General features: G+C 66.0%; 413 protein-coding genes and 10 tRNA genes (2 of these 423 cut by a window edge). 242 read left to right on the top strand and 181 right to left on the bottom strand.

The features are described 5' to 3' along the window. From ACZLHH_RS16950 to ACZLHH_RS16935, 4 genes are all read right to left on the bottom strand, one after another. A protein-coding gene (locus ACZLHH_RS16950; RefSeq protein ID WP_180844943.1) for a basic amino acid/polyamine antiporter crosses the window boundary here: on the bottom strand, positions 1-1,286 show its 5' portion. Its footprint begins 136 nt before the window's first position; the window shows 1,286 of its 1,422 coding nt (coding positions 1-1,286); the start codon lies at positions 1,284-1,286; its stop codon lies beyond the left edge, outside the window. Between the two features lie 138 nt (positions 1,287-1,424). Then, positions 1,425-4,247, bottom strand: a complete 2,823-nt coding sequence (locus tag ACZLHH_RS16945) for a TonB-dependent receptor (RefSeq protein ID WP_180844944.1) — start codon at positions 4,245-4,247, stop codon at positions 1,425-1,427. A gap of 198 nt (positions 4,248-4,445) precedes the next feature. After that, on the bottom strand, positions 4,446-5,093 hold the full coding sequence (locus tag ACZLHH_RS16940) for an energy transducer TonB (RefSeq protein WP_180844945.1): 648 nt from the start codon (positions 5,091-5,093) through the stop codon (positions 4,446-4,448). 216 nt (positions 5,094-5,309) lie between these two features. Further along, positions 5,310-6,047: an SIMPL domain-containing protein gene (locus ACZLHH_RS16935; protein WP_006382138.1), complete on the bottom strand. Its 738-nt coding sequence runs from the start codon at positions 6,045-6,047 to the stop codon at positions 5,310-5,312. A gap of 131 nt (positions 6,048-6,178) precedes the next feature. Here ACZLHH_RS16935 and ACZLHH_RS16930 point away from each other — a divergent pair, with 131 nt between their 5' ends. Genes ACZLHH_RS16930 through tldD form a run of 4 tightly spaced genes read left to right on the top strand, consistent with a single transcriptional unit; the run spans position 6,179 to position 13,658 of the window. Then, the gene (locus ACZLHH_RS16930; protein ID WP_032128990.1) at positions 6,179-6,787 is read left to right on the top strand and encodes a Maf family nucleotide pyrophosphatase; all 609 of its coding nucleotides are present in this window, start codon (positions 6,179-6,181) and stop codon (positions 6,785-6,787) included. Further along, positions 6,780-8,267 carry a ribonuclease G gene (gene rng, locus ACZLHH_RS16925; RefSeq protein ID WP_010482960.1) on the top strand — a complete coding sequence of 496 codons (1,488 nt, stop codon included), beginning with the start codon at positions 6,780-6,782 and terminating at the stop codon, positions 8,265-8,267. The genes ACZLHH_RS16930 and rng overlap by 8 nt, the downstream gene beginning before the upstream one ends. 30 nt (positions 8,268-8,297) lie before the next feature. Then, a complete protein-coding gene (locus tag ACZLHH_RS16920) occupies positions 8,298-12,152 on the top strand; it encodes a YhdP family protein (RefSeq protein WP_180844946.1) in 3,855 nt (1,284 codons plus the stop codon). A 60-nt stretch (positions 12,153-12,212) separates the two neighbouring features. Further along, positions 12,213-13,658, top strand: coding sequence for a metalloprotease TldD (tldD, locus tag ACZLHH_RS16915; protein ID WP_049398683.1), 1,446 nt, complete (start codon positions 12,213-12,215; stop codon positions 13,656-13,658). Between the two features lie 41 nt (positions 13,659-13,699). On the opposite strand, the gene yjgA is transcribed toward tldD, so the two are convergent. Further along, the gene (gene yjgA, locus ACZLHH_RS16910; RefSeq protein ID WP_032128993.1) at positions 13,700-14,287 is read right to left on the bottom strand and encodes a ribosome biogenesis factor YjgA; all 588 of its coding nucleotides are present in this window, start codon (positions 14,285-14,287) and stop codon (positions 13,700-13,702) included. A gap of 68 nt (positions 14,288-14,355) precedes the next feature. Here yjgA and pmbA point away from each other — a divergent pair, with 68 nt between their 5' ends. Both pmbA and ACZLHH_RS16900 read left to right on the top strand, forming a co-directional pair. Next, positions 14,356-15,723, top strand: a complete 1,368-nt coding sequence (gene pmbA / locus ACZLHH_RS16905; RefSeq protein WP_180844947.1) for a metalloprotease PmbA — start codon at positions 14,356-14,358, stop codon at positions 15,721-15,723. A gap of 87 nt (positions 15,724-15,810) precedes the next feature. Next, positions 15,811-16,182 (top strand): DUF4870 domain-containing protein, encoded by a 372-nt coding sequence (locus ACZLHH_RS16900; RefSeq protein WP_071228717.1) that lies wholly within the window; start codon positions 15,811-15,813, stop codon positions 16,180-16,182. A 112-nt stretch (positions 16,183-16,294) separates the two neighbouring features. Here the strand turns inward: ACZLHH_RS16900 and ACZLHH_RS16895 are convergent, their stop codons facing one another. From ACZLHH_RS16895 to ACZLHH_RS16875, 5 genes are all read right to left on the bottom strand, one after another. Then, positions 16,295-17,173, bottom strand: coding sequence for a polyprenyl synthetase family protein (locus ACZLHH_RS16895; protein WP_049462723.1), 879 nt, complete (start codon positions 17,171-17,173; stop codon positions 16,295-16,297). Continuing rightward, on the bottom strand, positions 17,163-17,423 hold the full coding sequence (locus tag ACZLHH_RS16890; RefSeq protein WP_049412480.1) for an exodeoxyribonuclease VII small subunit: 261 nt from the start codon (positions 17,421-17,423) through the stop codon (positions 17,163-17,165). Before ACZLHH_RS16890 ends, ACZLHH_RS16895 begins: the two co-directional genes overlap by 11 nt. A gap of 36 nt (positions 17,424-17,459) precedes the next feature. Further along, positions 17,460-18,746 carry a tRNA lysidine(34) synthetase TilS gene (gene tilS / locus ACZLHH_RS16885; protein WP_177179517.1) on the bottom strand — a complete coding sequence of 429 codons (1,287 nt, stop codon included), beginning with the start codon at positions 18,744-18,746 and terminating at the stop codon, positions 17,460-17,462. 711 nt (positions 18,747-19,457) lie between these two features. After that, positions 19,458-20,003: a WG repeat-containing protein gene (locus tag ACZLHH_RS16880; protein WP_032128996.1), complete on the bottom strand. Its 546-nt coding sequence runs from the start codon at positions 20,001-20,003 to the stop codon at positions 19,458-19,460. Then, positions 20,000-21,706, bottom strand: coding sequence for an alkaline phosphatase (locus ACZLHH_RS16875; protein ID WP_032128997.1), 1,707 nt, complete (start codon positions 21,704-21,706; stop codon positions 20,000-20,002). The genes ACZLHH_RS16880 and ACZLHH_RS16875 overlap by 4 nt, the downstream gene beginning before the upstream one ends. A gap of 154 nt (positions 21,707-21,860) precedes the next feature. On the opposite strand from ACZLHH_RS16875, the gene ACZLHH_RS16870 reads away from it, so the two are divergent. Further along, positions 21,861-23,195, top strand: a complete 1,335-nt coding sequence (locus ACZLHH_RS16870) for a dicarboxylate/amino acid:cation symporter (protein ID WP_046988032.1) — start codon at positions 21,861-21,863, stop codon at positions 23,193-23,195. 256 nt (positions 23,196-23,451) lie between these two features. Here ACZLHH_RS16870 and ACZLHH_RS16865 read toward each other — a convergent pair whose 3' ends face one another. After that, positions 23,452-24,225: a C40 family peptidase gene (locus tag ACZLHH_RS16865; RefSeq protein WP_005414115.1), complete on the bottom strand. Its 774-nt coding sequence runs from the start codon at positions 24,223-24,225 to the stop codon at positions 23,452-23,454. A gap of 131 nt (positions 24,226-24,356) precedes the next feature. Continuing rightward, the gene (locus ACZLHH_RS16860) at positions 24,357-24,935 is read right to left on the bottom strand and encodes a C40 family peptidase (protein ID WP_065428014.1); all 579 of its coding nucleotides are present in this window, start codon (positions 24,933-24,935) and stop codon (positions 24,357-24,359) included. Positions 24,936-25,008: 73 nt separating this feature from the next. Here ACZLHH_RS16860 and ACZLHH_RS16855 point away from each other — a divergent pair, with 73 nt between their 5' ends. The 7 genes from ACZLHH_RS16855 to ACZLHH_RS16825 all read left to right on the top strand — a co-directional run bounded on the left by ACZLHH_RS16855 (position 25,009) and on the right by ACZLHH_RS16825 (position 31,656). After that, a complete protein-coding gene (locus ACZLHH_RS16855) occupies positions 25,009-25,491 on the top strand; it encodes an FKBP-type peptidyl-prolyl cis-trans isomerase (protein ID WP_049398704.1) in 483 nt (160 codons plus the stop codon). A 99-nt stretch (positions 25,492-25,590) separates the two neighbouring features. Then, the gene (locus ACZLHH_RS16850) at positions 25,591-26,835 is read left to right on the top strand and encodes a DUF418 domain-containing protein (protein ID WP_180845106.1); all 1,245 of its coding nucleotides are present in this window, start codon (positions 25,591-25,593) and stop codon (positions 26,833-26,835) included. Positions 26,836-26,838: 3 nt separating this feature from the next. Continuing rightward, positions 26,839-28,089, top strand: a complete 1,251-nt coding sequence (locus ACZLHH_RS16845; RefSeq protein ID WP_180845107.1) for an NAD(P)/FAD-dependent oxidoreductase — start codon at positions 26,839-26,841, stop codon at positions 28,087-28,089. Continuing rightward, positions 28,086-29,444, top strand: coding sequence for a glutathione-disulfide reductase (gene gorA, locus ACZLHH_RS16840; protein ID WP_180845108.1), 1,359 nt, complete (start codon positions 28,086-28,088; stop codon positions 29,442-29,444). Before ACZLHH_RS16845 ends, gorA begins: the two co-directional genes overlap by 4 nt. 188 nt (positions 29,445-29,632) lie before the next feature. Beyond that, positions 29,633-30,553: a DMT family transporter gene (locus tag ACZLHH_RS16835; protein ID WP_164080550.1), complete on the top strand. Its 921-nt coding sequence runs from the start codon at positions 29,633-29,635 to the stop codon at positions 30,551-30,553. After that, positions 30,460-30,888 (top strand): MGMT family protein, encoded by a 429-nt coding sequence (locus ACZLHH_RS16830; RefSeq protein ID WP_429000445.1) that lies wholly within the window; start codon positions 30,460-30,462, stop codon positions 30,886-30,888. The genes ACZLHH_RS16835 and ACZLHH_RS16830 overlap by 94 nt, the downstream gene beginning before the upstream one ends. A 93-nt stretch (positions 30,889-30,981) precedes the next feature. Then, positions 30,982-31,656: a rhomboid family intramembrane serine protease gene (locus ACZLHH_RS16825; RefSeq protein ID WP_032128229.1), complete on the top strand. Its 675-nt coding sequence runs from the start codon at positions 30,982-30,984 to the stop codon at positions 31,654-31,656. 281 nt (positions 31,657-31,937) lie between these two features. On the opposite strand, the gene ACZLHH_RS16820 is transcribed toward ACZLHH_RS16825, so the two are convergent. The 8 genes from ACZLHH_RS16820 to ACZLHH_RS16785 all read right to left on the bottom strand — a co-directional run bounded on the left by ACZLHH_RS16820 (position 31,938) and on the right by ACZLHH_RS16785 (position 50,001). After that, positions 31,938-33,521, bottom strand: coding sequence for a phytoene desaturase family protein (locus ACZLHH_RS16820; protein WP_180845109.1), 1,584 nt, complete (start codon positions 33,519-33,521; stop codon positions 31,938-31,940). A gap of 77 nt (positions 33,522-33,598) precedes the next feature. Beyond that, positions 33,599-34,093 carry a VOC family protein gene (locus ACZLHH_RS16815; protein ID WP_032128230.1) on the bottom strand — a complete coding sequence of 165 codons (495 nt, stop codon included), beginning with the start codon at positions 34,091-34,093 and terminating at the stop codon, positions 33,599-33,601. Positions 34,094-34,219: 126 nt separating this feature from the next. Continuing rightward, positions 34,220-36,226: a M13 family metallopeptidase gene (locus ACZLHH_RS16810; protein ID WP_049460715.1), complete on the bottom strand. Its 2,007-nt coding sequence runs from the start codon at positions 36,224-36,226 to the stop codon at positions 34,220-34,222. 308 nt (positions 36,227-36,534) lie between these two features. Then, the gene (locus ACZLHH_RS16805; protein ID WP_180845110.1) at positions 36,535-38,637 is read right to left on the bottom strand and encodes a M13 family metallopeptidase; all 2,103 of its coding nucleotides are present in this window, start codon (positions 38,635-38,637) and stop codon (positions 36,535-36,537) included. 190 nt (positions 38,638-38,827) lie between these two features. Continuing rightward, on the bottom strand, positions 38,828-41,680 hold the full coding sequence (locus ACZLHH_RS16800; RefSeq protein WP_125893993.1) for a TonB-dependent receptor domain-containing protein: 2,853 nt from the start codon (positions 41,678-41,680) through the stop codon (positions 38,828-38,830). Positions 41,681-41,866: 186 nt separating this feature from the next. Further along, positions 41,867-43,894: an alpha/beta hydrolase family protein gene (locus tag ACZLHH_RS16795; protein WP_180845111.1), complete on the bottom strand. Its 2,028-nt coding sequence runs from the start codon at positions 43,892-43,894 to the stop codon at positions 41,867-41,869. Positions 43,895-44,062: 168 nt separating this feature from the next. After that, a complete protein-coding gene (locus tag ACZLHH_RS16790; RefSeq protein ID WP_071228766.1) occupies positions 44,063-46,870 on the bottom strand; it encodes a TonB-dependent receptor domain-containing protein in 2,808 nt (935 codons plus the stop codon). Positions 46,871-47,211: 341 nt separating this feature from the next. Next, complete coding sequence (locus ACZLHH_RS16785; RefSeq protein WP_107431281.1) at positions 47,212-50,001, bottom strand: TonB-dependent receptor plug domain-containing protein; 2,790 nt, start codon at positions 49,999-50,001, stop codon at positions 47,212-47,214. Between the two features lie 214 nt (positions 50,002-50,215). Here ACZLHH_RS16785 and apbC point away from each other — a divergent pair, with 214 nt between their 5' ends. Next, positions 50,216-51,070 (top strand): iron-sulfur cluster carrier protein ApbC, encoded by an 855-nt coding sequence (apbC, locus tag ACZLHH_RS16780; RefSeq protein WP_180845112.1) that lies wholly within the window; start codon positions 50,216-50,218, stop codon positions 51,068-51,070. A 77-nt stretch (positions 51,071-51,147) separates the two neighbouring features. Continuing rightward, complete coding sequence (gene dcd, locus ACZLHH_RS16775) at positions 51,148-51,720, top strand: dCTP deaminase (RefSeq protein ID WP_010483020.1); 573 nt, start codon at positions 51,148-51,150, stop codon at positions 51,718-51,720. 96 nt (positions 51,721-51,816) lie between these two features. Here the strand turns inward: dcd and ACZLHH_RS16770 are convergent, their stop codons facing one another. Genes ACZLHH_RS16770 through ACZLHH_RS16760 form a run of 3 tightly spaced genes read right to left on the bottom strand, consistent with a single transcriptional unit; the run spans position 51,817 to position 53,090 of the window. Then, on the bottom strand, positions 51,817-51,984 hold the full coding sequence (locus tag ACZLHH_RS16770; RefSeq protein WP_005418011.1) for a LiaI-LiaF-like domain-containing protein: 168 nt from the start codon (positions 51,982-51,984) through the stop codon (positions 51,817-51,819). Between the two features lie 15 nt (positions 51,985-51,999). Next, positions 52,000-52,422: an HIT domain-containing protein gene (locus ACZLHH_RS16765; protein WP_049423811.1), complete on the bottom strand. Its 423-nt coding sequence runs from the start codon at positions 52,420-52,422 to the stop codon at positions 52,000-52,002. Further along, complete coding sequence (locus tag ACZLHH_RS16760; protein ID WP_154264097.1) at positions 52,419-53,090, bottom strand: dienelactone hydrolase family protein; 672 nt, start codon at positions 53,088-53,090, stop codon at positions 52,419-52,421. Before ACZLHH_RS16760 ends, ACZLHH_RS16765 begins: the two co-directional genes overlap by 4 nt. A gap of 203 nt (positions 53,091-53,293) precedes the next feature. Between ACZLHH_RS16760 and rimO the strand changes: the two genes are divergently transcribed. Both rimO and ACZLHH_RS16750 read left to right on the top strand, forming a co-directional pair. After that, positions 53,294-54,655 (top strand): 30S ribosomal protein S12 methylthiotransferase RimO, encoded by a 1,362-nt coding sequence (rimO, locus tag ACZLHH_RS16755; RefSeq protein ID WP_049398716.1) that lies wholly within the window; start codon positions 53,294-53,296, stop codon positions 54,653-54,655. After that, positions 54,652-55,488 (top strand): DUF3025 domain-containing protein, encoded by an 837-nt coding sequence (locus tag ACZLHH_RS16750; protein WP_180845113.1) that lies wholly within the window; start codon positions 54,652-54,654, stop codon positions 55,486-55,488. Before rimO ends, ACZLHH_RS16750 begins: the two co-directional genes overlap by 4 nt. Positions 55,489-55,646: 158 nt before the next feature. On the opposite strand, the gene greB is transcribed toward ACZLHH_RS16750, so the two are convergent. Both greB and ACZLHH_RS16740 read right to left on the bottom strand, forming a co-directional pair. Further along, complete coding sequence (gene greB / locus ACZLHH_RS16745) at positions 55,647-56,153, bottom strand: transcription elongation factor GreB (protein ID WP_032128239.1); 507 nt, start codon at positions 56,151-56,153, stop codon at positions 55,647-55,649. A gap of 78 nt (positions 56,154-56,231) precedes the next feature. Next, positions 56,232-57,737: a helicase HerA-like domain-containing protein gene (locus ACZLHH_RS16740; protein WP_180845114.1), complete on the bottom strand. Its 1,506-nt coding sequence runs from the start codon at positions 57,735-57,737 to the stop codon at positions 56,232-56,234. A 122-nt stretch (positions 57,738-57,859) separates the two neighbouring features. On the opposite strand from ACZLHH_RS16740, the gene ACZLHH_RS16735 reads away from it, so the two are divergent. After that, a complete protein-coding gene (locus ACZLHH_RS16735) occupies positions 57,860-59,464 on the top strand; it encodes a transglycosylase SLT domain-containing protein (protein ID WP_180845115.1) in 1,605 nt (534 codons plus the stop codon). Positions 59,465-59,486: 22 nt separating this feature from the next. Beyond that, the gene (locus ACZLHH_RS16730; protein ID WP_180845116.1) at positions 59,487-59,834 is read left to right on the top strand and encodes a ribonuclease E inhibitor RraB; all 348 of its coding nucleotides are present in this window, start codon (positions 59,487-59,489) and stop codon (positions 59,832-59,834) included. Between the two features lie 90 nt (positions 59,835-59,924). On the opposite strand, the gene asd is transcribed toward ACZLHH_RS16730, so the two are convergent. Next, a complete protein-coding gene (gene asd, locus ACZLHH_RS16725; protein WP_005410489.1) occupies positions 59,925-60,767 on the bottom strand; it encodes an archaetidylserine decarboxylase in 843 nt (280 codons plus the stop codon). Further along, positions 60,764-61,414: an SCO family protein gene (locus ACZLHH_RS16720; RefSeq protein WP_006381470.1), complete on the bottom strand. Its 651-nt coding sequence runs from the start codon at positions 61,412-61,414 to the stop codon at positions 60,764-60,766. Before ACZLHH_RS16720 ends, asd begins: the two co-directional genes overlap by 4 nt. A 122-nt stretch (positions 61,415-61,536) precedes the next feature. Here ACZLHH_RS16720 and prmB point away from each other — a divergent pair, with 122 nt between their 5' ends. The 10 genes from prmB (at position 61,537) to ACZLHH_RS16670 (ending at position 72,614) form a co-directional block, all read left to right on the top strand. After that, the gene (gene prmB, locus ACZLHH_RS16715; RefSeq protein WP_180845117.1) at positions 61,537-62,466 is read left to right on the top strand and encodes a 50S ribosomal protein L3 N(5)-glutamine methyltransferase; all 930 of its coding nucleotides are present in this window, start codon (positions 61,537-61,539) and stop codon (positions 62,464-62,466) included. Continuing rightward, complete coding sequence (aroC, locus tag ACZLHH_RS16710) at positions 62,463-63,566, top strand: chorismate synthase (protein WP_071229128.1); 1,104 nt, start codon at positions 62,463-62,465, stop codon at positions 63,564-63,566. The genes prmB and aroC overlap by 4 nt, the downstream gene beginning before the upstream one ends. Then, entirely contained in the window at positions 63,559-64,596 is a 1,038-nt protein-coding gene (locus ACZLHH_RS16705) for a 2-hydroxyacid dehydrogenase (RefSeq protein ID WP_049423825.1), read from the top strand. The genes aroC and ACZLHH_RS16705 overlap by 8 nt, the downstream gene beginning before the upstream one ends. Before the next feature lie 93 nt (positions 64,597-64,689). Further along, positions 64,690-65,718, top strand: coding sequence for an aspartate-semialdehyde dehydrogenase (locus ACZLHH_RS16700; RefSeq protein ID WP_012511725.1), 1,029 nt, complete (start codon positions 64,690-64,692; stop codon positions 65,716-65,718). Between the two features lie 148 nt (positions 65,719-65,866). Then, on the top strand, positions 65,867-67,921 hold the full coding sequence (locus ACZLHH_RS16695) for a FimV/HubP family polar landmark protein (RefSeq protein ID WP_180845118.1): 2,055 nt from the start codon (positions 65,867-65,869) through the stop codon (positions 67,919-67,921). Positions 67,922-67,947: 26 nt separating this feature from the next. Next, positions 67,948-68,310, top strand: a complete 363-nt coding sequence (locus tag ACZLHH_RS16690; RefSeq protein ID WP_032128247.1) for a VOC family protein — start codon at positions 67,948-67,950, stop codon at positions 68,308-68,310. Positions 68,311-68,342: 32 nt separating this feature from the next. Next, positions 68,343-69,113 (top strand): tRNA pseudouridine(38-40) synthase TruA, encoded by a 771-nt coding sequence (truA, locus tag ACZLHH_RS16685; RefSeq protein ID WP_180845119.1) that lies wholly within the window; start codon positions 68,343-68,345, stop codon positions 69,111-69,113. Next, complete coding sequence (locus ACZLHH_RS16680; RefSeq protein ID WP_019660598.1) at positions 69,110-69,766, top strand: phosphoribosylanthranilate isomerase; 657 nt, start codon at positions 69,110-69,112, stop codon at positions 69,764-69,766. Before truA ends, ACZLHH_RS16680 begins: the two co-directional genes overlap by 4 nt. A 253-nt stretch (positions 69,767-70,019) precedes the next feature. Beyond that, positions 70,020-70,709 (top strand): hypothetical protein, encoded by a 690-nt coding sequence (locus tag ACZLHH_RS16675; RefSeq protein ID WP_180845120.1) that lies wholly within the window; start codon positions 70,020-70,022, stop codon positions 70,707-70,709. A gap of 48 nt (positions 70,710-70,757) precedes the next feature. Next, the gene (locus tag ACZLHH_RS16670) at positions 70,758-72,614 is read left to right on the top strand and encodes a C40 family peptidase (RefSeq protein WP_180845121.1); all 1,857 of its coding nucleotides are present in this window, start codon (positions 70,758-70,760) and stop codon (positions 72,612-72,614) included. A 48-nt stretch (positions 72,615-72,662) separates the two neighbouring features. Here ACZLHH_RS16670 and ACZLHH_RS16665 read toward each other — a convergent pair whose 3' ends face one another. Continuing rightward, positions 72,663-73,550 (bottom strand): LysR family transcriptional regulator, encoded by an 888-nt coding sequence (locus tag ACZLHH_RS16665; RefSeq protein WP_180845122.1) that lies wholly within the window; start codon positions 73,548-73,550, stop codon positions 72,663-72,665. 97 nt (positions 73,551-73,647) lie between these two features. Between ACZLHH_RS16665 and trpB the strand changes: the two genes are divergently transcribed. The 5 genes from trpB to glmM all read left to right on the top strand — a co-directional run bounded on the left by trpB (position 73,648) and on the right by glmM (position 78,808). Continuing rightward, positions 73,648-74,865 (top strand): tryptophan synthase subunit beta, encoded by a 1,218-nt coding sequence (gene trpB, locus ACZLHH_RS16660; protein WP_180845123.1) that lies wholly within the window; start codon positions 73,648-73,650, stop codon positions 74,863-74,865. Beyond that, positions 74,862-75,542 (top strand): hypothetical protein, encoded by a 681-nt coding sequence (locus tag ACZLHH_RS16655; protein WP_049423832.1) that lies wholly within the window; start codon positions 74,862-74,864, stop codon positions 75,540-75,542. Before trpB ends, ACZLHH_RS16655 begins: the two co-directional genes overlap by 4 nt. A 1-nt stretch (position 75,543) precedes the next feature. Continuing rightward, entirely contained in the window at positions 75,544-76,353 is an 810-nt protein-coding gene (gene trpA / locus ACZLHH_RS16650) for a tryptophan synthase subunit alpha (RefSeq protein WP_180845124.1), read from the top strand. A 218-nt stretch (positions 76,354-76,571) separates the two neighbouring features. Next, positions 76,572-77,447: an acetyl-CoA carboxylase, carboxyltransferase subunit beta gene (gene accD, locus ACZLHH_RS16645; protein WP_005410473.1), complete on the top strand. Its 876-nt coding sequence runs from the start codon at positions 76,572-76,574 to the stop codon at positions 77,445-77,447. Beyond that, complete coding sequence (glmM, locus tag ACZLHH_RS16640) at positions 77,447-78,808, top strand: phosphoglucosamine mutase (protein WP_032128253.1); 1,362 nt, start codon at positions 77,447-77,449, stop codon at positions 78,806-78,808. Before accD ends, glmM begins: the two co-directional genes overlap by 1 nt. 81 nt (positions 78,809-78,889) lie before the next feature. Here glmM and ACZLHH_RS16635 read toward each other — a convergent pair whose 3' ends face one another. Genes ACZLHH_RS16635 through ACZLHH_RS16625 form a run of 3 tightly spaced genes read right to left on the bottom strand, consistent with a single transcriptional unit; the run spans position 78,890 to position 82,792 of the window. Next, positions 78,890-79,747, bottom strand: a complete 858-nt coding sequence (locus ACZLHH_RS16635) for a polysaccharide deacetylase family protein (RefSeq protein ID WP_071229135.1) — start codon at positions 79,745-79,747, stop codon at positions 78,890-78,892. Then, a complete protein-coding gene (locus ACZLHH_RS16630) occupies positions 79,740-80,885 on the bottom strand; it encodes a glycosyltransferase family 4 protein (RefSeq protein ID WP_032128255.1) in 1,146 nt (381 codons plus the stop codon). The genes ACZLHH_RS16635 and ACZLHH_RS16630 overlap by 8 nt, the downstream gene beginning before the upstream one ends. A gap of 20 nt (positions 80,886-80,905) precedes the next feature. Beyond that, on the bottom strand, positions 80,906-82,792 hold the full coding sequence (locus tag ACZLHH_RS16625; protein WP_180845436.1) for a DUF3413 domain-containing protein: 1,887 nt from the start codon (positions 82,790-82,792) through the stop codon (positions 80,906-80,908). Between the two features lie 195 nt (positions 82,793-82,987). Here ACZLHH_RS16625 and ACZLHH_RS16620 point away from each other — a divergent pair, with 195 nt between their 5' ends. The 28 genes from ACZLHH_RS16620 to pnp all read left to right on the top strand — a co-directional run bounded on the left by ACZLHH_RS16620 (position 82,988) and on the right by pnp (position 112,231). Continuing rightward, positions 82,988-83,923, top strand: a complete 936-nt coding sequence (locus ACZLHH_RS16620; RefSeq protein ID WP_032128257.1) for an isopenicillin N synthase family dioxygenase — start codon at positions 82,988-82,990, stop codon at positions 83,921-83,923. A 94-nt stretch (positions 83,924-84,017) separates the two neighbouring features. Next, a protein-coding gene (locus ACZLHH_RS16615; protein ID WP_223224739.1) for an IS3 family transposase occupies positions 84,018-85,252 on the top strand; the annotation gives its coding sequence in 2 pieces (ribosomal slippage) (positions 84,018-84,369 and positions 84,369-85,252; 1,236 coding nt in all). 807 nt (positions 85,253-86,059) lie between these two features. Next, on the top strand, positions 86,060-86,815 hold the full coding sequence (gene tpiA / locus ACZLHH_RS16610; RefSeq protein WP_032128643.1) for a triose-phosphate isomerase: 756 nt from the start codon (positions 86,060-86,062) through the stop codon (positions 86,813-86,815). A gap of 31 nt (positions 86,816-86,846) precedes the next feature. Further along, positions 86,847-87,284, top strand: a complete 438-nt coding sequence (gene secG, locus ACZLHH_RS16605) for a preprotein translocase subunit SecG (protein ID WP_010486424.1) — start codon at positions 86,847-86,849, stop codon at positions 87,282-87,284. 51 nt (positions 87,285-87,335) lie between these two features. After that, positions 87,336-87,420: transfer RNA gene (locus tag ACZLHH_RS16600), tRNA-Leu, on the top strand. 111 nt (positions 87,421-87,531) lie between these two features. Next, on the top strand, positions 87,532-87,888 hold the full coding sequence (locus ACZLHH_RS16595) for an NADH-quinone oxidoreductase subunit A (RefSeq protein WP_008265012.1): 357 nt from the start codon (positions 87,532-87,534) through the stop codon (positions 87,886-87,888). Then, positions 87,879-88,433 carry a NuoB/complex I 20 kDa subunit family protein gene (locus ACZLHH_RS16590; protein ID WP_005410463.1) on the top strand — a complete coding sequence of 185 codons (555 nt, stop codon included), beginning with the start codon at positions 87,879-87,881 and terminating at the stop codon, positions 88,431-88,433. Before ACZLHH_RS16595 ends, ACZLHH_RS16590 begins: the two co-directional genes overlap by 10 nt. A 33-nt stretch (positions 88,434-88,466) precedes the next feature. After that, positions 88,467-89,216 carry an NADH-quinone oxidoreductase subunit C gene (locus ACZLHH_RS16585; protein ID WP_005410462.1) on the top strand — a complete coding sequence of 250 codons (750 nt, stop codon included), beginning with the start codon at positions 88,467-88,469 and terminating at the stop codon, positions 89,214-89,216. After that, on the top strand, positions 89,213-90,520 hold the full coding sequence (locus tag ACZLHH_RS16580) for an NADH-quinone oxidoreductase subunit D (RefSeq protein WP_005417935.1): 1,308 nt from the start codon (positions 89,213-89,215) through the stop codon (positions 90,518-90,520). The genes ACZLHH_RS16585 and ACZLHH_RS16580 overlap by 4 nt, the downstream gene beginning before the upstream one ends. 97 nt (positions 90,521-90,617) lie before the next feature. Next, on the top strand, positions 90,618-91,145 hold the full coding sequence (gene nuoE / locus ACZLHH_RS16575) for an NADH-quinone oxidoreductase subunit NuoE (protein WP_005410460.1): 528 nt from the start codon (positions 90,618-90,620) through the stop codon (positions 91,143-91,145). 4 nt (positions 91,146-91,149) lie between these two features. Beyond that, entirely contained in the window at positions 91,150-92,490 is a 1,341-nt protein-coding gene (gene nuoF, locus ACZLHH_RS16570; RefSeq protein WP_006381131.1) for an NADH-quinone oxidoreductase subunit NuoF, read from the top strand. Continuing rightward, positions 92,487-94,721 carry an NADH-quinone oxidoreductase subunit NuoG gene (gene nuoG / locus ACZLHH_RS16565; RefSeq protein ID WP_180844540.1) on the top strand — a complete coding sequence of 745 codons (2,235 nt, stop codon included), beginning with the start codon at positions 92,487-92,489 and terminating at the stop codon, positions 94,719-94,721. The genes nuoF and nuoG overlap by 4 nt, the downstream gene beginning before the upstream one ends. Then, entirely contained in the window at positions 94,718-95,812 is a 1,095-nt protein-coding gene (gene nuoH / locus ACZLHH_RS16560; protein ID WP_006381129.1) for an NADH-quinone oxidoreductase subunit NuoH, read from the top strand. The genes nuoG and nuoH overlap by 4 nt, the downstream gene beginning before the upstream one ends. Before the next feature lie 3 nt (positions 95,813-95,815). Next, entirely contained in the window at positions 95,816-96,304 is a 489-nt protein-coding gene (nuoI, locus tag ACZLHH_RS16555) for an NADH-quinone oxidoreductase subunit NuoI (RefSeq protein ID WP_006381128.1), read from the top strand. A 9-nt stretch (positions 96,305-96,313) separates the two neighbouring features. Continuing rightward, complete coding sequence (locus tag ACZLHH_RS16550; RefSeq protein ID WP_032128645.1) at positions 96,314-96,970, top strand: NADH-quinone oxidoreductase subunit J; 657 nt, start codon at positions 96,314-96,316, stop codon at positions 96,968-96,970. Continuing rightward, entirely contained in the window at positions 96,967-97,272 is a 306-nt protein-coding gene (gene nuoK / locus ACZLHH_RS16545; protein WP_005417921.1) for an NADH-quinone oxidoreductase subunit NuoK, read from the top strand. The genes ACZLHH_RS16550 and nuoK overlap by 4 nt, the downstream gene beginning before the upstream one ends. Before the next feature lie 7 nt (positions 97,273-97,279). Beyond that, positions 97,280-99,439: an NADH-quinone oxidoreductase subunit L gene (gene nuoL, locus ACZLHH_RS16540; protein WP_180844539.1), complete on the top strand. Its 2,160-nt coding sequence runs from the start codon at positions 97,280-97,282 to the stop codon at positions 99,437-99,439. Positions 99,440-99,462: 23 nt separating this feature from the next. Beyond that, positions 99,463-100,971, top strand: a complete 1,509-nt coding sequence (locus ACZLHH_RS16535; protein WP_005410452.1) for an NADH-quinone oxidoreductase subunit M — start codon at positions 99,463-99,465, stop codon at positions 100,969-100,971. A 15-nt stretch (positions 100,972-100,986) separates the two neighbouring features. After that, on the top strand, positions 100,987-102,447 hold the full coding sequence (gene nuoN, locus ACZLHH_RS16530) for an NADH-quinone oxidoreductase subunit NuoN (RefSeq protein WP_180844538.1): 1,461 nt from the start codon (positions 100,987-100,989) through the stop codon (positions 102,445-102,447). 127 nt (positions 102,448-102,574) lie between these two features. Next, a tRNA-Met gene (locus tag ACZLHH_RS16525) sits at positions 102,575-102,651 on the top strand. An 84-nt stretch (positions 102,652-102,735) separates the two neighbouring features. Continuing rightward, a tRNA-Met gene (locus ACZLHH_RS16520) sits at positions 102,736-102,812 on the top strand. A 356-nt stretch (positions 102,813-103,168) separates the two neighbouring features. After that, positions 103,169-103,759, top strand: a complete 591-nt coding sequence (gene rimP, locus ACZLHH_RS16515; protein WP_164080648.1) for a ribosome maturation factor RimP — start codon at positions 103,169-103,171, stop codon at positions 103,757-103,759. Positions 103,760-103,763: 4 nt separating this feature from the next. Further along, entirely contained in the window at positions 103,764-105,275 is a 1,512-nt protein-coding gene (gene nusA, locus ACZLHH_RS16510; protein WP_005410449.1) for a transcription termination factor NusA, read from the top strand. 92 nt (positions 105,276-105,367) lie between these two features. Beyond that, the gene (infB, locus tag ACZLHH_RS16505; RefSeq protein ID WP_032128650.1) at positions 105,368-108,013 is read left to right on the top strand and encodes a translation initiation factor IF-2; all 2,646 of its coding nucleotides are present in this window, start codon (positions 105,368-105,370) and stop codon (positions 108,011-108,013) included. A gap of 125 nt (positions 108,014-108,138) precedes the next feature. Next, the gene (gene rbfA / locus ACZLHH_RS16500; RefSeq protein WP_005410447.1) at positions 108,139-108,522 is read left to right on the top strand and encodes a 30S ribosome-binding factor RbfA; all 384 of its coding nucleotides are present in this window, start codon (positions 108,139-108,141) and stop codon (positions 108,520-108,522) included. A 107-nt stretch (positions 108,523-108,629) separates the two neighbouring features. Then, complete coding sequence (truB, locus tag ACZLHH_RS16495; RefSeq protein ID WP_180844537.1) at positions 108,630-109,538, top strand: tRNA pseudouridine(55) synthase TruB; 909 nt, start codon at positions 108,630-108,632, stop codon at positions 109,536-109,538. A gap of 172 nt (positions 109,539-109,710) precedes the next feature. Beyond that, positions 109,711-109,971, top strand: a complete 261-nt coding sequence (gene rpsO / locus ACZLHH_RS16490; RefSeq protein ID WP_005410445.1) for a 30S ribosomal protein S15 — start codon at positions 109,711-109,713, stop codon at positions 109,969-109,971. Positions 109,972-110,122: 151 nt separating this feature from the next. Further along, positions 110,123-112,231, top strand: a complete 2,109-nt coding sequence (gene pnp, locus ACZLHH_RS16485) for a polyribonucleotide nucleotidyltransferase (RefSeq protein ID WP_032128652.1) — start codon at positions 110,123-110,125, stop codon at positions 112,229-112,231. A gap of 134 nt (positions 112,232-112,365) precedes the next feature. Here pnp and ACZLHH_RS16480 read toward each other — a convergent pair whose 3' ends face one another. Next, positions 112,366-113,352, bottom strand: coding sequence for a tetratricopeptide repeat protein (locus ACZLHH_RS16480; protein ID WP_258014071.1), 987 nt, complete (start codon positions 113,350-113,352; stop codon positions 112,366-112,368). 222 nt (positions 113,353-113,574) lie between these two features. Here ACZLHH_RS16480 and ACZLHH_RS16475 point away from each other — a divergent pair, with 222 nt between their 5' ends. Both ACZLHH_RS16475 and ACZLHH_RS16470 read left to right on the top strand, forming a co-directional pair. Next, the gene (locus tag ACZLHH_RS16475) at positions 113,575-114,765 is read left to right on the top strand and encodes a glycoside hydrolase family 18 protein (RefSeq protein ID WP_180844535.1); all 1,191 of its coding nucleotides are present in this window, start codon (positions 113,575-113,577) and stop codon (positions 114,763-114,765) included. 90 nt (positions 114,766-114,855) lie between these two features. Then, positions 114,856-115,257 carry a VOC family protein gene (locus ACZLHH_RS16470; RefSeq protein WP_180844534.1) on the top strand — a complete coding sequence of 134 codons (402 nt, stop codon included), beginning with the start codon at positions 114,856-114,858 and terminating at the stop codon, positions 115,255-115,257. A 24-nt stretch (positions 115,258-115,281) separates the two neighbouring features. Here ACZLHH_RS16470 and ACZLHH_RS16465 read toward each other — a convergent pair whose 3' ends face one another. The 3 genes from ACZLHH_RS16465 to ACZLHH_RS16455 are packed head-to-tail and all read right to left on the bottom strand — an operon-like array spanning position 115,282 to position 117,411. Then, a complete protein-coding gene (locus tag ACZLHH_RS16465) occupies positions 115,282-116,841 on the bottom strand; it encodes a PepSY-associated TM helix domain-containing protein (protein WP_049401220.1) in 1,560 nt (519 codons plus the stop codon). A gap of 10 nt (positions 116,842-116,851) precedes the next feature. After that, positions 116,852-117,115: a membrane protein gene (locus ACZLHH_RS16460; RefSeq protein WP_032128657.1), complete on the bottom strand. Its 264-nt coding sequence runs from the start codon at positions 117,113-117,115 to the stop codon at positions 116,852-116,854. Continuing rightward, positions 117,115-117,411, bottom strand: coding sequence for a hypothetical protein (locus tag ACZLHH_RS16455; RefSeq protein ID WP_005410439.1), 297 nt, complete (start codon positions 117,409-117,411; stop codon positions 117,115-117,117). The genes ACZLHH_RS16460 and ACZLHH_RS16455 overlap by 1 nt, the downstream gene beginning before the upstream one ends. Positions 117,412-117,840: 429 nt before the next feature. Here ACZLHH_RS16455 and thrS point away from each other — a divergent pair, with 429 nt between their 5' ends. The 11 genes from thrS to ACZLHH_RS16400 all read left to right on the top strand — a co-directional run bounded on the left by thrS (position 117,841) and on the right by ACZLHH_RS16400 (position 126,304). After that, positions 117,841-119,742 (top strand): threonine--tRNA ligase, encoded by a 1,902-nt coding sequence (gene thrS, locus ACZLHH_RS16450; protein ID WP_049401217.1) that lies wholly within the window; start codon positions 117,841-117,843, stop codon positions 119,740-119,742. A 48-nt stretch (positions 119,743-119,790) separates the two neighbouring features. Then, positions 119,791-120,333 carry a translation initiation factor IF-3 gene (gene infC, locus ACZLHH_RS16445; protein ID WP_005410437.1) on the top strand — a complete coding sequence of 181 codons (543 nt, stop codon included), beginning with the start codon at positions 119,791-119,793 and terminating at the stop codon, positions 120,331-120,333. Positions 120,334-120,599: 266 nt separating this feature from the next. Beyond that, complete coding sequence (gene rpmI, locus ACZLHH_RS16440; RefSeq protein ID WP_005410436.1) at positions 120,600-120,797, top strand: 50S ribosomal protein L35; 198 nt, start codon at positions 120,600-120,602, stop codon at positions 120,795-120,797. Between the two features lie 11 nt (positions 120,798-120,808). Then, entirely contained in the window at positions 120,809-121,168 is a 360-nt protein-coding gene (gene rplT / locus ACZLHH_RS16435; RefSeq protein ID WP_006380762.1) for a 50S ribosomal protein L20, read from the top strand. 193 nt (positions 121,169-121,361) lie between these two features. After that, complete coding sequence (locus tag ACZLHH_RS16430) at positions 121,362-122,357, top strand: phenylalanine--tRNA ligase subunit alpha (RefSeq protein ID WP_053450371.1); 996 nt, start codon at positions 121,362-121,364, stop codon at positions 122,355-122,357. 85 nt (positions 122,358-122,442) lie between these two features. After that, on the top strand, positions 122,443-124,839 hold the full coding sequence (gene pheT, locus ACZLHH_RS16425; protein ID WP_197573085.1) for a phenylalanine--tRNA ligase subunit beta: 2,397 nt from the start codon (positions 122,443-122,445) through the stop codon (positions 124,837-124,839). Between the two features lie 27 nt (positions 124,840-124,866). Continuing rightward, positions 124,867-125,166, top strand: coding sequence for an integration host factor subunit alpha (locus ACZLHH_RS16420; RefSeq protein WP_005410432.1), 300 nt, complete (start codon positions 124,867-124,869; stop codon positions 125,164-125,166). Next, entirely contained in the window at positions 125,147-125,503 is a 357-nt protein-coding gene (locus tag ACZLHH_RS16415) for a MerR family transcriptional regulator (RefSeq protein ID WP_005410431.1), read from the top strand. Before ACZLHH_RS16420 ends, ACZLHH_RS16415 begins: the two co-directional genes overlap by 20 nt. A 68-nt stretch (positions 125,504-125,571) precedes the next feature. Further along, a tRNA-Pro gene (locus ACZLHH_RS16410) sits at positions 125,572-125,648 on the top strand. Positions 125,649-125,765: 117 nt separating this feature from the next. Next, positions 125,766-125,966, top strand: coding sequence for a hypothetical protein (locus ACZLHH_RS16405; protein ID WP_014037933.1), 201 nt, complete (start codon positions 125,766-125,768; stop codon positions 125,964-125,966). Beyond that, positions 125,963-126,304, top strand: a complete 342-nt coding sequence (locus ACZLHH_RS16400; protein WP_180844532.1) for a low molecular weight protein tyrosine phosphatase family protein — start codon at positions 125,963-125,965, stop codon at positions 126,302-126,304. Before ACZLHH_RS16405 ends, ACZLHH_RS16400 begins: the two co-directional genes overlap by 4 nt. On the opposite strand, the gene ACZLHH_RS16395 is transcribed toward ACZLHH_RS16400, so the two are convergent. Both ACZLHH_RS16395 and ACZLHH_RS16390 read right to left on the bottom strand, forming a co-directional pair. Next, complete coding sequence (locus tag ACZLHH_RS16395) at positions 126,283-126,720, bottom strand: GNAT family N-acetyltransferase (protein ID WP_180844531.1); 438 nt, start codon at positions 126,718-126,720, stop codon at positions 126,283-126,285. The genes ACZLHH_RS16400 and ACZLHH_RS16395 overlap by 22 nt on opposite strands. An 85-nt stretch (positions 126,721-126,805) precedes the next feature. Beyond that, on the bottom strand, positions 126,806-127,315 hold the full coding sequence (locus ACZLHH_RS16390; RefSeq protein WP_180844530.1) for a DUF3011 domain-containing protein: 510 nt from the start codon (positions 127,313-127,315) through the stop codon (positions 126,806-126,808). A gap of 240 nt (positions 127,316-127,555) precedes the next feature. Between ACZLHH_RS16390 and ACZLHH_RS16385 the strand changes: the two genes are divergently transcribed. Continuing rightward, the gene (locus ACZLHH_RS16385) at positions 127,556-127,951 is read left to right on the top strand and encodes a hypothetical protein (RefSeq protein WP_012511691.1); all 396 of its coding nucleotides are present in this window, start codon (positions 127,556-127,558) and stop codon (positions 127,949-127,951) included. Positions 127,952-127,975: 24 nt separating this feature from the next. On the opposite strand, the gene ACZLHH_RS16380 is transcribed toward ACZLHH_RS16385, so the two are convergent. Then, positions 127,976-128,668, bottom strand: coding sequence for an aspartate/glutamate racemase family protein (locus ACZLHH_RS16380; protein WP_180844529.1), 693 nt, complete (start codon positions 128,666-128,668; stop codon positions 127,976-127,978). A gap of 86 nt (positions 128,669-128,754) precedes the next feature. On the opposite strand from ACZLHH_RS16380, the gene ACZLHH_RS16375 reads away from it, so the two are divergent. From ACZLHH_RS16375 to ACZLHH_RS16355, 5 genes are all read left to right on the top strand, one after another. After that, positions 128,755-129,066, top strand: a complete 312-nt coding sequence (locus ACZLHH_RS16375; protein ID WP_042358872.1) for an ArsR/SmtB family transcription factor — start codon at positions 128,755-128,757, stop codon at positions 129,064-129,066. After that, positions 129,066-129,416 (top strand): SRPBCC family protein, encoded by a 351-nt coding sequence (locus ACZLHH_RS16370; RefSeq protein WP_049423870.1) that lies wholly within the window; start codon positions 129,066-129,068, stop codon positions 129,414-129,416. The genes ACZLHH_RS16375 and ACZLHH_RS16370 overlap by 1 nt, the downstream gene beginning before the upstream one ends. 37 nt (positions 129,417-129,453) lie before the next feature. Then, positions 129,454-130,062: an ATP-dependent Clp protease proteolytic subunit gene (locus tag ACZLHH_RS16365; RefSeq protein ID WP_032128666.1), complete on the top strand. Its 609-nt coding sequence runs from the start codon at positions 129,454-129,456 to the stop codon at positions 130,060-130,062. 98 nt (positions 130,063-130,160) lie between these two features. Then, entirely contained in the window at positions 130,161-130,802 is a 642-nt protein-coding gene (locus ACZLHH_RS16360) for a LysE family translocator (RefSeq protein ID WP_107432592.1), read from the top strand. A gap of 94 nt (positions 130,803-130,896) precedes the next feature. After that, a complete protein-coding gene (locus ACZLHH_RS16355) occupies positions 130,897-131,070 on the top strand; it encodes a DUF1328 domain-containing protein (protein ID WP_006380555.1) in 174 nt (57 codons plus the stop codon). A 22-nt stretch (positions 131,071-131,092) separates the two neighbouring features. Here ACZLHH_RS16355 and ACZLHH_RS16350 read toward each other — a convergent pair whose 3' ends face one another. From ACZLHH_RS16350 to ACZLHH_RS16335, 4 genes are all read right to left on the bottom strand, one after another. Beyond that, on the bottom strand, positions 131,093-131,425 hold the full coding sequence (locus tag ACZLHH_RS16350) for an SMR family transporter (RefSeq protein ID WP_005410423.1): 333 nt from the start codon (positions 131,423-131,425) through the stop codon (positions 131,093-131,095). Between the two features lie 13 nt (positions 131,426-131,438). Further along, positions 131,439-132,011 (bottom strand): TetR/AcrR family transcriptional regulator, encoded by a 573-nt coding sequence (locus ACZLHH_RS16345; protein ID WP_049401207.1) that lies wholly within the window; start codon positions 132,009-132,011, stop codon positions 131,439-131,441. An 86-nt stretch (positions 132,012-132,097) separates the two neighbouring features. Then, entirely contained in the window at positions 132,098-132,331 is a 234-nt protein-coding gene (locus ACZLHH_RS16340) for a DUF1653 domain-containing protein (protein ID WP_049423874.1), read from the bottom strand. A 12-nt stretch (positions 132,332-132,343) separates the two neighbouring features. Next, positions 132,344-132,628: a hypothetical protein gene (locus ACZLHH_RS16335; RefSeq protein ID WP_032128670.1), complete on the bottom strand. Its 285-nt coding sequence runs from the start codon at positions 132,626-132,628 to the stop codon at positions 132,344-132,346. 404 nt (positions 132,629-133,032) lie between these two features. On the opposite strand from ACZLHH_RS16335, the gene ACZLHH_RS16330 reads away from it, so the two are divergent. The 3 genes from ACZLHH_RS16330 to ACZLHH_RS16320 all read left to right on the top strand — a co-directional run bounded on the left by ACZLHH_RS16330 (position 133,033) and on the right by ACZLHH_RS16320 (position 134,306). Beyond that, the gene (locus ACZLHH_RS16330) at positions 133,033-133,239 is read left to right on the top strand and encodes a hypothetical protein (RefSeq protein WP_049423877.1); all 207 of its coding nucleotides are present in this window, start codon (positions 133,033-133,035) and stop codon (positions 133,237-133,239) included. Positions 133,240-133,371: 132 nt separating this feature from the next. After that, positions 133,372-133,935: a DUF3011 domain-containing protein gene (locus ACZLHH_RS16325; RefSeq protein ID WP_049401711.1), complete on the top strand. Its 564-nt coding sequence runs from the start codon at positions 133,372-133,374 to the stop codon at positions 133,933-133,935. A gap of 167 nt (positions 133,936-134,102) precedes the next feature. After that, the gene (locus ACZLHH_RS16320; protein ID WP_005417823.1) at positions 134,103-134,306 is read left to right on the top strand and encodes a hypothetical protein; all 204 of its coding nucleotides are present in this window, start codon (positions 134,103-134,105) and stop codon (positions 134,304-134,306) included. Between the two features lie 152 nt (positions 134,307-134,458). Here ACZLHH_RS16320 and dxs read toward each other — a convergent pair whose 3' ends face one another. The 8 genes from dxs to ACZLHH_RS16280 form a co-directional block, all read right to left on the bottom strand. Beyond that, positions 134,459-136,366, bottom strand: a complete 1,908-nt coding sequence (dxs, locus tag ACZLHH_RS16315) for a 1-deoxy-D-xylulose-5-phosphate synthase (RefSeq protein WP_049462121.1) — start codon at positions 136,364-136,366, stop codon at positions 134,459-134,461. Between the two features lie 105 nt (positions 136,367-136,471). Beyond that, positions 136,472-137,137, bottom strand: a complete 666-nt coding sequence (locus ACZLHH_RS16310; RefSeq protein ID WP_019336875.1) for an HNH endonuclease — start codon at positions 137,135-137,137, stop codon at positions 136,472-136,474. Positions 137,138-137,532: 395 nt separating this feature from the next. Further along, the gene (locus ACZLHH_RS16305) at positions 137,533-139,323 is read right to left on the bottom strand and encodes an acyl-CoA dehydrogenase C-terminal domain-containing protein (RefSeq protein WP_180844528.1); all 1,791 of its coding nucleotides are present in this window, start codon (positions 139,321-139,323) and stop codon (positions 137,533-137,535) included. Between the two features lie 65 nt (positions 139,324-139,388). Further along, entirely contained in the window at positions 139,389-139,865 is a 477-nt protein-coding gene (locus tag ACZLHH_RS16300; protein ID WP_121504553.1) for an LEA/WHy family protein, read from the bottom strand. A 162-nt stretch (positions 139,866-140,027) separates the two neighbouring features. After that, positions 140,028-140,579, bottom strand: a complete 552-nt coding sequence (locus ACZLHH_RS16295; RefSeq protein ID WP_032130303.1) for a lipocalin family protein — start codon at positions 140,577-140,579, stop codon at positions 140,028-140,030. A 96-nt stretch (positions 140,580-140,675) separates the two neighbouring features. Continuing rightward, complete coding sequence (locus ACZLHH_RS16290; RefSeq protein ID WP_107432594.1) at positions 140,676-141,251, bottom strand: hypothetical protein; 576 nt, start codon at positions 141,249-141,251, stop codon at positions 140,676-140,678. 101 nt (positions 141,252-141,352) lie between these two features. Further along, positions 141,353-141,428 (bottom strand) — tRNA-Phe (locus ACZLHH_RS16285). Positions 141,429-141,501: 73 nt separating this feature from the next. Next, a tRNA-Phe gene (locus ACZLHH_RS16280) sits at positions 141,502-141,577 on the bottom strand. A gap of 334 nt (positions 141,578-141,911) precedes the next feature. On the opposite strand from ACZLHH_RS16280, the gene ACZLHH_RS16275 reads away from it, so the two are divergent. After that, complete coding sequence (locus ACZLHH_RS16275) at positions 141,912-142,937, top strand: NADP-dependent oxidoreductase (protein ID WP_180844527.1); 1,026 nt, start codon at positions 141,912-141,914, stop codon at positions 142,935-142,937. 289 nt (positions 142,938-143,226) lie between these two features. Here the strand turns inward: ACZLHH_RS16275 and ACZLHH_RS16270 are convergent, their stop codons facing one another. Then, positions 143,227-144,069, bottom strand: a complete 843-nt coding sequence (locus ACZLHH_RS16270; protein WP_180844526.1) for a bifunctional transcriptional activator/DNA repair enzyme AdaA — start codon at positions 144,067-144,069, stop codon at positions 143,227-143,229. Positions 144,070-144,201: 132 nt separating this feature from the next. Here ACZLHH_RS16270 and ACZLHH_RS16265 point away from each other — a divergent pair, with 132 nt between their 5' ends. Further along, complete coding sequence (locus tag ACZLHH_RS16265; protein WP_032130300.1) at positions 144,202-144,963, top strand: SDR family oxidoreductase; 762 nt, start codon at positions 144,202-144,204, stop codon at positions 144,961-144,963. A 6-nt stretch (positions 144,964-144,969) separates the two neighbouring features. Here the strand turns inward: ACZLHH_RS16265 and ACZLHH_RS16260 are convergent, their stop codons facing one another. Next, positions 144,970-145,455, bottom strand: coding sequence for a hypothetical protein (locus ACZLHH_RS16260; RefSeq protein WP_049423886.1), 486 nt, complete (start codon positions 145,453-145,455; stop codon positions 144,970-144,972). A gap of 180 nt (positions 145,456-145,635) precedes the next feature. Here ACZLHH_RS16260 and ACZLHH_RS16255 point away from each other — a divergent pair, with 180 nt between their 5' ends. Continuing rightward, positions 145,636-145,791: a hypothetical protein gene (locus tag ACZLHH_RS16255; protein ID WP_177179536.1), complete on the top strand. Its 156-nt coding sequence runs from the start codon at positions 145,636-145,638 to the stop codon at positions 145,789-145,791. A gap of 479 nt (positions 145,792-146,270) precedes the next feature. Here the strand turns inward: ACZLHH_RS16255 and ACZLHH_RS16250 are convergent, their stop codons facing one another. Continuing rightward, positions 146,271-147,335 carry a DUF4238 domain-containing protein gene (locus ACZLHH_RS16250; protein WP_071229682.1) on the bottom strand — a complete coding sequence of 355 codons (1,065 nt, stop codon included), beginning with the start codon at positions 147,333-147,335 and terminating at the stop codon, positions 146,271-146,273. Positions 147,336-147,684: 349 nt separating this feature from the next. Between ACZLHH_RS16250 and ACZLHH_RS16245 the strand changes: the two genes are divergently transcribed. Together ACZLHH_RS16245 and ACZLHH_RS16240 are read left to right on the top strand one after the other, a co-directional pair. Next, a complete protein-coding gene (locus ACZLHH_RS16245; protein ID WP_177179537.1) occupies positions 147,685-149,523 on the top strand; it encodes a hypothetical protein in 1,839 nt (612 codons plus the stop codon). Between the two features lie 193 nt (positions 149,524-149,716). Then, on the top strand, positions 149,717-150,073 hold the full coding sequence (locus ACZLHH_RS16240) for a hypothetical protein (RefSeq protein ID WP_071229684.1): 357 nt from the start codon (positions 149,717-149,719) through the stop codon (positions 150,071-150,073). Between the two features lie 2,279 nt (positions 150,074-152,352). On the opposite strand, the gene ACZLHH_RS16235 is transcribed toward ACZLHH_RS16240, so the two are convergent. From ACZLHH_RS16235 to ACZLHH_RS16205, 7 genes are all read right to left on the bottom strand, one after another. Continuing rightward, entirely contained in the window at positions 152,353-152,967 is a 615-nt protein-coding gene (locus ACZLHH_RS16235) for a hypothetical protein (protein WP_180844525.1), read from the bottom strand. A gap of 65 nt (positions 152,968-153,032) precedes the next feature. Continuing rightward, a complete protein-coding gene (locus ACZLHH_RS16230) occupies positions 153,033-153,788 on the bottom strand; it encodes a M15 family metallopeptidase (RefSeq protein ID WP_081352370.1) in 756 nt (251 codons plus the stop codon). A gap of 193 nt (positions 153,789-153,981) precedes the next feature. Further along, complete coding sequence (locus ACZLHH_RS16225) at positions 153,982-154,950, bottom strand: hypothetical protein (RefSeq protein ID WP_071229688.1); 969 nt, start codon at positions 154,948-154,950, stop codon at positions 153,982-153,984. Next, entirely contained in the window at positions 154,941-155,645 is a 705-nt protein-coding gene (locus tag ACZLHH_RS16220) for a YaaW family protein (protein WP_143048267.1), read from the bottom strand. Before ACZLHH_RS16220 ends, ACZLHH_RS16225 begins: the two co-directional genes overlap by 10 nt. A gap of 258 nt (positions 155,646-155,903) precedes the next feature. Next, positions 155,904-156,155 (bottom strand): hypothetical protein, encoded by a 252-nt coding sequence (locus tag ACZLHH_RS16215; RefSeq protein ID WP_177179538.1) that lies wholly within the window; start codon positions 156,153-156,155, stop codon positions 155,904-155,906. A 56-nt stretch (positions 156,156-156,211) separates the two neighbouring features. Further along, a complete protein-coding gene (locus ACZLHH_RS16210; RefSeq protein ID WP_071229690.1) occupies positions 156,212-156,673 on the bottom strand; it encodes a hypothetical protein in 462 nt (153 codons plus the stop codon). Between the two features lie 129 nt (positions 156,674-156,802). Beyond that, a tRNA-Ala gene (locus ACZLHH_RS16205) sits at positions 156,803-156,878 on the bottom strand. 237 nt (positions 156,879-157,115) lie between these two features. Here ACZLHH_RS16205 and ACZLHH_RS16200 point away from each other — a divergent pair. Further along, positions 157,116-159,446: a TonB-dependent receptor gene (locus ACZLHH_RS16200; protein ID WP_180844524.1), complete on the top strand. Its 2,331-nt coding sequence runs from the start codon at positions 157,116-157,118 to the stop codon at positions 159,444-159,446. Positions 159,447-159,519: 73 nt separating this feature from the next. On the opposite strand, the gene ACZLHH_RS16195 is transcribed toward ACZLHH_RS16200, so the two are convergent. Then, positions 159,520-160,593 carry a hypothetical protein gene (locus tag ACZLHH_RS16195; protein ID WP_180844523.1) on the bottom strand — a complete coding sequence of 358 codons (1,074 nt, stop codon included), beginning with the start codon at positions 160,591-160,593 and terminating at the stop codon, positions 159,520-159,522. Positions 160,594-160,683: 90 nt separating this feature from the next. Next, positions 160,684-161,763: a ribonuclease D gene (rnd, locus tag ACZLHH_RS16190; RefSeq protein ID WP_032130292.1), complete on the bottom strand. Its 1,080-nt coding sequence runs from the start codon at positions 161,761-161,763 to the stop codon at positions 160,684-160,686. An 84-nt stretch (positions 161,764-161,847) separates the two neighbouring features. Between rnd and ACZLHH_RS16185 the strand changes: the two genes are divergently transcribed. Both ACZLHH_RS16185 and ACZLHH_RS16180 read left to right on the top strand, forming a co-directional pair. Further along, positions 161,848-163,734, top strand: a complete 1,887-nt coding sequence (locus tag ACZLHH_RS16185) for a formylglycine-generating enzyme family protein (RefSeq protein WP_180844522.1) — start codon at positions 161,848-161,850, stop codon at positions 163,732-163,734. Positions 163,735-163,823: 89 nt separating this feature from the next. Then, positions 163,824-164,720: a M48 family metallopeptidase gene (locus ACZLHH_RS16180; RefSeq protein ID WP_071229694.1), complete on the top strand. Its 897-nt coding sequence runs from the start codon at positions 163,824-163,826 to the stop codon at positions 164,718-164,720. A gap of 620 nt (positions 164,721-165,340) precedes the next feature. Here the strand turns inward: ACZLHH_RS16180 and xseA are convergent. Both xseA and queG read right to left on the bottom strand, forming a co-directional pair. Continuing rightward, positions 165,341-166,672 carry an exodeoxyribonuclease VII large subunit gene (gene xseA / locus ACZLHH_RS16175; RefSeq protein WP_049401233.1) on the bottom strand — a complete coding sequence of 444 codons (1,332 nt, stop codon included), beginning with the start codon at positions 166,670-166,672 and terminating at the stop codon, positions 165,341-165,343. Positions 166,673-166,716: 44 nt separating this feature from the next. After that, positions 166,717-167,787 carry a tRNA epoxyqueuosine(34) reductase QueG gene (queG, locus tag ACZLHH_RS16170; protein ID WP_180844521.1) on the bottom strand — a complete coding sequence of 357 codons (1,071 nt, stop codon included), beginning with the start codon at positions 167,785-167,787 and terminating at the stop codon, positions 166,717-166,719. A 23-nt stretch (positions 167,788-167,810) separates the two neighbouring features. Between queG and ACZLHH_RS16165 the strand changes: the two genes are divergently transcribed. From ACZLHH_RS16165 to ACZLHH_RS16140, 6 genes are all read left to right on the top strand, one after another. Further along, positions 167,811-169,295 (top strand): NAD(P)H-hydrate dehydratase, encoded by a 1,485-nt coding sequence (locus tag ACZLHH_RS16165; protein ID WP_180844520.1) that lies wholly within the window; start codon positions 167,811-167,813, stop codon positions 169,293-169,295. After that, positions 169,292-169,774, top strand: coding sequence for a tRNA (adenosine(37)-N6)-threonylcarbamoyltransferase complex ATPase subunit type 1 TsaE (tsaE, locus tag ACZLHH_RS16160; protein WP_107431257.1), 483 nt, complete (start codon positions 169,292-169,294; stop codon positions 169,772-169,774). The genes ACZLHH_RS16165 and tsaE overlap by 4 nt, the downstream gene beginning before the upstream one ends. An 82-nt stretch (positions 169,775-169,856) precedes the next feature. Continuing rightward, complete coding sequence (locus ACZLHH_RS16155; protein WP_032130507.1) at positions 169,857-171,419, top strand: N-acetylmuramoyl-L-alanine amidase; 1,563 nt, start codon at positions 169,857-169,859, stop codon at positions 171,417-171,419. Between the two features lie 121 nt (positions 171,420-171,540). After that, on the top strand, positions 171,541-173,448 hold the full coding sequence (gene mutL, locus ACZLHH_RS16150; protein ID WP_121505054.1) for a DNA mismatch repair endonuclease MutL: 1,908 nt from the start codon (positions 171,541-171,543) through the stop codon (positions 173,446-173,448). An 11-nt stretch (positions 173,449-173,459) separates the two neighbouring features. Then, complete coding sequence (locus ACZLHH_RS16145; protein WP_049401240.1) at positions 173,460-174,392, top strand: DUF1684 domain-containing protein; 933 nt, start codon at positions 173,460-173,462, stop codon at positions 174,390-174,392. 1 nt (position 174,393) lies between these two features. Further along, positions 174,394-175,347, top strand: a complete 954-nt coding sequence (locus tag ACZLHH_RS16140) for a TraB/GumN family protein (protein ID WP_132810515.1) — start codon at positions 174,394-174,396, stop codon at positions 175,345-175,347. A gap of 74 nt (positions 175,348-175,421) precedes the next feature. Here ACZLHH_RS16140 and phaR read toward each other — a convergent pair whose 3' ends face one another. The 3 genes from phaR to gluQRS all read right to left on the bottom strand — a co-directional run bounded on the left by phaR (position 175,422) and on the right by gluQRS (position 177,823). After that, positions 175,422-175,961: a polyhydroxyalkanoate synthesis repressor PhaR gene (gene phaR / locus ACZLHH_RS16135; protein ID WP_032130258.1), complete on the bottom strand. Its 540-nt coding sequence runs from the start codon at positions 175,959-175,961 to the stop codon at positions 175,422-175,424. A 183-nt stretch (positions 175,962-176,144) separates the two neighbouring features. Then, complete coding sequence (phbB, locus tag ACZLHH_RS16130) at positions 176,145-176,885, bottom strand: acetoacetyl-CoA reductase (protein ID WP_032130254.1); 741 nt, start codon at positions 176,883-176,885, stop codon at positions 176,145-176,147. A gap of 17 nt (positions 176,886-176,902) precedes the next feature. Further along, positions 176,903-177,823 (bottom strand): tRNA glutamyl-Q(34) synthetase GluQRS, encoded by a 921-nt coding sequence (gene gluQRS, locus ACZLHH_RS16125; protein WP_049463080.1) that lies wholly within the window; start codon positions 177,821-177,823, stop codon positions 176,903-176,905. Between the two features lie 93 nt (positions 177,824-177,916). Here gluQRS and htpX point away from each other — a divergent pair, with 93 nt between their 5' ends. Continuing rightward, entirely contained in the window at positions 177,917-178,783 is an 867-nt protein-coding gene (gene htpX / locus ACZLHH_RS16120) for a protease HtpX (protein ID WP_049401243.1), read from the top strand. 748 nt (positions 178,784-179,531) lie between these two features. Here the strand turns inward: htpX and ACZLHH_RS16115 are convergent. Next, the gene (locus tag ACZLHH_RS16115) at positions 179,532-180,359 is read right to left on the bottom strand and encodes an inositol monophosphatase family protein (RefSeq protein WP_049401244.1); all 828 of its coding nucleotides are present in this window, start codon (positions 180,357-180,359) and stop codon (positions 179,532-179,534) included. A 120-nt stretch (positions 180,360-180,479) separates the two neighbouring features. Here ACZLHH_RS16115 and ACZLHH_RS16110 point away from each other — a divergent pair, with 120 nt between their 5' ends. The 3 genes from ACZLHH_RS16110 to ACZLHH_RS16100 all read left to right on the top strand — a co-directional run bounded on the left by ACZLHH_RS16110 (position 180,480) and on the right by ACZLHH_RS16100 (position 184,352). Then, positions 180,480-181,250, top strand: coding sequence for an RNA methyltransferase (locus tag ACZLHH_RS16110; RefSeq protein ID WP_049401245.1), 771 nt, complete (start codon positions 180,480-180,482; stop codon positions 181,248-181,250). Positions 181,251-181,326: 76 nt separating this feature from the next. Then, on the top strand, positions 181,327-182,229 hold the full coding sequence (locus ACZLHH_RS16105) for a phosphate/phosphite/phosphonate ABC transporter substrate-binding protein (RefSeq protein ID WP_478478788.1): 903 nt from the start codon (positions 181,327-181,329) through the stop codon (positions 182,227-182,229). Then, a complete protein-coding gene (locus ACZLHH_RS16100; RefSeq protein WP_032130248.1) occupies positions 182,226-184,352 on the top strand; it encodes a putative bifunctional diguanylate cyclase/phosphodiesterase in 2,127 nt (708 codons plus the stop codon). Before ACZLHH_RS16105 ends, ACZLHH_RS16100 begins: the two co-directional genes overlap by 4 nt. Positions 184,353-184,425: 73 nt before the next feature. Here the strand turns inward: ACZLHH_RS16100 and epmB are convergent, their stop codons facing one another. After that, the gene (gene epmB, locus ACZLHH_RS16095; protein WP_180844519.1) at positions 184,426-185,442 is read right to left on the bottom strand and encodes an EF-P beta-lysylation protein EpmB; all 1,017 of its coding nucleotides are present in this window, start codon (positions 185,440-185,442) and stop codon (positions 184,426-184,428) included. A 120-nt stretch (positions 185,443-185,562) separates the two neighbouring features. On the opposite strand from epmB, the gene efp reads away from it, so the two are divergent. From efp to ACZLHH_RS16070, 5 genes are all read left to right on the top strand, one after another. Then, positions 185,563-186,129: an elongation factor P gene (gene efp / locus ACZLHH_RS16090; protein WP_014037874.1), complete on the top strand. Its 567-nt coding sequence runs from the start codon at positions 185,563-185,565 to the stop codon at positions 186,127-186,129. A gap of 197 nt (positions 186,130-186,326) precedes the next feature. Next, a complete protein-coding gene (locus ACZLHH_RS16085) occupies positions 186,327-187,670 on the top strand; it encodes a TRZ/ATZ family hydrolase (protein WP_014037873.1) in 1,344 nt (447 codons plus the stop codon). 24 nt (positions 187,671-187,694) lie between these two features. Then, the gene (gene ubiG, locus ACZLHH_RS16080; RefSeq protein WP_180844518.1) at positions 187,695-188,411 is read left to right on the top strand and encodes a bifunctional 2-polyprenyl-6-hydroxyphenol methylase/3-demethylubiquinol 3-O-methyltransferase UbiG; all 717 of its coding nucleotides are present in this window, start codon (positions 187,695-187,697) and stop codon (positions 188,409-188,411) included. Further along, the gene (locus ACZLHH_RS16075; RefSeq protein ID WP_180844517.1) at positions 188,408-189,103 is read left to right on the top strand and encodes a phosphoglycolate phosphatase; all 696 of its coding nucleotides are present in this window, start codon (positions 188,408-188,410) and stop codon (positions 189,101-189,103) included. Before ubiG ends, ACZLHH_RS16075 begins: the two co-directional genes overlap by 4 nt. Before the next feature lie 11 nt (positions 189,104-189,114). Beyond that, entirely contained in the window at positions 189,115-189,819 is a 705-nt protein-coding gene (locus tag ACZLHH_RS16070; protein ID WP_049423927.1) for a squalene/phytoene synthase family protein, read from the top strand. Positions 189,820-189,918: 99 nt separating this feature from the next. Here the strand turns inward: ACZLHH_RS16070 and ACZLHH_RS16065 are convergent, their stop codons facing one another. The 4 genes from ACZLHH_RS16065 to yidD form a co-directional block, all read right to left on the bottom strand. Next, a complete protein-coding gene (locus ACZLHH_RS16065; protein ID WP_180844516.1) occupies positions 189,919-191,439 on the bottom strand; it encodes a gliding motility protein in 1,521 nt (506 codons plus the stop codon). A 112-nt stretch (positions 191,440-191,551) separates the two neighbouring features. Then, the gene (locus tag ACZLHH_RS16060) at positions 191,552-192,400 is read right to left on the bottom strand and encodes a M23 family metallopeptidase (protein WP_180844515.1); all 849 of its coding nucleotides are present in this window, start codon (positions 192,398-192,400) and stop codon (positions 191,552-191,554) included. Next, positions 192,400-193,746 (bottom strand): dihydroorotase, encoded by a 1,347-nt coding sequence (locus ACZLHH_RS16055; RefSeq protein ID WP_010486624.1) that lies wholly within the window; start codon positions 193,744-193,746, stop codon positions 192,400-192,402. The genes ACZLHH_RS16060 and ACZLHH_RS16055 overlap by 1 nt, the downstream gene beginning before the upstream one ends. 1 nt (position 193,747) lies before the next feature. Further along, a complete protein-coding gene (gene yidD, locus ACZLHH_RS16050; RefSeq protein WP_014037867.1) occupies positions 193,748-194,002 on the bottom strand; it encodes a membrane protein insertion efficiency factor YidD in 255 nt (84 codons plus the stop codon). Between the two features lie 272 nt (positions 194,003-194,274). On the opposite strand from yidD, the gene dksA reads away from it, so the two are divergent. After that, the gene (gene dksA, locus ACZLHH_RS16045) at positions 194,275-195,504 is read left to right on the top strand and encodes an RNA polymerase-binding protein DksA (protein ID WP_049401259.1); all 1,230 of its coding nucleotides are present in this window, start codon (positions 194,275-194,277) and stop codon (positions 195,502-195,504) included. 535 nt (positions 195,505-196,039) lie between these two features. Here dksA and ACZLHH_RS16040 read toward each other — a convergent pair. The 3 genes from ACZLHH_RS16040 to cysS are packed head-to-tail and all read right to left on the bottom strand — an operon-like array spanning position 196,040 to position 199,166. Then, positions 196,040-197,287, bottom strand: a complete 1,248-nt coding sequence (locus ACZLHH_RS16040; protein ID WP_032129395.1) for an MFS transporter — start codon at positions 197,285-197,287, stop codon at positions 196,040-196,042. Further along, positions 197,284-197,736: a SufE family protein gene (locus ACZLHH_RS16035; protein ID WP_099472572.1), complete on the bottom strand. Its 453-nt coding sequence runs from the start codon at positions 197,734-197,736 to the stop codon at positions 197,284-197,286. Before ACZLHH_RS16035 ends, ACZLHH_RS16040 begins: the two co-directional genes overlap by 4 nt. A gap of 53 nt (positions 197,737-197,789) precedes the next feature. Continuing rightward, positions 197,790-199,166 carry a cysteine--tRNA ligase gene (cysS, locus tag ACZLHH_RS16030; protein ID WP_180844514.1) on the bottom strand — a complete coding sequence of 459 codons (1,377 nt, stop codon included), beginning with the start codon at positions 199,164-199,166 and terminating at the stop codon, positions 197,790-197,792. Between the two features lie 188 nt (positions 199,167-199,354). Between cysS and ACZLHH_RS16025 the strand changes: the two genes are divergently transcribed. The 11 genes from ACZLHH_RS16025 to ACZLHH_RS15975 all read left to right on the top strand — a co-directional run bounded on the left by ACZLHH_RS16025 (position 199,355) and on the right by ACZLHH_RS15975 (position 210,785). After that, positions 199,355-199,924 carry a glycine zipper 2TM domain-containing protein gene (locus ACZLHH_RS16025; protein WP_032129397.1) on the top strand — a complete coding sequence of 190 codons (570 nt, stop codon included), beginning with the start codon at positions 199,355-199,357 and terminating at the stop codon, positions 199,922-199,924. A gap of 318 nt (positions 199,925-200,242) precedes the next feature. Continuing rightward, positions 200,243-201,253: an N-acetylornithine carbamoyltransferase gene (locus ACZLHH_RS16020; protein WP_032129398.1), complete on the top strand. Its 1,011-nt coding sequence runs from the start codon at positions 200,243-200,245 to the stop codon at positions 201,251-201,253. Between the two features lie 119 nt (positions 201,254-201,372). Continuing rightward, a complete protein-coding gene (locus tag ACZLHH_RS16015; RefSeq protein WP_049401153.1) occupies positions 201,373-202,569 on the top strand; it encodes an argininosuccinate synthase in 1,197 nt (398 codons plus the stop codon). Between the two features lie 151 nt (positions 202,570-202,720). After that, on the top strand, positions 202,721-203,809 hold the full coding sequence (locus ACZLHH_RS16010) for an acetylornithine deacetylase (protein WP_032129400.1): 1,089 nt from the start codon (positions 202,721-202,723) through the stop codon (positions 203,807-203,809). 75 nt (positions 203,810-203,884) lie between these two features. Then, on the top strand, positions 203,885-205,213 hold the full coding sequence (locus tag ACZLHH_RS16005; protein ID WP_032129401.1) for an acetylglutamate kinase: 1,329 nt from the start codon (positions 203,885-203,887) through the stop codon (positions 205,211-205,213). A gap of 3 nt (positions 205,214-205,216) precedes the next feature. After that, positions 205,217-205,819, top strand: a complete 603-nt coding sequence (locus ACZLHH_RS16000) for a GNAT family N-acetyltransferase (RefSeq protein WP_180844513.1) — start codon at positions 205,217-205,219, stop codon at positions 205,817-205,819. Next, positions 205,816-206,769, top strand: coding sequence for an N-acetyl-gamma-glutamyl-phosphate reductase (argC, locus tag ACZLHH_RS15995; protein ID WP_032129402.1), 954 nt, complete (start codon positions 205,816-205,818; stop codon positions 206,767-206,769). The genes ACZLHH_RS16000 and argC overlap by 4 nt, the downstream gene beginning before the upstream one ends. A gap of 20 nt (positions 206,770-206,789) precedes the next feature. Further along, positions 206,790-208,085, top strand: coding sequence for an argininosuccinate lyase (gene argH / locus ACZLHH_RS15990; RefSeq protein ID WP_180844512.1), 1,296 nt, complete (start codon positions 206,790-206,792; stop codon positions 208,083-208,085). Further along, positions 208,085-208,348: a YciI family protein gene (locus ACZLHH_RS15985; protein WP_032129404.1), complete on the top strand. Its 264-nt coding sequence runs from the start codon at positions 208,085-208,087 to the stop codon at positions 208,346-208,348. The genes argH and ACZLHH_RS15985 overlap by 1 nt, the downstream gene beginning before the upstream one ends. Before the next feature lie 11 nt (positions 208,349-208,359). Continuing rightward, positions 208,360-209,517 (top strand): glutamate 5-kinase, encoded by a 1,158-nt coding sequence (gene proB / locus ACZLHH_RS15980; RefSeq protein WP_049401148.1) that lies wholly within the window; start codon positions 208,360-208,362, stop codon positions 209,515-209,517. After that, positions 209,514-210,785: a glutamate-5-semialdehyde dehydrogenase gene (locus ACZLHH_RS15975; protein ID WP_180844511.1), complete on the top strand. Its 1,272-nt coding sequence runs from the start codon at positions 209,514-209,516 to the stop codon at positions 210,783-210,785. Before proB ends, ACZLHH_RS15975 begins: the two co-directional genes overlap by 4 nt. 137 nt (positions 210,786-210,922) lie before the next feature. On the opposite strand, the gene pgaD is transcribed toward ACZLHH_RS15975, so the two are convergent. The 10 genes from pgaD to ACZLHH_RS15925 form a co-directional block, all read right to left on the bottom strand. Next, positions 210,923-211,393, bottom strand: coding sequence for a poly-beta-1,6-N-acetyl-D-glucosamine biosynthesis protein PgaD (pgaD, locus tag ACZLHH_RS15970; protein WP_180844510.1), 471 nt, complete (start codon positions 211,391-211,393; stop codon positions 210,923-210,925). After that, complete coding sequence (gene pgaC / locus ACZLHH_RS15965) at positions 211,390-212,646, bottom strand: poly-beta-1,6-N-acetyl-D-glucosamine synthase (RefSeq protein ID WP_101765810.1); 1,257 nt, start codon at positions 212,644-212,646, stop codon at positions 211,390-211,392. Before pgaC ends, pgaD begins: the two co-directional genes overlap by 4 nt. A 1-nt stretch (position 212,647) precedes the next feature. Further along, on the bottom strand, positions 212,648-214,534 hold the full coding sequence (gene pgaB, locus ACZLHH_RS15960; protein ID WP_180844509.1) for a poly-beta-1,6-N-acetyl-D-glucosamine N-deacetylase PgaB: 1,887 nt from the start codon (positions 214,532-214,534) through the stop codon (positions 212,648-212,650). A 1-nt stretch (position 214,535) separates the two neighbouring features. Further along, positions 214,536-216,563, bottom strand: coding sequence for a poly-beta-1,6 N-acetyl-D-glucosamine export porin PgaA (gene pgaA / locus ACZLHH_RS15955; protein WP_180844508.1), 2,028 nt, complete (start codon positions 216,561-216,563; stop codon positions 214,536-214,538). A 342-nt stretch (positions 216,564-216,905) separates the two neighbouring features. Further along, complete coding sequence (locus ACZLHH_RS15950) at positions 216,906-218,111, bottom strand: CynX/NimT family MFS transporter (RefSeq protein ID WP_180844507.1); 1,206 nt, start codon at positions 218,109-218,111, stop codon at positions 216,906-216,908. A gap of 221 nt (positions 218,112-218,332) precedes the next feature. Continuing rightward, positions 218,333-218,409 (bottom strand) — tRNA-Pro (locus tag ACZLHH_RS15945). 140 nt (positions 218,410-218,549) lie between these two features. Then, positions 218,550-218,626 (bottom strand) — tRNA-Pro (locus ACZLHH_RS15940). 55 nt (positions 218,627-218,681) lie between these two features. Then, complete coding sequence (gene cydX, locus ACZLHH_RS15935) at positions 218,682-218,798, bottom strand: cytochrome bd-I oxidase subunit CydX (protein WP_005410354.1); 117 nt, start codon at positions 218,796-218,798, stop codon at positions 218,682-218,684. Between the two features lie 58 nt (positions 218,799-218,856). Further along, positions 218,857-220,008 (bottom strand): cytochrome d ubiquinol oxidase subunit II, encoded by a 1,152-nt coding sequence (gene cydB, locus ACZLHH_RS15930; RefSeq protein ID WP_049435076.1) that lies wholly within the window; start codon positions 220,006-220,008, stop codon positions 218,857-218,859. A 15-nt stretch (positions 220,009-220,023) separates the two neighbouring features. Then, a complete protein-coding gene (locus ACZLHH_RS15925) occupies positions 220,024-221,613 on the bottom strand; it encodes a cytochrome ubiquinol oxidase subunit I (protein ID WP_071229725.1) in 1,590 nt (529 codons plus the stop codon). A 228-nt stretch (positions 221,614-221,841) separates the two neighbouring features. Here ACZLHH_RS15925 and cydD point away from each other — a divergent pair, with 228 nt between their 5' ends. Together cydD and cydC are read left to right on the top strand one after the other, a co-directional pair. Then, positions 221,842-223,587 (top strand): thiol reductant ABC exporter subunit CydD, encoded by a 1,746-nt coding sequence (gene cydD, locus ACZLHH_RS15920; RefSeq protein WP_180844506.1) that lies wholly within the window; start codon positions 221,842-221,844, stop codon positions 223,585-223,587. Beyond that, positions 223,584-225,257: a thiol reductant ABC exporter subunit CydC gene (gene cydC, locus ACZLHH_RS15915; RefSeq protein ID WP_180844505.1), complete on the top strand. Its 1,674-nt coding sequence runs from the start codon at positions 223,584-223,586 to the stop codon at positions 225,255-225,257. Before cydD ends, cydC begins: the two co-directional genes overlap by 4 nt. 91 nt (positions 225,258-225,348) lie before the next feature. Here cydC and ACZLHH_RS15910 read toward each other — a convergent pair whose 3' ends face one another. The 11 genes from ACZLHH_RS15910 to ccmA all read right to left on the bottom strand — a co-directional run bounded on the left by ACZLHH_RS15910 (position 225,349) and on the right by ccmA (position 233,904). Further along, positions 225,349-225,693: a DUF1294 domain-containing protein gene (locus tag ACZLHH_RS15910; RefSeq protein WP_180844504.1), complete on the bottom strand. Its 345-nt coding sequence runs from the start codon at positions 225,691-225,693 to the stop codon at positions 225,349-225,351. Next, positions 225,694-226,806 (bottom strand): homoserine O-acetyltransferase MetX, encoded by a 1,113-nt coding sequence (gene metX, locus ACZLHH_RS15905; RefSeq protein WP_164080182.1) that lies wholly within the window; start codon positions 226,804-226,806, stop codon positions 225,694-225,696. It lies immediately after the preceding gene. A gap of 138 nt (positions 226,807-226,944) precedes the next feature. Then, positions 226,945-227,934, bottom strand: a complete 990-nt coding sequence (locus tag ACZLHH_RS15900) for a tetratricopeptide repeat protein (protein WP_180844503.1) — start codon at positions 227,932-227,934, stop codon at positions 226,945-226,947. Continuing rightward, positions 227,928-228,377: a cytochrome c-type biogenesis protein gene (locus tag ACZLHH_RS15895; protein WP_049401127.1), complete on the bottom strand. Its 450-nt coding sequence runs from the start codon at positions 228,375-228,377 to the stop codon at positions 227,928-227,930. Before ACZLHH_RS15895 ends, ACZLHH_RS15900 begins: the two co-directional genes overlap by 7 nt. A gap of 4 nt (positions 228,378-228,381) precedes the next feature. Continuing rightward, positions 228,382-228,999, bottom strand: a complete 618-nt coding sequence (locus tag ACZLHH_RS15890) for a DsbE family thiol:disulfide interchange protein (RefSeq protein WP_134950781.1) — start codon at positions 228,997-228,999, stop codon at positions 228,382-228,384. 8 nt (positions 229,000-229,007) lie between these two features. Beyond that, entirely contained in the window at positions 229,008-230,927 is a 1,920-nt protein-coding gene (locus ACZLHH_RS15885; RefSeq protein ID WP_180844502.1) for a heme lyase CcmF/NrfE family subunit, read from the bottom strand. Next, positions 230,928-231,389 carry a cytochrome c maturation protein CcmE gene (gene ccmE / locus ACZLHH_RS15880; RefSeq protein WP_014647764.1) on the bottom strand — a complete coding sequence of 154 codons (462 nt, stop codon included), beginning with the start codon at positions 231,387-231,389 and terminating at the stop codon, positions 230,928-230,930. Beyond that, entirely contained in the window at positions 231,386-231,574 is a 189-nt protein-coding gene (locus ACZLHH_RS15875) for a heme exporter protein CcmD (RefSeq protein WP_088026569.1), read from the bottom strand. The genes ccmE and ACZLHH_RS15875 overlap by 4 nt, the downstream gene beginning before the upstream one ends. Beyond that, entirely contained in the window at positions 231,571-232,341 is a 771-nt protein-coding gene (ccmC, locus tag ACZLHH_RS15870; protein WP_099473661.1) for a heme ABC transporter permease CcmC, read from the bottom strand. Before ccmC ends, ACZLHH_RS15875 begins: the two co-directional genes overlap by 4 nt. Before the next feature lie 43 nt (positions 232,342-232,384). Further along, on the bottom strand, positions 232,385-233,080 hold the full coding sequence (gene ccmB / locus ACZLHH_RS15865; protein ID WP_032129785.1) for a heme exporter protein CcmB: 696 nt from the start codon (positions 233,078-233,080) through the stop codon (positions 232,385-232,387). Then, positions 233,077-233,904 (bottom strand): heme ABC exporter ATP-binding protein CcmA, encoded by an 828-nt coding sequence (ccmA, locus tag ACZLHH_RS15860; RefSeq protein ID WP_429000437.1) that lies wholly within the window; start codon positions 233,902-233,904, stop codon positions 233,077-233,079. Before ccmA ends, ccmB begins: the two co-directional genes overlap by 4 nt. On the opposite strand from ccmA, the gene ACZLHH_RS15855 reads away from it, so the two are divergent. The 3 genes from ACZLHH_RS15855 (at position 233,894) to ACZLHH_RS15845 (ending at position 236,400) form a co-directional block, all read left to right on the top strand. Next, complete coding sequence (locus ACZLHH_RS15855) at positions 233,894-235,042, top strand: pyridoxal phosphate-dependent aminotransferase (RefSeq protein ID WP_032129783.1); 1,149 nt, start codon at positions 233,894-233,896, stop codon at positions 235,040-235,042. The genes ccmA and ACZLHH_RS15855 overlap by 11 nt on opposite strands. Positions 235,043-235,055: 13 nt before the next feature. Next, the gene (locus ACZLHH_RS15850; RefSeq protein WP_071229732.1) at positions 235,056-235,862 is read left to right on the top strand and encodes an amidohydrolase; all 807 of its coding nucleotides are present in this window, start codon (positions 235,056-235,058) and stop codon (positions 235,860-235,862) included. A gap of 103 nt (positions 235,863-235,965) precedes the next feature. Then, positions 235,966-236,400 (top strand): hypothetical protein, encoded by a 435-nt coding sequence (locus ACZLHH_RS15845; protein ID WP_071229733.1) that lies wholly within the window; start codon positions 235,966-235,968, stop codon positions 236,398-236,400. On the opposite strand, the gene ACZLHH_RS15840 is transcribed toward ACZLHH_RS15845, so the two are convergent. Then, positions 236,387-236,680, bottom strand: coding sequence for a hypothetical protein (locus tag ACZLHH_RS15840; RefSeq protein WP_180844501.1), 294 nt, complete (start codon positions 236,678-236,680; stop codon positions 236,387-236,389). The genes ACZLHH_RS15845 and ACZLHH_RS15840 overlap by 14 nt on opposite strands. Before the next feature lie 353 nt (positions 236,681-237,033). On the opposite strand from ACZLHH_RS15840, the gene ACZLHH_RS15835 reads away from it, so the two are divergent. Beyond that, the gene (locus ACZLHH_RS15835) at positions 237,034-237,441 is read left to right on the top strand and encodes a hypothetical protein (protein ID WP_010486702.1); all 408 of its coding nucleotides are present in this window, start codon (positions 237,034-237,036) and stop codon (positions 237,439-237,441) included. An 84-nt stretch (positions 237,442-237,525) separates the two neighbouring features. Here ACZLHH_RS15835 and ACZLHH_RS15830 read toward each other — a convergent pair whose 3' ends face one another. Continuing rightward, positions 237,526-238,674, bottom strand: a complete 1,149-nt coding sequence (locus tag ACZLHH_RS15830; protein WP_180844500.1) for an MFS transporter — start codon at positions 238,672-238,674, stop codon at positions 237,526-237,528. Between the two features lie 90 nt (positions 238,675-238,764). Here ACZLHH_RS15830 and ACZLHH_RS15825 point away from each other — a divergent pair, with 90 nt between their 5' ends. Beyond that, positions 238,765-239,553, top strand: a complete 789-nt coding sequence (locus ACZLHH_RS15825; RefSeq protein WP_180844499.1) for an AraC family transcriptional regulator — start codon at positions 238,765-238,767, stop codon at positions 239,551-239,553. Positions 239,554-239,669: 116 nt separating this feature from the next. Here the strand turns inward: ACZLHH_RS15825 and ACZLHH_RS15820 are convergent, their stop codons facing one another. Genes ACZLHH_RS15820 through ACZLHH_RS15810 form a run of 3 tightly spaced genes read right to left on the bottom strand, consistent with a single transcriptional unit; the run spans position 239,670 to position 243,103 of the window. Continuing rightward, complete coding sequence (locus ACZLHH_RS15820; RefSeq protein WP_180844498.1) at positions 239,670-241,316, bottom strand: pseudouridine synthase; 1,647 nt, start codon at positions 241,314-241,316, stop codon at positions 239,670-239,672. Beyond that, entirely contained in the window at positions 241,309-242,184 is an 876-nt protein-coding gene (gene scpB, locus ACZLHH_RS15815) for an SMC-Scp complex subunit ScpB (protein WP_134951545.1), read from the bottom strand. The genes ACZLHH_RS15820 and scpB overlap by 8 nt, the downstream gene beginning before the upstream one ends. Positions 242,185-242,197: 13 nt before the next feature. Continuing rightward, positions 242,198-243,103 carry a segregation and condensation protein A gene (locus ACZLHH_RS15810; protein ID WP_010486714.1) on the bottom strand — a complete coding sequence of 302 codons (906 nt, stop codon included), beginning with the start codon at positions 243,101-243,103 and terminating at the stop codon, positions 242,198-242,200. Positions 243,104-243,478: 375 nt separating this feature from the next. Here ACZLHH_RS15810 and ACZLHH_RS15805 point away from each other — a divergent pair, with 375 nt between their 5' ends. The 10 genes from ACZLHH_RS15805 (at position 243,479) to ACZLHH_RS15760 (ending at position 257,366) form a co-directional block, all read left to right on the top strand. Continuing rightward, a complete protein-coding gene (locus tag ACZLHH_RS15805; protein WP_032129789.1) occupies positions 243,479-243,778 on the top strand; it encodes a YciI family protein in 300 nt (99 codons plus the stop codon). Continuing rightward, entirely contained in the window at positions 243,775-244,050 is a 276-nt protein-coding gene (locus ACZLHH_RS15800; protein ID WP_434060509.1) for a BolA family protein, read from the top strand. Before ACZLHH_RS15805 ends, ACZLHH_RS15800 begins: the two co-directional genes overlap by 4 nt. 149 nt (positions 244,051-244,199) lie before the next feature. Then, positions 244,200-245,237 (top strand): LacI family DNA-binding transcriptional regulator, encoded by a 1,038-nt coding sequence (locus ACZLHH_RS15795; RefSeq protein ID WP_032129774.1) that lies wholly within the window; start codon positions 244,200-244,202, stop codon positions 245,235-245,237. Between the two features lie 76 nt (positions 245,238-245,313). Further along, entirely contained in the window at positions 245,314-248,400 is a 3,087-nt protein-coding gene (locus tag ACZLHH_RS15790; protein ID WP_049401101.1) for a TonB-dependent receptor, read from the top strand. A gap of 251 nt (positions 248,401-248,651) precedes the next feature. After that, positions 248,652-250,256, top strand: coding sequence for a glucoamylase family protein (locus tag ACZLHH_RS15785; RefSeq protein ID WP_032129772.1), 1,605 nt, complete (start codon positions 248,652-248,654; stop codon positions 250,254-250,256). Positions 250,257-250,260: 4 nt separating this feature from the next. Further along, a complete protein-coding gene (locus ACZLHH_RS15780) occupies positions 250,261-251,601 on the top strand; it encodes a sugar ABC transporter substrate-binding protein (RefSeq protein ID WP_032129771.1) in 1,341 nt (446 codons plus the stop codon). Continuing rightward, entirely contained in the window at positions 251,598-252,479 is an 882-nt protein-coding gene (locus tag ACZLHH_RS15775) for a carbohydrate ABC transporter permease (RefSeq protein ID WP_032129770.1), read from the top strand. Before ACZLHH_RS15780 ends, ACZLHH_RS15775 begins: the two co-directional genes overlap by 4 nt. Continuing rightward, a complete protein-coding gene (locus ACZLHH_RS15770; protein ID WP_006378064.1) occupies positions 252,476-253,312 on the top strand; it encodes a carbohydrate ABC transporter permease in 837 nt (278 codons plus the stop codon). The genes ACZLHH_RS15775 and ACZLHH_RS15770 overlap by 4 nt, the downstream gene beginning before the upstream one ends. Beyond that, the gene (locus tag ACZLHH_RS15765; RefSeq protein WP_180844497.1) at positions 253,309-256,476 is read left to right on the top strand and encodes a discoidin domain-containing protein; all 3,168 of its coding nucleotides are present in this window, start codon (positions 253,309-253,311) and stop codon (positions 256,474-256,476) included. The genes ACZLHH_RS15770 and ACZLHH_RS15765 overlap by 4 nt, the downstream gene beginning before the upstream one ends. Before the next feature lie 2 nt (positions 256,477-256,478). After that, positions 256,479-257,366, top strand: a complete 888-nt coding sequence (locus ACZLHH_RS15760) for an endonuclease/exonuclease/phosphatase family protein (protein WP_071229743.1) — start codon at positions 256,479-256,481, stop codon at positions 257,364-257,366. Positions 257,367-257,651: 285 nt separating this feature from the next. On the opposite strand, the gene rne is transcribed toward ACZLHH_RS15760, so the two are convergent. Further along, positions 257,652-260,879, bottom strand: a complete 3,228-nt coding sequence (gene rne / locus ACZLHH_RS15755; protein ID WP_180844496.1) for a ribonuclease E — start codon at positions 260,877-260,879, stop codon at positions 257,652-257,654. 407 nt (positions 260,880-261,286) lie between these two features. Here rne and ACZLHH_RS15750 point away from each other — a divergent pair, with 407 nt between their 5' ends. Beyond that, positions 261,287-262,261, top strand: coding sequence for an RluA family pseudouridine synthase (locus ACZLHH_RS15750; protein ID WP_049401092.1), 975 nt, complete (start codon positions 261,287-261,289; stop codon positions 262,259-262,261). Positions 262,262-262,810: 549 nt separating this feature from the next. Here ACZLHH_RS15750 and zupT read toward each other — a convergent pair. From zupT to ACZLHH_RS15735, 3 genes are all read right to left on the bottom strand, one after another. Further along, positions 262,811-263,620 carry a zinc transporter ZupT gene (gene zupT, locus ACZLHH_RS15745; protein WP_049399991.1) on the bottom strand — a complete coding sequence of 270 codons (810 nt, stop codon included), beginning with the start codon at positions 263,618-263,620 and terminating at the stop codon, positions 262,811-262,813. Between the two features lie 98 nt (positions 263,621-263,718). Next, on the bottom strand, positions 263,719-264,135 hold the full coding sequence (locus ACZLHH_RS15740; RefSeq protein ID WP_032129663.1) for an energy transducer TonB: 417 nt from the start codon (positions 264,133-264,135) through the stop codon (positions 263,719-263,721). Further along, the gene (locus tag ACZLHH_RS15735) at positions 264,132-264,482 is read right to left on the bottom strand and encodes a 4a-hydroxytetrahydrobiopterin dehydratase (RefSeq protein ID WP_180844495.1); all 351 of its coding nucleotides are present in this window, start codon (positions 264,480-264,482) and stop codon (positions 264,132-264,134) included. The genes ACZLHH_RS15740 and ACZLHH_RS15735 overlap by 4 nt, the downstream gene beginning before the upstream one ends. Before the next feature lie 90 nt (positions 264,483-264,572). Between ACZLHH_RS15735 and ACZLHH_RS15730 the strand changes: the two genes are divergently transcribed. Further along, entirely contained in the window at positions 264,573-265,172 is a 600-nt protein-coding gene (locus tag ACZLHH_RS15730; protein ID WP_032129662.1) for an NfuA family Fe-S biogenesis protein, read from the top strand. A gap of 10 nt (positions 265,173-265,182) precedes the next feature. Further along, entirely contained in the window at positions 265,183-266,949 is a 1,767-nt protein-coding gene (locus tag ACZLHH_RS15725) for a hypothetical protein (protein WP_180844494.1), read from the top strand. Positions 266,950-267,711: 762 nt separating this feature from the next. Here ACZLHH_RS15725 and ACZLHH_RS15720 read toward each other — a convergent pair. Both ACZLHH_RS15720 and ACZLHH_RS15715 read right to left on the bottom strand, forming a co-directional pair. Next, positions 267,712-268,125, bottom strand: coding sequence for a barstar family protein (locus tag ACZLHH_RS15720; RefSeq protein ID WP_032129660.1), 414 nt, complete (start codon positions 268,123-268,125; stop codon positions 267,712-267,714). Then, on the bottom strand, positions 268,125-268,577 hold the full coding sequence (locus ACZLHH_RS15715; RefSeq protein ID WP_180844493.1) for a guanyl-specific ribonuclease: 453 nt from the start codon (positions 268,575-268,577) through the stop codon (positions 268,125-268,127). The genes ACZLHH_RS15720 and ACZLHH_RS15715 overlap by 1 nt, the downstream gene beginning before the upstream one ends. Before the next feature lie 219 nt (positions 268,578-268,796). Here ACZLHH_RS15715 and ACZLHH_RS15710 point away from each other — a divergent pair, with 219 nt between their 5' ends. Further along, on the top strand, positions 268,797-269,408 hold the full coding sequence (locus tag ACZLHH_RS15710; RefSeq protein ID WP_005410310.1) for a superoxide dismutase: 612 nt from the start codon (positions 268,797-268,799) through the stop codon (positions 269,406-269,408). A gap of 132 nt (positions 269,409-269,540) precedes the next feature. Here the strand turns inward: ACZLHH_RS15710 and ACZLHH_RS15705 are convergent, their stop codons facing one another. Then, entirely contained in the window at positions 269,541-270,389 is an 849-nt protein-coding gene (locus ACZLHH_RS15705; protein ID WP_071229750.1) for an endonuclease/exonuclease/phosphatase family protein, read from the bottom strand. 163 nt (positions 270,390-270,552) lie between these two features. Here ACZLHH_RS15705 and ACZLHH_RS15700 point away from each other — a divergent pair, with 163 nt between their 5' ends. Beyond that, positions 270,553-272,118, top strand: coding sequence for a POT-type proton-dependent oligopeptide transporter (locus tag ACZLHH_RS15700; RefSeq protein WP_132810487.1), 1,566 nt, complete (start codon positions 270,553-270,555; stop codon positions 272,116-272,118). 7 nt (positions 272,119-272,125) lie between these two features. Further along, positions 272,126-272,752 carry a rhomboid family intramembrane serine protease gene (locus ACZLHH_RS15695; protein WP_032129656.1) on the top strand — a complete coding sequence of 209 codons (627 nt, stop codon included), beginning with the start codon at positions 272,126-272,128 and terminating at the stop codon, positions 272,750-272,752. A gap of 43 nt (positions 272,753-272,795) precedes the next feature. Here the strand turns inward: ACZLHH_RS15695 and ACZLHH_RS15690 are convergent, their stop codons facing one another. Continuing rightward, positions 272,796-272,957 carry a hypothetical protein gene (locus ACZLHH_RS15690; RefSeq protein ID WP_165929939.1) on the bottom strand — a complete coding sequence of 54 codons (162 nt, stop codon included), beginning with the start codon at positions 272,955-272,957 and terminating at the stop codon, positions 272,796-272,798. A gap of 209 nt (positions 272,958-273,166) precedes the next feature. Between ACZLHH_RS15690 and ACZLHH_RS15685 the strand changes: the two genes are divergently transcribed. Genes ACZLHH_RS15685 through cfa form a run of 3 tightly spaced genes read left to right on the top strand, consistent with a single transcriptional unit; the run spans position 273,167 to position 275,523 of the window. Next, positions 273,167-273,469 (top strand): GNAT family N-acetyltransferase, encoded by a 303-nt coding sequence (locus tag ACZLHH_RS15685; protein ID WP_006455911.1) that lies wholly within the window; start codon positions 273,167-273,169, stop codon positions 273,467-273,469. A 37-nt stretch (positions 273,470-273,506) separates the two neighbouring features. Next, positions 273,507-274,388: a DUF3298 and DUF4163 domain-containing protein gene (locus ACZLHH_RS15680; protein ID WP_071229774.1), complete on the top strand. Its 882-nt coding sequence runs from the start codon at positions 273,507-273,509 to the stop codon at positions 274,386-274,388. A 19-nt stretch (positions 274,389-274,407) separates the two neighbouring features. Continuing rightward, a complete protein-coding gene (gene cfa / locus ACZLHH_RS15675; RefSeq protein WP_149909190.1) occupies positions 274,408-275,523 on the top strand; it encodes a cyclopropane fatty acyl phospholipid synthase in 1,116 nt (371 codons plus the stop codon). Between the two features lie 126 nt (positions 275,524-275,649). Here cfa and ACZLHH_RS15670 read toward each other — a convergent pair whose 3' ends face one another. After that, the gene (locus tag ACZLHH_RS15670; RefSeq protein WP_180845215.1) at positions 275,650-277,818 is read right to left on the bottom strand and encodes a M3 family metallopeptidase; all 2,169 of its coding nucleotides are present in this window, start codon (positions 277,816-277,818) and stop codon (positions 275,650-275,652) included. A 130-nt stretch (positions 277,819-277,948) separates the two neighbouring features. Between ACZLHH_RS15670 and ACZLHH_RS15665 the strand changes: the two genes are divergently transcribed. After that, on the top strand, positions 277,949-278,428 hold the full coding sequence (locus ACZLHH_RS15665) for a glutathione peroxidase (protein WP_180845214.1): 480 nt from the start codon (positions 277,949-277,951) through the stop codon (positions 278,426-278,428). A gap of 77 nt (positions 278,429-278,505) precedes the next feature. Here the strand turns inward: ACZLHH_RS15665 and ACZLHH_RS15660 are convergent, their stop codons facing one another. The 5 genes from ACZLHH_RS15660 to ACZLHH_RS15640 form a co-directional block, all read right to left on the bottom strand. Next, entirely contained in the window at positions 278,506-279,285 is a 780-nt protein-coding gene (locus ACZLHH_RS15660; RefSeq protein WP_046984352.1) for a ferredoxin--NADP reductase, read from the bottom strand. Between the two features lie 79 nt (positions 279,286-279,364). Beyond that, positions 279,365-281,236 (bottom strand): ABC transporter ATP-binding protein, encoded by a 1,872-nt coding sequence (locus ACZLHH_RS15655; RefSeq protein ID WP_164080938.1) that lies wholly within the window; start codon positions 281,234-281,236, stop codon positions 279,365-279,367. A 96-nt stretch (positions 281,237-281,332) separates the two neighbouring features. After that, positions 281,333-282,154, bottom strand: a complete 822-nt coding sequence (locus ACZLHH_RS15650; RefSeq protein ID WP_132810483.1) for a hypothetical protein — start codon at positions 282,152-282,154, stop codon at positions 281,333-281,335. 66 nt (positions 282,155-282,220) lie between these two features. After that, the gene (locus tag ACZLHH_RS15645) at positions 282,221-282,670 is read right to left on the bottom strand and encodes a carboxymuconolactone decarboxylase family protein (RefSeq protein WP_121505093.1); all 450 of its coding nucleotides are present in this window, start codon (positions 282,668-282,670) and stop codon (positions 282,221-282,223) included. A 36-nt stretch (positions 282,671-282,706) separates the two neighbouring features. Then, the gene (locus ACZLHH_RS15640) at positions 282,707-283,603 is read right to left on the bottom strand and encodes an RNA polymerase sigma-70 factor (RefSeq protein WP_180845213.1); all 897 of its coding nucleotides are present in this window, start codon (positions 283,601-283,603) and stop codon (positions 282,707-282,709) included. Positions 283,604-283,750: 147 nt separating this feature from the next. On the opposite strand from ACZLHH_RS15640, the gene ACZLHH_RS15635 reads away from it, so the two are divergent. The 4 genes from ACZLHH_RS15635 to ACZLHH_RS15620 all read left to right on the top strand — a co-directional run bounded on the left by ACZLHH_RS15635 (position 283,751) and on the right by ACZLHH_RS15620 (position 286,889). Beyond that, positions 283,751-285,268, top strand: coding sequence for a fumarate hydratase (locus ACZLHH_RS15635; RefSeq protein ID WP_049434851.1), 1,518 nt, complete (start codon positions 283,751-283,753; stop codon positions 285,266-285,268). Positions 285,269-285,387: 119 nt separating this feature from the next. Beyond that, positions 285,388-285,783, top strand: a complete 396-nt coding sequence (locus ACZLHH_RS15630; protein WP_049421524.1) for a hypothetical protein — start codon at positions 285,388-285,390, stop codon at positions 285,781-285,783. A gap of 76 nt (positions 285,784-285,859) precedes the next feature. Further along, positions 285,860-286,195, top strand: coding sequence for a hypothetical protein (locus ACZLHH_RS15625; protein ID WP_071229757.1), 336 nt, complete (start codon positions 285,860-285,862; stop codon positions 286,193-286,195). 58 nt (positions 286,196-286,253) lie between these two features. Beyond that, positions 286,254-286,889, top strand: coding sequence for a glutathione S-transferase family protein (locus tag ACZLHH_RS15620; RefSeq protein ID WP_049398760.1), 636 nt, complete (start codon positions 286,254-286,256; stop codon positions 286,887-286,889). Between the two features lie 71 nt (positions 286,890-286,960). Here ACZLHH_RS15620 and arsC read toward each other — a convergent pair whose 3' ends face one another. The 3 genes from arsC to ACZLHH_RS15605 all read right to left on the bottom strand — a co-directional run bounded on the left by arsC (position 286,961) and on the right by ACZLHH_RS15605 (position 289,061). Then, positions 286,961-287,302 (bottom strand): arsenate reductase (glutaredoxin), encoded by a 342-nt coding sequence (arsC, locus tag ACZLHH_RS15615; protein ID WP_071229758.1) that lies wholly within the window; start codon positions 287,300-287,302, stop codon positions 286,961-286,963. Beyond that, positions 287,302-288,456: a phospholipase A gene (locus ACZLHH_RS15610; RefSeq protein ID WP_019337376.1), complete on the bottom strand. Its 1,155-nt coding sequence runs from the start codon at positions 288,454-288,456 to the stop codon at positions 287,302-287,304. The genes arsC and ACZLHH_RS15610 overlap by 1 nt, the downstream gene beginning before the upstream one ends. Before the next feature lie 119 nt (positions 288,457-288,575). Continuing rightward, a complete protein-coding gene (locus ACZLHH_RS15605) occupies positions 288,576-289,061 on the bottom strand; it encodes a DUF456 domain-containing protein (RefSeq protein ID WP_049398758.1) in 486 nt (161 codons plus the stop codon). 236 nt (positions 289,062-289,297) lie between these two features. Between ACZLHH_RS15605 and ACZLHH_RS15600 the strand changes: the two genes are divergently transcribed. Then, positions 289,298-289,507 (top strand): cold-shock protein, encoded by a 210-nt coding sequence (locus ACZLHH_RS15600; RefSeq protein WP_005410290.1) that lies wholly within the window; start codon positions 289,298-289,300, stop codon positions 289,505-289,507. Positions 289,508-289,578: 71 nt separating this feature from the next. Here ACZLHH_RS15600 and ACZLHH_RS15595 read toward each other — a convergent pair whose 3' ends face one another. Then, positions 289,579-290,073, bottom strand: coding sequence for a glycine zipper 2TM domain-containing protein (locus ACZLHH_RS15595; protein WP_010486804.1), 495 nt, complete (start codon positions 290,071-290,073; stop codon positions 289,579-289,581). A gap of 136 nt (positions 290,074-290,209) precedes the next feature. Continuing rightward, the gene (locus ACZLHH_RS15590; RefSeq protein WP_180845211.1) at positions 290,210-290,644 is read right to left on the bottom strand and encodes a cytochrome c; all 435 of its coding nucleotides are present in this window, start codon (positions 290,642-290,644) and stop codon (positions 290,210-290,212) included. An 80-nt stretch (positions 290,645-290,724) separates the two neighbouring features. Here ACZLHH_RS15590 and ACZLHH_RS15585 point away from each other — a divergent pair, with 80 nt between their 5' ends. Then, positions 290,725-291,552 carry a tRNA threonylcarbamoyladenosine dehydratase gene (locus ACZLHH_RS15585; protein WP_180845210.1) on the top strand — a complete coding sequence of 276 codons (828 nt, stop codon included), beginning with the start codon at positions 290,725-290,727 and terminating at the stop codon, positions 291,550-291,552. Positions 291,553-291,624: 72 nt separating this feature from the next. Here ACZLHH_RS15585 and ACZLHH_RS15580 read toward each other — a convergent pair whose 3' ends face one another. Next, a complete protein-coding gene (locus ACZLHH_RS15580) occupies positions 291,625-292,404 on the bottom strand; it encodes a TatD family hydrolase (RefSeq protein ID WP_049420901.1) in 780 nt (259 codons plus the stop codon). Then, positions 292,401-292,616 carry a DUF6116 family protein gene (locus ACZLHH_RS15575; protein WP_049398753.1) on the bottom strand — a complete coding sequence of 72 codons (216 nt, stop codon included), beginning with the start codon at positions 292,614-292,616 and terminating at the stop codon, positions 292,401-292,403. The genes ACZLHH_RS15580 and ACZLHH_RS15575 overlap by 4 nt, the downstream gene beginning before the upstream one ends. A 163-nt stretch (positions 292,617-292,779) precedes the next feature. Between ACZLHH_RS15575 and ACZLHH_RS15570 the strand changes: the two genes are divergently transcribed. The 11 genes from ACZLHH_RS15570 (at position 292,780) to ACZLHH_RS15520 (ending at position 306,336) form a co-directional block, all read left to right on the top strand. Continuing rightward, positions 292,780-293,625: a glycine zipper 2TM domain-containing protein gene (locus ACZLHH_RS15570; protein WP_049398785.1), complete on the top strand. Its 846-nt coding sequence runs from the start codon at positions 292,780-292,782 to the stop codon at positions 293,623-293,625. Between the two features lie 126 nt (positions 293,626-293,751). Beyond that, positions 293,752-294,294, top strand: a complete 543-nt coding sequence (locus ACZLHH_RS15565) for a GNAT family N-acetyltransferase (protein WP_180845209.1) — start codon at positions 293,752-293,754, stop codon at positions 294,292-294,294. 175 nt (positions 294,295-294,469) lie between these two features. After that, positions 294,470-295,126, top strand: a complete 657-nt coding sequence (locus ACZLHH_RS15560; RefSeq protein ID WP_180845208.1) for a glutathione S-transferase family protein — start codon at positions 294,470-294,472, stop codon at positions 295,124-295,126. 78 nt (positions 295,127-295,204) lie between these two features. Continuing rightward, positions 295,205-297,484, top strand: a complete 2,280-nt coding sequence (locus ACZLHH_RS15555; protein WP_180845207.1) for a thiamine pyrophosphate-dependent enzyme — start codon at positions 295,205-295,207, stop codon at positions 297,482-297,484. A 3-nt stretch (positions 297,485-297,487) separates the two neighbouring features. Then, positions 297,488-299,431 carry an asparagine synthase (glutamine-hydrolyzing) gene (gene asnB / locus ACZLHH_RS15550; protein ID WP_154264005.1) on the top strand — a complete coding sequence of 648 codons (1,944 nt, stop codon included), beginning with the start codon at positions 297,488-297,490 and terminating at the stop codon, positions 299,429-299,431. Positions 299,432-299,497: 66 nt separating this feature from the next. Then, complete coding sequence (locus tag ACZLHH_RS15545; RefSeq protein ID WP_032129634.1) at positions 299,498-300,058, top strand: NADPH-dependent FMN reductase; 561 nt, start codon at positions 299,498-299,500, stop codon at positions 300,056-300,058. Positions 300,059-300,270: 212 nt separating this feature from the next. Beyond that, on the top strand, positions 300,271-301,707 hold the full coding sequence (locus ACZLHH_RS15540) for a replicative DNA helicase (RefSeq protein ID WP_032129633.1): 1,437 nt from the start codon (positions 300,271-300,273) through the stop codon (positions 301,705-301,707). A gap of 173 nt (positions 301,708-301,880) precedes the next feature. Beyond that, positions 301,881-304,124: a TonB-dependent receptor family protein gene (locus ACZLHH_RS15535; RefSeq protein ID WP_180845206.1), complete on the top strand. Its 2,244-nt coding sequence runs from the start codon at positions 301,881-301,883 to the stop codon at positions 304,122-304,124. Beyond that, positions 304,124-305,713 (top strand): alkaline phosphatase D family protein, encoded by a 1,590-nt coding sequence (locus ACZLHH_RS15530; RefSeq protein WP_180845205.1) that lies wholly within the window; start codon positions 304,124-304,126, stop codon positions 305,711-305,713. The genes ACZLHH_RS15535 and ACZLHH_RS15530 overlap by 1 nt, the downstream gene beginning before the upstream one ends. Positions 305,714-305,881: 168 nt before the next feature. Further along, on the top strand, positions 305,882-306,094 hold the full coding sequence (locus ACZLHH_RS15525; protein ID WP_005410275.1) for a hypothetical protein: 213 nt from the start codon (positions 305,882-305,884) through the stop codon (positions 306,092-306,094). Continuing rightward, positions 306,091-306,336 (top strand): hypothetical protein, encoded by a 246-nt coding sequence (locus tag ACZLHH_RS15520; protein WP_180845204.1) that lies wholly within the window; start codon positions 306,091-306,093, stop codon positions 306,334-306,336. The genes ACZLHH_RS15525 and ACZLHH_RS15520 overlap by 4 nt, the downstream gene beginning before the upstream one ends. A 146-nt stretch (positions 306,337-306,482) precedes the next feature. Here ACZLHH_RS15520 and lpdA read toward each other — a convergent pair whose 3' ends face one another. The 5 genes from lpdA to ACZLHH_RS15495 form a co-directional block, all read right to left on the bottom strand. After that, positions 306,483-307,919 (bottom strand): dihydrolipoyl dehydrogenase, encoded by a 1,437-nt coding sequence (gene lpdA / locus ACZLHH_RS15515; protein WP_008264626.1) that lies wholly within the window; start codon positions 307,917-307,919, stop codon positions 306,483-306,485. Positions 307,920-307,982: 63 nt separating this feature from the next. Then, positions 307,983-309,182: a dihydrolipoyllysine-residue succinyltransferase gene (gene sucB / locus ACZLHH_RS15510; RefSeq protein ID WP_032129627.1), complete on the bottom strand. Its 1,200-nt coding sequence runs from the start codon at positions 309,180-309,182 to the stop codon at positions 307,983-307,985. 40 nt (positions 309,183-309,222) lie between these two features. Continuing rightward, positions 309,223-312,054 carry a 2-oxoglutarate dehydrogenase E1 component gene (locus ACZLHH_RS15505; protein ID WP_032129626.1) on the bottom strand — a complete coding sequence of 944 codons (2,832 nt, stop codon included), beginning with the start codon at positions 312,052-312,054 and terminating at the stop codon, positions 309,223-309,225. Positions 312,055-312,240: 186 nt separating this feature from the next. Beyond that, a complete protein-coding gene (locus ACZLHH_RS15500) occupies positions 312,241-313,137 on the bottom strand; it encodes a GNAT family N-acetyltransferase (protein ID WP_180845203.1) in 897 nt (298 codons plus the stop codon). Positions 313,138-313,146: 9 nt separating this feature from the next. After that, complete coding sequence (locus tag ACZLHH_RS15495) at positions 313,147-314,559, bottom strand: ribosomal protein uL16 3-hydroxylase (RefSeq protein ID WP_032129624.1); 1,413 nt, start codon at positions 314,557-314,559, stop codon at positions 313,147-313,149. 573 nt (positions 314,560-315,132) lie between these two features. On the opposite strand from ACZLHH_RS15495, the gene ACZLHH_RS15490 reads away from it, so the two are divergent. Further along, positions 315,133-316,484 (top strand): IS3-like element ISStma2 family transposase gene (locus ACZLHH_RS15490; protein WP_189719851.1). Its coding sequence is split into 2 segments (ribosomal slippage): positions 315,133-315,580 and positions 315,580-316,484, totalling 1,353 coding nucleotides; the frame shifts between segments, so codons are not numbered across the junction. A gap of 190 nt (positions 316,485-316,674) precedes the next feature. Here the strand turns inward: ACZLHH_RS15490 and purB are convergent. Further along, positions 316,675-318,042, bottom strand: a complete 1,368-nt coding sequence (purB, locus tag ACZLHH_RS15485; protein ID WP_164081208.1) for an adenylosuccinate lyase — start codon at positions 318,040-318,042, stop codon at positions 316,675-316,677. A gap of 294 nt (positions 318,043-318,336) precedes the next feature. On the opposite strand from purB, the gene ACZLHH_RS15480 reads away from it, so the two are divergent. Then, positions 318,337-319,764: a class II fumarate hydratase gene (locus ACZLHH_RS15480; protein ID WP_180845363.1), complete on the top strand. Its 1,428-nt coding sequence runs from the start codon at positions 318,337-318,339 to the stop codon at positions 319,762-319,764. A 104-nt stretch (positions 319,765-319,868) separates the two neighbouring features. On the opposite strand, the gene ACZLHH_RS15475 is transcribed toward ACZLHH_RS15480, so the two are convergent. The 7 genes from ACZLHH_RS15475 to ACZLHH_RS15445 all read right to left on the bottom strand — a co-directional run bounded on the left by ACZLHH_RS15475 (position 319,869) and on the right by ACZLHH_RS15445 (position 324,457). Then, positions 319,869-320,294: a hypothetical protein gene (locus tag ACZLHH_RS15475; protein ID WP_107433067.1), complete on the bottom strand. Its 426-nt coding sequence runs from the start codon at positions 320,292-320,294 to the stop codon at positions 319,869-319,871. 105 nt (positions 320,295-320,399) lie between these two features. Next, the gene (locus ACZLHH_RS15470; RefSeq protein WP_180845362.1) at positions 320,400-321,005 is read right to left on the bottom strand and encodes a YggN family protein; all 606 of its coding nucleotides are present in this window, start codon (positions 321,003-321,005) and stop codon (positions 320,400-320,402) included. A 31-nt stretch (positions 321,006-321,036) separates the two neighbouring features. Then, positions 321,037-321,924: a DUF4097 family beta strand repeat-containing protein gene (locus tag ACZLHH_RS15465; protein ID WP_032130457.1), complete on the bottom strand. Its 888-nt coding sequence runs from the start codon at positions 321,922-321,924 to the stop codon at positions 321,037-321,039. Between the two features lie 25 nt (positions 321,925-321,949). Continuing rightward, positions 321,950-322,978: an ABC-2 transporter permease gene (locus ACZLHH_RS15460; RefSeq protein ID WP_049463148.1), complete on the bottom strand. Its 1,029-nt coding sequence runs from the start codon at positions 322,976-322,978 to the stop codon at positions 321,950-321,952. Next, positions 322,975-323,850 (bottom strand): ABC transporter ATP-binding protein, encoded by an 876-nt coding sequence (locus tag ACZLHH_RS15455; protein ID WP_032130455.1) that lies wholly within the window; start codon positions 323,848-323,850, stop codon positions 322,975-322,977. Before ACZLHH_RS15455 ends, ACZLHH_RS15460 begins: the two co-directional genes overlap by 4 nt. Beyond that, positions 323,850-324,209 (bottom strand): GntR family transcriptional regulator, encoded by a 360-nt coding sequence (locus ACZLHH_RS15450; protein ID WP_006453095.1) that lies wholly within the window; start codon positions 324,207-324,209, stop codon positions 323,850-323,852. The genes ACZLHH_RS15455 and ACZLHH_RS15450 overlap by 1 nt, the downstream gene beginning before the upstream one ends. A 2-nt stretch (positions 324,210-324,211) precedes the next feature. Then, positions 324,212-324,457, bottom strand: coding sequence for a hypothetical protein (locus tag ACZLHH_RS15445; RefSeq protein ID WP_080355172.1), 246 nt, complete (start codon positions 324,455-324,457; stop codon positions 324,212-324,214). Positions 324,458-324,824: 367 nt separating this feature from the next. Between ACZLHH_RS15445 and ACZLHH_RS15440 the strand changes: the two genes are divergently transcribed. The 6 genes from ACZLHH_RS15440 (at position 324,825) to ACZLHH_RS15415 (ending at position 330,912) form a co-directional block, all read left to right on the top strand. Next, a complete protein-coding gene (locus tag ACZLHH_RS15440) occupies positions 324,825-325,412 on the top strand; it encodes a glutathione peroxidase (RefSeq protein ID WP_049463149.1) in 588 nt (195 codons plus the stop codon). Between the two features lie 96 nt (positions 325,413-325,508). Next, complete coding sequence (locus ACZLHH_RS15435; protein ID WP_019337358.1) at positions 325,509-326,486, top strand: FKBP-type peptidyl-prolyl cis-trans isomerase N-terminal domain-containing protein; 978 nt, start codon at positions 325,509-325,511, stop codon at positions 326,484-326,486. Between the two features lie 23 nt (positions 326,487-326,509). Further along, positions 326,510-327,859 (top strand): UDP-glucose dehydrogenase family protein, encoded by a 1,350-nt coding sequence (locus ACZLHH_RS15430; RefSeq protein WP_032127659.1) that lies wholly within the window; start codon positions 326,510-326,512, stop codon positions 327,857-327,859. Next, positions 327,852-328,091: a SlyX family protein gene (locus tag ACZLHH_RS15425; RefSeq protein WP_019660397.1), complete on the top strand. Its 240-nt coding sequence runs from the start codon at positions 327,852-327,854 to the stop codon at positions 328,089-328,091. The genes ACZLHH_RS15430 and ACZLHH_RS15425 overlap by 8 nt, the downstream gene beginning before the upstream one ends. Before the next feature lie 10 nt (positions 328,092-328,101). Next, positions 328,102-328,791, top strand: a complete 690-nt coding sequence (locus ACZLHH_RS15420) for a DUF2058 domain-containing protein (protein WP_180845361.1) — start codon at positions 328,102-328,104, stop codon at positions 328,789-328,791. 48 nt (positions 328,792-328,839) lie between these two features. Further along, entirely contained in the window at positions 328,840-330,912 is a 2,073-nt protein-coding gene (locus tag ACZLHH_RS15415) for an acyltransferase family protein (protein ID WP_071227455.1), read from the top strand. A gap of 212 nt (positions 330,913-331,124) precedes the next feature. On the opposite strand, the gene metH is transcribed toward ACZLHH_RS15415, so the two are convergent. Genes metH through ACZLHH_RS15400 form a run of 3 tightly spaced genes read right to left on the bottom strand, consistent with a single transcriptional unit; the run spans position 331,125 to position 335,901 of the window. Further along, entirely contained in the window at positions 331,125-333,809 is a 2,685-nt protein-coding gene (metH, locus tag ACZLHH_RS15410; protein ID WP_180845360.1) for a methionine synthase, read from the bottom strand. Between the two features lie 57 nt (positions 333,810-333,866). Continuing rightward, positions 333,867-334,958, bottom strand: a complete 1,092-nt coding sequence (locus ACZLHH_RS15405) for a homocysteine S-methyltransferase family protein (RefSeq protein ID WP_049422067.1) — start codon at positions 334,956-334,958, stop codon at positions 333,867-333,869. 13 nt (positions 334,959-334,971) lie between these two features. Beyond that, entirely contained in the window at positions 334,972-335,901 is a 930-nt protein-coding gene (locus tag ACZLHH_RS15400; RefSeq protein WP_032127664.1) for an ArsR/SmtB family transcription factor, read from the bottom strand. 153 nt (positions 335,902-336,054) lie between these two features. Between ACZLHH_RS15400 and ACZLHH_RS15395 the strand changes: the two genes are divergently transcribed. Together ACZLHH_RS15395 and ACZLHH_RS15390 are read left to right on the top strand one after the other, a co-directional pair. Then, positions 336,055-337,203, top strand: coding sequence for an acyl-CoA dehydrogenase family protein (locus ACZLHH_RS15395; protein ID WP_180845359.1), 1,149 nt, complete (start codon positions 336,055-336,057; stop codon positions 337,201-337,203). A 155-nt stretch (positions 337,204-337,358) separates the two neighbouring features. Further along, the gene (locus ACZLHH_RS15390; protein ID WP_080355173.1) at positions 337,359-337,622 is read left to right on the top strand and encodes a hypothetical protein; all 264 of its coding nucleotides are present in this window, start codon (positions 337,359-337,361) and stop codon (positions 337,620-337,622) included. 140 nt (positions 337,623-337,762) lie between these two features. Here the strand turns inward: ACZLHH_RS15390 and ACZLHH_RS15385 are convergent, their stop codons facing one another. From ACZLHH_RS15385 to ACZLHH_RS15375, 3 genes are read right to left on the bottom strand one after another with little or no spacing between them, the layout of a single operon-like run. Continuing rightward, positions 337,763-340,936 (bottom strand): multidrug efflux RND transporter permease subunit, encoded by a 3,174-nt coding sequence (locus ACZLHH_RS15385; RefSeq protein WP_180845358.1) that lies wholly within the window; start codon positions 340,934-340,936, stop codon positions 337,763-337,765. 15 nt (positions 340,937-340,951) lie between these two features. After that, complete coding sequence (locus ACZLHH_RS15380; RefSeq protein ID WP_478478681.1) at positions 340,952-342,220, bottom strand: efflux RND transporter periplasmic adaptor subunit; 1,269 nt, start codon at positions 342,218-342,220, stop codon at positions 340,952-340,954. Further along, positions 342,220-342,876, bottom strand: coding sequence for a TetR/AcrR family transcriptional regulator (locus tag ACZLHH_RS15375; protein ID WP_032127669.1), 657 nt, complete (start codon positions 342,874-342,876; stop codon positions 342,220-342,222). Before ACZLHH_RS15375 ends, ACZLHH_RS15380 begins: the two co-directional genes overlap by 1 nt. A 250-nt stretch (positions 342,877-343,126) precedes the next feature. Here ACZLHH_RS15375 and ACZLHH_RS15370 point away from each other — a divergent pair, with 250 nt between their 5' ends. From ACZLHH_RS15370 to ACZLHH_RS15360, 3 genes are all read left to right on the top strand, one after another. After that, positions 343,127-348,103, top strand: coding sequence for an NAD-glutamate dehydrogenase (locus ACZLHH_RS15370; protein ID WP_180845356.1), 4,977 nt, complete (start codon positions 343,127-343,129; stop codon positions 348,101-348,103). A 208-nt stretch (positions 348,104-348,311) separates the two neighbouring features. Next, positions 348,312-349,085: an NAD kinase gene (locus ACZLHH_RS15365; protein ID WP_006376667.1), complete on the top strand. Its 774-nt coding sequence runs from the start codon at positions 348,312-348,314 to the stop codon at positions 349,083-349,085. A 47-nt stretch (positions 349,086-349,132) separates the two neighbouring features. After that, the gene (locus ACZLHH_RS15360) at positions 349,133-350,077 is read left to right on the top strand and encodes a 5'-nucleotidase (RefSeq protein ID WP_005410242.1); all 945 of its coding nucleotides are present in this window, start codon (positions 349,133-349,135) and stop codon (positions 350,075-350,077) included. A 129-nt stretch (positions 350,078-350,206) separates the two neighbouring features. On the opposite strand, the gene ACZLHH_RS15355 is transcribed toward ACZLHH_RS15360, so the two are convergent. The 12 genes from ACZLHH_RS15355 to asnS all read right to left on the bottom strand — a co-directional run bounded on the left by ACZLHH_RS15355 (position 350,207) and on the right by asnS (position 360,749). Next, positions 350,207-350,758, bottom strand: a complete 552-nt coding sequence (locus tag ACZLHH_RS15355) for a DUF2939 domain-containing protein (RefSeq protein ID WP_071227460.1) — start codon at positions 350,756-350,758, stop codon at positions 350,207-350,209. A 42-nt stretch (positions 350,759-350,800) separates the two neighbouring features. Then, positions 350,801-351,781 carry an aldo/keto reductase gene (locus ACZLHH_RS15350; RefSeq protein WP_049422074.1) on the bottom strand — a complete coding sequence of 327 codons (981 nt, stop codon included), beginning with the start codon at positions 351,779-351,781 and terminating at the stop codon, positions 350,801-350,803. Further along, the gene (locus tag ACZLHH_RS15345) at positions 351,781-352,467 is read right to left on the bottom strand and encodes a DUF2461 domain-containing protein (protein WP_032127674.1); all 687 of its coding nucleotides are present in this window, start codon (positions 352,465-352,467) and stop codon (positions 351,781-351,783) included. The genes ACZLHH_RS15350 and ACZLHH_RS15345 overlap by 1 nt, the downstream gene beginning before the upstream one ends. Then, a complete protein-coding gene (gene sbcB / locus ACZLHH_RS15340) occupies positions 352,464-353,903 on the bottom strand; it encodes an exodeoxyribonuclease I (RefSeq protein WP_180845378.1) in 1,440 nt (479 codons plus the stop codon). The genes ACZLHH_RS15345 and sbcB overlap by 4 nt, the downstream gene beginning before the upstream one ends. Further along, positions 353,903-355,270 (bottom strand): FAD-dependent oxidoreductase, encoded by a 1,368-nt coding sequence (locus tag ACZLHH_RS15335; RefSeq protein WP_071227462.1) that lies wholly within the window; start codon positions 355,268-355,270, stop codon positions 353,903-353,905. The genes sbcB and ACZLHH_RS15335 overlap by 1 nt, the downstream gene beginning before the upstream one ends. Positions 355,271-355,301: 31 nt before the next feature. After that, on the bottom strand, positions 355,302-356,576 hold the full coding sequence (kynU, locus tag ACZLHH_RS15330; RefSeq protein ID WP_032127677.1) for a kynureninase: 1,275 nt from the start codon (positions 356,574-356,576) through the stop codon (positions 355,302-355,304). A 204-nt stretch (positions 356,577-356,780) separates the two neighbouring features. Then, on the bottom strand, positions 356,781-357,302 hold the full coding sequence (locus ACZLHH_RS15325; protein ID WP_049422134.1) for a 3-hydroxyanthranilate 3,4-dioxygenase: 522 nt from the start codon (positions 357,300-357,302) through the stop codon (positions 356,781-356,783). A 19-nt stretch (positions 357,303-357,321) separates the two neighbouring features. Further along, on the bottom strand, positions 357,322-357,984 hold the full coding sequence (gene can / locus ACZLHH_RS15320) for a carbonate dehydratase (protein WP_014037740.1): 663 nt from the start codon (positions 357,982-357,984) through the stop codon (positions 357,322-357,324). Positions 357,985-358,056: 72 nt separating this feature from the next. Next, complete coding sequence (locus tag ACZLHH_RS15315; protein ID WP_180845377.1) at positions 358,057-358,695, bottom strand: FMN-binding negative transcriptional regulator; 639 nt, start codon at positions 358,693-358,695, stop codon at positions 358,057-358,059. 7 nt (positions 358,696-358,702) lie between these two features. Further along, a complete protein-coding gene (locus tag ACZLHH_RS15310; protein ID WP_149909398.1) occupies positions 358,703-359,017 on the bottom strand; it encodes a hypothetical protein in 315 nt (104 codons plus the stop codon). Between the two features lie 7 nt (positions 359,018-359,024). Then, positions 359,025-359,324, bottom strand: a complete 300-nt coding sequence (locus ACZLHH_RS15305; protein WP_005417403.1) for a hypothetical protein — start codon at positions 359,322-359,324, stop codon at positions 359,025-359,027. Positions 359,325-359,354: 30 nt separating this feature from the next. Further along, complete coding sequence (gene asnS, locus ACZLHH_RS15300) at positions 359,355-360,749, bottom strand: asparagine--tRNA ligase (RefSeq protein ID WP_197573221.1); 1,395 nt, start codon at positions 360,747-360,749, stop codon at positions 359,355-359,357. Positions 360,750-360,877: 128 nt separating this feature from the next. Here asnS and ACZLHH_RS15295 point away from each other — a divergent pair, with 128 nt between their 5' ends. The 5 genes from ACZLHH_RS15295 (at position 360,878) to rplI (ending at position 363,301) form a co-directional block, all read left to right on the top strand. After that, positions 360,878-361,216 (top strand): HesB/IscA family protein, encoded by a 339-nt coding sequence (locus ACZLHH_RS15295; RefSeq protein WP_005410230.1) that lies wholly within the window; start codon positions 360,878-360,880, stop codon positions 361,214-361,216. 78 nt (positions 361,217-361,294) lie between these two features. Next, complete coding sequence (locus ACZLHH_RS15290; RefSeq protein WP_180845375.1) at positions 361,295-361,837, top strand: CbrC family protein; 543 nt, start codon at positions 361,295-361,297, stop codon at positions 361,835-361,837. Between the two features lie 230 nt (positions 361,838-362,067). Next, the gene (gene rpsF, locus ACZLHH_RS15285; RefSeq protein ID WP_005410228.1) at positions 362,068-362,505 is read left to right on the top strand and encodes a 30S ribosomal protein S6; all 438 of its coding nucleotides are present in this window, start codon (positions 362,068-362,070) and stop codon (positions 362,503-362,505) included. Between the two features lie 11 nt (positions 362,506-362,516). After that, entirely contained in the window at positions 362,517-362,747 is a 231-nt protein-coding gene (gene rpsR, locus ACZLHH_RS15280; RefSeq protein WP_002804494.1) for a 30S ribosomal protein S18, read from the top strand. 104 nt (positions 362,748-362,851) lie between these two features. Then, positions 362,852-363,301, top strand: coding sequence for a 50S ribosomal protein L9 (gene rplI, locus ACZLHH_RS15275; protein ID WP_005410227.1), 450 nt, complete (start codon positions 362,852-362,854; stop codon positions 363,299-363,301). A 107-nt stretch (positions 363,302-363,408) separates the two neighbouring features. Here rplI and ACZLHH_RS15270 read toward each other — a convergent pair whose 3' ends face one another. The 3 genes from ACZLHH_RS15270 to ACZLHH_RS15260 all read right to left on the bottom strand — a co-directional run bounded on the left by ACZLHH_RS15270 (position 363,409) and on the right by ACZLHH_RS15260 (position 365,667). Continuing rightward, on the bottom strand, positions 363,409-364,371 hold the full coding sequence (locus ACZLHH_RS15270; RefSeq protein WP_107314971.1) for an IS110 family transposase: 963 nt from the start codon (positions 364,369-364,371) through the stop codon (positions 363,409-363,411). Between the two features lie 264 nt (positions 364,372-364,635). Beyond that, complete coding sequence (locus ACZLHH_RS15265; protein WP_180845300.1) at positions 364,636-365,070, bottom strand: hypothetical protein; 435 nt, start codon at positions 365,068-365,070, stop codon at positions 364,636-364,638. A 9-nt stretch (positions 365,071-365,079) separates the two neighbouring features. Next, positions 365,080-365,667 (bottom strand): DUF1963 domain-containing protein, encoded by a 588-nt coding sequence (locus ACZLHH_RS15260; protein ID WP_180845299.1) that lies wholly within the window; start codon positions 365,665-365,667, stop codon positions 365,080-365,082. Between the two features lie 311 nt (positions 365,668-365,978). On the opposite strand from ACZLHH_RS15260, the gene smc reads away from it, so the two are divergent. Continuing rightward, a complete protein-coding gene (smc, locus tag ACZLHH_RS15255; protein ID WP_180845298.1) occupies positions 365,979-369,482 on the top strand; it encodes a chromosome segregation protein SMC in 3,504 nt (1,167 codons plus the stop codon). 46 nt (positions 369,483-369,528) lie between these two features. Further along, entirely contained in the window at positions 369,529-370,266 is a 738-nt protein-coding gene (zipA, locus tag ACZLHH_RS15250; protein WP_071227468.1) for a cell division protein ZipA, read from the top strand. Between the two features lie 118 nt (positions 370,267-370,384). On the opposite strand, the gene ACZLHH_RS15245 is transcribed toward zipA, so the two are convergent. Next, on the bottom strand, positions 370,385-371,509 hold the full coding sequence (locus ACZLHH_RS15245; RefSeq protein WP_180845297.1) for a pyridoxal phosphate-dependent aminotransferase: 1,125 nt from the start codon (positions 371,507-371,509) through the stop codon (positions 370,385-370,387). Between the two features lie 338 nt (positions 371,510-371,847). Here ACZLHH_RS15245 and ligA point away from each other — a divergent pair, with 338 nt between their 5' ends. From ligA to ACZLHH_RS15210, 7 genes are all read left to right on the top strand, one after another. Next, entirely contained in the window at positions 371,848-374,319 is a 2,472-nt protein-coding gene (gene ligA / locus ACZLHH_RS15240; protein WP_180845301.1) for an NAD-dependent DNA ligase LigA, read from the top strand. 49 nt (positions 374,320-374,368) lie between these two features. Then, on the top strand, positions 374,369-374,854 hold the full coding sequence (locus tag ACZLHH_RS15235) for a GNAT family N-acetyltransferase (RefSeq protein WP_032127684.1): 486 nt from the start codon (positions 374,369-374,371) through the stop codon (positions 374,852-374,854). Beyond that, positions 374,851-375,807 carry an EF-P lysine aminoacylase EpmA gene (epmA, locus tag ACZLHH_RS15230; RefSeq protein WP_180845296.1) on the top strand — a complete coding sequence of 319 codons (957 nt, stop codon included), beginning with the start codon at positions 374,851-374,853 and terminating at the stop codon, positions 375,805-375,807. The genes ACZLHH_RS15235 and epmA overlap by 4 nt, the downstream gene beginning before the upstream one ends. A gap of 142 nt (positions 375,808-375,949) precedes the next feature. Further along, positions 375,950-376,678, top strand: a complete 729-nt coding sequence (locus ACZLHH_RS15225; RefSeq protein ID WP_032127686.1) for a DUF3011 domain-containing protein — start codon at positions 375,950-375,952, stop codon at positions 376,676-376,678. Between the two features lie 47 nt (positions 376,679-376,725). Beyond that, positions 376,726-377,790 (top strand): S-methyl-5-thioribose-1-phosphate isomerase, encoded by a 1,065-nt coding sequence (gene mtnA, locus ACZLHH_RS15220; RefSeq protein WP_180845295.1) that lies wholly within the window; start codon positions 376,726-376,728, stop codon positions 377,788-377,790. Between the two features lie 217 nt (positions 377,791-378,007). Then, positions 378,008-380,722, top strand: a complete 2,715-nt coding sequence (gyrA, locus tag ACZLHH_RS15215) for a DNA gyrase subunit A (RefSeq protein ID WP_180845294.1) — start codon at positions 378,008-378,010, stop codon at positions 380,720-380,722. A 131-nt stretch (positions 380,723-380,853) separates the two neighbouring features. Then, entirely contained in the window at positions 380,854-383,382 is a 2,529-nt protein-coding gene (locus tag ACZLHH_RS15210; protein ID WP_180845293.1) for a membrane-bound PQQ-dependent dehydrogenase, glucose/quinate/shikimate family, read from the top strand. Between the two features lie 43 nt (positions 383,383-383,425). Here the strand turns inward: ACZLHH_RS15210 and ACZLHH_RS15205 are convergent, their stop codons facing one another. Continuing rightward, positions 383,426-384,415 (bottom strand): zinc-dependent alcohol dehydrogenase family protein, encoded by a 990-nt coding sequence (locus ACZLHH_RS15205; RefSeq protein ID WP_180845292.1) that lies wholly within the window; start codon positions 384,413-384,415, stop codon positions 383,426-383,428. A 119-nt stretch (positions 384,416-384,534) separates the two neighbouring features. On the opposite strand from ACZLHH_RS15205, the gene ACZLHH_RS15200 reads away from it, so the two are divergent. The 3 genes from ACZLHH_RS15200 to ACZLHH_RS15190 all read left to right on the top strand — a co-directional run bounded on the left by ACZLHH_RS15200 (position 384,535) and on the right by ACZLHH_RS15190 (position 387,377). After that, on the top strand, positions 384,535-385,440 hold the full coding sequence (locus tag ACZLHH_RS15200; RefSeq protein ID WP_180845291.1) for a LysR family transcriptional regulator: 906 nt from the start codon (positions 384,535-384,537) through the stop codon (positions 385,438-385,440). 219 nt (positions 385,441-385,659) lie between these two features. After that, the gene (locus tag ACZLHH_RS15195; RefSeq protein WP_180845290.1) at positions 385,660-387,090 is read left to right on the top strand and encodes a serine hydrolase domain-containing protein; all 1,431 of its coding nucleotides are present in this window, start codon (positions 385,660-385,662) and stop codon (positions 387,088-387,090) included. 62 nt (positions 387,091-387,152) lie between these two features. Beyond that, positions 387,153-387,377 (top strand): hypothetical protein, encoded by a 225-nt coding sequence (locus tag ACZLHH_RS15190; protein WP_132810447.1) that lies wholly within the window; start codon positions 387,153-387,155, stop codon positions 387,375-387,377. A gap of 12 nt (positions 387,378-387,389) precedes the next feature. Here the strand turns inward: ACZLHH_RS15190 and ACZLHH_RS15185 are convergent, their stop codons facing one another. Genes ACZLHH_RS15185 through ACZLHH_RS15175 form a run of 3 tightly spaced genes read right to left on the bottom strand, consistent with a single transcriptional unit; the run spans position 387,390 to position 389,237 of the window. Continuing rightward, the gene (locus ACZLHH_RS15185) at positions 387,390-387,782 is read right to left on the bottom strand and encodes a DUF3037 domain-containing protein (protein ID WP_049400180.1); all 393 of its coding nucleotides are present in this window, start codon (positions 387,780-387,782) and stop codon (positions 387,390-387,392) included. Beyond that, entirely contained in the window at positions 387,760-388,536 is a 777-nt protein-coding gene (locus ACZLHH_RS15180) for a HipA family kinase (RefSeq protein WP_132810446.1), read from the bottom strand. Before ACZLHH_RS15180 ends, ACZLHH_RS15185 begins: the two co-directional genes overlap by 23 nt. Positions 388,537-388,586: 50 nt before the next feature. Beyond that, positions 388,587-389,237: a hypothetical protein gene (locus ACZLHH_RS15175; protein ID WP_180845289.1), complete on the bottom strand. Its 651-nt coding sequence runs from the start codon at positions 389,235-389,237 to the stop codon at positions 388,587-388,589. Positions 389,238-389,579: 342 nt separating this feature from the next. Here ACZLHH_RS15175 and ACZLHH_RS15170 point away from each other — a divergent pair, with 342 nt between their 5' ends. The 3 genes from ACZLHH_RS15170 to ACZLHH_RS15160 all read left to right on the top strand — a co-directional run bounded on the left by ACZLHH_RS15170 (position 389,580) and on the right by ACZLHH_RS15160 (position 393,050). Next, a complete protein-coding gene (locus ACZLHH_RS15170) occupies positions 389,580-389,909 on the top strand; it encodes a hypothetical protein (RefSeq protein ID WP_164161270.1) in 330 nt (109 codons plus the stop codon). Positions 389,910-390,076: 167 nt separating this feature from the next. Further along, positions 390,077-392,539 carry a S9 family peptidase gene (locus tag ACZLHH_RS15165; protein ID WP_180845288.1) on the top strand — a complete coding sequence of 821 codons (2,463 nt, stop codon included), beginning with the start codon at positions 390,077-390,079 and terminating at the stop codon, positions 392,537-392,539. Positions 392,540-392,729: 190 nt separating this feature from the next. Then, the gene (locus tag ACZLHH_RS15160; protein WP_006376283.1) at positions 392,730-393,050 is read left to right on the top strand and encodes a hypothetical protein; all 321 of its coding nucleotides are present in this window, start codon (positions 392,730-392,732) and stop codon (positions 393,048-393,050) included. A gap of 10 nt (positions 393,051-393,060) precedes the next feature. Here the strand turns inward: ACZLHH_RS15160 and ACZLHH_RS15155 are convergent, their stop codons facing one another. Continuing rightward, on the bottom strand, positions 393,061-394,044 hold the full coding sequence (locus ACZLHH_RS15155) for a hypothetical protein (protein ID WP_049400168.1): 984 nt from the start codon (positions 394,042-394,044) through the stop codon (positions 393,061-393,063). A gap of 138 nt (positions 394,045-394,182) precedes the next feature. On the opposite strand from ACZLHH_RS15155, the gene ACZLHH_RS15150 reads away from it, so the two are divergent. Both ACZLHH_RS15150 and ACZLHH_RS15145 read left to right on the top strand, forming a co-directional pair. Next, on the top strand, positions 394,183-395,148 hold the full coding sequence (locus ACZLHH_RS15150; protein ID WP_180845287.1) for a DUF2268 domain-containing putative Zn-dependent protease: 966 nt from the start codon (positions 394,183-394,185) through the stop codon (positions 395,146-395,148). Between the two features lie 49 nt (positions 395,149-395,197). Beyond that, positions 395,198-395,986, top strand: coding sequence for an SGNH/GDSL hydrolase family protein (locus ACZLHH_RS15145; RefSeq protein ID WP_197573185.1), 789 nt, complete (start codon positions 395,198-395,200; stop codon positions 395,984-395,986). Here the strand turns inward: ACZLHH_RS15145 and ACZLHH_RS15140 are convergent. After that, complete coding sequence (locus tag ACZLHH_RS15140; RefSeq protein WP_180845285.1) at positions 395,961-396,845, bottom strand: LysR family transcriptional regulator; 885 nt, start codon at positions 396,843-396,845, stop codon at positions 395,961-395,963. The two genes, ACZLHH_RS15145 and ACZLHH_RS15140, sit on opposite strands and share 26 nt — an antisense overlap. Before the next feature lie 105 nt (positions 396,846-396,950). Between ACZLHH_RS15140 and ACZLHH_RS15135 the strand changes: the two genes are divergently transcribed. After that, the gene (locus tag ACZLHH_RS15135) at positions 396,951-398,084 is read left to right on the top strand and encodes an agmatine deiminase family protein (RefSeq protein WP_180845284.1); all 1,134 of its coding nucleotides are present in this window, start codon (positions 396,951-396,953) and stop codon (positions 398,082-398,084) included. A 6-nt stretch (positions 398,085-398,090) separates the two neighbouring features. On the opposite strand, the gene ACZLHH_RS15130 is transcribed toward ACZLHH_RS15135, so the two are convergent. Then, positions 398,091-398,636, bottom strand: coding sequence for a thioesterase family protein (locus tag ACZLHH_RS15130; protein WP_032127705.1), 546 nt, complete (start codon positions 398,634-398,636; stop codon positions 398,091-398,093). 69 nt (positions 398,637-398,705) lie between these two features. On the opposite strand from ACZLHH_RS15130, the gene ACZLHH_RS15125 reads away from it, so the two are divergent. The 6 genes from ACZLHH_RS15125 to ACZLHH_RS15100 all read left to right on the top strand — a co-directional run bounded on the left by ACZLHH_RS15125 (position 398,706) and on the right by ACZLHH_RS15100 (position 402,952). Then, entirely contained in the window at positions 398,706-399,281 is a 576-nt protein-coding gene (locus ACZLHH_RS15125; protein ID WP_180845283.1) for a TetR/AcrR family transcriptional regulator, read from the top strand. 52 nt (positions 399,282-399,333) lie between these two features. After that, entirely contained in the window at positions 399,334-399,717 is a 384-nt protein-coding gene (locus ACZLHH_RS15120; protein WP_032127707.1) for a nuclear transport factor 2 family protein, read from the top strand. Positions 399,718-399,870: 153 nt separating this feature from the next. Next, positions 399,871-400,650 carry a hypothetical protein gene (locus ACZLHH_RS15115; protein ID WP_071227489.1) on the top strand — a complete coding sequence of 260 codons (780 nt, stop codon included), beginning with the start codon at positions 399,871-399,873 and terminating at the stop codon, positions 400,648-400,650. Between the two features lie 52 nt (positions 400,651-400,702). Further along, the gene (locus ACZLHH_RS15110; RefSeq protein WP_071227490.1) at positions 400,703-401,548 is read left to right on the top strand and encodes an energy transducer TonB; all 846 of its coding nucleotides are present in this window, start codon (positions 400,703-400,705) and stop codon (positions 401,546-401,548) included. Then, positions 401,548-402,420, top strand: coding sequence for a hypothetical protein (locus tag ACZLHH_RS15105; protein ID WP_180845282.1), 873 nt, complete (start codon positions 401,548-401,550; stop codon positions 402,418-402,420). The genes ACZLHH_RS15110 and ACZLHH_RS15105 overlap by 1 nt, the downstream gene beginning before the upstream one ends. Positions 402,421-402,433: 13 nt before the next feature. Beyond that, complete coding sequence (locus tag ACZLHH_RS15100) at positions 402,434-402,952, top strand: hypothetical protein (protein WP_164080426.1); 519 nt, start codon at positions 402,434-402,436, stop codon at positions 402,950-402,952. A gap of 46 nt (positions 402,953-402,998) precedes the next feature. Here ACZLHH_RS15100 and ACZLHH_RS15095 read toward each other — a convergent pair whose 3' ends face one another. The 7 genes from ACZLHH_RS15095 to hutI all read right to left on the bottom strand — a co-directional run bounded on the left by ACZLHH_RS15095 (position 402,999) and on the right by hutI (position 413,327). Continuing rightward, the gene (locus ACZLHH_RS15095) at positions 402,999-405,107 is read right to left on the bottom strand and encodes a TonB-dependent receptor family protein (protein ID WP_180845281.1); all 2,109 of its coding nucleotides are present in this window, start codon (positions 405,105-405,107) and stop codon (positions 402,999-403,001) included. Between the two features lie 120 nt (positions 405,108-405,227). Then, entirely contained in the window at positions 405,228-406,190 is a 963-nt protein-coding gene (locus ACZLHH_RS15090; protein ID WP_132808894.1) for an IS110 family transposase, read from the bottom strand. Between the two features lie 274 nt (positions 406,191-406,464). After that, the gene (locus tag ACZLHH_RS15085; RefSeq protein WP_180845355.1) at positions 406,465-407,901 is read right to left on the bottom strand and encodes a serine hydrolase domain-containing protein; all 1,437 of its coding nucleotides are present in this window, start codon (positions 407,899-407,901) and stop codon (positions 406,465-406,467) included. 149 nt (positions 407,902-408,050) lie between these two features. Further along, positions 408,051-409,718, bottom strand: a complete 1,668-nt coding sequence (hutU, locus tag ACZLHH_RS15080) for a urocanate hydratase (protein ID WP_014037699.1) — start codon at positions 409,716-409,718, stop codon at positions 408,051-408,053. Continuing rightward, on the bottom strand, positions 409,715-410,569 hold the full coding sequence (gene hutG / locus ACZLHH_RS15075) for an N-formylglutamate deformylase (RefSeq protein WP_180845354.1): 855 nt from the start codon (positions 410,567-410,569) through the stop codon (positions 409,715-409,717). The genes hutU and hutG overlap by 4 nt, the downstream gene beginning before the upstream one ends. Further along, positions 410,566-412,107, bottom strand: a complete 1,542-nt coding sequence (gene hutH, locus ACZLHH_RS15070; protein WP_180845353.1) for a histidine ammonia-lyase — start codon at positions 412,105-412,107, stop codon at positions 410,566-410,568. Before hutH ends, hutG begins: the two co-directional genes overlap by 4 nt. After that, positions 412,104-413,327: an imidazolonepropionase gene (gene hutI, locus ACZLHH_RS15065; protein WP_180845352.1), complete on the bottom strand. Its 1,224-nt coding sequence runs from the start codon at positions 413,325-413,327 to the stop codon at positions 412,104-412,106. The genes hutH and hutI overlap by 4 nt, the downstream gene beginning before the upstream one ends. A gap of 67 nt (positions 413,328-413,394) precedes the next feature. On the opposite strand from hutI, the gene ACZLHH_RS15060 reads away from it, so the two are divergent. From ACZLHH_RS15060 to ACZLHH_RS15045, 4 genes are all read left to right on the top strand, one after another. Beyond that, complete coding sequence (locus ACZLHH_RS15060; RefSeq protein ID WP_180845351.1) at positions 413,395-414,765, top strand: formimidoylglutamate deiminase; 1,371 nt, start codon at positions 413,395-413,397, stop codon at positions 414,763-414,765. A gap of 28 nt (positions 414,766-414,793) precedes the next feature. Next, positions 414,794-415,522 carry a histidine utilization repressor gene (hutC, locus tag ACZLHH_RS15055; RefSeq protein WP_071227499.1) on the top strand — a complete coding sequence of 243 codons (729 nt, stop codon included), beginning with the start codon at positions 414,794-414,796 and terminating at the stop codon, positions 415,520-415,522. 94 nt (positions 415,523-415,616) lie between these two features. Next, complete coding sequence (locus tag ACZLHH_RS15050; protein WP_081352248.1) at positions 415,617-415,793, top strand: type II toxin-antitoxin system HicA family toxin; 177 nt, start codon at positions 415,617-415,619, stop codon at positions 415,791-415,793. A 28-nt stretch (positions 415,794-415,821) separates the two neighbouring features. Next, positions 415,822-416,199, top strand: a complete 378-nt coding sequence (locus ACZLHH_RS15045; protein ID WP_229295552.1) for a type II toxin-antitoxin system HicB family antitoxin — start codon at positions 415,822-415,824, stop codon at positions 416,197-416,199. 146 nt (positions 416,200-416,345) lie between these two features. Here ACZLHH_RS15045 and ACZLHH_RS15040 read toward each other — a convergent pair whose 3' ends face one another. The 3 genes from ACZLHH_RS15040 to ACZLHH_RS15030 form a co-directional block, all read right to left on the bottom strand. Next, complete coding sequence (locus tag ACZLHH_RS15040; RefSeq protein ID WP_180845350.1) at positions 416,346-417,356, bottom strand: restriction endonuclease; 1,011 nt, start codon at positions 417,354-417,356, stop codon at positions 416,346-416,348. Between the two features lie 237 nt (positions 417,357-417,593). Continuing rightward, positions 417,594-418,085: a phasin family protein gene (locus tag ACZLHH_RS15035; RefSeq protein WP_180845349.1), complete on the bottom strand. Its 492-nt coding sequence runs from the start codon at positions 418,083-418,085 to the stop codon at positions 417,594-417,596. Positions 418,086-418,165: 80 nt separating this feature from the next. Further along, a complete protein-coding gene (locus ACZLHH_RS15030; RefSeq protein ID WP_005417302.1) occupies positions 418,166-418,441 on the bottom strand; it encodes a polyhydroxyalkanoic acid system family protein in 276 nt (91 codons plus the stop codon). A 125-nt stretch (positions 418,442-418,566) separates the two neighbouring features. Between ACZLHH_RS15030 and ACZLHH_RS15025 the strand changes: the two genes are divergently transcribed. The 4 genes from ACZLHH_RS15025 (at position 418,567) to aroA (ending at position 423,311) form a co-directional block, all read left to right on the top strand. Further along, positions 418,567-419,373, top strand: coding sequence for an FHA domain-containing protein (locus ACZLHH_RS15025; RefSeq protein WP_180845348.1), 807 nt, complete (start codon positions 418,567-418,569; stop codon positions 419,371-419,373). 217 nt (positions 419,374-419,590) lie between these two features. Then, positions 419,591-420,676, top strand: a complete 1,086-nt coding sequence (serC, locus tag ACZLHH_RS15020) for a 3-phosphoserine/phosphohydroxythreonine transaminase (RefSeq protein ID WP_180845347.1) — start codon at positions 419,591-419,593, stop codon at positions 420,674-420,676. 51 nt (positions 420,677-420,727) lie between these two features. Next, on the top strand, positions 420,728-421,927 hold the full coding sequence (pheA, locus tag ACZLHH_RS15015) for a prephenate dehydratase (RefSeq protein WP_180845346.1): 1,200 nt from the start codon (positions 420,728-420,730) through the stop codon (positions 421,925-421,927). 76 nt (positions 421,928-422,003) lie between these two features. Further along, a complete protein-coding gene (gene aroA, locus ACZLHH_RS15010; protein ID WP_107432862.1) occupies positions 422,004-423,311 on the top strand; it encodes a 3-phosphoshikimate 1-carboxyvinyltransferase in 1,308 nt (435 codons plus the stop codon). Between the two features lie 272 nt (positions 423,312-423,583). Here aroA and ACZLHH_RS15005 read toward each other — a convergent pair whose 3' ends face one another. Together ACZLHH_RS15005 and ACZLHH_RS15000 are read right to left on the bottom strand one after the other, a co-directional pair. Then, positions 423,584-424,156 (bottom strand): energy transducer TonB, encoded by a 573-nt coding sequence (locus ACZLHH_RS15005; protein ID WP_180845345.1) that lies wholly within the window; start codon positions 424,154-424,156, stop codon positions 423,584-423,586. A gap of 119 nt (positions 424,157-424,275) precedes the next feature. Then, positions 424,276-424,914: an energy transducer TonB gene (locus ACZLHH_RS15000; RefSeq protein WP_121503608.1), complete on the bottom strand. Its 639-nt coding sequence runs from the start codon at positions 424,912-424,914 to the stop codon at positions 424,276-424,278. Positions 424,915-425,027: 113 nt separating this feature from the next. On the opposite strand from ACZLHH_RS15000, the gene serS reads away from it, so the two are divergent. Further along, entirely contained in the window at positions 425,028-426,308 is a 1,281-nt protein-coding gene (gene serS, locus ACZLHH_RS14995; protein WP_132810421.1) for a serine--tRNA ligase, read from the top strand. 216 nt (positions 426,309-426,524) lie between these two features. On the opposite strand, the gene ACZLHH_RS14990 is transcribed toward serS, so the two are convergent. Both ACZLHH_RS14990 and ACZLHH_RS14985 read right to left on the bottom strand, forming a co-directional pair. Then, positions 426,525-426,875 (bottom strand): SH3 domain-containing protein, encoded by a 351-nt coding sequence (locus ACZLHH_RS14990; RefSeq protein ID WP_180845344.1) that lies wholly within the window; start codon positions 426,873-426,875, stop codon positions 426,525-426,527. Between the two features lie 222 nt (positions 426,876-427,097). Continuing rightward, entirely contained in the window at positions 427,098-427,685 is a 588-nt protein-coding gene (locus tag ACZLHH_RS14985; RefSeq protein WP_180845343.1) for an FMN-dependent NADH-azoreductase, read from the bottom strand. Positions 427,686-427,811: 126 nt separating this feature from the next. On the opposite strand from ACZLHH_RS14985, the gene ACZLHH_RS14980 reads away from it, so the two are divergent. Next, the gene (locus ACZLHH_RS14980) at positions 427,812-428,804 is read left to right on the top strand and encodes a LysR family transcriptional regulator (RefSeq protein WP_005410175.1); all 993 of its coding nucleotides are present in this window, start codon (positions 427,812-427,814) and stop codon (positions 428,802-428,804) included. A gap of 81 nt (positions 428,805-428,885) precedes the next feature. Here the strand turns inward: ACZLHH_RS14980 and ACZLHH_RS14975 are convergent, their stop codons facing one another. After that, positions 428,886-429,956: a DUF4241 domain-containing protein gene (locus ACZLHH_RS14975; RefSeq protein ID WP_180845342.1), complete on the bottom strand. Its 1,071-nt coding sequence runs from the start codon at positions 429,954-429,956 to the stop codon at positions 428,886-428,888. A 124-nt stretch (positions 429,957-430,080) separates the two neighbouring features. Between ACZLHH_RS14975 and ACZLHH_RS14970 the strand changes: the two genes are divergently transcribed. From ACZLHH_RS14970 to ACZLHH_RS14845, 26 genes are all read left to right on the top strand, one after another. Then, positions 430,081-430,170, top strand: a tRNA-Ser gene (locus ACZLHH_RS14970). A gap of 137 nt (positions 430,171-430,307) precedes the next feature. Continuing rightward, positions 430,308-431,777 carry a site-specific integrase gene (locus tag ACZLHH_RS14965; protein WP_065427812.1) on the top strand — a complete coding sequence of 490 codons (1,470 nt, stop codon included), beginning with the start codon at positions 430,308-430,310 and terminating at the stop codon, positions 431,775-431,777. Continuing rightward, positions 431,777-432,508 carry a hypothetical protein gene (locus tag ACZLHH_RS14960; protein ID WP_006375976.1) on the top strand — a complete coding sequence of 244 codons (732 nt, stop codon included), beginning with the start codon at positions 431,777-431,779 and terminating at the stop codon, positions 432,506-432,508. Before ACZLHH_RS14965 ends, ACZLHH_RS14960 begins: the two co-directional genes overlap by 1 nt. 105 nt (positions 432,509-432,613) lie before the next feature. After that, positions 432,614-432,967, top strand: a complete 354-nt coding sequence (locus ACZLHH_RS14955; RefSeq protein WP_012480712.1) for a hypothetical protein — start codon at positions 432,614-432,616, stop codon at positions 432,965-432,967. Positions 432,968-433,074: 107 nt separating this feature from the next. Further along, positions 433,075-433,731 (top strand): DNA N-6-adenine-methyltransferase, encoded by a 657-nt coding sequence (locus tag ACZLHH_RS14950; protein WP_049400621.1) that lies wholly within the window; start codon positions 433,075-433,077, stop codon positions 433,729-433,731. Continuing rightward, complete coding sequence (locus ACZLHH_RS14945; RefSeq protein ID WP_006375905.1) at positions 433,724-433,975, top strand: hypothetical protein; 252 nt, start codon at positions 433,724-433,726, stop codon at positions 433,973-433,975. The genes ACZLHH_RS14950 and ACZLHH_RS14945 overlap by 8 nt, the downstream gene beginning before the upstream one ends. A gap of 9 nt (positions 433,976-433,984) precedes the next feature. After that, positions 433,985-434,248, top strand: a complete 264-nt coding sequence (locus ACZLHH_RS14940) for a hypothetical protein (RefSeq protein ID WP_006375902.1) — start codon at positions 433,985-433,987, stop codon at positions 434,246-434,248. 490 nt (positions 434,249-434,738) lie between these two features. Continuing rightward, positions 434,739-434,921: a ribbon-helix-helix protein, CopG family gene (locus ACZLHH_RS14935; protein WP_141098938.1), complete on the top strand. Its 183-nt coding sequence runs from the start codon at positions 434,739-434,741 to the stop codon at positions 434,919-434,921. Positions 434,922-434,990: 69 nt separating this feature from the next. After that, on the top strand, positions 434,991-436,922 hold the full coding sequence (locus ACZLHH_RS14930; protein WP_006375901.1) for a DNA primase family protein: 1,932 nt from the start codon (positions 434,991-434,993) through the stop codon (positions 436,920-436,922). Positions 436,923-437,040: 118 nt separating this feature from the next. Continuing rightward, on the top strand, positions 437,041-437,256 hold the full coding sequence (locus ACZLHH_RS14925) for a hypothetical protein (RefSeq protein ID WP_024956732.1): 216 nt from the start codon (positions 437,041-437,043) through the stop codon (positions 437,254-437,256). Between the two features lie 68 nt (positions 437,257-437,324). Beyond that, positions 437,325-438,341 carry an ArdC family protein gene (locus ACZLHH_RS14920; protein WP_478478680.1) on the top strand — a complete coding sequence of 339 codons (1,017 nt, stop codon included), beginning with the start codon at positions 437,325-437,327 and terminating at the stop codon, positions 438,339-438,341. Positions 438,342-438,419: 78 nt separating this feature from the next. Then, complete coding sequence (locus ACZLHH_RS14915) at positions 438,420-438,965, top strand: outer membrane lipoprotein (protein ID WP_088470558.1); 546 nt, start codon at positions 438,420-438,422, stop codon at positions 438,963-438,965. Between the two features lie 379 nt (positions 438,966-439,344). Beyond that, positions 439,345-439,683 carry a hypothetical protein gene (locus ACZLHH_RS14910; protein ID WP_032971199.1) on the top strand — a complete coding sequence of 113 codons (339 nt, stop codon included), beginning with the start codon at positions 439,345-439,347 and terminating at the stop codon, positions 439,681-439,683. Next, entirely contained in the window at positions 439,680-440,072 is a 393-nt protein-coding gene (locus ACZLHH_RS14905) for a hypothetical protein (RefSeq protein ID WP_478478679.1), read from the top strand. Before ACZLHH_RS14910 ends, ACZLHH_RS14905 begins: the two co-directional genes overlap by 4 nt. After that, positions 440,069-440,575 carry a hypothetical protein gene (locus ACZLHH_RS14900; RefSeq protein WP_134950999.1) on the top strand — a complete coding sequence of 169 codons (507 nt, stop codon included), beginning with the start codon at positions 440,069-440,071 and terminating at the stop codon, positions 440,573-440,575. Before ACZLHH_RS14905 ends, ACZLHH_RS14900 begins: the two co-directional genes overlap by 4 nt. Beyond that, positions 440,572-440,859 carry a hypothetical protein gene (locus tag ACZLHH_RS14895; protein WP_088470563.1) on the top strand — a complete coding sequence of 96 codons (288 nt, stop codon included), beginning with the start codon at positions 440,572-440,574 and terminating at the stop codon, positions 440,857-440,859. The genes ACZLHH_RS14900 and ACZLHH_RS14895 overlap by 4 nt, the downstream gene beginning before the upstream one ends. 247 nt (positions 440,860-441,106) lie before the next feature. Then, positions 441,107-441,586, top strand: a complete 480-nt coding sequence (locus ACZLHH_RS14890; protein WP_088470564.1) for a JAB domain-containing protein — start codon at positions 441,107-441,109, stop codon at positions 441,584-441,586. 259 nt (positions 441,587-441,845) lie between these two features. Then, positions 441,846-442,142, top strand: a complete 297-nt coding sequence (locus tag ACZLHH_RS14885) for a hypothetical protein (RefSeq protein ID WP_049403041.1) — start codon at positions 441,846-441,848, stop codon at positions 442,140-442,142. Next, complete coding sequence (locus tag ACZLHH_RS14880; RefSeq protein ID WP_125892007.1) at positions 442,135-442,590, top strand: hypothetical protein; 456 nt, start codon at positions 442,135-442,137, stop codon at positions 442,588-442,590. The genes ACZLHH_RS14885 and ACZLHH_RS14880 overlap by 8 nt, the downstream gene beginning before the upstream one ends. A gap of 113 nt (positions 442,591-442,703) precedes the next feature. Next, the gene (locus ACZLHH_RS14875) at positions 442,704-443,204 is read left to right on the top strand and encodes a Csu type fimbrial protein (RefSeq protein WP_006375771.1); all 501 of its coding nucleotides are present in this window, start codon (positions 442,704-442,706) and stop codon (positions 443,202-443,204) included. A gap of 130 nt (positions 443,205-443,334) precedes the next feature. Beyond that, positions 443,335-443,994, top strand: a complete 660-nt coding sequence (locus tag ACZLHH_RS14870; protein WP_061478950.1) for a fimbrial biogenesis chaperone — start codon at positions 443,335-443,337, stop codon at positions 443,992-443,994. A gap of 3 nt (positions 443,995-443,997) precedes the next feature. After that, the gene (locus tag ACZLHH_RS14865) at positions 443,998-446,193 is read left to right on the top strand and encodes a fimbria/pilus outer membrane usher protein (RefSeq protein WP_478478678.1); all 2,196 of its coding nucleotides are present in this window, start codon (positions 443,998-444,000) and stop codon (positions 446,191-446,193) included. Positions 446,194-446,301: 108 nt separating this feature from the next. Next, the gene (locus ACZLHH_RS14860) at positions 446,302-447,822 is read left to right on the top strand and encodes a site-specific DNA-methyltransferase (protein ID WP_006375717.1); all 1,521 of its coding nucleotides are present in this window, start codon (positions 446,302-446,304) and stop codon (positions 447,820-447,822) included. Between the two features lie 2 nt (positions 447,823-447,824). Then, on the top strand, positions 447,825-450,470 hold the full coding sequence (locus ACZLHH_RS14855) for a DEAD/DEAH box helicase (RefSeq protein ID WP_006375715.1): 2,646 nt from the start codon (positions 447,825-447,827) through the stop codon (positions 450,468-450,470). 13 nt (positions 450,471-450,483) lie between these two features. Beyond that, on the top strand, positions 450,484-451,551 hold the full coding sequence (locus tag ACZLHH_RS14850) for a Shedu anti-phage system protein SduA domain-containing protein (RefSeq protein ID WP_006375713.1): 1,068 nt from the start codon (positions 450,484-450,486) through the stop codon (positions 451,549-451,551). Between the two features lie 49 nt (positions 451,552-451,600). Continuing rightward, on the top strand, positions 451,601-452,413 hold the full coding sequence (locus tag ACZLHH_RS14845; protein WP_006375711.1) for an abortive infection family protein: 813 nt from the start codon (positions 451,601-451,603) through the stop codon (positions 452,411-452,413). Between the two features lie 15 nt (positions 452,414-452,428). On the opposite strand, the gene ACZLHH_RS14840 is transcribed toward ACZLHH_RS14845, so the two are convergent. Beyond that, positions 452,429-453,641: the 3' portion of a Y-family DNA polymerase gene (locus ACZLHH_RS14840; RefSeq protein WP_049400618.1), read on the bottom strand. The gene runs 50 nt beyond the window's last position; the window shows 1,213 of its 1,263 coding nt (coding positions 51-1,263); its start codon lies off the right edge, out of view; it ends in the stop codon at positions 452,429-452,431.

Raw genomic sequence — 453,641 nt, 5'->3', positions numbered from 1 at the left:
ACGCCGGGCACGTACAGCAGTACCGACAGCAGCAGGTTGTCCAGCCCGCCTGCATACACCAGCCACAGCGCATAGGCGCTGGCCAGCAGTGCGACCACGAAATCGCGCCAGCGCACGCCCGGTTCACCGGCATAGGCCTGCCCACGCCAGGCCAGCTGTACGCCGAATGCCGTGGACAGGAAGTAGGGCACCAGGCTCATCGACGCGGCCAGCAGCACCAGCCCGGTATAGCTGCCGGAATTGACCAGCACCAGCAGCAGGAACAACTGGATCAGCCCGTTGCTCAACCACAGTGCATTGGCCGGCACGCCGCGCGCGTTCTCACGCCCCAGGAAGGCCGGCATGGTGCCGTCACCTGCGGCGGCATAGAGCACTTCGGCGCACAGCAGCACCCAGGCCAGCAATGCACCGAGAACGGAGATGATCGAACCGATGATGATCACCGTCGCGCCCCATTCGCCGACAATGGCTTGCAGCACATAGGCCATCGACGGATTAGGCAGTCCGGCCAGTTCCGCCTGCGACAGCACGCCCATCGACAACAGGCTGACCAGCACCAGCAGCAGCCACACGCCGAGGAAGCCGATCACCGTGGCGCGACCCACGTCGGCACGGCGTGCGGCGCGCCGCGAGTAGATGCTGGCGCCCTCGATGCCGATGAACACCCACACGGTCACCAGCATCATGCCGCGCAGCTGCTGGCCAAGGTCACCGAGCGCGGGCGTGCCGAGGAAATCGGCACGGAACACGTCCATGCGGAACGCGCCTGCCGCCAGGATCAGGAACAGCGCGATCGGCAGCAGCTTGGCCACGGTCACCAGGCCGTTGACGATGGCGGCCGTGCGCAGGCCGCGCAGCACCAGCAGGTGCACGGTCCACAACAGCAATGACGATGCGGCCACGGCGGCCGGGGTATTGCCTTCGCCGAACACGGGCATGAAGTGGCCGAGGCCACTGAAGATCAGCACGAAGAAGCTGGCGTTGCCGAGCACCGAGGCGACCCAGTAGCCCCACGCAGCGGAGAAGCCGATGTAGTTGCCGAAGCCTTCGCGCGCATATGCGTAGATGCCGGTATCGAGATCAGGCCGGCGGTTGGCCAGGGCCTGGAACACGAAGGCCAGCATCAGCATGCCCGCGCCGCTCAGGGCCCAGCCGATCAGCGCCGCGGCCGGGCCGGCGCTGCGCGCCACGTTCTGCGGCAATGAAAAGATGCCGGCGCCGACCATCGAGCCGACCACCAGTGCAGTCAACGCGGGCAGGCCCAGGCGTTGCGAAGTTGCGGCCATGCAGATCCCCTGCGGCGGTGATGCCGCGTGCACACGGTAGCCATGTGCCCGTGAACATGCCTGCAAGGGGCGGAACGACGAAGGCCCGGGCAGCTGCCCGGGCCTTCGAAGTTGCTGCGTTGAAGGGTGTTGCCTGTATTACTTGAAGGTGTACTTGGCACCGACGGTGAAGTAGCGGCCCAGCGCACCAGAGAAGTGCATCGGGTTGTAGTTCACGCCGCCATATGTGGTCGGATCGAGAGGAGCGATACGGTCGAATACGTTGGCCACGGAGGCGTTGAGTTCGAAGGCGTCTGTAATGTTCCAGCGCCCCGACAGGTCGAACGTGGTGAAGGAGGAGATCTTCGTCACCGGCGTGCCATCTGCATAGAACGCCTGATACGTGCCGCCGCGCTTATCAGTGTTATCCATCTTGCCGATGTAGTTGGCAACGCCGCTGACGCTCCACGGCCCCTGCCGCCAGGTGGTACCGAAGTTGATCTTGTCCTTCGGCGTGCCGATGCAGTTGGTGACGTCGCAGTTGCCGTGGGTGCCGGCATAGTCGACGGTCTCGGTGCCCTCGGTTCGCTCGAACTTCAGGATATGGCTCCATTGCAGGTCCAGTTCCAGCTGGCCAGGGCCGATGTCGAACGTTTGGCGGATATCGGTATCGATGCCCCGAACACGCGAGGAATTGGCATTCACATACGCTGTATTGACCGCCAGGATGTTGCCGCTGTTGGGCACGCCACCGATGTTGTTGATGTCACGTACGACGTTGCCGGCCCTGATCGCTGCCGTAGTGCTGCCCTGGGCGATTTCATTGGTGCGCTTGATCTGCCATGCATCGACTGTCATCGAAGTCGAAGACGTTGGTTGCAGCACGATGCCCACAGAGTAACTCTTGGATTCCTCCGGCTTCAGATCCTTGTTCGGGCGGGTGATGATCGCCACCGTGCGGGCAGGGACATTGCATTCGGTAGGGTCAATTTCGCAGCGCAGCGGGTCGGTTGCGTTCGAGAATGCAGCCAGACCACCGTCACCGTTTTCGGCGGGGTTCGGCGCGCGGAAACCTTCGGCATAGCTGGCCCGCAGAGCGATCCAGTCGGCCGGCGTCCATTTAACGCCGAGCTTCGGTGTGGCTTTGCCTTCTCCGCTTTCGTACTTGTCGTAACGCAGCGCGCCTGACAGTTCCAGCTGTTCCAGGACCGGTGCGGACAGTTCGACGTAGCCAGCGTAAACGTTCTGCGTGCCGTCATAGGCAGAATAGCCCAAGCCGATGATGTCACCCGTATCGGTGTAGGTCTGCGGCGTCAGGCTGTTGCTGGTCTTGCGCCATTCGGTGCCGATCGCCAGGCCCAGTGGGCCGCCCTTGAGATCCATCAGGCTGCGCGACACGGTGAAATCGAACATATCCAGACCGGATTTTGCACGGGCGCTGATGGTCGGTGAGATGTAGTCGTAAAGCGCCTGCGAGTTCAGATTGGCGTTGTCACCGATGCGCCACACGCCGCCTGCGCAGTTCGGGTTGCCCAGTGCGCACTGCACAGCGCTGTAGCGTAGGAAGCCGGTGCGCTTGTTGACCAGGTCGGTTGCCGAATGTAGATAGGCGGTATCGTAGCTCCAGTCACCCCAGTTTCCCTTGACACCGACCAGGAATCGGTTGAACTCGTTGGTGTTGTTGGTTACACGCGGACCGACATCCCATGCTGCATAGCGCAGCCTGGACGCTTGGCCGGGGATCGGATTGTCAGGATGGTCCGGGCCAAGCACGGTGGCTTTGGACCCACTGTTCGCTGTGACTACGCCACCTGGGAAACCCCAGGTGCCGGCCGCGCCCGATGGCGTGTTGCTGAAAATCGTTTCCTTCTTCGAGTAGCCGATTTCGGTGTAGATCTCGCCGCCTTCACCAAACGCGAAAGTGGCGCGACCGAACACGTTGATGTACTTCTCTTCCGGGGTCAGGTCGCGATACTGCTGTGCCGGATCCCACAGGCAGCCTTGAGCCTGTGCACTGGCGTCTGACTGGCCAGGAATGGTGGTGAGGTTCGCACAGCCCGGCAGCGCAACCAGGAAGGCAGGGTTTTCCTCGGTTGCATTGCGGTCGTCGAACACAGAACCATTGGGGCCAACGCCGCCTGCCGCGCCATTGGACAGATACGCGCCGCCTAGGAACTGCGAATCGGCTGCATCGTAGCCCCACGGGCGAGTATCGCCGGTTCCGATCCACTTGCGGTTCTTGCGATCGCTGATCTTGATGGCATCGGTCTTGCCGACGTCCAGGCTGAAGAATGCGTTCCAACCATCGCTGGCCAAGTCGCCGGTACCAGCGGTAAGGGTTGCCTTCTTGGAATCTCCATCGCTGTCGCCGGACAGACCATACGACGCACGCAGGATGGCGCCCTGAAAGTCACTGCGCAGGATGATGTTGACTACGCCTGCGATGGCGTCGGAGCCATAGATCGCCGAGGCGCCGTCTTTCAGTACTTCCACACGCTCGACGGCATCAAGCGGAATGGTGCTGAGGTCGGTGAACACCTTCTGGCCGTCATCAGCCAGGCCGTAGGTCGCCATGCGGCGGCCGTTCAACAGCACCAGCGTGGAACCCGCACCGAGGCCGCGCAGCGAAATGCCGGCGCCACCGCCTGCGAAGCCGTTGCCGAAAGTCTTGGGAATCGAGCCTGCACCGTCAGCGGTGATGGTCTGCAGATACTCCGCCAACGTGGTCTTGCCCGTGCGGTCGATTTCCTGGCGGGTCACCACCTGCACCGGCGACGGTGTTTCGGTGTTGGTGCGCGGAATGTTTGAGCCCGTGACCGTGATGCGGTCGAGGTTGGTGGCCTTCTCCTGCTCCTGCGCGAAGGCGGAGTTGGAAGCTACCGCACCAACCAGCAGCAGCGTGCTGCCGGCAAGGATATGGGTGATGGATGATGCCAGGGTGCAGCGGCGGCGGCTGGCGGGCCGTTGGATCAGGTGTTTCACAGCTTCTCTCCTAACTGGAAAACCATAGCGTTGAGGGCTGTCTCCGGAAGGTTCCGGGACGGGCCAATCTAGGTTTCCGATGGGTGACGAAGCAGTGAAATTTTGCTTAATTCGTAACGCCTGACCGCTGGCTTTGCCGATTCTGTCTTTTCGCGTGTGAAAGCCGGCCCGACGGGTCGCCGGGCCGGCCCGGAACGATCACTCCGGCAGCGAGAACTGCACTGGCACCAGGCCGATGGCCGGGACCGCTACGCCATCACGCTGGGCCGGTTCGAAACGCCAGCGCTTCAGCACCTGCTGGCGCGCGGCCTGGTCCAAGCTGCGCGAGCCACTGCTGCGCTCGATGCTGACCATGACTGGCTGGCCGCTGCTGTCGACTTCCACCCGCAGCAGCACCGTGCCTTGCTCATGATTGCGCAGGGCCGGCACCGGATAGGTGGGGGGCGGTGCACTGCGGTATTGCAGCTGCGCTCCGGCCAGCGGTGCAGCACTGTCGATGCTCGGCGCGAGCTGTGGCGGGGCCGGTTCGGCCGCTGGAAGTGCGATGCCCTGGGTGTCCTCCACGGTCGCGGTGGGAGCTGGCAGGGGCGGCGTTGCCGGCTGTGCATGCGGCTTCGGCACGACCCGAGCGATCTCCTTTGGCTCCAGTTTCGGCGGTGCCGGCGGTGGGGGGATCTTCTCGATCAGCCGTACCGTGGTCTTGTCACGCGGAACCTGCACGGCCTGGTAGGTCGCCGGGATCAGCAGCAACAGGAAGGCCAGCAGATGCAGGGCGATGGCCGCGCTCCAGGCGGCAACGCGGGCGGGGTCGAAGTGCGGGGATGCAACGGGATACGTACGAACCATGGTCCACCTCCATGCCAGTGACGAAGTCCTCAACGCACCAGGGCCCGTGGCGGGGTTGCCGCACGCGGCTGGCAGTCCATCAGTAGCGCGACAGGGCAGCCACTGCCTAGAGGCAGGGGGGCGATCGTTGGGCTGGCCTTCAGCCAACGCCGGCTACGGGCATGAAAAAGGCGGATCCCCTGCGGGATCCGCCTTTGTCGGCAATGGCGAACGGGATCAGCGACCCAGTTCGAACACCACGTCCAGGTTGACCGAGACGGTCGATTCACCCGGTGCGACCGGGGTGGCCTTGTCCATCGCCGCGCCGGCCGACATGGCCCGCATCATCGGCATCGGGCGGTAGCCGCCGCCAGCGTTCTCGGAAATGCTGACGATGCGGCGCACCTGCAGGCCCAGCGACTTCGCATAGGTCTGGGCGCGGGCCTGGGCCTTCTTCAGTGCAGCCAGGCGCGCTTCGTCGTAGACCGGTTCCGGCTGGTCGATCTCGAAGCTGGGGCCGTTGATCTGATTGGCGCCCTGCGCAGCCAGTGCGTCCAGCACCTTGCCCAGCTTGGCGATGTCGCGCACCTTCAGGCTGACCGTGTTGCTGGCCTGGTAGCCGGTGATCTTCGGTGCTTCGTTGTCGGCATAGCGGTACTGCGGGTTGAGGCTGACGCCACTGGTCTGCACGTCGCGCTCGGCGATGCCGGCGGCCTTGATCGCGGCCAGTACCTTGTCCATCTGCTGGGCGTTCTGGCGCATGGCGCTGTTGCCATCGGCAGCCTGGGTGACCACGCCGGCCGACAGGGTGGCCACGTCCGGCACGCGGGTCGCCTCGGCATTGGCCGAGATGTTCAGCAGGGTGCCTTCGGCCGGGGCGGCGATCGACGGCGACGACGGGGCAGCATGGGCGGTCATCGAGGTTCCAAGGGCGAGGGACAGGGCGAGCAGCAGCGGGGTGGCGGTCAGGCGCATGGAGAACTCCTTGTTGTGCCGTTGAGGGTGGTGTCGTAGCGATGAACGCGCTGTGAGCCCGTTCGGGGTTGCGCACGTTCCGGGACGGGTTGCCGACGATTCAGGTGGCGGCCTCAGGTTATGCTGTGCCGATGCTCTATCTTGCTTCCCGCTCCCCCCGACGCAACCAGCTGCTGGCCCGACTCGGACGCCCCTTCCAGGCCCTGGACCTGGAGGTCGTCGAGCAGCGCGCGCCCGCTGAAAGCGCCGAACAGTATGTCTGCCGGGTCGCCGCCGACAAGGCGCGCGCCGGGTTGGCCCGGGTGCTGGCCGATGACCCGCAGGCGCGCGTGCTCGGCTCGGACACCGAGGTGGTACTGGATGGCGACGTGTTCGGAAAGCCCACTGACGCCGCCGATGCGCGGGCGATGCTGGCGCGCCTTGCCGGGCGTACCCATCAGGTGATGACCGCCGTGGTGGTGGTCGGCGCGGACGGGCTGGACAGCGAACTGGTCATTTCCGAAGTGACCTTCGCCCCGATCGACGCTGCCGACATCGCCGCCTACGTGGCCACCGGCGAGCCGTTGGACAAGGCCGGGGCCTACGCCATCCAGGGCGGGGCCGAGCGCTGGATCGAACATCTTTCCGGCAGCTACTCCGGCGTCATGGGGCTGCCATTGCTGCATACCGATCGTCTGCTGGCGCGCTGCGGCGTGCCGGCCACAACTGCCGATGCCGCCAGGGAGGCTGCCGATGTCTGAGGAAATCCTGGTCAATGTGACCCCGCGCGAAACCCGGGTCGCGGTGATCGAGAACGGCATGCTGCAGGAACTGCACATCGAGCGCGGTTGGCGCCGGGGTGTGGTCGGCAACATCTACAAGGGCAAGGTGCAGCGGGTGATGCCCGGCATGCAGGCCGCCTTCGTCGAAGTCGGGTTGGAGCGTGCCGCGTTCCTGCATGCCAACGACGTGGTGCGGCCGGCGCCGGTGGCCAGTGCCGATACCGAGAACACCACGCTGCCGCCGCCATCCAGCGTGCCGATCGTCGAGCTGCTGCGCGACGGCCAGGACATCGTGGTGCAGGTGGTGAAGGACCCGATCGGGACCAAGGGCGCACGCCTGACCACCCAGATCAGCATTCCCTCGCGCTACATGGTGCTGCTGCCGCAATCCAAGGTCGTGGGCGTTTCCGCACGCATCGAGGATGAAACCGAGCGCGCCCGGCTGAAGGCGCTGGTGACCGAACTGTCGGCGCAGCACGGAGGCTACGGCTACATCGTGCGTACCAATGCCGAGGGCCAGCCGGCAGAGGCCATCGCCGAGGACATCGCCTACCTGTCGCGCGTTTGGAACGTGGTCGAGCGTCGTGGCCGCGAAGCGGCCTCGTGCAGCAACATCTATGAAGACCTGAGCCTGCCGCTGCGATCGGTACGCGACCTGATCCGCAAGGACGTTGACAAGGTGAAGGTGGACTCCAAGGAGACCTTCGCGCAGTTGCAGGCCTTTGTTGCCAAGTACATGCCGGTGCTGGCCGAGAAGATCGAGCTGTACAGCGGTGATCGCCCGATCTTCGACATGTTCGGGGTGGAGGACGAGATCGGCCGCGCGCTGGACAAGCAGGTGCCGCTGAAATCCGGTGGCTACCTGGTGATCGACCAGACCGAGGCGATGACCACCATCGACGTCAACACCGGTTCGTTCCTCGGCCAGCGCAACCTGGAAGAGACGGTGTTCCGCACCAACCTGGAGGCGGCACAGGCGGTGGCACGGCAGCTGCGGCTGCGCAACCTGGGCGGCATCATCATCATCGATTTCATCGACATGGACGATGCCGAGCATCGCCGCCAGGTGCTGCGCACCCTGGAAAAGGCGCTGGCCCGCGACCATGCCAAGACCACGGTGTACGACTTCTCGCCGCTGGGCCTGGTGGAGATGACCCGCAAGCGCACGGTGGAAAGCCTGGAGCGCCAGCTGTCGGAGACCTGCCCGCAGTGCAGCGGCCGCGGCAGCATCAAGACCACCGAGACGGTGACCTACGAGATCTTCCGCGAGATCACCCGTGCCGTGCGCCAGTTCGATGCCGCGCGCCTGCTGGTGATCGCGTCGACCAAGGTGGTCGCGCGCATCACCGACGAGGAATCCGCGGCGGTGGCCGAGCTGGAGGAATTCCTCGGCAAGAGCATCCGCTTCCAGGCGGACGAGCAGTACCTGCAGGAGCAATTCGATGTCGTTCTGCTCTGATCCTCGCCGGCCGCAGGCCGGCGGTGGCCGATGAGCGCGCCGCCGCGCCTGCGACTGCGAAGGATCCGCCGTCATTTCATTGCCGCCTGCGCGGTGGGCCTGGTCGGGCTTGCACTGCTGGTGGGCACCCTCAGCCAGCTGCTGCCGCTGGCCGAGCGCCATCCCGACAGGATTGCCGCCTGGCTGAGCGAACGCGCTGGCCAGCCGGTGCGTTTCGACCAGCTGCAGACCGCCTGGACCCGGCGTGGTCCGCTGCTGCAGCTCAAGGGCCTGCGCATCGGCGCCGGCCAGGGCCTGGCGATCGGCGAGGCCGAAGTGCTGGTATCGATGTACAGCGGCCTGTTGCCTGGCCGGTCGCTGACCGAGCTGCGCCTGCGTGGCCTGGCGCTCGACCTGCAGCAGGGCGAGGACGGTCGCTGGTCGGTACGCGGCCTGCCGCAGGCCGCCAATGGCGGGGACCCGCTGGATGCGCTGCGCCGGCTGGGCGAGCTGCAGGTGATCGGAGGCCGCCTGGGCGTGCATGCGCCGGGGCTGGGAATCGACACCACGCTGCCACGCATCGACGTGCGCCTTCGGGTCAACGGCGACCGCCTGCGTGTAGGCGTGCGTGCCTGGGCCCAGACCGAAGCGCTGCCGTTGACGGCGGTGCTGGACGTGGACCGCGTGCGCGGCAATGGCCAGGCCTGGCTGGGCGCCGATCCGGTCGATTTCCATGCCTGGTCGCCGCTGCTGGCGGCCGGCGGTGTGCGCCTGCGCGAAGGCAAGGGCGAACTCAACCTGTGGCTGACCCTGCGCGATTTCGCGCCGGTGGCGGTGACCACCGATTCGGACCTGCGTGATGTCCGCATCGATGGCGCACCGATGCCCTCGATGGCGGCTCCGCAGCTGCAGCTGCAGCGGTTGCAGGCACGCCTGCGCTGGCAGCGCCAGGCTGATGGCTGGGCGTTGCAGGTGCCGCGCCTGCGCCTGAAAACCGAAGAGGGCGAGCAGCAGCTCGATGGCCTGCAGCTGCAGCTTGGCAAGCAGCTGCGGGTCCGTTCTGGCGAAGTGCAGGCCGGCACCGCGCTGCGTGCGCTGGCCCTGAGCGATCGTCTCGAACCGGGCCTGCGTCGCTGGCTGTTCCTGTCCAGGCCGCAGCTGGATGTGCGCGAGTTGCAGCTGGCGGGCGATCGCGATGGCCCGCTGTGGGCGCAGGGCGAACTGCAGTCGCTGGGCTTCGCCAGCGTGGGCAATTCGCCCGGCCTGCGCGGCCTGGGCGGGCGCTTCGAAGGCGACGCGGATGGCTTCAGCCTGCAGTTGCAGCCGCAACGGCAGCTGCAGTTCGATTGGCCGACCGGCTTTGGTGTGCGTCATGACCTGCATCTGGCGGGACAGGTGGTGGGCTGGCGCGACGAGGGCGGTGGTTGGCGTATCGGTACTGCGGCGATGCGCGTGGAAGGCACCGACTATGCGGCCGACGTGCGCGGCGGGGTCTGGTTCCAGGGGGACGGTACGCGGCCGTGGCTGCAGCTGGCGGCCAAGCTGGACGACGTGCCGATGACTGCGGCCAAGCGCTTCTGGATCCACTCCAAGATGAGCAAGGGCGCCACCGACTGGCTGGACATGGCGCTGGCCGGCGGCCAGGTGCGCAATGGCATCGGCCTGGTCAGTGGCGACCTGGACGACTGGCCGTTCGACAACAACGATGGCCGCTTCGAGGCCACCGGCCATATCACCAACGGTGACATCCGTTTCCAGCACGATTGGCCGTTGATGAGCCAGGTCGACGCCGATATCGCCTTCATCGGCCCCGGCTTCGACATGCATGGGCGCGGCGATCTGGCCGGTGTGGCGGTGCAGAAGTTCGAGGCGGGCATTCCGGATTTCGGGCAGCAGCCGCTGTATGTGCGCGCCGATGCGCAGAGCGAGGCGGGCAAGCTGCTGGCGATGCTGCGGCAGAGCCCGCTGCACAAGGATTATGGCGACACCCTGGACAACCTCACTGCTGCCGGCCCGGCGCATGTGACCTTCGATCTGCTGCAGCCACTGCACCACGATGAAGGTGGCGGCCACCTGCAGGGGACGGTTGATCTGGCCGGCGTGAAGCTGGTCGACAAGCGCTTCCAGCTCGCCTTCGACAACATGCAGGGACAGGCGCGCTACAGCAATGGCGGTTTCGATGCCGAGGCACTGTCGGTGCGCCACCTCGGCCAGGACGGTCGCCTGAGCCTGCGTGCCGGTGGCTACGTGCACGACAGCAGACTGGCCTTCGAATCGCAGCTGTCGGCCACGCTGGATGCTGGCGTGCTGATCGACCGCGCGCCGGAGATGGCGTGGCTCAAGCCCTACATCACCGGAACCTCGCCGTGGACCATCGCGGTCAGCCTGCCCAAGGTCGCTCCAGGGGCGCCTGCGCCGCCCAGCGAGCTGCGGTTGAGCTCCGATCTGGTCGGGACCCGGCTGGACCTGCCGGCGCCGCTGGACAAACCGGCTGCCGAGCCGTTGGCGACCACTGTGGCTGCACAGCTGCCGATGGGGGCCGGCCGCATCGACGTTGCGTTCGGCCAGCGCCTGGCGCTGGCCGCACGCAGCCACAACAACCAGACCGGTGTGCAGGTGACGCTGGGCAGCGACCATGTCGACCGCGAGCCGCCGCCGAGCGGGCTGACGGTCAATGGCCGTAGCCCGACCCTGGACGCTCTGGAGTGGATCAGTCTGGCGCGGGGTGGCAGTGATGACGACGCCATGCCGCTGCGTGCGGTGGACGTGCAGGTCGGCCAGTTGAAGCTGATCGGTGGCGTGTTCGAGCAGACCCGGTTGCAGCTGCGCCCGGGCGCGCAGGCACTGGATGTGCGCCTGGACGGCCCGTCGCTGGCCGGGCGCCTGACCGTCCCCAATGCAGACGGCGGCACCATCAGTGGCCAGCTCGACCGCGTGCACTGGCAATCCCTGCCGGCGGCTCCGGGTGCATCGGCCGCACCGGCACGGGTACAGGCCGGCGCCAACGACATGGACCCGGCCAAGCTGCCGCCGTTCGCGCTGGACATCGCCGACCTGAAGTTCGGCAAGGTGGTGCTGGGCCAGGCGGTACTGCGTACGCGGCCGCTGGCCAATGGCCTGAACGTGGACGAGCTGCGCTTCCGTGCGCCCGACCAGGAGATCGACATCAGCGGTCGCTGGCTGGGCCGCACCGGTGGTGCCCGCACCGAGCTGACCGCACAGGTGCGCAGCGAGGACCTGGGCGGACTGATGCAGAACCTCGACTACGGCGGCCAGCTGCGTGGCGGTTCCGGCCAGGCGCAGCTGCAGGCCACGTGGAGTGGGGGGCCGTCGGACTTCCAGCTGGGCAACCTGCAGGGCCGCCTGGACCTGCACGCGCGCAACGGCCAGCTGCTGGAGCTGGAACCGGGCGCCGGCCGGGTGCTGGGCCTGCTCAGTGTCACCCAGCTGCCGCGGCGCCTGATGTTCGACTTCCGCGACTTCTTCTCCAAGGGCTTCGCGTTCAACCAGATCGACGGCAGCATGCAGTTCGGCCAGGGCATGGCACGCACCGACAAAGTGCTGATCGAAGGCCCGGCAGCCAACATCACCATCCGCGGCCAGGCCGACCTGCGCAACCAGCAGTTTGACCAGACCATCGACGTCAACCCGCGTGCAGGCAATCTGCTGACCGTGGTGGGTGCGGTCGCCGGTGGTCCGGTGGGGGCGGCGCTGGGCGCGGCCACCAATGCGGTATTGTCCAAGCCATTGGGCGAGATTGGCGCCCGTACCTACAAGGTGACCGGTCCATGGAAGGAACCGAAGGTGGAAGTGATCGAGCGCAGCCGCGACAAGGCTCCGCCACCCGTACCGGCACCGGCGCCGGCCATTCCGCCGACCGTCACCGGCCTGCCGCGCTCGCGTTGAGCGCGGCTTTCCTGTTCACGGGGCTTGCCTGAGCGCCCCCGCATCCCCAGATCGAGAACCATGACTGATATCGCCCTGACGCTTGCCCAAGACCGCCTGCTGCGCCCCGGCGGCCTGGATACCGCTGGCCTGGAGCGCACCTTCGGCCAGCTGCTCGGCCCCGGTGTGGACTTCGGCGACCTTTATTTCCAGCATGCCCGCCGCGAGAGCTGGAGCGTGGAAGACGGCATCGTCAAGGACGGCGCCCATTCCATCGAGCAGGGCGTGGGCGTGCGGGCGATTTCCGGCGAGAAGACCGGCTTCGCCTACTCCGACGACATCCATGCCGATGCGCTGCTGACGGCGGCGCAGTCGGCGCGTGCGATCTCGCGTGAAGGTGGCGCCCAGTCCGGGCGGTCGCTGCTGCGCGGCAACGCGCGCGCGCTGTACCCGGCGCTGGACCCGATCGATGGCATCGGCAACGAGGCCAAGGTCGAGGTGCTCAAGCGCCTGGATGGCTACCTGCGCGCCGCCGACCCGCGCGTGAAGCAGGTGATGGTGAGCCTGTCCGGCGGCGTCGATACGGTACTGATCGCCCGCAGCGACGGTGTGCTGGGCGCTGACGTGCGCCCGCTGGTGCGCCTGAACGTGCAGGTGATCGTCGAGCACAACGGCCGCCGCGAGTCCGGCTATGCCGGCGGTGGTGGCCGCTACGGGTATGAGGAGCTGTTCGCCGACGGCCGCCCCGAGGCCTTTGCCCGCGAGGCGCTGCGCCAGGCGCTGGTGAACCTGGACGCCGTTCCGGCACCGGCCGGGGTGATGCCGGTGGTGCTTGGTCCGGGCTGGCCCGGCGTGCTGCTGCATGAAGCGGTCGGCCATGGCCTGGAAGGCGACTTCAACCGCAAGGGCACCAGCGTCTACGCGGGCCGCATCGGCGAGCGCGTTGCCGCCCCGGGCGTGACCATCGTCGATGACGGCACGCTGGACGGACGCCGTGGTTCGTTGAACATCGACGATGAGGGCCACCCGAGCCAGTGCACCACCCTGATCGAGGACGGCATCCTGGTCGGCTACATGCAGGACAGCCTCAACGCACGGCTGATGGGCATGGCGCCGACCGGCAACGGCCGCCGCGAATCGTTCGCGCACCTGACCATGCCGCGCATGACCAACACCTACATGCGCGCCGGCCAGCACGACCCACAGGAAATGATCCGTTCGGTGAAGAAGGGCCTGTACGCAGTCAACTTCGGTGGCGGTCAGGTTGACATCACCAGCGGCAAGTACGTGTTCTCGGCCACTGAGGCCTACCTGATCGAGGATGGCCGCATCACCACGCCGGTGAAGGGTGCGACGCTGATCGGCAACGGTCCGGAAACCATGCAGAAGGTGCGCATGGTCGGCAACGATCTGGCCCTGGACGAGGGCGTGGGCATCTGTGGCAAGGACGGGCAGAGCGTGCCCGTGGGTGTCGGCCAGCCCTCGCTGCTGATCGAGGGCATCACGGTCGGCGGTACCCAGGCCTGAGCCGGGCGATGGCCAGCGCCACCGCCCAGGCCGGCGCGGACTCAGTCCTCGTCGGCTTCGTCGCTGTCGACGGGGTCGGCGTCTTCGGCGCTGGCCTTCAGGCCGAGCGCCGCCGGCAGCATCAGTGCGCGCAGCACCTGGTAGATCTCGCGATAGGCACGCGGCGGCTTGTTCTTCGCCTTCTCGGCCTGCGCATTGCGCACCAGCGTGCGCAGCTGCTGGCGGTCGGCCTGCGGGTAATCGTCCAGCAGGGCGGCCAGCGCCTTGTCACCTTCGGCCAGCAGGCGCTCGCGCCAGTCTTCCACGCGGTGCATCATCGCCACTTCGCGGCGGCCGGTTTCGCTGTTGGCATCCAGCGCATCGCGGATCGCATCCAGCGTGGCTTCTTCTTCGCGGCGCATGTGCTTGGCCAGGAACGCCAGCTGGCGCTTGTGGGCGATGTGGGCGGTGATGCGCTTGCACTCGGCGATATGCGGCAGCAGGTCTTCCGGGATCGGCAGGCGTGCCAGCTGCGCCGGGGTCAACGACACCAGCTTCTCGCCCAGGGCCAGAACGTCGAGCGCGTCGCGCCGGTTCTGGCTGCGGCTCTTGTCGTGGAATTCACCGGTTTCTTCGTCGCGTCCGCGCATCGTTCCTACCTGATCTCAAAAAAAGTCGCCCGGCGTGATGCCGGGCCCAACCCGTACAGGATAAAGCATTGAACGTGATCGCCCCTGAAGTCGCTGTCGGCGACGACAGCCTGGCCCGGCTGGAACGGCTGGCCGACCTCTCCCAGCAGCTGCTCGACCGCGCCCGTGCGCTGGGCGCCAGCCAGGCCGAGGTCAGCTGCAGCGAGGATCGTGGCCTGGAGGTCAATGTCCGCCTTGGCGAGGTGGAGACCGTGCAGTCCACCCGTGACCGCGGTATCGCCGTCACCGTCTATTTCGGCCAACGCAAGGGCAGCGCCAGCACCGGCGACCTGAACGAGGCCAGCCTTGCCGCCACGGTCGAGCAGGCCTGTGCGATCGCCCGGCACACCGAAGATGACCCGGCTGCCGGCCTGGCCGAGGCCGCACTGATGGCCACCGATTTCCCGGATCTGGATGCCTGGCACCCCTGGGCGCTGCAGGCCGACGAGGCGGTGGACCTGGCCCTGGCCTGCGAGAACGCAGGCCGTGAGGCCGATGCGCAGATCCGTAATTCCGACGGCGCCTCGGTTTCGAGCATGCAGAGCCTGTCGGTGTACGCCAATTCGCATGGCTTTTTCGGCCGTGAGCGTGGCACCCATCATTCGGTGGGCTGTGCGCTGATCGCCGGCCAGGGCGATGGCATGCAGCGCGATGGCTGGTACACCAGCGCGTTGGCCCGGGAGGACCTGGAAGACGTGGGCCTGGTCGGCCGTCGTGCTGCCGAGCGCACCGTCGCCCGCCTGCAGCCTCGCTCGATGGCCACCGGCAGCATGCCGGTGCTGTTCGCCCCGGAAGTAGCGCGCAGCCTGGTTGGCCACCTGCTGTCGGCGGTGTCCGGCGGTGCGCTGTACCGCCAGGCCAGCTTCCTGCTGGACAGCGTTGGCCAGCAGCTGTTCCCGGACTGGATGCAGATCGAGGAACTGCCCTACCTGCGCCGTGGCCTGCGCTCGGCCGCCTTCGACGGTGACGGCGTGGCCACGCGTGCTTCGGCCCTGGTCCGTGACGGCGTGCTGCAGCGCTATGTGCTGGGCAGCTACTCGGCACGCAAGTTGGGCCTGCAGACCACCGCCAATGCCGGTGGCGTGCACAACCTGCAGCTGGCCGCCAACGCGGGCTCCCTGCAGGACATCGCCCGGCAGATGGGCGATGGCCTGCTGGTGACCGAACTGATGGGGCAGGGCGTGAACGGGGTGACCGGCGACTACTCGCGCGGTGCCGGCGGCTTCCGCGTCGAGAATGGTGAGATCCAGTACCCGGTGGATGGCATCACCATCGCCGGCAACCTGCGCGAGATGTTCAGCAGCATCGAAGCGGTCGGCAGTGACGTCGACCCGCGCTCGCACATCCGGACCGGTTCGATCCTGCTGGGGCGGATGACCATCGCCGGTAATGATTGATGGCGTCGATGGCGTAAGCTATGCCCGCCTGACGCAACCAGCTTGGTGCTGGTGGGTCAAGACCACCCAATGAAAAGGAGTTTTGTCGTGAGCGAATTCGATAACGTCCCGCCGCCGCCGGCCACCACCGACGTGCCGGCCGACCAGCGCACCATGGCCCTGGCCGCGCACCTGCTGGGCATTTTCACCTGGTTCATCGGTCCGCTGATCATCTGGTTGATCAACAAGGACGACGCCAGCAAGGCTTTCGTGACCGACCAGGCCAAGGAAGCGCTGAACTTCCAGATCACCATCACCATCGCGATGCTGATCTGCATCGTGCTGACCATCGTGATCATCGGCGGCATCCTGGCCCCGATCGTCGGCATCCTGAACTTGGTGTTCTGCATCATTGCAGCGGTCAAGGCCAACAACGGTGAAGCGTACCGCTACCCGTTCGCGCTGCGCCTGGTCAAGTAAAACCAGCTGCATGCGGAACTGAAAACGCCCGGCATTGCCGGGCGTTTTTGCTTGACGGTAGCGCCGGGCCATGCCCGGCGAGCGCGCAGCGCGGCAGCATCACCACCAGCGATCAATGATCGCGTTCGACCGCCAGCGTCGCCAGCGCACGCAGTGCATCGGCCTCTTCGCCGTACCCGGCCAGGATCGCCTGCATGCGTGCCGCGAGTTCGTGCAGCTGGGCCTTCGCCCCGTCCAGGCCGAGCAGGGCGGGGAAGGTGCTCTTGTCCTGCGCCTGGTCCTTGCCGGCGGTCTTGCCCAGCTGCTCGGAACTGGCCTCGACATCGAGGATGTCATCGCGTACCTGGAAGGCCAGGCCGAGTGCGTCGGCGAAGCTGTCCAGCTGGGCCAGCTGAGGTTCGTGGGCCTGGCCGCACAGCGCGCCCATGCGCACCGCCGCACGGATCAGCGCGCCGGTCTTCAGGGCATGCATGCGGGTCAATGCCGCCAGCGTCTGCTGCTGGCCGGTGGCATCGATATCCAGCGCCTGGCCGCCGCACATGCCAGCGGCGCCGGACGCGTGGGCCAGGGTCTGCAGGCAGGCCACGCGCAGCGTGGCCGGCAGCGGTGCATCGGCCAGCAGGCCGAAGGCACGGGTCTGAAGCGCGTCGCCTGCCAGAATCGCGGTGGCTTCATCGAAGGCGATGTGGGTGGTCGGCTTGCCGCGACGCAGCGCGTCGTCATCCATCGCCGGCAGGTCGTCATGCACCAGCGAGTAGGCGTGGATGAGTTCGACGGACATGGCGGCCGCATCCAGGCTTTCCGGCTGCGCACCGAACAGGTGGCCACTGGCGTAGACCAGCAGCGGGCGCATGCGTTTGCCACCGCCCAGCACCGAATAGCGCATGGCCTGGTGCAGGCGCTGCGGCGCTTCGGCAGGCGAGGGCAGGGCGGCGTCGAGCTGGCTTTCGATACGGTCGCGCCAGCGCGCGAACAGAACCTCAGCCGTCATGGCTGGGCGGATCGAAAGGCTCGGATGCTTCCGGCTGCGCCGGATCGCTGAGCAGGCGCACGCGCAGCTCGGCCTGCTCCAGCGCCTGCTGGCACTGGCGATACAGACCGACGCCACGTTCGTAAGCACTGAGCGAAGCTTCCAGGCTCAGCTCGCCGGTTTCCATCTGCTCCACCAGCTGCTCCAGCGATTCGAGCGACTGCTCGAACTGGGCGACCGGGGAGGCGTTTTCGGGGGACTTCTTGACCATGCGGCAAGTGTGGACGGGCCGCGCGCGGGGGTCAATTCACCAGCCGCCCGGGCGCCACTGCAACTGTGCGCCATGCGCCTGCAACCAGGCCTGCAGCGGTGCGGCGATGACCACGTCGGCGGCGGCCAGCAACTGCGGGCCATCAAAGATCAGCGGCAGCTGCGCGCGTCGCCAGGGGGCGAGGTGTTCGCGTTGCAGGCAGTCCTTCAACGCGTGCGAATGCTGGCGACCGGGCAGCAGAATGCGCTCACCGCCCACGCGTGCACGGACCTGCAGCGGGCGTTCGAAGGCCGGGGTGCCCTGCAGGCGCAGCTGTCCGCCATCGGGCAGTGCCAGCGGTGCGCGTCCATCCCATTCGGCCTGCCACTCGGGGGGAAGCGCAGGCAGCCGGGCCGGCAGCAGATAAGCGTGGTCGCGCCATTGCTGGATCGCGTGATCGTGCCAACTCACCCGGGCCTGGCGATCGTTGTCGGCCGGCAGCAGCTCGTCCAGCGCCTGCTGCAGCACGGTGGCCGGCAGCGGTGCCGCGTCGTGGCCGGCCACCCAGGCACGCAGCACGCGTGCGGCACGGCCCGTTGAGACCTGGCGAAGCAGCTGCAGCGACAGCACGCGTGGAGCGACTTCCAGGTGTGCGATCAGCTCGGCGTCTTCCTCGTCAAGCAGTTCGCGGGTCTGCCCGCAGTGCGTTGCGCTGCCCGCCATCGCCGCAGCGGCATGCGGCCAGCGCTGGCGCAACAGTGGCAGTACCTGCAGGCGCAGGAAGTTGCGATCGGCGTGGTCGTCGGCGTTGCTGGGGTCTTCGATCCAGTGCAGTGCATGCTGGCGGGCGTAGTCGAGGAGTGCACTGCGTGGCACTGCCAGCAGCGGTCGCCATAGAGGCTTTTCGCCAAGGCGGCTGTGCGTGGACATCGCTGCCAGGCCATCGACGCCGGAAGCGCGCAGGGCGCGCAACAGGAAGGTCTCGGCCTGGTCGTCCTGGTGCTGTGCCAGCGCCAGGGTTTCGCCGTCGCGCAGTTCGGCCGCGAACGCGGCGCGTCGTGCCAGTCGCGCGGCACCCTCGGTGCCCAGGCCTGTGCCGTTCTCGACCTGCACGCGGTGCACGGCCAGTTCGATGCCCCAGGCGTCGCATTGCTGCTGGCAGTGCAGCACCCAGTCATCTGCATCGGGCTGCAGCCCGTGGTGCACGTGCACCGCGCGCAGCGCCGTGCCGGAAGCTTGCGCGCAGCGCCACAGCCAATGCAGCAGCACGGTGGAGTCGACACCACCGCTGTAGCCCACCAGCAGCGGTGCATCCAGCGGAACGAGGGCAGGAAATTCAGTCACGGCGGCAAGTATAGGGTTGGTCGGCAGGGCTGCGCCCTGCACCCGCAGGCGCGCAAGCAACGGCAACGGCCGAAGCAACAGCAGAAGCGGGTTTCCTGAGGGTTGGCGGGGTGGGGCCGGTTGCGGGGGCCGCTGCAAGTCCCCCTCCGGGGCCCGGCCCAGCCGCTGGCGGCTGTGCGTTCGGGCGCTTGCGAAGCCGTGCTTCGCAAGCAAAGCGCCCTCACCCATGTAAGCTCGGTCGCCGCTTGCTCGTGTGCGCAGTCCTGCGCACACGGCAAGACCGGGGTTGGGCATCCTGCCCAACCCGCCCGAGGCATGCCTCGGGCCCATGCGGCTCACGCCCCCGCAACCGGACCCACCCCGCCTTCGACAGAATGCCGCGATCTGCCAGAACGACGTCGTGCACCGCTTTGGTAGGTGTCGACCTTGGTCGACACAGTAGATCCACGCCATGCGTGGATGACTCATTCGATATCTGACAGATGTGTCGACCAAGGTCGACACCTACCAACAGCCGCGGAGATCTGTCAGAGGCGGGGCACTGTGGGTTTGCGGGGTGTGAGCCGCATGGATGCGGCGATCAAGGCTACATGGACGTACTTGCGCCGTCCCCGCAAACCCACAGTGCCCCGCCATCCCACGGAATGCACGCTGTTGCTTCGGCCGTTGCCGTTACGTCTGCAGGTGCAGGGCGCAGCCCTGCCGAAAACCCTACTTTACCCGACGACCCGAACGGTCGATGCGGAACCGCTCTCCGCCTTCCATCGGCGTGTGGCCATCGGCATCCGGCGTGCCGCGCCGGCAGCCATTGCAGACTTCGGCCACGCCATCCTGGAACGGCCAACCGAAATCGAAGGTGCCGGGCACCACCTGGCGGAACTTCAGATCGAAGTAGGCCACGCGGTTGCCGACGCGGGCGCGCAGCAGGCCTTCCTGCGGCGTTTCCGGACCGTTGTCCCAGGTCAGTACCGGCAGGCTGCGGCCTTTGCGGTTGACATAGTGGAAGCCTTGGTCGGCGTACACCACGGCCAGGCCATGGTCGTCGTAATTCAGGTCCTTCAAGGTGTCGGCACTGATCTTCGGCCGGTGATCGACCACTTCGCAGTTGGGCAGCGGCCACAACCCGTGTTCGTCGGTCAGCAGCTTGCACGCCGGTGCCTGTGCCGCTGCATTGGCACTGACCAGCACGCCAAGCAGGACCAGCGACCGCGCGAAGCGGCCGCTGGCAGGGGCAGGATGGGCCTGCCTCACGATCACTTGGCCTCGGCCTTGCGCTCGAATGCGGTCGGCGCCGGCAGCTGTACCGGCACGCCCTTGTCGTCGCACGTGCCGGCCTGGCACAGGCGCTCGCGCAGGGCCGGGGTGGCCTGCACGATCATGTGGTAGATCGCGTTCTGTTCCAGTGTGCCGCGGATCGCCTTGCTGCCCGGGCCGCGTGCCCAGATACCGACGTCTTCGCCGCCGTGCGACTCGGACTTCATCGGCACCAGTGCTTCCTGCATGTAGTCCGGATGCTCGGTGTCGACCTCGCGCAGGTTCGGGCGGCCGTTGGCCGGTTCGAAGCTGCTCGGGTTGTGCGGGTAACGCTTCGGACCGGCCGGCTGCTGGTTGCTGCTGCCGGTATGGCCCGGGCCATTGGCGTAGCTCAGGGTGGTGTACGGCTGGCCGGTGCCGTCCAGCGCGTAGTCGAGCTTGCCGGCGCCATCTTCGCCGCCCTTGTCCTTCACCTTGCCCAGGATCGGGTTGCCGCGCGCCGGGTAGCCGACGAAGTTCAGGGTGTGCGAGTGGTCGGCGGTGACAATGATCAGGGTGTCATCGGCCGAAGTCAGTTCGTTGGCCACGCGCACCGCGTCGGACAGGGCCACGGTCTCGGTCAGAGCCCGGTAGGCGTTGCCGCTGTGGTTGGCGTGGTCGATGCGCGCGCCTTCGATCATCAGCACGTAGCCTTCCTGGTGCTTGGCCAGGTTCTTGATGGCTGCCGCCGTCAGTTCGGCCAGGCTCGGCTCACCGCCCGGATCCTGCGGGCGCTCGTACTCGTAGCGCATGTGGTCCGGCTCGAACAGGCCAAGAATGGCCGGAGCGTTGGCGGCGGCGGCCAGCTGCTTGCTGTTCCACACGTAGGCACCCTGCGGGTGCGCCTGCTGCCATTCCTGCACCAGGCTGCGGCCATCCAGGCGCTGGCCGACCTTGTCGTCGTATTCCGGATCGCGTTCTTCCACGGTGGTGAATTCACCGCGACCGCCGCCGAGGGCGACCAGCGGGCCACGGCCATAGCGCGAGGTGGACAACAGCTGCTGGGCGATGTCCTTGCAGCCGGCGGCCTTCGCGGCTTCGGTCAGGTCGGTGTCGTTTTCCCAGTTGCGCTCGGGCGAGTGCGCGTAGGTGGCGGCCGGAGTGGCATGGGTCAGGCGTGCGGTGGACACCACACCGGTGGCCAGGCCGGCGCTGTCGGCCAGCTGCAGCCAGGTCAGCAGGCCCTTGGACAGGCTGTCGGCGCAGTCGGTGCGGCTGCCGGCGCTGACGCCGATCGCGCCCATGTGGGTCTTCACGCCGGTGGTGATGGCGGTCATGGTGCCAGCCGAATCCGGGGTCTGCGAATCGGTGTTGTAGGTCTTGCTGAACGCCGTGGCCGGGAAGCGCTCCCAGGACAGCAGGTTCTCTTCACCCGAGCCGCCCTTCTGCTGGCCTTCGTAGATGCGCGAGGCGGCCACCGTGGTCAGGCTCATGCCGTCGCCGAGGAACAGGATGACGTTCTTGGCCTTGCCGGACATCGCGCCGTTGGCGGCGGCCTGGGCGGCGCCGCTGCGGTACCACCACTGCGGGGTCTCGCCGGCCGGATGGGCAACGGGGTCGACGGCGACCTTCAGGCCGGCCGGGGCGGACGCGGGGGTGGTGCTGGCGCAGGCGCCCAGCAGCAGGGTGGTGGCGCAGGCGGCCAACAGGGAGACGGAACGGCGCATGGACGCTGGGATCTCACAAACTGTAACGGGACGTTCATTATGCCCGCCCTCGCAAGGCACGCCGATGACACACTGATTTGCCGGCCGGGCGGTCGTTCCGCGGGCCGCCTTGGGCTATCGTGCCAGCATCCCTTCCTTCCCCTCTGGATTGCCTATGAAGCTGGTCTCTGCCTGGCTGCGGATTCCATTCTGGCAGCGCGTGGTCGGTGGCTTCGTGCTCGGCGCGCTGGCCGGCTGGGCGCTCGGCCCGGCCGCGGAAACGTGGTTCGGCCCGCTCGGCGAGCTGTACGTCACCCTGATCAAGATGATCGCCGTGCCGCTGGTGTTCTTCGCGGTCATCAACGCAATCTCGTCGCTGCACGGCCAGAAGTCGGTCGCCGCGCTCAGTGGCCGCACCTTCCTGTGGTTTGTGATCACCGCCGCGTTGGCGGTGTGCGTCGGCCTGGGCGTGGGTACCGTGCTGCAGCCCGGCGCCGGTGGCCTGCAGCTGTCGATGGCCAGCAACTACGTGCCGCGCGAAGTGCCCAGCGTGGTGCAGGTGCTGCTGGACGTGGTGCCGGCCAATGTCTTCTACGCGCTGTCCGGCATCGGCACCAAGGTCAATGCGGCCGGTGAAACCGTGCTGGCTGCCGGTCGCGGCTCGATCCTGCCAGTTATCTTCTTCGCCGGCCTGGTGGGCTTTGCCATCGTCAAGCTGGGCGAAAAGGTGACCGAGGCGCGCAAGTTGGTCGGCCAGATGAGCGACATCATGATCCAGGTGACCCGCTTCGTGCTGGAAGTCACCCCGATCGGCACCTTCGGCCTGATTGCTGGCCTGGTCGGCAGCTACGGTTTCGAGAAGCTGCTGCCGCTGGGGCATTTCGTGCTGGCGCTGTACGTGGCCTGCGCCCTGCACATCGTGGTGGTCTACAGCGCACTGCTGCTGGCACACGGCCTGAACCCGTTGAAGTTCTTCCGTGGCGCGGCGCCGGGCATGCAGGTCGCCTTCGTCAGCTCGTCCAGCTTCGCAGCGATGCCGGTGGCGCTGCGCTCGATCACCCACAACCTGGGCGTGAACAAGGACTACGGTTCGTTCGCGGTGCCGCTGGGCGCCAGCATCAAGATGGATGGCTGCGGCGCGATCTATCCGGCGCTGTGCGCGGTGTTCATCGCGCAGTACAGCGGTGTGCCGCTGACCCCGGAACAGTACGTGGTGGTGCTGATCGCCTCGGTGCTGGGCAGCTTCGGTACCGCCGGCGTGCCCGGTACCGCGGTGATCATGGCCACGGTGGTGCTGAGCGCAGCCAACCTGCCGCTGGAGACCATCGGTTACCTGTATGCCATCGACCGCATCCTGGACATGATGCGCACGATGACCAATGTGACGGGCCAGATGCTGGTGCCGGTGATCGTGGCCAAGGAAACCGGGCTGCTCGACCAGGCGGTGTATGACAACCCGTCCAGCAATGTGGGTGTGGACGATCCGGACCCGACACCGCCACGCGGCTGAGGTTGCGTGGAGATGAAAGGCCCGCCCTGACCGGCGGGCTTTTTGTTTTGGAGCTGACTGGCGCGGTGCCGATCAGGGTAGGTCCCCGGTAGATCCACGCCATGCGTGGATGGCCGCAGTGCCGACCAACGGTCGGCACCCACTGGGGCAGGTGGCGCAGTGCCGGCCAAGGTCGGCACCCAGTGGGGGCGCAAACAAAAAAGCCGCTGCAGGGCAGCGGATTTCTCGTGTCAGGCGGCGCGGTGGCGCCAGCGGGTCAGAGATCGACCCGGCGGGCCTGCATGAACTTGTTGCCCCAGTAGCCGCTGAGCAGGGTGTCCACGCGGACGTCCTTGCCGGAGCTCGGTGCGTGCAGGAAGCGGCCATCGCCAACATAGATGCCGACGTGGTCGACGCGGCCCTTGCGGCCGAAGAACACCAGGTCACCGGCAGCCAGTGCGGTGCGATCATTGATCAGTTCGGCGTTGTCGTCGTGTGCCATCTCGCGCGACACGCGCGGCAGCTCGATGCCCAGGGCCGAGCGGAACACGTAACCGACCAGGCCGCTGCAGTCGAAACCGCTGTCCGGGTTGCTGCCACCCCATCGGTACGGGGTGCCCAGCAGGGTCATCGCGCGGCGCAGCAGCGACTGCACCTTGCCGTTGTCGGCCGCGGTACCGACAACGCTGCCATTGGCGGCGCTGCTGGTGTCGTAGTTGGCGAGCAGGCGGCTGAGGTCGCCGGCCACCACGGCCGAGCGGTCCATCAGCGGAATGGTGTCATTGGCGGCCAGGTGCGGCAGCAGGGCGGCCAGCGTGGCACTGGCGGCGGCATCGACGCGGCTGCGCTGCGGAGCGGCAGCCTCGGCCTTGGCGGCCGGTCGGGCGGTGCTCTCGGCCACCGGGGCCGGGGTCACATCGGAACGGTTCGGAGCAGTCTGCGACCAGGCCGGAAGGCTGGTCAGACACAGTGCCAGGCCAAGCAACAGCGGGCGGGCACTACGTGAAGATACGGAAGTCTGGCCTTCGCTTTTCAGGTCGTCAGTCGTCACGCGTCGGTCACAGGAAAAAAACGATGGGGCATCATGCCCTGTAAAAGCGGCAATAAGTTAAAAATTCCGTTAGTAAATCGTTAGTTGCACGGTGATGTGCGTCACAATTTTGAACATATCGCCTGTTCATCTTAGCGAAGGACGCGTTTCGCCCCGGTGTAGTGGTCCTTCCAGTACGGACCGCTGAGCGAGTCCAGCCGGACCGTGCCACCGGTGCTCGGCGCGTGCACGAAGCGCCCTTCACCCACATAAATGCCGACATGGGTGACGCTGCCGCGGCTGCCGAAGAACACCAGGTCGCCGGTGGCCAGGCGCTGCGGGTCGATCTTCGGGCCCTGTACCGCCGCCAGGTCGCGCGAGGTGCGCGGCAGTTTCAGGTCCAGCATCTCGCGGTAGACGTAGGCCACCAGGCCGCTGCAGTCGAAGCCGGAGTCGGGGGTATTGCCGCCATAGCGATAGGGGGTGCCGACCAGGCTGATGGCGCGCATCAGCACCGAGTTGGCCGCCTCGGGATTGTCCGGCACGGTCTTCGGCCAGTTCGCGGTCGGCGGGGGCGGCGCGGGTCGGGTGGCCTTGCCGCCGCCGCAGGCGGTCATCAGCACGGGCAGGGCCAGCAGCAGGGCCGGGGCGAGGAGCCGGCGCAGGCCGGACGAAACTGGCGTGATGTGCATGATCTCCGGATAATGCGCCACCTTAGGATTGGCCGTCATGATGGCGGCGTCCCCGCCGGGCGACAACCCGCCCCAACCCGCCTGCCTCCGGCAGATCCAGACAGAGTTGCGCATGAAGATCGAAAAAGACCGCGTTGTCCGCTTCCACTACACCGTTTCCGAAGTCGGCCAGGAGCCGATCGAATCGTCCAAGGACCGCGGCGAGCCGCTGGCGATCCTGATCGGCCACGGCAACATCATTCCGGGCCTGGAAAACGCCATGATGGACAAGGAAGCCGGCGCGACCTTCAGCGTCGACGTCAACGCTGCCGATGCCTACGGCGAGCGTCGTGAGGGCCTGTCCCAGCGCGTGCCGAAGAAGCACTTCGGCAACACCAAGCTGGCTCCGGGCCAGCAGGTTGTGCTGCAGACCAACTTCGGCCCGCGTGCGGTGACCGTGCAGAAGGTCGGCATGAGCGTCGTCGACGTCGACCTGAACCATCCGATGGCCGGCAAGGACCTGCACTTCGACGTGGAAATCGTCGATGTGCGCGAAGCCGGCAAGGAAGAAATCGACCACGGCCACGTCCACGGCGACGGCGGTCACCAGCACTGATCGCAGCGCGATCGTGATGGCAGCAACGGCCCGCTTCGGCGGGCCGTTGCGTTTGTGGAACACGGCGCGGCCATCCATGGCGCGCAGGCCGGCGGCATAATGGTGGACCTGCCCGACGGACGCCCTGTGAACGCCGCTTCTCCTTCCCTGCAGCCGGTGGCTTCCGGCGAACGCATCGCCGTGCTTGACGTGCTGCGCGGTGCTGCGCTGCTGGGCATCCTGCTGATGAACATCGAGGCCTTCAGCGGGCCGCTGGACCTGGCGTTCACCGGCATCGACGTGCATTGGCAGGGCATCGACTACTGGGCCGATGCCTTTGTCTACGTGTTCGTGCAGGGCAAGTTCTTCACCCTGTTCTCGTTGCTGTTCGGTGCCGGCTTCGCGGTGATGGCGCAGCGCGCTGAGGCCGCCGGGCGCGACTTCACCCCGTTCTACCTGCGCCGCAGCGCTGGCTTGCTGCTGATCGGTCTGTGCCATGCACTGCTGGTCTGGTCCGGCGACATTCTGGTGATGTATGCACTGATCTCGTTGCCGCTGCTGGCCTGCCGCGAGGCGCCACGCAGCTGGCTGCCGTGGATGGGGTTGATGGTCTACCTCGGCGGTGTGGCGATGATGCTGCTGGTCGGCGCGATGGTGTCGATGGCTTCGGCCGAAGATGTGCAGGGCATGCTTGCTGAGGCGCAGCGGAGCATCGAGCTGCAACGGCAGGTGTACGGGCAGGGCAGCTGGGCGCAGGCCAATGTGCAGCGCCTGAGTGAGTTCGGTACGTCCATGGGGGCGCTGCTGATCACCGGCCCGGAAGTGCTGGGCATGTTCCTGATCGGCAGCTGGTTCGCCGGCAGTGGCGCGCTGGCGACGCCGGAGCGCTTCCCGCGCCTGTACGCGTCGCTGCGCTGGATCGCACTGCCGCTGGGCCTGCTGGTCACGCTGCTGGGGGTTGCCTGGAAACCCTACCTGGCACCCGGTGCGTACAACCTGCCGGTGACGGCGGCGATGGCCATGGTCACGGTTGGCGGGCTGCCGATGTGCCTGGGCTACCTGGCGTGGATCGTGCACTGGCGCATGCGATTGGCCTGGCTGGCGCCGGTGGGGCGCATGGCGCTGACCCATTACCTGGCGCAGTCGCTGGTCTGCACGCTGCTTTTCTATCACTACGGACTGGGATGGTTCGAGGTGATGCCGCGCAGCGTGCAGCTGCTGTTCGCACTACTGCTGTTCGCTGTGCAGGTGGGCATTTCGCACGCGTGGTTGCGCCGCTTCCGTTTCGGGCCGATGGAATGGCTGTGGCGTGCGATGACCTACCGGCAGTGGCCGCCGATGCGGCGCGGGGCCGGGCAGGGCTGATCGATGCAGGGCGCGCGCGAGGATGTGATCGTGGTCGGCGCCGGTGCCATTGGGCTGGCCGCTGCGCTGGCGCTGCGCGCACAGGGGCGGCAGGTGCGCGTGATCGACCGTGGCCGTGTCGGCGGCGCGACCTCGCATGGCAACTGCGGCACCATCACTCCCAGCCACGCGCCACCGCTGGCGGCCCCCGGAGTGCCGTTGCGCGCGCTGCGCTGGATGCTCGATCCGCGTGCACCGTTGTACGTACGTACGCGCCTGGACCCTGCATTGTGGCGCTGGCTGCTGCAGTTCGGCGCGCGCTGCAACGCACGTGACTGGCTGCACGCCACGCGGGCGCGCGGCGCACTGTTGAATGATTCACGGCTGCGCCTGGCTCACTGGGTGCAGACGCATGCGCTGGACTGCGAATTCGATACCCGCGGTCTGGACTACGTGTTTGGCGATGCCCGCAATTTCGATCACCACGCCGCTGAGTGTGAGGCACTGAACGCGCAGGGCATCGCCACGGCGCGCATCGACGGCGCCGACTATGCGCGCGACAATCCAGCTTTCCATGATCGCATTGCCGGCGCGATCCACTTCCCCGGCGATGCGCAGCTGCGTCCGGACCGCTACACCGCCGAACTGGCGCGCGTGCTGCGTGCACAGGGCGTGGTGATCGAGGAGCAGGCGGACATGCAGGATTTCAGCACCGACGCGCAGGGTGTGCGCGTGCACGTCGGCGAACGCACGCTGCACGCACGCGAGCTGGTGCTGGCCACCGGACCGTGGTCGCCGCGCTGGGCACGGCAACTGGATCTGCGCGTGCCGATCCAGCCCGGCAAGGGCTATTCGCTGACCTGGTCGCGACCGGTGCAGGTGCCGCAGCGCCCGGTGGTGCTGAAGGACCATTCCGTGTTCGTGATTGCTTGGCGCGAGGCGTTGCGACTGGGCGGCACCATGGAATTCGCCGGTGCCGAACCGCAGCTGCGCACGGCCCGCCTGCAGGCCCTGCAGCAGGCCGCCGACCACTACCTGCGCGCGCCACGCGGTGCGCAGCTGCAGGAGCAGTGGTGCGGGTGGCGCCCCATGAGCGTGGACGACGTGCCGTTGATCGGCCGCGCGCCTGCGCATCCTCACGTCTGGCTTGCAGCGGGGCATGGCATGCTCGGCATCAGCATGAGCGCCGGCACCGGCCAGCTGATCGCCGATCTCGTCTGCGGCCGCACGCCAGCGATCGATCCTGCCCCTTACCGACCCGAGCGATTCCGATGAGCACTGCATCCTATGATTACGACCTGATCGTCCTTGGCGGCGGCTCCGCCGGCCTGGCCGGCGCGATCCGCGCCGCGCAGCATGGCAAGCGCGTGGCAATGCTGGAGCCCGGTGAGCTGGGCGGGACCTGCGTCAATGTCGGCTGCGTGCCGAAGAAGGCGATGTGGCTGGCGGCCGACCTGCACGAGCGCATCGGCCTGGCCAGTGCGATGGGCTTCGATGTTCAGGCGCGCCCGGCGCTGTCGTGGAAGGAACTGGTGATCCACCGGCAGGCCTATATCAGCAACATCCACACCAGCTACCACAAACGCCTGGATGAGACCGGCGTGGTGCGCATTCCGGCGCGCGGCCATCTGCTCGATGCGCATACCGTGGCCTGCAGCGATGGCCTGCGTTACAGCGCCGAGCACATCCTGATTGCCACCGGCGCGCACCCGCTGCGTCCAGATATCCCCGGCGCGGAACTGGGCCTGGTCTCCGATGATTTCTTCGACCTGCGTGCGGCGCCGGCCGAGGTGGCGATCATCGGCGGTGGCTACATCGCGGTGGAGCTGGCCGGCCTGCTGCAGGCACTGGGCAGCAAGGTGAGCCTGCTGGTGCGTGGCCAACGGCTGCTGGATCGCTTCGACTACGAGCTGACTGATCAGCTGGCCGAGAACCTGAAGCAGCAGGGCGTGCGCATCCATTTCGGCTATCGCCTGCGCGAACTGCAGCGCGATGGCGAACGCGTACGTGCGTTCGGCCATGACGGCCCGCTCGACAGCGTGTTCGACGCGGTGTTCTTCGCCACCGGCCGCCGCGGCAACAGTCGTGATCTGGGCCTGGAAGCGCTCGGCATCGGCATTGGCGAACACCAGCAGGTGCAGGTGGACGAATGGCAGACCACCACCGTGCCGAGCGTGCACGCGGTGGGTGACATCGCCGGCAAGGTCGGCCTGACCCCGGTGGCGGTGGCGGCGTCGCGGCGCCTGATGGATCGCCTGTTCGGTGGCCGCCCGCAGTCGAAGATGGATTACGAGAACGTGGCCAGCGTGGTGTTCTCGCACCCGCCGCTGGGTGCGGTGGGCATGAGCGAGGAAGAAGCGCGCGCGCGTTTCGACCAGGTGAGCGTTTACCACAGCCGTTTCCGACCGATGCTGCAGGCGCTGGCCAACGGTACACAGCGCAGCCTGTTCAAGATGGTCTGCGCCGGCCCGGAAGAACGCGTGGTGGGTATCCACCTGCTGGGCGAAGCGGCCGACGAGATCCTGCAGGGTTTCGCGGTGGCGGTGAAGATGGGCGCGACCAAGGCCCAGTTCGATGACACCGTGGCGATCCACCCGACCTCGGCTGAGGAAGTGGTGCTGATGCGCTGACCTGCGGTTGCTGCAGAGCCGAGCCCATGCTCGGCCGTCGCTCTTTGTAGAGTCGAGCCATGCTCGACTGCGGTGGAAAGACAGTCGAGCATGGCTCGACTCTACAAGGCGGGCACCGGACGCCCCCGTGCGACAATGGGCGCCCCCACGCTTTCCCGGGCCGCTCCGAGCGGCCCGCCGTCGTCCTGATGTCCAATCCCGCTTCCCGTATCGCCACCGCCTCCCCACGCATTGCGCTGGGGGGTATCGGCCTGGCCGCGATCGGCGCCATCGCTGCTTCCGGCAAGGCGATCATTGTCAAGCTCGGCCTGCGTCACGGCGTGGATGCCACCACGCTGCTTGCCCTGCGCATGCTGATGGCGCTGCCGCTGTTCGTACTGATGGCGCTGTGGGCCGCGCGTCGGGCCGAACCACTGTCCTGGGCCGACCGTGCCCGCGTGCTGTGGCTGGGTTTCACCGGCTACTACCTGTCCAGCCTGCTCGACTTCCAGGGCCTGCAGTACATCAGCGTGACGCTGGAACGGCTGATCCTGTACTTGAACCCGACCCTGGTGCTGCTGATCAACGTGCTGCTGGCGCGCCAGCGGCCGGGCCGATGGCAGATCGGCGCGCTGGTGCTGAGTTATCTGGGCGTGCTGCTCGCCTTCGGCCATGACCTGCAGCGCGAGGGTGGGCAGATCATCGTTGGCAGCCTGCTGGTGCTGGGCAGTGCGCTCAGCTATGCCCTGTACCTGTTCGGCAGCGGGCAGGTGGTCGCGCGTATCGGAGCGGTGCGGCTGACCGCTTACGCCAGCTGCGTGGCCAGCGTGCTGGTGCTGCTGCATTTCGCGGTGACCCATCCGCTGCCGTTGTTGTGGCAGGCGCCTGCGGCGGTGCAGTGGCTGTCGCTGGTCAATGCCACCGTGTGCACGGTGCTGCCAGTGCTGGCGATCATGCTGGCGGTGCAGCGCGTGGGTTCGTCGCTGGCCGCGCAGGTCGGTATGCTGGGCCCTGTTTCCACCATCGTGATGAGCCTATGGCTGCTCGACGAACCGATGGGGCCGGCGCAGATCGCCGGCACCGTGCTGGTGCTGATCGGCGTTCTGCTGGTGACCCGCCTGCGGCGCTGACGCCGGAGCAGGCGCGTGCGCGCATCCTGGCGGTGATCCGCGCGATCCCGGCGGGGCAGGTGATGGGCTATGGGCAGGTGGCGCTGCGCGCGGGCCTGCCCGGGCGTGCGCGCCTGACCGCGCGCATCCTGGGCCAGAACGACGACCCGGACCTGCCCTGGCATCGCGTGCTGCGCTCGGATGGGCGCATTGCCATGGAAGAAGGGTCGGCCGGCTGGCGCGAGCAGTCACAGCGGTTGCGCGCCGAGGGCGTGCGGGTGGAGAACGGCCGGGTGCGGATGACGGCGGCTGATCCGGCGGCGGCACTGGATGCCGCTGTGTGGGGGCCGGGCTGAGCACCGCTGGCGACTGAACAGGCTGCGCCTGGCGGTCGCCAACAAGACACGGTGCTGCGGCTATGATGGAGGCCGTTCCATGCCGGTGCTCCCATGTTCCCGCGACTGCCTACCGTCACCAAGGCCCTGCTGATCGCCAACGCGATCCTGTTCCTGCTGCAGCAGCCGTTCCTGCTCGGCATGCAGACCTTCGAGCCGTTCATGCTGCAACCCCTGCAGCAGGGCTTCGACGCATTCTCGCCGGGCGGCAACTTCCAGCCCTGGCAGCTGCTGACCTACGGCTTCCTGCACGGCAGCTTCGGCCATCTGTTCTTCAACATGCTGGCGGTCTTCATGTTTGGCGCGCCACTGGAGCAGACCTGGGGCGAGAAGCGCTTCCTGCTCTATTACCTGGTGTGCGTGGCCGGTGCCGGTGTCTGCCAGCTGCTGGTGGGCACGCTGCTGGAAAACCCGGCCACGGTGCTGGGCGCTTCCGGTGGCGTGTTCGGCCTGCTGCTGGCCTACGGCATGCTGTTCCCCAACCAGCGGGTGATGCTGCTGTTCCCGCCGATCCCGATGAAGGCACGCACCTTCGTGATCCTGTTCGGCGTGGGCGAGCTGGTGCTGGGCATGACCGGCTGGCAGCCGGGCGTGGCCCACTTCGCGCACCTCGGCGGCATGCTGTTCGGCTGGTTGCTGATCCGTTACTGGCGCGGACAATCGCCGTTCAACAAGCGCCGCCCGCCCGGCCCACCGAAGCGCCCGAACCATCTGCGCAGCGTGAAGTGAGGCGCGATGCGCCTCGCTTCACGCGGGTAGGTGCCAACCTTGGTTGGCACGCTTTGAATGTGATCATTTGACGCTGTAGGTGCCGACCGTTGGTCGGCACACCTTCTCCCACGCGGGTAGGTGCCAACCTTGGTTGGCGCGCTTTGAACGGGATCATTTGACGCTGTAGGTGCCGACCGTTGGTCGGCACGCTTTGCTGCGTCGTGCCAACCAAGGTTGGCACCTACCAACAGCAGATGATGCAGGCGACGGGGTACACGCGCCTCCACGATGGCGAGGCTCTACAGATCCTGCAACACCACCTGCGCGGCATTGTGCCCGGGCGCACCGGTGACGCCACCGCCGGGATGGGTGCCTGAACCGCACAGGTACAGGCCGGGCAGGGCACCGCGATAGCCGGCCTGGCCGACCATCGGCCGTGCCGAGAACAACTGGTTGGCACTGAGCGCACCGTGGAAAATGTCGCCGCCGACCAGGCCGAAGGTGCGTTCCAGATCCAGCGGCGACAGCACCTGCCGACCGAGCACGTTGCCGGCAAAGCCGGGCGCATACCGTTCGACGGTGGCAATCATCAGGTCCGCCACAGTCTCGCGGTGATCATCCCAGTTACGCCCGTCGGGCAGTACCGGCGCCACGTGCTGGCAGAACAGGCTGGCCACATGCTGCCCGCGCGGCGCCAGTGAATCATCCAGCGTGCTCGGAATCAGCATCTCTACGATCGGTTCGCGCGACCAGCCTTCGCGGCGCGCATCCAGCCAGGCGCGGTCCATGTAGTCCAGGCTGGGGGCCATGATGATGCCGGCGCTGAGGTGATCGCCGGGGCCGGGCAGGGCTCGGAAGTCCGGCAACCGCGACAGCGCCACGTTCATCCGGAAGGTGCCGGAACCGCAGCGCCAGTTCGTCATGCGTTCGCGTGTGGCAGCGGGTACCTGCGTCGGCTCCAGCAGCTGTTCGTACAGCAGCTTCGGATTGACGTTGGCCACCACCGCGCGTGCACGCAGGGTTTCGCCGTTGGCCAGTTCCACCCCCACGACGCGGCCTTGTTCGGTCAGTACCTGTTGCACACCGGCATCCACGCGCAGTTCGGCCCCGGCCTCGCGCGCCGCGCTGGCGATGGCCTGGCTGATCGCGCCCATGCCGCCGATCGCGTGGCCCCACGCACCCTTTACGCCATTGCACTGGCCGAATACGTGGTGCAGCAGTACGTAGGCACTGCCCGCTGTATACGGGCTTGCGTAGTTGCCGACGATGCCATCAAAGCCGAACAGCGCCTTGATCGGCTCGCTCTCGAACCAACGGTCCAGGTACTCCGCCGCCGACAGCGTGAACAGGTCCAGCAGTTCCTGCCGCAGTGGCGCATCCAGCGCCGCCAGTTCGCGGCCGAGTTTCCCCATCTGCCATAGTGCGGGCAGCGCACGCCAACCGCCTGCTACACCCAGGTCGGGCGGCGCGCGCAGAGCCCATGCGCGCAGTACGTCGGCGAAGATTTCCAGGCGTGCCTCGTACGCGGGCAAGTGCTGCGCATCCCGCTCGGAGAACTTCGCCACCTCGGCCTGAGTGCGGCCAGGAGCCGACAACAGATAGCGGTCGTCGGGCAATGGCAGGAAGTTGTTGGCCGGGCGCGCGACGATGCGCAGCCCATGCGCATGCAGCTGCAGGTCGTCGATCACCTTCGGCTGCAGCAGCGAGACCGTGTACGAGGCGACTGAGTTGCGGAAGCCGGGATGGAATTCCTCGGTGACCGCAGCGCCGCCAAGAACGCCGCGACGTTCCAGCACCAGCACCTTCTTTCCGGCACGCGCCAGATAGGCCGCGCAGACCAGGCCGTTGTGGCCACCACCAACGATGATCGCATCCCAGGTCATCTGCACCTCGGAAAAAGGGGACGGAGGGGATTAAGTCGCAATTCGCATGGGGGCACCGGCAATGGGGAAAAAACGACTTAATCCCCTCCGTCCCCTTTTTTGATCGCTGCTTCGATGGTGGCGATGTCGATCTTCTTCATCGGCATCATCGCGTTGAATGCGCGCTTGGCCAGTGCCTTGTCCTGGCTGGTCACCGCTTCGATGAGCATGCGCGGGCTGATCTGCCAGGAGATGCCCCAGCGGTCCTTGCACCAGCCGCATTGGCTCTCCTGGCCACCGTTGCCGACGATCGCATTCCACAGGCGGTCGGTCTCGGCCTGGTCCTCGGTCTGGATCTGGAAGGAAAACGCTTCGCTGTGCTTGAACGCGGTGCCGCCGTTGAGGCCGACGCAGGGGATGCCGCAGACCGTGAATTCAACGGTCAGTACGTTGCCTTCCTTGCCGTCCGGATAGTCACCGGGGGCGTGATGCACGGCGGTCACCGCGCTGTCTGGCAGGATGCTGGCGTAGAAGGTGGCGGCCTCGAGTGCGCCGTTGTCATACCAGACACAGATCGTGTTCTTGTGTGCCATGTCGGGGCTCCACGTTGGACGAAGCCGCAGCGATAGCATGCGCGGTGTTAATCCGGGATCGTGCTGCACCTGCAAAAAAGGAGGGCGCCCGAAGGCGCCCTCTGCATTACCCGTGTGACAGCTGGATCAGCGCCAGACCTTGATCTGCTCGGCTTCACTGCGCTGCATCGGCTGGCCGGCCTTGCAGCTGAAGGTGGCGCCGAAGGCCGGCAGGTTGGCCAGCGTGCCGTTGCTGCGCCACAGGCCCGGTGCACGGATGTCGGCGGTCAGGCGGCGTACGGCCTCGTTCGGCGCCAGCTGCTGCGCCCACAGCGCAGACCAAGCGCGGAAGAAGCCCTGCTGCTGGGCCTGCTTGGCCTTCGGCTCCTGCGCGACATACGCCGCCCAGGCCAGTTCCAGACCGGCGATGTCGGCCAGGTTCTCCTCCTGGGTGAGCGTGCCGTTGACCTTGGCACCCTTCACGCCCGGGAAGTCGTAGGCGCTGTACTGCGCGGCTACGCGGTTACCGAGCAGGGTCCAGGCGGTCTTGTCGGCCGGGGTCCACCAGCTGCGCAGCTCGCCCTTGGCGTCGACCAGCGCGCCCTTGGCATCGATCGCGCGGGTCAGCTCATGGCCGACCAGGCCACCGAAGCTGCCGAACTTGTCGGCAGCGTCGGCCTTGGCGTTGAACACCGGGCCCTGCAGGATCGCGGCGGTGACGATCAGGCGGTTCTGGGCCAGATCGTAGGCCAGCGACGGCTGCTGCGGCAGCACGTCCCAGCGACGGTCGGCGTTGCCCTTGCCGATGCGCTTCATTTCCTCGCGATGGCGCCAGGTCGAAGCAATCAGCATGTTGCCACCGAACGAACCGCGGCCCATCGGCTGCACGCTGTAGTCGAGGTCGCGCAGCGGGGTGCCGATCTCGATCTTCAGCGCAGCCAGCTTGGCCTGCGCTTCGGCCTTGGCTTCGGTGCTCATCCAGCTGCTGTTCTTGACCGCTTCGATCTGCACTTCGCGCACCTTGTCGACGATCCACGCCGCCTGGCGACGATCTTCGGCGGACAGGTAACGGGCGGCGTATTCGCGACCGACCATCGGGCCAGCGGCTACGTTGATCGCCTCCAGCACGTCTTCCCAGCGCTGCGGCGGCAGAGTTTCGCCACGCAGCACGCGGCCGCGGAATTCGAACTCGGCGTCGCGGTAGGCCTTGGACAGGTACGGTGCCATCGAATCGCCCACGCGCCAGCGCAGGTAGGCCTTCCACTGGTCCGGCTTGAGCTTGGTGACCATGCCGTCGAGCTGCTTGAACAGGCCCGGGTCGGCCAGCGAGACCAGGTCGTCATCCACGCCCTGTGCCTTCAGGAAGGCATCCAGCTGCAGGTTGCGGTAGCGGCTGTTGAGTTCCTTGGTGGAGATCGGCGCGTAGTTGTTGAACGGGTTGTTGATGCCGGCCAGCGACTGCGCATTGCGTGCCAGCTCGGTTTCCAGCGCGATCACCGCTTGCGACTCGGCATCCAGCTTGGCCGCCGGGGTGCCGGTCAGCGCCAGGATCTGCTTGACGTAGTTGCGGTAGCGGCCCATCAGCGCCACGGTGTCGGCGTCGGTACGGGTATAGAACGCCGGATCCGGCAGGCCCATGCCGCCCTGCATGAAGTAGCCGATGTGACGGTCCAGTGCTTTCAGATCGACGTCGGGGCCGAAGTTGAATGCCACCGGGATGCCGACCTGGTGCAGTGCGGCGATCGAGGCCGGCACATCCTTGGCCTTCTTGATGGCGTTGATGCGGGTCAGCAGCGGGGCGATCGGGTTGGAGCCGTCTGCTTCCACGGCAGCTTCGTCCAGGCCACTGGCCCAGAAGTCACCCAGCAGCTTCTGCACGTTGCCCTGCGGCGCCTTCATCGCTGCGTCGAGCAGTTCACGCTGCTGCTGGCGGCTGCGGTCGACCAGCTGGCCCAGCGCGGTGGTGGCGCCGGTCTGCGGCACAGGGTTGGCCTTCAGCCAGCCTGCATTGGTGGCGTCGTAGAAGTCGCTGCACTGGGCACTGACAGCCGGGGCACGCGCGGCCTTTTTCTTGGCGGCGAAGGCATCGTGGGTCGGGACCAGAGTCGCCAGGCTGATGCCCAGGGCGATGGCAAGCGGACGGAAATTGGGCATGTGGAACGAATCCGTGATGGATTGAGGGCGCGCGCACTATAGCAAGCCGCGCATGGGCGCGGCATGCACGCATCACGGCGCATCCGCCGGGCATGGCCCGGCGCTACCGGGTGTGTGGCATCGACACCGCATGCACGCATCACGGTGGCTCCGCCGTGCCATACGCCGACCAAGGTCGGCACCTACCAACGGCGTGGGCCTGCACAGGCGCGGCAGATCCACGCCATGCGTGGATGACGGGCGCCGCAAAAAACAAAGGCCCGGGAATTCCCGGGCCTCTGCAGGTCTACCTTGGCATCAGCCAGGGCTTACCAGATCACCACCTGCTGCTCGCCGGCGCGGGCCATCGGCGAACCGGCCTTGCACTGGAAGGCCGCGGCAAAGGTCGGCAGGTTCGACGGCGCACCCATGGCTCGGAACTGCGCCGGCGCGTGCGGGTCAGTGGCCAGGCGGACCTTGGCGTTTTCCGGGGTGTACTTGGTGCGCCACACGGTGGCCCAGTTGAAGAAGAAGCGCTGGTCGCGGGTGAATCCATCGACCTTTGCATCTTCCTTGCCGGCGGACGCCTTCTGCAGGGCGTCGTAGGCGGTAGCCAGGCCGCCCAGGTCGGCGATGTTCTCGCCCAGGGTCAGGTGACCGTTCACGGCCTGGCCGTCGACCTTGTACTGGTCGAACTGCTTGACCAGCTTGCCGGTCAAGCCTTCGAAGTTCTTCTTGTCAGCGGCGGTCCACCAGTCTTCCATGTTGCCGGTCGGCCCGAAGCGTGCACCCTGGTCGTCGTAACCGTGGGTCATTTCGTGGCCGATCACCGCACCGATGCCGCCATAGTTCAGTGCGTCGTCGGTCTTCGGATCGAAGAACGGCGGCTGCAGGATGGCGGCCGGGAACACGATCTCGTTCTGCAGCGGGTTGTAGTAGGCGTTGACCGTCTGCGGGGTCATGCCCCACTCGGTCTTGTCCACCGGCTTGCCGATCTTGGACAGGTTGAACTTGTAGTTGAACTCACTGGCTGCGCGCACATTGCCCAGGTAGCTGTCGCGCTGGGTCTGCAGGCCCGCCCAGTCACGCCACTTGTCCGGGTAACCGATCTTCGGAGTGAAGGTTTCCCACTTGGCGATGGCCTTGGCCTTGGTTTCATCGCTCATCCAGCTCAGGCCCTGGATGCGTTCCTTCAGCGAAGCGGCCAGGTTCTTCACCAGCTCTTCCATCTTCGCCTTGGCTTCCGGCGAGAAGGCAACCTTCACGTACAGCTGGCCGAAGGCTTCACCGGCGTCGTTCTCGATGGTGCCCAGCACGCGCTTCCAGCGCGGCTTCTGTTCCTTCTGGCCGTTGAGGGTCTTGCCGTAGAACTCGTAGTTCTCCTGCACGAAGGCATCGGCCAGGTACGGCGAGGCGCTGTCCACGGTGTGGAAGCGCAGGTAGGCGCGCCACACCGACGGATCGGTATCGCCCAGCGCCTTGCTCACTTCCTCATGGAAGGCCGGCATGGCCAGCGAGAACTTCTCCGGCGCGGCTACGCCCTGCGACTTGAAGAACTCGGTCCAGCTGAAGTTCGGGGTCAGCTTGTCAGCGTCGGCCAGGGTGACCGGGTTGTAGTACAGCTCGACGTTGCGCGACAGCTCCACGCGCGACTTGGAGGCCTTGGCCAGGCGGGTCTCGAACTTGACCACGTCCTCGGCCTGCTTGGCAGCGTCGGCAGCGGCGACGCCGGACAGCTCCAGCACCTTGGCGACGTGTGCCTGGTAGGCCTTCAGCTTGTCGGCGTTCTTGGCATCGGTGTAGTAGGTGCTGTCCGGCAGGCCCAGGCCGCCCTGGCTGGCGTAGGCCAGGTTCACGGCCGAGTTCTTGAAGTCGGCTTCAGCGCCGAAGCCGAACAGGACGTTGTCACCCTTGGCCGCGCTGCTGCGCAGGTAGTCGGCGATGGCCGCCTTGTCCTGCAGGCCGTCGATCGCGGTCAGGTCGGCCTTCAGCGGCTCGATGCCCTGGGCATTGATCTTGGCTTCGTCCATGCCGGTGGCCCACAGGTCGCCGACGATCTTCTCGATATGGTTCGGGTTCTTGACCTGCGCGACCTGTTCAGCCAACTGGTGCTGTACGGCCACCGAACGCTCGTCGAGGATGGTGAACGCGCCCCAGCTGGTGCGGTCGCCCGGAATTTCATTGGCGGCCAGCCACTTGCTGTTGACGTAGTCGCCGAAGGCGCCACAGGCGTCCTTGCTGGCATCCAGATCGCTGGGCTGGAAGGCGTTGTAGGCCGGCAGCTTGCTCTCGTCCAGCGTGTAGTTGGTGGCTTCGGCCGCAGCCGGCGTGGAGGCGGTGGCATCCTTGGCCGGGGTTTCGTTCTTGCCGCAGCCGACCAGCGCGGCCGAAACGGCCAGGGTCAGCAGCACGATCTTGGGAGTACGGGTCACTTTGATGGCCTCCAGGCCGAGTGAGTCAGGGAAGGGCCGCGGGGACGGCCGTGGGCCGAACAATACGCCGCCGGCCTGCCCTGCAAGGGTGTCGAAGGTCATGGCCGGGCGCAAGGGGGCCGCTTCGTGGGCCGGAAAAGACAGACCCGGCAAAAGCCGGGTCTGTCGGGGTACTGCGATCAGGCGTGGATCAGAACTTGTACTTCAGACGCACGAACGGGGTGCGGCCGTACAGGTCGTACTGGGTTGCGAATGCCGGGATGTTGCCGTAGCGGGCATCGCTGACGCCGGTGGAGATCAACGGCGGGGTCTTGTTGAAGATGTTGCTGACACCCACCAGGATTTCCCAGTCGGCCTGCGCGTAGCTGACCGAAGCGGTGTGGTACGTGCGCGAATCGGCAACGATGTCACGGTAGGAGTTCGGACGGCCCTGATAGGTGTACACCGGGTTCAGGTCGATGTCTTCGGTCTTGTGGATATAGGTGGTCAGCCAGTTGAACGACCAGTCGCCACGGGTCAGGCTCAGTGCCAGATTGCCCACGACTTTGGGACGGCCGATGTCGCCCAGCAGTTCCGAGGATTCCAGGCCGCTTGCAGCCGCACTGGAGAACACTTCCTGGGTGTCTTCGATCGTGTAGGTGACCTGGGTCTCGGCCGAGAACTTGCCGAACGAGAAGTCGTGATCGAAGTTGGCGGTCAGGTCGTAACCACGGGTGCGCTGCTTGTTGATGTTGATGTACTTGTTCTGGATCTCGGTCACCGCATACGGCTGGTTGCCGGTAGCCGGGTTGCGCTTCAGCAGGTCGCAGTAGCTGTTCGGGTACACCGTGCCGCCGTAGCAGCCGCGCATGATGTTGGTGCTGCCGAGCTGGGCGATTTCATCCTTCACTTCATAGTCGAAGTAGTCGATGGCCACGCTGAGGTTGGCGAAGGTCGGAGTGAACACGATACCCGCAGTCTTCGCACGCGAGGTTTCGGGAATCAGGCCACTGCCACCGCCGGTGGCGTACGAGGTACCGCTCGAGCCGCCGCCCGCATAATCGGCGGGAATGCCTGCGGCTGCGCAGTTGGTCTGATAGGCGCTGTTGGAGCTTTCACCCCAGCGGACGCACGGATCGTTTGCCTGCTGGAAGAAGCCGGTCTGGTTGCCCAGGTACAGCTCATACAGGCCCGGAGCACGGTAGGAAGTGCCGATCGAGCCACGCAGACGCACCGATGGGATGATCTGCCAGTTCAGGCCGACCTTCCAGACGTTGTCCGAACCGGACACCGTGTCGTACTTGAATACACGGCCGGAGGCGTTCAGGCTCAGCGACTCCACCGCAGGCAGGCCCTTCAGCAGCGGAACGTCCAACTCGACGAAGGCTTCCTTGACCTTGTCGTTGCCCTTGGTCACATCAGCCGAGGACGAGCCCCAGATGTCACCGGCGCGCGACAGTTCGCCCGGCTGGTCGTTGATCGAGTAGTAGCGGTATTCCAGGCCGCCCGCAAAACCGACCGCACCCGCCGGCATCTCGAACAGGTCGCCGCTGACGACGGCGTTGATGGTGGCCTGCTTGTAGATGGTTTTGCCCCAGTCCCAGACGCCCAGCTTGTCGACCAGTTCATCGACCTTGCGGCCGCTGAGGTACTCCGGATCGAAGTAGTTCACCGCCGGAGGAGCATCGGTGTAGTCCAGGTCGCCGCTCTTGGAGGCCTGGATGGCCAGGTTACCGTACTTGCCCTTGGAGTGGCTGAAGTTCGCATTGACTTCCCATGCCCAGGTGTCGGTGCCCTTGAACAGGCCGTCAAGCTTGGTGGCGGCATAGAAGTAGTCGACCGTCACATCCTGTTGCGACTTGAACAGCATCACCGGATTGGCTTCGATGCGGGTGCCCGGCAGGTATGCGTACGGGAAGAACTGGCGCCAGGCGAACGTTTCGGTTTCGCGGCGGTTGAACAGGAACTGCGTCTTCCAGTTGACCGAATCGAAGCCGAAATCGGTTGCCAGGTAGACCGTCTTGCGTTCCTGCTGGTTGATGATCTGGCCCTCGCCCCAACGGGCGAAGTTCAACGGCTCATCGTAGAAGGCCTGGCCACGCGCATAGGTCTGGGTCTTGCGCGGGCGGTAGCCCGGCAGCGGGCCGACAGTGGTGCCATCACCCGACGGCACATAGCGGGTGCTGCCGATGTCGACCACGTTGTGAAGCATGTTGTTGCAGCCGGCCAGCGGGGTGCCGGCGTTGACCGAGCGATCTTCGCGATCGATGCGGTTGCCGTCCGCGTCCTTGATCAGGTCGTTGCCGCACTTCAGATAGTCGCGGTCGCCGCGGGTCAGCTCATAGTGCTTGTACCACTCGACGGCAGCCACGACGCTGCCCTTTTCGAAGTTCCAGCCATTGGCCAGCGACGCCGAGAACACTTCACCGCCGCCTTCGGTCGGGACGCGGCCGGTAACGGTCAGCTCCGGGCGCTCGATGTTCTTCTTGGTGATCAGGTTGACCACACCGGCCACGGCGTCGGAACCATAGATCGAGGACGAACCGTCCTTCACGATCTCGGCACGCTGCAGGATGGCGGTGGGAATGACGTTCAGGTCGAAGGCGCCGACGGCGCCACGGGTACCGGCCGGGCCGGGGCGCTGGCCATCGAGCAGCACCAGGGTGCGGTTGGCGCCCAGGCCGCGAAGCGAAACGGTCTGTACGCCGGTGCCGCCGTCCACGACGAAGCCGCCGAACTGGTGGGTGATCTGGGTTTCGGCCGAACCGATGGCCGACTTCTGCAGGAACTCGGCCACGTTGACCTGGCCCTGCTTCGCGTTCGTTTCGGCGTTGATGGTGAACACCGGCGAAGTGGTCTCGTAGTCCGCACGGCGGATCAGGGATCCGGTGACCGTAACCTTGTCAAGATCGGTTGCGCGGGTGGAAGCGCTTGAGCTGCTTGACGCCTTTGCTTCCTGCTGGGTGGATTCCTGGGCCAGAGCCGGTGCGACCTGCAGGCAGGCCAGCACAGCAAGAGTCAACGGGACGCGGCTTGGCTTTGATTGGCGGTTGGCGTTGCGCATTTCGTTTTGATCCCCACTTGTTATGCTTCGGTTAATGGAGTGTATGAGTCGCGTAAAGTAAATGCAACATGAATATTAGAATCTCTTAACTTGCTGTTGTTATGGGGAAATTCAGTATTTGGGGCATGAAAAAGCCCCTGCCTGGCCGGCAGGGGCTTGGTGAAAGCTAGGGTGCGCGGGGAGGGATCAGAGGCCGCCGGGGCCGCAATCCTTGCTCAGGTAGTCGGCCATGAGCGTCAATGTCGTCCGGAAGTGCACGGGGTACCAGGGCATGCTGTGCGGCATGTCGGGGATCAGCTCGAACCGGGCTGGGACCTTGCCCTGTACGCCGTTGTAGAAGTTCCTCGCATGGAAGGACGGCGTGCGTACGTCACGGTCACCGACGAAGGTCAGCAGAGGAATCGTGGCCTTCGCGGTGTTCTGCATCGGGTCCATGCCCTTCACCGTGCGCCCCTGCAGAATGCGTTGCAGGCGGTTCTGGCTCCAGGAGGTGCCCAGCCGGCCAAGATCAGTGACCGGGGCACCCGCGATGGCGCACTGGTAGGGCGATGGGCTTCGGACCGTTGCAGCGGCAGCCGCGAAACCACCGTAGGAATAGCCGAAGATCGCGATCCGGTCCTTGGCGGCGATGCCCTGTGAGACCAGCCAGGCGGCGCCGTCATCCTTGTCGTCCTGCATCTTCTGGCCCCACTCGGCGTCACCTGCCAGCCAGAGCTTGCGGCCAAGGCCGGCGCTGCCGCGGTACTGAGGGCGCAACACGGCGTAGCCGCGCGAAGTGAAGAACGGCACCCAGCCGGATGCATCCCAGCCGGTGTAGTCGCGTGCCCACGGCCCGCCGTGCGGATGAACGAGTGCAGGCAGCGGGCCGTCGCCCTGCTTCCAGCCCGGCGGGAGATCCAGAATCGCTGGAATCTGCAGCCCATCGCGTGCGGTGTAGGTCACCCAGCGTTGTTCACCGATCTGCTTGCTGTCCACCCAGGGGCGCTCGCTGCCCAGCGGCACGACATTCTTGCGATCAGCCAGGATGAAGTAGCTCTTCGGGTTGCGGTTGCTTTCCGTGGTGAACAGGACGCGCGAAAGGTCGTCGTTGTAGCCGGTGATGTAGATGCTCAGGCCGGGATAGGCTTTCTGCAGGCCATCCTGCAGGGCCTTCATCTGCGGATCCACGTACACGGCCTGTCGCTGCGGACCGTCGATATAGAAGCCGAGGACCTGGTTGAAGTTGCTCTTGCGCGTGCCCAGGATCAGTGAACTGATCGAGAAGGATGGATGGGCGGCCAGAGGCTCCTTGTCGAACTCCTTCTTGGCAGGATCGTACAGTCGCGCCTGCACCAGATCGGAGAACTGGTCGGTCAGCACGTACAGCTTGCCGCTGTCATCGTCTATGCCGACGACTTCCACCGTATAGCGTTCGCTCAGTCGGGTGGTCAGGGGGGCGTGCACTTCGAACTGGCCGGCGCTGTTCTTGATCAGAATGCGTTGTTCGAAATCGTCGGAACCGGCGGATTCGACCTGGGTCTGGGTAAGGACTTCACCTGTGCGGGGATGGAACAGGCCGGGTGACGTGCGGGAGCTGCCCTTGAACAGCAGTTCGGTCTGGCCCGTGCGCAGGTTGAAGCGATAGTAGTTGGCCTGCAGCGTGGCCTCATTGAGCTGGCTGATGATGACCCTGTCTGCATCCAGCGGCAGCCCATGGACGAGCGAGGCGGTACCCGCAAGTTCGAGGCAGCGAAGGGTCTCGGGGCTGACCCCGAGCGTGCGGGTGTTGTTGGCGAACGCCTCGTCGAACTTGGTCTGGGTGGCGTCGGTGAGGTAGGCCTTGGTCAGGAAGGTCTTGGTGGCTCCCGTACTGTTGCCTTCACCGCAGCCGCCGAGTTTGCCTGTCCATTCCTGGCGCCCGATGACGAGGTTGCGTCCCGCCTTCAGTGCGCTTGCCGCGATGAACTTCATCCGGTCACCGGATGGCGTGATGGCGACCGGACCGGCGCCGAGGTTATCCAGGTTCCAGTTGGCCAGGGCGGTATCGCTGTTGTCGCTGCCGGGCGCGGCGACGATCGCGACCAGCTGCTTGCCGTCGGCGCTCATGGTGACCGACTGGATGGTGGGGATCTTGGCGAAATCCTCGGCTGGCAGAGGGCTTGCGAGGGCAGGGGCAATGCACAGCGCCGCCAGTGCGGCGGCGCCAAGGCGGGCGGGGGACAAGCGCAGTTCCATGGTCGGCAGGGTCCTTGTGGCGGGCACATCAATATGACCTGAAGATGAACGAAGACGTGAATCCAGTCAACTTGGCGTGAATGCCCGGGCGCGCGTCACGCCCTGGAGGGACGACCAGCAAAAAAAGACCCCGCCGGGGCGGGGTCTTTGGTGCGGCAAGGGCCTGGATCAGTGATCGCCGAACTCGTACTTGGCCTGCACATAGATGGCACGCCCGTAGGCGTTGTACAGGTAATTGTTGTACGGCTGGCCGCTGGTGCCGGCGAAGCTGAAGCGCTGGTTGTCCGGCATCTTGTTGAACACGTTGTTGACCATCAGCGACAGGGTCAGGTTGTCCAACGCACGGTAGTTCACGCTCAGGTTGTAAGTGGTGTAGGAGCCCCACTTGCCTGCCTTGTAGCCGGAGCTGTGGACGTAGTCGTACCCATTGCCCACGTACGCCATGTAGTTCGGCGTCTTGCCAATGTAGTTGGCGTACAGGGTGGTGGTCCACTTGTCCTTGGCCCAGCCGACCGAACCATCGGCGCGCACCTTGGCGTACGAGTCGTACACCCACATCGCGTACGGGTCACGCAGCAGGTCCAGGAACTCATCGCCCGGCTGCGGCTGCAGTTCGCGCTTGAGCATGTCGGTGTAGTTGCCCGAGAACTGAAGCGAACCGAAGCGGCCCATGTCGTGCACGTACTTGAAGCTGGCGGTCAGCGCTTCCAGGTTCTGGCGGGCGACGTTCATCTTCGGGGTATAGATCTCGTCCAGCACGCCGGACGCATCGCGGGTGATCCAGTCGTTGACGTTCTGGCAGCTGGCCGAGGTGTTGTTGGCCTGGCCGCCACGGCAGTAGTACTCGGCCAGCAGCAGCTGGTCGGAGCTGAGCGTATCGACCTCGTTCTTGATCTTCCAGTTGTAGTAGTCCACCGACAGCGACAGGTTGTTGATCGGTGCCCACACAACACCTGCATTCCAGACGTCGGCGGTGATCGGTTCCAGGTCCGGGTTGCCGGCGCGGGTGCCGAACACCGAGACGCTGTCATACGGGCAGCCGGTGGTGTTGGCCGGGTCGTAGCCCAACTGGCCGCAACGGTAGTAGTCGGTGGAGCCGTTGGCGTAGTAGCCGCTACGGCCCTGGAATGCGTCGGACAGGGTCGGAGCGCGGAACGCCGTACCGTACTTGCCGCGGAACAGCAGGCTTTCGATCGGACGGAACTCGATGCCGATGCTGTAGGTGGACTTGTCGACGGTGTTGCTGCCGATCTTGAAGGCGTCGTAGCGACCGGAACCGGTCACCGTCAGCATGTCATGCAGGGGCAGGCGCAGTTCACCGGTCACCGCATAGTTGCTGCGGTGGCCAGCACCGGAGACCGCCGTGGTGCCCCAGACGCTGCCATCCATCAGGCCCGGATCGGGGCTGTAGTCCCAGCCTTCGCTTCCACCTTCAACGACCACGGCCAGGCCGGCGTCGCCGCCGGGCAGCTTGAACAGTGATCCATTGGTGACCTGTGCACGGGCCAGGTTCTGCCAGGTGCGGCTCTGGCTGTAGCTGTAGCCGGTGAAGGTCTGGAAGTCACCGGCCGGCAGCGGCGCGTAGAACGCTTCCCAGTTCGGGCTGTAGATGTCGTAGCCGGTGCTGGTGGTTCCCAGCACCGGGCCGAGCACGCGCTGTTCGAAGTAATCGTTGATCGGGTCATTCCAGCGCACGAAGTTGCGCTCGGTCAGCTTGTACTCGCCGCGGGTGAAGCTGAGGCTGTAGTCCCAGTTGCCGGCCGTGCCGCGGCCGCCCAGCGTCACCTGATAGGCCTTGTTGCGGTCGGTGTTCATGATGTCGCGGTAGCCGGCGCCGCCGATGTCTTCCGGGGCGAACACGCGCTGCAGGTTCATGTACTGGCCGCTGGCCTGGTCGTAGAAGCGGCCCCAACCGGAAGAGGTGCCCCACCAGGTGTAGCCGGAACCCGTTGCGTACTTGACCTCTTCCAGGCTGTACAGCGCATCGCCGAACAGCTGGAAATTGTCATTCACGTCGAAGGTGGCAGAGCTGTAGATCTGCGCGCTTTCCTTGCCGTTCTTGATGGTCTTGTAGCCGGTGCCATAGGTCGAGCCACATGCCTGGCCGGTGGGCCGGGTGCCGAGCACCGTGGTGCCATCGAACTGCCCGGCCACATTGGCGCACAGGTTCGGATCCATCATGGCGTAGGCGTTGTTGGCCGCCGGCAGCAGCACCAGGAAGTCGTTGGAAACGTACTGCGGGCTGTAGCCGTCGGGGTTGTTGACCTTGGTCAGATCGCGTTGGTAACCCCAGATCGGGCTGGTCTTTTCGTACTGCACGTTGACCAGCGCGTGGAAGCGGTCATCGACACCATTGAAGCCGCGGGCGCCGCTGAAGCGGAAGCTGTTGCCGCCGCCTTCGCTGTAGGCGCCGCCACGGACGTTGAGGACGCCACCATCCATGCGTTCCTTGAGGATGATGTTGACCACGCCAGCGATCGCATCGGAGCCATACAGTGAGGACTGGCCGCCCGGCAGGATCTCGATGCGCTCGACGATGTCGATCGGAATGCCGCTGATGTTGTTGAACGTATCGCCGCCGTTGTACAGCGCCGGATATGAAAGCATCGGGCGGCCGTTGATGAGGTACTTGGTGTAACCCGGGCTGAGGCCGAACATGCCGGCGGCTTCGGCGCCCTGGGTGAACGAGGCCGAGGTCTGGCCACCCTGCAGGCCGCCAGTGGACAGCGAGGACTGCTGCAGGACATCGGCAACGCTGGTGAAGCCGCGGGTCTGGATGTCCTCTGCGGTCACGGTCAGGACCGGCGTGTGGTTCTCGATCTCGGTCTGCGGAATCAGCGAACCGGTGACCGTCACGCGGTCAAGCTGGGTCGGTGCATTGCCGCTTTGCGCCAGGGCCGTGCCGGAGGCGAGCAGTGTGCCGAGCAGGGCGAGCGTCAGTGGGTGGCGCGAGAGTGTGGAACGATGGCGAGACATGGAAAATCCCCGTAGTTAGCGATGTCTTGGCTACCGGCTTCCGTGTCGGCTTAACGATCTGTTCAGTTGCATTCCATTCAGCCGGACCGTAACACGCACTTAACGCAGGGAACACACGATCGTCATTTCGTCAATCGGGCTTCTGCCTGAAAAATGGCGATATATCAATGACTAACGCCAATTGTTTTGGAGTGTTTCAAAAGATGGCGATATGAAGGGCATTCTTTCGTAGTGCATTTGCTGCTTCTGCATCAATGCTTTGCCGAAGGCTTCCTGGAACCAAAAAAAGGCCCCGCCGAAGCGGGGCCTGGTCCAGACACGAAGTCCGGAAAACGACGGGATCAGAAGTTGTACTTGACCTGGGCCGAGATCTGGCGGCCGTAGACGCTGTAGAAGCCGTCATTGAACGGGGTCGATTCGTTGCCCGGGTAGTTGTAGCGCTGGCCTTCCGGCAGCTTGTTGAACACGTTGTTGACCATCAGCGACAGGACCAGATCTTCCTGTGCCTGGTAGTTCATGCTCAGGTTGTACGTGGTGTACGAACCCCACTTGCCGGCCTTGGCGCCGGAGGAGTGAACGTAGCCGTAGCTGCGGCCGGTGTAGGCCAGGTAGTTGGGGGTGCTGCCGACGTAATTGGCGTACACGGTGGTGGTGAACTTGGCGATGTTCCAGGCCACCGACAGATCGCCGCGGACCTTGGCGAAGTTGTCGTAGTACCACATGTTGTACGGATCGCTCAGCAGATCCAGCTTGGCGGCACCCGGCATCGGCTGCACTTCACGCTTCAGCATGTTGGTGTAGTTGCCGGAGAACATCAGCGAGCCGAAGCGGCCGATATCCTGCTGGTACTTGGCCGCCACGGTCACCGCTTCCAGGTTCTGGCTGGCAACGTTGAGCTTCGGCGTGTACACGCGCTCCAGATTGCCGCCCTTGTCACGGGATACCCAGGTGGTCACGTCACCGCAGCTGGCCGAGGTGTTGTTCGGTAGGCCGTTGTGGCACTGGTACTCGGCCAGCAGCAGCTGGTCGCTGCTGAGGGTCTTGACCTCGTTCTTGATCTTCCAGTTGTAGTAGTCGGCCGACAGCGAGAAGTTGCTGACCGGGGCCCACACCACGCCTGCGCTCCAGACGTCGGCGGTGATCGGCTTCAGGTCCGGGTTGCCGGACTTTTCGCTGTACACCGAAGTGTTCTTGTAGAACGAGCAGGCCTCGTCACGCAGGCCGTAACCCATCTGGCTGCAGCGGTAGTAGTCGTTCTGGCCGGACGAGTACGAACCGCTCATGCCCTGGAAGGCATCGGACAGGGTCGGTGCGCGGAAAGCGGTACCGTACTTGCCGCGCAGCAGCAGGCTCTCGATCGGACGGAATTCCAGGCCGATGCTGTAGGTGGCCTTGTCGACGGTCTTGTCGGCGATCTTGAAGGCGTCATAGCGGCCCGACGCGCTGACGGTCAGCTTGTCGTGCAGCGGCATGCGCAGCTCGCTGGTGACCGCATAGTTGCTGCGGTGGCCGGCACCGGCGACAGCGGTGGTGCCCCACACATTGCCATCAACGAACGCCTGGTCCGGCGAGTAGTCCCAACCTTCGCTGCCACCTTCCAGCACGACGGCCAGGCCGGCGTCACCGCCCGGCAGACTGAACAGCGAGCCGTTGGTCACCTGCACGCGGCCCAGGTTCTGCCAGGTCTTGCTGCGATGGGTACCGTAGCCGGTGAAGCTGGCGAACTGGTCCGGAGTGATCGGCGAGTAGAAGGCCGCGTAGTCCGGGTTGTAGATGTCGAAGCCATCAGCGGTGGTGCCCAGCTTGGGGCCCAGCACGTTGTCGCCGAAGAAGCCATCGATCTTGTCCTTCCAGCGCACGAAGCGGTTCTGGTCCAGGCGGTACTCACCACGGGTGAAGCTGGCGCTGTAGTCCCAGTCGCCGACCATGCCCTTGCCGCCCAGGGTGACCTGGTAGGCACGGCTTTCGTCGGAGTTCATGATGTTGTTGTAGTGGCCCGGGCCGATTTCTTCCGGCGCGAAGGCGCGCTGCAGGTTCACGACCTTGCCCAGGCCCTGGTCGTAGAAGCTGCCCAGGCTCGACTTGGTGCCCCACCACAGGGCGCTGGAGCCGGAGGTGAACTCGGTCTTTTCCTTGCTGTACAGCACATCGGCGAACAGCTGGAAGTTGTCGTTCACGTCGAAGGTCATCGACGAGTAGAACTGGCCGCTGTTCTTGCCGTTCTTCAGGGTCTTGTAGCCGGCGCTGTACACCGAACCGCAGGACTCGCCCGACGGGCGCTGGCCGACCACGGTGGTGCCGTCATACAGCCCAGCGACGTTCGCGCAACGGCTCGGGTCCATCATCAGCAGCTTGTTGTCAGCGTTGGTGATGACGGCGAAGTCGTTCGACGGAACCTGGGCGGTGTAGCCGACCGGGTTGTTCTGGCGGGTGATGTCGCGCTGGTAGCCCCAGATCGGGCTGCCGTTCTCGATCTGCACGTTGAACAGTGCATGGAAGCGGTCGTCGAAGGCGTTGATGCCCTTGGCGGCGCTGAAGCGGATGTTGCTGCCACCGCCTTCGGTGTAGGTGCCGCCACGGAGGGTCATGGTGCCGCCGTCCATGCGCTCCTTCAGGATGATGTTGACCACACCTGCGATTGCGTCCGAGCCGTACAGCGAGGACTGGCCGCCCGGCAGCACTTCGATGCGCTCGACGATGTCGATCGGAATGCCGCTGATGTTGTTGAAGGTTTCGCTGCCGTTGTACAGCGCCGGATACGAGAGCATCGGGCGGCCGTTGATCAGGTACTTGGTGTAGCCCGGGTTCAGGCCGAACATGCCGGCAGCTTCGGCGCCCTGGGTGAACGAACCCGAGGTCTGGCCACCCTGCAGGCCGCCGGTGGTCAGCGACGACTGCTGCAGCACTTCAGCAACACTGCTGAAGCCGCGGGTCTGGATGTCTTGGGCGGTGATGGACATCACCGGGGTCTGGGTTTCAACCTGGGTCTGCGGGATCAGCGAACCGGTGACGGTGATCTTGTCCAGGTTGGTCGCCTTGTCCTGGGCCATTGCCGGGGCGGCGGCCATCAGAGCGGAAATCAGGGCGACGGCGAGCGTGTTGCGACGTGCGGTGTTGCTTACGTAGTTCATGTAGTTCCATTGGAGAGCAAAAACAAAAACGGCACTGCGCATGCGCCATCGCGCGGGCTGGAAATGCCAGCTCCGCAGCCCAAAACAGTGCGGGTCGAACGTAACATGAACTTAACAATCTGTGCACGAATCTGTAGCAATCCTGAATTTCAGTCAGGTTACGTCCAGCTTGTATGATGCTCGGTTATTCCCCCTGACCCCGCCGGTGCTCGTTGTGAACAGTTCTCCCCGCCGTCCCCATGCAAGCCAGGTCCAGAAGGGACTTACGCCGCATGCCCGCATCCGCAACGTGATCGCGGTTGGTTCGGGCAAGGGCGGCGTCGGCAAGTCGACCACTGCGGTCAATCTGGCCGTGGCCCTGCAACAGCTCGGCGCACGCGTGGGCGTGCTTGATGCGGACATCTACGGGCCGAGCGTGCCGGCCATGCTGGGCCTGTCCGGTCGCCCGGAAAGCCCCGACAACAAGAGCATCGAGCCGCTGCGTGCGTTCGGCGTGGACACCATGTCGATCGGCTACCTGATCGAAGAAGACACGCCGATGATCTGGCGCGGGCCGATGGCCACCTCGGCGATGACCCAGCTGTTCAATGACACCCTGTGGGATGACCTGGACTACCTGCTGATCGACCTGCCACCGGGCACCGGTGACATCCAGCTGACCCTGACCCAGAAGATCCCGCTGGCCGGCGCGGTGATCGTCACCACCCCGCAGGACATCGCCACGCTGGATGCGAAGAAGGCGCTGAAGATGTTCGAGAAGGTCGAGGTGCCGGTGCTCGGCATCGTCGAGAACATGGCGGTGCATACCTGCAGCAGCTGCGGGCATGTCGAGCACCTGTTCGGCGAGGGCGGCGGCGAGCGCATGGCCGCGCAGTACGGCGTGCCGTTGCTGGGTTCGTTGCCGCTGCAGATCGGCATCCGCGAGCAGGGCGATTCCGGTACCCCGATCACCGTGGCCCAGCCGGATTCGGTCCCGGCCCAGGCCTACCGCCATGCCGCCCAGCGCCTGATCGAGGCGGTTGGCAAGCGTCCGCGTGCCTCGATCCCGATCCTGTCGTCGCTGCTGTAAGTGCCAGGGCAGGGGCCGCCGGCGACGCCCGGCCCCCTGCTAGAATCCTCGCGCCCCCTCGTACCCCAGGACAAAGCATGAGCATCAAGAGTGACCGTTGGATCCGCCGCATGTCCGAGCAGCACGGCATGATCGAGCCGTTCGAGGCCGGGCAGGTCAAGCAGGCCAACGGCGAGCGCATCGTCAGCTATGGCACCTCCAGCTACGGCTACGACGTGCGCTGCTCGCGCGAGTTCAAGGTGTTCACCAACATCAACTCGACCATCGTCGATCCCAAGCACTTCGATCCGGGCAGCTTCGTGGATATCGTCGGCGATGAATGCATCATCCCGCCCAACAGCTTCGCGTTGGCGCGCACCGTGGAGTACTTCCGCATCCCGCGCGACACCCTGGTGGTGTGCCTGGGCAAGAGCACCTACGCGCGCTGCGGCATCATCGTCAACGTGACCCCGCTGGAGCCGGAGTGGGAAGGCCACGTCACCCTGGAATTCAGCAACACCACGCCGCTGCCAGCGCGCATCTACGCCAATGAAGGCGTGGCGCAGATGCTGTTCTTCCAGGCGGCCGCCGATGACATCTGCGAGACGTCGTACCGCGATCGTGGTGGCAAGTACCAAGGCCAGACCGGCGTGACCCTGCCGCGGACCTGAGCGGCGCGCCATCGCATGACGAAAACGCCGGGCATGCCCGGCGTTTTCATGGGTGCGGCCACACGCTGCGCTCGCCGGGCATGGCCCGGCGCCAGCTTATTTCCCGCGACCGAACAGCATCGCGATGCCCACGCCCACCAGTGCCACCGGCCACCAGGTCAACAGCAGCTTGGACAGGTTCAGGTGCGTCCAGCCGAGGTTGCTGGCGAGCATGAACAGGCCGATCAGGATCAGCAGGACGGCGGCAACGAGGTTGAATCGCATCGGGTCGGCAAACGCTCAGGACTGGGCTGGATATCCTAGCCGTTCCTTCCAGTAGGCGACATGCTGGTCCAGCGCACCCGGCTCGTAGCGGTGCGCGGGGCCACTGCCCCAGACCGGGCCCGGCCACGCGGGGTCGCCGTCATGGCGGCCGATCACATGGAAGTGCAGCTGGCGCACGATGTTGCCCAGCGCCCCGATGTTGATCTTTTCCACCCCGTCGGAGCCCTTCAGGGCCTTGCAGGCGCGGTTGAGCTCGGTGCGCAGCTTGTCCTGCTGCTCGCCGTCCAGCTCGATCCACTCGGTCACCCCGGCCAGGCGCGGTACCAGCACCAGCCAGGGGAATCGTTCGTCGTTCATCAGCCGCACTTGCGACAACGGTCCTTCCGCCACCAGCACGCTATCGGTGGCCAGGCGTGAATCGAGTTCGAATTCGCTCATCCAAGATGCTCCGAGAAGAAGTCCAGGGTGCGTTGCAGCGCCAGGGTGGCGCTGTCTGGATCATACGCATGTCCGACCTCCCGGTTGAAGGCGTGGTCGGCCGGATAGACGAAGGTGGCCATCTGCGGCAGCTTCTCGCGATGGGCCTGCACGGCCTCCGGCGGAATGCTCTTGTCCTGGGCACCGAAGTGGAAGATCACCGGGGCCTTGGGTGTCTCATCCAGGAACTGGACGTTGCGCGCACCGTAGTAGCTGACCGATGGCAGGCCCAGGCGCAGGGCCGACAGCATCGCCACCGTGCCGCCCCAGCAGTAGCCCACCGTGCCGACCTTGCCGTAGGGGGCCAGCCGGGTCGCTGCGGCACGGACCACCTCCAGCGCCTTCTCCATGCCCAGTGCGGTCACCCGTTCCAGGCCCTGCTTCACGCCGTCGGCGTCATAGGGCAGGGCGTCCGGATCGGCTTCTGTGCCGTCAATCAGGTCGAAAAAGGACGGCGCCAGCACCGCATAGCCTTCGGCCGCGAAGCGCTCGGCCACGCCGCGGATGTGCGGGTTGGCGCCGAAGATTTCCTGCACCACCACCAGCCCGCCACGCGGGGTGCCCTCCGGCAGGGCGTGCCAGGCCCGTACCGGGCCGTGATGCGTATCCAGGGTGATCCACTCGGCCATCGTTTCCATCTGGTTGCGGGGAACAGAACCGCATTGTCGGCGCTGCGTGGGTTAGCGCGGTGTCAGCGGCTGTGCGTGATCGGGCGGCTGGCCATTCAGAGCGCGGCCGCCAACCCCGGTATACTGGCGCCCTTTCAGGCCCCGGCCCCCAGGAACCCCTGCCACGACGGCAGGGGCCCAGGCCCCCAGAGTCCCGCGATTCCATGTCCCAGCTGAACCCCAAAGTCGGCTTCGTCAGCCTTGGCTGCCCGAAGGCCCTTGTCGATTCCGAACGCATCCTTACCCAGCTCCGCTCGGAAGGCTACGACATCGTGCCGTCCTACGATTCGGCCGACGTGGTGGTGGTCAACACCTGCGGCTTCATCGATTCGGCGGTGACCGAGTCGCTGGACGCGATCGGCGAGGCGATGAACCAGAACGGCAAGGTCATCGTCACCGGCTGCCTGGGCAAGCGACCGGAGCAGATCCGCGAGGCGTACCCCAACGTGCTGGCGGTGTCCGGCCCGCAGGACTACCAGAGCGTGATGGAAGCGGTGCACGAAGCGCTGCCGCCCAAGCACGATCCGTTCGTGGACCTGGTGCCCGACTACGGCATCAAGCTGACCCCGCGTCACTATGCCTACCTGAAGATTTCCGAGGGCTGCAACCACAAGTGCAGCTTCTGCATCATTCCGTCGATGCGCGGCAAGCTGGTCTCGCGCCCGGTGGATGAAGTGCTGCGTGAAGCAGAGCGCCTGGTGCGTGGTGGCGTGCGCGAGCTGCTGGTGGTTTCGCAGGACACCTCGGCCTATGGCGTGGACGTGAAGTACGCCGAGAAGATGTGGCGTGACAAGGCCTACCAGACCCGCCTGAAGGCGCTGTGCGAAGGCCTGTCCGAGCTGGATGCGTGGGTGCGCATGCACTACGTCTACCCGTACCCGCATGTGGACGAGGTGGTGCCGCTGATGGCCGAAAACCGCATCCTGCCGTACCTGGACATCCCGTTCCAGCATGCCAGCCCGCGCATCCTGCGCCTGATGAAGCGCCCCGGCGCGGTCGAGAAGACCCTGGAGCGCGTGCAGAACTGGCGCCGCATCGCGCCGGACATCACCGTGCGTTCCACCTTCATCGTCGGCTTCCCCGGCGAGACCGAGGCCGAGTTCGAAGAGCTGCTGTCGTTCCTCGACGAAGCGCAGCTGGACCGCGTCGGCGCGTTCGCCTATTCGCCGGTCGAGGGTGCCACCGCCAACGACCTGCCGGATGCGGTTCCGGAGGAAGTGAAGCAGGAGCGCCTGGCCCGTTTCATGGAAAAGCAGGCGCAGATTTCCGCTGCGCGCCTGGAGGCCAAGATCGGCACCGTGCAGCAGTGCCTGGTCGACGCCATCGAAGGCGATATCGCGGTGGCCCGTTCCAAGGCCGATGCCCCGGAGATCGATGGCCTGGTGCACATCCAGAATGCCGACCAGGTGCCGTTGCGCGTGGGTGAGTTCGTCGACGTGGACATCACCGAGAGCGACGAGCACGACCTGTACGGTGACGCGCTGCCGGCCGCCACCCGCCCGGCATTCGATCTCAAGATGCTGTGACCGCGGCGACGACCGCCGCCGGTGACGGGGGCGGCGTCCGCCGTTTCGTGCCGCCGCCGCGTGCGGCGGTCGATCCACAGGTGTTCGGGCACCCGGTGTTTGCCGGATTGCGCGACGTTCGTGATCTGTTGGAAGGCCCGGAGTGGCCGTCCATTGCAGCGCTCAAGGCACGCCTCGCGCTACCGGGCAAGCAGCTGGTCGAGCAGGATGCCAAGCTGCTGGCCGACGGCCTGCACTACGAAGCCCGCATCGCACAGGGCCGCATCGCCACCCGCGCCGACAACTGGCATGACCTGTTCAACGCACTGGTGTGGGCCCACTACCCGCAGCTCAAGCAGGCGCTCAATGCGCAGCAGTGCCGGCATATCGAGGCGATGCCGCCGGGTCAGCGCAACCGCGCGCAGGCGGCACTGACCCAGTTCGACGAAACCGGCGTGATCGTGCGTGTGCGCGATCACACGCTGCTGGCTGCCTGGGATGTGCACGACTGGTGTGCGCTGTTCGAATCGAGACACTGGCTGGGCGGCGACATCGCCATCGCTGCGGTATTCGGGCACGCGCTGATGGAGCAGGCGCTGCTGCCGAGCCGCCGGCTGGTGGGCAAGTGCGTGGTGGTGCACGGCAAAGCTGATGTCACCTGCGTTGACGCAGTGACCGCGGCCATCGCCGAAGGCAGGGCAGTGACCGATCCCCTGCAGTTGCGTCCGCTGCCGTTGGCTGGAGTTCCGGGCTGGCACGAGAGACAGGACGCCGACTTCTATGCAGATGCCGAGTACTTCCGCCCGTTGCGTGCCGGCCGCCAGTATCCGCCGCCGTTGCACGGGGCTATGTAGAGTCGACTGTCAGTCGACTGCTCTTCGTTCCGAGGCCGTGAACGCCTGACAGATGGCTTCGGCGAGTCATCAACCGCGATTGAGGATCGCGGTGCGTTTGCCGTCCGGCTGCGGAGGTTTGTGCCGCGCTTCGCGCGGTAGTCGACTGACAGTCGACTCTACAACGGCTCGTATTCCACCCCGATTACCGCAAAGGTGAACTGGCCGCCGGGCAGCTCCACCGAGAATTCATCATCCAGCCGCTTCTTCAGCAGTGCACGTGCCAGCGGCGAATCGATGCTGATCCAACCCAGGCCTGCGTCGGTCTCATCCGGGCCGACAATGCGATAGCGGCTGGTGTCGCCACTGTCCACGTTCTCCAGTTCCACCCACGCACCAAAGAACACCGCCTGAGGATCGGTCGGCGTGGTGTCGACCACGCGCAGCGATTCCAGCCGCTTGGTCAGGTAGCGCACGCGGCGGTCGATTTCACCCAGCTGCTTCTTGCGGTAGGTGTACTCGGCGTTCTCGGAGCGGTCGCCTTCCGCGGCAGCGGCGGCCAGCGCCTTCACCACCTCCGGGCGGCGCACACGCCACAGCTCATCCAGTTCGGCCTTCAACCGGGCGTGGCCGGAGGCGGTGATCAGGGCGGTACTCTTTTCTGCAGGGGGGCGCCAACGCGACATGTGGTGCAACTTCTTTTCAGGGGAACGATGGGGCCGGGTCCTTTCCACAGGAAAGGCCTCCGACCCCGGGAGGGCAGGTCAGCGTTTGCCGCCGAAGATGCCGCCCAGCAGGCCGCGCACGATCTGGTTGCCCAGCTTGGTGCCAACGGTACGCGTGGTCTGCTTGGCCATGGTCTCGATCATGCCCTGGCGGCGCTTGGTGCCGAAGATCGCATCCTTGATCGCCTGGCCGAAACCGCCTTCCTGCGCCTCGTCCTGCTCGCGGCTGCGGGCCGCCGGCGCCTGCGCCTGCTCGACCGTCTTCTGCGCGCGCTGGGCCAGCAGCTCGGCGGCCGATTCGCGGTTGATCGCGGTGTCGTAGCGGGTGCCGACCGGGCTGCCGGCACGCACCTGGGCACGTTCGGCCTCGGTGATCGGCCCCATCCGGCAGCGCGGCGGTGCGATCATCGTCTGCTGCACCGGCATCGGCACGCCCTTGTCCTGCAGCGTGGAGACCAGTGCTTCGCCGGTACCGAGCTGACTGAGCACCTTTGCCACGTCCAGCTTCGGATTCGGTACGAAGGTCTCGGCAGCGGTCTTCACCGCCTTCTGGTCGCGCGGGGTGAACGCACGCAGTGCGTGCTGCACGCGGTTGCCGAGCTGGCCGAGGATGTTGCCCGGTACGTCGTCGGGGAACTGCGAGCAGAAATACACGCCCACGCCCTTGGAGCGGATCAGGCGCACCACCTGCTCGATGCGCTGCACCAGCGAGGCCGGTGCGTCGTCGAACAGCAGGTGGGCCTCGTCGAAGATGAAGACCAGCTTCGGCTTGTCCAGGTCGCCCACCTCCGGCAGCTGCTCGAACAGCTCCGACAGCAGCCACAGCAGGAAGGTGGAATACAGCTTGGGCTTGAGCACCAGCTGGTCGGCGGCGAGGATGCCGATCACGCCGCGGCCGTCGTGATTGACCCGCATGATGTCGGCCAGTTCCAAGGCCGGTTCGCCGAAGAAGTTCTCGCCGCCATCCTGTGCCAGGCGCAACACCGAGCGCTGGATGGCAGCGATCGACTGCGCGCTGACCAGGCCGTACTCGGTGGAGATGTCCTTGCGTTCTTCGGCAACCAGGCCGAGCAGGGCGCGCAGGTCATCCATGTCCAGCAGCAGCAGGCCGCGATCGTCGGCCAGCTTGAATACGATATCGAGCACCCCGGCCTGGGTGTCGTTCAACTCGAGGATGCGTGCCAGCAGGGTCGGGCCCATTTCGCTGACCGTAGTGCGCACCGGGTGGCCGAGCTTGCCGTACAGGTCCCAGAAAATGGTCGGGCTGGAGGCCGGTGCGTAGTCGGCCACGCCGATCTCGGCGGCGCGCTTGAGCAGGTTCTCGGCACCGGTGCCGGGCACGGCCAGGCCGGACACATCGCCCTTCACATCGGCCAGGAACACCGGCACGCCCAGCCGCGAGAAGCCCTCGGCCAGGGTCATCAAGGTCACGGTCTTGCCGGTACCGGTGGCGCCGGCCACCAGGCCGTGGCGGTTGCCGAGTTTCGGCAGCAGGGTGACGGCAACATCGTCGGTGATGCCTTTGCCGAGCAGAATCGGATCCATGGTCCAGCCCTTGTGGTGAATAGCCCAATGTTAACCGCCGGCGGTGACGGGCCGAAGGTCGGCTTGCCCGGACCTTGGCGGCGCCGCTACTCTGCCTGCCTGTTTCGCACACAGTGCCATCAATGCCCGTTCCTGTCCTGATTTCCCGCGGTTGGCCGCTGCTGGCCCTGGCCGGCCTGGTTTCCCTGGCGCCCGACGCCCATGCGCAGCGGGTTTCGGCCCGGGACAAGGTGAAGGTGGATGCGCTGCAGCAGCGCATGACCGCCGCCGAGAAGCGCTACAGCGATGCGCTGCTGCTGGTCGCCAATGCCGACCCCAAGGGCAGCAACGAGGCGGACGCCGCGCTGGAGGACATGGAAGATGTCCTCAACGACTGCGTGAAGCAGAAGGGCTGCCAGATGGGCACCCTGCTGGCCAGCTACAAGCGCCTGCTCAAGCATGATGCTGATGCCGCTGCCAGCGATGACGTGGCCGATGAGGGGGGTGACCGCCTGGAAGCCGACCCAGACCATATCGGCCCGCTTACCGCCGACGTGCCGGAGGCCGCGCGCGCTGCAGCGCTGCTCAACGACAAGCGACATGCCTTCGACACCATGGTCGAGTACAACCCCGCCGTGCAGGCCGGCATCCGCCGCTGGTTGACCGACATGCGCCCGGCGCTGCTGACCAGCTACGAGAACTACCAGAACCTGCGCGCGGTGATGTGGCCGGAGTGGGAAAAGCGTGGTCTGCCGGAGGCGCTGCTGTTCGGCATCATGGCCAAGGAGTCCAACGGCCGTGTGCATGCCTCCTCGCGTGCCGGCGCCGCCGGGCTGATGCAGTTCATGCCGGCCACCGGCCGCCGCTTCGGCCTGGGCCCGGACGGCACCGGCTTCGACACGCGCTTTGACGCACGCAGTGCCGCCGAGGCCAGCGCCAGTTATCTCAACGAGCGCCTGCGCGAACTGAACAACAACGTGGAAATGTCGGTGGCCGCCTACAACGGTGGCGAAGGCCGCGCCGCGCGCGTGTTCAAGCAGAGCGGTGGCCAGAGTTTCTGGACCGACAGCGTCTACAACCAGTTCCCCGGTGAAACCAAGGACTACGTGCCGATGGTGATCGCCGCGGCCTGGATCTTCCTGCACCCGCAGCAGTACGGTGTGGAGCTGCCGAAGATCAGTGCGCAGCCGGCCACGCTGCGCCTGGCCAAGTCCACCACCATCTACGAACTGACCATCTGCCTAGGCAGCCACGGCACCCGTGATGGCTACATGCGCGCGCTGCGCAATCTCAACCCGCGCTATGAGGCCGATGGCTGGATTCCGGCCGGCACGCTGATCAACGCCACCACCCGCATCGCCGGCCTGTACCAGCGCAACTGCGTCAGTGGCCCGCGTGCCGACCTGGCCCGCACGCTGATCACCGCCGATCTGAACGCAGCAATCAAGCGCCCGGCCGCGACCAGCTACACCGGAAGCGTGGCCGTGGGCGGCGTGGTGCCGGTGGCCGATGCGGCCGCGTCCACCAGCGTGCCGACCACGCCGGTCGCTCCGGTGGCCACGCCGCGCCCGGCGGCGCGCCCGAAGCCGGTGCGCAGCCACAAGGTGGGCCGGGGTGAAACCCTGGGCGCCATCGCGGCCAAGTTCCAGTGCGACGTGCCCACCCTGGCCCGCGCCAATGGCCTGAAGGCCCCGGCCTACAGCCTGCGCCACGGCCAGACGCTGAAGCTGCAGGGCTGCGACAAGTAATCCCCCCGACCCTGGAATCCGCATGGACCTCGAAGACACCCGCAACCTGTTCGCCAACCTCCGCGAAAACACCGACTGGGACATCACCGGCCCGTTGCTGTGGGGGTACTTCTTCGTGCACTCCACTGCCGAGCCGTTGCAGGCACTGGCGCAGCACCTGCAGGCGCAGGGTTACACCTTCGTGGAATTGTTCGAACAGGATCCGGAAGAGGGCGACTCGCCGTTCCACGTGCTGCATGTGGAGCGCGTGGAGATCCACGACGAAGCCTCGCTTGACCGCCGCAACCAGGAATTCGCAGCGCTGGCCGCGGAGAAGGGCGTGGAAGACTACGACGGCATGGACGTCGGTCCGGCCCCGTCCCTGCAGTAACGCGCGACCGGTAGTGCCGGCCGCTGGCCGGCAATGCTCGACGCGTTGGATCAGCGGAGATGCCGGCCAGCGGCCGGCACTACCGAAGCCTCAGCGCAGTTTCGCCAGCGCCTGGCCCAGCTGCACCGGGCTTTCAGCGCCCAGCTGCGGGGCGAAGTCAGCCACGCCCGGCGGCAGCAGTACGATCACGGTGGAGCCGTAGTTGAAGCGCGCCATCTCGGCAAAGCGCTCCAGCCTGATGCCCTGGCCGCGGTAGTCCTTGCGGGTGATGCGGTCGCCATAGTGCGGAATCTCTTCGCCGCTCCACACGGTTTCCACCCCGGACACCAGCAGCGCACCGACCATCACGCTGACCATCGGGCCGAAGCTGGTGTCGAAGTGGCAGACCAGGCGCTCGTTGCGGGCGAACAGGCGCGGTACGCCGTTCACTGCCGCCGGACCAACGCTGAACAGGCGCCCCGGCACGTGCACGGTCTCACGCAGGGTGCCGGTCCACGGCATGTGCACGCGGTGGTAATCGCGCGGCGACAGGTACACCGTGGCGTAGAGGCCATCGTTGTATGGCTTGGCGTCCTCGTCACTGCCCAGCAGTTCGGCAGCGGTGAATGACTGGCCCTTGGCCTGGAAGATGCGGCCGGCCTCGATCTTCCCCAGCTGGCTGATGCGGCCGTCGGCCGGCATCACCAGGCTGCGCGGATCGGCGTCAGCCACGCGCGCACCCGGCTTCAGCGCACGGGTGAAGAACTGGTTGAAGGTGGCATAGCTGCGCGGGTCCGGGTTGGCCGCTTCGTCCAGATTGACGTTGAACTTGCGGGTGACCGTGTCGATCAGCCAGCGCGACACGCGCGGATCGTCCGAGTACGCCAGCGAACGCGCCATCGAGGACAGCAGGCGGTGGGGTAGGGCGTACGTCAGGGCGGTGGTGAGGCTCATGGGGCGGTTTTCTCGGTCAGCTTCTGCAGGTCGCGGGCAATGGCCGGCGCGTTGAACGGGGGTCGCACCAGGCCGGCAAGGCGGCCCTGCGGGTCGAGCACGGCCAGGCTGGCCGAGTGCTCGACGGTGTAATCCTCGGGGTTCTCGTCGAAGTGCTTGCCCGGCACCTTCTGGAACACGAAGCCCAGCGAGGTGGCGAAGCGCTCCAGCGAGGGCACATCGGCGGTGGCGGCCAGGGTGTCCTTGTGGAAGCCGTGCACGTACTCGCCGAGGCGGGTGGCGCTGTCACGGTCCGGGTCGACCGAGATGAACAGCACGCGCGGGCGCAGGCTGTCGGGCAGGGCCTCCCACTGGTTCTGCGCGCCGGCCAGCTCGGCCAGGGTGGTCGGGCAGACGTCCGGGCAGAAGGTGAAGCCCAGGAACACCAGGGTCCAGTGACCCTTCAGTTCGCCCGGGATCAGGCGGGTGCCGTCGGACTGGGCCAGATTGAAATCGGGCAGTTCGCGCGGCTGCGGGTACAGCGTGATCGCTTCGGTGGCCGGGGCATTGGCCGGCGGTTTCGGCGCGAACACCTGCTGGGCGGCCAGCAGGCCGAGACCCGCCGCCAGGGCGATCAGCAGGATGATGCCGGCGTTGCGATTGAACATGGGAGCCCCCGCGCGAAGTGGGCTCCATCATACCGGCTGCGGCCCGATCGTTTCTGCCGCAACGGATGCCGCCGCGGGCGCCAGCCCCTATAATCGGGGGCCACTTTGCCCGCAGTACCGCCATGACCGCTGAAACGGCCGCCGAACTCCACACGATCATCGATCTGATCCGCTACGGCACCAGCCGTTTCAACGAAGCCGGACTGACCTTCGGGCACAGCTACGACAACGCGCTGGATGAGGCCACCCAGCTGGTGCTGCACAGCCTGCACCTGCCGCACGACCTCGGCCCGGCGTACGGCCAGGCGCGTCTGCTGCAGGAAGAGAAGGTGCGTGTGCTGGAACTGTTCCAGCGTCGCATCGACGAACGCATCCCGGCCGCCTACCTGACCGGTGAGGCCTGGTTCGCCGGTCTGAGCTTCAAGAGCGACAAGCGCGCCCTGGTGCCGCGCTCGCCGATCGCTGAACTGATCGAGTGCGGCTTCGAGCCGTGGCTGGCCGGCCGTGATGTCAGCCGTGCGCTGGACCTGTGCACCGGCTCGGGCTGCATCGCCATTGCCATGGGTCACTACTACCCGAACTGGGAAGTGGACGGCGTCGACCTGAGCGACGATGCACTGTCGCTTGCCGAAGAAAACAAGGAGCGCCTGCAGGCGCACAACGTCACCCTGCTCAAGTCGGACCTGTTCAGCGGCCTGACCGGTCGCCACTACGACCTGATCGTCACCAATCCGCCGTACGTCACCAACGACGAGACCGATGCCCTGCCGCAGGAGTACTCCTACGAGCCGGAAATGGGCCTGCGTGCCGGCGACGACGGCCTGGACCTGGTGCTGAAGATCCTGCGTGACGCCCCGCTGCACCTGAGCGAGGACGGCCTGCTGATCTGCGAAGTGGGCGAATCCGAGCAGCACCTGATCAAGCTGCTGCCGGAAGTCGACTTCGCCTGGATCGAGTTCAAGGTCGGCCAGATGGGCATCTTCGCGGTCGAGTGCCGCGAGCTGATCGCCCACAGCGCGCGCATCACCGAACTGGCGGCGCAGCGCCCGTGAGCTCCAATTCGTTCGGCAAGCTGTTCACCGTCACCACGTTCGGCGAGTCGCACGGGCCGGCCATCGGCTGCGTGATCGATGGCTGCCCTCCGGGGCTGGCGCTGGACGCGGCCGAATTCGCCCATGACCTGCAGCGTCGCGCGACCGGCAAGAGCCGGCACACCTCGGCCCGCCGCGAGGCCGATGAGGTCGAGATCCTGTCCGGCGTGTACGAGGGCCTGACCACCGGCACGCCGATCGCGCTGCTGATCCGCAACACCGACCAGCGCAGCAAGGATTACGTGAACATCGGCCAGCAGTTCCGGCCGGGTCATGCCGACTACAGCTACTGGCACAAGTACGGCATCCGCGACCCGCGCGGTGGCGGCCGTTCCTCGGCGCGCGAGACCACCATGCGCGTGGCCGCCGGCGTGGTCGCCAAGAAGTGGCTGGCCGAACGCTTCGGCGTCACCGTGCGCGGTTACCTGTCGCAGCTGGGCGACATCACCCCGGCCGGTTTCGACTGGTCGGCGGTGGAAGACAACCCGTTCTTCTGGCCGCACGCCGCACAGGTGCCCGAGCTGGAGGCGTACATGGATGCGCTGCGCAAGTCCGGTGATTCGGTCGGTGCGCGCGTGGACGTGGTGGCCGACAACGTGCCGCCAGGCTGGGGCGAGCCGATCTACGGCAAGCTCGATGGCGAACTGGCTGCCGCGCTGATGAGCATCAACGCGGTGAAGGGCGTTGAGATCGGCGACGGTTTCGCCAGCGCCGCACAGAAGGGCACCGAACACCGTGACCTGCTGACCCCGCAGGGCTTCGCCAGCAACCATGCCGGCGGCATCCTCGGTGGCATCTCCACCGGCCAGCCGGTGGTTGCGTCGATGGTGTTGAAGCCGACTTCCAGCCTGCGCCTGCCGGGCCCGTCGCTGGACACCGCCGGCAACGTGGTCGAGGTGGTCACCACCGGTCGCCACGATCCCTGCGTCGGCATCCGCGCCACCCCGATCGCCGAGGCGATGGTGGCGATGGTGCTGATGGACCAGGCGCTGCGTCATCGCGCGCAGTGCGGCGATGTCGGCACGATCACCCCGCGTATTCCCGGGCAGATCGATGGCTGACACGCGGCCGACCGTGTGGGTGAGCCAGCCGCTGATCGACGCGGCCATCGCGCCGCTGCGCGATCGCGTGCAGCTGCGCAGCACCGACACCGTCACCGCTTGGTCACCCGACCAGATCGCCGAACAGCTGGCCAGCGCCGACGGCGCCATCATCACCCTCAACGAGCGCATCGGCGCAGCACAGGTGGCCGATGCCGCGCAGCTGCAGGTGATCGCCAATGTCGGTGTCGGCTACAACAACCTGGATGTCGACGCGCTTAGCGCGGCCGGCATCCTCGCCAGCAATACCCCGGACGTCCTGACTGAAACCACCGCCGATCTCGGTTTCGCTCTGTTGATGGCCGCCGCGCGCCGCATCACTGAATCCGAGCGCTGGCTGCGCGAAGGCCAGTGGAAGCAGTGGTCGTTCCAGACCATGCTCGGTGCCGACATCCACGGCAGTACGCTGGGCATCCTTGGCATGGGCCGCATCGGCCAGGGCATCGCCCGTCGCGGCGCGCACGGTTTCGGCATGAAGGTGCTGTACCACAACCGTTCGCAGCTTCCGGCCGCGACCGAAGCGGAGGTGGGGGCCCGTTACGTTGACCTGGACACGCTGCTGGCGCAGGCCGATCACCTGCTGCTGGTGCTGCCGTATACCCCGGCCTCGCATCACCTGATCGATGCCGCCGCACTGGCGAAGATGAAGCCGTCGGCGACGCTGGTGAACATCGCCCGCGGCGGCCTGGTCGATGAGATCGCGCTGGCCGATGCGCTGGCCAACGGCCGCCTTGCTGCAGCGGGTCTGGATGTGTACGAAGGCGAGCCAAAGGTGCGCCCCGAACTGCTGGCGCTGCGCAACGTCGTGCTCACTCCGCACATCGGCAGCGCCTCGCTGGCCACGCGCACGGCGATGGTACAGCTGGCCGTGGATAATCTGGTTGCCGGGCTCGGCCTGGACGGCGGCCCGTCGCGCATGCCGAGCGCGATCAACGCTGACGCGGCGATGGCCGCGCGCGTGACTCTGGGCAAAAAAACCGGGAAACGATAGGGAACCTCCGCGCGCCCCGCTTGAGGAGGTTCCCCGAACCCAGCTGTCGTGCGTGTTTTTTTCCCCATCCCCGTTTTCGTGAGAGTTTCCCCCATGAGCAATGCACAGCGCAGTTTCCACGTCGCCGTCGTCGGTGCCACCGGTGCGGTCGGCGAGACCATGTTGTCGATCCTGGCCGAGCGTGATTTCCCGGTCGGTACCCTGAGTGTCCTCGCTTCCGAGCGCTCGGCCGGCGGTGAGATCGAATTCAACGGCCAGAAGGTCAAGGTCCAGGACCTGGCCACCTTCGATCCGAGCGGCGTCGAGATCGCCCTGTTCTCGGCCGGCGGCAGCGTGTCCAAGGAATACGCACCGAAGTTCGCCGCAGCGGGTGCGGTGGTGATCGACAACTCCTCGGCCTTCCGTTACGACGATGACGTGCCGCTGGTGGTGTCCGAGGTCAACCCGGAGCAGGTCGCCAACCGTCCGCGCGGCATCATCGCCAACCCGAACTGCTCGACCATGCAGATGCTGGTGGCGTTGGCACCGCTGCACCGCAAGTACGGCATCGAGCGCATCAACGTCTCCACCTACCAGTCGGTGTCCGGCGGTGGCCGTTCGGCAACCGAGGAGTTGGGCAAGCAGACCGGCCAGCTGCTGAGTTTCCAGGAAATCGATCCGCAGCGCTTCCCGGTGCAGATCGCCTTCAACCTGATCCCGCACATCGACGACTTCCAGGACAATGGCTTCACCAAGGAAGAGATGAAGCTGATCTGGGAGACCCGCAAGATCCTCGGTGACGACAGCATCCTGGTGAACCCGACTGCAGTGCGTGTGCCGGTGTTCTACGGCCACTCCGAGTCGGTCGCGATCGAGACCCGCGACAAGGTGACCGTCGCAGAAGCGCGCGCGCTGCTGGAGCAGTCGCCGGGCATCGAAGTGGTGGATCGCCACGAGGCTGGCGGCTATCCGACCCCGGTCACGCATGCGTCGGGCACCGACGCGGTGTACGTCGGCCGCATCCGTGAGGACCTGTCGCACCCGCGCGGCCTGAACCTGTGGATCGTGTCGGACAACGTGCGCAAGGGCGCGGCGTTGAATGCCGTGCAGCTGGCCGAGCTGGTCGCCGCCGAGCAGCGCTGATCACAGCGGTTGCCTCACCGGTAGTGCCGGCCGCTGGCCGGTATTGCCGTGATGGGGGCGTGCGTGTGTGCCGGCCAGCGGCCGGCACTACCGAAGGTCTCCCATCGGTGGGTGCGGACCCCGGTCCGCACGCTTTATAGTGTCGCCCATGAATAAACGGGCCAAGGGCGCAAAGCGCCCGCTCACCTATCTGTCCGCCGCACTGCTCGCCCTGGCCAGCAGTTCGGCGCTTGCCCTGGGGTTGGGCGACATCCGGGTCCTGTCCAAGCCGGGCCAGCCCCTGCTGGCCGAAATCCCGGTGGTCTCGGCGGACCCGTCCGAACTGGAAAACCTGCGCGTGGCGCTGGCCTCACCGGTCACCTTCGAACGTGTCGGCCTGCAGCGGCCAACCGGACTGGTCAGTGAACTGCAGTTCGAACTGACCCGCGACACGCAGGGCAGGGCGGTGGTGCGCGTCACCTCGCAGGCGCCGGTGGAGACGCCGTCGCTCAGCTTCCTGATCGAAGCCGACTGGGGCCAGGGCCGCCTGGTGCGTGAGTACTCGGCACTGGTCGATGCGCCGCCCAGTGCGTTGGCCGTGGCCGAGCCGGAAATCGTCGCGCCGGCCGGTACGCTCTCCAATACCATCGTGCGTGAACCAGCACCGGCTTCGGTGCCAGCAGCAGAGACGCCCACGACGCCGCCACCAGCGGTGGCGCCAGCACCGGCACGCCCGCGTGCGGCCTCCGCGCCAGTTGCTGCACCGGCGGCCGATGGCAGCATCACCGTGCAGCGCGGGCAGACCCTGTCGGAGATCGCCAGTGCGGTGGCACGTGGCAACCAGGTCAGTCGCGACCGCGCGATGATCGCCCTGCTGCGTGCCAATCCCGAAGCCTTCATCCGCGGCAACGTCAACCTGCTCAAGCAGGGTGCGGTGCTGCGCATGCCCGGCAGTGATGCGCTTGCTGCGGTCGACGCTGCCGAAGCGGCGACGCTCGTGCGCGAGCATGCCGCGCAATGGCGGCAGGCGCGTACCGTGCCGCAACCGGTGGGCATGGCCGCACCGGTTGCCAAGGCGGCAGCCACGAACGCTTCTTCCCCGGCTGCGGCCAATGGGGCACGACTTGAGATCGCTCCGGCGCTGGCGTCCGACGCCGCGCACGCGGGCACAACCACCGGCACCGCTGCCGGCAGCGAGGGTGACATGCTGGGCAACGAACAACTGCGCCAGGCGCGTGAGGACATCGCCACCCGCGATGCCGAGATCGGCGAGCTGAAGCAGCGCGTGGCCGACCTGGAAAAGCTCAAGGAACAGCAGCAGTCGCTGATCGCGATGAAGGACAACGATCTGGCCGCCGCGCAGCAGCGCCTGGCGCAGGCACCGGATGCCCGCGATGCGGCAACGCCGTGGTACTGGCTGGGGCTGCCGGTGCTGCTGCTGGCGGCGGGCGCCGCCTGGCTGCTGCGTCGTCGCAAGCCGTCGCCGCTGCCGCCGCTGCGTGAGGAAGACGATGCCGCCGGCCTGGCCGCAGCGGTGCCGGCGGGTGCGGCGCTGGATACGCTGGCCGAGCAGTCCTCGTGGTCATCGGCTGTTGCCGGCAACGGCCGCCAGGAACCGGCGATGCCCGACTGGGCGACCGAACCCGAAGTGCACGACGTAGTGGTCGCCGAACCCGTCGTCGAGCACGCGGTACGGGCCGAAGGGCAGGCCGACACGCTGCGCGACGAGGACGCGGTGGCCTTGCCCGAAGCGGTGACCGATCTGCCGCGCTGGGACGATTCCGCAACCACCGCCGACGAGGCTGTCGTCGCCGCGCCGCTGCAGGACGAACGCGTTGTACCGCAGGCGCCGGCCGAAGTGGCGGTGCCGGACTACGCACTGCATGCCGAACAGCAGCCGCAGTTCCGCGGCGTGTTCGATCTGCCGGCCGACGCGCATGACAACGAGGCGCTGGCGGATGCCGCTCATCCCGAAGCCGTCGACGGCATCGACCATGGCAGCATCGAGGCCTCTCATTCCGACGACATCGCGTCGAGCGCGGCCGCGCCTGCCGGCGACGCCGGCTGGTCGCCACGTGCCGGCCAGGAGCGCCTGGAACTGGCCATTGCCTACCTCGATCTGGGCGACGCGCAGACGGCGCGCACGCTGTTGCTGGAAGTCGCCGAAGGCGGTGACCTGCACAGCCAGGCCCAGGCCCGCGAACTGCTGGCCCGCCTGCCGTGACCGAATCTGCCGACAAGGACCTTGCCATGAGCCGCGAACGCCGCATCGACTACGTTGAATTCGCGTCCAGCGACCCGGCTGCCAGCCGTGCCTTCTTCGAGAAGGTGTTCGGCTGGTCGTTCGTCGACTACGGCAGCGACTACACGGCGTTCGACGATGGCCGCCTGCAGGGCGGCTTCTTCCGTGGCCAGCCGCAGCGGGCCAGCGACAGCGGTGCACCGCTGCTGGTGCTGTATGCCGACGCACTGGCACCGGTCGAGGCCGCCGTGCGCGACGCAGGCGGCGAGATCGTGCGCGCGGTGTTTTCTTTCCCCGGTGGCAGCCGCTTCCAGTTCGTCGAGCCCGGTGGCAACGAACTGGCGGTCTGGTCCGAACGCGATCCGGCCTGAGCGCCGCCCCATCCGCAACATCGAGGTAGCACATGCGTTATGCGCTTGGCGTCGAGTACGACGGCAGCGATTTCAGGGGCTGGCAGAACCTGGGCGAGGGTGGTCCCAGCGTGCAGGCCAGCCTCGAGCAGGCCCTGTCATCGGTGGCTGATGCGCCGCTGCAGGTGATCTGCGCCGGCCGCACCGATGCCGGCGTGCATGGCCAGTGCCAGGTCGTGCATTTCGATACCGACGTGGTGCGCGATCCGCGCGCCTGGATGCTCGGCACCACCACCCGCCTGCCGCGCTCGATCGCGGTGCGCTGGTGCGTGCCGGTGGCCGATGATTTCCACGCCCGCTTCTCCGCGCGTGCGCGCCGCTATCGCTATCGGCTGCTCAACCGCGAGGTACGGCCGGCGCTGGAGCGGCAGACCCTCAGCTGGGAGCGCCGGGCGCTGGACGAGACGCTGATGCACGCCGCCGGCCAGGCCCTGATCGGCGAAAATGACTTCAGCGCGTTCCGTTCGGTGCAGTGCCAGGCGCTGCATGCGCGGCGTGAACTGCAGTCGCTGCAGGTCAGCCGCCAGGGCGAAGTGATTGAAGTCGCAGTACGTGGCAATGCATTTCTTCATCACATGGTCCGCAATATCGTCGGATCGTTGATCCTGGTGGGCAGCGGCGAAAAACCGGTGGAATGGATCGCCGAACTGCTGGCCGGGCGCGATCGCACCGTAGCCGGTCCCACCGCACCGCCGCAGGGCCTGGTGTTCCTTGGGCCCCTGTACCCCGACAACTGGCATCTGCCCGCCGAGGTCACGCTATGAGCCGTTCCTACTACCGTACGCGCATCAAGTTCTGTGGAATGACCCGTGCCGGCGACGTCCGCCTGGCCGGTGAGCTGGGCGTGGACGCAGTGGGTTTCATCTTTGCCCGCGAGAGCAGCCGCCGGGTTGCACCGGCCGAGGCCCGCGCGATGCGCCAGGCGATCGCGCCGATGGTCGACGTGGTGGCGCTGTTCCGCAACAACAGCAAGGAGGAAGTGCGCGAGGTGCTGCGTACGGTACGTCCGACCCTGCTGCAGTTCCATGGTGAGGAAGACGAAAGCTTCTGCCGCAGCTTCAACATGCCGTACCTGAAGGCGATCGCCATGGGCGGCCGTGAAGAGGTCAACGCCCGCACCCTGCAGCTGCGCTACCCCAGCGCTGCCGGCTTCCTGTTCGACAGCCACGCCCCGGGTGGCGGTGGCGGCACCGGCGTGGCGTTCGACTGGGGCCGCGTTCCGACCGGGTTGCACCGGCCGTTCCTGCTGGCCGGTGGCCTGAACCCTGAGAACGTCTACGATGCTGTGCTGGCGACGCTGCCGTGGGGCGTGGACGTGTCCAGCGGCATCGAGCTGGAGCCGGGCATCAAGGACGGCTACAAAATGCGCACCTTCGTCGAAGAAGTGCGTCGCGCGGATTGCACCGTTCTGGAGTGATCCGCGTCACCTGAGGGGTCACCCGGAATGTCATCGTCGACGGTGCATTCCGCCGTGCCGTGAAGGCGGGCGAATCCTGAATGCGATGAATATCACGCTTTCGGGTAATTCAGGTTTCAGCGCCAAAAAGTCGACACCCTCCGAACATCTGATCGGACACAATGCGCCCAGCCTGTCTTGGCTGGGCGCGATGCCGTGTGCGTGTCGCTGGCCGCACCCCTGAGATACGCCCTACCTTCCGAACGAGGACGCAATGGATATGCCCCATCTCTCTTTCCGCCGTATCCGCCTGGCCCGCCTGACGCTCGTGCCCGGCCTGCTGCTTGCCTTGGGCGCGTGTGCGGCCGGTGACTCATCCGCCCCGACCGCATCGGCACCGGCCGCTGCCGCACCGGCAGATGCACCTGCCACAGCACCGGCCACGGTTCCGGCGGCAGCACCGGCAGCCGACGGCCTGACTGCGCTGATCCAGGCCAGTGGCGTGAAATGCAGCAACGCCAGTACGGGCAGCGGCTGCACGGCCGGCGATGTGGACAGCGGTGATTTCTACGATGTCGAACTGTCGCCGGACTGTGGCGACCATGGCTTCTTCGCGGGCGTAGCCGATGCCAAGGGCGTGGAGACGTTGAGTGCGGTGCCATCCACCGGCAGCAAGGCCAGCGTGACCGCGAAGCTGTCGAAGGGGCAGCTGGTCTGCGTGCAGGGCATCGGGCGCACCGGACAGAATCCGCTGTTCTATTACGTCGTTGCGGTTCCCGCTGCGACGGTCGGCAAGTGCAAGGGCAACACGTTGTGTGACACCTATGGCGACAGGCCGATCACTGGCCTGGCGACCACGGGGGGCGAGGCCTGCCATGCGGCGGCGCCGGGACGTTACGCCGGGAACTGCGCACAGGGCTGGGTCAGTGCGGACGTGCTCGACGTGTTTTCCAACGGAATGTAATCACCGCCAGGGGAGCGGTCCAATCAACCACTGGCAAAGGAACAGCTCATGTCGGATCCAAAAATCACCCGGCTGGTCAGCAGCGTAGGTACCACGCGCACGCTGGAAATGGACGATGGCAGTGTCGTCGAACGATCAGGCGGCAGCGTCTCGTGGCGCAACAATAATCCTGGCAATCTCAAGTTTGAATTCGCCGGCAGCGCGGACAAGACGGTGACCAATCCGCGTACCCGCGAGCAGGCGCTGGAATCGGCGCAGGGGCGCTACAAGGGCGTGGTCGATCTTGACCAATGGGGCAACGCGGTTTTCGAAAGCTATGAAGCCGGCCGGGTGGCGAAGATCCAGCTGCTCGAACGCCGGTTCGGCGACAAGACCGTGGAGGAAATGCTGCCGAGCTACTCCACCAAGGATTACAGCGGCACCACCCACCACAAGGAGCAGGCGGCCACCATCTATGCCGAAGGCGATCGCCAGGGTGTCGACCTGCGCTCGAAGACCGTCGGCCAGATGAGCGTGCGCGAGCGTGAAGTGCTGGCCGACGGCATCCGCCGTTTCGAGGGCTGGCAGCCGGGTGAGGTTGCCACGCAGCAGCCTCCCACGCGCACACCGGCGGCTGCGCCCGTGCAGACTCAGACCCAACCGCAGGTACAGACGCCTTCGGCGGCGGCGCCCGCTGCGGGCCAGGCCGCGGCTGCAGTCGGCAGTGCCGCGCTCTACAACGAGGCCTATCAGCATTTCATGGCCTCAGGCCGCCAGTACGAATACGGGCGCCCGGACCATCCGCGCCCGGGTCGCGACAGCAGCCGGCTGGAGCGTGACCTCGATGGTGACGGACGCTTCGGCGTGGATTGCTCGGCGTTCGTATGGCGCGGCCTGAAGAACGCGGGTTACGACGTGCGGGGCGAGAACGCTGCGGGGTTCACTACGTCGACGCTGTTCAATGGTGCGAACACCACGGCTTACGCACGCGAGCATTTCGATGTGACCTCGGCTGCCGAAGCACGCAAACCGAACGGATCGCTGAAGCAGGGCGACATCCTGATGTTCTCCTCGTCGCAGGGCCAGCATGTCGGCATTTTCAAAGGCTACGACGCGCAGGGAAACATCCAGTTCATCGGTTCACAGGGAAGCACCGGGCCGGCCGAAGTCACCATCCGGCCGGGCGGGTACTGGGATGGCGGAAGCACCCGCATCGTTGGTGCGCTGACACCGAAGCCGGAATTCCAGGTGCGCGCGCCGCTGCACGGCAATGGCGAACCTGCGCTGTCCCGGCCAACCGCCACCGTGCAGCCGGCTGCATCACACGCGGCCGCCAGCGAGGTGATGAAGCAGGGGCAGCGTGGCGCCGACGTGCAGGCGTTGCAGCAGACTCTCAACCAGCTCGGTGTGCGTGATGCGCAGGGCCATCGGTTGTCAGAGGATGGTCGTTTTGGTGATCACACCCGCGAAGCGGTGATCGCGCTGCAGAAACAGCAGGGGCTGGTGGCCGATGGCATTGTCGGTCGCCAGACCGCTGCCGCGCTGGCGGCGGGCCGTGCGCAGGGCCATGAACCTGCAGCGGCTGTACCGAAGGGGCCGTCGCTGAACGATGCATCGCATCCGGACCACGCACTGCACAACGCCGTCCGCAGCAAGCTTCCCAGCGTGTTTTCCGAAGAGGCTGCCGCCAATATCACCCTGCATGCAAAGCAGAACGGAATCGACGCGGCCGACAAGCTGCAGAGCATCACGGTGCAGGATGGCAAGGCGTTCGTGATGGGCACGACGCCGGGCTTCCGCACCGCGGTGGACCTGGCCCAGGCGCCGCCGTCGCTGGAGCAGACCAGTGCCAAGCTGCTGGCAGATCCTTCGCACCAGCAGCAGGTGCATGAGGAGCAGCAGCGGGTCGCGATGGGCGGTCGCTGAGGCCTGTGTTGCCGGCTCCGGGCGGTGAACGCCGCCCGGGGCCTCGTCTCATTGCAGCTGTGCTGCTGCCCAGTCGGCCAGGGCGTCCACCCGTGCATCGGCCGGGCCATCCGGCCGCGCCAGCACCCAGAAGCCGCCGGTGGCGGTAAACCCCCACGGTGCGACCAGCCGGCCTGCTGCCAGATCTTCGGCCACCAGTGGCTCCGGTGCGATCGCCGGGCCCAGCCCGGCCACGGCTGCTTCCAGCAGGTAGTACAGATGTTCGAAAGCGGTGCCCAGCTGCAGCTTCGCGGTGTCCAGATCGTGCGCCTGCGCCCACGCCGGCCACGCCTGTGGCCGTGAGCTGGTGTGCAGCAGCGTTTCCTGCAGCAGCGCCGAGGGCGGTACCTGCCGCAGGCGCTGCGCGGCCGGGTGCGAGGGTGCCACCACCACGCCGACCCGTTCCGGCGCCAGCTCACGCACCTGCCAGCCCCGTGGCCACGGCCCCTGCGCCAGCAGTAGTACGGCATCCAGCGCAGCCTGTGCTTCGGTGAAACTGCCATCCAGCGCCGACCACTGCAGGCGCACGCCGGGCAGGGCGGCCTGCAGCACGGGCAGGCGCGGGATCATCCAGCGCGCCAGTACGCTGCCGCTGCAGCCCAGCACCAGTGCTGGGGCCGCCGTCGGCCGGCGCAGCTCGCGCACGCAGTCTTCGATGCCGCTGAACGCCTCGCTGCACGCGGCCTGCAGTCGCGTGCCCGCAGCGGTCAGGCGCAGCCCGCGGCCGGCACGCTGGAACAATGCCAGGCCGAGATGATCCTCCAGCAGCTTCAGTTGCCGGCTGATCGCGCCGTGGGTGACATGCAGGTCCTGCGCGGCGCGCCCAACCCCGCCCAGACGGGCGGTGGCCTCGAACGCACGCAGCGCATTGAGGGGAGGCAGCAGGGAACGACTCATGTGAGATTTCCTGACGATATGCGCCAGATAATATCCATTTTCCGGTCACGACCCGTGCGCTAGAGTATCCACCTGTCTCGAACCAGCGGTCGCTTCCATGTCTGCCTCCCCCATTGCCGACTACCACGCCTTCCCGGATGCCCAGGGCCACTTCGGCCGCTACGGCGGCAGCTTCGTTGCCGAAACCCTGGTCGGCCCGCTGCAGGAACTGGCCCAGGCCTATGACCAGGCCCGCCAGGACCCGGCATTCCAGGCCGCTTACGACCGCGACCTGGCCCATTACGTGGGCCGGCCGAGCCCGATCTATCACGCCCAGCGCCTGAGCGATCATGTCGGCGGTGCGCAGATCCTGCTCAAGCGCGAGGACCTGAACCACACCGGTGCGCACAAGATCAACAACACCATCGGCCAGGCGCTGCTGGCCGCGCGGATGGGCAAGAAGCGCATCATCGCCGAGACCGGTGCCGGGCAGCATGGCGTGGCCAGTGCCACCGTTGCCGCGCGCTTGGGCCTGGAATGCGTGGTGTACATGGGCGCCACCGACATCGAGCGGCAGAAGATCAACGTCTACCGAATGAAGCTGCTCGGTGCGACGGTGGTGCCGGTCACCTCCGGCTCGGCCACCCTGAAGGACGCGCTCAACGAAGCGATGCGCGATTGGGTGACCAACGTGCAGGACACCTTCTACATCATCGGCACCGTGGCTGGTCCGGATCCGTACCCGCGCATGGTGCGCGATTTCAACGCCATCGTCGGCCGCGAAGCACGCGAGCAGATGCTGGCCGAGTACGGCCGCCTGCCGGATGCGATCACCGCCTGCGTCGGCGGCGGCAGCAATGCCATCGGCCTGTTCCACGCCTTCCTCAACGATCGCCAGGTCGAGATCGTTGGCGCCGAAGCCGCCGGCGACGGCATCGGCACCGGCCGCCACGCCGCATCGATCGCCGCCGGTCGGCCGGGCGTGCTGCATGGCAACCGCACCTATGTGCTGTGCGACGACGACGGCCAGATCATCGAGACCCACTCGGTATCAGCCGGCCTGGACTATCCGGGTGTCGGGCCGGAGCACGCGTTCCTGGCCGATACCGGCCGCGCGCGCTACCTCGGCATCACCGATGAGGAAGCGCTGCAGGCCTTCCACCTGCTGGCGCACACCGAGGGCATCCTGCCGGCGCTGGAATCCAGCCATGCGCTGGCACAGGCGATCAAGCTGGCGCGCGGTCGTCCGCGTGACCAGATCGTCCTCTGCAATCTGTCCGGCCGTGGCGACAAGGACGTGCATACCATCGCCGCGCGCGAAGGGCTGGTGCTGTGAGCGCGCTGCTGCGGAACAGCGGGGTGCTTCTGCTGGTGCTGGGCCTGGCCGCGTGCCAGCCGCCGGAACCGCCAGTGCTTGCGCCGGCCGCCAAAGCCACCGCGCAGTCCGCACAGCAGCCGGCCGCCAACGATGACCTCGACCCGATGGCGCGTACGCCGATCGTCGATCCGCCGTCTGCGGAAGAGAGCAACGGCGACAACGCCCCCGCCGTCGCCTCGGTGGCACTGGACCATGCCGGCGAAGTGCTGGTCGGCCAGCACATGGGGGACCTGAAGTCACTGGGGCCCTGGAAGGCACAGGGCGCGAAAGAGTTCTTCGAAGGCGACTGCGAGTACTACGATGGCAGGGGGTTGCCGCCGGGCGTGTCGATGATGACCGACGACGACCGCGTGGTCCGTTTTGATCTGAAGCCGGGCGACGACCCGGAACTGCCGGTTGAACAGCCCGGTCCATTCGGCCTGCGCATCGGCATGACCCGCGCCCAGGCCATGGCCCAGTTCCCGAAGCCGCCGGTATCCAGCCCGCATGCCTACGACGGTGACCAGGGCGAGTACCTCACCTGGCAGGACCCGGGTTCGGACCTGGGTATCCGCCTGGAACTGTTTGAAGGGAAGGTCACCCGGATGTACTGGGGAACCAGCGATGCGATTGAACTGATTGAAGGATGTGCCTGAAATGCCCGTATCCCGACTCGATGCCTGTTTCCTGCGTCTGCGCGAACAGCAGCGCAAGGCGCTGATTCCCTTCGTCACCGCCGGTGATCCCTCGCTGGAGGCCACCGTGCCGGTCATGCACGCGCTGGTCGATGCCGGTGCCGATGTGATCGAACTGGGCGTGCCGTTCTCCGACCCGATGGCCGACGGCCCGACCATCCAGCGCAGCTCCGAGCGCGCGCTGGCGCGTGGTGCTGGCAGCCGCTACGTGCTGCAGGCCGTTGCGCAGTTCCGCGAGCGTGACGCTCAGACGCCGGTGGTGCTGATGGGCTACCTGAATCCGGTGGAGATCCATGGCTACGCGGCCTTCGCAACGGCAGCCGTGGAGGCGGGTGTGGACGGCGTTCTGCTGGTCGACCTGCCGCCGGAAGAAGCCGGCGAAGCGCAGCAGGCCTTCGATGCAGCGGGCCTGGCACTGGTCCTGCTGGCGTCGCCAACTACCAGCGAGGCGCGCGCCGACAAGCTGCTGGCGCTGGCCCGTGGCTATCTCTATTACGTCAGCTTTGCCGGTGTCACCGGCGCGTCCGAGCGCCTGGACAGCGATGCCGCCAGTGCCCGCCTGCAGGCCCTGCGCGCGCGCGCTTCGGTGCCGGTGGTGGCCGGCTTCGGCATCAAGGATGCCGACAGTGCTGCGGCGATGGCCCGCCAGGCCGACGGCGTGGTGGTCGGCAGCGCGCTGGTGGCGGCGCTGGCCGAAGCGGGCTCGGCTGAAGAGGCCGCGCAGCGCGCTCGAACCTTCCTGGCTCCGCTGCGGCAGGCGCTGGACGCCTGAGGGGTAGTGCCGGCCGCTGGCCGGCACACGCCTGGGCCGCGTGTGCGACAAGGGTTGCCGGCCAGCGGCTGGCACTTCCCCGCACCTAAACGTACGTCCCAGCATGGTTTTTTCCGGCGGCCCCGTGTCCGGCAAGGGGGTGCACGGGCGGGGAAAGCGGAGCTAGACTGTCCGCCTTTGCGGCCCTTGGGCCGCCCTGAACGGAAGTGTCCTCCCGCATGAGTTGGCTCAGCAAGTTGATGCCGTCCGGCATCCGCACCGACAACACCCCCAGCAAGAAGCGCAGTGTCCCCGAGGGCCTGTGGGAAAAGTGCAGCAACTGCGGCAGCGCGTTGTACCGTCCGGAACTGGAAGAGAACCTGGAGGTCTGCCCGAAGTGCGGCCACCACATGGCGATCCGCGCACGTGCGCGCTTGGCCGCCCTGTTCGACGCCGACAGCACCACCGAGATCGGTGCGCGCCTGGGCCCGACCGACCTGCTCAAGTTCAAGGACCAGAAGAAGTACAGCGAGCGCATCAAGATCGCGCAGAAGAACACCGGCGAGTACGACGCGCTGATCGCCATGCGCGGCCTGCTCAAGGGCCGTGCGCTGGTGGCCTCGTCGTTCGACTTCGCCTTCATGGGTGGCTCGATGGGCTCGGTGGTGGGTGAGCGTTTCGCGCTGGCCGCCGAAACCGCGGTCGAGATCGGCGCCCCGTACGTGTGCTTCTCGCAGAGTGGCGGCGCGCGCATGCAGGAAGGCCTGTTCTCGCTGATGCAGATGGCCAAGACCTCGGCCGCGCTGGGCAAGCTGCGTGAAGCGGGCCTGCCGTACATCTCGGTGCTGACCCACCCGACCACCGGTGGTGTGTCGGCCTCGTTCGCGATGCTGGGCGACATCAACATCGCCGAACCGCAGGCGCTGATCGGCTTCGCCGGCCCGCGCGTGATCGAGCAGACCGTGCGCGAGAAGCTGCCGGAAGGCTTCCAGCGCTCGGAGTTCCTGCTGGAGCACGGTGCCATCGACCAGATCTGCGACCGCCGCGAAATGCGCGACCGCCTGTCCGATCTGCTGGCAATGCTGGGCCGTCAGCCGGCGCCGGAGGTGGCTTGATGGGAGGCCGCAAGTACTTTGGTACTGATGGCATCCGTGGGCGGGTCGGCCAGGGCGTGATCTCGGCCGACTTCGTGCTGCGCCTGGGCAATGCCCTGGGCCGTGTCCTGGTCGCCCAGCGCGGCCAGGACGGGCGCCGGCCGATCGTGGTGATCGGCAAGGACACCCGCATTTCCGGTTACATGTTCGAAGCGGCACTGGAAGCCGGCCTGGTCGCCGCCGGCGCCGACGTACAGCTGCTGGGGCCGATGCCGACCCCGGCGGTGGCGTTCCTGACCCGCACGCTGGGCGTGGACGCCGGCATCGTCATCAGCGCCTCGCACAACCCGCATTACGACAACGGCATCAAGTTCTTCTCGGCCCAGGGCGAGAAGCTCGACGATGCCACCGAACTTGCCCTGGAAGCGGCGCTGGACGTTCCGTTCACCACCGCCGAATCGGAGAAGCTGGGCAAGGCATCGCGTGCGCGTGAAGCGGTCGGCCGCTACATCGAGTTCTGCAAGGCCAGCGTGCCGCGCGCGTTCGACCTGCGTGGCGTGCGCCTGGTGCTGGATTGCGCACACGGCGCCACCTACCAGATCGCACCGCTGCTGTTCCGCGAACTGGGGGCCGAGGTGATCGGCATCGGTGCCGAGCCCAACGGCGTCAACATCAACGCCGGTGTGGGTTCCACCCATATCGACAACCTGGCGGCCAAAGTCCGCGAGACCCGTGCCGATCTCGGCATCGCGTTCGATGGTGATGGCGACCGTGTGCTGATGGCCGACGACCAGGGCAACCCGGTCGACGGTGATGACCTGCTGTACATCCTGGCCCGCGCCTGGAAGGACGAAGGCCGCCTGCGCGGCCCGGTGGTCGGCACGCTGATGAGCAACTACGGCGTGGAGAAAGCTTTCGCCGATCTGCAGATCCCGTTCGTGCGCAGCAACGTTGGTGACCGCTACGTGCACCAGGCATTGGTCGAAGGCGGCGGTGTACTCGGTGGGGAAGCGTCGGGCCATCTGCTGTGCCTGGACCGGGCCACCACCGGTGACGGTATCGTCAGCGCGCTGCAGGTGCTGGTCGCGCTGCGCAACAGTGGGCAGACCCTGCGCCAGGCACTGAAGGGCCTGGTGCGGGTGCCGCAGAAGACCGTCAACGTGCGTCTGGGCAATGTCTCGGCCAAGGCCACGGTGCAGTCTGAAAGCGTGCAGTCCGCGCTGGCTGTGGCGCAGCAGGCCGTAGCCGGCCGTGGCCGCGCGTTCCTGCGGCCGTCCGGTACCGAGCCGGTGGTTCGGGTCACCGTGGAAGCCGATGACGCCACGCTGATGCAGCAGACGCTGGACCGCTTGTCCGCTGCGGTGCGTGAAGCCGCCAGCTGAGGCGACTGCACATCCGTACAAAGAAAACGCCCCGGAATTCCGGGGCGTTTTCTTTTGCGGCGGCCAGGGGGGATGGCGTGTTCAGGGCCCCGGCACCATCTTCTTCTGGCGTGCCTTGAACCCATTGAACAGCGGCGCGATCAGCGGGTTGTAACTCAGGCGGATGCGCTTGCGCAGCCAGTTGGCCGGGCGGTTGCGGATCGCGAAACGATAGATGCGTTCCGGGTCGCCACCGATCACGTTGCGGCCGAACGGGTGGGTGGTGTGCAGGTAGCGGAAGCCCTGCTCGCGCGCCACTTCGATGTGATCCTGGTCGAAATCACCGTACGGCCAGCACAAGGTATCGGACACGTCGCCAAGCTTGTCCTGCAGGACTTCGCGCGAGATCGCCAGATCCCGGCTCAGGCCCGCGCGGCGCTGCGCACGGTCCAGATCGTCACGGCGCAGCCAGCGGGTGTGGGTATGGGTGTGGCAATGCACTTCGAAGGTGCCGGCGGCGATGGCCGCACGTGCTTCGCTCCAGCGCATCATCACATCGTCACTGCGGTCCTGCTCGTAGATCGCCGCTTCGCAGCCGCGATGGTCCGGCGTCGACGGCAGCGTCGCTCCAGCAATGCCGGCATGCGGACGTTCCGGGCCTTCGCCCATCCAGCCGGTGACCACGAACACCACGGCATGCATGCCGTACTTCTGCAGGATCGGATGGGCATACACCCAGTTGTCCAGGTAGCCATCGTCGAAGGTGATGACGATCGACTTGCGCGGCACCGGCTTGCCGGCCAGGAAGCCGGCGTACTGCTCCAGCGTCAGTGAGGTCCAGCCATTGCCTGCCAGCCACGCGATCTGGCTTTCGAAGTTTTCCGGCGACACGGTGATCATGCCCGGCGAGGGGCTGACATGGTGGTGCATCAGCACCGGAACGGTTCGCGCATCAGCCATGTCCCAGCTCCTTCAGCCACTGGTGGTAGTAGTGTTCGGTGGCTTCGCCGTGGCCGTCCGGCGTGAAGCGGTGCGCGCCGTGCATCCAGTCCCAGCCAGCGCGGCCCATCTGCCGCCGCCGTTCCGGGTCGTCCACCAGCAGGCGCAAAGCACCTGTCAGGGCGGCATTGTCTCCCAAACGGGTGAGGATCGCATTGCTGCCATCGACCACCATCTCCGGCACGCCACCCACCCGCGTGGCTACGATCGGTACGCCCACATAAGCCGCTTCCAGGAACACGGTGCCGGCCGCTTCCTTGTGCGAGGCCAGCGCGAAGATGTCGAAGCCGGCCATCAGCCGGCAGGCTCCATCGCGGTAGCCGAGCAGGTGCACCTGGCGCTGCAGGCCGTGCTCGGCGCACATCGCCTGCAGTCGTTCCGTCACGGCCTGGCCATCACCGACGATCACCAGGTGCAGGTCCGGGTTGGCCTTGCACAGCGGGATCATCGCCTGCAGCAGGTCGGCATGGCCCTTGGGCTCGCGCAGTACCGCCACGCAGCCGACCACGATGTCCTGTTCGCCGAAACCGAGCTCGGCACGCACCTGCGCGCGCGCGTCCTGCAGGCACTGCCAGGGATCGGCCTTGCGGATCTCGCTCCAGCGCGGCGGAACCGCGATAGGCGGCACGATGCCGATGCGCTCGGCCGGAATGCCACGGTCGGCCAGCAGCTGCTTGACGAAGCTGCTGACGGTCAACACCCGGTGCGGAAGCCCGGTATAGGTCAGCAGCGAATTGACCGGGCTCATCAGGTGGCGTGAGCGCACCACCAGCGGCGTGCCACCCAGGCGTGCACCGGCGGCGGCGATCAGCGCATCGCGGCGACTGGTGGTGTTGACCACGTCGTAGCGTTCGCGGCGCACCAGTCGCGATACCGACCACACGCCGCGCAGCAGGCGTGCCAGGCCTCCCATGCGCAGCGTATGCACGGTGAAACCGTCGTCGCGTGCCAGTGTGGCCAGGCGCGCATCGGGCTGGCACAGCAACGACACTTCATGGCCACGCGCGCGCATCACCTGCATGTGCCGGAAGATGTAGATCTCCTGCCCGCCCATTCCCTTGGCGGCTTCGGTATGCAGGATGCGCAGCGGACGGTTCATGCAGGATCGGTCCTTGAAGTTCAGCGGTTGCGGAAGCGGGTCAGCGCTTCCCATGCGGAGCGGATGGCGGCGGCGTCCGGCGCCTGCTGCGGCAGCGGACGGTAGTGCCGGTCGAGCGCGGTGGCGTTGCCGAACTTGTCGAACACGTAGATGGCATCGCCATGGCGTACCGCGCGCTGCGACCAGCTCTCCACCACCAGCGCACGTTCGCTGGTGGTGGGCGCGGCCAGCAGGTCCTGGCCAGTACTGAAGTCGCTCAGGGCGTTCTCGCAGCCCAGTGCGTGGCGCATCAACGTCGGCACCCAGTCCTCATGCGAACTGGTGCGCATCTCATGGCCGCTGGGCTGGCCAGGCCAGTGCAGCACGAACGGCACCTGCAGCTGGTAGTCGGAGAAGTTGCCGTTGTGACCCCAGTAGTTCAGCTTGAGGTCGTTGAACTCTTCGGCATGGTCACCGGTGACCAGCACGATGGTGTTCTCGGCCAGGCCTTGTGTGCGAAGGTCGTCCAGCAGCGAGCCGACCAGGCTGTCGGCGTAGTGCACGGCGGTGCGGTAGCGGTTGAGCTCCGGCGTCGGGTCGTGGTCCGGGCCGAAGGACAGGAAGTCGATCTCCTTGGCCATCGGCGTGGCCACCGGCGGGTAGCTGGCGGGCAGGTGGTAGCCGGCGTGGGTGGAGTCGAGGAACACGAAGCCGAACCACGGGTGCTGCGCGGCCTGGCTGGTGCGGATGTCGTTCTGCAGCGCGGTGACGATGGCTGCGTCACGCTTGTCGGGTGTCAGGGCGGAGGGGCCCTGGTGCAGCTGGTCGCGTACGTCGGCGAAGGCGGTGCGGTCGAACTCCGGGCTGTACAGCGGCGCGCTGCCGTACAGGTGCAGGTCGTAGCCCTGCTGGCCCAGCACCTGGAACAGCTGCGAGCCGCGCTGTTCGTCCAGCATGCTCTGCCAGTAGCCGCCGGGCAGGCCGTAGAGCAGGCCGAACAGGCCGTAGCGAGTGGCGTTGCCGGTGCTGAAATGCTGGTCGTACACGCGCGAAGCCTGTGCCAGTGCCGTCGTATTGGGCATCAGCTGCGGCGTCATGGCGTCCTGGCGCAGCGACTCCAGCACCACCATCAGCACATTCGGCCGATGTGGGTTCTGGCAGCGCAGGGGCTGCAGCGGATACAGCAGCTGCGCATGGCGCGGGTCAGGCAGGCCAGCCTGCTGTTCGCTGACAACGCCCAGTTTGCGCATGAAGCTCTTGGCGGTGATCGGCTGCGCCCAGGGCAGGTAGTTCCACTGCGCGATGACGTCGCGGTCGCCGCGGGCATCGTAGTAGGCGGTGGCGACCTGGCCCCCCCCCATCAGCAGAGCGACCACTGCCCAGGCCTGCAGGACCCGGCGGCGGCGGGGCAGGGCGGGCAACAGCTTCCAGCATGCCCAGGCCAGCAGGCCTTCGGCGGCGAAGATGGCGGCGACCAGCAGTCCGGCCTGCAGCCAGGTTTTCCAGGACAGCGCGACCTGGTCCTGCAGCGCGCCGCCGAACACCATGTTCACCACCATGGCATTGAGGTGGAACCGATACAGAGTGAAAACCTTCGCATCAACCAGCAGCAGGCACAGCCACAGGCCCTGCAGCAGCACGGCGCTGATGCTCAGCGTGCGCGCGCTGCGCGGCCACAGGCCCAGCAGCAGCGGCAGCAGGCCTGCGAGGGCACCGAAGGCGAGCAGATGCCCCGGCAGAGCGACGGACAGGTAAACCAGGCCGATTGCGCCACCGGGGTTGTCGGCCAGCGGTACGTTGCCGAGCGTGATCGCCATCGCCAGCAGCGCGTTGCCGGCCACGAACAGCGACCACCAGGCCAATCGGCGCCAGTGACGTGCCGGGCCGGAGGGCAGGGAGGTGTTGGCAGAAGGAGCAGCAGGGCGCATGAAGGACGGAGGCGGCAGGTGGAACAGGGGCGGGAGTCCCGGTTGTGACGGAATCGTTAATCCGCGCGCGGGTTGCGCATTGTATCGGTTTGTTTCTTCGTATCGAGTGGCGTCCCCCGGGCGATCTGTCACAATGTTCAGGTGGGCCATGAATGCGCTGGCCCTTCCAGACCCAACGACAAGCCAGGAACCGCTGTGAGCCAGATCCCCACCCTCGACATCACCCGTTTCGACAGCGACCGCGAGGCCTTCGTGGCCGAGCTGGGCGCGGCCTACCGCCAATGGGGATTCGCGGGCATCCGCAACCACGGCATCCCGCAGGCCGACATCGACGCGGCCTACGATGCCTTCAAGGCCTTCTTCGCCCTGCCGGAGGAAGTCAAGCGCAAGTACCACGTGGCCGGCAGTGGCGGCGCCCGCGGCTACACCCCGTTCGGCGTGGAGACCGCCAAGGGCTCCAAGCATTTCGACCTGAAGGAGTTCTGGCACATCGGTCGCGAGATCGCCGACGACTCCAAGTACCGCGACGTGATGGCGCCGAACCTGTGGCCGACCGAGGTCGAGGGCTTCCGCGAGCGCGGTTACGGCCTGTACCAGGCGCTGGACAACCTGGGTTCGCGCGTACTGTCGGCGCTGGCCCTGCACATCGGCCTGCCGGAAGACTTCTTCGCCGACAAGACCAACTTCGGCAACTCGATCCTGCGCCCGATCCACTACCCGCCGATCACCACCGACGACATCCCGAACGTGCGCGCCGGCGCGCATGGCGACATCAACTTCATCACCCTGCTGGTCGGCGCCAGCGCCGCGGGCCTGGAAGTGCAGTCGCACGAGGGCGAGTGGGTGCCGTTCACCTCGGACGCGGACACCATCGTGGTCAACATCGGCGACATGCTGCAGCGCCTGACCAACCACGTGTACCCGTCGACCATCCACCGCGTGGTCAACCCCCCGGGTGAGCTGGCGCGCCAGCCGCGCTACTCGGTGCCGTTCTTCCTGCATCCGAACCCGGACTATCTGATCGACGTGCTGCCGTCCTGCATCACCCCGGAGAACCCGAGCCGGTACCCGGAGGCGATCACCGCCCATGGCTTCCTCGAGGAACGCCTGCGCGAGATCAAGCTGAAGTAATGAGAAGTGAGGCCGCCGAAAGGCGGCCTTTTTCTTTAGCATGACCCGTCCTGAATTGGGTTGACACCTTTTCCCTCTGGAAAAGGAATGTTCAATGAAATCAACAATCAGGCGCAGTCAGCGGGATTACTCGCTGGCCTTCAAGTTGTCCGTGGTCGATCAGGTCGAGCGTGGAGAACTGACCTATAAGAAGGCTCAGGAGCGATACGGTATCCAAGGTAGCAGCACGGTTCTGAAGTGGCTTCGCCGCCATGGTCGGCAAGATTGGTCAGGTGGTGCATCATCTGCCCCCATGACGACTTCTCCCAAAAGTGGACCGGCCACGCCGCTGACGCCGGAACAACAGATCAAGGCCCTGCAGGTCCAGTTGCGGGAGGCCAACGAGAAAGCACAGCTTTTCGAAGCCATCGTGGATGTCCTCAAAGAGGATTACGGGGTGCGCATCGTAAAAAAGCCTTCAGGCAAGTCCTCACGCAAGGGCGCCTCAAAGGCGTAAGCGTGGCAAGGGCTTGCCGCCATTTCGGCATCAGTCGACAGGCGTTCTATCAAGCGGGGTGCCGGCATCAACGACGACGCGCCAGCGAGACCAAAGCACTGGCGCTGGTGAGCGATTGCCGCGTGCGGCAGCCACGGATCGGGACGCGCAAGTTGCACCATTTGATCGGACCGAAGCTGCAGGCGGCGGGAATCACCATGGGGCGTGACCGGTTGTTTGACGTACTTCGGGAAGCGCGCCTGCTGGTACCGAAACGTCGGGCTTATCACAAGACTACCGACAGCCATCATCGCTTTCGCAGGCATCCGAATCTGCTCAAACCTGGCCAAGGATGCGTAATACCAACCGGTAGCGAGCAGGTGTGGGTGGCGGACATCACCTATCTGCCGACGCAGGGGAAGTTCGTGTATCTGAGCCTGGTCACCGATGCCTGGTCGCGCAAGATCGTGGGCTGGAGCGTGCATGAAACGCTACAGACAGAGCAGGTAGCTCAGGCGCTGGAGATGGCGCTGAAAGGGAGAAAGACACCGCAGAAGCTGATCCATCACTCTGATCGTGGAATCCAGTACTGCTCGGATTACTACCAGAAGATCCATGCGCGGCACGGCCTGACCTGCTCGATGACCGACGGCTACGACTGCTATCAGAACGCTCTGGCAGAGCGAGTCAACGGGATCCTCAAGTGCGAGTTCCTGCTTCATCGCCCACGGGACCTGGGGCAAGCCCGCCAGATGGTGGCTGAGGCCGTAGACATCTACAACGCTGAGCGCCCCCACCTGTCCCTTAAAATGCAGACGCCCGATGCGATGCATCGGGCGTCTTTGGCCGCCTGACGGCGGCCGGACCATCCACCCATCGGTGTCAACCTATGGCAGGACGAGTCAGCAGGGCTGCGCCCCGCACCCGCGGTAGTGCCGGCCGCTGGCCGGCAAGTCCAAAGCCAAAGCGGCTCTGGGCTTCTGCTGGTTGGGCGGGGCGGTGTGGGTTGGCAGGACACGCCGTAAACCCGTCCCTGGGGGCTCGATGGCGCCATCCATGGCGCCAACGGTCCTGCCAACCCACACCGCCCCACCCCCGACAGTTTCCCGGTGACGGTGGGTAAATCGCGATTCCCGGTAGGTGTCGACCTTGGTCGACACGGTAGATCCACGCCATGCGTGGATGAGATCTGTCAGATCCAAGTGGGGTAGGGGGTTGATCTAACCGGTAGCAACCCGGATTGCAGCTTTTGCCTTTGCTCTTGCTCTTCTTTTTTCTTTCCGTGGCGGGCGGAACCGCCGGAATGTGTCAGAGGCCGGGCGGGTGGGGCTGCGCAGGGGCGTGAGCCGCATGGATGCGGCGACCGAGCTTACAGGGGTGAGGGCGCTTTGCTTGCGAAGCACTGCTTCGCAAGCGCCAGAACGCACAGCCGCCAGCGGCTGGGCCGGGCCCCGGAGGGGGACTTGCAGCGCCCCCTGCGCAGTCCCACCCGCCCGGCCAAGCCCCAAGTCCAACCGGGCTCTCCGCGACCAACCCAACCCCACCCCCGCCACGAGGGGCTGCGCCGTTGGCTGAAAATCCATGTAACCGCTTACACGGAAACGGATTTTTGCCGTAACGGGTATCATGACCGGCTGACTTCACACAGGAGCCACCCGCTCATGCGCCGCAAGATCGTCGCCGGAAACTGGAAGCTGCATGGCAGCCGTCAATTCGCCAATGAACTGCTGGGGCAGGTCGCCGCCGGGCTGCCGCTGGAGGGGGTGGACGTGGTGATCCTGCCGCCGCTGCCCTACCTCGGGGAGCTGGTCGAGGACTTCGGCGAGACCGGCCTGGCCTTTGGCGCGCAGGACGTGAGCAGCAACGAGAAGGGCGCCTACACCGGCGAGGTCTGCGCCGCCATGCTGGTCGAGGTCGGCGCCCGCTATGGCCTGGTCGGCCATTCCGAGCGCCGCCAGTACCACCACGAAAGCAGCGAGCTGGTCGCACGCAAGTTCGCCGCCGCCCAGCACGCCGGCCTGGTGCCGGTGCTGTGCGTGGGCGAGACCCTGGAGCAGCGCGAGGCCGGGCAGACCGAAGCGGTCATCGCCGGCCAGCTGGCGCCGGTGCTGGAGCTGGTCGGCGCGGCCGGTTTCGCCAAGGCCGTGGTCGCCTACGAGCCGGTCTGGGCCATCGGTACCGGCCGTACCGCTACCAAGGAGCAGGCGCAGCAGGTGCACGCGTTCATCCGTGGCGAAGTCGCGCGTATCGATGCTAGAATCGCTGATTCACTGCCCATTGTTTACGGCGGTAGCGTGAAGCCCGACAATGCCGGGGAACTGTTCGCGCAGCCGGATGTCGATGGTGGGCTGGTCGGCGGCGCCTCCCTGGTGGCCGCGGACTTCCTGGCCATCGCACGGGCGGCGGCCGCGAACTAATCCTAGAAGTTTTGTCCGAGGGCGGTTTCCAATGCTGATGTTGATCCTCAATGTCGTCTACGTGCTGGTCGCTGTGGCCATGATCGCGCTGATCCTTATGCAGCGTGGCTCGGGTGCGGCGGCGGGTTCGGGCTTTGGTGCCGGTGCCTCGGGTACGGTGTTCGGTGCGCGCGGCGCCTCGAACTTCCTGTCCAAGTCGACCAAGTGGCTGGCTGTCGTGTTCTTCGGCATCAGCCTCTTCATGGCCTGGTATGCCGGTCATGGCAGCCGCCCGGCGGCCGACCAGGATCTGGGCCTGATGTCCGCACCGGCGGCAGTCGCTCCGGCGGCTCCGGCGGGCGAACTGCCGGCCGTTCCGAAGGCCGATGCGGTCCCGGCCGCCCCGGTTCCGGCCGCGAATGTGCCGGCTCAGGCGGAATCTTCGGTTTCTGGTGAAGAAAAGCCTTCGGAAGGCTCCCAGAAAGACTGAAGCCGGTTACAATACGCGGCGCATCGGGAAGATAGTCTGATGTGATCGTTTGCCCAGGTGGCGGAATTGGTAGACGCACTACCTTGAGGTGGTAGCGACGCAAGTCGTAGGGGTTCGAGTCCCCTCTTGGGCACCATTTGTAAGTAAAGCGGGTTCGTCTGGCGCGCAAGGCGCCAGGCAGATTCCCGTCCACTCCCCCATGCCAAAGCGCCTGCAGGCGCGGCGGCAGAGGCAAGAGAGAATCGCTGTGCTGGCCGAATATTTGCCGTCTCTGCTGTTTCTGATCGTTGCCACCGGTATCGGCATTACGCTGATGCTGGTTGGTCGATTCCTCGGTCCCCGCCGCCCCGATCTGGAAAAGCTGTCGCCGTACGAGTGCGGCTTCGAGGCCTTCGAAGACGCGCGCATGAAGTTCGACGTGCGCTACTACCTGATCGCGATCCAGTTCATCGTCTTCGACCTGGAAATCATCTTCATCGTGCCGTGGACCCAGGTCTTCATGGAGCTGGGTGCCCGTTCGCTCATCACCATGGGCCTGTTCGTCGGCATGCTGTTCCTCGGTTTCATTTACGTCTGGAAGAAGGGAGCGCTGGAATGGGAGTGATTCAGACTCTCGATGGCCTCATGAACAACCCCACGCCGGAAGGCCGGGTTGATGACATCCTGCGGCCGGAAGGCGACAACCCGCTGCTGGAAAAGGGCTTCGTCACCACCAGCGTCGATGCACTGCTGAACTGGGCGCGCACCGGCTCGATGTGGCCGATGACCTTCGGTCTGGCCTGCTGCGCGGTCGAGATGATGCATGCCGGCGCCGCGCGCCTGGACCTTGACCGCTACGGCGTGGTGTTCCGCCCGTCGCCGCGTCAGTCCGACGTGATGATCGTGGCCGGTACCCTGGTCAACAAGATGGCCCCGGCGCTGCGCAAGGTCTACGACCAGATGCCGGACCCGAAGTGGGTCATCTCGATGGGTAGCTGCGCCAATGGTGGCGGCTATTACCACTACTCCTATTCTGTGGTGCGCGGCTGTGATCGCGTGGTGCCGGTGGACGTCTACGTCCCGGGCTGCCCGCCGACCGCCGAGGCGCTGGTGTACGGGATCCTGCAGCTGCAGAAGAAGATCTGGCGTACACAGACCATCGCCCGCTGACCCCTTCACCTGACAAGAGCGCGCCAAGCCCCCATGGCAGAGCAAGCATCCTTCATCGACCGACTCTCCGCACGTTTCGCAGGTGCGAAGGTCATCGTGGTCGAACCCCGCGGCGAAGTGACGCTGGAAGTGCCTGCCGCCGAGTGGCACGCCACCGCCCTGGCGCTGCGTGACGAGTTTGGTTTCGAGCAGGCCGTGGATCTCTGCGGCGTCGACTACCTCGGTTATGGCTCCGACGAATGGGACACCGCCGACGTGTCCTCGCAGGGCTTCAGCCGTGGCGTCGAAGGCAAGGCCCAGGGCCGTTTCGCGTGGGGCGAGTTCCCCACCGAGGAAAACGGCGCCGACGGTGCCCGCCCGCAGCACATGCCGACCCAGCGTTTCGCCGTGGTCGCCCAGCTGCGTTCGTACCAGCACAACCTGATGATGCACCTGCGCTGCTTCGCCCCTGACGAAGCGCTGCCGGTGGTGTCCTCGCTGACCGGCATCTGGCCGGGCCTGAACTGGTTCGAGCGCGAAGCGTTCGACCTGTACGGCGTGATCTTCGAAGGCCACCCGGACCTGCGCCGGATCCTGACCGACTACGGTTTCGTCGGCCATCCGTTCCGCAAGGACTTCCCGCTGATCGGCAATGTCGAAGTCCGCTACGACGAAGAAAAGAAGCGCGTGATCTACGAACCGGTCACCTCGGTGGAGCCGCGTGTCGGCGTGCCGCGCGTGATCCGCGACGACGCCCGTCTGCAGACCGCAGAAGGTGAGCGCGCGCAGGAGGCAGTGAAGTGAGCCACGTACACCAGGCCGGCGAAGCCTTCGCCAGCAACGCCGCCGAAAGCCGGCAGGAAATCCGCAACTACACCATGAACTTCGGCCCGCAGCATCCGGCCGCGCACGGTGTGCTGCGCCTGATCCTGGAAATGGACGGCGAAACCATCATGCGCGCCGACCCGCACGTGGGTCTGCTGCACCGTGGTACCGAAAAGCTGGCCGAGTCCAAGCCGTTCAACCAGTCGATCGGCTACATGGATCGCCTGGATTACGTGTCGATGATGTGCAACGAGCACGCCTACGTGCGCGCGATCGAGACCCTGATGGGCATCGAAGCGCCGGAGCGTGCGCAGTACATCCGCACCATGTACGACGAAATCACCCGCATCCTCAACCACCTGATGTGGCTGGGCTCCAACGCGCTCGACCTGGGTGCGATGGCGGTGATGCTGTATGCCTTCCGCGAGCGCGAAGAGCTGATGGACTGCTATGAAGCGGTCTCCGGCGCGCGCATGCACGCGGCGTACTACCGTCCGGGCGGTGTCTACCGCGACCTGCCGGACCACATGCCGAAGTACAAGGAATCGCGCTGGCACAAGGGCAAGGCGCTGAAGCAGCTCAATGCTTCGCGCGAAGGCTCGCTGCTGGACTTCCTGGAGAACTTCACCGTCGAGTTCCCCAAGCGCATCGACGAATACGAAACCCTGCTGACCGACAACCGTATCTGGAAGCAGCGTACCGTCGGCATCGGCGTGGTCACTCCGGAACTGGCCCACCAGTGGGGCATGACCGGCGTGATGCTGCGTGGCTCGGGCATTGCCTGGGACCTTCGCAAGAAGCGCCCATACGCCAAGTACGATGCCGTCGATTTCGACATCCCCCTGGGCAAGGAAGGCGACTGCTACGACCGCTACCTGGTCCGCGTTGCCGAAATGCGCGAGTCCAACCGCATCATCAAGCAGTGCGTGGCATGGCTGAAAGCCAACCCCGGCCCGGTGATGGTGAAGAACTTCAAGGTTGCTCCGCCCAGGCGCGAGGACATGAAGGACGACATGGAAGCGCTGATCCACCACTTCAAGCTGTTCAGCGAGGGCTACTGCGTGCCGGCCGGCGAGACCTACTCGGCGGTGGAAGCCCCGAAGGGCGAATTCGGCTGCTACCTGGTCTCCGATGGCGCCAACAAGCCGTTCCGCGTGCACCTGCGTGCGCCGGGCTTCGCCCACCTGTCCTCGATCGATTCGGTCGTGCGCGGCCACATGCTGGCCGACGTGGTGGCGATGATCGGTACCTACGACCTGGTGTTCGGCGAGGTTGACCGGTAATGCCGTCCGCCACGCCAACGCCCGCTGCAGGCAGCCGGCGCAAGCCGGCGCCGCAGTTTCTGGAATTTCACGTTATGCATTTCGCTGAGGTCGGCCGATGAAGGCGACAGGTAATTTCGAGGCGGCGCGCGACGTCGACCCGATGGTGGTGCTGAGCGACAAGACCCGCGCTCACATCGATCACTGGCTGTCCAAGTTCCCGCCGGACCGCAAGCGCTCTGCCGTGCTGCAGGGCCTGCATGCGGCCCAGGAGCAGAACCAGGGCTGGCTGACCGACGAGCTGATCGCCGGCGTGGCCAAGTACCTGGACCTGCCGCCGGTGTGGGCCTACGAGGTCGCCAGCTTCTACTCGATGTTCGAGACCGAGAAGGTCGGCCGCAACAACGTGGCCATCTGCACCAACATCAGCTGCTGGCTCAATGGTGCCGAGGACATCGTCCGCCATTGCGAGAAGAAGCTGGGCATCAAGCACGGTGAATCGACCCCGGACGGCCGCGTCTACCTCAAGCGCGAGGAAGAGTGCCTGGCCGGCTGCGGTGGCGCGCCGATGATGGTCATCAACGGTCACTACCATGAGCGTCTGACCCTGGAAAAGGTCGACGAGCTGCTGGACGGGCTGGAGTAAGGGCATGGCACATCACCACGAATCCAAGGGTCCGGTCGGCCCCGCGCCGCTGCCGCACCAGGTGGTCTACACCACCCTGCATTACGACACCCCGTGGTCGTACGAAAGCTACCTGAAGACCGGTGGCTACGCCGCCCTGCGCAAGATCCTCGAAGAGAAGATCCCGCCGGAGCAGGTCATCGAGATGGTCAAGGCCTCGGGCCTGCGTGGCCGCGGTGGCGCAGGCTTCCCGACCGGCCTGAAGTGGTCCTTCATGCCCAAGGGCAACATGCAGAAGTACATCCTCTGCAACTCGGACGAATCCGAGCCGGGCACCTGCAAGGATCGCGACATCCTGCGCTACAACCCGCATTCGGTGGTGGAAGGCATGGCGATCGCCTGCTACGCCACCGGTTCGACCGTGGGTTACAACTACCTGCGCGGTGAGTTCCACCACGAGCCGTTCGAGCACTTCGAGCAGGCCCTGGCCGACGCCTATGCAAATGGCTGGCTGGGCAAGAACGTGATGGGCTCGGGCGTGGACATCGACATCTACGGTGCGCTGGGCGCCGGCGCGTACATCTGCGGCGAAGAAACCGCGCTGATGGAATCGCTGGAAGGCAAGAAGGGCCAGCCGCGCTACAAGCCGCCGTTCCCGGCCAACTTCGGCCTGTACGGCAAGCCGTCGACGATCAACAACACCGAAACCTATGGTTCGGTGCCGGCGATCATCCGCAACGGTCCGGAGTGGTTCAAGGGCCTGAGCCTGACCGCCAACGGCGGTCCGAAGTGCTTCTCGGTGTCCGGCTGCGTGCAGAACGGCGGCAACTTCGAAGTGCCGCTGGGCACCAAGTTCCACGACCTGCTGGAAATGGCCGGTGGCCTGCGTCCGGGCCGCACCCTCAAGGGCGCGATCCCGGGCGGCGTGTCGATGCCGGTACTGACCGCGGCCGAGCTGCAGGATCTGCCGATGGACTACGACACCATCCGTGCGCTGGGCTCCGGCCTGGGTTCGGGTGCGATCGTGGTGCTCGACGACAGCGTCTGCTGCGTCAAGTTCGCCTGCCGCATCAGCCAGTTCTTCCACAAGGAATCGTGCGGCCAGTGCACCCCGTGCCGTGAAGGCACCGGCTGGATGCACCGCGTGCTGGAGCGCATCGTCGCCGGCAAGGCCACGATGGAAGACCTGCACCAGCTGAAGGCGGTGGCCGGCCAGATCGAAGGCCACACCATCTGTGCGTTCGGTGAAGCGGCTGCATGGCCCATCCAGGGCTTCCTGCGCCAGTTCTGGGACGAATTCGAGTACTACATCGTCAACGGTCATTCGATGGTTGACGGCAAGAAGGTGGAGGCAGCCGCCGCATGAGCGCGCAACCCGTAAACCCGAACGTGCCACCGGATCACGTGACCATCGAAATCGATGGCAAGTCGCTGGTCGTGCCCAAGGGTTCGATGATCATCCAGGCGGCCGACAAGGCCGGCATTTCGATTCCGCGCTTCTGCTACCACGAGAAGCTGCCGATCGCGGCCAACTGCCGCATGTGCCTGGTGGACGTGGAAAAGTCGCCGAAGCCGGCGCCGGCCTGCGCCACCCCGGTGATGGATGGCATGAAGGTCGCCACCCGCAGCGAGAAGGCACTGAAGTTCCAGCGCTCGGTGATGGAGTTCCTGCTCATCAACCACCCGCTGGACTGCCCGATCTGCGATCAGGGCGGCGAGTGCGAGCTGCAGGACGTGTCGCTGGGCTATGGCCGTTCGGTCAGCCGCTTCAACGAGCGCAAGCGCGTGGTGCCGGACGAGGACATGGGCCCGCTGGTCGCCACCGAGATGACCCGCTGCATCCAGTGCACCCGCTGCGTCCGCTTCACCGCCGACGTTGCCGGTACCTACGAGCTGGGTGGCATGTACCGCGGTGAGAACCTGCAGATCGGTACCTTCGACGGCAAGCCGCTGACCACCGAGCTGTCCGGCAATGTCGTCGACGTCTGCCCGGTCGGCGCACTGACCAACAAGGTGTTCCAGTTCCGCGCCCGCCCGTGGGAACTGACCGCGCGCGAGTCGCTGGGCTACCACGACGCGATGGGTTCGAACCTGTTCCTGCACGTGCGTCGCGGCGAAGTGCTGCGCACCGTGCCGCGCGACAACGAAGCGGTGAACGAGTGCTGGCTGTCCGACCGTGACCGCTACTCGCACCAGGGCCTGTACAGCGAAGACCGTGCGGTCAAGCCGCTGCGCAAGGTCAATGGCGAGTGGAAGGAAGTGAGCTGGGCCGAAGGCCTGGCCGCGGCCGTCGAGATCCTCAAGGCCAACCAGGGCGACAACCTGGGCGTGCTGGTGCATCCGTCCACCTCGAACGAGGAAGGCGCGCTGCTGGCCCGCCTGGCCAAGGGCCTGGGCTCGAGCAACATCGACCACCGCATCAACAACCGCGATTTCTCCGACGCCGCAACCGCCGAAGTGTTCGGCCTGCCGCTCGCCGAGATCGAAGGCGCCGACCGCATCGTCGTTCTGGGCAGCAACATCCGCCACGAACTGCCGCTGCTGCACGCCCGCCTGCGCAAGGCGCAGACCACCAAGGGCGCGAAGATCCACGTCGTCAATCCGGTGGACTTCGACTTCGCCTTCAGCATCGCCGGCAAGCAGATCGTCGCGCCGTCGAAGTTCGTCGACGCGCTGGCCAACGCCGAGCTGCGTTCGGCCGTGCAGGGCGGCAACAACACCGTGCTGATCGTTGGTGGCATCGCCGAAAACCATCCGCAGGCTGCCGCGATCCGCGCCGCCGCGCGTGACTTCGCCGCTGCGACCGGTGCCAAGCTGTGCCGCATCCCGCAGGGTGCCAACGCCGTTGGCCTGACCCGCGCAGGCGTGCTGCCGGCCGGCAAGGACGTCGCCGCAATGCTGGCGCAGCCGCGCCAGGCCTACGTGGTGTACGGCCTGGAGCCGGGTCTGGACTTCGCCGACGCCCCCGCCGCGCGCAAGGCACTGGTCGGCGCCAAGGTGGTGGCCTTCAGCCAGTTCGCCTGCGTCTCCACCCGCGACGTTGCCGACGTGATCCTGCCGATCGGTGCGCTGCCGGAAATCGACGCCACCCTGACCAACCTCGATGGTCGCGAGCAGTCGGCGCGTGCCGGCGGCAAGCTGCCGGGCGAGGCCCGTGAGGGCTGGCGCGTGCTGCGCGCCCTGGGCGGTGAGCTGGCGGTAGCCGGTTTCGACTTCACCGACCTGGCCGGCCTGCGCGCCAGCCTGGCCCCGGTGTCGGTCGCCGTTGCCGCCTCGGCACAGCCGGTGGTTGCCGGCGAAGGCCTGGAAGTGGCTTCGACCGCCGCGATCTACCGCACCGATGCGGTGGTCCGTCGCGCCCCGGCGCTGCAGTCGCATCCGCTCAACAACGCCCCGCGCATCGTGCTGAACGCTGAAGATGCCGCTCGCCTGCAGCTGCAGGAAGGGCAGATGGCCAAGGTCGGCACCGATGCCGGCAAGGCCACCCTGCCGGTGGTGATCGACGCCCGCGTCGCTGCGGGTTCGGTCTGGATTGAATCGGGCCACGGCGCGACCGCGCCGCTGGGTGCCGCTCGCGTAACGGTGGTGGCTGCATGAACGAATTGCTGTTGAACGCGGTCGATCCGCTGCACCAGTGGCTGCTTGGCCTTGGTGACATCGGCGCGCTGATCTGGATCATCCTGAAGATCCTGGTGATCACCGTTCCGGTGATCATCTCGGTGGCCTTCTACGTGGTCTGGGAACGCAAGCTGATCGGCTGGATGCACGTCCGCCACGGCCCGATGTACGTGGGCATGGGCATCTTCCAGGCCTTCGCCGACGTCTTCAAGCTGCTGTTCAAGGAAGTGGTCCAGCCGAGCAGCGCCAACAAGGCGATCTACCTGCTGGCCCCGCTGATCACCCTGGCCCCGGCCTTCGCGGCCTGGTCGGTGGTCCCCTTCGATTCGCAGATCGTGCTGTCCAACGCCAACGCCGGCCTGCTGTACCTGCTGGCGATGACCTCGCTGGGCATCTACGGCATCATCCTGGCCGGTTGGGCATCCAACTCGAAGTATGCGTTCCTAGGTGCGATGCGCGCCTCGGCGCAGATGATCAGCTACGAAATCGCCATGGGCTTCGCCCTGGTCGGCGTGATGATCGCCTCGGGCAGCCTGAACCTGAGCAACATCGTGATGGCGCAGGCCGGCAATTCCGGTTTCTTCGACTGGTTCCTGCTGCCGCTGTTCCCGCTGTTCGTCATCTACTGGGTGTCGGGCGTTGCCGAAACCAACCGCGCGCCGTTCGACGTGGTGGAAGGTGAATCGGAAATCGTCGCTGGCCACATGGTCGAGTACTCGGGCGGTGCGTTCGCGCTGTTCTTCCTGGCCGAATACGCCAACATGATCCTGATCAGCTTCCTGATCTCGATCTTCTTCCTCGGCGGCTGGCTGAGCCCCATCCAGGGCTGGGTCAACTTCGGCGACGTCTCGCCGCTGGTCGACTGGATCTGGAAGGGCGGTGCACCGTGGCTGTTCGTCAAGGTGTTCTTCTTCGCCAGTGCCTACATCTGGTTCCGTGCCAGCTTCCCGCGCTTCCGCTATGACCAGATCATGCGCCTGGGCTGGAAGGTCTTCATCCCGCTGGCCATTCTGTGGATCGCGGTTACCGCCGTCATGGTGTTCTTCGGCGTGATTCAAAAGGGCGTCTAAGTGATGAACAGGATTACCCATTACTTCAAGAGCCTGCTGCTGCTCGAACTGCTGGGCGGCCTCTGGCTGACGCTGAAGTACAGCTTCAAGCCCAAGTACACGATGATGTACCCGATGGAGAAGTTCCCGCAGTCGCCGCGCTTCCGTGGCCTGCACGCCCTGCGCCGTTACCCCAACGGTGAAGAGCGCTGCATCGCCTGCAAGCTGTGCGAAGCGGTGTGCCCTGCATTGGCCATCACCATCGACTCGGCCAAGCGCGAAGACGGCACCCGCCGTACCACGCGCTATGACATCGATCTGTTCAAGTGCATCTTCTGCGGCTTCTGCGAAGAAAGCTGCCCGGTGGACTCGATCGTCGAAACCCACATCCTCGAGTATCACTTCGAGAATCGTGGCGAAAACATCGTTACCAAGCCGCAGCTGCTGGCCCTGGGCGACCGTCTCGAGTCCGAGATCGCCGAGCGTCGCGCCGCCGATGCCGCTTACCGCTGAGGTCGAGAGATGGATTGGGTAAATATCGCTTTCTGGGTGTTCGCCATCGCGGCAACGGTTTCGGCCGGTGCGGTGATCAGCGTGCGCAACCCGGTTCACGCCGTGCTCTGCCTGGTGCTGACCTTCTTCTCCATTGCCTGCGTGTGGCTGCTGGTCGGCGCCGAGTTCCTCGGCGTGGCGCTGGTGCTGGTCTACGTCGGCGCGGTGATGGTGCTGTTCCTGTTCGTGGTGATGATGCTCGACATCGACCCCACCAAGCTGCGTGAGGGCTGGGTCCGCTACCTGCCGGTCGGTCTCATTGTTGCCGTGGCGATGCTGGTGCAGATGCTGATCCTGATCGGCGTGAAGGGCAGGGCGGTCAACCCGTTCCCGGCCGACAACGCCGCCGCGGTCGCTGCCGACAGCTCCAACGTCACCTGGCTGGCGCGTACGCTGTTCACCGAGTACCTGCTGCCGTTCGAGTTCGCCGCCGTCATCCTGACCGTGGCCGTGGTTGCCGCCGTGATGCTGACCCTGCGCCGCCGAACCGGCGTGAAGAGCCAGAACCCGGGCGAGCAGACCATGGTCAAGGCCGGCCAGCGCCTGCGCATGGTCAAGATGGGCGCCGAAGCGCCGGTCGTGCACAGCAACAGCAAGCCGGCCGCCGGCGAGGAGACCCAGCCGTGATTACCCTTGGCCACATCCTTGCGCTGGGCGCGGTGCTGTTCGCCATCAGCCTGGCCGGCATCTTCCTCAACCGGAAGAACGTCATCGTCCTGCTGATGTCGATCGAACTGATGCTGCTGTCGGTGAACATCAACTTCGTCGGCTTCTCGCGTCAGCTGGGCGATCCGTCCGGCCAGCTGTTCGTGTTCTTCATCCTGACCGTCGCCGCCGCGGAAGCCGCCATCGGCCTGGCGATCCTGGTGACCCTGTTCCGTACCCGCCGCACGATCAATGTCGGCGAAGTCGATTCGTTGAAGGGCTGATCCACAGATGGAAATCACTCTCTCCAAGAGTCTGTTGATCGCAGTGGTGCTTGCACCGCTGTTCGGCAGCATCATCGCCGGCCTGTTCGGTCGCCAGGTCAAGCGCTTCGGCGCGCAGACCATCACCATCCTCGGCGTCGCGGTTGCCTGCGGCCTGTCGATGTACACGCTCTACCAGTTGCTGTGGGGCGGTGCGCAGCCGTTCAACCAGAACATCTACACGTTCTTCGAAGTCGGCCAGTACTCGGCTCACGTCGGTTTCATGGTCGACAAGCTGACCGCGATGATGATGGTGGTGGTGACCTTCGTGTCGCTGCTGGTCCACATCTACACGATCGGCTACATGCAGGACGATCCGGGCTACCAGCGGTTCTTCAGCTACATCTCGCTGTTCACCTTCTCGATGCTCACCCTGGTGATGAGCAACAACTTCCTGCAGCTGTTCTTCGGCTGGGAAGCGGTGGGCCTGGTGTCGTACCTGCTGATCGGCTTCTGGTTCAAGCGCCCGACTGCGATCTTCGCCAACATGAAGGCGTTCCTGGTCAATCGCGTTGGTGACTTCGGCTTCCTGCTCGGTATCGCCGGCGTGCTGTGGGTGTTCGGCACCCTGGACTACTCGCAGGTGTTCTCGCAGGCCGGCATGCTGGCTGACCCGCGCGCCCAGCTGCAGATCTGGGACGGCACCATGTTCGGCATGCAGCTGCTGAACGAGCCGGTGATCTGGTCGATCGCCACCGTCATCTGCATCTGCCTGTTCATCGGTGCGATGGGCAAGTCGGCCCAGGTCCCGCTGCACGTGTGGCTGCCGGACTCGATGGAAGGCCCGACCCCGATCTCGGCACTGATCCACGCCGCGACGATGGTGACCGCCGGTGTCTTCATGGTCACCCGCATGTCGCCGCTGTTCGAGCTGTCGCAGACCGCGCTGAACTTCATCCTGTTCATCGGTGCCACCACCGCGTTCTTCACCGGCCTGATCGGCATCGTGCAGAACGACATCAAGCGCGTCGTCGCGTACTCCACGCTGTCGCAGCTGGGCTACATGACCGTGGCCTTGGGCGTGTCCGCCTACTCGGCCGCCGTGTTCCACCTGATGACCCACGCCTTCTTCAAGGCGCTGCTGTTCCTGGGTGCCGGCTCGGTCATCATCGCGATGCACCACGAGCAGGACATGCGCAAGATGGGCGGCCTGCGCAAGTACATGCCGATCACCTTCGTCACCATGTGGATCGGTACCCTGGCCCTGGTCGGTACGCCGTTCTTCTCCGGCTTCTACTCGAAGGACACCATCATCGAGGCGGCCGAGATCCACGCCCACATGCAGAACAGCTGGGTGGCCACCTATGGCTACTGGGCAGTGCTGGGTGGCGTGCTGGTGACCAGCTTCTACAGCTTCCGCCTGCTGTTCATGACCTTCCACGGCAAGGAGCGTTTCCGCGACGCGCACGACGATCATGGCCACGGCCATGACGATCACCACGCCGCCGATGCCCACCATGGCGATGCCCATGACGACCACGGCCATGGCCACGGTCCGCATGAACCGCATGAAACCCCGTGGGTGGTGACCCTGCCGCTGATCCTGCTGGCCATCCCGTCGATCGCCATCGGTTTCTTCAGCATCGGTCCCATGCTGCACGGCACCGACTGGGCCGGCAACCATGCGTACGAGGCGATCAAGGGCCAGGCGCAGACGTTCTTCACCGGCATCGTCGACTTCTACGATCCGGCCAAGAACACCGTCGCGTTCCTGGGTGAAGAGTTCCATGGCCCGGTCGCGTTCGCGCTGCACGGCATGATGCTGCCGCCGTTCTGGCTGACCCTGGCGGGCTTCCTGCTGGCTGCGCTGTTCTACCTGTGGAAGCCGGACCTCTCGGGCAAGGCACGCAAGACCTTCGCCCCGATCGTTTCGGTGCTGGAAAACAAGTACGGCTTCGACAAGCTGTGGATCGATGGCTTTGCCGGTGGCAGCGTCAAGCTGGGCAAGGTCTCGCGCTGGATCGACAGCAACATCGTCGACGGCGTGGTCAATCTCTCGGCACGTGTTGTGGACGTTGCAGCCGGCGTGCTGCGTCGTACCCAATCCGGTTTCCTCTATCACTACGCCTTCGCGATGATCATCGGCCTGATTGCCCTGCTGGGCGTGCTGATGCATTACCTGCGTTGATGACCTGTACGGAATAAGAAGACGTGTCGAACTGGCCTCTACTCAGTGTCCTCATCTGGCTGCCGATCATCGGTGGCGCCCTGATCCTTGCGATCCGTGATGCACAGACTGCCCGCTGGGCGTCGCTGGGCGTCGCGGTGCTCACCTTCGTTGCAAGCCTCTCGCTGCTGAGCGGCTACAACGCGGGCATCGACGGCCTGCAGTTCGTCGAGACCCATGCCTGGATCCCGGCGTACAAGATCGGCTACAACCTGGGCGTGGACGGCATTGCCGTGGCGCTGATCCTGCTGACCACCCTGGTCAGCGTGCTTGCCCTGATCGGCGCCTGGAGCGCCATCGACAAGCGCGTCAACCAGTACGTGGCGGCCTTCCTGATCCTGGAAGGCGTCACCGTCGGCATCTTCGCCGCGACGGACGCGATGCTGTTCTACGTGTTCTTCGAAGCCATGCTGATCCCGATGTTCCTGATCATCGGTGTCTGGGGTGGCCCGCGCCGCATCTACGCAGCATTGAAGTTCTTCCTGTACACCTTCCTCGGCTCGGTGCTGATGCTGGTGGCGCTGATCTACCTGTACATGAAGGGCGGCAGCTTCCAGCTGGCCGACCTGTACGCGCTGCCGCTGTCGGCCAAGGAACAGACCTGGATCTTCTTTGCCTTCCTGATCGCCTTCGCGGTCAAGGTGCCGATGTTCCCGGTCCACACCTGGCTGCCGGACGCCCACGTGGAAGCGCCGACCGCCGGTTCGGTGATCCTGGCCGCCATCGCCCTGAAGATCGGTGGCTACGGCTTCCTGCGCTTCAACCTGCCGATCGTCCCGGACGCGTCGCAGGAATGGGCCTGGCTGGTGATCGCGCTGTCGCTGATCGCGGTGATCTACGTCGGCCTGGTCGCCCTGGTGCAGGACGACATGAAGAAGCTGATCGCCTATTCGTCGATCGCGCACATGGGCTTCGTCACCCTGGGCACCTTCATCGCCCTGTGGCTGGTGCGTGAAGCCGGCAACGCCGATGCTGCCCGCCTGGGCCTGCAGGGCGCCATGGTGCAGATGATCTCGCACGGCTTCGTGTCCGGTGCGATGTTCTCCTGTGTCGGCGTGCTGTACGACCGCATGCACAGCCGCCGCATCGCCGATTACGGCGGCGTGGTCAACGTGATGCCGTGGTTCGCCACCTTCGCCATGCTGTTCTTTATGGCCAATGCGGGCCTGCCGGGCACCAGCGGTTTCGTCGGCGAGTTCATGGTCATCCTGTCGGCCTTCCAGCGTAATCCGTGGATCGCACTGGGCGCGGCCACCACCCTGATCATCGGCGCCGCCTACACCCTGTGGCTGTACAAGCGCATCTTCTTCGGCGAAGTGGCCAACAGCCACGTGGCCGAACTGAAGGACATCAACGGCCGCGAATGGCTGGTGCTGGGCGTGTTCGCCATCGGCGTGCTAGCCCTGGGCATCTACCCCAAGCCGCTGACCGACCTGATGGAGCCCTCGATCGCGAAGCTGGCGATGCAGATCGCATCCAGCAAGCTGCTGTAATTCCAGGATTTGATGATGACCACCTCGCCGCTGCTGCCATTGACCGCCGCTGACCTGCCACCGCTCGCTCCCGAGCTGGTGCTGATCGGCAGCGCCTTCGCCCTGATGATCCTCGACCTGTTCGTCAGCAACCGGAGCAAGATCGTCACCCACCTGTTCTCGCTCGCTGCGCTGGCCGTGGTGCTGTTCATGCTGGCCACCGGCGTGGGCGGGCAGGGCGAGGTCTTCCATGGCATGTTCGTGCGCGATACCGCCGCGGACGTGATGAAGACCGGGATCGTGCTGCTCAGCGGCCTGACCCTGGTCTACGGCTGGCGCTACCTGCGCGACCGCAACCTGTTCCAGGGCGAGATCCCGGTGCTGATCCTGTTCGGCACCGCCGGCATGATGATCCTGGTCTCGGCGGGCAGCCTGCTGATGGTCTACCTGGGCCTGGAACTGCTGGCGCTGTGCTCCTACGCGCTGGTTGCCAGCAACCGTGAGAACGGCCTGGCCTCGGAAGCGGCGATGAAGTACATCGTGCTGGGTTCGCTGGCTTCTGGCCTGCTGCTGTACGGCATGTCGCTGATCTACGGCGCCACCGGCAGCCTCCACCTGGACGTCATCCGCGAGGCCATCCCGCACTCGGAAGAGCGCGTGCTGCTGATCACCGGTGCGGTGTTCATGATCGCCGGCGTCGCCTTCAAGCTGGGTGCCGCGCCGTTCCACATGTGGCTGCCGGACGTGTACCAGGGTGCCCCGGCACCGATCGCACTGTTCATCAGCTCGGCGCCGAAGCTGGCCGCCTTCGGCATGGCCTACCGCCTGCTGGAAATGGGCGTGGGCCCGCTGTCGACCGAACTGCAGCTGCTGATCGCCGGCCTGGCCGCGGTCTCGCTGGTCATCGGCAACCTGATGGCCATCGCGCAGAGCAACCTCAAGCGCATGCTGGCGTTTTCCACCGTCTCGCACATCGGCTTCCTGCTGATGGGCATTGCCGGTGGCGGCTCGCAGGGCTATGCCGCCGCACTGTTCTACGCACTGGCCTACGCCATCATGTCGACCGCCGCCTTCGGCGCGATCATCGCGCTGTCGCGTGCCGGCTTCGAAGCCGAGAACATCGAAGACTTCAAGGGCCTCAATGCCCGCAATCCGTGGATGGCCGGCCTGGTGCTGTGCATCATGGCGTCGCTGGCTGGCATCCCGCCGTTCCTGGGCTTCTGGACCAAGCTGGCGGTCCTGGGCGCGGCCGTCAACGGTGGCCTGCTGTGGCTGGCCATTCTCGGCGTGCTGTGTGCCGTGGTCGGCTGCTTCTACTACCTGCGCGTCATCAAGGTCATGTACTTCGATGAGCCGGTGGGCGAGGCCATGCCGCGCAGCAACGACCGCGTGCTGGGCCTGGTGCTGGGCGTGAACGCGCTGGCGCTGCTGGCGCTGGGCCTGGCATGGAACCCGATCATGGTCTGGTGCCAGCAGGCATTTGCGCATCTTGCATAAAAGTTGACACAAAGCTGCGCGATTCGTGTAATATGCGCAGCCTGAGTTGTCACTGCAGCGGTTCAGCCAGAACATCGTTGCGGTAGCCCTCCTCGAAAGAGCAGGGCAGCAGTTCAAACACTTCCGGTGCGGGGTGGAGCAGTCTGGCAGCTCGTCGGGCTCATAACCCGAAGGTCGCAGGTTCAAATCCTGCCCCCGCTACCAACACATCGAATCGGCGCCAACCAGTTCGATGAATGAGGAAAAGCTTGCAGGTTTTGAAGTTATGCCTCATAATTCCGCTCCTGATGCGGGGTGGAGCAGTCTGGCAGCTCGTCGGGCTCATAACCCGAAGGTCGCAGGTTCAAATCCTGCCCCCGCTACCAAGTAAAGAGATCGCCTTCGAAGTCCTGCTTCGAGGGCGTTTTTCTTTGCGGCTCTGGTTGATCCGCCGGGCCATGCCCGGCGAGCGAAGCGGCCGGTTTCAGGCGGGTCCAAGCCTTGCACCAGCGCGGTGCAGTCGCTATCATCAGCGGCCTAGCAATACCCCTGAAGGCGGCCTCCCAGCGGGAGTCCGGACCCGGAAGGAGGGCCGCAACCGGCAGGCACTGCAGGTTGCAACCGGAATCCAGTCACCGGAGTCTTTCCGGAAAAGGGGCCCAGCGGGCCCTTTGTCGTTTCCGGGGCGTCATGTTTCCATGCCGGCCAAGGCCGGCACCCAACCAAGAGATCAAGGCAGGCTGTGAGCGACAAGGCAACCGACATCGCGAATCTGCTCGCCCCGACCGTTGTGTCGCTGGGCCTGGAGCTGCTGGGCGTTGAGTATCTGCCGGCCCCCGGCGGTGCGACCCTGCGCCTTTACATCGACGTGCCGCTGGCTGAACAGCCCGAGCGCATCATCAATGTCGACGACTGCGAGCGGGTCAGCCGCGAAGTGTCGGCACAGATGGACGTCGAAGACCCGATCAGCGGCAACTACACGCTGGAAGTGTCTTCGCCGGGCGTCGATCGTCCGCTGTTCAACCTGGAGCAGTTCGGCCGTCACCTCGGCGAAATGGCCAAGGTCACGCTGAAGCTGCCGCAGGACAACCGTCGCCGCCTGCAGGGCCGCATCGAAGCCATCGACGAGACCGCAGGTGCCATCACCTTCATCGTCGACAAGGCCGAAGTGGTCGTGTCGGCCGACAACATCGACAAGGCACGGATCATGCCCGACTGGGTGGCGCTGGGGCTGGCCCCGAGCAAGCCGACCGGTCCGGCACCGAAGCGTCCGAAGCCGAACAAGAATTCTTCTTCCAACGAGCCGGCGGCAAAGAAGCCGCGCGCGGAGTGAGCCAATGAGCAAGGAACTGTTGCTGGTAGTCGACGCAGTCGCCAACGAGAAGGGCGTGCCGCGTGAAGTGATCTTCGATGCCATCGAGGCCGCCCTGGCCTCGGCAGCGAAGAAGCGCTATCCCGACGAGGAAGTGCTGACCCGCGTGGTCATCGACCACAAGGATGGCAGCTACGAAACCTTCCGCCGCTGGGAAGTGGTGGCCGATGACGTGGTCATGGAATCGCCGGACCGCCAGATCCGCCTGATGGACGCCGTCGATGAAGCCGAAGGCGTGGACGTCGGCGACTACATCGAAGAGCAGATCGAGAACCCGGACTTCGGCCGCATTGCCGCCCAGGCCGCCAAGCAGGTCATCGTCCAGCGCGTGCGCGAAGCCGAGCGCCAGCAGGTCGTGGATGCGTGGAAGGATCGCGTGGGTGAGCTGATCACAGGCGTGGTCAAGCGCGCCGAGCGCGGCAACATCTATGTCGACCTCGGTGGCAACGCCGAAGGCTTCATCCCGAAGGACAAGGGCATTCCGCGCGACGTGCTGCGCGCCGGTGACCGCGTGCGCGGCTACTTGGCCGAAGTCCGTTCGGAACCGCGTGGTCCGCAGCTGTTCATCAGCCGCGCCGCCCCGGAATTCATGATCGAGCTGTTCAAGCTGGAAGTGCCGGAAGTCGGCCAGGGCCTGGTGGAAATCAAGGCCTGCGCCCGCGATCCGGGCGACCGCGCCAAGATCGCCGTGCTCGCCCACGACCAGCGCACCGATCCGATCGGTGCCTGTATCGGCATGCGCGGTTCGCGCGTGCAGGCCGTGTCCAACGAGCTCAATGGCGAGCGCGTGGACATCGTGCTGTGGAACGACAACCCGGCCAACTTCGTCATCAACGCGATGGCGCCGGCCGAAGTGCAGTCGATCATCGTCGATGAAGACAAGCATTCGATGGACCTGGCCGTTGCCGAAGACCGCCTGGCCCAGGCGATCGGCAAGGGCGGCCAGAACGTGCGCCTGGCCAGCCGCCTGACCGGCTGGCAGCTCAACGTGATGACCCAGGACCAGGTCACCGCCAAGTCGGAGGCCGAGCAGGCTTCGGCCCGCCAGCTGTTCATGGACAAGCTGGAAGTGGACGAAGAAATCGCCGGCATCCTGGTGAGCGAAGGCTTCGGCACCGTCGAGGAAATCGCATATGTCCCGGTCGGCGAACTGCTGGCCGTGGAAGGTTTCGACGAAGACATCGTCGAAGAGCTGCGCGCTCGTGCCCGCGATGCGCTGCTCAATGAGGCCCTGGCAGTCGAGGAAGGCCTTGAAGACGGCCAGCCGGCGCAGGACCTGCTGTCCCTGAAGGGCATGGACGAAGCCACCGCGTATGCGCTGGCCGGCCACGGCGTGCGCACCAGTGAGGACCTGTCCGATCTGGCCGCCGACGAGGTCATGGACTTCGGCATCGAAGGGCTGGATCAGGCGCGCGCCGCTGCGCTGATCCTGGCCGCACGTGCCGAGGAGATCGCCCGACTGGAACGCGGCGAATGAGCCGGCAATGAACAGGGCCCTGAGCCGCTCAGGGCGTAGAATCCGCGCCACCTCCAGATGCGGGGGGGCGCCCACAAGATCATAGGATCCGAATGTCGCAGCAAACCACCATCCGCAAGCTTGCCGAACTGGTCAACACGCCGGTCGAAAAACTGCTGGAACAGCTGGCCGGTGCCGGCATGAAGTTCAGCGGTCCCGACCAGGTCGTGACCAGCACCGAGAAGGTGAAGCTCCTGGGCTTCCTTCGTCGTTCGCACGGCAAGCCCGAGCAGGCCCCGGAAGAAACTGATCAGTCTGCAAAGAAGATCACGCTCAACCGCCGGAAACAGCAGGAAGTGACGGTCAGTTCCGGTCGCAGCAAGACGACCGTGAATGTCGAGGTGCGCCAGAAGCGTACCTACGTCAAGGATGGTGCTCGCGCCATGACCCCGGACGAAGAGCGCGCCGACATCCTGCGCAAGCTGGAAGAGTCGCGTGCGCGCAACCTTGCCGAACAGCAGGCCCTGGCCGAGAAGGATCGTCTGCGCGACGAAGCCATCGTCCGTGCCCGTGAGGAAGAGGTTGCGGCCAAGGAACGCGCAGAGGCCGAGAAGAAGGCCGCCGAGGAAGCTGCGGCCGCCGCCAAGGCTGCCGAGGCTCTGGCTGCCAGCAAGCCCAAGCGCGCTCCGATCGATGAAACCGCGCCGCGCCCGCCGCGTGCTCCGGCCGCCGCTCCGGCTGCGCCGCGCAGCGCTCCGCCGCCGCCGCGCAACGACGACCGCAACAACCGCAGCGCGCCGCGCAACGAGCGTGGCCCGGGCGACCGTTTCGCCGGCCAGATGCACCTGTCGGCTGCCGACCGCGCGCGTCGTGGCAACAGCAACAACAGCAACACCCGTGGTCGTCCGGGCGGGCGTAACCAGGCCGGTGGCCGTCGCGACATGTCGCGCGGTGGCAACAATGCAGGTCCGCACGCCTTCGAGCGTCCGACCGCGCCGGTGGTGCGTGAAGTGGCGATCGGCGACACGATCACCGTGGCCGACCTGGCGCAGAAGCTCGCGCTGAAGGGCGGTGAGGTGGTCAAGGCGCTGTTCAAGATGGGCGTGATGGCCACCATCACCCAGTCCATCGACCATGACACCGCCGCGCTGGTGACCGAAGAACTCGGCCACAAGGCCATCCGTGCCAACGACAACGACGCCGAAGACGCGCTGCTGGCCTCGACCGGTGAAAACCAGGGCGAAGCCACCCAGCGTCCGCCGGTGGTCACCATCATGGGCCACGTCGACCACGGCAAGACCTCGCTGCTGGATTACATCCGCCGCACCAAGGTCGCCACCGGCGAAGCCGGCGGCATCACCCAGCACATCGGTGCCTACCACGTGGATACGCCGAAGGGCGTGATCAGCTTCCTGGATACCCCGGGCCACGCGGCATTCACCTCGATGCGTGCGCGCGGCGCCAAGCTGACCGACATCGTGGTGCTGGTCGTGGCCGCCGATGACGGCGTCATGCCGCAGACCAAGGAAGCGATCCAGCACGCCCGTTCGGCGGGTGTGCCGCTGATCGTGGCGATCAACAAGATCGACAAGTCCGACGCCGACCCGATGCGGGTCAAGAACGAACTGCTGTCCGAGCAGGTCGTGGCCGAAGACTTCGGTGGTGACACCCAGATGGTGGAGATCTCGGCCAAGACCGGCCTGGGCATTGACGACCTGCTGGACGCCATCTCGATCCAGGCCGAACTGCTGGAACTGAAGGCCGTCGACGAAGGCCGCGCTTCGGGCGTGGTGATCGAATCGTCGCTGGACAAGGGCCGTGGCCCGGTCGCCACCGTGCTGGTGCAGCAGGGCCGCCTGAAGAAGGGCGACTACCTGGTGTGCGGCATCCAGTACGGCCGCGTGCGTGCGCTGTTCGACGAAACCGGCAAGCAGCCGGAGTTCGCCGGCCCGTCCATCCCGGTGCAGGTCCTGGGCCTGTCCGGCGTGCCGGAAGCGGGTGATGACTTCGTGGTCGTCGAGGACGAGCGCCTGGCCAAGGACGTTGCCCAGCAGCGTGAGACCAAGCGCCGTGAATCGCGCCTGGTCGCCACCGCCGGCAGCCGCATGGAAGACATCATGGCGACCCTGGGCAAGGGCGAGGGCCAGCAGGTCCTCAACCTGGTCATCAAGGCCGACGTGCAGGGTTCGGTGCAGGCGCTGAGCCAGGCACTGGTCGCGCTGTCCAACGAAGACATCCGCATCAACGTGATCCACTCCGGCGTGGGCGGCATCACCGAATCGGACGCCAACTCGGCGGCCGCTTCGAAGGCCACCGTCATCGGCTTCAACGTGCGTGCGGATGCTTCGGCCCGTCGCATCATCGAATCCAACGGCGTGGACCTGCGTTACTTCTCGATCATCTATGACGTGATCGACCAGGTGAAGCAGGTGGCTTCCGGTCTGCTGGGCGTGGAGATCCGCGAAGAGATCATCGGTATCGCCGAGGTCCGCGACGTCTTCCGCAGCTCCAAGCTGGGCGCCGTGGCCGGCTCGATGGTCATCGAGGGCGTGGTCAAGCGCAACAAGCCGATCCGCGTGCTGCGCGACAGCGTGGTGATCTTCGAGGGCGAGCTGGAATCGCTGCGTCGCTTCAAGGAGAACGTCGAGGAAGTCCGCAACGGTACCGAGTGCGGTATCGCGGTGAAGGCCTACAACGACGTCAAGCCGGGTGACCAGATCGAGTGCTTCGAGCGTATCGAAGTGCCGCGCACCCTGTAATTGCTGCAACGGACCAGCCCTCACGGGCCGGTCCGCCCCCTGGTGGGGCCCGATCAAGGTCGGGCCGCTCCTCCTGGTAGGACCCGACCTTGGTCGGGTCACATTTGAATCGAGAGCCCGACCGCGTGCCCAAGACTTTCCATCGAACCGACCGTGTCTCCGCCCAGCTGCGCCGTGAACTCGGCACCCTGGTGCACAACGCTGTGCGCGAGCACGGGTTGCCCTCGGTGAGCGTGTCCGACGTGGAAATCACCCGCGACATGGCTCATGCCAAGGTATTTGTCACCGCGCTGATGCCGGAACGTTCGGCTGAAGCCGTGGCCGGCCTGAAGGAGCTGGGCTATCGCCTGCGCATGGACCTGGCCCGTGCGATGAAGCTGCGCCACGTGCCGGAGCTGCATTTCCACTACGACGACTCGGTCGACCGTGGTGAGCACATCGACAACATCCTGCGCGATCTGCCTGATACGTTGGCCGCTGAGAAGCGTCGCGAGAGCGACGAAGAATAACCGCGCGACGCCGGGCATGCCCGGCGTTGTTGCATTCCGGCTGCGCGATGTCTGATGCAGACCGCGCTGCAGCAGTCGAGCATGGCTCGACTCTACAAAATCCTGTCATGACCCGAATTCAGTTCCGCCGCCTGGATGGCATCCTGCTGCTCGACAAGTCGACCGGCATGAGCTCCAACGCCGCCCTGCAGGTGGCCCGTCGCCTGTTCCGTGCCGAAAAGGGTGGCCATACCGGCAGCCTCGATCCGCTGGCCACCGGCCTGCTGCCGCTGTGCTTCGGCGAGGCGACCAAGATTGCCGGACTGTTGCTCGGCTCGGCCAAGGCCTACGACGCCGAGATCGTGCTGGGCCAGACCACCGATACCGACGATGCCGAAGGCCAGGTGCTGCTGCAGCGCCCGGTGCCGGCCATCAGTGCCGAAGCGCTGCAGGCCGCACTGGCGGCGCTGACCGGCAACATCCGCCAGCGTGCCCCGATCTATTCGGCGCTGAAGCAGGGCGGTGAGCCGCTGTATGTGAAGGCCCGCCGTGGTGACGTCATCGAAGCGCCGGAGCGTGAGGTGCAGGTGCATGCCATCGAGGTGCTGGAGCAGCAGCCCGAGCGGTTGCGGCTGCGCGTGACCTGCGGCTCCGGCACCTACATCCGCAGCCTGGCCCGCGACCTGGGCGAGGCGCTGGGCTGCGGTGCCCACATCAGCGCGTTGCGCCGGCTCTGGGTCGAGCCGTTCCGCGAGCCTGCCATGGTCACGCTGGACCAGCTGCGGGCGATGGTCGAGGCCGGTGACGAGGCCTGCATGGATGCGTTGCTGCTGCCGCTGGCGGCCGGCCTGGCTGAATACCCGCGGGTCGACCTGGACGCCGACCAGGCCCATCGGTTCTGCGTCGGCCAGCGCCAGCGCGACCTGTCCTGGCCGCGGGGCCTGGTGGCCGTGTTCGGTCCGGACGATGCTGTCCAGGGCCTCGGCCAGGTCGACGACAGTGGCCTGCTGGCCCCGCAGCGCCGTTTCAACCTCTGACCGGGGCCTGCCGGTTCAGCCCCGGTCCTTGTCCCGGGAGCCCCCGACCGTTACAATTTCGCGGCCGTTTTCCGGCAGCCTGCCTCTCGCAGGTTTCATCCTCGTAGTCCACGGCGAGCCTGGCGGTGCGCGAAGCGCGTTCCTGCCGGCCACGCATCACAGAGAAAAAGAAATGTCGATCGACACCCAGAAGGTCATTGAAGACAACAAGCGCAGCTCGGCTGACACCGGCTCCCCGGAAGTCCAGGTTGCACTGCTGACCGCCCGCATAGAACTGCTGACCGGCCACTTCAAGACCCACAAGAAGGATCACCACAGCCGCCGCGGCCTGCTGCAGATGGTCAACCGCCGTCGCAGCCTGCTCGACTACCTGAAGAAGAAGGACGTCGAGCGTTACAAGGCCCTGATCGAGAAGCTTGGCCTGCGTCGCTAAGCAACGAATCCCCCGCGGCGCAGCGATGCGCCGCGGTTTTGTTTTGTAGCACCGCAATCCCCGATTCAGGCCGGAACGATCCGGCCACCCGCTGGCGGCAAGGGTCGCCGACGGTCCAAATTCGCAGACAGCATCCCCAAGGACACCCTCCGTGGCAAAAATCACCAAAACCTTCCAGTACGGCAAGCACACCGTCACGCTTGAGACCGGCGAAGTCGCCCGTCAGGCCAGCGGCGCCGTCATCGTCAAGATGGACGACACCGTACTGCTGGTCACCGCCGTCGCCGCCAAGAGCGCGCGCGAAGGCCAGGACTTCTTCCCGCTGACCGTCGATTATCAGGAAAAGTTCTACGCCGGCGGCCGCATCCCGGGTGGTTTCTTCAAGCGCGAAGGCCGTGCGACCGAGAAGGAAACCCTGATCTCGCGTCTGATCGACCGTCCGATCCGCCCGCTGTTCCCGGAAGACTACAAGAACGAAGTGCAGATCATCGCCACGGTGATGTCGCTGAACCCGGACGTGGACGGTGACATTCCGGCCCTGATCGGTGCTTCGGCTGCCCTGGCCCTGGCTGGCACCCCTTTCATGGGTCCGATCGGCGCGGCCAAGGTCGGTTACAAGAACGGTGAGTACATCCTGAACCCGACCGTCAGCGAACTGGCTGACTCGCAGCTGGAGCTGGTCGTCGCCGGTACCTCCAACGCCGTGCTGATGGTTGAATCCGAAGCCGCGCTGCTGTCCGAAGAAGTGATGCTGGGCGCCGTGACCTTCGGTCACCGCGAAATGCAGAAGGTCATCAACGCGATCAACGAGCTGACCGTCGAAGCCGGCACCAAGCCGTCGACCTGGGAAGCCCCGGCCAAGAACGACGCGCTGATCTCCGCCCTGAAGGAAGCCATCGGCCCGCGCCTGGGCGAAGCCTTCCAGGTGCGCGACAAGCTGCAGCGCCGCGACGCCATCTCGGCGATCAAGAAGGACGTGGTCGAAACCCTGGCTGGCCGCGTGGCCGCTGAAGGCTGGAACCCGGCCGAGCTGTCGAAGGAATTCGGCGAGCTGGAATACCGCACCATGCGTGACTCGGTGCTGGACACCAAGGTCCGTATCGACGGCCGTGCGCTGGACACCGTCCGCCCGATCGCCGTGAAGACCGGCGTACTGCCGCGTACCCACGGTTCCTCGCTGTTCACCCGCGGCGAAACCCAGGCCATCGTGACCATCACCCTGGGCACCGCCCGTGATGGCCAGGTCATCGATGCCGTTGCCGGTGAGTACAAGGAAAACTTCCTGTTCCACTACAACTTCCCTCCGTTCTCGGTGGGTGAGTGCGGCCGCATGATGGGCCCGAAGCGCCGCGAAATCGGCCACGGTCGCCTGGCCAAGCGCGGCGTGCTGGCTGTCATGCCGTCGCTGGAAGCCTTCCCGTACACCATCCGCGTCGTCTCGGAAATCACCGAGTCGAACGGTTCCTCGTCGATGGCATCGGTCTGCGGTTCGTCGCTGGCCCTGATGGACGCCGGCGTGCCGGTGAAGGCGCCGGTTGCCGGTATCGCCATGGGCCTGGTCAAGGAAGGCGAGCGTTTCGTCGTCCTGTCCGACATCCTGGGTGACGAAGATCACCTGGGCGACATGGACTTCAAGGTGGCCGGTACCGCTGAGGGCATCTCCGCCCTGCAGATGGACATCAAGATCGAAGGCATCACCGAAGAGATCATGAAGCAGGCCCTGCAGCAGGCCAAGGCTGGCCGTCTGCACATCCTGGGCGAAATGGCCCACGGCCTGACCGCTCCGCGTGAAGAGCTGTCGGACTACGCGCCGCGCCTGCTGACCATCAAGATCCACCCGGACAAGATCCGCGAAGTGATTGGCAAGGGTGGCTCGACCATCCAGGCCATCACCAAGGAAACCGGCACCCAGATCGACATCCAGGATGACGGCACCATCGTCATCGCTTCGGTCAATGCCATCGCTGCCCAGGCCGCCAAGGCCCGCATCGAGCAGATCACCTCGGACGTCGAGCCGGGCCGCATCTACGAAGGCAAGGTCGCCAAGATCATGGACTTCGGTGCGTTCGTCACCATCCTGCCGGGCAAGGACGGTCTGGTCCACGTGTCGCAGATCTCCAGCGATCGCGTCGAGAAGGTCGGCGACGTGCTGAAGGAAGGCGATGTGGTCAAGGTCAAGGTGCTGGAAGTCGACAAGCAGGGCCGTATCCGCCTGTCGATGAAGGCCGTGGAAGAAGGCGACGCCGTCAGCGCCGAGTAATCGACCTCCGGTCGATTACGGTAGGTGTCAACCTTGGTTGACACGCTCCTGGAATCGCTGAAATGAAAAAGCGGGCTTCGGCCCGCTTTTTCTTTGCCTGGAATCCTGTGGATGAGGACCGTTGGTCCTTGCACTTACGCGTCTTCTTCGTCCTCCCCCAGCCACCAGACCTGGCCTGGCTCCGGGTCGCCCATCGGGTGCTCGCGCTGTTCGATGGCCTCCAGCACCCGGCCGGGGGCTGTAGCGACCCACACCGCCATGAGCTTTTCCACCGCAGCCCGGCTCTGTGCGGCCACGCCGAGGTCACGTTCGCGTCTCCATTGGTCTTCATCTGGCGCCTCGTCACCATGCTGGTGCGGCGTGCCGTAGCTGCAGCGGCGGCACAGCCGGCGCACGGTGGCCGTCCAGTCCTCGACCATGCCGATGCCAGGCAGGGTGATGGCTTCCAGGGCAGCGATGTCATCGGCCGAATCGCACTGCACGAACACGGTGAAGGTCGCCATGTCCGATGCCTGCAGGCGCTGCATGGCATTGAACACCGGCACCTGGCGCTCGCCGTAGGTGCGATGGCCGGTTGATGCGCCGTCGTGCAGCACGATGTCGCCGAAGCGGAAGCCGCTTTCGGGCAGCGGTACGTTGTCGATGCGTGCACGCACCGGATCAATGCGGCTCATGTACACCACCTCGGCGTCGGACCATGGCGCCAGGCGCACGCAGGCCACGCCGAAGTGGCCCTCGATCGGGCCCTCGCCTTCGGGCAGGGTGATGCCACAGCGGGCCCACTGGCGCCGTGCTTCGGCCCAGTTGCCCATGCCGGTGGCCGCGATGCCGGCATTCCAGGCGGTGGCGACATCGAACTCGCCGCGCAGCTGCTCCGATTGCAGGTTGTCCTGCAGTGAGGCAGCCCAGTCGCGCAGGTACTTGTGCGCCAATCCGCGCATGTAATGCAGGTACGGTACTTCGGGGGCGAGTGCGATCAGCTCACCGAACAGCGCCACCGCCTGCTGCAGGTCGCCCTCTCGGAAGGCGGCGTAGGCGCGTGCCTCCAGGGCCTGGCATTCGTCGAGGGTTTCGTCGTCCAGCAGGTCGCCGTCGTCGAGGTTGTCGTGGTCGGTGCTCATGTCCATGCGCGGTTGAAGGTCCGCGGCTACCTTAGCCGATGCGCGAGCCCGCGAAGGCGGCGTCGGCGTGTGTCCTGCTGCAGTGCATGAGGGTCGTTGCATGACTGGCGTGTTGTCGTCATCCGGCGGGATGCACTTGTCCACTGGACGACATGCCACGACAACCGTCCCACAGCCCCATCCGTTTGCTAACGTGGCTGCGCCTTCGAACCGGGAGATCCCATGTTCCGCCAGACCGTGGCTGCCCTTGCCGTGCTGATTGCCGGTGCCTTGCCCATTGCCGTGCATGCGGCACCCGCGCAGCCGCCGATCTTCGGTGCCTACTACCCCGGTGGTTCGGCCGAGCGCTACCCGGTGTCGAGCATTCCGGCCGAGCGCCTCACCCACCTGTTCTACGCGTTCTCCACCATCGAGGACGGGCGCTGCACGATCGGTGCGGAAGCGCCGAAGAACTTCGCGGCGCTGGCCGAGCTGAAGAAGGCGCACCCGCATCTGCGCACGTTGATTTCGATCGGTGGCTGGGGCGCAGGTGGATTCTCCGATGCAGCGCTGACCGAGGGCAGCCGCAAGCGCCTGGTCGACTCATGCATGGCGCTGTTCTTCGATCGTCATGCTGGCAGTTTCGATGGCGTGGACATCGACTGGGAGTTCCCGGTCAGTGGCGGGCCGAAGGAGCTGGCACACCGTCCGCAGGACCGCGCCAATCTGACCCGGCTCGCGCAGGCGTTCCGCGTGGCCCTTGATGCGCATGGCCGCAAGGCGGGGCAGCCGATGCTGTTGACCGCCGCACTGGCCGCCGGTCGCCTGCAGACCGATGGCCCCTACGATCCAGCCGCAAGCTATGACCTGCCGGCGCTGGCCAAGGTGTTCGATTTCATCAACCTGATGAGCTACGACATGGGCACCGGCTTCTCGGCGGTGTCGACGTTCAATGCGCCCCTGCATGAAGTGCCGACCGATCCGCTGGCGCCGGAACTGCGGCGCTGGAACAACGTCGCCGGTGCGGTGCAGTACTACCGCGAGCACGGTGTGCCGGCCGACAAGCTGGTGCTGGGTGTGCCGTTCTACGGGCGTGGCTTCAAGGTCACCGGCGATGCGCCGGATGGGCTGTACCAGTCCTACAGTGCACCGGCCGATGCCGGCGACTGGCGCGTGATCAAGGCGCGCTATCTCGACCAGCCGGGCTGGACGAAGCACTGGCAACCACAGGCGCAGAGCCCGTGGCTGTACAACGCCGAGCAGAAGGTTTTCATCAGCTATGAAGACCCGCGCTCGATCGGCCTGCGTGCGCAGTTCGCCCGCGAGCAGGGCCTGGCCGGCGTCTTCATGTGGGAGCTGACCGGCGACGACGAACAGGCCAGCCTGCTCAACGCCATGCTGGGCCCCTGGCAGAAGGCACGCATCGGCGATTGAGCTGCATCAGGCGATGTCCGGCGCAACGCCGCAACGCCATCGGCCCGACCCCGCACAGCATGTCCATGCCCGCAGCGCTACGCTGCGGGCATGATCCATCTCGAACGCCTGGACCATCTGGTCCTCACCGTCGCCGACATCGACCGCAGCTGTGATTTCTACCAGCGCGTGCTCGGCATGCAGGTCGTGCGCTTCGGCGCCGGTCGTACCGCACTGCAGTTCGGCCAGCAGAAGATCAACCTGCATCCGGCCAGCGCCCCGCTGCAACCGCATGCGCTGCGGCCCATGCCGGGCAGCGCCGATCTGTGCCTGGTCACGCGCACGGCGACGCCCGATGTGCTGGCCCACCTGCAGGCGCAGTCCGTTGCAGTGGAGGAGGGGCCGGTGGCACGTACTGGCGCGCTGGGGCCGATCGAATCGGTGTACTTCCGCGACCCTGATGGCAACCTGATCGAAGTGAGTCGTTACCCGGATCCGGCGGACCTTCGGTAGCGCCGGGTCATGCCCGGCGACGGCTCAGTTGGCCCAGACGCTGTTGGGATCGCCGTTGCGGGCGCGGCGTTGGCTGGCCACAGCCAGGCGGGCGAAGCCGAAGGCCATGGCCAGCGCGATGGCATCGACCCAGAACAGCGGCCAGTGGCCACGCGCAGCAGCACGCCACAGCCAGTCACCATTGAGCGCGCCATGCAGGATCGGCACCAGCGCGGTGCTGATCGCCGCCGCCCACAGCAGTTCGCGTGCCGCCTGCGCCGGGCGTCGCAGCGCGGCCCACAGCGCACAGGCCGCCCAGCTGCCGAAGCAGGCCCAGCGGATGCCGTGGTCGACCGCGGACGGTGCCAGCCGCTCCAGCACCAGTGCGGTGACGAACGCCACCGAAATCGCAACGCACAGCCCGATGCAGACGCCGACCGTGGCCCGTGCCATGTTCACCCCGGCACGCGGTTGCTGTGGCTGGCGACGCTTGCGCCGCGATTCGATCCACAACAGGTTGCCGGAGTAGAACAGGAAGGCACCGCCAAGGCCGAGCAGGAAGTACAGCCAGACCACCACACCGTTGCCGAACTCGCCGAAGTGCAGGGCATAGGCCGCGCTTAGCGTGGCGTGGTTGGCGTCGCGCTGGCCGGGCAACTGCGAGGCCAGAACGTTGCCGGTGGCCACGTCCAGTGCCACCGCGCCGAGCGGGCCGAGCGTGCCGGTGGATTCGCCGGTGATCTCGATGGTGGCGTTGGCATCGCCGGCGTTGGCCAGCTTCAGGTAGGCCGGTTCGAAATTGGCCACGCCCTGTGCGCGGGCCACTTCAAGCGCGCGTGCATGCAGCACGCGCAGGCTGCCCGGCGGTGCCGGGATGCCGCTGGCGTCGCGCACAGGCGCGGTGTCCATTGCGGTCGGTACCGCCTGCAGGGCCTTGCCGTCGTAGATCAGCGGGTTGAGCAGGGCCATCTGCACGAACACCAGGCAGAGCAGGGCGCCGGTCACCGCGAACATCAGGTGGAAGGGCAGGCTGAGCACGCCGATCACGTTGTGCGCGTCCTGCCACAGTTGTTTCAGGTTGCGGCCCGGACGCAGTGCGAACAGATCACCGAACAGCTTTGGCAGGTGGATCACCAGGCCGCTGAGCAGTGCCATGCCATACAGCAGGCTGACGATGCCCATCACGTAGATGCCGGCCACCGGCAGGCCGAGGCTGTAATGCAGTTCGTTGACCAGTTCGGCCAGCCCGGTCTGTGGCGGCGTCGGGCTGCCGGCGATCTGTCCCGGCCAGGCGTAGCGCCAGCTGCCGTCATCGGCCTGCCAGTAGGCCAGTGGCTGCGGGTGTTCGGTGCCGGGGAAGGTCATGCCGACGTGGCGGCGCGCTTCCGGATGCGCGGCAAGCACGTCTTCCAGCAGGTACTGCGCGTCGTCCAGGCCGGCGGGGAGTGCGGTGGCTGCACCGGGCGTCTGCCACAGCGGCAGGTCGTGGTGGAACAGGGTCAGCGCACCCGCGTAGAAGGCCACGAACAGGCCGAAGCCGGCAACCAGGCCGACCCAGGTGTGCAGGGTGGTGAACGTGCGCAGCGTCTGCGAACTGAACTTCATGGGAAAGGTCTCATTGCACCGCGCCGGTCAGGCGCAGCAGCCCGAGCACGGCAAAGCCGGCGGCGGCGCTGCCGGCCAGCACCAGCCAGGCGCGCAGCGCGCTGCGGAAACTGAACGCCCACAGGGCGGCCAGCATCCACAGCGGGATGAAGGCGATGAGGGTCGGCACCAGTGCCCGTTGCCACGGGCCGGGCGGCAGCCACGCCAGCAGGCCGGTGACGGCGGCGGCGAGGAGGAAGCCGGCGATGATGCCGGCAAGGGCACGCGGCCACATCAGGGCGACTCCGTACCGGGGCGGTGCCAGGCCGCCAGCGCCGGCAGCAGCATGGCGGCCAGCATCCAGGTGCACAGCATCGCCACCAGGCCGGCGGCAAAACCAAGCTCGGCCATCCACAGCCACAGCGCGGCGGCAGCGGCGACCAGGCCGATCTGGCGGCCAAGGCGGCCGGCACGGCGCAGGCGCGGCCAGCGGCAGTGTGGCGAGGCGGCATAGAAGGCCAGCGCCGAGAACATCGCCGCCAGCATGCCCAGGCTGCAGAAGCCGAGCGTGGAAAGGCCGACGGTGATCATCGCGGGCGGCCAGCGTGGCAGCGGGCCGGCGAACGCGGGGCACGGGCGGGGCCGGCGGGAGCCGGTCGGAGCGGGTGGCGCATCACGGGGTCCTGGGGGAAAGCGGGCAGGCTGGCACAGGGCGGCCTGCGCCGACATGGTAATCATTGCAATTTCACGCCGCCAGCGAGACCCATTCAGCGGACCGTACGGTAGCCCTTGGGCTTTCCGCCGGGCTGGTTTAAGATCATCGCAGAACCCTGACTGGAACAAGGTGGCCCGCGCCCAGCGCCGGCCGAGCGTGCGACATGAGCACTACCACTGCCCACTGTTGACCTGCCCCCGAAGGCCCTGTGTTCCAGGCGCCCTCGCGGCGCTTTTTTATTGCCCGGGCGCCGCCCCGGGAACGCTTTCCAGCCCGCCCCGCGGGCCCCGCACGAAGCCACTGCGATGATCAACATTACTCTTCCCGACGGCAGCCGCCGCGAATTCGAAAATCCCGTCAGCGTCATGGAGGTCGCCCAGTCGATCGGCGCCGGCCTGGCCAAGGCCACCATCGCCGGTGCCGTGGATGGCGTGCTGGTCGATGCCAGCGACGTCATCGACCACGATGCCAGCCTGCGCATCATCACCGCCAAGGACGAGGAGGGCGTGGAGATCATCCGCCACTCCTGCGCCCACCTGGTCGGCCACGCCGTCAAGCAGCTGTACCCGGACGTGAAGATGGTGATCGGCCCAGTGATCGCCGAGGGCTTCTACTACGACATCTACTCCGAGCGCCCGTTCACCCCGGACGACATGGCCGCGATCGAGAAGCGCATGGGTGAACTGATCGCCCAGGACTACGACGTCATCAAGAAGGTGACGCCGCGCGCCGAAGTGATCGAGATCTTCAAGGCCCGTGGCGAGGACTACAAGCTGCGCCTGATCGAGGACATGTCCGACGACATCCAGGCGATGGGCATGTATTACCACCAGGAATACGTGGACATGTGCCGCGGCCCGCACGTGCCGAACACGCGCTTCCTGAAGGCCTTCAAGCTGACCCGCATCTCCGGCGCCTACTGGCGCGGTGACGCGCAGAACGAGCAGCTGCAGCGCATCTACGGCACCGCCTGGGCCGACAAGAAGCAGCTCGAGGCGTACATCAAGCGCATCGAAGAAGCCGAGATGCGCGACCACCGCCGCATCGGCAAGCAGCAGGACCTGTTCCACCTGCAGGAAGAAGCGCCGGGCCTGGTGTTCTGGCACCCCAAGGGCTGGGCGCTGTGGCAGGTGGTCGAGCAGTACATGCGCAAGGTGTACCGCAAGACCGGCTACGGCGAAGTGCGCTGCCCGCAGATCCTGGACGTGAGCCTGTGGCAGAAATCCGGCCACTGGGACAACTACCAGGACGCGATGTTCTTCACCGAATCGGAGAAGCGCACCTACGCGCTCAAGCCGATGAACTGCCCGGGCCACGTGCAGGTGTTCAACCAGGGCCTGCACAGCTACCGCGACCTGCCGATCCGCTACGGTGAGTTCGGTGCCTGCCATCGCAACGAGCCGTCCGGCGCGCTGCACGGCATCCTGCGCGTGCGTGGTTTCACCCAGGACGACGGCCACGTGTTCTGCACGGAAAACCAGGTCGAGGCGGAAGTGACCGCGTTCCACCAGCAGGCGCTGGCGGTCTACCAGCACTTCGGCTTCGATGAGATCCAGGTCAAGATCGCGCTGCGTCCGGAATCGCGCCTGGGCGATGACGCCACCTGGGACAAGGCCGAGGGCGCGCTGCGCTCGGCACTGTCCAGCAATGGGGTGGAGTGGCAGGAGCTGCCGGGCGAGGGCGCCTTCTACGGCCCGAAGATCGAGTACCACCTGAAGGACGCGATCGGCCGTACCTGGCAGCTCGGCACGATGCAGGTCGACTTCATGATGCCGGGCCGCCTGGGCGCCGAGTACGTGGACGAGAACAGCCAGAAGAAGCACCCGGTCATGCTGCACCGCGCCATCGTGGGCTCGATGGAGCGCTTCCTGGGCATCCTGATCGAGCACCATGCCGGCCAGTTCCCGACCTGGCTGGCGCCGACCCAGGTGGTGGTGGCCAACATCACCGACGCCCAGGCCGAGTACGTCTCGGGCGTGACCAAAACCCTTGCGGAGCAAGGCTTCCGCGTCAGCTCGGATTTGCGTAACGAGAAGATCGGCTATAAAATCCGCGAGCATACGTTGCAGCGCGTGCCCTACCTGCTGGTCATCGGTGACCGCGAGAAGGAAAATGGGGCTGTGGCGGTGCGTACGCGTTCTGGCGAAGACCTGGGCAGCATGAGCCTGCAGGCCTTCATCGAGCGGCTCCAGGCCGAGGGCGCGTAAGCAAAGGTCCGGTCCGGGGGCACAGGCACCCGGACCGGTTCGATACCCTTGGGAGAACGTAATATCAGCACCCCTGACAACAAACAGAACCGCAAGAATCAGGAAATCCGTGTGCCGCGCGTCCGCGTGATCGGCAGTGACGGAGAAATGATCGGCGTGTTGTCGCGCGACGAAGCGCTGTCCATGGCCGAAGATGAAGGCCTGGACCTGGTCGAAATCCAGCCGCAGGCCGATCCGCCGGTCTGCAAGATCATGGACTTCGGCAAGTTCAAGTTCGAAGCGCAGAAGAAGGCCAGCGAGGCCAAGAAGAAGACCAAGCAGGTCGAGATCAAGGAAGTGAAGTTCCGTCCGGTCACGGACGAGGGCGACTACCAGATCAAGCTGCGCAAGATGCGCGGGTTCCTCGAAGATGGTGACAAGATCAAGGTCAACATCCGTTTCCGTGGCCGTGAAATGAGCCACCAGGAACTGGGCCGCGAAATGGCCAACCGGATCGAGACCGATCTGGGCGAGGACATCGTCATTGAATCCCGTCCGCGCCTGGAAGGGCGTCAGATGGTCATGATGATCGCGCCGAAGAAGAAGACCTGAGACCTGACGGGCCGCCTTCCGGGGCGCCTGGCTGAATGGTTCAGGGTAAAGGGACGCCATGGGCGTCCCTTTGCTTTTGCAGGAAGCCGGTGAATTGCCGGCGAAAGGGTTGCAGGGGCTGGTGGCAGGGCGGTTTTGCCTGTATCATGCCCGGCTCGACCCACCCAGGACGGGTCGTACGCCGATCATGGCAGGACGGAAAGAGCGGCCCAGGCCGCCGCCAGATCAGTCAGAAACCAGGGTCATACCCCATCAAGGACATTGCAATGCCCAAGATCAAGACCAACCGGGCAGCGGCCAAGCGTTTCCGCAAGACCGCCTCGGGCAAGTACAAGTGCGGCCACGCCAACCGTAGCCACATCCTCACGAAGAAAGCGACCAAGCGTAAGCGTAATCTGCGTCAGACGGGCCATGTCCGTGCAGAAGACGCAGGCCGTCTGGACCGCATGCTCCCTTACCTCTGAGGAACTGAAAAATGGCACGAGTTAAGCGTGGCGTACAGGCGCGTCGCCGCCACAAGAAGATTCTGGATCTCGCCAAGGGCTATTACAACGCCCGTCGCAAGGTCTTCCGCGTCGCCAAGCAGGCGGTCATCAAGGCACAGCAGTACGCCTACATCGGCCGTAAGCAGAAGAAGCGCAACTTCCGTTCGCTGTGGATCACCCGTATCAATGCGGCTGCCCGCATCAACGGCCTGAGCTACAGCCGCTTCATGAACGGTCTGCTGAAGGCCGGCATCACCCTGGATCGCAAGGTCCTGGCTGACATCGCCGTGCACGACGCAGCCGGCTTTACCGCGCTGGCCGAAAAGGCCAAGGGCGCGCTGGCGGCATAAGTCCTTCCCGATGCCGTAACCGTTCACTCGGAACGGTGTCAGGTCAAGGCAATGCATGGGGAAGGGCGCAAGTCCTTCCCCATTCTTTTTTGGGTCCCGGCGAGGCCATGGCGGCAGCGCGGGGACGGCGGTGGCGACAGGGGTCGGCCCTTCGCGCATCGCGATGGCAGATCGACTGGAGTTCCGGCCCCCCATGAGCGACATCCAATCCCTCACCACCCAGGCGCTGGCCGATGTGGCCGCCGCACAGAGCCCCGACGTGCTGGAACAGCTGCGCGTGGCCCTGCTTGGCAAGAGTGGCAGCATCACCTCGCAGCTCAAGCAGCTCGGCGCCCTGCCGGCCGACGAGCGCAAGGCCGCCGGTGAAGCGATCAACCAGGCCCGCGACACGCTGACCCGCGCGCTGGGCGAGCGCAAGGCGCTGCTGGAAGACGCGGCACTGGACGCGCGCCTGGCTGCCGAAGCCATCGACATCACCCTGCCGGGCCGCAATGGCGACCGCGCCGGCCTGCATCCGATCACCCGCACCCTGGAGCGCATCACCGGCATCTTCGGCCGGCTGGGTTACGAGCTCTCTGAAGGGCCGGAGATCGAGGACGACTGGCACAACTTCGAGGCGCTGAACTTCCCGCCGCACCATCCGGCGCGCGCCATGCACGACACCTTCTACTTCGGCGACGGCCGCCTGCTGCGCACGCATACCTCCGGTGTGCAGGTGCGCTACATGGGCGACCACGCGCCGCCGCTGCGCATGATCGCCGCCGGCAAGGTGTACCGCAGCGACAGCGACCAGACCCATTCGCCGATGTTCCATCAGGTGGAAGGCCTGCTGGTGGACGAGCATTCGACCTTCGCCGACTTGAAGGGCACGCTGGCCGAGTTCGTGCGCGCGTTCTTCGAGCGCGACTTCGAGATGCGCTTCCGCCCCAGCTACTTCCCGTTCGTTGAACCGGGCGCGGAAGTGGACATCGCCTGGCAGCAGCCCGATGGCAGCACCCGCTGGCTGGAAGTGCTCGGCTGCGGCATGGTCCATCCGAACGTGCTGCGCAACGTCGGCATCGATCCGGAGCGCTACACCGGCTTTGCCTTCGGCATGGGCGTGGAGCGCTTTGCGATGTTGCGTTACGGCGTCAACGATCTGCGCGCGTTCTTCGAGAACGATGTGCGCTTCCTCAAGCAGTTCGCGTAAGCGCCGGTCCGTAGAGTCGAGCTTGCTCGACTGCTTCTAAATTCGCAGGCCCAGGCGCATGCGCCGGGCCCACCAGGGTGACACCATGAAATTCTCCGAAAACTGGCTGCGCAGCCACGTCCCGACCCGCGCTTCGCGCGATGAACTGAGTGCGGTGCTGACCGCCATCGGCCTGGAAGTGGAAGAAGTGACCGCGCTGGGCGAAGGCCTCGAGCACGTGGTCGTGGCGCGCATCGTCGACGCCGTACGCCATCCGGAAGCCGACCGCCTGCAGGTGTGCAAGGTCGATGCCGGGCAGGGCGAGCTGCTGCAGATCGTGTGCGGCGCACCGAATGCACGTCCGGGCCAGGTTGCGCCGCTGGCGATGGTCGGCGCGCAGATTGGCGAGCTGAAGATCAAGCCGGCCAAGCTGCGCGGTGTCGAGTCCAATGGCATGCTGTGCTCGGCCAAGGAGCTGGGCCTGGACAACGATGCGTCCGGCCTGCTGGAGCTACCGGATGACGCACCGGTCGGCCAGGCTCTGGTCGAGTACCTGGGCCTGCCGGACGCCAGCATCGAGATCAAGCTGACCCCGAACCGCGCCGACTGCTTCAGCCTGCGCGGTATCGCCTACGACGTCGCCGCCGCCACCCGCAGCGACGTGCTGGATTTCACCACCGAGACGATTCCCGCCATCGGCAGCCGTGAGCTGGCCATCCAGCTGGACGCCGGCGCCGAAGCACCGCGTTACCTGGGCCGCGTCATCGAAGGTGTCAACGCCGCCGCCAGGACCCCGCTGTGGATGGCCGAGCGCCTGCGCCGCAGTGGCGTGCGCCCGGTCTCGCTGCTGGTCGACATCACCCAGTACGTGATGCTCGAGCTCGGCCAGCCGATGCACGCGTACGACCTGGGCACCCTGCAGGGCAGCATCGCCGTGCGCCGCTCGCGCACAGGTGAAAGCCTGAAGCTGCTGGACGGCCGCGATGCCGTGCTGGACGACAGCTTCCTGGTCGTGACCGACGCCGATCGTGCGGTCGGCCTGGCCGGCCTGATGGGCGGCTTCGACACCCGCGTCACCGACGCGACCACCGCCGTATTCCTGGAAGCCGCACACTTCGCGCCGGCCGCGATCATGGGCCGTGGCCGCAAGCTGGGCCTGCACACCGATGCCGGCCACCGCTTCGAGCGAGGTGTCGACCCGGCACTGCCGCGTACCGCCATCGAGTACGCCACCCGCCTGGTGCTGGACCTGGCCGGCGGTACCCCGGCGCCGGTCACCGAGGCCGTGCGTGAGGCCGATCTGCCGCAGCCGGCAACCATCTTGCTGCGCCGCGCCCGCATCACCCGCGTGCTCGGCATCACCATCGACGATGCGGAAGTGGAGCGCATCCTGCGCGCGCTGGGCATGGACGTGGTTGCCACCGCCGACGGCTGGCAGGTCACGGCGCCGAGCCGCCGCTTCGACATCGCCATCGAAGAAGACCTGATCGAAGAGCTGGCGCGCATCCACGGTTACGAGCAGATCCCGACCACGCTGCCGGGCGGCGCCTCGCGCGTGGCGATGCCGAGCGAGACCCAGCTGGACGCACTGAGCGTGCGCCGCCAGCTGATCGCCCGTGACCAGCAGGAAACCGTCAATTTCGCTTTCGTCGACGATGCGCTGCTGAGCCAGTGGCAGCTGCGCGACGGCCTGGTACCGCTGGCCAACCCGCTGTCGGCCGAACTGGCGGTGATGCGCCCGTCGCTGCTGCCAGGCCTGGTCGCCACGTTGGGCCGCAACGCCGCCCGCCAGCTTGGCCGCGTGCGCCTGTTCGAGTTGGGCCGCGTGTTCGCCCAGCAGGTCGGCGACGCGTCGCTCGGCGAAAGCCGGCCGGCGCCGCTGGAGACCCCGCGCGTGGCCGCTGCGGTCTGTGGTGACGCACAGGCACTGCAGTGGGGCCTGCCGGCCCGCAAGGTCGATTTCCATGACCTGAAGGGCGATCTGGAATCGCTGGCCGCTGCCAGTGGTGCGGTACTGGAGTTCCGCCCGTCGGCCTGCCCCTACGGCCACCCGGCCCGTTCGGCCGAGGTGTTCCGCGATGGCGTGGCGATCGGCTGGATCGGTCAGATCCACCCGCGTCTGGCCAAGGCAATGGACATCGAAGCCGACGTCTACGCCTTCGAACTGGACCTGGAGCCGCTGACCGCCCGCCGCCTGCCGCGTGCCGGCGAGCTGTCGCGCTTCCCGGCAGTGCGCCGCGACCTGGCATTCCTGGTGCCTGAACAGGTGGCCTGGGCCGATCTCGCGGCCACCGTCCGCCAGGCTGCTGGCCCGCTGCTGCGCGACCTGAACCTGTTCGACCGCTACGTCGGCCAGGGCGTCGAGCCGGGATTCAAGAGTCTCGCTATGGGCTTGATTTTGCAGGACAAGTCGCGCACTCTGACGGACCGCGACGTGGATGCGGTGGTGGCCGAGGCGGTCACTGCCATCGAGCGTGAACATCACGCCCGGATCCGCGGCTGAGCGGGCAGCACTCGGGGGTAGCAGGCAATGGCATTGACCAAGGCGGAGATGGCGGAAAAGCTGTTCGACGAAGTCGGTCTGAACAAGCGGGAAGCCAAGGAATTCGTCGACGCGTTTTTCGATGTGCTGCGTGAAGCATTGGAACAGGGACGTCAGGTGAAGCTGTCGGGCTTCGGTAATTTCGATCTGCGGCGCAAGAACCAGCGCCCGGGTCGCAACCCCAAGACCGGCGAGGAAATTCCGATTTCCGCCCGTACGGTGGTCACCTTCCGTCCGGGCCAGAAGCTCAAGGAGAGGGTGGAAGCTTATGCTGGATCCGGGCAGTAACCGCGAACTACCGCCGATCCCGGCCAAGCGCTACTTCACCATCGGTGAGGTCAGCGAGCTGTGCGACGTCAAGCCGCACGTCCTGCGCTACTGGGAAACCGAGTTTCCCAGCCTTGAGCCGGCCAAGCGCCGAGGCAACCGCCGCTACTACCAGCGCCACGACGTGCTGATGGTGCGGCAGATCCGCAGCCTGCTGTACGAACAGGGCTACACCATCGGTGGTGCACGCCTGCGTCTGGACGGTCCCGATGCCCGCGAGGAATCGGCGCTGAGCAACCAGATCATCAAGCAGGTGCGCATGGAGCTGGAAGAAGTGCTGCAGTTGTTGCGCCGCTGATCCCATTTCCATCGTAATCCGCTATACTTCACGGCCCGCCGCACTGGCGGGCACATCGCAGCATCAGTCGGGGCGTAGCGCAGCCTGGTAGCGCATCTGCCTGGGGGGCAGAGGGTCGTCGGTTCGAATCCGGCCGTCCCGACCACTGTGATGAATCAAGAAGCCTGCGCAGCGATGCGTGGGCTTTTTTGTGCGCGCGGTGTATGCTGCGCGCCACTCGTACTACCGCGGCTGCTGAACCCGGTACTCACGAGAACACATCATGGAATCTGCAAGAAACCGTGCCTGGCGTCGCAGCCAGGCCCGCAACCGTGGTGGCGACCGCGCCACGACCGCCTACAGCTACAAGCCCGAGAAGAACTGGAAGCTGCTGTACACGCGCGATGCCAAGCTCGCGCGCGCACGCCAGCTGGGCTTCACCTATCCAGTGCTCAGCGCCCGCCAACTGCAGGAACAGGAATGATCAACCTGCTGTTCGTCTGCAGCCGCAACCAGCTGCGCAGCCCAACCGCCGGAGCCATGTGGCGACGGCGGCCCGGCTTCACTGCGCTGTCGGCCGGCACCAGCCCGCATGCACGACGCCCCATCGGCCCGGCGGACATCCGCTGGGCCGATGTCATCTTCGTGATGGAGGCCAAGCATCAGCATCGACTGCAGGCCGCATACGCGCGCCTGCTGGAACACAAGCGCCTGCATTGCCTGGATATCCCGGACGACTATCGCTGCATGGATCCCGTGCTGATGGATCTGCTGGACACCAAGGTGACCGCGTATCTCGATCAGCTGTCGGCAAAGCGGTAGATCAGCTCCGGGTCGCCGTCATCCAGTCCATGCACGATGCCGCTGTCGATGAAGCCCGATGCAACGAGCAGGCGCTGCATGGCGATGTTGGAGGCATTGGTCGAGGTGAACAGCTTGCGTTGTCCACGCTGTGCAATCGCGTGCCGCAGCAGTGCGGCGCAGACGCCCTGGCTGCGCCGCTCGCGCGCGACCATCAGCATTTCGACGAAGCCTTCGCCGAAGAAGTGCTCATGGAGGGTCATGTAGCCAACGATCTCGCGCTCCTGCTCGGCAACATGCACGTTGCCCCGCGCCAACCACTCGCCAATCTGTTCCGCCCGTCGAGGGTCGCTTGCCGCCACGCTGTCGAGTGCGATCAGCGCGGAGGCATCGGCGGGCGTCGCGTCGCGGAGGCGCAGCGCAGTCGCAGCGGGCATGGTCGGGCTCCTGACAGGAGGGCCCAGTCTATCGGCTCTGCCGCAGGCGCAGCCGCACCCGCCGCAGCCAGCGCGTGCTCGGCAGTCAATACACGCGGAACTCGGCCCGGCAGCCGTCGCTGACCCACACGCCGCGGCGGTCCCAGCCCCAGTTCTGGTCCTCGATGCAGGCCGTCACCGACTTCTGCTTGACCAGGCGCACCTCGTGGCGCACACGGATACGGCATTCCTTGTCCTTCTTTTCGTAGGACTCGCAGACCAGGCGCTCGCCATCATCGTCACGGTCCCTGCCGCGGCCCGGCCAGCGTCCGCGCCCATAGCCGTCGGCGACGAACTCGGCGCGGCAACCGTCGGTCACCCACAACGTGCGGCGGCTCTGGCCCCAGTTCTGGTTCTCCACGCACTGGGTCACCGACAGTTGCCTGGCCAGGCGCATGGGGCCCTCGATCGGGCATTGCGCGGTCTTGTTGAACTGCGATTCGCAGCGCAGCGCCGGAATGTGATCGGTGTCGTAGTCCTGTGCGGCTACGGTGGTGGCGGCCAGCAGCAGGGCAAGGGAGGTGCCGGTGATCGTCAACAGCAGGCGATGGGACATGTGCAGGCTCGGTGGGGATGGGGCGGCAAGAATGACCCAGCCCGGGGCCGTCGGAACGGATCGTTCCGGAAGTGGCTCAGTAGGGATTTAGTAGTACGCGCGGGCCCATGCAGAGGCTTACATCCCGTATCATCGCTGCACATCCGATCGCATCGGTTTACACCTTCTTACATGTCTTCCACGCCTGTCGGCGCAGCCTGTGGCTGCCGTCACTGGTGTGCGGGCGGCCTGTGGGGGAGGATGCGCGGACCACGACGACCACAGGGGGTTGCGTTGATCAGCAGTACCGTCATTCATCGCTCGGCCGACGCAGGCGGCGCCGAGGTGCGGGTCCTGGACACCACGTTCAAGGGCAAGCATGTGTTCATCGCCTGGGGCCTGCGCGGGCCGGAACTGACCCGCAGCGCGGACCCGGCCGCCACCGTGGCCGCACGCAAGGCGCTGCACGCGGTTGCCGGCCATAGCGAAGGGCCACGCAGCCCGGAAGTGTTCATCGCCAACCAGTCGGCGGTGGCGATCACGGTCTATCGCCTGCTTACCGAGGCGCGCTCCGGCGATGCCATCTTTTTCCTGTGCGATTCACAGGCGGTGGTCGAGTGGCTCATCACCGCGCTGGAAGTGCAGGGCGCGGACTGATTCCGCGCTCCGGCGCGCATCGATTCAGGCCAGCGCCGCGTCCACCGCAGCCCGTGCGTGCAGTGCAGTGGTATCGAACAGCGGCACTGCGCTGTCTTCCGGTCGTACCAGCAGCATGATCTCGGTACAGCCCAGGATGATGGCTTCGGCACCGCGCGCCACCAGTCTCGCGATCACGCCGGCGTAGACCTGTCGTGAGTGCTCGCTGACCACACCGGCGATCAGTTCCTGGTAGATGATGTCGTGCACGCTGCGACGATCATCGGCTTCGGGAACCAGCACCTCCAATCCGAAGCGATCCTGCAGCCGGCCGCGGTAGAAGTCCTGTTCCATGGTGAAGGCGGTGCCGAGCAGGCCCACCTTGCGTGCGCCTGCCTGCACGATGGCCTGGGCGGTGGGGTCGGCGATATGCAGCAGCGGGACGGGGCAGGCAGCCTCGATGCGGTCGGCCAGCTTGTGCATGGTGTTCGTGCAGATCAGCAGCAGATCGGCGCCACCGGCCTGCAGGCGCCGTGCAGCGTCGGCCATATGGTCGCCCAGCGCATTCCAGTCGCCGTCATGCTGCAGCTGCTTGATGCCGGCGAAATCCACCGACCACAGCAGCAGCTGCGCCGAATGTGCGCCACCGAGGCGCTGCCGCACGTCCTCGTTGATGAGCCGGTAATACTGCGCCGAGCTTTCCCAGCTCATGCCGCCGATCAGGCCAAGGGTCTTCATGCACAGCTCCATGCCGGGGAGCCGTCATTGCAGCACAGCCGATGCGGGAGTTGCACTACACATTAGTGTCTGCTAATGTATTGGTCATGATCGAGAACGCCCTCTTCAAAGCGCTGGCCGACCCCACCCGCCGCCACATCTTCGAAAAGCTGGCCGAGGGCGGGCAGCATGCCAGCGCGCTGCGCGAGGGCATGGCGATCAGCCAGTCTGCGATGTCCCAGCACCTGGCGGTGCTGCGCGATGCCGGGCTGGTGAGCGAACAGCGCCAAGGCCGTTTCGTCCACTACGAGGTCGATCCGCGCGGGCTGGCGCACATCGGCAACTGGCTGCAGCGCTACCGGGCCTACTGGCCCGCGCGGATGGATGCCTTGCAGGATCTGCTGAAGGAGATGGACTGATGGACGATGTTCTGAACGAAGCGGCTCCCGCGTTGGTGATGGAGCAGTGGCTGCCAGCGCCACCGGAACGGGTCTGGCGCGCACTGTTCGATCCGGCGCTGCGTGAGCGCTGGTTGCCTGCGGCCGATCTTGCCGATCCGCAGCCTTGCCTGTGCGAGGAGGGGCGGGAACTGGGGTTCCACCTGCGCGATGCGCAGCCCCCGCATCTGCACAGCCTGGTGTGTTTCCGGCTGCGCGCGGATGACGGCGGGGGGACGGTGCTGACCATCGTGCATCGGCTCACCGACCTGCGCGCGCTGCTGCCGTTGGCCGCCAACGACGATCATCGCACCATGATGCGCGCGGCCTGAGCCGGCGCCTGGATCGAACGCTACAGGGAGCAGGCACATGCGGGACAGAATGCAGCTGATACCGATGGTGGTGGAACGCAGCGAGCGCGGTGAGCGCTCCCATGACATCTACTCGCGGCTCCTGCGCGAGCGCATCATCTTTCTCAACGGTGAAGTCGATGACACTGTGTCGGCGCTGGTCTGCGCGCAGCTGCTGTTCCTGGAATCGGAAAACCCGGAGAAGCCGATCCATCTGTACATCAACTCGCCGGGTGGAGTGATCTCCAGCGGCCTGGCGATGTACGACACCATGCAATACATCTCGGCCCCGGTGCATACGCTGTGCATGGGCACCGCGCGGTCGATGGGTTCGTTCCTGCTGATGGCCGGCGAGCCCGGTCACCGTGCGGCGTTGGCCAATGCCAGCCTGCATGTGCATCAGCCGCTGGGCGGGGTGCAGGGCCAGGCGTCGGACATCTTCATCCATGCCGAGGAAATGCAGCGCACCAAGCAGCGCATCACCCGGCTGTATGCGCAGCATTGCGGACGCAGTGTCGAGGAGGTCGAGCAGACCCTGGACCGCGATCGTTTCATGAGTGCCGAGCAGGCATGCGAATGGGGCTTGATCGACCAGGTACTGGTACGGCGCGACGCGCTTGCGGCCTGAGCCTGCCTCTGTAACCACCGCATCCATGCTGCGCTGTGTGTGCCGCGCCAGGCCGGCGCACTCTATGCTGGTGGGATCTTCTGAAGTGGATGTCCGATATGGCCCTGCATACCTGGTGGTGGTTCCTCGCCACGGTGTTCGTTCTGTGTGGTACGCCGGGGCCGAACATGCTGCATATCCTCGGTCGCAGCGTCGGGCTCGGCTTTCGCGGTAGCGTGCCGGCGATGGCTGGCTGCCTGCTGGCGATGCTGCTGGTGCTGGCGGCCTCCGCAGCAGGCTTGAGTGCGCTGCTGCATTCCTCGCCGATGCTGTTTGAGGTGCTGCGCTATCTGGGCGTGGCCTATCTGGCCTGGCTGGGCCTGAAGGCATGGCGTGACAGTTGCCGGCCGGCACCACCGGTGACGGTCGATGCCGCGCTGCCTGTTGCGGCGTCGCTGGGCGCGTGGAAGGTGTTCCGTGGTGGCCTTCTGGTGGGCCTGAGCAATCCCAAGCTGCTGCTGTTCGCTGCGGCGTTCCTGCCGCAGTTCGTCGATCCGTCGCGTGGCCAGGCGCTGCAGTACAGCGTGCTGGTTGCCACCTTCGCCGGCTGCGAACTGTTCTGGTACGTGATGTATGCCGCCGGTGGCCATGGCCTGCGCCGATGGTTGGCCAAACCCTTCGCGCGGCGCTGGTTCGAGCGGCTGGTGGGTAGCGTGTTCCTGGCCTTTGCGGTGGCCCTGATGCGTTTCCGCCCGCGCTGATTCACGCCGCGCACGCGGCCTGTTCACGACTGCCGCATCAGCTACGGCCTAGCCTGATCATCCTGTACGCAGTCCCCACGGGGAAAGGTTTGACATGATCAAGTGGGCCATCATCTTCGCCATCATCGGCGTAATTGCGGGCGTGCTCGGCTTCGGCGGCATTGCCGGTGCCGCGGTCGGCATCGCCAAGTTTCTGTTCTGGGCCGGCATCATCATCGCCGTGGTGCTGTTCCTGCTCGGCATGACCGTAGCGAAGAAGGTCAGCTAGCGTTGATCGCGCAGCAGCGTACTCAGTGTGCGCTGCTGCGCGAGAACAGATTGATCACCAGTACGCCAGCACAGATCAGGCCGATGCCGATCAACGCCGGTGCATCCAGGCGCTGCTTGAACACCACCAGCCCGATCAGCGAGATCAGCACGATGCCGACGCCGGACCAGATCGCGTAGGCGATGCCGGTCGGGATCGACTTCATGGTCATCGACAGCAGGTAGAAGCACAGTCCATAGCCGACCAGCGCGCCCAGTGTCGGCGCCAGCCGGCTCATGCCGTCGGATGCCTTCAGCAGCGACGTGGCAATTACTTCCAGCACGATGGCAGCGGCAAGGTAGAGGTAGGGATTCATTGAGCGCTCCTGCTTACTGCGGGTCGCATAGTTTCAGGGCCTGTTCGGCCATCGCCAATGCGTTGGCGCGTTCTTCCTCGTCCAGCGGTCGCCCATAGGCCGTGGCCCAGTAGCCATCGGCAGCGCAGCGCGCCGCATACAGTCGGGGATCGTTGGCTTCGCCGGCGAACTCGGCCAGCATCGCACGCTTCCAGGTACGCCAATGCGCGAGCAGGGCTGGTTCCATCAGGTTGCCCAGGGTCAGGCCGATGTCGTTGTCCTGTTCCTGCTGCAGCAGATGCTCGAAATTGGCCTGCACATAGGCGCGGCTGAAACGACCATGCCCTTCGGGGTTTTCCTGCAGCAGGGCACGTACCCGCGCTTCGAATTCGCCGATGAGCGCTCCGATGGCTTCATCCACCAGTGCCTGCTTGCTGCTGAAATGATGGAACAGCGCACCCTTGCTGACACCGGCGGCCTGTGCGACGTCCTGCACGGTCAGCGCGGCCAGGCCATTACGGCCGATCACTTCAATGGTGGCCTGCAGCAGTGACTGGCGCACGCTGTCGGGCGCCTTGCGGCGCGAGCGGGAGGGGGATGCGGACATGGCGGGAAGAAACCGACTGGACGGTACGATTGTAACGCAGGCCCGTGGTGTCACCGCGCTGCCGGCCAGGGCCGGCAGCGGAACCGTCATGCGTCGATGCGGGCGAAACGCGGCTGCGGTCCGTGTTCGCCCGGTACCTGTTCGACGAACATGGCATACGGGCGCACCCACAGGCCGCCTTCGCCATAGAGCGCGCGATACAGCACCAGTGGCTCCAGCGTCTCGCTGCTGCGGACGATATCGAGCACTTCGTACTCGCCGCCCTTGAAGTGGCGGTAGCGACCCGGGGCCAGGGTGGGTAGCGGGCTCAGCTCAGCCATGGGGTGCGCGCCTCACTTGCGTGCCGGGCTGGCCGGCTTCGCGCAGTAGGCATCGATGGCCTCGGCGGTATTGGCCAGGCCCTGTGCCTGTGCCAGTTCCCACGGGCGTTCGCAACGCTGGCTGTGCTCGCACCACTGGTAGCCGGCCGAACCAATGCATCCGTGGGCATCGCGATCGCCGCCCACCTTCGGTATCGCAGACGAGGTGGGCGCCGCATCGGCACGTGCGGCGGCGTCGTGCTGGTTGGCGCACGCGGTCAGCACCAGCAGGGCTGGAATCAGAAGAAGCGCTTTCATCGGGCGGGCTCCGTGCCTAAAGCGACAGTGTCTGTCGCAAATAGCCCTCCAGCAAGCGCTCAGTGCATGGCGGCGCGGATCAGCTCTTCAATCAGCACCAGATAGCTGGCCACGAAATAGAACTTCAGCAGCGTCCAGCGCTGCTGCGAGAAGAAGGTGCGCATGTGGAAGGGGCCCCTGTTGGTGACGGTAGTGTGAAGCTCCGTCAACTCCGTGACAAGGGTCACGGAACGCCTTCACTAAACAGCCTCAGAGATGTGAGGGTTGGGAAGCGCCCGACCGAATCCTGAGGCATTTTCGTACAAATCTGATGGGCCATCTCCGACGCGATCGATAGCCTGAGGGTGTACTGGCACGTGGCCCTGCCGCCTGTCACCGCCTCTTTCCTTCCGCAGGAGCTTCTCATGGTCTTTACTGTCCAATGCACTGCCCGGCACTGGTCCGTGTTGCATCCGAAGGCGGGTGACGCCACCCGTTACGCCCGCGGTGCCGATGCCTTCGACGCGGCCGCTGCGCTGGCCCTCGAGCACCATCGTCGCACCGGCCAGCGCAGCACGGTCCGGGTCGAGGCGCTCGGCAGCACCGTCGATGCGCTCCATATCGGGGAGTGACGCCACCGGCCGAGGCGCAGTCAGCCACGGTTGAGTTGTTTGAATGGGGAAAAAACCGCCGTGGTGCGCCCCCCTGTGCGCCGCGCCACGAATCCCGGATGCTTGCGCCATCGTATTCATCCGGAGATTCCGATGGGCAAGGCACTCACCTGGCGCACCCTGGCCTGCACGCTGCTGCCGATGCTGGCGGCCGCAGGCGGCGCGCAGGCGCAGAGCTATGGCTACGGTTATGACGACGATCGCTATGGCGGTCGTGATGGCGGCGGCATCGTCCGCTGCGAATCGATCAAGAACCGCAGCAATGAATGCCGCCTGGAAGGCCGTGCCCGGATGATCCGCCAGTTGTCCGGTTCGCCGTGCGTGGAAGGCGAGACCTGGGGGCAATCGCGCTACGGTGTGTGGGTCACCCAGGGCTGCCGTGCCGAGTTCGTTGGCGAGTACCGCCGTGGCGGTGGCTGGGGTGGTGGCCATGGCAACGGCTGGGGCAACGGTGGCAATGGCTGGGGCGGGGGTGAGGTGATCACCTGCCATTCCAACGGCCACCGCCAGGAGTACTGTGATGCCCGCATCCGTCGTGGTGTGCGCCTGGTGCGTCAGGATTCACGCAGCGCCTGCATCGAGGGCCAGACCTGGGGCTGGAACCGTCGTGGCATCTGGGTCAGCGACGGCTGCCGGGCGCAGTTCCAGGTGAATTGAGCTCGCCCATCGAAAATCAGAATAATCTGATACAGCTCACATTTTGAACGTCGTATCTTCTGTGATCAGGGCACCCCTGCGTGCCCCTGATCCGTCGCGATGAAGTCTGCCGTAACCGGCACGCCCGTCCCGCCACCGTCGATACGCTGCCTCAAGGAGTGAGCTGCATGTTGATCCGCCTGCAATGCGAGCAACGCCAATGGCGCGTGCTGCACCCGGACCGGCCGGAACCGATCGAGTTCCGCGATGGTGCCCGGGCCTACGATTTCGCTGAAACCCTTGCACGCCTCCACTTCGTCGACACCGGGCAGCGCGCTGCGGTGCGGGTGGAGGCCAGCGGTGCGTTCGTGGAAGCGGTCAGCTACGGCTGAGGGTTGGGGTTTCCGGCCAGATCATCGTTCCGGAGCCCGCCATCCACGCACGGCGTGGATCTACTTTGCATCTGTCTCCACGCATGGCGTGGATCGACCCCTGTTCCGCAGTAGATCCACGCCATGCGTGGATCTACTGGTGGTGACCGGCCTCAGCCTGCCGCGCTGAGCGGCGGGGTCCCGGCAGCCAGCTGCGGCCAGCGCTTGAGTACCGCCGCGCGGATGCCCGCCGCATCGATACCGGCTTCGGCCAGCAGGTCCTCACGGCTTGCGTGGTGCTGGTAACTGTCTGGCAGGCCCAGGTGCAGGATCGGGCGCAATACGCCTTCGGCGTTGAGCAGTTCGCCGACGCCGGAGCCGGCGCCGCCGGCCACCACATTGTCTTCGATCGTGACCAGGCCCTCGTGCTGGGCGGCCACGGCCAGCACCAGCTCGCGGTCCAGCGGCTTGATGAAGCGCATGTTGACCACGCTCAGGCCCAGTTCGCGGCCGACCTGTTCGGCGGCGGCCACGGTGCTGCCAAAGGCGAGCAGCGCGACGCGGCTGCCCTGCAGGCGAAGCTCGCCCTTGCCGATCGGCAGGGTCGACAGGTCGGTACCGGCGGCAACGCCGGTGCCGGTGCCGCGCGGATAGCGCACGGCGGCCGGGCCCGGGTGCTGCAGGCCAGTGCTGAGCATCTGCCGGCACTCGGCTTCATTGGACGGAGCCATCACCACCAGGTTCGGCACGCAGCGCAGGAAGCTCAGGTCGAGGTTGCCGGCATGGGTGGCGCCGTCCGGACCGACCACGCCGGCGCGGTCGATCGCGAACAGCACGTCCAGGTCCTGGATGGCCACGTCATGCACCAGCTGGTCGTACGCGCGCTGCAGGAAGGTCGAATAGATCGCCACCACCGGCTTGCCGCCCTGGGTGGCCATGCCGGCGGCGAGGGTGACCGCGTGCTGCTCGGCAATTGCCACGTCGAAATAGCGTTGCGGGTATTCCTTGCTGAAACGCACCAGGCCGGAGCCTTCGCGCATCGCCGGGGTGATGCCGTACAGGCGTGGCTCGGCAGCGGCGGCATCGCACAGCCAGTCGCTGAACACATCGGTGTAGGTCGGCTTCTTGGCACCGGCCTTGGCCACCAGGCCCTTGTCCGGATCGAACGGGCCGACGGCGTGGTAACCGATCTGGTCGCCTTCGGCCGGCTCGTAGCCCTTGCCCTTGGTGGTCATCACGTGCAACAGCTTCGGGCCCTTGGAGGCGCGCAGCGTCTTCAGCGTGGACAGCAGGGCGGGCATGTCGTGGCCGTCGATCGGGCCGGTGTAGTGGAAGCCCATTTCCTCGAACATCGTGGACGGCACGAACATGCCCTTCCAGTGTTCTTCCCAGCGCTTCACGAAGCGCGCCGGGTTGTTCTTCTTGTCACCGAGGATCTTCTTGCCGCCTTCGCGCAGCGCATTGAGCGTGCGGCTGCCGGTGGCGCGGCCGAGCATCTTGGTCAGGCCGCCGACCGCCTCGGAGATCGACATGTTGTTGTCGTTGAGGATCACCAGCAGGTTCGGCTCGGGCTCCATGCCGCCGGCGTGCATCAGCGCTTCGAACGCCATGCCGGCGGTCATTGCGCCATCACCGATCACTGCAACGACCTGGCGGTTGTCGCCTTCGGACTGGCGGGCGATGGCCATGCCGAGTGCGGCCGAGATCGAGGTCGAGGAGTGGCCGACGCCGAAGGTGTCGTACTCGCTCTCTTCGCGCTTCGGGAACGGCGCGACGCCGTCCTTCTGCTTGACGGTGTGGATCTCGTCGCGGCGACCGGTCAGGATCTTGTGCGGGTAGGTCTGGTGACCGACGTCCCAGACCAGCTGGTCCTGCGGGGTCTGGTACAGGTAGTGCAGGGCCACGGTGAGTTCGATCACGCCCAGGCCGGCGGCGAAGTGCCCGCCGCTCTTGCCCACCGACTCGATGAGGTAGGCGCGCAGTTCGTCGGCGACCGCCCTCAATTCGGATTCGTCGAACGTGCGCAGGTCATCCGGTGTCTGGATGCGCGCGAGGCGGGGATAGCGGGCAGAGTCGATCATCATGTTCGCACTTGTTCTGAACGCCCATTTTCGCCCTCAAACGGGGGTGGGGCAAGCAAACGCCGCCGCCCGTGACAGGACGGTGAGGGTTGCATTTTCAGCGATTCAGGTGCTCAGTTTTGACCGCTTGGGCAATTGCGCCTTCAGGAAGGCCATCTGGTCGGCCAGGATGTTGCGGTTGGACAGGATCAGGTGCTCGATCCAGCTGGGCCGGTAAGGCACCGCCAGCAACGGCATTCCGGCCTGCTGGGGGGTGCGGTCGCTCTTGCGCGAGTTGCAGTGGAAGCAGGCGGTGACCACGTTTTCCCAGCAGTCCAGGCCACCCTTGGACAGCGGCATGACGTGGTCGCGGGTGAGCGTGGGGCGGTTGAACTGCTGGCCGCAGTACATGCACAGGTGCGCGTCGCGGGCGAACAGGGCCGGGTTGGTCAGGTTTGGCGTGGGGTCGATCGCGCGGGAGCGGGCGTGGCCGCGGGCGGCGATGATCGGGTGCAGGTCCATGCCGCTCTGCAGACCGCTGAAGCGGTTGGTGCCGCCGTGGATGTGCAGGCAGGGATCGCCGAGTGTCCAGGCGACGGCTTCGCGGGCGTAGAGGCACGCCGCATCCTGCCAGGTGATCCAGTCCAGTACGCGTCCGTGGGCATCAAGCGAGAGCAGCCGGACCGAACCGGGGCGATGCAGCGTCGTGGCGTTGGGCGATGCTTCGGCGCCCGGAGCAGAAAACGGAGCTCCGGCTTCGATCAGACCCAAGCGTGTAGTGTCTGTCTCCATCGGGAGAACGGCTTATACCTGAATCATTGCGATTTGGGTATCGCCCCGAGGGCGATGCCCAAATCGCAATGATTCAGGTCCACGCATTCCTCCTATCCCCCGCGCCGTTGGCGCGCCCCCCTTAACAAAGGGGGGCTTTTCTCCAGATGGATTTCGGTGGTTTCCATCCACGCATGGCGTGGATCTACGGCAGATCGCGGGGGACTGTCAGAGGCGGGGCGGTGTGGGGTGGCAGGACCGTTGGCGCCATGGATGGCGCCATCGAGCCCCCAAGGATGGGTTTACGGCGTGTCCTGCCAGCCCACACCGCCCCGCCATTCATCGGGATGCAGCTGTTGCTGTTGCGGTTGCCGGCCAGCGGCCGGCACTACCGCGGGTGCCGGGCGCCGCCCGGCTCAGGCGCCGAAGCGCTCGTCGTCCATCGCCATCAGCGGGGCGGCGCCGGCCTGGATCGCGGCGGCGTGGCTGAGGGTGCGCGGCAGCACGCGGGCGAAGTAGAACCGTGCGGTCTCGCGCTTGCCCTGAGCGAAAGCGGCGCCGTGCGCGCTGGCATCGGCGGCGGCCACGCTGCGGGCCCACCAGTAAGCCAGCACCACGTAGCCCGAGTAGAACAGGTAGTCGTAGCTGGCTGCGCCCAGTTCGTCGGGGTTGGCGGCCGCGCGCTGCAGCACGTCCAGGGTCAGCTTGCCCCATTCGGCGGCCTTGGCGCGCAGCGGGCCGATGAACTCGGCCAGCGCTTCGTTGCCTTCGTTGGCCTTGGCGAACGCCTCGATCTCGGCCAGCATCAGCTTCAGACCCGCGCCCTGGCTGGACGCGGTCTTGCGGCCGATCAGGTCCAGCGCCTGGATGCCGGTGGTGCCTTCATACAGCGTGGTGATGCGGGCATCGCGGGCCAGCTGCTCCATGCCGTGTTCGCGGATGTAGCCGTGGCCACCGAAGCACTGCAGGGCGTTGTAGGTGTTCTCGATGCCCCATTCGGTCTGGCAGGCCTTGGAGATCGGGGTCAGGAAGCTCACCAGGGTGTCGGCGCGCTCGCGCTCGGCGGCATCCTCGGCGTGGTGGGCGACGTCGATCAGGGTGGCGGCGTGCAGGGCCAGCAGGCGGCTGCCCTCGACCAGTGACTTCACCGTCAGCAGCATGCGGCGCACATCCGGATGGACCAGGATAGGGTCGGCCGGCTTGTCCGGGAATTTGGCGCCGCTCAGGGCGCGCGACTGCAGGCGCTCACGGCTGTACTTCAGTGCGTTCTGGTAGGCGCGCTCGGACAGGCCGATGCCCTGCAGGCCGACCCCCAGGCGCGCGGTGTTCATCATGGTGAACATGGCCTGCAGGCCCTTGTGCGGCTGGCCGACCAGGTAGCCCTGCGCACCATCGAAGTTCATCACGCAGGTGACCGACCCCTTGATGCCCATCTTGTGCTCGATCGAGCCGCAGCGCAGTGCGTTGCGCTCGCCGACGTTGCCTTCGCGGTCGACCTTGAACTTCGGGGTGACGAACAGCGAGATGCCCTTGGCACCCGGAGGGGCGTCGGGCAGCTTGGCCAGCACCAGGTGCACGATGTTGCCGGTCAGGTCGTGCTCGCCGGCAGTGATGAAGATCTTGGTGCCGGTGATCGAGTAGCTGCCATCGGCATTCGGCTCGGCCTTGGTCTTGAGCAGGCCCAGGTCGGTGCCGCAGTGCGGCTCGGTCAGGCACATGGTGCCGGTCCAACGGCCCTCGATCAGCGGCTTCAGGAAGGCCTCGTGCTGCCAGGCCTCGCCGTGCTGCTTCAGCGCTTCGATGGCGCCGTGCGAGAGCAGCGGGAAGTTGCCCCACGCCAGGTTGGCGGCATTGATCATTTCGTTGAGCGGCACGCCCAGGGTGTGCGGCAGGCCCTGGCCGCCCAGCTCCGGCGAGGCGGTCAGGCCGGTCCAGCCGCCATCGACGAACTGGTCGTAGGCCTGCTTGAAGCCGGGCGGGGTGGTCACTTCACCGGAGGCCTGGTCGAGTACGCAGCCGATCTCGTCGCCGACGCTGTTGAGCGGGGCCAGCACGGTGGCGCTGAAGCGGCCGGCTTCTTCCAGCACGGCATCGACCACGTCGGCGGTGGCGTCGGTGAAGCCCAGGCGGGCGAACAGGGGTTCGACCTTGAGCACATCGTGCAGGGCGAAACGGAGGTCGGAAAGCGGGGCGGTGTAGCTGCTCATCGGTACGTCTCGATTGGATCAGGGACAGGGGGAGCGGCGCCGGGCGCCGCGGCGGAAAGCGGGAGTCAGCGCAGCACGCCCGGCAGGCCCGGGGCCTGGTTGAGGGTGCTGCGGCTGCTGATGTCGAAGCTGCGCTGCTTCTTTTCCTGCGGCGTGGCTGCCACCGTTCCCTTCAGGCCATAGGCCAGGGTGCGGTTGCTGGCCAGCGCATCGGCCACCACCAGGCGTGCGGCCGAGCTGGGCACCAGGTTGACCTGGATGACGTCGGCCGAGGTGCCGCCGATGGAAATGCCCGGCGTGGCCTGCAGGGTGCCGGCGTCGCTGTCGCCGACGGTCAGCGCCAGCGCGACGTCATCGAAGGTCATGGGCATGGAGCTGTAGTTCTGCAGGCGCAGGGCCACGGTCCAGTTGCCGTCGGCGCGCACGGTCAGCTGCTGCAGGCTGGCCGCCGGTTCCGAAACACGCTTGACGATGCCGTTGTTGCAGGCAACAAGGGCGAGGGTGCACAGGACGATCAAGGCGATACGGAAGCGGTGGAGCATGGGCGCAGGTCCTCTGGAGGGGTGCGTTGGATAAGCATACTACGGCGTATGGTCGTTTGGATCGCCTGTGGCGACCCGTCGCAGAGGGTAGCGCGTGAAGATGGCGGCCGGGTGTGCGCGGCGCCGGATGGCGCGCGCGTGGTGCGCCGGATGCGACGCGGTTCAGTCGGCGGGCGTATCGCGAATCGGAGCCATCAGGCGCAGTGGGCCGAGGTCGTAGCCCATCGTCTCGGCTTTCTCTTTCAACTGTTCGAACCGGGCGCGATCCATTTCCGGCAGGCGCGAGAGGATCCACAGGTACTTACGGTCCGGCTCACCGACCAACGCCCACTGATAGTCCGGGTCCAGTGCCAGGACCCAGTAGTCGGCCCAGACCAGTGGCACCCAGCTCAGCCAGTCCGGCACGAAGCGCACCTGCAACTGGCCGGGATGGCCGGCAACCGGGCGTGCCACGCCTTCAGCAACCACGCGTTCTCCGTCGCCGTTGCGGCAGGCATTGGTGACACTGATGCGGCCATCGCGGCGCAGCCCGTAGTTGGCGGTGATCTCGCCGACGCACTGCTTCTGGAACGACACCGGAAGATGCGCGATCTCGTGCCACTGGCCTGCGTAGCGGTCGATGTCCAGCGTGTCGACTGCGCGCACCGGTTCGGCGGCGATCACCGGGGAGGCGGCCAGCAGCAGGCAGGCAAGCAGGGTGGGGCGCAGAGGCATCGGCAGGCTCCAGGCAGGAGTCCTGAGCTTAGGCGAGCGGCCACGGGCGCGTGTAAAGGTTCCATGCGCCGGCACCATTGCCGTCGTCAGTTGCGGCTACTGCTCGAACGGGCGTTGACTGCGCTCGTCGCCGTCAAAGGTAAGTGTCCGCGTATGCAACGTGCCGCTGCCCATATCCCATTTGAAGGTGTCCAGCCCTCCGCCGCCAGTTCCCTTGGAATGCAGGCGTACTGCGCCGCGGGTCAGATTGTCGGTCAGCAGCAGTTGCGCGGAGCCGTCGGCGTCCACACGGAGTCCGGCCCGGTCCCGCCACCGGTCCTCGCCCTGTCCCTTCGGGGCGTCCAGAGCAAGAGCAACGCTGTTGTCCTCGAACGTGCTCAGGCCGCCTCGCTCGGCGCCGGAAGCGTCGAAAATCAGGATGCCGGCAGCGCGGCTTCGTCGCCCTTCTTCTACGCTGTCCTGGCCAATCTCCACCCGTACCACGCCGTGCTCGTCGAGTACCTGCAGCTGCCGCGTGCTCAAATGATCGACGTGTAATGGGGCATCGCGCTGCGAAAGCAGCCAGGCCGTGACTGCGGCCAAGCCAAGCAACAATACGGACAGCCCGGCAACCAGCCATTGCAGGCGACGCAGCGATTGCCGTAGTTGGGACAGGGAAGGGGTGTCATCCATGTCATCAGTGCTCCATGCAGTGAACCAAGGACGGTACTACAGAGACGGCAGGCACGGTCGCGCAAAAAAAAAAGACCTGCATTTCTGCAGGTCTCTGAAGATGGTGGCCGAAGACGGAATCGAACCGCCGACACGGGGATTTTCAATCCCCTGCTCTACCAACTGAGCTACTCGGCCAAATTGTGTGGCAACCGTGATCAAGCCCGGTTTCCGGAAAAAAAAGACCCGCATTTCTGCAGGCCTTCGAAAGTGGTGGCCGAAGACGGAATCGAACCGCCGACACGGGGATTTTCAATCCCCTGCTCTACCAACTGAGCTACTCGGCCACGTGTTTCGTTGCAGCGAGGTCGCTGCCAAGGACGCGTATATTACGGAGGTCGGCTGCCTTCGGCAAGCGTTTTGCCAAGATTTCTTCACATTGCCGTCTGCGCGCTCGCAAGTGCTTGATCCTCCGTCCTGGGGCGGGGCGTGGCCAGTCGATCATCGTCTGCGGTGGAAATCAGCAGATCGCCGCGATCGCCAAAGCTGCAAGGGCAAGGGCTGCGCCGGACCCGCGCCGGTCCGGGTGATGGAACGCTGTTTTCGTGGCCGCCATCGGGGATGGCGGCGGCGTAGTGTCGGCACTCCTCTCCTGATGCTGGCAACAGCAGAGACCTGGCCATGTCCGATCCCTCGACCACCTCCCGCATTGTGCTTGCGTCGCGTCCGCAGGGGGCGCCAAGTGCAGCCAACTTCCGCCTGGAACAGGTTGCGTTGCCGTCATTGGCCGATGGCGAGGTGCTGCTGCGCAACCGCTACCTGTCGCTGGACCCGTACATGCGTGGACGCATGGACGAGGGCCCCTCGTATGCCGCGCCGGTGGCGGTGGGCGCGGTGATGGAAGGGCAGACCGTGGCCGAGGTGTTGCAGTCCAATGCCGAGGGCGTAGCCGCAGGTGAGCTGGTGCTGGCGCCGGGTGGCTGGCAGACCCACGCGGTGCTGCCGGCCAGGGCACTGGGGCGCCGCCTGGACCCGGCCGGACTGCCGCTGAGTACCGCGCTGGGCGTGTATGGCATGCCCGGCTTCACCGCCTATTCCAGCCTGCATGAAATCGCCCGTTTGAAGCCGGGCGAGACGCTGGTGGTGGCTGCCGCGACCGGGCCGGTGGGCGCGACCGTGGCCCAGCTGGCCAAGCTGCAGGGCGCGCGCGTGGTCGCCATCGCCGGCGGCGAAGCCAAGCGTGCCTATCTGCAGACGCTGGGCGTGGACGTGGCGCTGGATCATCGCGCGGCTGATTTTGCCGATCAACTGCACGCGGCAGTGCCCGCCGGCATCGACGTGTACTTCGAGAATGTCGGTGGCCATGTGCTGGATGCAGTGCTGCCGCTGCTCAACGACTTCGCCCGCATTCCGGTGTGCGGCACCATCGCCACCTACAACGAGCGGGGCGTCGAGCAGCCCGGCCCGGACCGGTTGCCCGCACTGTTCAGCCAGATCCTGCGCCAGCGCCTGACCGTGCGTGGTTTCATCGTGCACGACTTCAACCATCTGTGGCCGGAGTTCGAACGCGAGATGCCGCAATGGCTGCGCGACGGCCGCATCCAGTACCGCGAGGATGTGGTGGAAGGGCTGGAGAATGCGCCGGAGGCGTTCTTCGGGCTGTTGCTGGGGCGCAACTTCGGCAAGCTGGTGGTGAAGCTGGATTGAGGCCTTGGCGGTGTGCCGACCAAGGTCGGCACCTACGGGAAGCTGGGTGTGCCGACCAAGGTCGGCACCTACGGGAAGCTGAGTGTGCCGACCAAGGTCGGCACCTACGGGAAGCTGGGTGTGCCGACCAAGGTCGGCACCTACGGGAAGCTGGGTGTGCCGACCAAGGTCGGCAGCTACGGGAGGCTGAGTGTGCCGACCAAGGTCGGCAGCTACGGGAGGCTGAGTGTGCCGACCAAGGTCGGCAGCTACGGGAGGCTGAGTGTGCCGACCAAGGTCGGCACCCACTTCAGGCAGTCGAGGCCTTTTCCCGGCGCAGCAGTTCGCGCTTGCGCGCTACGCCCCAGGCATAGCCGGACAGGTCGCCATCGCGGCGCACCACGCGGTGGCAGGGCACGGCCACCGCCAACGGATTGCTTGCGCATGCGCGTGCGACGGCACGGCTTGAGCGCGGCGCGCCGATACGCGCGGCGATATCCGCATACGAGGTAGTGTGCCCGCGCGGAATCTGCTGCAGTGCCTGCCACACCCGTTGCTGGAACGCGGTGCCGCGGATGTCCAGTGGCAACGTGGCGCCTCGCGAAGGATCCTCGACCAGGCCTACGACCTGTGCCACCAGTTGCTCGTAGCCCTGGTCGGCGCCGACCAGTTCGGCTTGGCGGAAGCGTTGCTGCAACGACTGCAGCAGTGTCTCCGGATCGTCGCCGAGCAGGATCGCGACCACGCCGGTCCCGCTGCTGGCCACCAGCACGCTGCCCAGTGAGCTTTCGGCAAGCGCGAAGTGGATGACTTCGCCGCGCCCCCCTGCGCGCCATTGCTTGGGCGTCATGCCCAGCAACTTCGGTGCGTTCTCGTAGAAGCGTCCACTGGATCCGAAGCCAGCATCGTGGAAGGCGTCGGTGATGCGTTCCTGTTGTTCCAGCCCGGTGCGCAGGCGGTCGGCGCGCAGCGCGGCGGCGTACTGCTTGGGGGTCAGCCCGGTGGACTGCTTGAACAGGCGATGCAGGCGCGTCGGGCTGCAGCCAGCGATATCGGCCAGTTCCTGCAGCGAGGGTTCGTCGAGGCTGGTCTGCAGGTGGCGGCAGACCCGTTCGATGCGGTCATCGAGGGCGGTGGTGGCGGTACTGTCCATGGCCGGATTCTGGCACGTGCCGGTGCTGCGGAAACTCCGTTTCCTGCACTCACCTGTGAGGCCCGGAAACGGAGTGTTGGCGGGCCGAACGCACGGCATCGTGGCGGCCACTTCACAACCGGTACCACGACCATGCGCCTGAACAACAAGATCGCTCTCATCACCGGTGCCAGCGCCGGTATCGGCCGCGCCAGCGCGCTGCGCTTCGCCGCCGAAGGAGCAAAGCTGGTGCTCAACGCACGGCGGCCGGAGCCGCTGCAGGCGCTGGCCGAGCAGATTCGCGCTGCCGGTGGCGAAGCCGTGGTGCATGCCGCCGACGTGGCCAACCCGGGCACGGCGCAGGCGCTGGTCGATCTGGCCCAGCAGTCATTCGGCGGCCTGGACATCGCGCTCAACAATGCCGGCATGCTCGGCCCGGGCGTGCCGGCGGCGGAGTTTCCGGTGGATGCCTGGCGCGAGGTGATGGCCACCAATCTCGACGCCGCCTTCCATGCGGCACGCGCGCAGCTGCCGGCACTGCTGGCGCGCGGCGGCGGCTCGCTGGTGTTCGTTGGCACTTTCGTCGGCCACACCGTGGGATTCCCGGGCATGGCGGCCTATGCGTCAAGCAAGGCCGGGCTGATCGGCCTGAGCCAGGTGATCGCTGCCGAATACGGTGCGCGCGGTGTGCGCAGCAACGTACTGCTGCCCGGTGGCACCGATACGGAGATGGGCCGGCAGGCCGCACCGACCGGCGATGCCCGCGACTTCGTGCGCTCGTTGCACGCACTCAAGCGCCTCGCCGAGCCGGAGGAGATCGCCAATGCGGCGCTGTTCCTGGCCAGCGATGAGAGCAGTTTCGTTACGGGTACCGCGATGCGCGTGGAGGGTGGGGTGTCGATCACCCGTACCTGAGCGCGGTCACGTGCGTGGTGAGTAGCGAATGCCGCTGCTGGCCATGAAGCCTTTCGGATCGAAACGGGCCCAGGCTTCGCCCCAGTTGAACCGGGCTTGGCCGCCGCTCAGCTTGCGACCCAGCGCCGCACCCAGCGTGCGGCGCATGAAGGCGACTTCTGCATCGATTGCGGCCTGGGTCGGCCAGCCGTCTTCCAGTGCTGCACCGGGTAGATCGACCCCCATCGTCACCATGTCGAGCTGTTGTCCGAGGAAGCACAGGCTGATGCCAGCGGGCGCACCGCCTAGGCTGAGCCGGTGCAGGCTCAACCAGTGATAGCCGGTGCCGACATCACGCTCCCCACTTACCAAGGCGGTAAAGGCGATGCGCGCTTCATCCAGTGAGAGCGTGGGGCAGATCAAGGCCGGCAGATTGCCGAGCTGGATGCTGCCGTCGGTCGCATCGAGGCGCATCGGCACGGCGTGTGCTGCGTGCTGGGCAGAAGAGGGCATGGCATACCGGTGGGCGTGGTGCCTCGGATTCTGGCTGCACGGGGGCCGCAGCGGCAAGCCAGTGCCTGCACATGACGTTGGCACAGGACTGACCTGTGGCCCGGTCATGCTGAGGCGGCCTACGTGCTCGCTGGCATGCTGCCACAGGTCGATTGCCAAGACTCGATCACCGGGTGGAGGATGAGCGACGAAGCGGAGCGCTATCTCGTTGAGGCCGCCGCGTGGAACCATGGCGATGCCCGCGATGTGCTGGCCCGGCAGGCTTGCCGCAGCAAGTCCGGGTTGAACCGAGCATTGGAGGCGCGCATTGCAGAGCTGGCACATGACGGCGACTGACTCCTACAGAATCACCAGGCAGCCGGCCCCGAGCCGGTTGCCTACGGTCCACATCGACGCTGACAGGGCGGGCGCGTTTCGAGCCTTGGCGCGGCAGCAGGGCGTAACACCCACCGCAGCCCTTGCGGCACTGGTGAACACGCACGCCAAGGTCCGCGAGCCGTTCTCGGCCCGGGTTCGGGCCAAGGCCGGGCAGGGTAAGCGCTACAGCGATCTTCTTCCGGACCCGAAGGTTCCCAAGTCTCAAGCAGAGCTTCTGGCAGTAGATGCCAAGGCCGCTGGGATCACGCTGGGCGAGGCGCTGAGGCAGCTGGTGGACCGGTGCCTGAGGTATAGCCGGTAAGCAAGAGCGCAAGGTAGACGCAAGCCGAACTGCTCAACCATCTTGATTTCCCTGCGCAAAGTTGATGAAAGCAGGATTTCCCGCCCTTGCCGTGATGAATGAAGCATATCGAGTGGCGTGGGGGCTGACGACAGAGTCAGTCCTCTTCATAGATCTTCGTCAGAAGGGATCGCATATCTTCCTCTGAAGCCAAGGGATCGGCCGTTCCAATAAGCGCTTGGAGTTTGAGCAGATCTGGATGCTCCCCCGACTTTGAGATGAAGAAGCGATGCGACAACGCTGCAGATGCACTATTGATCTCCTTCAGTTGAGCCCAGGCGCTCTCTCCCTTCCGCACTGCGGCAATGCATCGCGTGGGGGAGACTGGGAGGTAGATCTGATCCAGCGGAGAATCTTCGTCAAAATCTCCGATGGGCAAGCGAGGTGAGCGATCAGCGCGAAAGCCGATTGCGGCGCAGTCCCCAAGAATGAACTCATCGCCTACGGATGCATTGATGACGGAAAAATCGTAAAGCTGGGTGAGAGAGGCCACTCGCTCCGGGATCGTCGGGTCATCTTCGAAGACTCTGCGGAAAGCTCTATCGGCCATTTGCGCGCTTTCATGATCCATGCGTGCAAAAAGCTCAGCAGCCAAGGCTCTCCCGTTGATCTGCATCTGGGCTATTATCTGCTCACGTCGCCTGTGCCACTCCTGCTTTAGCCGAGAAACTAGCTTTGCGCGCATCTCGCGAGGCATGGGGGGAAGTTTCTTCAGTTCCCCTTGGATGACTTCCTCAAGTTTGGACTTGTCGCTCCAGTAGGCTTCTATCTCCTGGCGTCTGATGCCGTGCGTCTGGATCAGTCCCGCCAGCTCGTTGATGAAAACTTTCACCGTGGTCTCGAGCGACTCTCGCATCTTCTTCGTTCTTACCGCAAGTGCAGCAACGAGCAGCGCCTGCTCACCTTGCGAAACGCTGGATGGGTTCTCGTTCAGCCGATTAAGTATCAGGGCGAGTCGGTTCTCGCTCTCCGTAACGTTGTCGTCAGCGCACGATTCTTCTGGATTTCCGTAGAAATCCCTTTCTTGCCCTAGGCCCATGGTGCTGGGCGCATAGCTCCGCGTGCTCTCGTGGGCGTGCACGTAGTCCTGCGTGCCGCTCGTTCGGTAGCGAAAGGTGCGTTGCAGGAATCGAGGGAGGTAATGCTGTCGTCGGCCGGCCATATCTCATCATGCTCCAACTTGGGAAGTTTGGCACCTGCCGAATAGCTGCCCTTAGGCGGGCGGATTTGCCCTTGCCTCTCGCAGCGGTACCCAGTGGCGTCGGATGTATAGGGAAAGCGTTGCCCATCTAGCCTGGCGGGCTGTTGAATGCTAGCTCCGCAGCTGCATGTCGCGGCCGCTCGGGTTAAGCTAAATACTCGGGATGTCCGGTCGGATCGGTCAGGTTAGCTTGGTGGCCGACGTGAAGATTTTTGGGTGCACGTTGGATGGTGCAATAAGGCCGGGGTGGTGGGATACAATGCGGCAATCCGGCAGGCTGATTCAGGGGATGGGCAGCGGAATGTGCAGCATGAGTGACGTTCGGCGGACACTTCAAGAAAGGAGTGCCGTTTGGGCTTACCAGCAGTTTCAGTTTGCTTATCCCGAACTGGAGTCGATCCTGCACGGCGAGGATGGTCGTTATGAAATCCACGTCGTGGGTCCTGTGGGCGATTGGGACGAGCTTTCCCGAATTTTTGATAGAGAGATTCGACCAATCACCGCCAATGTGAAGTTGGTGAGTGAGCCGCCCTCCCTTGAAAAGCTGAACATCTCGACCACAGCTGCTGACGACGCCTGGTTGATCAACGAGCCGATGACCCACCCCTGGATCAATGATCTGCTGAGCCTTGCTGCACCCGGTCTGCCTGCGGGAAATTTGGTGTTTAAGTTCGACCTTGATGGCTTCTTCTTTGAGCATCAAGGGTTGTCGAATGAGGAGCTGGCATCTGTAGATGCAGCGTACCGGAAACTTCAGTTGCCAGGGTCTTTGCGCTTCGCGCAGCTGTCCGCGTCTCCTACAAAGGAAGAAGTAGTTTCCGCCGCGGTCGCGCCTGAGAATTTTCTCGATCTGCCAGTCGTTCGACGGTTCAGGGCTTCATCTCAAGCTATCCGCGGGCTGGTTGAAGAAGATGAGGACTCTTGGCGAGAGTTCACCAGTTCCCGCAGTCAACAGCGGTTCTCCAGGAGCGAGTCGAGTCGTGAAAAGTTCTCGGTACTGTTCGGTGCAGATGATCTAAGTGACGTAAAGCTGGCTGAGCTATTGTGCATCTACGATGTCGTCAACATCGTGCCAACCTATGACCTGGGGTGGCTTGGTCGCCACGAGATTGACTTGGCTTCCTTTGAAGAGCTTGTCGGCATGGGGAGGATAAGGCTCGTACTGCCGGTGCCGGTCGCTCGTTATCCTTCGTCTCTGGTAGAGGCGGCCGTTGGAGCAAACAAGTCCTCGGTGATCCTGAGCCGGCGCCTGGCTTCGCTTACGGTGTCGCACGGGCAGCACAAGGATCCACTCCTGTATGGACCATTCAGTAACCAAGAGCGCATTGATCTCCTGCGAATGATTCAATCTGTCGGATCTTCGACTCCGTTGGCCCCTTTGGTCTCGGCCTACGGCAGGGTCCTTAGGCAACAGCATACCGCGTTGTTCCGTCATGGCGCGGTTGCGACCATGGAGTCCGGCTTTGGAGCACTGGTAGGGGAGTTGGTGCACGCGACACGCGGCGTCGATGCGCGCTTGGAGCTGAGCCACGCCGGCGCCATGGTCGAATGGGCGGCGTGCCTTGGTGCGACCTACTTGCCCCGCGAGTTTGCTGATTACGATGAGTCCGGCAATGCAACCACCATCGCCAACTACTTTAACCGGACGTCTGGAACGACTCCTGGACACGTCGCGGATCGAATGCATCGCGTCGTCGATGGCCTTCTAGCCCCGCGAGGCTTGTCAGCGTTGGAAGTGGCTCGGGGCACAACTGCCGAATCGTTCTGGAAGTTCCGCCGGGTGGCGCGCGGCCTATTGACGGCGGATATCGATCGAGAGGAGCTGAGTCAGGCGGTGAGAATGCTTAACGACGATGTCCGGTCCTTTGAGCGTCGGCGAGAGTTTCAAGCCAAGTACCACATAAGAACTACATTGACGGAACTGGTCACGCTTCCGCTTAACACCAAGATTGATTTGCTATTTCCGGGCGCGTCTTTCGTTGCTGCAAGCCTCGCTCGCATCTGCAAGACCGTGCTTAAGGACAGGGGGGTGTTTCCGAGTGAGGAGGGGCCTTGGGGAGACGTTGTGGATGCCATCCATGGGTTGGCTACGTGGACGTCACTGGATGCGGTCGTTATATCGAGAGCCCGTGACCGACTGAGGAATTGATTGCCGTGTGCGCAGAGGACGGGTGCTGCGGCGAACGAGCCTAGCCGGTGAATTTCCATTCCCTGGACTGCCTGGGCTGGCCCTGGCGCGTTCCAGTTACCCACTATGACATTGGAGTGGCGGTGGGGTTTCAAAGTAGGTGCCCGCTGGCTATGATCCGCCTGAGGACCACGGTAGGTCCATAGGTATTGGCATGGCGACGATCCAGGTTCATGCAGGGGATTTTGGTAAAGGAAAGGCCACATTGATGATGGGAGTCATCACGTTCGCGTGGCAGGCGGGGGATGGTTGGGCCGGGGGTTCGCTGCTCCTAAAGGACATTGAATCCGTGGATGTCGCTACGGAGGAAAGTGTTAAGCGGATAGGTGGAACAGTAGGGTGGGGCTTGGTGGGTGGTGCATTGCTGGGCCCGCTCGGGCTGCTCGCAGGGCTGCTGGCAGGTGGTCGGAGTAAGGACATCACGTTCGTGGCGAAGACCAAGGGAGGCAAGAAATTCCTAGCGACCACAGATTCGGCATCATTCAAAAAGATTGCCGCCGCCGCCTTTTGAGTTGTCTGAGTGATCTAATCATGTGCTAGGTGACCTCTGGTTCTTCAGCAGAGAGGCGTACCAGCATTTGTTCTTCCGTTCACAGGAGAGGTCTGCATGCTTGAGTTGTTCACTATCTCGTCGAAAACGCTTTGTTTCATTCTTTCCGCAGATCCGGCAAGTCTCAACGCAATTCAGGGTGCTATTCGACGTGCCCTCGAAGACGGAAATTCGCCAGACGAGCTGGAGGCAATGCGCCAGAGGGCGTGCCTTTCGGAACATTTGGGGACTTACTCAGTCAGCTCGGAAGGTCGGGCGCGGCGACTTTAGCCTTCCAGTAATCTGTTTTGCATGGTCGTTGAGGTGATACATGCAACGTCCTGGCGGCCTGCTGTATGCGTGGCAGGCCGTGGGTAGGTCGCGCTGGTCCCTTTCGGATCCTATTCTTGTCGCGCCAAGTTCAAGCCTAGTTGCCTTACCTCATCGCTCCAAGCCCGGTAGTCATCCAGCGGCATAGGGGCCTCCAAGCCACGCTCCACCCGTTCCAGGTATCTGCCCTTCCGGGCCATCGCCCCTCGATACAACAACTCGGCTTCTTCCAGTCTATCCGCCCGCTTCGCGGCCCGCAGCTGGGCTAGCCGACGAACCGAATCCGGGTTCGTGGATAGCACACGGGGAGCATGAGGAAGAGGCGGACCGCCTGTCAGGGGAACCCGCTTGTTGTTGCTCACTACGTCACGGACCAGGTGGTGCCAGCACTCCCGCCAGTCCTCTGCACCGACCGGGCCACCGCCTGGCACGTCCAACGGCGCGACGATCCCATGGGGCTCAATGAGCGCCCAAACCGCCCCTAGGAAGGCTCCCGCCGGCAGGCGCAGGAGGTGGGTGTGGTCCTCCGCCAGCACCTCACCCCCATCCCGCATTCGCAACGCCAGCAGGGCCTCGCCCAGTGCTAGGGCATCGCCCGCACGGGTGCTCCAGCCAACTACGCACACTCGCTCACCATCGACCATCCCAGCCCACGCATGGACCCGGAACCGGGGCTTGTTGAAACGAGAAGTTAGGTGGTCCAGCACGCGGCCCCTCTTCGCATGGCGGCTGAGTGGGGTGAAGTGGTTCTCGGCATACAGCAACGCCGACCTACGGCGTTCTAGCAGCAGGGCCGCTCGGTCAGTGGGCGCTGTCGCTTGCCACTCTGACCAGCTCACCAAATCGCGAAGGCCCTTTGCAGCAGCGCAGGTTCGGCAGGCAGGCGCCCAGTTCTCGCTGACTTGGGCTGGACCACCCAGTTGTGGCGGCACCAGTGCTACGGCTTGCCAAGCACGGCCACTGGTGCCCTCCAGAGGGGCGGAGCAGAACGCGCAGCACGAACCAAACTCTGCCAGCAGCGCTTTGCGGTTCCAGCGCTGTGAGAACTTGCGCGCGGGGGCTTCGGCACGGGCAACGGCTTCAAGGAACGGGACGGTATCAAACACCGCATGCCCCCACGCCGTTCAAAACTGCTTTCGTCCCCCGACTTCGCAACGCGACGAGAGCGGCCCGGCAGTGGCTTGAGAAAGATTTGACTAAAACGACCTGGCGGGCCTCAGGGAGCATCCTCGCACCAGGCAGCCAGTTCCCCAGTCCCCGCACTGGCAAATGGCAGAAAGCCCGCCAGTGCCCCTCCCTGCGCTGAGCAAGGTGGTGGCTTTCGGTAACGCTGACCCGGCTAAAACGCAACTCCAAAAACCCTTGAAGAAGACCGCAACCGTTTGGGTGCCGTCTGAGTTGTTGGTGACTTCGACGTTCTTGCCCGCCTTTGCTGTCGAACCCGAGCCGGTCCCGGCGGTTCCGTCCACGCCATCGTTGCCGGCAGGCCCCTGCGCTCCTGGTTGCCCTTTCAAGCTTGCCAGCCAATCTTGTTCATTGCCCTGGAAGCCGTTGGCCAGCGCCACCTCGTAGGCGCTTAGCCCATCGACACCACGCGGGCCCGGGGTACCCGTGCCGCTGCCTGGGTTTTGCTCAAGGGAAGTCACGCGTCCATCTAGGTCGTCCAAAGCGGCTCCCACGGTTTGATGAGTGGCCCCGCTCCGGAACTGATAAATCGGCGCTACAAAGTTCCCATTAACGAACGTGGCACCACCGCCAAGCGCTTGTGCGGCCTGACGGACCTGCCCGAGGTTCGCTACATCGGTGTCGGACGTCCCGGCCCGCACGTTGGTAATCCGGCGGGAGCTCTGGCCTCCGCCCTCAGAAGTGGCGCCTACGCTGACTTCGTCGCTGGCCCAGCAACGGCTATTGGAGCCCAAGGCGACGCAATCCTACGCCCGTGACTCGGCCCCGACGCCCACCGCCACAGACTGGCGTGCATCGGCGACGGCAGAGGAACCAAGGGCAACAGCGTGATCGGCGTTGGCCTGGGCCAAGTTGCCTTGTGCGATCGAAGCGTTGCCTCGCGACCTGCTGAAATAGCCTATCGACATCGACAGGTCTCCACTTGCTTGTGACTGAACACCGACCACTAAGGAGTGGACGCCGGTAGCCGCGGATTGGGTTCCCAGTGCGATCGCCGCTTCACCGCTGGCGTAGCTCAACGTGCCAGTGGCTACCGCGTTGACGGCCGTCGCATTTGCGCCCTGGCCCGTGGCGATGGAGTTCACGCCGGAAGCTTGCGCGTTTGTTCCTGAGGCAATCGCGTTGTCTGCGGAGGCGCTGGCTTGAACGCCGGTTGCAATCGCCCCGTCGCCGGACGCATTGGCGTATGCGCCCGTTGCAGTGGCATTCGGACCTGAAGCTTGTGCGTATTCCCCGGTGGCGGTGGAGTTGGGGCCTGAAGCGGTAGCCCCGGTTCCTGTGGCGGTTTGAGCAAACGATGGGGAGGAAAGCAACGTGGCTCCCATCAAAGCCGTTAAGATCGAAATGCGAAGCGACGACATGAAAACCCTCCCCACTATGAGTTGATACTTAACCCATAGCAGGGGATTTCATTTGCGCAAGGCGATCAGGCGATCTTTCTCAAGCTGTTAGGAAAGGTCGCAGAACAAACCCGCTCCGGGATAGCCAAGCTCCATGCGTAGCGGTTTTCATTGCTCCACAGCAAGCATTCGGTTGCCATGCCGGCAGGGCACCACTGCGGTGTCAGGGCTAGGGCCAGGGCGTACGGCGCGGGTTTGCCAATGACGGGAGCAAACGGGCGGCGCGGCTTTCCGTTTCGGTGGGCCCACTTCGCCTGGACGCATTCGGCCCTGAGCTCGACGTGGGGGTAGTCCTTCGGACTGGTCCACCGGCCTCCCCAGTTCAACCCGACCATTTCTGACAGCTCGCCGAACCGAAAGTAGCCGGCCATCACATGCGGATCGCCCAGGTCCCAGCTGGGCTGCCCGTTGACGAACACGGCTGCATCCAGTGCCAGACCAAAGTTATGGCAACTGCTGTAGGCACCAACGGTGGTGACGCCAGAAGCTGAAGCGAGGAGCGCAGCCTGTCGCTCTGGCGAACGGTAGCCCTCAAGTGGGCGCACGTCGAACCCTTCCACAGCAAGCTGGGCTTGGACGGCTTCCACCTTTTCCCTCAAAGCAGGAGAGACCCCTTTCCAAACCCGGCCACTCTTCGGATGGAAGAATCGGTGGATAGCGCCATGCGATTTTGGGGGTTGGTAAGCCCAGGCGGAGAACGGCTTGGGTTTGGGTTCGACGGTCGAACACCCAGCCAAGGCCAGACAAGCCAGAGCAGCGGCGATTGTAAAGCGGAGTTGCATGCTGTCCTCCCAGAAAGATCATTGGATGCTTTCAGGGGTAGTGGATTTCTAGGAAGGCGCAAGCAAGCTAAAAGAAAGCCCCCGAACAACCGGGGGAGGAGGCCTGTTGCCGAGGGCTTAGAGAGGCCCGGGACTAAAGTCCCAGCCTCGTTGCAAGGCATAGCATGCAAAGATTGAAAGTCAATCTGGGAAGCTATGCCGCGATCACCACGATGTCGCCTGCCATAGAGGCATCGTTTACGGCATCGATATCGAAGTGATCGACCCCGAGGAGATCGGCTTGATATGTCAGGGCTGGGATGGTCTGCTTTCCGCTCTCAATGAACGAAACTACTTGGCCCAGCTGGTCTTCGGTAATGCGGAAGGAAAGGTCTCGATCAGAAGTCAGTGCCTTGACGCGGTTTCCGTTGAGCTCATCAAGGTCTTGTGCGAGGTTGTGAAGAGTTTCTTGGCCGCGCTTGCGAGCACCCACCTTGGTTTGAACTTGGGCGAGGAACAGCCCAAGGTTTACCAAGCGGTCTTGGAGCACCTGGATGTCAATCAGGCGGTCCAGGTTGCTTGCTGCTTTGACGGCGTGGCGCTGCAACACCAGCTTGGTGAACTGGTATTGCTCATGGAAGTCCTGAATCTTGTGCTTGAGGAGCTCGATATCGTTCTCCTCAAAGTGCTGCTCGCAGGCGAGCACCAGGCCACGAAACCTCGCCTCATCCATCAGCAAACTGCGTTCGTGGGCTTCGCTGACCATTTGAAGTGTTTGAGCGATGCCGGCTGACTGCGCTTCGATCTGGCCGCTGATCTTGTTCAGCTTCCTGCAAACGATGACGAAGCCCGCGGTCGTGACGGCCAGATTCAAGCCGGCCATGGCGAGGTTGGCCATCTGTAGTGCTTGAAGTGAACCCATGCTCTGTTGGAGGACATCCATGCCGCCCTGAAGGTTGCCCATGCTGTGTTGCATGGCGGCCTGCAGTTGGGAAATGCTCTGCTGGGCCTGCTGCGGGTCGCCTGGGAATACAAGGTGCGCGGCGATCTGGCCCCCCTTTCCAGTTCCCGCGGCGTATCGCACCACGCCTCCAAAAACGTTTAGCTCTCCAGAGGCGATACGCACAAGGATGTCTTGAAGCTTGGGCAGGTCACGCGCCAGCTCTGCATTGGTCAAAGACATGCTTTCAGCCTCTCAGAATAGTGTTGGAAATCGGCGTCAATGCGCTTGCGACGAATTTTGGCGATCTGAAGGACAGCAGGGACTGTAATGCGGAATGCTGGGCCTGTCGCTTCGTAGAGTGAGTACCCCGCAGCCCCAACCGCGACAGGGCCCGCGACAAACGACGCCGCACGAGCGCTCAAAGCGGATGCAAAGCCTGCGACCCCGCCAGCGGAGGCCAAGCCTGCTGCCGTCCCTGCGTTCTGAACTAGTTGTTGCACTACCTTGTCGATGACCGAGTTGGGCGTGGTCTCGCCGGCGCCCTCTGCAGTTGCATCGTCGGGCGAATATTTCCCGATGGCTCCCACAAGGGCCAACTCTTCGAGAGCATAGACGTCGGCGTCCTCTGGGATCTTGCCAACCAGCTTTTTAGCAACGTCTTTGGCCAGCTCCGAGTATTCGACCCCGGAGGACCGGTAGGTGTTCATTAGAGTGTTGCCGCCGAAGGCGCAGATCTCCTTTTCCAGCACATCAGCAATCGACTGAAGGCTCCCCGCGGCCTTTCGATCAACGATGAGCGCCTTGATGCCAGAGTCGAGCGCTAGCCGTCCCTTGCCGTAGTCGGTGATCAAGTCAGCCAGGACGTCCAGATCTTCACTGCCGGCTTGAGAAAGAAGCTCGGCCAATGGCCGGTTTCGTGGAACGCTGAAATCCATGTTTTCCCCCGTATGGGTTGCCTAACCCGTCTGTCTCTTGGCGTCAGGGCTTTATCTACAATCGGCCCTTCGGATCGGATTCTAACCAAAGCCACCGTAGTCTCGGTCGTTGGAGTCGCACTGAAAGAGATCGGAAGTTCGGTCACTGGGAAAAGCGCGTGCAGCGCTTCTCGGCCATGAAGAGGGAGGGGCGGGCGATGATGAAAGTCAAGGCGGCTCAGGGGCCGAACCGCGGCAGCGCCGTTGTCAGGATCTCGATCAGCCCATGCGGCTGCTCAGTGTGGAAAGGGTTGAGCTACTGGCGCATCTAGTGACTGCCACTTGGTGTCCTTCGGAGGTCGGGGAAAGACGGCGTGGTGCTGTTCTCGGAAAGCGCTTGCGCAGCAGATCGGCGCGCGGCAGCGCCAGCGAGGGCCTTATCAGCAGGGCCGACAGCGGCAGCCAGCGTTGGGGTATCTCGATGCGGCGCCCTTCGGCCAGCATGATCGCCAGGAACTGCAGCGCCGTCACGAGGACATCCGACCAGGTGAATGCAAAAATTGGCGTGTGAAGCTCTGGCGTTCGTATCAGAAAGGATTTCGGGGAAGGGGGGCGGCCGGAGGCGGAAGCGCGGCGTCCAGTTCCCAGCCCCTCAAGGTTGACAGTACCAGCGGCCAGAACTGACTAGCCCGGGCTTGCTGAAGCTCGAGCCGCTGCTTGGCTCGGGTGGGCATTCGACCGGCCCGGCGAGGTACCAGCGGCTCTGCAGAGACCACCGTATGTGTAGCGGGCAAGGCATTTGGTGTCGATCTGCCCGTCCCGTCGGTCTCCACCAGACCATCGAGGGCGGCCGCCAAGGTGGTGATAGGCACCAACCAGCTTCCGCCGAACTTCCTCAGGCCAGGGACGATGAGTCCTCTGGAAAGCTGATCTCGGGTCTGCTCATAGCCGCCCGCACCCGTACGGTTGAGCACGCGGGCCACGTCCTCGACGGTCAGCATCGCCTTGCCGGGGAACATTTCGCGCAGCACAGGCAGGATGCCGGTCATTGCCTTGGGAAAAAGTTGGGAAAAACCATCCTTGGAAAGACCTGTTTTTGCTTGGATTTAGTGGCGTGGAACAACAAAAAAGGTTGGGCAGCTTCCTGTCCAACCTCTTGATAAATAAAGCAAATTTAGTGGTGGAGCCAAGGAGGATCGAACTCCTGACCTCGTCATTGCGAACGACGCGCTCTCCCAGCTGAGCTATGGCCCCACGGCAGGGCTTCAGTCTAGCCAAGCGCCTGCCGCTTGCCAAGCCGATCAAAGGAATTCCATGTCGAGACGCGAGGCACATCAGCGGGTGACTGTGCCGAAACCGCTTGTTTCGCCGGGTTTGGGTGCTGCGCAACGAAATCGTAACAATTTGGGGGATAATGGCGGCTTGCGCAGTTGTCCTCCTTTTTGCCGCCCGGCTCGCGCAGGCCGCACGGACGCCTCCCCAGAGCATTTCATGCCCTCCCATTCCGATTCCCGCCGCCTGTCGGGTATGTCGTCTTCCTTCGTTTCCTTCCGCCGCCATCCGCTGGCCCTGGCCTGTGCCGGCCTGGCCCTGGTCGGCAGCTTCGGCGCCGCCGCACAGGACAGCGCGCCGACCCCGACCGGCCTGGACACGATCACCGTGACCGCCGAACACCGTGAGCAGAACCTGCAGGAAGTGCCGGTCTCGGTGGGCGTGGTGCAGGGCGAGCGCATGCGCGACTTCACCGCCGGCGGCGACGACACCCTGCTGGCGCTGTCCGGCCGCGTGCCGAGCCTGTATGCGGAAACCACCACTGGCCGCATCTTCCCGCGCTTCTACATCCGTGGCCTGGGCAACATCGACTTCTACCTCGGTGCCTCGCAGCCGGTGTCGATCATCCAGGACGACGTGGTGCTGGAACACGTGGTGCTGAAGTCCAACCCGGTCTATGACGTGGACCAGGTGGAAGTGCTGCGCGGCCCGCAGGGCTCGCTGTTCGGCCGCAACACCACCGCCGGCATCATCAAGTTCGACACCCTGAAGCCGACCCAGGACTACACCGGCCGCGTCAGCGCCAGCTACGCGTCCTACAACAGCGTGTCGATCGACGGCGGCTTCGGTGGCCCGATCAACGACATCGCCTCGTTCCGTGTGTCGGCCCTGTACCAGCACCGCGACGATTACGTCGACAACACCTACAAGGGCCCGAGCGCCGACGGCACGGTCAGCCCGAAGAAGAACGCCATGGGCGGCTTCGATGACCGCAACGTGCGCGCCCAGCTGCTGCTGACCCCGAGCGACCAGTTCTCGATCCTGGCCTCGGCCCACGCGCGTGATTACGAAGGCACCTCAACCCTGTTCCTGCGCGGTGCGCTGACCAAGGGCTCGAACAAGACCGACGTGCCGCGCGACAAGGTCGCCTACGACGAAGCCGGCAACAACCCGCAGGCGTACAAGACCTATGGCGGTTCGGTGAAGGCGCGTTATGACTTCGGCGCGATCGACTTCACTTCGATCACCGCCTACGAAACCACCTCCGGTTACAGCCGTGGCGACACCGACGGCGGTGCCGCGGTGAACTTCCCGGTCAACGGCGTGCCGAACGGCTACGGCCAGTCGATGGGCCGCATCCGTGACCTGGACCAGTGGACCCAGGAATTCCGCCTGGCCAGCCATGACGACAGCGCCCTGCAGTGGCAGGCCGGTGCGTTCTACTTCAACGGCAGCGACACCACCGACTTCTACCAGCGCGCCTGGTTCCTGCAGGGCGCGGCCCGCAACCCGAACAACTGGGTGCGCCTGCGCAACAAGAACACCTCGTGGGCCGGTTTCGGCCAGATCAGCTACGCCTTCACCGACAAGTTCACCGTTACCGCCGGCCTGCGCCAGACCAAGGACGAGAAGCACACCCGCCTGCTGAAGACCGCTGATACCGCCGCCGGCGTGGTCACTTACAAGGGCCGCACCGACGTCAAGATGTCCGATACCACCCCGAGCTGGGATCTGAGCGCGATGTACCAGATCACGCCGGACGTGAGCGTCTACGCCAAGGTCGCACGCGGCTTCCGCGGCCCGACCATCCAGGGCCGTTCGGCGGTGTTCAATGCCGATTTCACCACCGCCGATTCCGAGACCATCCTGTCCTGGGAAGCGGGCGTGAAGAGCAGCCTGTGGGACAACCGCCTGCGCCTGAACGCCACCGCGTTCACCTACACCGTCAACGACATCCAGCTCAACGGCAACGATTCGGACGGCAACGGCGTGCTGTTCAACGCCGACAAGGCCAAGGCCTACGGTTTCGAAGCCGACATGGAGCTGCGCCCGATCCCGAACCTGACCCTGAGCGCCGGCCTGAGCCTGCTGCACAGCGAGATCAAGGACAAGCGCGTGTATGCGCAGGTCTGCGGCCTCAACGGCCAGGTGGTGTGCACGGTGAATGACCCGACCATCAAGGTCGGTGCCAACACCTTCGCCCAGATCGACGGCAACCCGCTGCCGAACGCGCCGAAGTACAACGTCAACCTGGCCGCCCGCTATGACTTCCCGGTCAGCGATGCCGGCACCATGTTCGTCTCCACCGACTGGAACAAGCAGGGCTACACCAGCTTCGTGCTGTACGACAGCAAGGAGTTCAACTCCAAGGGTGACTTCGAGGGTGGCCTGAAGATCGGCTACTCGGGCAACTACGGTGCCTACGAAGTGGCGCTGTTCGCGCGCAACATCACCAACGAGAAGAACCTCAAGGGTGTGATCGAGAACTACATGGCCGCGGTCTACAACGAGCCGCGTACCGTCGGTGTCTCGCTGAACATGAACTGGTAAGCCCACCCCGTCGTGTAACGGAAACGGCGCTCATCGAGCGCCGTTTTTGTTGCTGGCCAGGCATCATCCGTGCTCAAGGCGTGGCGCTGACGCCCTTGCCCAGCGCTGCATCGGACGGCGCACTGGGGCCCAGCACCTGCAGCTGCATCGCCTCCATCCGCTCCAGTACCTTGCGCTGCTTGCCGTTGAGGCCGCGCGAGGTGATTGCGATGTGCTTGCGTGCAGCGTCCAACGGCGCGGGTTGGTAGTGCACCCTGAAGCGGCGCAGGGCGCAGCCCGTCAGCTTGTCGACCGGTGCGCAGTCGTCCGCGTTGAAATCGATATCGCCGTCGGCGGCAACAATGAAGGGGCTGAGCAGGATCTGCCCTTCGTGGGCAGTGAAGGCCAGTGGCGCGTGGGCCTTGGCGATGACCGCCTGGATGCGTACGGCAGGGATGTCTTCAGGGACGATCCTGTCATCCCAGTAGCCTTCGGTGGGGCGCGAGGTTTCATAGTTCTGGGTGCCCCATGCCACGCAGTTGCCGGAAGCCACGTGCACCGAGATGCAGACCTGCTGGGAGTGCTGATCGGTCAGGACGCCCGGTGGTACCCAGACCTTCTTCCAGGAATAGAAACGGTAGTCGACGTCGCCAAGGCGGGTGGCGCCGATGTCCTTCGATACTTCGTCCATGGTCCCCAGCGGCTTCAGCTTGGCCACGCGGGTGTTCAGTCGGTAGTTCTCCGCACCGTTCAGCAGATAGGTGCCCGGCGGAATCAGATGCACCTCGAACACGTCCATCAACACCGTCCGCTGCGGGCCGGTTTCCAGTTCGTTGGTGTTGAACAGCTGCACATAGCCCTGGGAGGGAATGTCCTTGTGCTGGAAGGACACCCGCGTCGAGAACCCGGGCAGGTCGGTCGAGCGGTTGCCCAGATGAAAGCCGGGGACCGGAGAGCCGACGCCTGGCCCGCCGTTGTGCACGACATACGGGGCCGGCACCAGCACGGCAACCAGACCATCGCGGGTGGCACCGTCAATGATGTCCACCAGCTTGGCTGTGTTCTCCTTTTCCTGTGCATAGGAAAGCGGTGCGGCCTGCCCAGCGCATGCCAGGACCAACGGGGTTAGCAGCAGTGCGCAGGCGGTCGCGATCTTGAGGGTCTGCATCGACGTCTCCTTGTCAGTACCGGCAAACCCTAGCACGGCCCCAGCAGGCCTGAGGTGCACGGCGCCGGCGTGGTCCGGCGACTTGTGCCATCAACGTGCCGGCAGCAGCGCCTGCAACCGCGATTCCAGTTCCTGCTGGCGCCAGCCGGCCAGTGCTGCCGGCCATTGGCGGCGTTCCAGATAGCTTTCCAGATGCTTGCGGGAGGCCAGCACGCCATCCGGCAGGCCCAGCTCGCGGCTGCGCTCGGCCACCGCGTCTTGAAGCTTCTTCACCGCCTGCTTGTTGCTGTCGTTGGCGGGTAGCGCCAGCGGTGCCCCGGCCTCATCGGCCAGCGGTGTGGACAGCGCCTGCCAGACCGCGCCGGCAAGCTTGCGCGGTGCCTTCGGGAACTGCTCGAACAGCTTGCCCAGCGCAGCCTCGTCGGCCGGTGGCGTGCGCGCCAGGGTGGCGGCCAGTTCGTTGTCCAGGATCCAGCTTCGCGGGCGGTCGCTGTTGCGTGCCTGTACATCACGCCAGCGCAGCAGGCGCAGCAGGCGGTGCTGTGCGGCCGCGTCGAGGAACTGCGCCGAGCGCATCGCCAGATGCGGCCAGCGGTCTTCGTCATTGGCGACGCTGGCCAGCAGGCGCTCGCCATCGTCGTGCAGCCACTGCTGGCGGCCGAGTGCCTGCAGCTTGGCATCAATGGCGTCATGCAGCGCGAACAGGTGCTCGACGTCGTCGGCGGCATACTGCAGTTGCGACTCCGAAAGCGGGCGGCGCATCCAGTCCGAACGGGTTTCGCCCTTGGCCAGGGCGACGCCGGTGATTTCCGCCACCAGCTTCTGGTAGCCCATGCCGCCGCCGATGCCGGCCAGCGCAGCACCGATCTGGGTGTCGAACAGCGGCCGTGGCAGCACGCCGCACGCCCACTTGAAGGCGACCAGGTCTTCGCTGGCGCTGTGCATCACCTTGGTGATGGATTCATCGGCCAGCCACGGCGCCAGCGCCTCGGTCATGCCGGGAATCAGCGGGTCGATCAGCAGGATGTCCTGCCCGACCGCCATCTGCACCAGGGCCAGCTGCGGCCAGAAGGTGCGCTCACGGATGAATTCGGTGTCCAGGCCGATGCGGGTCGGGCGCTGCTGGAAGTACGCATCCAGCTCGGCGGGGGTGGTGATCCAGGTTGCCACGGGTCAGGGCCTACTACTCGGGTTTGCTCAGGCAGGGGAGAATAGCCTAACGTCGGTGCGCGTCCGTGCCGAAGGAGGCTCTGCTTGCGTTTTTCGTTGTCGCCCGTGCTGTGCACCGCCCTGGCTTTGGCTCTGGCCGGCTGCACGCCGTCGCCCCCCACGGCAACGGATCGGAGTGCCGGGGAACAGGCGCGCCGGTCCGCGGACGCAGACAGCGACGAGCGCCCGCAGGCCGGGCAGGGCAGCGTGACCATCGCCGGTGAGGATGCCGCCGAGGATGTACAGCAGTGGACGCCGCCGCGGGTGGACCGCCAGGGCCGCAGCCTGGCCCAGTTGCGCCGCGCCGCCGAGCAGGCGTTCGCCGAAGGACGGCTCTATGAGGATGCCGATGCCGCCATCCCGCTGTGGCTGGCGGTACAGGAAGAGGATCCGGATGACCGCCAGGCTCGCCAAGGCCTGCAGCGCGCCCGCCAGCGCCTGCAGCAGCAGGCGGATGCGTTGCTGGTGCGGCCGCTGAAGCAGCGCGAGGCGCTGGCCGAGGCCAGCCGCCAGGCGCTGGTGTTGCTGACGCTGGCGCCAAAGGACGAAAAGGTGCGTGCGCTGCAGGGACGGGTGGAGCTTGCCCAGCGTGTGGTGGCCTATAACCGCGCCGGCGAAGAGGACCTGCGCTCGGACCGGATCGGTGAAGACGGGGACGGGGCCATCGGCAACTTCCGCGAGGCACTGGCACTGGATGAGGACAACAGCCGCGCACGGCAGGGACTGGCCGCGGCCGAAAGTGGACTGATCCGCCGCGCCGAAGACGCGGCACGCACGCGTGATTTCGCCAGCGCCGGCACCTGGCTGGCCGAAGCGAGCAAGGTGCGCGACTCGTCGCCCACCATCGCCGACGCGTTCGAGCGCATCGAGCAGATCCGTGCGGCGGCATTGCTGCAGCTGCGCGATGACGGCCTGCGCGACCTGTCCACGCCGCAGGGCCTGAAGCCGGCGCGCGAGAAACTGGCCGAGGCCCTGCGCATCGCCCTGCCGGGAGACGCGGTGGTGGCCCAGCTGCGTGAGCGTATCGACCTGGCCACCCACTACGGCAGCTTCCGCCCTGGACAGGTGTTCAGCGACGCCATGCGCGATGGCGGACGCGGGCCGCAGATGGTGGTGGTGCCGCATGGCGGTTTCCAGATGGGCGCCGGCGATGCCGAGCCGGGCTCGAGCGATGCCGAGCGACCATCGCACTATGTGCGCTTTGATCGAGGCTTTGCGATGGCGATCACCGAGGTCACGGTCAGCGATTTCCAGCGCTACGTGAAGGCGACCAATGCGCGCCCACGGGCGACGCGGCGCGGCCATTCGGTGGTCTATGACGAACGCAGCGGCAACTTCATCCGGCGCAGCGGCGTGGACTGGCGCTCGGATTACGACGGTGGCCGCGCGATGGCCAATTCGCCGGTGATGCACGTCAGCATCCGCGATGCCGAAAACTATGCGGCGTGGTTGTCCGAGCAGACCGGGCGCAGCTACCGGTTGCCCAGTGAAGCAGAGTTCGAGTACGCGCTGCGCGGTGGCAGCAGTGGTCGCTACCCCTGGGGCGATGCCGGCACGCCGCCGCCGGGCAGCGGCAATTTCACCGGCAGCAAGGACGTGTCGCCGTCCGGGCGGCATTGGCACAACGCCTTCATCGGCTATGGCGATGGCTGGTGGGGGCCGGCACCGGTAGGGAGTTTCCAGGCCAATGCCTTCGGCCTGCACGACATGGGCGGCAATCTCAGCGAATGGGTGGCCGATTGCTGGCATGCCAGCTACCGGCGCGCGCCCTCCGATGGCGCCGCCTGGTTCAACCCGGGCTGCCGCGCACGGGTGATCCGGGGCGGCAACTGGGCCAATGCGCCGGAGCAGACCCGTGCCGCCTGGCGGCAATCCCAGGACTCGGATACCACCAACGCGCGCATCGGCTTCCGCCTGGTACGCGGCATCTGATCGGCGGCCGGCTTCACCCGTTGCTGGCATCGGCGCACTAAGATTGCGCCGTGCCCGCCGGCCGGCGGGGCCTGCTGGAAGCCGACCCGATGCGCAATGATCCCTTCTCCCGCTCGCCGCAAGGCCCGCAACGGCGCGGCCTGTTCGGCAACATCCGCTGGTGGGTGCTGTTGCTGGCCGCCGGCTATGCGGTCTTCTACTGGTTTTCCAACCGCACGGTGGATCCGTATACCGGCGAGAAGGTGATGATCGACAGCAGCCTGGATGCGCGGCAGGAGACCGCTTTGGGGCTGCAGGCCTACCAGCAGATCCTGTCGCAGGAACGGCCGATGGATCCCAATGCGCCGATCGCGCGCGATGTGCGCGACATCGCCCAGCGGTTGATTGCCAAGGTCGATGTGGTGGAGACCGCGCTGGCCCAGGAGCACGGCGTGCAGCCGGCGCATTTCGCGCGGGATTTCCAGTGGGAAGTGAATGTGATCCCGTCCGAGCAGGCCAATGCGTTCTGCCTCCCGGGCGGCAAGATGGCGGTCTACACCGGGCTGGTGCCGGTGGCGCGCACCCGCGATGCGATGGCGGTGGTGATGGGCCATGAGATTGCCCATGCGCTGCTGCGCCACGGTGCACAGCGGATGGCCCAGCAGAAGCTGACCCAGATCGGGCAGGTGGCCGGCGCCGCCAGCGGCATGGATGCGCAGCAGCAACAGATGATGATGTCGGCGATGGGTTATGGGTATCTGCTGCCGTATGCGCGCAGCCACGAGACGCAGGCCGATGAAGTGGGGCTGATGCTGGCCGCGGCAGCGTGCTTCGATCCACGCGAGGCGGTGCCGCTGTGGCAGCGCATGAGCCAGGCCAGCGGTGGCCAGGCGCCGCCGGAATTCTCCTCGACCCATCCCAACCCGGGTACCCGCATCCAGAACCTGCAGGCGTTGATGCCGAAGGCGCTCGAGTACCGGCAGAAGTTCTGCGAGCAGGCAAAGTAGAGGGTTGTTCGGCAGGGCTGCGCCCTGCACCTGCCGAAGCAACAGCAACAGCGTGCATTCCGTGGGATGGCGGGGTGGGTCCGGTTGCGGGGGCCGCTGCAAGTACGTCCATGTAAGCTCGGTCGCCGCTTGCTCGTGTGCGCAGTCCTGCGCACACGGCAAGACCGGGGTTGGGCGTCGTGCCCAACCCGCCCGAGGCATGCCTCGGGCCCATGCGGCTCACGCCCCCGCAACCGGACCCACCCCGCCTTCGACAGATTCTCGCAATCTGTTCGCTCTTCTGTAGAGCCGAGCCATGCTCGGCTCAAATCGTTCCGATATCGAAATATTCGATTCCGATGGAGATTCATCCACGCATGCGTGGATCTACCGTGTCGACCAAGGTCGACAACTACCAACAGCCTCCGGAATCTGTCAGAGGTGGGGCGGTGTCGGAGTGCGGGGTGTCAGCCGCATGGATGCGGCTGCCAAGCTTACAGGGACGTACTTGCAGCGTCCCCGCACTCCGACACCGCCCCGCCATCCCACGGAATGCTCGCTTTTGACGTTGACGTTGACGTTGACGTTGCCTTGGCTTGAAGCCTCTGCAGGTGCAGGGCGCAGCCCTGCCGAACACCCCTTTACTTGACCTGCACCTCGATCACGCCGTCGCCAACGCGGGCCTGCAGGGCGTCACCCGGCTGCACCTGGTCGACGTGCCGCACCAGGGCACCATCGTCACTGCGGGTCAGGATGCTGTAGCCACGGGCCACGGTCGCCAGCGGGCTGACCGCTTCCAGCGAACGCGCCAATCCGCGCAAGCGCAGGGCATCGCGCTCCAGCAGACGCTGCATGGCCACCTGTGGGCGCCCGCGCAGGGCAGCCAGGCGGCGCTGCATCGCGTCGAGCTGGCGCTGCGGATGATGCCCGCGCAGCACTGCCGCCGCATGGCGCAGGCGCGCGGCACGGCGCTCCTGTTGCTGGTTGAACGCGGCATGCAGGCGCCGGCCCAGATCGAGCTGGCGGCGGCGCAGCAGGTCCAGCCGCGCCTGCGGGCTCTGTGCGTTCAGGCGCAGCAGGGCGCGGTCGGCGCGCTGCATCGCCTGCTGCATCGCATGCCGTTGCAGCTGCACCATGCGCGCTGCAGTCCGGCGCAGGCGCAGGGCCAGTTCGCGCTGGTCGGGTACCAGCAGTTCGGCCGCCACCGACGGCGTCGGTGCGCGCAGGTCGGCGGCAAAATCGCTGAGGCTGAAGTCGGTTTCGTGTCCCACCGCCGACACCACCGGGGTGCGGCTGGCGGCGATCGCTCGGGCCAGCGCTTCATCGTTGAAGGCCCACAGGTCTTCCAGCGAGCCGCCACCGCGGGTCAGCAGGATCACGTCGTAGCGGCCACTGGCATCGGCCGCCTGCAGCAGGCGGGTGATCTGCGCGGCGGCGCTGCTGCCCTGGACCAGGGTCGGCAGCAGGTCCACTTCCAGCAGTGGGAAGCGGCGGCCGAGCACGCTCAGCACGTCGCGTACGGCGGCACCGGTGGGCGAGGTGATCACTGCCAGGCGCTGCACGTGCGCCGGCAGCGGCCGCTTGCGTGCCGGGTCGAACAGGCCCTCGGCCTCCAGGCGTGCCTTCAGCTCCTCGAAGGCGCGGCGCAGCGCGCCTTCGCCGGCTTCTTCCATGTGGTCCAGCACCATCTGGTACTCGCCACGGGCGTCGTACAGGGTCACCTTGCCGCGCACCAGCACGCGCATGCCTTCGCGCGGCACGAACTTCAGGTACTGCGCCTTCATCCGGAACATTGCCGCGCGCAGCTGCGCACGTGCGTCCTTCAGGGTGAAATACAGGTGCCCGGAGGCAGGGCGCGCCACGCTGCCCAGTTCGGCCTCGACCCAGATCGCCGGGAAGCTGCCTTCCAGCAGGTCGCGGGCCAGGGTGTTGAGCTGGCTGGGGGTGAGGATGTCGTTGTTGCGTGGCTGCATGGGAACGGCGTGCTGCGGGCGGAACGGGGGCTCAGGATCGCACGTCAGCGCACCGTGTGCTGGCCCAGCGCCCACTGCACGTGTTCACGCACCAGCGGCGAGGGATCGTCGACGCGGGTGTGCAGGGCGGCAAGCGCGTCGGCCGAGGGCGGTGCATTACCCAGCGCCACGGCGATGTTGCGCAGCCAGCGCTCGTGGCCACTGCGCCGGATCGGGCTGCCTTCGGTGCGGCGCAGGAACTCGGCTTCATCCCAGGCGAACAGCTGGTCCAGCCGCGCGGTATCGAGGTTGTTGCGCGCGCGGAAATCGGCTTCGTCGGTACGCTTGGCGAACTTGTTCCAGGGGCAGACCAGCTGGCAGTCATCACAGCCGTAGATGCGGTTGCCGATCAACGGCCGCATCTCTTCGGGAATGGCGCCGTCGTGCTCGATGGTCAGGTAGGAGATACAGCGCCGCGCGTCCAGCCGCTGCGGGCCGGTGATGGCCTGGGTCGGGCAGACATCGATGCAGCGCGTGCAGGTACCGCAGTGTGCTGTGGCCGCTGCATCGATCGGCAGCGGGATATCGATGTAGATCTCGCCGATGAAGAACCAGGAGCCGCCATGGCGGTCGATCAGGCAGGTGTGCTTGCCGATCCAGCCCAGGCCGGCATTGCGCGCCAGTGCGCGTTCCAGCACGGGGGCGGAATCGACGAATACGCGGTAGCCCAGCGGTGCCACTTCATCGTTGATCTGCGTGGCCAGCTTCTGCAGGCGGTTACGCATCAGCTTGTGGTAGTCGCGACCCAAAGCGTAACGGGCCACGTAGGCGCGGCCCGGGTCGGCCAGGGTTGCCCAAGCTTCGGTGTCGTCCTTGTGGCTGTAGTCCATGCCCACCGAGAGCACCCGCACGGTGCCGGGCAGCAGTTCGGCCGGGCGCGCGCGCAGGGTGCCGTGGCGCGCCATCCAGTCCATCGTGCCGTACAGGCCCTGGCCCAGCCAGTCGGCCAGGTGCGCTTCATCCTCGCCCAGCTCGATGCCGGCGATGCCACAGCGCTGGAAGCCATGCGCACGGGCGAGTTCGCGGATGCGCTGCACGGCCTGGGCCGGATCGACAGGGGCGGGGACGGGGGACATGTGCACCAGTATAAAATCCCCGCATGGCCAACCTTGCCGATCTGTTCGATTCCGCTGCCGCGCGTGCGCTTGATGCGCAGGCCTCGGCGCTGGCCGCCGAGGGCGGTTGGGGCCTGATGGCACAGGCCGGCCAGGCCGCCTGGCAGTGCCTGCTGCAGCATTGGCCGCAGGCGCAGCGGATCGGCGTGGTGGTTGGTGCGGGCAACAACGGCGGCGACGGCCATGTGCTGGCCCGCCATGCGTTGCAGGCCGGACGTGAGGTGAGGGTGATCGCCTTGCCGGGGAAGCCACCGTCAACCGCGCTGGCACAGCGTGCAGCATCGGAATTCACATCCGACGGCGGCACCATCACCGATTTCGACGGCGCGCTTCCCGAGGCCGATATCTGGGTCGATGCCCTGTTCGGGCTGGGCTTCGATCGCGTGCCGGAGGGCGTGGCGCGGACGCTGATTGCCGCGCTCAACGCGCAGGCGGCACCGGTTCTGGCGCTGGACGTCCCCAGTGGCGTGGATGCCGACCGCGGCGCCGTACCGGGCGAGGCGGTGAGGGCGGCGCTGACCGTGCAGTTCATCGTGCCGCATCGCGGGCTGTACACCGGCGATGCGCTGGACCATTGCGGGCGGAAGGCGCTGGCGCCGCTGCAGCTACCCGCGGCCGCATGGCAGGGCGTGTCACCCGCTGCGCAGCTCTGGACGCAGGTGCGCCTGCCAGCCCTGCTGCCGCCGCGCCGCACCAATACCCACAAGGGCGAATCCGGGCACGTGCTGTGCGTCGGCGGCAACCATGGCAGCGGCGGCGCCATCGCCATGGCGGCTGAAGCGGCGTTGCGCGCGGGTGCTGGATTGCTGAGCCTGGGCACCCGCCGCGATCACGTTGGCCCGTTGCTGGCTCGGCTGCCCGAGGCCATGACCCATGCACTGGAAGATGGTGACGCGCTGCCGGCACTGCTGGACAAGGCCAGGGTGGTGGCGATCGGCCCCGGTCTGGGCCAGGACGAATGGGCGCGCGCACTGTTTGCGCGGGTGCTGGCCAGCGCCAGGCCACTGGTGGTCGATGCCGATGCACTGAACCTGCTGGCGCAGGATCCGCGCGCGCTGCCCGACGCCATCCTTACGCCACACCCGGGCGAGGCCGCGCGCCTGCTGGGTTGCAGCACGTCTGACATCCAGGCCGATCGCTTCACCTGCGCACAGGCACTGGCCGAGCGCTTCCACGCCGTGGTGGTGCTGAAGGGCGCCGGCAGCATCGTCGCAGCGCCGGGGCAACGGCCACGACTGATCGCGGCTGGCAATCCCGGCATGGCCGTGGGTGGCATGGGAGACCTGCTGACAGGCATCATCGCCAGCCTGCGTGGGCAAGGCCTGGCCGCCTTCGATGCCGCCGCCGCTGGTGCGCTGCTGCATGCGCTTGCCGGCGACGTCGCTGCCGCCGACGGCGCGCGCGGCCTGCTTCCAACTGATCTGCTGTCGCCGCTGCGGCGACTGGCCAACCCGGAACTTTCCCGATGATCGATTTCTTCCTTGCCGACAGCGATGCCACTGAACTGCTCGGGCAGTGGCTGGCCGCCACCCGACCGCCGCAGGCGCTGGTCGAACTGCGCGGCGACCTGGGCGCCGGCAAATCCACCGCCGCCCGCGCACTGCTGCGCGCACTGGGCGTGCAGGGGGCGATCCGCAGCCCGACCTACACCCTGGTCGAGCGCTATCCGCTGGCCAGCGGTGGCGAGGCCTGGCATCTGGATCTGTACCGGATCGGCCAGGCCGGCGAGCTCGATTTTCTCGGACTGGACGAGGGCAGCGCGGTGTTGTGGCTGGTGGAATGGCCGGAACGCGGCGCTGGCGCGCTGCCGCCGACCGACCTGGTGGTGGCGCTGGAGATCGAGGGGCAGGGGCGTCGCGTCCGTCTCACTGGAGCCAGCGACGTCGGACATGAATGGCTGGAACGGCTCCCCCAAGGGGGCGACTTGCAGGCCATTTCTGTCGGCTGACGAGAACAAACACCGGCAGGTTACGGATTATTAAGGAAAAAGGTGTTGCATTCCGTTCAGCGCGGTGATTGAATCCTGAGCCATGCGCCCGGGGAACCGTCTCATTGCCATCTGTGCCGCCGTCGGACTGAGTCTGGCGAGCGTCAGTGCGTGGGCCGGTGAAGTCCGTCAGGTCCTGCTGAATACCGGCGCCACCGGCACCCGTGCCGAGATCTCGCTGGTCGGCAGTGGAGGTTACAAGACCTTGTCGCTGGCCGGACCGAACCGCCTGGTGGTCGATTTCCCGGACTCCAGCGCCATACGCAACCTGAAGATGCCGGCCGCGCAGGGCGTGGTCACGGCGGTGCGTACCGGACAGCCGGTGCCGGGGACCTTCCGTGTCGTTTTCGACCTCGCTGAATCGGTGGCGCCGTTCCGCCCACAGATGCAGCGCGAAGGCAATGAATCCAAGCTGGTGATCGAATGGCCGGGCGATGGCCCGGCCGTGGCCGCCAGCCGCCCGCCAGCGACGCCGGCGGTGCAGCCGCAGGCACCGGTCAACACGCCCGCACCGACGCCGGCCGAGAGCGCGCAGTCGCGCAACGACGCCGCGCGCGCCACCGCGCTGTTGACCGCGCAGGTACAGCAGCAGGCCAGCGCCGCGGCTGCCACACCGGCCACTCCGACCCCGGCCCCGTCCACTGCACCGGCCCAGGTCGCGGCAGCGGGCACGGCTGCCAGCAGTACGCCGTCCGCATCGCCGGCTGCCATCCTTGCCGGCCAGCGTACCGCCGCCGTGGTAACCACGCCGCCGGCCACAGCGCCTGCACCGGTTCCGACCACGGTGGTGCCACCGCGTCCGGCCATGCCCAGCGATGCCTCGCGCATCCGCATGCAGGCTGGCATGCGCCACCTGGTGGTGGCCATCGATCCGGGCCACGGCGGCCAGGACCCCGGTGCGATCGGCCCGACCGGCAAGCGCGAGAAGGATGTGACCCTGGCCGTAGCGCGTGAGCTGGCCCGCCAGGTCAACGCGACGCCGGGCCTGAAGGCCTACCTGACCCGCGACAGCGACGTGTTCATTCCGCTGCCGATGCGCGCGCAGAAGGCGCGTGCGAACAAGGCCGACATCTTCATTTCGATCCATGCCGATGCGGCGGAAAACCGTTCGGCCACGGGCTCATCGGTGTACGTGCTGTCGACCAAGGGCGCTTCTTCGCAGCGCGCCCGCTGGCTGGCGGACAAGGAAAACGCGGCCGACCTGGTCGGTGGCGTGCGCCTGCAGCAGACCGAAGGCACGCTCGCCAACGTGCTGCTGGATCTGGCCCAGAGCGGCTACATGAAGGCGTCCGAGGACGCGGCCGGCCATGTGCTGGGCGGCCTGAAGCGGATCGGCAACAACCACAAGCCGAACATCGAGCGCGCCAACTTCGCGGTGCTGCGTACTTCGGACATGCCGGCGATGCTGGTGGAAACCGCGTTCATCTCCAATCCGGATGAAGAACGTCGCCTGATCGACCCGGCCTACCAGCGCAAGATCGCCGGTGCGGTACTGGACGGTGTGCACACGTTCTTCAGCCGTCAGCCGCCGCCGGGCACGTTGTATGCCGCCCGGGCCCAGGCCGAGATCGACGCCGCCGGCACCATGGCCGGCGGCAGCAAGTAACCCGCCGAAGGCGGGTTACTGCTTTCTGTAGAGTCGAGCGGCGCTCGACTGGGCCTTCCCGGTAGCCCGTCAGTCGAGCATGGCTCGACTCTACCCTCGGCCGCTCCGTTATCATCCCCGCATGACGTCTGCTACCCATCCGCGCCCGATCCGGCCGTTGCCGGAGATCCTCATCAACCAGATCGCCGCTGGCGAAGTGGTCGAACGTCCCGCGTCGGTGGTCAAGGAGCTGGTCGAGAACGCGATCGATGCCGGCGCCAGCCGCGTTGATATCGATCTTGAAGAGGGCGGTGTCCGCCTGATCCGCATCCGCGACAACGGCAGTGGCATCGCGCCGGAACAGCTGCCGCTGGCGGTATCGCGCCACGCCACCAGCAAGATCGCCGATCTGGACGATCTTGAATCGGTGGCCACGCTCGGTTTCCGGGGTGAAGCGCTGCCATCGATCGCCTCGGTCAGCCGCTTCACCCTGTCCTCGCGTCGCGCTCATGACGAACACGGTTCGGCATTGCAGATCGAAGGCGGCAAGATCGGCGAAGTGACGCCGCGCGCGCATGCGCCGGGCACCACGGTGGAAGTGCGCGAGCTGTTCTACAACGTACCGGCGCGGCGCAAGTTCCTGCGCGCCGAGCGCACCGAGCTGGGCCATATCGAAGAATGGCTGCGTTCGCTGGCGCTGGCGCGGCCGGATGTCGAACTGCGCGTCTCGCACAACGGCAAGGCCTCGCGTCGCTACAAGCCGGGCGATCTGTATTCCGACGCGCGATTGGCCGAAACGCTGGGCGAGGATTTCGCCAACCAGGCCGTTCGCGTCGACCACAGCGGTGCCGGCCTGCGCCTGCACGGCTGGATTGCGCAGCCGCATTATTCGCGCGCCAGCGCCGACCAGCAGTACCTGTACGTCAACGGCCGCTCGGTGCGCGACCGCAGCGTCGCCCATGCGGTGAAGATGGCCTATGGCGATGTGCTGTATCACGGCCGCCAACCGGCCTACGTGCTGTTCCTGGAGCTTGACCCGACCCGCGTCGACGTCAACGTGCACCCGGCCAAGCACGAGGTGCGCTTCCGCGACTCGCGGCTGGTGCATGATTTTGTCTACCGCACGCTGAAGGATGCGCTGGCCGATACCCGCGCCGGCATGTCGGTGCAGGACATCGGCGCCGGCTCCGCGCATCCGGTGGATGCAGGCGCGGCACCGATGCTCTCCAGTGCGGGTGCCTCCGGTTTCGGTCTGGTACGCGGTGCCGCACCGGGTGCCGGTTCGAGTGGTGGCGGTGGTGGATTCTCGGGTTGGCGCCCGCAGCAACCGCTGGGATTGCAGGTGGCCGATGCACCGGCGGCTTATGCCGCGCTGTATGCCGCACCGGCCGGCGCCGAACGCGGTGCTGCGCTGCCGCCGATGCCGACCGAGAACGGGCTGCCGGTCACCAGTGCCGACGCTGGCGTGCCACCACTGGGCTACGCGATCGCGCAGCTGCATGGCATCTACATCCTGGCCGAGAACGCCGAAGGCCTGATCGTGGTCGACATGCATGCGGCACACGAACGCATCGGTTACGAGCGGCTGAAGAACGCGCACGATGGCATCGGCCTGCAGTCGCAGCCGTTGCTGGTGCCGATCACGCTCGCAGTGGGCGAGCGCGAAGCCGACACCGCCGAGAATGAAAGTGAAACCCTGGCCGCACTCGGCTTCGAAGTGACCCGTGCCGGTCCCGGTGCGCTGCACGTGCGCAGCATTCCGGCGCTGCTGGCGCATGCCGAACCGGAAGGCCTGCTGCGCGACGTGCTGACCGACCTGCGCGAACACGGCCAGAGCCGGCGCGTGGCCAGTGCACGCGACGAACTGCTGTCGACCATGGCCTGCCATGGCGCGGTGCGCGCCAACCGGCGCCTGACCGTGCCGGAAATGAACGCGCTGCTGCGCGACATGGAAATCACCGAGCGGTCCGGCCAGTGCAACCACGGCCGACCGACCTGGGCCCGTTTTTCGCTGGCGGAGATCGACCGCTGGTTCCTGCGCGGACGTTGAGGGGAGCATCGATGCGTTATCGGGGAATGGGCGGCCTGCTGGCCGCTTTGGTGTTGGCCGCCTGCAGCCCGGCAACGCCGCCGGCACCAGCCTCGGCCGCGGAGGATCCGTCCTATGCCGCCGAGCAGCAGCAGTGGCGGGTGGCACGCTATCAGGACCTGACCCGGCCCGATGGCTGGACCGCGCTGGTCGGCCTGCACTGGCTGCAGAACAAATCCCACTTCGTCGGCAGCGGCGCGACCAATGGCATCCGCCTGGCGGTTGGGCCGGACAAGCTGGGCCTGCTGCGCCGTGAAGGCAGCCAATGGTGGTTCACGCCCGAAGCCGGTGTGGATGTCAGCCATGATGGCCAGCCGGTGCGCGGCCGCATCCGCATCGACACCGACAAGGATGCGCAGCCGACGCTGCTGGCTTTCGATGGCGGCAAAGGCCAGCTCAGCATCATCCGCCGCGGTCCGCGCGATGCGCTGCGGGTCAAGCACGCCGATGCGCCGGCACGTCGCGATTTCGGTGGGCTGGAGTACTGGCCGGGCGGCCCAGACTGGCAGGTGCAGGCGCGCTTCATCGCGCACCCGCCGGGCAAGACCCTGCCCATCGTCGACATCACCGGCCTGACCACCGAAATGCCCAATGCCGGCGCGGTCGAGTTCCAGCGCGATGGCCGCAGCTGGCGGCTGGAGGCGATCGGTGCGCCGGGGCAGCCGCTGTTCCTGATATTTGCCGACCGCACCAGTGGCCGTGGCAGCTATCCGGCCGGTCGCTATCTGGATACCGATGCCCCCGCTGCCGATGGCACCGTGCGCATCGATTTCAACCATGCCTACAACCCACCGTGTGCGTTCACCGCTTACGCGACCTGCCCGTTGGCGCCACCGGAAAACCGGTTGGACCTGCGCGTGGAAGCGGGCGAGAAGGCCTACCACCTGCCTGAAGGAGAAGGCTGATATGCCGATCAGATCCCTGTTGCGTGCCACCGTTCTGTTGGCGGCCTGTGCGCTGGCACCGCTGGTTGCGGCGCGTACCGTGCAAGCCGATACCGCTGGCGCAGCGGCGGCCAAGCCGCCGGTGCCGTTGCTGTGGAAAGTGACCGGCCCGGGTGACTCGCGCCTCTACCTGCTCGGTTCCTTCCACCTGCTGAAGCCGCAGGATTACCCGTTGTCGTCCGATGTCGAACAGGCGTTCGAAGCCTCGCAGCGGGTCGTGTTCGAACTGTCGCCGGAAGACATGCAGTCGCCACAGCTGGCCAGCCGCATGGTGCAGGCGGCGGTGCGCACCGATGGCAGCGAGCTCAAGCGCGATCTGGATGCTGCGACCTGGCAGAAGCTGCAGGTGTTCGCCACCGAAAACAAGCTGCCGCTGGCGCAGATGCAGGGGATGAAGCCGTGGTTTGTCGGCCTGAGCATTTCGGTCGGGCAGATGCAGAAGCTGGGCCTGGACCCGGCACTGGGCCTGGACCGTCACTTCATGGAGCGTGCGCAGAAGACCGGGCGCAAGACTGCGGGACTGGAAGACATCGACACCCAGATCGGCATGCTCGACGGAATGACGCTGCAGGAACAGCGTCAGATGCTGGCCGAAGCGCTGGACCAGGCCGGCAAGGCCGACGAGCAGGCACGCCAGCTGCACGACGCCTGGCGCCGCGGTGACGAGCGCGTGCTGTGGACCCGGATGGCGGCGGAAATGCGCCAGCAGTATCCGCAGCTGTATCAGCGCATCAATACCGGCCGCAATGACGCCTGGGTGCCGAAGCTGCTGCCGTACCTGCAGGCAGGGCAGGGCGGTACGCTGGTGGTGGTGGGCACGCTGCACCTGCTGGGCAACGACGGCGTGGTCGAGAAGCTGAAGGCGAAGGGGTACAAGGTCGAGCGCGTATGCACGGGGTGCAAGGCGAAACGCTGACGTATCGTTGGCGCGATGCCAAACAAAACGGCGCGCCAGGGGCGCGCCGTTTTTGTATCAGCCGTTGCAGCAGCTCAGCGGCGGGTCTTGCCGCCGGTGCCGGTGCCCGGTTCGTTCGGCTTGTTGCCGGTACCTGCGCCGGTTCCCGTTCCGGTGCCGCCCGGACGCGGGCCACCGAAGCCGGTGCCCATGTTGCGCTGGAATTCCTGCCACAACTCCAGGTTGCGCTCGGTCAGCTGGTTCATCATCGCCCACGGGGTCTGCCCCAGCAGGTTGCCCATCTGCTGGCGGAACTGCTGCTGCTGGTCGAGGAAGACCTGCATGCTGCGCTCCAGGTAGTTACCCATGAAGCCCTGCAGGGAATCGCCGTAGAAGCGGATCAGCTGGCTCAGCAGCTGGGTGGACAGCATCGGTTCGCCGTCCTGTTCCTGGTCGGCGATGATCTGCAGCAGGACCGATCGCGTGAGGTCGTCGCCGCTCTTGGCGTCGCGGACTTCGAAGTCTTCACCGTCCAGGATCAGCTGGCGCACGTCCTCGATGGTGATGTAGCTGGAGATCTCGGTGTCGTAGAGACGGCGGTTCGGATACTTCTTGATGATGCGGGTCGCAGCCATGAAGCGGTACTCGTCACAGTAGACGCGCAGCATGGCGCAGTGCAGCAGCCGTTGCAACCGCCTCAGCCCCCGCCAGGCTTGGCTTTCGGCGGCGATCATGTTGCGCAACAAGGGTTTGCGTGCTGCGCAGCATGACTCTTGGCAGGGGCCGGCGGCGTTCGCCGCGATGGCCCGCTGCGCGGCTTACCAACCCATATGGTGGCCGCCGTTGATGTCCAGGTTGCTACCGGTGATCCACGAGGCTTCATCGGCGACCAGGAACGAGACGCCGTAGGCGATTTCCTCCGGCTTGCCCAGGCGTCCGGTGGGGATGTCGGCGATGATCTTGGCACGCACCTCCTCCGGCACCGCCATCACCATGTCGGTAGCGACGTAGCCGGGCGAAATGGTATTAACGGTGATGCCGAAACCGGCGTTCTCGCGGGCCAGCGAGATGGTGAAGCCGTGCATGCCGGCCTTGGCCGCCGCGTAGTTGGCCTGACCGTACTGGCCCTTCAGGCCGTTGATCGAGCTGATCTGGATGACCCGGCCCCAGCCGCGGCGGCGCATGCCCTCGATGACCGGACGGGTGACGTTGAACACCGAATTGAGATTGGTGTTGATCACATCGTGCCACTGGTCCGCGCGCATGCGGTGGAAGGTGGTATCGCGGGTGATGCCGGCGTTGTTGACCAGGATCTCGACCGGACCCAGTTCGGTCTCGACGGCGCGCACCAGCGCTTCGGCGCTGTCCGGATCGGAGACATCGCCCGGGAAGATCGACACGCTGTAGCCGCGTTCGGTCATCGCCTGCTGCCAGGCGCGGGCCTTGGCCTCGTCGCGGTAGTTGGTGGCGACCCGGTGGCCCTGGTCGGCCAGGCGTTGGCAGATGGCGGTACCGATGCCGCCGGTTCCGCCGGTGACCAGTGCGACGCGAGATGTCATGGAGTGCTGTCCGGGTATCAGGTGGGGGAAGGGTGATTCTGCAACATCGGCGCGGAAAGTGCGCCGGCCGGCAACAGGATGTCGCTACGCGGCAACCGCGCCGGGTCGAAGGCCCGCCGAGCGGTAGCCAGCAGCGCGTCCAGATCGTGTGCTTGCGCCAGCGCCTCAGGGGCTTGGCCGAGCAGCTGCCAGAGCTGGCGCAGCACCGGCAGCGGGCGTGCGCTGTCCACCGGCAGCGCCGCCAGTGACTTGGACAGCTTGTGGCCCGGCGTATCCAGCAGCAGCGGCAGGTGCCAGTAGCGCGGCACCGCCAGACCCAGCGCCTGCTGCAGCAGGATCTGCCGTGCGGTGGAGTCGAGCAGGTCGGCACCGCGCACCACTTCGGTCACCCCCTGCGCGGCGTCATCGACCACCACCGCCAGCTGGTAGGCCCAGCAGCCATCGGCGCGGCGCAGCACGAAGTCGCCGACCTCGGCATGCACGTCCTGCTGCTGCGGGCCGCGCAGGCCATCGTCGAAGTGCACAAGGCTGCCGGGCGGCACGCGGAAGCGGACGGCCGGGTCCGGTCGTGGTTGCCGGGCGACGCAGCGGTGATGGATGCCGCCGCTGGCGGCAAGGTCGCTGCGGCTGCAGTGGCAGACAAAGGCCTGGTCGCTGGCGAGCAGTTCATCCAGCGCGGCCTGGTAAGCCTCGCCGCGCGTGCTCTGCCAGAGTATCGGGCCATCGTGCCCCAGGCCGAACGCGGCCAGCGCCTGCAGCTGTGATTCCGCCGCACCGGGCACGGTGCGCGGCGGGTCGACGTCTTCGACGCGCAGCCGCCACAGGCCGCCGTGATGGCGGGCGAGCAGCCAGCTGCCGAAGGCGGCGAGCAGGGATCCGGGGTGGAGCAGGCCGGTCGGCGAAGGGGCGAAACGGCCGCAGGGAATGGGGGAGGTCATGCTGGCTGAATCGTCGGTCAGGTTGGCGCTTGAATTCAAGCTGACCGCACCGCAAATTGATCGATATCGACCCCTTCCGAGCCGGAATTTCCCATGTTCACCCGTATTGCCCTCTTTCTAGCGACCAACCTTGCGGTGCTGATCCTGGCCAGCATCGTGATGTCCCTCCTGGGCGTGGACTCGCGCTCGATGAGCGGCCTGCTGGTCATGGCCGGCATCTTCGGCTTCGGTGGTTCCTTCATCTCGCTGCTGCTGTCCAAGTGGATGGCCAAGCGCTCCACCGGTGCGGTGGTGATCACCGAGCCGCGCAACCAGACCGAGCGCTGGCTGCTGGCTACCGTCGAGCGCCAGGCCAAGGCGGCCGGCATCGGCATGCCCGAAGTGGCCGTGTATGAAGGTCCGGAGATCAATGCCTTCGCCACCGGTGCCAACCGCAACAATGCGCTGGTCGCGGTGTCCACCGGCCTGCTGCACAACATGAGCGAAGACGAGGCCGAAGCGGTGCTGGGCCACGAGATCGCCCACGTCGCCAACGGTGACATGATCACCATGGCCCTGCTGCAGGGGGTGCTGAACACGTTCGTCATCGTGCTGGCGCGCGTTGTCGGCGGCATCATCGACAGCGCACTGTCGGGCAACCGCGAAGGCGGCGGCCGCGGCTTCGCCTACTACATCATCGTGTTCGTGCTGGAGATGGTGTTCGGCCTGTTCGCCACCATGATCTCGATGTGGTTCTCGCGCCATCGCGAGTTCCGCGCCGACGCAGGCGGTGCCTCGCTGGCCGGCCGCCAGAAGATGATCGCCGCGCTGGAGCGCCTGCAGCTCAACCACGGCCAGAGCACGCTGCCGACCCAGATCGCGGCGTTCGGTATTGCCGGTTCGACCGCGAAGAAGCTGTTCATGAGCCACCCGCCGCTGGAAGAGCGCATCGCCGCGCTGCGGGCGTCGACGGTGGCGTAAGCCTCCGTACTCCCACGGTAGCGCAGGAACGCCTGGCCTCGCGCCGGGCGTTTTTGTTTGTGCGCGCACGCATCGGTGGTGCCGGGCAGGGCCCGGCGAGAGTCATTTCCGCGACCGCGGAGGGGTGTCACTTTCTTTGCTCGTGCAAAGAAAGTAACCAAAGAAACACGCCGCCGGGGCGCGATCCGATGCTGCGCATCGGTTCCCTGCGCTTCTCGGCGAATCAGGGGGCGGCGCCGAACTCGCTTCGCTCAAACATCGGCGCCTCTTCGCCCTGATTCCCCTGCGATGCTCGGCTCGCTCAAGGCGGACTCAAGGTCAAATGCCACAGCTGCACCCGGTAGATGCACGCCATGCATGGATGCTGTTGCCCTTGCCCTTGCCCTTGCCCTTGCCCTTGATCTTGACCTTCCAGTCCGCCTTCAAGCGAGCCGAGCACCGCAGGTCCGGCGAGGGCGAAGAGGTGCGGGTGTTTGAGCGCAGCGAGTTCCCGCACCGTCCCTCGACGGACCGAGGAGCGCAGGGCACCGGCGTGCGAAGCACGTCGGCTCGCGGCCGGCGGAGCGTTTCTTTGGTTACTTTCTTGATGGCGCACATCCGTGTGCGCCACCCTACGGGCCGGCTACGCCGTTCCACGCTGCTCCTGCAGCGCGGTGCACGAGCAAAGAAAGTGACAAGCACGATCACCGCGGATACGAAAACGGCACCCTCGCAGGTGCCGTTTCAGTGAGCCGCGTTGCCGGGACGCTTAGAACTTGGCGTCGAACTCGGCGGCGTAGCCGGTGTTCACCAGCACCTTCTGCAGCGACTCGGCCACCTTCAGGTTGCCGGCGACGATCTGGTGAGTCTCCGGGCCGCGGTTGTCCATGCGGCCCAGGGTGGCGCCCTTGAAGTCGCAGACCTTGCCACCGGCCTCGCGGACCAGCAGCAGGCCGGCAGCGATGTCCCACGCCTTCACGCCGGCTTCGAAGTAGGCATCAGCGCGGCCACAGGCCACGTAGGCCAGGTCCAGTGCAGCCGAGCCGGTGCGGCGGATGTCTTCGCCGTGTACCAGCAGGGCGTCGACCGCCTTCAGCTGGGCGCTGGCGCGGTTGCGCTCACGCGGCGCGAAGCCGGTGTGGATCATGGTGCCTTCCAGATCCTTGCGTTCGGCCACGCGGATGCGGCGGTCGTTCAGCACGGCGCCGGCGCCACGGCTGGCGGTGAACAGTTCATTGCGCAGCGGGTCGAAGATGACCGCATCGGTCGGCTCGCCGTTCTCGACCAGGGCGATCGACACGCAGTAGTGCGGCACGCCGCGCAGGTAGTTGCTGGTGCCGTCCAGCGGGTCGATGACCCACATGTGGCGACGCTCGCCCTGCACGCCGCCTTCCTCGCCGAATACACCGTATTCGGGGTAGGCGCGCTTGAGTTCCTTGACGATGACCTTTTCCGCGTCCGCATCCACTTCGCTGGCGTAGTCCATCCGGCCCTTCTGCACCACGTTCAGTGCCTCGAGCTTGTTGATGTTGCGCAACAGGACGTTGCCGGCGAGGCGGGCGGCCTTGACCATGACGGTTACGGCGGGTTTCTGCATGGCGTGGGCTCCCGGAAAGGCAGAAGAGATGGACTGGCGGGGGAAAAGAGCGGGTCCGGCGCAGTGGCCGGCCGCACAGTTTACCATTGGTCATCGTCCAGCTCGACCTTTTCCCTGTTCATGTCCCAGTTTCCTGCCGCCACCCGCCTCCGATTCGTCCTGGTCGGTACCCAGCACCCCGGCAACATGGGCGCCGCCGCCCGCGCCCTGAAGACCATGGGCCTGGCCCGCCTGGTGCTGGTTGCCCCCGAAAAGCCACTGGACGAGGAGGCCTTCCGCCGCTCGGCCGGTGCCGAAGACGTGCTGGGGGATGCCCCGGTGGTGGCCACCCTGGCCGAGGCGGTGGCCGATTGCCGCCTGGTGCTGGGCTGCACTGCACGTGCCCGCCGCGTCCAGCTGGAGGAGTACCTGCCCGCCGACGCCGCTGCCCGCGCGGTGGCCAAAGCCGGTGAAGGCGCCGAGGTTGCGCTGGTGTTCGGCCGTGAGCGCACCGGCCTGACCAACGAGGAACTGCAGCTCTGCCATGCAGCGGTGCACATCCCGTCCGACCCGGAGTTCAGCTCGCTCAACCTGGCTGCCGCCGTGCAGGTGCTGGCCTATGAAACGCGCATGCAGCTGCTGGGCGCGCAGCCGGCCACCGATGCCGAGCCCGGCTTCCGCGAACAGGCGGCCAGCCACGAGCAGATGGAGAGCTTCTTCGCCCAGCTTGCCGACACGCTGGACGAGATCGATTTCCACAAGGGCCGCGCCCCGGAATCGGCGATGCGCAAGCTGCGCCGCCTGTTCCTGCGCAGTGAGCCGAGCGAGCAGGAAGTGCGCCTGCTGCGCGGCATCCTCGCCGACACCCAGCGCATGGCGCGACTGGCCCAGGCAGGCGGCAAGGACAGCTGACGACGTTCTCATTTTTTCGGGTAGTCTGTCCGGATACCCAGGGGGGATGAAGCCTGTGTCGGGTCTGCGAAAGGCAATGCAGGGGGGACTGCTGAGCCTGGCCATGGTCCTGCTGGCCGGGACGGTGCGTGCAGCACCGGACCCGGTGCTGGTGCTGGGCCGGATCAGCGATGATCCCAAGGCCCATTACGAGCAGCTGCAACCATTGCTGGACTACGTGGTGGCGCGCATGCACGACGTTGGCATCAAGGAGGGGAGGATCCTGATGGCACGCGACCCGCAGCAGATGGCCAGCTATCTGCGGCGGGGCAGGGTCGACTGGGTCACGGAAACCTCCGGTACGGCAGTGGCGCTGGGCCAGCGCAGTGGCGCCCGTCCACTGCTGCTGACCGAGCGCAACGGCGTGCGTGATTACCAGACGGTGTTCTTCGTGCGCCGCGACAGCCCGATCCAGCGCGTGCAGGATCTGCGGGGCCATCGCCTGGCCCTGCAGAACACGGCGTCCACCAGTGCCTATCTGGTGCCGGTGATGACGTTGCTGCAGGAGGGCCTGTCGCCCCAGATCCTGGCCGGTGCATGGGACATGCCGGGCCGGGACAGTGTGGGTTACGTGTTTGCACGCAGCGAGCTGAACATCGCGACGTTCGTGCACAAGGGGGTGGTTGACGTGGGGGCGGTGAGCAGCGTGGACTGGAACGACGAGCGGCGGATGCCGGCAGCGTTCCGGCGCGACTTCCGCGAGCTGCTGCGCACCGAGCCCTACCCGCGTGCGGTGGAGATGGTCCGCGCCGACCTTGATCCAAGCGTGCGCGATCGCCTGCAGGAAGTACTGCTGCAGGCAGCCAGCGACCCGCAGGCACAGGGGGCGCTGCATCGGTTTTTTGGCACTTCCGGGTTCCACCGCGTCGATGCGCATGCGCAGCAGCGGTTGGATGAATTGAAACAAGGATTGACGCGCGTGCGGATGGAAGTGGAATGAAGTGGCTTGGCTCGGGGATGCAGGCCCGGTTCCTGCTTGCGATGGGCGGGGCGATGGTCGTGGTGATCGCGATCCTTGCGGTGTTGTTGGGGCGGCAGGCCGCGATGCAGGGCGAGGTGCGCAACCTCAGCGGCGGCGTCATCCATGAATTGTTCGACCGCAGCGTGCGCAGCCGCGGCGAGGCGATGGCGCGTGAGCTGTCCGACGCGCTGGCCAACCCGTTGTACTACCGTGACCTGGACCAGGTGGGCGTACTGGTGCGCAGTACCGCGCGCCAGCCCGTGGTGCGCTATGTACTGGTGTTCGATGAACGCGGCCGGCTGGTACACGATGGCTCGGTCGAGGTGTCTGGATTCGGTCAGCCGATGGCCGATCCACTGGCACCCAAGGCCGCGGCCGCGCAGATGCTGGTCGTGCAGGAGTCACCGAAGGTGCTCGACAACACCATGCCGATCATGATCGGCAACCAGCGCATTGGCGGCGTCCGGGTCGGCATGGCGCTGGATGAGGTGCAGCAGCGCGAGCAGGCGGCCAACGCCACCCTGGGCGAGCGCCTGCAGCAGGTCGGCAGCCGTCACCTGGGCTGGCTGCTGCTGATGCTGGGCCTGCTGGTGGTGATCGGCGTGGTGGTGATCCTGTACGTGCAGCGCACCCTGGTCGCGCCGATCCGTGATCTTGCCGTCGCCGCCCGCCGCATCGAGGCCGGTGACTACCAGACACCCTTGGCCGAGAACACCCGCGACGACGAGGTCGGCGAACTGGTCCGCGGTTTCGCCCGGATGCGCGATGCGATCGCACGCCATGACCGCGAAGTGCGGCGCATGGCCTATACCGACGCGCTGACCGGGCTGACCAACCGGCTGGCATTCCGCGAGGCGCTTGATCATCGGTTGATGGCGGCCCGTGCCGCCAATCACCGGCTGGGCCTTCTGTTCGCCGATATCGACGATTTCAAGCGGGTCAATGACACCCTTGGCCACGAGGCCGGCGATGAGGCATTGCTGCAGTTCGCCCAGCGTATCGGCCGCGCGGTCACCGAGGCCGGGGGCGATGAAGCCCTGCTGGCCCGCTTCGGCGGCGACGAGTTCGTGATCCTGGTCGGAGATGGCGACGTGGCGGCCAATGCGCGGCTGCTGGCCGAAGTGCTGGTGCGCGAGCTGGGCAAGCCGCTGGTGGTGCAGGGCAGGGAACTGTTCCTGGGCACCTCGATCGGCGTGACCCTGTTCCCCGACGATGCTGCCGATGCGACCACGCTGCTGAAGAACGGCGACATCGCCATGTACCAGGCGAAGATGGCCGGCAAGAACTGCTATCGCTATTACAGCCGGGCGATGGACCATGCGGTCGAGCGTCGCGTGCATATGGAACAGGAGCTGCGCGGCGCCTGGGAGCGCGGTGAGCTGCGCCTGGCCTACCAGCCGATCTTCCGCATGCGCGACCGCCGCATGGTCGGCGTTGAAGTACTGCTGCGCTGGCAGCATCCGACCCTGGGCACGATCCCGCCCTCGGTGTTCATCGAGGTGGCCGAGCAGAGTGGCCTGATCGAGATCATCGGCCCGAAGGTGCTGCGTGCGGCCTGCATGGAGGCCTCGCAGTGGCCGCGCGGGGCAGCGGGCGATGATCTGTTCGTGTCGGTCAACGTGTCACCGCGGCAGCTGCGTGGCGGCGAACTGCCGGCACTGGTCGCGCAGTGCCTGCATGAGTCCGGGCTGCCGGCGTCGCGCCTGCACCTGGAGCTGACCGAAACCGCCGTGATCGGCGACGAGATGGTTGCCGCGCAGCTGCTGGACAAGCTGCACCGCACTGGCGTGAAGGTGTGGCTGGACGATTTCGGTACGGGCTTCTCCGGGCTCAGTCATCTGCGCCAGGTGCCCGTGGACGGCGTGAAGATCGACAAGAGCTTCGTTGCCGACATGCAGCGCGATCCCGACGACCTTGCGCTGACCACGGCGATCATCGCCATGGCCCACGCGCTGGGCATCACCGTGGTGGCCGAGGGCATCGAGCAGCAGGCACAGTTCGAGCTGCTGGCGCAGCGCGGCTGCGACCTTGGCCAGGGCTACTGGCTGAGCCACCCGGTGACCGCCACCGAAGTGGTGCGGATGATCGAATCGGGCGTCTGACCCCCAAAAAGGGGACGGAGGGAATTAAGTCGCAAATGCATAAGCGACTTAATTCCCTCCGTCCCCTTTTTTGTTACAGCGGGCGCTTGCTCGGGTCGCCGGGCAGTTCGCGCACCAGCTTGGGGATCAGGTAGCCGGACAGGCGTGCGGTCAGGCCGGCAATCAGCGCCTTGGCCTGGGTGTCGTCCACTTCGAAGTGGGCCACGCCCTCGACCCGGTCCAGCTGGTGCAGGTAATAGGGCAGCACGCCAGCAGCAAAGCTGCGCTCGCTCAGGTCCTGCAGGGCCTGCACGCTGTCGTTGACCCCGCGCAGCAACACCGCCTGGTTCAGCAGCTGGGCGCCGGTGCCGCGCAGGCGGGCCATCGCTGCGTCCACGCTGGCGTCGAATTCATTGGCGTGATTGGCATGGACCACGATCGCCAGCGGCCAGGGCAGGCTGCCCAGCCAGGAGACCAGTTCATCGTCCACGCGCTCCGGCAGCACGATCGGCAACCGGGTATGGATGCGCAGGCGGCGGATGTGCGGTATCTGGCGCAGGGCGTCGGTCAGTTCCACCAGCTTGTGCGTGGCCAGCGACAGCGGGTCACCGCCGGACAGGATCACCTCGTCGATGTCCGGGTCGGCGGCGATGGCGGCTACGGCCTCCTGCCATCCCCCCTTGGCGGCGTTCTCCGCGCCATAGTCGAAGTGGCGGCGGAAACAGTAGCGGCAGTTGATCGCGCAGCTGCCGGTGGCGACCAGCAGGGCGCGGCCACGGTACTTCTGGATGACGCCGGTGGCCTTCTTGGCGGCGCCATCGCCCACCGCATCGAAGCTGAACCCGGGCGCCGGGTGCATTTCCTCGTCGACCGGCAGCACCTGACGCAGCAGCGGGTCGGCCGCATCGCCGGGGCGCATGCGGGCCACGAAGCCCTCCGGCACGCGCAGCGCGAACTGGGCCATGGCCGCTTCCGAGACACCCAGCGCGGCCGGGTCCAGCTGCAGCCGGGCCAGCAGGGCGTGCGGGTCGCGCAGCGCCTGGCGCCAGAGCTGCTGCCAGCGCGCGGGCGCACCTGGCGACTGGGGCCGTGGGAAGGCGGAAAGCTGCATGGAGAGGGGGCCTGCGGTTATCATGGGGGCAGAAAAACAGTCGCCCACCGGCATCCGGTGGGCTTTCCATTCTAACGGCTCGCCGCACCCGCGGCGTTTTTGCCACTCAGGAGTTTACGCATGGCCAGCTACGGCATGAACGACGTCAAGAACGGGATGAAGATCCTGGTCAACAACCAACCGGCCGTCATCATCGACACCGAATACGTCAAGCCGGGCAAGGGCCAGGCCTTCACCCGCGTGAAGTACCGCCTGATCAAGGACGGCCGTACCCAGGAAGTCACCATGAAGTCGACCGACTCGCTGGATGCAGCCGACGTCGTCGATACCGACATGAACTTCATGTACAGCGACGGCGAGTACTGGCACTTCATGGACCCGGAATCCTTCGAGCAGGTCCAGGCCACCAAGGCCGGCATGGGCGGCGCCGAGAAGTGGCTGAAGGGCGAAGAGTCCTGCGTGGTCACCCTGTGGAACGGTGAGCCGATCTTCGTGCAGCCGCCGAACTTCGTTGAACTGAAGATCACCGAAACCGATCCGGGCGTCCGTGGCGACACCTCGGGCGGCGGCGGCAAGCCGGCCACCCTGGAAACCGGCGCCGTGGTCCGCGTGCCGCTGTTCGTGAACCAGGAAGAAGTGATCCGCGTCGACACCCGTTCGGGCGAATACTCCGCACGCGTCAAGTAATCCGGCGCAGCCGGATCATGGTAGTGCCGGCCGCTGGCCGGGTACGCGCCATCGCATCCGCGCTGGCGCTCCCATGATCTGCTTCGGCAGATCATGGGCCCCGCTTCACGAGTCTCCAGACCCCGCCGCTTCGCGGCAGCCCCTGACTCAGGGGCGTGTCCCCCAGAAGTATCTCGCCCCACAGCCAGTGAGCCCGCATGAGCGATAGCCCGCACCTCCCCGAAGCCTGCGACCTGCTCATCGAAGCCGGTTACGTCGTTCCGATCGAGCCGCATGCGGTGGTGCTGGAAGACCATGCCGTTGCCGTGCGTGGCAGCGAGATCGTGGCCATCCTGCCGCGTGCCGAGGCCCGCGCACGGTTCCGCGCCACCCAGGTGGTCAGCCGCCCCGAGGCGGCGCTGATGCCGGGCCTGGTCAATGCGCACACGCACAACCCGATGACCCTGCTGCGCGGCGTCGCCGACGACCTGCCGCTGATGACCTGGCTGCAGCAGCACATCTGGCCGGTGGAAGCGGCGGTGATCGGCCCCGAATTCGTCGCCGACGGCACCACCCTGGCCATCGCCGAGATGCTGCGCGGCGGCACCACCTGCGCCAACGAGAACTACTTCTTCGGCGATGTGCAGGCCGCCGTCTACAAGAAGCATGGTTTCCGCGCGCTGGTCGGCGCGGTCATCATCGATTTCCCCACCGCCTGGGCCAAGACCGACGACGAGTACTTCGCCAAGGCCGGTGAACTGCATGACCAGTGGCGCACCGATCCGCTGATCGGCACCGCGTTCGCGCCGCATGCGCCGTATACGGTCAACGATGCCAACTTCGAGCGGGTGCGGATGCTGTCCGACCAGCTCGACATGCAGGTGCACCTGCACACCCACGAGACCGCGCAGGAGATCAACGATTCGATCAAGCTGCACGGCCAGCGCCCGCTGGCGCGGCTGGATCGGCTCGGCCTGGTCAACGACCGCCTGATCGCGGTGCACATGACCCAGCTGACCGATGCGGAAATCCACCTGTGCGCCGAACGTGGCGTCAGCGTGGTGCACTGCCCGGAATCGAACCTGAAGCTGGCCTCCGGTTTCTGCCCGGCCTGCGCCCTGCAGCGCGCCGGCGTGAACCTGGCGATCGGCACCGATGGCTGCGCCAGCAACAACGACCTGGACATGTTCAGCGAGAACCGCACCGCGGCGATCCTGGCCAAGGCCGTGGCCGACGATGCGACCGCGCTCGATGCAGCGACCACGCTGCGCGCCTCCACCCTGGGTGGCGCCCGCGCACTGGGCTTCGGCGACCGCATCGGTTCCATCGAAGTCGGCAAGCAGGCCGATCTGGTCTGCGTCGACCTGTCCGCGCTGGAAACCCAGCCGCTGCACAACGTCCTGTCGCAACTGGTGTACGCCACCGGCCGCCAGCAGGTCAGCGACGTCTGGATTGCCGGCAAGCCGAAGCTGGTGCAGCGCGAGCTGGTCGGCATGGACCTGCCGGGCATCATCGCCAACGCGCGCCAGTGGCGCGAGCGCATCCGTCATATCCGCGCCTGAACCCCGGCGCCGCAAGGACCCCTCATGACTGCCCCCCACGCTTCCTCCAATTTCGATCAGGCCGAGCTGGACAAGTTCGCCGCGCTGGCCAACCGCTGGTGGGACGCTGACGGCCCGCAGAAGCCGCTGCATGCGCTGAACCCGGTGCGCCTGCAGTACGTGGCCGATCGCGTGCCGCTGCGCGGTGCGCGCGTGCTCGACATCGGTTGTGGTGGCGGCCTGTTGAGTGAAGCGCTGGCCCAGGCCGGTGCTGACGTCACCGCCATCGACCTGGCCCCGGAACTGGTCAAGGTCGCGCGCCTGCATGCGCTGGAAAGCGGCGCCAAGGTCGATTACCGGGTGCAGGCTGCCGAAGATCTGGCCGCCGAGCAGCCGGGCAGCTTCGATGTGGTCACCTGCATGGAAATGCTCGAGCACGTGCCCGACCCGGGCGCGATCATCGAGGCCTGCACGCGCCTGCTGAAGCCGGGCGGCCACCTGTTCCTGTCGACCATCAACCGCACCGCCGCCGCCTTCGCGGTGGCGATCGTCGGCGCCGAGTACGTGGCGCGGCTGCTGCCCAAGGGCACGCACCACTACCAGGAATTCATCAAGCCTGCCGAGCTGGCGCGCTGGCTGCGCGAGGCCGACATGCAGCTGGTGGATGTCAGCGGCATGGCCTACGAGCCGTGGCGCAACCAGGCCCGCCTGAGCAGCCGTACCGACATCAACTACTTGGCCTACGCGGTCAAGCCGGCATGACCGCGGCCCGCTTCCCGCGCGCGGTGCTGTTCGATCTGGACGGCACCCTGCTGGACAGCGCGCCGGACTTCGTCGCCACCTGCGACGCGATGCTGGCCGAGCGTGGACGCGCACCCATCGATCCGGCCGCGCTGCGCCCGGTGGTGTCGAAGGGCTCGCGGGCGATGGTCTCGGCTGCGTTCCCGGAACTGGACGTTGCCGCACGTGACGCGCTGATCCCGGAATTCCTGCAGCGCTACGAAGCATTGATCGGCCAGCACGCAGTGCTGTTTGATGGCGTGGCCGGCATGCTCGCCGCGTTGGACGATGCCGGTACGGTGTGGGGCATTGTCACCAACAAGCCTGAATACCTGGCGCGCTTGATCCTGCCGCAGCACGGCTGGCAGCAGCGCTGTGCGGTACTGGTGGGTGGTGACAGCCTGGCCGAACGCAAGCCGCATCCGCTGCCGTTGCTGCACGCCGTGCAGGCCATCGGCATTGCCGCCGAAGACTGCGTATACGTGGGTGACGACGAGCGCGACATCATCGCCGCGCGTGCCGCGGCCATGCCGTCGGTGGCGGCGTTGTGGGGCTATCGCCTGCACAGCGACGATCCGCTGGCCTGGCAGGCCGACGTGCTGGTCGAGAACGCCGAACTTCTGCAACTGGCCAGCCTCTGGCCGACCCGGCCGGCAGCCCCGGCCCAGCCGTAAGGAATCACGTAGTGAGCAGTACCGCGCTGGACAGTTTCCTCGACAAGTGGCGCAGCCGTTGGCCGGAATGGTCGGTGGCCGCCCCGTTCGTGGCCGAATCGCAACGCGAGCTTGCGGTGGCGTGGTTCGCGCTGCTGCAGGAATTCGACGACATGCTCAACACCAGCGGCGACCCGTTGCCGGCCGACGCCAAGCTGGCGTGGTGGGGCGAGGAGCTGCGCAGCTGGGCCGCGCATCGTTCGCGCCACCCGCTGGGCCGCCTGCTGGAGCCGGTGCGTGCGCCGTGGGCGCAACTGGCCGAAGCGCTGCCCGATCTGGTTGAAGCGCGTACCGTCGCGCTGGATGCAGCCGGTGCCGAGCGTGCGCTGGCCCATTACGCTGAAGCCGTGGCCGCGGTGGAGGCAGCCCTGTTCGCGGACAAGCCGCGCACTGGCGCCGGTCGTGCGGTGCAGCTGCAGACCCTGGCCCAGCGCCTGCAGGATGCCGGCGTAGCCGGTGTGCCGCGCAGCCTGCTGGACGGTGATGCCAGCACGGCCGCACAGCGCTGGGCGCAGCATCTGTTGAAGGGCTGGGGCAGCCGCGTGCCCGGCCCGCGCCCGCGCCGCGTGTGGTCCAGCCTGGCGCGTGCACGCCTTGCCGCGCAGGCGGCAGGCAAGCCGATCGAAGCCACGCCGGTACGCACCCTGCTGCGTGTGTGGTGGGCTGCGCGCGGCTGATCGATTGCCGTGGTAGTGCCGGCCGCTGGCCGACAGCCAGGGCGATGCAGGATTCATGGGGTTGCCGGCCAGCGGCCGGCGCTACCCTTCCAGGGCGCCTCAGAACGTCCTGACCTCGTTCATTGCTTCGCGCAGTACGTCGCGCTGCAGCGGCGTAGTGCCCGGTGCGCGCGCCGCTTCCACGGCATCGACGATGCCCATCCACGCCATGTAGATCTGCTCGCGCTCTTCGGTTTCGATGAAGCCGCTGCGGCGGTCCAGTGCGTTGAAGCCTTCGGTGTAGTTGCGGCCGATCTGCGCCAGCGCTGCGGTCAGTTCTGCAGCAGCGCGGTCATCGGTGGCCAGCTTCAATGCATCCGTACAGGCTTTGCGATACAGCGTGGTTGCCTTCTTCGCCTGCGCAGTGCTGATGTGCGTGCTTCCCTCCCAGTCGCGGAAGGGGTTGTCGAGATTTGCGGCCAGCCATTCGGGCTTGCGCAGCTGGCCCACATCCAGATCCAGGCCTTTTGCCACCTCGCCCTTGTAGGCCTTCCTGATGGCGGTGCCAAGATCGGCCGGTAAGCTGTGCAGCCACAGCCGGCACAAGCGCGGCCAGCATTCCGGTGCCGGAAACACCGAACCAGCAGGCGGAAAGAGATCGCTGCCGCTGAGGGTGTGCAGCTGCTGCAGATTGCCGAGGCACTGCAGCTGATGCAGCAGGCAGGGGGCGCCGTTGATCGCGAGCGATTGCAGTTGCGGGAAATGCTGGGCAATGCGTGCGGCGTCGAGTTCGCGTACTTCCCGCAGCTGCAGTTCACCGAGCTGCGCCAGGCCCAGGCCTGGCAGCAGCGGATCGGTACTGATGAGGGTCAGCCAGCGGCCTTCGTCCTCGGCGTGGATGATCAGCGCGGGATCGATGCTGCCGATCAGCGTCAGGCGATCCAGCTGCGGGTTGAGGTGGAGCGAGCGCAGGCCGGTGACATCGATCGTCATCTGCAGGAGCCTGGTTTCTCGCACATCGACGTCGGTCTCCTGCAGGCCACTGATCTGCAAGGTATGGATCAACGGCCGTGTACGCAGCCACGGCAGCAGGCCCGGCACCGGTGTGCTGATCTCCAGCTGCGTGAGCAGCGGCAGGGCATCGAATACAGCCAGTGACGGCGCACGGTTCAGGGTCGCGCTGTCCAGTTGGCGGGTGCAGCGCCGCACCGGAAAGTCATCGCTTTCCAGTACCACGCTCTGGTCTTGCGGCGCGGACATCGCGGCGTGGAAGGCGCGCACGGCATCGGTATCCAGCGCATCCCACTTGCGTTGCCCGACCCATTCGGCGCCATCCGGCCAGCTGCCGTAAGCCCTCGGATGATCGGCGATCAGCGGCTCGCGCCAGCCCACCTGCTGGAAATCGCGCGGGACGCGCTTGCCTACCCAGCGGTGCAGGATCGCGGGCGCCGCACGGAACGGGCTGAAGCGGGCAGGTTGCATGGCTGCAACGGCGACGGCATCCGGCAGGGCACTGCCCACCCAGTCCAGTGCAAGGACGGCGAAGCTACCGTCCTCCGTATTCTGGTGGGTGAGCTGGTAGGCCACGTAGGCGCCCAGGCGTGCGTTGTGGACGACGTGGATATCACCCGTAGCGGGCATGCAACGTTCCTTGTTTCCATGCGTCGAAACATCACGGTAGCGCCGGCCGCCGGCCGGCATCCAGATTCGCCGCAAAGATCATGGGGTTGCCGGCCAGCGGCCGGCACAACCGTTATTTGCGTTCCAGCACCAGCAGCGGATCGATACGGGTATCGAACCAGTTCATGCCCCAGTGCAGGTGCGGGCCGGTGGCACGACCGGTGGCGCCGACCGCAGCGATCACCTGGCCCTGTTCCACACGGTCGCCAACTTTTACGTCGATGCGCGACAGGTGCAGGAAGTTGGAGCTGACACCGAAACCGTGGTCGAGCAGCAGCGTGCCGCCGGTCAGGTACAGGTCGGGGCCGGCGAAGGTGACGATGCCGGCCGCCGGCGCCTTCACCGGCGTGCCGGTCGGTACCGCGATGTCCATGCCGGAATGACCTGCGCCGGGCTGTCCGTTGTACACGCGGGCATTGCCGAAGCGACCACTGATGCGGCCCTGCACCGGCCAGACGAAGGTCTGGGTGAAGTCGGTGCGATCGTCATCGCGGGCACGCGCGGCAGTCACCTGCGCCTGTTCGCGCTTGATCCGCTCGGCAATCGCCGGCGGCGGGTTGACCGTCTTCGGCGGCACGCCGTTGACCCGCTCGGTGGGCCAGTCGCGCGGGGTCACCGCAATGGTCGCGGTCTCGCTGCCACCGTCAGGGCGTTGCACCTGCACGCGCAGCGGACCCTTCTCCTCGCGGCCGATGCCGAACACCACGCTGCCATAGCCGCTCACCCGCAGTTGGCGGCCGGCGTACTGCACGCGGCTGCCGGCGGGTACCTTGCCGATCACCAGTGCGCCCTGCGATGCGCTGGCCGGGAACACCACCCGGCTGTCGATCAGGCTGCCGATGCCGTCCTGTGCCTGCGCCGGCGGTGCGGTGAACAGGGGCGCGGCCACCAGCAGCGCCCCGATCAGAAGTGCGGAGCGCATCAGCGGTCGTAGGTCATGCGCTGGCCGGCCGGCTCGCCCACCAGTTTGCTGCCGTCCCACACCAGTTGGCCATTGACCCAGGTGGAGGCCACGCGCGAACGGAAGGTGGTGCCTTCAAACGGCGACCAGCCGCACTTGGACAGCACGTCCTCGCGCTTGACCGTGAACGGCACGTCCTCGACCAGCACCAGGTCGGCGAAGTAACCCTCGCGCAGGAAGCCACGTTCTTCCACGTCGAACAGCTGTGCCGGCGCATGCGCGAACTTCTGCACCACCTGCTCGCGGGTCAGCTTGCCTTCGTGCACGCGTTCCAGCGCGGCCACCAGCGCGTACTGCACCAGCGGCAGGCCCGACGGCGCCTGTGCGTAGGGCTTCTGCTTCTCTTCCCAGGTGTGCGGCGCGTGGTCGGTGGCCAGGACGTCCAGCACGTCATCGGCCAGCGCGGCGGTGATCGCCTCGCGGTCGGACACTTCCTTGATCGCCGGGTTGCACTTGATCAGGTTGCCCTTGGTCGCATAGTCCGGACGCGCGAAGTGCAGGAAGTGCACGCAGGTTTCGGCGGTGATCTGCTTGCGGCTGCCGTCGGCGCGGATCAGCGGGCCCTTCTCGAACAGCGCCAGCTCATCGGCGGTGGAGATGTGCAGCACATGCAGGCGGGTGCCGTGCTTGCGCGCCAGCGACATCGCCAGGCGGGTCGACTTGATGCAGGCCTCGCGCGAGCGGATGTCCGGATGCATGTCCGGGGTCAGCGCATCGCCGTATTTCTCCTGGAAGGCCTTCAGGTTGGCGTCGATCATCGGCGTGTCTTCGCAGTGCGTGATGATCGGCGTCGGGCATTCGCGGAAGATCGCGTCCAGCGTTTCCGGATTGTCCACCAGCATGTTGCCGGTGGAGGCGCCCATGAACACCTTCACGCCCGGGGCCTTCTTCGGGTCCAGCGCACGGATGGCGTCCAGGTTGTCATTGCTGGCGCCGTGGTAGAAGCCGTAGTTGGCCCAGGCGCGGCCGCGCGCGAGCTCGTATTTGGCTTCCAGGATGGTCGAATCCAGCGTCGGCGGATTGGTGTTCGGCATGTCCATGAAGCTGGTCAGGCCACCGGCCACCGCAGCCGCCGATTCGCTGGCGATGTCGCCCTTGTGGGTCAGGCCCGGTTCGCGGAAGTGCACCTGGTCGTCGATCATGCCCGGAAGCAACCAGCGTCCGGCTGCGTCCACCACCTGCTCGCCGTCGCGCGGCGCCAGCCCGTTGCCGATCTGCGCGATGCGGCCGTTCTCGATGCGCAGGTCGCCGTCGAAGGTGCGGCCTTCGTTGACCATGCGGGCGTTGGTGATGAGGGTGGAGGACATGTCAGTGTTTTCCTGTGCAACGGCAAGAGGGGGCGTTGGGGGACTCGGGCACGGGGTCGAAGCCGCCGGGATGGAACGGGTGGCAGCGGCCCAGCCGGCGCGCAGCCAGCCAGCTTCCGCGCAGCGGGCCGTGCCGCGAGATGGCGTCCATCGCGTATTCAGAACAGCTCGGCACGAAACGGCAGCGTGGCCCCAGCAGGGGGCTGATGAAGCGCTTGTAGAAGCGCAGCAGGGCAATGAGCAGGCGCGAGATCACCCAGTCATCTTATGCCAGTTGGCATGAAGGCCGCATTTGTGCAGGATGGGCCGTTGGTCGCATGTCGCCGATGGCCTGCGACCGGTACCAGCGCCTTCGGGTGCTGGCCAGGTTCCGTACCGCGCAAGGCGGTCCGTGTTCGTCGGACTGCCTCCAAGGGCGCCTTGACTCCAGGACTGAATGGAGCAGGGGGTCGAGGTTGCTGCTGCGGGTCGGGTAGGCTATAAAGGCCCGCTTTCCCGGGCCCCGGGGAATCCAAGGAAGAGCGTTTCGTGGCTGCTAAAAAAACTGCAAAGAAGGCCGCAACGGCCGCCAAGAAAACCGCCAAGCCTGTTGTGAAGAAGTTGGCGGCAAAGCCCGTTGCCAAGAAACCGGCCAGCAAGCCGGCGACCAAGGCAGCGTCCTCGCAACCGGCGGCCAGGAAGGCCACCGCAAAGAAAACGCCGGTCAAGGCAACCAAGCCGGTGGCGAAGAAGGCTGCTGCGCCCGCCAAGGCCAAGCCTGCCGCTGCCAGCAAGAAGGCGCCGGTGGTGAAGAAGGCCGCCAGCAAGGCCGCGCCGGTGAAGAAGGCCGCCGCCAAGCCGGTGGCGAAGAAGGCAGCAGCCAAGCCGGCGCCGAAGGCGGTGGTGAAGAAGGCTGCGGCCAAGCCGGTCGCCAAACCTGCAGCGAAGAAGGTTGCTGCGGCTAAACCGGTGGCCACGCCTGCCGCTGTAAAGAAAGTCACCAAGAATGTTGCCGCGCCGGCCGCAAAGCCGACCCCGGCCCCCGTAGTGAAGTCCGCACCGAAGCCTGCCCCCAAGCCGGCTCCGGCCAAGCCTGTCCCGGCCAAGACCGTGGCAGTGGCAGCAGCCCAACCGGCCCCCAAGCCGGCCCCGGCCGCCGCTCCTGCTGCTTCGAAGGCCCCGCAATCCAAGAATCCCGTGCCCGTTTCGAAATCGCCTGCCAAAACCGCCGTGAAATCCGATTCCGCCCCGAAGACCGTGTCGCGCCCTGTCGGCAAGGTTGCCGTGGCCGTCGCCGCCCGTTCGGCGGCACCGGCCCCGCGCAGCAAGTACAAGGTGGTCGAGTACAAGACCGACGAGGCCACCGGCCGCCCGATCCTGCCGGCTGGCTACAAGCCGTCCTCGGAAGAGGAATACATGAGCCCGCTGCAGCAGGAATATTTCCGTCAGCGCCTGCAGAACTGGCGTGCGGACCTGGTGGAAGAGTCCAAGCAGACCATCGAGAACCTGCGCGAGGAAGTGCGTGACATCGGCGACGAAGCCGAGCGCGCGACCCGCGAGACCGAGAACTCGCTGGAACTGCGTACCCGTGACCGCTACCGCAAGCTGATCGGCAAGATCGACAGCACCCTGAAGCGCCTGGAAGCGGGCGACTATGGTTACTGCGTCGACACCGGCGAAGAAATCGGCCTGGAGCGCCTGGAAGCGCGCCTGACCGCCGAACGCACCATCGACGCCCAGGAGCGCTGGGAGCACCTGCAGAAGCAGCAGGGCGACTGATTCCTGATCGTTGTCTGGTCATGCGAAAAACCCGGCCTCGGCCGGGTTTTTTGTTGGGTGTGGTTGGCTGGGTAGAACGGGGCCTTCCGGGTATAGGAGGGAGCCTGTGTGCGCGGTTGCTGTAAAGCCTAGCCCGTGCCCGGCTCGGGTCGAAGGCGCGGGCAAAGAAGAGCAAAAGCAAAAGCAGCCAAGCATGGCTTGGCTCTACCAAGGGCGGTCATGCGTGCGCTCGCGGCTGTTGGGTCCGCCTTGTAGCGAGCCGAGCACCACAGGGGATTCAGGGGCGAAGAGGCGCCGCTGTTTGAGCGCAGCGAGTTCGGCGCCGTCCCCTGATTCACCGAGGAGCACAGGGCACCGGCGCGTAGCGCCGGCTCGCGGATGGCGGCGCGTTTCTTTTGGTTACTTTTCTTTTCGCGCGAAAAGAAAAGCGACACCCCACCGCGGTCACGGAAAGAGCCCGCCGGGCATGGCCCGGCGCTACCGGCGCGTGGGCGCACGGAAATACGCAGCCGAGCATGGGCTCGGCTCTACAGGCTCACTGCAGGTCGCGAAGATTCAGCTTCCGCAACGTCGGGTTCTTCCACGCCGTGATCCCGGCCACGCTCAGCACCGCGAACCCACCCAGCACCACTGCCGGCACCAGGCCGAGCAGCTTTGCCATCGTGCCGGCATAGAACGCGCCCAGTTCGTTGGACGAACTGATGAAGATGCCGTTGATCGACGACACCCGGCCGCGCATCTCTTCCGGCGTGGCCAGCTGCAGGATGGTCGAGCGGATCACCACCGACACGCCATCGAAGGCCCCATAGAACAACAGGATCAGCGCGGACAGCCAGAAGTGCTGCGACAGCCCGAAGCTGATCACGCACAGGCCGAAGCCGGCCACAGCGAACAGCAGCACGCGGCCGGCATTGCGGTGCAGCGGGTGGCGCGCCAGCCACAGGCCAACGCAGACCGAGCCCAGCGCCGGCATTGCGCGCAGGATGCCCAGGCCTTCCGGGCCGTGGTGCAGGATCTCGTGCAGGAACGCCGGCAGCATCGCCACCACGCCGCCCAGCAGCACCGAGAACATGTCCAGCGCCATCGCCCCGACCATGATCCGGTTGCCGACCACGAAGCGCGCGCCTTCAGCGATGCTCTTGAAGATCGGGGCGGCTGGACCGGTATGCACCGGTTCTTCCACCTTCAGCGTGGCCAGGCAGGCCATCGCCACCAGCGCGAAGCCCGTGGCCACCGCGTAGGACAGGCCCTTGCCTCCGAAGCCGACCAGCACGCCACCCAATGCCGGACCGGCCACCATGCCGGCCTGGAACACCACGGCGCCGAGGCCAGCGCCACGCGCGAACTGGTCACGGGCCAGCACGCGGGCGAACAGTGCGTTGTAGATCGGCGACAGGAAGGCGCGGACCATGCCGGTCAGCGCAATGGCCGCATAGATCGGCCACACGCCTTCGAACGGCAGCCAGCCCTTGGCCACGCCGGTCAACACCAGCGCGGTGGCGATCAACCCGGAGCAGGCGACCATGCCGAGCCGGCGGCGCGGCAGGTGGTCGACCAGATAACCGGCGAACGGTGCGACGCAGAAGAACGGCAGCACCTCGGCCAGGCCAACCAGGCCCAGCGAGAACGGATTGCGGGTGACTTCGTAGATGTGCCAGCCGACGGTGACCGCGACCACCTGGTAGGACAGCATCGCGAAGATGCGGTAGGCCAGCAGCTTGGCGAAACCGGGCCGGGACAGCAGCCCCAGCGCGGTGTCTTCGGCCGTGGCGGGTTCGCTCACGACGGGGCGCGCTGCAGCTGGGCCTGCGCGGTCTCGCGGATGAAGGCCAGCATCGCCGCCACGCCGTTGCTGCGGGTGGGCGAGAGGTGGCGGGCCAGGCCGATGTCCTGGATGTAGCTGGGCTCGGTATCCAGGATCTCCTGCGCCGAGCGCCCGGAGTACACGCGCAGGGCCAGGAAGATCAGGCCGGAAACGATGGCCGAATCACTGATGGCGTGGAAGCGCAGCGACTGCGCATTGCCTTCCGGCACGATCCAGACCATCGACTGGCAGCCGAGCAGGCGGTGCTCTTCGGTCTTCCATTCGTCCGGGAAGGCGGGCAGCTTACGGCCGAGGTCGATCAGATACTGGTAGCGCTCGGACCAGTCGCCGAAGAAGCCGAATTCCTCGGCGATGGCGGTCTGGGCCTCGGCGGCGGTGGGTTCAAGCGGGAACGGAGAGTCGGTCACAACAGTCTCTACAGTGGAGCGTGGCCGGCGGACCGGCCACGGGGCAGGGTGGGTCAGCCGCGCTTGCGTGACCAGCGCACGCCCTGCGGGGTGTCTTCCAGCACGATGCCTTCGGCGGCCAGCTGGTCGCGGATGGCGTCGGAACGGGCGAAGTCGCGTGCCTGCTTGGCGGCGGCACGCTCGTCGATCAGGCCCTGGATGCGGGCATCTTCGCCATCATCGCTGGCCGCGGTGCCGAACCACTGCGCTGGATCGGCCTGCAGCAGGCCCAGGGCCAGGCCGGCACCGAGCAGTTCGCCCTTCAGGCGCGCCTGTTCGGCCGGGTCGGTGGCCCGGCGTGCATCTGCGGCGATGCGGGCCACTTCGGCCAGTGCCTGCGGGGTGTTCAGGTCGTCTTCAAGAGTCGCCTCGACCGTGGCCGGGATCGCCACGACCGCCTCGACCGACGCCAGCTCGCGCAGCGTGCCGTACAGGCGGTCCAGGGTGCGCACCGATTGCTCGATGAGGCCATCGGACCAGTCCAGCGGCTGCCGGTAGTGGGCCGACAGCAGGGCCAGGCGCAGCGCTTCCGGCGGGTGCTGGCGGACCAGGTCGTGCACGCGTTCGATGTTTCCCAGCGACTTGCTCATCTTGGCGCCGCCGAAGTTGAGCATGCCGTTGTGCAGCCAGAAGCGGGCGAAGATCTTGCCGCCGTGGGCGCATTCGCTCTGCGCAAGCTCGTTCTCGTGGTGCGGGAACTGCAGGTCGACGCCGCCGGCATGGATGTCGATGGTCTCGCCCAGGTGGGCGGCGGCCATCGCCGAGCATTCGATATGCCAGCCCGGGCGGCCACGGCCCCAGGGAGACTCCCAGCCAGGGAGGTCGTCGCTGGACGGCTTCCACAGCACGAAATCGCCTGGGTCGCGCTTGTACGGGGCCACGTCGACGCGGGCGCCGGCCAGCATCTCTTCCGGGTCGCGGCGCGAGAGCTTGCCGTAGCCTTCGAAGCTGGCCACCGCGAACAGCACGTGGCCTTCGGCGGCGTAGGCATGACCATTGGCGATCAGCTGCTCGATCATGGTGATGATCTGCGGGATGTGCGCGGTCACTTCCGGCTCGATGTCCGGCGGCACCACGCCCAGCGCGGCCATGTCTTCACGGTAGGCGGCGGCGAACCTGTCGGTGATGGTGCTGATCGGCACGCCCTGCTCACGCGCGGCGTTGTTGATCTTGTCGTCCACGTCGGTGATGTTGCGCGCGTAGCGCAGGCCACCGAAACGGCGTCGCAGCAGATCGGCCAGCACTCCGAACACCACTGGGCCACGGGCGTTGCCGATGTGCACGTAGTTGTAGACCGTCGGGCCGCACACATACAGGGTCGGACAGGCCGGGTCGAGCGGGGTGAACGGTTCGAGCTGGCGAGTCAGGTTGTTGTGCAGGCGCAGGGTCATGGGGCTGTGGCTGGGGGACAAGCCTGTGATTTTAGAACGTGTCGGCCCCCTTTGGGGGCACCGCCTGCCACCGGTGGACGCCGGGTCCAACCAGGGTGGGGTGGGCAGGAGCAGCGTGGACGGGTAATGTTCAGCCCCTTGCGCTCGCCACTGCCTACACTATTGCCGTGTCCTTGCTCCCTTCGCCAATGAAATCCACCGCGTTGCTGACCCTGGCCTGCCTGTCGGCGCTGGCCGCCGTGGCCCAGGCGCAGGAGGCCGAGCCCCGCAACCGGGTGGTGATCGTGGAGAACGTGAAGTTCGATTACGCGCAGGTACTGAACGTCGAACCCGTGTTCCAGACCCTGCGCGCGACCCGTACCGAAGAACACTGCGAGCCGGTCTCGACCCGGACCCTGGCGCCGGTCAATGTCACTGGTGAGGAGCCGGTCGAGGACAAGGGCCGGATCAGCCGCTTCTGGGACTCGGTACGCTCGATGTTCAAGCGCAGCGATGAAGAGGTCTCGGAGGACACCGCCGCCGAGTCACCGGCCCCGGCGCCGGCACCGGCCAACAATGGTCCGATGCTGACCCGCGACTGTCGCATCGTGCCGGTGGGACGTGAATTCCGCCGGCCCATCGCCTACGACGTGGACTACGTCTACAAGGGCACCAAGTACCGCTCGCGGCTGCCGGAAGATCCCGGCAACCGGCTCAAGATCCGGGTGTCGATCACCCCCTGGGTCGGCCCCGAGCAGGGCGCCGCCGGCAATCCCTGATTCTGCGACCCCGGCCCCTTGCGTCGGCCCCGGCCGCATGCAAAGATGGATGACCATGAAGCTCTCCGACTTCCAGCACGACAGCAGCGCAGCCCGACAGGCGTCGGGCATGACCTCGCGTGCGCGTCGACCGGAACCCCACATCCTCGCTGGGTAACCGGAGCTTTTTGCTGTTCGTCCGAAAAAAACCCAGCCCGCCGGCTGGGTTTTTTCGTTTCCGCGTCATGAAAGCTGCAACTGCAACCTTTTCGTTCCACCTTTGCTTCCTGTTTTCCCTTCCACCGCGTCGAACCCGGCGCCGCCACGCAAGGAAAGATGATGTCCCCCAAGCACTTCCTGAACACCCAGGACTGGAGCCGCAGCGAGCTCGACGCGCTGCTGACCCAGGCCGCGCTGTTCAAGCGCAACAAGCTCGGCGACCAGCTCAAGGGCAAGTCGATCGCGCTGGTGTTCTTCAATCCGTCCATGCGCACCCGCACCAGCTTTGAACTGGGTGCGTTCCAGCTGGGTGCCCACGCGGTGGTGCTGCAGCCGGGCAAGGATGCGTGGCCGATCGAGTTCAACCTCGGCACGGTGATGGACGGCGATACCGAAGAGCACATCGCTGAAGTGGCCAAGGTGCTGGGCCGTTACTGCGACATCATCGCTGTGCGCGCATTCCCCAAGTTCATCGACTGGGCCTACGACCGCCAGGACATCGTCCTCAACAGCTTCGCCAAGTACTCGCCGGTGCCGGTCATCAACATGGAGACCATCACCCACCCGTGCCAGGAGCTGGCCCACATCATGGCCCTGCAGGAGCACTTCGGCACCCAGGACCTGCGCGGCAAGAAGTACGTGCTGACCTGGACCTACCACCCCAAGCCGCTGAACACCGCAGTCGCCAACTCGGCGCTGACCATCGCCACCCGCATGGGCATGGACGTGACCCTGCTGTGTCCGACCGCCGACTACATCCTCGACGACCGCTACATGGGCTGGGCCGAGCAGAACGTGGCCGAGAGCGGCGGCTCGCTGAAGATCAGCCATGACATCGACAGCGCCTACGCCGGTGCCGACGTGGTCTACGCCAAGAGCTGGGGCGCGCTGCCGTTCTTCGGCAACTGGGAACCGGAAAAGCCGATCCGCGACCAGTTCAAGCACTTCATCGTGGACGAGCGGAAGATGGCGCTGACCAACAACGGTGTGTTCAGCCACTGCCTGCCGCTGCGCCGCAACGTGAAGGCCACCGACGCGGTGATGGATTCGCCGCAGTGCATCGCCATCAACGAAGCCGAGAACCGCCTGCACGTGCAGAAGGCGATCATGGCGGCGGTTGCCGGGCGCTGAATCAAGCAAGGGGTAGAGCCGACCGTTGGTCGGCTGCTCCCGCAGCGGCGCATCCAACATTTCAGCCGACCAGCGGTCGGCTCTACCGAATTCCCATCCCCCAAGTGGACCTGATCCCCATGAGCAACAAAGACGTCGTTCTCGCCTTCTCCGGCGGCCTGGATACCAGCTTCTGCGTGCCGTACCTGCAGGAGCGCGGCTACAACGTGCACACCGTGTTCGCCGACACTGGCGGCGTGGATGATGAAGAGCGTGATTTCATCGAGAAGCGCGCCGCCGAACTGGGCGTGGCCAGCCACGTTACCGTCAATGGTGGCCCGGCCATCTGGGAAGGCTTCGTCAAGCCGTTCGTGTGGGCCGGTGAGGGCTACCAGGGCCAGTACCCGCTGCTGGTCTCGGACCGCTACCTGATCGTCGATGCCGCGCTGAAGCGTGCCGCCGAACTGGGCACCAACATCATCGCCCACGGCTGCACCGGCATGGGCAACGACCAGGTCCGCTTCGACCTGGCGGTGAAGGCGCTGGGCGACTACCAGATCATCGCGCCGATCCGCGAGATCCAGAAGGAACACACCCAGACCCGCGCCTACGAGCAGAAGTACCTGGAAGAGCGCGGCTTCGGCGTGCGCGCCAAGCAGCAGGCCTACACCATCAACGAGAACCTGCTGGGCCTGACCATGTCCGGCGGCGAGATCGACCGTTGGGAAGCGCCGGGCGAGGGCGCCCGTGGCTGGTGCGCACCGCGCAGCGAGTGGCCGGAGCAGGCGCTGAACGTGACCCTGAAGTTCGTCGAGGGCGAAGCCGTCGAACTGAACGGCAAGGCGTTGCCGGGCGACCAGATCCTGGCCCAGCTCAACAAGCTGTTCGCCCCGTACGGCGTTGGCCGCGGTGTCTACACCGGCGACACCGTGATCGGCCTGAAGGGTCGCATCGTGTTCGAGGCCCCGGGCCTGGTGTCGCTGCTGGCCGCGCACCGCGCGCTGGAAGATGCCGTGCTGACCAAGCAGCAGAACCGCTTCAAGCCGGACGTGGCGCGCAAGTGGGTGGAGCTGGTCTACGAAGGCTTCTACCACGACCCGCTGAAGACCGACATCGAGGCCTTCCTGAAGTCCTCGCAGGCCAAGGTCAACGGCGAAGTGGTGCTGGAAACCCGCGGCGGCCGCGTCGATGCAGTGGCGGTGAAGTCGCCGCACCTGCTCAACACCAAGGGCGCCACCTACGCGCAGTCGGCCGACTGGGGCGTGGAGGAGGCCGAGGGCTTCATCAAGCTGTTCGGGATGAGCTCCACTGTCTATGCGCAGGTCAATCGTGGTTGACCTGTGACGGGGTGCCGGCCGCTGGCCGGCGCCTCGCAACGTCGATGGAGGGTAGTGCCGGCCGCTGGCCGGCTCGTGGCACGGCTGGATCATTGCGGAGCCGGCCAGCGGCCGGCACTACCGATTTCGAACCCTACGGATATTCAGACACATGCTTGAACAGACGCTCGATCACCTGCAGGCCCTGGTGTCCTTCGACACCCGCAATCCGCCGCGTGCGATCACCACCGGTGGCATCTTCGATTACCTGCGCGCGAACCTGCCCGGCTTCAACGTCGAGGTGATCGACCATGGCGCCGGTGCGGTCAGCCTGTACGCCGTGCGTGGTACGCCGAAGTACCTGTTCAACGTGCATCTGGATACCGTGCCGGATTCGCCGCACTGGAGTGCCGACCCGCACGTGATGCGGCGTCTGGACGACCGTGTGGTCGGCTTGGGCGTGTGTGACATCAAGGGCGCCGCCGCTGCACTGGTGGCCGCGGCCAACGCCAGTGATGGCGATGCCGCGTTCCTGTTCTCCAGCGACGAAGAAGCCAACGATCCGCGCTGCATCGCCGCGTTCCTGGCCCGTGGCCTGCCATATGAAGCGGTGCTGGTGGCGGAGCCGACCATGAGCGAAGCGGTGCTGGCGCACCGTGGCATCAGTTCGGTGCTGATGCAGTTCGCCGGCCGCGCCGGGCACGCGTCGGGCAAGCAGGATGCGGCCGCCAGTGCGCTGCATCAGGCCATGCGCTGGGGCAACCGCGCATTGGACCATGTGGAATCGCTGGCCTCGGCGCGCTTCGGCGGGCTGACCGGCCTGCGCTTCAACATCGGTCGCGTCGAAGGTGGCATCAAGGCCAACATGATCGCGCCGGCCGCCGAAGTGCGGTTCGGGTTCCGTCCGCTGCCGTCGATGGACATCGATGGCCTGTTGGCGACCTTCGCCGGTTTTGCCGAACCGGAAGCGGCACTGTTCACCGAAACCTTCCGTGGCCCCAGCCTGCCGGCCGGTGACATCGCCGAGGCCGAGAACCGCCGTCTGCTGGCACGCGACGTGGCCGATGCGCTGGAACTGCCGATCGGCAACGCGGTGGACTTCTGGACCGAAGCCTCGCTGTTCTCGGCCGGCGGCTACACCACGCTGGTGTTCGGCCCGGGCGACATCGCCCAGGCCCACACCGCCGATGAGTTCGTGACGCTGGAGCAGCTGCAGCGCTACACCGACGCCGTGCACCGCATCATCGCCGCCGGCGCCTGATCGACCCCACAACGCCGCCCGGCCCTGGCCGGGTGGAACTGCAACGCGGCGACCGCCGCCTGTGACGAAACCGAAATGTCTCCTGCCCTCCAGCCCCACCGCCAGACCCGCCAGACCATCGTGCGCCTGCTTTCCAGCATGGCCAGCGCGAAGGAGATCAGCCAGTACCTCAAGCGCTTCTCGCAGCTGGACGCCAAGCGCTTTGCCGTGGTCAAGGTCGGCGGCGCGGTGCTGCGCGACGATCTCGACGCGCTGACCTCTTCGCTGTCGTTCCTGCAGGAAGTCGGCCTGACCCCGATCGTGCTGCACGGCGCCGGCCCGCAGCTGGATGCCGAACTGTCGGCCGCCGGCATCGAAAAGCAGACCGTCAACGGTCTGCGCGTGACCTCGCCGGAGGCACTGGCGATCGTGCGCCGGGTGTTCCAGCAGTCCAACCTGCGCCTGGTCGAAGCCCTGCAGCAGAACGGCGCGCGTGCCACCTCGATCACCGGTGGCGTGTTCGAGGCGGAGTACCTGGACGTGGACACCTACGGCCTGGTCGGTGAAGTGAAGCGGGTCAACCTGGCGCCGATCGAGGCCAGCCTGCGCGCCGGTTCTATCCCGGTCATCACCAGCCTGGGCGAAACCGCGGGTGGCCAGATCCTCAACGTCAACGCCGACTTCGCCGCCAACGAGCTGGTGCAGGAGCTGCAGCCGTACAAGATCATTTTCCTGACCGGCACCGGCGGCCTGCTGGACGAGCAGGGCAGCGTGATCGATTCGATCAACCTGTCCACCGAGTACGACCACCTGATCGCGCAGCCGTGGATCCACGGCGGCATGAAGGTGAAGATCGAACAGATCAAGGACCTGCTCGACCGCCTGCCGCTGGAATCGTCGGTGTCCATCACGCGCCCGGCTGACCTGGCCAAGGAACTGTTCACCCACAAGGGCTCGGGCACGCTGGTGCGCAAGGGCGAGAAGGTGCTGCGCGCCACCGCGTGGAACGAGCTGGACCTGCCACGGCTGAAGGGCCTGATCGAATCCAGCTTCGGCCGCACGCTGGTGCCTGACTATTTCCAGAAGACCAAGCTGCTGCGCGCCTATGTCAGCGAGAACTACCGCACCGCGGTGATCCTCACCGACGAAGCCGAGGGCGTGTACCTGGACAAGTTCGCCGTGCTCGATGATGCACAGGGTGAAGGCCTCGGCCGCGCGGTGTGGAACGTGATGCGGGATGAAACGCCGCAGCTGTTCTGGCGTTCGCGCAATGGCAACCCGATCAATCACTTCTACTATGCTGAATCCGATGGCTGCTACAAGCAGGGCCATTGGAAGGTGTTCTGGTACGGCGCCGATGGCATCGACCGGATCAGCACCTATGTCGACCACTGCGCCCAGCGCGCACCGAGCCTGCAGGGCTGAATGATGGACCATTCCGATCACTGGACTACGACTCCCACCCTGCGCGGCCAGCACGTGACACTGCAGCCGCTGCAGCCCGAGCATGTGCCTGGCCTGCGCGCCGCCGTGGAGGGCAGCGGCCTGGACCAGCTCTGGTACACCCAGGTGCCTTCGCCGGAGCGGGTCGAGCACTATGTGCAGGCCGCGCTGCAGGCACAGGCAGAAGGCAAGGTGCTGCCGTTCGTGATCCTCGATGCGGCGGGTGACATCGTGGGTACCACCCGCTTCTACGACCTGGATGCCGGCGTGCCCAAGCTCAGCCTGGGTTACACCTGGTATGCACCGCGCGTGCAGCGTACCGGCGTCAACACTGAAACCAAGCTGTTGCTGCTGCAGCACGCCTTCGAAACCATGGGCTGCATCAGCCTGGTGCTGGAAACCAGCTGGTTCAACTTCACCTCGCGCACCGCCATCGCCCGCCTCGGCGCCAAGCAGGACGGCGTGCTGCGCAACCACAAGCGGCACGCCGACGGCACGCCGCGCGACACCGTCATCTTCTCCATCATCGATACGGAATGGCAGGGCGTGAAGCGCCACCTGCAGTACCGCCTGGACAGCCACGCATGAACGATTCGACTTTCACCCTGGGCATCGTCGGCGCCCGTGGCCATACCGGTGCCGAGCTGATCAAGCTGGTGGCCGCACATCCGCGGCTGAAGCTGGCCTTCGTGTCCTCGCGCGAACGCGCCGGGCAGCGCCTGTCCGACCACCATCCGGAATTCCAGGGCGAGCTGCAGTACGAGAACCTGGACGCCGACGCGGTGGCCGCCAAGGGCGTGGACGCGGTGATCCTGGCCCTGCCCAACGGCCTGGCCGCACCGTTCGTGGCCGCACTGGAAGCGGCGAAGCCGGACACCGTCATCGTCGACCTGTCGGCCGACTACCGCTTCGACAACAGCTGGTACTACGGCCTGCCGGAGCTGACCCGAGGCCGCTACAACGGCCAGAAGCACATCAGCAACCCGGGCTGCTATGCCACGGCGATGCAGCTGGCGGTGCATCCGCTGCTGGACCTGCTGGCCGGCCCGCCGCAGTGCTTCGGTGTGTCCGGCTATTCCGGCGCCGGCACCACGCCGTCGGACAAGAACAACGTCGAACTGCTGGCCGACAACCTGATGCCGTATGCGCTGACCAACCACGTGCACGAGCGTGAAGTGTCGGTCCAGCTGGGCGTGGCGGTTGAATTCATGCCGCATGTCGCGCCGCATTTCCGCGGCATCACGCTCACCGCCAACCTGTGGCTGAACCGCGTGCAGACCCGCGAACAGATCGTCGAGCGCTTCCAGCAGGCCTATGCGGGCGAACCGCTGATCGAGGTAGTGGATGAAGCGCCGTGGGTCAGCCGCATCGCCGGCCGCCACGGTGCGCAGGTCGGTGGCTTCACCCTGGCCCCGGGCGGCAAGCGGGTGGTGGTGGTGGCGACCCTGGACAACCTGCTCAAGGGCGCGGCCACCCAGGCCATGCAGAACCTCAACCTCGCGCTGGGCATCGACGAACTGACGTCGATCCCGCACTGAACACGTATTCCGGAGCCCCCATGGCAGACCTTCTTTGGCAGAAGCCCGGCGTCGCCGTCGACGCCCAGATCCAGACCTTCCTCGCCGGCGATGACGTGATCCTCGATCGCGAATTCTTCCTGCACGACATCGCCGCCAGCGCCGCGCATGCACAAGGCCTGCAGCACATCGGCATCCTCAGCGCCGACGAGCTGGAAGGCCTGCTGCGCGAACTGGAGTTGCTGGCGCAGGACTTCCGCGAAGGCCGCTTCGTGCTGGACACGCAGTACGAAGATGGTCACTCGGCGATCGAAGCGCGCCTGACCGAACGTCTCGGCGATGCCGGCCGCAAGATCCACACCGGCCGCAGCCGCAATGACCAGATCCTGGTCGCCACCCGCCTGTGGCTGAAGGAGAAGCTGCAGCGTGTGGCCCAGCTCAGCGCCGAGGTTGCCAAGGTCGCGCTGGACCGTGCGCAGGCCGAGAAGGATCTGCCGATCCCCGGCTACACCCACATCCAGCGTGCCGTGGTGTCCTCGGCCGGCATGTGGTGGGCCGGCTGGGCCGAGGCCTTCATCGACAACGCCATCCGCGCGCGCGACACCCATGCGCTGGTCGACGCCAATCCGCTTGGCACGGCTGCCGGCTACGGTGTGAACCTGCCGCTGGACCGTGAGCACACCACGGCCGCGCTCGGTTTCGCCCGCATGCAGATCTCGCCGATCTACGCGCAGCTGTCGCGCGGCAAGTTCGAACTGGCCGCGCTGGAAGCGCTGGGCGGCGCCACGCTGGACCTGCGCCGCATTGCCTGGGACCTGTCGCTGTTCACCAGCGCCGAGTTCGGCTTCGTCGCGCTGCCGGCGCAGTACACCACCGGCAGTTCGATCATGCCCAACAAGCGCAATCCGGACGTGATCGAGCTGATGCGCGCGACCCACGCCAGCGTCGCCGCCGCGCGTACCGAGATCGAGCAGCTGCTGTCGCTGCCGTCGGGCTATCACCGCGACCTGCAGTCGTCCAAGGGCGCCATCTTCCACGGCTTCGGTCGCGGCCTGTCGGCGCTGGAACTGCTGCCGGCGCTGCTGGCCAACCTGGAATGGCGCGACGACAAGATTCGCGCGGCAATCGACTCGGGCATGTACGCCACCGACGTCGCGGTGGAAGCGGCGGTGGCCGGCGTGCCGTTCCGCGAGGCCTACAAGGCTGCTGCCGCCGGTGCCGACAGCGCAGGGCAGGGGCGTACTCCGGAAGGCAGCCTGGCCGCACGCGTATCGCCGGGTTCGGCCGCCGACCTGCGCCTGGACGAACTGCACGCGCGCTGGCAGGCGCTGTCCTGATGGCCGGCACCGTCTACCTGGTGCTGGCCATGCGCCGGCCCGATTTCAACGCCGCCGCCGTGCAGCCGCATCGTGACTTTCTCGATGCGTTGCAGGCACAGGGCAAGCTGCAGCTGACCGGCGGTTTTGCCGATGGCAGCGGTGGCGCCTATGTGCTGTGCAACGTGGACAGCCTGGCGCAGGCGCAGGCCATCGTCGCCACCGATCCGCTGGTGACGATGCAGGCCTCCGCGCTGACCGTGCACGAATGGAACACCCGCTGAGAGCCTGACCGATGATCCAGCACGCTGCCCACGTCGCCTCGCCGTTCCCCGAACAAGCGCTGCCGCCGTGGCGGCGTGCGGTGCTGAAAGTCGGCAGCAGCCTGCTGGCGGCCGATGGCGGCGGCCTGTCGCCACGCCACGCGCTGGGCCTGGCCCAGTTTGTTTCCGCCAACGTCCTGGCCGGACGCGAGGTGGTGATCGTGTCTTCCGGCGCGGTTGCGGCGGGGCGCGCGATCCTGCCGCGGGCCGATGAACCCGGTGCGGCGATGGCGGCGCGGCAGGCCCTGGCCGCGCTCGGCCAGGCGCAGCTGATCGGGCTCTGGCAGCGCTTCTTCGAGCGCCCCGTGGCGCAGGTGCTGCTGACCCACGACGACCTGCGCAACCGCCGCCGCTACCTCAACGCACGCGCCACGCTCAATGAGTTGCTGCGGCTGGGCGCGTTGCCGGTGGTCAACGAGAACGATACCGTGTCGGTGGACGAACTCAAGCTCGGCGACAACGACAACCTGGCCGCCACCGTGGCCGCGCTGGTCGATGCCGATGCACTGTTCATTGCCACCGACATCGACGGCCTGTACAGCGCGGACCCGCGCACCGTGGCCGATGCGCGGCCACTGCACGACGTGCCGGAACTGAGTGACGAGGTGCTGGCGATGGCCGGCGGCGCAGGGTCGCGCGCCGGCACCGGCGGCATGCGGACCAAGCTTGAGGCGGCGGCCAAGGCGGGTCGTCTCGGCATCGAGACCTACCTTTTCAACGGCCGCAGCAGCGACGTGGTGCGTGCACTGGCGCAGGACCGCCTGTTCGGCACCCGCATCCACGCCGCGCGCAGCCGCGAGGCGGCCCGCAAGCACTGGCTGCGGCATGCACCGCTGACCGAAGGCGCGATCGTGATCGATGCCGGTGCGGCACAGGCCATGCGCGAGAAGGGCGCCTCGCTGCTGCCCGGTGGCATCACCGGTGCGGAGGGCGCGTTCCGGCGTGGCGATATGGTGCAGGTGTGCTGGAATGCACCACAGGGCCGTGTCTGCATCGCCCGCGGTGTCAGCCAGTACGCCGCCGATGATGTGCGCCGGATCGCCGGTCGCCATTCGCGCGACATCGAGGCCGTGCTGGGCTACAACTACGGTGGCAGTGTCGTCCATCGCGACGATCTGGTGCTGCCATGACCGGTTTGAAGGACACCCCGATTAGCGAAATCGAAGCGCAGGCGCGTGCCTGCCGTGACGCGGCCCAGATCGTTGCCGGCCTCGACAGTGCGGCGCGCCGCACGCTGCTGCTGGCAATGGCCCAGGCACTGGAAGTGAATGCCGGGCTGATCCTGGCCGGCAATGCGCGTGACCTCGCCGCCGCGCGCGACAAGGGCGTTGGCAGTGCCATGCTCGACCGCCTGGCGCTGGATCCGGCACGCCTGTTCGCGATGGCCGAAGCCGTGCGTGAGGTCGCTGCGCTGCCCGATCCGGTCGGCCAGGTCACCCGCGACGATGTGCGTCCAAACGGCATCCGGGTGCAGAAGGTGCGCGTTCCGCTGGGGGTGATCGCGATGATCTACGAGGCACGCCCGAACGTGACCGCCGAAGCGGCCGCCCTGTGCCTGAAGGCCGGCAATGGCGTGATCCTGCGCGGTGGTTCCGAGGCGATCCACTCCAACACCGCCATCGCCCAGGCGCTGTCCGGCGCATTGAAGGCCAACGGCGTCCCGCCGGCTGCGGTGACCGTGCTGACCGACCTGCGCCGCGAAGCGATTCTGGGACTGCTGCAGTTGCATGAGCTGATCGACCTGGCCATTCCGCGTGGCGGCGAAGGCCTGATCCGCTTCGTCGCCGAGCATGCGCGGGTGCCGGTGATCAAGCATTACAAGGGCGTGTGCCATCTGTTCGTGGATGCCAGCGCCGACCTCGGCAAGGCCATTGACCTGCTGGTGGATGGCAAGTGCAGCCGCCCTGCAGCCTGCAACTCGCTGGAAACGCTGCTGGTGCACCGCGAGGTGGCCGAAGCGTTCCTGCCGCGCGTGGCGCAGGCGCTCGGCGAGCGCGGCGTGCAGCTGCGCGCCGATGCGCAGGCGCAGCCGCTGCTGCCGGGCAGCTTGTTGGCCACTGAAGACGACTATGCCGCCGAGTTCCTTGATCTGGTGCTGGCGGTACGCGTGGTTGACGATCTCGACGCTGCCATTGCGCACATCCGTGCCTACACCTCCGACCATACCGAAGTGATCGCCACCGAAGACGCAGGCAACGCCGAGCGCTTCGTCACTGCGCTGCGCTCGGCGGTGGTGATGGTCAATGCGTCCTCGCGTTTCTCCGACGGCGGCCAGCTGGGCCTGGGCAGCGAGATCGGCATCTCTACCACGCGCCTGCACGCGTACGGCCCGATGGGGCTGGAGGCACTCACCGTCGAACGATTTGTCGTGCGCGGTGAAGGGCAGACCCGCAAGTAGATCCACGCCATGCGTGGATGCTCTTCGCGGTAGACCCCGGTGCCGACCAAGGTCGGCACCCACCAGAGCGAACGCCGACCAAGGTCGGCATCTACCAAAGCAAGTGCCGACCAAGGTCGGCACCCAGGGCAATCGAGTTACACCACCTCGCGGCGGATGCCGACCGGCCGTGCGTGTTCATCCATGTGCAGCGTGGCGGCCTTGCAGCCCATCAGGCGTTCGGCCAGCCCGGTGCTGGCGCCCAGATCGGCGGCCACTTCGTTGAGGCTGGCCAGGGGCCGCGGCAAGCGCCGCTCGTGGCCACGGAAGCGGGCACGGTTGTACTCGGCCCAGCCGATCAGCAGCACGCTGGCGCACAGCAGCATCAATGGCAGCGCCACCAGCACGTACGGGTCGAACTGGTTCTGCCGTTCGTACAGCTGCCGCCAGGCCAGCTGGCCACCGATCAGCCACGAAAGCAGGGTCACCAGGGGTGCCCACAGGTAGAAGTAGAAGCCCCAGAACGCCAGGGTGACGAAGCCCCAGGCAGTGCGCTGGAAGCGTGGCTGGCGATGCGGCTTGCGGATCATCCGCGAGTCGAAGCGGTTGGACGGGCGTTGCGCGTTCATCGGATCCCCCGGTCAGGGCTGGTCCAGGTGGCCCGCTTGCTGCGACGGCGCAGCAGCGTCTTCGGCAGCGCCACCAGGGTGGTGGAAAGGCTGATCAGCCAGTACGCCATCGGGTACCAGATGACCCAGAAATAATTGCGTCCAATCTGTGTTTCGTAACGCCGGTCGATGATCAGGCTGCTGGCGAACTGCAGCAGGCAGACCAGCGCCAGAATCACGCCATGCCACTCCGGCAGCAGGCTGGCGATATGCAGCTGCGGCGGCAGCTCGATGAACTTGCCCAGTGCCCACAGCAGCACGATGAACAGCATGGTGTAGGCCCAGACCACGCTCAGCACGTATTCCAGCAGCACGCCCCACATGCGCCGTTCCTTCCAGTGCAGCAGCGAGCGCGCGTGGCGCAGCATCACCTCCACGCCGCCCTGGGCCCAGCGCAGGCGCTGCCGCCACAGGCCCTTGAGTGTCTCCGGCATCAGGATGAAGCACAGCGCGTTGGGTTCGTAGCGGATATCCCAGTGCGCGCGCTGCAGGCGCCAGCTGATGTCGATGTCCTCGGTCACCATGTCATCCGACCACCAGCCGACCTGGTGCAGGGCGGTGCGGCGGAAGCCGGCGATCACGCCGGAGATGGTGAAGATGCGGCCATACACGCGCTGCGCCCGCTTGATCATGCCGATGATCGAGGAGAACTCGGCCACCTGCAGCCGACCCAGCAGGGTGGAGCGGTTGCGGATGCGCGGGTTGCCGGTGACCGCGCCGACCCGGTTGCCACTGACCAGGTGCCAGATCATCCAGTGCAGCGCGTGTTCTTCCAGCATTGCATCGCCGTCGATGCACACAAGATATTCCGAGCGTGCCGCCAGCGCGCCCATGCGCAGGGCGTTGGCCTTGCCCAGGTTGCGATCCAGGTGCAGCACGCGCAGCCGCGGGTACTTCGCGGCCAGCGCATCCAGGCGGGCACCGGTGTCGTCGCTGCTGCCATCGTCGATGGCGATTACCTCGTAATCGGCCGGATAGCGCTGTGCCAATGCCGCACCAAGCGTGTCGCCCAGGTTCTCCGCTTCGTTGTGGCAGGGAATCAGCAGGCTGGCGAACGGTGGATCGATCATCAGCGGTGGATCGTTGCGTGGCCGCGAATGCCGCTCGCGCCGGAAGTAGTAGTAGAGGCCACCGGACATCCAGAAGAACGCCATCACCATCGGGTAGTAGAAGGCGAACTGGAACAGGACCTGCAGCAGCGGATGCATGTCCATGTCACTTCTCCGGGTACGGGAAGGTGCCGGCGGACATCGCCGCGCGGGCATCGCGGGTGGAGGGCTGGTCGGCGATGAAGTCATCCGGGTACCAGGCGAAGTGGTGCACACCCTGCGCCTGCAGCTGGCGGATCTGCGCACGCAGGCGCTCGGCGGGAATCGGCTGCCCGTTGCGCCAATCGACGGTCTGCAGCTCGAACAGCGTGTGCTGAAGCTGCGGGTCGTGTGCGCGTACCGCGGCCAGCAACTGATCGAGCCAGCGCTCGGGGTGCCTGCTGCCTTCCATCCACGGCATCGCCATCAGCGCCGTCTGGTCGTAGGCCTTGTTGAACAGGTCCAGGCGTTGCGCGAACCAGGCTTCGCTCTGCGGGCGGAGTACCGGCTCTGCATACAGGTTGCGCACCGTTGCCAGTTTCGGCCGCCAGCGCTGCGCACTGTCGCGCAGGGCCAGAGTGAAGTCGATCAGTGCCTGGGTACGTGCGCTGCCATCGTCGCCGGCCGCCAGAGTGGGCAGCTCGGTGTCGCGCAGGTAACCGTCGTCATGGAACAGCAGGCCTTCGAAGTAGGAATTGACCGCCAGATCCTCGTAGATGTCGAGCATGATCTGCCGGGCCTTCGGGTTGGTGAAATCCAACCGGTACATGCCATCGGCATCACCATTGCGGATCGCCAGCGCCTTGCGCTGCACCGGGTCGGGCAGCTCGAAGCCAAGCACCGGTAGCCACGCGTAGACCTTCACCCCAGCGCGGGATTTCAGCTGCCAGGCGACGCGGCTGAACAGGTCCGCCCGCATCGGCATGTGCCGGTTCGGGAAATACAGCGCATCGGCGGTGTTGTTGCCGTCCGGGTCGGCGAAGGCCTGCAGGTAGACATGGGTCGGTGCGATGCGCTTGACCCGCTCGATCAGTGCATCGAGATTGCGCGCCTGCTGTGCGGGGTCGGGGTCGTACACATCATCCAGATCGATCTGCAGGGTGCGGATGCCGTCGAGCGCCACGTCACGGCGCAGTTCATAGGCCAGGCCTTCCACGGTCGGGTTGTCGCTGACCAGGAAGCGCGCCAGACCATGCAGGTCGCTGGCCACCGGCGTGCTGCGGCCCTCCAGGTCGAACGAGACCGGCATGCCCAGCTGCTCGGCGATGTCGTTGCTCAACTGGTTGTAGGCGGCGTACGGCCAGACGATGGCGCGCGGGCGCACGCCCAGGTGCTGTTCGATGCGCTGCGCGCTGCGCGAGAGATCGGCATGCAGGCGCTGTTCGTACTGCGCCTCGCTCTCGTAGCTGTGCGTGGCGGGGGTGTAGATGCGGGTAACCACGGCGGGCGTGGAATTGCCCTGTGGATTGGCGAGCACGCCGTGGTGCAGGTCGTCGGTATGGCTGGCCACTTCGATCAGGCCGCTGTCGTGCATCTGCTTCAGCTGCGCCCAGGTGACGAAGTCATTGTGCCCGAACGGGCGGTAGCCGTAGTCGATGGTGCGCCCCGGTGCCATGTCCACGTAGTCGGTGATCACCGCCACCAGGGCCGGGTAGTGGTAGGCCTGCAGCAGCGGGAAGGCTTTGTCGTAGACGCTGCGCAGGCCATCGTCGAAGGTCAGCAGCACCGGTTTCGGTGGCAGCGTGGCACGGCCCTGCGAGGCTTCGATCACCTGCGACAACGAGACCGGGTGGTAGCCATGCGCGCCGAGCCAGTCCAGGTGCGCGGCGAAGTTCTGCGTGCTCACCGCATAGGTATCGGCATCGCCCTTGGCGGCCACCTGGTCGCGGATGTCGTGGTAGCTGAGGATCAGCAGGCCGTTGTCGATCGCATCAAGATGCAGGGGTTGCTGCGCGAACGCCGGCGGCACGCTGGCCAGCAGCAGGAGCACGATCAGTCGCAGGATGCGGGCCATGTCAGTCTCCCCAGCGCAATGCGGCTTCGAAGCCGATATGGCGTTCGCGATGGCCGTCGTAGACCGGCCGCGACCAGCGCACGCCGTACTCGAACACGCGGCCGGGGCCCAGCTGCCACTCATGCATGTAGGACACCGACGGCACCAACGCACTGCCGAAACCGTCCTGCCAGTAATCACCCAGCGAGACGGTCAGCCGGTGCCGGAAGTGACGCTCGTAATGGCGCCACAGCTGCTGGTCGATGCGCAGGCCGATCTCGACCATGCGGTCGCGTTTCGGGTTGAAGTAGGGCGCATCGTCGCGGCTGCCGCGACTGGTGTAGGCGCTGGCCAGGCCATCGATCAGCCAGCGGGGGCGGGTCAGCAGGCGCTGTTCCAGGCGGGTGCTGAACAGCTCGCGATGGTTGCCATCGTCGTAGCGGAAGCGGCTGGCGCCGAACATCCAGTGCGTGAGCTCGCTGCGCCGGTAGTCCACCTGCGCGGTCACGCTGTCGGCGGTGATGCCGGCCACGCGCGCCTGCATCGAGGCGTCCGGATCATTGCGCGCGGCCACCACGCCGGCATGCCAGTAATCGTTGAACTGCCAGCCGACGCCGGCGCGCAGGCCGGTATCGCCGATGTGGTCGTTGGCGCGCAGTACGGCTGCTTCTGCATCCAGCCGCCCGAAGCGGTAACGCACGCCCGCGCCCAGCCACAACGGATCGATGCGCTGGTCCTGGAAGTCGGCCGAACGCCGGTCGGCGAGGGCGAACAACCGCCAGCGGTCATCAAGGATCGGCGTCTCCACTTCCACGCCGTAGTGGCGATCGTTGTTGCCCAGTGGCGAGGTGCCACCGCCCCCGGAGCTGTGGCCGATGTCGGTCCATGCCTTCAGCTGCCAGCCGCGATGCGCACGCCAGGCCTGGTCCATGCGTTCGACCGCCGGCTGGGTGGGATAGCGAGCGACCAGGTCATCGCGCAGCGGTCGCGCCAGGTCGTCGCGCTGCAGGGCGACGTAGGCTTCTTCCATGCCCAGGCGCGGTTCGATGTCACGCGGGTCCAGTGCGTGTGCCATCTGCTGGCGCTGCAGCGCCCTGCGTGGCCAGCCGCGCATCATGTAGACGCTGCCCAGCGCACTCTGCAGCCCGCCGTTGCCGGGTGCGATCTCGACCATCGACTCCAGGTCGTGCTGCGCGGTGTGCAGGTCGCCGCTGTAGGCGCGCACCATCGCCAGGTTGAGATCGGCCTCGTAGCGCGACCAGTTCGCGTACGGTGACTTGCCGTTGCTCCAGCGCCACGCCGGCTCCTTGTCACGCCATGCCTGCAGCAGGTCGATGGCCTTTTCCTGCTGCTCGCTTTCCAGGTAGGCGTAGGCCAGCTCCGAATGCGAGGCGTCGCGTGTCGGGTCGCCGGCCACCGCGGCCTGCAGCACCGGAATGGCTTCCTCCGGGTGCAGGGTGCCCATCAACGAATCGCCCACTGCGGGCAGCACATAGTCGGGCAGGGTGTGGCCTTCGGCCTGCAGTGCCCGGGCTTCCTCGCGGACCTGTGCATGGCGGCCCAGCCGGTTGAGCAGGATCAGGCGGTCCATGCGGATTCGCAGCGGTGCCTGTGCGGGCGGCGTGCCTTCGCCGCCAAGGTAGCGCTGCATGCGGGCCAGGGTCGATTCGGCCTCTTCCAGGCGGCTGTCTTCGCTGCTGCTGTAGGCCAGGCTCCAGACCACCAGCTTGGCCAGGTAGTCGCCTTCCAGGCGCTGCTTCTGTGCATCGTCGAAGAGCTGCGGGCGCTGCTGGTACAGCGCCCACGCGCGCCAGGCGTTGCCGATGTCGCCCAGCGTCAGTACGCGCAGCTTGAACAGCAGGTCGTCGTTGGGTTGCTGCTGGCTGGCGCGCTCGATCGCGCCCAGGGCGTCCAGCCAACGCGCCTGGTCTCGGTAGCGGCCGATCTCGGCCAACGCCGCGTCGCGGTCGGGCGGGGCAGCGCTGCTGGCCCAGGCGAGGGCGGTGCAGGCAAGGCCGACGCAGAGCGCCAGCCGGCGGTGGACAACCATTGGGGACCCCCTTGGCTTCCGAACCAGACAACCTGTGAAAATGTGACGCACATCACATGCCAGATTCTGGGATGGCCGTGGCCTGCGTCACTCCCTTCGTGCATGCCGCCCAGCAAGGGCGGGTACAACCCGGACAGCGACCTGCAATGTCTTGTCTGAAACGAAAGTCCCCCGCACACCGAGTGGTGGCCTGGGCGGCGCGACCGCCCCCATGCCCGATGCCGGCACGCGGCAAGGATGGGCATTCGTGGGCACTATCCGCCCGGAATTGTCAGCCCGGCGTCAAAATGCGCAAACGGGCTGACGAGCGGTAGGTGGGGCCAGTTGCGGGGCCCAGGTGGCTTACCAGAGGTCTTCCAGCTTGCGCGGCTTGCAGGCCACCCACGAGGCGCACAGCATCAGGGTGGCGCAGCCGAACAGGAAGCTGAACGGGAGGGTCCAGCCGTCGCTGACCGTGTGCAGCCAGCCCACCAGGAACGGGCCCAGGCAGCTGAAGCTGTAGCCCACGCCCTGCATGAAGCCGGACAGCGCCGCCGAACCGGTCGGGGTGCGCGTGCGCAGGTTGATCAGGGTCAGTGCCAGCGGGAAGGTGGACGGGCCGACGCCGAGCAGGCAGGCCCACAGCAGTGGCGCCTTCATCGGTGCCAGCAGCAGGCCGGTGAAGGCGATCACGAACGAGAAGAAGCCGATCAGCACCAGCGGGAACGGGTTCTGCAGGCGCACCGCCATCGATGGAATGACCAGCGACGGCAGCAGGCCCAGCGCCGAGAACACGGCGACCATCACGCCACCGAACGCCGGCGTGCCACCGGCCTCGACCACGATGCGCGGCAGCCAGGTGAACATCGAGTAGGTCATCAGCGATGTCATGCCGAACATCAGCGTCATGCTCCAGCCCAGCGACGTGCGCCAGACCTTGCCGTGCGGCTGCGCGGTCGGATCGGACGCGTTGGACTGCGGCTTCGGCGCGCGCGTGGCCAGCACCAGCCACGGCAGTGCGGCAGCCAGCGCCAGCAGCGCCCACATGCCCAGCGACACGCGCCAGCCTGCGGCGTTGGCCACTGGCACCGCCAGCAGCGCCGGCAGCATCGTGCCCAGCTGCAGCACGCTGATGTAGAGCGTGCTCATGGTGCCGACCTTGTTGGCGAAATAGCGCTTCACCAACGGCGGCACCACCACGTTGCCGATGCCCATGCCGGCCAGTGCCACCACCGAACCCAACAGCAGCGTGCCGACGTTGCCGGCGCTGGAACGCAGCAGCAGGCCGGCCATTGCCATCACCATCGCCAGCAGCGTGGTGCGCTCCAGCCCGAGGCGCCGGGCCAGTGCCGGCGTGGCGACGCCGAACAGCGCGAACGAGGCGGTCGGCAGCATGCCCAGTACACCGGTCATGGTGGTGCCGAAGCCGAACTGCTGGCCGAGCACGTCCAGCAGCGGGGTGATCGAGGTGACCGCGGTGCGCAGGTTGATCGCTGCCAGCAGGATCGCGGCGAACGCGAGGACGCGCCCGTGCAGCAGCGACGGCGAATCGGAAGTGGAGGAACTCATCGGTGGTCCTTGCAGGTGTCGCACGCCGGGGCAATGGCATGCAGCGCCGGCATCGGTCTACGCCGAAGCGGCAGGTGGGGAAGGGGCTGCTGGCGGGCCGGCAGCGCGGCCATTGTACGTGCGGCCTCCGGCAAGGTCCCGTCATGCGGGCGGCCGGGTGCCTGATACAAAAAAACCCGGAGGACAGTGATGTCTTCCAGGCTTCTTGGTGACCACCGAAGTGGTCGGGGAGACAGGATTCGAACCTGCGACCTCTACGTCCCGAACGTAGCGCTCTACCAGACTGAGCTACACCCCGAAGGGAGCCGCCTATTCTAGCGATTTACCCCGATGGCGGCAAGGGGTAAATGCCGTTTTCTTCACACTGCCGAAGCAGTGCCACTTCAGGGAACAAAAAAGCCTGGACGACTTCACCAGGCTTCAATGCGACCACCGAAGTGGTCGGGGAGACAGGATTCGAACCTGCGACCTCTACGTCCCGAACGTAGCGCTCTACCAGACTGAGCTACACCCCGAAGGAGCCGCCTAAGATACCGTGTGAAGGCCAAGGCGGCAAGGTTTTTTTACAGCTCAGCGACGATTTTCTTTCTCGATGCGGTTCTGCTCGCGGGCTTCGAACCACATGCCGTTGAGGATGGCCACCGTCGAGGCGAGGCCGGCGCCGAGAATCCAGGCGAAATACCACATGATCAGTCTCCTTCATTCCGGGTAGGTGCCGACCGTTGGTCGGCACACGTGCAGGCGATCAATACGCGTTCGGGTTGTTGCCCATCTCTTCGGTGGTGGTCTTGCCCTTCAGCACGCGGTACACCCAGGTGGTGTAACCGATGATGATCGGCAGGAACACCGCCGTGGCCAGCAGCATGATCCACAGGGTCAGGTGGCTGGACGAGGCATCCCACACGGTCAGGCTGGAGGTGGGCTGGCTCGAGGACGGCAGCAGGAACGGGAAGATGGCGAAGCCGACGGTCAGGATGATGCCGGCGATGGCCGCGCCGGAGGCGATGAAGGCCAGGCCGCCGCGACGGGCACGCAGCAGCACCGCACTGGCCAGCAGGCCGGCCAGGCCGAGCAGCGGGGCCAGGATCGTGGCCGGCATCGCGCTGTAGTTGCGCATCCAGCCACCGGCGGCGCCGAGTTCGGCGGTCTTCAGCAGCGGATTGGTGGCGCCATCGGTGACCACCTGCGAGGTGATCTGGTAACCCGGCAGACCGAAGGCCACCCAGGCGCCACCGACGGCGAACAGCACGAAGGCGATGATCGCGGCGATGCTGCCGAAGCGGGCCGCACGCTCGGCCACCGGGCCATCGGTCTTCAGCACCAGCATGGCGGCACCGTGGGCGACCAGCATCGACACGCTGAGCAGGCCGGCCAGCAGTGCGAAGGGCATCAGCAGGCCGAAGAACGAGCCGGTGTAGAAGATGCGCATGCTGTCATCGAAGTGGAACGGCACGCCCAGCACCACGTTGCCCACCGCCACGCCCATGATCAGCGCCGGGATGAAGCCACCGATGAACAGCGCCCAGTCCCAGGTGTTGCGCCAGCGCTCGCTGGGCATCTTGCTGCGGAACTTGAAGCCGACCGGACGTAGGATCAGGGCGAACAGGATCACGAACATCGCCAGGTAGAACCCGGAGAAGCTGACCGCATACAGCGGCGGCCAGGCGGCGAAGATCGCACCGCCACCGAGCACCAGCCATACTTGGTTGCCTTCCCAGACCGGGCCGATGGTGTTGATCACCAGCCGGCGCTCGGCATCGTTGCGGGCGACGAAGGGCAGCAGGGTGCCCACGCCCAGGTCGAAACCATCCATCACGGCGAAGCCGATCAGCAGGATGCCGAGCAGCAACCACCAGATCACGCGCAGCGTGGTGTAGTCCAGAAGAATGAAATCCATCTTGGTTCTCCTGCCTCAGGCCTGGCCGGCGGCCGGCGCCGAGGCATTGTGGGAAGCATGCGGCTGGGGCGACTGCAGCGACGGCAGCACCTCGTCCGGACCCTTGCGGATCGCCTTGAGCATCAGCTTGATCTCGACCACGATCAGCGCGGTGTAGATCGCGGTGAAACCGGCCAGGGTCAGCACGATTTCATGCAGGGCCAGGCCCGATGCTGCATAGAAGGTCGGCAGCACGCCGTCGACCGCCCACGGCTGGCGACCGTATTCGGCCACGAACCAGCCACATTCGATCGCGATCCACGGTGCCGGCAGCGTCCACAGGGCCAGGCGCAGGAACCAGCGCTTGTCCTGGAAGTTGTTGCGGCAGGAGTAGTAGAAGGCCAGCGCGAAGAAGGCGATGAGGTAGAAGCCCAGTCCGGCCATCACGCGGAAGGTCCAGAACAGCGGCATCACGCGCGGCACGGTGTCCATCGCCGCCTGCGAGATTTCCTGCGGGGTGGCGTTGAGGATGTCATCGCGGTAGCGCTTGAGCAGCAGGCCATGGCCCAGGTCCTGCCAATGGCGGTCGAACATCTCGCGCGCTTCAACGTCGTTCTTGTTCGCGCGCAGGCGTTCCAGCGCACCGTAGGCCAGCTGGCCGCCGCGCACGCGGTGTTCGGCGCGCTCGACCAGTTCCAGGATGCCCGGGATCGGCTGGTTCAACGAACGGGTGGCGATCAGGCCCATCAGGTACGGGATCTTCACCGCGTAGTCGTTCTGGTGGGTTTCCTGGTTCGGGATGCCGAAGGCGGTGAAGTCGGCCGGTGCACGCTCGGTCTCCCACATCGCTTCGATCGCGGCCAGCTTCATCTTCTGGTGTTCGCTGGCGGCGTAACCGCTCTCGTCACCCAGCACCACCACCGACAGCGACGACAGCAGGCCGAAGGCTGCGGCCACGGCGAACGAACGACGGGCTAGGTCCTTGTGCTTGTTGCGCAGCAGGAACAGGGCGCTGATCGCCATCACGAACACTGCACCAGTCACGTAACCGGCGCTGACGGTGTGCACGAACTTGGCCTGCGCCACCGGGTTGAACACCACGGCCATGAAGTCGACGACTTCCATGCGCATGGTTTCCGGGTTGAACACCGCGCCGGTCGGGTTCTGCATCCAGCCGTTGGCGATCAGGATCCAGATGGCCGACAGGTTGGTGCCCAGCGCCATCAGCCAGGTCACCATCAGGTGCTTGACCTTGGTCAGGCGGTTCCAACCGAAGAAGAACAGGCCGACGAAGGTGGCTTCCAGGAAGAACGCCATCAGGCCTTCGATGGCCAGCGGTGCACCGAAGATGTCACCCACGTAGTGGCTGTAGTAGGACCAGTTCATGCCGAACTGGAATTCCATGACGATGCCGGTGGCGACGCCCATGGCGAAGTTGATGCCGAACAGGACGCCCCAGAACAGGGTCATCCTGCGCCAGATCTCCTTGCCGGTCATCACGTACACGCTCTCCATGATGGCTACCATGAAGGACAGGCCGAGGGTGAGCGGTACGAATAGGAAGTGGTACATCGCGGTCAGCGCGAATTGCAGCCGCGACAGTTCTACGACTGTCTGATCAATCATGGCCTGGCTACCTCGTTGGATAGTGCCGTTGCAGGTGGCGGGAAGGGTGGTCTACGACGTGAATGATGTGACCGACTACTTCAAACAGCCTTGATCCAGATCAATGTATGAACAGGTGCCCCGGTTGATCGTATGCCAACCTGATGAAGACTGCGACCGCTGGCCGCAGAGGCCGGCTATTGCCTGCGCCTACAATGCCGTGTCTCCCCTGTTACCCGTGAAGACCCCTTGAGCGCTGCCGAAACGACCCCTGACGGCCTTTCCCCGGAAGCCGAAACGACCCGCCAGCGGCGTGCCCGCACCGCCTGGCTGGCCGATCTTGCGCGCTCCGCTCGAGGTCGCCAGCGTCTGGCGGCGCTGTGCATCAGCCTGTCTGGCGCGCTGCTGATCGGCCAGGCCGCTGCCATCGCCTGGCTGGTGCAGCAGGTGCTGGTGGAGCGCGCGCCGCTGGCATCGGGCCTACCGGTGCTGGCGGGACTGGCGGTGATCCTGGTGCTGCGCACCCTGCTGGGCAGCGCCACCCAGGCCGCCGCCGGTGACGTGGCCGACGCTGCACGCCTGGCATTGCGCGAACGCGTGTTCGCACGCCTGCTGGGCCACGGCCCACTGTGGCTGCGGCAGCGCCGCACCGGCGAACTGGGCGAACTGATGCTGCATCACGGTGATGCGATCGAGAGCTATTACAGCGGCTTCCTGCCGGTGCGCACCGAAGTGGTGGTGGTGCCGCTGCTGATCCTGGCCGCTGTGGCCTGGGTGGATTGGGTGGTGGCGCTGATCCTGCTGTTCACCGCACCGCTGGTGCCGTTCTTCATGATGCTGGTGGGCTGGGGCGCTGAAGCCGCCGGCCGTGCGCAGCTGGGCGAGCTTGCGCGGATGAGCGGCCACTTCGCCGACCGCATCAAGGGTCTGGGCCTGCTGCGCCTGTATGGCCGCGGCGAGGCCGAACTGGACGGCATCGCGGCCGCCGCTGAAGGCGTGCGCGTGCGCACGATGAAGGTGCTGCGGATCGCCTTCCTGTCGTCCACGGTGCTGGAATTCTTCGCCTCGGTGAGCGTGGCGATGGTTGCGCTGTACCTGGGCCTGAGTTATCTGGGCCTGATGACGCTGCATGCAGCAGTGCCGACGCTGGGCGCCGGGCTGTTCTGCCTGCTCCTGGCGCCGGAGTTCTACGCGCCGCTGCGGCGTCTGGCCGCGCACTACCATGATCGTGCCAACGCACTGGCTGCCGCCGCCGAGGTGGAGCGCCTGCTGCAGTCGCTGCCCGATGAGCAGGGCCTGATCGAGAACGAGATCGCGCCGCTGGCGGCGGAGCCGGCCGAGGCCGCATTGCCGCCGCTGCAGGCGCAGGGGCTGGTGCTGCGCCCGTTGGGCGCGCCGCAGGACGTGCTGCAGGATCTGGATGTGCTGCTGGAACCGGGCCAGCGCCTGGCCCTGGTCGGCCCCAGCGGATCCGGCAAGAGCACGCTGCTGGAAGCACTGGCCGGATGGTTGCCGCCGCGCGCCGGCAAGCTGCAGCTGCGGCCCGGCGTGCAGGTGGCCTATGCCAGCCAGCGGCCGTACCTGTTCCACGGCAGCATCGCCGACAACCTGCGCCTGGCAGATCCCGGCGCCAGCGATGCGCGGTTGCGCGCAGTGGCCGAGGCCTCGCAGGTGCTGCAGTTCGCACAGCGCCTGCCACAGGGCCTGGATACGGTGATCGGCGAACGTGGCTTCGGCCTGTCCGGCGGCGAAGCCCGCCGCATCGGCCTGGCCCGCCTGTTGCTGCGTGATCCGCAGGTGCTGCTGCTGGACGAGCCCACCGCGTTCCTCGATGCCGATACCGAGGCCGCACTGCTGCGCAGCCTGGCCGCGTATGCACGTGGCCGCAGCGTGGTGGTCGCCACCCACAGCCCGGCGGTGATCGCGTGGGCTGACCGTTGCCTGCTGTTGCCGGAAGGCCGCCTGGTGGAACCGGCACAGGCGGTGCGCGCATGAGCCGCTCGCCTGATTCGCTGCGCGCGGTGTTCCTGCGCCACCGGCCGCGCCTGCTGCTGACCATGCTGCTGCTGTGGATCACGATGCTGGCCGGCACCGCCCTGCTGGGCCTGTCCGGTGGCTTCCTGACCGCCGCTGCGCTGGCCGGTGCGGCCGGGCTGGCGCAGGGCTTCAACTTCTTTTCGCCGTCGGCCGGCATCCGCGGCCTGACCATGGCGCGCATCGTGTCGCGCTACTTCGAGAAGCTGGTCGGCCACGATGCCACGCTGCGCATCGCCCGCGACCTGCGCGTGTGGTTCTTCCGCCGCGCGCTGCCACTGGCGCCGGCGCGGCTGGGGGCCACGCGTACCGGCGAACTGCTGGCACGCCTGCTGGGTGACATCAATGAGGTGGATGGCCTGCTGGTGCGTGCGATCGGGCCGCTGGTGGCGCTGGGTGCGCTGTCACTGGTGGCGATCGCCTCGGCCGCTGTGATCCTGCCGTCTGCGGCGGTACTGCTGGCGGTGCTGGCGTTGCTGATCGCCTTCGGTGTGCCGTGGCTGGGCGTGCGTGGTCGCGACGATGAGGAGGCCGACCGTGCCGCGCATCGTGCTGCCCTGCGTACCGCAGCCTTCGAAGGACTGGAGGGCGCGGGTGATCTGGCCGCGTTGCATGCCGGTGCAGCGTGGCAGTTGAAGGTGCGCGTGGCCGCCAAGCAGCTGGCTTCGCGGGATCGTCGTCGGCGCTGGCGCCTGATCGCGGCCTCGACCCTGCATGGCCTGGTCGCCGGACTGGGCCTGGTGGCGATGCTGGCGTTGGCCCTGCATGCGGCCGAACAGCAGCGCATCGCGCCGGAAATGGCAGCGGGTCTGGTGTTCCTCACCGTGGCACTGATCGAACTGTGGGCCGGCATGGGCCTGGCCTGGCAGTCGCTGCAGTCCGGGCGCATCGCCGCCGATCGCCTGCAGGCCATCGTCGAGCAACCGCCGACGGTGGAGGACCCGCAGGCGCCGCAGGCGGTGCCGCAGGCCGCGCGCGTGCATTGGGATGACGTGCACTTCCAGTGGCCCGGTGCGGCGCGGCCGGTGTTGTCCGGCCTGCAGCTGACCCTGGCGCCGGGCGAGCGGATCGCGATTCGCGGCGACAGCGGCAGTGGCAAGACCACCCTGTCGAGCCTGCTGCTGCGGTTATGGGATCCGCAACAGGGACGGTTGACCTACGGGGGCCGCGACCTGCGTGATTTCGCCCAGGCCGACTGGCACCGGCAACTGGCGTGGCTGCCGCAGAACGCGCCGGTGTTTGCCGGCAGCGTGGCCGAGAACCTGCGATTGGGTGATCCCGATGCCAGTGACGCAGCGTTGTGGGCGGTACTGCGTCGCGTGCGTCTGGGCGAGTGGGCCGAGCGCAACGGTGGCCTGCAGACCTGGGTGGGCGAGAACGGCGCGACGATGTCGGCCGGCCAGGCACGACGCCTGGCGCTGGCGCGCGCGCTGCTGCGCAATGCGCCGATCCTGCTGCTGGACGAACCGACCGAAGGCCTGGATGTGGATACCGCACGTGCGTTGCTGCAGGACCTCTCCGGGTTGCTGGACGGGCGCAGCCTGCTGATGATCACCCACGACGACCTGCCCGACGGCGTGGTGGATGCGCAGTACCGGTTGCGTGATGGGGTTCTGGTGCGCGAAGCGTGAATGGTAGTGCCGGCCGCTGGCCGGCAACCTCATGGCGCTTGATATGGATACGGAATTGCCGGCCAGCGGCCGGCACTACCCATTTGAACGGTTACCACGAGAACTCGCGCAGCATCACCGCGACCGAGGCCACGTTGGCCAGCACGCACAGCCAGAACACCCACTGGAATTCGGCTTTGCGATGCTTGTGGCGGAACAGCGCCTGGCCCAGCAGCGCGCCCGGCCAACCGCCGGCAAAGGCCAGCAACTGCAGTGTGCGCTCGGGAACACGCCACTGCTTTCGCTGCGCCGCGCGCTTGTCATGGCCGTACAGGCCGAACGACACCGCGCTGGCGAGCAGGCACCAACCGCCCAGCCACAGCGGCAGCACGCCGCTGACCGTCAGTGCGATCAACGCACCGAATGCGGCCAGCGCGAGGTTACGCCGCCATGCCACTTACAGCGCGTCGAGGAAGCCGCGCACGGCCGGGCCGAAACGCTCGAAATCGACGAGGAAGGCGTCATGGCCCTGCGGCGACTCCAGGCCGATGAAACGCGCATCGGCACCGCCTGCGCGCAGGCCGTCGGCGACCTGTTGCTGCTGCTGCACCGGGAACAGGATATCGGTGTTGGCGCCGATCGCCAGCGCCTTCTCCACCCGGATCTTCGCCAGCCCGGCCAGCACATCACCGTCGGCGTATTCGGCCAGGTCGAACCAGTCCATCGAGCGGCTCAGGTAGAGGTAGCAGTTCGGATCGAAGAAGCGCACGAAGCGCCGGGCATGGCCTTCCAGGTAGCTTTCCACCTGGAATTCCAGGCCGAACGGATCGTCGTCGGCCTGGTCCGAATCCAGCCGCACGCGGCCGAAGCGGCCATCCCATTCCAGTGCCGAACGGTAGGTGATCACGCCCAGCTTGCGCGCCATGCGCATGCCGGACTCGGGATACTCGGCATCGTCGTAGTGACCGCCATTCCAGCGCGGATCAAGGCGGATCGCCTCGCGCTGCAGCGAACGTATCGCGATCGAGAACGGCAGTGCCTGCGCACTGCCGGAAATGTTGACGTGGCTGCGCGCAATGCCCGGGTGCAGCATCAGTACCGCGAGTGCGGTCATGCCGCCCATTGAATTGCCGACCACGCAGGCCAGCTGTTCGATGCCCAGTGCACGCACGACTTCGATCGCGGCGCGTGCGCCGTCTTCGATCGACAGCTCGGGGAAGTCGAGGCGATACGGTTGGCCCGTGGCCGGGTTGAGCGAGGCGGGACCGGTCGAGCCCTTGCAGCTGCCCAGCGAATTCACGCAGACCACGAACCAGCGGTCGGTATCGATCGGCTTGCCGGGGCCGACCATGCCTTCCCACCAGCCCGGTGCCGGGTTGGCCTCGTTGGCCGCTGCATGCGCGTCCGGCGACAGGCCGGTCACGATCAGGATCGCGTTGCTGGCGTTGGCGGCCAGCGTTCCCCAGGTTTCGTAGGCCACGCGTGCGCCGTGCAGGGCGCCACCGCGCTTGAACGGGAACGGCGAGGGCAGGGCGTGGAAGCGGGTGCCGGGCGGGATGAATTCGGTCATGCAGTCATTCTAGCGGGGCCGCATGTGGAGCTGGCGACACGCTGGTTTCCATCGGCGATGCACCCGGTAGTGCCGGCCGCTGGCCGGCAACCTCATGAATCTGGATGCGCCCGCGTGGTTGCCGGCCAGCGGCCGGCACTACGGGAACCGCAGCTCCACCACGCCTTCATGCGGCAGGCTCACCTTCACCGGCACGCTCTGCAGATCGTCCTCGCTGCGGTTGGCACTGCCGCTGCGCGAGATGCGTGCCAGCACTTCCACTTCGCGATGCGCGGACAACGGTGCGGTCGGCATCGGGCTGTCTGCGTCGCCCAGCCCGACCGTGGCCGGGAAACCGGCCAGAGGCAGCTTGCGTGCGGCCACCGGCATCGGCGGTCCACCCACGGCGCGGGCCAGCACGAATACCTGGGTGCTGGCGGGCCACTCGGCGTTGTTCAGCGCAGGCAGTTGCACGCGCACCTGCAGCAGCGCCGGTGGCGCCGCAGCGGCAGCATCAGGCGCCTGGCCGGCGGCCTCACGGGCGATGGCGATCTGCGCCTGCAGCGCCTGCGCGGCGCCGGGCTCAAGCCGTGGCAGCAGGCCGCTCCAGACGTCGGCAGCCTCGGCGTTCTTTCCGCGTTGGCGCAGGGCGATGCCCAGCAGCCAGCTGGCGCGCTCTGCATCGGGCGCCAGCGCACGAGCCTGCTGCAACCAGGCCATCGCGGTGTCATCGAACTGCTTGCCGGCATCGGCCTGCGCACGTGCCTGCGCCGCTTCCACCAGCACGCCGGGGTCTTCCGGGGCGAGAGCGGCAGCACGTGCGAAGGCGTCCGCGGCGGCTGCGGCGTTGCCCAGTTCGGCCTGCGACCGGCCCAGCAGCGTCCAGCCATCGGCTCGCTGCGGGTCTCGCTTCAGTGCATCCTGCAAGGCCTGCACGCCATCGCGCAGGGTGGCTACCGACGGGGTTGGTTGTACCTGTGCTGCACGCGGATCACCAACCAGCAGATACAGGCAGGCACCGGCCACGCCCAGCGCGAGCACGCCCACCACGAAACCGCGGCGACCGTGGTGGCGCAGCGGCCACAGCACCAGCGCCGCCATCAGTGCGGCCACCAGTCCAGCCAGCATCGGCAGCCAATGGCTCACCATCCGTCTCCTTCATCGGTCTTGCTGGCGGGGGCGGCAGCAACCGTGCGGCCACGGCGGCGGACGATGCCCAGTACCACCAGCGCGCCGGCGCCCAGCACCAGCAGCGGACCACCCCACAGCAGCCAGGTGCCCGGTTGCAGAGGCGGTTGATAGAGCACGAACTCACCGTAGCGCGCGACCAGGAACTGCTTGATCTGTGCGTCGTCGTGGCCCTGCTGCATCAACTGCAGCACCTCGCGGCGCAGGTCCTGCGCGATCTGCGCGTTCGAGTCGGCCAACGACTGGTTCTGGCACTGCACGCAGCGCAGCTGCGCGGCCAGGTCGTGGAAGCGGCGTTCTTCGGCGCCATCGCGGAACTGCAGTGGCTGCGGATCATGCAACGGCTGCTGTGCCAGCACGGCCAGGGGCAGCATCAGAAGCAGCAATGCCAGCAGCCAGCGCATGGGCTCAGGGCGCCGTGTGTAGCGTGCTGCCGGCATTGCCCTGGGCCTTCTCGATCTTCTCCAGTGCCGGGATCAGCTTCTCGTCGACCACGCGCTGGGTCATCGCACCGCTGTACTTCCAGCGCACGACGCCGCTGCCATCGACCAGGAAGGTCTCCGGTGCGGCGGTCACGCCCCAGTCGATCGCGGTGCGGCCTTCCACGTCGCTGAGCACGACCATGAACGGGTTGCCCAGCTGTTCCAGCCAATGCAGGGCATCGGTCGGTTCATCCTTCCAGTTGTAGCCGATCACGCGCACGCGCTTGCTCTCGGCGAAACGGGTCAGCACCGGGTGTTCCTCGCGGCAGGCCGCGCACCAGCTGCCCCACACGTTCAACAGGTATGGCGCGCCGCGCAGTTCGTCGCTGTGCACGATCATTTCCGGGTCGTGCAGCACCGGCAGCGCGAACGCCGGCGCCGGCTTGTCGATCAGCGCCGATGGCAGCACGTCGCGCTGCGGATCGCCCGATTTCATCACCCCGTAGATCATCAGCCCGAGCAGGCCGAAGAAGAACAGCACGCCGATCACGATGGCTACCGGCGGCAGCGGGCGGGAGGGGCGCGGGGCGGGGGACTCGGACATGGAAACTCCTACGGACGACGGAAGCGGCGGTCGGCGGCGGTGATGAATCCGCCCAGGGCCATCAGCAGCGCGCCCAGCCAGATCCAGCGCACGAACGGCTTGATGTGCACCCGGACCGCCCATGCATTGTTGCCCAGCGGCTCGCCCAATGCCACGTAGACATCACCATCGAAGCGTGCATCGATGCCGGCCTCGGTCATCACCTGGCCGCCGCTGGCGTACTGGCGCTTTTCCGGATGCAGCAGGGCCAGCTCGCGGCCGTCGCGGAACACGCGCAGGTGGCCACGGTCGGCGATGAAGTTCGGTCCTTCACGATGGTCCACGCCCTCGAAGCGCACCTCGTGGCGGCCGACCACCACCTGTTGGCCCGGTGCCAGCGCCACTTCACGCTGTACGTTCAGGGCTTCCACCAGCAGCGCACCGGCCAGGAACACGGCGATGCCGGCATGGGCGACGATCATGCCGAGCATTTCGGCGGTGAAGCGGCCATTGCCGCGCAGTCGCTGCCAGACGAAGCGTGCGGTACCGAACCCGACCCAGACCGCAGCGGCGACACCAAGACCGGCCTTCCAGCCGTTCTGCGGCGCCTGCCACCAGGCCAGCGCACCCAGCAGCACCGCCAGCCCCAGCCAGGGTGCCAGCAGCGCGAACGCGCGCGAGGGCTGGTCGCGTTGCCACTTCACCAGCGGGCCGAACGGCAGCAGCAGGATCATCGGTGCCATCAGCAGCAGGAACAGGCTGCCGAAGTAGGGCGGGCCGACCGAGATCTTGCCCAGCGACAGTGCATCGGCCAGCAACGGATACAGTGTGCCGAGCAGCACCATCGCGCAGGCGGTGGCCAGCAGCAGGTTGTTGGCCAGCAGCAGGGTCTCGCGCGAGGTGGCGGTGAAGCCACGGCGCGGATCGTCGGCGTCCACGCTGAGCTGGCTGGCACGCAGCGCGTACAACAGCAGGCTGCCGCCGACCAGCACCGACAGGAACACCAGGATGAACAGGCCGCGCGACGGATCTGCAGCGAACGAATGCACGCTGGTCAGCACACCGGAGCGCACCAGGAAGGTGCCGAGCAGCGACAGCGCGAAGGCGGCGATCGCCAGCAGCAGGGTCCAGCTGCCGAAAGTGCCGCGCTTCTCAGTGACCGCCTGCGAATGGATCAGTGCCGCACCGACCAGCCACGGCATGAAGCTGGCATTTTCCACCGGGTCCCAGAACCACCAGCCGCCCCAGCCCAGCTCGTAATAGGCCCACCAGCTGCCCAGCGCGATGCCCAGGGTCAGGAAGCCCCAGGCGACGTTGGTCCACGGCCGCGTCCAGCGCAGCCAGCGCGCGTCGACGCGGCCTTCCAGCAGTGCCGCCACCGCGAATGCGAACGGCACAGCAAAGCCCACGTAACCGATGTACAGCATCGGCGGATGGATGATCAGGCCCGGGTCCTGCAGCAGCGGGTTGAGATCACGGCCTTCCAGCGGGGCCGGATTCAGGCGCAGGAACGGGTTGGAGGTGAAGATCAGGAAGGCGAGGAATCCGACGCTGACGATGCCCATCACCGCCAGTACACGCGCCTGCACCGGTGCCGGCAGGTGCCGCGAGAACAGCGCCACCGCACCGGTCCACAGCGCCAGCACCAGCGCCCACATCAGCAGTGAGCCCTCGTGCGCACCCCACACCGCCGAGTAGCGGTAGATCATCGGCAGCAGCGAATTGGAGTTCTCGGCCACGTAGCGCACCGAGAAGTCCTGCTGCACGAACGCAGCGGTGAGCACCGCGAAGGCGCCGGCGAGCAGCAGCAGCTGTGCGAAGGCGGCTGGCCGTGCCACCGCCATCCATGCGGCGTTGTTGCGCTGCGCGCCGACCAGCGGCAGGCCGGCCTGCAGCAGCGAGGCCAGCAACGCACACAACATCAGGATCTGACCCAGTTCGGGCAGCACTCAGCGCACCTCGGGTGCCGTCACCGGCACGTCGTGCTTGCGATGGGCGTCGCCCATCTTGTCGGCCACTTCCTTCGGCACGTATTTTTCATCGTGCTTGGCCAGCACTTCGTCGGCGACGAAGGTGCCGTCCTGCAGTCGGCCGCTGGCGACCACCGCCGTGCCTTCGGCGAACATGTCCGGCAGGATCCGCGACGTGGTCACTGCCAGTTGCGCGTCGCCGTCGGTCACTTCAAAGCGGGCCTCCAGCGACCCGACCGGTCGGTTGAAGGAGCCTTTCACCACCATGCCGCCGAGGCGGAAGCGCGACTGCGCATCGACATCGCCGCGCAGCACTTCCGAAGGCGTGTACAGGTAGGCGATGTTGCGCTCCAGCGCCATCGCCACCAGCGCGGTGGCCAGGCCGGAGGCGAGCAGGGCCAGCAGCACCCAGACCAGGCGGCGACGCTGTACCGGGGTCATCGTTCCAGCTCCGTCGACAACGGCGCCGCTGCGTCCTGCCTGCCGGCGCGGGTCTGCTGCCGTTGCTGCCGGGCCAGTGCCAGCCGACGCGCCACGCGCAGGCGAAGCCATGAACCGATGGCATCGGCGCTGAGCACCAGCACGAACACGGCGTAGGCGCCGATCACATAGGGCAGGTGGGTCATGGCTGGACCTCCCGGGACGGGCGTGCGGCATCGACGCGGCCGCCGACCCAGGCCTTGCCGGCCTCGCGGTCGAGATTGTCAGCGCGGGCCTTGGCCAGCACCGAACCGGCGAACCAGAACTTGGTGCCGATCACCATCCACCACAGCGGCGCGATCATCGCGCTGCTGATCGCCGATTCACCGAACACGTTGATCGACTGGCGCTGGTGCAGGCCACCCCACCAGTCCACCGAGTAGCGGATCACCGGCAGCAGGCTGACGCCGACGATTGCCAGCAGCCCGGCCGCGCGCGCGGCGCTGCGGCGGTCCTCGATGGCGTGGTACAGGCCGATCACGCCCAGGTACAGGAACAGCAGCACCAGCTCGCTGGTCATGCGCGGGTCCCAGTCCCACCAGGTGCCCCAGGTGCCCTTGCCCCAGATGCTGCCGGTCAACAGGGTGATCAGGGTGAAACCGGCACCCATCGGTGCGCAGGCCATGGCCAGGATCTCGCAGACCTTGATCCGCCAGATCAGCGCGATGGCCGCATACAGCGCCATCAGCGCGAACACGAACAGGCTCATCCAGGCACTGGGCACGTGGATGTAGAGGATGCGGAAGCTGTCCAGCTGCTTGGCTTCCGGCGGCACCACCAGCAGCGCCTGCCACATGCCGACCAGCAGCACTGGCACCGCCGCGAGGTAGAACACCCGCGACCAGCGGGCAGCGAAACGGTCGAACGTGGGAGGCGAACCGAGTTGGTGGAACCAGCGGACAATCGGATTCATGCGTGGCGGCTATCCAGCAGGGGTGGATTGGCTCTCAGCTCGGTCAACTCAGAGAAATACGTATTGCAGCGGCGGTGGCCAACGGCGCCAGCACCAGCGCGACCAGCAGGCCGGCGCCCAGCATCAGCAGCGCACCGACCGGATCCTGCCCGCGTCCGGCTGCCGCCAGACTGCCAGCGCCGAACACCAGCACCGGCACATACAGCGGCAACGACAGCAACGCCACGAGAATACCAGAGCGTCGGATGCCTACGGTCAGTGCGGCGACCACGCCACCGATCAGGCTCAGCAACGGCGTTCCCAGCAGCAACGATGCCAGCAACATCGGCAGCTGGTCATGCGGCAGATGCAGCATTTCCGCCAGCAGCGGGCTGACCACGATCAACGGCAGTGCAGTGGTGGCCCAATGCAGCAGCACGCGCACCAGCACCAGCCACGCCAGCGGTACCGGCGCCAGCAGCCATTGTTCCAGTGAACCGTCCTCGGCGTCGGAGCGGAACAGCGAATCCAGCGACAGCTGGCCCGCCAGCAGCACGGCCAGCCACAGCACCGCACCGGCGGTGGCGGCCAGCAGCTGTGGTTCGCGGCCCTGGGCGAGGGCGAACAGCACCACCACCAGCACCGCGAACAGCAGCGGCTGCAGCGCATCGCCGCGGCGGCGCCAGAGCAGGCGCAGGTCGCGCTTGAGCAGGGCCGCTGCGGTCTGCCACAGGCCCGGTTCGGTACCCGGCGCGATCATGCGGCACCGCCGAGGTCGAGCTGGCGGGTGCGCACCGGCGGTGCGGCGTAGGCGCCGTGGGTGGTGACCAGCGCCGCGCCACCGGCACGCAGGTGCGCCGAAATCATCCGGTTGACCAGGGTGATGCCCTCCAGGTCGAGGTTGGCATAGGGTTCGTCGAGCAGCCACAACGGCGCCGGTGACAGCCAGATGCGCGCCAGTGCCAGCCGCCGCTTCTGTCCGGCCGACAGATGCCGCACCAGAGTGTCCTCATAACCGGCCAGGCCGACGATGGCCAGCGCGTTGCCCGGCATCTGCCGTGCGCGACGGCCGTGCAGGCCACACAGGAAATGCAGGTTCTCCAGCGTGTCCAGGTCTGGCTTCAAGGCCGGCAGATGGCTGAGGTAGGCCACGTAGCGTGCACGCTCGGCATTGCTGGCCGGCTTGCCGTCGATCCGCACCTGGCCGGCGCCGGGCCGGGCCAGGCCGGCCAGCACGCGCAGCAGGGTGGTCTTGCCGGCGCCATTGCCGCCCTGCACCAGCAGGGCCTCGCCGGCGTCCACATGGAAGTCCAGCGGGCCGAACACCGGCTCGTCATTGCGGGAAAAGCTCAGGCCGCTGGCGGCCAGCAATGCAGGGGTGTTCAAGGGGCAAAGGTCTTCATGCCGGAGTGCGGCGGCAATTGTAGCGGTGAATTCACAGGGTAGTACCGGCCGCTGGCCGGCAGGTGCGACCCAGCGTCGCAGATTGCCTGGGGTTGCCGGCCAGCGGCCGGCACTACCGAAGCAGGGATTGCGTAAACTCAGGGGTCTGTCTCCCCATATCCCCAGGCCGATGCAACCCACCACCAAGCTGCCCAAGGTCGGTACCACGATCTTCACCGTGATGTCCCAGCTCGCCGCCGAACACGGCGCGGTCAACCTCGGTCAGGGGTTCCCGGACTTTTCCGCACCGCAGCGCCTGATCGATGAAACCGCCAGGGCGATGGCCGCCGGGCTGAACCAGTACCCGCCGATGACGGGTGTGGCGCCGCTGCGCCAGGCCATCGCGCAGAAGGCGTTGGACTGCTACGGCGCGCAGGTCGACGCGGACAGCGAAATCACCGTCACCAGCGGCGGCACCGAGGCCATCTTCAACGCCATCCATGCCGTGGTGCGTGCGGGCGAGGAAGTGATCGTGCTCGACCCGGCGTATGACTGCTATGAACCGGCGATCGATCTGGCCGGCGCCAAGGCCGTGCATGTGTCGCTGGATCCGCAGACCTTCGCCGTCGACTGGGACCGAGTGCGTGCGGCGATCACCCCGCGTACGCGCATGCTGATCGTCAACACCCCGCACAATCCGTCCGGTGCGATGCTGTCGGCGCAGGACATGCAGGCGCTGGCCGAGCTGCTGCGCGGCACGCAGATCTACCTGATCTCCGATGAGGTGTACGAACACATCATCTACGACGGCCGCCGGCATGAATCGGCGCTGCGCTACCCGGAACTGCGCGAGCGCGCGTTCGTCATCTCCAGTTTCGGCAAGACCTACCACTGCACTGGCTGGAAGATCGGCTATGCGATCGCCCCGCCGGCGCTGACCGCCGAGTTCCGCAAGGTGCACCAGTACAACACCTTCACCAGCTTCGGCCCGGCGCAGTACGGCTTCGCCGCGATGATCCGCGACGAGCCCGAACACCACCTGGAGCTGGGTGCGTTCTACCAGGCCAAGCGCGATCGCTTCCGCGAGCAGCTGGCCAGCACCCGGCTGAAGGCGCTGCCGGTGCCGGGCGGCTATTTCCAGCTGGTCGACTACTCGGCCATCAGCGACCTGCCGGACCATGAGTTCGTGAAGTGGCTGACCATCGAGAAGGGCGTCACCGCCATCCCGCTGTCGCCGTTCTACGAGAACCCGCCGGCCGGCCAGCGCCTGGTGCGCCTGTGCTTCGCCAAGAATGAAGCAACGATGGACGCGGCGATCGAACGCCTGCGCCTGCTCTGAGCGAGGCTTGAACATGCAGGACTTGCGCATTTCCCTCGTCCAGGGCGACACCCGCTGGCATGACCCGGCGGGCAACCGTGAGTACTACGGCGCGCTGCTGGCACCGCTGGCCGGCACCACCGATCTGGTGATCCTGCCGGAGACCTTCACCAGTGGTTTCTCCAATGAAGCCATCGCCCAGGCCGAAGGCATGGACGGCCCGACCGTGGCCTGGGTGCGCGAACAGGCCAAGGCGCTGGACGCGGCGGTGATCGGCAGCGTGCAGCTGCGCGAGGGCGAGGGCGTCTACAACCGCCTGTTGTTCGCCACGCCCGATGGCGGGCTGCAGTACTACGACAAGCGCCACCTGTTCCGCTACGGCGGTGAACACGAACGCTATGCCGCCGGCCGTGAGCGCCTGAGCGTGGAATGGAAAGGCTGGCGAATCAATCCGCAGGTCTGCTACGACCTGCGTTTCCCGGTGTTCTGCCGCAACCGCTACAACGTGGAGCGTCCGCAGCAGCTGGATTTCGACCTGCAGATCTTCGTTGCCAACTGGCCGTCGGCGCGCGCCTATGCGTGGAAGACCCTCCTGCGTGCGCGTGCGATCGAGAACCTGTGCTTCGTGGCCGCAGTGAATCGCGTGGGCGTCGATGGCAACCAGCTGCATTACGCCGGCGACAGCGCGGTGCTGGATTTCCTCGGCCAGCCGCAGGTGGAGATCCGCGAGCGCGAGCAAGTGGTCACCACCACCATCTCGGCCGAGGCGCTGGCCGCACACCGTGCGCGCTTCCCGGCGATGCTTGATGCCGATGCCTTCCACCTGGACGAGCAGGCCTGAGCGATGGCCTGAACGCCGCCGCACCAGCACGCGCGCCTGCATTCAACGTGCACGCGCGCGCTGCTAGATTCGCCGCCAGTCCGACCGAACTGGAAGTCCTGCCATGAACACGTCCTTCGCCCTGCTGCTGGCCCTGTCGGCCGCATCGCTGGCCCCGGCCGCGCACGCCGCCGGCAACCTCGACTGCCAGCTGCGCTACAACCTGTCCGGCTGGTCGCTGATCTACAAGACCGCCTCCGGCAATGGCACGGTCACCTGCAGCAATGGCGCCAGCATGCCGGTGCGCATCCAGATGAAGGGCGGCGGCCTGACCGTGGGCAAGTCGAAGATCACCAACGGGCGTGGCAGCTTCACCGGCGCGGTCAGCGTCAACGAACTGCTGGGTACTTACGCCTCGGTCGGCGCGCATGCCGGTGCGGTGAAGTCCAGCAACGCGCAGGTGATGACCAAGGGCGACATCTCGCTGGCCCTGTCCGGTACCGGCAAGGGCTGGGACCTGGGCGTGGACGGCACCGCGTTCACCCTCAGCCGGCGCTGAGGCGCGACGGCTCGGCAGATCCCCAGCTGATGCGGATGTAGTGCTGTTCGGAATCGCTCAACAACCGTTCGACACCGAAACCATTCTTGAGCAGTTGTGCGGTCACGTCTTCGACGAGCTGCTCGCTGGCCATCACCTGGCTGAAGGCGAACACGAGATAGCGGCGGCCATTCTCCGAGCCGATCTGGATCGAGTTGTCGAGGTCGCGGTAGAACTGTTCGATCGGGCGCTTGGCGGCATCGGCGTTGGTGCGGGCCTGTTCGGCGGTAATGGTGATCATGGGCATCTGCCTGGTGTGGGAGAGCGCGCACGATAGCCAGCGTCCTGATGTGAATTCCGGGCGTGGCGCACAATGCCTCGTGTTTGCAGCAATTCCTAACATGCGGTGTGAGCGTCGATCCGCGCCGGAAAAGTGCCGCGCGGCGGTGAGCATCCTGCATCGACATGAAGTCATCGGGCAGGGATAGGGGCCAACCGCAGTGGAGGCGGTGCAACGCACCGCCCAGAGCGGGTCCTGCAGCTATCCGACGCTGTGGGCGCTCATGCATTTACGTTTCCTTGACCCTGCCGTAACCCCGCAATGCCTAACAGGGACGTCCCAGCGATTCTGCTGGGATCATTGGAGACGCTGGAATGGAGTTCAGAACGTCCGTGCTGCTCGTGGCCCTCATCGCCACGCCCGCCATCGCCCACGCCGAGGTCTGCCTGTCTGACAGCGGACTCGTTGTGCCGTGTCCCAGCCTGTTGCCGCATCCGGTGACGGCCAGATTCGAGATCGGCACGCTGCCGCGTGTGGCTGGCTCGCCGTCGGAAATCTACATCACAGGCGGCGGCCAGGTGGATGGAACGAGTAATTTCTCGGTCTATGCCAATGGTCAGTTCCTGTGCCGTACCAATGACAATTACGACGGTGGCAACACCACGCCCATCCGCCATTGCACCGCGACCATCGCAACACCCGGGACCTATGTGATCTCGGCGTCGCGCAACAGTCCTGGCAACTTCCTCGCGCCGATGGACGAAGTGATCAACGTGCAGTAACCCGCTGTTTGCTGATCCAGGCCCCGGGGCAGGGACCTCGGGGCCCCTGCTGCCCGCGTGGCAGCAGGAGCGAGTCCTTCATCGTTACGATCGGCAGCCAGGCCTTCCGCCGTCGACTGACCGATCCCGCTGCAGCCACAAGGCCAGCAGGCCACACACGATGAGGGTCGGTGCCAGCAGCTGCACTGCGCCGACCAACGCCATTGCCGCGCCGATCAACAGGTAGTAGAGCAGGCCGAACAGCGCGCCTGCGCTGCCGAGACAATGCGGATAGCCGCGCAGAGCCTGGCCGAGCACATTGGGAATGGCAAGGCCGAAGCCCGTCACCACCGGCACCATCGCCGCGACCAGGGCAGGGTGATCATCCAGCAGCGTGGCCAGCAGGCCTCCCGTCAGGACCAGGCCTGCGGCGATGCGGATGCGCGTGGTTGCGGCAACGCCTGCACGCAGCAGGCGGCCATTGCCCCACGCGCCCAGTGCCGAGCCCAGTGCCAGCACCGCGCCGCTGGCGCCGAACCAGGTGGCTGGCCAGTGCAGGCGCGCAAACACGAAGGGGCCGAGTGCATACCAGCTGTACATCGCCACGTTGAAGGCCATCACCAGCAACGCGTGTGACCAGATCCAGCGATCGCGCAGCAGTTCCCGCAGCAGCGGCAGCATGAGCGTGTGCGGGATCTGTGCAGGGCGGCTTTCGCGCAGGCCAGCCAGGCATGCGACTGCCAGCAGGGCAGCTATCAGCAGCAGGCCGGACTGTACGCCGAGATAGCCATTGGCGGTGACCAGCAGCGTGCCCAGTGCAAGACCGATGGCCGGGCTCAGGGCGAGGGCCATGCCGATCCAGGAGAATGCCTGCGCCAATGCCGCCCCCTGCAGATGGTCGCGCAGCACGGTCTGGGTGACCACCGAAGCGGCGGCGGCGCCGACTGCGGCCAACGCCTGGGCCAGCAGCACCTGGCCGAAGCTGCCAGCCATCAGCCCGCCCAGTGCAGCCACTGCGAAGACGCCGAGGCCACAGAGAAGGGCGGGGCGACGACCGATACGATCGGCCAGGCGCCCCCACAGCAGAACGCCTGCAGCGAAGCCGAACAGGTACAGGCTCATGGCCTGGCTGGCGGCACTCGGCGGCAGGGCGAAGCGTTCGGCCAGATCGGCCAGGGCCGGGCTGTACAGGGTCTGTGCCAACTGCGGAAACATCAGCAGTGCAACGGTGAGCAGCAACAGGCGGCGCGACATGCGGGCGCTCCAGAAACAGGGCCGCGCATTGTGGTTGCGTCCGCAATGGCGCACTCTGTCTATCCTGTCATCGAATGCATGAAATCAGACATGGCCTGGTTGCAGCCGGATGCGCACTTCGACGCCGATGCCTGGGGCGCTCCGGTGCTGGGTATCGCGGCCTCATTGGCCGATCACGACTCTGGTTGGCACCAGCATGCGCGCGCGCAGCTGCTGTACACCCGGCAGGGCTGTACGCGCCTGACCTACGGTGATCGCATCAGCCTGCTGCCGCCCGCGCGCGCAGCGTGGATTCCGGGTGGGCTGCGCCATCGCGCGCAGATGCGCCAGGCGGTCGACTACCGTTCGTTGTACTTCGATGCCACCCTGTCGGCACAGCTGCCCCGCCAGCCGGCCATCATCGGCGTGGGCCCGCTGCTGCAGGCCTTGCTGGAGCCGATCGCGCAGGCACCGTTCGACCATGACTGGCAGTCGCCGCGCGCACACCATCAACTGGCGTTGTGCGTGCTGGAAATCGCCGCTGCACCGGTGGCGCCGATGGATCTGCCTCTGCCGGGTGATCCGCGAATCGCACGGTGCTTGCCGCTGGCCGAACAGCTGCCGCCTGAACTGGGGGAGCTGGCCGCGCGCACGGGCCTGAGCGCGCGTACCGTCGGCCGGTTGATGCAGCGTGATACCGGCATGAGCTATCAGGCCTGGCGCCAGCAATGGCGCCTGATGCGGGCCATGGAGTTGCTGCTGCTGGGCCATCGCGTCGCGCACGTGGCCCAGGACACCGGCTTTTCCGCCGAGAGCCCGTTCATCGCCTTCTTCCGCAGCATGACCGGCACCACCCCCGCCGCTTTCCAGCGCCACGCAAAAGGGGACGGAGGGGATTAAGTCGCTTTCGCCCCTTCGATGTACACCGTGGCAAAAACGACTTAATCCCCTCCGTCCCCTTTTTAAAGAAAAACCCCGGCCGGAGCTGGGGTTTTTCATTTCAGTCGGATCGCTGATCAGCCGCCGCGCGGGCCGCTGCGGCGCGGGCCGCCCGGACCGCGGTTGCCGCCGGGGCCGCCCGGGCCACGGTTGCCACCCGGACCGCCGGGGCCGCGATTGCCGCCCGGGCCACGGTTGCCGCCGCCCGGGCCGCGACCGCCCGGACGGGCGCCCTGCGCGGGCTTGGGGCTGCCATACGGATTGAAGCCCGGCGTGGCGTGGTCGGACGGGAAGCTCGGGGCATTGCCCGGATGGCCGTACGGGTGCTTGTTGCCCTGGCCCTGCGAGCGGTTGCCCGCACCGGCCGGACGACCCTGGCCGCCTGCGCCGCCACGGCCTTCACCACCGAAACCGCCACGGCCCTGGCCGCCACCGGCGCCTGCACCCGGACCCTTCGGCTTGCCGTACGGACGGCCCTGGCCGCCCGCACCCGGACCACGGGCACCGGGGCCGCGTGCGCCCGGACCGGCGTTGCGATGGCCGCTCGGGCCGGTGCTCACGCCATCCGGCACGTACCAGGTGCGGAACGCGGCCGGATTGCCTTCCGGCAGCGAACGGTCGTTCTTCTGGGCACGCTGCTTGAACGGCTTCTGCGACTGCTTGGCTGCCGCTTCACCGCTGACCGTCAGGCCGCCCTTGAAGCCGCCGCCCTTGCCGCCGCGACCACGGCCGCGGTCTTCGCGGACGTTGTCGAAACGACGCAGCTCGCGGCCTTCGTCAGCGGTGTTGTGACCGTTGACGTAGGCGTTGCCGCGGCCACCTTCGCGCACGCGCACGGTGGTCTTGGCGGCACGGCGCTGGCCGATCACCGGCTGCAGGGTCAGTGCCGACGGTGCGCCTTCTTCCAGCTTCAGCTGCGCACGCAGGGCTTCCACCTGGGCGGTGCCCAGTTCCACCGAATGGCCGCGGGCCAGTTCGCGCGGCAGGCTCACCTTGCCGTAGCGGGTGCGCTTCAGGCGGCTGACCTGGCAGCCCTGCGACTCCCACAGGCGACGCACTTCGCGGTTGCGGCCTTCCTTCACCACGACGCGGAACCAGTCGTGCGAGTCGGTGCCGCCGATGCGTTCGATCTCGTCGAACTTGGCCGGACCGTCTTCCAGCGCGACGCCACGGGTGAGGCGGTCGACGATGGCGTCGGAGACCTTTTCCTCGCCTTCCGGTGCACGCACGCGCACCACGTATTCGCGTTCGACCTCGAACGACGGGTGCATCATGGCGTTGGCCAGTTCACCGTCGGTGGTGGCCAGCAGCAGGCCGGTGGTGTTGATGTCGAGGCGGCCGATCGCGATCCAGCGCGCGCCCTTCAGCGGCGGCAGCGATTCGAACACGGTCGGGCGGCCTTCCGGATCATCGCGGGTGGTCACTTCGCCTTCCGGCTTGTTGTAGACCAGCACGCGCGACGGCTCGGCCAGGGCGGTGGCGACGAAGCCACGGCCATCCAGTTCGATCTTGTCGCCGCTCTTGACCGACATGCCGGTCTGCGCGACTTCACCGTTGATCTTGACCAGGCCTTCGGCAATGCGCTGTTCCAGCGCGCGGCGCGAGCCAAGGCCAGCCTGTGCCAGCACCTTGTGCAGGCGTTCTTCCAACTTGAACTGTTCGGAGGTGGCTTCGCGCTTCAGCGAGAGCTTGTTCAACGACAGCTTGCGAGGGGTGTCACTCATCAGTTTTGCTCCGGCCGACGGTTTCGAGGTCGGCCTCTGGTTCGGAATCGGCTTGGTCAACAGCCACGGTCGTCATCGCGACGGCGTTGTCTTCGCGTTCGTTCACTGGCACCGCGCGCTCGCCCGGCGCGGAATCGGGGTGCCCATCATCGAGGGGCGAAGGTGCTTGCTCATCGGAAGCCGGCGCAGGGGCTGCGTCGGCGGAATCGGGGGTGTCACTGCCGGCCAGGCCGGCATCATCGTTCGCGGCAGCGCCTTCGTCGCCGGCCGAGAGGTCAGGACCGTCGGCGCTTGCCGCTGCCGGTGCATCGCGGTCCAGGGACAGCTGGGGTTCCAGCTCGCCCAGGTCCTTCAGTTCCGACAGTGGCGGCAGCTCATCCAATCGCTTCAGGCCGAAATAATCCAGGAAGCCCTTGGTGGTGCCGAACAGCGCCGGCTTGCCGGGTACGTCGCGGTGGCCGACCACGCGGATCCACTCGCGTTCTTCCAGCGCCTGGATGATGTTGCTGCTGACCGCCACGCCGCGCACCTGCTCGATCTCGCCGCGGGTGATCGGCTGCCGGTAGGCGATCAGCGCCAGGGTTTCCAGGGTGGCGCGGGTGTAACGGGTCTTGCGTTCGGTCCACAGCCGGCTGATCCAGCCATGCACTTCGCCGGTGACCTGGTAGCGGAAGCCTGAGGCGACCTCGACCAGTTCCACGCCGCGGCCTTCGCAGGCTTCGCGCAGGCGTTCCAGTGCGCGTTCGATGCTGCCCGGCGGTGCCGGTTCCTCTTCCGGGAACAGGTCTTTCAGCTGGGCCAGGGTGAGCGGCTGGCTGGAGGCCAGCAGGGCACCTTCGACAATGCGGTTGATCAGCAATTGATCCATCGGCAGTCAGCGCTCACTCGTCTGCATTGGCGGCGTCGTTGTCGTCGAACTCGCTGCTGAACTGCAGCGGGGCGTTGGTGTTGCCGGCGGCCAGCGATTTCACGTAGATCGGCGCCAGCGGTTCTTCCTGGACGATGTCCAGCAGCTGTTCCTTGGCCAGTTCCAGCACCGCCAGGAACGTGACCAGCACGCCCAGCTTGCCTTCTTCGGCCGTGAACAAGCCTTCAAAACGATAGAACTTGCCATCTTCCAGGCGTCCCAGCACTTCGCCCATGCGTTGCCGCACGCTCAGTGCCTCACGCTTGATGGCGTGACCGCTGAACAGCTCGGCGCGCTTGAGCACGTCGTGCAGGGCCAGCAGCATTTCCTTCAGGTCCACCGGCGGCGGCAGCTTCACCGTGGCGCGTTCGGGCATGAAGGCGTGTGCCACCGTGGTGTCGCGGTCCTGGCGGGGCAGGGCGTCGATGTCCTCGGCGGCCTGCTTGAAGCGTTCGTACTCCTGCAGCCGGCGCACCAGCTCGGCGCGCGGGTCGGCTTCATCGCCTTCCTCGCTGACCGGGCGCGGCAGCAGCATGCGCGACTTCACCTCGGCCAGGATCGCGGCCATCACCAGGTACTCGGCGGCCAGCTCGAAGCGCAGCTCGCGCATCACGGTGATGTATTCCACATACTGCCGGGTGATCTCGGCGACGGGAATGTCCAGGACATCCAGGTTCTGGCGGCGGATCAGGTACAGCAGCAGGTCCAGCGGGCCTTCGAAGGCATCCAGGATGACTTCCAGCGCGTCCGGCGGAATGTACAGGTCCTGCGGAATCTGCAGGACCGGTTGCCCATGCACCACGGCCAGCGGCATTTCCTGCTGCTGTGGGGCGGGCGGCCGGGTTGGCGGGTTCGCGTCGAGCGCGAGTTCGGAAGTCATCTAATGGACATCAGGATTGCAACGGACCAGTCGCGGCACCGGGTTCGCCGGGCCAACGCCACGGAGCCCCAGGGCACCAGACACGCCGGGATCGGCGCGATTCCACACATATCAAACAGCAGGACGCGCCGCAGGAAACGGCAGCGACGGAACTACGGGGAGGTCGTCTACGTGGCCCGGCCAGGTGGTCCGGTTTGAAGCAGCGGGACGGTCGTCGGGGGCTGCGTTGGCCGCAAAAACCGACGGGCTGCTGCATCCAGCCACGTGCAATGGAGTCTAGGGTAAGCCTTTGTTGCGCCAGTGTCCAGCCGGGCCGGGGCAGGGGCCGCATTGGCTAGAATCTGCGGACCCGACAACGCAAGCGAGGAAATGCCGGTGTGGTATGTGATCGAAGGGTATGACGGCCAGGATGTGCTGGCGCAGCGGCTGCAGGCGCGGCCGGAACACCTGGCGCGGTTGCACGCGCTGCGCGACGAGGGACGCCTGCTGCTGGCCGGCCCCTGCCCGGCGGTGGACAGTGAAGACCCGGGCCCGGCCGGTTTCAGTGGTTCGGTGGTGATCGCGCAGTTCGAGTCGCTGCTGCAGGCCCAGGCCTGGGCCGACGCCGACCCGTACGTGGCCGCCGGCGTCTACACCCGCGTGCAGGTGCGACCGTTCCGGAAGGTGTTGCCGTGAACGCGGAACGGATCTCGCGAATGCGTGATGCGCTGCAGCATGCGCTGGCGCCGAGCGTGCTCGAGATCGAGGACGACAGCCATCGCCACGCCGGCCATGCCGGTGCGCGCGATGGCCGCGGCCATTTCAACGTACATGTGGTCAGTGAACGCTTCGCCGGACTGGGCCCGTTGGCCCGGCATCGCGCGGTGTACGCCGCGCTGGGGACGATGATGGAGACCGATATCCACGCGTTGTCCATCCGCGCGCAGACCCCGTCAGAACAGGGCTGAGCCCTTGTCCCACGCTGTCCTGGCGGGTCCCTGCGGGGGCTCGCTGCAGACAGATTTCCATGTCCATTTCGGGACATTCGCCTAACGGACTGTTTACAAGCCCAGATGGAAACGCTTACATTCCGCGCCAATGCTGGTAGGTCCAAGCCGTGGAGGGCGGCTTCGTGAACAAGGCAGCTATCACAATCAAAGACGTCGCTCGCGAAGCCCGGGTCTCCGTGGCCACGGTTTCCCGCGCGCTCAACGGGCATGAAAATGTCGCCGAACCGGTCCGCCAGCTTGTGCTGGAGGTGGCCGCACGGCTGCGTTACACCCCGCACGCCGCCGCCCGTAGCCTGAGCAGCCGCCGCACCAATACGGTGGGCGTGGTACTGCCTGATCTGTACGGCGAATTCTTCTCCGAGCTGATGCGTGGCATCGACAATGTCGCCCGTAGCCGTCGCCAGCACCTGCTGGTGTCCAGCTACCACGGTGACCAGGAGCAGCAGGGCGCGGCCCTGCGCGCCATGCGCGGCCGCGTCGACGGCCTGCTGGTGCTCTCGCCCTATGCCGAGAGCCCCGGTTTCCTGACCGACAACCTGCCGCAGTCGTTGCCGACGGTGTTGATCAACACCTATCTGCCCGGGCAGGACCACCCGGTGCTGAGCATCGACGACCATGCCGGTGCGATGGCGATGACCCGCCATCTGCTTGACGCCGGCCACCGTCGCATCGCTTTCATTTCTGGCCCGGATCTCAACTTCGACGCGCGCGAGCGCCTGCGCGGCTTCCGTGACGCGCTGGCGGCTTTTGGCGGTGGCGCCGAGGGCATCGAGCTGCCCGGTGATTTCGACGAAGCTTCCGGCCATCGCGCCGGTCAGGAGTTGCTGGCAGCCGGAGCGCTGCCTGATGCCGTGTTTGCCGCCAACGACATGATGGCCCTGGGATGCCTGTATGCATTCACGCAGGCCGGTGTCCGTGTTCCGACCGATGTCGCCCTGGCGGGTTTCGATGACATTCCACTGGCGCGTTTCGTCCACCCGTCGCTGACCACCATGCAGGTCAGCATCGCCGAGCTCGGCGACCGGGCCATGACGCGCCTGCTGCAGTTGATGGACGGCACCTCCACGGACGGGACAGGGGACAAGCAGACCCTGGTTCCCCGCTTGATAGTTCGCGATTCCACCACTCCGCCATCGGGCCATTGAAGCCAGAGGCGTTCCTTCTTTTTTGATTGATCGCAGGGACCGCGCGAGCGGTCACCGCCACCCGGAGATTGAGTTGATGATGCATACCACCTTCCGCACGCCGGCACGCCGGCTGCTGAGCACCGCACTGGTCAGCTGCCTGATGCTGGCCGCCGCTCCGAACGTCATGGCGCAGTCGGCCAATGCCAGCCTGCGCGGCCAGGTTTCCGGCGCCCAGGCCGGCGCCGAAGTGACCGCCACCAACCTGGCCACCGGCACCGTCCGTCGCGGCACCGTCCGTGCCGATGGCAGCTACTCGCTGATGGGCCTGGACCCGGGCACCTATGACGTGGTCGCCAACGGCCAGTCGCAGAAGGTCACCGTCACCGTGGCCTCGACTGCTACCCTGAACTTCGCCGGTGCCGCCAGCAGCACCCCGGGTTCGACCGCGGCCACCAACCTGGACACCGTCAACGTTGTCGCACCGACCCTGCTGCAGGAAGTGCGCACGTCCGAAGTCGGCAAGACCGTCAGCCTGCAGCAGATCCAGACCACGCCGCAGGTCTCGCGCAACTTCCTGGAGTTCGCCGACGCGGTGCCGGGCATGATCTTCACACGCGATGCCAAGGGCAACACCTCGCTGCGTGGCGGTGCCACCAACTCCGACGGCACCAACGTCTATATCGATGGTGTGGGCCAGAAGAGCTACGTCAAGGGTGGCGGCATCTCCGGCCAGTCCGGCAGTGCGGGCAACCCGTTCCCGCAGCTGGCCATCGGTGAGTACAAGGTCATCACCGGCAACTACAAGGCCGAGTACGGCCAGGTGTCCAGCGCCGCGATCACGGCTGCGACCAAGTCGGGTACCAACGAGTTCAAGGGTGAGACCTTCTACCGTTATACCAACGAAAGCATGCGTGCGATGACCCCGGCCGAACGCCAGCCGGGCAAGAGCAAGGAAGACTCGGCCGAGAAGGAATACGGCTTCGCGCTGGGTGGCCCGATCATCAAGGACAAGGCCCATTTCTTCGTCACCTATGAAGCCAAGCGCTTCGATCTGCCGGTGACCATCGCGCCGGACGGTGCCGTCACTCCGTCGGCCGCCAATCTGCCCGCCGATGGTCTCGCAGGTCTCGGCCCGGCCAGCCAGCCGTTCCAGCAGGACCTGATCTTCGCCAAGATCGACTTCGAGCCGACTGACAACGATCGCATCGAACTGACCTTCCAGGACCGCGACGAAACCCAGCAGCAGTTCAGTGGCCAGACCGCGAAGGTACACGGCAAGGTCGTGGACAACACCGACCGCCGTTATGCGCTGCGCTGGAACCACAGCGGTGAGCGTTTCTACAACGAGTTGATGGTGACCCACGAGGAGGCCTTCAACAATCCGCTGCCGTTGACCATGGGCAACGGCATCATCTACACCGCACCGGATTTCGGTGACTCGGACGCCAACCGCCCGCAGGAGAAGACGCTCGTCCAGGTTGGCGCGGCTGATGCCTTCGCCTCGCAGGTGAAGGGCCAGAAGGGCTGGGCGATCGAGGACAACCTGACCCTGGACGGCCTGCAGTGGGCGGGTGACCACACCATCAAGATGGGCGCCAAGTACAAGCAGATCGACCTGTACGCTTCCGACGCGGCGCAGATCAACCCTCAGTTCTCCTACACCATCGACAACCCGGCGTTCCCCTCGAGCACGCCGTATAAGGCGCAGTTCACCAAGGCCAGCACCGGCGTCACCGGCGTGCAGTCCGAGGTGCGTGCCAAGGTCAAGCAGATTGGCCTGTTCATCCAGGATGACTGGCAGGTCAACGATCACCTGCAGCTGAATATCGGCCTGCGCTGGGACTACGAAAAGAACCCGGTCTACACCGATTTCGTGACCCCGCCGGAGGTAGTGAAGGCGCTGTTCTCGCAGGATCCGAACGCGCCGGCGGGCGTGTCCCAGACCTATGCGCAGACGCTGGCGCTCAGCGGGCTGAACGTCAACGACTACATCAGCACCGGCCACAACCGCAAGAACTTCAAGAACGCCTGGCAGCCGCGCCTGGGCTTCTCGTATGACGTCAATGCCGACGAACGGCACGTGTTCCATGGTGGCGCCGGCCGTTCCTATGACCGCGACCTGTTCGACAACCTGGCACTGGAAACCACCAAGCTGGCACTGCCGCAGCCGACCGTTTACTTCCGCAACCCGGCCACCGGCAACTGCATGTACGGCCAGACTCCGTGCTTTGACTGGAACCCGAACCTGATGAACGGCATCGAGAACGTGCAGGCACTGCTGGGTTCCACCAGCAATGAAGGCATGGAAGTCGATCTGCTGAACAACAACATGAAGGTGCCGTACGCCGACCAGTTCAGCCTGGGCATGAGCAACCAGTTCGGTGAGTGGCTGACCGACGCGACGATTTCTCGCACGCTGACCTATGATGGGTTCGCCTTCACCCTGGGCAACCGCTTCAACAACGGCAACTTCTTCGATAACCAGATGCTGTGTGGTGCCAAGGAGCCGACCTACGGCCAGCCGTGGAACTGCAACATTCCGGGCTTCGGCAGCCTGATCATCGGCCAGCAGGGCATCAAGACCCGTTCCACCCAGGTGCTGCTGTCGGCGCAGAAGCCGTACAGCAAGGAAAGCGGTTGGGGCACCTCGATCGCCTATACCTGGACCAACGCGCGTCACAACCGAAACATCAACGAGCATTACTCGTTCGATCGCGGCACCATCGGTGAGTACCCGACCATCAAGTCCAACGGCGCGCCGCGCCATCGCCTGGTGGTCACCGGCTCGTATGACGGCTTCTGGGGCATCACCTTTGGCGGCAAGCTGACCCTGGCCACGCCTACCCCGGGCAATGACTGGTCCTGCATCGCGCAGGCTGGCACTGCCAACTGCCTGCCGACTCCGGCCGCGGGTACTCCGGGTGGCAATGGCCGCTTCCTGCTCGGTGGCAAGATCTTCGGCTACCGCTCGCTGGACCTGCAGGCGACCAAGACCTTCAAGCTGGCCGGCGATACCGAGCTGTATGCGCGTATCGACATCATCAACGTGCTCAACTTCGACAACTTCTCGAACCTGAACTACGTGAAGAGCGATGGCAAGCTGCTGGTGAGCTACAACGAGACCGGCGATGTGATCGGTACCCCGCGTCAGGTGAAGGCCGAAGTGGGCTTCCGCTTCTAAGCGGATCCGCCTGAAGCAATACCCCGATGCCGCCGCTCCGCCGGCGGCATCGGCAGGAAGAAAAAAGGCAATGGCCGGCCCCGTGCCGGTCCATTGCCCATGCCGCTGCCGGCCAGGCGGCAGCGGCATGGGCAATGATCGCGGTGTCAAACCACGTTTTTCGTGGTTTTTTCAGAACGCATCTTGTAAACGATTTCAGATCATTGGACGGTATGCTTTCCCATCGATCAGACCACCGGAGAAATCGCGCCATGCAGGCACGCCATCTGTTGTCCGCCGCAGCGTTGAGCCTGGCCGTGGCCGCCTGCCAGCCGGCCCAGCAGGAACCTGCCAAGCCGCGGCCGCCGGTGATCCTGATCGAGGCCGACGCACCGCCGCGGCCGATGAAGCCGGTGCTGCCGCCGCTGTTCGATGACATCGAGCGGCGTACCTTCCAGTTCTTCTGGGATACCACCAACGAGATCAACGGCCTGACCCCGGACCGCTATCCGTCGCGACCGTTCGCCAGCATCGCCTCGGTCGGCTTCGCGCTGACCGCCTATCCGATCGGCATCGAGAACGGCTGGGTCAGCCGCAACCAGGCGATCGACCGCACCCTGACCACGCTGAAGTTCTTCCGCGACGTGCCGATGGGGCCGCAGCGCACCGGCAAGGCCGGCTACAAGGGCTTCTACTACCACTTCCTGGACATGCAGGAAGGGCGTCGCTACGACAGCTGGGTTGAACTGTCCTCGGTGGATACCGCGCTGTTGATGATGGGCGTGCTGTTCGCGCAGTCGTACTACGACGGTGACGATCCGCGCGAGAAGGAGATCCGCCAGATCGCCGACACGTTGTACAAGAAGGTCGACTGGCCGTGGCTGCAGCAGCGTGCGCCGCTGATCTCGATGGGCTGGTTCCCGGAGAGCGGCTTCATCGACCACGACTGGATGGGCTACAACGAGGCGATGATGGTCTACATCCTCGCCCTGGGGTCGCCGACGCACCCGGTCAGCCCGGATGCGTGGACGGTGTGGACGCGCACCTACGACAACGACTGGGGCGTCTACCAGGGCCAGGAATACCTGTCGTTCGGCCCGCTGTTCGGCCACCAGTACAGCCATGTCTGGATCGACTTCCGCGATATCCAGGACGCGTACATGCGCGAGCGCGGCAGCACCTACTTCCTCAACAGCCGCTCGGCTGCGCTGGCCCAGCGCGAGTACGCCATCGCCAACCCGATGCAGTGGAAGGACTATGGCGAGAACGTATGGGGCCTGACCGCCAGCGACGGCCCGCAGAACACCACCCAGGAGTACCGCGGCGAGCAGCGCCAGTTCCGCCACTACTCCTCGCGCGGCGCCGGCCTGCGCGAGAACTTCGATGACGGCACCATCGCCCCGACCGCCGCGATCGCCTCGGTGGTGTTCGCGCCCGAGCAGGTGATCCCGGCCACGCTGGAAATGCACAAGCGCTACGGCGACTACATCTATTCCAGCTACGGTTTCCTGGATTCGTTCAACCCCAGCTTCAACTACGACATCCCGATCAAGACCGGTCGCCTGGTGCCGGATCGCGGCTGGGTCGCCAGCGATTACATCGCCATCGACCAAGGCCCGATCCTGACCATGATCGCCAACTACCGCGATGACTTCGTCTGGGAAGTGATGAAGAAGAACCCGTACATCCGCAAGGGCCTGGAACGGGCCGGGTTCAGCGGTGGCTGGCTGGCACCGGAAGGTTCGTTCCAGCCGCTGGAACTGCAGAAAGACGAAAAGGCCGCGGCGGCACGCGCGGTGGGTATCGCCGAATCACGCGCGGCTGCCGCGCAGGAACAGAAGAACAATGCCAACCGCAATACAGGCCAGGGCAAGTAACCCGATGCCGAACTGGATCGACCGCCTGCGCCGCTGGGCGCTGCCTGCCCTGGCCGTGTTGGCCGTGGCCGGCTGCGCCCGTACCGAACCGGGCACCACCACCGTGCGCTTCTGGGCGATGGGACGCGAGGCGGAGGTGGTCAGCGAGCTGATCCATGAATTCGAGGCCGAGAATCCGGGCATCAAGGTGGATGTGCAGAACATTCCGTGGACCGCCGCGCACGAGAAGCTGCTGACCGCGTTCGCCGCGGACGGCCTGCCGGACGTGTGCCAGCTGGGCAACACCTGGGTGCCGGAGTTCGCCGAACTGGACGCGCTGACGCCGCTGCAGCCGTTCGTGCAGCGTTCGTCCGTGGTCGACCCGAAGGACTATTTCCAGGGCATCTGGGATACCAATGTGATCCACGGCGAACTGGTAGGCGTGCCGTGGTACGTCGACACCCGCCTGATCTACTACCGCAAGGACCTGCTGGCCAAGGCCGGCTACGACCACCCGCCGCGCACCTGGCAGGAGTGGGACGAGCAGATGGCGGCGATCAAGCGCATGCAGGGCCCGAACCGCTATGCGGTGCTGATGCCGATCAACGAGTTCGAGCAGCAGCTTTCGCTGGCACTGCAGCAGCCTGATCCGTTGCTGCGCGACGACGACACCCGCGGCAATTTCGCCAGCCCGGGCTTCCGTCGCACGCTGGCCTTCTACGCCAACATGTTCGAGCAGGGCTGGGCGCCGAAGATGTCCGAGACGCAGATCTCCAACGTCTGGGATGAGTTCTTCCGCGGCTTCAACGTGTTCTACATTTCCGGCCCGTGGAACATCCGCGAGTTCAAGAAGCTGCAGCCGAAGGAACTGGAAGGGCAGTGGGGTACGGCCGCGCTGCCGGGTCCGGACGGCCCGGGCGCCGGTATTGCCGGTGGTACCAGCCTGGTGATCTTCCGCAAATCGCAGCAGAAGGAGGCGTCGTGGAAGCTGATCGAGTTCCTGTCGCGACCCGAAATCCAGGCGCGCTTCCATTCGATCATCGGCGACCTGCCGCCGCGCCGCAGTACCTGGAACGCGCCGTCGCTGGCCAACGATCCGCTGGCCGCTGCGTTCCGTGACCAGCTGGAGCGGGTCAAACCGACGCCGAAGGTGCTTGAGTGGGAGCGCATCGTGCAGGAAATGCGCATCGTCACCGAGAAGGTGGTGCGTGGTGGCCTGGCGCAGGACAAGGCCGTGGAAGAGCTGGACCAGCGCGTGGACAAGGTGCTGGCCAAGCGTCGCTGGATGCATGAACAACAACGCCTGCAGCAGCGCGTGCCGTCGCCGCAATCGAGCAGTGCCGTGGCCGCCGGGAGCGCGCAATGAAACGTACCTCGCTTGCCGGCTGGGTTTTCGCCGGTCCCTCGCTGATCGTGCTGGGCATGTTCTTCGGCCTGCCGGTCGCCTCGGCGCTGGCGCTGAGCGTGACCGACTTCGACCTCTATGCCTTGGCAGACAGCAGCAACCTGCGCTTCGTCGGCCTCGGCAACTACATCGATCTGCTGCAGACGCCGATGTTCTGGAAGTCGCTGTGGAACACCACCTACTTCGTGTTGATCGGCGTGCCGTTGTCGATCGGCGTGTCGCTGGGCGCAGCGATGCTGCTGAATGCACCTGCCGCGCGTTTCAAGGCCTTGTTCCGCACCGCGCTGTTCGCGCCGGTGGTGACCACACTGGTGGCAGTGGCGGTGATCTGGCGCTACCTGTTCCATACCAGCTACGGCCTGGTGAACTACGGCCTGGGCCACCTGGGCATCAGCCCGATCGACTGGCTGGGTGATCCCAACTGGGCGATGCCGACCATCATGCTGTTCGCAGTGTGGAAGAACTTCGGCTACAACATGGTGATCTTCCTGGCCGGACTGCAGGCCATCCCGCATGACCTGTACGAGGCCGCCCGCATCGACGGTGCCTCGCGCTGGAAGCAGTTCCTGCACATCACCCTGCCGATGCTCGGCCCGGTGCTGCTGGTGGTCGGGGTGATCACCGTGTCCGGCTACTTCCAGCTGTTCGCCGAACCGTATGTGATGACCCGCGGCGACCCACTGCAGAGCACCGTCAGCGTGCTGTATTTCATGTTCGAGGAAGGCTTCAAGTGGTGGAACCTGGGACGCGCCTCCGCGGTGGCGTTCCTGCTGTTCCTGATCATCCTGGCGGTGACCACCGTGATGCTGCGTTTCGGCCGCAAGAGGCAGTTGGTATGAGTCGTGAAATCGGCCAGTCGCGCTGGTACCCGTGGTTGATCAATGGTGCGTTGCTGGTGCTGGCCCTGGTCAGCCTGGCACCGCTGCTGTGGATGCTCTCGGTTTCGTTCATGCCACAGGGCGAGGCGACCCATTTCCCGCCGCCGCTGCTGCCGTCCAGCATCACCACGCGCAACTACCATGAGTTGTTCGCGCGCACCGGCATGGGCGGCAACTTCGCCAACAGCCTGCTGGTGTCGGTCGGCATCACCCTGGGTTCGCTGCTGCTCAACACCATGGCCGGCTATGCCTTCGCCAAGCTGAACTTCGTCGGCCGCGAGCGCCTGTTCCAGGTGCTGATGGCGGCGCTGGTGATTCCGGCCCAGGTGGCGATGCTGCCGCTGTTCCTGCTGATGAAGCAGCTCGGTCTGGTCAACAGTTTCGGCGGCGTGATCGTGCCGGCGCTGGCCAGCGTGTTCGGCATCTTCCTGGTGCGCCAGTACGCGCGTTCCATTCCTGACGAACTGCTGGAAGCGGCCCGCATCGACGGGGCAGGGGAGCTGCGGATCTTCTTCCAGATCGTGCTGCCGATGCTCAAGCCGGTGCTGGTGACCCTGGCGATCTTCACCTTCATGGGCGCATGGAACGATTTCATGTGGCCGTTGATCGTGTTGACCGATCAGGAGCACTACACTTTGCCGGTGGCGCTGGCCACCCTCTCGCGCGAGCACATCATGGACGTGGAAATGATGATGGCTGGCGCGGTGGTCACCGTGGTCCCGGTGCTGGCGCTGTTCCTGGTGCTGCAGCGGTACTACATCCAAGGTCTGTTGCTGGGGAGCGTCAAGGGATGAAGCGAGCGATCGCCGTTGGACTGGGCCTGTTGTGGACTTCCCTGGCGATCGCCGCACCACCGGCGCTGCCGGCACCGAAGGTGCTGGACGACTTCGACGACATCGCAGCCTGGAAGCTGGTGCTGTCCGACCAGGTCAGCGGTTCGCTGCGGCCGGTCAGCGGCGCCGGTGGTGGCCGCGCGCTGTGCCTGGACTATGACTTCCACGATGTCTCCGGTTACGTCGGCATCCGCCGCGCGCTGAACATCGAATACCCGGTCAATTACCGTTTCGGTTTCCAGCTGCGCGGTGATTCACCGGGCAACGACCTGCAGTTCAAGCTGATCGATGCCAGCGGCGACAACGTCTGGTGGGTCAATCGTCCCGGCTACAGTTTCCCCAAGGCGTGGACGCCGGTCGAGTATCGCCGTCGCCAGATCGACAAGGCGTGGGGGCCGTCGCCCGAAAAGGAGATGGCACGCAGCGCCTCGGTCGAGTTCACGATCTACAGCAAGGTCGGCGGCCGCGGCACAGTGTGCTTCGACAAGCTGACCCTGCAGGGCCTGCCAGCCCAGGATGACTCGGCGCTGGTGCCGTCGGTTATCGCTGATACCGCCACCGCGCTGCAGGACCGCATGATCGACGGCAAGAGCGATACGTTCTGGATCAGCGGTGGCGTCAAGCAACAGACGATCAGCCTGGACCTGCACAAGAGCCGCGAGATCGGTGGTGCGGTGATCGACTGGCTGCCGAACCTGGAAGCCCGCCGCTACACCGTGCGCACCTCCGAGGATGGCCGCGACTGGCGCACCGTGCGCGAAGTCACCAGTGGTGCCGGTGGCCGCGACTGGCTGGCGCTGCCGGACACCGATGCGCGCTACGTGCGCTTCGATCTGCAGGACGGCCCGAACTGGCGCTACGGCATCCGCGACATCGCGCTCAAGCCGCTGGCCTTTGCTTCCACCCCGAACGCATTCCTGTCCTCGGTCGCCGCCGACCTGCCACGGGGCTCGCTGCCTCGTGCCTATGTGGGCGAGCAGCCGTACTGGACCCTGCTCGGCCTTGATGGTGGCCAGGAACAGGCATTGATCAGCGAGGATGGCGCACTGGAGCCGGCCAAGGGCAGCTTCAGCATCGAGCCGTTCATCCGCCTCGATGGCAAGCTGCTGGACTGGTCGAAGGTGGCCATCACCCAGTCGCTGCAGGATCACTACCTGCCGATCGCCAACGTCGACTGGGTGCATGAGAAGGTCGGCCTGGCAGTGACCAGCTTCGTGCAGGGTACGCCGGAGCGCGCGCAGCTGATCGGCCGCTACCGTCTTAGCAATCCGGACAAGGTCGCGCACGAGTACACCCTGGCGCTGGCGATCCGCCCGTGGCAGGTCAACCCGCCCACCCAGTTCCTCAACACCGTCGGTGGTTTCAGCCGCATCGATGCACTGGATGTGGGTGAGCAGCTGGTGCGGGTCAACGGTGAGCCGCGCATCTACCCGCTGCAGGTGCCGGACGCGCGCTTTGCCAGTACGTTCGACGGCAAGCTTGATGCGATGCATCTGGAAAGCGGCACGTACCCGGCGACCACAGCGGTGAAGGACAGCACCGGCATGGCGTCGGGTGCGCTGATGTACACGATCAAGCTGGAGCCCGGCCAGAGCCGTGAAGTGGCGGTGGTGCTGCCACAGACCGGTGCCTGGGCACCGCAGGCGCTGGACGTGGCCAAGGCGCAGGCGCAGGTGGCCGAGCAGTGGCGCAAGAAGCTGGGCGTGGTCTCGCTGCAGGTGCCGGCTGCGGGCCAGGCGCTGGTGGATACCCTGCGCACCGCGGTCGCGCACATGCTGATCTCGCGCGTCGGCCCACGCCTGCAGCCGGGCACGCGTTCGTATGCGCGCAGCTGGATCCGCGATGGCGCGATGATTTCCGAGGGCCTGCTGCGCATGGGCCGCAGTGATGCGGTGCGCGACTACATCAACTGGTATGCGCCGTATCAGTTCGAGAACGGCAAGGTGCCGTGCTGCGTCGATGCCCGCGGCAGCGACCCGGTGCCGGAGAACGACAGCCATGGCGAGTTGATCTACAGCATCGCCGAGTACGGGCGCTACACCGGCGACAGCACTTTCACCGAGCTGATGTGGCCGCATGTGCAGGGCGCCTACGGCTACATGGAGCAACTGCGCGCCAGCGAGCGCACCGAGGAGAACCGGGCACGCAACCCGGCCTTCTACGGCATGATGCCGGCCTCGATCAGCCACGAAGGCTATTCGGCCAAGCCGATGCACTCGTACTGGGACAACTTCTGGGCACTGCGCGGCTACAAGGACGCAGCCCTGCTGGCGACCCAGCTGGGCAAGGTCGAGGCGATGCAGATCGCCGAGTCGCGCGACCAGTTCCGGGATGATCTGCAGGCCTCGCTGCTGTCGGCGATGCAGCAGCACAACATCGACTACCTGCCGGGCTCGGCCGAGCTGGGTGACTTCGACGCGACGTCGACGACCATCGCGCTGGCCCCGGGCGGCGAACAGGGCAGGTTGCCGCAGCAGGCGCTGGAGGCGACCTTCGAACGCTACTGGAACGAGTTCGTTGCCCGTCGCGACGGCAAGCGCGAGTGGAAGGACTACACCCCGTACGAGTGGCGCAACGTGGCCGCGTTCGTGCGCCTGGGCTGGCGCGATCGCGCTTGGCAGGCCACCGAGTTCTTCTTCAAGGACCGCGCACCGCAGGCCTGGAACCAGTGGGCCGAAGTGGTTTCGCGCACGCCGCGCAGGCCGTTCTTCGTCGGTGACCTGCCGCATGCCTGGGTGGCCTCGGACTTCGTGCGCTCGGCTTTGGACATGTTCGCCTACAACCGCGACATGGACGAGTCACTGGTGCTGGCCGCCGGCGTACCGACCGCGTGGCTGCAGGGCGAGGGCATCGCCGTGCAAGGCCTGCGCACGCCGCAGGGCCAGCTCAACTACCGCCTGCAGCGCAGCGACAAACAGCTGGTGCTGGAGGTGCAGCCGGGCCTGGTGCCACCGGTGGGAGGCGTGGTGCTGCCGTGGCCATACGCCGGTGAACCGGGCGAGGCGAGTATCAACGGCGAAGCAGCCGAGTGGGTCAACAAGGAACTGCACGTGCACCAGCTGCCGGCGCGGGTTGAGATCGACGTGCCGAGCGCAGTGCGCCGCGCCGAACGCAAGGGGCAGTAACGATGAAGCAACAGGGGGCAAGGGTGCGCACGTCGGTGCGTGCCCTGGGGCTGGCAATTGCATTGGCAGTGCCGGGCGCGGTGATGGCGGCCGAGCCGGCTGCCGCGAACGCGGCGCCCGACGTTGCCAGCGCAGCGGGCATGAGCATGGTCACCTTCAACCTGCATCATGACCGCGAAGACTGGCCGAGCCGGCGCCGCACCATCCTGGCCGAGCTCAAGCGCCTGCAGCCGGATGCGGTTGCCCTGCAGGAGGTGATCCAGCGCCGCAACGTGCGAAACCAGGCGCAATGGCTGGCCAGCCAACTCGGCTACAAGTACGTGTTCGTGTCCACCGATCCGGTCGGGGCACCCAAGCGCTACGGCAATGCGCTGCTGACCCGGCGGCCGATCCTCGCCCGTGGTGATCATCTGCTGCTGCCGTTGGACGACTACCGCACCGTGGCTCACCTGCGCGTCGACGTCGACGGCACGCCGGTGAACGTCTACGCCACGCATCTGAACGAGCGCAGCGATGAGAGTGGGCAGCGCATCCGTCGCACCCAGGTCGAGGACCTGCTGCGCTTCATCACTACGACGTCGGCCGGTGCGCCGGTGGTGATCGCGGGCGACTTCAATGCGCTGGTGGATGCCGGCGACCTGAGCGAGCTGCGCAGCCACTACGGCGACAGCTACGGCAGCGTGCACGTCAACACCGACCTGTCCGGGGTCAGTACGCTCAACCGCCACTATTACCAGGCGCCGTCGCGGATCGACCACATCTTCTTCCAGCAGGACGAGATGGTCGCGCGCGAGGCGAAGCTGCTGTTCGACCAGCCCGATGACAGCGGACGCTGGGCCTCGGACCACTACGGCGTGTGGACCCGCCTGCAGTTCGCACCGAGGCCCTGACGGAGCAGGCTCCGGCAGGTGCCAACCTTGGTTGGCACGAACGTGTCCGCGTGCACTGAATCAACGGCGCCAACCAAGGTTGGCCTCTATCAAAGCAGTGACCGTGCGCGGGTTGTGCGCTGGTGGGTGCCAACCCTGGTTGGCACGGACGTGTCCGCGTTCGCTCAATCAACGGCGCCAACCAAGGTTGGCTTCTACCAAAGCGAAGCCAGCGCCAAACGCACACACAAAAACGGCGGGGATCATTGATCCCCGCCGTTTCGTTTTCACGCGATCAAGGAGCGATCAGTTCGCCGGCGGCGTGCGCTTGGCGGCCTCTTCGTCTTCTTCATCGGTCTTGGCTTCTGCGGCCTGGGCCGCAGCGTCGGCATGGCCATCGGCGACCGGGTCGATCGACGGCGCCACCACCGCTTCGGCGACCGGGGCAGCGGCCTCGATCGGCGCGGCTTCCACCGCGATCGGAGCGACCGGCTGTTCGGCGGCCACGACGGGCTCGACGACAGGCGTGGCTTCAACCGCCGCAGCGGCTTCAACGATCTCTGGCTTGGCTTCAACGACCGGCGCAGCCTCGACCGCCGCCGGCTTCGCTTCGATCACCGGAGCGGCTTCAACCACCGGGGCGGCTTCAACCGCGACCGGCTTTGCTTCGGTCACCGGCGCAATGGCTTCGATCACCGGCGCGGCAGCGGCTACCGGCTGGGCCGGGGTCGCGGCGTCGATGGCATCGAGCATGCTGGTCTGCACCGGCGAGGACACCGCTTCAGCCTTCGCAGCAGCTTCGACCGGGGCCTGCACTTCAGCCACGACCGGGGCGGCGGCTTCGACCACAGCGCTGCTCACCACGGCAACCGGTGCGGCGGCAACAGCGGCGGCAGCACGGACCGGCTTTGCGGCGGCGGCAGCGGCCGGTTCGGCTTCGTCATCGAAGTCGAACTCCGGCTGCGAACGGGCCGGCTGCGCAGCAGCGACCGGCGCAGTGCCGGCAGTGCTGTCGACGCTCGGCTCGGCGCCGTCGGCGTCATCACCGTCGTCACCATCATCCTGGTCATCGCCCAGGGCGTCGCTGCCGGCGGCGTTCTCGGCGCCACCGCGACGACGGCGACGGCCACCGCGACGGCCGCGACGACGGCGGGTCGCACCTTCGCCGGTCTGCTCGCCATTGGCGTCGGTTGCAGCCTCTTCACCGGCAACCGCAACCACCTCGGTCTCGCTGGCGGCGTTGGCAGTGGTGTCGACCGGTGCTGCGGCTTCGGCCGGAGCGGCGGCCACCGGCGCAACCGGTGCGGTCGCTTCCTGCGCGGTCACCGTATTGGCGGCGACCGCCGTGGCGGCCACGGCTGCAGCCGCGGTCACGGCTTCGGCCGGTGCTTCTGCGGCGTTGCGCTGCGGCTTCTCGGCCGGCTTGTCACCGTCCTGCTGCGGGCGCGGCTGCTTCGGCTGCTTCAGCTTCGGCTGCTGCGGGTTCTGGCCCTGCTGCTCGTTGCGCGGCTTGTTCTGCTGCTGCGGCTGCTGCTGGCCATCCTTCTGCTGCGGCTCCTTCTGCTTGCCCTGCTGCGGCTGCTGCTGGGCATTGCCGTTGTTACCGTTGCGGCCGTCCTTGCTGCGCTGCTCACCGCGCTCCTTGCGGTTGCCGCCGTCCTTCTGCTGCTGCGCGTTGCCGTTGCCGCCGTTGCCACGGTTGTCGTCGCGACGGTCCTTGCGGTCCTTGTTGCGATCCTTGTTGCGGTCCTTGCGGCCGCCGTCCTGCTGCTGGCGGGCGACCGGAGCCGCCGGTGCCGGTGCCGGCGCCGGTTCGCCACCGAACACGCGCTTGAGCCAACCGATCACGCCGCCGCTCGGGGCCGCTGCAACCGGCGCTGCCACGACCGGGGCCGGTGCCGCTGCGGCCGGCTCCACTTCCTCGCGCACCGGGGCGGGGGAGGTGTGCTTGACCTGGGTCACCGCCGGCGGCGGGATGTTCAGCTGACCCTTGGTCAGCGCGTGCACCGGCAGCTTGCGCGGGGTGCCGCGCTGGTAGCTGGGCTTGTTGCTCTCTTCACCCAGCTCGTTCTCACGCAGGCGGGTGACGGTGTAGTGCGGGGTGTGCAGCTGCTCGTCGGCGACGATCACGATCGGCGCCTCGTGGCGCTGCTCGATCTCACGCAGGGCGCTGCGCTTTTCGTTCAGCAGGTAATTGGCGATCTCCACCGGGGCCTGCACCAGCACCTGCCCGGTGTTCTCCTTCATCGCATGCTCTTCGGCGACGCGGATGATCGACAGCGACAGCGACTCGACGCTGCGCATGCGGCCGTGGCCGTCGCAACGCGGGCAGACGATCTGGCTCGACTCGCCCAGGCTCGGGCGCAGGCGCTGGCGGCTCATTTCCAGCAGGCCGAAGCGCGAGATGCGGCCGACCTGCACGCGCGCACGGTCGTACTTCAGCGCGTTAGCCAGGCGGTTCTCGACCTCACGCTGGTGCTTGTTGGAGGCCATGTCGATGAAATCGATCACCACCAGGCCGCCCAGGTCACGCAGGCGCAGCTGGCGGGCCACTTCCTCGGCCGCTTCCAGGTTGGTCTGGAAGGCGGTGTCCTCGATGTCGCTGCCCTTGGTGGCGCGCGAGGAGTTCACGTCGACGGCGGTCAGCGCTTCGGTCTGGTCGACCACGATCGAGCCGCCCGACGGCAGGCGCACGTTGCGCTCGTAGGCACCTTCGATCTGCGATTCGATCTGGAAGCGGTTGAACAGCGGGATGTCGTCCTTGTAATGCTTGAGCTTGCGCAGGGTCTGCGGCATCACCTGCTGCATGAACTCGCGGGCGTGCTCGTACATCTCCTCGGTGTCCACCAGGATCTCGCCGATGTCGGCGCGCAGGTAGTCACGCAGGGCGCGCACGATCAGGCGCGATTCCTGGTAGATCAGGAACGGGGCCGGCTTGCTCAATGCGGCTTCGGCGATGGCGCGCCAGACGTTGAGCAGGTAATCCAGATCCCACTGCAGCTCTTCCGCATCGCGGCCGACGCCGGCGGTACGGATGATCACGCCCATGTCGTCGGGGATGTTCAGCTTGTCCAGGGCGTCCTTCAGGGCGGCCCGGTCTTCGCCCTCGATGCGACGGGAGACACCGCCGGCGCTGGGCGAGTTCGGCATCAGCACCATGTAGCGGCCGGCCAGCGAGATGAACGTGGTCAGGGCGGCGCCCTTGTTGCCACGCTCTTCCTTGTCGACCTGGACAACGATCTCCTGGCCTTCCTTCAGCAGTTCGCGGATGCCGGCCTTGTTGTGGTCGACACCGGCCTGGAAGTAATCGCGGGAGATTTCCTTCAGCGGCAGGAAGCCATGGCGGCCGCCACCGTATTCAACGAAGGCCGCTTCCAGCGAGGGCTCGATGCGGAAGATCCGGCCCTTGTAGATGTTGGACTTCTTCTGTTCCTTCGACGGCTGCTCGATGTCGATGTCATACAACGACTGGCCATCCACGATGGCAACACGCAGCTCTTCAGCCTGCGTGGCGTTGATCAGCATTCGCTTCATTGTTGCGTTCCTCGCAAGCGGCTACCGCGCGGAACGCCATGGGGTTTCGCCTCTGGACACGGTTCGCCGCCCATTCGCGCAAGCGCGGGGAGGGCGGCTTGGGTTTCCAGCGCTACGACACCACGGCAGGCCGCGGGAGCGCTTCACTCTTATGGGTTTTGGGGTGTTACAGGCCGCAGGCAGCTGTCAGCCAGGCTGGAGCGCCACGCGGGACATGTTCAGCACGGTTGCGTGTCAGGCATCCGGCGATGGCCGGGAAGGCCGGTGAGCCGCTAACATGGCCGCCCCGCGGGCGGTGGTCGCGCACTGTGCCGGATTCGTCGGAAGCTGGGCTTCTGGCCCTGAGTAACTTCCAACGAAATCAATCCCTTATCTCGCCCCCCGAGTGTAACAGAATAAACAGCCTGATGACTGCCCAAGACCCCACCAAACCCGCTGGCGACAAGCCTTCCGTGCGCATGATCACCGTTCCCGCCGACCGTGCCGGCCAGCGCCTGGACAACTTCCTGCTCGGCCAGCTGAAGGGTGCCCCGCGCAGCCTGGTCTACAAGCTGGTGCGCAGCGGCCAGGTACGGGTGAATGGTGGCCGCGCCAAGGCCGAACGCAAGCTCGAGGCGGGTGATGAGGTGCGTGTGCCGCCGGTCCGTCTCACCGAAGAGGGAGACAAGGCCGGTCCGCCGGAGGCGTTCATGCGCCGCCTGGAGCAGGCCATCGTCTTCGAGGATGCCCGCCTGCTGGCCCTGAACAAGCCCACTGGCGTGGCCAGCCATGGCGGCAGCGGCATCAGTTTCGGTGCCATCGAGACCCTGCGCGCCCTGCGCCCGGGCCAGACCCTCGAGCTGGTCCACCGGTTGGATCGAGACACCTCGGGCCTGCTGATCGTGGCCAAGAAGCGCTCCGCGCTGAGCGAACTGCAGGCGCTGCTGCGTGAAGATCACGGCGCCGGCATCCGCAAGCGCTACCTGACCCTGCTGGCCGGACGCATGCCCGACGGCGTGATGACGGTCGATGCGCCGCTGCACGTGGGCTTGCGCCAGGGCGGCGAGCGCCATGTGCAGGTCAATGCGATCGGCAAGGAATCGATCAGCCACTTCCGTGTGCTGGAGCGTCGCGGTGGTCATTCCTACTGCGAAGTCCGCATCGAGACCGGCCGTACCCACCAGATCCGCGTGCATGCCCAGCATCTGGGGCATCCGGTGGCCGGAGACGACAAATACGGCGATCCTGCGGTCAACAAGCGGCTTCGTGAGCAGATCGGGCTGAAGCGTCTGTTCCTGCACGCGGCCTCGCTGGAGTTCGCGCTGGATGACGGCAAGAGCCCGTACGTGCTGAACGCACCGCTGGCCGATGAGCTGGTCGAGGCGCTGGACCGGCTGCGCTGACGGCGGTTCGGCGGCGCCGGGTGCTTGGTCGGCGCCGTCGCTTCCCTGCGATGAGTGGGCTTGTCACTTTCTTTGCTCGCGCAAAGAAGGTAACCAAAGAAACACGCCGCCATCCGCGAGCCGGCGCTGCGCGCCGGTGCCCTGCGCTCCTCGGTCCGCCGAGGGGCGGCGCGGAACTCGCTGCGCTCAGACACCCGCGCCTCTTCACCCTCGCCGGACCTGCGGTGCTCGGCTAGCTACAAGGCGGACCAGGCAGCCGCAGCGTAGACCCATACCCGCACGTAGCCTTTGTAGAGTCGAGCGACGCTCGACTCGCGCGCGCAGCGCGGGCTTCGCTTTCTTATTCTTTCATCGCGTGGCTGGCACGCACAGAAAAATGACGGGGCACGGGCGGGGGCGGCTTGCAGGGGTGTCCGCCGCATGGATGCGGCGGCCAAGCCTCCATGGATGGATTCACGGCGTCCCCTGCAAGCCGCCCCCGCCCGTGACCTCTCGATGCTGCGGGACGTACCAGCCGCGAGGGGGCTCAGCCCGTTGGCCGCAAACCCCTCACCACTTGAACAGCACCAGGCTGATCGCCAGCGTGCCCATGCCCGCCACCAGCCCGTAAACCGTCTCGTGGCCCTTGGCATAGCGCTTGGCCGCCGGCAGCAGCTCGTCCAGTGCCAGGAACACCATCACGCCGGCGATCAGCCCGAACACCCAGCCGAAGGTGGCGTGCGACAGCGACCCGGACAGCAGCCAGTAGCCCAGCGCCGCGCCTACCGGTTCGGCCAAGCCTGACAGCAGGCTGGCGCTGAATGCATACAGCTTGTTCTGGGTGGCGAAGTACACCGGCACTGCAATCGCAATGCCCTCGGGAATGTTGTGGATGGCGATGGCGAAGGCCAGCGGCATGCCGACCGACGGACTCTCCAGCGTGGCAAAGAAGGTTGCCAACCCTTCCGGGAAATTGTGCGCGGTGATCGCGATCGAGGTCAGCAGGGCAACCCGCTTCAGGTACTCGCGGCTGTTCTCGCGGAACGCCGGGTCCTGCTTGTCCAGGCTGTCATGCGGGTTGGGGATGAAGTGGTCGATCAGCACGATCACGATCACGCCCAGCAGGAAGGCCAGAGTGCCGTAGGTGAAGCCGGTGCGCTCGCCATAGGCCAGTGCGAACGAGGCAATGGACTTGTTGAGGATCTCCGACAGCGACACATAGACCATCGCACCGCCGGCGAAGGCCAGGCCGAAGGCCAGCAGGCGCGGGTTGGGGCGGCGCGAGAACAGCACCAGCAGGCTGCCGATGGCGGTGGCCAGGCCGGCCGCGAGGGTGACCGCCAGTGCGATCCAGACATTTTCGGGGGGAATCTGCAGCATGTACCGACGCGGTCCTGGTCAACAGACAACCGCCCCGGATGAACCCGGGGCGGGGAGGGCGAGGCGGGCGTCGGCTGGCCTCGTCGGGGCGCGCGCGATCAGCCGCCGCGGCGCAGGCGTTCTTCGATGGCGAAGCACTGGTCCGGCTTCGGCTGCGGCGGGTTGAAGCTCACCGGCACCTGGATCGTGGCCGGCACCGGCTGGCCGTTGCGGGTGGCGGCATTGAACTGCCAGCCCTGCACGGCGGTCCTGGCCAGCTCGTCCAGCTGAGGGTTGCCGGCGCCGGTCAGCAGCGCCACTTCGCTCGGCTTGCCATCGGTGCCGATGGTCACCTTGAAGGTGCTGGTGCCGCCCACACCCATGCAGGCCAGCTCAAGCGGGTACTGCGGCGGCGGTGTCTTCACCGCTGCGACTTCGGTGGGCGGCGGCGGTGGTGGTGCCGCTGGTTCGGACGCGCCACAGCCGGCCAGGCCGGTCGCAGCGATCAGGGACAGGCTCAGCAAACGTACGTTCATGGCAGTTGCTCCGTCAGGGCCGAAGTCTTCGCCGCACAGATGAAGTCGTTCTCGCTCAGGCCGCCCACATCGTGGGTGGAGAAGCGCACGACCGCGCGGTCGTAGTGCACGCCCAGGTCCGGATGGTGGTCCTCGCGATGGGCGATCCAGGCCAGCGCGTTCACGAAGGCCATGGTGGCGTAGTAATCCTTGAAGCGGAAGGTGCGCGACAGGGCCTGGCCGCTCTCGCTCAGCTCCCAGCCGGGAATCTGCGGCAGCAGTTCGGCCAGGCGGGCTTCGCCAAGCTTGTGGTCGCTGCCTTTGCGCGGCACGCAACGGGCCTGGGCCAGTGGAATCAGGTCGGCCATGGGAATCTCCACCTCGTGTTGACTGAACAATGCGCCGGACGGTGTATAAACCGAATGAGCGGTTGACGCTTACTTGGCTAGAATAGCCTGATGATCCAGATCTCCGACACTGCCCAGACCCATTTCCGCAAGCTGATCGAACGCGAGGGCGTGCCCGGCATGGGCGTGCGCTTGAGTGCGGTCGAGCCCGGCACCCCGCGCGCCGATGCCCGGCTGGAGTTCGCCGAACCGACCGACCTGCTCGGTGACGAGTGGGCGGTGGACTGCGATGGCTTCACCCTCTACGTCGATGCGAGCAGCGTCGGCTGGCTCGATGGCGCCGAGATCGACATCGTCGCCGGCACCGCCGGTACCCAGCAGTTGACCATCAAGGCGCCGCGCATCAAGGGCGAGGCCCCCGGCGATGCCGCTTCGCTGGTCGAGCGCGTGCACTGGGTGGTGGAAAACGAAGTCAATCCGCAGCTGGCCTCGCATGGCGGCAAGGTGGCCGTGCAGGAAGTCTCGTCCGACGGCGTGGTGCTGCTTCGCTTCGGTGGTGGCTGCCAGGGCTGTGGCATGGCCGACGTGACGCTCAAGCAGGGCATCGAGAAGACCCTGATGGGCCGCGTGCCGGGCGTGACCGCCGTGCGCGACGCGACCGACCATGACAGCGGCCACGCGCCGTATATCCCGCGCGGCAACGTCGCCTGACCGCTGACGCGTGCCTCTGACCCGGGCCGAGCAACTCATCGAACTGCTGCTGGCCCGCCAGCAGCCACGCGCCGTCCTCGAGAAGTCCACGCGCCTGCCCTATGGCTGGGCGCTGTGGCTGCGCTCGCTGGGCCCGCTGCCGCGGCCGTTCCACGCCCGCGAAGTGATTGCGGTATTGCTGCCGCGCCCGCTGCCTGGAGCGCCGGGCCAATCACCCCGGCTGTCGCCGTGGCAGGCGCTGCGCCGGTTGTTCTGGCAGGACTGGGACGCTGCGCCGCGCGATCAGCGCTGGATGCGCTGGACCTCGGCGTTGGCCAGCGCGCTGCTGCACCTGCTGTTCTTCATGCTGCTGCTGTGGGTTGCGGTGATCCGCACCACGGCACCGGAAGCAGAGGGCGCCGAAGGCGAGCGTGTGCAGGTGGAATTCGTCGGCCGCGCCTCCCAGGAGGGCGGAGGCGTTCAGCCGGGTGCCGAGGCGGCTGCGGCTGCACCGGCCGGCCAGGTTGCCGCCGGCCAGGCAGCAGGGGCCGCGACTGCACCTGAGCCGCGTCCTGCGGCCGCGTCGGCGCCTGCGCCTACACCGGCTCCAGCACCGGCAGCCAGCGTGCCGTCGCCGCCGGCCGAAGCCGAGCCGGCCCCGCTTGCGGCCCCGCCACCCTCGCCGGTGCAGGCCACCGAAGTGGCGCAGGCCAGCACGGATTTCGTGGTGCCGCCGGTCAGCGTGCCGCGCACCGAGGTCAGCATCGTGCCGCGTGACACCACACCCACGGTGCGCGAGCGCAGCGTGCAGCCGGTGCAGGCGCCGCCAACCCCAACCGCGATGCGTGCGCCGCAGATCGCGGTGCGGACGCCGCAGCTGCGTGACATCCCGGTGCAGGAGCGCGAAGTCAGTACGGTCGATGCACCGGCGGTGTCGCAGCCACTGCGCACGGCCGATGTGCAGGTGCGCGTGCCGCAGCGGGACGTACAGGTGCGCGAGCGTGAAGTGCAGGCGGTGGTCGATCCGCAGGTGCGGATGGCGACCGTCGCCGGTCGTGAACCGGCAGTGCATGCGCCGGCGGGTCGTGACGTACAGGTGCGCGAGCGCGAAGTAGCCTCGGCACCGGTGGCAGCCCCTTCGTCTTCGAGTGGCAATGCACCCGCGGCAGCGCCCGCGCCGGCGGCCAATGGCAGCGCGACGCAGGCGAGCAGCAGCGCCGCGCGGCCTGCTGCATCCAGCACGACCCCGGCCCAGGCCGGAGCGCGCCCGGCCCCCAATCCGGGCAACTGGGCCACACCCGCCAAGGGCGATGACTGGGGTGCATCGAGCCGCAACCAGGACGGCGCCGACAAGGGCGCCCGCCAGGCCAGTACCAGCGGCAAGGGCAGTGGCCTGTTCAATGCCGATGGCAGCGTCCGCGTGCCGGGCCAGGAAGGCGAGGGGCGTGCCGAGCGCGGTGCGCCAGGTGGGGCAAACGACGGCTGGAGCAAGGAACGCATCGCGCAATCGGGCACCTGGTTGAAGCGACCGCCGTACGACTACACGCCCACGTCGTTCGACAAGTACTGGGTGCCGCAGGAATCGCTGCTGGCCGAATGGGTGCGCAAGGGCGTCAAGGCGATGGAGATTCCATTGCCGGGTACCAGTACGAAGATCTCCTGCGTGATCTCGATCCTGCAGGCCGGTGGTGGCTGTGGCCTGACCAATCCGAACATGCAGGACCAGCCAGCGGTGGCACGACCGCCGCCGGACATCCCGTTCAAGAAAGAGCTGCAGGAAGACAACGGGAGCCGCTAACGGCTCCCGCTGTCCACGCATGTTTCCTTATCCCCGCGCCGTTGGCGCGCCCCCTTGAACAACAAGGGGGCTTTTCGATGGACCCATCGCGGGATGTGACGGCCATGCTGGCGCGCTTTGGTAGGTGCCAACCTTGGTTGGCACAGAAGCGCCGACCAAGGTCGGCATCTACCGGAGCACGTGTGCCGACCAGGGTCGGCATCTACCGGATGCACGTGCGCCGACCAAGGTCGGCATCTACCTGGGCGATGACCTCACGCGCTCTGCGACAGAAACACCCAGAACGGCACGTCTCCGCCAACCTGCTGGCCGGCTCGCGCTTTGGTAGGTGCCAACCTTGGTTGGCACAGAAGCGCCGACCAAGGTCGGCATCTACCGGAGCACGTGTGCCGACCAGGGTCGGCCTCTACCTGGGCGGTGACCTCACGCGCTCTGCGACAGAAACACCCAGAACGGCACGTCTCGGCCAACCTGCTGGCCGGCCCGCGCTTTGGTAGGTGCCAACCTTGGTTGGCACAGAAGCTCCGACCAAGGTCGGCATCTACCGGAGCACGTGTGCCGACCAGGGGCGGCCTCTACCTGGGTGGTGACCTCACGCGCTCTGCGACAGAAACACCCAGAACGGCACGTCTCCGCCAACCTGCTGGCCGGCTCGCACTTTGGTAGGTGCCAACCTTGGTTGGCACAGAAGCGCCGACCAAGGTCGGCATCTACCGGATGTACGTGCGCCGACCAAAGTCGGCCTCTACCTGGGCGATGACCTCACGCGCTCTGCGACAGGAACACCCAGAACGGCACGTCGCGGCCAACCCAGTCGCGGCTGGCTTCGTCCATCACGTCCAGCAACGTGTCGAAATCCTTCTGCGTGGAGGCGCGCAACGTGTCCACGTCGGCCAGGAACAGCGCGTAGCCGTTGGCCGGCAGCCACTGCAGGTCGCGCAGGTTGTCCGACAGCGCATCCCAGTTGCCGCCGAAGCCGGCAGGGAAATCCAGTTGCGCGGCCAGCCGGGCCAGCAGGGTGCGCTTGTCGGCCACGCCTTCCAGGTCGATGCGGATCACCTTCAGCCCGGCATCGCGCATCGCCGCGGCCAGTGCGCCGATGTCGTCGCTGTCGATGGCGTAAACGCCGGCATTGTTGATGTCATGCAGGCCGAGGCCGAAATCATCGTGGCTCATCACTGCGCTCCCTGGGCCGGTACGGTGAAGCTGCGGAACGATTCGTAGTGGTCGTCGGTGTAGTACCACGCCTCCGGCGGATCGCCGCCGGTGACGATGCGGCGAGCGCCACGGGTGCGCGCACCGGGGGTGTCGACGGTGTATTCGCGGTAGTAGCCGCGCGGGCGCTGCGGCAGCAGCTGCTCGCGGTTGCCGAAGGTGCTGCCGTCCTGGCGGTGCGGGAACGGGCCGCCACGCTGGATCAGGGCGATGGTCTGCCGGGCTTCGGCGGGCAGGAATGCGGGCAGGCCGCTGTCGTTGCCGGTTGCGGCCGTGGCAGGCGCGCGCGCGGCAGGCGCACCCTGCAGGTCCGGCGCGAACTGCGGCGCAGGCGGGCGCTGCATGAAATGGTTGACGACCAGGCCGAGCAGCAGCAGGGCGATGGCGGTGATCAGCAGCCGGGGGTTGCGCATGGGCAGGGGCGGGCGAGGGTGGTGCGGGCACTGTAGCGCCTGTGCGCTGCACGGTGCATGAGGACGGCGTCGCGTCACTGCTGCGTAACAATTGCCGTCATGCTCACTGGCAGGACGCAATTTCCTTTACATCCCCCTTGGTAATCTGGTGGTCTGTCCCCATCATTCACCGCGCAACGCCCGACACCGTCGGGTGCCCTCGCAATCAGGAGATGCATCATGGCCTATACCCTGCCCAAGCTGTCCTACGCCTACGACGCGTTGGAACCGCATATCGATGCGGCGACGATGGAAATCCATCACACCAAGCATCACCAGACCTACATCAACAACGTCAACGCGGCGCTGGAAGGCACCGAGTACGCTGACCTGCCGGTCGAAGAACTGGTGAAGAAGCTCAAGTCGCTGCCGGAGAACCTGCAGGGTCCGGTGCGCAACAACGGTGGCGGCCATGCCAACCACTCGCTGTTCTGGACCGTGATGGCTCCGAATGCTGGCGGCAACCCGGTGGGCGACGTGGCCAAGGCCATCGACAAGGACCTGGGCGGCTTCGACAAGTTCAAGGACGCCTTCACCAAGGCGGCGCTGACCCGTTTCGGCAGCGGCTGGGCGTGGCTGAGCGTGACCCCGGACAAGAAGGTCGTGGTCGAGAGCACCGGCAACCAGGACAGCCCGCTGATGGAAGGCAACACCCCCATCCTCGGCCTGGACGTGTGGGAACACGCGTACTACCTGAAGTACCAGAACCGTCGTCCGGAATACATCGGCGCGTTCTTCAACGTCATCGACTGGAACGAAGTCGAGCGCCGTTACCAGGAAGCGATCGCCTGATCGCGGTAACGGGATGAAGTGAGAAGGCCGGGGGAGACCCCGGCCTTTTCTGTTGCAGGAGTCATTCGGTAGTGCCGGCCGCTGGCCGGCAATCGTGTGGTACCCGAGGAGCCGGCCAGCGGCCGGCACTACCTATTCGGCCGTGGCCGTATCACCCTGCAGCCGCAGCGTAGCCATCACGCCCAGGCGCAGGCCGGGCAGGTCGCCGTCGGCTGGCAGCAGGATCGGCTGCTGGCGGATGCCGCCGAAGTGCTTGACCTGGAACAGCACATCCAGGCCATGGCCACTACTGCCACCGCCACTGGCCGCAGGCGCCTCGGCGCGGCCGCCGGGATTGCGCCGGGCCGGCTGGAAGCCGGGCGTGCTGCGCACCAGTTCCACAGTGTTGGCGGAGAAATCGCCGGCGATCAGGCTGGGCATGCCCTCGGCGGTGGCGCCGATCCAGGTCATCAGGTCGCTGGTCTGATGCTGGCGGGCGGTGGCCTCGTCCGGGTCCGGGCGCAGCCGTGCCACATAGATGTTGACCAGTGCCTCGCCCAGCTTCAGCCGCATCATGCCGGCGGCGCTGAAGGTGCCGGGTGGGTGCAGCAGGGTCACGCCATCCTCGCTGACCGGCAGCCGGGTCAGCATCGCGTTGCCATGCCGCAACGGCTGGCTGGGCGGATCGGCGGTAACGAAGTCGCAGCTGTAGCGCAGCCGGCTGGCCAGCCAGCAGGCTGGATTGCGGCCCTGCTGCTGCAGCACCTGCTGCACCGAGATCACGTCCGGCTGCAGCTCGGTCAGCAGTTGCGCGACCTGCTCGCGGCGCTGCTTCCAATGCGCATCATCACGGCTGGGCAGTTCCAGCGCGGCCACGGTGAGTTGCCGGGGCTCGTTGTCACTGGCAGTGGCGGCCGTTGCCTGCGGCCGCGCCTGTGCCTGCAACGCCATCAGCAGCACCAGGCAACTGAGCAGGAGACGGGCGGGGGCGAGGGGGCGCATAACGATAAGTTTACGCTTTTGTCGTGCAGGTGCCGTGACTTCCGGCACGGAGTGTCGCTGCCTGCCATGGATTGGCACCGTTGTCATGCAGCCCTGCAGCGTGCTTCGCAAGCCCCGGTTCCGGTAATCTTGCGCCTTTCGCTTTGCAGGAATGCCTTACAGGATGAGCCACGACGCAGTCGCCCCCATCGCCGGCCAGGGAAAGATGCCGCGCCAGATTCCGTACATCATCGGCAATGAGGCCTGCGAACGGTTCAGTTTCTACGGGATGCGCAACATCCTGGTGCAGTTCCTGATCACCTCGCTGCTGCTGCAGGAAATCACGGCGGAAGGCCGTGCCGGTGAAGCCAAGGACATCATGCACAGCTTCATGATCGGCGTGTATTTCTTCCCGCTGCTCGGTGGCTGGCTGGCCGACAGGTTCTTCGGCAAGTACCACACCATTCTCTGGTTCAGCCTGGTCTACTGCGCCGGCCACCTGTGCCTGGCGCTGTTCGAGAACAGCCGCGAAGGCTTCTTCCTCGGCCTGGGCCTGATCGCGCTCGGCGCCGGTGGCATCAAGCCGCTGGTGGCCTCGTTCATGGGTGACCAGTTCGACCAGAGCAACAAGCACCTGGCCAAGGTCGTCTTCGATGCCTTCTACTGGATCATCAATTTCGGCTCGCTGTTCGCCTCGCTGCTGATCCCGCTGGTGCTGAAGAACTGGGGCCCGCAGTGGGCGTTCGGCATCCCGGGCATCCTGATGTTCATCGCCACCTTCGTGTTCTGGCTGGGCCGCAAGCGCTACGTGCTGGTGCCACTGCCGCCGAAGGATCCGCATTCGTTCGCCAACGTGGTACGCACCGCGCTGACCGCGCGCGTGGCCGGCCAGGGCCGTCCGGGCCTGGTGATCGCCGTGCTCGGCCTGGTGCTGGCAGTGGCCTCGTTCGGCCTGGTTGGCTCGTTGGGCATTGTCATCTGCCTGTGCCTGGCGCTGGTATCGATCCTGGCCGGTATCGGCGGTGGCACTTGGCTGCAGCTCGATCGCGCCCGTGGCCAGCATCCGGCCGAAGCCGTCGAAGGCGTGCGCTCGGTGCTGCGGGTGCTGGTGATCTTCGCGTTGACCACGCCGTTCTTCTCGCTGTTCGACCAGAAGGCCTCGACCTGGGTCCTGCAGGGCCAGCAGATGCAGATGCCGAGCTGGTTCACCGCCTCGCAGATGCAGGCACTGAACCCGCTGCTGGTGATGATCCTGATTCCGTTCAACAACCTGGTGCTGTACCCGGCCCTGCGCCGCTTCGGCTTCGAGCCGACCGCGCTGCGCCGCATGACCGCCGGCATCGCCTTCAGCGGCCTGGCCTGGATCGTGGTCGGCGGCATCCAGGTGGTGATGGACGGCGGCAACGCCATGTCGATCTTCTGGCAGATGCTGCCGTATGCGCTGCTGACCTTCGGTGAGGTGCTGGTCTCGGCCACCGGCCTGGAGTTCGCCTACAGCCAGGCGCCGCAGGCGATGAAGGGCGTGGTGATGAGCTTCTGGAACCTGACCACCACCATCGGCAACCTGTGGGTGCTGCTGTCCAACGCGGCGGTGCGCAACGATGCGGTGACCCACAAGATCGCCAGTACGGGCCTGAGTGAAGCGGCGTTCCTGATGTTCTTCTTCGCCAGTTTCGCCTTCGTCGCGGCGTTGGCCTTCGGTTGGTATGCGAAACGCTATCGTATGGTCGACAACTACCGTAGCGCCTGAGCCTGACATGACCCCCGTCAATCTGCTGTTGATCGCCATCACCGCCATCCTGTCGTGGATGGCGTTCAACAACCGCAAGCTGGCCGACCGCCTGATCCTGTGGCCGCCAGCCGTCGACCGTCACCGCCAGTACGACCGGCTGGTGACCTATGGCTTCATCCACGCCGACTGGTCGCACCTGATCTTCAACATGATCACCCTGTTCTTCTTCGGGGGATTCATCGAGAGCGTGATGGTGCAGCTGACCGGCAGCTACCTGACCTACCCGGCGTTCTACATCGGTGCGCTGCTGGTCTCGATCCTGCCCAGCTACCTGAAGAACCAGAAGAACCCGAACTACCTCAGCCTGGGTGCGTCCGGTGCGGTGTCGGCGGTGCTGTTCGCCTTCATCCTGATCAAGCCGTGGTCGATCATCCTGGTGTTCTTCATCCCGGCGCCGGCCATCGTCTACGCCGCGTTCTACGTCGGCTACAGCATCTGGATGGACAAGCGCGGCGGTGACCGCATCAACCACAGCGCGCACCTGGCAGGCGCGGCGTTCGGCGTGATCTTCATGCTGGCCATGCAGCCGAGCATCTTCACTCACTTCCTGCGCGAACTCTCCAACCCGACCTTCCGCCTCGGCGGCGGTTGATGACGGGAGCGGGGCGGATCGGCAGCGATCCGCCCCCGCTGTTTCAGAGCGTGGGCTGCTGACCGTAGGTATCCAGCAGGCGGGCGAACACTTCTTCGCCGATGCGCTGGAAATCCTGGTCCTGGGTCTGCCCCTCCACGGCCAGTTGCAGCAGGCCCTCCAGCAGGGCGCGGTCGGTATCTGAATGGGAATCGCTGGGGTGCATCGGAGCCTCCGCGGTGGTGCGCATGATCAACGGTCGCAAGGGCCGTGCCAGCCTGGCCGTACCCCTCCACAGGCGATAGCGGCCGCCAGCGCTCCAGCTTGAGGGTCGCAAACTGACGTGAATGGAACGGACTTGCCCCTGTTCAGGCTTCACGCGATCATGGCGCCCGGCTGCGCACCATCCACGCAGTCGCCGCAGGAGACAGTTCCATGGCTTCGGTCACGCCCCCCGGTCTGGCCTACGAGGTCGAACACGACCTGGCCAACCATCGCTTCACCGCCCGTGTGCGCGGACAGCTGGCGGTGCTGGACTACCAGATCAAACGCAGGCGCATGGTCATCACGCATACCGAGGTGCCCGAGCCGATTGCCGGCCGAGGCATCGCCGGTGAGCTGACCCGTGTGGCGCTGCGTTTTGCCCGTGAGCAGAAGTACAAGGTGGTGCCGGCGTGTTCCTACGCCGAGGCCTTCCTGCAGCGACATGAGGAGTACCACGACCTGCTCGTTGGCTGAATGCCAGCGGGCCACGCTTCAGCCATGGCAGGCGATGATGTACAAACATGAACAGGGGATCCCGATGAAGATTGGAAACAACCGGCCATTGCACGGCAGCGTGCTGGCCGGCGTGGTGGGCGTGCTGTTGCTGGCCGGTTGCCAGCGTGAAAGCGAGCCGGCACCGGCGACCGACGCTGCGCCTGCCGCCGAGGCCACCGCCGCAGGTGAAACGCCGGCCACGGAAGCGCCGCTGGACCTGCGCGACGTGATCGAGAACAACGAACGCGAAGTGGTGGGTATCAGCTACCCGGCCGGCATCGACCGCTACCCGGGCCTGGCCCGCGCGCTGCAGAGCTATGCGACGAGTGCGCGCAGTGACCTGCAACAGGCGCTGGACGGGCTGGGCAATGACAAGCCGACCATGCCGTACGAGCTGTCGCTGAGCTTCGAGAAGCTGCTGGAAACCCCGCAGCTGGTGGTGGTCAGTGCCGATGGCAGCCGCTACACCGGTGGCGCCCATGGCGAACCGCTGGTGGCCCGCTTCGTGTGGCTGCCGCAGCATCAGCAGATGCTCAGCGCCGAAAAGCTGGTGGCCGATGCCAAGGGCTGGAAGGCGATCAGCGATTTCGTCGCCGACCAGCTGCGTGAACGCGTGGCCACCCGCCTCAGCGGTGAGGACATGGATCCGGCCCAGCTGCAGGAATCGCTGCGCAACGCATCGCGCATGATTGCCGACGGCACCGGCCCGCAGGCCGACAATTTCAGCCAGTTCCAGCCGCTGACCGACGACAAGGGGCAGATCACCGCGCTGCGCTTTGTTTTCCCGCCGTACCAGGTGGGTCCATACTCGGACGGCACCCAGACCGCCGATGTACCGGCGGCGGTGCTGTTGCCGCACGTGGCCAAGGACTACGTGGAGCTGTTCGCACGCGGTTGACCGCAGTCGAGGAGGTGGCGTGGATACAGGGTTGCAGGAGCGGGTCGCCGGCCTGCTGCAGGAAGCCGGGGTCCGCATCGGCGGTACCCAGCCACAGGATATCCAGGTGCATGACCCGCGCTTCTTCGCGCGGGTCATGGCGCACGGCTCGCTGGGCCTCGGCGAGAGCTACATGGACGGTTGGTGGGATGCCAACGTCCTGGACGACTTCCTTGTCCACCTGATGCAGGCGCACCTGGACGAACGGGTGCACGGTTGGCGCGAAGTGGCCGATGCACTGAAGGCGCGCCTGTTCAACCTGCAGGTGGGGCAGGGCAGCTACGAGGTGGGCCGCCGCCACTACGACCTCGGCAATGATCTCTACCAGGCCATGCTGGGCCAGCGCCTGGTCTATAGCTGTGGCTACTGGCGCAATGCCGGCGATCTCGACGCCGCGCAGGAAGCCAAGCTTGACCTGGTCTGCCGCAAGCTGGGCCTGCGCCCGGGGCAGCGTGTGCTGGACATCGGCTGTGGCTGGGGCGAAGCCCTGAAGTTCGCCGCCGAGCGCTACGGTGTCAGTGGCGTCGGCGTGACCATTTCGCAGGAGCAGGCCGAGTTCGCGCGCGAACTGTGCGCCGGCCTGCCGATCGAGATCCGCCTGCAGGACTACCGCGAACTGCACGAGCCGTTCGATGCGATCTTCTCGATCGGCATGTTCGAGCACGTCGGCGACAAGAACTACGCCAGCTTCTTCGAGGTGGCCAGGCGTTGCCTGTCACCGCGCGGCCTGCTGCTGTTGCACAGCATCGGCACCAACATCTCGCGGCATCGTACCGACCCGTGGATCGCGCGCTACATCTTTCCCAACTCGATGCTGCCATCGGCGGTGCAGATCACCAAGGCGTTCGAGGGCCGCTTCGTGCTGGAGGACTGGCACAACTTCGGCACCGATTACGACCTGACCCTGCAGGCCTGGCGGCGCAACGTGGAAGCGGCGTGGCCGCGGCTGGATGCGCGCTACGACGAGCACTTCCGGCGCATGTGGCGCTTCTACCTGGCCGGGTCGATGGCCACCTTCCGTTGCCGGCACGCGCAGCTGTGGCAGCTGGTGCTGTCGCCGGAAGGCGTGCCGGGTGGGTACGTGGCGCCACGCTGAAGCCAGCACGGGGCGGAGACCCCGGGGTCAGATCCCTTTTCGCAGAAAAGGGCTCTGACCCCAACCACAACAAAAAAACCGCCCGGTTTCCCGGGCGGTTTTCGTTTCAGGCTACCGCGCGGGCGATCAGTTGCCGGCGCCGGTCAGGCCACGCTTTTCCAGCAGCGGTTCGATCTGCGGCTCGTGGCCGGCGAAATCGCGGAACAGCTGCATGGCATCCACGCTGCCGCCCTTGGACAGCAGGGTGGCGCGGAAGTGGTCGCCGTTCTTGCGGCTCAGGCCGCCGTTGTCCTTGAACCACTTCTGGGTGTTGGCGTCGAGCACTTCCGACCAGATGTAGGCGTAGTAGCCGGCCGAGTAGCCGCCCATGATGTGGCTGAAGTACGGGGTCTTGTAGCGCGGCGGAACCGGCGCGTAGTAGATGCCGTCCTTCTCCAGCGCGGCGCGCTCGAAGGCCATCACGTCCTTGGCGGCCGGCACCTGGTCGGCGCCGATCTGGTGCCAGCGCTGATCAAGCATGGCCGCGCCCAGGTACTCGGTGGTAGCGAAGCCCTGGTTGAACTTGGCTGCCGCCAGCACCTTGTCCAGCAGTGCCTGCGGCATCGCCGAACCATTCTGGTAGTGCTTGGCGTAGTTCTTCAGGATGACCGGGTTGTCGGCCCACATCTCGTTGACCTGCGAGGGGAACTCGACGAAGTCACGCGGCACCGAGGTGCCCGAGAAGTACGGGTACTTCACGTTGGAGAACATGCCGTGCAGGGCGTGGCCGAACTCGTGGAACGTGGTGTTCACCTCGTCCCAGGTCAGCAGGGTCGGCTGGCCGGCCGGCGGCTTCGGAATGTTCAGGTGATTGGCGACCACCGGCTTGAAGCCGGTCAGCTTGGACTGCGAGACGTAGGAGTTCATCCACGCGCCACCGCGCTTGGAGGCGCGTGCATACGGGTCGAAGATGAAGATCGCCAGCTGGCTGCCGTCAGCGTCGAACACGTCGTAGACGGTGACGTCATCGTGGTAGACCGGCAGGTCGGTGCGCTGCTTGAAGGTCAGGCCGAATTCCTGGCCGGCAGCGTAGAACACGCCGTTCTCCAGCACGTTCTTCATCTCGAAGTACGGCTTCAGCTGCGACTCGTCGAAGTTGTACTTGGCCTGGCGCACCTTCTCGCTGTAGAAGGCCCAGTCCCACGGTTCCAGCTGGAAGGTCGGCTTGCGCGCGGCCTTCTGTTCCTTGTCGATCATCGCCTGCAGATCGGCGGCTTCGCGCTTGGCGTTGGCCACGGCGGCCGGAGCCAGCTTGCCCAGCATTGCGTTGACCGCTTCCGGGGTCTTGGCGGTCTGGTTGGTCAGGTTGTAGGCGGCAAAGTTCGGGAAGCCCATCAGCTTGGCCTTGTCGGCGCGCAGCTGCATGATGCGCGAGACCAGCGCGGTGTTGTCGAACTCACCGCCGCGGCTGCCGCGGCTCACCGATGCTTCGTAGATCTTCTGGCGCAGGGCGCGGTTGGCCAGGTTGGTCAGCGGCGGCTGGCCGGTGGTGTTGAGCAGGGTGATCACGTACTTGCCGTCCTGGCCGCGGGCCTTGGCGGCTTCGGCGGCGGCGGCGATCTGCTCCTTGGACAGGCCGTCCAGTTCCTTGACGTCGTCGACGGTGATCGCCGAAGCGTTCACTTCCGACTGCACGTTCTGGCTGAACTTGGTGCCCAGGTTGGCCAGCTCGGCGTTCATCGCCTTCAGCGTGGCCTTGTCAGCCTCGGACAGCTTGGCGCCGGCGCGCACGTAGTTGTCGTAGTACTTCTCGACCAGGCGCACGCCTTCGGCGTCCAGGCCCAGCTGGCTGCGGGTGTCGTACAGCGCCTGGATGCGGGCGAACAGCTTGCCGTTCAGCGCGATCGCATCGCTGTGCGCGGCGAACTTCGCCGAGTAATCAGCCTGCAGTTTCTTGCGGGTGTCGTTGGTGTCGGCGCCGACCAGGCTGAAGAACACGGTGGTCGCACGGTCGAGGATGTCACCGCTCTTTTCCAGGGCGATGATGGTGTTGTCGAAGGTCGGCTTGGCCTTGTTGTTGGCGATCGCCTCCACTTCCTTCAGCTGCTGCGCCATGCCGGCGTCGAAGGCCGGGGCGAAGTCGCTGTCCTTGATCTTGTCGAATTGCGGGAAGTGCAGCGGCAGCGGGCTTTCGGCGAAGAACGGATTGGCCTGCTGGGCATGGGTGCTGGCAGCCGGGGTGGCGGCGCCGGCCGAGAAGGCGGGCAGGGCAAGGCCGAGGGACATGGCCACGGCAAGGGCAAGGCGAGTGGTCAAGGTAGGAACTCCGGTAAGGCAAACAAGGGCCCGAGGGTAACCCGGCCGGCCGCGCCCGCACTTGTGTCAAAAGGCATGTTGCCGGGGCCGGGCGCGGGTACCATGCATTCATCGCCCACGGCCCGCTGCCATGACCACTGCCTACGACTTCAGCTTCCGCGACCTCGACGGCCAGCCGCAGGCCCTGGCCCGGTACCAGGGGCACCCGATGCTGCTGGTCAATGTCGCCAGCCGCTGTGGCTTCACCCCGCAGTACACCGGGCTGGAACAGCTGTGGCAGGAGTATCGCGAGCGTGGCCTGGTGGTGATCGGGTTCCCATGCAACCAGTTCGGTGCACAGGAACCGGGCGACGCCGCGCAGATCCGCCAGTTCTGTTCGCTGGACTACCCGGTCAGCTTCCCGCTGTCGGAGAAGATCGAGGTCAACGGCGACGGGGCTGATCCGTTGTGGGCATGGCTGTCACGCGAGAAGCGCGGCCTGCTGGGTAGCGCCCGCATCAAGTGGAATTTCAGCAAGTTCCTGGTCGACCGCCAGGGGCAGGTGGTGTCGCGTCACGCGCCCACCACCAGGCCGGAGCAGCTGCGCGGCGAGATCGAAGCGCTGCTGTGAGACGAACCCGAAAAGGGGACGGAGGGGATTAAGTCGTTTGTGCACAAGCGACTTAATCCCCTCCGTCCCCTTTTTGCTTATTTCTCGACGAACGCGCGCTCGAACACGTAGTGGCCCGGCTGGCCGATGCGCGGCGAGACCTGGAAACCACGGGCATCGAGCACGCTGCGCAGGTCGGCCAGCATCTGCGGGCTGCCGCAGATCATCGCGCGGTCGTTCTCCGGGCTCAGCTCCGGCAGGCCGAGGGTGCGCTGCATCTCGCCGCTTTCCATCAGCTGGGTCAGGCGGCCCTGGTTGGCGAACGGCTCGCGGGTGACGGCCGGGTAGTACAGCAGCTTGTCGCCGATCATCTCGCCGAGGAATTCATGCTCACGCAGTTCCTTCTCGAAGTAATCGCGGTAGGCCAGGTCCTTCTCGTAGCGCACGCCGTGGCAGAGGATCACCTTCTCGAAGCGCTCGTAGGTTTCCGGGTCCTTGATGACCGACAGCCACGGCGCCATGCCGGTGCCGGTGCCCAGCAGGTACAGGTTCTTGCCGGGGTGCAGATCGCTGATCAGCAGGGTGCCGGTGGGCTTCTTGCCGACCAGCACCTTGTCACCCGGCTTGATGTGCTGCAGGCGCGAGGTCAGCGGGCCGTCCTGCACCTTGATGCTGAAGAACTCCAGATGCTCTTCCCAGTTGGCGCTGGCGATGGAATACGCGCGCAGCAGCGGCCGCGCCTCGGTTTCCAGGCCGATCATCACGAACTGGCCGTTCTCGAAGCGGAAACCGCTGTCGCGGGTGAGGGTGAAGCTGAAGTAGGCATCGGTCCAATGACGGACCTCAAGCACCGTTTCGGCGCCAAAAGCGGAGGACATGGGCGTATCTATCGGAAGTCGTCGGGGGGATTCTATCTCAAATGAGACAGGTTCTCATTAGGCGGAACGAGAGGCGTTCTCAGCGGTAGCCGGCCGCCTGCAGCTCGAACAGCTCGGCGTAGCGGCCGCCCTGGGCCATCAGCTCTTCATGGGTGCCGCTGGCCTCGATCCGGCCATCGGCCAGCACCAGGATGCGATCGGCCATGCGTACCGAGGAGAAACGGTGGGAAATCAGCACTGCGGTGCGATTATCCGCCAGTTCCCTGAACCGCTGGAACACCTCGAACTCACTTCGCGCATCCAGCGCTGCCGTTGGCTCATCCAGGATCATCACCTGCGCATTGCGCATCCATGCGCGGGCGATGGCGATCTTCTGCCATTGGCCGCCGGACAGGTCCACGCCCTGCTTGAAGCGGCGGCCGATCAGCTGGTCGTAGCCGCCGGGCAGGTCGTCGATCACTTCCTCGGCCATTCCGCGCCGTGCGGCGTCGGCGATGCGCGCCTGGTCGTCCATCGCCTCGACCTGGCCGACGCCGATGTTCTCGCCGGCGCTGAGGTTGTAGCGCACGAAGTCCTGGAAGATCACCCCGAGATTGGCGCGCAGGTCGTCCAGGTCGTAGTCGCGCAGGTCGCGCCCATCGAGCAGGATGCGGCCCTCGTCCGGTTCGTACAGCCGCGCCAGCAGCTTCACCAGCGTGGTCTTGCCGGCGCCGTTTTCACCGACCAGGGCCAGTACTTCGCCGGCCTGCAGCTGGAAATCAAGGTGGCGCACCGCCCATTGCTCGGCATCCGGGTAGCGGAAGCCGACGTTCTCGAACACGAAGCCCTGCCGGATCGGCTGCGGCACGCGCACGGCCCCTTCGCGCGAGTGGATTTCCGGCTGGATCTGGAAGAACGAGAACAGGTCATCCAGGTACAGCGCCTGGCTGGCCACCTGCGAGAACCCGATCAACAGGCCCTCCAGCAGCTGGCGCAGGCGCAGGAAGCTGCCGGCGAGGAAGGTCAGGTCGCCGATCGAAAAGTCGCCGCGCACCGTGCGCCAGGCGATGTAGGCGTACGCTGTGTAGTAGCCCAGTGTGCCCAGTGCGGCCAGCAGCGTGCCCCAGAACGCACGCCGCCGGGCCAGGGCGCGGTTGGCCTGGAACAGCGCCACCGACAGGCGCCGGTAGCGCTCCACCAGGAAGCGGTGCAGGTTGTAGATCTTCACTTCCTTGGCCGTTTCCACGCTGGCACCGAGCTGGCGCAGGTAGTCGAGCTGGCGGCGCTCGGGCGTCCACTGGAAGTTGAGGCTGTAGCCGGCCGCGTTGAAGTGCGATTCGCCGATGAAGGCCGGCACCAGGGCCAGCGCCAGCAGCAGGATCAGCCACGGCGCGTAGACCAGCAGGCCGACGGCGAGGCTGGCCACGGTGATCGCGTCCTGCACCTGGCCGAACAGCTGGCTCATCAGGTTCATCCGGCCCATGGTCTGGCGTCGCGCACGGTCCAGCTTGTCCTGCAGGTCCGGGTCCTCGAAGTCCTCCAGATCCAGCGTTGCCGCGTGTTCCATCAACCGGATGCTGGTGACGTTGGCGAACAGTTCCGAGAGCAGGGCATCGGCGTAGCTGACCAGCCGGCCGAGCAGATCCGAGGCGATGGCCAGGCCGAATTCCAGCGCCAGCAGGCCCAGTAGCGGATTCAGTATGCCGCTGGACAGTGCTTCGCCCAGCGGCGGGAAGCCAGCGTCGTGCTGGCTCAGGTGCAGCGCGCTGTCGATGATCAGCTTGCCGACGTAGAGCATCGCCACCGGCAGCAGCGCACGGATCAGGCGCAGGCCAAGGCTGGCCAGGGTGAGCGCGGGGCTGGTCTTCCAGACCATGCGCAGGAACGGTGGCAGGTTGCGCATCGCCCTGAAGCGCTGGCGCAGGCTGGGTTTCTTCGCGGCGGCAGCGCCAGCGGTGGGGGTAGCAGGCATGTGCGTATTGTGCGCGCCCTGCGCGTGGCGGAGGCATGAACGGGGCGCATGCCTGCCATGCGCCGGCAGGGCAGCGCGTCGGCGCCGCCTGCGCGCTCAGTCCAGCGCAGCCAGCAGCGCAGGATGGTGAGCGAACCAGAAGCGCAGGGCCCCGCTGTCGATGCCGTAGGCGCCTTTCCAGAAATCGACGGGATAGCTCCAGTCCGAAGAGCGCGACGTGCGCGGTGCCAGACCGACCCGGGTGAAGCGTTGCGCCAGGCCGGGATGCTCGGGGGTCTGCAGCAGCCCGGCATGGCCCAAGGCATCCAGCAGGTGACGCGCCTGCTCGACGGACAGTTTCAGGCCCGGCAGCGCGCGCACGCGTTTGACGATGGTCGACGGGGTGTCCTTGGCGTCGCTCTCGTGGTGCAGCAGCCGCAGCAGTGCCACCAGTGTGCTCATGTCGCCGGGCGCCCGTCTGGGCGTCAGATTGTGTTGTTCCAACAGGAAGGTGATGGCGTTTACGCTTCCGCCGAGCACGACCCCGATGTTGTGGCGGACGCGCGCCCAGGTGGTCGGGTCGAATCTGCCTTCGCGGACCTGGCCGCAGACCGCACAGGCGAGGCTGGGGTGTGGCTGCTCCTGATGCCTGGGGAAGTGCACCATGAACGCATACGCCGACAGCCCGGCGCGCAGGTCGCTGCGGTTCTCCTGCACGCCGAGGATGAAGTTGTCTGCCACATGCTGGCGGTCGGCGCGGGCATAGGCGGCGAACATCCGCACCTGGAGGGCCTCATGGCCCGGATGTTCGACGGGCCACAACAGTCCATGCCGTTCAAGCGTCGACAGGAGTTCGGGCGGCGCGGTGTCCCGCTCCCGGTACTGGGTCAGCGCCTTCAGCGCCTCCTTGCTGGGCGTGTCGGGGGCTTCGTCGGCCATGACGTTCGGATGCTTCCTGCGGGGCAGGTACAGTGCCCGGCGGTCCAGGCACTGTCAACGAAGCGCTCAGGGCAGCGGCGGCAGCAGCCCGGCGCCCAGCCGGTTCCAGGCGTTGATCACCGCAATGCCCATACTCAGGTCGCTGATGCCCTTCTCATCAAAGTGCGGTGCCAGTGCATCGAACGCCGCCTGCGACGGCGCGGCGTCGGTCAGCCGGGTCAGCGCTTCGGCCCAGCCCAGCGCCGCACGCTCGCGTGCATCGAAGAAACGGCTTTCGTGCCACGCGGGCAGCGTATCCAGCTTGCGCGGCTCGATGCCGCCCTTGCGCAGCGCCGTGCCGTGCATGTCCATGCAGTAGCCGCAGCCGTTGAGCTGGGACACCCGCAGGAACAGCAGTTCCATCAGGGTCGGATCGATCGAGCTGTCATGCACCGCCTGGCTGGTGGCCAGCAGGCCCTTGAAGGCTTCGGCGGCCAAGCGGGTGTAAGGGACGCGGGGAGAGGCGTGGTCGGACATTTTCGGCTCCACGGCGGCCACGATGGCCGCCTTTCATTACAAGGACGCCGTGCCGTCACCGCGCGTGACAACGTCCGGCAACTTTTCCGGATTCAACACGCTGTACACGTTGGCGATGCGGCCATCGACCACCTCGATGGTGGTGACCGAGTGCAGGCGATCGCCCTGGAAGCGCAGGATCGCCGGCTCGCCGTTGACGTAGCCCAACTGCGCCGGATGCGCCGCGCCGCGGCGGGCGATGGCCCAGAACAGGCGGCCGATGCGCTCGGCGCCCAGCAGGGGCCGCACCGCCGCGGTAACCACGCCACCGCCGTCGGAGACCAGCAGCGCGTTGGCGTGCAGCAGGGCCTGGATCGCTTCGCTGTCGCCACGCTGGGAAGCGTCCATGAAGCGCGCCAGCAGCTGCCGGTGCTGGCTGGCGTCGGCGTTGAAGCGCGGCCGCCCGGCCTGCAGGCGCTGCCGGGCACGATGCACCAGCTGCCGGCAGTTGGCCTCGCTGTGGCCGATCAGGTCGGCGATCTCACGGTAATCGTGGTCGAAGGCTTCCTTCAGCAGGAAGGCGGCGCGTTCCTCGGGGCCGAGCTGTTCAAGCAGGGTCAGGAAAGCCACCGAGACATCGTCGGCAAACGCATGCAGCTGGGCGGGGCCGGGCGCCGGGTCGGGCTCCAGGGTGACCGCCAGTGGCTCGGCCAGCCACGGGCCGACGTAATGCACGCGCTCGCGCTTGGCTGCGCGCAGCCTGTCCAGGCCGAGCCGGGTGGTGGTGGTGACCAGCCAGGCTTCGGGGTCGCGGACGGCCGCCGGGTCGGCGCCGGACCAGCGCAACCAGGCATCCTGGACCACGTCTTCGGCGTCGGCGCGACTGCCGAGCAGGCGGTAGGCCAGCGCCATCAGGCGCGGACGGTGGGTCTGGAAAGCGGTTTCAGCGTTCATGTGGGCAAGGACGCCGCAGTGGCGCGTGGCGTGACAGAGGGTGTGCGTGGATAGTGCAGGCCAGCGGCCGGCACTACCACCCTGCGGCCGGGGGAGGGGGTAAAATGGGGGGATTACCCCCGCCAGCCTCCAGCAAGCGAGCAAGTCGTGACATCGATCAAGCAGGAAGACCTCATCCAGTCCATCGCCGACGCGCTGCAGTACATCTCGTACTACCACCCGGTCGACTACATCAAGAACCTTGCCGCCGCCTACGAGCGCGAGGAGTCGCCGGCCGCGAAGGAAGCGATGGCGCAGATCCTGATCAATTCGCGCATGTGCGCCGAAGGCCACCGTCCGATCTGCCAGGACACCGGCATCGTCACCGTGTTCCTGGAAATCGGCATGGACGTGCGTTGGGACGACGCCACCATGGGCGTGGAAGACATGGCCAATGAAGGCGTGCGCCGCGCCTACATGCACCCGGACAACAAGCTGCGCGCTTCGGTGCTGGCTGATCCGGCCGGCAAGCGCATCAACACCAGGGACAACACCCCGGGCGTGGTCAACGTCAAGGTGGTGCCGGGCAACACCGTCGACGTCATCGTCGCCGCCAAGGGTGGTGGTTCGGAAGCCAAGACCAAGTTCGCCATGCTCAACCCGTCCGACTCCATCGTCGACTGGGTGCTGAAGACCGTGCCGACCATGGGCGCCGGCTGGTGCCCGCCGGGCATGCTCGGCATCGGCATCGGCGGCACCGCCGAGAAGGCGATGCTGCTGGCCAAGGAAGCGCTGATGGAGCCGATCGACATCACCGAGCTGCAGGCCCGTGGTGCGTCCAACCGCATTGAAGAGCTGCGCCTGGAGCTGTACGAGAAGGTCAACGCGCTGGGTATTGGCGCGCAGGGCCTGGGTGGCCTGACCACCGTGCTCGACATCAAGATCAACGATTACCCGACCCACGCGGCCAACCTGCCGGTGGCGATGATCCCGAACTGCGCGGCCACCCGCCATGCGCACTTCACCCTGGATGGCAGCGGCCCGGTGATGCTGGACCCGCCGTCGCTGGAGGACTGGCCGAAGCTGACCTACGATTCGTCCAAGGGCACCCGCGTGGACTTGGACACGATCACGCCGGAAGATGTGGCCAGCTGGAAGCCGGGCCAGACCCTGCTGCTCAACGGCAAGCTGCTGACCGGCCGCGATGCCGCGCACAAGCGCATGGTCGACATGCTCAACAAGGGCGAGGAACTGCCGGTCGATCTGAAGGGCCGCTTCATCTACTACGTCGGCCCGGTCGATCCGGTGCGCGACGAAGTGGTGGGCCCGGCTGGTCCGACCACGGCGACCCGCATGGACAAGTTCACCCGTCAGGTGCTTGAACAGACCGGCCTGCTGGGCATGGTCGGCAAGGCCGAGCGCGGCCCGGCGGCCATCGAGGCGATCCGTGACAACAAGTCGGCCTACCTGATGGCCGTCGGTGGTTCGGCCTACCTGGTGTCCAAGGCGATCAAGGCGGCGAAGGTGGTTGGTTTCGCCGACCTCGGCATGGAAGCGATCTACGAATTCACCGTGCAGGACATGCCGGTGACCGTGGCGGTCGACTCCACTGGCGAATCGGTGCACAAGACCGGCCCGCGCGAATGGCAGGCCCGCATCGGCAAGATTCCGGTGGTGGTGGAGTAATTCCTCCCGTTCCGGTCCAGACAACGGCGCCCGTGTGGCGCCGTTGTTGTATGCAGCCTGCCCGTGGATGGTGTGCTCTGCTAACGTGCGCTGTCTGACGTATTGGAAGGGAGTCCATCGTGCTGCAGTGGTCGCGTGTTTTCGTATTGCTGGTCGCTGCGCTGGCGTGCAGTGCCTGCGGGCCACGTTATTTCGTCGAACCGCCAACCCACGAAGCGGGGAGGATCTGCGCGTCGGTCTGCGAGAGCCAGAAGGCGACGTGCGACTTCCACAACCGCGCCCGCGCGGAATCGGATCAGCGCAGCTGCGAAAGCGAGAAGAGCCGGATCATCAGCCGTTGCAGTGGTATCGCCGACGACAAGCAGCGGCACAACTGTGAAGGGGGCAACGGCGCCGGCACCTACTGCGGTTCCCCGGCGCTTCCTTCATGCAGTGCTCCGTACGCCCAGTGCCTGCTCTCCTGCGGCGGCACCGTGAATGAAGTCCGCACCGACACCGGCATTCCCGTGTACTGATCGGGGGCGCGCGTCGCTGCCTGCACGAGTAACCGTAGTCTGCTAGGGTCGGCACACCCCTGCACTGGATGTGCCCATGCGCCTGCATCGATCCGTCGCGGCTGTGTTCCTGCTGGTCCTGGCCGGCTGCAGCACAACCTCATCCTACGAAGGTGCGGATTTCTCCGCCTCCTCGCAGTGCCGCATGCAGTGCCAGGCCCACTATCGCAGCTGCATGGCGCGGGGCAGTATCGGCAGCAACGACTTCAGCTGCGAACAACAGATGGCGCCGGCGCCGGACAAACGCTGCAAGGACATTGCCAACCCCGAGCTGCGCCGTTCCTGTGAACTGAAGACGCACGACTGCGCGATACGCACGCCGATCATGTCCTGTAGCGAAGGCCGCGATACCTGCATGAGCCGCTGCGGCTGAGCAACGATTGCGCGCGTGGGCGCATAATCGGCTGATCCACCTTCACAGGATCTTCCGCATGAGCACCACGCTGTATGGTTCAACCAGTACCGCCGCGCTGGTGGTGCACTGGCTGCTGATCGAGCTGGGCATCGAGCACGAACTGGTGCTGCTGGATTTCGACGCGCGCGAGCACAAGTCGGCGGAGTACCTGGCGCTGAATCCGGCCGGTGTGGTGCCGACGCTGCTGATCGATGGCTTGGTACTGACCGAAGCGGCGGCGATCGCACTGTATCTGGCTGACCGCCATCCGGAGGCCAACCTGCTGCCCGCACTGGGCACGCCGCAGCGCGCCGATGCCTACCGCTGGATGTTCTGGTGTGCCAATACGCTGCAGCCGGCCTATCGTGCCTGGTTCTATCCGCATGAAATGGCGGGCGAGGCAAATATCGAAGCGAGCCGCGAGATGGCCCGTCAGCGCCTTGAGGCGGCCTGGCAGCAGGTCGCCACGCACCTGCAGGCGCATGGCCCCTACCTGCTGGGCACCACGCCCTGCGTGGTCGACTACATGCTGGTGATGCTGATGCGCTGGTCGCGCAACATGCCGAAGCCCAGCGACACCTGGCCTGTGCTCAAGGCACATGCCACGTCGATGAAGGCGCGCCCGGCGTTCGCCGAGGTATACCGCCGCGAAGGCATCACCGACTGGCGGTAACCAGAAAAGGGGACGGAGGGGATTAAGTCGTTTGTGCACAAGCGACTTGATCCCCTCCGTCCCCTTTTCCGTTACAGGATCTCCAGCACCGTTTCCGGTGGACGGCACAGCCGGGTGCCCTTGGGCGTGCGCACCACGGGGCGGTTGATCAGGCGCGGGTGTGCGGCCATCGCGGCCAGCAGCGTGGCCTCGTCCGCATCTTCCAGGCCCAGTTCGGCGAACTGCGCTTCCTTGCTGCGCACCAGATCACGTGCGCTCAATCTGGATTCGGCCAGCACCTGGCGCAGTGTGGTCACATCGGGTGGATTGCCCAGGTACTCGATCACCTCCGGATCGAAGCCCGCATCGCGGATCAGCTTCAATGCGCCACGCGAGTTGCTGCAGGCCGGGTTGTGCCAGATCGTCACGTCCATCAGAACCACTCCAGCAGGGACACGCCCACGCCCACGTAGGTGGCCTTGTGGTTGTAGTCGATCAGGCTTTCGCCGTAGCCGTCGAAGATCTGCACGTGGCCGCGCAGCAGGTTGCTGATCGGGAAGCCGTAATCCAGCTGCAGGGCACCGTGTGAGCGGCTGCCGGTACGCAGCGAATGGCGTGCCATCAACGAGACTTCGTGGCCGTTGCGGTTCCAGGTCAGGGTCGCATCACCGCGGCCCATGTAGTCCTCGATGTCCGGATTGTTGTCGTCGCTGCGGGTCTCGGGAATGCGGTACCACGGCCGCAGCACCAGCGCCCAGTTCTCGCGGTCCAGGCCGATGTTGAGCATGACCCGGTTCCAGCTGCGCGACAGCGGATCGGCGCGGCCGTTGGACTGGTGGTTCAGCGCGATGCCGGTCATGCGGCCGCGCCAGCCACCGATCGAGTAGCCGTTGCGGAACACCATCATCACTTCCGGCTCGTAATTGGTTTCGCGGAACGGGCGCGAATCCTCGCCGTTGTAGGCCTGCCAGCGCGAGCTCTGGGTATAGCCGGCCCAGATGTCGCCGTTGTCGCCAAACAGGTTCTCGGCGATCTTGGTCTTGAAGCTGATCTGGAACTTCAGTTCGGCGCTGTCCAGCACCTGCGGCGTGGTGACCGTGTTGGCCGGGTTCGGCGAATGCGGCGTGGTGTTGCGGTCGCTGGTCCAGAACGCCGGCAGCAGGTACACCGGCTTGTAGGCACGCAGCTGGAATGGGCCGAGCTTGGAGTCCTCGGCCAGTTCCCAGCGGCTGTCCAGCAGCGAACCGCGGCCGGCATTGGCCAGCGCGCTGTCGGGCGCAGCGGGGCGGAACAGGTCGCTGACCCGCTCGCGCAGTTTCTCTTCGCCCTGGCTCACGCGTGCGGTCTGGCGTTCTTCGCGACGGGCCTGCGCGGCCGCCTCGGCAGCGGCATCGGCGGCGGCCGTGGCCTGCGGCGTATGCGCGAACAGGCGGTCATAGCAGGCCAGGCGCGCCGCGTCAGTGGTGATGGCGGCACACGCCGCGGGCGAGGTATCGGTGCTGGGCACGAATTCCTGCGCGGCCAATGGGGCACTGGCCAGGGCCAGCGCCAGCGGCGCAAGGCGGGGAAGCAGCGGGGGGAGGGTCATTCCAGCAGGCCCTTCGGTGAATACGGGAATCGCACAGTGTGGCGGCTGTACCGTATCGCGGCCAGCCCCCACGGTTTATGCACGGCCACCGCGTGCGCGCGGCGTGAAGACGGTGCGGCTTACAGGAACCAGGCGAAGGCGAACAGGCCCAGCATCGCGATCACCACCGCCAGTTTCAGCGCCAGGCCGAGCAGGATGCCGAGCCAGGTGGCCAGACCCACCTTGGTCGAGCGGCCCAGTTCACGGGTGTGCCAGTACTCGCCGGCCAGGGCGCCGATCAGGGGCCCGGCAAAGAGGCCGATCGGCATGAAGAACAGCCCGACGATGCTGCCGACGAACGTGCCCCACAGCGCCTTGCGGCTGGCACCGACCCGCTGCGCACCCACCACTGTGGCCAGTACGTCCACCAGCAGCGAGAGCAGGGTCAGTACGCCCAGCGCGACCAGGGTCGGCCAGCCGACGTGGGCGAAGCCGTCGGCCCACGCCGCCAGCAGCAGTCCGATGAACACCAGCGGGATGCCGGGGAGGGCCGGAAGGATGATTCCGGCGATGCCGACGAGGACAAAAATGACCGCTAGCAGATATAAGATGAATGAGAGTCCCATGCTGTCCCGTATGGTGGTCGTTTTGGGGTTGACAGTGAAAGATTTTGCCAGTTGATTTTTCGTTTTGGGCGGGTTAAGTTGCAGTCGCTGAGCTTGGCAAGGTCACCGTGGATCGTGGCCTGATGAAGCAAGATCTTCCCGATCCGCTGCATCGATGCACCTCGCTTCCCCCTTGCTTGTCAGCCGCCCACCAGGCGTTTCCTACAACAAGAGAGAGTCACCAGGGAGTTAGTGAGATGTCTGATCGCGAGACCGGTACCGTCAAGTGGTTCAACGATGCAAAGGGCTTCGGCTTCATCAGCCGTGAAAACGGCGAAGACGTGTTCGTGCACTTCCGTGCCATCCAGACCCAGGGCTTCAAGAGCCTGAAGGAAGGCCAGAAGGTCACCTTCACCGTCGTGCAGGGCCAGAAGGGCCTGCAGGCCGACGCCGTTCAGCCGACCTGATCGCGCTGCATACCGTCAAATGAAAAGGCCCGCGCAAGCGGGCCTTTTCTTTGCCATCGGCCCGATGCAGGTCAGCGCAGGATGACCTTGCCGTTGACCACGCGCACGTAGGTGTTCTCGCGGATGCCGCCGAGGTCGCGCTGGTTGACCACGATGGTGCGGCCATCGTCCATGCGCACGCTGATGTCGTAGGTGTCGCTGGTCACGTTCTTCTGGATCTGGTTGCCGGCCAGTGCGCCACCGACCGCGCCTGCAGCGGCGGCGATGTTCTTGTTGCCACGGCTGCCGCCGGTGTGGTCGGAGATCTCGTGGCCGGCCACGGCGCCGACGATGCCGCCCAGGATCGCGCCGGTCGCGCTGGGCGCGGTACGGCCGGACTGCACGGTGTTGATGCGGGTCACGATGCCGCAGTCGGCGCAGCGGCCCTGGTTGTAGCCACCATTGTTGCCGTAGCCGCCATTGTTGTAGCCGTTGTTGTAACCACCACCGCCGTAGCCGGGCGAGGTGGCACAGCCAGCCAGGGCAAGGGTAGCGATGGCGCTGGCGGCGATGAGCTGGATCTTCATGGGGCGTCTCCTGGCCGTGAAGGCGGGTGTCTGGGGTGGTACTGCGTCATGCAGCAGGGTGGACGAATCGTCCCCTTTTGAACGTGAACAAGGCGCCAACCGCGCAGGCCTTGTCCGGCTGCAGGATGAATGCGGCTCAGCGGAAGTCCTGGTGGCAGGCGCGGCAGTCGGCCTGCACCGTTTCCACCACCCGGGCCAGGGCCGTGCAGTCGCTGGGCGGCGCCGCCAGAGCGGCGTTGAGGTTGCCGCGCAGCTGGCTGGCATGCTGCTGGAACTGCGCGCTGTCCTTCAGCCCGGGAAAGGCCAGGTCCAGGTCGTTGGACAGCAGGCGCATCGCCTGCAACCGCGGCACGCTGTCGGCCAAGCTGCAGCGGTTCCGCTGCTGGGCCTGCTGCAGCAGCTGTGATTGCCGTTGCATCACCTGCATCAGGCTGTCCGGGAACGGATCGCGGCGGGCCTGCAGGGCGCGGCCGACCATCACCGTGGCGATCAGGCCGATCAACAGGCCCAGGCCGAGCACGAACAGATAGCGGTAGGCGGTGGACGGGCGGCGGGGCGGGCTGGCGTTCATGGCGGGCTCTCCGGACGTGCAACGGTGGGTTCGATACCGGCGCGCTGCAGGCGCTGGCGCCTGCACGTTAAAATAGCCGGATGAACGAACAGGTCAAACAACGCTTCGCCGGCATCGAACGGCTGTATGGCGTGGGTGCACTCGAGCGCCTGCAGGGCAGCCGCGTGGCGGTGGTGGGCATGGGTGGCGTTGGCTCGTGGGTGGTGGAGGCATTGGCCCGTTCGGCGGTCGGTCACCTGACCCTGATCGATGCCGATGACATCTGCGTGTCCAACACCAACCGGCAACTGCCGGCGATGGAAGGCAACTACGGCCGCAACAAAGCCGAGGCGATGGCCGAACGCTGCCGCGCGATCAACCCGGACATCGAGGTCGATGCCGTACAGGCGTTCCTGACGGTGTCGAACATGGCCGAACTGCTGGACCGTGGCTTTGACCTGGTGATCGATGCCTGCGACAGCTTCCGGGTCAAGGTCGAGACGATTGCCTGGTGCCGCCGCCGCAAGCTGCCGCTGCTGACCGTGGGGGCTGCCGGTGGTCGCACCGATCCCACCCTGGTGCGCATCCGCGATGTCTCGCGCACCGAGCACGACGCCATGCTGGCGTTGATCCGCAAGAAGCTGCGCAGCGAGTTCAACTTTCCGAAGAATGCCAAGCGCTACTTCGGCGTGCCGGCGGTGTATTCGCTGGAGAATGTGAAGTACCCGCAGGCCGATGGCAGCGTCTGTGGCATCCGCCCGAACCTGGGCGCTGATGCGGCATTGAAGCTGGACTGCGGCGCGGGCCTGGGTGCGGCGACCCACATCACCGGTGCGTTCGCGTTCGCGGCGGTCGGCAAGGCGCTTGAAATGCTGCTGGAGCCGAAGAAGGTGAAGGCCGAAGTGGTCGAGGGTCACGCTGACGCGTGATGGTAGTGCCGGCCGCTGGCCGGCAACTCCGGAATGATTGAATCAGCGCAGATGCCGGCCAGCGGCCGGTACCTACCGTTGCATTGCGGGCAGCGCGAACAGCCGCCGCGCGTTCTCCGTCGTGGCCTGGGCCACCGCGTCCAGCTCCATCCCGCGTAGCGCCGCCACGTGGCGGGCGATGATCGCCAGCCGGGCCGGTTCGTTGCGCTGGCCGCGGATGCCGGCGTCAGGCTGGTCCGGGGCGTCGGTCTCCAGCAGCAGCTGTTCCAGCGGCATCTCGCGCACCAGCCGCTGCAGGCGTTGCGCGCGTTCGTAGGTCAACGGGCCGCCGAGCCCGAGCAGGAAGCCCTGCCTGTGCAGTTGCGCTGCCTGTTCTGGACTGCCGGAAAAGCTGTGCACCACGCCGCGCAGGCCGCCGACGCGACGGATCGCGGCGATCACCGCATCCACCGCGCGCCGTGCATGCACGATCACCGGCAGCTCGAACTCACGGGCCAGTTCCAGCTGACCGATGAAATATGCCTGTTGCGCCTCGGCATCCAGGCCTTCAACGAAAAAGTCCAGACCACATTCGCCGATCGCGCAGGGGCGTTCGCGTTCGATCCACTCGCGCAGCAGCGGCAGGTGTCCAGGCTGGTGCTCGGCCAGGAACATCGGATGCAGGCCGTAGGCTGGGTACAGCCCCGGCGCCTGCTGGCAGACCTCGCGCAGCTTCGGCCAGCTGGCTGCGGTCACCGCCGGCACCACCTGCTGGTGCACGCCAGCGGCCTGCGCACGCTCGACCACCGCGGCGCGGTCGCGGTCGAACTCGCTGGCGTCCAGATGGCAGTGGCTGTCGACCAGCAGGCTCAATGCTGCTCCAGCGGCGGAGGCGTGGTGGTGTTGCGGCGCTTCCAGTTGGCCAGCAGCAGGGTGCCGAAGCCGAGCACCAGCTCATCGACGAACGGAATCGGGTCCGGGATGAACAGGGTCAGCGCGAACAGGCCCGCGGTGAGCTTGAACAGGGTGGGGTAGCGCAGCCGGCGCGCCCATTGCAGTACCGGCAGCAGCATCGGGTTGGCCATGGCGGGAGTCCTCCTGGGGGATATGCAAACGCTACCACGGGCCCAGCATTTCTCGATGCTGAATGGGTTACGGGAATGAGCAGGAAATGTGGAGATTCCGTTCAGGCAGCGCATGCTGCAATCTGGTTCGAGAACGTTGCGGATGGTCCGCAAGGAGCAGGTCATGAAAAGCACAACTACAACTGTCCTGGTCGCAGCGGGCGCGCTGCTGGTCGGTGGCATCGCCACTGCCGCCTTCATGAAGAGTGGCGACAGATCGCCCGATTCCATCAGCGCCGGAACCCCCAATGGTGAATCGCGCCTGGTCGATGGCAACGCCACCGACGATGGCGCGCGTGGTGACACTCTCGACCCGACCGCACCGCGTGGGCTGGAATATGCCGATGTGCTGAAGGTCGACCCGATCACCGAGAAGCAGAAGGCCTACGCCACCGTGATCGGCACCGACGCGGTGCGTGAGACCTCCACCACCCAGACCCCGCATGAAGTCTGCCAGGACGTGACGGTGCAGGAGCGCCTGCCGGAACGTGACGGCAACGTCGGCGGTACCGTGGTCGGTGCTGTGGTGGGTGGCCTGCTGGGCAACCAGGTCGGCGGCGGCAATGGCAAGAAGGCCGCCACTGCGGCCGGCGCGGTGGCCGGTGGCTTCATCGGCAACCAGATCGACAAGCGCCATGTGGGTGGCCGCGTGGTCAACCGCACCGAGCGCCAGTGCCACACCGAGACCGCGACCTCCGAGTCGAGCCGCGTCACCGGCTACAACGTGACCTACCGCAACGAGGATGGCACCACCGGTACCATGCGCATGGCCAGCAAGCCGGGCAACCGCATTGCCATGGGTACCAACGACGTGGTGAAGGGCTACAACGTGACCTACCGCTACGACGGCGCCGAGAAGACCGTGCGCATGGACAACAAGCCGGCCAGCGATCGCCTGCCGGTGGTCGACGGCCAGCTGGTCACGCAGACCGCTGCTGCCGGTGCCACGGCGGCCAGCACGCGCCAGTAATCCAGACGCCGCATGCAGTGCCTGACGGGCCGGCTTATGCCGGCCCGTTTCGTTGCAGCCGGCGAAATTCATCCGCGCGGGGCGCGAATCCACCATCATGGACGCTTCCTTCGACATGGAGCCGGCATGAGCATCTTCGACCTGCGCATCGAAACCGAACGGCTGATCCTGCGGCCGCTGCTGCGCGAGGACTACGAGCCGTATCTGGCGTTCTGCGCCGACGAGGAAACGATGCGCACCCTTGGTGGCGTGCAGCCGCCTTCGGTGGCCTGGCGTGGCTTCTGCAGCCTGGCTGGCGCCTGGCAGCTGTTTGGCTTCTCGATGTTCAGCGTGATCGAGAAATCCAGCGGTGACTGGATCGGGCGGATGGGGCCCTGGCAACCGCAGGACTGGCCCGGTACCGAGGTCGGCTGGGGCATCCGTCATGCCAGCTGGGGCCGGGGCTATGCGCCGGAAGCGGCGGTCGCAGCAATCGATTGGGCGTTCGACATGCTGGGCTGGGACGAAGTGATCCACACCATCGCCGAGAACAACGACAACTCGCGGGCCGTGGCGCGCAAGCTCGGCAGCACCCTGCTGCGCATGGGGGAGTTGCCAGCGCCGTACAACGACAAGCCGATGCAGATCTGGGGCCAGTCGCGCGAGCAGTGGCGGCAGCGCGCGCGCTGATCGTTGCCCGGTAGTGCCGGCCGCTGGCCGGCAATCGCATGAATCTGCCGCAACGCGATTGCCGGCCAGCGGCCGGCACTACCGGGTTGCCATGCTGCACCCGCGCTTGGCATTCATCGGCGCGCTTGCCAGACTGCACGCAGCTGGCCGCCGGCCGGATCCGATGGAGCAGGCGATGGTGGAAGAGCGCGTCCCGTTGACGGTGCATGGCATGTCGGTCTCGGGCAATTGCCACAAGGTGCGCCTGCTGCTGGAGCAGCTCGGCAGCCGCTACCGCTGGGTGGAGGTGGACAGCGCCCATGGCCAGACCCACACCCCCGAATTCCTGGCGTTGAATCCGAATGCCAAGGTGCCGCTGATCGTCCGCGACGATGGCCGCGTGCTGACCGAATCCAACGCGATCCTGTTCTGGCTGGCCGAGGGCACGCCGTACCTGCCCACCGATGGCTGGGAGCGCGCGCAGGCGTTGAGCTGGATGTTCTTCGAGCAGTACACGCACGAGCCGTGCGTGGCGGTGGCGCGCTTCATCCGTGGCTGGACCCCCGCTGATTCACCGCGCCGAGCCGAACTGCCGCGCCTGCACGAGCGCGCCGCCACCGCGCTGGCAGTAATGGAGCAACATCTTCGCGAAGCGCAGTGGTTCACCGGCAACGGATATGGCATCGCCGATATCGCGTTGTTCGCCTATACCGACGTGGCGGGAGAGGGCGGTATCAGTCTGGAGCCATTCCCGGAAGTGCGTGGCTGGCTGCAGCGCGTGCGTGAACAACCGCGCTTCCTGCCGATGCCGGCCGTGACTGCCGAAGTGCGCTCGCGATTCGAGGCTGCGTGACTCTCACCAGGGTGACCCCCACAGGGTAGCGCCTGGCCAACGCCGGGCGGAATGCAACAACGACACGGAGGGTGTTCGATGTTCGCTGTGGTTCCAGATCCGATTCCCGCACGCATGCGCGTGCTCAACCGCGCCGAAGTGTGCGACGTCAACTTCCTCGATGCGGTACGTGGCTGGCGCGGCACCCCGCGTCCGCGCCCGGCACCGGATGCGCCGATCCTGCCGGGCAGCACGCTCACTGCCGCCGCGTTTGGCGAGCTGTTCGATTCGCAGCTGGCCAGCCGCCAGCTGGACCTGATGGCACGCGTGCTGCGCGTTCAGAACAAGGTCTTCTACACCATCGGTTCCTCCGGCCACGAGGGCAACGCGCTGCTGGCGCGGGCCTGCCGGCATACCGATCCAGCCTTCCTGCACTATCGCTCCGGTGCCTTCATGGCCGAGCGTTCGCGCCAGCTGCCGGGCATTGATCCGCTGCGCGATGCCGCACTGTCTTTCGCCGCCAGCGCCGATGACCCGGCCAGCGGGGGCCGCCACAAGGTGTGGGGCAGCAAACCGTTGTGGGTGCTGCCGCAGACCTCGACCATCGCGTCGCACCTGCCGAAAGCGCTGGGCACCGCGCTGGCCATCGAGAGCGGCAAGCGCCTGGGGCAGCCGTTGCCGATCCCGGCCGACAGCATCGTGCTGTGCTCGTTCGGCGACGCCTCGGCCAACCATGCCACCGCGCAGACCGCGTTCAACACCGCGATGTGGTCGGCCTACCAGAAGCTGCCGGCGCCGATCCTGTTCGTCTGCGAGGACAACGGGCTGGGCATTTCAGTGAAGACGCCGGAAGGCTGGATTGCCGAGCGCTTCAGCCGCCAGCCGGGGCTCGACTATTTCTTCGCTGATGGTCTCGATCTGGCCGCCGGGCACGCCCAGGTGCAGGCGGCGGTGGAGCACTGCCGCCGCACGCGGCGGCCCACCTTCCTGCATCTGCGCACCACCCGCCTGATGGGCCACGCCGGTACCGATTTCGAGGTGGAATGGCGCGCGCTGCCGGAGCTGTGCGCGGCCGAGGCGCAGGATCCGCTGCTGCGCTCGGCGCAGATCGCGATGGAGTCGGGCTGGATGGATGCGGCCGCCATCGAGGTCGCCTACGAAACGATGCGCGCGCGCTGCATGGCCGCGGCGGCGGATGCCGAAGGCCGCCCGACGCTGCAGTCACTGCAGGAGGTGATGGCGCCGCTGGCGCCGTACACGCCGGCGGCGGTGCAGGCCGAAGCGCGGCGCGAGGTGCCCGCCGATGCGCGCGAAGCGCTGTATGGCGGTGCGGAGGCCCTGCCCGAGCGGCAGCCACCACGGCACCTCGCCATCCAGATCAACCACGGCCTGCAGGAGCTGCTGGCCAAGTATCCGCAGAGCCTGCTGTTCGGTGAGGACGTCGCGCAGAAGGGCGGTGTCTATACCGTCACCAAGGATCTGCTGCGCCGCTTCGGCCCACGCCGGGTGTTCAACACCCTGCTGGACGAGACCATGATCCTGGGCATGGCGCAGGGCCTGGCCAACATGGGCATGCTGCCGATCCCGGAGATCCAGTACCTGGCCTACCTGCACAACGCCATCGACCAGGTGCGCGGCGAAGCGTGCTCGCTGCAGTTCTTCTCCAATGACCAGTACCGCAACCCGATGCTGGTTCGGGTGGCCGGGCTGGGCTACCAGAAAGGCTTCGGTGGCCACTTCCACAACGACAATTCGATCACCGCGCTGCGCGACATTCCCGGCCTGGTGGTCGGTTGCCCGTCGCGCGGCGACGATGCGGTGATGATGCTGCGCACGTTGGCCGCGCTGGCGCGGGTGGACGGGCGGGTGGCGGTGTTCCTGGAGCCGATCGCGCTGTACATGAGCAAGGACCTGCATGCGCCGGGCGATGGCCAGTGGCTGTTCGACTACCCCGCCCAGGGCCAGGCGCTGGTGCCGGGCGAAGGGCGGGTCTATGCGCCGGAGGCAGGCGACCTGGTGGCCTACACCTATGGCAACGGCGTGCCGATGGCGCTGCGCGCGGCGCGGGCAATCGAGCAGCAGCTGGGCTGGCAGGTGCGGGTGGTCGACCTGCGCTGGCTGGTGCCGCTGGATGCCGGCTTCATCGCCAGTCAGGCGGCCAGTGCGCGGCGGGTGCTGGTGCTGGACGAGGGCCGCCATAGTGGCGGGGTGGGCGAGGGCGTGGTCACCGCCCTGGTCGAGGCCGGTTTCGGCCACCTGCCATTGCGCCGGGTCTGCGGTGCCGATACCTATACGCCGCTGGCGGGGGCAGCAATGTTCGGGCTTCCAAGCGACAATGCGGTGATTGGCGCCGCCCTTGAACTGGCGCAGGAACCCTGATGTATGTGTGGATTGGCGGGAATGTTGTTGCCGGCGCCGGTGGCGTCGGCCGAGGTGCTGCAGGCGCAGGTCCTGGCCATGGGCGAGGCGCTGCACCACCGCGGGCCGGATGATGGCGGCAGCTGGGTCGATGCCGGGGCCGGCATCGCGCTGGCGCACCGTCGGCTGAGCATTCTCGACCTGTCGCCGCTGGGCCACCAGCCGATGGCCTCGTCCGATGGTCGCTACGTGATGGCTTACAACGGCGAGGTCTACAACTTCGCCGCCCTTCGTGCCGAACTGGAGCCGCTGGGACACGCCTTCCGTGGGCACTCCGACACCGAGGTGCTGCTGGCAGCGATTCTGCAATGGGGCATGGAAGACACCCTGCAGCGCTGCAACGGCATGTTCGCCATTGCGCTGTGGGACCGCCAGGAGCAGTGCCTGTGGCTGGCCCGCGACCGTGTCGGCAAGAAGCCGCTGTACTACGGCTGGGCCGGCGACACGCTGGTGTTCGGTTCGGAACTGAAGGCGCTGTGGCAGCACCCGGCCTTCGACAACGACATCGACCGTGACGCCCTGACCCTGCTGCTGCGGCTGGATTACATTCCGGCGCCGCACAGCATCCACCAGCGCTGCTACAAATTGATGCCCGGGCGCGTGCTGCGCCTGGATGCGGAAGCCGTGGCGGCGGGTGCGGCCGCGCACCGGCCGGAGCAGGCGCAGCGCCCGTACTGGGATGCGCGTGCGCGCATGCAGGCGGCGCTGGCTGCGCCGTTCCAGGGCCGCATCGAGGAAGCCGAGGAGCAGCTGGACGGGCTGCTGCGTGACGCGGTGGCGCTGCGCATGGTGGCCGACGTGCCGGTGGGCGTGTTCCTGTCCGGCGGCACCGATTCGTCGCTGGTTGCCGCGCTGATGCAGGCACAAAGTGGCCAGCCGGTGCACAGCTTCAGCATCGGGTTCACCGGTTCGGGCCACGACGAGGCGCCGCTGGCCAAGGAACTGGCCGCGCATCTGGGCTGCGACCACACTGAACTCTACGTCAGCGGTGCCGATGCGTTGGCGGTGGTGCCGCAGTTGCCGGCGATGTTCGACGAACCCTTCGCCGATGCCTCGCAGGTGCCGACCGCGCTGGTCGCCCGCCTGGCGCGGCAGGGCGTGACCGTGGCGCTGTCCGGCGATGGTGGCGACGAGCTGTTCTTCGGCTATACCCGCTATGTACGCGCGCTGCGCAACTGGCAGATGCTGGGCCGTGTGCCGGGGCCGCTGCGGCGCTGGATGGGCGCGCGCTCCCAGCAGCAGGGCGAGGCCTCGCGTACCGGCGGCCTGGCCGCGCTGCTGGCCGAGTCCGGTGCGCGTGGCATCGGTGACGTGTACCGCAACCGCATCTCGCGCTGGCGCGACCCGGCGGCGGCAGTGCCCGGGGCGCAGGCCGCGGGCAGCTTCTACGACCTGGCCGACCCGTTGCACGGTGCCGGCACACCGGCCGATGCGATGATGCTGGCCGATTACGTGACCTACCTGCCGGACGACCTGCTGTGCAAGGTCGACCGCACCTCGATGGCGGTCAGCCTGGAAGCCCGCGCACCGTTGTTGGATTCTCGCGTGGCCGAGTTCGCCTGGTCGCTGCCGCTGGGCTTCAAGCGCAGTGAAACCACCAGCAAGGTGCTGCTCAAGCGCGTGCTGGGCCGTTATGTGCCGCAGTCGATGGTGCACCGGCCCAAGCGTGGCTTCGGCGCGCCGGTCAGTGACTGGCTGAAGGGCGACCTGCGGCCGTGGGCCGAAGACCTGCTGCAGCCCGCGCGGCTGGAGCAGGAGGGCGTGCTGTCGGCGGCCGCGGTACAGCCGCTGTGGCAGCAGTTCCTCGGCGGCCAACGCAAGTGGCATACCCATCTGTGGAACGTGCTGATGTTCCAGGCCTGGCAGGCGCATTGGCGGCAGGTGCGCGCGGGCGTGACCGGCGGCTGATCTTCACCGGCATGCAAGGGCCCGGCGACTAGGCTGGGCCTCCCGCACCGTGAGGAGTATGTCCCGATGTCCGTCCCCACCATCGCCGTGTTCGTCGGCAGCCTGCGCAAGGATTCCTGCAACCGCAAACTGGCCCATGCGCTGGAGAAGATTGCCGGCGACCGTGCGCGCTTCCAGTATGTGCAGATCGGTGATCTGCCGCTGTACGACCAGGACTTCGATGGCCACTATCCGGCGCAGGGTACCCGGCTGAAGGACCAGGTCCGTGCCGCCGATGCGGTGCTGTTCGTGACCCCGGAATACAACCGGTCGGTGCCGGGCGTGCTGAAGAACGCCATCGATATCGGCTCGCGCCCCTACGGTGACAGCGCGTTTGCCGGCAAACCGGCGGCGGTGATCGGCGCCTCCATCGGCCAGATCGGCACCGCCGTGGCCCAGCAGCACCTGCGCAACAGCCTGGCCTTCCTGGACATGCACGTGCTCGGCCAGCCCGAGGCGTTCATTCATTTCAAGGACGGCCTGATCGATGCCGATGGCACGGTCCACAATGAAGGCACGCAGAAATTCCTGCAGGGCTACGTGGACCGGTTCCTGGCGCTGATCGCGGTTCACGTCAAGGGCGATTGACGCCAGCGGTTGCCAGCCCCATCTGCGATAATGTCCGCTCGGGTGCCGCAATGGCGCCCGTCGCAGGCAGTGCGACGCCCCCACGCCAGTCTGGCCAGGCACCGGCGGATATCCCCCGTTTCTCCACGGCTTATCCACAGGCTTGTCCATGGCCGCCGGGGTCGGCGCATGCCTACACTCGTCCGGCCCACTTTCGCAGGAAACACCGCAGCATGTCCGCTCGCCCCGGCTTCCGTTCCAACCGCAGAGAGCGCGGTGATGGCTTCGATCGCGATCGCGATCGCGACGAGTCGCGCATCGACCAGTTGCGGGTACCGCCTCATTCGGTGGAAGCCGAGCAGGCGGTGCTGGGTGGCCTGATGCTGGCCCCTGAGGCCTATGACCGGGTCAATGACCAGCTGACCGAAGGCGATTTCTACCGCCGCGACCACCAGATGATCTATCGCGCGATCCGTGAGCTGTCCGAGCGCGAGCGGCCGTTCGATGCGGTGACCCTGGGCGAGTGGTTCGAATCGCAGGGCAAGATGGAACTGGTGGGCGATGGTGCCTATCTGATCGAACTGGCCAGTACCACCCCGTCGGCGGCCAACATCGTGGCCTACGCCGAGATCGTGCGTGACAAGGCGGTGCTGCGGCAGCTGATCCAGGTGGGTACCGACATCGTCAACGACGGTTTCCAGCCCGAGGGACGCGAGAGCAGCGAGCTGCTGGCCTCGGCGGAAAAGAGCGTGTTCGCCATCGCCGAACAGGGCGCACGCGGCCGTACCGATTTCGTGGCGATGCCCGGTGCATTGAAGGATGCCTTCGAAGAGCTGCGCAGCCGCTTCGAGAACGGCGGCAACATCACCGGCCTGCCGACCGGCTACAACGATTTCGATGCGATGACCTCCGGCCTGCAGCCGACCGATCTGATCATCCTTGCCGCGCGCCCGGCCATGGGCAAGACCACCTTCGCACTGAACATCGCCGAGTACGCGGCGATCAAGTCGAAGAAGGGCGTGGCGGTGTTCTCGATGGAAATGTCGGCATCGCAGCTGGCGATGCGCCTGATTTCCTCCAACGGCCGCATCAACGCACAGCGCCTGCGTACCGGCCAGCTGGAAGACGAGGACTGGAGCCGCGTCACCAGCGCGATCAAGATGCTGAAGGAAACCAAGATCTTCATCGACGACACGCCTGGCGTGTCGCCGGAAGTGCTGCGTTCCAAGTGCCGCCGCCTCAAGCGCGAGCATGATCTGGGCCTGGTGGTGATCGACTACCTGCAGCTGATGAGCGTGCCGGGCAACAGCGAAAACCGCGCGACCGAAATCTCGGAGATCTCGCGTTCGCTGAAGGGCCTGGCCAAGGAACTGCACGTGCCGGTGATCGCGCTGTCGCAGCTCAACCGCTCGCTGGAAACGCGTACCGACAAGCGCCCGGTGATGGCCGATCTTCGCGAATCGGGCGCAATCGAGCAGGATGCGGACATGATCGTCTTCATCTACCGCGACGATTACTACAACAAGGAAAATTCGCCGGACAAGGGCCTGGCCGAGATCATCATCGGCAAGCACCGTGGCGGCCCGACCGGGTCGTGCAAGCTGAAGTTCTTCGGCGAGTACACCCGCTTCGACAACCTGGCCCACGACTCGGTCGGTTCATTCGAATAACCGTAGTGCCGGCCGCTGGCCGGCAACCACCCCACGGCCGGCAAACCATTCGAAACGCCGAACGTCCGTATGTGGCGTGTAAATGACATGTAACGCGACGCTTCTACGATTCCGCCGCTGCTGCCCTTCGACGCCGCCCTTCGGCGTCCAGCGTGCCCAAGGAATCCGCCTCCATGCCGTCCCACGCTCCGCTCCGCCGCAATCTGCTGGCCCTGTTGGTCTGTGCTTCGCTGCCGTCGCTGGCTGCCGCTGAAACCGCCCCCGCCACCGACGCACAGTCGGCCACCACCCTCGATTCGGTCTCGGTGATCGGCCGCGGTGAAGCGCGCCAGGTGCAGCGCGTGACCGCCGAGGACATGAAGGTGCTGCCGCCGGGAGCCAATCCGCTGAAGCTGCTTGCAACCAAGCCGGGCGTGCATTTCGAATCGGCCGATGCCACCGGCGCCTACGAATGGTCCACCACCATCAGCCTGCGTGGCTTCAACCAGAACCGCCTGGGCTACACCCTCGATGGCATCCCGTTGGGCAACATGGCCTATGGCAACAGCAACGGCCTGCACATCAGCCGCGCGGTGATCAGCGAGAACCTGGGCGGTGCGGAGGTCTCCACCGGCATTGGCGCACTGGGTACACCGTCCACCAGCAACCTTGGCGGCGTGTTCCAGTTCTACTCGATCGATCCGTCCACCGAGTATGGGGTCGTGCTGGCACAGAGCTTTGGTAGTGACAGCGCACGCCGCAGCTATGCACGCCTCGATACCGGCGAGCACCAGGGCTTTGCCGCCTACCTGTCCGGCGTGTATTCGGAAGGTGACAAGTGGAAGGGCAAGGGCTCGCAGGAGCTGAAGCAGTTCAACGGCAAGGCCACCTACAACTTCGGAACGGACAGCAAGATCACCGCGCTGTTCAACGCCTCGCGCCGCGTCGAGGCCGATTACCAGGATCTGTCGCTGGAAATGATCGATCGCCTCGGCTGGGACTGGGACAACTACGCGCCGGACTGGGATCGCGCCGTCGCCGCCGCACGCGGCAAGTTCAGCGGCGGCGTCAACAGCCCGTGGGATGCGTACTACTCCGGCCACGGCCTGCGCAACGATGACCTGTCCAGCATTGCCGGTGATTTCGGCCTGAACGAGTCGATGCGCTTGAAGGTCAATGTCTACAACCACAGCAACCGTGGCCAGGGCCACTGGTTCAGCCCGTCCAATCCGTCCAACCCGGGCACCAGCCGCGAGATTCCGATCTCGATCCGCACCACCGAGTACGCGATCGACCGTACCGGCGTGACCTCGGCGTTCACCTGGAACGTCGGTGGCCACGAACTGGAAGCGGGCCTCTGGTACGAGGACAACGGCCACAGCGTGCAGCGCAACTTCTACTACATCGACGGCCCGATCACCGACGACTTCTTCCTGCGCAACCCGGACCAGCGCGTGTGGCACCAGCGCTACACCACCATCACCCGCCAGTTCTACGTGCAGGACCGCTTCCGCCTGTTCGATGATCGCCTGACCATCGACATCGGCGCGAAGTCGCCGCATACCCGCACCAGCGTGCGCACCCCGCTGGGCAGCTATGCCAACAACAGCAGCCTGACCTCGAAGAAGGGCCTGCTGCCGCAGGCCGGCTTCAACTTCAAACTCAACGAAGGCAACGAGATCTTCGGTTCGTTCGCCAAGAACATCGCCGCCTATGCGCTGGGCGTGGGCAGCCCGTTCAATGTGCCGCAGGCCGCCTTCGATGCCAGCGCGAAGAACCTGAAGCCGGAACAGTCGCGCACCATCGAGCTGGGTTGGCGTGGCTACGGCCGCGGCTATGAAGCCTCGGTGGCGGTGTACGACGTCAAGTTCGACAACCGCCTGCTGGCCATCGCGCAGTGCGTGGGCATCCTCGGTTGCCCGGCACTGTTCTCCAACGTCGGTTCTGTGACCAGCCGCGGCGCCGAGGCGACCCTGCAGCTGAAGCCGATGCAGGACCTGACGTGGTCCAATGCGCTGTCCTGGAATGACAGCACCTACGACAACGACTACGTGAACAACGGCGTGGTGCCGACCCGCGGCAAGACGACCGTCGACACCCCGGAATGGATGTTCGCCAGCACCCTGGCGTGGACCCCGGGCGCGTGGGACCTGCGCCTGGCCGCCAACCATGTCGGCAAGCGCTACGTGACCTATACCAACGATGTGTCGGTGCCGAGCTACTGGCTGGTCAACGCCTCGGCGGCCTATGACTTCGGCAAGCTCGGCCCGGCGCAGAACCTGACCGTAGCGCTGAACCTGACCAACCTGACCGACAAGCGCTACCTGTCCTCGATCAACACCAATGGCACCTACGCCGCTGACCCGACCCGCAGCCTGGCGACCATGCAGGTCGGCGCGCCGCGCCAGGTGATGGCCACCGCTACCGTGCGCTTCTGATGCGCGGGCCTGTCGATCCGGAAAGCCGTCGTCGCCTGCTGCGCATGGCGTGGCAGGGTACGGGGGCGGCGATCGCGCTGGCGGCGATGCCGGGGTTGGCCACGGCCGGCCCACGGCCGCGGCTGGGGCGCGATCCGTTCACCCTCGGTGTCGCCGCCGGTGATCCGGATCCACAGGGGGCCGTATTGTGGACGCGGCTGGCACCGGACCCGCTCAATGGCGGCGGCATGCCGTCGCGGGCGGTGCCGGTGCGCTGGTTCGTGGCCGAGGACCCGGGCATGCGCCGGCTGGTGCAGCGGGGGACTGCGGCCGCGGTGCCCGAGCTGGCGCATTCGGTGCACGTGGAGGTCAACGGCCTGCGCCCAGGCCGCGACTACTACTACCGTTTCGCCTGCGACGGCGATGAGGAAAGCGCGGTCGGCCACTTCCGCACCGCGCCGCCGCTGGACACGCAACTGCAGCAGCTTCGGTTGGCCCTGTGCACCTGTCAGGCCTGGAACAGCGGCTACTACCCGGTCCTGCGCGATATCGCGCAGAGCGATGTCGACCTGGTGCTGCATGCCGGTGACTACCTGTACGAATACAGCCCGCTGCAGAACGCGCGCGGCCGCACACTGGACGCCGAGCGTTTCAGCGGCGAGACCGTCAGCCTGGAGCGCTACCGTGACCAGTACGCGCTGTACAAGCTCGATCCGGATCTGCAGGCCGCGCATGCCGCACACGCGTTCGCGGTGATCTGGGACGACCATGAAGTACAGAATGATTACTCCGGCATCCACCCGGAAAAACCCGGCGTATCAACGGAGGACTTCATCATCCGCCGCGCCGCCGCCTACCGCGCGTTCTACGAGCATCTGCCGATGCGCAGCACACCTGCGGGCAACGGCGGCCTGCGCGTGCATCGGCGCCTGCGTTACGGCGATCTGGCACAGCTGACCCTGCTCGATTGCCGCCAGTTCCGCCCGGCCAATCCCTGTGGCGTGGGCGAGTCGCCACGCTGTGATGCTGCACTGGACCCGCGCATGAGCATGCTCGGCGCGGGCCAGGAGGCGTGGTTCGCGCAGTCGATGGCGGCCGCGCAGGGCACGCGCTGGAACGTGGTGGTGCAGCAGTTGCTGATGGCGCAGCTGCGGCTGGACGGTGGCACGCCACGCGAGCGCTTCTGGAATGACGCCTGGGATGGCTATCCCGCCGCACGTAACCGGCTGCTGCAGGCGATGCAGGCAGGCGGGCAGGGCAATGCCATCCTGCTGGGCGGCGACTGGCATTCCACCTTCGTCAACGACCTGAAGCTGGATTTCGACGCGGCCAGTGCGCCGGTCGTAGCCACCGAATTCATCGCTCCGGCGATCAGCAGTGGCGGCGACGACACGCCATACGGGCCGTACTACGGGCCGTCGATTCCGCAGAACCCGCATATCCGCTATTTCGACGGTGACCGCCGTGGCTGGTGGAAGCTGCAGCTGAACCGGCAGACCGTGGATGCGGAACTGCGCTTCGCCGACAGTGTGCTGCGTGCGGACGCTGCGGTGCGCACCGCGGCGCGCTTCCAGGTGACCCACGGCCGCCCGGGCGCAGTCCCGGTGTGAATCCATTCGGTAGTGCCGGCCGCTGGCCGGCAACCTGATCAATCTTCGGTTTCCCCACCACCGGATTCATCGCCCCGAGCCGGGTTTCGTCGCAAACCGTTTGCGGGCGGCCAGAGCGGGGCGCCAAGGTGTCCGCAGGCGGCAAGGTGCCGCCACAAGGAGACCGTGATGAAGACCCTGTTCGCGCTCGGTGTGTGGTGCCTGCTGTTCGTGCTGTGCTGGCCGCTGGCGATCCTCGCCCTGATCGCCTGGCCGTTCGTGTGGCTGCTGAGTCTGCCGTTCCGCCTGGTCGGCATCACCTTCTCGGCGCTGTTTGCCTTCCTGCGCGCGCTGTTCATGCTGCCCGCGCGCCTGCTCGGCGGCGGCCCGGTGGCGGCATGAGGGCTGTGTTGCTGGTCGCGCTGGCATTGCTCACGGGGCCGGCACTGGCCACACCGGTGCCGCCGTCCGCATGGCTGGAACGCCAGCAGACCGCCGCTGCCGATGAGGCGGATGCTGCAGCGGCCAAGGCGGTCAAACCCAAGGAGCGCTGCCGGGCGGTGAAGGAGTGGAAGGCCGGTGAAACCGTGGTCCAGCACCGGATCTGTGATGATCCGCCGAAGAAGCCGGCTGGAAAGGTGTAGCGCCGAGCCGATGCTCGGCTCTTTTCCCGGGATAGCCGAGCGTGGGCTCGGCTCTACATCATCAGCGCAATCAAAAAACCCCGCCGAGGCGGGGTTTTTTGTTTGCTGGAGTGTGCCGGCCAGCGGCCGGCACTACCGGCGAACGATCAGTTCGCCTTGTGGATGGCGCGCTTGCTGACCGCCATTGCTGCGTCGTGGATCACTTCCGACAGCGACGGGTGAGCGTGGCAGATACGGGCCAGGTCATCGGCCGAGCCGCTGAACTCCATGGTCAGCACGCCTTCGTGCACCAGTTCGGAGACGTTGGCGCCGACCAGGTGCATGCCGAGGATGCGATCGGTTTCGGCATGGGCCAGGATCTTCACGAAGCCCGCCGGCTCGATCATCGCCACGGCACGGCCGTTGGCGGCGAACGGGAAGCTGCCGGCCTTGTACGGAATGCCTTCGGCCTTCAGCTGAGCTTCGGTCTTGCCGACCCAGGCCAGTTCCGGCTCGGTGTAGATGACCCACGGGATGGTGTCGAAGTTGACGTGGCCCGGCAGGCCGGCGATCAGCTCAGCCACCGCGATGCCTTCCTCGAAGCCCTTGTGCGCCAGCATCGGGCCACGCACGCAGTCGCCGACCGCCCACACGCCGTTGACGCCGGTGTGGCAGTGCGCGTCGACTTCGATCTGGCCGCGCTCGTTGATCTTGACGCCGGTGCCTTCGGCCAGCAGGCCCTTGGTGGCGGCGCGACGGCCAACGGCCACCAGCAGCTTGTCCACGGTCAGGGTCTTTTCGCCTTCGCTGTCGGTGTAGGTGACAACGACTTCCTTCTTCTTGCCCTTGCCGGTGATCTCGGTCTTGGAGACCTTGGCGCCGAGGCGGATGTCCAGGCCCTGCTTCTTGAATTCCTTGGCAGCGGTCTTGGCCACTTCGGCGTCGGCCACGGCCAAGAACTCCGGCAGTGCTTCCAGGATGGTGACTTCAGCGCCCAGGCGCTTCCACACGCTGCCCAGTTCCAGGCCGATCACGCCGGCGCCGATCACCGCCAGGCGGTTCGGCACTTCGGTGAAGTCCAGGCCGCCGACGTTGTCGACGATGGTCTCGCCGTCGAACTTGGCGAACGGCAGTTCGATCGAATCCGAACCGGCGGCGATGATGACGTTGGTGCCCTTCAGCTCGACGATGGAACCGTCATGCTGGGTGACCTTGACCACGTTGCCCGGCTGCAGTTCGCCGAAGCCGTAGTAGGCGGCGACCTTGTTGGCCTTGAACAGCATGCCGATGCCGCCGGTGAACTGCTTGACGATCTTGTCCTTGCGGCCAACCATCGCCTCGACGTCGATCTTGGCATCCTTGAAGCTGATGCCGTGGTCGCCAAAGATGTGGCCCATGTTCCAGAACTGGCGCGAGGAATCCAGCAGCGCCTTGGACGGGATGCAGCCCACGCGCAGGCAGGTGCCGCCCAGCGCCGGCTTGCCGTCCTTGCCCAGCGCTGCGTCGATGCAGGCGGTCTTCAGGCCCAGCTGGGCCGCGCGGATGGCAGCGTGGTAACCGGCCGGGCCGGCACCGATGACGACGACGTCGAATTGTTCAGCCATTGAATTATTCCTTGATGCATTACCAGAACCCCTCCGCGCGGGCGCGGAGGAGCGGGAGGTGTCTTACAGGCCGAACAGCATGCGGCCCGGGTTTTCCAGCTGGTTCTTGATGTCCACCAGGAACTGCACCGAGTCCTTGCCGTCGATGATGCGGTGGTCGTACGACAGCGCCAGGTACATCATCGGCGCGATCACGACCTGGCCGTTCTGGGCGATCGGACGCTCCTTGATGGCATGCATGCCCAGGATGGCGCTCTGCGGCGGGTTGATGATCGGGGTCGACAGCAGCGAACCGAAGGTGCCGCCGTTGGTCACGGTGAAGGTGCCACCCTGCAGTTCTTCCAGGCTCAGCTTGCCGTCACGGGCCTTCTTGGCGTAGTCGGCGATGGTCTTCTCGATGTCGGCGAACGACATGCGCTCGACGTTGCGCAGCACCGGCGTGACCAGGCCCTTCTCGGTCGACACGGCGATCGAGATGTCCGAGTAGCCGTGGTAGATGATGTCGTCGCCGTCGATCGAGGCGTTGACCAGCGGGAAGCGCTGCAGGGCATTGGCAGCGGCCTTCACGAAGAAGCTCATGAAGCCCAGCTTGATGCCGTGTGCCTTGACGAACTCGTCCTGCAGTTCCTTGCGCGCCGCCGAGACCTTGGACAGGTCGACTTCGTTGAAGGTGGTCAGCATGGCGGTGGAGTTCTTCGACTCCATCAGGCGCTCGGCGATGCGCTTGCGGATGCGGGTCATCGGCACGCGCTCTTCCGGACGTGCGCCACCGGCCTTGCCGGCGCCGCCGTTGCGGGCGAAGTTGACGATGTCTTCCTTGGTCACTGCGCCGCGACGGCCGGTGCCGTCGACGTCGGCCGGGTTCACGCCTTCGGTGATGGCGGTGAAGCGGGCGCCCGGCGGCAGGGTGTCGGCGGCCGACTTGGCAGCCGGGGCCGGAGCGGCGGCAGCGGCCGGCGCAGCGGCGGCCGGAGCGGCCTCGGCCTTCTTCTCTTCAGCGGCCGGAGCCGGGGCAGCAGCGACGGCGCCTTCCTCGATGATCGCCACGACCTGGCTGGAGGTCACGGTCGAGCCTTCGGCGAACTTGATTTCCTTGAGCACGCCGTCGACCGGCGACGGCACTTCCAGGACGACCTTGTCGGTTTCCAGGTCAAGCAGGTTTTCGTCGCGCTTGACGGCGTCGCCCACCTTCTTGTGCCAGGTGGCGATGGTGCCGTCGGCGACGGATTCGGGCAGTACCGGGGCTTTGACTTCGGTGGCCATTGCGGGAGCTTCCTGGTTTGTCTTCTAAATAGGGGGAGGATTATTCAGCGAACGTGTCGTTGAACGGGTTGACCAGTGCATCGGCGACCAGCTGCTGCTGTTCGCGGACGTGGTCAGCCATGTGACCGGCAGCCGGCGAAGCCGAACGTGCGCGACCGGCGTAGTGCAGGTTCTGGCCATCGGCCAGGCAGAACTGCAGGTGGTGGCGGATCTGGTACCACGCACCCTGGTTCTGCGGTTCTTCCTGCGTCCACACCACGTCGGTGGCCTTGCCGTACTTCTTCAGTTCGGCAGCCAGCAGCGCACGCGGGAACGGGTACAGCTGCTCCACGCGGATGATCGCCACGTCGTCCTGGCCACGCTTGGTCTGGTCTTCCAGCAGGTCGTAGTAGACCTTGCCCGAGCACAGCACCACGCGCTTGACCTTCTTGGCGTCCGCGTTGGCGTCGCCGATCAGGTGCTGGAACTCGCCGTTGGCCAGTTCGTCCAGGGTCGACACGGCCAGCTTGTGGCGCAGCAGCGACTTCGGCGACATCACCACCAGCGGCTTGCGGGTGGTCAGGTGCTGCTGGCGACGCAGCATGTGGAAGGCCTGTGCCGGGGTCGACGGCACCACCACCAGCATGTTCTCCAGCGCGCACAGCTGCAGGAAGCGCTCCAGGCGCGCCGAGCTGTGTTCCGGGCCCTGACCTTCATAGCCATGCGGCAGCAGCAGGGTCAGGCCGGAGATGCGGCCCCACTTGGCTTCACCGGCGGCGATGAACTGGTCGATGACGACCTGGGCACCGTTGGCGAAGTCGCCGAACTGGCCTTCCCAGATGCACAGCGTGTTCGGATCGGTGGTGGAGAAGCCGTACTCGTAGGCCATCACCGCTTCTTCGCTCAGCAGCGAATCGATGACGGTGGCCTTCTCCGGCGAATCCACCAGCTGCCGCAGCGGCATGTAGTAGTTGTCGGTCTTCTGGTCGTGCAGGATCGCGTGGCGGTGCGTGAACGTACCGCGACCCACGTCCTGGCCGACCAGGCGCAGGGCACTGCCTTCGTCGAGCAGGGTGGCGTACGCCAGGTTCTCGGCAAAGCCCCAGTCGCCCGGGATCTCGCCAGCGGCCATCTTGCGGCGGTCGTCGTAGACCTTGGCCACGCGCGAGTGCAGCTGCACTTCGTCCGGAATGGTGTTGATCAGCTTGGCCAGCTCGACCAGCTTGTTCTTCTCGACCTTGGTCGAGATCGGGTCGGACAGCTTGCCTTCCAGCAGCTTCGGCCAATCGACGAACAGCGGGCTGGTCGGCGGGGTCTTCTCGACCTTGGCCAGCTCGGTGGTCACTTCACCGGCGTCCAGCTTCTCGCGGTAGGCATCGACCATCGCCTTGCCGGCACCGGCGGCGATCACGCCCGCCTTTTCCAGCTGCTCGGCGTACATCTCGCGGGTGGTGGCGTGCTTGCGGATCACCTGATACATCAGCGGCTGGGTGATCGCCGGCTCGTCGGCCTCGTTGTGGCCCCAGCGGCGGTAGCACATCAGGTCGATGACCACGTCCTTGGCGAACTTCTGGCGGAACTCGAAGGCCAGCTGCGCGGCGAACACAACGGCTTCCGGATCATCGCCGTTCACGTGCAGCACCGGGGCGGCGATCATCTTCGCCACGTCGGTGGCATAGCGCGTGGAACGCGTATCCAGCGGGTTGGAGGTGGTGAAGCCAACCTGGTTGTTGACCACGATGTGCACGGTGCCGCCGACGGCGAAGCCGCGGGCCTGCGACATCTGGAACAGTTCCATGACCACGCCCTGGCCGGAGAAGGCCGCGTCGCCGTGGATCAGGATGGGCATGACCTGCTTGCGCGCGGTGTCCTTGCGGCGCTCCTGGCGCGAACGCACGGAACCGGCCACGACCGGGTCGGCGATTTCCAGGTGCGACGGGTTGAACGCCAGCGCCAGGTGCACCGGGCCGCCATCGGTGGCGACGTCGGCGGAGAAGCCCATGTGGTACTTCACGTCACCGGCCGAGGCGTGCTCGTCGTGCTCGAACTTGCCTTCGAATTCGTCGAACAGCTTGCGCGGATTCTTGCCCAGGGTGTTGACCAGCACGTTCAGGCGGCCGCGGTGGGCCATGCCGATCACCACGTCCTTGACGCCATCCTTGCCGGCGCTGCGGATGATGGTGTCCATCATCGGGATCAGCGAGTCGCCGCCTTCCAGCGAGAAGCGCTTCTGGCCGACGTACTTGGTGTGCAGGTAGCGCTCCAGGCCTTCGGCCGCGGTCAGGCGCTCCAGGGTGCGGCGCTGGGTATCAGCGTCCAGCTGGTAGTTGCCACCGGCCAGTTCCAGCTTCTTGTAGATCCACTGGCGCTGCTCGACCTCGGAGATGTGCATGAACTCCGCACCGATCGAGCCGGTGTAGGTCGCCTTCAGGCGTGCCAGCAGGTCGCGCAGCTTCATGCGCGGCTGGCCACCGACGCCGCCGGTGCTGAACTCGCTGTTGAGGTCGCCATCGGACAGGCTGTGGAACGGCAGGCCCAGGTCCGGGGTGTTGACCGGTGCGGCCAGGCCCAGCGGATCGAGGCGGGCGTCCAGGTGGCCGCGCGAACGGTAGGCAGTGATCAGACGACCGACATTGCGCTCGCGCTCGTCGCCTGCACCGTTGCCGGTACCGGCCTTCAGCGCATCCTTGGCCGCGTCCGCAATGTGGGAGATGACGGCCGAGTGCGGAATGTCACCTGCTTCACGGCCCTTGAAGCCGTCGAAGTAGGTTTTCCATTTGGGATCGACACTATCCGGGGAGACCAGGTACTGCTCGTACAGGTCCTCGACATAGGAGGCGTTGCCGCCGGCGAGTTGCGAAGATTGCGCAAACTGCTTCAGTTGATTGTCCACGATGGAGGGTGTTGATTCGCTTTGTGGGGTATGGCTTCAGAAGGACCCGGCAGGAAGATGAATAGCCCTGCGCGGGCGCGTTCAAACAGCCAAATTGTACCCCCAACCGGACACGAAGGGGCACCACCGGAGGTATCGCGCGTCCCCCGGTGCCGGTTCCAGACAGGTTGAGTCAGCCCGCTCCGCTCAGATGCCGAGCGCGCGCAGTTCGCTGCAATCACGTGAACGGTCCCAGACGCGCTGCAATTGCTGCTCGAACGGCTGCGAACGTGTCGGCAGCGCGATGCCGGCTTCGCCGTCGAGGCGATGGCCGATCAGACGAAAGTAGAAGTCGCCCGCATCGTTGAGCAGACAGGCCGAGGCCAGTGCACGGTCGACCGGGTCGGTGACCTCGCGGAACTGGATCACGCTGGGCAGGCGCTGGGCCAGCGCCAGCAGTGGCGCCCCGGCAGAGGCGATGGCGGCGGCGTCGTGCACGATCACCCGCAGCTGCTTGTCGTGGCGGGCGGTGACGAAGCGGCGCAGGGCGGCCTGTACCGACGGCGCGTCGAGCAGTCCCGGGTCCAGCTGACGGCTGTGCAGCCACACTTGGCGGCGGGCGCGGTGGACGATGGCCGTGGTGATGGCCACCGCCTGCTCGCGGCTGTCGATGGCACTGGCCGCGCCCAACCGGCGGCGCATCTGCTGGTGGCCGATGCCGGCCTCCTCGAACACCTCGCCTTCGGGCAAGAAACCCTGGCGGGCATAGAAGTCACGGGCGGGCAGCTGGGCGTGCAGATGCAGCTCGGCCAGGCCGAGCCGGCGCCCGGCCTCCACCAGTGCTTCCAGCAGGGCCTCGCCGACCCCGCGGCTGCGATGGCTGGCCAGCACCGCCATGCGGCCGATGCGGCCATCCGGGGCCAGCCGGCCCGTGCCGACCGGCTGGTTGTCACTGTCCAGCGCCAGCACATGGGCACTGACCGGGTCCAGCGCATCGCGTTCCAGCTCGGCGGCGATGCCCTGTTCCTGCACGAACACGCGTTGGCGTACCTCGTGGATGGCTGCGTGGGCATCGGCGTGGCTGACCTGCTGGACCCGGATCATGGCGATGGCTCAGGCCCGGCCGGCGCTGTCGTCTTCCTCGTCGTCCTCGAAGTTGACGATGACCTCGATGCCGTCGTCGTGTACGGTCACGGAGTGGACATCGTCGGACACCGCGTCGGCGTCGATCGCATCCACGCGGTCGCGGCCTTCGACGACCTCGCCGAGCACCACGGCATCCTCGCCGTCGTCCTCGTCTTCGGCCTCGTATACCTCATTCGGGTCGATCAGCTGGAACACCCCGCCGACCAGCAGCTGCTGGACCACGGCACGGCCCTTGTCGGACAGGCCGCGATAAGCGGCGGCGTCCAGCTGTTCGGTGCCAGCCAGGCGCTGCGCGTCCTTCACCGGCAGCGCGAAGTCCTGGCCGCTGACATACAGGCTGGCGCCACGCTTGGCCCGGCGCCAGGCCAGGCGGGCCCACGGGTGGCGCTGCAGCAGCAGGCCCGATGCCAGGGCCTGGACCACTTCTTCCTGTGCCGGTGCGGCCTGGTGGGCCATCACTTCGCCGGCCGCGCGGTAGGTGGTGATGAAGCGGCCGAACCAGTCGCCCAGCTTGTCCGGGTCGTTCATGCGGATGGCGTTGAGCGCGGTGATCACCCGCGCCATCGCCACTGTGTCGATTTCGTTCGGGTCGGCCGGCACCTTCAGGTCGGCATCCTGGTAGCGGATGTTCTCGTCGGCATCGGCGATCAGGGTGTCCAGGTAGTCGCTGATCAGCTCGGCCGAAGACGGCGCGCGCATGCCGAACGAGAAGGTCAGGCAGGGATCTTCGGCGACGCCGTGGTGCGGCACGTTCGGCGGCAGGTACAGCATGTCGCCCGGCGCCAGCACCCAGTCGTGGGTCGGCTTGAACACCTTCAGCAGCTTCAGCTCCACGTCGGGGCGGAAGCCCAGCGGCGGCTGCTTGCCCTTGATCGATTCGCTGGCATCGATCTGCCAGCGGCGATGGCCATGGGCCTGCAGCAGGAACACGTCGTACTGGTCGACGTGGGCGCCGACCGAGCCGCCGGTGGCGGCGAAGCTGATCATCACGTCATCCATGCGCCAGCGCGGCAGGAAGCTGAAGTGCTCGATCAGGGCGCGCACGTCCGGGTCCCACTTGTCCACGTCCTGCACCAGCAGGGTCCAGTCGTGGTCGGGCAGGGCGGGGAACACGTCTTCCTGGAACGGGCCGGTACGCACGCGCCAGCCGTCCTGGGTCTTGTCGTGCTCGATCAGGCGTGCCAGCACGCCTTCTTCGCAGGCCAGCCCGGCCAGGTCTTCCGGCTGCACCGGGGTCTGGAAGTTGGGGAAGGCGTTGCGGATCAGCAGCGGGCGTTTCTGCCAGAAGTCGCGCAGGAAGGTGGCCGGCGCCATGCCCAGCGGCTGGCCGGGGCGGGCGGTGACTTCGATGAGGGGGGCGGAGGACTTGCGGGCGGCCATGGGGGAATCCTTGCAGCGGAAAGCGGGAGGGGCGGCGCGGCGGGCCGCCTGAGATCTCCATTGTCCGCCGTTCGTGGGGATTGCGCACGTGCGCGGGTTTGTCGCGGGGGTTCCGGCCAACGGCTGAGCCCCTCGTGGCGGGGTCTGGGTTGGTCGCTGAAAGCAAAAGCCGCGCTTGGCCGGGCGGGTGGGCTGCGCGGGGGACGCTGCAAGTACGTCCCTGTAAGCTTGGCCGCCGCATCCATGCGGCGGACACCCCCGCGCAGCCCACCCGCCCGGCCCCTGACAGTTTCCTGCGCGGCCCGCCACGGAATGGAAGAAGAAGATCAAAGGCAACGGCGGGTCGCGCGCTGCGCTTGCTCATGCCAAATCAAGAGAGGGACGCGGCGAAGCCGCGTCCCTTTATCAAATTCCGTCCCGACAACCCAAAGCTCTTCGATCCGTCACCAGGAATCTGTCAGAGGTGGGACGGGATGGGCCAGCGGGACCGTTGGCGCCATGGATGGCGCCATCGAGCCCCCATGGTGAAGTGACCCCCGGGAGTTGGACGCTAGATCCAACCCCGAGGGATACATGAACAAATACGACGCGCGTTTCAAACTGCAGGTCGCCAAAGAGGCCTGCAAGACCTCCACATCGGTCAAAGCCGTTGCCCGTCGCCACGGCCTGGAGTTCTCCACGGTCAGGCGCTGGGTGGCGACCTATCGGCTGCATGGTTGGCGGGGATTTCATCGCCAGGCCCGGTCCTATGACCTCCCGTTCAAGCTGGCTGTCCTGGAGAAGATGAGCCAGGACGGCCTGTCCGGGCGCGAGGCCACCACCTACTTTCAAATTGGCGATGCCGGCGCGGTGGGGCGATGGCGGCGCCTGTATGCTCAAGGCGGTGCCCAAGCGTTGGCACCCCCTCCGCCGCCGCCCCGAAAGCCGATGAAGAAGACCCGTTCGTCCAAGCCGCCTGAAGATATGAGCCGCGATGAGCTGCTCAAGGAAGTCGCCTATCTGCGTGCGGAGACCGACTACCTAAAAAAACTCGATGCCTTGATCCGGGAAGAGCAGGCGGCGCAGGACGCAAAGCGCAAGCCGTCCAAGGATTGAGGCAGGTTCATACGCTGTCGCTTCTGCTCGAAGCAGCTGAGCTGTCACGCAGTACGTTCTATTACCAGAACCATGTCCTGGCCCATCCGGATCAGGATGAGGCAGCCCTGTGCGAGCGCATCCGTGCAATCTACGATCAAAGCCAAGGGCGCTATGGCTATCGCACGGTGACGCTGGAATTAGCCAATCAGGGTCATCGGACCAATCACAAGCGGGTTCAGCGCCTGATGGGGGAGATGGGGCTGAAATCGCGGGTGCGTGTGAAGCGCTACCAAGCCTTCAAGGGGGCGGCCAATGTTGTGGTTGGCAATGACCTCAATCGCCAGTTCCATGCAGAGCGGCCCAACCAGAAGTGGGTGACTGACGTGACCGAGTTCAAGGTGCAGGGCATGAAGCTGTACCTGTCGCCGATCATGGACCTCTACAACGGCGAAATCGTGGCTTATCAGATCAAGCGTCGGCCCGTATTTGATCTGGTGGGTCAAATGCTGGAGGAGGCCATCAAGAAGCTTTCCCCGGATGAGCGCCCCATGATCCACTCCGACCAGGGCTGGCAGTACCAGCATGAAAACTACCGGCACATGCTGGAAAAGCACTCGTTGAAGCAAAGCATGTCCCGGCGCGGCAACTGCCTGGACAATGCGGCGATGGAGAGCTTCTTTGGAACGCTGAAGTCGGAATTCTTCTACCTGAACAGCTTTGACAGCCTCGAGAGTCTGGAGGCTGGGCTGGTGGAATACATCCAGTACTACAACGAAGAACGCATCAAACTGAAACTGAAAGGTCTGAGCCCGGTAAAGTACCGGGAGCAGGCCCAATCGGCCGCCTGACCCCGTCCAAGTCTCGGGGGTCACTTCATGGACGGGTTTACGGCGTGTCCCGCTGGCCCCTCCCGACCCGCCCAGCTAGCAGCAATCCAGAGCCGCTCTTGACGTTGCTGTTGCCGTTGCCGTTGCCGTTGCCGTTGCCGTAGAGCCTGCCGCAGGCAGCGCCCGCGGCCGCCGCCGCAAAGGAAACTCCTTAAATCTTCTTCGCCAGCGACTCGGCCAGGCCGGTGTAGCTGCCCGGGGTCATCTCCAGCAGGCGCTGCTTCGCATCCGCCGGCAGCTCCAGCCCCTGCACGAACGCGCGCATCGACTCGGCGGTGATGCCCTGGCCGCGGGTCAGCGCCTTCAGCTGCTCGTACGGGTTCGGCAGGCCGTGGCGGCGCATCACCGTCTGCACGGCTTCGGCCAGCACTTCCCAGGCCGCGTCCAGATCGGCATCCAGGCGCTGCGGGTTCACTTCCAGCTTGCCCAGGCCCTTGGCCAGCGAATCCAGCGCCACCTGGCTGTGGCCGAACGCGGTGCCCAGCGCACGCAGCACGGTGGAGTCAGTCAGGTCACGCTGCCAGCGGCTGATCGGCAGCTTCGCGCTGAAGTGCTCGAACAGCGCGTTGGCAATGCCGAAGTTGCCTTCCGCATTCTCGAAGTCGATCGGGTTGACCTTGTGCGGCATCGTCGACGAGCCGACTTCGCCTTCCTTCAGGCGCTGCTTGAAGTAGCCCAGCGAAACGTAGCCCCAGATGTCACGGGCCAGGTCGATCAGGATGATGTTGGCGCGGCGTGCGGCATCACCGATCTCGGCGATGTTGTCGTGCGGTTCGATCTGCGTGGTGTACGGGTTGAACACCAGGCCCAGGCCGGTCACGAAGCGCTCGGCGAAGGCCGGCCAGTCCACGTCCGGGTAGCTGGCGATGTGGGCGTTGTAGTTGCCCACCGCGCCATTGATCTTGCCGGTCAGTTCGACCGCGGCAATCTGCCTGCGCTGGCGTTCCAGGCGGGCGACCACGTTGGCCAGTTCCTTGCCCAGGGTGGTCGGCGAGGCGGTCTGGCCGTGGGTGCGCGACAGCATCGACTGACCGGCCTGGGCGTGCGCCAGGCTGCGCAGGCTGTTGGCGATGCCGTCCAGGGTCGGCAGCAGCACCTCGCGGCGGGCCTGTTCCAGCATCAGGCCGTAGCTGAGGTTGTTGATGTCTTCGCTGGTGCAGGCGAAATGCACGAATTCCAGCGCCGGGGCCAGCTCGGCGTCGTCCTTCAGCTGTTCCTTGATGAAGTACTCCACCGCCTTGACGTCATGGTTGGTGGTGCGTTCGATCTCCTTCACGCGCGCGGCCTGGACCGGGCTGAAGCTGGCGGCCAGGGCACGCAGGCGCGCGATGGCGGCGTCGGAGAACGGGGCCAGTTCGACGATGCCCGGCTCGGCGGCCAGGGCCAGCAGCCACTCCACTTCGACCGTGATGCGGGCCTTGATCAGGCCGTACTCGGAGAAGATCGGGCGCAGGGCGTCGACCTTGCCGGCATAGCGGCCATCGAGCGGGGACAGGGCGAGCAGGGCGGAATCGGACATGTCGGCAGGGCTGGGGCGAGCGGCGGGGGCCATATTCTACGACGTGCCGGTGAGGTAGTGCCGGCCGCTGGCCGGCAACCACGCCCGGCCCACGATTCCATGGATTGCTGGCCAGCGGCCGGCACTACCCCTTGCGCGTGCAGATCGGCCCTGCGGATGAAACGATCTGGCCCGCCCTCGTCATCCCACGCTGCGGGCAAGGGAGTATCGTTGGCGCAGCCGCCAGCCCGGGAAGCGACACCCTGCCAGCCGCCGCTTCCCTTTCCCCAACTGAAGTAGTGCGGAGTTGATGCAATGAGCAAAGCTGCAAGCAAGGGTTTCAGAATCGAACACGACAGCATGGGCGAGCTGCAGGTGCCTGCGGACGCCCTGTGGGGCGCCCAGACCCAGCGTGCCGTGCAGAACTTCCCGGTGTCGGGCCAGCGCATGCCGCGCGGTTTCATCCGTGCCCTGGGCCTGGTCAAGGGCGCCGCCGCGGGCGTCAACGCAGAACTGGGCCACCTGCCGAAGAACGTGGCCAAGGCCATCCAGACCGCTGCCGCCGAAGTGGCCGCCGGCAACTGGGACGCGCAGTTCCCGATCGATGTCTATCAGACGGGTTCTGGCACGTCCTCGAACATGAATGCCAACGAGGTCATCGCCACCCTGGCCAACCGTGCCGGCAAGGCGGGCAAGACCAGTGTGCACCCCAATGACCACGTCAACCAGGGGCAGAGCTCCAACGACGTGATTCCGACCGCGTTGCGGGTGTCGGCGGTGTTGGCGACGCATGAGCAGCTGCTGCCGGCGCTGGTGCACCTGCGCAAGACCCTGGACAAGAAGGGCCGCAGCCTGCGCAAGGTGGTCAAGACCGGCCGCACCCACCTGATGGATGCGATGCCGCTGACCTTCGAGCAGGAATTCGGCGCGTGGTCGGCGCAGCTGGCGTCGGCGCAGGAGCGTATCGAAGACAGCCTCAAGCGCGTGCGCCGGCTGCCGCTGGGTGGCACCGCCATCGGCACCGGCATCAATGCCGATCCGCGCTTCGGTGCACAGGTGGCCAAGGCACTGAAGCAGCAGACCGGTTTCAAGTTCGACAGTGCCGAGAACAAGTTCGAAGGCCTGGCCGCACAGGACGACGCGGTGGAGCTTTCCGGTCAGCTCAATGCGCTGGCGGTGGCGCTGATCAAGATCGCCAACGACCTGCGTTGGATGAACGCCGGTCCGCTGGCCGGGCTGGGCGAGATCGAACTGCCGGCGCTGCAGCCGGGCAGCTCGATCATGCCGGGCAAGGTCAACCCTGTGATTCCGGAAGCGACGGTGATGGCCTGTGCACAGGTGATCGGTCACCACACTGCGATCACCGTGGCCGGGCAGACCGGCAACTTTCAGCTCAACGTCACCCTGCCGCTGATCGCAGTGAACCTGCTCGATGGCATCGGCCTGCTGGCCAACGTGTCCACCCTGCTGGCCGACAGTGCGATTGCCGGGCTGAAGGTGCGCGAGGATCGCGTGGCCGAGGCGCTGGCGCGCAACCCGATCCTGGTCACCGCGCTGAACCCGATCATCGGCTACGAGAAGGCAGCGGCGATTGCCAAGCGTGCCTACAAGGAACAGCGCCCGGTGCTGGACGTGGCGCTGGAAGACAGCGGGCTTGACGAGGCCGAGCTGCGTCGCCTGCTGGACCCGACTGCGCTGACTGCTGGTGGCATCCAGGCTGGCGGTGGTGGCGCCGGGGGGTGATCGGCCGGTTGTAGAGTCGAGCCACGCTCGACGGTTGTTCCGGAGTCGAGCATGGCTCGACTCTACAGAAAGCAGAAACGCCGCCCTTTGGGCGGCGTTTTTTTTCAGCGACGGTCGGCGACGATGTTGCCGAAGGTGTCGGTGTAATCCTTGAACTCAGGGATGCGCTGGATCAGGTCGGCCGGGATCACCTCCATGCCCTCCGGCGGCTGGATCTTCACCGGCTGCATGTTCGGATCGGCCGGTGCGGCCACCAGGGTGTTCTGGCGCAGCACCTGCAGTTTGCCGAACATGGTCTGCAGCATCTGTTTCTGCCCGTCGTCCAGCGGAATCTGGATCTCGTCCATCTTCATCGTGCCGTCGGCGAGGATGATGATGTTCGGCGCGGGCGGGCGACGCACGGTGACCATGCCTTCGCTGACGGAAATCTTGGGTTTGCCACGCTCGGCGCGGTGGTTGCGGTACTCCTGGTCACAGCCGGCCAGGCCGAGGCAGAGCAGGGCGGTCAACAGCAGAAACAGCTTCTTCATGACATTCGGTTCGGGGCGTCCGGGGCCGCTATTGTAAGCCGGGCGGCGCACTACGGCCGGCAGCTGGACGCCGCTGCCGGCCGGGTGCGCTGATCTGTCACAGGCCTAGCGCTGGACCACGGTGTCCTTGCCGCAGTCGTCCACGTCGCTCTGGTCCATGGTCGCGTAGGGCTTGAATGCCGGCAGTTCACGTGCGAGCGCCTGCTGGCTGGCCAGCATCGCCGGAAGGCGGTCGCAGATGCGCTTGGCCTGGGCTTCGATCTTCTCGGCTTCGGCATTGATGCGCTTTTCGACACCTTCGCTGTCGCCGCTGAAAATGCCCTTCAGCGCTTCGCCGGCAGCACTGGCACCCAGTTTGGCGCCGGCCAGGCCGACATCCATGCCGTCCATCGCGATGGCGACCACGTGGCCGCGGTAGTCCTGCAGATGACGGCGCTGGATATCGTTGGCGGTGATCTCCTTGCCCGCGATCAGCAGGCGGCCATCTGGCGTGATCTCCGCACGCGGCTGCTTGTCCGCCGAGATCTTGATGTTGCCCTGGGCGATATCCTTGCGGGCATCGTCCATCGCGTTCTTGACGGTCTCGCCGACGCCGCCTGTGGCTTCGGCCACGTTCTTGCCAACGGTCTTGTCGGGTGCTGACGACGTGCCGCCGCAGGCGATCAGCGGCAGGGACAGCAGCACAGCGGGCAACAGGCGCAACAGGTTCATGGTGTTCCCCTGGTAGTGTCTGGAAGAGGGTTTACTTGCTGCGCGGCAGAGTGACCCGGCCGCTGACGTTGCGATGATCGACGTCACCGCTGCCGCTGTGGTCGACGGTCAGGGTGCCGCGCACGCCGTCGACGTTGATGTCGCCCGAGCCGTGGCTGCGGACATGCACATTGCCACCGATGTCGGCCAGATCGACCCCGCCGGAGCCGACCACGCCCACTTCAACGCTGCCCTGCACGCGCTTGAACTCGATATCACCCGAGCCCACGGTATCCAGCCGCGCGTTGCCACGCACATCGCTGATCTTCAGGTCACCGGAGCCGACGGTACCGGTGCTGGCATCGCCGCTGATGTTGCGTACGGTGACGTCACCGGAACCCAGCGACAGCAGATTCAGGGAGCTGCCGCCATCGATGTTGAGGTCGCCCGAACCCACTGCAGCGTGGATGCTGCCGCGGGTACCGCGGACCACGGCATCACCGGAACCCACGTCCACGCTCAGCGACTGTGCGTTCTCCACGCTGGCATCGCCCGAGCCGATCTTGAACTGCAGCGGCATGTTGTCCGGCACGCTGCCACGGATATCCAGCCAGGCGTAGCTGTTGCCCAGGCTGATGCCGCTTTGGCGGCCGTCGCGGCGCAGGCTCACCACCAGCTTGTCGCCGACCTTGCGCTGCTCCAGCACCAGCTGGTCCAGCCATTCCTGGCTGGACGCGCAGGCGCGGCCGTCCAGCTGGCCGCCGCCAGCGCTGGCGACCACCTTCAGGTCATGCTGATTGACCTCGAACACCACCGTCCTGGCACCAGCCACGTCCAGCTTCAGTGCGCGGGCGGCAGTGAACTTGCAGTTCGGAGCATCGGCGGCCAGCGCCGACAACGGCAACAGCAACAACGCAGAACAGGCGAGCAAAGAACGCATGGGTGGTGCCTCCGGATGGATGGGATCAGATCTCGCCGGCGCGCTTGCGCAGGCGGATGGCAAGGAAGATGAACACTGCACCGACGACGGCGCCGATCCACAGCTCCGGCATCGCCAGCGACTTCAGCTGCGAGGCGGGGGACATCAGGCTGACGACCGAGTCCAGATCGCGGCGCGATGCTTCGTCGGCGCCGAGGCGATACAGCAGGTCCATGCCGGGCACGCCGCCCAGCAGCAGGCGGCCGACGATGTTCTGCCAGAACCAGCCGGTGGTCAGGCCGAACAGCGGCATCATCTTGGTGGAGCTGACAATGATGCCGGCAAACAGCGGCAACATTACCGCCCACAGGAACGGCTTGCTCCTGGCCCATGCCGAGCACAGCAGCAGCCAGCCGGCGGTGGGCAGGGTCCACAGGGCATAGACCGGAATCCAGGCCAGGTGTCCAGCGGCCAGGGTCAGCGGGCTGGCCGGGCCCCAGATCAGGGTCATCGGGCTGCCACCGTGCAGCAGCGCGACGGCACTGATGATCAGCATGAAGCCGAACATGGTGAGGATGCCGGCGATGACCGCGATCAATGGTGCCACGATCAGTGCGCTGATCACCTTGGACAGCACGGTCTGCGTGTCCGACAGCGGCAACGACTTCCAGAACAGGATGCTGCGGTCACGACGATCGTCGTAGAGGGCGCCCAGGCAGTAGAAGAACACGACGAAGGCCAGCACCACGAACGGCCAGCTTGAACTGAGTACCAGAGTCAGATCCAGGCCGTTGCCAAGATCAGCAAGGTCCTTGGCACTGATGTCACGGGTGAGCAGGGCCAGGTTCAGGCCGTTGATGTTCACGTTCTCGCCATCGATGTGCAGGCCGCCGTCGCGTGCTGCACGGTTCAGCGCGAACAGGCCGAAGGCAATGCCGGCGATGCTCATCACCAGTGAGATCAGGCCCGCGATTAACGGGGCATACAGGAAGCCGCCGCGGTTCTCCCAGTACTCGCGCTTGAGCAGCCAGCGCAGGGTGCCGATCGGGCTGATGGGGTGGTTGACGGCATTCATGCGTAGGTCCCCTTCATGATGGCGACGAACAGGTCGGCCAGGCCCGGGATGCGGGTCTCGCCGAGAGAGGAAAGCTGGGTGCGCGGCACGCCATCGAACAGCATCACCGTCTTGCCGAACGCCAGGCTGCGCTCGTCGATCGGCTTCAGGGCGCGCGCGGTGTCCAGCTGGTCGGCATTGACCAGCAGCTCGGTATAGCGCTGGCCGACGTCGTCCATTTCCGCGTCGAGCACGATGCGGCCATCGCGGATGAACATCACGTCGCTGAGGATGTGCTCGATCTCCTCCACCTGGTGGGTGGTGACGATGATGGTTTTCTGTTCGTCGAAGTAGTCTTCCAGCAGGCGCTGGTAGAACTCCTTGCGGTACAGGATGTCCAGGCCGAGGGTCGGCTCGTCCAGCACCAGGATGCGGGCATCGATGGCCATCACCAGCGCCAGGTGCAGCTGCACGATCATGCCCTTGGACAGCTCGCGCACGCGCTGCTTCGGCTGCAGCTTGGTGTTGGCCAGGAAGCGCTCGCAGCGGGCGCGGTCGAAGCGCGGGTGGACGCCGGCCACGAAATCGATCGCCTCGCGCACCTTCAGCCAGCGCGGCAGCACGGCGACGTCGGCGATGAAGCAGATGTCGTTCATCAGTTCGTCGCGGTGCAGTCGCGGGTCGCGGCCGAGCACGCTCAGTTCACCCTCCACCGAGGTCAGCCCAAGAATGGCCTTCAGCGCGGTGGTCTTGCCGGCGCCATTGGGCCCGATCAGGCCGACGATGCGTCCGCTTGGAATGCTGAAACTGGCGTTGTCGAGGGCGACCGTGGTCTTGTAGGCCTTGCGCAGGCCTCGGGCGGTGATGACCGACTCACTTGCAGTGCTATTCATCAGACTTTCCCCTGGGGCAGCAATTCGTCGAGGCTCAGGCCCAGGCGCTGGATGCGCTCCAGAACCGCCGGCCATTCTTCGTTGAGGAAACGGTCGCGCTCGCTGCTGCGCAGCTGCGTGGCCGCCTGCTCGGTCATGAACATGCCCAGGCCGCGGCGCTTCTCGACCAGGCCTTCGTCGGCCAGCTCCTGGTAAGCGCGCGAAACGGTGATGGGGTTGAGTTGATAGTCGGCGGCCACCTGGCGCACCGAAGGCAGGGCATCGCCCGGCTTGAGGATTCCGTCGAGCATCATGGCGATCACGCGCTCCTTCAACTGACGGTAGATGGGAGCGCCGTCGCTCCACTGGATGTCGCTCATATTCAGCTCCGTGGGGTCAGCGGCTGGGCGAACGAGAAATACGGCATGGACAGCGCGCTGTGCAGCCGACGCGGGGGAGGGGGGGAGGAGGAGGGGGCGTTCCCTGCGGGGGAGAGAGTCGCGTCCTGCGCACTTTCAGCAGCGGCGGAAACAGGGGCGGTGGGCGTGGCCCACCAGGCCAGCACGAGCAGGGTCGAAACAGCGACGGCCGCGGGTGCGGTGAGGTTGCGACGGATCCGGACGTTCATGGCTTCCCCCTGTCTCAGATGACTGGTGTTGTATGCAACTATAACACCGGCACGCCTACGTGCAACCCCTTGCCGTCCCCAACTGATGGCAGGGGTGGTCAGATTGCTGAAACATCCCTCTAGTCGATTGATTTAAAAGGGAAATGAATCTTCTGCAGGGGGCTTTTCGGGGCGGCCTTCCATTCAGTGATGTCCATGCTATGTCATCACTGCGCCTTCGATGGCGCCCGGGCAGCACATTCGCCACGCCGCGCAAAGCCCGGGATGGACCTGTGCCACAGGGGCTCCAGAGCCCGGTGCTATAGTTCGGCCGATTCCCGGCCAGCACTGGCCGGGCCTTGTGAATGGCTACCGCGGACCGCCTCTGATGCCCCTGCCGACCGTTTCCCCGTGCCGCCTGCGCGGCCTGTCCCTGCTGGCCCTGATGGTGGCCGGCGCCGCCGGTTCCGCCAGTGCGCTGGCGGCCGACCTGCTCGATCTGGAATACCGGCCGTTGGCCAGCAAGCAGCAGGTGAATCTGCAGCAGCGCTATCACGGGCAGGTGCTGCTGGTGGTCAACACCGCCAGCAAGTGTGGCTACACGCCGCAGTACGAAGGGCTGGAGGCGCTGCAGAAGCGCTATGCAGGCCGCGGTTTTGCGGTGCTGGGCTTTCCTTCCAATGACTTCAAGGGCCAGGAACCGGGTGACGAGAAGCAGATCCAGGACTTCTGCACCCTGACCTACGGCGTCAAGTTCCCGATGTTCGAGAAGGTGCATGTGGTCGGCACGCAGGCCACGCCGCTGTACCAGCGGTTGACCGTAGCGACCGGCGTTGCGCCGGCCTGGAACTTCCACAAGTACCTCGTGGGCCGCGATGGCAAGGTCATTGCCCAGTTCGCCAGCAAGGTGACGCCGGACGATCCGCAGCTGACCGCGGCCATCGACAAGGCGCTGGCGGCAGCCGCCACGCATTGATATCCAGCACGCATGCCTCGACATCGACGGCATGCGTGCGACAATGTTTCTTTTCGCGCCGACGTCGGCGCCCAGACACTTCCAGGAATGCAGCGAATGAAGATGGGAATGCGCGGCGCCGCGGCGTCGGTTCTGATTCTGGCGATGGGCACTTCGGGTGTCGCTCTGTCGCAACAACCGGCTGCCCCCGCAGCCGCCAAGGAGACCGCAACCTTGAATTCCCCCAAGCAGAAGCTCGGCTACGCCATCGGCCTTGATGTCGCCAAGTCGTTCACCCCGATCGCCGATGAGATCGATGTGGCCGCCCTGCGCACCGCCGTTGAGCGTTCGTTCGAGGGCCTGCAGCCGCAGATCACCCAGGAACAGGCCAAGGCCACCGATGCCGCCCTGCGCCAGGTCGTGATGGCCCGCAGCGGCCAGCAGGTGCCGGGCGTGGCACCGGGCTCGCAGCCGCCGAAGGTCGACCGCGTCAAGGTGTCGCAGATGATCGGCTCCTACTCGGTGGGTCCGTCGCTGGCGCAGCTGAAGGACGATATCGATGTCGCCTCGTTGTTTGACGCAATCAGCACCGGCCTGACCAAGGGCCAGCCGAAGATGACGGAAGCTGACGCGACCGCCACCATCCAGGCCTTCATGGGTGCCAAGCAGGCTGAAATGCAGGCCAAGGCCGCCCAGGCTGCGCAGACCAACCGCACGGAAGGCAACGCATTCCTGGCCAAGAACAAGACCCAGCCGGGCGTGGTGACCACCTCGTCGGGCCTGCAGTACCAGGTGATCCGCCCGGGTAGCGGCGAGCGCCCGCTGCCGAGCAGCAAGGTGCGCGTGAACTACGAAGGCAAGCTGCTCAACGGCACCGTGTTCGACAGTTCCTACGGCCGCCAGCCGGCCGAGTTCGGTCTGGACCAGGTGATCAAGGGCTGGACCGAAGGCGTCGCGCTGATGCCGGTCGGTTCGAAGTACCGCTTCTGGATCCCGGGCGAACTCGCCTACGGTGAGAACGGCACCCCGGGCGGCCCGATCGGCCCGAACGCGACTCTGACGTTCGACGTCGAGCTGCTGGGCGTTCTGCCGTAAGTCATTCAGGAGCGAATACGGATATGCGCGTTGCGATTTTTGGTACCGGCTACGTTGGACTGGTGACCGGTACCTGCCTGGCCGATGTTGGTCATCAGGTGGTCTGTGTCGATATCGACCAGGCCAAGGTGGATGGCCTCAACCAGGGCATCATCCCGATCTATGAACCCGGCCTGGAGCCGATGGTGAAGGCCAACCATGCCGCAGCGCGGCTGGCGTTCACCACGGATGCCGCGGCCGCCATCGATCACGGCCAGGTGGTGTTCATCGCCGTTGGTACGCCGCCGGACGAGGATGGCAGTGCCGATCTTCAATACGTGCTTGCCGTAGCCCGAACCATTGGTCGGCACATGAGTGTGCCGACCGTGGTGGTGAACAAGTCGACGGTGCCGGTCGGCACCGCCGACAAGGTGCGTGCCGCCATTGCCGAAGAGCTGGCCGCGCGTGGCGCGGACATCGCCTTCGACGTGGTGTCCAACCCGGAATTCCTGAAGGAAGGCGATGCGGTTGCGGACTGCATGCGCCCGGACCGCATCATCATCGGTGCGGCGAACGAAGAGTCGGTGGCGGTGATGCGTCGCCTGTACGCGCCGTTCAACCGCAACCACGACCGCGTGGTGGAAATGGACGTGCGTTCGGCCGAACTGACGAAGTACGCCGCCAATGCGATGCTGGCGACCAAGATTTCGTTCATGAATGAAATCGCCAACATCGCTGAACGCGTCGGTGCCGATGTCGAGCAGGTCCGCCAGGGCATTGGTTCGGATCCACGCATCGGCTGGCACTTCATCTATCCGGGTGCCGGTTACGGCGGCTCGTGCTTCCCCAAGGACGTGCAGGCATTGGCCCGTACCGCCCAGCAGTATGGCCTTGAGCCGAAGCTGCTCAATGCGGTTGAAGCGGTCAACGATGCGCAGAAGGGCCATCTGTTTGCCCTCATCCAGCGTCATTACGACAAGGGCGAGGACGAGGGCGTGCGTGGAAAGACCTTCGCCGTATGGGGTCTGGCCTTCAAGCCGAACACCGACGACATGCGTGAGGCCTCCAGCCGTCGACTGCTGGCGCAGCTGTGGGAAGGCGGTGCGACGGTGCGTGCCTACGATCCGGAGGCGATGCACGAGTCGCAGCGCATCTTCGGCGAACGCGATGACCTGGTGTTCTGCAACAGTGCCGATGAAGCGCTGCAGGGTGCCGACGCGCTGGTGGTGGTGACCGAGTGGAAGCAGTTCCGCAGCCCCGACTTCCAGAAGCTGCGCGAGCAGCTGAAGGATGCGGCGGTGTTCGACGGCCGCAACCTGTATGAGCCGGGCGAAGTGGAAGCCGCAGGTCTTGCGTACTACGGCATTGGCCGGGGGCGCTCGTTGCATGTCTGATCTGCCCACTGAACGCGAGCAGGCGCTGGAAGCGCGCCTGGTCGAGCTGGAAATGCGCGTGTCCTTCCAGGAACAGGCGCTGGCCGAGCTGAGCGACGCGCTGGCTGATGCCCGCATGCAGGGCATGCGCAACGCCGATGTGCTGCGCGTGCTGCTGGAAGACCTGGGCAAGGTCCGCAACGCACTGAATTCTTCCGATCCGGCGAGCGAACCGCCGCCGCCGCACTACTGATCCGAATCCTATGAGCGATACCCTCCGCGACCAGCTGATGGGCCTGGGCTTCAAGCCCGCGCCCAAGCCCGAGCGCAAGAATGATGGCCCCCGCCGTGATGGCCGCCCGCAGGGCAAGGGTGGCAACGGCAACGGCAATGGAAAGCCGCAGGGCGCAGGCAAGGGCGAGCACAAGCCCGGTGAGCGTCGTGGGCAGGGCCATGGCGCGGGCAAGCCCGGCGGGCATGCGCGCGGTGGCCAGAGCCAGCAGGGCCCGCGCAAGCCGCGCAGCACCGAAGAGATGGATCTGGCCAAGGCCTATGCCATCCGGGCGCAGCGGGAGAAGGAAGAGCGCATCGAGACCGAGCGCCTGAAGCAGGAAGAAGCACGCGTGCGCCGCGAGGCGAAGGCCAAGCTGGAAGAACTGCTGAAGGACAAGAGCCTCAACGCCGAGGCAGCGGACATCGCCCGCCACTTCCCGTATGGCGGCAAGATCAAGCGCATCTATGTGACCGCCGAACAGCTGACCGCGCTCAATGCCGGTGAGCTGGGTGTGGTCCAGCTCAATGGCCGCTACCTGCTGGTAACGGCCGACGTGCTGGCACAGTCCGAGGCGGTGTTCGCCGCCTCGGTGGCGCTGAAGGTCGATCCGAATGCGCCGGCCGAGGAAGATCCGTATGCGGATCCGCAGTACCAGGTGCCGGACGACCTGGTCTGGTAAAGGCGCAACCACCGCGGACGGCATTGCCCCCGCGGTTGGGGGGAAGGGATGACCGCTGATCCAAGCCGTGGCTACGTGCCGCACATTGACGGCCTGCGCGCGATTGCCGTGCTGGCCGTCATCGTGTTCCACCTGGACCCGGCCTGGTTGCCGGGCGGGTTCACCGGCGTAGACGTGTTCTTCGTCATTTCCGGGTTCGTGGTCAGCGCATCGGTGCACCGGCTGCCGTCGTTGTCGCTGTGGCAGTCGATGCTGCGCTTCTATTCGCGCCGCATCCGCCGCATCGCACCTGCGCTGATCAGCTGCCTGCTGTTGACCGCTGTCGGCAGCGTGCTGTTCATTCCCGAGTCCTGGCTCAGCGAGGCCAGTGACAAGACCGGGCTGATGGCATTCTTCGGCTTCAGCAACTGGGTGCTGGCGCTGATCGGCAACGATTATTTCGCGCCCAAGGCCGAATTCAATCCCTATACCCATACCTGGTCGCTGGGCGTGGAGGAACAGTTCTACCTGCTGTTCCCGCTGCTGTTCCTGGCCTGGGCGCGCGGCGCGCGCGGGCGTTGGATCAGCCTTGGCCTGTTTGCCGTGGTCAGTGCGGCGTCACTGCTGCATTCGGCGGTGCTGGGCCTGCGCGAGGCACCGCCATCGTGGGCGTTCTACGCCACCACTACGCGGCTGTGGCAACTGGGCGTTGGCGTACTGCTGTTCCAGTTGCTGCATGTTCGCCAGCCAGTGGATGCGGTGACGACGACTGCACTGAAGCGCGCTGCGCCCGTGTTCTCGCTGCTCGCGATGGTGGCGCTGGCCTTGCTGTGCTGGGCATTGTGGACCGCACGGGCCGGACGTTCGCCGTGGCCTGATGGCCTGCTGCCGACCTTTGCTGCGGCAGGCCTGCTGTGGGCGCTGCATCATCATCCCCGGTCCTGGGTGGCACGCCTGTTGGCCAGCAGGCCGATGCGCTCCATCGGCCTGCTGTCGTACTCGCTGTATCTGTGGCACTGGCCGGTATTCGTGCTGATGCGCTGGACCGTGGGCCTGCAGACACCCCTGCAGATGAGCGCTGCGATGGCGCTGGTGCTGCTGCTGTCGTGGTTGTCGTGGCGCTGGGTGGAGCAACCGTTCCGGGGCCCCTTGGCGCAGCATCTGCGCCCGGGTCGCTGGGTGCTGGCAGGTTCGGTTGTGCTGCTGGTCGCGGCCGGCACCCAGACGCTGCTGTACCTGCAGGCACCGCGGATATCACTGAGCACGGTCAGTCGGCATCCCGGCGACTGGTATCCCAACGGCAAGAGCGTGGCAGGCGACTATCCCGACTGCAGCCTGGTGACCACCAAGCGACGCTTCGAAGGTGGCAGCATGCGGACCTATGCGCGTGGTGACTGCGATCGGCCGGTGCCTGCCGGTGCGCCGAAGCAGGTGTTCGTTGCTGGCGATTCGCATGCAATGGCCTACATCGAGCTGCTGCAGCGGCTGGCGCTTGAGAGTGGCTCGGAGGTGATTCTCTACGGTCGTGGTGGATGCCCGCAGGTGAGCCTGCAGAAGTGGCGCGGCGCGGGTGCCGGTTGCAGTGATTTCGACGCAGCGATGCTCGCCGATGTCACGCAGCGTGCGCAGCCAGGTGATGCCGTGGTGCTGGTGTCGCTGCGGATACCGCGCTTGTCCGATCAGTTCGTATTGTTCGATGCGCAGGCGCAGCTGGCGGGCGAGCTGACCCCGGAAGCCACTGCAGGACGCGAGGCCGAAGTGGCCGAGGCGATCACCCAGTGGAAACCGTTGGCCGAGCGCGGTGTGCGAATTGTGCTGGAGGCGCCCAAACCGGTGCTGCCGGCGCCGCCGTATCGCTGTTCGGACCGCTTCAACGCGCGCAACGAGATCTGCCGCAATGGCCTGGACAGCACGCGTGAGGCGATGGAAACGCTCCGTGCGCCGATGCTGGGCAGCCTGCAGCAGGTGGTCGATGGCCTGCCAGGGGGTGTGCTGTGGGATCCGATGCCGGTGCTGTGTGATGACGTGCTGTGCCCGGCGCAGCGCGATGGCCGGCCGTTGTTCTTCGATGGCGATCACCTCAGCGCGCATGGCAACCGTGTGCTGCTGCCGTCGCTGCAGCAGGTACTGCTGCAGCAGTAGGACCGCGCCGGCGTCAGGCCTTGAAGCGGCTCCGGCGTGCGCGGATCAGTGGCAGGCTCGGTGCGAAGAAGCACAGCGGTGCGCCGACCAGGGCAAACGACACCGGACGAGAAACCGTCAAAGTCCAGCGCAATGATGAAGCGAAAAGGGGACGGAGGGGATTAAGTCGTTTGTGCCCAAAACGACTTAATCCCCTCCGTCCCCTTTTTGTGTCATTCGGGGTCGTAGTCGAGGTTGGAGGCCAGCCAGCGCTCGGCCTGGGCGCGGTCCACGCCCTTGCGGCGGGCGTAGTCGCTGACCTGCTCGCGGCTGAGGCGGCCGACCACGAAGTACTGGCTCTGCGGATGGCTGAAGTAGTAGCCCGAAACGGCCGCCGTAGGCAGCATCGCGAAGCTCTCGGTCAGTTCCATGCCGGCGTTGGCTTCGGCCTGCAGCAGGTCGAACAGGCGTCGCTTTTCGCTGTGCTCCGGGCAGGCGGGGTAACCCGGTGCCGGGCGGATGCCACGGTACTCCTCGTCGATCAGCGCCTCGTTGTCCAGCGTCTCGGCATGGTCGTAGCCCCAGAAATCGATGCGCACGCGCTGGTGCAGGCGCTCGGCCAGCGCTTCGGCGAAGCGATCGGCGAGGGCCTTCAGCAGAATCGCGTTGTAGTCATCGTGGTCGGCTTCGAAGCGCGCTACGTGCGCGTCGATGCCGATGCCGGCAGTGACCGCGAAGGCGCCGATCCAATCCTGCTTGCCGCTGTCGGCCGGGGCGATGAAATCGGCCAGGCAGAAATCCGGGCGCTCGGCCGGCTTGTCCACCTGCTGGCGCAGGAAGTGCAGGGTGGTCTCGCCCTGCGGGTGCTGCACGCGCACGTCGTCGCCGATGCTGTTGGCCGGCCACAGGCCGAACACGGCCTTGGCGGTCAGCCATTTCTCATTGACGATGCGCTCAAGCATCGCGCGGGCGTCCCTGTACAGATCGCTGGCCTGGGTGCCGACGATTTCGTCGGTGAGGATGGCCGGGAACTTGCCGGCCAGCTCCCAGGCCTGGAAGAACGGCGTCCAGTCGATGTAGTCGACCAGTTCGGCCAGCGGGTAGTCGTCAAATACGTGCAGGCCGGGCTGGTTCGGTGCCGGCGGCGTGTAGGTGTCCCAGCCGCCCTGGAACTTCTGCCCACGCGCGTGTTCCAGCGAAACCAGGCGCTTGGCATCGCCACGGTTGCGATGGCGCGCGCGGATCTCGGCATAGTCGGCCTCGTTGGCGGCTACGAAGGCCTCGCGCAGGTCACGCGAGATCAGCGACTGGGCCACGCCGACCGCGCGCGAGGCGTCCTTCACCCACACCGTGGGCGCCTTGTAATGTGGGTCGATCTTCAGCGCGGTGTGCGCGCGCGAGGTGGTCGCTCCACCGATCAGCAGCGGCAGGTCGAAGCCCTGGCGCTGCATCTCCCGGGCCACGTGGCTCATCTCTTCCAGTGATGGAGTGATCAGGCCGGACAGGCCGATCAGGTCGGCGTTGTGCTCGCGCGCGGCATCGAGGATCTTCTGCGCCGGCACCATCACGCCAAGGTCGACCACCTCGAAGTTGTTGCAGGCCAGGACTACGCCGACGATGTTCTTGCCGATGTCATGCACATCACCCTTCACCGTGGCCATGATGATCTTGCCGTTGCTCTTGGCGGTGTCGCCACTGCGCGCCTTCTCGGCCTCGATGTAGGGCAGCAGGTAGGCCACGGCCTTCTTCATCACGCGCGCGGATTTCACCACCTGCGGCAGGAACATCTTGCCGGCGCCGAACAGGTCGCCGACCACGTTCATGCCATCCATCAACGGACCTTCGATCACGTCCAGCGGGCGGCTGGACGCCTGCCGGGCCAGTTCGGTGTCTTCTTCCACGAAGGCATCCAGGCCGTGCACAAGCGCGTGCGCCAGGCGCTGCGCCACCGGCTTCTCGCGCCAGGCGAGGTCTTCGGTCTTCGCCGCGCCCTTCTTGCCCTTGTAGCGCTCGGCGATTTCCAGCAGGCGCTCGGTGGCATCGCTGCGGCGGTTGAGGATCACATCCTCCACGCGCTCGCGCAGTTCCGGTTCCAGTTCGTCGTAGATCGGCATGGCGCCGGCGTTGACGATGCCCATGTCCATGCCGGCGGCAATGGCGTGGTACAGGAACACCGAGTGGATGGCCTGGCGCACCGTTTCGTTGCCGCGGAACGAGAACGAGACGTTGGAAACACCGCCGGACACATGGCAGTGCGGCAGCGTCTGCTTGATGATGCGGGTGGCTTCGATGAAGTCCACCGCATAGTTGTCGTGCTCTTCGATGCCGGTGGCGACGGCGAAGATGTTCGGGTCGAAGATGATGTCCTGCGGTGGGAAGCCGATCTCGTCGACCAGGATGCGGTAGGCGCGGGTGCAGATCTCGACCTTGCGTGCGCAGGTGTCAGCCTGGCCGCTTTCGTCGAATGCCATCACCACCGCGGCAGCACCGTAGCGCAGCACCTTGCGCGCGTGCTCGCGGAACAGCGCCTCGCCTTCCTTCAGCGAAATCGAATTGACCACGCTCTTGCCCTGCAGGCACTTCAGGCCGGCCTCGATCACGCTCCACTTGGAGGAGTCGACCATCACCGGAATACGGGCGATGTCCGGCTCGGACATGATCAGGTTGAGGTAGCGGGTCATCGCCGCTTCCGAATCGATCAGGCCCTCGTCCATGTTGACGTCGAGGATCTGCGCGCCGCTGGCCACCTGCTGGCGGGCCACGTCCACCGCTTCTTCGTAGCGGCCTTCCTTGACCAGCTTGCGGAACTGCGCGCTGCCGGTGACGTTGGTGCGCTCGCCGACGTTGATGAACAGAAGGTCCGGAGTGATGACCAGAGGTTCCAGGCCGGACAGGCGGGTAGGGCGGACAGGCGTCATGGCAGGCGTCAGCTCAACAGCAATAGGGCGGGAAGTGCGGAACGGTGGCGGCGACATTCATGCGGCCTGCTCCTGGACACCGGGCAGGGCGCGCGGCGGCAGCCCGGCCACGGCCTCGGCGATTGCGCGGATGTGGTCAGGGGTGGAGCCACAGCAGCCACCGACCAGGTTCAACAGGCCATCCTCGGCGAAACCGCGCAGGGTGCTGGCCATGTCCTCGGGCGTCTCGTCGTACTCGCCGAAGGCATTGGGCAGGCCTGCGTTGGGGTGCGCGCTGACGTAGCAGTCGGCGACCTGCGAAAGGGTTTCCACGTGCGGGCGCATCGCATCGGCACCCAGTGCGCAGTTCAGGCCGATCGACAACGGGCGCGCATGCGCGAGCGACGCGTGGAAGGCCTCGGCGGTCTGCCCGGACAGCGTGCGTCCCGAGGCATCAGTGATGGTGCCGGAGATCATCACGGGCAACCTTGCGCCGCGTGCATCGAAGGCCTCCTCCAGTGCATACAGCGCGGCCTTGGCATTGAGCGTGTCGAAGATGGTCTCGACCATGATGGTGTCGGCGCCGCCGTCGATCAGGCCGTCAATGGCTTCGCGGTACGTGTCGCGAAGCTCGTCGAAGCTGGTGTTGCGAAAGCCCGGATCGTTGACATCGGGACTGATCGAGGCGGTGCGGCTGGTCGGGCCGATCACCCCGATCACGAAGCGTGGCTTGCCTGGTGTGGTTGCGGCTACTGTATCGCAGCAGGTGCGTGCCACCGCTGCGCCAGCCTTGTTCAATTCGTACACCAGGTGTTCGAGGTGGTAGTCGGCCTGGCTGACCGACGTGGCGTTGAACGTGTTGGTCTCGACCAGATCCGCGCCCGCTTCGAGGTAGGCGGTATGGATGTCGGCGACGATCTGCGGCCGGGTCAGCAGCAGCAGATCGTTGTTGCCCTTCAGGTCATGCCCTTCCTGCACGGCGTGGTCGCAAGCGGGGCCATGCACATGATCGTAGCCACCGGCGAAGCGCTCGCCGCGGTAGTCGTCTTCCTGCAGGCCATGGCGCTGGATCATGGTGCCCATCGCGCCGTCGATGATCAGGATCCGCTCGCGCAGGGCGTCGAGCAGGGCGTTGGCACGATCAGGATGCAACCAGGGCAGGGCAGGCATGGCGATCTCGGGCTCAGGGCTTGTTGGCGATCAGCGAAATCACTTCGAAGTGCGGCGGACGCTTTTCGCGGGTGACCGTCTCCAGGCTGGACACCTGCAGGCCGGCCTTGTCGACGAACCTGCGCAGCTCCTTGTCGCTGAAGCCGAGGTTGACGTGGCCGTAGGCCTCCACCGCCGCCTTGTGCTCGTGGCGGGCCAGGCTGCACAGCAGCAGGCGGCCGCCGGAGCGCAGCACGCGCGCGGCTTCGGTCACCGCCTGCGCCGGTTTGCTGGCGTAGGTCAGCGCATGCATCAGCACCACCAGGTCGAAGCTGCCGTCCTTGAACGGCAGCGCATGCATGTCGCCCTCGCGCACTTCCACATTGGGCAGGCGGCGCAGGCGCTCGCTGGCGGCGGCAACCACGCGCGCGCTGGTATCGATGCAGATGTAGCGCTTGGCATGCGGGGCGACGAGTTCGGCCAGCACGCCGTCACCGGAGGCGATGTCCAGCACGTCGCCGGTCTCCAGCAGCGGCAACGCGGTACGCGCCAGGGCTTCCCAGGTGCGGCCGGGAGAATAGTGGCGCTCCATGTCGCCGGCCACGCTGTCGGCCCAGTTCTGGTCGGAGGCACGGTGGGCCAGCACGGCGGCGACACGTTCAGCGTCCTGCCGCAGCAACGGGTCGTCGCTTCCATTGCTCAAGGCATGCCACAATGCACGCTGCGCCGGGTCCAGCTGGGCCTCGTCGAAGCGGTAATAGGCCGACACGCCCGCACGGCGGTCGCGGACCAGGCCGGCTTCCTTCAGGCGCGCCAGGTGGGTGGACACCCGCGGCTGTGCCAGCCGGGTGATCGCCGACAGTTCGGCCACGGTCAGTTCCTCCTGCTCCAGCAGCGCCAGCAGGCGCACGCGGGTGGCATCGGCGAACACCTTGAGGCGGGTCGACCAGTCTTCCAGATCCATAAATATCTACCTATCGCGATATAGAGATATATTCGCTGAGAACGCGTGCCGCGGTCAAGTCGCTGGCGTACGGAAACTGGCGGGCCCCGGTACAATCGAGGCACCTGGGCGCGCGGTGCGCGGCCCATAACTTCATGTACCCGGGAGGGTGTTGTGGATTTCAGCTTTACTGAAGAGCAGTTGATGCTGCAGGACGTGGCGCGGCGCATCGCGCAGGAAAAGATCGCCCCCAGCGCGGAGCACCATGACCGCACCGGCGAGTTCCCGCTGGACAACATCCGCCTGCTGGGCGAAAACGGCCTGATGGGCATCGAAGTGCCGACCGAATACGGTGGCGCGGGCATGGACCCGGTGGCGTACGTGTTGGCGATGGTGGAGGTCGCCGCCGCCGACGCAGCCCATTCGACCATCATGTCGGTCAACAATTCGCTGTTCTGCAACGGCATTCTCACCCACGGCACCGAGGAACAGAAGCAGAAGTATGTGCGTGCCATCGCCGAAGGCGAGGCCATCGGCGCGTTCGCGCTGACCGAGCCGCAGTCCGGTTCGGACGCCACCGCCATGCGCTGCCGTGCAGTGAAGCAGGCCGATGGCACCTTCGTCATCAACGGCAAGAAGAGCTGGATCACCTCCGGCCCGGTGGCCAAGTACATCGTGCTGTTCGCAATGAGCGAGCCGGACAAGGGCGCGCGCGGCATCACCGCCTTCATCATCGATACCGACAAGGCGGGCTTCGGTCGTGGCAAGACCGAGCCCAAGCTCGGCATCCGTGCCTCGGCCACCTGCGAGATCGAGTTCAACGATTACGTGGCACAGGCTGAAGACGTGCTGGGCCAGGAAGGCGAGGGCTTCAAGATCGCCATGAGCGTGCTCGATGCTGGCCGCATCGGTATCGCCTCGCAGGCCATCGGCATCGCCCGTGCCGCCTATGAAGCGACCCTGGAGTACGTGAAGGAGCGCAAGGCGTTCGGCGCGGCCATTGGTACCTTCCAGATGACCCAGGCCAAGATCGCCGACATGAAGTGCAAGCTGGACGCAGCGCTGCTGCTGACCCTGCGCGCGGCGTGGGTGAAGGGCCAGGGCAAGCGCTTCAGCACCGAAGCGGCGGTGGCCAAGCTGACGGCCTCGGAAGCGGCGATGTGGATCACCCATCAGGCCGTGCAGATTCATGGCGGCATGGGATATTCGAAGGAAATGCCGCTGGAGCGCTACTTCCGTGATGCCAAGATCACCGAGATCTACGAGGGCACCTCGGAAATCCAGCGCCTGGTGATCGCCCGCAACGAGACCGGGCTGCGCTGAGTTCGACCGGCCGCGCCGCTGCAACGGCGGCGCGGCCAGTAGATCCACGCCATGCGTGGATACACGGTCTTCTTGGCCGAGCGATACCCGATCTGGTCCAATGCAAGCCGGTTTTTACGCGGTCTGCAAAGATGATCTATCGAGGTTGGGGATTCATGACGCTGGTGACGCCGATTGCAGCCATCCTGCTGCTGGCGTACTTCTTTCCGCATGAAGGCTCCAGGGGCAACACGCCGCTGCCCCAGGTTCTGTTGGGTGCAGGCATCGGCGCAGCGGTGAACGTATTGCTGGGTTTGTGGCTCAACCGTGCGCCCCGGCAGAAGGGTATGGCTGCACCCCATCATTTCTTCTTTGTGCCGATGCAATGGGCGGCATTGGCTCTCGTGGTGGTATGCGTGGTGGTTGCGCTGCTGCGCTGAGACGCCGGCTTGGCATGCGCCAACCTTGGTTGGCATGGATCCAGCGGCGCCAACCAAGGTTGGCGACTACCGGCTTCATGGCACGAATGAAAAAGGCCCCGGATCGCTCCGGGGCCTTTTCGTTTCAACCCACCGCCGGATCAACGATCCGGGCGGTGCGCGGCTTCGGCGTCGCGCTGGCGCTCCATGAATTCCTTGGAGGACTCATCCAGCTTGTCACCCAGCATGCGGCGCACGACCACGAAGAACACCGGGATCATCAGCAGGCCGAGCAGGGTGGCGAACAGCATGCCGCCGATCACGCCGGTACCGATGGCGTGGCGGGAATTGGCGCCGGCGCCGGTGGAGATCGCCATCGGGATCACGCCCATGATGAACGCGAACGAGGTCATCAGGATCGGGCGGAAGCGCAGGCGGGCCGCTTCGATGGTGGCATCGCGCAGGGTCTTGCCTGCTGCGCGCTGTTCCACCGCGAACTCGACGATCAGGATCGCGTTCTTCGCGGCCAGGCCGATCACGGTGATCAGGCCGATCTTGAAGAACAGATCGTTCGGCAGGCCACGCAGCATCGACAGGCCGAGGGCGCCAAGCACGCCCAGCGGCACCACCAACAGCACCGCCACCGGGATCGACCAGCTTTCATACAACGCGGCCAGGCACAGGAACACCACCACGATCGACAGCACCAGCAGCAGCGTCGCCGCGTTGCCGGCCAGGATTTCCTGGTAGGACATGCCCGACCAGTCGTAGCCGAAGCCAGCCGGCAGATCGTCGTTGACGATGCCTTCCATGGTCTGCATCGCCTCACCCGAGCTGGTGCCCGGTGCCTGCGAGCCGACGATGTTGATCGCCGAGTAGCCGTTGTAGCGGCTCAGCGACGGCGGTGCCGACACCCATTCGGACTTGACCACCGTATTGAGCGGGATCATCGAACTGGTGCCATCGGCGTTCTTGGTCAGGCTGGAGGGACTGTAGAAGCTCTTCAGCGATTCCTGGCCGGTGCGGTACGGACCATCGGCCTGCATGGTCACGCGCTTGATGCGGCCTTCGTAGAAGAAGTCGTTCACGTACACCGGGGCCAGCATCAGCTGGATGGTGCTGTACACGTCCGACACCGACATGCCCATCGACTGCGCCTGCACGCGGTCGACATGCAGCTGCAGCTGCGGGGCGTTTTCCAGGCCGTTCGGGCGTACGCCCACCAGGTGGTCGGGCTTCTGCGCAGCCTGGCCAAGCAGGATGTTGCGGGCCTGGGTCAGCTGCTCGTAGCCGGCACCGCTGCGGTCCTGCAGCCACATGTCGAAGCCGCCGAACTGGCCGAGGCCCTGCACGGTGGGCAGGTTGACCACGAAGATCTGCGCTTCCTTGATGCCGTAGAACGCGCCGTTCATGTTCTGGATGAACTCGGGCGCGGTGAACTTGCGTTCCTCCCATGGCTTCAGGCGGATGAAGCCCATGCCCACGTTCTCGCCGGAACCGACGAAGCTGAAACCGGCCACCTGCAGCATGCCTTCATAGCCGTCCTGCTTTTCCAGGATGCCACGCATCTGCGCGAACACTTCGTTGGTCTGGCCCTTGGTCGAGCCCGGCGGCAGCTGCACGATCGCCAGCGCATAGCCCTGGTCTTCTTCCGGCAGGAAGCTGCCCGGCATGCGGGTGAACAGGAAGCCGCACAGTGCGGTCAGCACCACGAACAGGATCATCCAGCGCGGTGCATGGCGCACCGCCGAAGTGATGTGCCCCACATAGGTATGGCTGATCTTGTCGTAGTACTTGTTGAAGGTGCGGTAGATGATGTTCGGGTTGTCGTTGTGCGTCGGCTTGAGGAAGGTCGCGCACAGCGCGGGGGTGAAGCCCAGAGCCAGGAACGCCGAGAACGCCATCGAGATGGCGATGGTCAGCGCGAACTGCTTGTAGATTTCACCGGCGGCGCCGCCCTGCAGGGCGGACGGGATGAACACCGCGGCCAGTACGACGGTGATCGCCACCACCGCGCCGGTGATCTGGGTCATCGCCTTCTGCGTGGCCGGCTTCGGCGCCAGGCCTTCCTCGGTCATGATGCGTTCGACGTTCTCGATCACCACGATCGCGTCATCGACCACGATGCCGATCGCCAGCACCATCGCGAACAGGGTCAGCTGGTTGATCGTGAAGCCGATCATCCACATGCCCAGGAAGGTGCCGAGCAGGGCCACCGGGATGACCAGGGTCGGGATCAGCGTGGCGCGGAAGTTCTGCAGGAAGATCAGCATCACCAGGAACACCAGGAACACTGCTTCAAACAGTGTCTTGACCACTTCCTGGATGGAGATCTTGACGAAGGTGGTGCTGTCGTACGGCGAGAACCAGGTCACCCCGGACGGGAAGCTGGGCTGCAGCTCGTCCATCTTGGCGCGCACCGCATCGGCCACGTTCAGGGCGTTGGCGCCCGGCAGCAGCTGGATGGCGAAGGCACCGGTCGGCTTGCCGTTGTACTGGGTGTCGAAACCGTAGTTGTTGGCACCGAAGGCGACGCGGGCGATGTCCTTCATCAGCACCCGCGAACCGTCCGGATTTGCCCGCAGGATGATGTTCTCGAACTCCTGCGGCGAACTGAAGCGGCCTTCAGCCGAGACCGTGGCGGTGAAGTGCTGGCCTTCCGGCGACGGGTCCGAACCCAGCGCACCGGCGGCGAACTGCACGTTCTGCGCGCGCACCGCCGCCAGCACCTGGCTGGCCGACAGGCCATAACCCTGCATCTTCTCCGGGTTGAGCCAGATGTTCATGGCGTACTCGGAACCGAACTGCTGGGTGCTGCCGACGCCGGGAATACGCGAGACCTGGTCGAGCACGCGCGAACCAACGATGTCGTTCAGCGCATCACGGTTGATGGTCGGGGTATCGGACTGCAGCGCCACCACCATCAGGAAGCCGGCGTTGGCCTTGGCCACCACCACGCCCTGCTGGGTCACTTCCGAAGGCAGGCGTGGCGTGGCCAGCGAGACCTTGTTCTGCACCTGCACCTGGGCGATGTCCGGATCGGTACCGGTCTCGAAGGTCAGGGTGATCTGCGCACGGCCGTTGGAGGCGGACGATGAGCTGAAGTACAGCAGGTGATCGATACCGGTCAGCTGCTGCTCGATCACCTGGGTGACCGATTTCTCGGTGGTGTCCGCACTGGCGCCCGGGTAGGTCGCCGAGACGGTGACCTGCGGCGGGGCGATGTTGGGATAGGACTCCACACCCAGGTTGAGGATCGCGATCACGCCGCTGAGCGAGATCAGGATCGCAACCACCCAGGCGAAGACTGGATGTTCGATGAAAAATTTAGGCATGACGGAAGGTTCCCGTTACTGCTTGTTCGAATCGGTGGCGGCCGGCTTGGCCGCATCGGCCTGCTCGGGCTTGGCCGCGTCGGCCGGTGCCTTGCCAGCAGCCGGTGCGGTGCCCGCCGGAGCGGCGCCGCCCGCGGCCGGCTTGTCGTTGGCGTCCTGCCCCGGGGTCCACGGCTTGGCCACCGCCGGCGCACCTTCCTTGACCTTCTGCACGCCGGCCACGATCACCTTGTCACCGGCGGCCAGGCCGTCGCTGACCAGCCAGTTGCCGTTCTGCGCGCCATCGGTCTTCACGTTCTTGCGCACCACCTTGCCGTCGGCACCGACCACCATCACGTAGCCGCCGGTGGTGTCGCGCAGCAGCGCCTGCTGCGGCACCAGGTAGGCGTTGTTGCGCTCGCCGAGGTTGGCCTGGAAGCTGACGAAGGCGCCGGGCAGCAGGATCTGCTGCGGGTTCGGCAGCAGCGCACGCAGCGACACCGCGCCGGTGGCCGGGTCGACCGTGGTCGAAGAGAAGTCCAGCGTGCCCGGCTCGCTGTAGGTGCTGCCGTCGGCCAGCTTGACGTTGACCGTGGCCTTGCCGTCACCGGACAGCGCCAGCGCACCCTTGGCCTGCTGCGCGCGCAGCTGGGTCAACTCGTCCACGCTCAGCGAGAAGTTCACGTACAGCGGGTCGAGCTGGTCGACGGTGGTCAGCAGGGTCACATCGCCTTGGCCGACCAGCGCGCCTTCGGTGACCTGCTGCTTGTTGGCCACACCGCTGATCGGCGCGGTCACTTCGGTATAACCCAGGCTGATGCGCGAAGAGGTCACCGCCGCTTCGGCCTGCTTGACCGCGGCCAGCGCGGTGCGCTCGGCCGATTCGGCGTTGTCCAGGTCGGACTTGGAGACGAACTGCTGCGGCGCCAGCGAACGCGCGCGATCCGCGGCCACCTTGGCATTGGCGTAGGTGGCGCGGGCCGAGGCCAGCTGGGCCTCGGAGGCATTGAGCGAAGCACGCAGCGGCGCCGGGTCGATCAGGAACAGGGGCTGGCCCTGCTTGACCTGCGAGCCTTCCTGGTAGACGCGCTTGAGCAGTACGCCCGGCACGCGCGCACGCACGTCGGCGCTGCGGAACGGCGACAGGCGGCCGACCAGCTCACGCTGCAGCGGCAGGGTCTGCGGCTTGGCGTCGATCACGCCCACCTCCGGCGGCGGGGGCGTCTGCTGTTCCGGCTTCTTGCAGGCAGCCAGCGCGACAGCAACGGCGCACGTCAAGGCAAGGGTGCGGAGTGGGGCGGTCATCAGGAGGAACTCCGGGGTTGGTTTGAAGACGGGGCCGCCGACGGCTGAGGCGCGAAGGCGCGCAGGAAGCTGTCGACGGAGAACTCTGCCCACCGCCGACGCAGCTGCGCGTCATCACGATGGGGGGTATGGAAACGCTGTTTGTCGAAATCCTGACCGGCGATCATGCTCAGCAGCAGTTCGGCCATGAAGTGCGGGTCGTCATGCCGGAGCTGGCCACGCATGCAAACGGTTTCAATCCATTCAGCAAGATGAAGCGTCAGCGCGCCGGCGCCATGCCGGTACAGCGTACGCGCCTCTTCGGGAAACTGGGCCGCGTCGGCGGCGATCAGCCGACAGGCCTGCCCTACGTGCGGTTGGTTGAAATGCTCCAGGAAGTCGGTGGCGAACTGGAGCAGGCTGGCACGCAGGTCGTCAGTGCGGAGTGCACGAACCATGGCTCCGGTAGCGTGGCCGACATGGCGCTGCATCACCCGGCGCAGCAGTTCCTGCTTGTTGCCGTAGCGCGAGTACAGGGTCTGCTTGGAACAGCCGGCATGCTGGGCCACCGCGTCCATGCTCATCTGCATGCCCTGCTGGGCCAGCAGCTCGCGCACGGCATCGAACACGCGCTCATCGCGTGCGTCGAGGGCAACGGGGAGGTAGGCCGGGTTCACGCGGTGGACTATACCGTCCAGTTCAGGATTGTGGAATCGAATCGGCGTCGCCGCGTGTGTCTTCCGGTAACACGCTTTGCCGATCCTGTCGGCAGTGCTGAAGCGGGCGCCAGCACCATACCGGTGCGAACTGAATAGGCGTCTAAACCGCAGCAAACCCGAATCTGGTTATTCCGTCCTGCAGCAAGGCCTTTTCGTGCGGTAGGGCTACAATTTCATTTTCCCAACTGAGCAAGCGCATCGCTCTGCCATGAAACCGCAAAAAACCGCAGCCAAGACCGTGAAAAACAAGACCAAACCAGCAGAGTCGGAGGTCGCAGTGACCGCTGGTTTCTCCCTGGAGCCGGTGTACACGGCATTGCGCAAGCGTTACCCCGCGGCCGCACAGGCCGAAGCGGTGGCCTTCGCCACTGACTTCTACAAGCGCATGGAGTCGGACGAGTTCCCGCACCACAGCGCTGAAGAGTGGGCCGCTCTCGCGGCTGAGACGCTGGAATTCGCCCGTGCCCGCAAGGCCGGCAAGGCCAACGTCCGCGTGTTCAATCCGACCGCGAAGGCCAACGGTTGGGAATCGCCGCACACCGTGCTGCAGATCGTCAACGACGACATGCCGTTCCTGGTCGACACCGTCACCATGTCGCTGGCCGAACAGGGCGTGGGCGTCCACGTGCTGGGCCACCCGGTGCTGCGCTTCACCCGCGACAAGGCCGGCAAGCTGGTCAAGGTCGGCGAGGGTGATGCCGAGTCGGTGATGCTGCTGGAGATCGACCGCCAGCCGGCCGAAGCCATGGCGGCCATCGAGCAGGCCATCAGCAAGGCGCTGGACGAAGTGCGTGCGATCGTGCGCGACTGGCAGCCGATGAAGGACAAGGCGCTGGCGCTGGCCGACGACCTGGGCAGCCGCCAGCTGCCGGTCGACGACGCGTCGCGCAAGGAAGCACAGGAATTCCTGCGCTGGGCCGCCGACAACCACTTCACCTTCTTCGGCTACCGCGAGTACCGCGTCGAGAAGCAGGGCAAGGAAGAGGTGCTGGCGCCGCTGAACGATACCGGCCTGGGCCTGATGCGCGGCAAGGACAAGTCCGCCGCCCGTCCGGTCAAGACCCTGGCCGCGCAGGGCCTGAACACCACGTCCGGGCTGAAGGACGCGCTGATCCTGACCAAGACCAATGCCCGTTCGCGCGTGCACCGCGCCGGCTACATGGACTACATCGGCGTGCTGGAATTCGACGCCAAGGGCAAGATCATCGGCGAGCAGCGCTTCCTCGGCCTGTTCACATCCAGCGCCTACAACCGTCGCCCGTGGGAAATCCCGCTGGTGCGCCAGCGCCACGAGCACGTGATGAAGCAGTCGGGCCTGGCCTCGGCCAGCCACAGCGGCAAGGCCCTGCGCCACATCCTGGAAACCCTGCCGCGCGAAGAACTGTTCCAGTCCAGCGAGGACGAACTGTTCCGCACTGCCATGGGCGTGCTGGGCCTGCAGGAGCGCGTGCGCAGCCGCCTGTTCCTGCGCCGCGACAAGTACAGCCGTTTCATCTCCGCGCTGGTCTACCTGCCGCGTGAGCGCTTCAACACCGACGTGCGCCTGCGCATCGAAGCGATGCTGAAGGACGCGCTGCACGGCGAATACGTGGACAGCTCGGTGGTGCTGGGCGAATCGCCGCTGGCCCAGGTGCACCTGATCGTGCGCCCGAAGCCGGGCGAAATGCTGGACGTCGATACCGCCGAACTGGAGCAGAAGCTGGCCCAGGTGCTGCGCAACTGGCAGGACGACCTGCGCGAAGCGCTGGTGACCCGCCATGGCGAAACCGAAGGCCTGCGCATCGCTGCCCGCATCGGCAGGGCACTGCCGGCCGGCTACATCGAAGACAACAGCACCGCCGTTGCCGCCAACGATGTCAGCCAGCTCGATGCCCTGACCGGCCCGGACGACCTGCGCCTGAGCCTGCAGGCGGTGCCGCGTGAATCTGGTGATGGCCTGCGCCTGAAGCTGTATCGCCAGCTGGATGACATCCCGCTGTCGGACGCGCTGCCGATGATGGAAAACATGGGCCTGCGCGTGATCGCCGAGCGTCCGTACCGCCTGTCGGTCGACAACGCGCCGGTGTATGTGCAGGACTTCGAGGTCGAGTCGACCGCCGGCGCGATCGATGCCGCCAGCGTCGATGAAGCCTTCGGCGAGACCTTTGCCCGCGTCTGGCACGGCGATGCCGAGAACGACGGCTTCAACCGCCTGGTGCTGGCTGCCGGCCTGCACTGGCGCCAGGTCGCCATGCTGCGTGGCTACTGCAAGTACCTGCTGCAGACCGGCGTGCCGTTCTCGCAGGCCTACGTGGAAGGCACCTTCGCGCGCTACCCGCTGCTGGCCCGACTGCTGGTCGAGCTGTTCGAAGCGCGCTTCGATCCGGCAACCGGCCACGAGAGCAAGGACGACATCGCCGCCGGCCAGGCCCAGCTGAAGGCCCACTTCGATGTGCTGACTGCTGGCGACGACGCCACCCTGAAGGTGCTCAAGACCGTGGTCGACGCCCGCAAGGGTGACCGCGACGCGCAGATGCAGGCTGCGCGCGATGCGCTGCTGAAGCTGATGGACCGTGTGTCCAGCCTGGACGAGGACCGCATCCTGCGCTCGTTCATGGGCGTGATCGACGCGACCCTGCGCACCAGCTACTACCAGACCGATGCCAACGGCCAGCACGGCCATGTCATCAGCTTCAAGTTCGATTCGGCACTGGTGCCGGACCTGCCGAAGCCGCGCCCGTACCGCGAGATCTTCGTCTACGGCCCGCGCGTGGAAGGTACCCACCTGCGCTTCGGCGCGGTCGCCCGTGGTGGCCTGCGCTGGTCGGACCGTCGCGAAGACTTCCGTACCGAAGTGCTGGGCCTGGTCAAGGCGCAGATGGTCAAGAACACCGTCATCGTGCCGGTCGGCGCGAAGGGCGGCTTCTTCGCCAAGACCCCGCCGGTGAACGGCGACCGCGACGCGATCTTCGCCAACGGCGTGGCCTGCTACAAGCTGTTCATCCAGGGCCTGCTGGACATCACCGACAACATCGTCAACAACAAGATCGTGCCGCCGGTGGATGTCGTGCGCCACGACATGGACGATCCGTACCTGGTGGTGGCTGCCGACAAGGGCACCGCGACCTTCTCCGACATTGCCAACGGCCTGGCCATCGCGCACGGCTTCTGGATGGGCGATGCGTTCGCCTCTGGTGGTTCGGTGGGTTACGACCACAAGGGCATGGGCATCACCGCACGCGGTGCGTGGGAGTCGGTCAAGCGCCACTTCCGTGCGCTGGGCCGTGACAGCCAGAGCCAGGACTTCACCGCGGTCGGCGTCGGCGACATGTCCGGCGACGTGTTCGGCAACGGCATGCTGCTGTCGCGCCACATCCGCCTGGTCGCCGCGTTCGATCACCGCCACATCTTCCTGGACCCGAACCCGGATGCAGCTACCACGTTCGTCGAACGTGAGCGCCTGTTCACCGTGCCGCGTTCGAGCTGGGCGGACTACGATGCCAAGCTGATCAGCAAGGGTGGCGGCGTGTACCCGCGCAGCCTGAAGTCGATCGAGATCACCCCGCAGGTGCGTGAAGTGCTGGGCCTGGACGAGAACGTCAAGGCGCTGTCGCCGAACGACCTGATGAGCGCGATCCTGAAGGCACCGGTCGACCTGCTGTGGAACGGCGGCATCGGTACCTACGTGAAGGCTGCCAGCGAGCAGCACAGCGATGTCGGCGACCGCGCCAACAACGCGCTGCGCGTGAACGGTGGCGAGCTGCGCTGCAAGGTGGTGGGCGAGGGCGGCAACCTGGGCATGACCCAGCTGGGCCGCATCGAAGCTGCCCAGGCAGGCGTGCTGCTCAACACCGACTTCATCGACAACTCGGCCGGTGTCGACACCTCCGACCACGAAGTCAACATCAAGATCCTGCTCAACGATGTGGTGCGGGCCAAGAAGCTGACCGTCGAGCAGCGCAACAAGCTGCTGGCTTCGATGACCGATGAAGTCGCCGAGCTGGTGCTCAACGACAACTACCGCCAGAACCAGGCGCTGAGCCTGATGGAGCGGATGGCGGTCAAGCGGCTGGGTTCCAAGCAGCACTTCATCCGTACCCTGGAGCAGCAGGGCCTGCTTGATCGCCAGATCGAGTTCCTGCCGTCCGATGCCGAGCTGTCGCAGCGCAAGGCACGCGGCCAGGGCCTGACCCGTCCGGAGCTGTCGGTGCTGCTGTCCTACTCCAAGCTGGTGGCGTTCGCCCAGCTGCTGGATTCGGACATTCCGGAAGATCCGTACCTGTCCAAGGAGCTGCAGCGCTACTTCCCGACCCCGCTGCAGAAGAAGTACGCCGACGCAATGGAGCGTCACCGCCTGAAGCGCGAAATCATCGCCACGGCCGTGACCAACCAGACCATCAACCGCATGGGCGCCACCTTCCTGATGCGCATGCAGGAAGACACCGGCCGTTCCATCGCCGAGGTCGCCAAGGCCTACACCATCAGCCGTGAAACGCTGGATGCGCGCGCGCTGTGGGCGCAGATCGATGCCCTCGACGGCAAGGTGCCGGAGTCGGTGCAGATCGATGCACTGGAAGTGATCTGGAAGCTGCAGCGCTCGTTCGTGCGCTGGCTGCTGTCGCGCCCCGGCGCGATGCCGGGCATCACCGAAGCGGTCAACCGCTACCAGGGTCCGTTCAACGACATCCGCGTTGCTTCGGGTGTGCTGCCGGATTCGCAGCGTCCGACCTACGAAGCCCTGGTGGCCGAGTGGAAGGAAAAGGGCCTGCCGTCCGCGCTGGCGCAGCAGCTGGCCGAACTGCACTTCCTGGAGCCGGCGTTCGACATCATCGAACTGGCCCGCACCCGCAAGCTGAAGCCGGTGGACGTGTCCAAGGTCCACTTCCGCCTGGGCGACGCCCTGCAGCTGCCGTGGCTGTTCGAGCAGGTCGACGCGCTGGAGGTCAATGGCCGTTGGCACGCCGTGGCACGTGGCGTGCTGCGTGACGAGCTGGCCGCCAACCACCGCAACCTGGCGGGCCAGGTGCTGGGCACCAAGGGCAGCAGTGCTGAAGCGAAGGTGGCGGCCTGGATGGGGCGCGACGACAACAGCCTGCGCTTCACCCTGGCGATGCTGGCCGAACTGGCCGAGCAGAAGACCCTGGACTACCCGACCGTCTCGGTCGCGGTGCAGCGCCTGGGCCAGCTGGCCGCGCATGGTGCGTAAGTGATGTAACGCCGGGCCACGCCCGACACGTGTAGAACAGAACGGCCCCGCGAAAGCGGGGCCGTTCTGTTTTGCGGCGCATGCCTGGGACGGGTAGTGCCGGCCGCTGGCCGGCAACCCCATGGACCTCCCCGCAGATAGGCGGTTGCCGGCCAGCGGCCGGCACTACCGGGTATGCTCTTGCTGGCACACCCACCCGGATCCACCGATGAGCGACACCCCCCGCATCGCTTTCCTGGCCAGCACCACCGAGCCCGCGCAGATGGCCCGCGCCGCGATGGTCTCGCGCTATGGCGATCACGCGCCGGAGCAGGCGGACGTGCTGTGCCCGCTGGGCGGCGACGGTTTCATGCTGCAGACCCTGCACCGGCACGGGCACCTGGGCAAGCCGGTGTTCGGCATGAAGCTGGGCACCGTCGGCTTCCTGATGAACCAGTACCGTGGCGACGACGACGTGCAGGCGCGCATTGCCCGTGCCGAACCGGCCAACCTGCGCCCGCTGGAAATGGTGGCGTTGACCGAGTCGGGCACCAGTACCGGTTCGCTGGCCTACAACGATGTGTCGCTGCTGCGCCAGACCCGGCAGGCCGCGCATATCGGCATCGACCTCAACGGTCAGGAACGCGTGGCCGAACTGATCGGTGACGGCGTGCTGGTGGCCACCCCGGCCGGCAGCACCGCCTACAACTATTCCGCACACGGTCCTGTGCTGCCGCTGGGCTCGCATACCATCGCGCTGACGCCGTTGGCCCCGTACCGGCCGCGACGCTGGCGCGGGGCGATTCTCAAGGCCGACACCGAAGTGCGTTTCCGCGTGCTCGATCCGTACAAGCGCCCGGTCAGCGTCACAGCGGATTCGCATGAGACCCGCGACGTGGTCGAGGTGACCATCCGCGAGTCGAAGGACCGCCGCGTGACCCTGCTGTTCGACCCGGAGCACAACCTGGAAGACCGGATCCTGAGCGAACAGTTCGTTTTTTGACGACAATAGGCGGCCGGCCCCGCCGACCGCTTGAAGGACCCCCACCGATGGGCGACAACTCCCCCCGTTTGCTGACCGTCGCGGTGACCTCGCGCGCCCTGTTCGACCTCGAGGAAAGCCATGCGCTGTTCGAGAGCGATGGCGTGGCGGCCTATGCCGAATTCCAGCGCCAGCACGAGGACGACATCCTCGGGCCCGGCGTGGCCTTCCCGGTGGTGCGCAAGTTGCTGGCGCTGAACCAGGGCGCCAGCCCGGAGAATCCGCGGGTCGAGGTGATCCTGCTGTCGCGCAATTCGGCCGATACCGGCCTGCGCATCTTCAATTCGATCCAGCATTACGGCCTGGGCATCATCCGCGCGACGTTCACCGCCGGCGAGCCGACCTGGCCGTACGTGAAGCCGTTCGGTACCGACCTGTTCCTGTCGGCCAACCCGGAATCGGTGCGCAGCGCGCTGCGCCATGGCATTGCGGCGGCGACCATCCTGCCCAAGCCGCCTGGCGAGACCGCCGCTGCGGCGGCCGACCAGATCGATACCGGTCGCCCGGCCGGCCAGCTGCGCATCGCCTTCGACGGTGACGCCGTGATCTTCGGTGACGAGAGCGAGCGCATTTCGCGCGAGCAGGGCGTGGAAGCCTTTGGCCGCCACGAGCGCGAACGCGCCCGCGAGCCGCTCAGCGGCGGTCCGTTCCGGGGTTTCCTGTCGGCCCTGCATACATTGCAGGAAGTGTTCCCGGCCGGCGAGAGTGCGCCGATCCGGACCGCACTGGTCACCGCGCGATCGGCACCGGCGCATGAGCGGGTGATCCGTACCCTGCGCGAGTGGGGCGTGCGCCTGGACGAGGCGCTGTTCCTCGGCGGCCGCCACAAGGGGCCGTTCCTGCAGGCGTTTGGCGCCGACATCTTCTTCGATGATTCGCAGCACAACATCGACAGTGCCCGAGAGCATGTGGCCGCCGGCCACGTGCCGCATGGCGTTGCCAACGAAGGATAGGGTCTGGTAATTGCCAACCTTGGTTGGCGCCGTCCTGGATCCATGCCCACCAAGGTGGGCATCTACCAGAGCGCCATGCCCCGGTAGTCGCCAACCTTGGTTGGCATTGCCGTCAGGCCACGGGTCCCGTCAAGGGCTGCCGGACATCCCCAGCTGCAGGTCCACCACCTTCCAGCGCAGGCCCTGCGGTTCCAGCACCACCTTCATCGGCGGCTGGCCGGGACCGCGATCGACATCGATCACGAAGCGGTCCAGCGCTTCGAAATGATGTTCGGCATGCTTCAGCGGCCGCGCGGGTTCGGTCGCGCCGAAGGCATCGCCGCCCTGCAGTTCATTGCGGCCGCGCTTCCACAGCACGTGACCCTGCAGCATCGCGCCGATCCCGGTCGGGGTCACCATGGTGTCCACCGCGGCACCACCAAGCTGGTCGCCCAGCCCGTACAGCAGGGCACCGAACGGGCTGGCCGCCACATCCGGGCCGGCTTGGCGCACCAGATAGTCATTGAGCTGCGCGCGCAGGCTGCTGCGCACGCGCGGGAAATCGACGTAACGCTCCAGGCGCGCGGTGTCGCGTTGCTCGATGGCCTTGGACAGGCCATTGACGGTCATGTACGGGCCGCCGAACCACCATGCGGCCAAGGCCAGGACCAACAGCCCAACGAGTGCGGTGAGTTTCTTCATGCCGCCCAGACTGCCGCAACCGCAGCAGCATGGGGTGAAGACTCAATGACTGGGAGATCCGCGGCCATCACCGAAGGCGTCCACCAGCTGCTGGCGTTCGGCTGCGGTCAGTGCCTCAAGCCGCGTTGCCAGTACTTCTTCCAGGCTGGCGGTGCGGGTGGTACCCAGGATGCCACTGGCCACGCCGGGATGGCCCAGGGCGTAGGCAAAGGCGGTCTGGGCGGGGCGCTGGCTGCGGATGGCGGCCAGCGTCTTCCGCATGTTGCGTGCGCTGTGCATCAGTGTGCGGCTGCTCGGTTTTAGCCAAGCCCTGGCCAGGTACCAGGCATCCGCCGGTCGTGGCAGGCGCGGGCGTGGTGGCAGCAGATGGCCCTGCGCCAGCACTGTGCCGGCCAGTACGCCGATGCCCACTGCGTGCAACTGGTCGATGAGGGGTTCACGGTCCTGCTGCAGGGCGTTGTAGTCCAGAAGCACCACGTCGAACAGCGTGGGATGGTCGATCATCCAGCGCAGAGTCGATGCCGTGTGCGTATTGATGCCGGTGTGCCGGATCAGCCCGCGTTCGCGCAGGCGTTGCAGCGCGGCCAGCAGGTCATCGTTGATGTCGTGCTGGCTGGCACCGTGCAGCTGGTAGATATCCAGGTAATCCAGGCCGAGGTTGCGCAGCGAGGCCTCGCAGCTGGCAGTGATGGCTGCCGGCGAGAAATTGCGTTGCTCGGCGCCGCTGACGCCGGCCTGGCCGGTCAGTGTGCCGCCCTTGCTGGAAATCACCAGCGACTCGCGCGGGTATCGCTTCAGCAACGGGCGCAGGATGCGGCCCAGCCGCGGCTCGGCGTGGAAACCGGAATAGTTGTGGCCGGTGTCCAACAGGTTCACGCCCTGTGCCAGTGCATGCTCGACCACGTGCGCGGCCGACTGTTCCGGGAAGCGGCGATGCCCCCAGAAGCCGGAGCAGCCCAGGCCCACCGGCGAAACCGCCAGGCCGGTGCGGCCCAGCGTGCGGCGTTGCTGTGCCAACGGCATCAGAATTCCAGGTCCAGCGCCGCGCACAGGTAGTCGACGAACGGGCCGAGCGCGGCCAGGTCCTTGCCCAGCGTGGACAGCAGGCGCGGGCCGGTCATGGTGGCGTCGTCCAGCGAGCGCCACATCACCCAGTTGCGGTGCTTGAGGTCGTCGATGAATTCGAAGTCGGCCGGGAAGCCGCGCGGCGGACGCACCAGCTTCTCGCTCTCCTCGAAGTCGAAGCGTTTGCGCAGGGCCGGTGCATGCGCTGCGGCCTTCCAGCTGCCCGGGTTGTCGAGGATGAAGTGGCGCACGCGGCGCTGGGTCTCCGGTTCCGGATGCCACAGGCCGGCACCGACGAAGCTCTCGCCCGGCTGCAGGTGCACGTAGAACGAGGGCGCGGCCACCTCGCGGCGGCGCTCATGGAACAGGCGTGCACCCTGCCAGGTCTTGTACGGGGATTTGTCGTTGGAGAAGCGGGCGTCGCGATGGATGCGGAACAGCGAGCCGCCGACGCCACGGGTATCGGCGCGGAAGTGGTCGCTGACCTCGGCCAGCGCCGGCTGCAGGTCACCCAGCAGGCGCAGGAATGGCTGCCGCACGTGGTCTTCATACTGCTGGCGGTGGTCGTTGAACCATGCCTTGTCGTTATGCCGCGCCAGGCTGCGCAGGAACTTGAAGCTGGCGTCCGAGAAATAGGTACTCACAAGGTCTCCTGCAGGTGCTGGCCCCAGTCGCGCAGCGATTGCAGCAGGGCCTGGCGCCGCGTGTCGTCGGGCGCTTCGGCGGCCAGTGCATCGAGCTGCTGCTGGTACTGGGGCAGGTTGAGTTCGCCCAGCCCGCCGTCTCCGAGCAGGCGCTGGCGGCGGTAATCCTGCCAGCGCTGGCGTTCAGCCGGTGCGAGGCTGTCGGGATGATTGCGCGCGCGGTAACGGAACAGCAGCTCCGGCAGGCGCGGGTCGCGGAAGCGGCCTTCCAGCGCGGCCAGCTGCTCTGGCGCGGTGGTGCGTGCCAGCGCAAGCAGCGGCTTGTCGCCATTGCCGAGGAAGCCGTCGTAGAGCGAGGCATCGACATCGGCCACGGTGGCGGTGCGGGGCTGGTTGTAGACCTGCCGGGCCTTCTCGGCCAGCTGCGGGGCGAACGCGCGCAGGCGTTCCACCTTGGCCTCGATCGCGGCCACGTCCAGGCCGAGGCGCGCGTGGTCATCGGCGCGCAGGTGGTTCCAGGCGATCAGCGCGGGCACCTTGTTCAGGTGCACTTCCTTCAGCGGCACCCGCGCCACGCCTTCGGGCAGCTCGCTGGCGCGCATGTACAGGCGCTGTGCGATCACCTCGGCCGGCAGTTCCAGCAGATCGTCGATCTCGCCTTCCAGGTCGAACACGATCACCCGGTTGTTGATGGTCGGGTGCGCGGCCAGCGGCAGCACCGGGGCCGCGCACAGGCGACTGGCCGGGTAGCGCATGGAAATGTGCAGTACCGGCTTCATCGCGGCCACGTCCAGCAGGCTGCCGACGAAGCGTTTGTCGCGCAGCTTCAGCGCGTACTCCCACAGCCGTGGCTGCGACTGCTTGAACAGGCGTGCCATGCCGATGGTGGCGCGTACGTCGGACAGCGCTTCGTGCGCATCGCCTTCGCGCACGTTGTTGGCCTCGGCCAGGTGCTCGAGCTTGAACGAGGTGGCGCCATCCTCGCGCAGCGGCCACTGGATGCCGTCCGGGCGCATCGCGCGCATCAGCCGCAGCATGTCCAGCAGGTCCCAGCGCGAATTGCCGTTGCGCCACTCGCGTTCGTACGGGTCGTGGAAGTTGCGGAACAGGCCGTAGCGGACGAACTCATCGTCGAAGCGCAGCGTGTTGTAGCCCAGCGCACAGGTGCCGGGGCGCGACAGCTGCTCGTTGATGCGATCGAAGGCCTCGGCCTCGCTGATGCCCTCGGCCAGTGCCTGCTGCGGGGTGATGCCGGTGACCAGCGTGGCCATCGGCGAGGGCAGCAGGTCATCGGCCGGGCGCACGAAGAAACTGACCGGCGTGTCGATTTCGTTGAGATCGGCGTCGGTACGGATCGCGGCGTACTGCGAGATGCGCGTGCGCCGCGGGTCCTGGCCGAAGGTTTCCAGGTCGTAGAACAGGAAGCTGTCAGCCATCAGTGCGCCCCCTCCAGGACCGGCAGCTGCGCGTGGATCTGTGCTTCCAGTGCGGTCCAGTCGATGTTGTCCAGTGAATCGTGACCGGCGGTGGCGGCCACCAGCATGTCGCGCTGCAGTTCGGTGCGGCGCAGCGCCTCGGCGTACGGCGTGTGCAGGAAAGTGACCATCGTGTAGTGCGGTACGAAGCGGGTCGGCCAGCGCCGCTGCAGTTCCTGTTCCAGCTCGCGCTGCAGCAGGAAGGCGGGATCGGCCACGCGGTCGCGCATCTCCAGGTAGTTCTCCAGCGCCATCTGCTGGATTGCGCGCGCATTTGGCTTGCGCTCGGCTTCGAACGCGGCGAACGCACCTTCCAGATCATCGGCCTCCATCAGGTGACGGGCCAGCGCAACGCAGTCTTCGAACGCGCAGTTCATACCCTGGCCATGGAACGGCACCATCGCATGCGCGGCGTCGCCGATCAGCACGGCGCGGCCCTGCTGGTGCCAGCGTTCCAGAGTGAGCGTGCCAAGCAGGCCCGGCGGATGCTGCTCCCAGTCCGCGCGCAGGTTCGGGATCAACGGCAGGGTGTCGACGAACTCGCGCGCGAACAGCGCCTCGGCCTGCGCGCCGGTGTTGACCGTGGCGAAGCTGGGATCGCCCTGGTTGGGCAGGAACAGGGTGACGGTGAAGGTGCCTTCGTGGTTGGGCAGGGCGATGCACATGTAGTGGCCGCGCGGCCAGATGTGCAGTGCATTGCGCTCAATGCGGAAGCTGCCATCGGCAGCCGGCGGGATCTCCAGCTCCTTGTAGGAGTGGTCGAGGAAGGCGATGTCCTCACCCAGCGGCGCGCGCCGGTTCATCGCCGCACGCAGTGCCGAACCGGCACCGTCGGCACCGATCAGGGTGTCGAAACGGATGTCGTGCGGGCTGTCGTCACGGTCATCGATGAAGCGTGCGTAACCCGCATCGAAATCGACGGTGTGCAGGCGGCGATGGAAGTGCACGGTGGCGCCGGCCTGTTCGGCCAGCTCCAGCAGCGTGGTGTTCAGGTCGCTGCGGTGGATCGACCAGATCACTTCGCTGTCGTCGCGGCCATAGCGCTGCAGCTGCGGTTCGCCCTCGCGCGGGTGCACCATGCGCCCGCGCATCATCACCGCGCGCGCCATCACCTCGTCTTCCACGCCCGCCTGACGCAGTGCGTTGCGCCCACGCTCGGCCAACGCCAGGTTGATCGAGCGGCCGCTCTCGTAGTCGGCCACGCGTGGATCGCCGCGGCGTTCGTACAAGGTGATGCGCCAGCCCTGGCGTGACAGCAGGATGGCCAGCAGGGACCCGGCAAGGCCGGCACCGATAATGCTCAACGAGCGGGAAGCGTGTGCGATCAACGAACTGTCCAGCAGTAGGGGAGGGGCCGGCTTAGAGGCCGGCCCAGGCTTCCACTTCCTCGACGAAGTGGTGCACGTCCAGGTAGCGGTTGTAGAGCGGCGTGGGCGAGATGCGGATCACGTCGGGTTCGCGCCAGTCGCCGAGCACGCCGATGCCGCGCAGATGCTCGAACAGCGCACGGCCGCGCTCGCGGCCACCGATCACGCGCAGCGACAACTGGCAGCCACGGCGCTGCGGCTCGGCCGGGGTGATGATGTCGAGCACGCCGGACAGGCGTGCGCGGACCAGTGCTTCGAGCATGCCGGTCAGTGCCAGCGACTTGCTGCGCAGCGCCTCCATGCCGGCGCGCTCGAACAGGTCCAGCGAGGCGCGCAGCGGCGCCAGGCCGAGGATTGGCGGATTGCTCAGCTGCCAGCCTTCGGCACCGATGGCCGGGGTGAACTGCGGCGCCATCTGGAAGCGGGTGGATTCCTCATGGCCCCACCAGCCGGCAAAGCGCGGCAGGCTGGTGTCGCGGTGATGGCGCTCATGCACGAACGCGCCGGCCACCGCGCCCGGGCCGCTGTTGAGGTACTTGTAGTGGCACCACACGGCGAAATCAGGGGCCACGTCATGCAGGCGCAGCGGCAGGTTGCCGACCGAGTGTGCCAGGTCGAAGCCGATACGCGCGCCCTGCAGACGTGCGGCGCGGGTGATCGCATCGAGGTCGAAGGCCTGGCCGGTGCGGTACTGCACGCCAGGCCACAGCACCAGCGCCAGGCGTGAACCGTGCTCGGCGATGGCATGCTCGATCGCGGTCAGTGAAATCGTGCCGTTGGCCTCGTCCGGCTGCACTTCCACCAGGCACTCGGCCGGGTCGAAGCCATGGAAGCGGATCTGTGCTTCCACCGCGTGGCGATCGGTCGGGAATGCGCCGGCTTCCATCAGGATCACCGGGCGCTCGGCCGTGGGCCGGTAGAAGCTGACCATCATCAGGTGCAGGTTCACGCTCAGCGTGTTCATTGCAACTACCTCGCTGGGCAGCGCACCGACCACGCGGGCCAGCTGCGCGCTCACCAGGCGGTGGTAGGACAGCCACTGTGTCGGGCCGGTGAAGTGGCCTTCCACCGCCAGCTCGCCCCACTGCTTCATCACTTCCTGCACGGCCGCCTGCGCGCCACGCGGCTGCAGGCCCAGCGAGTTGCCGACGAAGTAGGTCTGCTCGCCGCCGCCATGGCGCGGAATCAGGAATTCATTGCGCAGCGGGCGCAGCGGATCGGCGGCGTCCAGGGCAATGGCGTGGGTGCGGCTGAGCAGGTCGGACATGGTCGGGCAACAGGCTGCAACGGGACCGCCAGTGTAGCGCCTGGGGCATGGCCCGGTAGCTGCCAACCCAACGCCAGCGCCGCATGACCCGGTAGACGCCAACCTTGGTTGGCGCACGTACAAGCAAGCGCCCACCAAGGTGGGCAACTACCAGAGCGGGGGCGAGCATGCGCCCACCGAGGTGGGGAACTACCGTTCGATGGCTCAGCCCGCCGCTGGCGCCGGCAGCGGGTCCACGTGCCCGCACTCGCTGCAGGTACGCAGTTCCAGGCTGGCGTGATAGCGCGCAAACACCTTGGGCAGGTCGGTCTCGATGTTCTGCAGCGGGAAATACTCTTCGTGCAGCTTGTGGTTGCAGCGCTCGCAGTGCCAGATCACGCCGTCCATCTCGTGCGGCAGGCGCTTGCGCTCGACCACCAGACCGATACCACCGGGCGGGCGCCGCGGCGAGTGCGGCACCTTTGCCGGCAGCAGGAAGATCTCGCCGGCGCGGATCGGAATGTCGCGCACCGCGCCGTCTTCCTGCACCTTCAGCACCATCTCGCCTTCGAGCTGGTAGAACCACTCCGGGCCTTCGTCGTAGTGGAAGTCGGTACGCGAGTTCGGCCCGCCCACCACCATCACGATGAAGTCGCCGTTGTCGATCATCTTGTTGCCCACCGGCGGCTTCAGCAGGTGGCGGTTCTCTTCGATCCAGGCGTGCAGGTTGATCGGCGAAGCGAGCATGGTGGTCATCCGTAAGGGATCAGTCGCGCTTGCCCTTGCGCGGGACGTAGGACAGGGCCTTTTCATAGGCGGGCTGCAGCTCTTCCTGCGAACCGACGTCGATGCCCATCTCGCGCACGCGTCCGTCCTTCAGGCTGTAGACCCAGCCGTGCACCATCAGCTTCTGGCCGCGGGCCCAGGCGTCCTGCACGATGGTCGAGCGGCACAGGTTGGCCACCTGCTCGATCACGTTCAGTTCGCACAGGCGTGCGTGCTTGAGCTCGTCGGTCTCGATCGCATCAAGGATGCCGGTGTGCTTCTGCATCACGTCGCCAACGTGGCGCAGCCAGTTGTCGGCCAGGCCGACGCGGGTGTTGTGCAGGCAGGCATGCACGCCGCCGCAGCCGTAGTGGCCGACGATCAGGATGTGCTTCACCTTCAGCTGGTCCACCGCGTACTGCACCACGCTCAGGCAGTTCAGGTCGGTGTGGGCGACCACGTTGGCGACGTTGCGGTGCACGAACACTTCACCCGGGGCCATGCCGATGATCTGGTTGGCCGGCACGCGCGAATCGGAACAGCCGATCCACAGGTATTCGGGGTGCTGCTGCTTGGCGAGCTGGTGGAAGAACTCGGGGTCTTCCTTCTCGATCCGGTCGGCCCAGTCGCGGTTGTTCTGCAGCAGTTTGTGGATGTCTTTCATGTATGGGTCCCTGGCGTCGGGTGGGGGCTCGCCGCAGCCGTCCGGCTGCGTCGTCGCGGGAATCTGGGGCGTTCAGTCGCTGCGGGCAGCCTGTTCGCGGTGCCAGCGCATCCACTGCGCCAACTCGGTGGAAGCGGGGGTGCCCAACTGTTCCAGTTCGGCGATCACCGCGCGCTGGTTCGCATCGGGATGGTTCTGGCTCAGCTTGAGCTTCAGCTGCACCTGTTCGACCTGGAAACGGAAGCCGACGATGGCGCGCAGCTCCGGGCCATGCTCGGCACGCGTGGGATCGAAATGCCAAGCCTGTCCGACACTGGCTTCGAAGCGATCGCTGATCGCGCCGACCAGTTCGGCCAGCGCTTCGGCATCGTCGAACGTCTGCAGCTGGCCGCGCAGTTCGGCGGCGGCGTAGTTCCAGGTGGGTACCCGCGCAGCGGGCTCCTTGTCCGGATACCAGCTGGCCGAGACGTAGCCATGCGGACCATCGATCAGTACCTTGGCCGCGCCGCGGTGGCGCGACTGCGGGTTGGCGCGCGCCCAGTGGCCGCGCAGTTCGATCTGGTCGCCGTCACGCCGGTACAGCACCGGCATCCGGGTCAGCTCCGGCAGGCCATCGCTGCCGGGCGTAAGCACGGTAACGAACGGGTCGCGCGCCAGCAGGCGGTCCAGCCAGAGCAGATCGGTCTCGGCGAAGGCGCGCGGGGTGAACATGCAGGGGTCAGGCGCGCCCGCCCAGCGACTGGATCATGCGGCCGCGCAGGCCCTCGTCGCTGTCGGCCTGCGGCGGCTGCACTTCGCGCAGGCTGAAGCCGCGCACCAGCGCGTCTTCCTCGTCCAGGCCGTCGTACTCGACGAATTCGGCGTCGAACAGCTGCGAACGCGCGGTGTCTTCGCTGTCATAGCTCAGCGTGTTGCCATCGCTGTCGAGCACTTCGGCGGTGCCGGCCGGGCGCACGCGCAGGCGCGCCCAGATCAGGGTGTTGCCGAGGCTGGCCAGCCACCAGCTGTCGCGCGAGGCGGTGATGTCATTCATGGATGTGTTACCAGAGCGAGGCCAGCCAGAGCAGGGCGGCCATGCCCAGTCCGGCCAGCAGGGTCAGCAGCGATACCCAGGCCGGCGTCGCCAGCCCGGACAGCGAGCGGTCCGGCTGCTGGCGATAGTCACGGCGCAGCAGCCAGGCCAGGGCATCGGGCTTGAGGAAGGCACCGCTGCCGAAGCGCTCGGCGAGCGCCGGATGGCGATCGCGTACGTGCACCAGGGTCAGCGGCCAGAAGATCACGAAGGCACTGAACCCGGCCACTGCAACGCCGACGAAACAGAGGGCGAAGAACAGGGTCATGGGAGCGGTACCTCCGTGGTCGTGTGGGGCTTAGAAGTCCGCGCTGCCCGGGGCGCGCGGGTAGGGGATCGCATCGCGGATGTTGGACAGCCCGCAGACGTACACCACCAGGCGTTCGAAGCCCAGGCCGAAGCCGGCGTGCGGCACCGAACCATAGCGGCGGAAATCGCGATACCAGCTGTAGTGCTCACGATCCAGGCCGAACTGGGCCATGCGCGCGTCCAGCACTTCCAGGCGCTCTTCGCGCTGGCTGCCGCCGATGATCTCGCCGATGCCCGGGGCCAGCACGTCCATCGCGGCAACGGTCTTGCCGTCGTCGTTCAGGCGCATGTAGAAGGCCTTGATGTGCTCCGGATAGTTGGTCACCACCACCGGGCGGCCGACGTGTTCTTCGGTCAGCCAGCGCTCGTGCTCGGTCTGCAGGTCCAGGCCCCATTCGACCGGGAAGTCGAACTTCTTGCCGGACTTCTGCAGCAGGCTGACCGCATCGGTGTAGTCGATGCGCTCGAACGGTGCGTTGATGAAGTCTTCCAGCTTGGTGATCGCGTTCTTGTCCACGCGCTCGGCGATGAAGGCCAGGTCGTCGCTGCGCTCGTTCAGCACCGCACGGAACAGGTACTTCAGGAACTCTTCGGCCAGGCGTGCGTCTTCGGCCAGGTCGGCGAAGGCGATTTCCGGCTCGATCATCCAGAACTCCGCCAGGTGGCGGGTGGTGTGGCTGTTCTCGGCGCGGAAGGTCGGGCCGAAGGTGTAGACCTTGCTCAGCGCCAGGCAGTAGGCCTCGACGTTCAGCTGGCCGGACACGGTCAGGAAGGTTTCCTTGCCGAAGAAGTCGCGGCTGAAATCGATCGCGCCCTTCTCATCGCGCGGCAGGTTCACCATGTCCAGGGTGGACACGCGGAACATCTGGCCGGCGCCTTCGGCGTCGGAGGTGGTGATGATCGGGGTGCTGATCCAGTTGAAGCCGTTTTCGTGGAAGAAACGGTGCACGGCCTGGGCCAGGCAGTTGCGGATGCGGGTGACCGCGCCGAACAGGTTGGTGCGCGGGCGCAGGTGCGCCACTTCGCGCAGGAACTCCGGCGACATCGGCTTGGGCTGGATCGGGTAGGTGAGCGGGTCTTCGACCCAGCCGACCACTTCCAGCGTGCTGGCCTGGATCTCGAACGACTGGCCCTTGCCCTGCGACTTCACCAGGGTGCCGGTGGCGATGACCGAGCAGCCGCTGGTCAGGCGCTTGATCTCGTCGAAGTTGGCCAGGCTGTCGCCGGCCACGACCTGGATCGGCGCGAAGCAGGAGCCGTCGCTCACATTCACGAAGGCCAGATTCGCTGAACCGCGCACCGTGCGCACCCATCCGCGTACCGTGACTTCGCCGCCTTCCGGGATCTTCCCGGCAAGCGCATGTTCAACGCTGACCACCGTCATGACTTGAATCCTCTGCTGATCGACTCGATCTGTGAACACGGGAGTTTACCGGTTGCAGCGTTCTGCTTGCGAGGCATTTTTCGCGGCAACGGCTCCTTATAATGTCCCCGTACCTCTGGAGTAGCCCCATGGCCGTCAGCCTGACCCCCATCGCCTTCGAGCGCGTGCAGCGCTTTGTCGCCCAGACCCCCGGTGCGCTGGGCCTGCGTTTCGGCGTGACCAAGACCGGTTGCTCCGGTTGGGGCCACATCACCGACCTGGCACGCGACGAGCGCGAGGGCGATACCGTGTTCGAGCAGGACGGCGTGAAGATCTATGTCGACGCCAAGAGCCTGGCGCTGGTGGACGGCACCGTGATCGACTTCGGCAAGCACGGCCTGAGCGAAACGTTCACGTTCAGCAACCCGAACGCCACCGCCGAGTGTGGCTGCGGTGAAAGCTTCACCACCGACGCCGACAAGGCCTGAGGGCTGGTTCTGGCGTCCGCCGGGCATGGCCGGGCGCTGGTAGATGCCGACCTTGGTCGGCAGGGAAGGGATCCACGGATGGAACGACCGCTTTTCATTTATCACCCCAACGCCTACGCCCTCTCCTTCGAAGAGGTCGACGGAATCTGTGACTGCTGCGGCCAGCCGCGCACACTGCGCTACCGCGGGCCGTTCTACGCCCGTCTGCGTCCGGATTACCTTTGCCCTTGGTGTATCGCCGACGGCAGGGCGGCGGCCAGCTACGAGGGTGAATTCACCGGCTGGAGTGATATCGAAGGGGTCTCGCCAGACCCGGCCGACCCGCCGCCGAGCATCGCTCGTGAGCTGCTGCTGGAGATCTGCGAGCGCACGCCGGGCTACCCGTCCTGGCAGCAATCGGTCTGGCTGAGCCATTGTGAACGGCCCTGCGCCTTCCTCGGTTTCGCCGGCAGAGACGATCTGCTGCCCATCCTCGACCAGGTCCGGCCCGATGTGGCGGAGGTCAATCCGCGCGACGCCGACTGGGTGCTGGCGCACCTGAGCCGGGACGGGATGATGGTCGGCTGCCTGTTCCAGTGCCTGGAATGCGGCCAGCATCGCCTTCACGTCGACCTGGGGTGAATCCAGGCGGATTCTTGGGCTGTGCGGGGCTCCGGTAGCGGCCAGCCTGGGTCGGCATGGGGGCTGCGCCCCCGGTTCAGGTTGCCCTGTGACCCGCCGGTTGCCCGGCACCCCCATCTGCGCCATAATGCGCGGCTTCCTGCCTCCCGGCGGGAATCCTTGCCCCACCGCGGTATCAACGGCGGGGGGCTGTCCGGCCGCAAGGCCACATCCGAAAGGTAGAAAAAAACATGAGTCGTCATTACGAAATCGTGTTCATGGTCCACCCGGACCAGAGCGAGCAGGTCCCGGCCATGATCGAGCGCTACAAGTCGCTGGTCGAGAACGGCAACGGCACCATCCACCGTCTGGAAGACTGGGGCCGCCGCCAGCTGGCGTACCCGATCCAGAACCTGGTGAAGGCCCACTACGTGCTGATGAACATCGAAGCCGACCAGGCCGTTCTGAACGAACTGACCGAAAGCTTCCGCTTCAACGACGCCGTGCTGCGCAACCTGGTCATCAAGCGTGACGAGGCTGACACCGAGCAGTCGCTGATCATGAAGAGCAAGGACGAGAAGGGTGACAAGCCGGAGCGCGGTGAGCGCCGTCGTCGTGACGACGAAGAAGGCGAGTCCAACAACACCGCTGACAACGAAGCCGGCGACGACGCCGCTTCCGCCGCCTAAGGAGCCTTCCCATGTCCAAGTTCTTCCGTCGCCGCAAGTTCTGCAAGTTCACTGCTGAAGGTGTGAAGGAGATCGACTACAAGGATCTCAACACCCTGCGCCAGTACCTGACCGAGAACGGCAAGATCGTGCCGAGCCGCGTCACCGGTACCAAGTCGAAGTACCAGCGCCAGCTGGCGACCGCCGTCAAGCGCGCTCGCTTCCTGGCCCTGATCCCGTACACCGACAACCACGACGTCTGATGCCAGCGGGGCGGCCCGGCGCCGCCCCCGCTGTGCCAGCTATTCGGACAGCCTTTGTTGCGGGGCATCGCCTCGCTAACGAATAACTTATCTGGAGCAATACCATGCAGCTGATCCTCCTGCAGAAAGTCACCAACCTCGGCAACCTGGGCGACCTGGTCGACGTGAAGCCGGGCTACGGCCGTAACTTCCTCGTGCCGCAGGGCAAGGCCGTGCCGGCCACCGAGAGCAACAAGGCCGAGTTCGAAGCCAAGCGCGCCGAATACGAAGCCAAGGCCCAGGCCATCCACGCTGACGCCGAAGGCCGCAAGGCCAAGCTGGAAGGCGCGAGCGTGACCATCGCCGCCAACGCTTCGACCGAAGGCAAGCTGTACGGCTCGGTTGGCCCGCGCGACATCGCCGAGGCCTTCACCGCCGCCGGCCTGCCGCTGGAAAAGAGCGAAGTCATCCTGGGCGAAGGCGCCTTCCGCAACATCGGCGAATACGACGTGCTGGTCCACCTGCACGCCGACGTCGAGACCACCGTCAAGGTCGTCGTCGTCGCCGAAGCCTGATCCCACGCCGCAAGGCCTGGAATCACCGCAGAACGGGCGCCCGCAAGGGTGCCCGTTTTGTTTTGGGCGAGCGCGGGACATGTAGAGTCGAGATCCTATGTTCGTGGTCAAGCCTGCTGGAAGCAGGCTTGACCCACCTTCAGCATCGCCGGATCGAAGTCCCGGCCGCTTTTGAAGACACCCCAGGCGATCCTGGCCAGCTTTCTGGCCAGGATGTTGAAGACGGCGGTGCTGGGGTGACCGCGTTTTGACAGCTCGTCGTAGAGCGGTTGCCCCCGACGACACCGCTTGAGCCCCATGGCGGCCATGTAGAGCATCTGGCGCAGCACTGGCGCGCCCTGTTTGGACAGCCGACGCCGTCCCGTTCTGCCGCCAGACTCGTTAGGCCGGGGATCCAGGCCGGTGCAGGCGATCCACGCGTTGGCGTTGGCCAACGGCCAGCGCGTCATGTAGTAAATCAGGTGAGCGGCGACGGCAGGGCCGATACCAGGGATGGTCAACAGGCGCTTGTAGAGCGCGCCATGCTCTCCATCGCGACCCAAGCGCTGCAGTTCGCTTTCCAGCTCGGACAGCGTCCCAGCCAGAGCGCAGAACAGATCTGACAGCTCCCCGGGGGCACTTTTGCTTACCCCGAAGGATTGCTCCAGGCGCGCGCGTGTCTTTACCAGCGTCTGCCGCTTGCGCAGCAAATCGTGCATCTGCTGCTGCTCATCGGTACGCGGTACGTATTCACGCAGGCGATCGTTCTCCTTCTTCACGTATCGGGCGATCGCTTCGGCGTCCATGGCGTCCGTCTTGCCACGCGAGCCCGTCGCCCGGCCGTAGTGCTTGATCAGACGTGGATTGATCACATAGACAACGTGGCCTGCCTGGCCAGCCATCCGAGCCAACAACTCGTAGTACCGCCCCGTCGCCTCCATGCCAATCCGGCATCGCTGGGGCAAGGTGTTGAGCCACTGGGCTATGCCGGCCCGGGTGTTGGCGATCCTGTCGCCGGCCTTGCGGTCGGCCACTGCCGGTACGAACTCCTTGGAGTCCACGTCCACGCCAATATCGAGAGAATCAGACATTTGTACGGCTCCCAGCTATCTTTAAGGGGCTGGGGTGGTACCGCACCGACGTTAGCTTGCCTACATCGACGATCCCCTTTGGGGGCCGTACGATCCTTTATCGACGTTCGTGTGCGGGATGGGGATCGCTCGACTCGTCTGTCGGCTAGTATCCGCAGATGCATGCTTGACGGTCCCTCCACCCTGGCTCCTACATACCGCGTAGGAGCCGGGAGGAACATACAAGCCATGCTCGACTTGCTCTTCGCCCTGCATCACTTCCTGCTAGACGGCCTCACCCAGGAAGTGGCGCTCAAACTCCGCGAGTGCACTGGCAGCATCTGTCCGCAGCTGCTCGTGCTGGAGCAGTTCTCCGGCGCGACGCGCCCGTTCGATCATCATGCTGATACAGGTCGCCATGTCTGCTGATACAACGGGCACGAGGGCGCTTCTGTCGATGGTTTTCCAGGGCTGGCAGGCGTAGACCATATCCATGGTCAATAGCTGCTTTTTTAGGAACAGCTTCAAGCGGTCTGGTCCACTCGGTTCGAATGCCACAATCGCCCCGGAGACCCGAAGAACGACTCCGAATTTGGTGATGGATCGAAGATAGTTCCCCGTCACATGACGATCGAAGCAGATGTTCAGCTGTCTCTGGAGTGGGGCAAAAAGAGCGCCTGACGGAGGATCGCCGTAATGGCCGCTGATCTGTATCTGCATGGGCAGCTCTCAAGTGGTCTGGATTACGAATCGACCGCAATCCATCGAAGGTGAGGGAATGTTGCGATCAAGCAACAAGTAGCCCATCCCGCCGATCAGGATTCCTCGATGCGTCGGCGCTGCCGTATCAAGATCGAATGCGTCGAACTGAAGGACGAACGCCAGATCCTCCGATTCGTCATCCTGTAGCCAGTGTGGCCGCCCACCAATCTTTGAACTTCCATGAGGTGCTTCACCCTCAGCCGTCGCCGCCCCAGCGCAAATGCGGAGCGGCCCAATTGGCTCGCAGGGAGAAGCTCTTGGTGCATGCCCGGGACAATGAGCAATCACGCGACCGCCTTGGTCCATGGCTTCTTCGAATCTCTGCTTGCCCGAGGTGAGGTACGGCGTAAAGACCGAAATGATCAGCTCGGGCGCGATATCCAGTCCGGCGACGTGGCTTCGAATGAATGCGCCCGGAAAGCTGGCCAGATGAAGCAGTGCGTGTCCATGGATGCTGGTTGGCCAAGGGGTGCGGGCATCCAGCCAAGTGGTCCCGCCGAGCACGGGAGCGGCCGTCGCGTCGTCGGCGGGGCTAAAGGAAAGCGGTCGATGCATCCCTCCATCCTGCACGGCTTCAGATGTGCAGGGCGGCGGTGTGGTTAATAAAACAATTAATATCAATGGCTTGCGATTTGATCGGCGACCTGGAAATCCGTCGCGCGGGGCGCAAAGCGACATCTGGACCCATTTCAAGCGCGCTCCGCGCCGGTCATCCCGCCCGTGGAACATTCGCGCCGTTATACTCATTCCATTGTGTCACCCTTGGCTTCATTGAATTCTTTTGAAATCAATGGCTTGAGGTGCTGGCTGACCTGACATCCACAATACGGACGCCCCCAAGGCGCCTGTTGGAACCCAATCACGCCATGCGTCTTTCCACGATCAAGCTGTCCGGCTTCAAGTCGTTCGTCGATCCGACCACCCTGCACCTGCCGACCAACATGACCGGCGTGGTGGGGCCCAATGGCTGCGGCAAGTCGAACATCATCGACGCCGTGCGCTGGGTCATGGGCGAGAGCTCGGCCAGCCGCCTGCGCGGCGACTCGCTGACCGACGTGATCTTCTCCGGTTCCAATGCCCGCAAGCCGGTCTCGCAGGCCACCGTCGAGCTGATCTTCGATAATTCGGACCACACGATCTCCGGCGAGTACGCCTCGTTCAACGAAATCTCGGTCAAGCGCACGGTCAGCCGCGACGGCACCAGCAACTATTACCTCAACGGCACCAAGTGCCGTCGCCGCGACATCACCGACCTGTTCCTCGGCACCGGCCTGGGCCCGCGCAGCTACTCGATCATCGAGCAGGGCATGATCAGCCAGATCATCGAGGCGCGCCCGGAAGACCTGCGCGTGTACCTGGAAGAGGCGGCCGGCATCTCCAAGTACAAGGAGCGCCGCAAGGAGACCGAGACCCGCATCCGCCACACCCGCGAGAACCTGGACCGGCTGGGCGACCTGCGCGACGAGATCAGCAAGCAGCTCGAGCACCTCAAGCGCCAGGCCAAGCAGGCCGAGCAGTACCAGGCCCTGCAGGAAGAGCGCCGGGTCAAGGATGCCGAGTGGAAGGCCCTGGAGTTCCGCGGGTTGGACGGTCGCCTGTCCAAGCTGCGCGAAGGGCTGTCGCAGGAAGAGACGAAGCTGCAGCAGCTGATCGCCGACCAGCGTGACGCCGAGGCCCGCATCGAGACCTCGCGCGTTCGACGCGAAGAGGCCGCCGATGCGCTGAACACCGCGCAGGCTGCGGTCTACCAGGTCGGCAGCACGCTGGCGCGCCTGGAACAGCAGATCCAGCACCAGCGCGAGCTGTCGCAGCGCCTGCACAAGGCGCGCGACGAGACCCGCCAGGCACTGGCCGAACTGGGCCAGCACATCAGCGGCGACGAGGCCAAGCTGATGGTGCTGCGCGAAGCGGTCGAGGCCGCCACCCCGCAGCTGGAGGAGCTGCAGGAAGAAAACGAGATAAAGCAGGAAAGCCTGCGCGAGGCCGAAGACCGGCTGGCCAGCTGGCAGCAGCGCTGGGAACAGCACACTTCGCAGAGTTCGGAGGCCTCGCGCGCCGGAGATGTCGAGCGCACGCGCGTGGACTACCTGGACAAGCAGATCCTCGATGCCGACCGCCGTCGCGAGGCCCTGGCCGCTGAGCGCGCCGGGCTGGACGTGGACGCGCTGGAAGAAGCTTTCGAGCAGCTGCACCTGCAGCACGACACGCAGAAGACCGCGCTGGATGAATTGAGCGAAGACGTCGAGCTGCGCAAGCAGGGCGTGGCGGAAGTGCAGGAACAGCAGCGCAATGGCCAGAACGAACTGGCCGAACTGCGCAAGCAGGCCAACGGCCTGCGCGGTCGCCTGGCTTCGCTGGAAACCCTGCAGCAGGCTGCGCTGGGCCAGGAGCAGGGTGCTGCCGTGGCGTGGCTGAAGGCGCGCGGGCTGGATTCGGCGGCGCGTGTCGGCGAACGTCTGGACGTCGATGCCGGCTGGGAAAATGCGGTGGAAAGCGCGCTTGGCCAGTTAATCGAAGGCGTGCTGGTCGATGACCCGGGCAGCCTGGTTGATGCCCTCGGCGAACTCGGCGATGGCCACATTGCGCTGGTTGCCAGCGCGGGTGCCGACGTCAAGGCTGCACCGACTTCGCTGGCGGCCCGCGTGCGTGGCCCGGCCGCGATCCGTCGCCTGCTTGCGCACCTGCATGGTGCCAAGGACCTGTCCGAGGCGAAGGCCCTGCAGGCCAACCTTCCGGAAGGCGATTCGATCATCACCCAGAGCGGCGAACGCCTGGGCCAGGGCTGGCTGCGTGTATCGCGCTCTGGTGCGGCCCAGCAGGGCGCGCTGCTGCGCGAACGTGAGATCAACGAGCTGCGCGAGCAGATCGAGCAACTGCAGGATCGCGAAGCCGAGCTGGAAGAACAGCTGAGCGGTTTCCGTGAGCAACTGCAGGCCGCCGAGCAGCACCGCGAAGACGCACAGCGTGCGCTGTACCAGGCCCATCGTGCGGTCTCTGAACTGGCTGGCCAATTGCAGGGGCAGCAGGGCAAGGTGGAGGCGGCGCGCACGCGCATCGACCGCATCGAAGGCGAACTGAAGCAGCTGCAGGAAACGCTGGAAGCCAATAACGAGCAGGCGCGTGAAGCGCGCTCGCGGTTGGAAAACGCGGTCAGCAGCATGGGTGACCTTGAATCGACCCGGCAGGGGCTGGAGGGCGAGCGCCGCCAGCTGACCGAGGCCCGCGACCTGGCACGCGATGCTGCACGTGCGGTGCGTGAGCGCTCGCATTCGCTGGCCCTGACCCTGGAATCGCAGCGTGCGCAGCTGGCTTCACTGAGCCAGGCGCTGGAACGCATGGGCACCCAGCGCGGGCAGCTGGATTCGCGACTGGGCGAACTGCATTCGCAGCTGGACGAAGGTGATTCGCCGGTCGAGTCGCTGCAGGCCGAGCACCAGAACGCACTGGAAGAGCGTGTGCGGGCCGATCGCGTGCTGACCGAGGCGCGCACGCTGCTGGACGGCATCGACGCCGAGCTGCGCAATTACGAGCAGACCCGTCACCAGCGTGACGAACAGGCGCTGGCCCAGCGCGAGCGTATTTCGCAGCGCAAGCTGGACCAGCAGGCGCTGGTGCTCAGTGCGGATACCCTGCAGGGCGCGGTGGAGAAGGCCGGGTTCGTGCTGCAGGACGTACTCAACGCACTGCCCGAGGATGCCCGCCTGGGCGACTGGGAGCAGGCCGTGCACCAGATTGATGGCCGCATGCGCCGGCTGGAGCCGGTCAACCTGGCTGCGATTCACGAGTATGGCGAGGCCTCGCAGCGCTCGGACTACCTGGATTCGCAGCACGCCGACCTGACCACGGCGCTGGAAACCCTGGAAGATGCCATCCGCAAGATCGACCGCGAGACCCGCGGCCGCTTCAAGGACACCTTCGATCGCGTCAACGCCGGCGTGCAGGCGCTGTATCCGCGCCTGTTCGGTGGTGGCCACGCCTACCTGGAACTGACCGGTGAAGACCTGCTCGACACCGGCGTGACCATCATGGCGCGCCCGCCGGGCAAGCGCGTGTCCAGCATCTCGCTGCTGTCCGGCGGCGAGAAGGCGATGACCGCGGTGGCGCTGGTGTTCGCCATCTTCCAGCTCAACCCCGCGCCGTTCTGCCTGCTGGACGAGGTGGACGCGCCGCTGGACGAAGCCAACGTCGGCCGCCTGGCCAACATGGTCAAGGAGATGAGCGAAAAGGTGCAGTTCCTGTTCGTCAGCCACAACAAAGCGACGATGGAGGCCGCGCACCAGCTGTCGGGCGTGACCATGCGCGAGCCGGGCGTCAGCCGCCTGGTCAGCGTGGACCTGGAAGAAGCCGCGCGATTGGCGGGCGCGGCCTGACGTGCCATCCTAGTTACCTGAATGAACTAGCCGGAGAACCTATCGAATGTCCGACACGGCACTGTTGCGCATCGGCATCCTGGCCGCCGGCCTGCTGTTGATCGCCGCGATCTTCCTGTTTGGCCGTCCGAAAAAGAAGCCCCAGGGGCGCCGCGTGGAAGGCGCGGAACCGACCAGCGGCGAGCGCCGCGAACCGGTACTGGGCGAAGACGGCGTCGCCCTGGCCGATGGCCGCGTCGAACCGGGCATGGGCACGGAAGGCGAGCAGGCCGAACTTGGTCTGGGCGAAACCGACCCGGGCGCCAGTGATCTCGGCAAGCGCGCCACCCAGGATTTCGACAAGATCGTCTCCTTGTTCGTGGCTGCCCGGGCCGGCGAGCAGCTGCGTGGCGAAGACATCGTGGTGGCGGCTGAGAAGACTGGCCTGGTGTTCGGCCACATGAACGTGTTCCACCGCCTGGTGGAAGGCCACCCCGAGCGCGGCCCGATCTTCTCGATGGCCAGCATCATGAAGCCGGGCAGCTTCGACATGGCCAACATCCGCGCCATGGAGACCCCGGCCATCGCCTTCTTCCTGACCCTGCCGGCACCGCTGACCGCGCTGGATGCCTGGGAGAAGATGCTGCCCACCGTACAGCGCATGGCCGAGCTGCTCGACGGCGTGGTGCTGGACGACAGCCGCAACGCTCTCGGCCGGCAGCGCATCGCGCACATCCGTGACGAACTGCGTGCCTATGATCGCCAGCACCAGGCGCCGCCGCTGACCAAGACCCCGCGCTGGTAAGCGCCATGGTGTGCCGACCAATGGTCGGCACACACCAACCTCAACGGTCGGCACCCACAACAGTAGATCCACGCCATGCGTGGATGGGGCGAACCAAGGTTCGCCCCCACCAACAGGGTCAGGCCGGTACGCCGGCCACCTTCGCGAACGCATGGCGGAACGCGGCCATCTCGTCCTCGGTGCCGACGGTCACGCGCACGCGCTGTGGCCAGATCGGCCAGCTGCGGCCGATGATCACGCCGTTGTCTGCCATCGCCTTGGCAAAGGCGGCACCGTCGCGCTGCACATCCACCACGAAGCAGTTCGCTTCCGACGGCACGCAGCTGAAACCACGCTTGCCCAGCCACGCGACGGTGGCCTGCCGCACCTTGGCATTCTGCAGGCGCCGCTGCGCGATCAACTGAGGATCCTGCAGGCTGGCCAGTGCCGCGGCCAGTGCTGGCACGGGTAGCGGGTTGTCGCCCAGGCTGGCCAGTTCGCGCAGGCGGTCGGGATGCGCGGCCGCTACGCCCAGGCGCAGGCCGGCCATGCCGTACAGCTTGGAGAACGTGCGCAGCACGATCAGGTCATCGCGCTGCGCCGCCTGCGCGATCAGGCTGGGCTGCTCGCTGTACTGCAGGTAGGCCTCGTCGACCAGTACGCGGGTGGACGCAGGCTTGTGGGCCAGCAGCCAGGCGAGCTCATCCGGCGGGCTGATCGAGCCGGTCGGGTTGTTCGGGTTGCACACATACAGCAGGCCGGTCGGGCGCGCGTGTGCGGCGGCGACCATCGCACGCAGGTCGTGTGCACCGTCCTCGCGCAGCGGCACTTTCTGCACGTGTGCACCGTGTGCGGCGGCGACCTCGCCCAGCGTCTCGAAGGTCGGGTCGGCCACTACCAGCCCCGCCTGCGGGCCGGTCCATAGCACGGCGGCGCGGTTCAGCGGCTCGCTGGAACCCGGATACAGCCGCACGTGATCAGCCGGGATGCGCGCCTGTTCGATGAAGGCATCGCGAACCTGTGCCGCCAGAGCGAAGCGGTAGCGGCCGCAGCTGGCGATGCTGTCGCGCGCCGCCTGCTGGGCGGCGGGCGAGGGGCCGTACGGGCATTCGTTGAAGTTCAGTAGTACGGCGCCTTCGGCAGGGGCTGGGGCGGCGGCTGTCGCGGGTTGGGCATGGCCGAGCTGCGGCAGCCCGGTGCCGGCGACGGCGAGGCCAGCACCGGCCAGTTGCAGGAAGCGTCGACGGGAAGCGGGCAGGGTCACGGGCGGGATTCCGAAGGGAAGACCGTCGCACGCTAGCGCCGGTGGGCGTGGGCGGCAAGCTGCTCTTCTGCGGAGTCGAACCATGTTCGACTGTAAATGTGCCAACCAAGGTTGGCACCTACCAGAGCTGGGGAGTGGTTGGCACCTACCAGAGCGGGAGGGTGGTTGGCACGTACCAGAGCTGGGGAGTGGTTGGCACGTACCAGGGTGGGGGAGTGGTTGGCACCTGCCAGAGCGAGGGAGCACCAGACGAGCAAGCTCGACGCTACAAAGGCGGGAGCGTTACAGGGCCTGACGGTCGGGCGCGGTAGAATCCCCGGCCATCCCAGAACCACCGGATCCCGATGAGCCCCAGCCCCGCCGAACGCGCCGAAGACCTTCGCCGGCAGATCGCCCAGGCCAACCGCGCCTACCATGAGCTGGACGCGCCGGAGATCCCCGACGTCGACTACGACCGGATGGTGCGCGAGCTGGAAGCGCTGGAGCGCGAGCATCCGGAGCTGGCCCGTGCCGACAGCCCGACCCAGCAGGTCGGTGCGCGCCCGTCCGGCCGCTTCCCGGAAGTGCGCCACGCTGTGCCGATGCTGTCGCTGTCCAATGCCTTCAGTGACGAGGAAGTGGCGGATTTCGTACGCCGCATCGACGAGCGCCTGGGCCGTCGCAGCCTGCGATTCTCGGCCGAGCCGAAGATGGACGGCCTGGCGATCAGCCTGCGCTACGAGGACGGTCATTTCGTACTCGGCGCGACCCGCGGCGATGGCAGTACCGGCGAGGACGTTACCGCCAACCTGCGCGAGATCGGTGATATTCCCAAGCGGCTGCACGGCAAGGACTGGCCGGATGTGCTGGAGGTGCGTGGCGAGGTCTACATGGCCCGCGCCGACTTCGAGTCCTACAACGAACGTGCGCGCCTGCAGGGCGGCAAGGTGCTGGCCAACCCGCGCAACGCGGCGGCCGGTTCGCTGCGCCAGCTCGACCCGAAGATCAGTGCGCAGCGCAGGCTGAGTTTCTTCGCCTACGGCACCGGCGAAGTGCAGGGCGGCGAGCTGCCGGACACCCATTCGGGCACACTGGCCCAGCTCGGTGCCTGGGGCTTCCCGGTCAGCGAGTTGTGCAAGGTGGTGGAAGGCACCGACGGCCTGCTCGGCTACTACCGCGATATCGGTGAGCGCCGCGATGGCCTGCCGTTCGATATCGATGGCGTGGTCTACAAGCTGGATGACCGCGCCGGCCAGCAGGCCATGGGCTTCGTTTCGCGTGCGCCGCGCTGGGCCATCGCGCACAAGTTCCCCGCGCAGGAACAGAGCACTAAGGTAGAGGCGATCGAGATCCAGATCGGCCGCACCGGTGCTGCCACACCGGTCGCGCGGCTGGCACCGGTGGCGGTGGCCGGCGTGATCGTGTCCAACGCCACGTTGCACAACGCCGACCAGATCGCACGCCTGGATGTGCGCGTGGGTGACAGCGTGATTGTGCGCCGCGCCGGTGATGTGATTCCGGAAGTGGTCAGCGTCATCCTTGATCGCCGCCCGCCGGGCACCACGCCGTGGCAGATGCCGACGCGCTGCCCGGTGTGCGGCTCGGAAATCGTGCGCGAGGAAGGTGCTGCCGCATGGCGCTGCTCGGGCGAACTGTCCTGCCCGGCGCAGCGCAAGGAAGCCATTGCCCATTTCGCTTCGCGCCGTGCCATGGACATCGACGGTCTCGGCGACAAGTACATCGAAACCCTGGTCGACGCGGGCATCGTCAAGAGCGTGGCCGACCTGTACCGGCTCAGCCGCGATACGCTGCTGCACCTGAAGCTGGTGCTGGACGCCGAGGAGCCGTCGGCGCTGGCAGCGGCGCTGAAGCTGCACCTTCCCGCCGAGGGCAGTGGTGCGGTGCTCAATGCGGTGCTCAAGCTGGACGGCAACGATCCGGGCTGGCGCGCGCAGGCGCTGGCGCAGCCGGCCAGCTTCGAATGGAACACGAAGAAGATCGCCACCAAGTGGGCCGACAACCTGATCGCGGCGATCGACGCCAGTCGTGCGGCCACGCTGGAGCGCCTGCTGTTCGCGCTCGGCATCGAGCATGTGGGCGAAAGTACCGCCAAGTCGCTGGCGCAGTGGTTCGGTGACCTGGAGCTGATCCGTCACCTGCCGTGGCCGCTGTTCAAGCGTGTGCCGGACATCGGTGGCGAAGTGGCGCGTTCGCTTGGCCACTTCTTCGAGCAGCAGGGCAACCAGCAGGCCATCGATGACCTGCTGCAGGTCGGCCAGGTGCGCATCAGCGACGTGCATGCGCCCAGTGCCAAGCTGCGCGAAGGGCTGGATCTGGCGCAGTTGCTGGTCGAGTCGGAGATCCCCGGCATCACCCGTCTGCGCGCCGAAAAGCTGGTGGCTGCGCTTCCCGGCGCACAGGCGGTGCTCGACGCCGAGCATGGCCAGTTCGTCAACGCCGGTCTGCCCGATGACACCGCGCGCGGTCTGGCCGAATGGCTGGACGCTGATGGCCACGGTGCGATGCTGTTGGCCGCCGAGAACGCGATGCGGGAGATCCTGGCCAAGGCGCCGGCGCTGGCCGAGATCGTGGCCGGCCCGCTGGATGGGCAGACCGTGGTGCTCACCGGCACCCTGGCCCAGCTCACCCGCGATGCCGCCAAGGAACGCCTGGAAGCGCTGGGTGCCAAGGTCTCCGGCAGCGTGTCGAAGAAGACCAGCTTCGTGGTGGCCGGTACCGAGGCCGGCTCCAAGCTGGACAAGGCGCAGTCGCTGGGCGTGCCGGTATGGGACGAAGACCGCCTGCTGGCCTACCTCGCCGAACACGAATGATGACCCCGCCGGGTGCCTGGCGCCCGGCATGAAACACAAAGGAACACCGATGCAGACCGCTCCGCTGGATTTCCGCCTGGCCACCCGTGCCGACGAAGAACTGTTGATCGCGTTGATGCGCGAGTTCTATGCCGAAGACAAGATCGACTTCGACGACGCGCGCGTGCGTCGCGGCGTGGACGCGCTGCTGGCCGATCCGCGCAATGGCGAGGTGCTGCTGTGGCTGGACGAGGCCGCCGAGGTGGTGGGCTACGCAGTGATCGCGATGGGTTTCAGCCTGGAGCAGGGCGGCCACTTCATGCTGCTGGACGAGCTGTACCTGAGCCACCGCGCGCGCGGCCGCGGCCGCGGCAAGCAGGCGCTGGCCATCTGCGAACAGCGCGCTCGCGGGCGTGGCGTCAGCCGCCTGCGGCTGGAAGTGAACCACCACAACGAACTGGCCCGGCGCCTGTACCTGGCCAGTGGCTACATCGATGACACCCGCGATCTGCTGACCCTGCCGCTGGATCATCCGCGCCCGGAGGGCATCCTGTGAGCGAGGCCCTGCTGCGCGCGCTGCAGCAGCGTGCCGCGCTCAACGCGCTGGTGCGCCGCTTCTTCGCCGATCGAGATGTGCTGGAGGTGGAGACGCCGATCCTGTCGGTGGCCGGCAACACCGAGCCCAACATCGACAGCTTCCATACCGATTTCACCGGCCATGTCGATGCCGGTGGCCGCCGCCGCTGGCTGCGCACCTCGCCGGAGTATCCGCTCAAGCGCCTGCTGGCGGCGGGCGTGGGTGACTGTTACGAACTGGGCCGGGTGTTCCGCAACGGCGAGGCGGGCGGCCGCCACAATCCGGAATTCACCATGCTGGAGTGGTACCGGGTCGGTTGGGACCACCATCGCTTGGTGCAGGAAACCGCCGAGCTGGTTGGCCAGGCGCTGGCCCTGGTCGGGCGCAGTGCGACGCTGCGTGTGCTCAGTTACCGCGAGCTGTTCCAGCAGTACGTGGGTGTGGATCCGTTCGATGCCGATGAGGCCGCGTTGCGTGGCGCGCTGGGCGAGGTACATATCGACCCGGTCGGGCTGACCCGCGATGACTGGTTGGATCTGCTGATGACCCATCATATCCAGCCGCATTTCGATGACGCGGTGATGACCGTGGTCCATGATTGGCCTGCCAGCCAGGCCGCACTGGCGCGCATTCGAGCCGGCACGCCGCCGCTGGCCGAGCGTTTCGAGCTTTATCTGGGGGCCGTGGAACTGGCCAACGGCTATCACGAACTGAATGACGCGCACGAACAGCGTGCGCGATTCCAGCGTGACCTGCAGCGCCGCCATGAGCGGGGCCAGGTGCAACCGTCCGTGGATGAGGCGCTGCTGTCGGCGTTGCCGTCGATGCCTACCTGCGCTGGCGTGGCGGTGGGTGTCGATCGATTGTTGATGGCGATGAGCCGCACGCCGCGTATCGCCGATGTGCTGGCCTACGACTTCGCCCACGCGTGAGCGCGGTGCGCACGTTCCTGAACATCGAAGACTGAACGGAATTCCGCGTTTCCACGCTTGCTTCGGTAAGCAGGATGATGCTCTTATCACGGCAGATGCCGGACACTGGCACGCAGTTCATCCATTCCTGCTGGGGAAGGCTTTGGTCAAGTGGTTTGCGGTTGTCGCTGCACCGGTGTACTCCATCGCGCTCTGGGGTGCCTGGCTGCCGTCATCGGCGTCGGCCCAGCAGGCGGGCTATGACGGCGAAGTGGTGACCTGCGAATCGCGCGACATGGGCTGGGTGCATTGCGATATCGACGTCAGCAATGGCATCGACCTTGTGCGCCAGTTGTCCAGCAACAGTTGCATCCGTGGCAGCGAATGGGGCACCGACCGCAGTGGCGTGTGGGTCACCCTTGGCTGCCGCGCAGAGTTCCGTGCGCGTCGTGCGGAAGGTGCAGCGCCTGCGGCAACGGAAGGCAAGCGCCTGGTCCGCCGTGTGGTGCGCTGCGAATCCAATGGCCGCCCGCAGAGTTGCCCGGTGCGCCTGGACGGGGCGCCGGTGCGCCTGCTGCGCCAGCTGTCGGTGCTGCCGTGCCGCGAAGGGCAGGGCTGGGGCTACAAGCGCAATGAAGTCTGGACCAGCCGTGGTTGCCAGGGCGATTTCGAAGTGGCTGACGAGGACGGCCGTTTTGTCGACGTGCCACGCCGCCTGACCTGCGAGTCGAAGTCGAAGAAGCGCCGCTTCTGTGGGGCGAGCATTTCGGTCGGCGCGGTCGTTACCGAGCAGTTGTCCAGCACACCGTGCGAGGAAGGCAACACCTGGGGCTGGAACCGCAACGGGATCTGGGTGGACGGCGGCTGCCGCGCCGAATTCTCGGTGAATTGAGCCCGGGCAGGCTCCAACCACGCGGGGCGTGGCCCTACAATGGGCCCATGAACACTGCCTCCGACATCGACTACGCCCGTTATGACCACATCCGCCCGATCCTCTGGACCGGAGATGCCCTGCAACTGCTGGACCAGCGCAAGCTGCCGTTCGTGGTCGAGCACGTGGTCTGCCATGACAGTGACGACGTTGCCAGCGCCATCCACGCGCTGACCGTGCGTGGCGCGCCGGCGATCGGCATTGCCGCAGCCTGGGGTGTGGTGCTGGCGGCGCGGGACGTGCAGGCCGCTGATGGCGCGCATGCGCTTCAGCAGTTGGAGCCGGCGCTGCAGCGCCTGAACGCATCGCGCCCGACCGCCGTCAATCTGGCCTGGGCGCTGGCGCGCATGCGTCGCTGCCTGAACATCGCCGGCGCCGACTGGAAGGCCCTGCTGGAAGCCGAAGCGCAGGCCATTGCCGAAGAAGACCTGGCCGCCAACCGCCACATGGGCGCGCTGGGCGCGGGCCTGATCGAGGCCGGCAGCGGCGTGCTGACCCACTGCAACACCGGCTCGCTGGCCACCGCCGGCTTCGGCACGGCACTGGGCGTGATCCGTGCCGGCATGGCCCAGCACCGCATCGCCCGCGTGTTCGCCGGCGAGACCCGTCCGTGGCTGCAGGGCGCACGCCTGACCGTGTGGGAACTGCAGCAGGATGGCATCGACGCCACCCTGATCGCCGATTCGGCAGCCTCGCACCTGATGAAGACCGGCGCCGTGCAGTGGGTGATCGTCGGCGCCGACCGCATCTGTGCCAACGGCGATACCGCCAACAAGATCGGCACCTATCAGCTGGCCATCGCCGCGCGCCACCACGGGGTCAAGTTCATGGTGGTGGCGCCGTCCTCGACCGTGGACATGGAGACCGTGGATGGCAGCCAGATCGAGATCGAGCAGCGCGACCCGGGCGAGCTGTACGGCGTGGGCGGTACCCGCACCGTGGCCGAAGGCATCGCCGCCTGGAACCCGGTGTTCGACGTCACCCCGGGCGAGCTGATCGATGCCATCGTGACCGAGCGCGGCGTGATCCTGAACCCGACCCCGGAGAACATGCGCGCCGCCTTCGGCGGCTGACGCGCGGGGGAGGGGCCGCGTGACCTCCGCCCCCGGTGGTGCCGGCCGCGGGTCGGCAACCCCCTAAGTTCCTGATTTGTGCAGGTAAAATACCCGTAAAGGGAGGCGGAAAACGGCCTGTTGTGGTAATATCCGCAGGTTGAATCGAGGTTCCGGCACGACCCCCTCCCGCAGGGGGCTGCGCCGGACTGGACCGCTACCAGACAACGGAACCCGAATGGCAGAAACCGCCAAGGAAATCATCCAGGTCAACCTGGAAGACGAGATGCGCAAGAGCTACCTCGATTACGCCATGAGCGTGATCGTGGGCCGCGCGCTCCCGGATGCGCGCGACGGCCTCAAGCCGGTGCATCGCCGCGTGCTGTTCGCGATGAATGAACTCAACGCGCACAGCAACAAGCCCTACTTCAAGTCGGCGCGTATCGTCGGTGACGTCATCGGTAAGTACCACCCGCATGGCGATCAGTCGGTGTACGACACGCTGGTGCGCCTGGCACAACCGTTCTCGCTGCGTTACATGCTGGTTGATGGCCAGGGTAACTTCGGCTCCATCGATGGCGACTCCGCCGCGGCAATGCGATACACCGAAGCGCGCATGTCGCGCCTGGCGCATGAGCTGATGGCGGACATCGACAAGGAAACCGTCGATTTCCAGCCCAACTACGACGAAAAGGAACTGGAGCCGACGGTCATGCCGACCCGGTTCCCGAACCTGCTGGTCAACGGTTCGGCCGGTATCGCGGTGGGCATGGCGACCAACATCCCGCCGCACAACCTGAGCGAATCGATCAACGCCTGCATCGCGCTGATCGACAACCCGGAAATCGACGTCGACGGCCTGATGGAGTACATCCCGGGCCCGGATTTCCCGACCGCCGGCATCATCAACGGCACCGCCGGCATCGTCGCCGGCTACCGCACCGGCCGTGGCCGCGTGCGCATCCGTGCCAAGGCCGATATCGAAGTGGCCGACAACGGCCGCGAATCGATCATCGTCACCGAAATTCCTTACCAGGTGAACAAGGCGCGTCTGATCGAGAAGATCGCCGAGCTGGTCAAGGAAAAGAAGATCGAAGGCATCAGCGAGCTGCGCGATGAGTCCGACAAGGACGGTATGCGCATCTACATCGAGATCAAGCGCGGTGAATCTGCCGAGGTTGTGCTGAACAACCTGTACCAGCAGACGCAGATGGAATCGGTGTTCGGCATCAACATGGTGGCGCTGGTCGATGGCCGCCCGCAGTTGATGAACCTCAAGCAGATGCTGGAGGCGTTCGTCCGCCACCGTCGCGAAGTGGTCACCCGCCGTACCGTGTTCGAGCTGCGCAAGGCGCGCGCCCGTGCCCACGTGCTGGAAGGCCTGACCGTCGCGCTGGCCAACATCGACGAGATGATCGAACTGATCAAGACCTCGCCGAACCCGAACGAAGCACGCGAGCGCATGCTGGCCCGCGTGTGGGAGCCGGGCCTGGTCGGTGCGATGCTGGGTGCCGCCGGCGCCGAAGCCTCGCGCCCGGAAGACCTGCCCAAGGGCGTGGGCCTGATCGAGGGCGGCTACCAGCTGACCGAGATCCAGGCCACCCAGATCCTGGAAATGCGCCTGCACCGCCTGACCGGGCTGGAGCAGGACCGCCTGACCGACGAGTACAAGCAGCTGCTGGAAGTGATCGCCGGGCTGATCCACATCCTGGAAGATCCCGACCGTCTGCTGCAGGTGATCCGCGAGGAGCTGGTCAACGTCAAGGCCGAGTTCGGCGACGAGCGTCGTACCGAAATCCGCCACAGCGAAGAAGACCTGGACGTCCTCGACCTGATCGCGCCGGAAGACGTGGTGGTCACCGTGTCGCATGCCGGTTACGTGAAGCGGCAGCCGGTGAGCGTGTACCGCGCACAGCGCCGTGGCGGCCGCGGCCGCAGTGCGGCAGCGACCAAGGAAGAGGATTTCATCGAACAGCTGTGGCTGGTCAACACGCACGATACGCTGCTGACCTTCACCAGCTCGGGCAAGGTGTTCTGGCTGCCGGTCTACCAGCTGCCCGAAGCCGGTTCCAACGCCCGCGGCCGTCCGATCATCAACTGGATCCCGCTGGAGCCGGGCGAACGCGTGCAGGCCGTGCTGCCGGTGCGTGAGTACGCCGACGGCCAGTTCGTGTTCTTCGCCACGAAGAACGGTACGGTCAAGAAGACCCCGCTGAGCGAGTTCGCCTTCCGCCTGGCGCGCGGCAAGATCGCGATCAACCTCGACGAGGGCGATGCCCTGGTCGGCGTCGGCCTGACCGATGGCGAGCGCGACATCCTGCTGTTCGCCTCCAACGGCAAGACCGTGCGCTTCGGTGAAGACAAGGTCCGCTCGATGGGCCGGACCGCCACCGGCGTGCGCGGCATCAAGATGCCGGCCGGCGAGGAAGTGGTCAGCCTGATCGTGGCCGAAAGTGCCGGTGGCATCGAGGACGAGAACGAGGACGACAACGGTGTCGAGGAAACCGCAGCCAATGGCGATGCGGTGATCGACGGCGCCGATGACGCCAGCGTGCAGTACATCCTCACCGCCACCGAGAACGGCTACGGCAAGCGCACCCCGCTGCCCGACTACCCGCGCAAGGGCCGTGGCACGCAGGGCGTGATCGGCATCCAGACCACCGAGCGCAACGGCAAGCTGGTCGCCGCGGTGCTGATGGGCTCCAGCGACGAAGTGCTGCTGATCTCCGATGGTGGCACCCTGGTGCGTACGCGTGGCTCGGAAATCAGCCGCGTCGGCCGCAACACCCAGGGCGTGACCCTGATCCGCCTGTCCAAGGACGAGAAGCTGCAGGCGGTGGAGCGCATGGATGCCTCGATCGACGAAGACGAGGACGAGGTGGCCGTCGCCGCACCGGCCGCGACCGACGGCGCACCGGCTGCTGCCAGCAGCGAGGACGCCGCGCAGGAGTGATCCTGCCACGAGCCTGAGGTACCCGACGACGCCGGCCCTGTGCCGGCGTCGTCGTATCCGGATGCCGCACATACGCGCGCGCTTCACGCAGGCGGTGGGATAACGGCGCATGCTGCCCCCGGAGATCGACGATGTCCGCCACGCCGCAGTCTGCTCCTGCCCCTGTTCGCGCCTCCCGGCATCCCCTTGTCACCGTGCTGTCGCTGCTGCTGGTCGTGCTCGGCCTGGTCATCGGCGGGCTCGGTGCGTGGCTGCTCAGCCTTGGCGGCTCGGCGTACTACGCCATCGCCGGGCTCGGCCTGCTGGCCAGCGGCATCCTGTTGTTCGGCAACCGCCGCAGCGGTGCATTGCTGTACGCGCTGGTGTTCATCGGCACGCTGCTGTGGACCTGGTGGGAGTCAGGCAGCGACTACTGGCGCTGGGTGCCCCGGCTGGGCCTGGTGACCGCACTCGGCATCGTGCTGGCCTTGCTGGCGCCCACCCTGCACGAGCCGGTCTCCAAACGCCTGTCGCGCAGCGCGGCGGGTGTGCTGATGCTGGTGTTCGTGGCCGCCTTCGGTCTGGCCTTTGCGCCGCATGGTGAAGTGGATGGGCATCAGCCGTTCCCGGAAGGCGCGGTCAGCGCCGGACTGGAACCTACGCGTGATACCACGGGCCTGCAGCCGGCTGACCAGCCCGCCGAGGGCGACTGGCCGGCGTGGGGCCGCAGCAATGCCGCCACCCGCTATTCGCCGCTGCAGCAGATCACCCCGGCCAATGTGGCCTCGTTGCAGCCAGCCTGGCAGTTCCGTACCGGCGATATGCCCAAGAAGCGCTGGGGCGCGGAAACCACGCCGCTGAAGATCGGCGATCGCCTTTACCTGTGCACCGCGCGCAACCGCCTGATCGCACTCGATGCCGCCAGCGGCAAGGAACTGTGGCGGTTCGATCCCAAGGTGAAGGACGCCTCGATTCCGTACACCGCCGCCTGCCGTGGGGTGAGCTACTACGAGCAGCCCAGCACGCCGACCCTTGCCGACGCGGCATTGGCCGATGTCGCTGCCGATCTGGCCCTGCCGGAGCCGCCGCCCAGTGTCACCCGCAGTGCTGCACCGGGCAGTCGACCGGCGTGCTGGGCGCGCATCATTGAAGGCACGCTGGACGGTCGCATCATCGCGGTGGACGCGGACAGCGGCCATCCCTGCGCCAACTTCGGCAACAACGGCCAGGTCGACATCACCCTGGGCATGGGCGAGGTGCCACCGGGTTACGTGTCGATCACCTCGCCACCGGCCATCGTGCGTGGCGTGATCGTGACCGGTCACCAGGTGCTGGACGGGCAGCGCCGCGATGCGCCGTCGGGCGTGATCCAGGCCTACGATGCCATTACCGGCAAGCTGCGCTGGGCGTGGGACATGGACCAGCCCGAGCGCAGCGGTCTGCCGCCGCGCGAGCAGACCTATACGCGCGGCACGCCCAACATGTGGACCACCGCCACCGGTGATGAGGCGCTGGGCCTGGTCTACCTGCCGCTGGGCAATTCCGCGGGTGACTACTGGAGCGGCTCACGCACGGAAACCCAGAACCGCTATGCGACGTCACTGGTGGCGATCGACGTGGCCACCGGCAAGCCGGTCTGGCATTTCCAGGCGGTGCGCAAGGACGTGTGGGATTACGACCTGGGTTCGCAGGCCAGCCTGATCGATTACCCGACCGCTGCCGGCAAAGTGCCGGCGATCCTGTTGCCGACCAAGCAGGGCGACATCTACATCCTCGACCGCCGCAACGGCCAGTTGCTGAGTGCTGCCGAGGAGCGCAAGGTGCCCATCGGTGGTGTTGAACCCGAGCAGCGCTCGCCCACGCAACTGTTCTCGCTGTATCACACGTTGCGCCGCGAGCATGAGCTGACCGAACGTGACATGTGGGGCATCACCCCGATCGACCAGCTGGTCTGCCGCATCCAGTTCCGCAAGGCCTACTACGAAGGGTTCTACACGCCGCCGAGCAGCGAGCGCCATTCCATCGAGTACCCCGGCTACAACGGCGGCTCGGACTGGGGCAGTGTGTCCATCGATACGCGCCGCGGCGTGATCGTGGCCAACTACAACGACATGCCGAACTACAACCGGCTGGTGCCACGCGCGGAGGCCGACCGGTTGGGCTGGCTGCCGCGCGAAAAGATCCGGTTCGACAAGGGCGGAGCAGAGGGCGCGGGTGACCCGCAGGTGGGCACGCCCTACGCCATCCAGGTCAATGCCGGTTGGCGCCTGCCGTTCACCGGTTTGCTGTGCAAGCAGCCGCCCTATGGCGGCATCCGTGCCATCGACCTGCGCACCGGCAAGCTGCTGTGGGACCGTCCATTCGGCAGTGCGCGCGGCAACGGACCCTTCGGCATCCGCTCCGGCCTGCCGATCGAGATCGGCACACCGAACAATGGCGGTTCGGTGGTGACCGCCAGCGGCCTGATCTTCATCGCCGCCGCCACCGATGATCTGCTGCGCGCCATCGACCTGAAGACCGGCAAGGAGTTGTGGCATGCCAAGCTGCCCGCGGGAGGTCAGGCCAACCCGATGGTGTACGAGCAGGGCGGGCGCCAGTACGTGGTGATCATGGCCGGCGGCCACCATTTCATGGAAACCCCGAACGGCGATTACGTGATGGCGTTTGCGTTGCCCAGGTAACCGCAACGGGGGCGGTGATCCACCCCCATTACATGACGCTGGATTACACCGTCACCACCACCTTGCCGATCTGCTCGTTCGATTCCAGGTAACGGTGTGCGTCCTGGATCTGCGCGAACGGGAACACCCTGGCGATCTTCGGTGCCAGCGTGCCCTTGTCCAGGCCATCCACGATGAATGCCTTCGCGCGGGCCAGCGCGGCATCGTCGGAAACGATCTCCGAGTACAGGTAGCCTTTCAACGTCAGCGACTTGCCCAGCACGTTGAACAACGGGAACGGCGTGGGTTCGCTGCTCAGCGCGCCGTATTCCAGCAGGATGCCGCCACGCGCCATCGCTTCGGTCAGCGGCACGAACTGCGGGCCACCGATCGGATCGAACACCACGCGGGCACCTGCGCCGCCGGTGATGCGCGCCACTTCGGCCACCAGATCCTGCTCCTGGGTGGCGATGACGTGGGCGGCGCCTGCATCGAGCAGGGCCTGGCGCTTGCCCGGGCCACGGGTCACAGCGATCGGCGTGGCGCCGACTGCATTGGCGATCTGGATGGCGGCCAGGCCGACGCTGCTGCTGGCGGCGGTGATGATGACGAAGTCCCCGGCGGCCAGACGTGCCTGTTCCAACAGCGCGCCCCAGGCGGTGACGTACTGCATCCACACCGCGGCGGCCGTTTCAAAGTCCAGTGCCTGCGGATGCTTGACCACCAGTCGTGCCGGCACGTTGGCCAGTTCGCCGTAGGTGCCCCAGCGCGCGATATCCAGTGGCGGAACCACGCTGACCGCATCGCCCGCAGTGAATCCGCTCACTGCACTGCCGACGGCTTCAACCACGCCGGCCGCTTCGTAGCCCAGGCGGCTGGGGAACTGCGCTTCCTGCAGGTAGGCGCCGTTACGGAACATCACCTCGGCGCGGTTCAGGCCGATCGCCTTCACCCGGATCTGGACTTCGTCAGGGGCGGGGGCGGGAACGTCGATATCGTCGATGCGCAGTACATCGGCAGTGCCATATTCGTGGATGCGGACAACCTGGCTCATGGGGGGCTCCGAGGAAGGGCCGGCGAGGGCGCCGGCGAAAGGGTGAGCGCTACTGTGCGCGTAGTCTGCATCCAGAATAAGGGGTAATCTGGCGTTTCATTGAAAAACAATTGTTTGCAATGGACCTGATCGTTGCCCTGCGGACCTTCGCCAAGGTGGCCGAGGTCGGCTCCTTCGCCGCCGCTGCCGAGGCACTGGACCTGTCGCCGCAGCTGGTCGGCAAGCACATCCAGGCGCTGGAGCAGCATCTGGGTGTGCGCCTGCTCAACCGCACCACGCGCAAGCAGAGCCTGACCGACTTCGGCCAGGCCTACCTGGCGCGGGCGCGGGTGATCCTGGAGGAAGTGGAGGGGGCCGAGCAGCTGGCCGAAGTGGCGCGCGGGCGGCCGATGGGGCGCCTGCGCATCAGTGCGCCGGTCACCTTCGGCGTGCACGCGCTGGGCCCCGCGGTGGTGGCCTACTTGCAGCAGTACCCGGACGTGCAGGTCGATCTGAACCTGTCCAACAATCTGGTGGACATCGTTGAAGACGGCTACGACCTGGTGTTCCGCACTGGCGATCTGGCCGACAGTGGGCTGGTGGCGCGGCGGTTGGGGCCGTATCCGCTGGTCCTGTGTGCCTCGCCGGACTATCTGGCTTCGCGCCCGGCCATTGCCCATCCCAATGACCTGAGCCGCCACGAGTGCCTGGGCTTCGCGCATTCGATCATCCGCACCCGCTGGAGCTTTCGCGATACCGATGGCGGCGTGCTGACCGTGCCGGTGTCCAGCCGCTTCATGGTCAACCAGGCCGAGCCGCTGCTGACCGCCGCCATCGGAGGGCTGGGGCTGATCCTGCAACCGCACGAAATGCTGGCCGGAGCATTGGCGCGTGGTGAGCTGGTGGAAGTGCTGCCGGACTACGTACCGGTGTCGACCTGGATCAACCTGGTGTATCCGCGCGATCGCCAGCTGACGCCCAAGCTGCGCAGCTTCCTGGACTTCTGCGTGGCGAGATTCAGCGAACAGACGATGGCAAGGCGATAGCGGGGCCATCGGGTAGCAGGGTTTCCATCAACTGCGAAGGATCTCGCACTCACGTTGCATCCGGGGCTGTGCGCATTCCACCACGCACGCGGAGTGGATGGCAGCGCATCGAAGCATTCAGCGTCACTGTTGAGGTGTTGCAGCAGAGTCCCTGGTGTCGATGCGGCGGCCGCATCCTTGGTCTAGGATGCGTCCAGGAATCCCCGCAAAGGAACTGCCATGAGGGTTGTTGGACGCCTGTTTCTCTGCAATGCACTGGCCTGTTCGGTTCTACTGGTTACCCCGGTTTTTCCAACAATCGGCGCTACATCTTCCGAGCGCGCACATCCACGTGCGCAGGACGCCATCGATGACTGGCTGGCGGCCTTCAACGCTGGCAGCCTCGAGCAACTGCAGGCGTTCGCCGATACCTACGCGAAGAAGGAAGGCAGCAGCCCCAAGGACTATCTCGAGTTCCGCGAGAGCACCGGCCCGCTGAGTGTGCTGGAAACACGCCAGAGCGCGCCCGGTCACGCGAAGGTGCTGGTGATGGGCCAGCTGAACGAGCGCGCGATGTGGGTGACGGCCAGCATTGACCCGGACAATCCGGCGCACCTGAAGCAGTTCCAGATCGAAGGCACTGAAACGCCGGACAAGTTCAAGCCGGAGAGGGTTGCTTTGCCTGCCCTGATGGCCGATGCCACAGCAAGGCTGGAGGCGCTGCGGGCCCAGGACGCGCTGTCGGGTGCGTTGCAGGTGGCACGGAACGGCAAGGTGCTGCTGGACTGGCGCGGTGGCAATGCCGATCGCACCGCTGGCATTCCAGTGGGCGTGGATACGCAGTTCCGCCTTGCGTCCTCCAACAAGATGTTCACCGCAGTGGCCATACTGCAGCGGGTGCAGGAGGGCAAACTCAGTCTCGATGACACGATCGGCAAGCACCTGCCGGACTATCCGAACAAGGCCGTTGCCAACAGCGTGACGGTTCGTCAGCTGCTGACCCATACCAGTGGCCTGGGTGATTTCTTCGGCGAAGATTTCGAGCAGTATTCCGCGTCGCTGAAGACGCTGGATGACTATGTGCAGCGCTTTGCCAAGGATGCACCGCAGTTCACGCCCGGCAGCCAGGACAGCTACTCGAACTATGGCTTCATCGTGCTAGGGCGGATCATCGAGGCCGTCTCCGGGCAGTCGTACTACGCCTATGTGGAGCAACACATCCTGCGCCCGGCAGGCATGACCGGCACCGGCTTCGAACCGGAAACAGTGACGGTGCCACAGCGTGCGGTCGCCTATACGAAGCAGGATGGGCAATGGGTGCGTGAAACGAAGTCGCTGCCCTGGCGCGGCATGTCAGCCGGTGGTGGCTACAGCACGGTGAGCGACATGGTGAAGTTCGCCGAGGCGCTGCGCAGCGGAAAGCTGGTCTCACCTGCATTGCTGCAGCAGGCCACCACGGCGCAGAACCACAAGGGCTGGTACGGGTTCGGCTTCGTGGTGCAGGGCGAGGGCAGGGAGCATCAGTACGGCCACGAAGGCGGTGCGCCCGGATCGAACAGTGCCATCGTGGTGCTACCCGCGCAGGGCTATGTGATCGTTGGGCTGGCCAATGTCGACCCGGATGCGATCGGCAATGTGGTCAACTACATCGCGCGAAGAGTGCCGCTGTAGTCCCGAGCGACTATGCCACAGCGATGTTGACGCTGGGGCAGGTGGCGGACCAGAATCGGGCCATGAGCCGACTCCTTCCCGTGGTGTGTCTGGTCGCCAGCATGGTGCTGCTGCTGCGTGGGGTGCACGTGATACTCAAGGGTGCTCCGGCCATGGCCAGCGAAGGTGCCAGTGCTGCGTATGCACAAGGCTACCTGCATGGACAAGCGGCAGCCGGGTGGGTGTTGATTGCCGCTGCAGCAGCCTGTGCGCTCATTGCCTGGCACAGGGCGCGCGCCAGGAAGTGAGAGACGGGCGCGTCAGCGCGGCACCCGCACCATCTTCGTCATCAAGTGTTCCACCACACCCGCCGGATCGGCCGTGCGGCCCACATGCGTGCTCGACATCTGCACGACCGAACTACGCTTGGCGGTGAGGAAATGGAAGCGCGCGCGCGCCGGCAGCTGCGCGATCGGCCCGGCGCTGGCATCGCCGCGGCAGATCGCCACGATCGCATCCAGCCATGGCTGCAGCGCCTCCTGGTCCAGCGCTGGCGCGAAGGCGTGCAGGCGTGCCGGATCGATCTCGATGGCCGCTTCCAGATGACGCGCACCGGGACAGGAGACGATCACCCCGACGTTGATGAATTCCTCGCGCTCCACCCGCGGTACCACGCGGATGACCGCATAGTCATACGTGTGCAGCGTGGGCACGGATGGCCTCCTGCACGAACACCGCACGCACTTTCAGGCGCTGCTTGAGATAGTCGATATAGCCTTGGCGATAGGCCTGTGGGCTGTCGAACGCCGGCTCATTCACCAGCCAGCTGTCCGGCACCAGGCCGACGATGCGCTCGATCTCGGCATCGGTCAGGCGCGCGGCCAGCTCGGCATCCACCTCGGCGATGTGGCTGGCGAACGACAGCAGCACATGGTCGCGGATCAGCACGAATGGCTTTTCGCAGGCATCGCCGGCGTTGGCCCAGTCGTGATGGAAATACATGGCCGCACCGTGGTCGATCAGGTACAGCTTTCGATGCCACACCATCAGGTTGGGGTTGCGCGTGGTGCGATCGACATTGCTGGTGAACGCATCGAACCAGACGATGCGCGATGCCAGGTCGGCATCCACCGGCATCGCCGCCGGGTCGTAGTTGATCGCACCGGGGAGGTAGTCCAGGCCCAGGTTCAAACCTTCACTGGCGCGTATCAGTTCCTGGATCTCCGGGTCGGGCTCGGTGCGGGCGAACTCGCGGTCCAGCTCCACGAACAGGATCTCCGGAATCGGCAGGCCCAGCGTGCGCGCCATTTCGCCAGCGATCAGCTCGGCGATCAGCGCCTTCGGGCCCTGGCCGGCGCCACGGAACTTCAGCACGGCCATGCCGTCGTCGTCAGTCTCGACTACGGCCGGCAGGGAGCCACCTTCCCGCAAGGGGGTGATGTAGCGGAGGGCATGTACGGTGCGCATGCACGCATTCTAGCGTGATCGCAATCTGTATGAGAGATAGGCCCCTGCACTTACTTCAGTGAGTAGAAGTGCTTGAGTTCACCTGAGAGAGCTTCTATGTCGTTGATCAGGATTGCGACGGGTCTGGTCTTGTTCGAATAGTACTTCGTGATTGGAAGTAGTTCGTTGCGTGGACCGACCGGGTGCAAAGCAATTAATTCCTGCATCGAGATCACCAGGTGACGGAGATCCCTGGTGGACGACTCAACGATGCTGCCCTCTACTCGTGCTGTGCTCAGGAATGAGAAGTAGCTGTCGCTTGGTCCTGATGCTCGGTCCTTCTTCCCCGCCTCCGATACCATATGTCTAATTCTTAGAGAAGTTGCTCCTACGCTATCGAATGTCTTGCCGACCTCGGTTTCAAGAAGGGTATGAATTCGCGCATCCATGTCTCGGATGACCAGAAGAATCTCCGCACTCTTTTTCTCAATCGATGCGTCTCTCAGCTGCTGATTCTGCATTCCGATCGACCAAAGGACGCCTAGAAAGGCGACGAACGCGAATAGCGGATTGAGGATGCCCCCAAAGTAATCTCCGAAGGAGCCCCAGATAGAAGGGTCAGGGGATACAGAACCGGGAAAATGTAACCTGTAGGTCAGCGCGACCAAGGCGATTGAGGCAAGGGCCACAATTCCGATGGCGCCTAGATAAGTCCATTTCATGGATTAGCTCTCGTCAGATCAGGTTCTAGCCTACGGTGCGATTTGCTGTTGATGGAAGTCCAGCGACAAGCGGGCGACGCCTGTCTTTGAATTCCGATCCTTCACTCCGTCGTGCTATGGGTGATGGCAGCATCCAACTGCAATTCTGCTGGTTCTTGGCTACGGCCACTGGGTTCAGGCCTTGGTTGCCCATTCACCGCAGTCAGTCGCGCTTCCGCTCCGCGTTACGTTAGCCATCGATCACATTCATGCATTTGAGAGGCACAAGCGTTTGCCGTCTCGCATTGTTGAGCCGGGGCCCGTCTGGCCTTCGATGCCCTTGCAGGCTTTCGAGGTGAACCTATGAGCGACGAATTCAATCCCATGCTCCCTCCCCTAGACGATGCCAAGGTCGAGGAAATGATCGGAAAACTGGTGCTGGTCGGGGTGACCCGCTACGGCGGCGACGGCCAGGTGCAGGGACTGGAACAGTACGCGGGAACGGTGCTGCGCATCAGTGCCGATGAAGGCGTGGTGCTGGCCGACGAGAATGATGGCCACGAGCGTTACCTGCCGCCGATGCTCGACCAGTACCTGCCGGCCCAGCCGGGAGAGTACCGGATGAGCAACAGCGGCATGATCGTGGTCGACCCGGACTATCTCACCGCCTGGGACCTGCACGCCCAGCAGTAGTGCCAGGCCATGCCTGGCAGGTGCCGGCAGCTCCCCGGCACCTGCCGGAGCTGCACTTTGCCCCATCCGGCCACTAGCCCTTCCGGCCCATTCACGACAACCCCTGCGGTGCTAGATTCGGGGCCATGCCCGATTCCGGGTACCCATTCACACCCCAGGGGATAAGGATGCTCATCCGTCGAACCTCTCTGGCAGCGGCGGTTGCCGTTGCCACCGTCGGCCTGCTGGCCGCTGGCCCGGCGCTTGCCGATTACGCGAAGCCGCCGGAACACCTGCTCAAGGTGTTGAAGGCACCGCCGCCGCCGGCGCCGAACGTGGCCCCGGGCGGCCAGCGCCTGCTGCTGACCACCGCGCAGACCTATCCGTCGATCAGCCGCGTCGCCCAGCCGTACCTGAAGCTGGCCGGCGTTCGGCTGGAGCCGAAGAACCGCAGTCGGCATGACACCCCCGGCGGCTACGGTATTCCGGCCTGCGTGGCCGACTTCACCCTGGTCGATATCGGCAGCAGCAAGGAGACCAAGGTCAACCTGCCGCAGGGCTGCGCCACCGGCGCGCTGTGGTCGGCCGATGGCAGCCATTTCGCCTTCCAGAATGCGGTCGATACCAGCGTGCAGCTGTGGGTTGGCGATGCGGCCACCGGGCAGGTGAAGCAGGTGCCGAATGTGCAGCTGAACCCGATCTTCGGCTACACCGTGCAGTGGCTGGGCGGCAGCCAGAACCTGCTGGTGAAACTGGTACCGGTTAACCAGGGCCCGGCACGTTCCAACGGCGGCGTACCGACCGGCCCGGATGCACAGGAGTCGCTGGGCAGCAGTGGCGAGAGCAGCACCTACGAGGCCCGCGACACGCTGACCAGCGTGCATGACGAGAAGCTGTTCGCTTATTACGGTGCCTCGCAGCTGGCCGTGGTCGATACCGCCGCCAACAGCGTGCGTCCGGTCGGGCAGCCGGCGCTGTTCAACGAAGTCAGCGCCGCACCCGATGGCGTGCACGTGCTGACCGAATCGATCAAGGCGCCATACTCGCATGCGGTGACCTACCAGCGCTTCGCCAACGACGTGGCCGTGCTGGACATCGCCAGCGGCAAATCCACGCCGATTGCCAGCCTGCCGCTGGCCGACCGCGTACCGGTGCATGGCGTGCCGGAAGGCCCGCGTGGCTTCGACTGGCGTGCCACCGATCCGGCCACCCTGGTCTATGCCGAGGCACTGGACAAGGGCGACTGGAAGGTCAACGTGCCGCACCGCGACCGCGTGCTGATGCTGAAGGCCCCGTTCAACGGCAAGCCGACCGAAATCACCCGTACCGCGCAGCGATTTGAGGGCTTCGCGTGGACCGCCGATCCGGCCGTGGCGTTCCAGTACGAGAACGACGAGAACCGTCACTGGATGCAGACCCGCATCGTCGATGTGGACCAGCCGAAGAAGGAAGGCCGCCTGCTGTGGGACATGTCCAGCGACGAGCTGTACGCCAACCCCGGCAACCTGGTCTTTACCCGCTTGCCGAATGGCGCGCAGGTGGTGCGCCGTGAGGGCAACCATGTGTTCCTCAGCGGCCGTGGCGCGTCGCCGCAGGGCGACCGTCCGTTCCTGGACCGCCTGGACCTGGGCACCCTGAAGAGCGAGCGCCTGTTCCGCAGCAGTGCCGACGCCTACGAACAGTTCCTCGGTTTCAGCAGCACGCCGGGGCGCTACCTGACCTGGCACCAGTCGGTGATCGATCCGCCGAATGCCTTCATCCGCCAGCAGGGTGAGGCAGTGGCTGATGCGAAGACCGGCGAGGCGCAGTTCGCGTCCACCGCGACCGCGCTGACCAAGCTGGTCGACCCGACCCCGGAAGTGCGCCAGATCAAGAAGCAGCTGGTGACCTACAAGCGTGCCGATGGCGTGGACCTGTCGTTCACCCTGTACACGCCGCCGGGCTACAAGGAAGGCCAGCGCGTGCCGGCGATCCTGTATGCGTACCCGGCCGACTTCGCCAATGCCGCGCAGGCCGGCCAGGTGTCCGGTTCGCAGCAGACCTTCACCCGTCTGCAGCCGTACCGCCTGATGCTGCTGGCCGGCTACGCGATCATCGACAACGCCTCGTTCCCGATCGTGGGTGACCCGAAGAACGCCTACGACACTTATCTGGAGCAGCTGGAAGCCGACGCCAAGGCGGCGGTGGACAAGGCCGTGGACATGGGCGTGGTCGACCGCAACCGCATCGGCGTGACCGGTCACAGCCACGGTGGCCTGATGACCGCCAACCTGATCGCGCATACCAAGCTGTTCAAGGCCGGCGTGGCGACCAGCGGTTCGTACAACAAGACCTTTACCCCGTTCGGCTTCCAGAACGAACGTCGCTCGGTATGGCAGGCGCAGGACGTGTACCTGAAGGCCTCGCCGTTCTTCTATGCCGACAAGATCAAGCTGCCGCTGCTGCTGGTGCACGGTGAGGACGATGCCAACCCGGGCACCGAACCGTTCCAGTCGCGCAAGCTGTACCAGGCCATTCGTGGCAACGGCGGTACCACCCGCCTAGTGATGCTGCCGAACGAACCGCACTGGTACACCGCGCTGGAGTCCAACGAGCAGCTGGTGTCGGAGATGCTGAACTGGTTCGACACCTACGTGAAGAACGCCAAGTGAAGGAACAGGAAGGCCACCTCTGGGTGGCCTTCCTGCATCCTGCTGTAGCGCCGAGCCCACGCTCGGCTGTAACCAGCCGCACGTGCTCTGCAATCAACTGTGGAGACTCGGTAACGACGTGTTACCGGCACATTCGCATGCCACGCAAATGGTCTAGGCTGAACCTGATCGCTCGTTCCAGGTCGGTGCAATGAAAGCCATTCTCCTTGCTGCAACGTTGTCGTTGGCCCTGGTTTCAACGGCATATGCTCAGTCGTTTCCTGCTGAGCTGACGCAATTGGGCATCGTCGCCGGCATGCCCTATGCCAAGGCCAAGCGCCTGCTGGACGCCGCAGGCTGGCAGGCGAAGCCTGCGCAGGGCGCGCCGGAGTCGCTGGAGGGCTTTCCGGAAGTCGGATGCCAGAAGGACGGAAAGCAGTGTGCGACGACCTTCGAAAAGGACGGTCAACAGATCGCGGTGCGGCTGGGCACTACCCTGGCAGGGCAGCCGTTCGTGCAGAGCGCTGACTGAGCACCCGCCCTCACGCCAGCGGTAGGCGGTCCTGCGCGTGGGAAAACCCGTCATGCAGGTCGCGCACGTGCTCGGCCTTGGCATGCACCCGGGTGGTATCACCGAAACTGCGTAGATAAGCGCAGGCTGCGAAGCCGGCGCTCTTCTTTTCGTACTCGGCAATCCAGGCCAATCGATCCGGATTGTTGGCCTGTTCGGATGACCACGCGGCCACTGGCGGGCGGATGCGGTACTTCAGGCCGACGCGCCACGGCTTCGGTGTCAGTCGCGCACGGAAGCAATGCTGCAGCCGGCACATGCGCGCGTACAGGGTATCGGTGCCCAGTGCCTTGAAGAATGCCTGCAGCTGCTCGTCCTCCGGGGAGAACGTGGCATGCATCGCCAGTACGCGCAGTCCCGCAGGCGTCCGGTAGGCGCGTAGATGCCAGTGGGGGTGTTGTTCGCTGAAGGCTTCCACGCGTCGCAGCGCCAACCCCTCGGCGCCCCCGGCGGCGGCCAGCCGCTGCCTGCGGCGCATCAGCAATGCCGCATTGACCAGAACCACCGCCGCCACGCCCAGCACCAGTCCCACCAGCCAATGCCACAGCAGCGTGCCGGTGACGGCGCCGGCAAGCAGCACGACCGCCGCAACGATGGCCGGCATCACGCAGCCGGCTGGCGGCTGCGCATGGTCGATGTCGGCGAACAGTACGTCCGGGCTGTTGAGGCACAGTGCGCCATAGCTGTTGCGGGTGATGACGACGTCGCCGTCGCGCTGCACGATCTGCTCGCGGATCGGCACGCCTTCCACGCCGTAGTTGCTGCGCACTTCGCGACGCGGCAGCACCTGTCCGGCTAGGATGGCATTGAGGGCTTCATTGGCGCGGCGGTCCGCGTGCACCTGCGCCTCGGCAGGGCCTTCGTCGGACCAGCCGAAGCGGCGCACCACCACCGGCCGGCCACGGAAACGGGCCTGCAGGCGGGCTTCGGCCCAGTAGGCGGGAACGATCATCATCGCGGGGTGCTCTATCTTCCGTGGCAGGTGCCAACGCGAGTCTGGCACAGCGCCGGGGTGCCCGCATCTGCTTGCTGCGGCGGCCGGGCCGGAGTGATAGATTGCGCGCTTCGCATGCACCCCACCAAGGACGGAGCGATGTCCATGATCCTGCGCGGCCTGTTGGCCCTGGCCTGTGCCGGGGTGGTTGGCATGGCCACGGCGGCGGCACCGGCCGGGCCGCAGATTGTCACTGACGATGTCAGCCGCTTCTACGCGCTGTACGACAACGCAGGTGGCAAACCCAGCGTTGCGCAGTTGCGTGGCTACATGGCCGAGGGTTCGGCGGGCCTGGCCGAGCTGGCCAAGGCGCGCCGGGTCACCCCCGAGCGCATTGCCGAGTCCATCGCCAGCCAGCCGGAGCTGTATGTGCAGGGGCGAAGCTGTCTGGCCGAACTGCCGGCGGTGAAACAACGTCTGACGCAGGTGTTTTCCAACCTGCAGGCCATCTATCCGCAGGCTGCGTTTCCGCCGGTGACCATCGCCGTCGGCCGTGGTCGTCCGGTAGGGTTGACCTCGAAAAGCGGCGTGATCATCGGCCTAGAAGCGCTGTGCGCAGCCGATTTCATGAATCCCAATGTGCAGGACCGCTTCGTGCATGTGATCGCGCACGAGTACGTGCACATCCAGCAGACCGGCCTGACCGACTTCGAGCCGGGCGACCCGCATGCGACGGTGCTGCGTGTTTCGTTGGGCGAGGGCATTGCTGAGTTCATCGCCGAACTGATTTCCGGCAACGTCGGCAACGGGCGCCATGCGGCCTGGACCCGTGGTCGGGAAGTGCATATCGAAAGCGCATTCGCGCTGGATCTGGACAGCAACGATCTGTCGCCGTGGCTGTACAACTACAAGCCCGGTTCGCAGGAGCCCTATGACCTCGGGTACTGGGTGGGATACCGCATTGCCAAGGCCTATTACCTGCAGGCCAAGAACAAGCGTGACGCGGTGCGTGCGCTGATCCAGCAGGACAACCCGAAGGCGATCCTGGCCGCCAGCGGCTGGACGCCGGGTATGTGGATGCCGGCGAAAGTCACGGGTGTGGCGGCGCGTACGGCTGCACGCTGAGCACAGGGTGGGGCGTTAGACTGCTGAAGATGATTTCAGGAGTACCCGCATGCGTGGACCTGTTGAGCTTGCCACTGCCACTGTCGTGGCGTTGGGCCTCGCGTTGGCTTCTCCGCTGGGCGCCGTTGAGGCCGTCGCAGTCAACCCGCTGCTGCAGACGCCCATCGACCAGTTGCGCCCCGACGAGGTTCGTTTCATGCAGCAGCGCCTGGCCGATTTTCCGGAGCTGCAGCGCTATCGTGATGCCAACGCGCAACTGCCTGAGGCCGTGCCGGGCCAGCCGCGCGTGGTGTTCTTCGGCGACTCGATCACCGAAGGCTGGGGTGCGGAAGGCAGCGCTGGATTCTTCCCCGGCAAGGGCTGGCTCAACCGTGGCATCAGTGGCCAGACCACGGCGCAGATGCTGGTGCGCTTCCCGCAGGACGTGCTGGCACTGAAGCCACAGGTGGTGGTGATCCTGGCCGGCACCAACGACATTGCCGGCAACACCGGCCCGTCCACGCAGGCGATGATCGAGGACAACCTGCACGCGATGGTGGACCTGGCGCGTGCACATGGCATCGCCGTGGTGCTGGCATCGGTGCTGCCGGTCAGCGATTACCCGTGGCTGCCGGGAACAGCGCCAGCGCCGAAGGTGCGTGCATTGAACACGGCATTGAAGCGCTATGCCGATGCGCAGCAGCTGGTCTATCTGGACTACTACACGCCGATGGCCAATGCGATCGGCGGACTGGACCCGCAGTTGGCGGAGGACGGCGTGCATCCTACGGCGAAGGGCTATGCGGTGATGGCGCCGTTGGCCGAGGCGGCGGTCAAGCGCGCGCTGCAGCAGAAGTAGCTCCGCCGAGCAGGCTTGCCAACAACCACTCGCAGAAACTGATCACCAGCGGATCGGCTGCACTCTCCTCATGTACCAGCCAACTCCAGCGTGGGCCGCGCACGCGTGCATCATCCAATGGTTGCAGCAGGCCTTGTTCGCAGGCTCGGGCTGCCAGCAGCTCGCTGACCAAGGCGATACCCAGCCCTTGGCACGCGGCATCCAGCAACTGCCCGGGCTCGGAGAAATTCATTCCCTCGCGACGCTGGCCGACATCGGCGCCACCCTGTACCTGCCATTGGCTCCAGTCCATCTCGCGCTCGCCATGCAGGGTGAGGCGTTCGTGCGCCGGTGTGGCGAGCAGGGCCGGATGGCAGGCTGGATAGAGACGATCCCGCAGCAGCACGCGATGCTGGCACTGCGCCTGTGAGTCGAGGTCATCACGTACCGCCACGTCCAGCGTCTGCGTGGTCATGTCCGGCGCTTCCTCGCTGGTCAGCAGCCACAGATCGGCGTCGGGATGCAGCCGGTGAAAGCTGGCCAGGCGTGGCACCAGCCAATGCCGAGCAAAGGCCGGGCTGGCGTTGACGATCAGTTGATTGGGCTTGCGGTACTGATCGAGCCGGCGGATGCCGCTGGCCAGCTGCCGCAGCAGCGCCTGCGTTGTTTCCAGCAGGTCGATGCCGGCATCGGTGAGGGTGACGCTGCGGCCCTGCCGGAAGAACAACGGCTGCTGCAGCGACGCTTCCAGACCCCGGATCTGCTGGCTGATGGCCGACTGGGTCAGGTGCAGTTCCTCCGCCGCACGGTGGAAACTGCCCAGCCGGGCCGCAGCCTCGAAACCCCGTAGTGCGTTCAGTGGTGGCCAGTGCTTGAGCATTTCAGATAAGTAAAACTGTTCAATTGATGGCTGAATCTATCGTTTGTTCTTATGTGTCGGCAAGCGCAGCATAGCGCCCATCCCACACCGGCCATGGAGCCTGTCATGAGCAACCGTCGTCACTTCCTCACCCAGCTGGCGGGCGCCGCCGGCCTTGGCGGCCTGGCTGCTCTGGGCCTGGCCGGGCTGCCGGGTCGCGTGGCTGCAGCAGGGCCAGGTGCGGGGACTTGGCGCATGCCGGACGAGCACGGCCCACAGGAACGCGTGTTCCTTGCCTTCGCCGCGCAGCCGCGGGTGTGGGGCGCGCAAGCCGATGCGGTGAACACCGCCGTGGCGCGGTTGGCCAGTACCATCGCGCGCCACCAGCCGGTCAGCGTGCTGTGCCGCCCGGCGCAGTTGAAGCAGGCGCAGGATCGCTGTGGCCGCGACAACATCGAGTACCTCGAGGTGCCGCTGGATGACATCTGGGTGCGCGACTATGGTGGGTGCTTCGTCACCGATGGCCAGGGCGGGCTGGGCCTGGTCGACTTCAACTTCAATGGCTGGGGCGGCAAGCAGAGCGCGCGCAACGATGGCGCGGTGGCGCCGTGGCTGGCGCAGGTGACCGGCGCGACGCTGCTGGAAAGCGATCTGGTGGGCGAGGGCGGTGGCATCGAAGTCGATGGCCATGGCACGGCCATCCTCACCGAAAGCTGCTGGGTCAACCGCAACCGCAATCCGGACTGGTCGCGCGCGGATATCGAGGCCGAGCTGAAGCATCACCTGGGCCTGCGCAAGGTGATCTGGCTGCCCGGCATCGCCGGCAAGGACATCACCGATGCGCACGTGGACTTCTATGCGCGCTTCGTACGCCCGGGCGTGGTGATCGCCAATCTGGACAACGATCCGGAGTCCTACGATTACGACCTGACCCGCGAGCATCTGCGGATCCTGCGCGGGGCCACCGATGCCGATGGCCGTCGCCTGCAGGTGCATACGCTGCCGCCGCCGCAGGACGGGCGCGACAACGTGCATACGCGCGACAACGACGATCTGGCGATGGGCTACATCAACTACCTGCCGATCAACGGCGCAGTGGTCGTGCCGCAGTTCGGAGACGACGAAGCCGATGGATTCTGCCGCGAACTACTGGAAGACATGTATCCCGGCCGCGTGATCGAGCAGGTGGATATCGATGCCATCGCCGGTGGCGGTGGCGGCATCCATTGCGTGACCAAGAACATGCCGAAGGTGGGCTGACGCGTCTCAGGCGTCGTCCTGTTTCAACGCCGCATCGGCAGCCAGCAGCGCCTCGGCGGCCGCACTGAGCGGCGGCGACGGCGGGGCGACCACGCCGATCGCTTCCATCATCTTCGGCATGCCCAGGAACTGCCGCGCGCGACGGTCGTAGATGCCGGTGACCAGCAGTGCACGGGTGGCGATCTTCTGCTCGGTACCGATCAGCACGCGCTGCTCCATGATGCCGCGCGAACCGACCCAGCCGACCAGTCGCGTTTCCAGGGTGAAGCGCTGGAATGGCTTGAGTTCGCGGCGGAACTGGATGGTGCCGGCGCCGACGATCGGTGCCCACTTCTCGCGCAGCGCCACCCGGCCCAGGCCCATGCGCAGGATCAGGTCCAGCCGGCCCAGATCGAAGATGTTCCAGTAGCGGCCGTTGGTCATGTGCAGGTTGCTGTCCAGGTCGTTGGGCAGTACCCGGAACTGCAGCCGCGAGACCCCGAACGGCGCCTCCAGCTTCGGCCGGAACAGGCTGCACAGCAGCAGGTGGAGCAGGCGGAACCAGAGATTCATGGTTATGACGACTGTTATAGAATCGCCGATACGCTAATTTATGACGACTGTCCTGGCAAGGAGCCTGCCGTGAGCCCGCGCCCCTCTGATGCGCCACAACGCGTGATTGATGCTGCGGCACAGATGCTGGCGCGCGTGGGTCTCAATGCCACCAGCATCCGTGAGGTGACCAAGCTGGCCGAGGCACCGCTGGGCTCCACCTATCACCACTTTCCGGGCGGCAAGCAGGAGCTGTTGGCGCGTGCCACCCACATGGCCGGCGACAAGGTCGAAGCGTTGCTGGTGGAGCTGCTGAAGGGCGGGGCGGTGCAGGGCCTACAGCAGTTCCTGACGATGTGGCGCGAGCGCCTGCTGCGCACGGATTTCCGCGCCGGCTGCCCGGTGTTGGCCGCTGCGGTGGAGGAGCCGGTTGACGCGGTGCACAGCCAGCCGCGCGCGGCAGCTGCAGAGGTATTCGCGCGCTGGCAGGGCCATATGGCCGCAGCGTTCGTCGCCGACGGACACGATCCGGCCGCCGCAGGTGGGCTGGCCAGTCTGGTGATTGCCAGCGTGGAAGGTGCGGTGGCGATGTGCCGCGCACTGCAGGACATCGCCCCGTTCGACCAGGTGGCCGCGCAGTTGTTGAAAGCCGCCGCGCGACCTTGATCCGGCGGCACGGTCGCGGGAGACTCGGCGCAGGCCCTGACTGGACGCCGCCATGGACGAATCGCACTGCCGCCACCTGATCGAGCACTACCTGCAGGCCTACAACCGCTTCGACATCGACGCCATGCTGGCGGTGCTGGCGCATAACGTGCGATTCGAGAACCACAGCGGCAGCCAGCTGACGATGGTCACCGAAGGCATCGATGCGTTCGGCGAACTGGCACGGCAATCGGCGCCGTTGTTCCGCGAGCGCGAGCAGCGGTTGCTCGAGTTGACCTTCGAGGATGGCATGGCGCTGGCCAGCATCGGCTGGCGTGGCGTGTTCGCGCAGGACATTCCCGATGGTCCCAGTGCGGGCACGGAACTGGCCCTGCAGGGACGCAGCGAGTTCGCTTTTGAGGACGGTCGCATCGTGCGGATCATCGACCGCAGCTGAGGATCGATGGCACAGGTCCGCCGTCTGGACAGCGGACCTGCCCGCGGTAGAATCCGCCCACCACCGCTTACGCGTGCCCGGCAAGGATGTCCGCATGCAGTATCAGGTTTTCGAGCTTCCACGCTGCACGATCTGCGGCATCCAGCGGCGCCGATGAAACGCACCCGTTTCTTTACACGCAGCCCATTGAAGCTGCCGGCTAATCGCGGCAGTGAAGTCGTGCGCGCGCGGCAGCATCTGCAGCAGCTCGGCTGGCCGCGCCTGCAGATGGCGCTGATCGTGGCCCTGACCGGTGCGGCCGGTTTCCTCGCCTCGCACCTGCTGCGTCTGGCCGGTATCGACGCGATGCTGCTGCGCTACCCGATGGCCGTGCTGCTGGCCTATGGCGTATTCCTGCTGCTGATGTGGATCTGGATCCGCTGGCGCTGGGACAACGTGCTGGATGGCCTGTCGCCGGATGTGGGCAGTGGCAGCCCATCGCCTCGCGGAAGTGCCGTGGAACCACCGTGGAGCGGCGTCGGTGGCCGTTCTGGAGGTGGCGGCGCGTCAGCTTCGTGGAATGAGTCGGCGCGGGTCAACGGCGACGATGCCGGTGAGCTGCCATTGACCGGCCTGGCCGAAGACGAAGCGGGCCTGCCGTTGCTCGCGATCCTCGGCCTCGTCGCGCTGCTGGCGACCGTTCTGCTGGCCAGCGTGTGGGTGGTGTGGTCGGCGCCAGTGCTGATGGCCGAGCTGCTGGTGGACGCGGCCATTGCCGGAGGCCTGTACCGGCGCATGCAGGGCATGCGGGAGCAGGGATGGTGGCGCGTATGCGTGACGCACACGATCTGGCCGCTGCTCGGCCTGCTGCTGTTCTTTGCTGTGCTGGGTTGGCTTGCGCAGGCGCTGGCTCCAGGAGCGACCCACCTGCTGCAGGTCATTCAAGCAGTGTAGCGCCACGTTCCCGGCCGATATCCCAACCTGCTTCATTTCTTCGAGGAGCTTCATGCGACAGCGCATTGCACGGAAGCGCATCCTGACGACAGCGGTCGTCCTGTTCGTGGCTGCTGGCGCAGCGCTGATGGCCAGCGTGCGCCCGCAGTGGCGGCAGGATGTCAGCCCGCCTCCGATCAATCTGGGAACGGCACGGATGCAGGCCGAGGTGATGGCAGAGCTCATCGACCTGCGACCGACACCGCCAGGAAAGCCGCCAGTACCACCGATTCCAATGAAGGCAGTCTCCTCCCCGATGCTGACTGGCAACAGTGCGTTCGCGACCGCGGAGGTGCCACTGGCAGATGTCGCGCCAGCACACTTCGAGCCGCGCGGCTGGGAACCCGACATGCCATTTGCAGTGATGGAATGGACTGCGCCTTCCTGCGGTGAAGGAGACCCCGTCCCGGTCTGCCAGGTTCGTCACAGCGTCGTCGAGTGGCGCGATGATGACAGTGCGGCGTCCTTTCAACTTCAGCAGCATCTGGAGGCGATGCTGCAGGTTGCGAACCGCCGGGCTGTACGCGTACCCGACCTCGCGTTTGAGCTTGCGCATGTGCGAGCGCAACGGATGACGTGGGACGAGCTTCAGCAACGGCGCGCACGCGGCGTCGAGGGATGCACGGGTGGCCCGGGCAATCCGGATCTGGGCGTTGTCTATCTGCAGCGTCCTGTGTTCAGCCTGGACGGGAACTGGGCAATGGCATCGATCGCCTCGGATCTGTGCAGTGGAGGAACGGCGATGCGCGCCCTCTACCTTCTGCACCGCAGCAAGGGCGGATGGGAGCGTGTTCGAGTGGATCCTGTCCGCTATATGAGCTTTGGCCACGGCCTGTGGCCCGCGTTGCCGGAGTCGTGATGACAGATACCTCGTTCAAGCCGGACCGTGACTGCCAACAACGGATCGTCTGGCGACGCATTGCGTCGTTGGCGGCGGCGCTGTCGGCTTTGGCTCTCATGGCCGGAGTCTGCAGCCTGCGCCCGAGGTGGCAGCAGGCGATCGGTCCGCCATTGGTCAACCTGGGAACGGCGCAGATGCAGGCGGAGGCGATGGCGCTGGCGATCCGGCAGAGGCCGCCTTTCTCCCCTCCACCTCCGCCAGAGCCGCAGCCAACACCAGTTCTGCCATCGCCGCTGAGCGAGGTGCCCACCGCACCGCAGACGCCGTCCACGCGCGTCGATCGATGGCGCCCGCAGGAGCAGCCACAGTTGACCGACCCGGTGGGGGAGGACATCTACGTGATGGAGCAGACCTTGCCCTATTGCTGGCCGGGCAGCAGTGCCTCCACCTGCCAGGAGGTGGATGATCTGGTCCTGCCGCTGGACGATTGGTGGCCGCAGGACATCCATGCGCTGCGGTTGCAGCTGCAGGCGGACCTGGTTCCCGCCAATCGCCGTTCCACGCCAGTGCCTGCGGCCGCATTGGCCGGTGTGCAGCGGATGGACAGCGCGGGGCTTCGAGCGCTGCGGGAGCAGGGGTGCGGGGCAACGGTGCATGGGCCGACTCGGACATACGACCACGTCGTCTATCTGACCCGGCCCGTTTTCAGCGTCGATGGGGAGTGGGCTATGATCGCGGTCGCCTGGGATTCGTGTTCCGACGATTTCGTCTACCGGGAGCTTGTCGTACTGCATCGGGAACAAGGACGCTGGATGGCCGAACCCCCGGAACGGGGTCTGGGCGGCGTATGGGACGGCCGCGTACTGCGGCCCTGGACGTACAACCACTGACGAGGAAGAGCGCATGGATGTCGCTGCACGCAGGAACAGGATGTTGTTTCGTTGGATCATGGTGACGCTGCTGGCTGTGTTGTTGCCGTTTGCAGCACTGGCACAGCCTGCAGCCGGGCAGGCCGATGGCGCCGAAGCCGCTACTGCCGCGGAAGAGGCGCAATGCCGCACCTGCACTTATGAGCGTATTGGGCCCAAGGTCGATATCGGCCTGGTGGCCCTGATTTCGCTGCTGGTGGTGGGCCTGCTGGTGGCGGTATCCCGCGAATGGGGCACCACCTCGCAACGATGGACCTGCCGCACGCTGGCCCTGTTGCTGGTGGGTTTCGGTGTGGCGTTGCTGTGGTGGGCTGGCAGCATCGTCTACCTGGGCTACAACCCGTGGCAGGAAATGGCTGCCCCCGTCGATGGCTCGCTCACATCGACACTGCTCACTACCTCACCGAAGTGGCTGGCGGCGATGGTGCTGATCGGCTTCGCGCCTTCCATCTGGAAACGCAGCGAGCGCCTGCCGGCGTGGCGCATCAGCTGACATTGAAACGGCGGCGCTGGATCACACCCGGCGCCGCCTGCGGTCATCAGTCAAAGCGCAAACGCACACCAGCGTAGATGCCACGGCCTTCGCCCGGCGTCGAGCGGGCGACATCCTTGCCGGCATCGTTGTAGCCTGGCGTGACCGTGGCGGCGTAGTGGCGGTTGCCGATGTTGCGCATCTCCGCCCAGGCCTGCCAGCGACCGCCGGGTGCGTCGTAGCCGATGCGGCTGCCGAAGATCACATGGCTGTCGGCCCAGTAGCTGTTGGCGTAGTCGACGGCGATGCGCGAGGCGTATTCGGTATTGAGCGCAGCGTACAGGCCAGACGCGTGATCGAAGCGCAGCTCGGCCTGGTAGGCGTGGCGCGGCAGGCCTGGCAGGCGGTTGCTGCCGAAACGCGCATCGTGGCGATAGCGGAGGTCGCTGAAGGTGTACGCCTGACGCAGCGACACGCGGCCCGGTGCAGCCTGCCACAGGGTGCTGTCCAATCCGGCTTCGATGCCGCGGTGCACGGTGGGGCTGGCGTTGTTCTCTGCGATGAACAGGTTCGGCACCGGTTGCAGTTCGACGCTCAGCAGTTCGTGGTTTACGTGCGCGTAGTAGCCGGTCAGTTCCCAGCGACCCAGCGCCGCGTCACCGCGCGCGCCCAGTTCCAGCGTGGTGGCGGTCTGGTTCTGCATCGGCACCGGCGTGCGCTGGCGGCCGGTGGACGGGCCATTGCCCGGCCTGAAGTACTGGTTCGAGCCCCAGATCATCGACCACGGGTGCGGTGCTTCCACCGAGCGGCTTAGGTTGCCGAACCACTGGGTCTGGGCGCTGTGCTGCCAGGTGAAGCCCAGTCGTGGCGCATAGTCCCAGTCGTGGTCGCGCAGGCGGCCGCCGCTGCTCGGCCAGGTCACCTGTACATTCCGACGGGTGTTGATCAGTGCCAGCCCGGTCTGCATGCGCAGGCGGTCATTGAAGGTGAGGGTATTGCCAACGTGCAGCGTGCTGTCGGTGCCGTGGTGGCGGAAGTCACGCGTGCGCGTGCCGGTGGCATAGCCGTTGCTGGCAAAACGCAGCGACTCGCGCACATCGGCGTCCAGATCGTGGGTGACGCGCAGGCCGACCGTGGTTTCGCTGTCCAGGCCGAACAGCCGGTGGCGGTGGCGGTAGTCCAACGTGGCGTTGAGGTTGGCGTAGTCCAGCTGCTGGCGGTACAGGCTCTCGTTCAAGTCCATCGGGTACGTGTGATAGACCAGTCCCGCCTGCAGCGAGGAATCCTCATCGATCTGCAGCGTGGTGACGTTGCCCACCCACGTGCTGCCGGGCTGCGGGCGACGTGCATCGATGGCCAGGTTGGCTGGGTTCGCCGCGTGCGGGTCATTGCGGATCTGATCGCGGGTCAGGCGACCGGGTGTTTCGTGATTGGTTTCGCGGTAGCGCACGAAGAAGCGTGTCTGCAGGTCGGGCGTGATCTGCCAGCCGATGTTGGCCATCGCGCCCTTGCCGTCGCCGCGCGCATGGCGCTGATAGCCATCGAACTCGGTATCGGTGTAGGCCAGGAAGTAATCGACATCGCCACTGACGCCGCCCCAGCTGATGCCGCGCTTCTGGTAGCCACGGCTGCCGGCTTCGTAGTGCAGCTGCACGCCCGCCGAATCACGGCCGCTGCGGCTGATGTAGTCGATGGCACCGCCCAGTGCCAGCGCGCCACGCTCGAAACCGTTGGCGCCGCGCAGTACTTCCACGCGGGACAGCCACAGCGGTTCCAGCAGCTCGTAGGGCGTGCCGCCCGGGCCGGTCAGTGGCAGGCCGTCGATCGACACCGCAATACCCGAGGCATGCGCGCCCGGGCCCCGGTTGATGCCTGAGCCACGGATCGAAATCTTGGTGCCTTCGTTGCCCGGCGACTGCGCGCTGATGCCCGGCTGGTAGGCCAGCACATCGGCACTGCTGGACAGCCGGCTGTCCGCCTTGGCCACGTCGATGACGTTGCTGGCGCCGGGTACGCGCTTCAGCGCCTCGCGCGCCTGGGCGCTGGCATCGGCGGCGGTGACCTGCACCGCATCCAGCGTGGTGGCCTGCGGGGCCGCAGCGGCGGTGGAGGAGAGGCCAAGAGAAACGGCCAGGAACAACAGCGACGGGGCGGGGCGGTACGACGAGAGCGACATGCGGGAATGCTGTAAACCACGAAAGTGGCGCGCAAGTTAACAGGTCGGCGACGTCACGTCACCCATCGGCGGCGTATGGCCGCCCGCGCTCCTTGTAGAGTCGAGATCCTATGTTCGTGGTCAAGCCTGCTGGAAGCAGGCTTGACCCACCTTCAGCATGGCCGGATCGAAGTCCCGGCCGCTTTTGAAGACACCCCAGGCGATCCTGGCCAGCTTTCTGGCCAGGATGTTGAAGACGGCGGTGCTGGGGTGACCGCGTTTTGACAGCTCGTCGTAGAGCGGTTGCCCCCGACGACACCGCTTGAGCCCCATGGCGGCCATGTAGAGCATCTGGCGCAGCACTGGCGCGCCCTGTTTGGACAGCCGACGCCGTCCCGTTCTGCCGCCAGACTCGTTGGGCCGGGGATCCAGGCCCGTGCAGGCGATCCACGCGTTGGCGTTGGCCAACGGCCAGCGCGTCATGTAGTAAATCAGGTGAGCGGCGACGGCGGGGCCGATACCAGGGATGGTCAACAGGCGCTTGTAGAGCGTGCCATGCTCTCCATCGCGACCCAAGCGCTGCAGTTCGCTTTCCAGCTCGGACAGCGTCCCAGCCAGAGCGCAGAACAGATCTGACAGCTCCCCGGGGGCACTTTTGCTTACCCCGAAGGATTGCTCCAGGCGCGCGCGTGTCTTTACCAGCGTCTGCCGCTTGCGCAGCAAATCGTGCATCTGTTGCTGCTCGTCGGTACGCGGTACGTATTCACGCAGGCGATCGTTCTCCTTCTTCACGTACCGGGCGATCGCTTCGGCGTCCATGGCGTCCGTCTTGCCACGCGAGCCCGTCGCCCGGCCGTAGTGCTTGATCAGACGTGGATTGATCACATAGACAACGTGGCCTGCCTGGCCAGCCATCCGAGCCAACAACTCGTAGTACCGCCCCGTCGCCTCCATGCCAATCCGGCATCGCTGGGGCAAGGTGTTGAGCCACTGGGCTATGCCGGCCCGGGTGTTGGCGATCCTGTCGCCGGCCTTGCGGTCGGCCACTGCCGGTACGAACTCCTTGGAGTCCACGTCCACGCCAATATCGAGAGAATCAGACATTTGTACGGCTCCCAGCTATCTTTAAGGGGCTGGGGTGGTACCGCACCGACGTTAGCTTGCCTACATCGACGATCCCCTTTGGGGGCCGTACGATCCTTTATCGACGTTCGTGTGCGGGATGGGGATCGCTCGACTCGTCTGTCGGCTAGTATCCGCAGATGCATGCTTGACGGTCCCTCCACCCTGGCTCCTACATACCGCGTAGGAGCCGGGAGGAACATACAAGCTTGCTCGACTGTCTTTCGCTTTCTGTAGAGTCGAGCCTTGCTCGACTCTACAGAGCCGGCTTCGCCAGCCCCTTGGCCTTGGCATACAGCCGATCGGCCGCTTCCTTCTCACCCAGCGCCGCATGGCATTCCGCCAGGCTGTCCCACGCATTTGCCGAATCCGGATACAGCTCGGTGTTGAGAGCAAATACCTTTACTGCCTTGCGTGCCCCGAGGCTCTCGCGGATCGCGTAACCATCGGCATTGATCGCGCGTTCCAGTTCACTGGCAGCAACCTTGTTGCTGTCGCGCAGCCAGCGATGCACAGCTTCGGCCGCGCCAGCGCTGTCATCCAGCGCATACGCGATCAGTCGCTCGGACAACACCGCATGCGGAAACTCCTCGGGTGCGGCCACCGCCATCGTGCTCTCGACCAGCGTGCTCGACCAGACATTGCGGGCGCTGCCGTTGGTCAGGTACACGAACACCCAGTAGCCGTTGGCCAGCGTGCCCTTGTAGGCCAGCCGCGCACGTACACGGGTGCCGCCATCGTGGCCGACCTGGGTGTAGCCGTCGCTGCGAGTGGTGTCCCAACCGGTGGAGAAGAAATTGCTGCCGCCGCCGGCCAGTTTCTGCGGCTGCCAGAGTTTTTCCAGGGTCGCCGTGCGCAGCAGCTTGCCGGTCGCCAGCGCCTGCAGGAAACGGTTCATGTCGCCCACGGTGGTCTGCAGGTCGGCGTGTCCCCAACCGTAGTTCGGCCAGGGGGCTTCATTGGCCGGCTGCAATGCGCCGTCTTTGCCGATGTACGGCACCGCCGCGCGCTGCGCCGGCACGCTGGTGATGCCCCACGAGGTACTGGTCATCTTCAATGGCAGCAGGATGCGTTCGCGCGCGATGGCCGGGTAGGGCTTGCGGTAATGCGCTTCCAGCAAGGCGGTCAGCACCAGGTAGTTGGCCTGGGTGTACTGCACGCGGCTGCCGGTGACAAACTGCATCGGTGTCGCGCCGGCCACCTTCAGCGCTGCTGCAAGGTCCGGCGCCACTCCGGTGTAGCCCTTGCTCACCCAGCGGTTGTCCACCCGGTCGTAATACTCGCCGATACCCGAGCTGTGGTTGAGGAAATCGCGTACGTGAATGGTCTGCCATGCTGATGGCAGGTCCGGCACATAGCGACTGGCCGGCGCATCCAGATCCACCTTGCCCTGATCCACCAGTTGCATCACCAGCGTGCTGGTCAGCAGCTTGGCCATCGACTGCGCGGCGAAGATGGTATCGACGGTGGCCGGTGCATGCGTGGCCGGGTCGCGCTCGCCGCTGGCGCCCTGGTAGAGCACTTGGCCATTGTGTGCGACCAGTACCGCCTGGCCGGCGATGCCGTAGCGCTCGCGGTTGCTCTGCAGTTGGGCGTCGAGCCGGGAAGAGAGGCCGGTAGGGACGTCACGCGCCGAGGCGGGCAGGGCGATGGCCAGGGCACAGAGCAATGCGGCAGCAAGGGTGCGGTACATCGCGGTGATCCGTCAGCGGTGATGGCGCATGTTGGTCACGGCGGGAGAGCGGGTCAAGGGCACCGATTCCCGCATCAGGGAGAGCCGGCCAGCGGCCGGCACTACCCTACGTTTCCGGTAGTGCTGGCCGCTGGCCGGCACCCCTGCGATCAGCCGAGGATGCCCGGCAGATCCAGCCCCTTTTCCTTCGCGCAGTCGATCGCGATCTCATAGCCGGCATCGGCATGGCGCATCACGCCGGTGGCTGGGTCGTTCCACAGCACGCGGCCAATCCGCTTGGCTGCGGCCTCGGTGCCGTCGCAGACGATCACCATGCCGGCGTGCTGCGAGAAGCCCATGCCGACGCCACCGCCGTGGTGTAGCGACACCCAGGTCGCGCCGCTGGCGGTGTTGAGCAGGGCGTTCAGCAGCGGCCAGTCGGACACCGCATCGGAGCCGTCGGCCATCGCTTCGGTTTCGCGGTTTGGCGAGGCCACGCTGCCGCTGTCCAGGTGGTCACGACCAATCACCACCGGTGCCTTCAGTTCACCGTTGGCGACCATTTCGTTGAACGCCAGGCCGAGGCGATCGCGGTCACCCAGGCCCACCCAGCAGATGCGTGCCGGCAGGCCCTGGAACTTGATCTTCTCGGCGGCCATGTCCAGCCAGCGGTGCAGGTGCGGGTTGTCCGGAATCAGTTCCTTCACCTTGGCGTCGGTCTTGGCGATGTCTTCCGGATCGCCGCTCAGTGCGGCCCAACGGAAGGGACCGATGCCGCGGCAGAACAGCGGGCGGATGTAGGCCGGTACGAAACCGGGGAAGTCGAACGCGTTCTCTACGCCTTCTTCCAGTGCCATCTGCCGCAGGTTGTTGCCGTAGTCCACGGTCGGCACGCCCAACGCGTGGAAGCCGAGCATGGCGCGGATGTGGTTGGCCATCGACGCGCGCGCGGCCTTTTCCACTTCCTTGGGGGCGGAAACGCGCTTCTCATCCCATTGCTCGACGGTCCAGCCCTGTGGCAGGTAGCCGTTCACCGGGTCGTGCGCGGAGGTCTGGTCGGTCAGCAGGTCCGGCTTCACGCCGCGCTTGAGTAGTTCGGCCAGCACGTCGGCGACGTTGCCGAGCAGGCCCACCGACTTCGGCGTACCGGCCTTGCACGATTCGTCGATCAGGCGCAGCGCTTCATCCAGGTTGTCGGTCCAGGTGTCGAGGTAGCCGGTGCGCAGGCGCATGTCGATGCTGCTCTTGCGGCACTCGACGGCCAGGCAGGACGCGCCGGCCATTACGGCAGCCAGCGGCTGCGCGCCGCCCATGCCGCCCAGGCCGCCGGTGAACAGCCACTTGCCGGTCAGGTCGCCACCGAAATGCTGGCGGCCCATCTCCACGAAGGTCTCGTAGGTGCCCTGCACGATGCCTTGCGCGCCGATGTAGATCCAGCTACCGGCCGTCATCTGGCCGTACATGGCCAGGCCCTTCTTATCCAGCTCGTTGAAGTGGTCCCAGTTGGCCCAGCGCGGCACCAGGTTGGAATTGGCGATCAGCACGCGCGGCGCATCGGCATGGGTGCGGAACACGCCCACCGGCTTGCCCGACTGCACCAGCAGGGTCTGGTCATCGTCCAGGCGCTTGAGGGTTTCGACGATGGCATCGAAGCTCTCCCAGTCGCGCGCGGCGCGGCCGATGCCGCCGTACACCACCAGTTCCTGCGGGCGCTCGGCCACGTCCGGGTGCAGGTTGTTCATCAGCATGCGCAGCGGCGCTTCGGTCAGCCAGCTCTTGGCGTTGAGCGTGGTGCCGGTCGGCGCGGCGATGGTGCGGGACGGGTCGTTGCGGGTCATGCGGCGCTCCGGTTCGTAGCGAATTCAAGGCAGGCGTTGAGCACCTGCGCCAGGGTGTGGCGCAGCGGTGCGGCGTGGTCGGGGTCGAGCGGGGTGGGCCAGCTGTGTTCGTCCACCTGGTCCGGCAGGGGTTCGTGCATGTAGCCGCGGCAGGCCAGCTCCATCTGCAGGCTGTGCACGCCGCCGGCGACGTTGCTGTAGTGGCGGGTGATCCAGCCGCCCTTGAAGCGGCCGTTACGCACCTGGCTCATGCCACTGATCTTCAGCAGGTTCTCCACCACATCGCTCAGCGCGTTGTCGCAGGAGGTGTCCGGCGCGCCGGAGGGGCCGGCGGTACCGAGATTGAACTGCGGCAGCTCGCCGTCGAACAGGTGCGGGATATGCGAGCGGATCGAGTGCGCGTCATACACCACCACGGTGCCGTGGCGTGCACGCAGGCGCGTGATCTGTGCGGCCAGCGCATCGTGGTAGGGAAGGAAATACGTGTCGCGGCGACGGGCGATTTCCGCGTCATCCGGTTCGCGCCCGGCGTGGTAAAGCGGCTGGTTGTCGAAGGTGGTCAGCGGGCACAGGCCGGTGGTGTTCTGGCCGGGGTACAGCGACACGCCGCTGGGATCGCGGTTGAGGTCGATCACCGAGCGCGAGATCGCCGAGCGCACCGTGGTCGCGCCCATGCCGCGCACGAAGTCGTACAGCTCGTGCACCCACCAGTCGGCGTCGCGGCGTGCCAGCCACGGCGAGCGGTAGTCGCCGATCAGATCGTGCGGCAGCTCGCTGCCGGTATGTGGGAAGCTGACGATCAGCGGGGCATCGCCTTCGTGCACCGTCAGCCATTCGGGATGGACATTCATGCCTGCGGTTCCACGGTTGGCAGAAGCCCGGCCAAGCCCTGCGCCAGCGCGCCACTGCGCACCAGGTTGGTGGCGGTCACCATGTCCGGGTGGAAGTAGCGGTCTTCTTCCAGCGTCGGCACCTGCGCACGCAGTGTGGCGCGCACGGATTCGAGCGCGGCACTGGAGCGCAGCGGCGCGTGGAAGTCGCAGCCCTGCGCAGCGGCCAGCAGCTCGATGCCGATCACATTGGCGGCGTTCTCGGCCATCTGCATCAGGCGGCGCGCACCGTGCGCGGCCATCGACACATGGTCTTCCTGGTTGGCCGAGGTCGGGATCGAATCGACGCTGGCCGGGTAGGCGCGCTGCTTGTTTTCCGAGACCAGCGCGGCGGCGGTCACCTGCGGAATCATGAAGCCGGAATTCAGGCCCGGGCGTGGGGTCAGGAACGCCGGCAGGCCGGACAGCGCCGGGTCCACCAGCATCGCCAGGCGGCGCTCGCTGATCGAACCGATCTCGCACACCGCCATCGCCAGCATGTCGGCGGCGAAGGCGACCGGCTCGGCGTGGAAGTTGCCGCCGGACAGTGCTTCGCCGGTGTCGGTGAACACCAGCGGATTGTCGGACACGCCGTTGGCTTCGATTTCCAGCGTGGTCGCGGCCTGGCGCAGGATGTCCAGCGCCGCGCCCATCACCTGCGGCTGGCAGCGCAGGCAGTACGGATCCTGCACGCGCACGTCGTTGTCGCGATGCGACTCGCGGATGTCCGAACCCTGCATCAGCGTGCGCAGGGTGGCGGCGGTGGCGATCTGGCCGCGTTGGCCACGGATGGCGTGGATGCGCGGGTCGAACGGCGTGTCAGAACCCTTGGCCGCCTCCACCGACAGCGCGCCGGTGACCAGCGCGGCCTGGAACACGGTTTCGATCTCGAACAGGCCGGCCAGCGCATAGGCGGTGGAGAACTGGGTGCCGTTGAGCAGGGCCAGGCCTTCCTTCGCGCCCAGCTCGATCGGTTGCAGGCCGACACGTGCCAGTGCGTCGACCGCCGGTAGGCGTTCGTCACCGATGAAGGCTTCGCCGACGCCCAGCATCACGCTGGCCAGGTGCGAGAGCGGCGCCAGGTCACCCGAGGCACCCACCGAGCCCTGTGCGGGCACCACCGGCAGCACACCCTTGACCAGCATTGCTTCCAGCAGCAGCAGGGTTTCCTCGCGGATGCCCGAAGCACCCTGCGCCAGGCTGACCAGCTTCAGCGCCATCATCAGGCGCACCACGCTGGCGGGCATCGGCTCGCCAACACCGGCAGCGTGCGAGAGCACGATGTTCCGCTGCAGGGTGGCCAGGTCTTCGCGCTCGATGCGCACGCTGGCCAGCTTGCCGAAGCCGGTGTTGATGCCATAGACCGGCGCGCCCTTGGCGACGATGGCAGCCACGGTCGCCGCACTGGCACGCACCACCGGCAGCGCGGCCGGGTCCAGTGCAAGCGGCGCACCGCGATAGGCCTGCCGCCACTGGGCGAGAGTGACATGGCCGGGGCGAAGAACCAGGGTGTTGCTCATGTGTTGCTCCAGGAGGCAGGCAGGTCGGGCTGTCCGCGCACCACGCGCGCGTGCAGCGGGTTGAATCCAATGCGATAGACCAGGTCGGCGGGGGCGTCGATGTCCCAGATCGCCAGGTCGCAGTCCAGGCCCACGGCCAGGCGGCCGATGCGGTCGCCATGGCCCAGCGCACGCGCCGCTTCACGGGTGAAGCCGGCGATGCACTCGTCCACGGTCAGGCGGAACAGGGTGGCGCCCATGTTCATCGCCAGCAGCGGACTGGTCAGCGGCGAGGTGCCCGGATTGCTGTCGGTGGCCAGCGCCAACGGTACGCCGGCCGCACGCAGCGCGGCGATCGGCGGCAGAGTGGTATCGCGGGTGAAATAGAAGGCGCCGGGCAGCAGCACCGCTACGGTACCGGCCGCGGCCATCGCGGCGATGCCGGCATCGTCCAGGTGTTCGATATGGTCGGCCGAGAGTGCACCGAAGCTGGCGGCCAGTTCGGCGCCATGCTGGTTGCTCAGCTGCTCGGCGTGGATCTTCACCGCCAGCCCGTTGGCGCGCGCCGCTTCGAAGACCTGCCGCGCCTGCGCCGGCGAGAAGGCGATGTTCTCGCAGAACACATCCACCGCTTCGGCCAGGCCTTCGGCGGCGCTGGCCGGAATCATCACGTTGCACACCTCGTCGGTGTATTCCTGTGCTTCGCGGCCTGGCGGAATCGCATGTGCGCCGAGGAAGGTGGTCACCACGTTGACCCTGCATTCCTCGCCCAGCGCACGCGCCACCTGCAGCTGCTTGCGTTCGTCGGGCAGGGTCAGGCCGTAGCCGGACTTGATCTCGAGGGTGGTCACGCCCTCGGCGCGCATTGCCAGCAGGCGCGGCCGGCTTTCACTGGCCAGCTGTTCCGGTGTGGCGGCGCGGGTGGCGCGCACGGTGGAGACGATGCCGCCGCCGGCACGGGCGATGTCGGCATAGCTGACGCCCTGCAGGCGCTGCTCGAACTCGTTGGCGCGGTTGCCGGCGTAGACCAGGTGGGTGTGGCAGTCGATCAGGCCGGGCGAAATCCAGCGGCCTTCGCCGTCGATGCGGGTGGTCGGCTGCAGGTGGGCATCGCTGCCGGCTGGGCCGACATGGACGATACGGCCGTCAGCGCAGGCCAGGACGCCATCGCGGATGACACCCAGCCCCTCGCCGTCGAGGGTGATCAGGTGGACGTTGGACCAGAGGGTATCGACGTGCATGGCATCCACAACGCGGCTGTGCTTATATGTCTATACAATATAGGCGTCCATTTCGGGTTGTCCAGCCATGTCCGATTCGCGTTCCCCGCACTGTTTCCATGCCGCCCACGCCCTGCTGGTCGAGGGTTGGGCCCGCGATGTCCGCCTGCAGGTGCAGGACGGTCGCATCACGGCGATCAGTACGGGGCAGGGCGCGCAGGCGGGCGACACCCGCGCCGGCATCCTGGTGCCGGGCCTTCCCAATCTGCACAGCCACGCCTTCCAGCGCGGCATGGCCGGGCTGACCGAGATCGGCGGCGGCGACGGTGACAGCTTCTGGAGCTGGCGCGAGCTGATGTATCGCTTCCTGGCCCATCTGCGCCCGGACGCGGTGCAGGCCATCGCCGCCCAGGCCTACATGGAAATGCTGGAAAGCGGCTTCACCCGCGTCGGCGAATTCCACTACCTGCACCACGATGCTGACGGCCGGCCGTATGCCGACCGTGCCGAGATGAGCGCGCGGATTGCGGCGGCGGCCGACCAGACCGGCATCGGCCTGACCCTGCTGCCGGTGTTCTATGCGCACGCCGATTTCGGCGGTGCGGCGCCGAATCCCGCGCAGCGTCGCTTGATCCACGATGTGGACGGTTTCGCGCAGCTGTTGGATGCCGCCAGGCCGGCATTGGCCGCGCTGCCCGATGCGGTGCTCGGCATTGCCCCGCACAGCCTGCGTGCGGTCACCGGAGAGGAACTGAGTGCCCTGCTGCCGCTGACCGACGGCCCGGTGCACATCCACATCGCCGAACAGGTGCGCGAGGTGGAGGCCTGCCTGGCCTGGAGCGGCCAGCGCCCGGTGCAGTGGCTGTACAACCATGCGCCGGTGGATGCGCGCTGGTGCCTGGTGCATGCCACCCACATCACCGATGACGAGCGCGCGGCCATCGTCGCCAGCCACGCCGTGGCTGGCCTGTGCCCGATCACCGAGGCCAACCTGGGCGACGGCCTGTTCCCGATGCAGGCGTTCGCGCGCGAAGGCGGTCGCTTCGGTGTCGGCTCCGATTCCAATGTGCTGATCGACGCGGCTGAAGAACTGCGCCTGCTTGAATACGGTCAGCGCCTGACCCTGCGCGGGCGCAATGTGCTGGCTCCGGATGCCACCCGCAGCACCGGCCGCTTCCTGTTCGAGGGCGCACTGCAAGGCGGTGCACAGGCCCTGGGTGTGGCCGCCGGCCTGCAGGTCGGCGCCAGTGCCGACCTGGTCGAGCTGGATGCCGCACACCCCGCGCTACAGGCGCGGCAGGATGACGCATGGCTTGACAGCTGGGTGTTCGCCGCACGTAATGGCGCGCTGCGATCGGTCTGGCGTCATGGCCGCCAGTGCGTGGCCGACGGCCGCCACCTGCAGCGCGAGGCGATCACCACCGCCTTCGCTGCCGCCCTGCGTGGCGTGCTGGGCTGATCGCCTCCCGCCACCGAGACCCCATCACGTGAAGGCCAGCAAGTCCGCCACGCTCAACCAGCGTATCCGCAGCGATCTGGAAAGCCGCATCCTCAGCGGAGAGTGGGCGCCGGGCTTCCGTATTCCGTACGAGCACGAGCTGATGGAGCAGTACGGCTGCTCGCGGATGACGGTGAACAAGGTGCTGACCGCGCTGGCCGAGAGCGGCATGATCGAGCGGCGCCGCCGCGCCGGTTCGTTCGTGGCGCGGCAGCCCCCACACCTGGAGCAGGTGGCGCTGGAGATTCCCGATATCGCGATGGAGGTCGGCTCGCGCGGCCATCAGTACGCCTATCGTCTGCTGCAGCGCGAGCTGCGCCTGGCCGACGCTGGCAATGCCGGTGAAGTGGAGCTGGCCGGCCAGGAGACGCTGCTGGCGATGCGCTGCCTGCACCTGGCCGATGGCCGTCCGTTGGCGCTGGAGCACCGCCTGATCAGCCCGGTGGGCGTGCCCGAGGTGCTGGAGGTCGATTTCAGTACCACCGCGCCGGGCAGCTGGCTGCTGCAGAACGTGTCGTGGACCCGTGCCCAGCACCGCATCAGTGCCTGGGGCGCGGACACCGCCACCGCCAAGCTGCTGGAGGTGAAGCCCGGCACCGCCTGTCTGGTGATCGAGCGCCTGACCTGGCGCGGCGAACAGCCGATCACCCGTGTGCGCCAGGTGTTCCTGGGGGATGCCTGGGATCTGGTGGCGCGCTTCGCGCCGGGCGCGCGATAGGGATTCCATCCACGCATGGCGTGGATCTACTGGGCCGGAACGACTGTCGCCTTGAACTCTGTCGGGGCGTGTGTGCGATGTGTATCGTCCCTGCATGAAGAGCAGGGACCCCATCCGGGATCTGGAAGCGGCAGGTTGGATCTGTCGTCGAATCCGCGGATCCCATAATGTATTCGTGCACCCGCAGCACCCTCACATCATCACCGTTCCTCACCCAAGGAAGGATCTGGGGAAGGGCTGGTGCAGGCGATGCGGATGCTCGCAGGACTGACGTAGGAGGGCCCATGCGATATCCAGTCTTGATCGAGGCAGGCGATGAGCGCACCGCGTGGGGTGTGGTCGTTCCGGATCTGCCGGGGTGCTTCTCGGCGGCCGATACGCTTGATGATGCGCTCAGCGCTGCCGAGGAAGCTGCACTCGCCTGGATTGATGCGGCCCTGGATGAGGGGCGTTCGATTCCGACACCTTCCGCGCCGCAGAAGATCGCCGCCGAGGCATCCAAGGACATCCGTTGGATTCTTGCGTACATCTGCATTGATCCGGCTCTGCTGGACGACACCATCGAGCGGGTCAATATCAGCCTGCCACGCCGGATCCTGGCGAGGCTGGATGCGCAGGCCAGAGCGGCAGGTGAATCGCGTTCCAGTTACATCGCCCATCTCGCAGCATTGGGCTGAGCGGGCGCCATGTGGAGCCGAGCCGATGCTCGGCTGCTGTTCGCGTGTGGCTCAACTCTGCAAAGGCATCCACGCGTGGCGTGGATCTACCAAGGGGTCGCGCATCGGGGTTCAGTAGATCCACGCCACGCGTGGATGCGGCCCCATCAGTACGTGGCGCATTGCCGCCAGCGCACCGGCTCATCCACGCCGGGGCGGGCGTTGAGCTGGATGCGCACGTTGCGCAGGGCGGGGTAGTGCAGGACTTCCTCGCAGACCCGCGGCCACACCGCGTCCAGCTCGCCGGTGCGGTTGATCGCCAGCGTCTGCCGGGTCAGCCAGACACCGCTGGCGATGCCGGGCTTGCCGGCCAAGGCACGGGACAGATCGGCCTGGAAGCGCTCCAGCGTGGCGGCATCCGGGTTGGGATTGCTGCGCGCATCGGTTGAGGGCGTGGCCGGCGCAGGCAGCGTGGTCGGCGGCGTGGTGGCGGGGGCCGGCGCCGGTTCGGGCGCCGCTTCAACCGCAGGCGCAACCGGCGCGGGGGCGCCCGTCTCCTCGGCAACGGACGGAGCGTCCTGCACATGCAGCCCTTGCAGGCTCAATCCCACCAGCAGGCCCAGCGTCACCGCGGCGAGCGCGGCTATAGCAATGCGGCGCAGGGCTTCATGGCGGGCGCTGGCGCGCACACGGGTTTCGATTTCCGCCGGTAGATAGGGCTGCAGCAACGGCCACAGGCGCGGGCCGTCCAGCACCTCGACCGCCTGCTTTTCGGCGGCGCTGCGGCCGTCGCGTTCGATCCGGCCCTCGGTCAGCAGCACGCCGCCCTTGGCGCCGGCCAGGCGCGCGGCCGCCCCCAGTTCGTTCACTGCGGCGGTACCGATGCGGTAGGCCAGGCCGTGCTTGCAGGACACCAGCCACTGGTTGGGACCATCGCTGAGCAGGAAGTCGCTGCTCGGCTCGCGGGACTCCTCGGCCGGGTCGTTCAGTTCACGCAGGCCGCGCTGTTCGCGCAGCATGCGTTTGACCAGCACTGAGAATTCGCGCCAGTGCATGCCCGCCAAGGCCTGCAGGCCGAGTTGCATCTCCTTCTGCCGCCGCTTGATCCACCACAGATAGACAACGGCCAGGGAACAGGTAAGCAGGGCCGACAGCAGGGCCAGGATCCAAGGGAGCATGCAGGAGGTGCGCGGAAGGGGCGAATGCGGAGGACGACAGTGTAAAGGTCGTGCCGCATCGCTGGGTCAGGAGGTTCCTGACAGGAAACGTGATGGCGCGCGCAGATCGGTATACGGCGGGCACGAAAAACCCGCCAATCCTGAAGCCGTGAGGGGAGGGAACAAACGGCAGCCGAAGCGATTGGCGGGTTGCTCGCGATTGTCAATCAAAATTTATTGCATTGCAACAATGGTCGGTCAGGGCACGCTGCCTGGCGATTGATGGCTACCCGGGGCGGGAGCATCGGTGCCCGAGGCCGCACGGTTTTCCAGCTTGGCCAGGCGTGCCTGCAGTGCGTCGATGCGCGCCTCCAGCGCAGTCACCTCGTCGGCGGTGGGCACGTGCAGGCGCTTGAGTACGCCCTGCACCTGGTCGTCGAAGGCCTTTTCGACCTTGTTCCAGGTACCGGAAGCCTTCTCGCGGGCCTCGTCCAGCGACGTTTCAACGTTGTCGCGCCAGCCCGGGCCCTGTTCGCCGTTGCGTTCACGGCGGCGGGCTTCCCAGGCTTCGCCTTCCTTCACCAGGCCGTCGAAGAAGCGGCTGCCTTCGGCCTGTGCACGGCCAAGAGCGCCCAGGCCGGCCAACCAGACCTGCTGCGCCGAGTCACTCAGCTTGCGCGAGAAGCGCTCGGCCTGGTCACCGAAAGAGGCGTCGTCGTTGCGGCGGTCGTCGTTCTCGTAGTGGTTCATCGCACTTCCCGTGGGAGTTGGGCCTGCCCCGAGAGTAGCGCGCGTTGGCGTTGCACGGCCGTGACGGCCGCCGCCGGGGTTCAGCCCAGCTTTTCCTTCAGAACGCGCTGGATCTCGCCTTCGACCATGCCCTTCATCGCCGAAAGCAGGAAGCCCAGCTTGGCCGTGACGCGCACGGCGCCCGGCTGCAGCTCGATCGCACCGTCCACGCCGCTGCCGGAGAAATTCAGTACGTCGGCAGTCCAGGACGACTTCAGGCCGAAGCGCTCGGACAGCTTGGCGGCGACCTGTTCGATCGCGGCGCGCGCCTGTGCATCGGGCAGGGCGTGGGCGTGGCGGACATCGATGGTGGACATGCAGGCTCCTGGCGCAAAGCGGGGATGATCAATGAGGGCGAGCATTGTGCGCATCGAGGGCCTTCGCGCCAAGCACTCATCGTGGGTTCTTCTTCGTTGGCGACCAACCTGCTAGGCTGCGCCGCGTGCAGAACCTGCTTGTTCACTTCAGCCAACAACAACAGCCCGACCAGCCGCTGCGGCCCGGGGTGCAACGCATCGTGCGCCAGGCCAATGGCAGTGTGAGGCTCGGCGACGCCGGCCACGGTGCCCTGCTGCTGGCGCAGTTCTGCGTGGATGATCGCGGCCTCTGGTTGCAGGTCGGCAACGGTATCCGCGGCATTCATGTCAACGGTCGTCCGGTGCGGCGCATGGCGCTGCTGCGTGCGGGTGATGCGGTGTATGTGGACGGCGTGGAAATGGTCCTGCAGGGCGAGGTGGAGAGCCTGCTGCAGGCCCCCGCACCGAACAGCGGTGACGGCACCAATGAGCAGCAGCGCCTGCTGCGCGGTGTCGGTGGCCTGCACCATGGCCGCAGCTTCACGCTGTCGCGGTCCCGCCTGATCGGCCGCGGTGGCGACGCTGACATCGAGATCAATGAACCGGCCTTCGCCGAACAGCACGCCCGCGTGGAAGTGCACGGCGAGCGCGTGCTGTTGCGTGACCTGGGCAGTGCCGATGGCACACGGGTCAATGGCGTGGCCGTGCGCCACTGCTGGCTGCAGGCCGGCGACCAGGTGGTGTTCGATGGCCAGCACCGGTTCGTGCTGGAAGTGCCGCATGACCCGCGCCGGCGCCCGCTGCCGGATGAAGTCGAGTCCGGCCAGGACGCCGAGCAGGCGCCGGTGCTGCCGGCCGCGCCGCGCAAGGTCCGGCGCTGGCCGTGGTTGCTGGTGAGTGCGCTGCTGCTGGCTGCACTGCTCAGCCTGCTGCTCTGGTTCGGCGCGCGCTGATCTGAACCGGCCGTATCCGCTCTGGTAGGTGCCGACCTTGGTCGGCACGCTCCTTCGGCGGGGATGACGCCTGACGGCGTACGCCGACCAAGGTCGGCGACTACCGGGGCAATGCTGCTGGCCAATGGATTCCAATGAAACCAAATTTCCCTTGCCGCACAAGGCCGCAAGGCTGGTGCACTGCGGCATACTAGGGGTCTTGCCCCACAGGTGTGACATGACGCGCGCGTTCAACTTCAGTGCCGGCCCTGCAACCTTGCCGGAATCGGTCCTGCGCCAGGCGCAGGCGGAAATGCTGGACTGGCACGGTACCGGTGCCTCGATCGTGGAAATGAGCCATCGCGGCGCGGAGTTCATGTCCGTGGCCGCCGAGGCCGAGGCCGACCTGCGTCGACTGCTCGATATCCCCGAAGACTATGCGGTGCTGTTCCTGTCCGGTGGTGCCACCACCCAGCAGGCGCTGATCCCGCTCAACTTCGCCGCCCCCGGCCAGCGTGCCGATTACGTGGTCAGTGGCCACTGGGGCAAGACGGCGGTCAAGCAGGCCGGTGTCTACGTCGACGTCAACATCGCCGCCAGCAGCGAGGCCGATGGCTACCGCACGCTGCCGCCGCGTGCCGACTGGCAGCTCTCACCCGATGCCGCCTACGTGCACATCACCGCCAACGAGACCATCCACGGCGTCGAGTTCCGTGATGTACCCGACACCGGCAGCGTCCCGCTGATCGCCGACTTCAGCTCGTCCATCGCCAGCGAACCGCTGGATGTGCGCCGTTATGGCGTGATCTACGCCGGCGCGCAGAAGAACCTGGGCCCGGTCGGCATCGCGGTGATGATCATCCGCCGCGATCTGCTCGAGCGCAGCGGCCAGCCGCGCGCGGACATCTTCGACTACCGCTCGCATGTCGCCCGCGATTCGATGCTCAACACCCCGCCGACCTGGAACTGGTACCTGGCCGGCCTGGTGTTCAAGTGGATGCTGGCCGAGGGCGGCGTGGCCGAGTTCGCCAAGCGCAATGCCGCCAAGGCAGCGCTGGTGTACGGCGCCATCGACGGCTCCGGCGGCTTCTACCGCAACGAGGTCGCACACGCGGCCCGCTCGCGGATGAACATCCCGTTCTTCCTGCCTGATGCCGAGCTTGATGCGCGTTTCGTCGCCGAAGCCAAGGCCGCCGGCCTGCTGGCGCTGAAGGGCCACAAGGTGGTGGGTGGCATCCGCGCCTCGCTGTACAACGCCATGCCGCTGGCCGGGGCCGAGGCGCTGGTCGCCTTCATGGCCGATTTCCAGCAGCGTCACGGCTGAGCAATGAACGGCGCGCACCGTCGGGTGCGTGCCCCGCAACAAGGAATTCCGATGGCAAGCAGCAAATCCAGCAAGAAGGCGCCGAAGAAGGCCGAACCGGCCAAGGACAGCGCGTCCACCAGGGCGAAGGGCAGGTCCAAGGCCGCGTCGAACCCGGCACCCACCCTGGCGCCGCTGGCGCTGGCCGATGTGCGCTCGAAGATCGACCAGATCGACCGCGACATCCAGAGCCTGATCGCCGAGCGCGCGCGTTTCGCCCACCAGGTCGGCAAGGCCAAGGGCAAGCTCGCCGCCGCCGTCGACTACTACCGCCCCGAGCGCGAAGCGCAGGTGCTGCGCATGGTGGTGGACCGCAACGAAGGCCCGCTCAGCGATGAGCTGCTGGTGCACGTCTACCGCGAGATCATGTCGGCCTGCCTGGCCCAGCAGGAGCCGCTGAAGATCGGCTACCTCGGCCCGGAAGGCACCTTCAGCCAGCAGGCCGTGCTCAAGCACTTCGGCCGCTCCGCGCTGGGCCTGCCGATGGCCAGCATCGAAGAAGTGTTCCAGGAAGTGGAAGCGGGCAACGCCGATTTCGGCGTGGTGCCGGTGGAGAATTCGGGGCAGGGCACCATCCAGATCACCCTGGACATGTTCCTGACCTCCAACCTGAAGATCTGTGGCGAAGTGGAACTGCGCGTGCAGCAGTACCTGATGTCGCGCAGTGGCCGGATCGAGGACATCGAGCGCATCTACGCGCACCCGCAGTCGTTCATGCAGACCTCGGCGTGGCTGCGCGCCAACCTGCCGAAGGCCGAGAAGATTCCGGTATCCAGCAACGCTGAAGGTGCGCGCCGTGCGCGCAACGCCGACGACGCGGCGGCCATTGGTGGCGAGAGCGCCGGCCACGTGTACGGCCTGAAGAAGGTGGTCACCAAGCCGATCCAGAACGATGCCGACAACACCACCCGCTTCCTGGTGGTGGGCCGCAACATCTTCCCGACCTCCGGCCATGACCGCACCTCGGTGCTGGTGTTCATCCATGACAAGCCCGGTGCGCTGTTCGACGTGCTCAGCCCGTTCGCCCGCCACGGCATCAGCATGAACCGCATCGAGTCGCGCCCGTCGCACCACGGCAAGTGGGAATACGGCTTCTTCATCGACCTGGCCGGCCATATCGACGACGCGCCGATGCAGGCCGCGCTGGCCGAACTGGAAGCGCACTCGGCACAGATCAAGGTGCTGGGTTCCTATCCGGTGGCCGTGCCCTGAGTGCTGCTGTGGCGGCTGCGGCCGCTGCCCCCTGATGCATCGCCGGTGCTGCCGGCGTTTACGGAATGATCGAACGATGAGCAACGCGCAACACTGGATTGCCCGCAAGGGCCAGCCGCTGCAGGGCAGCCTGACCATTCCCGGCGACAAGTCGGTCTCGCACCGCTCGGTGATGTTCGCCGCGCTGGCCGATGGCACCTCGCATATCGAAGGTTTCCTGGAAGGCGAGGACACCCGCGCCACTGCGCGCATCTTCGGCCAGCTGGGCGTGCGCATCGAAACCCCCAGCCCGTCGCAGCGCATCGTGCACGGCGTCGGTATCGACGGCCTGAAGGCGCCGGATGCGCCGCTGGACTGCGGCAACGCCGGTACCGGCATGCGCCTGTTGGCCGGTCTGCTGGCGGGCCAGGCATTCGACTGCACGCTGATCGGCGATGAGTCGCTGTCCGGCCGCCCGATGCGCCGCGTGACCGGCCCGCTGTCGCAGATGGGCGCGAAGATCGACACCCAGGAAGACGGGACGCCGCCGCTGCACGTGCATGGCGGGCAATCGCTGCACGGCATCGACTTCGCCTCGCCGGTGGCCAGCGCGCAGATCAAGTCGGCGGTGCTGTTGGCCGGCCTGTACGCGCAGGGCGAAACCCAGGTGACCGAACCGCACCCGACCCGTGACTACACCGAGCGCATGCTGTCCGCGTTCGGCGTGGACATCGAATTCTCGCCCGGCAAGGCACGCCTGCGTGGTGGCCAGCGCCTGCGCGCGACTGACATCGTGGTGCCGGCGGACTTCTCTTCGGCCGCGTTCTATCTGGTTGCGGCCAGTATCATTCCCGGCTCCGAGCTGCGCCTGAAACAGGTCGGCCTGAACCCGCGCCGCACCGGCCTGCTGCACGCGCTGCGCCTGATGGGGGCGGACATCACCGAAGAAAATCCGGCCGAGCAGGGCGGTGAGCCGGTGGCGGATCTGGTGGTGCGCTACGCTCAGTTGAAGGGCGCACGCATTCCGGAAGCACTGGTGCCGGACATGATCGACGAGTTCCCGGCGCTGTTCGTGGCCGCTGCGGCCGCCGAAGGCCAGACCGTGGTCAGCGGTGCCGCCGAACTGCGGGTGAAGGAATCCGATCGTCTTGCGGCGATGGCCACCGGCCTGCGCGCGCTGGGCATGCAGGTGGATGAAACCGAAGACGGCGCCACCCTGCACGGCGGTGTACGCCTGGGCAGTGGCACCATCGAAAGCCACGGTGACCATCGCATCGCCATGGCCTTCGCCATCGCCGGCCAGATCAGTGACGGCGAAGTGCGCATCAACGATATCGCCAACGTCGCCACCTCCTTCCCGGATTTCGACGGCCTGGCGCGCAGCGCCGGGTTCAACCTGGCCTGAGCGGCCACGCCCGGCAGATGACGTAACCCGGTGGGTGCCAACCTTGGTTGGCACGCTCACATCACCCGGTAGGTGCCGACCTCGGTCGGCACGCTCATATCGCCCGGTAGGTGCCAACCTTGGTTGGCACGCTCATATCGCCCGGTAGGTGCCGACCTTGGTCGGCACGCTCACATCGCCCGGTAGGTGCCAACCTTGGTTGGCACGCCTTTCCGCATAAAAAGACGGAGGCCGAAGCCTCCGTCGAAACATCACGAACCCCTCGTCCGCGATCAACGCTGCTCGGTACGGAAATCCACCGGGACCCGCACCACGCTTGCTACTGCACGGCCTTCCTGCACCGCAGGCTGGAACTTCCAGTTCTGCACGGTGTTCAGCACCGCACGATCCAGGTCGCGGCTGCGCTCGCCGCTGCGCGAAACAATCGCAGCGTTGGCGACATTGCCACGGGTATCGACATTCAGGCTGGCGATCACGCTGCCCTGCACGCCACTGCGCAGTGCAGCAGCGGGGTAGGTGGGCATGCGGTTGCTCGCCAGCGGGCGTGCTTCGCGATTACGTATCGCCGGTGCGGCCTTGTGCTGGCTGGAGGCAGGGGCAGCCTGGCGCGTTGCAGGTGTTGCTGCATCAGTCACCGCAGCCTGCTCAGGGGCGGGCAACATGCGCTCACCAACCGGTGCCGGCGCCACATCCTCCTGGTTGGAATGGCGCAGCCACAGCAGGGCGGCCGCAAACATCGCCACAATCAGCGCGATCCACATCCAGGGCGACGTGGGCTTGTGCTGCACGCTCGAATCCTGCTGCAGCTGCGGCGAATGAAGGTCTTCGTGGGTGGTGGCAGTCATCGCAAACTCCTTCCGTCAACTGACGACGTGGGAAGTGTTGCCCGAGCCATGGACGGGAAGTGTCAGCGCTGCGTCAACGCCACCGGCAGGGTTCAGTTTGCCTGCCGGGAAGCGTTCAGTTACTGCGTCTTGAAGTCGAACGGTACTTCAATGCTGCCGGGCACGGCCTGGCCATTGCTCTGCGCCGGGGTGAATCGCCAGCGGCGCACCGCGTCGGTGGCGGCACGGTCGAGGTCGCGTGAACCACTGCGCTGGATCACCGTGGCGTTGTTGGGATAGCCGGTGGCGTCCACATCCACGCGTACCACCACGGTGCCGGTTTCGCCGGCGCGCAGGGCGGCGGCGGGGTACGACGGCGGCGGCGACTGGCCGGCAATCGGCATCGGCTGGCTGTTGCCGGTCGCGGCCGGCGCTGCGCCCGGGGCGGCCGGGGCCGGCTCGGCGATCGGGGCGGGTGGCGGCGGAGCGGTTTCGACCAGCTTCGGCGCTTCTTCCTCCACCGGTGCCGGCTTGGCGTCAGGCATGTCGCTGGAACCGGCCGCAGCGGCCAAGGGTTCCGGCAGGGGCTCGACCTGGGCGGTTTCCTGCGGGGTCTGTGCGGCCGGGTCGGCGCGGAAGAACTCCTTGTCACGGCCGGTCAGCCAGACCAGCACGAACAGCAGCACGCCCACGCCGAAGGCGATGCCGGCGATCTTCAGGGCGTTGCGCGGGATATGCACAGTGAACGACTTGGCGGACGACGAGCGGGGTGCAGACATGGACCGGACCAGTACGGAATAGCCCGATTCTGCCACGCCGGGAATGAACCGGGCGGCAGAAATCCGTATAACAAGCGATAATCCCATCCCTGATACCCACCACGACACCTGCCATGCTTGATCCAGCCCTGCTCCGCCACCAGCCCGCCGACCTCGCCGAACGCCTGCGCACCAGCCGCGGCTTCGAGCTCGACGTGTCTGCCCTGGAGTCCCTGGAGGCCGATCGCAAGCGCATCCAGGTGCGGACCCAGGAGCTGCAGAGCCTGCGTAACAGCCGTTCCAAGGCCATCGGCCAGGCCAAGGCGAAGGGCGAGGACGTCTCGGCCATCATGGCCGAGGTCGCTGCCTTCGCCGACGAGCTGAAGGCCTCGGAAGTGGCGCTGGACGAGCTGCGCGAGAAGATCGAAGCGATCTCGATGGGCATCCCGAACCTGCCGGCCGATGACGTGCCGGCCGGTGCCGACGAGAACGACAACGTCGAGCAGTCGCGCTGGGGAACCCCGCGCCAGTTCGATTTCAAGGTGCTCGACCACGTCGAACTGGGCGCCCGCAACGGCTGGCTGGACGGCGAGACCGCCGCCAAGCTGTCCGGCTCGCGCTTTACCGTGCTGCGCGGCCCGATCGCGCGCCTGCACCGTGCGCTGGCCCAGTTCATGGTCGACCTGCACACCGGCGAGCACGGCTATGAGGAAACCAACGTGCCGCTGCTGGTCAACGCCGATTCGCTGCGCGGCACCAGCCAGCTGCCGAAGTTCGAGGACGACCTGTTCAAGACGGCCGTGGGCGATTCCACCCGCTACCTGATCCCGACCTCGGAAGTACCGCTGACGAACATCGTGCGCGACGAGATCGTCGATGCCGAACGCCTGCCGTTGCGCATGACCGCCCACTCGATGTGCTTCCGTGCCGAGGCCGGCAGCGGTGGTCGCGACGTGCGCGGCATGATCCGCCAGCACCAGTTCGAGAAGGTCGAGCTGGTTTCGATCAGCCGCCCGGAAGACAGCGATGCCGAACACCAGCGCATGACCCGCTGCGCCGAAGTGGTGCTGGAAAAGCTGGGCCTGCCGTACCGCAAGGTGCTGCTGTGCACCGGCGACATGGGCTTCTCGGCGGTGAAGACCTACGACCTGGAAGTCTGGCTGCCGTCGCAGGAGACCTACCGCGAGATCTCCTCGTGCTCGAACTGTGGTGATTTCCAGGCCCGCCGCATGCAGGCCCGCTGGCGCAACCCGGCCACCGGCAAGCCGGAACTGGCGCACACGCTGAACGGCTCGGGCGTGGCCGTTGGCCGCGCGATGATCGCAGTGATGGAGAACTACCAGAACGCCGACGGCAGCATCACCGTGCCGGAGGCCCTGCGTCCGTACATGGGCGGCCTGGAAACCATCGGCTGATAGCCTGATGGGGTGGGTGCCATGCTTGCATGGCACTGCTCTGGCTCTGGTGGGTGCCATGCTTGCATGGCACTGCTGCGGCTCTGGTGGGTGCCATGCTTGCATGGCACTGCTGCGGCTCTGGTGGGTGCCATGCTTGCATGGCACCGTATCCACGCATGGCGTGGATCTACAATGCGGGCTACATCCACGCCATGCGTGGATGAGCCACCGTGATCACTCCACAACCCGCAACTTCTCCAACGGCACCCATCCCGGTTCGCCGTTCTCCGGCACGCACCATGCCCAGCCATTGAGCGTGCGCACCCCGCGCAGCAGCTGCCCGGGATCCACATCCAGTTCGCGCGCACAGTAGTCTTCCGTGGCAAATGCGCCACCCTGCGCGTCGCGGCCGATCACCGGCGCGGGCACGAATCCCGGCTGCTGGCCCTCTGCCTCGCACAGGAACCAGTCTTCCCAGCCTTCAGGCCCTTCATAACGTTCGCCCACCACCAGCGGCTGGCCACGGCGCAGGGTGATCGGGTGCGGAAATTCGCTGCGGTGTGTAGTGGTCACGATGTAGTTCATGGTCCCAGCCTAACGTTCTGGTGAGCGTCGCGCATGGCAGCGTATCCACGCGCACGTGCGGTAGAGCCACGCCATGCGTGGATGACATAGCGCTCAGTCCATGCGCCACAAAAAAACGGCCCCGCAGAGCGGGGCCGCCAGGGTGGGCCGGGATGGGGGAGGGGATCCCGGCCCGCGTTCAGCGCCCAGACGAGGAGAGAGCGGCGCCGAACGCTGGAACGCTTATGCAGCAGCGGCCGCGGCCGCTTCGTGCGACGGCAGCGCAGCCAGTGCGCCGGCAATGGCGTCTTCGCGGTGCTGCGGCGAGTAGGCGATGCCTTCGGCGCGTACGAACTCGACATCGTTGATGCCCCAGAAGGCAAACGTCTGGCGCAGGAACGGCTCCTGGAAGTCCGCGGGCGAATCGGTGTAGATGCCGCCACGGCTGCTGGCGATGATCACCCGCTTGCCACCGGCCAGGCCGACCGGGCCGTTCTCGGTGTACTTGAAGGTGCGCCCGGCCACGGCCACGCGGTCGATCCAGGCCTTCAGGGTGGACGGAATGCTGAAGTTGTACATCGGCGCGCCGATCACCACGATGTCGGCGTCCAGGAACTGCTGCATCACCTGTTCAGCGTCGGTCGCCTCGGCGGCATCGGTCTTGGCCAGCGAGCTGCTGCGCAGATGCGGTACCGGATTGGCGTCAAGATCGCGATAATCGACCTGCAGGCCGTCGATCTGGCCGGTGAAGCGGGCGACCACGGCGGCCGACAGCTGGCGGGACACGGAGTTGTCGCCAAGCACGCTGGCGTCGAGATGCAGAAGCTTCATGGCAGTCACCTATGTTCTGGGAGGAAGGGGCGGGGTGCCCCGCCGACGGAGAGAACGATAGGTTGTTGCAAAGGCGGAATAAAGGTGGTTGAATGCCACGTATTGTTCTAGATATGGAACTCGGGCATGCATGACCTGAATGATCTGTACTACTTCGCGATGGTGGTCGACCATGGCGGATTCGCCGCCGCCGAGCGCGCACTGGGTATCCCCAAGTCGCGCCTGAGCCGCCGCATCAGCCAGCTGGAAACCGACCTGGGCGTTCGCCTGCTGCAGCGCTCCACGCGTCGTTTCGCCGTCACCGACGTCGGCACCAGCGTGCACCGCCACGCGCAGACGATGCTGGCCGAGGCACAGGCCGCACGCGAAGTGGTGGACCGCCTCAGCGCGGAACCGCGCGGCGTGGTGCGCGCCAGCGTGCCGGTATCGCTGGCGCAGATGCAGCTGCCCAAGCTGCTGCCCAAGTTCCTTGAGCAGTACCCGAAGGTGCGCCTGCAGTTGAACATCAGCAACCGCCGCGTGGACATCATCAACGAAGGCTACGACGTGGCCCTGCGCGTGCGCTCGCGCCTGGACGACGATGGCAGCCTGGTGATGCGCAGCTTCGGACAGGTGCAGGAACTGCTGGTGGCCAGCCCGAAGTACCTGGATCGCGCCGGCCGGCCGAAGGATCCTGAAGAGCTGACCCAGCACGTCACCCTCAGCATCAGCGAAGACGAAGCACGCCAGCGCTGGGAGCTGCACGGCCCGGAAGGCGAAGTGCGCCGGGTCGACCTGCAGCCGCGCGTGGCCGGCTTCGACTTCCCGCTGCTGCAGAGCATGGTGAAGGACGGCTTCGGCATCACCATGCTGCCGGAAACCGTGTGCGCCGATGCGGTGCGCAACGGCGAACTTGAAGTGGTGCTGCCGGACTGGTCGCTGCCGCAGGGCGTGTGCCATGCCGTGTTCGCCTCGCGCCGCGGCTTGCTGCCGGCGGTGCGCGTGTTCATCGACTTCCTGGCCGAGCACCTGCCGCCGCAGCTGGAGGCCTCGCGCCTGGATTGCGGTGGCGCCTGTGAAAAGGCCAAGGAGCGGATCAAGGCCAGTGCGCTGGGCGCGTTGGCAGTGGATGCGGGCTGAGGCACCTGGCCGCAACTGCACCGCCGATCTGTGAAACGGTAGCGCCGGGCCATGCCCGGCGTTGCTGCTTTTCGGCCCCGGTCACTTCCGGCCGAATAGCCGATCCCACAAGCTGCGCCGCGGCGGTGTGGTTGGCCTGGGCTCGGCAATGACCGGTGCTTCCAGTACCGCCATCAGTTCCGCGCTGCGTGGCTTCTTCAGGAAGCGGGCGTAGTCCATGTAGCTGGTCACCTTGCTCATGTGCAGGCGCTCCGGCATTGCCGGCAACGCGCCGCCCTGCAGCAGCACCCGCAGTGCCTGTGGACGGTCCAGGCGGATCGCCTCGAACAGGGCGGTGCCGCCGCAACCGGGCTCGATCTGGTTGGCGCGCTGTGGCGCATCCTTCAACAGCTCTCGCAGCGCATCCGGGTCGTCGCGGTCCACGGCGGCAACCAGCCGTGCCAGCGCTTCAGCTTCTTCGGGTGGAAGACTGTCGCGATAGGCCTGGTCGGCGATCTCGCGCTCGTCGCGCCCGTCACCGCCCTGGATGCACAGGAAGTCGGTGACCAGGGCGACCGGAATGCCGGAGGTATCCAGCGCCCAGTAGCTCGGATAGACGCCGTCGCCCCAACCGCTGGTGAACACGATCAGGCCGTGTGGTGAGTCCTCGCCCCAGGGGCGGTACTCGGCGCCTTCATCCAGGCCGTCATGGTCGATCAGCGCATCCGACCATTCGCTGTCTTCGTCGCCATCGGCCTGTTCGATCAGGGCCAGCAGTGCCTGCTGGGTGTTGGTATCCATGAAGCATCCGATGCCGGCGTCGACCGGATAGCCAATGAAGCTGTCCTCATCCAGTCCAGTGAGGTCCTGCGTGGTCCAGCGCGCCATCTGCCAGTGCAGGGCAGACGCAGTGAGGGCTTCGCGGGGCTTGAACCAGACCACGGCCAGCGCCGGGCGGCCGCTGTGCACGATGATCTCGACCGGATGCCGGCCCAGCGGGGCGGTGTAGTCGGCCAGCGCCGGCGCCTCGGCCTGGACCAGCGGATCGCAGACCACCAGATGCCCACTGCTGACCGGCAGGTGCCCGGCGAACGTGCGGTGCAGGGCCACTGCGGCCAGCTGGGTGTCGCCCAGCAGGGTGGTGCGCAGGTTGGCCAGATCGAGGTGGGCCATGGGGGCTCCGATTGCAGTGAAGGCCCCACCGTGCCGGATGCGAAGGGCGGGGGCAAGGGTGGTCTTGGGCAAATGCTCTTCACGTGCGAGAATACGCCGCTGCCCGGGCGACCGGGACCCGATTGGAGAGATGGCCGAGCGGTTTAAGGCACCGGTCTTGAAAACCGGCGAAGGGTTAAACCTTCCGTGGGTTCGAATCCCACTCTCTCCGCCAATCCTTAGTAAGTGTTTGTTTTTAAACGACATTTTTTAAGGTCTTGAAGGGCGGCTTGGGGCACAAATCGGGGCACAACTCCGATGCGATTACCAAGCTATCTCACTCGCTCTTCCACAGGTCGTTACCAGTTTCGCATGCGCGTTCCGACGGACATGCGCGGTATCGTCGGCAAACCTTTCGTCAAGCATCCCTTGGGCATCCAACTGCATAGCGCAAGAGTGGCTGCCTTGGCCATCGCGCAGCGTTATGCTCAAGCATTCGATGCCATCAGGGATGGGTGCATGACCAAGAAGGGACTCACGGTTGAGGATGTTCTGCGCAGCGTCGCGGAGAACGGCTCCCGGCGTTATGAAATTGACTTGCCGGGCTTCCGTCTTCGGACCACGGATGCGGCCGACCATGCTCGAGCAATGGAGGCGCTGGAAGAAATCGGCAAGTTCCACTTCCGTGATACGGGTGCAGTTCCGGCGGCGGCTGGGCCAAACCCGTTGGAATCAGCGGCGGCGCAGCCCCTGCCATCTGAGACCATCAGCCTGATCGATGCGAAGCGAATCTGGCAGGATAAAGTCGCCGCCGAGGACATCGAGGTCAAAACGGTCGGCATCAAACTGCTTCCCGTGACAGAGCTGATCGAGTTCTTGGGCGCCGAGCGCGAGCTGCACACCATCACGCGGCCTGAGATGGCCCGCTTCTACGACCATTTGGCCAAGCGCGGGTTAACGCGTTCTACGCTCAACAATCGCCAGAGCTACCTCGCAGGAAAGAGAGGATTCTTCACTTGGGCAATGGCTTCAGGCTACGTGCTCAAGGGAGACAATGTCGCCGCAGGTCACGTCAGCGTTTCGATGGCGGAGAAGCGCAAGCGCAGAAAATTTGGCTTCCAGGCCTTTACCTTGGATCAGGTTCATCAACTCTTCGCGCCTGATAGCTTCAAGCAGCTTTCAACGGGAGCGCGCTGGGCGGCTTTGTTGGGCCTGTATACGGGCGCCCGGGCAGGTGAGGTGGGGCAGCTGTTTACCCTGGACGTCAAGGAAGAGGAGGGAATCCCGTGCATACGGTTTACCGATGAGGGGGAGGATCAGCGATTGAAGACCGATGTTTCCAATCGGGTCGTCCCGTTGCATCCCGACCTGATCAAGCTTGGTTTCTTGGACTACGTCGCCGAACGAAGGGAGAGCGGGGACTGGCGATTGTTTCCGCAGGCTGACAGTAAGGCGAAGAATGGTGCGGGGAACTGGATATCGAAGGCGTTCAGCTACTACCTCCAAAAGCACAGTGGTGGGTGGTCGAAAGCGAAACGTGGTTTCCATAGTCTCCGAAAGACCGTGATTCAGGAGATGCAGGGCAGCGGTGTGGCCTCTGAGATGCGAGCCCAAATCGTCGGCCACGAATTGGACGACGAACACCACGCGACTTACAGCAGGCCCTTTACGGTGAGTGAGAAGCTCAACGGTGCCGGAGGAACGCCAGCTTTGGGTGTCCTAGATTACGGAATCGACCTGGAGGCGCTGCGCACCCTGCCGGCGCGCAAGGTCGGGCGGCGAAGCAGCAATGCTGCCGCGCGCTCTTCAAAGGTCGGCCGTAAGGGGAGCGAGCCGAACTAATGGCCCTTACTGCTGCTGATGCTTACCGCCGCGCCATCGATCGCTTTCTCGGCAAGCTCTCTGGCACCGAAAACGTGGGCCAGATGGAGAAGAAGATCGCAGACCATTTGCGCCTAGCGAAACAGCGGCCCAAGGTGGACGTGGCGTTGAGCTTCAATGAGGCCGCTGGGGTGTTGGCGATCAGCACGGCCCAATTGCAACACCTCTTGAAGGAACACTCCCCAAAAGGGACGCTGTTCACGGTGAAGGGAACTCGCAAGCGCTCGACCACCCTTGTTCCGTTGATGGCCTGGGCAGCCGAGCTCAAGGCTAAGGGCCTGTGGAAGCCGTTGAGCGAACGGGGCGTTGCGATCGACACCCTCCTAACTGCAGAACTGCCGTTTCTGGTGGCCAAAGGGTCCAAGGCTAAGCAGTTCTTCCTGGAGCCACTGACTGACCAACCCATCAGCGATGCGTTAATTCGCCAGCTCCAAGCATTGGGCGTGCAAATAGGGCTTGGGATTCGGGTCTGCACGCTGACCGAGGCCTTCGCCCAGCCTTGGCAAAACCCTGACGTCAAGCGCCAGTGGGTGGACGCATTCAACAACGCAGCCCAAGCCCAGGCCAGCCGTCTGCGGGACCTGGCTCAGCAGCTCGACGCCTCGCGAGCTGGGGTGATCGAACAAGCGCTGCACGAACGCCTGCAGCCGGCGCCTCCAAAGATGCCCGACAAGCGCAATGGGCGAATGTAACGGCTGCTAACGGATATTGGAGGCCTCCAATATCCGTATCGATGGAGGCTCTCAGTTCGGATGATTACTCCAACGCCTCGGTGGTCGGGGCGATGGAGCAAGCCGATGGGCCTCGATATGTATGCGGTCAAGACCCGCACTGATGTGCGAGATCGCACTCAAGAACTATTTTTCTACTGGCGAAAGCATCCGAACCTTCATGGTTGGATGTTCAAGTTGCACAGTGCTAGGACGGGGCAGGTTGATCCCTTCGATTTCAACCAAGTTCCCGTATTCCTTGGATTGGACGATCTTGATGCGTTGGAACAGGCTGTGCTGAACGATGATTTGCCTTATACCCAAGGCTTCTTCTTCGGTGAATCGGATCCCGATCGAGCTGAAGAAGATCTGGACTTCATTGCGCAGGCCCGCGCATTGATCAACGACGGTTGGGACGTGTTCTACAACTCTTGGTGGTAACCCGCCGCCAGCAGCGCCTCTCGGGCTGGTTCAAGCCCAACTCCCAAAACCCATTCTTCAACGCGGCAACGCAGCCGTGCTGACGGAGCCTTGCCTGGAGAATCCTCATGCAGCCCAAGTCCAACGTTCTGCCGTTCAACGCAGCAACCCGCTCCAAGCGCCTCGTAGCGGCTAAACCCACCCGGCTCACCTCCGTTTGCTACAAGGCAAGCGACAAGGCCCACACGAGCGTCGATTGGTATACCCCGCCTGCCATCGTCAGGGCGCTGGGGGGAAGGCGCGGCTTTGACCTCGATCCTTGCACGCCCGAAGACCCGTCGCGGCTGCCCGCACCCACGGCCAGCCGGATGATCCCGCCGAGCCAGGACGGCTTGGCTACGCCGTGGCCCAAGCAGGCATTCGTGTGGATGAATCCGCCTTACGGAAAAGGGATTGAGAAGTGGTTGAGCAAGCTGGCCAACCACCCCGGCGGCGGTATCGCCCTGGTGCCGGTCAACATGGAGACGGGATGGATGCACGACTGCGTGCTTTCCCACCCCAACGCGACGGCGATCCTGTTCACCCGTGGGAGGCTGAGGTTTGTGCGTCCCGACGGAACCACCGGCACGGCAGCGCCGTCGGGATCGTTGGTGGTGACTTACGGCAAGCGCGCCGCCGATCACCTTCAGCAAGCGCAGGCGAGCGGTGCGTTGCACGGGAAGTTCTTTGCCATCCAGCGGGTAGGGCAGGTGGCCACGGCGAACCAGGAGAGCTCCAATGGCTGATCGCTGGAACGTTGTTGTCTTGGGCCGCGCGACGGCCGAATTGGAAATCCGAATCGACGCGGACTCAGAGGCGGCAGCCTTGGAGATTCTGAACTCGATGGGAGTGGCTGACATTCATGCCGGTGGCTGGCGTACCGAGTTGGAGGAGATCTACGGCTTTGTGGAGGTCATCAGCCCCGATGGTTCCGAACGCGAAGATCTCAACTGGCCTTGTCCAACCATGCGCCACCACCTCAACTATTAGGAGGAGCCGATGGGAACTTACGAATTCGTCGTCCGGGGTGACTACTTGGTGAGCAAGGTGATTGAGGTCTTTGCCCAGACCCAGTCCGAGGCAATGGAGGCATTCGCGCGACTGTCCTTGGCGGAGTTGGATGCCATCGATTGGCACCATGGCGCCCTTACGATTGAAGAACACGTGGTGGTGACGGAGGTGGAAAGCGGGAGGGAGTTTCAGCATCCGTTCTTGACCGATCGCAAGCGCGAGCAACTGGAGTGTTTGGCCGAAAATGAGTAGGAACTTCCGGCTGCTGGTCTTCCACTAGCCAGCAGCGATCGAAGGCCAGCAGGAAGACCAGTAGTGCAAGGTCGTTGAATCCCAAGGGATTTCTGCGACTAAAAGTGCGCTGCTGGCTTGCTGGCTTTCGATTCAACTCCCCTGTGCAAATGCGTCCAAATCGCATGGAAAGTGTTGGTATCTCAAATTTCAAAACCGATTCTTTTTTGACCCAGCAGACCAGCGGAACGGTTTTCTATGAATGCAAAGCTTTTGGAATCAAGGGTTTGTAGCTGCTGGTCTTCCTGCTGGTCTTCTCTTTCTGCTGGCTAATGGAAGACCAGCAGGGAAGGGAAAGCCAGCAGAACAGGGCTTCCGGAAAAAGTGCGAGAGATTCCGCAGTTTTCGTGTTTAGTCAAAAACCGTGGGTTGCGGAAAGCTCCTGGAGTGGTTGAGTGGAAGTGTCCCCCATGTGGGACACACCAAACCTTTCACCTTCGGAGTTGCCACCGTGAACGCCGCCACCCATCCCTCGTCGCCGCCGACTTACAGCATCCGCGCCAGCGTGAAAAAGCACGTTCGGATCAAACGCCCCTTGGCCGAACGCCTTCGTCTCGCCGCGGCCGAAAACGAGATGACAGAGAGCGAGTTCATTCGCCGCGCCTTGGAAACCGCTCTCCCGCGCGCTGCCTGAGCAAGCCTGTCCCCCCACAACGACAAACCCCCACCGGCCAGGGCGAGGGTTTGAGAGGAGCCAACAACAATGTCTACAACCAATGTGTCCCCAAAAGGGAAGGCTGTCAACCCGACGACGGAAGAGCCAAGCAACATCGTGCCATTCGAAGCGTCGCGTTTCCTGGGTGCGGAAGCCTCCGCCCGCAAGGTCAACCTGGAGGCAGAGGAGCACAAGCAGCTCTACCGCCACTCGGTTGATCGAGAGGGCCAGCGCAAGCCACCGTCGCTCCCCATCCTGTTTGCCCGCCGCACCACCGAATGCGTCGATCGCTTGTGGGCGTGCCAAGCCACCAGCGGCACCGGCGAGATCGTACACCATTGGAACGGTACCTACTGGCAAGCGATCAGCGACGCGGAAGGTGTGGGTGTGGCATCCGATTGGATCGACCGCAACGCCGATTTCGCGGGCAGCCCCAAGCTCGCCAAGGACTGCTGGGACATGGCTTCCCTTCGGCTGCGCCAGAAAAACCCCATGCCAGCCCAAGCCAAGCGGGCCATCGTGCCGGTGGCAGACGGCTACGTGGAAATCCTTCCCGGCGGTTTCCATGTGCTCGCTCCTGATCCCGCCTTGGGCATGACCCACGCGGTCAGGGTGGCCTGTGGTGGCAGGCAGGGCCATGCATACAAGCCCCAGCCTTTGCCGGCTGACTCGCGATTCGCCAAGTTCCTCCGCCAAGCCCACGACGACCCGCGCGTCATCGACCTGCTCCAGGAGCAGTGCGGCATGACCCTGTTGCCGGGTGTCTACAGCCAGGCCGCCTGGTGGCACGGCGTCGCAGGTTCTGGCAAATCCACCCTGGCGGAAATCGTGGAAGCGATGCACCGTCAGGTGGCCCGCTGCAACCTTGAAACTTTGGGCGACCGCTTCAGCCTGGAACCCATGATTGGCGCCAGCCTGATCCTGGTGGACGAAGTGGAGTGCGAGAAGTGGGCCGAAGGTCGGTTCAAGACGATGGTCTCTGGCAATGGCATTGGCATCGACCGGAAGAACCAGAAGCAGCTGGCGAGCTACCATTCCACGGCCAAGTGGATCATCACGTCCAATTCGGCCCCCTTCATCCGCGACAAGAGCAACGGGGTGTGGCGCCGCCTCACCGTCGTGCACTGGAAGAAGGCGGTACCGGTCAACCAGCACGACCCTGATCTGGTCAAGAACATCCTGGCAGAGGAAGGCCAGCTTGTGCTGGACTGGATGCTCGAAGGCGCCCGACGCATCGTGGCCCGTGGTAGGGCGTTGTCCGACACCGACGCCGACATGCCCGAAGCCGTGCGCGCAGCGAAGCTGGCCGCCCGCCATGGCAGCGACCAGGTCATGGCTTGGGCTCAAGCCGAGCGCGTGGTGCGCATTGAGACGGATGAGTGCACGCTTTCCATGCGGCAGGTCTACGAGAACTACAAAAACTGGGGCTACCGACAAGGGCTGGCGGACATCGATCTCCTCACCGGTCGCCAGTTCTGGCGAGGCTTGAAAGAGATGGGCCTGGACGACGGCGCCCGCTCGAACCGTCGCATCAATGGCAAACAGGAAGAATGCGTGCGCCTGCGAATCAACGGAGCAGCCACCGTCGGCGAGGCCTGTGGCGATCTGCCGTTGAGATCATCGGCGACCGTGACAGCACTGCGCGTGGCGCAGGAGCGCTCTCAGTCTTTGGAGCCTTGGGAAACCGATGTGACGCCCACCCTCGAACAGCAAGGGGCTCGGCAGGAAGAGATGGAGCGTCGATTCGACCGCTTGAGCGCTCAGCAGCAGGCGGCTGAGATGGGAGCTCTCCATGCCGATGCGTTGAGGGAGGAGGCAGGGCGCACCAGAGCCAAGGCAATCCAACTCCAGCTGCAGGAACGTATCAATGAACTGGAGATTCGTGCGCTGTTCGGTGAGCCGTTGGCGGGCCGAGAAAGCAGCGAAACCCAAGGTGGCGGAAAGGTGGGAGATGGGGATGCGCGCCAACGGCGGTCGTAAAGGCGGGGCCAAATCCGTGTTCCCATCTTCCGTATCAGCTCTAGCCAATGGATTGGTCGGTGACGCTAACGGTCCAGCCCGGACTTGCCAAATCCGTATCCTGTCGCATGCTGAAACCATGACCCCTTCCGATGCCTTTGTAGACGACAGCATGGACCGCCAGGACTCCCTGGCGGCGTCCCCCCGTTTCACCGTGCAACGAACCCCCGAGGGCATCCGCGTGCAGCTCCAGGAGGGCGACGGGGGCCCCGGCACCGCTTTGACCATCGAACGGGCCTTGGCTTTGCTGGAGAACCTGTTGGAGCAGGGACGCGCCGTCACCATTCACGATTGAAGTTTCCAGCCTAACCCCCTTGGCGTTGCCGACAGGCGCCTTTCCTTGCCTTCCAGGAGAGCCTGCCCGTGTCCGATGCCACCCCCAACGAAAGCTTCCTTCAGCGTCATTCCCGCGACGTCGTCGAGCGCTTGATCCGCCAGATGGAGGAGGGCACCGGTCCCTTTCTCAAACCCTGGGACGCCCGCGTGGACCTCGGGTTGCCCATGAACCCCACGACTGGCAAGAGCTACCGGGGCGGAAACCTGCTCCACCTGTGGGCCCTTCAGAGCGCCTGGGACACCCAGGACAACCGGTGGATGACTTACAAGCAAGCCGCGGCCGTGGGCGCTCAGGTGCGCAAGGGCGAGAAGGCCAGCGTGATTGAGTATTGGGATTGGTCGCGGGTGGAGGAGGCCAAGAAGAGCGGGGACCCCGACCTCATCGCCAAGGCCCGCCCCAAGGTCTTCTTCCCCCGGGTGTTCAACGCAATGCAGATCGATGGGTTGCCGGCACTGGTCCTGCCACCCCCGCGCCCAGAGCCCGACATCCACCAGGCCTGCGAAGCGGTGCTCAAGGGCAGCGGGGCTGAGATCCACCACGACGGGGGCAACCAGGCGTTCTACCGGCCGATGACGGACAGCATCCACTTGCCCCAGCGCAACAGCTTCCACTCGGCCAGCGGCTACTACGCCACCGCGTTGCACGAACTGGGCCACTGGACAGGCTTTCCCTCCCGCCTCAACCGCGATCAGAAGGGGGCCTTTGGGAGCATCGACTACGCCAAGGAAGAACTGGTCGCGGAGGTGTCATCCATGCTGGTGGGCGAACGCTTAAGCATTGGCCACGATCCCACCCAACACGCGGCTTACGTGAAGTCGTGGATCCAAATCCTCCGGGACGATCCCCGGGAGCTCTTCCGAGCCGCGGCGGCGGCCGAGCGGGTGGTGGAATTCCTGAAGGTGCCCGAGTTGGTTCGTGAGCCGCTCCCGAAGGTTGAGCGGGAGCGGGAGCCGGTGGCGGCCAACCAGCAGGAGCTTGAAAAACCTAACGGCACGAAGGTCCGCACGAAAGCGCGTGAGAAGGCCAGGCAGAGGAGCAGGTGATGGTGGCCTGAACCCCCTTGCGCATTTCCAGAATCGATCTATGCATAGGTGAACCTACTCACGAAATGGAGGTGCACCTTGAAAACCACTGTTCTGGCCCTTGCGCTGGCGTTGTCTGCTCCGGCCGCCTTTGCCGCCGATTCCACCTCCGCTCGCCGTTACGGTTCGTCCGAAGCCCTCTCGGTCCAGGACGCCCGACTGGGCGAGGTCCTGATGGTTCGCACGGTTCAACTGAAGTCCGACCAGCGTCTGAACGCCGGCTCGGCCATCGGGGCGGCCGTTGGTTATGGGGCTGCTAACCAGGTCAAGAACCGGGACTACCGCAATGCAGCCCGGGTGGCCGGTGGCGTCATCGGTGCGGTTGCCGGAACCGCGGTTCAAAAGGGCCTCAGCGGCCGCACCGCAGTGGAGATCTACGTGCGCGACCTGTCCGATCGCCGCCAGCGCGTCCTGGCGGTAGTCCAAGACGCCGACGTGGACGTGCGCGAAGGTGATCGGGTATTCCTGGTGGGGAAGGGAAGCAAGACCCGGGTGATGCCGGCTGATTACTATCGTTCTTGCGGAAGCCCTTGTGCCATTGGCATCAATGCCCGGTCGGATAACAGCGCTCGCGTGGGGCCGTAAGGATGCACAAAAGCGAACACCTTGGTGGAGGCGTGTATTGCGAAGGCACGGCTTGCGGGCTTGTGGTTGAGCTCATGAAGCGGCCATCCGTTGCCCACCGCCGCTCCGAAGTCGCCCGGATGGTCCGAGAGGGACACGGCCGCGCCGCCATCGCCCAAGCCCTGGGCGTTCCATCGCCCGTGGTGAGCGCCGATCTGGCCCACCTGGGGTTGCGTCAAAAGCCCCGGCGCCCACTGGCTGACCAACACGCTCTGGTGGTGCGCCTCCTGGAGCAGGGGAACAACGGCCCTGCAATTGCCAAGCGCCTGGGCGTGACCCGACAGGCAGTCCACGCTTACCTGCAGGCCCATGGCCTGCTCCCAACCCAGAGGAGGATCCCATGACCGTTATTCTGGTGGTCGTGCTGTTTGAGCTCGCCATGTTTGCGATCACCTTCGGAATCGCGTGGCTGTGCGCGTCCAAAGCCCGCAGCGCACGCAGGGGCTGGGAGGCGTTCCAAGCCGGCCAAGAGGACGCCCCATCCGTGGTTGCGTTGATGTGGCATTTGGCCGTGTTCTACGCGTGCTTGGCACTGCTGGCTTACCAGCTACAGCACGTGGTGAGCCAAGTCTGGTTGGATCCTTCCAACCTATACCTGTCATCCACGCTGGCTCTTGTCGTTTATTCGATCGCATGCGGGCTGCTTCACGGCAGCGGGCTGGCGCGGAGGCGGGCATGAGAACGAGTCACGGTCGGTTGCGCCCAGACCCCGTCGACGCCCGCCCACGCCACGATGGGCTGTTCCAAGGCGAAGACACAGGCGAAGAGATTCACGAAGAGCGTGACCCGTTGCTTCAAGCGCTTTACACCGAATCGCTCCATGCCCGCGGGGACGTGGACGCCATTGATCGCATGCTCGATGCCCACCGGCAGGCGTTTGGGGAGCCTGAGCAAGTCGCCTATGCCCGTCAACAAGACAAACGCCATGATCGGGCGTTGCCCTTGCCGAGCGGTGGCTTGCAGTTGAAGCCGTCCATGGAGCGCTACTTGGAGGAGCATCGGTCGTGGAACCCGGCCAGCCAGGCGGAGCGCACCCTGTCCTTGCAGATCCTGGGGATGAGCGAATGAGCCTGTCTGCCTATCGTGTGGCTATGAATGACATGCGAGCACTGCGACGCCAAACGTTGGCCAAGGTGTTCCGTCCCGGAATGACAGCTATAGAGGCATCGCACGCGCTCGCCATGGAACTGGGCTACAGCTTCACGGACACCACCATTCATTCCGACCTGAGGGCGCTTGGTCTAACCCCCGTATCGGGCACCGAACGGGTGAGGACGATGACCAAGGCCCGCCGCTCGGAGGTCAAGAAGGGGGGGCTCGCGGGGGAGTCGGTCCAGTCCCTGGCCGAGCGATTGAGGGTCCCGGTTCACACCATCAAAGCCGATTGCCACGTGTTGGTCGAAGCCGGCGATCTCCCTGCCGACACGCTCGCGCGGGGTCGGGTCCAACGCTGTCTCGCCACGATGGCGGCGGATATGGCCCGCCTGGGGCCTGAAGCCCGAGCGGCCTATGAAGCTTTGTGGGAAGCGGTGGCGGACGATGCCGATGGGTTGCGTGGGAGTTGCCCATGACGCTCATTCGTCGCGCCGCGTCCTGGTGGAGCGCACGCCATGCCCAAGCCGTCTACAGCGCTTCCCTTCAGAGGGCGCTGGATGAACGGCTTCGAGAAATCGCGCAGGAGCGCGAGCGGACCGACGGACTATTGCAGGTCCGAAATAAGCGGCAAGGCTGGATTCACCGGAGTTGGACAGGCACGGAAGTTCTCCGCCTGGTGCTTCTAACCATCCTCGGCTCCGCTCTACTTTTCGCCATAGCGATGTTGGCCATTCCGTTTCATGTCATGTTCGGTAAGTGAAGCCGAGGAATCCTTGCCACTTCAAGCTCATCCCTCAAGACACCCATTCGCTTCAAGTATCCACCGGGCAGTGGCCTCTCAACTGGGAATCTTGGCTCCGCTTGCTCCTCCCTCAAGGGCTGGCCTCCTCCACCGTGTTCCGGCCCTTCGCTGCGCACCTGGCGGTGCTCGCTCCCGGGTGCGGATTCGTCCAACGCTTTGCCCATCGGTTCCCACGAGGCGCATCCCGCGCCGGTGGAGAAAGCAGATGAAACGAGCCAACGACATTCGGGCCCAATACCAGCTGGCCATGGACGAAGAGGGCATCCTCCTGGCCGCCTCGCACATCCTGGAGCGTCGCCTCCTCCGCCAAGGAGCCATCACCGACCCTGCCAGCGCCAGCGACTACCTCACTGCCCGCTGTGCGCACCTGGATCACGAAGTGTTTGGCACGGTGTTCCTGGACACCCGCCACCGCATCCTTGCCACCGAGCACCTCTTTCAGGGCACCATCGACGGGTGCGAAGTCCATCCCCGCATCGTCGCCAAGAAGGCGTTGGACCACAACGCCGCCGCGGTCATTTTCTTTCACAACCACCCCAGCGGAAACCCCGAGCCCAGCGCGGCCGACCGCGCCATCACCGACCGCCTCCAGCAGGCCCTTGCCCTTCTCGACATCCGAGTGCTGGATCACCTGGTGATCGCGGGATCATCGCACGTGTCGATGGCCTCACGGGGGTGGGTGTGACCACCCCCTTTAAAGCAAAGACCTGTGCCGGAAGCCGCCGCCGGCCGCTGCGCGCCGGCATCTGAAAAAGCATCCGCATGGATGGAAAGCACCAACGCCTTCGGCGCGATAAGTGATGTTAGGAAAAACTGCGGCCTTAGCGCCGCATTTTTTGCTTTTAGTCAAGATTTTGTCCACTAAGGCCGTGGACAAATTTCCAGGGCGATCTACCTTGAATTAAGGGGTAGGCAATGCCGCCGACCAAGCCAAGAGGTGTCACATGAGCGCAACCGTCACAACCAACGAAACCAAGATGATCGCGTTGGGATTGAATCCCGGCTTGATTGAAAATTATGCAGCGGTCTCCTTGGAGCCCGTCAGCTTTGAAGAGGACGACAGCCTGGGCTGGGCGACCACTTGGACCGCGGTTCATGCCGTCGAGCTCCACAACGGCGGGAAGGTCAACACTTACGGACGATCCTTCCACGTCCCCCAAGCCAAGCCCGGTTACAAACACCTGCTCAAGTGCTGGCGAGAAGAGCAGGGGCGGCGCGCAGAACTGGCTAATGATGGGTGACGTGACTCCTCCGATGAACGGTTATTGGGGAGACGGAGAGCTCGGAAAGAGTGAGAGGGCATCCGTGCTTCACGGCATCCATTTCGTCAGTCCCTCGGTGGGTGGCCCGCTCTTCAATACGGTGTGGCTTCCCACGCTTGCCGACTTGCGGGCGCTGCTCACTGACGCCGACCTTTGCAAAGCAGCCGAAACCGAGGTGAGGGCGTTCATTGACACGTTCGTGGACCCGTTGCCCCCTGAGCTCGACGAGGTCATTCACCAGCCATCGATAAAACAGATTTCCAGCTTGCCGGATGATTGCGGGATCGGCGTGGGCGTTTTTGTGACTGACGCGTTTGCGTTCGTCCTTCAGCGGATGATTCAGGAGGCAATGGCTCAGCACCGTGCGCGTGAGCTGGATGGGTTATGGAGACAGTCAGCGGCCGGTGGCAAACGAGCCAGGCTCTGACCGCTGGCTCAATGCCCACCCTTGCGCGTTTTCAGATTCGAGGTATCGGTAAGGGGATGGCCCATTCTGGGGCTACTCATCCCCACTCAATCCCTCTCAAGGAGACGATACCCATGACACGCAAGACCTTCCTTCGCGCCCTTCTGCCCATCGCCCTGGCTTCGCTTGCAGTGCCCGCGTTCGCCGCCGACACCACCGCGGACCTGACGATTCAGGGCACCTTGACCAACACCTGCCAGCTGTCCGTGACCTCCATCGAAGGCATGGACTGGTCGGGCATCTCCGAAGCTGCCGCCCGCACCTCCGGGCTGAGCATCGTGTGCAACGCGGGCACGACTTACTCCATTTCGCCGGGCCAGGGGCAGAACTTCGGCCTGCTGTCCGGGTATGAGACCTATCGGGCTGTGACCAACGGCGCCGGGGCTTACATCCCCTACGGTTTCTTCAAGGACCCGCAGGGAAGCCAAGTATGGGGGGATGACACCGACGCGTTCACCGGCGTTGGCGATGGCACCGTCCAGAGCTACAACTACGCGGTGCGCTTCCTGGCCCTCAAGCAGGCCGTGGGCGGCAACTACACCGACACGGTCACCGTCACCGCCACTTACAACTGATCCCCATCGGTTGTCCCGACGCCCCCGGCTTGCCCCGGGGGCTTTTTGTTGCCGAAAAGATGAGTAGGTATGGGTTGACGGAATGGTATTCCGATCTAGTTTGAATGGAGACGCCCCTAAAGGAGACCCCATGACCCATTCCCAACGTTTTTTGGCCGTGGCCGCCGCGTCCTTGCTGTCCTTTTCGGCGTCCGCCGGTTCCATCTCCGTCGGCCCCACCACCCTGATGGCCGATACCTCGGCCAAGCACGTCGCCGTGACCCTGCACAACAGCGGCGACGCGTCGGTGCGTTACCAGGTGAAAGCCGTGGGGTGGGATCAGGCCACAGGGCAGAACGTGTTTTCACCCACCACGGATATCGTGGGGGCGCCCACCTTCGTGGACGTCCCGCCCCAATCCAAGCGCACCGCCCGGTTGATGAGGGTGGGCGCGCTGGGCGAGCGGCGCTACTACCGCGTCCTGCTAATGCAGCTCAGGGCTCCCAACGTCCAAGGCGTCCAGTTGCTGGTCAACCAGGACTTGCCCGTGGCCTTTGAGGTCGCCAACGCGCCTGTCCCCCAGGTGACCGTCCAGGCGGTGCCCAAGGGCTACCGGCTGACCAACCACGGCCAGACCGCCGCCCGCGTGTCGTCCATCGGCCCGGCTGGTGGCAAGCCGTGGCGCGAGGGTGCGTTGGGTTGGACCCTGCCGGGGGCCTCAATGACCTACGAGGCCCAGCCCGGGCAGCGCGCTGAAAACCTTTCAATCACCGTCAACGGCCAGCCCGTCACCGTCCCTGTGGGGCGGTGATCCATGCGTGGCCACGCCTTGGCGTTGTTGTTGCTGGCTGCATCGTCGGCCAGCGCAGCGGTGCCCGAAGGCGTGGCACCCGCGTTCCTGGTGCCGGTGATCGGCGGCAAGGCCAAGGCGGATCCGCTCACGTTCTGGCAGCAAGGCGGTCAGTGGTTCGCCGAGCCGGCCACGTGGCGCGAGGTCGGGCTCCAACTTCCCCCGGGTCAAACGGAGCCGATGAGCGCCCAAGCGTTGGCTGTGGGCTTTGTTGTGGACGAGGCCACCGCCACGGTCGCCCTGGATCTGCCGGCCGATCGGCTCAAGGCCCAACGCGTGGCCCGTGATCGCACCGAGCGCGGACCCATCGCGCCACCCGCTCCCGGGGTGCTGCTGAACTACAGCCTGGCGGGCATGGTGTCCGTGCAACAGCAGGCGCTCTCCTTGGGCCACGAGGTCCGCAAGGCGGGGCGTTGGGGCGTTGTCAGCACCAGCGGGCAGGTCAACACAGACACGGCCGGCACCGGCTACGTTCGCGGCGTGACGCGCTGGCAGAAAGACGATCCCAACCGCTTGGTGACCTACCAAGCCGGCGATGTGTTCGCTGGTCCGTCGTCCTCGCCGGTCAACCTGGGTGGGGTGCGCGTGGCCAAGGACCCGCGGGCGTTGGACCCGTTGACGCCCACGTATCCGGTCCCGATGCTCGGCGGCGTGGCGTTCGATCCGGCCACGGTCGAAGTCCTAGCCAACCGCGCCCGCGTGCTGCAAGGCCGGGTGGGGAAAGGGCCGTTCACCGCCGATGGCAGCGCCTTGGGCACCGGTGCACAGCAAACCCAAGTGGTCGTGCGAGACCCTTACGGCCGCGAAACGGTGGTGAGCGATCAGCGCTTCTACGTCGCCCCCACGTTGCTCCGCCAAGGGCTCACCACCTGGGAGGTCGCGGCCGGCCGGGTGCGCCAAGGAGAGAGCGATTACGGGACGTTGGGCGCGACCGGGTCGGTGGCGTGGGGCCTCAACGACCGGTGGACCTTGCGCGGCACCGCCCAAACCTCAACGGATGGGAAGGCCAACGTGGCGTTGGGGGCCACGACGATGCTTGGCACCTACGGCACGTTCGATATGGAATTGGGCACTTCCACGCAAGGCGGCCAACGGCAGGCCGTGGCCTACGACTACCGCGGCCCGAGGTTTGGCGTGCGCCTGGAGCACGAGCGCCAACAGGACTACTGGCGCCTGCGCGCCCCCAGTGCGGTGGAGGTGGAGCAGCGCACCCGAGGCTCGGTGTTCTGGGGGCCCACGCCGCAGTGGTCCCTTCGGGCCAGCTATTCGGACGTGCGCACGCCGCGCTTTCGCACTGCTTACGCCGACGCCGGGCTGACTTGGCGTGGCTACGGGCACACCGTGGCCGTCTCCGCGTTGCGCGATCTGGAGCGCAAGGAAACCCGGGTGGAGTTGGGCTACAGCTACGATTTCGGCCGGGGCAAGGGCGTGAGCGTTAGGGCCCGGCAAGCCCCCGATGCCACCGCCTGGGCCGTTCAAGGACGCGCCCGCCCCATGGTGTTGGGAACCCCGGTGGGCTTGTCCGCTTCGGTGGACGAGGGAGCGGCTGGCCAGACGGCCAGGGCCAACGCCAACTGGACCACCCGGGCAGGGTGGGCCCAAGTCAACGCCGAGCACGGGCCCAGTGGCATCTGGGCTTCCGGTTCGATGGCCGGTGCCGTCCACCTTGACCGCCAAGGCGTGACGTTCCTGGGTCCGGCCGAATCCTTCGCCGTGGTGGACGTGCCCGGCCAAGCCGGGGTGCCGGTGAGGGTGGGCGGCAGATTGGTAGGGAAGACCAACGCCCAGGGCCGCCTGGTGGTGGGCGAGGTGACCCCAATGGTGCCCACCGAGGTCCGCGTAGACGATCGGGCGCTGCCACTGGGCACCCAGTTGGCCGAGATCGAGCAAACCGCCACCGCTGGCCGCCAAGCCGGCATGCACCTCACCTTCCCAGTCCTGACCGAGACTGCACGAACCTTCCGCCTCACTGGCCCGGCCATCGAAGCGGGCACGGTGGCCAAGACGGCGACCGAGACCACCCAGGTGGGGTTCGACGGGGTGCTCTACCTGGAGCACCCGGAGCCGGGGCAGGTGGTCGAGGTGGCGGGGGTCTGCAGGGCCCGGTTGCCGGCAGACCTTGGCTCTGCGCAAACGGTGGTGTCGCTGGCCTGCCAGTGATCCTCCAACCCTTGGAAAACAAAGGTTTGAGCTGTCTCAGGCCTTGCGACACTGGCCCTGCATCCTTTGGCTGAACGATACTGTGGGCCTGTCTAAGGGGATCATTGGATGCCACTGCTTTCTTGGTTCAATCGCGATGCGGACCTTACTCGCGCCGCCTTGACGCCTTACCGGTTGCTGGAGCCGGTCGCCAAGCTTTCCTATGGGGACGAAGATTCCCCGAACATGCTCATCGAGGGGGACAACCTCGATGCGCTCAAGGCTCTGCTTCCTTACTATGCAGGTCAGGTGAAATGCATCTTTATCGATCCGCCCTACAACACCCAGTCGGCGGTCAGCGATCACTACGACGATAACATTGAACACTCTCAATGGTTGTCGATGATGTATCCCCGCCTTGAACTGTTGAAGGATCTCTTGGCCGAAGAGGGCTCCATTTGGATCACACTGGACGACAACGAAGCCCACTACTTCAAGGTCATAGCTGACGAAGTATTTCAGCGGAAAAACTTCATTGCGAATGTAATTTGGAACAAAATATATTCCCCGAAGAACTCGGCACGCCATTTCTCGGTAGATCATGACCACGTGTTCATTTACGCAAAGAATGCAGAAAAGTGGTTTCCGAATCCTATGCCGAGGACGGAAAAGCAGGATAAGGCATACACTAATAAAGATGGTGATCCTAGGGGGCCGTGGAAGGCAGGTGATCTTTCGGCACGTAATTTCTATGGTGCTGGCACCTATCCCATTACCACTCCATCGGGTCGAGTGATCCCGGGTCCGCCGAATGGTATGTATTGGCGAGTTTCGCAAGCCAAGCTGGCTGAGATGGATGCAGATAACCGGATCTGGTGGGGAAAGGGTGGGAATAATGTCCCGGCAATCAAAAGGTTTCTGTCTGAGGTAAAGCAAGGGCGCGTTCCGCAAACTATTTGGCCTTATGCTGAGGTCGGTCACACGCAGGACGCGAAAAAAGAAGTGGTTGCGCTATTTGGCGATGATCACTTTTCAACGCCCAAGCCAGAAGCGCTAATTCGGCGTGTTATGGAAATAGCGACGAAGCCCGGCGATCTAGTCCTGGATAGTTTTTTAGGTTCAGGCACCACGGCGGCAGTGGCCCACAAGATGGGCCGGCAGTGGATCGGCATTGAGATGGGTGAGCACGCACGCACGCACTGCCAGCCGAGGCTTTTGAAGGTGGTGGACGGCGAACAAGGCGGAGTATCGAAAGAACTCAGCTGGGACGGGGGAGGTGGTTTCCGCTTCTACAAGTTGGGGGTTCCCGTGTTCGATGAGAGTGGTCACATCCGAGAGGGCATCCGCTTCGAACACTTGGCCGCACACGTGTGGTTTGCTGAGACCGGCGCCGCGCGCTCCACCCGTGCGCCCAAGACGGCATTCCTGGGCGAGCACCATGGTGTGGGCTACTACCTGCTGTTCAACGGAATCCTTGGCGACGAAAGCAAGGCCGGTGGCAACGTGCTGACCAAAAGGGTGTTGCGAGGACTGGAGCCGTTCGACGGACCCAAGGTGATTTACGGTGAGTCCTGCGACTTGCCGAAGGAGCAGCTGGAAGAGCTCCAGATCACCTTCAAACAGACTCCCTATGACATAAAGGCGCGTTGACGATGGCTCTCTCCCTGAAGGTGTATCAGCAGCGGGCCCTGTCCAGCCTTGCTCAGTTCTTGGAAGACGCACGGTTGAGTGGTCCCGAATCTGCGTTCGAGAGGAACGTGGATCCGGGTCTGGTCACGAACTACAAGCCCATGCCGGGAATGGAAGCCACCCCTTACGTGTGCCTGCGCATACCCACGGGTGGTGGAAAGACCGTGATGGGTGCGCACATCATTCAAGCGGCAGGGGATACTTACCTGGAACGGACGTATCCGCTGGTCATGTGGATGGTGCCCACCACCCAGATCAAGACCCAGACGCTGGAAGCGTTCAAGGATCCCCGTCACCCCTACCGCCAGGAGCTTGATGAGGCTTTCGGTGGCAAGGTGGCGGTGTTCGATGTCGAAGACTTCACTCACATTCGCCCCGCCGATCTGGGCACGAAGGTTTGCGTGGTGATTTCCACGATGGCTGCCCTTCGCGTGGAGAACCAGGACGGCCGCAAGGTCTACGAGCATCACGAGGACTTGGAGACACACTTCGCCGGAAGCGTGTCCGATCTGCCTTATCTGGAGCAGAACGCAGCGGGCAAGGCCATCGCCTCGTTCGCCAACCTGCTTAAGCTTCACGGTCCGTTGGTCATCACCGACGAGGCGCACAACGCCAACACCCCGCTGTCCTACGAGGTCTACCAACGTCTGGGTGCAAAGCTAGTGGTGGAGTTGACCGCCACGCCGGAAGCTAGCAAGAGCAACGTGCTGGTCAGCGTCAGTGCCTTCGAGCTGAAGGTGGCCAACATGATCAAGTTCCCAGTCGTGCTCAAGGAGCATGTGGGGCAATGGGAAGCGGCGGTAGGCAGCGCTGTAGCCCGTCGCAACGAGCTGGGCAAGACCGCGCTTAATGAGCAGCCGGACTACATCCGCCCCATCCTGCTGATCCAGGCTGAGAACGCCAAAGGAACGGCCACTGTGGAAGAGGTCAATCGGCACCTCATCGATATCGAGAAAGTCCCAGAGAATGCCATCGCCATCGCCACCGGCGACCAACGGGAAATCGACGGCGTCGACCTGTTCGCCAAGGACTGCCCCATCGAGGTCATCATCACCAAGCAGGCCCTCAAGGAGGGCTGGGACTGTTCGTTCGCCTACGTCTTCTGCTCGGTGGCCCAGGTCAAGAGCGACAAGGACATCCAGCAGCTGTTGGGCCGTGTGCTGCGGATGCCGTATGCCACCCGGCGCAAGCAGGAGGCCATGAACAAGGCCTACGCCCACGTCACCACCACCCACTTCAACGTGGCGGCGGCAGAGCTGACCAAGTCGCTCATTGACATTGGCTTCAATCCGTTGGAAGCCGTGGGCGCCGTCCAGCGTGAACCGACACCTGGGCCTGGCTTGGGCCTGCAAGGCGGAGCGAATCCTGTCCCCACACCGCCCAAGACGACCGTGGCGGTCAGCAAGCCACCGGACCTGACCAACGTGCCCGAGCGCGACCAAGGCAACGTGGTGTTCGTGCCCTACGGGGAAGGCAAGGGCGGAACGGTCGAGATCACGGGGGAGGTGGATGATTCCACGGTGGAGGCGATCACTCTGGCCGCCCCTGCAAAGGAACGCGAGGAAGTTGCGGCCACCATCGAGCGTCACCAGATCGCTTCCAAGGCCGTCAAGGCTCCCAGCCAGAACGGGGCCGTTTTCAGTGTTCCCCGCCTTTGCGTCATGGAGCAGGGCGAACTGGAGTTCATCGAAAGCGGCGCGGTGCCGCCCGGGTTCATGTGGGATCTGCTGGCTTACCCGCCGGATCTGTCCAGCCTCAAGTTCAACGCCGACAGCCAGACCTTCGAAGTCGATCTGGTGGATGAAAAGGTCACCTACACCAAGATCGACGACGACGTGAACACCTACCTTCCGGGCTTTGCCAAGGACCGGACCGAGGCGGACCTGGTGGGGTGGTTGGACCAGAAGATCCGCGACCCAGCCGTGAAGCAACCCGTGTTGCGGGAGTGGGTGCGCCGGGCCATCAGCGGTCTGTCCCAGGACCGGGGCTTCTCCCTATCGCAACTGCTCAATGGCCAGTTCGTCCTCCGGCGCAAGCTGAGTGAGCAGCTCCAGCTCGCCAAGGTCGAGGCACTGAAGGACGGCTTCCAGCAGGCCCTGTTCGGCGATGCCGCCGAGGTCGTGGTCAGCGACGAGCCCGACGCGATGTTCACCTACCCGGCGGACATGACCCTGTATCCGGCGCACTCCTACTACCAGGGCGGCACCTACCGGTTCCGCAAGCACTACTACCCCTTCGTGGGCGACCTTCAGTGGAAGACCGCTGGCGGTAAGGTGGGCGAGGAGTTCCTCTGCGCCCAGGCCATCGACCAGCTGGACGAGGTGGAGTTCTGGGTGCGCAACTTGGTGGATCGCAGCCAGTTCTGGATGCCCACGGCCAAGCAACGCACCTATCCGGACTTCGTCGCTCGTCTCAAGGACGGGCGCCTATTGGTTGTGGAATACAAGGGCGGGGACCGTTACTCATCCGACACCGAGAAGGAAAAGCGGATGGTGGGCGAGCTCTGGGCGACCAAGAGCAAGGGCAAGGGGATCTACCTAATGGCCCAGCTGAAGGACGAGAAGGGCAACAGCGTCACCGAGCAGTTGAAGGCGGCAATCGGGGCTTAAGCGGGGAGGCGATATGGAAAAGCCAGGACAAGTCCAGAAGGTCGTCAGGAAGACGGCCAGCAGTGGCAAGGTGGACTACGCACCACCAGTTGTGCTCAATGAGACCAGCAAGAGCAAGCTGCACGCCCTGGCTTGGTTCATTCCACATAGCGATGGTCGAACCACATTTTCGCTGAAGCTCGAAGGTTTCGTGAAGGCGAAGGATCAGCCTTGGATCGAGGACAAGGCCAAGACCCTCACGTTGTCGGAAACTTCGTCCCTCCAGCTGCTCAAATACCTACAGACACATCTGCCCCTTGCCGCTCAGTCGGAAACAGGTGAGTTCATCTTAATTCGGGTGGCCAACGGCGAGGCCAACCTGACGGGCCACGATCCTCAAGAACTGGTGGGTGCCCTGACAAAGGTCCTGTCGCAGTCGGAGTTGCTGGGCCATTTGTCCAGCACTGAACTCACGCATGAGTTGAGCACGGCGCTGCGTGGGTCAATCCGTCTGAGCGAGATGCGATCAGCCGTGGCCGAACTGCGCTCCAATCTGGGAAGCGGTGAGGCAGGGGAGCAGACCTATCAGGCCTGGTGTGAGAAGCACTGTTGGGCGTTCGGAAATGCCTATGTGGTCCGTGACGAAGTCAGGGCCATTTCGACTGGAGACAACCTTGACCTGTTGTTGCCGAACGTGATCGCCGGCTATCGGGACATCGTTGAGTTGAAACGGCCGGACAAAGAGGTTCTGCTCTACGACGCCGCTCACAAGAATTATTACTTTTCGGCAGACGTTTCCCGGGCCATCGGCCAATGCCACCGGTATCTGGACATCCTCCACCAAGCTGCGAAAGATGGGCTTCTAGACCACAAAGAGGTGGTGGCCTATCACCCCCGCGCCACGATTGTGATTGGCCGATCGCACGGATGGACCGACGAACAGCAGCGTGCACTTCATGGGCTCAATCGCCGTCTCCACGGCATCTCTGTAATGACCTACGACCATCTGCTGGCTCAAGGCGAGCGCCTTATTGAAATGATGAGCCCCGCAGAGGGTGCTGATGCGGAGTCGGCGGTTGAGGAGGACGATATCCCATGGTGATCATTCGCCGAATCGTCGGGACCTTTCCTAGAGCCTTGCGAAGCCACCCATGTCCAGTTTGAGTCCTCGCGAGAAACGGAAACTTGAAGATCTGTTCGGCATGAGCAGTGGTTACGTCCTCGATTTTTCGAACAATTCTTTTGCTCGGTTCTTCGAAGAGGAGGTTAATCGAGACATCTATGGCGGGGCATACAGTGGCAATGGCTCGTCCAAAGCCAACCACCTGCGCAGCTTCTGGACCAGAGAAGATGACTCGTTGGTGGGGCGGGTCATCCACGGACTGCTAGAGCACTGCCGGGACACCGGGCATTCGGCATTGGAGCGGCAGGCACTCTTCAGGGATTGCGAAGCCATTGCAGCGCGACTGGCGCAAGCCAAGCCGGTGGAGGACATCGAGGCCATCGATGGCGACACAGAAGACTTCCAGAAGGTGGCTAAAGCCGCCAGGGAGTGCTTCGAGCGTAACGAGCCAGAGCAAGGCTTGGATCGGCTACATACGTTCCTGGTCAAGTTCCTTCGCAAGCTTTGCGAGGAGCACGGCATCCCCAGGGACCGGTCGGTGCCATTGGGTGGCCTTATGGGCGCCTACGTGAAGCGCGTCAAGGAAGAAGGTCTTCTGACTTCCCAGATGGCAGAGCACATCCTGAAAGGCGCGACCACGATCTTCGGTCAATACGACTACGTGCGGAACAACCACACGATGGCCCATGACAATCCGGTGCTGGCATACGACGAGGCACTTCTGATCGCCAGCAACGTCGCCAGCACGGTGCGCTTCATCAAGGCCTGCGAGGAGAAGTGGAAGCTCGCACGGCAGCAAGAAGAAGCGGCTGCTGCCGAGGACTTGGAGATCCCGTTTTAGTCGTCTGGCGAGTTGCTACCGCACCCGCACAAGTTGATCCCAGCGAGTGGTGTAAGCCGGCGACAAGTTTTTCTGGTTCATCGCCCACACGGGCTTGGCCAGCGCTGGCCCCTTCGATCGCCAAGCCGAGGACGCCATGCCCATGGTGCCCCGGCCGAACTTCGCGTTGGCCTGGTCCATGACCTTCATGAGCGCTTGCGAGCGGGGGTCGATGCCGGCGAACAGGTCGCCCTGATGGACGTCGCCGTGCGTGAGGTCGAGCAATCCCACGCCGGCTTTCTTGTAGCGGTAGCCGTCCTTCCACATGGCGTTGGCTAACCCTTGCGCCACCAACAGCACTTCGCGGGTGTCACTCGTCGGCCCGATGAAGTTGAAGGCCTTGCTGGGGTGATACTGCGCCGCGCCGGGCTTGAAGGGGTTGGTGTTGAGCCACACCCACACCCCACTCGCCTGGAGCGAGCGCGACCGCAGCTTTTCACACGCCCGCTGGGCGAACGTGGACACGGCTTGCTGGAGGTCATCCAGCGAAGTGACCTCTTGGCCGAAAGAGCGCGACACAACGATCTGCTGCCGCTCCGGTTCCACTTCCTCCAGGTCGCTGCACACCACCCCCTGCAGCTCCCGCTGGGTTCGGGCCAGCGTGACCCCGTAACGGGCCCGCAGGGTGTCGGGATCGGCGCGGGCCAGGTCGGCCGCGGTGAGGATGCCTTCGGCGCCCAGCTTGGCCGTGAGCTTGCGCCCCACGCCCCACACGTCTTCCACCGGATAAGTTTCCAGCTCGGGCGAACCGGGGAGGGCGGTGACCACCCCGTGCGACGTCTTCTTGGCCAGCTTGTTGGCGAGCTTTGCCAACGTCTTCGTAGGACCGATGCCCACGCAACACGGAATGCCCACCCATTGGAGGATCTGGGCACGCGCTTGCCGGGCCATCGCCTCACGTTGTTCCGCCGGCACACCGTCGAACGTCACGAACGATTCGTCAATGGAGTAGACCTCCACGCGCGGGAACCACTCCCGCAGCACCGACACCACGCGACCTGACAGATCACCGTAGAGACCGAAGTTGGCCGAGAAGATTCGCAGCTGCCGCCGGATGTGGGGCGGCACCTCGTGGATGGGCTGGCCCATCTTCACGCCCAGATCCTTGCACTCTTGGCTGCGGGCGATCGCGCAGCCGTCGTTGTTAGACAAGATGCACACCGGCTGGCCGCGCAACGACGGGTTGAAA

This window comes from Stenotrophomonas sp. 28608_Sma, assembly GCF_056486185.1.
The sequence above is the reverse complement of the archived record's forward strand: the minus strand, read 5'-3'. Positions and strand labels throughout refer to the sequence as shown.

Excerpts from the sequence above, each read along its gene's own strand:
- nuoE (WP_005410460.1), top strand. The coding sequence starts at position 90,618 with ATGAAGGCGACAGGTAATTTCGAGGCGGCGCGCGACGTCGACCCGATG.
- ACZLHH_RS16375 (WP_042358872.1), top strand. The coding sequence starts at position 128,755 with ATGATCGAGAACGCCCTCTTCAAAGCGCTGGCCGACCCCACCCGCCGC.
- ACZLHH_RS16665 (WP_180845122.1), bottom strand. The coding sequence starts at position 73,550 with ATGAGTCGTTCCCTGCTGCCTCCCCTCAATGCGCTGCGTGCGTTCGAG.
- ACZLHH_RS15845 (WP_071229733.1), top strand. The coding sequence starts at position 235,966 with ATGAACACGTCCTTCGCCCTGCTGCTGGCCCTGTCGGCCGCATCGCTG.
- ccmB (WP_032129785.1), bottom strand. The coding sequence starts at position 233,080 with ATGATCGCGCCGGGTACCGAACCGGGCCTGTGGCAGACCGCAGCGGCC.
- cysS (WP_180844514.1), bottom strand. The coding sequence starts at position 199,166 with ATGACCCTGCGCCTGCACAACAACCTGACTCGCCAGCTCGAACCGTTC.
- ACZLHH_RS16810 (WP_049460715.1), bottom strand. The coding sequence starts at position 36,226 with ATGCCCAATTTCCGTCCGCTTGCCATCGCCCTGGGCATCAGCCTGGCG.
- cydB (WP_049435076.1), bottom strand. The coding sequence starts at position 220,008 with ATGGATTTCATTCTTCTGGACTACACCACGCTGCGCGTGATCTGGTGG.
- ACZLHH_RS15975 (WP_180844511.1), top strand. The coding sequence starts at position 209,514 with ATGACCGGTTTGAAGGACACCCCGATTAGCGAAATCGAAGCGCAGGCG.
- ACZLHH_RS16370 (WP_049423870.1), top strand. The coding sequence starts at position 129,066 with ATGGACGATGTTCTGAACGAAGCGGCTCCCGCGTTGGTGATGGAGCAG.
- ACZLHH_RS15235 (WP_032127684.1), top strand. The coding sequence starts at position 374,369 with ATGCAGACCGCTCCGCTGGATTTCCGCCTGGCCACCCGTGCCGACGAA.
- ACZLHH_RS16475 (WP_180844535.1), top strand. The coding sequence starts at position 113,575 with ATGTTCCGCCAGACCGTGGCTGCCCTTGCCGTGCTGATTGCCGGTGCC.
- ACZLHH_RS15315 (WP_180845377.1), bottom strand. The coding sequence starts at position 358,695 with ATGTTCACCCCGCGCGCCTTCGCCGAGACCGATCTGCTCTGGCTGGAC.
- ACZLHH_RS15030 (WP_005417302.1), bottom strand. The coding sequence starts at position 418,441 with ATGTCCACCATCGATGTCCGCCACGCCCACGCCCTGCCCGATGCACAG.
- zupT (WP_049399991.1), bottom strand. The coding sequence starts at position 263,620 with ATGCTGCAGATTCCCCCCGAAAATGTCTGGATCGCACTGGCGGTCACC.
- ACZLHH_RS15685 (WP_006455911.1), top strand. The coding sequence starts at position 273,167 with ATGGCTTCGGTCACGCCCCCCGGTCTGGCCTACGAGGTCGAACACGAC.
- truA (WP_180845119.1), top strand. The coding sequence starts at position 68,343 with ATGCGTTATGCGCTTGGCGTCGAGTACGACGGCAGCGATTTCAGGGGC.
- purB (WP_164081208.1), bottom strand. The coding sequence starts at position 318,042 with ATGTCCGATTCCGCCCTGCTCGCCCTGTCCCCGCTCGATGGCCGCTAT.
- ACZLHH_RS15445 (WP_080355172.1), bottom strand. The coding sequence starts at position 324,457 with ATGAACGTCCGGATCCGTCGCAACCTCACCGCACCCGCGGCCGTCGCT.
- nuoN (WP_180844538.1), top strand. The coding sequence starts at position 100,987 with ATGACCACCTCGCCGCTGCTGCCATTGACCGCCGCTGACCTGCCACCG.
- ACZLHH_RS14865 (WP_478478678.1), top strand. The coding sequence starts at position 443,998 with ATGCGTGGCCACGCCTTGGCGTTGTTGTTGCTGGCTGCATCGTCGGCC.
- ACZLHH_RS15600 (WP_005410290.1), top strand. The coding sequence starts at position 289,298 with ATGTCTGATCGCGAGACCGGTACCGTCAAGTGGTTCAACGATGCAAAG.
- ACZLHH_RS14960 (WP_006375976.1), top strand. The coding sequence starts at position 431,777 with ATGGCCCTTACTGCTGCTGATGCTTACCGCCGCGCCATCGATCGCTTT.
- ACZLHH_RS15525 (WP_005410275.1), top strand. The coding sequence starts at position 305,882 with ATGAAGACCCTGTTCGCGCTCGGTGTGTGGTGCCTGCTGTTCGTGCTG.
- ACZLHH_RS16795 (WP_180845111.1), bottom strand. The coding sequence starts at position 43,894 with ATGGAACTGCGCTTGTCCCCCGCCCGCCTTGGCGCCGCCGCACTGGCG.
- ACZLHH_RS15170 (WP_164161270.1), top strand. The coding sequence starts at position 389,580 with ATGAGCGACGAATTCAATCCCATGCTCCCTCCCCTAGACGATGCCAAG.
- ACZLHH_RS15560 (WP_180845208.1), top strand. The coding sequence starts at position 294,470 with ATGGTGGAAGAGCGCGTCCCGTTGACGGTGCATGGCATGTCGGTCTCG.
- ACZLHH_RS16625 (WP_180845436.1), bottom strand. The coding sequence starts at position 82,792 with ATGCGCCCTGCTGCTCCTTCTGCCAACACCTCCCTGCCCTCCGGCCCG.
- ACZLHH_RS14905 (WP_478478679.1), top strand. The coding sequence starts at position 439,680 with ATGAGAACGAGTCACGGTCGGTTGCGCCCAGACCCCGTCGACGCCCGC.
- ACZLHH_RS16320 (WP_005417823.1), top strand. The coding sequence starts at position 134,103 with ATGTTGATCCGCCTGCAATGCGAGCAACGCCAATGGCGCGTGCTGCAC.
- gluQRS (WP_049463080.1), bottom strand. The coding sequence starts at position 177,823 with ATGACCTCCCCCATTCCCTGCGGCCGTTTCGCCCCTTCGCCGACCGGC.
- ACZLHH_RS15735 (WP_180844495.1), bottom strand. The coding sequence starts at position 264,482 with ATGGCCGACCTGATTCCACTGGCCCAGGCCCGTTGCGTGCCGCGCAAA.
- hutU (WP_014037699.1), bottom strand. The coding sequence starts at position 409,718 with ATGACCCGCAACGACCCGTCCCGCACCATCGCCGCGCCGACCGGCACC.
- pgaB (WP_180844509.1), bottom strand. The coding sequence starts at position 214,534 with ATGGCCCGCATCCTGCGACTGATCGTGCTCCTGCTGCTGGCCAGCGTG.
- ACZLHH_RS15620 (WP_049398760.1), top strand. The coding sequence starts at position 286,254 with ATGAGCACCACGCTGTATGGTTCAACCAGTACCGCCGCGCTGGTGGTG.
- proB (WP_049401148.1), top strand. The coding sequence starts at position 208,360 with ATGATCCAGCACGCTGCCCACGTCGCCTCGCCGTTCCCCGAACAAGCG.
- ACZLHH_RS15605 (WP_049398758.1), bottom strand. The coding sequence starts at position 289,061 with ATGGGACTCTCATTCATCTTATATCTGCTAGCGGTCATTTTTGTCCTC.
- ACZLHH_RS14990 (WP_180845344.1), bottom strand. The coding sequence starts at position 426,875 with ATGAACTACATCGTGACCACTACACACCGCAGCGAATTTCCGCACCCG.
- ACZLHH_RS16065 (WP_180844516.1), bottom strand. The coding sequence starts at position 191,439 with ATGCCCGCTACGGGTGATATCCACGTCGTCCACAACGCACGCCTGGGC.
- ACZLHH_RS14890 (WP_088470564.1), top strand. The coding sequence starts at position 441,107 with ATGAAACGAGCCAACGACATTCGGGCCCAATACCAGCTGGCCATGGAC.
- ACZLHH_RS16830 (WP_429000445.1), top strand. The coding sequence starts at position 30,460 with ATGGCTGCTCGACGAACCGATGGGGCCGGCGCAGATCGCCGGCACCGT.
- ACZLHH_RS15730 (WP_032129662.1), top strand. The coding sequence starts at position 264,573 with ATGATCCAGATCTCCGACACTGCCCAGACCCATTTCCGCAAGCTGATC.
- ACZLHH_RS16195 (WP_180844523.1), bottom strand. The coding sequence starts at position 160,593 with ATGCAGACCCTCAAGATCGCGACCGCCTGCGCACTGCTGCTAACCCCG.
- ACZLHH_RS15590 (WP_180845211.1), bottom strand. The coding sequence starts at position 290,644 with ATGAACGCCAGCCCGCCCCGCCGCCCGTCCACCGCCTACCGCTATCTG.
- ACZLHH_RS15465 (WP_032130457.1), bottom strand. The coding sequence starts at position 321,924 with ATGCGTTCTTTGCTCGCCTGTTCTGCGTTGTTGCTGTTGCCGTTGTCG.
- ACZLHH_RS15290 (WP_180845375.1), top strand. The coding sequence starts at position 361,295 with ATGGAACGACCGCTTTTCATTTATCACCCCAACGCCTACGCCCTCTCC.
- ACZLHH_RS15705 (WP_071229750.1), bottom strand. The coding sequence starts at position 270,389 with ATGCGCCCCCTCGCCCCCGCCCGTCTCCTGCTCAGTTGCCTGGTGCTG.
- ACZLHH_RS15850 (WP_071229732.1), top strand. The coding sequence starts at position 235,056 with ATGCAGGACTTGCGCATTTCCCTCGTCCAGGGCGACACCCGCTGGCAT.
- ACZLHH_RS15385 (WP_180845358.1), bottom strand. The coding sequence starts at position 340,936 with ATGCCTAAATTTTTCATCGAACATCCAGTCTTCGCCTGGGTGGTTGCG.
- ACZLHH_RS16785 (WP_107431281.1), bottom strand. The coding sequence starts at position 50,001 with ATGAACTACGTAAGCAACACCGCACGTCGCAACACGCTCGCCGTCGCC.
- ACZLHH_RS16250 (WP_071229682.1), bottom strand. The coding sequence starts at position 147,335 with ATGGCCGGCCGACGACAGCATTACCTCCCTCGATTCCTGCAACGCACC.
- ccmE (WP_014647764.1), bottom strand. The coding sequence starts at position 231,389 with ATGACCCCGGTACAGCGTCGCCGCCTGGTCTGGGTGCTGCTGGCCCTG.
- ACZLHH_RS16860 (WP_065428014.1), bottom strand. The coding sequence starts at position 24,935 with ATGACGGCCAATCCTAAGGTGGCGCATTATCCGGAGATCATGCACATC.
- ACZLHH_RS16290 (WP_107432594.1), bottom strand. The coding sequence starts at position 141,251 with ATGGATGACACCCCTTCCCTGTCCCAACTACGGCAATCGCTGCGTCGC.
- ACZLHH_RS16115 (WP_049401244.1), bottom strand. The coding sequence starts at position 180,359 with ATGCAGAAACCCGCCGTAACCGTCATGGTCAAGGCCGCCCGCCTCGCC.
- trpB (WP_180845123.1), top strand. The coding sequence starts at position 73,648 with ATGTCTGCCTCCCCCATTGCCGACTACCACGCCTTCCCGGATGCCCAG.
- ACZLHH_RS15585 (WP_180845210.1), top strand. The coding sequence starts at position 290,725 with ATGAACGAACAGGTCAAACAACGCTTCGCCGGCATCGAACGGCTGTAT.
- ACZLHH_RS15400 (WP_032127664.1), bottom strand. The coding sequence starts at position 335,901 with ATGGATCTGGAAGACTGGTCGACCCGCCTCAAGGTGTTCGCCGATGCC.
- argH (WP_180844512.1), top strand. The coding sequence starts at position 206,790 with ATGGCAGACCTTCTTTGGCAGAAGCCCGGCGTCGCCGTCGACGCCCAG.
- ACZLHH_RS15260 (WP_180845299.1), bottom strand. The coding sequence starts at position 365,667 with ATGCATCGACCGCTTTCCTTTAGCCCCGCCGACGACGCGACGGCCGCT.
- ACZLHH_RS16765 (WP_049423811.1), bottom strand. The coding sequence starts at position 52,422 with ATGAGCGAATTCGAACTCGATTCACGCCTGGCCACCGATAGCGTGCTG.
- ACZLHH_RS16870 (WP_046988032.1), top strand. The coding sequence starts at position 21,861 with ATGAAGCTGGTCTCTGCCTGGCTGCGGATTCCATTCTGGCAGCGCGTG.
- ACZLHH_RS16325 (WP_049401711.1), top strand. The coding sequence starts at position 133,372 with ATGGGCAAGGCACTCACCTGGCGCACCCTGGCCTGCACGCTGCTGCCG.
- ACZLHH_RS16875 (WP_032128997.1), bottom strand. The coding sequence starts at position 21,706 with ATGCGCCGTTCCGTCTCCCTGTTGGCCGCCTGCGCCACCACCCTGCTG.
- metH (WP_180845360.1), bottom strand. The coding sequence starts at position 333,809 with ATGACGCCTGTCCGCCCTACCCGCCTGTCCGGCCTGGAACCTCTGGTC.
- ACZLHH_RS16005 (WP_032129401.1), top strand. The coding sequence starts at position 203,885 with ATGTCTCCTGCCCTCCAGCCCCACCGCCAGACCCGCCAGACCATCGTG.
- ACZLHH_RS16025 (WP_032129397.1), top strand. The coding sequence starts at position 199,355 with ATGAAATCCACCGCGTTGCTGACCCTGGCCTGCCTGTCGGCGCTGGCC.
- queG (WP_180844521.1), bottom strand. The coding sequence starts at position 167,787 with ATGTCCCCCGTCCCCGCCCCTGTCGATCCGGCCCAGGCCGTGCAGCGC.
- ACZLHH_RS16105 (WP_478478788.1), top strand. The coding sequence starts at position 181,327 with ATGCAGGGGGGACTGCTGAGCCTGGCCATGGTCCTGCTGGCCGGGACG.
- ACZLHH_RS15180 (WP_132810446.1), bottom strand. The coding sequence starts at position 388,536 with ATGCGCACCGTACATGCCCTCCGCTACATCACCCCCTTGCGGGAAGGT.
- ACZLHH_RS15005 (WP_180845345.1), bottom strand. The coding sequence starts at position 424,156 with ATGACTGCCACCACCCACGAAGACCTTCATTCGCCGCAGCTGCAGCAG.
- ACZLHH_RS14880 (WP_125892007.1), top strand. The coding sequence starts at position 442,135 with ATGGGTGACGTGACTCCTCCGATGAACGGTTATTGGGGAGACGGAGAG.
- dcd (WP_010483020.1), top strand. The coding sequence starts at position 51,148 with ATGAGCATCAAGAGTGACCGTTGGATCCGCCGCATGTCCGAGCAGCAC.
- ACZLHH_RS16790 (WP_071228766.1), bottom strand. The coding sequence starts at position 46,870 with ATGTCTCGCCATCGTTCCACACTCTCGCGCCACCCACTGACGCTCGCC.
- ACZLHH_RS15595 (WP_010486804.1), bottom strand. The coding sequence starts at position 290,073 with ATGAAGATCCAGCTCATCGCCGCCAGCGCCATCGCTACCCTTGCCCTG.
- trpA (WP_180845124.1), top strand. The coding sequence starts at position 75,544 with ATGCCCGTATCCCGACTCGATGCCTGTTTCCTGCGTCTGCGCGAACAG.
- ACZLHH_RS16705 (WP_049423825.1), top strand. The coding sequence starts at position 63,559 with ATGGCTGACACGCGGCCGACCGTGTGGGTGAGCCAGCCGCTGATCGAC.
- ACZLHH_RS16335 (WP_032128670.1), bottom strand. The coding sequence starts at position 132,628 with ATGAAAGCGCTTCTTCTGATTCCAGCCCTGCTGGTGCTGACCGCGTGC.
- ACZLHH_RS14895 (WP_088470563.1), top strand. The coding sequence starts at position 440,572 with ATGACGCTCATTCGTCGCGCCGCGTCCTGGTGGAGCGCACGCCATGCC.
- ACZLHH_RS16740 (WP_180845114.1), bottom strand. The coding sequence starts at position 57,737 with ATGGATCCGATTCTGCTCGGCAAAGGCATCACCGACGATGTTGCCGTC.
- ACZLHH_RS16265 (WP_032130300.1), top strand. The coding sequence starts at position 144,202 with ATGCGCCTGAACAACAAGATCGCTCTCATCACCGGTGCCAGCGCCGGT.
- ACZLHH_RS16240 (WP_071229684.1), top strand. The coding sequence starts at position 149,717 with ATGGCGACGATCCAGGTTCATGCAGGGGATTTTGGTAAAGGAAAGGCC.
- asnS (WP_197573221.1), bottom strand. The coding sequence starts at position 360,749 with ATGACGGTGGTCAGCGTTGAACATGCGCTTGCCGGGAAGATCCCGGAA.
- ACZLHH_RS16675 (WP_180845120.1), top strand. The coding sequence starts at position 70,020 with ATGGATATGCCCCATCTCTCTTTCCGCCGTATCCGCCTGGCCCGCCTG.
- nuoH (WP_006381129.1), top strand. The coding sequence starts at position 94,718 with ATGAACGAATTGCTGTTGAACGCGGTCGATCCGCTGCACCAGTGGCTG.
- ACZLHH_RS15130 (WP_032127705.1), bottom strand. The coding sequence starts at position 398,636 with ATGAATCTCTGGTTCCGCCTGCTCCACCTGCTGCTGTGCAGCCTGTTC.
- ACZLHH_RS15690 (WP_165929939.1), bottom strand. The coding sequence starts at position 272,957 with ATGCACCCCAGCGATTCCCATTCAGATACCGACCGCGCCCTGCTGGAG.
- ACZLHH_RS14870 (WP_061478950.1), top strand. The coding sequence starts at position 443,335 with ATGACCCATTCCCAACGTTTTTTGGCCGTGGCCGCCGCGTCCTTGCTG.
- ACZLHH_RS16085 (WP_014037873.1), top strand. The coding sequence starts at position 186,327 with ATGAGCGATAGCCCGCACCTCCCCGAAGCCTGCGACCTGCTCATCGAA.
- ACZLHH_RS16590 (WP_005410463.1), top strand. The coding sequence starts at position 87,879 with ATGGGAGTGATTCAGACTCTCGATGGCCTCATGAACAACCCCACGCCG.
- xseA (WP_049401233.1), bottom strand. The coding sequence starts at position 166,672 with ATGCAGCCACGCAACAACGACATCCTCACCCCCAGCCAGCTCAACACC.
- rng (WP_010482960.1), top strand. The coding sequence starts at position 6,780 with ATGTCTGAGGAAATCCTGGTCAATGTGACCCCGCGCGAAACCCGGGTC.
- ACZLHH_RS15665 (WP_180845214.1), top strand. The coding sequence starts at position 277,949 with ATGACCACTGCCTACGACTTCAGCTTCCGCGACCTCGACGGCCAGCCG.
- ACZLHH_RS15660 (WP_046984352.1), bottom strand. The coding sequence starts at position 279,285 with ATGTCCTCCGCTTTTGGCGCCGAAACGGTGCTTGAGGTCCGTCATTGG.
- ACZLHH_RS15470 (WP_180845362.1), bottom strand. The coding sequence starts at position 321,005 with ATGAACCTGTTGCGCCTGTTGCCCGCTGTGCTGCTGTCCCTGCCGCTG.
- hutG (WP_180845354.1), bottom strand. The coding sequence starts at position 410,569 with ATGAATGTCCATCCCGAATGGCTGACGGTGCACGAAGGCGATGCCCCG.
- asnB (WP_154264005.1), top strand. The coding sequence starts at position 297,488 with ATGTGTGGATTGGCGGGAATGTTGTTGCCGGCGCCGGTGGCGTCGGCC.
- phaR (WP_032130258.1), bottom strand. The coding sequence starts at position 175,961 with ATGGCTGCGACCCGCATCATCAAGAAGTATCCGAACCGCCGTCTCTAC.
- ACZLHH_RS15890 (WP_134950781.1), bottom strand. The coding sequence starts at position 228,999 with ATGTCCGAGTCCCCCGCCCCGCGCCCCTCCCGCCCGCTGCCGCCGGTA.
- ACZLHH_RS16305 (WP_180844528.1), bottom strand. The coding sequence starts at position 139,323 with ATGAGCAGCTACACCGCCCCGCTTTCCGACCTCCGTTTCGCCCTGCAC.
- ACZLHH_RS16390 (WP_180844530.1), bottom strand. The coding sequence starts at position 127,315 with ATGTCCCATCGCCTGCTGTTGACGATCACCGGCACCTCCCTTGCCCTG.
- ACZLHH_RS14945 (WP_006375905.1), top strand. The coding sequence starts at position 433,724 with ATGGCTGATCGCTGGAACGTTGTTGTCTTGGGCCGCGCGACGGCCGAA.
- ACZLHH_RS15895 (WP_049401127.1), bottom strand. The coding sequence starts at position 228,377 with ATGCGCTGGCTGCTGGCATTGCTGCTTCTGATGCTGCCCCTGGCCGTG.
- ACZLHH_RS15120 (WP_032127707.1), top strand. The coding sequence starts at position 399,334 with ATGGACGAATCGCACTGCCGCCACCTGATCGAGCACTACCTGCAGGCC.
- ACZLHH_RS15325 (WP_049422134.1), bottom strand. The coding sequence starts at position 357,302 with ATGCTCGCTTCGCCGATCAACCTGCACGCCTGGATCGAAGAGAACCGC.
- ACZLHH_RS16380 (WP_180844529.1), bottom strand. The coding sequence starts at position 128,668 with ATGAAGACCCTTGGCCTGATCGGCGGCATGAGCTGGGAAAGCTCGGCG.
- ACZLHH_RS16395 (WP_180844531.1), bottom strand. The coding sequence starts at position 126,720 with ATGCCCGCTGCGACTGCGCTGCGCCTCCGCGACGCGACGCCCGCCGAT.
- ACZLHH_RS15295 (WP_005410230.1), top strand. The coding sequence starts at position 360,878 with ATGGCCGTCAGCCTGACCCCCATCGCCTTCGAGCGCGTGCAGCGCTTT.
- thrS (WP_049401217.1), top strand. The coding sequence starts at position 117,841 with ATGATCAACATTACTCTTCCCGACGGCAGCCGCCGCGAATTCGAAAAT.
- nuoF (WP_006381131.1), top strand. The coding sequence starts at position 91,150 with ATGGCACATCACCACGAATCCAAGGGTCCGGTCGGCCCCGCGCCGCTG.
- ACZLHH_RS15270 (WP_107314971.1), bottom strand. The coding sequence starts at position 364,371 with ATGTCTGATTCTCTCGATATTGGCGTGGACGTGGACTCCAAGGAGTTC.
- ACZLHH_RS15545 (WP_032129634.1), top strand. The coding sequence starts at position 299,498 with ATGTCCGTCCCCACCATCGCCGTGTTCGTCGGCAGCCTGCGCAAGGAT.
- ACZLHH_RS15355 (WP_071227460.1), bottom strand. The coding sequence starts at position 350,758 with ATGAAGAAACTCACCGCACTCGTTGGGCTGTTGGTCCTGGCCTTGGCC.
- ACZLHH_RS15210 (WP_180845293.1), top strand. The coding sequence starts at position 380,854 with ATGTCCGCCACGCCGCAGTCTGCTCCTGCCCCTGTTCGCGCCTCCCGG.
- ACZLHH_RS15440 (WP_049463149.1), top strand. The coding sequence starts at position 324,825 with ATGCCCCTGCCGACCGTTTCCCCGTGCCGCCTGCGCGGCCTGTCCCTG.
- ACZLHH_RS15750 (WP_049401092.1), top strand. The coding sequence starts at position 261,287 with ATGACTGCCCAAGACCCCACCAAACCCGCTGGCGACAAGCCTTCCGTG.
- ACZLHH_RS16165 (WP_180844520.1), top strand. The coding sequence starts at position 167,811 with ATGGCCAACCTTGCCGATCTGTTCGATTCCGCTGCCGCGCGTGCGCTT.
- ACZLHH_RS15105 (WP_180845282.1), top strand. The coding sequence starts at position 401,548 with ATGACAGATACCTCGTTCAAGCCGGACCGTGACTGCCAACAACGGATC.
- ACZLHH_RS15950 (WP_180844507.1), bottom strand. The coding sequence starts at position 218,111 with ATGAGTTCCTCCACTTCCGATTCGCCGTCGCTGCTGCACGGGCGCGTC.
- ACZLHH_RS15740 (WP_032129663.1), bottom strand. The coding sequence starts at position 264,135 with ATGAACGTACGTTTGCTGAGCCTGTCCCTGATCGCTGCGACCGGCCTG.
- ACZLHH_RS15540 (WP_032129633.1), top strand. The coding sequence starts at position 300,271 with ATGTCCGCTCGCCCCGGCTTCCGTTCCAACCGCAGAGAGCGCGGTGAT.
- ACZLHH_RS16630 (WP_032128255.1), bottom strand. The coding sequence starts at position 80,885 with ATGAACCGTCCGCTGCGCATCCTGCATACCGAAGCCGCCAAGGGAATG.
- ACZLHH_RS16155 (WP_032130507.1), top strand. The coding sequence starts at position 169,857 with ATGCGCCCGGGGAACCGTCTCATTGCCATCTGTGCCGCCGTCGGACTG.
- ACZLHH_RS16400 (WP_180844532.1), top strand. The coding sequence starts at position 125,963 with ATGATCAACCTGCTGTTCGTCTGCAGCCGCAACCAGCTGCGCAGCCCA.
- ACZLHH_RS15040 (WP_180845350.1), bottom strand. The coding sequence starts at position 417,356 with ATGCTCCCTTGGATCCTGGCCCTGCTGTCGGCCCTGCTTACCTGTTCC.
- ACZLHH_RS16845 (WP_180845107.1), top strand. The coding sequence starts at position 26,839 with ATGCAGGGCGCGCGCGAGGATGTGATCGTGGTCGGCGCCGGTGCCATT.
- ACZLHH_RS14965 (WP_065427812.1), top strand. The coding sequence starts at position 430,308 with ATGCGCGTTCCGACGGACATGCGCGGTATCGTCGGCAAACCTTTCGTC.
- ACZLHH_RS15455 (WP_032130455.1), bottom strand. The coding sequence starts at position 323,850 with ATGAATAGCACTGCAAGTGAGTCGGTCATCACCGCCCGAGGCCTGCGC.
- ACZLHH_RS15875 (WP_088026569.1), bottom strand. The coding sequence starts at position 231,574 with ATGACCCACCTGCCCTATGTGATCGGCGCCTACGCCGTGTTCGTGCTG.
- zipA (WP_071227468.1), top strand. The coding sequence starts at position 369,529 with ATGTCCGACACGGCACTGTTGCGCATCGGCATCCTGGCCGCCGGCCTG.
- ACZLHH_RS15060 (WP_180845351.1), top strand. The coding sequence starts at position 413,395 with ATGTCCGATTCGCGTTCCCCGCACTGTTTCCATGCCGCCCACGCCCTG.
- ACZLHH_RS16260 (WP_049423886.1), bottom strand. The coding sequence starts at position 145,455 with ATGCCCTCTTCTGCCCAGCACGCAGCACACGCCGTGCCGATGCGCCTC.
- truB (WP_180844537.1), top strand. The coding sequence starts at position 108,630 with ATGACCCGAATTCAGTTCCGCCGCCTGGATGGCATCCTGCTGCTCGAC.
- cydC (WP_180844505.1), top strand. The coding sequence starts at position 223,584 with ATGAGCCGCTCGCCTGATTCGCTGCGCGCGGTGTTCCTGCGCCACCGG.
- ACZLHH_RS16060 (WP_180844515.1), bottom strand. The coding sequence starts at position 192,400 with ATGCGCTCCGCACTTCTGATCGGGGCGCTGCTGGTGGCCGCGCCCCTG.
- ACZLHH_RS16820 (WP_180845109.1), bottom strand. The coding sequence starts at position 33,521 with ATGACCTGGGATGCGATCATCGTTGGTGGTGGCCACAACGGCCTGGTC.
- ACZLHH_RS15520 (WP_180845204.1), top strand. The coding sequence starts at position 306,091 with ATGAGGGCTGTGTTGCTGGTCGCGCTGGCATTGCTCACGGGGCCGGCA.
- ACZLHH_RS16460 (WP_032128657.1), bottom strand. The coding sequence starts at position 117,115 with ATGTGGCCGCGTGCCCTTGCCGGCATCATCGCCGGCTTCCTCCTCGCC.
- ACZLHH_RS15500 (WP_180845203.1), bottom strand. The coding sequence starts at position 313,137 with ATGATCCGGGTCCAGCAGGTCAGCCACGCCGATGCCCACGCAGCCATC.
- dxs (WP_049462121.1), bottom strand. The coding sequence starts at position 136,366 with ATGATCGACTCTGCCCGCTATCCCCGCCTCGCGCGCATCCAGACACCG.
- ACZLHH_RS15720 (WP_032129660.1), bottom strand. The coding sequence starts at position 268,125 with ATGAGCCACGATGATTTCGGCCTCGGCCTGCATGACATCAACAATGCC.
- rpsR (WP_002804494.1), top strand. The coding sequence starts at position 362,517 with ATGTCCAAGTTCTTCCGTCGCCGCAAGTTCTGCAAGTTCACTGCTGAA.
- ACZLHH_RS14855 (WP_006375715.1), top strand. The coding sequence starts at position 447,825 with ATGGCTCTCTCCCTGAAGGTGTATCAGCAGCGGGCCCTGTCCAGCCTT.
- ACZLHH_RS16235 (WP_180844525.1), bottom strand. The coding sequence starts at position 152,967 with ATGTCGTCGCTTCGCATTTCGATCTTAACGGCTTTGATGGGAGCCACG.
- ACZLHH_RS15695 (WP_032129656.1), top strand. The coding sequence starts at position 272,126 with ATGACCCCCGTCAATCTGCTGTTGATCGCCATCACCGCCATCCTGTCG.
- nuoI (WP_006381128.1), top strand. The coding sequence starts at position 95,816 with ATGAACAGGATTACCCATTACTTCAAGAGCCTGCTGCTGCTCGAACTG.
- ACZLHH_RS15035 (WP_180845349.1), bottom strand. The coding sequence starts at position 418,085 with ATGAACCACTACGAGAACGACGACCGCCGCAACGACGACGCCTCTTTC.
- secG (WP_010486424.1), top strand. The coding sequence starts at position 86,847 with ATGCTGATGTTGATCCTCAATGTCGTCTACGTGCTGGTCGCTGTGGCC.
- rplT (WP_006380762.1), top strand. The coding sequence starts at position 120,809 with ATGGCACGAGTTAAGCGTGGCGTACAGGCGCGTCGCCGCCACAAGAAG.
- ACZLHH_RS16210 (WP_071229690.1), bottom strand. The coding sequence starts at position 156,673 with ATGACCGGCATCCTGCCTGTGCTGCGCGAAATGTTCCCCGGCAAGGCG.
- ACZLHH_RS16110 (WP_049401245.1), top strand. The coding sequence starts at position 180,480 with ATGTCCCAGTTTCCTGCCGCCACCCGCCTCCGATTCGTCCTGGTCGGT.
- ACZLHH_RS15985 (WP_032129404.1), top strand. The coding sequence starts at position 208,085 with ATGGCCGGCACCGTCTACCTGGTGCTGGCCATGCGCCGGCCCGATTTC.
- ACZLHH_RS16430 (WP_053450371.1), top strand. The coding sequence starts at position 121,362 with ATGAGCGACATCCAATCCCTCACCACCCAGGCGCTGGCCGATGTGGCC.
- ACZLHH_RS15610 (WP_019337376.1), bottom strand. The coding sequence starts at position 288,456 with ATGACCCTCCCCCCGCTGCTTCCCCGCCTTGCGCCGCTGGCGCTGGCC.
- ACZLHH_RS16075 (WP_180844517.1), top strand. The coding sequence starts at position 188,408 with ATGACCGCGGCCCGCTTCCCGCGCGCGGTGCTGTTCGATCTGGACGGC.
- ACZLHH_RS15570 (WP_049398785.1), top strand. The coding sequence starts at position 292,780 with ATGAAAAGCACAACTACAACTGTCCTGGTCGCAGCGGGCGCGCTGCTG.
- ACZLHH_RS16300 (WP_121504553.1), bottom strand. The coding sequence starts at position 139,865 with ATGCTCCACCGCTTCCGTATCGCCTTGATCGTCCTGTGCACCCTCGCC.
- ACZLHH_RS16690 (WP_032128247.1), top strand. The coding sequence starts at position 67,948 with ATGAGCCGCGAACGCCGCATCGACTACGTTGAATTCGCGTCCAGCGAC.
- ACZLHH_RS16550 (WP_032128645.1), top strand. The coding sequence starts at position 96,314 with ATGGATTGGGTAAATATCGCTTTCTGGGTGTTCGCCATCGCGGCAACG.
- ACZLHH_RS15305 (WP_005417403.1), bottom strand. The coding sequence starts at position 359,324 with ATGACCCTGTTCTTCGCCCTCTGTTTCGTCGGCGTTGCAGTGGCCGGG.
- ACZLHH_RS16230 (WP_081352370.1), bottom strand. The coding sequence starts at position 153,788 with ATGCAACTCCGCTTTACAATCGCCGCTGCTCTGGCTTGTCTGGCCTTG.
- argC (WP_032129402.1), top strand. The coding sequence starts at position 205,816 with ATGAACGATTCGACTTTCACCCTGGGCATCGTCGGCGCCCGTGGCCAT.
- yjgA (WP_032128993.1), bottom strand. The coding sequence starts at position 14,287 with ATGCGCGGACGCGACGAAGAAACCGGTGAATTCCACGACAAGAGCCGC.
- ACZLHH_RS16720 (WP_006381470.1), bottom strand. The coding sequence starts at position 61,414 with ATGTTCAATCGCAACGCCGGCATCATCCTGCTGATCGCCCTGGCGGCG.
- lpdA (WP_008264626.1), bottom strand. The coding sequence starts at position 307,919 with ATGGCTGAACAATTCGACGTCGTCGTCATCGGTGCCGGCCCGGCCGGT.
- ACZLHH_RS15840 (WP_180844501.1), bottom strand. The coding sequence starts at position 236,680 with ATGATCACCATTACCGCCGAACAGGCCCGCACCAACGCCGATGCCGCC.
- ACZLHH_RS15765 (WP_180844497.1), top strand. The coding sequence starts at position 253,309 with ATGAAGCGAGCGATCGCCGTTGGACTGGGCCTGTTGTGGACTTCCCTG.
- ACZLHH_RS15420 (WP_180845361.1), top strand. The coding sequence starts at position 328,102 with ATGAGCGATACCCTCCGCGACCAGCTGATGGGCCTGGGCTTCAAGCCC.
- nuoL (WP_180844539.1), top strand. The coding sequence starts at position 97,280 with ATGGAAATCACTCTCTCCAAGAGTCTGTTGATCGCAGTGGTGCTTGCA.
- ACZLHH_RS15780 (WP_032129771.1), top strand. The coding sequence starts at position 250,261 with ATGCCGAACTGGATCGACCGCCTGCGCCGCTGGGCGCTGCCTGCCCTG.
- rpmI (WP_005410436.1), top strand. The coding sequence starts at position 120,600 with ATGCCCAAGATCAAGACCAACCGGGCAGCGGCCAAGCGTTTCCGCAAG.
- ACZLHH_RS16890 (WP_049412480.1), bottom strand. The coding sequence starts at position 17,423 with ATGGTCAAGAAGTCCCCCGAAAACGCCTCCCCGGTCGCCCAGTTCGAG.
- ACZLHH_RS16180 (WP_071229694.1), top strand. The coding sequence starts at position 163,824 with ATGCGCAATGATCCCTTCTCCCGCTCGCCGCAAGGCCCGCAACGGCGC.
- sucB (WP_032129627.1), bottom strand. The coding sequence starts at position 309,182 with ATGGCCACCGAAGTCAAAGCCCCGGTACTGCCCGAATCCGTCGCCGAC.
- ACZLHH_RS16940 (WP_180844945.1), bottom strand. The coding sequence starts at position 5,093 with ATGGTTCGTACGTATCCCGTTGCATCCCCGCACTTCGACCCCGCCCGC.
- ACZLHH_RS15090 (WP_132808894.1), bottom strand. The coding sequence starts at position 406,190 with ATGTCTGATTCTCTCGATATTGGCGTGGACGTGGACTCCAAGGAGTTC.
- ACZLHH_RS14950 (WP_049400621.1), top strand. The coding sequence starts at position 433,075 with ATGCAGCCCAAGTCCAACGTTCTGCCGTTCAACGCAGCAACCCGCTCC.
- rne (WP_180844496.1), bottom strand. The coding sequence starts at position 260,879 with ATGAAGCGAATGCTGATCAACGCCACGCAGGCTGAAGAGCTGCGTGTT.
- ACZLHH_RS15095 (WP_180845281.1), bottom strand. The coding sequence starts at position 405,107 with ATGTCGCTCTCGTCGTACCGCCCCGCCCCGTCGCTGTTGTTCCTGGCC.
- ACZLHH_RS15155 (WP_049400168.1), bottom strand. The coding sequence starts at position 394,044 with ATGATGATCGTTCCCGCCTACTGGGCCGAAGCCCGCCTGCAGGCCCGT.
- ACZLHH_RS16255 (WP_177179536.1), top strand. The coding sequence starts at position 145,636 with ATGAGCGACGAAGCGGAGCGCTATCTCGTTGAGGCCGCCGCGTGGAAC.
- asd (WP_005410489.1), bottom strand. The coding sequence starts at position 60,767 with ATGAGCCTCACCACCGCCCTGACGTACGCCCTACCCCACCGCCTGCTG.
- ACZLHH_RS15205 (WP_180845292.1), bottom strand. The coding sequence starts at position 384,415 with ATGAGCCAGGTTGTCCGCATCCACGAATATGGCACTGCCGATGTACTG.
- metX (WP_164080182.1), bottom strand. The coding sequence starts at position 226,806 with ATGACCGAATTCATCCCGCCCGGCACCCGCTTCCACGCCCTGCCCTCG.
- ACZLHH_RS15310 (WP_149909398.1), bottom strand. The coding sequence starts at position 359,017 with ATGAATGACATCACCGCCTCGCGCGACAGCTGGTGGCTGGCCAGCCTC.
- ACZLHH_RS16800 (WP_125893993.1), bottom strand. The coding sequence starts at position 41,680 with ATGCGCAACGCCAACCGCCAATCAAAGCCAAGCCGCGTCCCGTTGACT.
- infB (WP_032128650.1), top strand. The coding sequence starts at position 105,368 with ATGTCGCAGCAAACCACCATCCGCAAGCTTGCCGAACTGGTCAACACG.
- ACZLHH_RS14940 (WP_006375902.1), top strand. The coding sequence starts at position 433,985 with ATGGGAACTTACGAATTCGTCGTCCGGGGTGACTACTTGGTGAGCAAG.
- ACZLHH_RS16295 (WP_032130303.1), bottom strand. The coding sequence starts at position 140,579 with ATGCCTCTGCGCCCCACCCTGCTTGCCTGCCTGCTGCTGGCCGCCTCC.
- ACZLHH_RS15165 (WP_180845288.1), top strand. The coding sequence starts at position 390,077 with ATGCTCATCCGTCGAACCTCTCTGGCAGCGGCGGTTGCCGTTGCCACC.
- ACZLHH_RS15115 (WP_071227489.1), top strand. The coding sequence starts at position 399,871 with ATGAAACGCACCCGTTTCTTTACACGCAGCCCATTGAAGCTGCCGGCT.
- ACZLHH_RS14910 (WP_032971199.1), top strand. The coding sequence starts at position 439,345 with ATGACCGTTATTCTGGTGGTCGTGCTGTTTGAGCTCGCCATGTTTGCG.
- ACZLHH_RS16455 (WP_005410439.1), bottom strand. The coding sequence starts at position 117,411 with ATGATCACCGTCGGCCTTTCCACGCTCGGCTTCTGCAGCCTGGGCATG.
- ACZLHH_RS15460 (WP_049463148.1), bottom strand. The coding sequence starts at position 322,978 with ATGAATGCCGTCAACCACCCCATCAGCCCGATCGGCACCCTGCGCTGG.
- ACZLHH_RS16270 (WP_180844526.1), bottom strand. The coding sequence starts at position 144,069 with ATGGACAGTACCGCCACCACCGCCCTCGATGACCGCATCGAACGGGTC.
- tpiA (WP_032128643.1), top strand. The coding sequence starts at position 86,060 with ATGCGCCGCAAGATCGTCGCCGGAAACTGGAAGCTGCATGGCAGCCGT.
- ACZLHH_RS15200 (WP_180845291.1), top strand. The coding sequence starts at position 384,535 with ATGGACCTGATCGTTGCCCTGCGGACCTTCGCCAAGGTGGCCGAGGTC.
- ACZLHH_RS15435 (WP_019337358.1), top strand. The coding sequence starts at position 325,509 with ATGAAGATGGGAATGCGCGGCGCCGCGGCGTCGGTTCTGATTCTGGCG.
- ACZLHH_RS15655 (WP_164080938.1), bottom strand. The coding sequence starts at position 281,236 with ATGCCTGCTACCCCCACCGCTGGCGCTGCCGCCGCGAAGAAACCCAGC.
- ccmC (WP_099473661.1), bottom strand. The coding sequence starts at position 232,341 with ATGAATCCGATTGTCCGCTGGTTCCACCAACTCGGTTCGCCTCCCACG.
- ACZLHH_RS15135 (WP_180845284.1), top strand. The coding sequence starts at position 396,951 with ATGAGCAACCGTCGTCACTTCCTCACCCAGCTGGCGGGCGCCGCCGGC.
- rplI (WP_005410227.1), top strand. The coding sequence starts at position 362,852 with ATGCAGCTGATCCTCCTGCAGAAAGTCACCAACCTCGGCAACCTGGGC.
- kynU (WP_032127677.1), bottom strand. The coding sequence starts at position 356,576 with ATGTCCGACCTGCTCAGCCGCACCCACGCCATTGCCCTGGACGCCGCC.
- accD (WP_005410473.1), top strand. The coding sequence starts at position 76,572 with ATGAGTTGGCTCAGCAAGTTGATGCCGTCCGGCATCCGCACCGACAAC.
- ACZLHH_RS16145 (WP_049401240.1), top strand. The coding sequence starts at position 173,460 with ATGCGTTATCGGGGAATGGGCGGCCTGCTGGCCGCTTTGGTGTTGGCC.
- ACZLHH_RS16245 (WP_177179537.1), top strand. The coding sequence starts at position 147,685 with ATGAGTGACGTTCGGCGGACACTTCAAGAAAGGAGTGCCGTTTGGGCT.
- ACZLHH_RS16225 (WP_071229688.1), bottom strand. The coding sequence starts at position 154,950 with ATGTCTTTGACCAATGCAGAGCTGGCGCGTGACCTGCCCAAGCTTCAA.
- ACZLHH_RS16585 (WP_005410462.1), top strand. The coding sequence starts at position 88,467 with ATGGCAGAGCAAGCATCCTTCATCGACCGACTCTCCGCACGTTTCGCA.
- ACZLHH_RS16275 (WP_180844527.1), top strand. The coding sequence starts at position 141,912 with ATGTCCGATCCCTCGACCACCTCCCGCATTGTGCTTGCGTCGCGTCCG.
- ACZLHH_RS16695 (WP_180845118.1), top strand. The coding sequence starts at position 65,867 with ATGAATAAACGGGCCAAGGGCGCAAAGCGCCCGCTCACCTATCTGTCC.
- rimO (WP_049398716.1), top strand. The coding sequence starts at position 53,294 with ATGTCCCAGCTGAACCCCAAAGTCGGCTTCGTCAGCCTTGGCTGCCCG.
- hutI (WP_180845352.1), bottom strand. The coding sequence starts at position 413,327 with ATGCACGTCGATACCCTCTGGTCCAACGTCCACCTGATCACCCTCGAC.
- ACZLHH_RS15900 (WP_180844503.1), bottom strand. The coding sequence starts at position 227,934 with ATGGTGAGCCATTGGCTGCCGATGCTGGCTGGACTGGTGGCCGCACTG.
- ACZLHH_RS15175 (WP_180845289.1), bottom strand. The coding sequence starts at position 389,237 with ATGAAATGGACTTATCTAGGCGCCATCGGAATTGTGGCCCTTGCCTCA.
- ACZLHH_RS15100 (WP_164080426.1), top strand. The coding sequence starts at position 402,434 with ATGGATGTCGCTGCACGCAGGAACAGGATGTTGTTTCGTTGGATCATG.
- epmB (WP_180844519.1), bottom strand. The coding sequence starts at position 185,442 with ATGCAGCTTTCCGCCTTCCCACGGCCCCAGTCGCCAGGTGCGCCCGCG.
- ACZLHH_RS16020 (WP_032129398.1), top strand. The coding sequence starts at position 200,243 with ATGTCCCCCAAGCACTTCCTGAACACCCAGGACTGGAGCCGCAGCGAG.
- ACZLHH_RS14900 (WP_134950999.1), top strand. The coding sequence starts at position 440,069 with ATGAGCCTGTCTGCCTATCGTGTGGCTATGAATGACATGCGAGCACTG.
- cydX (WP_005410354.1), bottom strand. The coding sequence starts at position 218,798 with ATGTGGTATTTCGCCTGGATTCTCGGCGCCGGCCTCGCCTCGACGGTG.
- pgaD (WP_180844510.1), bottom strand. The coding sequence starts at position 211,393 with ATGAACGCGCAACGCCCGTCCAACCGCTTCGACTCGCGGATGATCCGC.
- aroA (WP_107432862.1), top strand. The coding sequence starts at position 422,004 with ATGAGCAACGCGCAACACTGGATTGCCCGCAAGGGCCAGCCGCTGCAG.
- gyrA (WP_180845294.1), top strand. The coding sequence starts at position 378,008 with ATGGCAGAAACCGCCAAGGAAATCATCCAGGTCAACCTGGAAGACGAG.
- tldD (WP_049398683.1), top strand. The coding sequence starts at position 12,213 with ATGACTGATATCGCCCTGACGCTTGCCCAAGACCGCCTGCTGCGCCCC.
- ACZLHH_RS15650 (WP_132810483.1), bottom strand. The coding sequence starts at position 282,154 with ATGGCCGACGAAGCCCCCGACACGCCCAGCAAGGAGGCGCTGAAGGCG.
- ACZLHH_RS16730 (WP_180845116.1), top strand. The coding sequence starts at position 59,487 with ATGGACCTCGAAGACACCCGCAACCTGTTCGCCAACCTCCGCGAAAAC.
- ACZLHH_RS16670 (WP_180845121.1), top strand. The coding sequence starts at position 70,758 with ATGTCGGATCCAAAAATCACCCGGCTGGTCAGCAGCGTAGGTACCACG.
- ACZLHH_RS16345 (WP_049401207.1), bottom strand. The coding sequence starts at position 132,011 with ATGTCCGCATCCCCCTCCCGCTCGCGCCGCAAGGCGCCCGACAGCGTG.
- ACZLHH_RS16895 (WP_049462723.1), bottom strand. The coding sequence starts at position 17,173 with ATGACGGCTGAGGTTCTGTTCGCGCGCTGGCGCGACCGTATCGAAAGC.
- pgaC (WP_101765810.1), bottom strand. The coding sequence starts at position 212,646 with ATGGACATGCATCCGCTGCTGCAGGTCCTGTTCCAGTTCGCCTTCTAC.
- ACZLHH_RS16200 (WP_180844524.1), top strand. The coding sequence starts at position 157,116 with ATGCCCTCCCATTCCGATTCCCGCCGCCTGTCGGGTATGTCGTCTTCC.
- ACZLHH_RS14930 (WP_006375901.1), top strand. The coding sequence starts at position 434,991 with ATGTCTACAACCAATGTGTCCCCAAAAGGGAAGGCTGTCAACCCGACG.
- ACZLHH_RS15190 (WP_132810447.1), top strand. The coding sequence starts at position 387,153 with ATGAGCCGACTCCTTCCCGTGGTGTGTCTGGTCGCCAGCATGGTGCTG.
- ACZLHH_RS15680 (WP_071229774.1), top strand. The coding sequence starts at position 273,507 with ATGTACAAACATGAACAGGGGATCCCGATGAAGATTGGAAACAACCGG.
- ACZLHH_RS16415 (WP_005410431.1), top strand. The coding sequence starts at position 125,147 with ATGCTGGATCCGGGCAGTAACCGCGAACTACCGCCGATCCCGGCCAAG.
- ACZLHH_RS15825 (WP_180844499.1), top strand. The coding sequence starts at position 238,765 with ATGGCCTGGTTGCAGCCGGATGCGCACTTCGACGCCGATGCCTGGGGC.
- smc (WP_180845298.1), top strand. The coding sequence starts at position 365,979 with ATGCGTCTTTCCACGATCAAGCTGTCCGGCTTCAAGTCGTTCGTCGAT.
- ACZLHH_RS15855 (WP_032129783.1), top strand. The coding sequence starts at position 233,894 with ATGCAACCCACCACCAAGCTGCCCAAGGTCGGTACCACGATCTTCACC.
- ACZLHH_RS15265 (WP_180845300.1), bottom strand. The coding sequence starts at position 365,070 with ATGCAGATACAGATCAGCGGCCATTACGGCGATCCTCCGTCAGGCGCT.
- ACZLHH_RS15050 (WP_081352248.1), top strand. The coding sequence starts at position 415,617 with ATGAAGAGCAGGGACCCCATCCGGGATCTGGAAGCGGCAGGTTGGATC.
- ACZLHH_RS16635 (WP_071229135.1), bottom strand. The coding sequence starts at position 79,747 with ATGGCTGATGCGCGAACCGTTCCGGTGCTGATGCACCACCATGTCAGC.
- ACZLHH_RS15405 (WP_049422067.1), bottom strand. The coding sequence starts at position 334,958 with ATGCCTGCCCTGCCCTGGTTGCATCCTGATCGTGCCAACGCCCTGCTC.
- ACZLHH_RS15380 (WP_478478681.1), bottom strand. The coding sequence starts at position 342,220 with ATGACCGCCCCACTCCGCACCCTTGCCTTGACGTGCGCCGTTGCTGTC.
- tsaE (WP_107431257.1), top strand. The coding sequence starts at position 169,292 with ATGATCGATTTCTTCCTTGCCGACAGCGATGCCACTGAACTGCTCGGG.
- ACZLHH_RS15700 (WP_132810487.1), top strand. The coding sequence starts at position 270,553 with ATGAGCCACGACGCAGTCGCCCCCATCGCCGGCCAGGGAAAGATGCCG.
- ACZLHH_RS16365 (WP_032128666.1), top strand. The coding sequence starts at position 129,454 with ATGCGGGACAGAATGCAGCTGATACCGATGGTGGTGGAACGCAGCGAG.
- ACZLHH_RS15495 (WP_032129624.1), bottom strand. The coding sequence starts at position 314,559 with ATGGCCGCCCGCAAGTCCTCCGCCCCCCTCATCGAAGTCACCGCCCGC.
- ACZLHH_RS14845 (WP_006375711.1), top strand. The coding sequence starts at position 451,601 with ATGTCCAGTTTGAGTCCTCGCGAGAAACGGAAACTTGAAGATCTGTTC.
- ACZLHH_RS14885 (WP_049403041.1), top strand. The coding sequence starts at position 441,846 with ATGAGCGCAACCGTCACAACCAACGAAACCAAGATGATCGCGTTGGGA.
- ACZLHH_RS15835 (WP_010486702.1), top strand. The coding sequence starts at position 237,034 with ATGGAGTTCAGAACGTCCGTGCTGCTCGTGGCCCTCATCGCCACGCCC.
- ACZLHH_RS14980 (WP_005410175.1), top strand. The coding sequence starts at position 427,812 with ATGCATGACCTGAATGATCTGTACTACTTCGCGATGGTGGTCGACCAT.
- ACZLHH_RS14850 (WP_006375713.1), top strand. The coding sequence starts at position 450,484 with ATGGAAAAGCCAGGACAAGTCCAGAAGGTCGTCAGGAAGACGGCCAGC.
- ACZLHH_RS16310 (WP_019336875.1), bottom strand. The coding sequence starts at position 137,137 with ATGGAGACAGACACTACACGCTTGGGTCTGATCGAAGCCGGAGCTCCG.
- ACZLHH_RS16935 (WP_006382138.1), bottom strand. The coding sequence starts at position 6,047 with ATGCGCCTGACCGCCACCCCGCTGCTGCTCGCCCTGTCCCTCGCCCTT.
- ACZLHH_RS15480 (WP_180845363.1), top strand. The coding sequence starts at position 318,337 with ATGAGCAAAGCTGCAAGCAAGGGTTTCAGAATCGAACACGACAGCATG.
- can (WP_014037740.1), bottom strand. The coding sequence starts at position 357,984 with ATGAAAGACATCCACAAACTGCTGCAGAACAACCGCGACTGGGCCGAC.
- ACZLHH_RS15195 (WP_180845290.1), top strand. The coding sequence starts at position 385,660 with ATGAGGGTTGTTGGACGCCTGTTTCTCTGCAATGCACTGGCCTGTTCG.
- ACZLHH_RS16010 (WP_032129400.1), top strand. The coding sequence starts at position 202,721 with ATGCTTGAACAGACGCTCGATCACCTGCAGGCCCTGGTGTCCTTCGAC.
- ACZLHH_RS15810 (WP_010486714.1), bottom strand. The coding sequence starts at position 243,103 with ATGACTTCCGAACTCGCGCTCGACGCGAACCCGCCAACCCGGCCGCCC.
- efp (WP_014037874.1), top strand. The coding sequence starts at position 185,563 with ATGGCCAGCTACGGCATGAACGACGTCAAGAACGGGATGAAGATCCTG.
- ACZLHH_RS16220 (WP_143048267.1), bottom strand. The coding sequence starts at position 155,645 with ATGGATTTCAGCGTTCCACGAAACCGGCCATTGGCCGAGCTTCTTTCT.
- ACZLHH_RS16770 (WP_005418011.1), bottom strand. The coding sequence starts at position 51,984 with ATGCGATTCAACCTCGTTGCCGCCGTCCTGCTGATCCTGATCGGCCTG.
- ACZLHH_RS15565 (WP_180845209.1), top strand. The coding sequence starts at position 293,752 with ATGAGCATCTTCGACCTGCGCATCGAAACCGAACGGCTGATCCTGCGG.
- ACZLHH_RS15390 (WP_080355173.1), top strand. The coding sequence starts at position 337,359 with ATGACGCTGGTGACGCCGATTGCAGCCATCCTGCTGCTGGCGTACTTC.
- ACZLHH_RS15140 (WP_180845285.1), bottom strand. The coding sequence starts at position 396,845 with ATGCTCAAGCACTGGCCACCACTGAACGCACTACGGGGTTTCGAGGCT.
- ACZLHH_RS15425 (WP_019660397.1), top strand. The coding sequence starts at position 327,852 with ATGTCTGATCTGCCCACTGAACGCGAGCAGGCGCTGGAAGCGCGCCTG.
- gorA (WP_180845108.1), top strand. The coding sequence starts at position 28,086 with ATGAGCACTGCATCCTATGATTACGACCTGATCGTCCTTGGCGGCGGC.
- ACZLHH_RS15625 (WP_071229757.1), top strand. The coding sequence starts at position 285,860 with ATGCGCCTGCATCGATCCGTCGCGGCTGTGTTCCTGCTGGTCCTGGCC.
- scpB (WP_134951545.1), bottom strand. The coding sequence starts at position 242,184 with ATGGATCAATTGCTGATCAACCGCATTGTCGAAGGTGCCCTGCTGGCC.
- ACZLHH_RS15475 (WP_107433067.1), bottom strand. The coding sequence starts at position 320,294 with ATGAAGAAGCTGTTTCTGCTGTTGACCGCCCTGCTCTGCCTCGGCCTG.
- ACZLHH_RS16340 (WP_049423874.1), bottom strand. The coding sequence starts at position 132,331 with ATGGCTGAGCTGAGCCCGCTACCCACCCTGGCCCCGGGTCGCTACCGC.
- ACZLHH_RS15150 (WP_180845287.1), top strand. The coding sequence starts at position 394,183 with ATGTCCATGATCCTGCGCGGCCTGTTGGCCCTGGCCTGTGCCGGGGTG.
- ACZLHH_RS15370 (WP_180845356.1), top strand. The coding sequence starts at position 343,127 with ATGAAACCGCAAAAAACCGCAGCCAAGACCGTGAAAAACAAGACCAAA.
- ACZLHH_RS15575 (WP_049398753.1), bottom strand. The coding sequence starts at position 292,616 with ATGGCCAACCCGATGCTGCTGCCGGTACTGCAATGGGCGCGCCGGCTG.
- ACZLHH_RS16920 (WP_180844946.1), top strand. The coding sequence starts at position 8,298 with ATGAGCGCGCCGCCGCGCCTGCGACTGCGAAGGATCCGCCGTCATTTC.
- ACZLHH_RS16700 (WP_012511725.1), top strand. The coding sequence starts at position 64,690 with ATGAGCAATGCACAGCGCAGTTTCCACGTCGCCGTCGTCGGTGCCACC.
- mtnA (WP_180845295.1), top strand. The coding sequence starts at position 376,726 with ATGAACACTGCCTCCGACATCGACTACGCCCGTTATGACCACATCCGC.
- sbcB (WP_180845378.1), bottom strand. The coding sequence starts at position 353,903 with ATGGCTGACAGCTTCCTGTTCTACGACCTGGAAACCTTCGGCCAGGAC.
- ACZLHH_RS16465 (WP_049401220.1), bottom strand. The coding sequence starts at position 116,841 with ATGAAGTTCAGTTCGCAGACGCTGCGCACGTTCACCACCCTGCACACC.
- rpsF (WP_005410228.1), top strand. The coding sequence starts at position 362,068 with ATGAGTCGTCATTACGAAATCGTGTTCATGGTCCACCCGGACCAGAGC.
- ACZLHH_RS16015 (WP_049401153.1), top strand. The coding sequence starts at position 201,373 with ATGAGCAACAAAGACGTCGTTCTCGCCTTCTCCGGCGGCCTGGATACC.
- ACZLHH_RS16100 (WP_032130248.1), top strand. The coding sequence starts at position 182,226 with ATGAAGTGGCTTGGCTCGGGGATGCAGGCCCGGTTCCTGCTTGCGATG.
- ACZLHH_RS15710 (WP_005410310.1), top strand. The coding sequence starts at position 268,797 with ATGGCCTATACCCTGCCCAAGCTGTCCTACGCCTACGACGCGTTGGAA.
- prmB (WP_180845117.1), top strand. The coding sequence starts at position 61,537 with ATGACCGCTGAAACGGCCGCCGAACTCCACACGATCATCGATCTGATC.
- ACZLHH_RS15760 (WP_071229743.1), top strand. The coding sequence starts at position 256,479 with ATGAAGCAACAGGGGGCAAGGGTGCGCACGTCGGTGCGTGCCCTGGGG.
- hutH (WP_180845353.1), bottom strand. The coding sequence starts at position 412,107 with ATGAGCAACACCCTGGTTCTTCGCCCCGGCCATGTCACTCTCGCCCAG.
- ACZLHH_RS15830 (WP_180844500.1), bottom strand. The coding sequence starts at position 238,674 with ATGTCGCGCCGCCTGTTGCTGCTCACCGTTGCACTGCTGATGTTTCCG.
- ACZLHH_RS16850 (WP_180845106.1), top strand. The coding sequence starts at position 25,591 with ATGGTGGACCTGCCCGACGGACGCCCTGTGAACGCCGCTTCTCCTTCC.
- ACZLHH_RS15715 (WP_180844493.1), bottom strand. The coding sequence starts at position 268,577 with ATGCGCAACCCCCGGCTGCTGATCACCGCCATCGCCCTGCTGCTGCTC.
- greB (WP_032128239.1), bottom strand. The coding sequence starts at position 56,153 with ATGTCGCGTTGGCGCCCCCCTGCAGAAAAGAGTACCGCCCTGATCACC.
- ACZLHH_RS15365 (WP_006376667.1), top strand. The coding sequence starts at position 348,312 with ATGAGCGACACCCCCCGCATCGCTTTCCTGGCCAGCACCACCGAGCCC.
- ACZLHH_RS15790 (WP_049401101.1), top strand. The coding sequence starts at position 245,314 with ATGATGCATACCACCTTCCGCACGCCGGCACGCCGGCTGCTGAGCACC.
- ACZLHH_RS16355 (WP_006380555.1), top strand. The coding sequence starts at position 130,897 with ATGATCAAGTGGGCCATCATCTTCGCCATCATCGGCGTAATTGCGGGC.
- ACZLHH_RS15785 (WP_032129772.1), top strand. The coding sequence starts at position 248,652 with ATGCAGGCACGCCATCTGTTGTCCGCCGCAGCGTTGAGCCTGGCCGTG.
- arsC (WP_071229758.1), bottom strand. The coding sequence starts at position 287,302 with ATGGACGTGACGATCTGGCACAACCCGGCCTGCAGCAACTCGCGTGGC.
- ACZLHH_RS16350 (WP_005410423.1), bottom strand. The coding sequence starts at position 131,425 with ATGAATCCCTACCTCTACCTTGCCGCTGCCATCGTGCTGGAAGTAATT.
- nuoG (WP_180844540.1), top strand. The coding sequence starts at position 92,487 with ATGAGCGCGCAACCCGTAAACCCGAACGTGCCACCGGATCACGTGACC.
- ACZLHH_RS14860 (WP_006375717.1), top strand. The coding sequence starts at position 446,302 with ATGCCACTGCTTTCTTGGTTCAATCGCGATGCGGACCTTACTCGCGCC.
- ACZLHH_RS14955 (WP_012480712.1), top strand. The coding sequence starts at position 432,614 with ATGGGCCTCGATATGTATGCGGTCAAGACCCGCACTGATGTGCGAGAT.
- ACZLHH_RS16000 (WP_180844513.1), top strand. The coding sequence starts at position 205,217 with ATGGACCATTCCGATCACTGGACTACGACTCCCACCCTGCGCGGCCAG.
- ACZLHH_RS15415 (WP_071227455.1), top strand. The coding sequence starts at position 328,840 with ATGACCGCTGATCCAAGCCGTGGCTACGTGCCGCACATTGACGGCCTG.
- ACZLHH_RS16480 (WP_258014071.1), bottom strand. The coding sequence starts at position 113,352 with ATGAGCACCGACCACGACAACCTCGACGACGGCGACCTGCTGGACGAC.
- ACZLHH_RS16760 (WP_154264097.1), bottom strand. The coding sequence starts at position 53,090 with ATGGCCGAGTGGATCACCCTGGATACGCATCACGGCCCGGTACGGGCC.
- ACZLHH_RS15530 (WP_180845205.1), top strand. The coding sequence starts at position 304,124 with ATGCGCGGGCCTGTCGATCCGGAAAGCCGTCGTCGCCTGCTGCGCATG.
- serS (WP_132810421.1), top strand. The coding sequence starts at position 425,028 with ATGCTTGATCCAGCCCTGCTCCGCCACCAGCCCGCCGACCTCGCCGAA.
- ACZLHH_RS15555 (WP_180845207.1), top strand. The coding sequence starts at position 295,205 with ATGTTCGCTGTGGTTCCAGATCCGATTCCCGCACGCATGCGCGTGCTC.
- ubiG (WP_180844518.1), top strand. The coding sequence starts at position 187,695 with ATGACTGCCCCCCACGCTTCCTCCAATTTCGATCAGGCCGAGCTGGAC.
- ACZLHH_RS16815 (WP_032128230.1), bottom strand. The coding sequence starts at position 34,093 with ATGGCACACAAGAACACGATCTGTGTCTGGTATGACAACGGCGCACTC.
- ACZLHH_RS16420 (WP_005410432.1), top strand. The coding sequence starts at position 124,867 with ATGGCATTGACCAAGGCGGAGATGGCGGAAAAGCTGTTCGACGAAGTC.
- ACZLHH_RS15430 (WP_032127659.1), top strand. The coding sequence starts at position 326,510 with ATGCGCGTTGCGATTTTTGGTACCGGCTACGTTGGACTGGTGACCGGT.
- ACZLHH_RS15160 (WP_006376283.1), top strand. The coding sequence starts at position 392,730 with ATGAAAGCCATTCTCCTTGCTGCAACGTTGTCGTTGGCCCTGGTTTCA.
- ACZLHH_RS14875 (WP_006375771.1), top strand. The coding sequence starts at position 442,704 with ATGACACGCAAGACCTTCCTTCGCGCCCTTCTGCCCATCGCCCTGGCT.
- ACZLHH_RS16360 (WP_107432592.1), top strand. The coding sequence starts at position 130,161 with ATGGCCCTGCATACCTGGTGGTGGTTCCTCGCCACGGTGTTCGTTCTG.
- ACZLHH_RS15535 (WP_180845206.1), top strand. The coding sequence starts at position 301,881 with ATGCCGTCCCACGCTCCGCTCCGCCGCAATCTGCTGGCCCTGTTGGTC.
- ACZLHH_RS15820 (WP_180844498.1), bottom strand. The coding sequence starts at position 241,316 with ATGAGTGACACCCCTCGCAAGCTGTCGTTGAACAAGCTCTCGCTGAAG.
- ACZLHH_RS16735 (WP_180845115.1), top strand. The coding sequence starts at position 57,860 with ATGCCCGTTCCTGTCCTGATTTCCCGCGGTTGGCCGCTGCTGGCCCTG.
- ACZLHH_RS16470 (WP_180844534.1), top strand. The coding sequence starts at position 114,856 with ATGATCCATCTCGAACGCCTGGACCATCTGGTCCTCACCGTCGCCGAC.
- ACZLHH_RS14925 (WP_024956732.1), top strand. The coding sequence starts at position 437,041 with ATGACCCCTTCCGATGCCTTTGTAGACGACAGCATGGACCGCCAGGAC.
- ACZLHH_RS15775 (WP_032129770.1), top strand. The coding sequence starts at position 251,598 with ATGAAACGTACCTCGCTTGCCGGCTGGGTTTTCGCCGGTCCCTCGCTG.
- pheT (WP_197573085.1), top strand. The coding sequence starts at position 122,443 with ATGAAATTCTCCGAAAACTGGCTGCGCAGCCACGTCCCGACCCGCGCT.
- mutL (WP_121505054.1), top strand. The coding sequence starts at position 171,541 with ATGACGTCTGCTACCCATCCGCGCCCGATCCGGCCGTTGCCGGAGATC.
- rpsO (WP_005410445.1), top strand. The coding sequence starts at position 109,711 with ATGTCGATCGACACCCAGAAGGTCATTGAAGACAACAAGCGCAGCTCG.
- pheA (WP_180845346.1), top strand. The coding sequence starts at position 420,728 with ATGGCAAGCAGCAAATCCAGCAAGAAGGCGCCGAAGAAGGCCGAACCG.
- ACZLHH_RS15925 (WP_071229725.1), bottom strand. The coding sequence starts at position 221,613 with ATGATTGATCAGACAGTCGTAGAACTGTCGCGGCTGCAATTCGCGCTG.
- ACZLHH_RS16385 (WP_012511691.1), top strand. The coding sequence starts at position 127,556 with ATGCGCGGACCACGACGACCACAGGGGGTTGCGTTGATCAGCAGTACC.
- ACZLHH_RS16140 (WP_132810515.1), top strand. The coding sequence starts at position 174,394 with ATGCCGATCAGATCCCTGTTGCGTGCCACCGTTCTGTTGGCGGCCTGT.
- ACZLHH_RS15770 (WP_006378064.1), top strand. The coding sequence starts at position 252,476 with ATGAGTCGTGAAATCGGCCAGTCGCGCTGGTACCCGTGGTTGATCAAT.
- pgaA (WP_180844508.1), bottom strand. The coding sequence starts at position 216,563 with ATGGTTGTCCACCGCCGGCTGGCGCTCTGCGTCGGCCTTGCCTGCACC.
- ACZLHH_RS14985 (WP_180845343.1), bottom strand. The coding sequence starts at position 427,685 with ATGAAGCTTCTGCATCTCGACGCCAGCGTGCTTGGCGACAACTCCGTG.
- ACZLHH_RS15645 (WP_121505093.1), bottom strand. The coding sequence starts at position 282,670 with ATGTCCGACCACGCCTCTCCCCGCGTCCCTTACACCCGCTTGGCCGCC.
- nusA (WP_005410449.1), top strand. The coding sequence starts at position 103,764 with ATGAGCAAGGAACTGTTGCTGGTAGTCGACGCAGTCGCCAACGAGAAG.
- ACZLHH_RS16405 (WP_014037933.1), top strand. The coding sequence starts at position 125,766 with ATGGAATCTGCAAGAAACCGTGCCTGGCGTCGCAGCCAGGCCCGCAAC.
- ACZLHH_RS15085 (WP_180845355.1), bottom strand. The coding sequence starts at position 407,901 with ATGTACCGCACCCTTGCTGCCGCATTGCTCTGTGCCCTGGCCATCGCC.
- glmM (WP_032128253.1), top strand. The coding sequence starts at position 77,447 with ATGGGAGGCCGCAAGTACTTTGGTACTGATGGCATCCGTGGGCGGGTC.
- ACZLHH_RS15450 (WP_006453095.1), bottom strand. The coding sequence starts at position 324,209 with ATGAGCGACATCCAGTGGAGCGACGGCGCTCCCATCTACCGTCAGTTG.
- ACZLHH_RS14975 (WP_180845342.1), bottom strand. The coding sequence starts at position 429,956 with ATGGCCCACCTCGATCTGGCCAACCTGCGCACCACCCTGCTGGGCGAC.
- ACZLHH_RS15360 (WP_005410242.1), top strand. The coding sequence starts at position 349,133 with ATGGGCGACAACTCCCCCCGTTTGCTGACCGTCGCGGTGACCTCGCGC.
- ACZLHH_RS16930 (WP_032128990.1), top strand. The coding sequence starts at position 6,179 with ATGCTCTATCTTGCTTCCCGCTCCCCCCGACGCAACCAGCTGCTGGCC.
- phbB (WP_032130254.1), bottom strand. The coding sequence starts at position 176,885 with ATGACATCTCGCGTCGCACTGGTCACCGGCGGAACCGGCGGCATCGGT.
- ACZLHH_RS16825 (WP_032128229.1), top strand. The coding sequence starts at position 30,982 with ATGTTCCCGCGACTGCCTACCGTCACCAAGGCCCTGCTGATCGCCAAC.
- htpX (WP_049401243.1), top strand. The coding sequence starts at position 177,917 with ATGTTCACCCGTATTGCCCTCTTTCTAGCGACCAACCTTGCGGTGCTG.
- ACZLHH_RS15145 (WP_197573185.1), top strand. The coding sequence starts at position 395,198 with ATGCGTGGACCTGTTGAGCTTGCCACTGCCACTGTCGTGGCGTTGGGC.
- ACZLHH_RS16855 (WP_049398704.1), top strand. The coding sequence starts at position 25,009 with ATGAAGATCGAAAAAGACCGCGTTGTCCGCTTCCACTACACCGTTTCC.
- ACZLHH_RS16055 (WP_010486624.1), bottom strand. The coding sequence starts at position 193,746 with ATGTCCTCCACCCTCATCACCAACGCCCGCATGGTCAACGAAGGCCGC.
- serC (WP_180845347.1), top strand. The coding sequence starts at position 419,591 with ATGACGCGCGCGTTCAACTTCAGTGCCGGCCCTGCAACCTTGCCGGAA.
- ACZLHH_RS15350 (WP_049422074.1), bottom strand. The coding sequence starts at position 351,781 with ATGCCGTTGGCACAGCAACGCCGCACGCTGGGCCGCACCGGCCTGGCG.
- ACZLHH_RS16680 (WP_019660598.1), top strand. The coding sequence starts at position 69,110 with ATGAGCCGTTCCTACTACCGTACGCGCATCAAGTTCTGTGGAATGACC.
- ACZLHH_RS15640 (WP_180845213.1), bottom strand. The coding sequence starts at position 283,603 with ATGAACGCTGAAACCGCTTTCCAGACCCACCGTCCGCGCCTGATGGCG.
- ACZLHH_RS15000 (WP_121503608.1), bottom strand. The coding sequence starts at position 424,914 with ATGTCTGCACCCCGCTCGTCGTCCGCCAAGTCGTTCACTGTGCATATC.
- ACZLHH_RS16330 (WP_049423877.1), top strand. The coding sequence starts at position 133,033 with ATGGTCTTTACTGTCCAATGCACTGCCCGGCACTGGTCCGTGTTGCAT.
- ACZLHH_RS15110 (WP_071227490.1), top strand. The coding sequence starts at position 400,703 with ATGCGACAGCGCATTGCACGGAAGCGCATCCTGACGACAGCGGTCGTC.
- ACZLHH_RS16835 (WP_164080550.1), top strand. The coding sequence starts at position 29,633 with ATGTCCAATCCCGCTTCCCGTATCGCCACCGCCTCCCCACGCATTGCG.